Annotated in this window: 440 protein-coding genes, 8 tRNA genes and 1 pseudogene (2 of these 449 running past the window's edge); 232 read left to right on the forward strand and 217 right to left on the reverse strand. The window is 64.0% G+C overall.

The window, feature by feature from the left end; translation table 11 throughout:
• Both KVX96_RS06345 and KVX96_RS06350 read right to left on the reverse strand, forming a co-directional pair.
• A protein-coding gene (locus KVX96_RS06345; RefSeq protein WP_261193482.1) for a cation:proton antiporter crosses the window boundary here: on the reverse strand, positions 1 to 1,427 show its 5' portion. 583 nt of this gene lie to the left of the window's left edge; the window shows 1,427 of its 2,010 coding nt (coding positions 1-1,427); its start codon is at positions 1,425 to 1,427; its stop codon lies off the left edge, out of view.
• Between the two features lie 3 nt (positions 1,428 to 1,430).
• On the reverse strand, positions 1,431 to 2,039 hold the full coding sequence (locus tag KVX96_RS06350) for an NAD(P)H-dependent oxidoreductase (protein ID WP_261193483.1): 609 nt from the start codon (positions 2,037 to 2,039) through the stop codon (positions 1,431 to 1,433).
• A gap of 201 nt (positions 2,040 to 2,240) precedes the next feature.
• Between KVX96_RS06350 and KVX96_RS06355 the strand changes: the two genes are divergently transcribed.
• Positions 2,241 to 2,606 (forward strand): DUF805 domain-containing protein, encoded by a 366-nt coding sequence (locus KVX96_RS06355; protein WP_261193484.1) that lies wholly within the window; start codon positions 2,241 to 2,243, stop codon positions 2,604 to 2,606.
• A gap of 88 nt (positions 2,607 to 2,694) precedes the next feature.
• Here KVX96_RS06355 and KVX96_RS06360 read toward each other — a convergent pair whose 3' ends face one another.
• The 3 genes from KVX96_RS06360 to gatB all read right to left on the reverse strand — a co-directional run bounded on the left by KVX96_RS06360 (position 2,695) and on the right by gatB (position 5,239).
• Complete coding sequence (locus KVX96_RS06360; protein ID WP_261193485.1) at positions 2,695 to 3,201, reverse strand: helix-turn-helix transcriptional regulator; 507 nt, start codon at positions 3,199 to 3,201, stop codon at positions 2,695 to 2,697.
• A 38-nt stretch (positions 3,202 to 3,239) separates the two neighbouring features.
• Entirely contained in the window at positions 3,240 to 3,509 is a 270-nt protein-coding gene (locus KVX96_RS06365; protein ID WP_261193486.1) for a PepSY domain-containing protein, read from the reverse strand.
• A gap of 215 nt (positions 3,510 to 3,724) precedes the next feature.
• Entirely contained in the window at positions 3,725 to 5,239 is a 1,515-nt protein-coding gene (gene gatB, locus KVX96_RS06370; RefSeq protein ID WP_261193487.1) for an Asp-tRNA(Asn)/Glu-tRNA(Gln) amidotransferase subunit GatB, read from the reverse strand.
• A gap of 243 nt (positions 5,240 to 5,482) precedes the next feature.
• Here gatB and KVX96_RS06375 point away from each other — a divergent pair, with 243 nt between their 5' ends.
• A complete protein-coding gene (locus tag KVX96_RS06375) occupies positions 5,483 to 6,067 on the forward strand; it encodes a lytic transglycosylase domain-containing protein (protein ID WP_261193488.1) in 585 nt (194 codons plus the stop codon).
• 85 nt (positions 6,068 to 6,152) lie between these two features.
• Here KVX96_RS06375 and KVX96_RS06380 read toward each other — a convergent pair whose 3' ends face one another.
• The 4 genes from KVX96_RS06380 to pepN are packed head-to-tail and all read right to left on the reverse strand — an operon-like array spanning position 6,153 to position 10,816.
• Positions 6,153 to 7,034: a lysophospholipid acyltransferase family protein gene (locus tag KVX96_RS06380; RefSeq protein WP_261193489.1), complete on the reverse strand. Its 882-nt coding sequence runs from the start codon at positions 7,032 to 7,034 to the stop codon at positions 6,153 to 6,155.
• A 45-nt stretch (positions 7,035 to 7,079) separates the two neighbouring features.
• Complete coding sequence (locus KVX96_RS06385; protein ID WP_261193490.1) at positions 7,080 to 7,505, reverse strand: hypothetical protein; 426 nt, start codon at positions 7,503 to 7,505, stop codon at positions 7,080 to 7,082.
• Positions 7,506 to 7,510: 5 nt separating this feature from the next.
• Entirely contained in the window at positions 7,511 to 8,260 is a 750-nt protein-coding gene (locus tag KVX96_RS06390; RefSeq protein WP_261193491.1) for an SDR family oxidoreductase, read from the reverse strand.
• 3 nt (positions 8,261 to 8,263) lie between these two features.
• Entirely contained in the window at positions 8,264 to 10,816 is a 2,553-nt protein-coding gene (gene pepN / locus KVX96_RS06395) for an aminopeptidase N (protein WP_261193492.1), read from the reverse strand.
• A gap of 99 nt (positions 10,817 to 10,915) precedes the next feature.
• Here pepN and KVX96_RS06400 point away from each other — a divergent pair, with 99 nt between their 5' ends.
• The 8 genes from KVX96_RS06400 to KVX96_RS06435 all read left to right on the forward strand — a co-directional run bounded on the left by KVX96_RS06400 (position 10,916) and on the right by KVX96_RS06435 (position 20,029).
• Positions 10,916 to 12,424 (forward strand): FAD-binding domain-containing protein, encoded by a 1,509-nt coding sequence (locus KVX96_RS06400; protein WP_261193493.1) that lies wholly within the window; start codon positions 10,916 to 10,918, stop codon positions 12,422 to 12,424.
• Positions 12,424 to 12,591, forward strand: a complete 168-nt coding sequence (locus KVX96_RS06405) for a DUF2256 domain-containing protein (protein WP_261193494.1) — start codon at positions 12,424 to 12,426, stop codon at positions 12,589 to 12,591. The genes KVX96_RS06400 and KVX96_RS06405 overlap by 1 nt, the downstream gene beginning before the upstream one ends.
• 131 nt (positions 12,592 to 12,722) lie before the next feature.
• Positions 12,723 to 14,849, forward strand: a complete 2,127-nt coding sequence (locus KVX96_RS06410; RefSeq protein ID WP_261193495.1) for a malate synthase G — start codon at positions 12,723 to 12,725, stop codon at positions 14,847 to 14,849.
• A 65-nt stretch (positions 14,850 to 14,914) separates the two neighbouring features.
• On the forward strand, positions 14,915 to 15,343 hold the full coding sequence (locus KVX96_RS06415; RefSeq protein WP_261193496.1) for a GlcG/HbpS family heme-binding protein: 429 nt from the start codon (positions 14,915 to 14,917) through the stop codon (positions 15,341 to 15,343).
• Positions 15,344 to 15,487: 144 nt separating this feature from the next.
• Positions 15,488 to 16,264 (forward strand): gamma-glutamyl-gamma-aminobutyrate hydrolase family protein, encoded by a 777-nt coding sequence (locus KVX96_RS06420; RefSeq protein ID WP_261193497.1) that lies wholly within the window; start codon positions 15,488 to 15,490, stop codon positions 16,262 to 16,264.
• Between the two features lie 162 nt (positions 16,265 to 16,426).
• Positions 16,427 to 16,873 (forward strand): methyltransferase family protein, encoded by a 447-nt coding sequence (locus KVX96_RS06425; protein ID WP_261195393.1) that lies wholly within the window; start codon positions 16,427 to 16,429, stop codon positions 16,871 to 16,873.
• Positions 16,874 to 17,002: 129 nt separating this feature from the next.
• Complete coding sequence (locus KVX96_RS06430; RefSeq protein ID WP_261193498.1) at positions 17,003 to 18,580, forward strand: Re/Si-specific NAD(P)(+) transhydrogenase subunit alpha; 1,578 nt, start codon at positions 17,003 to 17,005, stop codon at positions 18,578 to 18,580.
• Positions 18,581 to 18,595: 15 nt separating this feature from the next.
• Positions 18,596 to 20,029: an NAD(P)(+) transhydrogenase (Re/Si-specific) subunit beta gene (locus KVX96_RS06435; protein WP_261193499.1), complete on the forward strand. Its 1,434-nt coding sequence runs from the start codon at positions 18,596 to 18,598 to the stop codon at positions 20,027 to 20,029.
• A 109-nt stretch (positions 20,030 to 20,138) separates the two neighbouring features.
• Here the strand turns inward: KVX96_RS06435 and KVX96_RS06440 are convergent, their stop codons facing one another.
• From KVX96_RS06440 to KVX96_RS06455, 4 genes are all read right to left on the reverse strand, one after another.
• The gene (locus KVX96_RS06440) at positions 20,139 to 20,663 is read right to left on the reverse strand and encodes a GNAT family N-acetyltransferase (RefSeq protein WP_261193500.1); all 525 of its coding nucleotides are present in this window, start codon (positions 20,661 to 20,663) and stop codon (positions 20,139 to 20,141) included.
• A gap of 37 nt (positions 20,664 to 20,700) precedes the next feature.
• A complete protein-coding gene (locus tag KVX96_RS06445) occupies positions 20,701 to 22,689 on the reverse strand; it encodes a peptidoglycan -binding protein (RefSeq protein WP_261193501.1) in 1,989 nt (662 codons plus the stop codon).
• A 3-nt stretch (positions 22,690 to 22,692) separates the two neighbouring features.
• Entirely contained in the window at positions 22,693 to 24,012 is a 1,320-nt protein-coding gene (locus tag KVX96_RS06450) for a biopolymer transporter ExbB (protein ID WP_261193502.1), read from the reverse strand.
• Between the two features lie 87 nt (positions 24,013 to 24,099).
• Positions 24,100 to 24,654 carry a gamma-glutamylcyclotransferase gene (locus tag KVX96_RS06455; protein WP_261193503.1) on the reverse strand — a complete coding sequence of 185 codons (555 nt, stop codon included), beginning with the start codon at positions 24,652 to 24,654 and terminating at the stop codon, positions 24,100 to 24,102.
• 67 nt (positions 24,655 to 24,721) lie between these two features.
• On the opposite strand from KVX96_RS06455, the gene KVX96_RS06460 reads away from it, so the two are divergent.
• A complete protein-coding gene (locus KVX96_RS06460; RefSeq protein WP_261193504.1) occupies positions 24,722 to 25,723 on the forward strand; it encodes a DUF2125 domain-containing protein in 1,002 nt (333 codons plus the stop codon).
• 135 nt (positions 25,724 to 25,858) lie between these two features.
• Here KVX96_RS06460 and KVX96_RS06465 read toward each other — a convergent pair whose 3' ends face one another.
• The 4 genes from KVX96_RS06465 to KVX96_RS06480 all read right to left on the reverse strand — a co-directional run bounded on the left by KVX96_RS06465 (position 25,859) and on the right by KVX96_RS06480 (position 29,849).
• The gene (locus KVX96_RS06465) at positions 25,859 to 26,854 is read right to left on the reverse strand and encodes an extensin family protein (protein WP_261193505.1); all 996 of its coding nucleotides are present in this window, start codon (positions 26,852 to 26,854) and stop codon (positions 25,859 to 25,861) included.
• On the reverse strand, positions 26,851 to 27,801 hold the full coding sequence (locus tag KVX96_RS06470) for a prephenate/arogenate dehydrogenase family protein (protein WP_261193506.1): 951 nt from the start codon (positions 27,799 to 27,801) through the stop codon (positions 26,851 to 26,853). Before KVX96_RS06470 ends, KVX96_RS06465 begins: the two co-directional genes overlap by 4 nt.
• A complete protein-coding gene (gene hisC / locus KVX96_RS06475; RefSeq protein ID WP_261193507.1) occupies positions 27,798 to 28,901 on the reverse strand; it encodes a histidinol-phosphate transaminase in 1,104 nt (367 codons plus the stop codon). The genes KVX96_RS06470 and hisC overlap by 4 nt, the downstream gene beginning before the upstream one ends.
• Before the next feature lie 180 nt (positions 28,902 to 29,081).
• On the reverse strand, positions 29,082 to 29,849 hold the full coding sequence (locus tag KVX96_RS06480) for a pentapeptide repeat-containing protein (protein ID WP_261193508.1): 768 nt from the start codon (positions 29,847 to 29,849) through the stop codon (positions 29,082 to 29,084).
• Positions 29,850 to 29,988: 139 nt separating this feature from the next.
• Here KVX96_RS06480 and KVX96_RS06485 point away from each other — a divergent pair, with 139 nt between their 5' ends.
• From KVX96_RS06485 to KVX96_RS06495, 3 genes are all read left to right on the forward strand, one after another.
• On the forward strand, positions 29,989 to 31,269 hold the full coding sequence (locus tag KVX96_RS06485) for a DUF3422 family protein (protein ID WP_261193509.1): 1,281 nt from the start codon (positions 29,989 to 29,991) through the stop codon (positions 31,267 to 31,269).
• A 138-nt stretch (positions 31,270 to 31,407) separates the two neighbouring features.
• Positions 31,408 to 32,022, forward strand: coding sequence for a TetR/AcrR family transcriptional regulator (locus KVX96_RS06490; protein ID WP_261193510.1), 615 nt, complete (start codon positions 31,408 to 31,410; stop codon positions 32,020 to 32,022).
• Between the two features lie 26 nt (positions 32,023 to 32,048).
• A complete protein-coding gene (locus KVX96_RS06495) occupies positions 32,049 to 33,569 on the forward strand; it encodes a DUF1254 domain-containing protein (protein WP_261193511.1) in 1,521 nt (506 codons plus the stop codon).
• Positions 33,570 to 33,630: 61 nt separating this feature from the next.
• Here the strand turns inward: KVX96_RS06495 and KVX96_RS06500 are convergent, their stop codons facing one another.
• Both KVX96_RS06500 and KVX96_RS06505 read right to left on the reverse strand, forming a co-directional pair.
• Positions 33,631 to 35,034 carry a short-chain fatty acyl-CoA regulator family protein gene (locus KVX96_RS06500; protein WP_261193512.1) on the reverse strand — a complete coding sequence of 468 codons (1,404 nt, stop codon included), beginning with the start codon at positions 35,032 to 35,034 and terminating at the stop codon, positions 33,631 to 33,633.
• A 64-nt stretch (positions 35,035 to 35,098) separates the two neighbouring features.
• Complete coding sequence (locus KVX96_RS06505) at positions 35,099 to 36,313, reverse strand: multidrug effflux MFS transporter (RefSeq protein WP_261193513.1); 1,215 nt, start codon at positions 36,311 to 36,313, stop codon at positions 35,099 to 35,101.
• Positions 36,314 to 36,530: 217 nt separating this feature from the next.
• On the opposite strand from KVX96_RS06505, the gene KVX96_RS06510 reads away from it, so the two are divergent.
• The 6 genes from KVX96_RS06510 to KVX96_RS06535 all read left to right on the forward strand — a co-directional run bounded on the left by KVX96_RS06510 (position 36,531) and on the right by KVX96_RS06535 (position 41,977).
• On the forward strand, positions 36,531 to 38,063 hold the full coding sequence (locus KVX96_RS06510) for an acyl-CoA carboxylase subunit beta (RefSeq protein ID WP_261193514.1): 1,533 nt from the start codon (positions 36,531 to 36,533) through the stop codon (positions 38,061 to 38,063).
• Positions 38,064 to 38,072: 9 nt separating this feature from the next.
• Positions 38,073 to 38,435 (forward strand): hypothetical protein, encoded by a 363-nt coding sequence (locus KVX96_RS06515; protein WP_261193515.1) that lies wholly within the window; start codon positions 38,073 to 38,075, stop codon positions 38,433 to 38,435.
• Complete coding sequence (locus KVX96_RS06520; protein ID WP_261193516.1) at positions 38,428 to 38,877, forward strand: DUF6497 family protein; 450 nt, start codon at positions 38,428 to 38,430, stop codon at positions 38,875 to 38,877. Before KVX96_RS06515 ends, KVX96_RS06520 begins: the two co-directional genes overlap by 8 nt.
• A gap of 220 nt (positions 38,878 to 39,097) precedes the next feature.
• A complete protein-coding gene (locus KVX96_RS06525; RefSeq protein ID WP_261193517.1) occupies positions 39,098 to 39,232 on the forward strand; it encodes a hypothetical protein in 135 nt (44 codons plus the stop codon).
• Positions 39,233 to 39,298: 66 nt separating this feature from the next.
• Positions 39,299 to 39,658 carry a hypothetical protein gene (locus KVX96_RS06530; RefSeq protein WP_261193518.1) on the forward strand — a complete coding sequence of 120 codons (360 nt, stop codon included), beginning with the start codon at positions 39,299 to 39,301 and terminating at the stop codon, positions 39,656 to 39,658.
• A 288-nt stretch (positions 39,659 to 39,946) separates the two neighbouring features.
• A complete protein-coding gene (locus KVX96_RS06535; RefSeq protein WP_261193519.1) occupies positions 39,947 to 41,977 on the forward strand; it encodes an acetyl/propionyl/methylcrotonyl-CoA carboxylase subunit alpha in 2,031 nt (676 codons plus the stop codon).
• Between the two features lie 19 nt (positions 41,978 to 41,996).
• On the opposite strand, the gene KVX96_RS06540 is transcribed toward KVX96_RS06535, so the two are convergent.
• Positions 41,997 to 42,461, reverse strand: a complete 465-nt coding sequence (locus KVX96_RS06540; RefSeq protein ID WP_261193520.1) for a DUF4174 domain-containing protein — start codon at positions 42,459 to 42,461, stop codon at positions 41,997 to 41,999.
• Between the two features lie 136 nt (positions 42,462 to 42,597).
• Here KVX96_RS06540 and scpA point away from each other — a divergent pair, with 136 nt between their 5' ends.
• On the forward strand, positions 42,598 to 44,730 hold the full coding sequence (gene scpA, locus KVX96_RS06545; RefSeq protein ID WP_261193521.1) for a methylmalonyl-CoA mutase: 2,133 nt from the start codon (positions 42,598 to 42,600) through the stop codon (positions 44,728 to 44,730).
• A 193-nt stretch (positions 44,731 to 44,923) separates the two neighbouring features.
• On the opposite strand, the gene KVX96_RS06550 is transcribed toward scpA, so the two are convergent.
• Together KVX96_RS06550 and KVX96_RS06555 are read right to left on the reverse strand one after the other, a co-directional pair.
• Positions 44,924 to 47,491, reverse strand: coding sequence for a PAS domain-containing hybrid sensor histidine kinase/response regulator (locus tag KVX96_RS06550; RefSeq protein WP_261193522.1), 2,568 nt, complete (start codon positions 47,489 to 47,491; stop codon positions 44,924 to 44,926).
• 48 nt (positions 47,492 to 47,539) lie between these two features.
• A complete protein-coding gene (locus tag KVX96_RS06555) occupies positions 47,540 to 48,067 on the reverse strand; it encodes a molybdopterin-dependent oxidoreductase (protein ID WP_261193523.1) in 528 nt (175 codons plus the stop codon).
• Between the two features lie 186 nt (positions 48,068 to 48,253).
• Between KVX96_RS06555 and KVX96_RS06560 the strand changes: the two genes are divergently transcribed.
• Both KVX96_RS06560 and KVX96_RS06565 read left to right on the forward strand, forming a co-directional pair.
• Positions 48,254 to 48,874 (forward strand): response regulator transcription factor, encoded by a 621-nt coding sequence (locus KVX96_RS06560; RefSeq protein ID WP_261193524.1) that lies wholly within the window; start codon positions 48,254 to 48,256, stop codon positions 48,872 to 48,874.
• A 90-nt stretch (positions 48,875 to 48,964) separates the two neighbouring features.
• Positions 48,965 to 49,041, forward strand: a tRNA-Arg gene (locus KVX96_RS06565).
• Between the two features lie 43 nt (positions 49,042 to 49,084).
• On the opposite strand, the gene KVX96_RS06570 is transcribed toward KVX96_RS06565, so the two are convergent.
• Positions 49,085 to 50,698: a murein L,D-transpeptidase gene (locus KVX96_RS06570; RefSeq protein WP_261193526.1), complete on the reverse strand. Its 1,614-nt coding sequence runs from the start codon at positions 50,696 to 50,698 to the stop codon at positions 49,085 to 49,087.
• A gap of 480 nt (positions 50,699 to 51,178) precedes the next feature.
• Positions 51,179 to 51,757 (reverse strand): L,D-transpeptidase, encoded by a 579-nt coding sequence (locus tag KVX96_RS06575; protein ID WP_261193528.1) that lies wholly within the window; start codon positions 51,755 to 51,757, stop codon positions 51,179 to 51,181.
• Positions 51,758 to 51,928: 171 nt separating this feature from the next.
• Here KVX96_RS06575 and KVX96_RS06580 point away from each other — a divergent pair, with 171 nt between their 5' ends.
• Positions 51,929 to 52,639, forward strand: a complete 711-nt coding sequence (locus tag KVX96_RS06580; RefSeq protein ID WP_261193530.1) for a sulfotransferase family protein — start codon at positions 51,929 to 51,931, stop codon at positions 52,637 to 52,639.
• 7 nt (positions 52,640 to 52,646) lie between these two features.
• Here KVX96_RS06580 and KVX96_RS06585 read toward each other — a convergent pair whose 3' ends face one another.
• Positions 52,647 to 53,297 (reverse strand): TIGR02466 family protein, encoded by a 651-nt coding sequence (locus KVX96_RS06585; RefSeq protein ID WP_261193531.1) that lies wholly within the window; start codon positions 53,295 to 53,297, stop codon positions 52,647 to 52,649.
• Positions 53,298 to 53,468: 171 nt separating this feature from the next.
• On the opposite strand from KVX96_RS06585, the gene KVX96_RS06590 reads away from it, so the two are divergent.
• Positions 53,469 to 53,873, forward strand: coding sequence for a hypothetical protein (locus KVX96_RS06590; RefSeq protein ID WP_261193533.1), 405 nt, complete (start codon positions 53,469 to 53,471; stop codon positions 53,871 to 53,873).
• Positions 53,874 to 53,929: 56 nt separating this feature from the next.
• Here the strand turns inward: KVX96_RS06590 and ettA are convergent, their stop codons facing one another.
• Complete coding sequence (ettA, locus tag KVX96_RS06595; RefSeq protein ID WP_261193535.1) at positions 53,930 to 55,585, reverse strand: energy-dependent translational throttle protein EttA; 1,656 nt, start codon at positions 55,583 to 55,585, stop codon at positions 53,930 to 53,932.
• Positions 55,586 to 55,725: 140 nt separating this feature from the next.
• Between ettA and KVX96_RS06600 the strand changes: the two genes are divergently transcribed.
• Positions 55,726 to 56,325, forward strand: coding sequence for a nicotinate-nucleotide adenylyltransferase (locus KVX96_RS06600; protein WP_261195394.1), 600 nt, complete (start codon positions 55,726 to 55,728; stop codon positions 56,323 to 56,325).
• Here the strand turns inward: KVX96_RS06600 and KVX96_RS06605 are convergent.
• A complete protein-coding gene (locus KVX96_RS06605; RefSeq protein WP_261193536.1) occupies positions 56,264 to 57,151 on the reverse strand; it encodes a DMT family transporter in 888 nt (295 codons plus the stop codon). The two genes, KVX96_RS06600 and KVX96_RS06605, sit on opposite strands and share 62 nt — an antisense overlap.
• Before the next feature lie 87 nt (positions 57,152 to 57,238).
• Here KVX96_RS06605 and dacB point away from each other — a divergent pair, with 87 nt between their 5' ends.
• Together dacB and KVX96_RS06615 are read left to right on the forward strand one after the other, a co-directional pair.
• Complete coding sequence (dacB, locus tag KVX96_RS06610; RefSeq protein ID WP_261193537.1) at positions 57,239 to 58,732, forward strand: D-alanyl-D-alanine carboxypeptidase/D-alanyl-D-alanine-endopeptidase; 1,494 nt, start codon at positions 57,239 to 57,241, stop codon at positions 58,730 to 58,732.
• A 92-nt stretch (positions 58,733 to 58,824) separates the two neighbouring features.
• Complete coding sequence (locus KVX96_RS06615) at positions 58,825 to 59,145, forward strand: antibiotic biosynthesis monooxygenase family protein (protein WP_261193538.1); 321 nt, start codon at positions 58,825 to 58,827, stop codon at positions 59,143 to 59,145.
• A gap of 87 nt (positions 59,146 to 59,232) precedes the next feature.
• Here KVX96_RS06615 and KVX96_RS06620 read toward each other — a convergent pair whose 3' ends face one another.
• Positions 59,233 to 59,925, reverse strand: coding sequence for a helix-turn-helix transcriptional regulator (locus KVX96_RS06620; protein WP_261195395.1), 693 nt, complete (start codon positions 59,923 to 59,925; stop codon positions 59,233 to 59,235).
• Positions 59,926 to 59,951: 26 nt separating this feature from the next.
• Positions 59,952 to 60,311, reverse strand: coding sequence for a hypothetical protein (locus KVX96_RS06625; protein WP_261193539.1), 360 nt, complete (start codon positions 60,309 to 60,311; stop codon positions 59,952 to 59,954).
• Positions 60,312 to 60,528: 217 nt separating this feature from the next.
• Here KVX96_RS06625 and KVX96_RS06630 point away from each other — a divergent pair, with 217 nt between their 5' ends.
• From KVX96_RS06630 to KVX96_RS06650, 5 genes are all read left to right on the forward strand, one after another.
• Positions 60,529 to 60,747: a twin-arginine translocase TatA/TatE family subunit gene (locus KVX96_RS06630; protein WP_261193540.1), complete on the forward strand. Its 219-nt coding sequence runs from the start codon at positions 60,529 to 60,531 to the stop codon at positions 60,745 to 60,747.
• A gap of 24 nt (positions 60,748 to 60,771) precedes the next feature.
• On the forward strand, positions 60,772 to 61,287 hold the full coding sequence (gene tatB / locus KVX96_RS06635; protein ID WP_261193541.1) for a Sec-independent protein translocase protein TatB: 516 nt from the start codon (positions 60,772 to 60,774) through the stop codon (positions 61,285 to 61,287).
• On the forward strand, positions 61,284 to 62,186 hold the full coding sequence (locus tag KVX96_RS06640) for a twin-arginine translocase subunit TatC (RefSeq protein ID WP_261193542.1): 903 nt from the start codon (positions 61,284 to 61,286) through the stop codon (positions 62,184 to 62,186). The genes tatB and KVX96_RS06640 overlap by 4 nt, the downstream gene beginning before the upstream one ends.
• Positions 62,179 to 63,021, forward strand: coding sequence for an ATP-binding protein (locus KVX96_RS06645; protein WP_261195396.1), 843 nt, complete (start codon positions 62,179 to 62,181; stop codon positions 63,019 to 63,021). The genes KVX96_RS06640 and KVX96_RS06645 overlap by 8 nt, the downstream gene beginning before the upstream one ends.
• 171 nt (positions 63,022 to 63,192) lie before the next feature.
• Positions 63,193 to 64,842 (forward strand): ABC transporter substrate-binding protein, encoded by a 1,650-nt coding sequence (locus KVX96_RS06650; RefSeq protein WP_261193543.1) that lies wholly within the window; start codon positions 63,193 to 63,195, stop codon positions 64,840 to 64,842.
• A 201-nt stretch (positions 64,843 to 65,043) separates the two neighbouring features.
• Here KVX96_RS06650 and KVX96_RS06655 read toward each other — a convergent pair whose 3' ends face one another.
• From KVX96_RS06655 to KVX96_RS06675, 5 genes are all read right to left on the reverse strand, one after another.
• The gene (locus KVX96_RS06655; protein WP_261193544.1) at positions 65,044 to 66,258 is read right to left on the reverse strand and encodes a peptidoglycan DD-metalloendopeptidase family protein; all 1,215 of its coding nucleotides are present in this window, start codon (positions 66,256 to 66,258) and stop codon (positions 65,044 to 65,046) included.
• A 19-nt stretch (positions 66,259 to 66,277) separates the two neighbouring features.
• A complete protein-coding gene (locus KVX96_RS06660) occupies positions 66,278 to 66,916 on the reverse strand; it encodes a protein-L-isoaspartate(D-aspartate) O-methyltransferase (protein ID WP_261193545.1) in 639 nt (212 codons plus the stop codon).
• Positions 66,913 to 67,707 (reverse strand): 5'/3'-nucleotidase SurE, encoded by a 795-nt coding sequence (gene surE / locus KVX96_RS06665; protein WP_261193546.1) that lies wholly within the window; start codon positions 67,705 to 67,707, stop codon positions 66,913 to 66,915. Before surE ends, KVX96_RS06660 begins: the two co-directional genes overlap by 4 nt.
• Before the next feature lie 171 nt (positions 67,708 to 67,878).
• Positions 67,879 to 68,088, reverse strand: a complete 210-nt coding sequence (locus KVX96_RS06670) for a cold-shock protein (RefSeq protein WP_261193547.1) — start codon at positions 68,086 to 68,088, stop codon at positions 67,879 to 67,881.
• 264 nt (positions 68,089 to 68,352) lie between these two features.
• Positions 68,353 to 68,562, reverse strand: coding sequence for a cold-shock protein (locus KVX96_RS06675; RefSeq protein ID WP_261193549.1), 210 nt, complete (start codon positions 68,560 to 68,562; stop codon positions 68,353 to 68,355).
• Positions 68,563 to 68,771: 209 nt separating this feature from the next.
• On the opposite strand from KVX96_RS06675, the gene KVX96_RS06680 reads away from it, so the two are divergent.
• A complete protein-coding gene (locus tag KVX96_RS06680; RefSeq protein WP_261193550.1) occupies positions 68,772 to 69,104 on the forward strand; it encodes an arsenate reductase family protein in 333 nt (110 codons plus the stop codon).
• 39 nt (positions 69,105 to 69,143) lie between these two features.
• Positions 69,144 to 69,500, forward strand: coding sequence for a hypothetical protein (locus KVX96_RS06685; RefSeq protein WP_261193552.1), 357 nt, complete (start codon positions 69,144 to 69,146; stop codon positions 69,498 to 69,500).
• Between the two features lie 4 nt (positions 69,501 to 69,504).
• Here KVX96_RS06685 and KVX96_RS06690 read toward each other — a convergent pair whose 3' ends face one another.
• From KVX96_RS06690 to thrS, 5 genes are all read right to left on the reverse strand, one after another.
• Positions 69,505 to 70,071: a DoxX family protein gene (locus tag KVX96_RS06690; protein ID WP_261193553.1), complete on the reverse strand. Its 567-nt coding sequence runs from the start codon at positions 70,069 to 70,071 to the stop codon at positions 69,505 to 69,507.
• Positions 70,068 to 70,838, reverse strand: a complete 771-nt coding sequence (locus tag KVX96_RS06695; protein WP_261193554.1) for a DUF2063 domain-containing protein — start codon at positions 70,836 to 70,838, stop codon at positions 70,068 to 70,070. Before KVX96_RS06695 ends, KVX96_RS06690 begins: the two co-directional genes overlap by 4 nt.
• Positions 70,835 to 71,695, reverse strand: a complete 861-nt coding sequence (locus KVX96_RS06700) for a DUF692 domain-containing protein (RefSeq protein WP_261193556.1) — start codon at positions 71,693 to 71,695, stop codon at positions 70,835 to 70,837. The genes KVX96_RS06695 and KVX96_RS06700 overlap by 4 nt, the downstream gene beginning before the upstream one ends.
• A gap of 78 nt (positions 71,696 to 71,773) precedes the next feature.
• Positions 71,774 to 72,064 (reverse strand): DUF2282 domain-containing protein, encoded by a 291-nt coding sequence (locus KVX96_RS06705; RefSeq protein WP_261193557.1) that lies wholly within the window; start codon positions 72,062 to 72,064, stop codon positions 71,774 to 71,776.
• 417 nt (positions 72,065 to 72,481) lie between these two features.
• Entirely contained in the window at positions 72,482 to 74,428 is a 1,947-nt protein-coding gene (gene thrS / locus KVX96_RS06710) for a threonine--tRNA ligase (protein ID WP_261193559.1), read from the reverse strand.
• Positions 74,429 to 74,669: 241 nt separating this feature from the next.
• Between thrS and KVX96_RS06715 the strand changes: the two genes are divergently transcribed.
• From KVX96_RS06715 to KVX96_RS06735, 5 genes are all read left to right on the forward strand, one after another.
• On the forward strand, positions 74,670 to 75,422 hold the full coding sequence (locus KVX96_RS06715) for an alpha/beta hydrolase (RefSeq protein WP_261193561.1): 753 nt from the start codon (positions 74,670 to 74,672) through the stop codon (positions 75,420 to 75,422).
• Between the two features lies 1 nt (position 75,423).
• Positions 75,424 to 76,407, forward strand: coding sequence for an alpha/beta hydrolase (locus tag KVX96_RS06720; RefSeq protein WP_261193562.1), 984 nt, complete (start codon positions 75,424 to 75,426; stop codon positions 76,405 to 76,407).
• 52 nt (positions 76,408 to 76,459) lie between these two features.
• Positions 76,460 to 76,891, forward strand: a complete 432-nt coding sequence (locus KVX96_RS06725; protein ID WP_261193564.1) for a VOC family protein — start codon at positions 76,460 to 76,462, stop codon at positions 76,889 to 76,891.
• A complete protein-coding gene (locus tag KVX96_RS06730) occupies positions 76,891 to 77,547 on the forward strand; it encodes a hypothetical protein (RefSeq protein WP_261193565.1) in 657 nt (218 codons plus the stop codon). Before KVX96_RS06725 ends, KVX96_RS06730 begins: the two co-directional genes overlap by 1 nt.
• A gap of 130 nt (positions 77,548 to 77,677) precedes the next feature.
• On the forward strand, positions 77,678 to 78,388 hold the full coding sequence (locus tag KVX96_RS06735; protein WP_261193566.1) for an alpha/beta fold hydrolase: 711 nt from the start codon (positions 77,678 to 77,680) through the stop codon (positions 78,386 to 78,388).
• A 174-nt stretch (positions 78,389 to 78,562) separates the two neighbouring features.
• Here KVX96_RS06735 and phaZ read toward each other — a convergent pair whose 3' ends face one another.
• Positions 78,563 to 79,843, reverse strand: coding sequence for a polyhydroxyalkanoate depolymerase (gene phaZ, locus KVX96_RS06740; RefSeq protein WP_261193567.1), 1,281 nt, complete (start codon positions 79,841 to 79,843; stop codon positions 78,563 to 78,565).
• 108 nt (positions 79,844 to 79,951) lie between these two features.
• Between phaZ and phaC the strand changes: the two genes are divergently transcribed.
• The 5 genes from phaC (at position 79,952) to KVX96_RS06765 (ending at position 84,765) form a co-directional block, all read left to right on the forward strand.
• Positions 79,952 to 81,754, forward strand: coding sequence for a class I poly(R)-hydroxyalkanoic acid synthase (gene phaC / locus KVX96_RS06745; protein ID WP_261193568.1), 1,803 nt, complete (start codon positions 79,952 to 79,954; stop codon positions 81,752 to 81,754).
• Positions 81,755 to 81,870: 116 nt separating this feature from the next.
• On the forward strand, positions 81,871 to 82,341 hold the full coding sequence (locus tag KVX96_RS06750) for a phasin family protein (protein WP_261193569.1): 471 nt from the start codon (positions 81,871 to 81,873) through the stop codon (positions 82,339 to 82,341).
• 308 nt (positions 82,342 to 82,649) lie between these two features.
• Positions 82,650 to 83,090, forward strand: coding sequence for a phasin, PhaP (locus tag KVX96_RS06755; RefSeq protein ID WP_261193570.1), 441 nt, complete (start codon positions 82,650 to 82,652; stop codon positions 83,088 to 83,090).
• A gap of 138 nt (positions 83,091 to 83,228) precedes the next feature.
• The gene (gene phaR / locus KVX96_RS06760) at positions 83,229 to 83,777 is read left to right on the forward strand and encodes a polyhydroxyalkanoate synthesis repressor PhaR (protein ID WP_261193571.1); all 549 of its coding nucleotides are present in this window, start codon (positions 83,229 to 83,231) and stop codon (positions 83,775 to 83,777) included.
• Positions 83,778 to 83,784: 7 nt separating this feature from the next.
• Positions 83,785 to 84,765, forward strand: a complete 981-nt coding sequence (locus KVX96_RS06765; RefSeq protein ID WP_261193572.1) for a LysR family transcriptional regulator — start codon at positions 83,785 to 83,787, stop codon at positions 84,763 to 84,765.
• Here the strand turns inward: KVX96_RS06765 and KVX96_RS06770 are convergent.
• Positions 84,762 to 85,946, reverse strand: coding sequence for a DegT/DnrJ/EryC1/StrS family aminotransferase (locus KVX96_RS06770; RefSeq protein WP_261193573.1), 1,185 nt, complete (start codon positions 85,944 to 85,946; stop codon positions 84,762 to 84,764). The two genes, KVX96_RS06765 and KVX96_RS06770, sit on opposite strands and share 4 nt — an antisense overlap.
• Positions 85,947 to 86,085: 139 nt before the next feature.
• Here KVX96_RS06770 and KVX96_RS06775 point away from each other — a divergent pair, with 139 nt between their 5' ends.
• Positions 86,086 to 86,859: an alpha/beta fold hydrolase gene (locus tag KVX96_RS06775; RefSeq protein WP_261193574.1), complete on the forward strand. Its 774-nt coding sequence runs from the start codon at positions 86,086 to 86,088 to the stop codon at positions 86,857 to 86,859.
• A gap of 7 nt (positions 86,860 to 86,866) precedes the next feature.
• Here the strand turns inward: KVX96_RS06775 and KVX96_RS06780 are convergent, their stop codons facing one another.
• Positions 86,867 to 88,216, reverse strand: a complete 1,350-nt coding sequence (locus tag KVX96_RS06780; RefSeq protein WP_409977117.1) for a glutamine synthetase family protein — start codon at positions 88,214 to 88,216, stop codon at positions 86,867 to 86,869.
• Between the two features lie 207 nt (positions 88,217 to 88,423).
• Here KVX96_RS06780 and KVX96_RS06785 point away from each other — a divergent pair, with 207 nt between their 5' ends.
• Entirely contained in the window at positions 88,424 to 88,636 is a 213-nt protein-coding gene (locus KVX96_RS06785) for a hypothetical protein (protein ID WP_261193576.1), read from the forward strand.
• A gap of 215 nt (positions 88,637 to 88,851) precedes the next feature.
• Positions 88,852 to 89,373, forward strand: a complete 522-nt coding sequence (locus KVX96_RS06790) for a GNAT family N-acetyltransferase (protein ID WP_261193577.1) — start codon at positions 88,852 to 88,854, stop codon at positions 89,371 to 89,373.
• 200 nt (positions 89,374 to 89,573) lie between these two features.
• Here the strand turns inward: KVX96_RS06790 and KVX96_RS06795 are convergent, their stop codons facing one another.
• From KVX96_RS06795 to KVX96_RS06825, 7 genes are all read right to left on the reverse strand, one after another.
• Entirely contained in the window at positions 89,574 to 90,377 is an 804-nt protein-coding gene (locus KVX96_RS06795) for an ABC transporter permease (protein ID WP_261193578.1), read from the reverse strand.
• Positions 90,374 to 91,258 carry an ABC transporter permease gene (locus KVX96_RS06800; RefSeq protein ID WP_261193579.1) on the reverse strand — a complete coding sequence of 295 codons (885 nt, stop codon included), beginning with the start codon at positions 91,256 to 91,258 and terminating at the stop codon, positions 90,374 to 90,376. Before KVX96_RS06800 ends, KVX96_RS06795 begins: the two co-directional genes overlap by 4 nt.
• Positions 91,259 to 91,385: 127 nt before the next feature.
• Positions 91,386 to 92,096, reverse strand: coding sequence for a transporter substrate-binding domain-containing protein (locus tag KVX96_RS06805; protein WP_261193580.1), 711 nt, complete (start codon positions 92,094 to 92,096; stop codon positions 91,386 to 91,388).
• Between the two features lie 19 nt (positions 92,097 to 92,115).
• Positions 92,116 to 92,898, reverse strand: coding sequence for an ABC transporter ATP-binding protein (locus KVX96_RS06810; protein WP_261193581.1), 783 nt, complete (start codon positions 92,896 to 92,898; stop codon positions 92,116 to 92,118).
• Positions 92,899 to 93,002: 104 nt separating this feature from the next.
• Positions 93,003 to 93,755 (reverse strand): phosphate/phosphite/phosphonate ABC transporter substrate-binding protein, encoded by a 753-nt coding sequence (locus KVX96_RS06815; RefSeq protein WP_261193582.1) that lies wholly within the window; start codon positions 93,753 to 93,755, stop codon positions 93,003 to 93,005.
• Positions 93,752 to 94,195, reverse strand: a complete 444-nt coding sequence (locus KVX96_RS06820) for a TerB family tellurite resistance protein (protein WP_261193584.1) — start codon at positions 94,193 to 94,195, stop codon at positions 93,752 to 93,754. Before KVX96_RS06820 ends, KVX96_RS06815 begins: the two co-directional genes overlap by 4 nt.
• A gap of 54 nt (positions 94,196 to 94,249) precedes the next feature.
• Positions 94,250 to 94,672, reverse strand: coding sequence for a TerB family tellurite resistance protein (locus tag KVX96_RS06825; RefSeq protein WP_261193585.1), 423 nt, complete (start codon positions 94,670 to 94,672; stop codon positions 94,250 to 94,252).
• A gap of 167 nt (positions 94,673 to 94,839) precedes the next feature.
• On the opposite strand from KVX96_RS06825, the gene KVX96_RS06830 reads away from it, so the two are divergent.
• A complete protein-coding gene (locus KVX96_RS06830) occupies positions 94,840 to 95,793 on the forward strand; it encodes a MipA/OmpV family protein (RefSeq protein ID WP_261193586.1) in 954 nt (317 codons plus the stop codon).
• Positions 95,794 to 95,874: 81 nt separating this feature from the next.
• Here KVX96_RS06830 and KVX96_RS06835 read toward each other — a convergent pair whose 3' ends face one another.
• From KVX96_RS06835 to KVX96_RS06860, 6 genes are all read right to left on the reverse strand, one after another.
• On the reverse strand, positions 95,875 to 96,168 hold the full coding sequence (locus KVX96_RS06835) for a DUF1330 domain-containing protein (RefSeq protein WP_261193587.1): 294 nt from the start codon (positions 96,166 to 96,168) through the stop codon (positions 95,875 to 95,877).
• 44 nt (positions 96,169 to 96,212) lie between these two features.
• Positions 96,213 to 96,449 carry a hypothetical protein gene (locus tag KVX96_RS06840; RefSeq protein WP_261193588.1) on the reverse strand — a complete coding sequence of 79 codons (237 nt, stop codon included), beginning with the start codon at positions 96,447 to 96,449 and terminating at the stop codon, positions 96,213 to 96,215.
• A 91-nt stretch (positions 96,450 to 96,540) separates the two neighbouring features.
• Positions 96,541 to 98,184: a CTP synthase gene (locus tag KVX96_RS06845; protein ID WP_261193589.1), complete on the reverse strand. Its 1,644-nt coding sequence runs from the start codon at positions 98,182 to 98,184 to the stop codon at positions 96,541 to 96,543.
• A 170-nt stretch (positions 98,185 to 98,354) separates the two neighbouring features.
• A complete protein-coding gene (secG, locus tag KVX96_RS06850; protein ID WP_261193590.1) occupies positions 98,355 to 98,714 on the reverse strand; it encodes a preprotein translocase subunit SecG in 360 nt (119 codons plus the stop codon).
• 122 nt (positions 98,715 to 98,836) lie between these two features.
• The gene (locus KVX96_RS06855; RefSeq protein WP_261193591.1) at positions 98,837 to 99,817 is read right to left on the reverse strand and encodes a Hint domain-containing protein; all 981 of its coding nucleotides are present in this window, start codon (positions 99,815 to 99,817) and stop codon (positions 98,837 to 98,839) included.
• Positions 99,817 to 100,341, reverse strand: coding sequence for a toxin-activating lysine-acyltransferase (locus tag KVX96_RS06860; protein ID WP_261193592.1), 525 nt, complete (start codon positions 100,339 to 100,341; stop codon positions 99,817 to 99,819). Before KVX96_RS06860 ends, KVX96_RS06855 begins: the two co-directional genes overlap by 1 nt.
• A gap of 205 nt (positions 100,342 to 100,546) precedes the next feature.
• Here KVX96_RS06860 and KVX96_RS06865 point away from each other — a divergent pair, with 205 nt between their 5' ends.
• Positions 100,547 to 101,842, forward strand: coding sequence for an adenylosuccinate synthase (locus KVX96_RS06865; protein WP_261193593.1), 1,296 nt, complete (start codon positions 100,547 to 100,549; stop codon positions 101,840 to 101,842).
• A 14-nt stretch (positions 101,843 to 101,856) separates the two neighbouring features.
• Entirely contained in the window at positions 101,857 to 102,078 is a 222-nt protein-coding gene (locus KVX96_RS06870) for a DUF2842 domain-containing protein (RefSeq protein WP_261193594.1), read from the forward strand.
• A 164-nt stretch (positions 102,079 to 102,242) separates the two neighbouring features.
• On the opposite strand, the gene KVX96_RS06875 is transcribed toward KVX96_RS06870, so the two are convergent.
• The gene (locus KVX96_RS06875) at positions 102,243 to 104,567 is read right to left on the reverse strand and encodes a hypothetical protein (protein ID WP_261193595.1); all 2,325 of its coding nucleotides are present in this window, start codon (positions 104,565 to 104,567) and stop codon (positions 102,243 to 102,245) included.
• A gap of 216 nt (positions 104,568 to 104,783) precedes the next feature.
• Between KVX96_RS06875 and KVX96_RS06880 the strand changes: the two genes are divergently transcribed.
• On the forward strand, positions 104,784 to 105,470 hold the full coding sequence (locus KVX96_RS06880; RefSeq protein ID WP_261193596.1) for a thiamine diphosphokinase: 687 nt from the start codon (positions 104,784 to 104,786) through the stop codon (positions 105,468 to 105,470).
• On the opposite strand, the gene KVX96_RS06885 is transcribed toward KVX96_RS06880, so the two are convergent.
• Together KVX96_RS06885 and KVX96_RS06890 are read right to left on the reverse strand one after the other, a co-directional pair.
• On the reverse strand, positions 105,409 to 106,326 hold the full coding sequence (locus KVX96_RS06885; protein ID WP_261193597.1) for a DMT family transporter: 918 nt from the start codon (positions 106,324 to 106,326) through the stop codon (positions 105,409 to 105,411). The genes KVX96_RS06880 and KVX96_RS06885 overlap by 62 nt on opposite strands.
• Before the next feature lie 119 nt (positions 106,327 to 106,445).
• Entirely contained in the window at positions 106,446 to 107,819 is a 1,374-nt protein-coding gene (locus tag KVX96_RS06890; protein ID WP_261193598.1) for an L-serine ammonia-lyase, read from the reverse strand.
• A gap of 211 nt (positions 107,820 to 108,030) precedes the next feature.
• On the opposite strand from KVX96_RS06890, the gene rpiA reads away from it, so the two are divergent.
• From rpiA to yghX, 8 genes are all read left to right on the forward strand, one after another.
• Entirely contained in the window at positions 108,031 to 108,813 is a 783-nt protein-coding gene (gene rpiA, locus KVX96_RS06895) for a ribose-5-phosphate isomerase RpiA (protein WP_261193599.1), read from the forward strand.
• A 24-nt stretch (positions 108,814 to 108,837) separates the two neighbouring features.
• On the forward strand, positions 108,838 to 110,196 hold the full coding sequence (gene gor, locus KVX96_RS06900) for a glutathione-disulfide reductase (protein WP_261193600.1): 1,359 nt from the start codon (positions 108,838 to 108,840) through the stop codon (positions 110,194 to 110,196).
• A 67-nt stretch (positions 110,197 to 110,263) separates the two neighbouring features.
• Complete coding sequence (gene hflK, locus KVX96_RS06905) at positions 110,264 to 111,424, forward strand: FtsH protease activity modulator HflK (RefSeq protein ID WP_261193601.1); 1,161 nt, start codon at positions 110,264 to 110,266, stop codon at positions 111,422 to 111,424.
• Complete coding sequence (hflC, locus tag KVX96_RS06910) at positions 111,424 to 112,293, forward strand: protease modulator HflC (protein ID WP_261193602.1); 870 nt, start codon at positions 111,424 to 111,426, stop codon at positions 112,291 to 112,293. Before hflK ends, hflC begins: the two co-directional genes overlap by 1 nt.
• Positions 112,290 to 112,481, forward strand: coding sequence for a DUF2065 domain-containing protein (locus KVX96_RS06915; RefSeq protein WP_314733094.1), 192 nt, complete (start codon positions 112,290 to 112,292; stop codon positions 112,479 to 112,481). The genes hflC and KVX96_RS06915 overlap by 4 nt, the downstream gene beginning before the upstream one ends.
• Positions 112,482 to 112,714: 233 nt before the next feature.
• Positions 112,715 to 114,121: a Do family serine endopeptidase gene (locus KVX96_RS06920; RefSeq protein ID WP_409977118.1), complete on the forward strand. Its 1,407-nt coding sequence runs from the start codon at positions 112,715 to 112,717 to the stop codon at positions 114,119 to 114,121.
• 160 nt (positions 114,122 to 114,281) lie between these two features.
• Complete coding sequence (locus tag KVX96_RS06925) at positions 114,282 to 114,809, forward strand: GNAT family N-acetyltransferase (protein ID WP_261193603.1); 528 nt, start codon at positions 114,282 to 114,284, stop codon at positions 114,807 to 114,809.
• A gap of 132 nt (positions 114,810 to 114,941) precedes the next feature.
• Positions 114,942 to 115,829, forward strand: coding sequence for a YghX family hydrolase (gene yghX, locus KVX96_RS06930; RefSeq protein ID WP_261193604.1), 888 nt, complete (start codon positions 114,942 to 114,944; stop codon positions 115,827 to 115,829).
• On the opposite strand, the gene KVX96_RS06935 is transcribed toward yghX, so the two are convergent.
• From KVX96_RS06935 to KVX96_RS06945, 3 genes are all read right to left on the reverse strand, one after another.
• Positions 115,826 to 116,425 carry a peptidoglycan-binding domain-containing protein gene (locus KVX96_RS06935; RefSeq protein WP_261193605.1) on the reverse strand — a complete coding sequence of 200 codons (600 nt, stop codon included), beginning with the start codon at positions 116,423 to 116,425 and terminating at the stop codon, positions 115,826 to 115,828. The genes yghX and KVX96_RS06935 overlap by 4 nt on opposite strands.
• Before the next feature lie 83 nt (positions 116,426 to 116,508).
• Positions 116,509 to 117,336 (reverse strand): hypothetical protein, encoded by an 828-nt coding sequence (locus KVX96_RS06940; protein WP_261193606.1) that lies wholly within the window; start codon positions 117,334 to 117,336, stop codon positions 116,509 to 116,511.
• A gap of 248 nt (positions 117,337 to 117,584) precedes the next feature.
• Entirely contained in the window at positions 117,585 to 119,138 is a 1,554-nt protein-coding gene (locus KVX96_RS06945) for a phospholipase D family protein (RefSeq protein ID WP_261193607.1), read from the reverse strand.
• Between the two features lie 148 nt (positions 119,139 to 119,286).
• On the opposite strand from KVX96_RS06945, the gene KVX96_RS06950 reads away from it, so the two are divergent.
• Positions 119,287 to 120,339 carry an NAD(P)-dependent oxidoreductase gene (locus KVX96_RS06950; protein WP_261193608.1) on the forward strand — a complete coding sequence of 351 codons (1,053 nt, stop codon included), beginning with the start codon at positions 119,287 to 119,289 and terminating at the stop codon, positions 120,337 to 120,339.
• Between the two features lie 7 nt (positions 120,340 to 120,346).
• Here the strand turns inward: KVX96_RS06950 and KVX96_RS06955 are convergent, their stop codons facing one another.
• A complete protein-coding gene (locus KVX96_RS06955) occupies positions 120,347 to 121,057 on the reverse strand; it encodes an FG-GAP repeat domain-containing protein (protein WP_261193609.1) in 711 nt (236 codons plus the stop codon).
• The gene (locus KVX96_RS06960; protein ID WP_261193610.1) at positions 121,057 to 121,380 is read right to left on the reverse strand and encodes a 2Fe-2S iron-sulfur cluster-binding protein; all 324 of its coding nucleotides are present in this window, start codon (positions 121,378 to 121,380) and stop codon (positions 121,057 to 121,059) included. The genes KVX96_RS06955 and KVX96_RS06960 overlap by 1 nt, the downstream gene beginning before the upstream one ends.
• Before the next feature lie 172 nt (positions 121,381 to 121,552).
• Here KVX96_RS06960 and KVX96_RS06965 point away from each other — a divergent pair, with 172 nt between their 5' ends.
• The gene (locus KVX96_RS06965; RefSeq protein ID WP_261193611.1) at positions 121,553 to 121,909 is read left to right on the forward strand and encodes an OB-fold nucleic acid binding domain-containing protein; all 357 of its coding nucleotides are present in this window, start codon (positions 121,553 to 121,555) and stop codon (positions 121,907 to 121,909) included.
• A gap of 126 nt (positions 121,910 to 122,035) precedes the next feature.
• On the opposite strand, the gene KVX96_RS06970 is transcribed toward KVX96_RS06965, so the two are convergent.
• The 4 genes from KVX96_RS06970 to KVX96_RS06985 all read right to left on the reverse strand — a co-directional run bounded on the left by KVX96_RS06970 (position 122,036) and on the right by KVX96_RS06985 (position 126,481).
• Entirely contained in the window at positions 122,036 to 123,862 is a 1,827-nt protein-coding gene (locus KVX96_RS06970) for a M3 family oligoendopeptidase (protein ID WP_261193612.1), read from the reverse strand.
• 83 nt (positions 123,863 to 123,945) lie between these two features.
• Entirely contained in the window at positions 123,946 to 125,151 is a 1,206-nt protein-coding gene (locus tag KVX96_RS06975) for a multidrug effflux MFS transporter (RefSeq protein WP_261193613.1), read from the reverse strand.
• A gap of 105 nt (positions 125,152 to 125,256) precedes the next feature.
• Positions 125,257 to 126,192: an alpha/beta hydrolase gene (locus tag KVX96_RS06980; protein WP_261193614.1), complete on the reverse strand. Its 936-nt coding sequence runs from the start codon at positions 126,190 to 126,192 to the stop codon at positions 125,257 to 125,259.
• A 4-nt stretch (positions 126,193 to 126,196) separates the two neighbouring features.
• The gene (locus KVX96_RS06985; RefSeq protein ID WP_261193615.1) at positions 126,197 to 126,481 is read right to left on the reverse strand and encodes an SCP2 sterol-binding domain-containing protein; all 285 of its coding nucleotides are present in this window, start codon (positions 126,479 to 126,481) and stop codon (positions 126,197 to 126,199) included.
• Positions 126,482 to 126,604: 123 nt separating this feature from the next.
• On the opposite strand from KVX96_RS06985, the gene KVX96_RS06990 reads away from it, so the two are divergent.
• The 5 genes from KVX96_RS06990 to KVX96_RS07010 all read left to right on the forward strand — a co-directional run bounded on the left by KVX96_RS06990 (position 126,605) and on the right by KVX96_RS07010 (position 131,561).
• A complete protein-coding gene (locus tag KVX96_RS06990; protein ID WP_261193616.1) occupies positions 126,605 to 127,111 on the forward strand; it encodes a tetratricopeptide repeat protein in 507 nt (168 codons plus the stop codon).
• 33 nt (positions 127,112 to 127,144) lie between these two features.
• On the forward strand, positions 127,145 to 129,979 hold the full coding sequence (locus KVX96_RS06995; RefSeq protein ID WP_261193617.1) for a helicase-related protein: 2,835 nt from the start codon (positions 127,145 to 127,147) through the stop codon (positions 129,977 to 129,979).
• Complete coding sequence (locus tag KVX96_RS07000; protein WP_261193618.1) at positions 129,980 to 130,369, forward strand: RNA-binding S4 domain-containing protein; 390 nt, start codon at positions 129,980 to 129,982, stop codon at positions 130,367 to 130,369.
• A gap of 56 nt (positions 130,370 to 130,425) precedes the next feature.
• The gene (gene fdxA, locus KVX96_RS07005) at positions 130,426 to 130,764 is read left to right on the forward strand and encodes a ferredoxin FdxA (protein ID WP_261193619.1); all 339 of its coding nucleotides are present in this window, start codon (positions 130,426 to 130,428) and stop codon (positions 130,762 to 130,764) included.
• A 287-nt stretch (positions 130,765 to 131,051) separates the two neighbouring features.
• The gene (locus KVX96_RS07010) at positions 131,052 to 131,561 is read left to right on the forward strand and encodes a CarD family transcriptional regulator (RefSeq protein ID WP_261193621.1); all 510 of its coding nucleotides are present in this window, start codon (positions 131,052 to 131,054) and stop codon (positions 131,559 to 131,561) included.
• 219 nt (positions 131,562 to 131,780) lie between these two features.
• Here KVX96_RS07010 and cobS read toward each other — a convergent pair whose 3' ends face one another.
• The 3 genes from cobS to KVX96_RS07025 form a co-directional block, all read right to left on the reverse strand.
• On the reverse strand, positions 131,781 to 132,542 hold the full coding sequence (cobS, locus tag KVX96_RS07015; RefSeq protein ID WP_261193622.1) for an adenosylcobinamide-GDP ribazoletransferase: 762 nt from the start codon (positions 132,540 to 132,542) through the stop codon (positions 131,781 to 131,783).
• A 103-nt stretch (positions 132,543 to 132,645) separates the two neighbouring features.
• Complete coding sequence (locus KVX96_RS07020) at positions 132,646 to 134,544, reverse strand: cation:proton antiporter (protein WP_261193623.1); 1,899 nt, start codon at positions 134,542 to 134,544, stop codon at positions 132,646 to 132,648.
• 15 nt (positions 134,545 to 134,559) lie between these two features.
• Positions 134,560 to 135,045: an Lrp/AsnC family transcriptional regulator gene (locus tag KVX96_RS07025; RefSeq protein ID WP_261193624.1), complete on the reverse strand. Its 486-nt coding sequence runs from the start codon at positions 135,043 to 135,045 to the stop codon at positions 134,560 to 134,562.
• Positions 135,046 to 135,174: 129 nt separating this feature from the next.
• Here KVX96_RS07025 and hppD point away from each other — a divergent pair, with 129 nt between their 5' ends.
• Positions 135,175 to 136,272, forward strand: a complete 1,098-nt coding sequence (gene hppD, locus KVX96_RS07030; protein WP_261193625.1) for a 4-hydroxyphenylpyruvate dioxygenase — start codon at positions 135,175 to 135,177, stop codon at positions 136,270 to 136,272.
• A gap of 231 nt (positions 136,273 to 136,503) precedes the next feature.
• Here hppD and purD read toward each other — a convergent pair whose 3' ends face one another.
• Positions 136,504 to 137,766, reverse strand: coding sequence for a phosphoribosylamine--glycine ligase (gene purD / locus KVX96_RS07035; RefSeq protein ID WP_261193626.1), 1,263 nt, complete (start codon positions 137,764 to 137,766; stop codon positions 136,504 to 136,506).
• A gap of 72 nt (positions 137,767 to 137,838) precedes the next feature.
• On the opposite strand from purD, the gene xseA reads away from it, so the two are divergent.
• The gene (xseA, locus tag KVX96_RS07040) at positions 137,839 to 139,380 is read left to right on the forward strand and encodes an exodeoxyribonuclease VII large subunit (protein WP_261193627.1); all 1,542 of its coding nucleotides are present in this window, start codon (positions 137,839 to 137,841) and stop codon (positions 139,378 to 139,380) included.
• Positions 139,381 to 139,578: 198 nt separating this feature from the next.
• Here the strand turns inward: xseA and KVX96_RS07045 are convergent, their stop codons facing one another.
• Positions 139,579 to 139,941 (reverse strand): hypothetical protein, encoded by a 363-nt coding sequence (locus KVX96_RS07045; RefSeq protein ID WP_261193628.1) that lies wholly within the window; start codon positions 139,939 to 139,941, stop codon positions 139,579 to 139,581.
• 29 nt (positions 139,942 to 139,970) lie between these two features.
• Complete coding sequence (locus tag KVX96_RS07050) at positions 139,971 to 141,032, reverse strand: alkane 1-monooxygenase (protein ID WP_261193629.1); 1,062 nt, start codon at positions 141,030 to 141,032, stop codon at positions 139,971 to 139,973.
• A gap of 202 nt (positions 141,033 to 141,234) precedes the next feature.
• Here KVX96_RS07050 and KVX96_RS07055 point away from each other — a divergent pair, with 202 nt between their 5' ends.
• Both KVX96_RS07055 and KVX96_RS07060 read left to right on the forward strand, forming a co-directional pair.
• Positions 141,235 to 142,926 carry an NAD(P)H-dependent oxidoreductase subunit E gene (locus KVX96_RS07055; protein ID WP_261193630.1) on the forward strand — a complete coding sequence of 564 codons (1,692 nt, stop codon included), beginning with the start codon at positions 141,235 to 141,237 and terminating at the stop codon, positions 142,924 to 142,926.
• Positions 142,926 to 143,564 carry a lysoplasmalogenase gene (locus KVX96_RS07060; protein WP_261193632.1) on the forward strand — a complete coding sequence of 213 codons (639 nt, stop codon included), beginning with the start codon at positions 142,926 to 142,928 and terminating at the stop codon, positions 143,562 to 143,564. Before KVX96_RS07055 ends, KVX96_RS07060 begins: the two co-directional genes overlap by 1 nt.
• Here the strand turns inward: KVX96_RS07060 and KVX96_RS07065 are convergent.
• Entirely contained in the window at positions 143,542 to 144,282 is a 741-nt protein-coding gene (locus KVX96_RS07065; RefSeq protein ID WP_261193633.1) for a phosphotransferase, read from the reverse strand. The genes KVX96_RS07060 and KVX96_RS07065 overlap by 23 nt on opposite strands.
• Positions 144,283 to 144,425: 143 nt before the next feature.
• Here KVX96_RS07065 and ftsY point away from each other — a divergent pair, with 143 nt between their 5' ends.
• From ftsY to KVX96_RS07080, 3 genes are all read left to right on the forward strand, one after another.
• The gene (gene ftsY, locus KVX96_RS07070; RefSeq protein WP_261193635.1) at positions 144,426 to 145,577 is read left to right on the forward strand and encodes a signal recognition particle-docking protein FtsY; all 1,152 of its coding nucleotides are present in this window, start codon (positions 144,426 to 144,428) and stop codon (positions 145,575 to 145,577) included.
• A 178-nt stretch (positions 145,578 to 145,755) separates the two neighbouring features.
• The gene (locus KVX96_RS07075; protein WP_261193636.1) at positions 145,756 to 146,658 is read left to right on the forward strand and encodes a DMT family transporter; all 903 of its coding nucleotides are present in this window, start codon (positions 145,756 to 145,758) and stop codon (positions 146,656 to 146,658) included.
• 13 nt (positions 146,659 to 146,671) lie between these two features.
• A complete protein-coding gene (locus KVX96_RS07080) occupies positions 146,672 to 147,301 on the forward strand; it encodes an inner membrane-spanning protein YciB (RefSeq protein ID WP_261193637.1) in 630 nt (209 codons plus the stop codon).
• A gap of 18 nt (positions 147,302 to 147,319) precedes the next feature.
• Here KVX96_RS07080 and KVX96_RS07085 read toward each other — a convergent pair whose 3' ends face one another.
• From KVX96_RS07085 to KVX96_RS07105, 5 genes are all read right to left on the reverse strand, one after another.
• Positions 147,320 to 148,027: a glutathione S-transferase N-terminal domain-containing protein gene (locus KVX96_RS07085; protein ID WP_261193638.1), complete on the reverse strand. Its 708-nt coding sequence runs from the start codon at positions 148,025 to 148,027 to the stop codon at positions 147,320 to 147,322.
• A gap of 93 nt (positions 148,028 to 148,120) precedes the next feature.
• Complete coding sequence (locus KVX96_RS07090; protein ID WP_261193639.1) at positions 148,121 to 148,702, reverse strand: TIGR02281 family clan AA aspartic protease; 582 nt, start codon at positions 148,700 to 148,702, stop codon at positions 148,121 to 148,123.
• Positions 148,703 to 148,747: 45 nt separating this feature from the next.
• The gene (locus tag KVX96_RS07095; RefSeq protein WP_261193640.1) at positions 148,748 to 149,401 is read right to left on the reverse strand and encodes a MarC family protein; all 654 of its coding nucleotides are present in this window, start codon (positions 149,399 to 149,401) and stop codon (positions 148,748 to 148,750) included.
• Positions 149,402 to 149,404: 3 nt separating this feature from the next.
• Positions 149,405 to 151,252, reverse strand: a complete 1,848-nt coding sequence (locus tag KVX96_RS07100) for an ABC-F family ATP-binding cassette domain-containing protein (protein WP_261193641.1) — start codon at positions 151,250 to 151,252, stop codon at positions 149,405 to 149,407.
• A 170-nt stretch (positions 151,253 to 151,422) separates the two neighbouring features.
• The gene (locus tag KVX96_RS07105; RefSeq protein WP_261193642.1) at positions 151,423 to 151,965 is read right to left on the reverse strand and encodes a DUF2087 domain-containing protein; all 543 of its coding nucleotides are present in this window, start codon (positions 151,963 to 151,965) and stop codon (positions 151,423 to 151,425) included.
• 300 nt (positions 151,966 to 152,265) lie between these two features.
• Here KVX96_RS07105 and ndk point away from each other — a divergent pair, with 300 nt between their 5' ends.
• Positions 152,266 to 152,688 carry a nucleoside-diphosphate kinase gene (ndk, locus tag KVX96_RS07110; RefSeq protein WP_261193643.1) on the forward strand — a complete coding sequence of 141 codons (423 nt, stop codon included), beginning with the start codon at positions 152,266 to 152,268 and terminating at the stop codon, positions 152,686 to 152,688.
• 104 nt (positions 152,689 to 152,792) lie between these two features.
• Here ndk and KVX96_RS07115 read toward each other — a convergent pair whose 3' ends face one another.
• The 4 genes from KVX96_RS07115 to KVX96_RS07135 all read right to left on the reverse strand — a co-directional run bounded on the left by KVX96_RS07115 (position 152,793) and on the right by KVX96_RS07135 (position 158,621).
• The gene (locus tag KVX96_RS07115; protein WP_261193644.1) at positions 152,793 to 153,317 is read right to left on the reverse strand and encodes a DUF4329 domain-containing protein; all 525 of its coding nucleotides are present in this window, start codon (positions 153,315 to 153,317) and stop codon (positions 152,793 to 152,795) included.
• 2 nt (positions 153,318 to 153,319) lie between these two features.
• Positions 153,320 to 154,501: a geranylgeranyl reductase family protein gene (locus KVX96_RS07120; protein ID WP_261193645.1), complete on the reverse strand. Its 1,182-nt coding sequence runs from the start codon at positions 154,499 to 154,501 to the stop codon at positions 153,320 to 153,322.
• A 137-nt stretch (positions 154,502 to 154,638) separates the two neighbouring features.
• Positions 154,639 to 158,304, reverse strand: coding sequence for an Ig-like domain-containing protein (locus tag KVX96_RS07125; protein WP_409977086.1), 3,666 nt, complete (start codon positions 158,302 to 158,304; stop codon positions 154,639 to 154,641).
• Between the two features lie 233 nt (positions 158,305 to 158,537).
• A tRNA-Tyr gene (locus tag KVX96_RS07135) sits at positions 158,538 to 158,621 on the reverse strand.
• A 132-nt stretch (positions 158,622 to 158,753) separates the two neighbouring features.
• Here KVX96_RS07135 and rlmB point away from each other — a divergent pair.
• The 4 genes from rlmB (at position 158,754) to KVX96_RS07155 (ending at position 161,082) form a co-directional block, all read left to right on the forward strand.
• Positions 158,754 to 159,530 (forward strand): 23S rRNA (guanosine(2251)-2'-O)-methyltransferase RlmB, encoded by a 777-nt coding sequence (gene rlmB / locus KVX96_RS07140; protein WP_261193647.1) that lies wholly within the window; start codon positions 158,754 to 158,756, stop codon positions 159,528 to 159,530.
• A 14-nt stretch (positions 159,531 to 159,544) separates the two neighbouring features.
• Complete coding sequence (locus KVX96_RS07145) at positions 159,545 to 159,841, forward strand: hypothetical protein (RefSeq protein ID WP_261193648.1); 297 nt, start codon at positions 159,545 to 159,547, stop codon at positions 159,839 to 159,841.
• A 123-nt stretch (positions 159,842 to 159,964) separates the two neighbouring features.
• The gene (locus KVX96_RS07150) at positions 159,965 to 160,423 is read left to right on the forward strand and encodes a YHS domain-containing (seleno)protein (protein ID WP_261193649.1); all 459 of its coding nucleotides are present in this window, start codon (positions 159,965 to 159,967) and stop codon (positions 160,421 to 160,423) included.
• Between the two features lie 236 nt (positions 160,424 to 160,659).
• Positions 160,660 to 161,082, forward strand: coding sequence for a CoA-binding protein (locus KVX96_RS07155; protein WP_261193650.1), 423 nt, complete (start codon positions 160,660 to 160,662; stop codon positions 161,080 to 161,082).
• On the opposite strand, the gene KVX96_RS07160 is transcribed toward KVX96_RS07155, so the two are convergent.
• The 3 genes from KVX96_RS07160 to hisA all read right to left on the reverse strand — a co-directional run bounded on the left by KVX96_RS07160 (position 161,083) and on the right by hisA (position 163,067).
• Complete coding sequence (locus KVX96_RS07160) at positions 161,083 to 161,397, reverse strand: phosphoribosyl-ATP diphosphatase (RefSeq protein ID WP_261193651.1); 315 nt, start codon at positions 161,395 to 161,397, stop codon at positions 161,083 to 161,085. It lies immediately after the preceding gene.
• Positions 161,394 to 162,155 (reverse strand): imidazole glycerol phosphate synthase subunit HisF, encoded by a 762-nt coding sequence (hisF, locus tag KVX96_RS07165; RefSeq protein WP_261193653.1) that lies wholly within the window; start codon positions 162,153 to 162,155, stop codon positions 161,394 to 161,396. Before hisF ends, KVX96_RS07160 begins: the two co-directional genes overlap by 4 nt.
• Before the next feature lie 189 nt (positions 162,156 to 162,344).
• Positions 162,345 to 163,067 (reverse strand): 1-(5-phosphoribosyl)-5-[(5-phosphoribosylamino)methylideneamino]imidazole-4-carboxamide isomerase, encoded by a 723-nt coding sequence (hisA, locus tag KVX96_RS07170; RefSeq protein ID WP_261193654.1) that lies wholly within the window; start codon positions 163,065 to 163,067, stop codon positions 162,345 to 162,347.
• 142 nt (positions 163,068 to 163,209) lie between these two features.
• On the opposite strand from hisA, the gene KVX96_RS07175 reads away from it, so the two are divergent.
• Positions 163,210 to 163,593, forward strand: a complete 384-nt coding sequence (locus tag KVX96_RS07175; protein ID WP_261193655.1) for a DUF2147 domain-containing protein — start codon at positions 163,210 to 163,212, stop codon at positions 163,591 to 163,593.
• Between the two features lie 66 nt (positions 163,594 to 163,659).
• Here KVX96_RS07175 and KVX96_RS07180 read toward each other — a convergent pair whose 3' ends face one another.
• Positions 163,660 to 164,196, reverse strand: coding sequence for a peroxiredoxin-like family protein (locus KVX96_RS07180; RefSeq protein ID WP_261193656.1), 537 nt, complete (start codon positions 164,194 to 164,196; stop codon positions 163,660 to 163,662).
• Between the two features lie 88 nt (positions 164,197 to 164,284).
• Here KVX96_RS07180 and KVX96_RS07185 point away from each other — a divergent pair, with 88 nt between their 5' ends.
• Entirely contained in the window at positions 164,285 to 165,037 is a 753-nt protein-coding gene (locus tag KVX96_RS07185) for an AraC family transcriptional regulator (protein ID WP_261193657.1), read from the forward strand.
• A 3-nt stretch (positions 165,038 to 165,040) separates the two neighbouring features.
• On the opposite strand, the gene hisH is transcribed toward KVX96_RS07185, so the two are convergent.
• From hisH to KVX96_RS07210, 5 genes are all read right to left on the reverse strand, one after another.
• Positions 165,041 to 165,679, reverse strand: a complete 639-nt coding sequence (gene hisH / locus KVX96_RS07190) for an imidazole glycerol phosphate synthase subunit HisH (protein ID WP_261193658.1) — start codon at positions 165,677 to 165,679, stop codon at positions 165,041 to 165,043.
• Positions 165,680 to 165,754: 75 nt separating this feature from the next.
• Positions 165,755 to 166,342 (reverse strand): imidazoleglycerol-phosphate dehydratase HisB, encoded by a 588-nt coding sequence (gene hisB, locus KVX96_RS07195; protein WP_261193659.1) that lies wholly within the window; start codon positions 166,340 to 166,342, stop codon positions 165,755 to 165,757.
• Positions 166,343 to 166,557: 215 nt separating this feature from the next.
• A tRNA-Gly gene (locus KVX96_RS07200) sits at positions 166,558 to 166,632 on the reverse strand.
• 20 nt (positions 166,633 to 166,652) lie between these two features.
• Positions 166,653 to 166,727 (reverse strand) — tRNA-Gly (locus KVX96_RS07205).
• Between the two features lie 20 nt (positions 166,728 to 166,747).
• Positions 166,748 to 166,822, reverse strand: a tRNA-Gly gene (locus KVX96_RS07210).
• A gap of 75 nt (positions 166,823 to 166,897) precedes the next feature.
• Between KVX96_RS07210 and KVX96_RS07215 the strand changes: the two genes are divergently transcribed.
• Positions 166,898 to 167,329 (forward strand): hypothetical protein, encoded by a 432-nt coding sequence (locus KVX96_RS07215; protein WP_261193660.1) that lies wholly within the window; start codon positions 166,898 to 166,900, stop codon positions 167,327 to 167,329.
• Here KVX96_RS07215 and KVX96_RS07220 read toward each other — a convergent pair.
• Positions 167,326 to 167,715: an MAPEG family protein gene (locus tag KVX96_RS07220; protein ID WP_261193662.1), complete on the reverse strand. Its 390-nt coding sequence runs from the start codon at positions 167,713 to 167,715 to the stop codon at positions 167,326 to 167,328. The genes KVX96_RS07215 and KVX96_RS07220 overlap by 4 nt on opposite strands.
• Positions 167,716 to 167,784: 69 nt before the next feature.
• A complete protein-coding gene (locus tag KVX96_RS07225; RefSeq protein ID WP_261193663.1) occupies positions 167,785 to 168,369 on the reverse strand; it encodes a TetR/AcrR family transcriptional regulator in 585 nt (194 codons plus the stop codon).
• Between the two features lie 139 nt (positions 168,370 to 168,508).
• Here KVX96_RS07225 and KVX96_RS07230 point away from each other — a divergent pair, with 139 nt between their 5' ends.
• Complete coding sequence (locus tag KVX96_RS07230; protein ID WP_261193664.1) at positions 168,509 to 168,934, forward strand: cupin domain-containing protein; 426 nt, start codon at positions 168,509 to 168,511, stop codon at positions 168,932 to 168,934.
• Positions 168,935 to 169,038: 104 nt separating this feature from the next.
• Here the strand turns inward: KVX96_RS07230 and KVX96_RS07235 are convergent, their stop codons facing one another.
• The 4 genes from KVX96_RS07235 to KVX96_RS07250 form a co-directional block, all read right to left on the reverse strand.
• On the reverse strand, positions 169,039 to 172,479 hold the full coding sequence (locus KVX96_RS07235; RefSeq protein WP_261193666.1) for a pyruvate carboxylase: 3,441 nt from the start codon (positions 172,477 to 172,479) through the stop codon (positions 169,039 to 169,041).
• A 102-nt stretch (positions 172,480 to 172,581) separates the two neighbouring features.
• Complete coding sequence (locus KVX96_RS07240) at positions 172,582 to 173,727, reverse strand: alpha-hydroxy acid oxidase (RefSeq protein WP_261193667.1); 1,146 nt, start codon at positions 173,725 to 173,727, stop codon at positions 172,582 to 172,584.
• 50 nt (positions 173,728 to 173,777) lie between these two features.
• Entirely contained in the window at positions 173,778 to 174,173 is a 396-nt protein-coding gene (locus KVX96_RS07245) for a ribbon-helix-helix domain-containing protein (RefSeq protein ID WP_261193668.1), read from the reverse strand.
• A 54-nt stretch (positions 174,174 to 174,227) separates the two neighbouring features.
• A complete protein-coding gene (locus KVX96_RS07250; protein WP_261193669.1) occupies positions 174,228 to 174,785 on the reverse strand; it encodes a DJ-1/PfpI family protein in 558 nt (185 codons plus the stop codon).
• A 193-nt stretch (positions 174,786 to 174,978) separates the two neighbouring features.
• On the opposite strand from KVX96_RS07250, the gene KVX96_RS07255 reads away from it, so the two are divergent.
• Together KVX96_RS07255 and KVX96_RS07260 are read left to right on the forward strand one after the other, a co-directional pair.
• Positions 174,979 to 175,779, forward strand: coding sequence for a peptidoglycan-binding protein (locus KVX96_RS07255; RefSeq protein WP_261193670.1), 801 nt, complete (start codon positions 174,979 to 174,981; stop codon positions 175,777 to 175,779).
• Positions 175,780 to 175,849: 70 nt separating this feature from the next.
• Complete coding sequence (locus KVX96_RS07260; protein ID WP_261193671.1) at positions 175,850 to 178,309, forward strand: ATP-dependent helicase; 2,460 nt, start codon at positions 175,850 to 175,852, stop codon at positions 178,307 to 178,309.
• 144 nt (positions 178,310 to 178,453) lie between these two features.
• Here KVX96_RS07260 and KVX96_RS07265 read toward each other — a convergent pair whose 3' ends face one another.
• The 8 genes from KVX96_RS07265 to KVX96_RS07300 all read right to left on the reverse strand — a co-directional run bounded on the left by KVX96_RS07265 (position 178,454) and on the right by KVX96_RS07300 (position 186,574).
• Complete coding sequence (locus KVX96_RS07265) at positions 178,454 to 179,599, reverse strand: iron-containing alcohol dehydrogenase (protein ID WP_261193672.1); 1,146 nt, start codon at positions 179,597 to 179,599, stop codon at positions 178,454 to 178,456.
• A gap of 4 nt (positions 179,600 to 179,603) precedes the next feature.
• Entirely contained in the window at positions 179,604 to 180,983 is a 1,380-nt protein-coding gene (locus KVX96_RS07270) for an aldehyde dehydrogenase family protein (protein WP_261193673.1), read from the reverse strand.
• Positions 180,980 to 181,384, reverse strand: coding sequence for a YybH family protein (locus tag KVX96_RS07275; RefSeq protein WP_261193674.1), 405 nt, complete (start codon positions 181,382 to 181,384; stop codon positions 180,980 to 180,982). The genes KVX96_RS07270 and KVX96_RS07275 overlap by 4 nt, the downstream gene beginning before the upstream one ends.
• Positions 181,385 to 181,387: 3 nt before the next feature.
• Positions 181,388 to 182,752: a glutamine synthetase family protein gene (locus KVX96_RS07280; protein WP_261193675.1), complete on the reverse strand. Its 1,365-nt coding sequence runs from the start codon at positions 182,750 to 182,752 to the stop codon at positions 181,388 to 181,390.
• A gap of 105 nt (positions 182,753 to 182,857) precedes the next feature.
• Positions 182,858 to 183,889, reverse strand: coding sequence for a TRAP transporter substrate-binding protein (locus tag KVX96_RS07285; protein ID WP_261193676.1), 1,032 nt, complete (start codon positions 183,887 to 183,889; stop codon positions 182,858 to 182,860).
• A 62-nt stretch (positions 183,890 to 183,951) separates the two neighbouring features.
• Complete coding sequence (locus KVX96_RS07290; protein WP_261193678.1) at positions 183,952 to 185,274, reverse strand: TRAP transporter large permease subunit; 1,323 nt, start codon at positions 185,272 to 185,274, stop codon at positions 183,952 to 183,954.
• Positions 185,274 to 185,780: a TRAP transporter small permease subunit gene (locus tag KVX96_RS07295; RefSeq protein WP_261193679.1), complete on the reverse strand. Its 507-nt coding sequence runs from the start codon at positions 185,778 to 185,780 to the stop codon at positions 185,274 to 185,276. Before KVX96_RS07295 ends, KVX96_RS07290 begins: the two co-directional genes overlap by 1 nt.
• A complete protein-coding gene (locus tag KVX96_RS07300; protein WP_261193680.1) occupies positions 185,777 to 186,574 on the reverse strand; it encodes an N-formylglutamate amidohydrolase in 798 nt (265 codons plus the stop codon). The genes KVX96_RS07295 and KVX96_RS07300 overlap by 4 nt, the downstream gene beginning before the upstream one ends.
• A 157-nt stretch (positions 186,575 to 186,731) precedes the next feature.
• Between KVX96_RS07300 and KVX96_RS07305 the strand changes: the two genes are divergently transcribed.
• Positions 186,732 to 187,604, forward strand: coding sequence for a MurR/RpiR family transcriptional regulator (locus KVX96_RS07305; protein ID WP_261193681.1), 873 nt, complete (start codon positions 186,732 to 186,734; stop codon positions 187,602 to 187,604).
• Positions 187,605 to 187,671: 67 nt separating this feature from the next.
• On the opposite strand, the gene KVX96_RS07310 is transcribed toward KVX96_RS07305, so the two are convergent.
• Complete coding sequence (locus KVX96_RS07310; RefSeq protein ID WP_261193682.1) at positions 187,672 to 187,902, reverse strand: DUF333 domain-containing protein; 231 nt, start codon at positions 187,900 to 187,902, stop codon at positions 187,672 to 187,674.
• Positions 187,903 to 188,129: 227 nt separating this feature from the next.
• On the opposite strand from KVX96_RS07310, the gene KVX96_RS07315 reads away from it, so the two are divergent.
• The 8 genes from KVX96_RS07315 (at position 188,130) to clpX (ending at position 197,910) form a co-directional block, all read left to right on the forward strand.
• Entirely contained in the window at positions 188,130 to 189,272 is a 1,143-nt protein-coding gene (locus tag KVX96_RS07315) for a LacI family DNA-binding transcriptional regulator (RefSeq protein WP_261193683.1), read from the forward strand.
• 37 nt (positions 189,273 to 189,309) lie between these two features.
• Positions 189,310 to 190,671 carry an ABC transporter substrate-binding protein gene (locus KVX96_RS07320; RefSeq protein WP_261193684.1) on the forward strand — a complete coding sequence of 454 codons (1,362 nt, stop codon included), beginning with the start codon at positions 189,310 to 189,312 and terminating at the stop codon, positions 190,669 to 190,671.
• A gap of 91 nt (positions 190,672 to 190,762) precedes the next feature.
• Positions 190,763 to 192,007: a carbohydrate ABC transporter permease gene (locus tag KVX96_RS07325; RefSeq protein ID WP_261193688.1), complete on the forward strand. Its 1,245-nt coding sequence runs from the start codon at positions 190,763 to 190,765 to the stop codon at positions 192,005 to 192,007.
• Complete coding sequence (locus KVX96_RS07330; RefSeq protein ID WP_261193689.1) at positions 192,007 to 193,221, forward strand: carbohydrate ABC transporter permease; 1,215 nt, start codon at positions 192,007 to 192,009, stop codon at positions 193,219 to 193,221. The genes KVX96_RS07325 and KVX96_RS07330 overlap by 1 nt, the downstream gene beginning before the upstream one ends.
• A 3-nt stretch (positions 193,222 to 193,224) precedes the next feature.
• On the forward strand, positions 193,225 to 194,532 hold the full coding sequence (locus tag KVX96_RS07335) for an MGH1-like glycoside hydrolase domain-containing protein (RefSeq protein WP_261193690.1): 1,308 nt from the start codon (positions 193,225 to 193,227) through the stop codon (positions 194,530 to 194,532).
• Positions 194,532 to 195,584, forward strand: coding sequence for an ABC transporter ATP-binding protein (locus KVX96_RS07340; RefSeq protein WP_261193691.1), 1,053 nt, complete (start codon positions 194,532 to 194,534; stop codon positions 195,582 to 195,584). Before KVX96_RS07335 ends, KVX96_RS07340 begins: the two co-directional genes overlap by 1 nt.
• 289 nt (positions 195,585 to 195,873) lie before the next feature.
• Positions 195,874 to 196,500 (forward strand): ATP-dependent Clp protease proteolytic subunit, encoded by a 627-nt coding sequence (locus KVX96_RS07345; protein ID WP_261193692.1) that lies wholly within the window; start codon positions 195,874 to 195,876, stop codon positions 196,498 to 196,500.
• A 144-nt stretch (positions 196,501 to 196,644) separates the two neighbouring features.
• Positions 196,645 to 197,910: an ATP-dependent Clp protease ATP-binding subunit ClpX gene (gene clpX, locus KVX96_RS07350; protein WP_261193693.1), complete on the forward strand. Its 1,266-nt coding sequence runs from the start codon at positions 196,645 to 196,647 to the stop codon at positions 197,908 to 197,910.
• A gap of 190 nt (positions 197,911 to 198,100) precedes the next feature.
• On the opposite strand, the gene KVX96_RS07355 is transcribed toward clpX, so the two are convergent.
• Together KVX96_RS07355 and KVX96_RS07360 are read right to left on the reverse strand one after the other, a co-directional pair.
• A complete protein-coding gene (locus tag KVX96_RS07355; protein WP_261193694.1) occupies positions 198,101 to 199,639 on the reverse strand; it encodes a winged helix-turn-helix domain-containing protein in 1,539 nt (512 codons plus the stop codon).
• Between the two features lie 467 nt (positions 199,640 to 200,106).
• Positions 200,107 to 200,376 (reverse strand): hypothetical protein, encoded by a 270-nt coding sequence (locus KVX96_RS07360; RefSeq protein ID WP_261193695.1) that lies wholly within the window; start codon positions 200,374 to 200,376, stop codon positions 200,107 to 200,109.
• A 208-nt stretch (positions 200,377 to 200,584) separates the two neighbouring features.
• Here KVX96_RS07360 and KVX96_RS07365 point away from each other — a divergent pair, with 208 nt between their 5' ends.
• The 3 genes and pseudogenes from KVX96_RS07365 to KVX96_RS07375 form a co-directional block, all read left to right on the forward strand.
• A complete protein-coding gene (locus KVX96_RS07365) occupies positions 200,585 to 200,959 on the forward strand; it encodes an NADH:ubiquinone oxidoreductase subunit NDUFA12 (RefSeq protein ID WP_261193697.1) in 375 nt (124 codons plus the stop codon).
• A gap of 2 nt (positions 200,960 to 200,961) precedes the next feature.
• The gene (gene mlaD, locus KVX96_RS07370; RefSeq protein ID WP_261195400.1) at positions 200,962 to 201,414 is read left to right on the forward strand and encodes an outer membrane lipid asymmetry maintenance protein MlaD; all 453 of its coding nucleotides are present in this window, start codon (positions 200,962 to 200,964) and stop codon (positions 201,412 to 201,414) included.
• A gap of 53 nt (positions 201,415 to 201,467) precedes the next feature.
• Positions 201,468 to 201,857 (forward strand): annotated as a pseudogene (locus tag KVX96_RS07375) (DUF2155 domain-containing protein); the annotation flags it as partial.
• 13 nt (positions 201,858 to 201,870) lie between these two features.
• Here the strand turns inward: KVX96_RS07375 and aat are convergent.
• The 3 genes from aat to accB form a co-directional block, all read right to left on the reverse strand.
• Positions 201,871 to 202,542 carry a leucyl/phenylalanyl-tRNA--protein transferase gene (gene aat, locus KVX96_RS07380; protein WP_409977087.1) on the reverse strand — a complete coding sequence of 224 codons (672 nt, stop codon included), beginning with the start codon at positions 202,540 to 202,542 and terminating at the stop codon, positions 201,871 to 201,873.
• Between the two features lie 73 nt (positions 202,543 to 202,615).
• On the reverse strand, positions 202,616 to 203,962 hold the full coding sequence (gene accC / locus KVX96_RS07385) for an acetyl-CoA carboxylase biotin carboxylase subunit (protein WP_261193699.1): 1,347 nt from the start codon (positions 203,960 to 203,962) through the stop codon (positions 202,616 to 202,618).
• 10 nt (positions 203,963 to 203,972) lie between these two features.
• Positions 203,973 to 204,473 (reverse strand): acetyl-CoA carboxylase biotin carboxyl carrier protein, encoded by a 501-nt coding sequence (gene accB, locus KVX96_RS07390; RefSeq protein WP_261193700.1) that lies wholly within the window; start codon positions 204,471 to 204,473, stop codon positions 203,973 to 203,975.
• A 288-nt stretch (positions 204,474 to 204,761) separates the two neighbouring features.
• On the opposite strand from accB, the gene KVX96_RS07395 reads away from it, so the two are divergent.
• Both KVX96_RS07395 and preA read left to right on the forward strand, forming a co-directional pair.
• Positions 204,762 to 206,096 (forward strand): NAD(P)-dependent oxidoreductase, encoded by a 1,335-nt coding sequence (locus KVX96_RS07395; protein ID WP_261195404.1) that lies wholly within the window; start codon positions 204,762 to 204,764, stop codon positions 206,094 to 206,096.
• A 21-nt stretch (positions 206,097 to 206,117) separates the two neighbouring features.
• The gene (gene preA / locus KVX96_RS07400) at positions 206,118 to 207,422 is read left to right on the forward strand and encodes an NAD-dependent dihydropyrimidine dehydrogenase subunit PreA (RefSeq protein WP_261193701.1); all 1,305 of its coding nucleotides are present in this window, start codon (positions 206,118 to 206,120) and stop codon (positions 207,420 to 207,422) included.
• A gap of 214 nt (positions 207,423 to 207,636) precedes the next feature.
• Here the strand turns inward: preA and KVX96_RS07405 are convergent, their stop codons facing one another.
• Entirely contained in the window at positions 207,637 to 208,251 is a 615-nt protein-coding gene (locus KVX96_RS07405; protein ID WP_261193702.1) for a TetR family transcriptional regulator C-terminal domain-containing protein, read from the reverse strand.
• A 277-nt stretch (positions 208,252 to 208,528) separates the two neighbouring features.
• Here KVX96_RS07405 and KVX96_RS07410 point away from each other — a divergent pair, with 277 nt between their 5' ends.
• From KVX96_RS07410 to KVX96_RS07450, 9 genes are all read left to right on the forward strand, one after another.
• A complete protein-coding gene (locus KVX96_RS07410) occupies positions 208,529 to 209,857 on the forward strand; it encodes an aspartate aminotransferase family protein (protein WP_261193703.1) in 1,329 nt (442 codons plus the stop codon).
• 27 nt (positions 209,858 to 209,884) lie between these two features.
• Positions 209,885 to 211,135 carry a Zn-dependent hydrolase gene (locus KVX96_RS07415; protein WP_261193704.1) on the forward strand — a complete coding sequence of 417 codons (1,251 nt, stop codon included), beginning with the start codon at positions 209,885 to 209,887 and terminating at the stop codon, positions 211,133 to 211,135.
• On the forward strand, positions 211,132 to 211,398 hold the full coding sequence (locus KVX96_RS07420; protein ID WP_261193705.1) for a hypothetical protein: 267 nt from the start codon (positions 211,132 to 211,134) through the stop codon (positions 211,396 to 211,398). Before KVX96_RS07415 ends, KVX96_RS07420 begins: the two co-directional genes overlap by 4 nt.
• A 78-nt stretch (positions 211,399 to 211,476) precedes the next feature.
• Complete coding sequence (gene hydA / locus KVX96_RS07425) at positions 211,477 to 212,937, forward strand: dihydropyrimidinase (RefSeq protein ID WP_261193706.1); 1,461 nt, start codon at positions 211,477 to 211,479, stop codon at positions 212,935 to 212,937.
• A 53-nt stretch (positions 212,938 to 212,990) separates the two neighbouring features.
• The gene (locus KVX96_RS07430) at positions 212,991 to 213,776 is read left to right on the forward strand and encodes an ABC transporter ATP-binding protein (RefSeq protein ID WP_409977088.1); all 786 of its coding nucleotides are present in this window, start codon (positions 212,991 to 212,993) and stop codon (positions 213,774 to 213,776) included.
• Positions 213,777 to 214,000: 224 nt separating this feature from the next.
• Entirely contained in the window at positions 214,001 to 214,864 is an 864-nt protein-coding gene (locus KVX96_RS07435) for an ABC transporter permease (protein WP_261193709.1), read from the forward strand.
• A complete protein-coding gene (locus tag KVX96_RS07440; RefSeq protein ID WP_261193710.1) occupies positions 214,861 to 215,706 on the forward strand; it encodes an ABC transporter permease in 846 nt (281 codons plus the stop codon). Before KVX96_RS07435 ends, KVX96_RS07440 begins: the two co-directional genes overlap by 4 nt.
• Before the next feature lie 31 nt (positions 215,707 to 215,737).
• Positions 215,738 to 216,724: an ABC transporter substrate-binding protein gene (locus tag KVX96_RS07445; protein ID WP_261193711.1), complete on the forward strand. Its 987-nt coding sequence runs from the start codon at positions 215,738 to 215,740 to the stop codon at positions 216,722 to 216,724.
• Between the two features lie 155 nt (positions 216,725 to 216,879).
• Positions 216,880 to 218,673, forward strand: a complete 1,794-nt coding sequence (locus KVX96_RS07450) for a calcium-binding protein (RefSeq protein WP_261193713.1) — start codon at positions 216,880 to 216,882, stop codon at positions 218,671 to 218,673.
• Between the two features lie 90 nt (positions 218,674 to 218,763).
• Here KVX96_RS07450 and acs read toward each other — a convergent pair whose 3' ends face one another.
• From acs to KVX96_RS07480, 6 genes are all read right to left on the reverse strand, one after another.
• Positions 218,764 to 220,716 carry an acetate--CoA ligase gene (gene acs, locus KVX96_RS07455; protein WP_261193715.1) on the reverse strand — a complete coding sequence of 651 codons (1,953 nt, stop codon included), beginning with the start codon at positions 220,714 to 220,716 and terminating at the stop codon, positions 218,764 to 218,766.
• A gap of 53 nt (positions 220,717 to 220,769) precedes the next feature.
• Entirely contained in the window at positions 220,770 to 221,525 is a 756-nt protein-coding gene (locus tag KVX96_RS07460; RefSeq protein ID WP_261193717.1) for an ABC transporter ATP-binding protein, read from the reverse strand.
• Positions 221,526 to 221,537: 12 nt separating this feature from the next.
• Entirely contained in the window at positions 221,538 to 222,293 is a 756-nt protein-coding gene (locus tag KVX96_RS07465; protein WP_261193718.1) for an ABC transporter ATP-binding protein, read from the reverse strand.
• A 12-nt stretch (positions 222,294 to 222,305) separates the two neighbouring features.
• On the reverse strand, positions 222,306 to 223,526 hold the full coding sequence (locus KVX96_RS07470) for a branched-chain amino acid ABC transporter permease (protein ID WP_261193720.1): 1,221 nt from the start codon (positions 223,524 to 223,526) through the stop codon (positions 222,306 to 222,308).
• 4 nt (positions 223,527 to 223,530) lie between these two features.
• Positions 223,531 to 224,562: a branched-chain amino acid ABC transporter permease gene (locus tag KVX96_RS07475; protein WP_261195405.1), complete on the reverse strand. Its 1,032-nt coding sequence runs from the start codon at positions 224,560 to 224,562 to the stop codon at positions 223,531 to 223,533.
• Between the two features lie 141 nt (positions 224,563 to 224,703).
• Positions 224,704 to 226,056 (reverse strand): substrate-binding protein, encoded by a 1,353-nt coding sequence (locus KVX96_RS07480; RefSeq protein WP_261193721.1) that lies wholly within the window; start codon positions 226,054 to 226,056, stop codon positions 224,704 to 224,706.
• Between the two features lie 225 nt (positions 226,057 to 226,281).
• Here KVX96_RS07480 and KVX96_RS07485 point away from each other — a divergent pair, with 225 nt between their 5' ends.
• The 4 genes from KVX96_RS07485 to KVX96_RS07500 all read left to right on the forward strand — a co-directional run bounded on the left by KVX96_RS07485 (position 226,282) and on the right by KVX96_RS07500 (position 231,049).
• Positions 226,282 to 227,589, forward strand: a complete 1,308-nt coding sequence (locus KVX96_RS07485; protein WP_261193723.1) for a helix-turn-helix domain-containing protein — start codon at positions 226,282 to 226,284, stop codon at positions 227,587 to 227,589.
• 68 nt (positions 227,590 to 227,657) lie between these two features.
• The gene (locus KVX96_RS07490) at positions 227,658 to 228,032 is read left to right on the forward strand and encodes a response regulator transcription factor (RefSeq protein WP_261193725.1); all 375 of its coding nucleotides are present in this window, start codon (positions 227,658 to 227,660) and stop codon (positions 228,030 to 228,032) included.
• Between the two features lie 8 nt (positions 228,033 to 228,040).
• Positions 228,041 to 228,334, forward strand: a complete 294-nt coding sequence (locus KVX96_RS07495) for a hypothetical protein (RefSeq protein WP_261193727.1) — start codon at positions 228,041 to 228,043, stop codon at positions 228,332 to 228,334.
• Positions 228,335 to 231,049: an ATP-binding protein gene (locus KVX96_RS07500; RefSeq protein WP_261193729.1), complete on the forward strand. Its 2,715-nt coding sequence runs from the start codon at positions 228,335 to 228,337 to the stop codon at positions 231,047 to 231,049.
• A gap of 67 nt (positions 231,050 to 231,116) precedes the next feature.
• On the opposite strand, the gene KVX96_RS07505 is transcribed toward KVX96_RS07500, so the two are convergent.
• The 3 genes from KVX96_RS07505 to KVX96_RS07515 are packed head-to-tail and all read right to left on the reverse strand — an operon-like array spanning position 231,117 to position 232,411.
• Complete coding sequence (locus KVX96_RS07505) at positions 231,117 to 231,545, reverse strand: TIGR01244 family sulfur transferase (RefSeq protein WP_261193731.1); 429 nt, start codon at positions 231,543 to 231,545, stop codon at positions 231,117 to 231,119.
• 12 nt (positions 231,546 to 231,557) lie between these two features.
• The gene (locus KVX96_RS07510; protein WP_261193732.1) at positions 231,558 to 231,986 is read right to left on the reverse strand and encodes a YeeE/YedE family protein; all 429 of its coding nucleotides are present in this window, start codon (positions 231,984 to 231,986) and stop codon (positions 231,558 to 231,560) included.
• Positions 231,986 to 232,411 carry a YeeE/YedE family protein gene (locus KVX96_RS07515; protein ID WP_261193733.1) on the reverse strand — a complete coding sequence of 142 codons (426 nt, stop codon included), beginning with the start codon at positions 232,409 to 232,411 and terminating at the stop codon, positions 231,986 to 231,988. Before KVX96_RS07515 ends, KVX96_RS07510 begins: the two co-directional genes overlap by 1 nt.
• 140 nt (positions 232,412 to 232,551) lie before the next feature.
• Between KVX96_RS07515 and KVX96_RS07520 the strand changes: the two genes are divergently transcribed.
• From KVX96_RS07520 to KVX96_RS07530, 3 genes are all read left to right on the forward strand, one after another.
• On the forward strand, positions 232,552 to 232,878 hold the full coding sequence (locus KVX96_RS07520) for a TraR/DksA family transcriptional regulator (RefSeq protein WP_261193734.1): 327 nt from the start codon (positions 232,552 to 232,554) through the stop codon (positions 232,876 to 232,878).
• 50 nt (positions 232,879 to 232,928) lie between these two features.
• Entirely contained in the window at positions 232,929 to 233,147 is a 219-nt protein-coding gene (locus KVX96_RS07525; RefSeq protein WP_261193735.1) for a hypothetical protein, read from the forward strand.
• 241 nt (positions 233,148 to 233,388) lie between these two features.
• Positions 233,389 to 235,293 (forward strand): enoyl-CoA hydratase/isomerase family protein, encoded by a 1,905-nt coding sequence (locus tag KVX96_RS07530; RefSeq protein ID WP_261193736.1) that lies wholly within the window; start codon positions 233,389 to 233,391, stop codon positions 235,291 to 235,293.
• Between the two features lie 126 nt (positions 235,294 to 235,419).
• Here the strand turns inward: KVX96_RS07530 and gndA are convergent, their stop codons facing one another.
• Both gndA and KVX96_RS07540 read right to left on the reverse strand, forming a co-directional pair.
• A complete protein-coding gene (gndA, locus tag KVX96_RS07535; RefSeq protein WP_261193737.1) occupies positions 235,420 to 236,847 on the reverse strand; it encodes an NADP-dependent phosphogluconate dehydrogenase in 1,428 nt (475 codons plus the stop codon).
• 166 nt (positions 236,848 to 237,013) lie between these two features.
• Positions 237,014 to 237,229, reverse strand: coding sequence for a hypothetical protein (locus KVX96_RS07540; RefSeq protein WP_261193738.1), 216 nt, complete (start codon positions 237,227 to 237,229; stop codon positions 237,014 to 237,016).
• A gap of 150 nt (positions 237,230 to 237,379) precedes the next feature.
• On the opposite strand from KVX96_RS07540, the gene KVX96_RS07545 reads away from it, so the two are divergent.
• Both KVX96_RS07545 and KVX96_RS07550 read left to right on the forward strand, forming a co-directional pair.
• On the forward strand, positions 237,380 to 237,646 hold the full coding sequence (locus tag KVX96_RS07545) for a DUF2312 domain-containing protein (protein ID WP_261193739.1): 267 nt from the start codon (positions 237,380 to 237,382) through the stop codon (positions 237,644 to 237,646).
• Between the two features lie 96 nt (positions 237,647 to 237,742).
• On the forward strand, positions 237,743 to 238,240 hold the full coding sequence (locus KVX96_RS07550) for an AAA family ATPase (RefSeq protein ID WP_261193740.1): 498 nt from the start codon (positions 237,743 to 237,745) through the stop codon (positions 238,238 to 238,240).
• Between the two features lie 5 nt (positions 238,241 to 238,245).
• Here the strand turns inward: KVX96_RS07550 and KVX96_RS07555 are convergent, their stop codons facing one another.
• Complete coding sequence (locus KVX96_RS07555; RefSeq protein ID WP_261193741.1) at positions 238,246 to 239,133, reverse strand: hypothetical protein; 888 nt, start codon at positions 239,131 to 239,133, stop codon at positions 238,246 to 238,248.
• Positions 239,134 to 239,211: 78 nt separating this feature from the next.
• Here KVX96_RS07555 and KVX96_RS07560 point away from each other — a divergent pair, with 78 nt between their 5' ends.
• A complete protein-coding gene (locus KVX96_RS07560; RefSeq protein WP_261193743.1) occupies positions 239,212 to 240,870 on the forward strand; it encodes an ABC transporter permease in 1,659 nt (552 codons plus the stop codon).
• A gap of 57 nt (positions 240,871 to 240,927) precedes the next feature.
• Positions 240,928 to 241,003 (forward strand) — tRNA-Thr (locus KVX96_RS07565).
• A 135-nt stretch (positions 241,004 to 241,138) separates the two neighbouring features.
• Here KVX96_RS07565 and KVX96_RS07570 read toward each other — a convergent pair.
• From KVX96_RS07570 to KVX96_RS07590, 5 genes are all read right to left on the reverse strand, one after another.
• Complete coding sequence (locus tag KVX96_RS07570) at positions 241,139 to 242,362, reverse strand: hypothetical protein (protein WP_261193744.1); 1,224 nt, start codon at positions 242,360 to 242,362, stop codon at positions 241,139 to 241,141.
• Between the two features lie 66 nt (positions 242,363 to 242,428).
• Positions 242,429 to 242,680 carry a hypothetical protein gene (locus tag KVX96_RS07575; protein WP_261193745.1) on the reverse strand — a complete coding sequence of 84 codons (252 nt, stop codon included), beginning with the start codon at positions 242,678 to 242,680 and terminating at the stop codon, positions 242,429 to 242,431.
• Between the two features lie 69 nt (positions 242,681 to 242,749).
• Entirely contained in the window at positions 242,750 to 243,385 is a 636-nt protein-coding gene (locus KVX96_RS07580; protein ID WP_261193746.1) for a hypothetical protein, read from the reverse strand.
• Positions 243,386 to 243,395: 10 nt separating this feature from the next.
• Positions 243,396 to 245,639, reverse strand: a complete 2,244-nt coding sequence (locus KVX96_RS07585) for a xanthine dehydrogenase family protein molybdopterin-binding subunit (protein ID WP_261193747.1) — start codon at positions 245,637 to 245,639, stop codon at positions 243,396 to 243,398.
• Positions 245,640 to 245,642: 3 nt separating this feature from the next.
• A complete protein-coding gene (locus KVX96_RS07590; protein ID WP_261193748.1) occupies positions 245,643 to 246,104 on the reverse strand; it encodes a (2Fe-2S)-binding protein in 462 nt (153 codons plus the stop codon).
• Between the two features lie 198 nt (positions 246,105 to 246,302).
• Here KVX96_RS07590 and KVX96_RS07595 point away from each other — a divergent pair, with 198 nt between their 5' ends.
• The 4 genes from KVX96_RS07595 to KVX96_RS07610 all read left to right on the forward strand — a co-directional run bounded on the left by KVX96_RS07595 (position 246,303) and on the right by KVX96_RS07610 (position 252,158).
• The gene (locus KVX96_RS07595; RefSeq protein WP_261193749.1) at positions 246,303 to 248,363 is read left to right on the forward strand and encodes a DEAD/DEAH box helicase; all 2,061 of its coding nucleotides are present in this window, start codon (positions 246,303 to 246,305) and stop codon (positions 248,361 to 248,363) included.
• A gap of 233 nt (positions 248,364 to 248,596) precedes the next feature.
• Positions 248,597 to 250,045, forward strand: a complete 1,449-nt coding sequence (locus KVX96_RS07600; RefSeq protein WP_261193750.1) for an aldehyde dehydrogenase family protein — start codon at positions 248,597 to 248,599, stop codon at positions 250,043 to 250,045.
• Entirely contained in the window at positions 250,042 to 251,211 is a 1,170-nt protein-coding gene (locus KVX96_RS07605; RefSeq protein ID WP_261193751.1) for a mandelate racemase/muconate lactonizing enzyme family protein, read from the forward strand. Before KVX96_RS07600 ends, KVX96_RS07605 begins: the two co-directional genes overlap by 4 nt.
• Positions 251,212 to 251,234: 23 nt before the next feature.
• Positions 251,235 to 252,158, forward strand: coding sequence for a 2-dehydro-3-deoxygalactonokinase (locus KVX96_RS07610; protein ID WP_261193752.1), 924 nt, complete (start codon positions 251,235 to 251,237; stop codon positions 252,156 to 252,158).
• A gap of 77 nt (positions 252,159 to 252,235) precedes the next feature.
• Here KVX96_RS07610 and KVX96_RS07615 read toward each other — a convergent pair whose 3' ends face one another.
• The gene (locus KVX96_RS07615; RefSeq protein WP_261193754.1) at positions 252,236 to 253,765 is read right to left on the reverse strand and encodes a sulfatase; all 1,530 of its coding nucleotides are present in this window, start codon (positions 253,763 to 253,765) and stop codon (positions 252,236 to 252,238) included.
• Positions 253,766 to 253,894: 129 nt separating this feature from the next.
• Here KVX96_RS07615 and KVX96_RS07620 point away from each other — a divergent pair, with 129 nt between their 5' ends.
• The 8 genes from KVX96_RS07620 (at position 253,895) to KVX96_RS07655 (ending at position 261,356) form a co-directional block, all read left to right on the forward strand.
• Entirely contained in the window at positions 253,895 to 255,118 is a 1,224-nt protein-coding gene (locus KVX96_RS07620; protein ID WP_261193755.1) for an ABC transporter substrate-binding protein, read from the forward strand.
• Positions 255,119 to 255,181: 63 nt separating this feature from the next.
• On the forward strand, positions 255,182 to 256,051 hold the full coding sequence (locus KVX96_RS07625) for a carbohydrate ABC transporter permease (protein ID WP_261193756.1): 870 nt from the start codon (positions 255,182 to 255,184) through the stop codon (positions 256,049 to 256,051).
• Positions 256,048 to 256,926 (forward strand): carbohydrate ABC transporter permease, encoded by an 879-nt coding sequence (locus tag KVX96_RS07630; RefSeq protein WP_261193757.1) that lies wholly within the window; start codon positions 256,048 to 256,050, stop codon positions 256,924 to 256,926. The genes KVX96_RS07625 and KVX96_RS07630 overlap by 4 nt, the downstream gene beginning before the upstream one ends.
• The gene (locus KVX96_RS07635) at positions 256,923 to 257,681 is read left to right on the forward strand and encodes an SDR family NAD(P)-dependent oxidoreductase (RefSeq protein WP_261193758.1); all 759 of its coding nucleotides are present in this window, start codon (positions 256,923 to 256,925) and stop codon (positions 257,679 to 257,681) included. Before KVX96_RS07630 ends, KVX96_RS07635 begins: the two co-directional genes overlap by 4 nt.
• A 4-nt stretch (positions 257,682 to 257,685) precedes the next feature.
• Positions 257,686 to 258,768 (forward strand): ABC transporter ATP-binding protein, encoded by a 1,083-nt coding sequence (locus tag KVX96_RS07640; RefSeq protein WP_261193759.1) that lies wholly within the window; start codon positions 257,686 to 257,688, stop codon positions 258,766 to 258,768.
• Between the two features lie 96 nt (positions 258,769 to 258,864).
• A complete protein-coding gene (locus tag KVX96_RS07645) occupies positions 258,865 to 259,587 on the forward strand; it encodes a GntR family transcriptional regulator (protein WP_261193760.1) in 723 nt (240 codons plus the stop codon).
• On the forward strand, positions 259,580 to 260,524 hold the full coding sequence (locus tag KVX96_RS07650) for a formylglycine-generating enzyme family protein (protein WP_261193761.1): 945 nt from the start codon (positions 259,580 to 259,582) through the stop codon (positions 260,522 to 260,524). The genes KVX96_RS07645 and KVX96_RS07650 overlap by 8 nt, the downstream gene beginning before the upstream one ends.
• Positions 260,505 to 261,356, forward strand: coding sequence for a hypothetical protein (locus KVX96_RS07655; protein WP_261193762.1), 852 nt, complete (start codon positions 260,505 to 260,507; stop codon positions 261,354 to 261,356). Before KVX96_RS07650 ends, KVX96_RS07655 begins: the two co-directional genes overlap by 20 nt.
• Here KVX96_RS07655 and KVX96_RS07660 read toward each other — a convergent pair.
• Both KVX96_RS07660 and KVX96_RS07665 read right to left on the reverse strand, forming a co-directional pair.
• The gene (locus tag KVX96_RS07660) at positions 261,340 to 262,227 is read right to left on the reverse strand and encodes an SMP-30/gluconolactonase/LRE family protein (protein WP_261193763.1); all 888 of its coding nucleotides are present in this window, start codon (positions 262,225 to 262,227) and stop codon (positions 261,340 to 261,342) included. The genes KVX96_RS07655 and KVX96_RS07660 overlap by 17 nt on opposite strands.
• Positions 262,228 to 262,299: 72 nt before the next feature.
• The gene (locus KVX96_RS07665) at positions 262,300 to 263,058 is read right to left on the reverse strand and encodes a FadR/GntR family transcriptional regulator (RefSeq protein WP_261193764.1); all 759 of its coding nucleotides are present in this window, start codon (positions 263,056 to 263,058) and stop codon (positions 262,300 to 262,302) included.
• 153 nt (positions 263,059 to 263,211) lie between these two features.
• On the opposite strand from KVX96_RS07665, the gene KVX96_RS07670 reads away from it, so the two are divergent.
• Both KVX96_RS07670 and KVX96_RS07675 read left to right on the forward strand, forming a co-directional pair.
• Complete coding sequence (locus tag KVX96_RS07670; RefSeq protein WP_261193765.1) at positions 263,212 to 264,663, forward strand: sulfatase-like hydrolase/transferase; 1,452 nt, start codon at positions 263,212 to 263,214, stop codon at positions 264,661 to 264,663.
• A gap of 148 nt (positions 264,664 to 264,811) precedes the next feature.
• Positions 264,812 to 265,567 (forward strand): L,D-transpeptidase, encoded by a 756-nt coding sequence (locus KVX96_RS07675; RefSeq protein ID WP_261193767.1) that lies wholly within the window; start codon positions 264,812 to 264,814, stop codon positions 265,565 to 265,567.
• 72 nt (positions 265,568 to 265,639) lie between these two features.
• On the opposite strand, the gene KVX96_RS07680 is transcribed toward KVX96_RS07675, so the two are convergent.
• The gene (locus tag KVX96_RS07680) at positions 265,640 to 265,936 is read right to left on the reverse strand and encodes a hypothetical protein (protein WP_261193768.1); all 297 of its coding nucleotides are present in this window, start codon (positions 265,934 to 265,936) and stop codon (positions 265,640 to 265,642) included.
• A gap of 250 nt (positions 265,937 to 266,186) precedes the next feature.
• On the opposite strand from KVX96_RS07680, the gene KVX96_RS07685 reads away from it, so the two are divergent.
• The 3 genes from KVX96_RS07685 (at position 266,187) to KVX96_RS07695 (ending at position 269,581) form a co-directional block, all read left to right on the forward strand.
• Positions 266,187 to 268,697 carry a heavy metal translocating P-type ATPase gene (locus KVX96_RS07685; protein ID WP_261193770.1) on the forward strand — a complete coding sequence of 837 codons (2,511 nt, stop codon included), beginning with the start codon at positions 266,187 to 266,189 and terminating at the stop codon, positions 268,695 to 268,697.
• 9 nt (positions 268,698 to 268,706) lie between these two features.
• Positions 268,707 to 269,099: a Cu(I)-responsive transcriptional regulator gene (gene cueR, locus KVX96_RS07690; protein ID WP_261193772.1), complete on the forward strand. Its 393-nt coding sequence runs from the start codon at positions 268,707 to 268,709 to the stop codon at positions 269,097 to 269,099.
• A gap of 71 nt (positions 269,100 to 269,170) precedes the next feature.
• Positions 269,171 to 269,581, forward strand: a complete 411-nt coding sequence (locus tag KVX96_RS07695) for a VOC family protein (RefSeq protein ID WP_261193774.1) — start codon at positions 269,171 to 269,173, stop codon at positions 269,579 to 269,581.
• A 10-nt stretch (positions 269,582 to 269,591) separates the two neighbouring features.
• On the opposite strand, the gene KVX96_RS07700 is transcribed toward KVX96_RS07695, so the two are convergent.
• The 10 genes from KVX96_RS07700 to KVX96_RS07745 form a co-directional block, all read right to left on the reverse strand.
• On the reverse strand, positions 269,592 to 270,104 hold the full coding sequence (locus KVX96_RS07700; protein ID WP_261193775.1) for a ClbS/DfsB family four-helix bundle protein: 513 nt from the start codon (positions 270,102 to 270,104) through the stop codon (positions 269,592 to 269,594).
• A 79-nt stretch (positions 270,105 to 270,183) separates the two neighbouring features.
• Positions 270,184 to 270,786 carry a sulfotransferase family protein gene (locus KVX96_RS07705; RefSeq protein ID WP_261193777.1) on the reverse strand — a complete coding sequence of 201 codons (603 nt, stop codon included), beginning with the start codon at positions 270,784 to 270,786 and terminating at the stop codon, positions 270,184 to 270,186.
• A 13-nt stretch (positions 270,787 to 270,799) separates the two neighbouring features.
• Positions 270,800 to 271,576, reverse strand: a complete 777-nt coding sequence (locus tag KVX96_RS07710) for a hypothetical protein (protein WP_261193779.1) — start codon at positions 271,574 to 271,576, stop codon at positions 270,800 to 270,802.
• 40 nt (positions 271,577 to 271,616) lie between these two features.
• Entirely contained in the window at positions 271,617 to 272,387 is a 771-nt protein-coding gene (locus KVX96_RS07715; protein ID WP_261193780.1) for a hypothetical protein, read from the reverse strand.
• 32 nt (positions 272,388 to 272,419) lie between these two features.
• Entirely contained in the window at positions 272,420 to 273,565 is a 1,146-nt protein-coding gene (locus KVX96_RS07720) for a GSCFA domain-containing protein (protein ID WP_261193782.1), read from the reverse strand.
• Positions 273,566 to 273,602: 37 nt separating this feature from the next.
• Positions 273,603 to 274,361 (reverse strand): Stf0 family sulfotransferase, encoded by a 759-nt coding sequence (locus KVX96_RS07725; RefSeq protein ID WP_261193783.1) that lies wholly within the window; start codon positions 274,359 to 274,361, stop codon positions 273,603 to 273,605.
• A 7-nt stretch (positions 274,362 to 274,368) separates the two neighbouring features.
• On the reverse strand, positions 274,369 to 275,064 hold the full coding sequence (locus tag KVX96_RS07730; RefSeq protein ID WP_261193784.1) for a hypothetical protein: 696 nt from the start codon (positions 275,062 to 275,064) through the stop codon (positions 274,369 to 274,371).
• Between the two features lie 32 nt (positions 275,065 to 275,096).
• Positions 275,097 to 277,316, reverse strand: a complete 2,220-nt coding sequence (locus KVX96_RS07735) for a glycosyltransferase (RefSeq protein ID WP_261193785.1) — start codon at positions 277,314 to 277,316, stop codon at positions 275,097 to 275,099.
• 237 nt (positions 277,317 to 277,553) lie between these two features.
• On the reverse strand, positions 277,554 to 278,483 hold the full coding sequence (locus KVX96_RS07740; RefSeq protein ID WP_261193786.1) for a class I fructose-bisphosphate aldolase: 930 nt from the start codon (positions 278,481 to 278,483) through the stop codon (positions 277,554 to 277,556).
• 170 nt (positions 278,484 to 278,653) lie between these two features.
• Entirely contained in the window at positions 278,654 to 279,832 is a 1,179-nt protein-coding gene (locus tag KVX96_RS07745; protein WP_261193787.1) for a phosphoglycerate kinase, read from the reverse strand.
• 162 nt (positions 279,833 to 279,994) lie between these two features.
• Here KVX96_RS07745 and KVX96_RS07750 point away from each other — a divergent pair, with 162 nt between their 5' ends.
• From KVX96_RS07750 to KVX96_RS07760, 3 genes are all read left to right on the forward strand, one after another.
• Entirely contained in the window at positions 279,995 to 280,501 is a 507-nt protein-coding gene (locus KVX96_RS07750) for a peptidylprolyl isomerase (RefSeq protein WP_261193788.1), read from the forward strand.
• Positions 280,494 to 281,045 (forward strand): peptidylprolyl isomerase, encoded by a 552-nt coding sequence (locus KVX96_RS07755; protein WP_261193789.1) that lies wholly within the window; start codon positions 280,494 to 280,496, stop codon positions 281,043 to 281,045. Before KVX96_RS07750 ends, KVX96_RS07755 begins: the two co-directional genes overlap by 8 nt.
• 87 nt (positions 281,046 to 281,132) lie before the next feature.
• Complete coding sequence (locus KVX96_RS07760; protein WP_409977089.1) at positions 281,133 to 282,107, forward strand: DUF3179 domain-containing protein; 975 nt, start codon at positions 281,133 to 281,135, stop codon at positions 282,105 to 282,107.
• 116 nt (positions 282,108 to 282,223) lie between these two features.
• Here KVX96_RS07760 and KVX96_RS19205 read toward each other — a convergent pair whose 3' ends face one another.
• Positions 282,224 to 282,805 (reverse strand): sugar O-acetyltransferase, encoded by a 582-nt coding sequence (locus KVX96_RS19205; protein ID WP_314733095.1) that lies wholly within the window; start codon positions 282,803 to 282,805, stop codon positions 282,224 to 282,226.
• 17 nt (positions 282,806 to 282,822) lie between these two features.
• Positions 282,823 to 284,073, reverse strand: a complete 1,251-nt coding sequence (gene tyrS / locus KVX96_RS07775) for a tyrosine--tRNA ligase (protein WP_261195407.1) — start codon at positions 284,071 to 284,073, stop codon at positions 282,823 to 282,825.
• A 68-nt stretch (positions 284,074 to 284,141) separates the two neighbouring features.
• Here tyrS and KVX96_RS07780 point away from each other — a divergent pair, with 68 nt between their 5' ends.
• Entirely contained in the window at positions 284,142 to 285,239 is a 1,098-nt protein-coding gene (locus tag KVX96_RS07780) for an anhydro-N-acetylmuramic acid kinase (RefSeq protein WP_261193790.1), read from the forward strand.
• Positions 285,240 to 285,260: 21 nt separating this feature from the next.
• On the opposite strand, the gene KVX96_RS07785 is transcribed toward KVX96_RS07780, so the two are convergent.
• Positions 285,261 to 285,845 carry a cyclase family protein gene (locus KVX96_RS07785; protein WP_261193791.1) on the reverse strand — a complete coding sequence of 195 codons (585 nt, stop codon included), beginning with the start codon at positions 285,843 to 285,845 and terminating at the stop codon, positions 285,261 to 285,263.
• The gene (locus tag KVX96_RS07790) at positions 285,832 to 286,275 is read right to left on the reverse strand and encodes a cupin domain-containing protein (RefSeq protein WP_261193792.1); all 444 of its coding nucleotides are present in this window, start codon (positions 286,273 to 286,275) and stop codon (positions 285,832 to 285,834) included. Before KVX96_RS07790 ends, KVX96_RS07785 begins: the two co-directional genes overlap by 14 nt.
• A gap of 168 nt (positions 286,276 to 286,443) precedes the next feature.
• Here KVX96_RS07790 and KVX96_RS07795 point away from each other — a divergent pair, with 168 nt between their 5' ends.
• On the forward strand, positions 286,444 to 287,439 hold the full coding sequence (locus KVX96_RS07795) for a Hint domain-containing protein (protein ID WP_261193793.1): 996 nt from the start codon (positions 286,444 to 286,446) through the stop codon (positions 287,437 to 287,439).
• 62 nt (positions 287,440 to 287,501) lie between these two features.
• On the opposite strand, the gene eno is transcribed toward KVX96_RS07795, so the two are convergent.
• Together eno and KVX96_RS07805 are read right to left on the reverse strand one after the other, a co-directional pair.
• Entirely contained in the window at positions 287,502 to 288,779 is a 1,278-nt protein-coding gene (eno, locus tag KVX96_RS07800) for a phosphopyruvate hydratase (protein ID WP_261193794.1), read from the reverse strand.
• A 156-nt stretch (positions 288,780 to 288,935) separates the two neighbouring features.
• Positions 288,936 to 289,811, reverse strand: coding sequence for a DMT family transporter (locus KVX96_RS07805; protein ID WP_261193795.1), 876 nt, complete (start codon positions 289,809 to 289,811; stop codon positions 288,936 to 288,938).
• Between the two features lie 180 nt (positions 289,812 to 289,991).
• Here KVX96_RS07805 and KVX96_RS07810 point away from each other — a divergent pair, with 180 nt between their 5' ends.
• The 16 genes from KVX96_RS07810 to KVX96_RS07885 all read left to right on the forward strand — a co-directional run bounded on the left by KVX96_RS07810 (position 289,992) and on the right by KVX96_RS07885 (position 304,690).
• Positions 289,992 to 290,366, forward strand: a complete 375-nt coding sequence (locus tag KVX96_RS07810; protein ID WP_261193796.1) for a hypothetical protein — start codon at positions 289,992 to 289,994, stop codon at positions 290,364 to 290,366.
• Positions 290,367 to 290,435: 69 nt separating this feature from the next.
• Complete coding sequence (locus tag KVX96_RS07815; RefSeq protein ID WP_261193797.1) at positions 290,436 to 292,583, forward strand: NosR/NirI family protein; 2,148 nt, start codon at positions 290,436 to 290,438, stop codon at positions 292,581 to 292,583.
• On the forward strand, positions 292,576 to 294,513 hold the full coding sequence (gene nosZ, locus KVX96_RS07820) for a TAT-dependent nitrous-oxide reductase (protein WP_261193798.1): 1,938 nt from the start codon (positions 292,576 to 292,578) through the stop codon (positions 294,511 to 294,513). Before KVX96_RS07815 ends, nosZ begins: the two co-directional genes overlap by 8 nt.
• Positions 294,513 to 295,823 carry a nitrous oxide reductase family maturation protein NosD gene (locus KVX96_RS07825; RefSeq protein ID WP_261193799.1) on the forward strand — a complete coding sequence of 437 codons (1,311 nt, stop codon included), beginning with the start codon at positions 294,513 to 294,515 and terminating at the stop codon, positions 295,821 to 295,823. Before nosZ ends, KVX96_RS07825 begins: the two co-directional genes overlap by 1 nt.
• Complete coding sequence (locus KVX96_RS07830; protein ID WP_261193800.1) at positions 295,801 to 296,703, forward strand: ABC transporter ATP-binding protein; 903 nt, start codon at positions 295,801 to 295,803, stop codon at positions 296,701 to 296,703. Before KVX96_RS07825 ends, KVX96_RS07830 begins: the two co-directional genes overlap by 23 nt.
• The gene (locus KVX96_RS07835) at positions 296,703 to 297,527 is read left to right on the forward strand and encodes an ABC transporter permease (protein WP_261193801.1); all 825 of its coding nucleotides are present in this window, start codon (positions 296,703 to 296,705) and stop codon (positions 297,525 to 297,527) included. The genes KVX96_RS07830 and KVX96_RS07835 overlap by 1 nt, the downstream gene beginning before the upstream one ends.
• Entirely contained in the window at positions 297,524 to 298,090 is a 567-nt protein-coding gene (locus KVX96_RS07840; protein ID WP_261193802.1) for a nitrous oxide reductase accessory protein NosL, read from the forward strand. The genes KVX96_RS07835 and KVX96_RS07840 overlap by 4 nt, the downstream gene beginning before the upstream one ends.
• Positions 298,087 to 299,007 (forward strand): FAD:protein FMN transferase, encoded by a 921-nt coding sequence (locus KVX96_RS07845; protein WP_261193803.1) that lies wholly within the window; start codon positions 298,087 to 298,089, stop codon positions 299,005 to 299,007. The genes KVX96_RS07840 and KVX96_RS07845 overlap by 4 nt, the downstream gene beginning before the upstream one ends.
• 329 nt (positions 299,008 to 299,336) lie before the next feature.
• Positions 299,337 to 300,002, forward strand: a complete 666-nt coding sequence (locus tag KVX96_RS07850; protein WP_261193804.1) for a hypothetical protein — start codon at positions 299,337 to 299,339, stop codon at positions 300,000 to 300,002.
• A 132-nt stretch (positions 300,003 to 300,134) separates the two neighbouring features.
• Positions 300,135 to 300,413, forward strand: a complete 279-nt coding sequence (locus tag KVX96_RS07855; RefSeq protein WP_261193805.1) for a hypothetical protein — start codon at positions 300,135 to 300,137, stop codon at positions 300,411 to 300,413.
• Between the two features lie 15 nt (positions 300,414 to 300,428).
• Positions 300,429 to 300,920 (forward strand): hypothetical protein, encoded by a 492-nt coding sequence (locus tag KVX96_RS07860; RefSeq protein ID WP_261193806.1) that lies wholly within the window; start codon positions 300,429 to 300,431, stop codon positions 300,918 to 300,920.
• 196 nt (positions 300,921 to 301,116) lie between these two features.
• The gene (locus tag KVX96_RS07865) at positions 301,117 to 302,292 is read left to right on the forward strand and encodes a tyrosine-type recombinase/integrase (protein ID WP_261193807.1); all 1,176 of its coding nucleotides are present in this window, start codon (positions 301,117 to 301,119) and stop codon (positions 302,290 to 302,292) included.
• Entirely contained in the window at positions 302,289 to 302,942 is a 654-nt protein-coding gene (locus KVX96_RS07870; protein ID WP_261193809.1) for a hypothetical protein, read from the forward strand. The genes KVX96_RS07865 and KVX96_RS07870 overlap by 4 nt, the downstream gene beginning before the upstream one ends.
• A 61-nt stretch (positions 302,943 to 303,003) precedes the next feature.
• Positions 303,004 to 303,195: a helix-turn-helix transcriptional regulator gene (locus KVX96_RS07875; protein WP_261193810.1), complete on the forward strand. Its 192-nt coding sequence runs from the start codon at positions 303,004 to 303,006 to the stop codon at positions 303,193 to 303,195.
• 494 nt (positions 303,196 to 303,689) lie between these two features.
• Positions 303,690 to 304,214, forward strand: a complete 525-nt coding sequence (locus KVX96_RS07880; RefSeq protein ID WP_261193812.1) for a toprim domain-containing protein — start codon at positions 303,690 to 303,692, stop codon at positions 304,212 to 304,214.
• Positions 304,214 to 304,690, forward strand: a complete 477-nt coding sequence (locus KVX96_RS07885; RefSeq protein WP_261193814.1) for a hypothetical protein — start codon at positions 304,214 to 304,216, stop codon at positions 304,688 to 304,690. The genes KVX96_RS07880 and KVX96_RS07885 overlap by 1 nt, the downstream gene beginning before the upstream one ends.
• A gap of 315 nt (positions 304,691 to 305,005) precedes the next feature.
• Here KVX96_RS07885 and KVX96_RS07890 read toward each other — a convergent pair whose 3' ends face one another.
• Genes KVX96_RS07890 through hsdR form a run of 4 tightly spaced genes read right to left on the reverse strand, consistent with a single transcriptional unit; the run spans position 305,006 to position 311,240 of the window.
• Positions 305,006 to 305,476, reverse strand: coding sequence for a DUF6998 domain-containing protein (locus KVX96_RS07890; RefSeq protein ID WP_261193815.1), 471 nt, complete (start codon positions 305,474 to 305,476; stop codon positions 305,006 to 305,008).
• A complete protein-coding gene (locus KVX96_RS07895) occupies positions 305,473 to 307,341 on the reverse strand; it encodes a restriction endonuclease subunit S (RefSeq protein WP_261193816.1) in 1,869 nt (622 codons plus the stop codon). The genes KVX96_RS07890 and KVX96_RS07895 overlap by 4 nt, the downstream gene beginning before the upstream one ends.
• The gene (locus KVX96_RS07900) at positions 307,338 to 308,786 is read right to left on the reverse strand and encodes a class I SAM-dependent DNA methyltransferase (RefSeq protein ID WP_261193817.1); all 1,449 of its coding nucleotides are present in this window, start codon (positions 308,784 to 308,786) and stop codon (positions 307,338 to 307,340) included. The genes KVX96_RS07895 and KVX96_RS07900 overlap by 4 nt, the downstream gene beginning before the upstream one ends.
• 3 nt (positions 308,787 to 308,789) lie before the next feature.
• Positions 308,790 to 311,240, reverse strand: a complete 2,451-nt coding sequence (gene hsdR / locus KVX96_RS07905) for an EcoAI/FtnUII family type I restriction enzme subunit R (protein ID WP_261193818.1) — start codon at positions 311,238 to 311,240, stop codon at positions 308,790 to 308,792.
• Between the two features lie 769 nt (positions 311,241 to 312,009).
• Here hsdR and KVX96_RS07910 point away from each other — a divergent pair.
• Positions 312,010 to 314,268 (forward strand): hypothetical protein, encoded by a 2,259-nt coding sequence (locus KVX96_RS07910; RefSeq protein WP_261193819.1) that lies wholly within the window; start codon positions 312,010 to 312,012, stop codon positions 314,266 to 314,268.
• A 277-nt stretch (positions 314,269 to 314,545) separates the two neighbouring features.
• On the opposite strand, the gene KVX96_RS07915 is transcribed toward KVX96_RS07910, so the two are convergent.
• Complete coding sequence (locus KVX96_RS07915; protein WP_409977119.1) at positions 314,546 to 315,331, reverse strand: cation transporter; 786 nt, start codon at positions 315,329 to 315,331, stop codon at positions 314,546 to 314,548.
• 122 nt (positions 315,332 to 315,453) lie between these two features.
• On the opposite strand from KVX96_RS07915, the gene KVX96_RS07920 reads away from it, so the two are divergent.
• Positions 315,454 to 315,831, forward strand: coding sequence for an ArsR/SmtB family transcription factor (locus KVX96_RS07920; protein ID WP_170357372.1), 378 nt, complete (start codon positions 315,454 to 315,456; stop codon positions 315,829 to 315,831).
• 128 nt (positions 315,832 to 315,959) lie between these two features.
• Here the strand turns inward: KVX96_RS07920 and KVX96_RS07925 are convergent, their stop codons facing one another.
• Together KVX96_RS07925 and KVX96_RS07930 are read right to left on the reverse strand one after the other, a co-directional pair.
• Entirely contained in the window at positions 315,960 to 316,592 is a 633-nt protein-coding gene (locus KVX96_RS07925; protein WP_261193821.1) for a tyrosine-type recombinase/integrase, read from the reverse strand.
• A 184-nt stretch (positions 316,593 to 316,776) separates the two neighbouring features.
• Positions 316,777 to 317,166: a lysozyme inhibitor LprI family protein gene (locus KVX96_RS07930; RefSeq protein WP_261193822.1), complete on the reverse strand. Its 390-nt coding sequence runs from the start codon at positions 317,164 to 317,166 to the stop codon at positions 316,777 to 316,779.
• Positions 317,167 to 317,468: 302 nt separating this feature from the next.
• Between KVX96_RS07930 and KVX96_RS07935 the strand changes: the two genes are divergently transcribed.
• The 4 genes from KVX96_RS07935 (at position 317,469) to KVX96_RS07950 (ending at position 319,680) form a co-directional block, all read left to right on the forward strand.
• Entirely contained in the window at positions 317,469 to 318,254 is a 786-nt protein-coding gene (locus tag KVX96_RS07935; protein WP_261193823.1) for a hypothetical protein, read from the forward strand.
• Positions 318,255 to 318,347: 93 nt separating this feature from the next.
• Positions 318,348 to 318,668 carry a hypothetical protein gene (locus tag KVX96_RS07940; RefSeq protein WP_261193824.1) on the forward strand — a complete coding sequence of 107 codons (321 nt, stop codon included), beginning with the start codon at positions 318,348 to 318,350 and terminating at the stop codon, positions 318,666 to 318,668.
• A gap of 173 nt (positions 318,669 to 318,841) precedes the next feature.
• Positions 318,842 to 319,351 (forward strand): hypothetical protein, encoded by a 510-nt coding sequence (locus KVX96_RS07945; protein WP_261193825.1) that lies wholly within the window; start codon positions 318,842 to 318,844, stop codon positions 319,349 to 319,351.
• On the forward strand, positions 319,348 to 319,680 hold the full coding sequence (locus tag KVX96_RS07950) for a hypothetical protein (protein WP_261193826.1): 333 nt from the start codon (positions 319,348 to 319,350) through the stop codon (positions 319,678 to 319,680). Before KVX96_RS07945 ends, KVX96_RS07950 begins: the two co-directional genes overlap by 4 nt.
• A gap of 61 nt (positions 319,681 to 319,741) precedes the next feature.
• Here the strand turns inward: KVX96_RS07950 and KVX96_RS07955 are convergent, their stop codons facing one another.
• Positions 319,742 to 320,482: a hypothetical protein gene (locus KVX96_RS07955; protein WP_261193827.1), complete on the reverse strand. Its 741-nt coding sequence runs from the start codon at positions 320,480 to 320,482 to the stop codon at positions 319,742 to 319,744.
• Positions 320,483 to 320,600: 118 nt separating this feature from the next.
• Here KVX96_RS07955 and KVX96_RS07960 point away from each other — a divergent pair, with 118 nt between their 5' ends.
• From KVX96_RS07960 to KVX96_RS07990, 7 genes are all read left to right on the forward strand, one after another.
• The gene (locus tag KVX96_RS07960) at positions 320,601 to 321,119 is read left to right on the forward strand and encodes a DUF805 domain-containing protein (protein ID WP_261193828.1); all 519 of its coding nucleotides are present in this window, start codon (positions 320,601 to 320,603) and stop codon (positions 321,117 to 321,119) included.
• Between the two features lie 1,727 nt (positions 321,120 to 322,846).
• Positions 322,847 to 323,161 (forward strand): hypothetical protein, encoded by a 315-nt coding sequence (locus KVX96_RS07965; protein WP_261193829.1) that lies wholly within the window; start codon positions 322,847 to 322,849, stop codon positions 323,159 to 323,161.
• A 163-nt stretch (positions 323,162 to 323,324) separates the two neighbouring features.
• Positions 323,325 to 324,134 (forward strand): hypothetical protein, encoded by an 810-nt coding sequence (locus KVX96_RS07970; RefSeq protein WP_261193830.1) that lies wholly within the window; start codon positions 323,325 to 323,327, stop codon positions 324,132 to 324,134.
• A complete protein-coding gene (locus KVX96_RS07975) occupies positions 324,127 to 325,041 on the forward strand; it encodes an SdiA-regulated domain-containing protein (RefSeq protein ID WP_261193831.1) in 915 nt (304 codons plus the stop codon). The genes KVX96_RS07970 and KVX96_RS07975 overlap by 8 nt, the downstream gene beginning before the upstream one ends.
• Before the next feature lie 136 nt (positions 325,042 to 325,177).
• On the forward strand, positions 325,178 to 325,816 hold the full coding sequence (locus KVX96_RS07980; RefSeq protein WP_261193832.1) for a hypothetical protein: 639 nt from the start codon (positions 325,178 to 325,180) through the stop codon (positions 325,814 to 325,816).
• Between the two features lie 46 nt (positions 325,817 to 325,862).
• Positions 325,863 to 327,266 (forward strand): hypothetical protein, encoded by a 1,404-nt coding sequence (locus tag KVX96_RS07985; protein ID WP_261193834.1) that lies wholly within the window; start codon positions 325,863 to 325,865, stop codon positions 327,264 to 327,266.
• Positions 327,256 to 328,191, forward strand: coding sequence for a metallophosphoesterase family protein (locus tag KVX96_RS07990; RefSeq protein ID WP_261193835.1), 936 nt, complete (start codon positions 327,256 to 327,258; stop codon positions 328,189 to 328,191). Before KVX96_RS07985 ends, KVX96_RS07990 begins: the two co-directional genes overlap by 11 nt.
• A 170-nt stretch (positions 328,192 to 328,361) precedes the next feature.
• Here the strand turns inward: KVX96_RS07990 and KVX96_RS07995 are convergent, their stop codons facing one another.
• The 4 genes from KVX96_RS07995 to KVX96_RS08010 form a co-directional block, all read right to left on the reverse strand.
• Complete coding sequence (locus tag KVX96_RS07995) at positions 328,362 to 328,670, reverse strand: hypothetical protein (protein WP_261193836.1); 309 nt, start codon at positions 328,668 to 328,670, stop codon at positions 328,362 to 328,364.
• 31 nt (positions 328,671 to 328,701) lie between these two features.
• The gene (locus KVX96_RS08000) at positions 328,702 to 328,968 is read right to left on the reverse strand and encodes a hypothetical protein (protein WP_261193837.1); all 267 of its coding nucleotides are present in this window, start codon (positions 328,966 to 328,968) and stop codon (positions 328,702 to 328,704) included.
• Positions 328,969 to 328,978: 10 nt separating this feature from the next.
• Positions 328,979 to 329,536, reverse strand: a complete 558-nt coding sequence (locus KVX96_RS08005) for a hypothetical protein (RefSeq protein WP_261193838.1) — start codon at positions 329,534 to 329,536, stop codon at positions 328,979 to 328,981.
• Positions 329,537 to 329,805: 269 nt separating this feature from the next.
• Positions 329,806 to 330,270, reverse strand: coding sequence for a hypothetical protein (locus tag KVX96_RS08010; RefSeq protein ID WP_261195468.1), 465 nt, complete (start codon positions 330,268 to 330,270; stop codon positions 329,806 to 329,808).
• Positions 330,271 to 330,392: 122 nt separating this feature from the next.
• Here KVX96_RS08010 and KVX96_RS08015 point away from each other — a divergent pair, with 122 nt between their 5' ends.
• From KVX96_RS08015 to KVX96_RS08040, 6 genes are all read left to right on the forward strand, one after another.
• Positions 330,393 to 330,917 carry a DUF805 domain-containing protein gene (locus KVX96_RS08015; protein ID WP_261193840.1) on the forward strand — a complete coding sequence of 175 codons (525 nt, stop codon included), beginning with the start codon at positions 330,393 to 330,395 and terminating at the stop codon, positions 330,915 to 330,917.
• Positions 330,918 to 330,961: 44 nt separating this feature from the next.
• Positions 330,962 to 331,732: a hypothetical protein gene (locus KVX96_RS08020; RefSeq protein WP_261193842.1), complete on the forward strand. Its 771-nt coding sequence runs from the start codon at positions 330,962 to 330,964 to the stop codon at positions 331,730 to 331,732.
• The gene (locus KVX96_RS08025) at positions 331,723 to 332,253 is read left to right on the forward strand and encodes a hypothetical protein (protein ID WP_261193843.1); all 531 of its coding nucleotides are present in this window, start codon (positions 331,723 to 331,725) and stop codon (positions 332,251 to 332,253) included. Before KVX96_RS08020 ends, KVX96_RS08025 begins: the two co-directional genes overlap by 10 nt.
• A gap of 76 nt (positions 332,254 to 332,329) precedes the next feature.
• Positions 332,330 to 332,548, forward strand: a complete 219-nt coding sequence (locus tag KVX96_RS08030) for a DUF3955 domain-containing protein (protein WP_261193845.1) — start codon at positions 332,330 to 332,332, stop codon at positions 332,546 to 332,548.
• Complete coding sequence (locus KVX96_RS08035) at positions 332,545 to 332,919, forward strand: hypothetical protein (RefSeq protein WP_261193847.1); 375 nt, start codon at positions 332,545 to 332,547, stop codon at positions 332,917 to 332,919. The genes KVX96_RS08030 and KVX96_RS08035 overlap by 4 nt, the downstream gene beginning before the upstream one ends.
• Positions 332,920 to 333,409: 490 nt before the next feature.
• Positions 333,410 to 334,761 (forward strand): IS3 family transposase gene (locus tag KVX96_RS08040; RefSeq protein ID WP_261193848.1). Its coding sequence is split into 2 segments (ribosomal slippage): positions 333,410 to 333,746 and positions 333,746 to 334,761, totalling 1,353 coding nucleotides; the frame shifts between segments, so codons are not numbered across the junction.
• A gap of 465 nt (positions 334,762 to 335,226) precedes the next feature.
• Here the strand turns inward: KVX96_RS08040 and KVX96_RS08045 are convergent.
• The 8 genes from KVX96_RS08045 to KVX96_RS08080 all read right to left on the reverse strand — a co-directional run bounded on the left by KVX96_RS08045 (position 335,227) and on the right by KVX96_RS08080 (position 341,722).
• Positions 335,227 to 336,312 carry a hypothetical protein gene (locus KVX96_RS08045; protein ID WP_261193849.1) on the reverse strand — a complete coding sequence of 362 codons (1,086 nt, stop codon included), beginning with the start codon at positions 336,310 to 336,312 and terminating at the stop codon, positions 335,227 to 335,229.
• Between the two features lie 27 nt (positions 336,313 to 336,339).
• The gene (locus tag KVX96_RS08050; RefSeq protein WP_261193850.1) at positions 336,340 to 336,525 is read right to left on the reverse strand and encodes a hypothetical protein; all 186 of its coding nucleotides are present in this window, start codon (positions 336,523 to 336,525) and stop codon (positions 336,340 to 336,342) included.
• A 44-nt stretch (positions 336,526 to 336,569) separates the two neighbouring features.
• Positions 336,570 to 336,860, reverse strand: a complete 291-nt coding sequence (locus tag KVX96_RS08055; RefSeq protein WP_261193851.1) for a hypothetical protein — start codon at positions 336,858 to 336,860, stop codon at positions 336,570 to 336,572.
• Between the two features lie 130 nt (positions 336,861 to 336,990).
• The gene (locus KVX96_RS08060; RefSeq protein ID WP_261193852.1) at positions 336,991 to 339,378 is read right to left on the reverse strand and encodes a zinc-dependent metalloprotease; all 2,388 of its coding nucleotides are present in this window, start codon (positions 339,376 to 339,378) and stop codon (positions 336,991 to 336,993) included.
• Positions 339,379 to 339,636: 258 nt separating this feature from the next.
• Entirely contained in the window at positions 339,637 to 340,005 is a 369-nt protein-coding gene (locus KVX96_RS08065) for a hypothetical protein (protein ID WP_261193853.1), read from the reverse strand.
• A 263-nt stretch (positions 340,006 to 340,268) separates the two neighbouring features.
• Positions 340,269 to 340,751 (reverse strand): hypothetical protein, encoded by a 483-nt coding sequence (locus tag KVX96_RS08070; RefSeq protein ID WP_261193854.1) that lies wholly within the window; start codon positions 340,749 to 340,751, stop codon positions 340,269 to 340,271.
• 113 nt (positions 340,752 to 340,864) lie between these two features.
• Positions 340,865 to 340,941 (reverse strand) — tRNA-Met (locus tag KVX96_RS08075).
• A 109-nt stretch (positions 340,942 to 341,050) separates the two neighbouring features.
• A complete protein-coding gene (locus KVX96_RS08080; RefSeq protein ID WP_261193855.1) occupies positions 341,051 to 341,722 on the reverse strand; it encodes a TetR/AcrR family transcriptional regulator in 672 nt (223 codons plus the stop codon).
• A 71-nt stretch (positions 341,723 to 341,793) separates the two neighbouring features.
• Between KVX96_RS08080 and KVX96_RS08085 the strand changes: the two genes are divergently transcribed.
• Genes KVX96_RS08085 through KVX96_RS08100 form a run of 4 tightly spaced genes read left to right on the forward strand, consistent with a single transcriptional unit; the run spans position 341,794 to position 345,735 of the window.
• Positions 341,794 to 343,128 (forward strand): flavin-containing monooxygenase, encoded by a 1,335-nt coding sequence (locus tag KVX96_RS08085; protein WP_261193856.1) that lies wholly within the window; start codon positions 341,794 to 341,796, stop codon positions 343,126 to 343,128.
• The gene (locus KVX96_RS08090; RefSeq protein ID WP_261193857.1) at positions 343,125 to 344,027 is read left to right on the forward strand and encodes a bile acid:sodium symporter family protein; all 903 of its coding nucleotides are present in this window, start codon (positions 343,125 to 343,127) and stop codon (positions 344,025 to 344,027) included. The genes KVX96_RS08085 and KVX96_RS08090 overlap by 4 nt, the downstream gene beginning before the upstream one ends.
• Complete coding sequence (locus tag KVX96_RS08095) at positions 344,024 to 344,953, forward strand: SDR family oxidoreductase (RefSeq protein ID WP_261193858.1); 930 nt, start codon at positions 344,024 to 344,026, stop codon at positions 344,951 to 344,953. Before KVX96_RS08090 ends, KVX96_RS08095 begins: the two co-directional genes overlap by 4 nt.
• Positions 344,950 to 345,735, forward strand: a complete 786-nt coding sequence (locus tag KVX96_RS08100) for an SDR family NAD(P)-dependent oxidoreductase (RefSeq protein ID WP_261193859.1) — start codon at positions 344,950 to 344,952, stop codon at positions 345,733 to 345,735. Before KVX96_RS08095 ends, KVX96_RS08100 begins: the two co-directional genes overlap by 4 nt.
• A gap of 142 nt (positions 345,736 to 345,877) precedes the next feature.
• Here KVX96_RS08100 and KVX96_RS08105 read toward each other — a convergent pair whose 3' ends face one another.
• The 11 genes from KVX96_RS08105 to serS all read right to left on the reverse strand — a co-directional run bounded on the left by KVX96_RS08105 (position 345,878) and on the right by serS (position 356,345).
• Entirely contained in the window at positions 345,878 to 346,540 is a 663-nt protein-coding gene (locus tag KVX96_RS08105) for an SDR family NAD(P)-dependent oxidoreductase (RefSeq protein ID WP_261193860.1), read from the reverse strand.
• An 80-nt stretch (positions 346,541 to 346,620) separates the two neighbouring features.
• Positions 346,621 to 347,061, reverse strand: a complete 441-nt coding sequence (locus tag KVX96_RS08110; RefSeq protein ID WP_261193861.1) for a DUF1284 domain-containing protein — start codon at positions 347,059 to 347,061, stop codon at positions 346,621 to 346,623.
• A 53-nt stretch (positions 347,062 to 347,114) separates the two neighbouring features.
• Positions 347,115 to 348,569, reverse strand: coding sequence for an amidophosphoribosyltransferase (purF, locus tag KVX96_RS08115; RefSeq protein ID WP_261195408.1), 1,455 nt, complete (start codon positions 348,567 to 348,569; stop codon positions 347,115 to 347,117).
• A gap of 190 nt (positions 348,570 to 348,759) precedes the next feature.
• Positions 348,760 to 349,317: a CvpA family protein gene (locus tag KVX96_RS08120; protein WP_261193862.1), complete on the reverse strand. Its 558-nt coding sequence runs from the start codon at positions 349,315 to 349,317 to the stop codon at positions 348,760 to 348,762.
• 22 nt (positions 349,318 to 349,339) lie between these two features.
• A complete protein-coding gene (gene radA, locus KVX96_RS08125; RefSeq protein WP_261193863.1) occupies positions 349,340 to 350,707 on the reverse strand; it encodes a DNA repair protein RadA in 1,368 nt (455 codons plus the stop codon).
• Positions 350,708 to 350,713: 6 nt separating this feature from the next.
• Positions 350,714 to 351,202, reverse strand: a complete 489-nt coding sequence (locus KVX96_RS08130) for a paraquat-inducible protein A (protein WP_261193864.1) — start codon at positions 351,200 to 351,202, stop codon at positions 350,714 to 350,716.
• A 38-nt stretch (positions 351,203 to 351,240) separates the two neighbouring features.
• Positions 351,241 to 351,921, reverse strand: coding sequence for a DNA repair protein (locus KVX96_RS08135; protein WP_261193865.1), 681 nt, complete (start codon positions 351,919 to 351,921; stop codon positions 351,241 to 351,243).
• Positions 351,922 to 352,226: 305 nt separating this feature from the next.
• A complete protein-coding gene (locus tag KVX96_RS08140) occupies positions 352,227 to 352,967 on the reverse strand; it encodes an ABC transporter ATP-binding protein (RefSeq protein WP_261193866.1) in 741 nt (246 codons plus the stop codon).
• The gene (locus tag KVX96_RS08145; RefSeq protein ID WP_261193867.1) at positions 352,964 to 353,749 is read right to left on the reverse strand and encodes an MlaE family ABC transporter permease; all 786 of its coding nucleotides are present in this window, start codon (positions 353,747 to 353,749) and stop codon (positions 352,964 to 352,966) included. Before KVX96_RS08145 ends, KVX96_RS08140 begins: the two co-directional genes overlap by 4 nt.
• Positions 353,750 to 353,751: 2 nt before the next feature.
• Positions 353,752 to 354,795, reverse strand: coding sequence for an alanine racemase (gene alr, locus KVX96_RS08150; RefSeq protein ID WP_261193868.1), 1,044 nt, complete (start codon positions 354,793 to 354,795; stop codon positions 353,752 to 353,754).
• A 257-nt stretch (positions 354,796 to 355,052) separates the two neighbouring features.
• Entirely contained in the window at positions 355,053 to 356,345 is a 1,293-nt protein-coding gene (gene serS / locus KVX96_RS08155; protein WP_261193869.1) for a serine--tRNA ligase, read from the reverse strand.
• A gap of 191 nt (positions 356,346 to 356,536) precedes the next feature.
• Between serS and yajC the strand changes: the two genes are divergently transcribed.
• Genes yajC through KVX96_RS08205 form a run of 10 tightly spaced genes read left to right on the forward strand, consistent with a single transcriptional unit; the run spans position 356,537 to position 363,447 of the window.
• On the forward strand, positions 356,537 to 356,866 hold the full coding sequence (yajC, locus tag KVX96_RS08160) for a preprotein translocase subunit YajC (RefSeq protein ID WP_261193870.1): 330 nt from the start codon (positions 356,537 to 356,539) through the stop codon (positions 356,864 to 356,866).
• 25 nt (positions 356,867 to 356,891) lie between these two features.
• On the forward strand, positions 356,892 to 358,553 hold the full coding sequence (gene secD, locus KVX96_RS08165; protein WP_261193871.1) for a protein translocase subunit SecD: 1,662 nt from the start codon (positions 356,892 to 356,894) through the stop codon (positions 358,551 to 358,553).
• A gap of 3 nt (positions 358,554 to 358,556) precedes the next feature.
• Entirely contained in the window at positions 358,557 to 359,525 is a 969-nt protein-coding gene (secF, locus tag KVX96_RS08170) for a protein translocase subunit SecF (protein WP_261193872.1), read from the forward strand.
• Positions 359,518 to 360,282, forward strand: coding sequence for a sulfite exporter TauE/SafE family protein (locus KVX96_RS08175; protein ID WP_261193873.1), 765 nt, complete (start codon positions 359,518 to 359,520; stop codon positions 360,280 to 360,282). Before secF ends, KVX96_RS08175 begins: the two co-directional genes overlap by 8 nt.
• 14 nt (positions 360,283 to 360,296) lie before the next feature.
• On the forward strand, positions 360,297 to 360,659 hold the full coding sequence (locus tag KVX96_RS08180) for an Mth938-like domain-containing protein (protein ID WP_261193874.1): 363 nt from the start codon (positions 360,297 to 360,299) through the stop codon (positions 360,657 to 360,659).
• A gap of 32 nt (positions 360,660 to 360,691) precedes the next feature.
• A complete protein-coding gene (gene ccmA, locus KVX96_RS08185) occupies positions 360,692 to 361,318 on the forward strand; it encodes a heme ABC exporter ATP-binding protein CcmA (RefSeq protein WP_261193875.1) in 627 nt (208 codons plus the stop codon).
• Entirely contained in the window at positions 361,315 to 361,971 is a 657-nt protein-coding gene (gene ccmB, locus KVX96_RS08190) for a heme exporter protein CcmB (protein ID WP_261193876.1), read from the forward strand. Before ccmA ends, ccmB begins: the two co-directional genes overlap by 4 nt.
• Before the next feature lie 54 nt (positions 361,972 to 362,025).
• A complete protein-coding gene (locus KVX96_RS08195) occupies positions 362,026 to 362,760 on the forward strand; it encodes a heme ABC transporter permease (protein WP_261193877.1) in 735 nt (244 codons plus the stop codon).
• Entirely contained in the window at positions 362,757 to 362,912 is a 156-nt protein-coding gene (gene ccmD, locus KVX96_RS08200) for a heme exporter protein CcmD (RefSeq protein ID WP_261193878.1), read from the forward strand. The genes KVX96_RS08195 and ccmD overlap by 4 nt, the downstream gene beginning before the upstream one ends.
• Positions 362,905 to 363,447, forward strand: coding sequence for a DsbE family thiol:disulfide interchange protein (locus KVX96_RS08205; protein WP_261193880.1), 543 nt, complete (start codon positions 362,905 to 362,907; stop codon positions 363,445 to 363,447). Before ccmD ends, KVX96_RS08205 begins: the two co-directional genes overlap by 8 nt.
• Positions 363,448 to 363,457: 10 nt before the next feature.
• Here KVX96_RS08205 and KVX96_RS08210 read toward each other — a convergent pair whose 3' ends face one another.
• A complete protein-coding gene (locus KVX96_RS08210; protein ID WP_261193881.1) occupies positions 363,458 to 364,663 on the reverse strand; it encodes a chloride channel protein in 1,206 nt (401 codons plus the stop codon).
• A 455-nt stretch (positions 364,664 to 365,118) separates the two neighbouring features.
• Entirely contained in the window at positions 365,119 to 367,809 is a 2,691-nt protein-coding gene (gene acnA / locus KVX96_RS08215) for an aconitate hydratase AcnA (protein WP_261193882.1), read from the reverse strand.
• A gap of 220 nt (positions 367,810 to 368,029) precedes the next feature.
• On the opposite strand from acnA, the gene KVX96_RS08220 reads away from it, so the two are divergent.
• Positions 368,030 to 368,740, forward strand: coding sequence for a DUF1223 domain-containing protein (locus tag KVX96_RS08220; protein ID WP_261193883.1), 711 nt, complete (start codon positions 368,030 to 368,032; stop codon positions 368,738 to 368,740).
• Positions 368,741 to 368,756: 16 nt separating this feature from the next.
• Here the strand turns inward: KVX96_RS08220 and KVX96_RS08225 are convergent, their stop codons facing one another.
• From KVX96_RS08225 to KVX96_RS08245, 5 genes are all read right to left on the reverse strand, one after another.
• Positions 368,757 to 369,665, reverse strand: coding sequence for a lysophospholipid acyltransferase family protein (locus KVX96_RS08225; protein WP_261193884.1), 909 nt, complete (start codon positions 369,663 to 369,665; stop codon positions 368,757 to 368,759).
• A gap of 114 nt (positions 369,666 to 369,779) precedes the next feature.
• Positions 369,780 to 370,310, reverse strand: a complete 531-nt coding sequence (locus tag KVX96_RS08230) for a tetratricopeptide repeat protein (protein WP_261193885.1) — start codon at positions 370,308 to 370,310, stop codon at positions 369,780 to 369,782.
• Between the two features lie 103 nt (positions 370,311 to 370,413).
• Positions 370,414 to 371,061, reverse strand: coding sequence for a DsbA family protein (locus KVX96_RS08235; protein ID WP_261193886.1), 648 nt, complete (start codon positions 371,059 to 371,061; stop codon positions 370,414 to 370,416).
• 1 nt (position 371,062) lies between these two features.
• Positions 371,063 to 371,770, reverse strand: coding sequence for a glutathione S-transferase family protein (locus KVX96_RS08240; protein WP_261193887.1), 708 nt, complete (start codon positions 371,768 to 371,770; stop codon positions 371,063 to 371,065).
• Positions 371,757 to 372,365, reverse strand: coding sequence for an NAD(P)H-dependent oxidoreductase (locus KVX96_RS08245; protein WP_261193888.1), 609 nt, complete (start codon positions 372,363 to 372,365; stop codon positions 371,757 to 371,759). The genes KVX96_RS08240 and KVX96_RS08245 overlap by 14 nt, the downstream gene beginning before the upstream one ends.
• A 215-nt stretch (positions 372,366 to 372,580) precedes the next feature.
• Between KVX96_RS08245 and KVX96_RS08250 the strand changes: the two genes are divergently transcribed.
• Positions 372,581 to 372,937, forward strand: coding sequence for a winged helix-turn-helix transcriptional regulator (locus tag KVX96_RS08250; protein WP_261193889.1), 357 nt, complete (start codon positions 372,581 to 372,583; stop codon positions 372,935 to 372,937).
• Positions 372,938 to 373,002: 65 nt separating this feature from the next.
• Here KVX96_RS08250 and KVX96_RS08255 read toward each other — a convergent pair whose 3' ends face one another.
• The gene (locus tag KVX96_RS08255) at positions 373,003 to 373,164 is read right to left on the reverse strand and encodes a hypothetical protein (protein WP_261193890.1); all 162 of its coding nucleotides are present in this window, start codon (positions 373,162 to 373,164) and stop codon (positions 373,003 to 373,005) included.
• Positions 373,165 to 373,221: 57 nt separating this feature from the next.
• Positions 373,222 to 374,529 carry an adenylosuccinate lyase gene (gene purB, locus KVX96_RS08260; protein ID WP_261193892.1) on the reverse strand — a complete coding sequence of 436 codons (1,308 nt, stop codon included), beginning with the start codon at positions 374,527 to 374,529 and terminating at the stop codon, positions 373,222 to 373,224.
• An 81-nt stretch (positions 374,530 to 374,610) separates the two neighbouring features.
• Here purB and KVX96_RS08265 point away from each other — a divergent pair, with 81 nt between their 5' ends.
• Positions 374,611 to 374,958 carry a hypothetical protein gene (locus KVX96_RS08265; RefSeq protein ID WP_261193894.1) on the forward strand — a complete coding sequence of 116 codons (348 nt, stop codon included), beginning with the start codon at positions 374,611 to 374,613 and terminating at the stop codon, positions 374,956 to 374,958.
• A gap of 115 nt (positions 374,959 to 375,073) precedes the next feature.
• Here the strand turns inward: KVX96_RS08265 and KVX96_RS08270 are convergent, their stop codons facing one another.
• A complete protein-coding gene (locus KVX96_RS08270) occupies positions 375,074 to 376,303 on the reverse strand; it encodes a bifunctional alpha/beta hydrolase/OsmC family protein (RefSeq protein ID WP_261193895.1) in 1,230 nt (409 codons plus the stop codon).
• 107 nt (positions 376,304 to 376,410) lie between these two features.
• Entirely contained in the window at positions 376,411 to 377,742 is a 1,332-nt protein-coding gene (gene dddP / locus KVX96_RS08275; protein WP_261193897.1) for a dimethylsulfonioproprionate lyase DddP, read from the reverse strand.
• 171 nt (positions 377,743 to 377,913) lie between these two features.
• On the opposite strand from dddP, the gene KVX96_RS08280 reads away from it, so the two are divergent.
• Positions 377,914 to 378,690 (forward strand): heme-dependent oxidative N-demethylase family protein, encoded by a 777-nt coding sequence (locus tag KVX96_RS08280; protein ID WP_261193898.1) that lies wholly within the window; start codon positions 377,914 to 377,916, stop codon positions 378,688 to 378,690.
• Between the two features lie 101 nt (positions 378,691 to 378,791).
• Here the strand turns inward: KVX96_RS08280 and glnA are convergent, their stop codons facing one another.
• Together glnA and KVX96_RS08290 are read right to left on the reverse strand one after the other, a co-directional pair.
• Positions 378,792 to 380,198: a type I glutamate--ammonia ligase gene (gene glnA / locus KVX96_RS08285; protein ID WP_261193899.1), complete on the reverse strand. Its 1,407-nt coding sequence runs from the start codon at positions 380,196 to 380,198 to the stop codon at positions 378,792 to 378,794.
• Between the two features lie 76 nt (positions 380,199 to 380,274).
• Positions 380,275 to 380,613 carry a P-II family nitrogen regulator gene (locus KVX96_RS08290; RefSeq protein ID WP_261193900.1) on the reverse strand — a complete coding sequence of 113 codons (339 nt, stop codon included), beginning with the start codon at positions 380,611 to 380,613 and terminating at the stop codon, positions 380,275 to 380,277.
• Positions 380,614 to 380,799: 186 nt separating this feature from the next.
• On the opposite strand from KVX96_RS08290, the gene KVX96_RS08295 reads away from it, so the two are divergent.
• Entirely contained in the window at positions 380,800 to 382,419 is a 1,620-nt protein-coding gene (locus KVX96_RS08295; protein WP_261193901.1) for an NAD(P)H-hydrate dehydratase, read from the forward strand.
• Here KVX96_RS08295 and KVX96_RS08300 read toward each other — a convergent pair.
• Positions 382,416 to 382,943 (reverse strand): Hint domain-containing protein, encoded by a 528-nt coding sequence (locus KVX96_RS08300; protein ID WP_261193902.1) that lies wholly within the window; start codon positions 382,941 to 382,943, stop codon positions 382,416 to 382,418. The two genes, KVX96_RS08295 and KVX96_RS08300, sit on opposite strands and share 4 nt — an antisense overlap.
• 168 nt (positions 382,944 to 383,111) lie before the next feature.
• Here KVX96_RS08300 and KVX96_RS08305 point away from each other — a divergent pair.
• Positions 383,112 to 383,196, forward strand: a tRNA-Leu gene (locus KVX96_RS08305).
• A gap of 229 nt (positions 383,197 to 383,425) precedes the next feature.
• On the opposite strand, the gene KVX96_RS08310 is transcribed toward KVX96_RS08305, so the two are convergent.
• The 3 genes from KVX96_RS08310 to KVX96_RS08320 all read right to left on the reverse strand — a co-directional run bounded on the left by KVX96_RS08310 (position 383,426) and on the right by KVX96_RS08320 (position 387,244).
• Positions 383,426 to 384,373, reverse strand: a complete 948-nt coding sequence (locus tag KVX96_RS08310; protein ID WP_261193903.1) for an ABC transporter permease — start codon at positions 384,371 to 384,373, stop codon at positions 383,426 to 383,428.
• Between the two features lie 40 nt (positions 384,374 to 384,413).
• Positions 384,414 to 385,979 carry a sugar ABC transporter ATP-binding protein gene (locus tag KVX96_RS08315; RefSeq protein WP_261193904.1) on the reverse strand — a complete coding sequence of 522 codons (1,566 nt, stop codon included), beginning with the start codon at positions 385,977 to 385,979 and terminating at the stop codon, positions 384,414 to 384,416.
• 95 nt (positions 385,980 to 386,074) lie between these two features.
• On the reverse strand, positions 386,075 to 387,244 hold the full coding sequence (locus KVX96_RS08320; RefSeq protein WP_261193905.1) for a sugar ABC transporter substrate-binding protein: 1,170 nt from the start codon (positions 387,242 to 387,244) through the stop codon (positions 386,075 to 386,077).
• A gap of 262 nt (positions 387,245 to 387,506) precedes the next feature.
• On the opposite strand from KVX96_RS08320, the gene KVX96_RS08325 reads away from it, so the two are divergent.
• Complete coding sequence (locus tag KVX96_RS08325; RefSeq protein ID WP_261193906.1) at positions 387,507 to 388,433, forward strand: helix-turn-helix domain-containing protein; 927 nt, start codon at positions 387,507 to 387,509, stop codon at positions 388,431 to 388,433.
• On the opposite strand, the gene KVX96_RS08330 is transcribed toward KVX96_RS08325, so the two are convergent.
• From KVX96_RS08330 to KVX96_RS08355, 6 genes are all read right to left on the reverse strand, one after another.
• Entirely contained in the window at positions 388,410 to 389,846 is a 1,437-nt protein-coding gene (locus KVX96_RS08330) for an arabinose isomerase (RefSeq protein ID WP_261193907.1), read from the reverse strand. The genes KVX96_RS08325 and KVX96_RS08330 overlap by 24 nt on opposite strands.
• A gap of 375 nt (positions 389,847 to 390,221) precedes the next feature.
• Positions 390,222 to 390,986, reverse strand: coding sequence for an SDR family oxidoreductase (locus tag KVX96_RS08335; protein WP_261193908.1), 765 nt, complete (start codon positions 390,984 to 390,986; stop codon positions 390,222 to 390,224).
• 77 nt (positions 390,987 to 391,063) lie between these two features.
• Positions 391,064 to 392,089 carry a glycosyltransferase gene (locus tag KVX96_RS08340; RefSeq protein ID WP_261193909.1) on the reverse strand — a complete coding sequence of 342 codons (1,026 nt, stop codon included), beginning with the start codon at positions 392,087 to 392,089 and terminating at the stop codon, positions 391,064 to 391,066.
• 24 nt (positions 392,090 to 392,113) lie between these two features.
• Positions 392,114 to 393,082, reverse strand: a complete 969-nt coding sequence (locus KVX96_RS08345) for a glycosyltransferase family 2 protein (protein ID WP_261193911.1) — start codon at positions 393,080 to 393,082, stop codon at positions 392,114 to 392,116.
• 21 nt (positions 393,083 to 393,103) lie between these two features.
• Positions 393,104 to 394,021, reverse strand: coding sequence for a glycosyltransferase family 2 protein (locus KVX96_RS08350; RefSeq protein WP_261193912.1), 918 nt, complete (start codon positions 394,019 to 394,021; stop codon positions 393,104 to 393,106).
• A 4-nt stretch (positions 394,022 to 394,025) separates the two neighbouring features.
• Positions 394,026 to 395,273 (reverse strand): oligosaccharide flippase family protein, encoded by a 1,248-nt coding sequence (locus KVX96_RS08355; protein ID WP_261193913.1) that lies wholly within the window; start codon positions 395,271 to 395,273, stop codon positions 394,026 to 394,028.
• 206 nt (positions 395,274 to 395,479) lie between these two features.
• On the opposite strand from KVX96_RS08355, the gene KVX96_RS08360 reads away from it, so the two are divergent.
• A complete protein-coding gene (locus KVX96_RS08360) occupies positions 395,480 to 396,718 on the forward strand; it encodes a polysaccharide biosynthesis/export family protein (protein WP_261193914.1) in 1,239 nt (412 codons plus the stop codon).
• Positions 396,719 to 396,857: 139 nt separating this feature from the next.
• Here the strand turns inward: KVX96_RS08360 and KVX96_RS08365 are convergent, their stop codons facing one another.
• The 3 genes from KVX96_RS08365 to KVX96_RS08375 form a co-directional block, all read right to left on the reverse strand.
• Positions 396,858 to 399,452 carry a PAS domain-containing hybrid sensor histidine kinase/response regulator gene (locus KVX96_RS08365; RefSeq protein ID WP_261193915.1) on the reverse strand — a complete coding sequence of 865 codons (2,595 nt, stop codon included), beginning with the start codon at positions 399,450 to 399,452 and terminating at the stop codon, positions 396,858 to 396,860.
• 1 nt (position 399,453) lies between these two features.
• A complete protein-coding gene (locus KVX96_RS08370; protein ID WP_261193916.1) occupies positions 399,454 to 400,014 on the reverse strand; it encodes a molybdopterin-dependent oxidoreductase in 561 nt (186 codons plus the stop codon).
• 290 nt (positions 400,015 to 400,304) lie between these two features.
• Positions 400,305 to 401,684, reverse strand: coding sequence for a WecB/TagA/CpsF family glycosyltransferase (locus KVX96_RS08375; protein ID WP_261193917.1), 1,380 nt, complete (start codon positions 401,682 to 401,684; stop codon positions 400,305 to 400,307).
• A 263-nt stretch (positions 401,685 to 401,947) separates the two neighbouring features.
• Between KVX96_RS08375 and KVX96_RS08380 the strand changes: the two genes are divergently transcribed.
• The 4 genes from KVX96_RS08380 to tig all read left to right on the forward strand — a co-directional run bounded on the left by KVX96_RS08380 (position 401,948) and on the right by tig (position 407,098).
• Positions 401,948 to 402,562, forward strand: coding sequence for a response regulator transcription factor (locus KVX96_RS08380; protein ID WP_261193918.1), 615 nt, complete (start codon positions 401,948 to 401,950; stop codon positions 402,560 to 402,562).
• Positions 402,563 to 402,839: 277 nt separating this feature from the next.
• On the forward strand, positions 402,840 to 404,294 hold the full coding sequence (locus KVX96_RS08385) for a GumC family protein (protein WP_261193919.1): 1,455 nt from the start codon (positions 402,840 to 402,842) through the stop codon (positions 404,292 to 404,294).
• Positions 404,291 to 405,646, forward strand: coding sequence for an O-antigen ligase domain-containing protein (locus tag KVX96_RS08390; protein WP_261193920.1), 1,356 nt, complete (start codon positions 404,291 to 404,293; stop codon positions 405,644 to 405,646). Before KVX96_RS08385 ends, KVX96_RS08390 begins: the two co-directional genes overlap by 4 nt.
• 120 nt (positions 405,647 to 405,766) lie before the next feature.
• Positions 405,767 to 407,098 (forward strand): trigger factor, encoded by a 1,332-nt coding sequence (tig, locus tag KVX96_RS08395; protein WP_261193921.1) that lies wholly within the window; start codon positions 405,767 to 405,769, stop codon positions 407,096 to 407,098.
• A 308-nt stretch (positions 407,099 to 407,406) separates the two neighbouring features.
• Here tig and KVX96_RS08400 read toward each other — a convergent pair whose 3' ends face one another.
• The gene (locus tag KVX96_RS08400; protein WP_261193922.1) at positions 407,407 to 408,279 is read right to left on the reverse strand and encodes a LysR family transcriptional regulator; all 873 of its coding nucleotides are present in this window, start codon (positions 408,277 to 408,279) and stop codon (positions 407,407 to 407,409) included.
• Positions 408,280 to 408,517: 238 nt separating this feature from the next.
• Here KVX96_RS08400 and KVX96_RS08405 point away from each other — a divergent pair, with 238 nt between their 5' ends.
• Positions 408,518 to 408,769, forward strand: a complete 252-nt coding sequence (locus KVX96_RS08405; RefSeq protein ID WP_261193924.1) for a DUF4242 domain-containing protein — start codon at positions 408,518 to 408,520, stop codon at positions 408,767 to 408,769.
• A 104-nt stretch (positions 408,770 to 408,873) separates the two neighbouring features.
• On the opposite strand, the gene rplI is transcribed toward KVX96_RS08405, so the two are convergent.
• Genes rplI through rpsF form a run of 3 tightly spaced genes read right to left on the reverse strand, consistent with a single transcriptional unit; the run spans position 408,874 to position 410,113 of the window.
• Entirely contained in the window at positions 408,874 to 409,491 is a 618-nt protein-coding gene (rplI, locus tag KVX96_RS08410; RefSeq protein ID WP_261193925.1) for a 50S ribosomal protein L9, read from the reverse strand.
• A 12-nt stretch (positions 409,492 to 409,503) separates the two neighbouring features.
• Positions 409,504 to 409,731: a 30S ribosomal protein S18 gene (rpsR, locus tag KVX96_RS08415; protein ID WP_085867363.1), complete on the reverse strand. Its 228-nt coding sequence runs from the start codon at positions 409,729 to 409,731 to the stop codon at positions 409,504 to 409,506.
• Positions 409,732 to 409,759: 28 nt separating this feature from the next.
• Complete coding sequence (rpsF, locus tag KVX96_RS08420) at positions 409,760 to 410,113, reverse strand: 30S ribosomal protein S6 (RefSeq protein WP_261193926.1); 354 nt, start codon at positions 410,111 to 410,113, stop codon at positions 409,760 to 409,762.
• Positions 410,114 to 410,447: 334 nt separating this feature from the next.
• Between rpsF and KVX96_RS08425 the strand changes: the two genes are divergently transcribed.
• A complete protein-coding gene (locus tag KVX96_RS08425; RefSeq protein ID WP_261193927.1) occupies positions 410,448 to 411,101 on the forward strand; it encodes a hypothetical protein in 654 nt (217 codons plus the stop codon).
• A 129-nt stretch (positions 411,102 to 411,230) separates the two neighbouring features.
• Positions 411,231 to 411,821: a YceI family protein gene (locus KVX96_RS08430; RefSeq protein WP_261193928.1), complete on the forward strand. Its 591-nt coding sequence runs from the start codon at positions 411,231 to 411,233 to the stop codon at positions 411,819 to 411,821.
• Positions 411,822 to 411,896: 75 nt separating this feature from the next.
• On the opposite strand, the gene KVX96_RS08435 is transcribed toward KVX96_RS08430, so the two are convergent.
• Entirely contained in the window at positions 411,897 to 413,207 is a 1,311-nt protein-coding gene (locus tag KVX96_RS08435) for a metal-dependent hydrolase family protein (protein ID WP_261193929.1), read from the reverse strand.
• Between the two features lie 480 nt (positions 413,208 to 413,687).
• Here KVX96_RS08435 and KVX96_RS08440 point away from each other — a divergent pair, with 480 nt between their 5' ends.
• On the forward strand, positions 413,688 to 414,452 hold the full coding sequence (locus KVX96_RS08440) for a helix-turn-helix domain-containing protein (protein WP_261193930.1): 765 nt from the start codon (positions 413,688 to 413,690) through the stop codon (positions 414,450 to 414,452).
• A gap of 24 nt (positions 414,453 to 414,476) precedes the next feature.
• Here KVX96_RS08440 and KVX96_RS08445 read toward each other — a convergent pair whose 3' ends face one another.
• A complete protein-coding gene (locus KVX96_RS08445; protein ID WP_261193931.1) occupies positions 414,477 to 415,697 on the reverse strand; it encodes a cytochrome b/b6 domain-containing protein in 1,221 nt (406 codons plus the stop codon).
• 175 nt (positions 415,698 to 415,872) lie between these two features.
• Between KVX96_RS08445 and fabD the strand changes: the two genes are divergently transcribed.
• The 25 genes from fabD (at position 415,873) to cysE (ending at position 436,800) form a co-directional block, all read left to right on the forward strand.
• Positions 415,873 to 416,805 carry an ACP S-malonyltransferase gene (fabD, locus tag KVX96_RS08450; RefSeq protein WP_261193932.1) on the forward strand — a complete coding sequence of 311 codons (933 nt, stop codon included), beginning with the start codon at positions 415,873 to 415,875 and terminating at the stop codon, positions 416,803 to 416,805.
• 14 nt (positions 416,806 to 416,819) lie between these two features.
• Positions 416,820 to 417,557, forward strand: coding sequence for a 3-oxoacyl-[acyl-carrier-protein] reductase (gene fabG / locus KVX96_RS08455; protein WP_261193933.1), 738 nt, complete (start codon positions 416,820 to 416,822; stop codon positions 417,555 to 417,557).
• Positions 417,558 to 417,838: 281 nt separating this feature from the next.
• Complete coding sequence (locus KVX96_RS08460) at positions 417,839 to 418,072, forward strand: acyl carrier protein (RefSeq protein ID WP_085867370.1); 234 nt, start codon at positions 417,839 to 417,841, stop codon at positions 418,070 to 418,072.
• A gap of 201 nt (positions 418,073 to 418,273) precedes the next feature.
• Positions 418,274 to 419,536, forward strand: coding sequence for a beta-ketoacyl-ACP synthase II (fabF, locus tag KVX96_RS08465; RefSeq protein ID WP_261193934.1), 1,263 nt, complete (start codon positions 418,274 to 418,276; stop codon positions 419,534 to 419,536).
• On the forward strand, positions 419,536 to 420,690 hold the full coding sequence (gene mltG / locus KVX96_RS08470; protein WP_261193935.1) for an endolytic transglycosylase MltG: 1,155 nt from the start codon (positions 419,536 to 419,538) through the stop codon (positions 420,688 to 420,690). The genes fabF and mltG overlap by 1 nt, the downstream gene beginning before the upstream one ends.
• A gap of 161 nt (positions 420,691 to 420,851) precedes the next feature.
• Positions 420,852 to 421,181 carry a hypothetical protein gene (locus KVX96_RS08475; RefSeq protein ID WP_261193936.1) on the forward strand — a complete coding sequence of 110 codons (330 nt, stop codon included), beginning with the start codon at positions 420,852 to 420,854 and terminating at the stop codon, positions 421,179 to 421,181.
• Positions 421,129 to 422,472 (forward strand): DNA-packaging protein, encoded by a 1,344-nt coding sequence (locus tag KVX96_RS08480; protein WP_261193937.1) that lies wholly within the window; start codon positions 421,129 to 421,131, stop codon positions 422,470 to 422,472. Before KVX96_RS08475 ends, KVX96_RS08480 begins: the two co-directional genes overlap by 53 nt.
• A 98-nt stretch (positions 422,473 to 422,570) precedes the next feature.
• Positions 422,571 to 423,755 (forward strand): phage portal protein, encoded by a 1,185-nt coding sequence (locus KVX96_RS08485; protein ID WP_261193938.1) that lies wholly within the window; start codon positions 422,571 to 422,573, stop codon positions 423,753 to 423,755.
• A complete protein-coding gene (locus KVX96_RS08490) occupies positions 423,752 to 424,006 on the forward strand; it encodes a hypothetical protein (RefSeq protein WP_261193939.1) in 255 nt (84 codons plus the stop codon). Before KVX96_RS08485 ends, KVX96_RS08490 begins: the two co-directional genes overlap by 4 nt.
• Positions 424,007 to 424,020: 14 nt before the next feature.
• Positions 424,021 to 424,584: an HK97 family phage prohead protease gene (locus KVX96_RS08495; protein ID WP_261193940.1), complete on the forward strand. Its 564-nt coding sequence runs from the start codon at positions 424,021 to 424,023 to the stop codon at positions 424,582 to 424,584.
• Between the two features lie 21 nt (positions 424,585 to 424,605).
• On the forward strand, positions 424,606 to 425,784 hold the full coding sequence (locus tag KVX96_RS08500) for a phage major capsid protein (protein WP_261193941.1): 1,179 nt from the start codon (positions 424,606 to 424,608) through the stop codon (positions 425,782 to 425,784).
• 170 nt (positions 425,785 to 425,954) lie between these two features.
• A complete protein-coding gene (locus KVX96_RS08505; RefSeq protein WP_261193942.1) occupies positions 425,955 to 426,551 on the forward strand; it encodes a hypothetical protein in 597 nt (198 codons plus the stop codon).
• Entirely contained in the window at positions 426,548 to 426,886 is a 339-nt protein-coding gene (locus tag KVX96_RS08510) for a head-tail adaptor protein (RefSeq protein ID WP_261193943.1), read from the forward strand. Before KVX96_RS08505 ends, KVX96_RS08510 begins: the two co-directional genes overlap by 4 nt.
• Positions 426,883 to 427,296: a DUF3168 domain-containing protein gene (locus tag KVX96_RS08515; protein WP_261193945.1), complete on the forward strand. Its 414-nt coding sequence runs from the start codon at positions 426,883 to 426,885 to the stop codon at positions 427,294 to 427,296. The genes KVX96_RS08510 and KVX96_RS08515 overlap by 4 nt, the downstream gene beginning before the upstream one ends.
• A gap of 41 nt (positions 427,297 to 427,337) precedes the next feature.
• Positions 427,338 to 427,751, forward strand: a complete 414-nt coding sequence (locus KVX96_RS08520; RefSeq protein ID WP_261193946.1) for a phage major tail protein, TP901-1 family — start codon at positions 427,338 to 427,340, stop codon at positions 427,749 to 427,751.
• Positions 427,751 to 428,086 (forward strand): gene transfer agent family protein, encoded by a 336-nt coding sequence (locus KVX96_RS08525; RefSeq protein ID WP_261193947.1) that lies wholly within the window; start codon positions 427,751 to 427,753, stop codon positions 428,084 to 428,086. Before KVX96_RS08520 ends, KVX96_RS08525 begins: the two co-directional genes overlap by 1 nt.
• Entirely contained in the window at positions 428,079 to 428,309 is a 231-nt protein-coding gene (locus tag KVX96_RS08530) for a rcc01693 family protein (protein ID WP_261193948.1), read from the forward strand. The genes KVX96_RS08525 and KVX96_RS08530 overlap by 8 nt, the downstream gene beginning before the upstream one ends.
• A complete protein-coding gene (locus KVX96_RS08535) occupies positions 428,299 to 428,964 on the forward strand; it encodes a phage tail tape measure protein (RefSeq protein ID WP_261193949.1) in 666 nt (221 codons plus the stop codon). The genes KVX96_RS08530 and KVX96_RS08535 overlap by 11 nt, the downstream gene beginning before the upstream one ends.
• Before the next feature lie 15 nt (positions 428,965 to 428,979).
• On the forward strand, positions 428,980 to 429,612 hold the full coding sequence (locus KVX96_RS08540; protein WP_261193950.1) for a DUF2460 domain-containing protein: 633 nt from the start codon (positions 428,980 to 428,982) through the stop codon (positions 429,610 to 429,612).
• Positions 429,612 to 430,499 (forward strand): DUF2163 domain-containing protein, encoded by an 888-nt coding sequence (locus tag KVX96_RS08545; RefSeq protein ID WP_261193951.1) that lies wholly within the window; start codon positions 429,612 to 429,614, stop codon positions 430,497 to 430,499. The genes KVX96_RS08540 and KVX96_RS08545 overlap by 1 nt, the downstream gene beginning before the upstream one ends.
• Positions 430,496 to 430,951, forward strand: a complete 456-nt coding sequence (locus tag KVX96_RS08550) for a peptidase (protein ID WP_261193952.1) — start codon at positions 430,496 to 430,498, stop codon at positions 430,949 to 430,951. Before KVX96_RS08545 ends, KVX96_RS08550 begins: the two co-directional genes overlap by 4 nt.
• Before the next feature lie 3 nt (positions 430,952 to 430,954).
• The gene (locus KVX96_RS08555; RefSeq protein WP_261193953.1) at positions 430,955 to 434,872 is read left to right on the forward strand and encodes a glycoside hydrolase/phage tail family protein; all 3,918 of its coding nucleotides are present in this window, start codon (positions 430,955 to 430,957) and stop codon (positions 434,870 to 434,872) included.
• Positions 434,865 to 435,575, forward strand: a complete 711-nt coding sequence (locus KVX96_RS08560; RefSeq protein ID WP_261193954.1) for a DUF2793 domain-containing protein — start codon at positions 434,865 to 434,867, stop codon at positions 435,573 to 435,575. Before KVX96_RS08555 ends, KVX96_RS08560 begins: the two co-directional genes overlap by 8 nt.
• 4 nt (positions 435,576 to 435,579) lie before the next feature.
• Positions 435,580 to 435,876 carry a hypothetical protein gene (locus KVX96_RS08565; protein ID WP_261193955.1) on the forward strand — a complete coding sequence of 99 codons (297 nt, stop codon included), beginning with the start codon at positions 435,580 to 435,582 and terminating at the stop codon, positions 435,874 to 435,876.
• Between the two features lie 114 nt (positions 435,877 to 435,990).
• Positions 435,991 to 436,800, forward strand: a complete 810-nt coding sequence (gene cysE, locus KVX96_RS08570; RefSeq protein WP_261193956.1) for a serine O-acetyltransferase — start codon at positions 435,991 to 435,993, stop codon at positions 436,798 to 436,800.
• Positions 436,801 to 436,834: 34 nt separating this feature from the next.
• Here cysE and KVX96_RS08575 read toward each other — a convergent pair whose 3' ends face one another.
• Positions 436,835 to 437,647, reverse strand: coding sequence for a DUF2189 domain-containing protein (locus tag KVX96_RS08575; RefSeq protein WP_261193958.1), 813 nt, complete (start codon positions 437,645 to 437,647; stop codon positions 436,835 to 436,837).
• 113 nt (positions 437,648 to 437,760) lie between these two features.
• Between KVX96_RS08575 and KVX96_RS08580 the strand changes: the two genes are divergently transcribed.
• Entirely contained in the window at positions 437,761 to 438,366 is a 606-nt protein-coding gene (locus tag KVX96_RS08580; RefSeq protein ID WP_261193959.1) for a pseudouridine synthase, read from the forward strand.
• Positions 438,367 to 438,428: 62 nt separating this feature from the next.
• Here KVX96_RS08580 and KVX96_RS08585 read toward each other — a convergent pair whose 3' ends face one another.
• The 3 genes in view from KVX96_RS08585 to pdhA are tightly spaced (at most 27 nt apart) and all read right to left on the reverse strand, a layout consistent with a single transcriptional unit that may run on beyond the window.
• Positions 438,429 to 439,736, reverse strand: a complete 1,308-nt coding sequence (locus KVX96_RS08585) for a pyruvate dehydrogenase complex dihydrolipoamide acetyltransferase (RefSeq protein ID WP_261193960.1) — start codon at positions 439,734 to 439,736, stop codon at positions 438,429 to 438,431.
• A 12-nt stretch (positions 439,737 to 439,748) separates the two neighbouring features.
• On the reverse strand, positions 439,749 to 441,113 hold the full coding sequence (locus KVX96_RS08590; protein WP_261193961.1) for a pyruvate dehydrogenase complex E1 component subunit beta: 1,365 nt from the start codon (positions 441,111 to 441,113) through the stop codon (positions 439,749 to 439,751).
• Between the two features lie 27 nt (positions 441,114 to 441,140).
• On the reverse strand, positions 441,141 to 441,402 hold the final stretch of the coding sequence (gene pdhA / locus KVX96_RS08595) for a pyruvate dehydrogenase (acetyl-transferring) E1 component subunit alpha (protein WP_261193962.1). It continues 734 nt past the right edge of the window; the window shows 262 of its 996 coding nt (coding positions 735-996); the start codon falls outside the window, past its right edge; the stop codon is at positions 441,141 to 441,143.

Here is a 441,402-nt window from a genome sequence, read left to right on the forward strand (position 1 = left end):
TGCTCGAAGGCGTGATCCAGCACCACCGTCTTGTGGCCCGCCGCCAGCAGGATGCGGTTCACAATGCCGCCGAAGCGGCCAAAGCCCGCGATGATGATCGGCCCGGCTTCGTCGATGTCATCAGCCGCCCGCGTGGGCACCGACGCCATGTGCGGCACGATCACCTTGTCGTAAAGGATGAAGAGCCCCGGCGTGAAGAGCATCGAAAGCGCCACCACCAGCAGAAGCTGATCGGCGATGGCCGAGGGGATCACATCGTTGGCGACGGTGAAGGACAGCAGCACGAAGCCGAACTCGCCCGCCTGCGCGAGGCCCAGCGAGAACAGCGCCTTGTCCGCGCCGCGAATGCGGAAAGCAAGCGCCAGCCCCAGCAGGACGGCGGCCTTGAGCAGCATCAGCCCGAGCGTGAGCCCCAGCACGGTGAAGATCTGCGCGCCCAGCAGGCCGAAGTTGATCCCTGCGCCGACCGTCATGAAGAAGAGCCCCAGAAGCAGGCCGCGGAACGGGTCGATGTCGCTCTCCAGCTCGTGGCGGAACTCGCTGTTGGCCAGCACCACGCCGGCCAAGAAGGTGCCAAGGGCCGGGGAAAGGCCGACGAGGCTCATCAGCACGGCAATGCCGATCACCATCATCAGTGCGGTGGCGGTGAACAGCTCGCGCAGGTTCGCCATGGCCACAAAGCGGAACACGGGGCGGGTGAGCAGGGAGCCGGCGACCACCACGAAACCGATGGCCGCAATGGTGACAAGCGCGCGCAGGTAGCCGGGGATCGTCTCGATCCAGGCCGGGCCGGAGGGGCCGTGCCCGTCGTCGTGTCCTTCGCTATGGCTATCCCCATGCGTATCACCATGCGCGCTACCGTGGGCGTCTCCGTGGCCCGCGCTGTCCGCCGCGTTGAAGCTCTCCATCAGCTCCGGCATCGCCAGCAGCGGGATCAGCGCCAGCATCGGGATCACCGCGATGTCCTGAAACAGCAACACCGAGAAACTGGCCTGCCCGCCGTCGCTCTTCATCAACCCGCGTTCGTTGAGCGTCTGCAGCACGATGGCGGTGGAAGAGAGCGAAACAACAAGGCCGATCGCCAGCGAAATGCTCCACGGAAGGCCCATCGCCAGGGCGGCCGCCATCACCAGCCCCGCTGTCAGCGCCACCTGAAGGCCACCCAGCCCCAGCAGACGGTGGCGCATCTCCCACAAGAGGCGCGGCTCAAGCTCTAGCCCGACAAGGAAAAGCATCATCACCACGCCGAACTCGGCGAAATGCTGCAGGCTGATGACATCCACGTTGAGCGCGGCGAGGATCGGGCTGATCGCGATCCCGGCAAGCAGGTAACCCAGCACGGAGCCAAGCCCGAACCGCGAGGCCAGCGGCACGGCGATCACCCCGGCCACGAGGAAGATGAAGGCAAGTAGCAGGAAGCTTTCCATGGCTCAGACCTCCGCTTTCAGGGGCAGGGTGTCATGGGTCAGCACGCCGGGCGCCCCGGCTTTAGCCATGTCGAAACGGTCATCGCGCAGCGCTTCCAATAGCTGGCGGTAGCCCGCGGCATGGGGGCCAAGCGCTTCGGCGGCGGCAGCTTTCAGGGAGCCATAAAGCACATAGGGCGGCAGGAACTGCATTTTTGAGAGCCGCGCTGTCTGCTCCAACGGGGTCAGGAAGGTGCGCATGTCGAAATGCTGATAGCCTTCCGGCCTATAGGCGCTTTCCGGCCCGGCCGCGGTGACGGCCAGCATCATCGCCTTGCCCGCCAGCTGCGTGCCGCCCGCGCCATAGGCAAAGCCATGCTCCAGCACGAGATCGATCCATTCCTTCACCATCGAGGGCGTCGAATACCAGAAAAGCGGGAACTGGAAGAGGATCACGTCATGCGCCAGCAGCCGCGCCTGTTCAGCCTCGATGTCGATGTCAAACCGCGGGTAGGTGGCATAGAGATCCACCCGGCTGATCCCGGTCACCTGCCGCGCCTCCTCCCACATCGCGCGGTTCGCGCGGGAATGCCTGTGGCCCGGGTGGGCATAGTAGAGCAGCAGCTTTGCCATTTTCGGGCCTCCTGATCGTCGCGTCGCTGCGGGAAGTCTAACCCAGACAGACCAAAGGCCAACCCTTTCCTCTCGCTTCAAATACCTCGGGGGGGAGTCCCGAAGGGGCGGGGGGGCAGTGCCCCCCCTTCCTTTTCTTTGGCTAGGCAGACCGGAATAACCCGCTAGGCTGCTCACAGGGAACAAACAGGGAGACCCACCATGCAGGCTGCTGTACGCCGTGTCTTGTCCAACTACGCCACGTTCACCGGCCGCGCCCCGCGCGCGGAGTTCTGGTGGTGGTGGCTGGCTGTCTTGATCACCTTGCTGATCACCTCGATCATCGACGCGATGATCTTCGGCACCGCGCCGGAAAGCGGGCAGCCGATCTCCTGGCTGGTGAGCCTCGGCCTGCTGCTGCCCAACATCGCCGTGGCGGCGCGCCGGATGCATGACATCGGCAAATCCGGCTGGTGGCTCCTCCTGGCCTTCATCCCGCTGATCGGCGGGTTGATCCTGATCTATTTCTACGTCCAGCCGAGCCAGGACGGCAGCAACGATTTTGGTGCGCCCAACCCACTGGCCTGACGCGGGTGGAAAAGTGGTAAGGGGGGGCGCTGCCCCCCGCGCCTTGCGGCGCTCCCCCCGAGGTATTTGCCGCGAGAGGAAAAGCGGGTTAGGTGGGGGCGGCCTCTCGCATTGGCAGACCATCGGCCATCAATTCGTCGAGAAACAGGCTCATCAATTGTAGCCGCCCGCTGACCCCGGCCTTGCGGTAGACCGCGGCGCATTGGGCTTTGACCGTGCCTTCGGCAACCGATCTGACCTCCGCCATCTCGGCAACGGAAAGCCCCTTTATGGCCAGCAGCGCCACATCGCGCTCTGTGGCTGTGAGGTCCCAATCCGCGAACTGCTCGGCGAGAAGCTCCGCGAACGCGCCCGAGGCGATGCCGATCTGGCGTTCCATGTTTTTTTCGCGCCGCGCTGCACGCCGCAACTCCCGCCCGGTGAACACAAGGCTCAGCACCAGGGCGGCGGAGATGACATACTCGAAGGTGTCGCTTTCGGCAAAAGGAAGCCGGCCTTCCAGCCCAAGCACATCCACCAGCGCATCGCCGGTGAAAAACAGGGCGCAGAAGGCTTGTAGGGCGAAGAGCCCCCAGAGCAGGGGATGCCGTGTCATGGGGGCTCCTTTTCCGTCAGAGGCGCGCGGCGCTCGTGTTAGTCGTCTTCTTCGATTTCGAGGATCGTGCCATCGACGTCCGACAGTTCGATCTCCCAGGTGATGCCGTCCCGTTCGGCTTCGACCTCGATCTCGCCGTCTTCGCGTTCGATTTCGAGAACCGTGTAGCCGGCGGCCTCGATCTTGGCACGGATTTCTGCGTCCGTCATCCCAACCGGGTCCCCGGCAGTCAGCTGGGCGACAGCGGCGATGGGGAGGATCGCAAGACCAGAGGCGGCGGCGATGATGGATTTCTGAAGAAAGGTCATTCTGGTGCTCCTTGTGGATTGGGTGGGCCGCGTTGGTGCGGCTTGTCCTCATCAGGGCACTGGCTGGGGCTGGCGCCATCAACCTTCGGCAGAAATCGGGGCAATCTGGCCGAAGGTTTATGGGGAAAAGGGCTGAAATCGATCGCGAAAACGAGGAAGCCCCCGGCATGGGCATGCCAGGGGCTTTACGGAACAGGCAGTTGGCCGGGTCCGGCCTACTGCGCGAGTTTCTTTGCGACCAGTTCGTTCACCGCCTTCGGATTGGCCTTGCCGCCGGTGGCTTTCATCACCTGGCCGACGAACCAGCCCGCGAGCTTGGGATTGGCCTTGGCTTTTTCCACCTGTGCGGGGTTGGCGGCGATCACCTCGTCCACGGCGGCCTCGATGGCGCCGGTGTCGGTGACCTGTTTCATGCCGCGGGCCTCGACGATCTCGGCCGGGGTGCCGCCTTCGGTGTAGACGATTTCAAACAGATCCTTGGCGATCTTGCCGGAGATGTCACCCTTGGTGATCAGCTTGATGATGCCGCCCAGTTGCTCCGGGCTCACCGGGCTTTCGGTGATGTCGTGATCTTCTTTCTTCAGACGGCCGAAGAGCTCGTTGATGACCCAGTTGGCGGCGAGCTTGCCGTCTTCGCCTACGGCGGCGACCTTCTCGAAGAAATCAGCGCTTTCGACTTCCGCTGTCAGCACCGAGGCATCGTATTCGCTCAGGCCGTAGTCGCCGACGAAGCGCGCCTTCTTGGCGTCGGGCAGTTCGGGCAGGGAGGCGGCGATGTCATCGACCCAGCCCTGCTCGATCTCCAGCGGCAGAAGGTCGGGGCAGGGGAAATAGCGGTAGTCATGCGCCTCTTCCTTGGAGCGCATGGAGCGGGTTTCGCCCTTGTCGGCATCGTAGAGGCGGGTTTCCTGATCGATGCTGCCGCCGTCTTCCAGAATGGCGATCTGGCGGCGGGCTTCATAATCGATGGCCTGCTGGATGAAGCGCATGGAGTTCATGTTCTTGATCTCGCAGCGGGTGCCGAGGTGGCTGAAATCCTGCGTTTCCTGATATTTCTCGTATTGGCCCGGGCGGCAGACGGAAACGTTCACATCGGCGCGCAGGTTGCCGTTTTGCATGTTGCCATCGCAGGTGCCGAGGTAGCGCAGGATCTGGCGCAGCTTCACGATATACGCGGCGGCTTCTTCGGGGCCGCGGATGTCGGGGCGGGAGACGATCTCCATCAGCGCGACGCCGGTGCGGTTGAGATCCACGAAGGACATGTTTGGATCCATGTCGTGCACCGATTTGCCGGCGTCCTGCTCCAGGTGGATGCGCTCGATGCGCACCATGCGGCCCACGCCGGGGCCCATGTCCACGAGGATTTCGCCTTCGCCCACGATCGGGTGGTAGAGTTGGCTGATCTGGTAGCCCTGCGGCAGGTCGGGGTAGAAGTAGTTTTTGCGGTCAAAGGCCGAAAACAGGTTGATCGCGGCCTTCAGGCCAAGCCCCGTGCGCACGGCCTGCGCGACGCAGAATTCGTTGATCACGGGCAGCATGCCGGGCATGGCGGCGTCCACGAAGGCGACGTTGGCGTTGGGCTCCGCGCCAAAGCGCGTGGAAGCGCCGGAGAAGAGCTTGGCGTTGGATGAGACCTGGGCGTGCACCTCCATCCCGATCACGAGTTCCCAATCCTCTTTCGCACCGGCGATGACTTTGGGCGCGGGGGCTGTGTAGGTCAGGTCGAGCATGGTTTCGGCGTCCTTCGGGTTGATCGATTTGCCTTCTAGGGCAGGGCGCGGAAAGGGGCAAGCCTTGCGGGCGCAAATGGGGGTTTGGACGGGCGCAAGAGCCCATCGGCGGATTTCCGTGCATCGCGACTCAAGCGGATAGACGGAATCACCCTGTGCAGGCATCTTCGCGCGCGAGTGAAACAGCTATAAAGGCGCAGGATGCGCAGCTTCGCCCCCTTCAAAGCCTCCGTAAGAGCGTCCGTGGCCGCTTGTATTGCGGCCGTGTTGATCGCCGGTTGCAGTGATGCATCCTTCAACGAGACGGAGGCCGAGATCGAGGCGCTCCCCGTAATGCGCTGGGATTTCCGCCCTGAAAGCGACGTCTGGACGGAAGCGACGATTGCGGCCCTGCTGGAAAACGGCCAATCCCTGCTGGAGATGGTGCCCGCTGACACCGAGACCTGGTGCCCGGCCTATCCTGAAAACGGCCCCGAGGAGCGTGCGGCGTTCTGGACAGGGGTTCTCTCGGCGCTGGCCAAGCATGAAAGCACCTGGAACCCGAAGGCTGCTGGCGGCGGTGGGCGGTGGCTCGGGCTCGTGCAGATCGCGCCGATGAGCGCGAATTACTACGGCTGCGAGCTGGATCGCAGCGAGCTGTTCGTCGGGGCCAAGAACCTCGAATGTGCCGTGAAGATCATGGAGAAACAGGTGCCCAAGGGCGGCGTGGTGTCCGGGACGTCTTCGCCTTGGCCGGGCATGGCACGCGATTGGGCGCCGTTCCGCTCGGCCTCCAAACGCGCCGATATGGCGGCCTGGACGCGTCAGCAGGACTACTGCCAGAAGTAGCGCTTTCCAGTTTGACGGGGAGGGGGCGCTGCCCCCGACACGCCTGCGGAGCGCTCCCCCAGGATATTTTTACCAAGATAAAGGGTCAGGTTGCGGCAGGCGCCGTGCCTTTGGGCCATGCCAGCGGGCGGCTGCTGTCCAGCAGGGAGACGGCGGGCGCGTGCTGGCCGCCCAGCGCCAGCGTGGCAGCGCGCAGGACCTCGATCCCGTCGCTGGCCTGAGCGGGGAGATCTGCAGGGGTGATCGGCGCGCCGATGGTGATGCGGTAGGGCTGGCGGTGTTTGTTCAGGGTTTCGTGGAAGAGCGTGATGTCCCGCAAGGAGGGGTGGATCACGTCGAAGAGGTAGAAGAGCGCCGAGTTGCGGGCCCGGATGTTGATTGGGATCACCGGCAAATCGAACTTGCGCGCCATCATCGCGGCGGAGGCCATCCACGGCCGTTCATGCAGGCGCAGGCCGCGGCGTTTGGCGAGGCGGCCGGAGGGGAAGATCACGCCGAGCCGGTCCTCCGCCATTGCTGCGCGCATGTAGTCCATCGTGGCGCGGGTTTTGGCGCGGGTGCGCTTTTCCTCGCGCCACTCCACCGGGGCGATGAGCGCCTCCATCTGCGGCAGCACGCGCAGGATGTCGTGGTTGGCGAAATAGAAGAGATCCGGGCGGCGCGTGGCGAGGGCGTGCCAGAGCATGACGCCATCGGCGATGCCCGTCGGGTGGTTGGCTACGATCAGCGCCGCGCCATGGGCGGGGATGTGCTCTAACCCCGTGACCTGCACCTGCCGGGCCAGACGGGCGGCGACGTGATCCATGATCTCGGATGCGGGCTTGTCTTTCAGGGCCTCGCCCAGATCCAGCGTGTGCTGGTAGCCAAGCAGCCCGTTGAGCCCCGCCTTGGCGGTGCGGGCAAAGGGGTTGGACGAAAACAGCCACTTGGCACGGTCTTCGATCAAGGGATCAAGTCTGTCTTTCATGGGGCAACCCAAACAAAGATCCGCAAAAATTCTATGACATTGGTTCTAGACCAATGAAAATAAGACCGTTTCCACTTCAATGCCAGCCTCCTGCGCCGCCGCCTTGAAGGCAGGGATCGGCGGCAGGCATTCCCACGGGATCGGGTGGCGGCGGCCATCGCGATCGTAAACGGTGGCCGCGTGGGAGAAATCGAGCCGTCGCGAAAGCCTCAGGCGGCCGATCTCAGACAGCGCAAGGCTTTCGCCGCGCTTGCCTGAGTGCCAGCTGAGGCCTGCGGTGCTGATCGCAAGGCTGGCGCGTCGGTCGGTCAGCACATCCCAGAGGATGAAGGCCGCAAGCCCTTGAACGATCAGCAGAAACCAGATCGTCGCCCCAAGCGCGAGAAGGCCGGCGAAGGCCACAGCCAGCCCCGTAAGGGCGGCGTAGTTCTTGGCGTTCTTGCCGCGGGTTTCAAACCGGTAGGGCAGCACCGGGGCTAGCGTCCGCCGCTGGCGTCCAGAAAGGCGCCTGTCACGTAGGAGGCGCGATCGCTTGCGAGCCAGAGGATGGCCTCGGCGATTTCCCGCGCTTCGCCGGGGCGTCCCATGGGGATCTTGTCCTTCAGGCGTTCCTCGCGGCCCGGCGCGCCGCCCTTTGCGTGGAGCGGCGTGGCGGTGATTCCCGGCCGCAAGACGTTCACCCGGATGCCGTCGCGGGCGTTCTCATCGGCCAGCCCCTTGGAGAAAGTGTCGATCGCGCCCTTGGAGGCGGCGTAATCCACGTATTCGCCTGCCGAGCCCAGACGCGCGGCCACGGAGGAGACGTTGACGATGCTGCCGCCCTTGCCACCGTGGCGATGTGCCATGCGGCGCACGGCTTCCTGCGCGCAGTAGATGCTGCCCAGCACGTTCACCGCGAACATACGTTCAAGGCGCTCCTTGGGGAGATCCTCCACCCGGCTGGCCTCGCCCACGATACCCGCGTTGTTGATGAGCGCATCAAGCTGGCCGAGTTCCGCGTCAAAGCGCGTGAACATGCGTTCCACGTCCTGCGCGTTTGAAACATCGCCCGGCAGCAGCGCCACCTTGGCCCCGGCGGCCTCGGCCTTCGCGGCCACTTCCTTGGCGGCGGCTTCATCGGCGCGGTAGTTCAGCCCGATGTCCCAACCCTCGGACGCGGCCAATTCCGCAAGCGCGGCCCCGATGCCGGAAGAGGCCCCGGTGATCAGCATGGTTTTGCGGCGCATTGTTCAATCTCCCTTGATGCGTGTGACCATCTCCGTCGTGTCGCGGCTCAGGCCTTGTGTTGCGAGGATACGCGCAAGTTGGGTTTCGATCAGCCCCTGCCTGTCCGCATCATAGCGCTTCCATGTCTCAAAGGCCGAGCACATCCGGGCGGTGGTTTGCGGGTTCACCGGATCGAGCCGGATCAGCCAGTCCGCCAGAAGCGCGTAGCCCGCGCCGCTTGCGTGGTGGAAGCCGGCCGGGTTGGCGGCGAGGCTGCCGAAGACGGCGCGGAAGCGGTTGGGGTTGCGCCAGGTGAAATCGGGATGCTCCGTGAGGCTCTGCGCGGTTTCGGCAGCGGCTTGCGGTGCGGCGCAGGCGACCTGCAGGCCGAACCATTTGTCCACCACCAGCCGATCCTCCTTCCACTGCGCGTAGAAGGCGGCGGCCTGTTCCTTGCCGCGCTCGATGGTCAGCAGGCTTGCGAGCGCGCCCAGCTGCATCGTCATGTTGTCGGCCTGCGCATATTGCTTGCGCGCGGCCGCGCCGGAATCAAGGCGCGAGAGCAGGCCGAGCACTGTGTTCTGCAGGGCACGTTTGCCGGCAGCTTCCGCATCGGGGCTGAAGGGGCCGGGCACGTGCAACTCGGCATAGAGGCGGGGCAGCAGATCCTGCAGCGCTTCAGCGCGGGCCTGCGCGAGGGTTTCGGCGGCCTCATGGATGCGGGCGGGATCGGGGGTGCGGCCTGCGTCGTAGAGCGTCTGGGCCAGATCTTCCTCGCCGGGTTGGCGCAGGGCCAGCGCGCGGAAGGCGGGATCGAGGCTGTCATCGCGGGCCACGGCTTGCAGCGCGTCCAGATATGCCGGATCGGCGGGCGCGTCCTCTGTGATCATGCGCACGAGCACGTCCTTGGCGAGCGCGCGCCCGGCCTCCCATTTGTTGAACGGGTCGGTGTCATGGGCGAGCAGGAAAGCGCGCTCGGCGTTGGTGCTGTCGCGCTGCAGGATCACAGGGGCGGAGAAATTGCGCAGCAGGGAGGGGACGGGTTTGCCCGAGAGGCCTTCAAAAGTGAAGCTCTGGGTGGTGTCCGTCATTTCCAGCAGGCGCGTAGGGACGATCTCGTCGCCATTGTCGTTCAGCAGGCCGGCAAGGATCGGGATGACTCGGGCGTCTTTCTCGGGCTGGCCCGGCGTGGGCGGCGTTTCTTGCGTAAAGGTCAGCGTGTAAGTGCCTGCCTCATAGGCTTCTTCCACCTTCAGGCGCGGGGTGCCGGCCTGGCTGTACCAGCGCTTGAACTGTGCCAGATCGCGGCCCGTGACATCCTCGAAGACCTTCAGCCAGTCCTCGATGGTGGCGGCGTCGCCGTCGTGGCGCTCGAAGTAGAGATCCAGCGCCTTGCGGTAGGCCTCATCGCCGACAAGCGTTTTGAGCATGCCGATGATCTCGGCACCCTTCTCGTACACTGTTGCGGTGTAGAAGTTGTTGATCTCCACAAAGCTTTCCGGGCGCACCGGGTGGGCGAGGGGGCCGTTGTCCTCGCGGAACTGGCGGCCGCGCAGGGCCAACACGTTGTCGATGCGCGCCACGGCGTGGCTGCGCTCGTCGCCGGTGAACTGCTGGTCGCGGAAGACGGTGAGCCCTTCCTTCAGGCAGAGCTGGAACCAGTCGCGGCAGGTGATGCGGTTGCCCGTCCAGTTGTGGAAATACTCATGAGCGATGATCGCCTCGATGCGCTCGAAGTTGGCGTCCGTGCTGGTTTCCGGGCTGGCCAGAACGCAGGAAGAGTTGAAAATGTTCAACCCCTTGTTCTCCATTGCGCCCATATTGAAATCATCCACGGCGACAATGTTGAAAATGTCCAAGTCGTAAGCGCGGCCATAGACCTGCTCATCCCAGCGCATGGAGCGTTTTAGGGCGTCCATCCCGAAGGCGCATTTGTCTTCATCGCCGGGGCGCACCCAGATGTTGAGCTCCACATCGCGCCCCTCCATCGTGGTGAAACGATCCGGGTGGTTTACCAGCTCGCCCGCCACCAGCGCGAAGAGGTAAGCCGGTTTGGGCCAAGGATCATGCCACTCGGCCCAGCCTTCCCCTGCGCCGAGCGGATTGCCGTTGGATAGCAGCACCGGCATCTCGCCCTCGATGCGCACGGTGAAGGTGGCCATCACGTCGGGGCGGTCGGGGTAGAAGGTGATCTTGCGGAAGCCCTCGGCCTCGCATTGGGTGCAATACATCCCGCCCGACATGTAGAGCCCCTCAAGCGCGGTGTTCTTTGCCGGAGCAATCTCGACCTCGGCTTCCCAAAGGAAGGGCGCGTCGGGCACATCGGCCTCAAGCCCGCCCTCCACAAGGCGCGGGGTGATGGGCGCGCCGTCGATCTTCGCCCCGATCAGCTTCAGATCTTCGCCATGCAGGAAGAAACGCCGTTCCGTTGCTTCCGGGTTCGGCGAAAAGCGGATCTTCGACACCACCCGCGTCGCCTCTGGCGCGAGGCGGAAGGTGAGGTGTACGTCCTCGACGCGGTAGCCGAAGGGGGTGTAATCCGACAGGTAGATCGTCTGCGGCGCGGCATCTTTCATCGCGGCTCTCCATATGCTGTTGGCGGTAAGGTGTAGCGGTTTGGCCTCCGGGTGCAAGGCGGGCTTTCCGCCCTTCACCTGCGCGCTATCTGGCCGGTGATGGCGACGATCCTCTGGTTCAAACGTGATCTGCGGGTGCAGGACAATGCCGCGCTGCGGCTGGCGGCGGGGCAGGGGCCGGTGATCCCGCTCTATATCTGCGAGCCCGAATACTGGGCGCTGCCCGACAGCTCGGGGCGGCAATGGTCGTTCCTGCGCGAATGCCTCCCCGAACTGGCGCGTGATCTCACGGCGCTGGGCGCGCCCCTGCAGATCCGCACCGGCGATGCAGTGGCGGTGCTGGAGGATCTGCGCCGTTCCCATGGGGTGAGGCGGCTCGTGAGCCATGAGGAAACGGGCAATCTCTGGACATTCCGCCGCGATTTGCGCGTGGGCGAGTGGGCGAAGGCGCGGGGCGTGGATTGGCAGGAGGTGGCACAGCCGGGCATCGAGCGCCGCTCACCCGGGCGCGATGGCTGGGCGTCCCGGCGCACCGCGCGCTTTCGTGGCCCCCTTCTGGAGCCTTGTTCGCTAAGCCCGGTGGCCGCCCTCTCCGATCCGCTCACCGCTGGTAACGCGCCACAGGATCTGGCCGCGCCCGATCCCTGCCCGGCGCGCCAGAGGGGCGGGCGCGCTGAAGGATTGTCATGTTTGGGCGGTTTCCTCTCCGAGCGCGGGCAGCACTACCGCAAGGCAATGTCTTCGCCACTGGAAGGGGAAGCCGCCTGTTCGCGCCTCTCGCCGCATCTGGCCTTCGGCTCGCTGTCACCGCGCGAGGCGGCCCATGCAGGCGCGGCGCGGCAGGCCGAGGTGAAAGGCACGCGCACCGGCTGGCGCGGCAGCCTTGCGAGCTTTCAGGCACGGCTCGCGTGGCGCGATCACTTCATGCAGAAGCTCGAAGACGCCCCCCGGCTGGAACTGGCTTGCCTGCATCCCGCTTACGAGGCCTTGCGCCCGCGCACACCCGATCAGATCCGGCTCAACGCCTTCTTCGCGGGCGAGACCGGCGTGCCGTTCGTGGACGCCTGCATGCGGATGCTCGCCCACACCGGCTGGCTTAATTTCCGCATGCGGGCGATGGTGATGTCTTTCGCGAGCTACAACCTCTGGCTCGACTGGCGTGCCACCGCGCCGCTGCTGGCGCAGCGGTTCACCGATTACGAGCCGGGCATTCACCTGAGCCAGTGCCAGATGCAAAGCGGCGTGACGGGGATGAACACGGTGCGCATCTACAACCCGGTCAAACAGGGGCAGGAGCAGGATCCGGACGGTATCTTCACCCGCCGCTGGCTGCCCGAACTCTCCGAGGTGCCGGAGGCCTTCCTGCAAACCCCCTGGGCATGGAGCGGCGCAGGCGCGCTCTCGGGTGCGCGCTACCCGCAGCCGCTCGTGGACCCGATAGAGAGCGCCCGCGCGGCGCGGGAAGCGGTGTTTGCGGTGCGCAGGCAGGCCGGGTTTCGCGAGGCGGCGGCGAAAGTGGTCAAGGCGCATGCCAGCCGCAAACCGCCCCGCACCCGCCGCCGCAAGCCTGCGCGCGGCGATGCCCGCCAGCTGGATCTGGGCCTCTGATGCGGCGCGGTGGGAAGCGGGTGGAGAAGCGCGATTTGCCCAGCAAAACATGCGCCTGTTGTGGCCGGCCTTTCACATGGCGGCGCAAGTGGGCGAAGGACTGGGAGTCTGTGCGCTATTGTTCGGACAAATGCCGCTCTGCCCGCCGGGTTTCAAAAACAGATTGAAGGTGTTTCGCCTGCCTTGGTAAAATTGGTAAAGTAAATTTACCAAAGCTGTTTACTATCGGAAACTTTTTGCGTAACAGGAAACTGGCGCGGCGCGCGCAGGTTGACACGCTCACAGGAGGATTGCGGCGATGGAACGGCAGGACAAGCATGGATTGCAGGTGGACAGCCGCCTTGTGGCCTTCCTCGAAGGCGAGGCGCTGGCAGGTACGGGCGTGAGCGCCGATGCCTTCTGGGCCGGGCTTTCCGATCTTGTGCATGAGCTGGGCCCGAAGAACCGCGCTCTGCTGGAAAAACGCGAAGCCATTCAGGCGCAGATCGACGCTTGGCACGTGGCGCGCAAGGGCCAGCCCCATGATGCGGCGGCCTATGAGGCCTTCCTGAAAGAGATCGGCTACCTGCTGGAGGAAGGCGCGGATTTCGCCATCGAAACCGCCAATGTGGACGACGAGATCGCCGCCATCCCCGGCGCGCAGCTTGTGGTGCCGATCATGAACGCTCGTTTTGCACTCAACGCCGCCAACGCTCGCTGGGGCAGCCTCTATGATGCGCTCTACGGCACCGACGCGCTGGGCGATCTGCCCGCGGGCAAGGGCTATGACGCCGCGCGGGGCGCCCGTGTTGTAGCCTGGGCGAAGGCCTTCCTTGATAAGGCCGTGCCGCTGGCCGCGGGCAGCCATGCCGATTGCACCGGCTACACAGTGGAAGGCGGCGCGCTGAACCCGCCGCTGGCCGATCCGGCCGCTTTCGTCGGCTATATTGGCGCGCCCGACGCGCCCGAGGCCGTGGTGCTCAAGCACAACCACCTGCACATCATCATCCGCATCGATCGCAGCCACGCCATCGGCAAAACCGATCCGGCGGGCGTTTCCGACGTGACGCTGGAAGCCGCGATCTCGACCATCATGGATTGCGAGGATTCCGTTGCCGCCGTGGACGCCGAAGACAAGGCGCTGGCCTATCGCAACTGGCTGGGCCTGATGAAGGGCGATCTGCAGGAGAGCTTCGAGAAGGGCGGCAAGACCGTCACCCGCGCGATGAACCCGGACATCGCCTACACAACGGCCAGCGGGGAGTCCGCCACGCTCAAGGGCCGCTCGCTCATGCTGGTGCGCAACGTGGGCCACCTGATGACAAACCCGGCGGTGCTGGATCGCGACGGGCTGGAAGCGGGCGAGGGGCTGATGGACGCGCTCTTCACCACGCTCATCGCCATGCACGATCTGAAGCGCGACGGTGGCAATTCGGTGAAGGGCTCGGTCTACGTCGTAAAACCCAAAATGCACGGGCCCGAGGAGGTCGCCTTCGCCGATGAGATCTTCACCCACGTGGAAGCGATCCTCGGCCTGCCCCAATACACCGTGAAGCTCGGCATCATGGACGAGGAGCGCCGCACCTCGGTCAACCTCAAGGAATGCATCCGTGCCGCCAAGCATCGCGTGGCCTTCATCAACACCGGCTTCCTCGATCGCACCGGGGACGAGATCCACACCTCCATGGAGGCTGGCCCCTTCCTGAAGAAGGGCGACATGAAAGCCACGCCGTGGATCGCTTCGTATGAGGATCGCAACGTCGATATCGGCCTGCAATGCGGGCTGCAGGGCAAGGCGCAGATCGGCAAGGGCATGTGGGCGATGCCGGACCTGATGGCCGACATGCTCGCCGCCAAAATCGGCCACCCGAAATCCGGCGCGAACTGCGCCTGGGTGCCTTCACCGACAGCCGCCACGCTGCATGCCACACATTACCATGAGGTCGATGTTTTCGCCTGTCAGGACGAGATCAAGGCGCAGGGCCGCCGCGGCACGCTCGCTGATCTGCTGACGATCCCGGTGGCCAAGGGGCAGAACTGGTCTGACGAAGAAATCGCGGCGGAAGTGGAAAACAACGCGCAAGGCATCCTTGGCTATGTGGTGCGCTGGGTCGATCAGGGGGTGGGCTGCTCCAAGGTGCCCGACATCAACAACGTCGGCCTGATGGAAGACCGCGCGACCTGCCGGATCTCCTCGCAGGCGCTGGCCAACTGGCTTCACCACGGGGTGGTGAGCGAGGATCAGGTGATGGCGGCGATGCGGAAGATGGCTGCCGTGGTGGATGGCCAGAACGCAGGCGATCCAGCCTATGCGCCGATGGCGCCGGGCTTTGACGGCATCGCCTTCGCGGCGGCTTGTGATCTGGTCTTCAAAGGCCGTGAGCAGCCCTCCGGCTACACCGAGCCAGTGCTCCATGCCCGCCGGCTGGAACTGAAAGCCTCCTGATATTTCACATGCGCCCGGCCTCCCTTGGCCGGGCGTTTTCTTTCAAGCAAGGGACGAGGAACAACATGGCAGAGATCACCCTGCGCAAGGCGCGCGCCATCATTCGCGGCATTCTGGCCAAGGGCCGGGAGATGGAGCTCAAACCGCTCTCCGTCGTGGTGCTCGATACGGGCGGCCACGTGAAAGCCTTCGAGCGCGAAGACGGGGCCGCGCCGGGCCGTTTCGCCATCGCGCAAGGCAAGGCCTATGGCTCGGTCATGCTGGGCATGGCCGGCAAGGCGCAGATGGCGCGGGCCGAACAGCAGGCCTATTTCATGGCCGCCGTGAACGGGGCCTACGGCGGGCAGGTCATCCCGGTGCCGGGCGGCGTTCTAGTGAAGGACAAGCGTGGCAACGTGATGGGGGCGGTGGGCGTCACCGGCGACACCTCCGACAATGACGCCGAAGCCGCGCTTGCCGGAATCACCGGGGCGGGGCTGGACGCCGAAATCTGACAAAAACGATCACTTGATCGCTGGCGCGCGGGAAACCCTGCGCGCCCTTTGCGCATTTGCGCGCAGACCCCGTGGGTTTGAGTGCTTTTCGCCGGGCGGCGTGCCGATTATACTGCGGCAAACCAAAGGCATTCAGAGGCATTCATGGCACGGCCTATCGTCGGCATTATCGGCAACAGCTATCTCATCAACGATCAATACCCGGCCCATGCGGGCGGGACGATGAACTCCGAGGCGGTGGCGTCTGTTTCGGGGTGCATGCCGATGCTTATCCCTGCCGATCCGCGCTTTGTCTCGGTGCCGGAACTGCTGGAGATGTGCGACGGCTTCCTGCTCACCGGCGGGCGGCCCAACGTGCACCCCGATGAATATGGCGAGCCTGAAACCGAGGCCCACGGCGAGTTTGATCGCGCCCGCGATGCGATCACCCTGCCGCTGGTGCGCGCCTGCGTGGAGCGCGGGCAGCCCTTCCTTGGCATCTGCCGGGGCTTTCAGGAGGTCAACGTGGCCATGGGTGGCTCGCTCCACCCCGAGATCCGCGAGATCCCAGGCCGGATGAACCACCGCATGCCGCCCGATGGCACGCTGGAAGAGAAGTTCGAGCTGCGCCACATCGTGAGCCTGACGCCGGAGGGCCCTTTCGCCCGGCTGTTCGGCGCGGCAGAGGTGCTCACCAACACGCTGCACGGGCAGGGCATCCAGCGCCCCGGCGCGCGCGTGGTGATCGACGGCCATGCGCCGGATGGCACGCCCGAAGCGATCTACATCAAGGATGCGCCCGGTTTCACCATGAGCGTGCAGTGGCACCCGGAATGGAACGCCGCGATGGACCCTGTTTCGCGTCCGCTCTTCACCGCCTTCGGGGCCGCCGTGAAAGACTGGGCGGCGGGGCTTCGACCGAAAGCCCTGAGAAGCGCCTGAGAAATACCTGAGGCCATTGGGTTTTTCCCGAGTACTGTGGTGAATTGACGCTAGGTCAGCATTATTCACCTTTCCTTTCCCGAATCTGGTATGTTAGTTTCGAGAGGCTCCATGCGTGGGGCCGTTTGCGTGCGCGCGAAAAGGAAACGGGAAATGCCCCTACTGAAATGGCTGGATGTGCCGCCGCTCTGGCTGGCGGCGTTCCTGTTTCTGGCGTGGCGGCTTTCCTTCCTGATGCCGGGCCTTGGCTTTCCGGGGCCGGTCTTCGATCTGCTCGCCGGTTTCCTCGTTGGTGGAGGCCTGCTCTTGATGGTGCTCGCCGTGCAGCAGATGCGCCGCCACAAAACCACAGTGAACCCCCATGGCGACAGCGAAGCCCTCGTGCAGACGGGGGTGTTCAAACGCAGCCGCAATCCGATCTATCTGGGCGACACACTTCTGCTCGCGGGCCTGATCCTGTGGTGGGACGCCGTGCTCGCGCTGCCGCTGGTGCCGGTCTTCCTCTGGGTGATCGAGCGCCGCTTCGTGCTGCCGGAAGAAGACAGGCTGCGCCGCAAGTTTCGCAAGCAATACGCGGCCTATTGCAACAAGGTGCGCCGATGGGTGTAAAGTGTCGCTGCGTCGCAGAAATTCGCACATCGCTTGCGGTTGAGAAATTTTATTGCGTGAGCTAACAAGCTTGCGTCTGATTGTGTCCCGGCCACATGGGGCACTTCGGGAGAGAGAGGGAAGAAAACAGTGAAAATCGGTGTTCCGAGAGAGGTCTTTCCGGGGGAAACGCGCGTCGCGTTGACGCCGGACAGCGCCAAGCAGTTGCAGAAACTGGGCTATGAATGCTTGATCGAATCCGGGGCCGGTCTGGCTTCGGGCTTTGCCGACGCCACCTATGAGGCGGCGGACGTCAAGGTCGTGGCCGATGCCGCCACGCTTTGGAAAGAGGCCGACATCGTCGCCAAGGTGCGCCAGCCCGACGCGACGGAGCTTGGCTACCTGACCAAGGGCAAGACGCTGATCAGCTTCTTCAACCCGGCGGGCAACGAAGAGGGCATGGAGAAAGCCAAGGCCGCAGGGGCCAATGTGATCGCCATGGAAATGGTGCCGCGTATCTCCCGCGCCCAGAAGATGGACGCGCTCTCCTCGATGGCCAACATCGCGGGCTACCGCGCCGTGATCGAAGCCGGCAACAACTTCGGCCGCTTCTTCACCGGCCAGATCACCGCTGCGGGCAAGGTGCCCCCGGCGAAGGTTCTGGTCGTGGGCGCTGGCGTGGCCGGCCTTGCCGCCATCGGCACCTCCACCTCGCTTGGCGCGATCACCTACGCCTTTGACGTGCGGCCCGAAGTGGCCGAGCAGGTCGAATCCATGGGGGCCGAGTTCGTTTACCTCGATTTCGAGGAAGAGCAGCAGGATGGCGCGGCCACCGGCGGCTATGCCTCTGTCTCCTCGCCGGAATTCCGCGAAGCCCAGCTGGCGAAATTCCGCGAGCTGGCCCCTGAGGTCGACATCGTCATCACTACCGCGCTGATCCCCAATCGCGATGCGCCGATCCTCTGGACGAAGGACATGGTCGCCGCCATGAAACCGGGCTCCGTGATCGTCGATCTGGCGGCAGAGCGCGGCGGCAACGTCGAAGGCACGGTGAAGGACGAGAAAGTGGTGACCGAAAACGGCGTCACCATCATCGGCTACACCGATTTCCCCGCCCGCATGGGCGCGCAGGCCTCCACGCTCTACGCCACCAACATCCGCCACATGATGACGGACCTGACGCCCGAGAAGGACGGCACGGTCAATCACAACATGGAAGATGACGTGATCCGTGGCGCGACTGTGACTTATGACGGCGAGATCACCTTCCCGCCGCCGCCGCCGAAAATCGCGGCCATCGCGGCCAAGAGCAAGGAAAAGCCCAAGGAACTGACGCCCGAAGAAAAACGGGCGCAGGAAGCAGCCGCCTTCAAGGCGCAAACAAAACAGCAGATCACCTTGCTGGGTGTCGGCGCGGCTCTGGTGCTGGGTGTGGGGCTGATCCCCGACATGCCAGCGAGCTTCATGCAGCACTTCATCGTCTTCGTGCTGTCGGTCTTCATCGGCTTCCAGGTGATCTGGAACGTGGCCCATTCGCTGCACACGCCGCTGATGGCCGTCACCAACGCGATCTCCTCGATCATCATCCTCGGCGCTCTGACCCAGATCGGATCGGGCGGCTTCCTCGTGACGCTGCTGGCCGCCGCCTCGGTCTTCATGGCCGGGATCAACATCTTCGGTGGCTTCATGGTCACCCGGCGCATGCTCGCCATGTTCCAGAAATCGTAAAGAGGGGCAGGGACAATGGAAAACGCATTTACCATCGCGGCCTATGTCGTCGCAGCGGTCCTGTTCATCCTGTCGCTGGGCGGGCTTTCGGGGCAGGAGAGCGCGAAACGCGCTGTCTGGTATGGCATCGTGGGGATGGCGCTGGCCGTCTTCGCAACGCTTGTGGGCCCGGGCGCCGGGCTCTGGTGGCTGTCGATCGTGCTGATCGCCATCGGTGGCGTGATCGGCATGCAGCTGGCGCAGCGCGTGCAGATGACGCAGATGCCGGAGCTCGTGGCGGCGATGCACTCGCTCGTCGGCCTCGCGGCTGTCTTCGTGGGCTTCAACGCCGAGATGACGATCAATCTCGTGGACGCGGCCAAGGCCGCCGGCGAAACGGTTGAGGGCACCTTCGCGCTTCTGGTGGCCAAGAAAGAGCCGATCGAGATCGCCATTCTGAAGGTGGAAGCCTCGCTCGGGATCTGGATCGGCGCGGTGACCTTCACCGGCTCCGTGATCGCCTATGGCAAACTGGCCGGCAAGGTGAACAGCGCGGCCACCAAACTGCCGGGCGGCCACCTGCTGAACGCTGGCGCGGCCGCACTCTCGGTGCTCTGCCTGATCTGGTACCTCAACACTGGCGGTATCTTCCCGCTGCTGATCCTCACCATCGCGGCGCTGTTCATCGGCTACCATCTGATCATGGGTATCGGTGGCGCGGATATGCCCGTGGTTGTCTCGATGCTGAACAGCTACTCGGGCTGGGCGGCAGCGGCCATCGGCTTCTCTCTGGGCAACGATCTGCTGATCGTCGTGGGCGCGTTGGTGGGCTCCTCGGGCGCGATCCTGAGCTACATCATGTGCAAGGCGATGAACCGCTCGTTCGTCTCGGTGATCCTTGGCGGCTTTGGCGGGGCTTCTGGCCCGGCGATGGAAGTCGAGGGCGAGCAGATCGCGATCGATGCCGACGGCGTGGCCACCGCGCTTGAGGAAGCCGACAGCGTGATCATCATCCCGGGCTACGGTATGGCGGTGGCGCAGGCGCAGCAGAACGTGGCCGAACTGACCCGCCGCCTGCGGGCCAAGGGCAAAAACGTCCGCTTCGCGATCCACCCCGTGGCGGGCCGTCTGCCGGGACACATGAACGTGCTGCTGGCAGAAGCCAAGGTGCCCTATGACATCGTGCTGGAGATGGACGAGATCAACGAGGACTTCCCGGAAACGGACATCGCCATCGTGATCGGCTCCAACGACATCGTGAACCCGGCCGCGCAGGAGGATCCGAACTCCCCCATCGCCGGGATGCCGGTGCTGGAATGCTGGAAAGCCAAGCAGGTCTTCGTCTCCAAGCGGGGGCAGGGCACGGGCTACTCTGGCATCGAGAACCCGCTGTTCTACAAAGAGAACACGCGTATGTTCTACGGCGACGCGAAACAGTCGCTCGACCAGCTTCTGACGCTGATCCAGTAAATACGGCAGGTCTTGCCAAACGCGAAAGGGCGCCTTCGGGCGCCCTTTCTTGTTGGCGGGAGAGGGGGGTTCTGCCCCCCGTCCCTTGCGGGACTCCCCCCGAGGTATTTCAGGCGAGAGGAAGGGGGCGGAGGCGGCACGCCATCGCGATGGCGGGGAAAGAGATGCCAGGGGCGAGGGGGACGGAGATGTCGCCAAGCGGGGTGAAGCCGCAGGCCGCGTAAAAGGGCTGGGCGGTGCGGGTGCTCTGGCAAGCAAGACTTGTGAGGCCTGTGGCGCGTGCATCGGCGAAGCTGCGCTGCATCAGGGCGCGGGCGATGCCGCGGCGCAGGTGGTTCGGGTCGGTCACCACGTGGCGGATGTGGCCAAGGCCACCGGTTGTCTTCGCACCGCCCGGAGCCTGAGGCGTGAAACCGCCGGCACCGAGAATCGCTCCATCCGGCGTTTCGGCGACGTAGTAGGTGCCGCAGGCCAGCAGTTCGGGGCGTGCGCGGGAGATCAGCGGGAGCGCAGTGACGAGCACGCTGGGAGGATAATCCGCCTTGAGCAGTGTAGGGTAGCTGTGGGCCAGCAAAGCGTCGACCTGAGCAAGGTCCGACGGCCTGGCGGGGCGGATGTGAAAGGGACTGTCCATGGGACACAGGTAAGCGCTTTCTGCGCCGTTCCAATCCCTAGCGTTCGGTGAGCTTCAGCTCGATACGGCGGTTCTGGGCGCGGGCGGCGGGCGTGTCGGCGGGGTTGATCGGCTGGTATTCTCCGAAGCCGTTGGCCGAGAGCCGCGCGGGCGGGATGCCGAGGAAATCGACCATGTAGCGCACCACGGAAAGGGCCCGGGCCTGGGAGAGTTCCCAGTTGTCGGCGAAGGCACCGGTGCCGGAGAGCGGCACGTTGTCGGTGTGGCCGTCGACGCGGATGATCCAGTTCACTTCCGGCGGGATTTCGCCCGCGATGTTGCGCAGGATGCCGGAGATCTGGGCGATCTGGGCGCGGCCTTCGAAGGAGAGATCGGCAGAGCCGGGCTCAAACAGCACTTCGGAGGAGAAGATGAAGCGGTCGCCGACGATCTGCACGCCGTCCTGACCGGCGAGGATCTCGCGCAGGCGGCCGAAGAATTCGGAACGGTAGCTTTCCAGATCCCGCGCCTGTTCGCGCAGGGCGATGGCCTCGGCTTCCAGCCGTTTGCGCTCGTCCTCTTCAAGCTGGCGGCGTTTGCGTTCCTCGGCGGCGGCGCGGGCGAGCGCGGCGTTGAGCTGGGTGCCGAGCGCATCGATCTGCACCTGGGCCTGCGCGTCGGCATCAGCGGAGGCATCCAGCAACGCCTGCAGCGTGCCAAGCTGGGTGCGCAGGGCGTTGACCTGTTCGTTCAGCAGCGCGACCTGCCGCTGGGCGGCGGCGGTTTTGGCCTCTTCCTCGGAGAGTGCGAGGTTGGCTGTCGCCAGCAGGCGGGCGCGCTCCTCGGCTTCCGTCAGGCGGGTTTCGGCGCGGGACTCGGCCTCGGCCTGCGCGGCCAGCGCGGCGGCAAGCTGGCGTTCGATCTCGGCCTTGTCGCCCTGCACCGTTCCGAGCGATTCGATCCGGCGCACCGCCTCTTCGAGTGCGGCCTCGCTGGCGGCCAGATCCTCGGCGCTGGTTTTTTGGGCCAGCAGCGCGGCGGCGAGTTTGACGTCCAGATCTTCGCGCGCGGCCTGTGCGGCGGCGAGCAGGGTGAGCGTGTCCTCGGCTTCCCGGCGCTGTTCTTCCAGCGCGAGCGTCATCGCGGTGAGTTCCGTCTGCGCGTTGGCGAGGCGCTCGCGCAGGGCTTCAGCGGCGGCGGCCTCCGTGAGGCGGGCGCGCTCCTCGGCGCTTAAGGAGTCTTCCACCCCGGCCAGACGCGCGCGCAGCGCCTCGGCGGCGGCCATTTCCGACAAGCGCGCACGTTCGGCTTCCGACAGTTGGCTCTCGGCCTCGCTTAAGCGCTCCGAAAGCGCTGTGCCTGCGGCCTCGCTGCGCTCCAGACGGGCCAGCGTATCGGCGAGGGTGGCGGCCTGATCGGCCTCCTGCCGGCGCAGATCCTCGATCAGGGCCTCCATCGCGTCGGCTTGTGCGGCGGCAAGACGGGCTTCTTCGGCCTGCGCGTCGATCTCCGAGCGAGCATTGGCCAGCGCGATCTGCAGCGCGTCGCGCTCCTCTGCGAGCGCGTCTTGCGCGGCTTCCGTCTCGCTCAAGGAGGCGGCCAGCGCCGCGCCCTCGTCGCGGGCGGCGTCGCGCTCCAGCAGGAGCTGCGCGACGCGGGCCTCGAAATCATCCAGCGCCGCGCTTTGCTCGGCCAGCGCATCGGCCTGCTCGTTGTTGCGCGCCGAGAGAGCCGCGATCATCGCGAGCTGCGTTTCAATGGTGGAGCGCTCGTCCTGCAGCGTGCCGGTGAGCGAACCGACCTCATCCTCCAGATCGGCCACCCGCTGTTGCTCGAGCCCGAGTGCGCGGGCGAGGCTGGTGACTTCGCTTGAGAGCTGATCCAGCTCGGTTTCCTGCCCGGTGATCGTTTCCTTCAGCACGAACTGGATGACCATGAAGATCGTCAGCACGAACATCAGCACCAGCAGCAGCGCTGTCATCGCATCCACGAAGCCGGGCCAGATCGACGCCTGAAACCGGTTGCCGCTGCGTCGGGAAAGCGCCATGGATCAGCCCTGCCGGTTGCCCGGGCCACCGCCCTGACCGCCGCCGGGGCCGCCTTGCCCCCCTTGGCCGCCTTGACCCTGATTGGGCCGGTTGGGGCGATTGCCGCCTTGGTTTCCACCCTGATTGCCACCCTGGTTTCCGGGGCGGTTGACGCGCACCAGCTGGCGCACGGCGGTGGTGAGAACGGCAAGATCGGTGCGCAGATCAGTGACGGCTTCCTGACGCCCGGCGGCGATTTCTTCCAGCACGCGCAGCAATTGTACGTCGATCGAGCGCAGGCGCATGCGGCTTTCGGCATCCAGCCCGCCATGGCCGCCGCTTTCTTCGGCCTGCACGTTGAGGATCGCCAGAAGGCGCTCCTGCCCGTCGGCCACGCGCTCCAGCGCGCCCGCCGCGCCGGCGTCGACTTCAAGCTTGTTGGTGAGCGCGTAGACGGCATTGACCAGCGCATCGAGACGGTCATTCACCTGCGCACGGGCGGCATCGGACCGGGTGACCATGTCCTGCATGGCTTCCATCTGCGCGGCCATGTGATCGAGCACCGTGGCCACCGCATCGTGATCGAGATTGCCCTCGCCATCGCCCGATGTGATGCCAACGCGGGTGATGGTGGAGAGCCATTCCTCCAGCTCGCGGTAGAAGCGGTTCTGCCCGTGGCTGGCGAAAAGCTCCAGCAGGCCCACGACAAGCGAGCCCGCAAGGCCCAGAAGCGAGGAGGCAAAGGCCGTGCCCATGCCGCCGAGCTGTTGCTCCAGCCCGCCCATCAGGCGCGTGAACACCTGCACGCCACCTTCGCCTTCTTCCGGCACCAGCGCCCGGATCGTGTCCACCAGCGCCGGAACGGTGGTGGCAAGCCCGTAGAACGTGCCCAGAAGGCCGAGGAAAATCAGCAGGTTGGTGATGTAACGCGTGATCTCGCGGATCTCGTCGATCCGGGTGGCCACCGATTCAAGGATGGAGCTGGCCGAGGTGGAGCTGATCTGCTGGCGCGTGGAACGCCCCGACAGGAGCGCGGCCAGCGGCACCAGAAGGCGCGGCACGCGCACCATTTCGTGGCCGGGATGTTTGGACACGAAGCCCTCGATCCAGTTCACTGAGCGCACCAGTTGGAAGACCTGCCAGAAGCAGGCCAGCACCCCGATCACGAAGACGAAGGCAATGAAGCCGTTCAGGTAGAGGTTCGACAGGAAAACCGGCGCAACCCGCGGGAACGCAAGGTACACCCCGGCCCCGACAAGGCCGAGTACAACGAGCATCTCCGTGATCTGGCGCACGGGTTGCGAGAAATAATGTGCCACGGCCTCGCGATCCGGGTGGTCCATGTGGACGGTCCTGATCTGTTTCTTCTTTGCAGCCACCATAGGGGCTTGCCCTCGGCAAGCCAACCGCATTCGCGCCGCCGCGCGTGGCTAGCGGGCCAGTTCGCGCACCCTGTTGCACAGCCAGCGCAAATCGGCGTCTTCGATGCCCAACTCGCCCAGATGCGCGGCAGTGTTGTAAAGATATTCGGTGTTCGGCCCGCGCCCGCCGACCGCGCGCGCGATGACCTCGGCCTGCCGTTCCAGGGGCAGGGCGCCTGTGTATTGCACGTGGTCTGTGTCCACGATGTAGGTCACGGCCTCCACCCGGCGCCCGTCAGCCAATGCGATCTCGCGCCAGACTTCGAGATAGGCAGAGGAGACAAGCTCCCGTTCGCGCAGGTCAGCAAGCGTTTTGGCGCGGTGCTCCTCGGCCACGCGGAAGGCCAGCCCGCAGCAGGCGGCCTGCTCTGCCGGATCCAGCGCCAGCACGAGGCCCGGGTCCGCCTCGGTGCCGCGATGGTGGATGGACCACATGCAGAAGCTGCGGTGATAGCCGGTGAGCGTGGCCTGCACGCGCTCGGCATAGGGGAACTCCGGGTTCCACATCAGGGAGCCGTAGCCGAACACCCAAAGCGGGGCGTGAGAGGTCTGATGCCGCGTCATCCGTCTGGTCCTTCCGTTGCGCGCCCTATAAACAACAGCAACGGTTCAGAGAAAAGGGGCAGGTCGCATGCGTTGGCTGTTCGGGATCATCATGGCGCTCGCGCTCGGCTGGAGCGCCTATTGGCTGATCGGTTCGCGCGCAGTGGAAAACGGGCTGAAGGGCTGGTTTGCCGAGCGGCAGGCCGATGGCTGGGTGGCGGAGTATGACTCGCTGGACACCCGCGGCTTTCCCAACCGGTTCGACACCACCGTGGAAGGGCTGATGCTGGCCGATCCGGCCAGCGGCCTTGCCTGGGAAGCGCCCCTGTTCCAGATCCTCGCGCTCAGCTACCAGCCCGGCCATATCATCGCCGCCTGGCCGCGCGCGCAGGTGGTGGCGACGCCGCTTGAGAAGGTAACGATCAGCAACGAGGTGATGCGCGGCAGCGTCGTCTTCCGCCCGGCACAGGCCTTTGCCCTGAGTCGCGCCACGTTTGAATTGGAGGCCCTCGCGCTGGAATCCACGGCAGGCTGGACGGCGGCCACGGAGTCCGGCCAGTTCGCGATCCGTGAAACGGCGGCGCGTGAAAACACCTATGATCTCTTCTTCGAAGCGACCGGCGTGAAACCCGCCAGCGACATCCTCGCCCGGATGGACCCGCTCAAACGCCTGCCCGACAGCTTCGAGACGCTGAAACTGGAGGCCACCATCGCTTTTGACGCGCCCTGGGATCGCTACGCCATCGAAGACGCCCGCCCGCAGCCGACCCGGATCGAACTGGGCAATGTGCAGGCCACCTGGGGCGATCTGGACCTGCGCCTCGGCGGCACGCTCGATGTGGATGCAACCGGCACGCCAGAGGGCAAGATCACCCTGCGCGCCACCAACTGGCGCGAGATGCTGCAGATCGCGGTACGAAGCGGCCTGCTGCCCGCGCAATACGCGGAGCCGTTGGAGCGCGGGCTCGCCGCGCTCGCGGGGTTCTCCGGCAACAGCGAAACGATCGATGCGCCCATCACATTCAAAAACGGCCGCATGCAACTGGGCTTCGTGCCCCTCGGTCCGGCCCCCACCCTGCGCCTGCGCTAGCGGCAAAAGGGGGCGGGGGGCTCTGCCCCCCGTCCTGCGGACTCCCCCCGAGGTATTTGGCGCGAGAGGAAGGGGGTCCCTTCTTCTGACCGGAAATATCCCGGGGGTGCGGGGGCGGCGCCCCCGCTCCGCCGCTTATCGGCAGTAGCTGCCGTTGCGATAGCGTGCGGTGTCGAGGTGGAAGTGGTCGCGGTGGAACCGGTCGGAGTTGGGGCCGAGGACGGTGCCGAAGGGTTTGCAGGCGGATTTGTGCAGGCTGCGCAGCACCTTGCCTTCTGTCTTGCGGTTCCACCCCTGCAGCACGGTGATCGTCTGCCCGTTCTTCAGGGTGAAGCCAGAGATGTCGATCGCGCGGCCCTTGCCGTGTTCGCTGATCTTGCCGCCGGGCTGGTTGTTGCGGGTGCGGCAGGCGTAGCCGGCGGCGACGCGGTATTCGCTAATGCCGCCGCCAAGCCGTCCGATGGTGGGTTTGACCGCATCTTTCGTCCAGCTGTTCAGCGCCTTGGCCGTGGTGCAATCCATCCGCGCCGGGTTGGAGAGCCGCACGCCGCTGACCTCGAAGACCTGCACCGGATCGGCGATGCCGCAGCCGTTGATGCGGCCCGGGATCGGTGCAAGCTTGCGGCCCCGGATTTCCTTGCTGCCGCAGACGGCGCCGATGTTGCTGTTGATCGCCACCTGCGGCACGGGCGTGCGCACGGTTGCGGCGGCTTGCACCACCGCCGGTTTCGCCTCTTTGCGCGTGGCTTTCAGGCCCGAGGGGCGCGCCGGTGGCCGCAGGGACAGGGCGATGGCCTGTGCAGAGACGGGCTGCAGCTTCGCGGCGGCCTTGGCGCGGGGAAGCAGGCCCCCTTGCGGCCGCGGGGCCGGGCGTTGGCTGGCATTGTAGAAGACGCGCACAGGGGCTGGTGGCGCGGCCACCTCTGGCGTTGCGGCGAGGGCTGCGAGGGCGTCCTGCGCGAGGGCCTCGGAGGGGTCCTGCTGCGCAGGCGCAGCGAGCCGGGGGGCAGGGCGCAGGGAGGTGTCCGGCGCGCGCGCCAGAACGGACGGCGCGGCAAGGCACAGGGCAAGCGCGGCGAGGGCCGCGATGTTCCTTTTCTGCTGCCGGATTTGCTGCCGGGCCTGGCTCATGCCTTGGCCTCCTCCTTGCTGCCTCCCTTACCGCTGGCGCGGCCAAAGTCCGGGGCGTCCGTATCCTGCCCGGCCTCGATGATACCGCGACGGATTGCGCGGGTGCGGGTAAAATAGTCAAACAGCTGATCGCCGTCACCGGTGCGGATCGCGCGTTGCAGGGCGAAGAGCTCTTCGGTGAAGCGGCCGAGGATTTCCAGCGTGGCGGCCTTGTTGTTCAGAAACACATCGCGCCACATGGTCGGATCCGAAGCCGCAATGCGGGTGAAATCCCGGAAACCGGCCGCCGAATAGCGGATTACTTCGCTGTCGGTCACCCGGCGCAGGTCATCGGCCACGCCCACCATCGTATAGGCGATAAGGTGTGGCGCGTGGGAGGTGACGGCGAGCACCAGATCGTGGTGTTCGGCGTCCATCTCTTCCACATTGGCCCCCATGCCTTCCCAGAGCGCGCGCAGGCGTGCGGTGGCGGCGGGATCGGTGCCCTCAACGGGCACCAGCAACGTGAAGCGGTTGTCAAAGAGCGAGGCGAAGCCCGAACGCGGGCCGGAGTGTTCGGTGCCGGCCAGCGGGTGGCTGGGCACGAACTCGACGCCTGCCGGAAGATGCGGGCCGACGGCGTCGATCACTGCCTGTTTCACCGAGCCGACATCGCTCACCGTGCAGCCGGGTTTCAGATGCGGCGCGATCTCCTCGGCGACAGCGCCCATGGCCCCGACGGGCACGCAGAGCACCACCAGATCGGCGCCCTCAACGGCTTCGGCGGCGCTATCGCAGACGCGATCGCAGAGGCCGATCTCACGCGCGGTGGCGCGGGTTTCGGCGGAGCGCGCATAGCCCGTGACCTCGCCCGCGAGACCGCCGCGCTTCATCGCCCAGAACATCGAGGAGGCAATCAGCCCCAAACCGATCAGGGCGACGCGGTCATAGACATGCGTGCCGCTCATGCAGGCTGATCCTTGGCAGGCTGATCCTTGAACGCGCGCACGGCGGCAACCACACGGCGGCAGCCGCTTTCATCGCCCACGGTGATGCGCAGGCAATGGGGCAGTTTGTAGCCTGTTGTCTTGCGCACGATCAGCCCCTGCTGCTTGAGATAGGCGTCGCAGGCCTCGGCCTCGGCGGCATCGTGGAAGCGGGCGAGGATGAAGTTGCCGCAGGAGGTGTCCGACGGCACCCCCAACTCGGCCAGCGCCTCGGCCATCCAGGCGCGCATACGGGTGTTCTCGGCGCGGCATTTCTCGGTGTAGGCGGTGTCGCGCACGGCGACTTCGGCGGCCGAAAGCGCGATGTTGGAGAGGTTGAACGGCCCGCGCACCCGGTTGAGCACGTCGATGATGGGTTTGGGCGCGTAGCCCCAGCCCACGCGTAGGCCACCAAGCCCGTAGATCTTGGAGAATGTGCGCGTCATCACCACGTTGTCGCGCGCTTCCACCAGCGCCGCGCCGCCGTCATAGCCCTCGACATATTCGGCGTAGGCCCCATCGAGCACGAGGATCGCGCCCTCGGGGATGCCATCGGCCAGCCGCGTGATCTCGTTGCCGCCGATCATCGTGCCCGTCGGGTTGTTGGGGTTCGCCACGAAAACAAGCTTGGTGCGCTCGGTGCAGGCGGCCAGCAGCGCGTCCACGTCCACGGTGCGCTCGCGCTCCTTGGCCTCCACGGGAGTGGCCCCCACCGCATGGGCGGAGATCTTGTACATCAGGAAGCCGTGTTCGGTGTAGAGCACCTCGTCGCCCGGCCCGGCATAGGCCTGGCAGAGGAAGGTGATGATCTCGTCTGAGCCGACGCCGCAGAGGATGCGCTCGGCATCCAACCCGTGCACCTCGGCGATGGCGGCGCGCAGCTCGGCGTGATCGGTTGAAGGGTAGCGATGCACGGAGAGGGCGGCGCGGCGGATCGCCTCCTGCACCTTCTCGCTGGCGCCGAACGGGTTTTCGTTGGACGAGAGTTTGACGACCTCGCTCACCCCTTCGACTTTCGACTGACCGCCCTCATAAAGGGCTATTTCCATGATCCCCGGCTGGGGTTCGATGCCTGCGCGCATGCTCACACTCCTTTGCCCGCCCGTTCTATAGGGAAGGCTGCAAGAACTGCAACGGAATGTGAGCGCGAACACGTGCCAAAGCGCCGCGCCATTGGGGGCTGTGGGAGGGGGGCGCTGCCCCCCGCCGCCGTTGGCGGCGCCCCCCGAGGTATTTCTAGCAAGAGGAAAGGGGCGGGGCGTTCAGCTGCCATCCAAAGCGGTGCAAAGCGTTGGATCGCCGGTGACCTTTTGAAGCGCCTCGGGCAGGCGGGTTGTTTCGTCAAGGCAGGTACTGGTCAATTGGGCCGCCTTGAGCCCCTTGGCGCGGGAGAGATCCGCTCCGCGCAGATCCGCGCCATCGAGTTCCGCGCCGCGCATGCGGGCGCTGTCGAAGCTGGCTCGCGTCAGCGTGCTGCGTTTCAGATCGGTGCCGCGCAGATCGGCCTCCTCGAAATCGGCGGTGCTGAAATCACCGTATTCCATATCGGCGCCGGAGAGGTCGGCCTCTTCGAAATCGGCGCGGGGGAAGTGCAGGCCTTTCAGTTCGGCCCCGGCGAGGCGCGCGCCTTCAAGCGAAGCGACATAGGCCTCCAGCGTGCCCAGCTCATCAAGGAAGCGCAACACCCGCCCGGCGCGTTCGCCGTTGACGCTCGCGAGGATGGCGCTGGTCTGCGCGCGGGCCACAGCGCGGCTTTCGGCCGGGGGGAGATCTGCGTTGAGGTGCAGCGTGGCGATGCGGTCCAGATAGGCCTGCAGGCTGGCTTCTTCCAGACGGTTGGTTTCGCTTTGCTGCAGGATCACGCCCACCATCAGCGTGCCTAGGCCCAGCACGGTGGCATTCATCATGGTGCCCAGCCAATCCCAGAGCGTCTTGCCGGAAAACCCCATCCAAGCGGGGCGGCGCAGCCACCAGAGCAGGGTGCAGGCGAGGGTGAGCAGGGCCAGAACAAGGGGCAGGATGATAAGCATTCGGAGCCCTTCCGGGTTGGCTGGTGCGGGCGGGGTGGAGCTGTATACCAAGGTATTCACATAAACTCATGAAATAAAAGGATTATTTACAAGCGCCTCAAAGTCTCTATGGTGCGCAGGTGTTTTTTAGGAGTCCGCAATGGCGCAGATCCCGGATCATCCCCACCGCTACGCGCTCACCAACGAATTGCATGCACGCCCTTTTCCGACGCTCAAGGCGCCGGGGCAGGCGGTGTTTCTGGCGATCAAGCGCGAGCATCACGCGGCGGCGCGCGACAAGGCCGACGATCTGGCCCATCTCCGTGCGCTGCTGGATCGCTACGGCGCGCCCCATCCGCAACCCGGGGCCACGCATTACTCCGGTGAGATCGGGGCGCATCGGCTGAAATGGGAGAGCCACACCGAGTTCGTGACCTACACCGTCTTCATGGAGGGCGCGGCGGAGCGGGCGTTTGATCCGGTGCAGTTTGACGTGTTTCCGGCAGAGTGGCTGGCCGCCGCGCCCGGGGTTCGGATGACATCGGCGCTTCTGCATGTGGTGGAGGAGGCCGATCCGGCTGCCATCCGCGCGCAGCTGGACCGCTGGTTCGTGGGCGAAAGCCTTGCGGTGTCGCAGGTGCTGGACGCCGCCGCCGTGATCGCGGGGGATTTTCGCATCGATCCGGCGGGGCACATGCGCTTTGCCGTCTTCCTTGCGCCGGGCACCGGGCCGCAACGCACCGGGCGCATCGTGCAGCGGCTTTGCGAGATCGAGACCTACAAGACGATGGCGATGCTCGGCTTTCGCCGGGTGCGCGAGATGCAGCCCGAGTTGGGCGCGCTGGACCGCAGGCTCACGGAGCTGGTGACGGGGCTTGATGCCAGCGAGGCGATGCCGGAGACCTCGCTGCACCGGCTGATGGAGATCTCGGCGGAAGGGGAGCGGCTCTCGGCGCGCAGCAATTTCCGGTTCGGGGCGACGGGAGCCTATGAGGCGATCGTAAACCAGCGCATCGAGGTGCTGCGCGAGACCCGCGTGGAAGGGCATCAGACTTTTGGCGAGTTCATGATGCGCCGGTTTGATCCGGCCATGCGCACCGTGACCAGCACGCGCCGGCAGATCCTGTCGCTGGCCAAACGGGCGCAGCGGGCTTCAGAGCTTCTGCGCACGCAGGTGGATGTGGCGCGCGCCGCCCAGAACCAGGCGCTGCTGGCCAGCATGGACCGGCGCGCGGATATGGCGCTGCGCCTGCAGCAGACGGTGGAAGGGCTATCAGTGGTGGCGATCAGCTACTACGCGGTGAACCTTCTGGCCTATGCGCTGGCCCCGCTGGCCAAGGGGGTGGGCATCGAGAAGGGCCTGCTCACGGCCGGGCTGGTGCCAGTTGTGGTGCTGGCTGTCTGGTGGGTGGTGCGGCGCATTCGCAAGGCGATGCATTAGCGCCGGAGCGGGGCTCGGCAGAAAAAGTTTGATTTCTGACACGGTGTCAATAAATCTGACGCTATGTCAGAAAAGCCCCGCCCAGTTCAGCCCAGTCCTGTGATCCCGATCGGGGCGCGATCTGCGCCTCTTTCCCAGTTGAGCAAAGCCGCGCAGACACGGGCGGCGATCCTGCGAGCGGCGCGCGGTTTTTTGCAGGAGCGCCCGTTCCGCGATCTCACCGTCGGTGCGCTCATGGCGGAAGCCGGGGCGAGCCGGGCGACGTTTTACCAGTATTTCGACGATCTCCACGGGCTGATGGCCACGCTTCTGGACGAGGTGAAGGGCAGTATCGTGGAGGGCGCGCAGCCGTGGCTGTCGGGGCAGGGCGCGCCCGGTGAAAACCTGCGCGCGAGCCTCGCGGCGCTTGTCTCGGTTGGGGAGGCGCAGGGCTTCATCCTGCGTGCGGTGGCGGAGGCAGCAACGCAGGACGCGCGACTGGAGGCCGTCTGGGAGGCGTTTCTCGGGGCTTTCGACGAGGTTGTCGCGGCACGGATTGAAGTGGATCAGGATGCGGGGCTGATCGCCAGTTTCGATCCCTTCCCGGTGGCGCGGGCGCTCAACCGGATGGATGCGGCCTATTTGATTGCGGCCTTCGGATCGGCAGAAAAGGAAGCGCCGGCGTCTGTGCTGGCGGCGATCGAACGGATCTGGCTCAGCACGCTGTATCCGGAGGCTGTGCCGGGAACGGCGGCAGGATCAAGCAAAGAATAACGCATTGAAATCATAGGGAGGAAAGAATGAGCTATTGGACATCAGGCGCTGTGGGCCTTGCGCTCGCGGCCGGCCTTGCAAGCGCGGCACTTGCGCAGGAGCCGCCGAAAATGGCGATGACGACGGAGATCCCCGACGGCATCACCACGCCCGACAACATCGAAACCCAGCTGGGCGATCTGAATTTCTTCGACGGTGTGCCGGATGCGGACACCACCGACAAGATCTACAATCTGCTCGATTTCCATCACGCCTACCAAGCCTATATGGACGGGGTGAAGATCGCGTCCGTTGACGCCATGCGGCGCGGGATCGAGGCTTTTGGCCCGGCCAATACGACCGTTCTGCAATTTGCGGATCTGATGGATTCCAAGGCGCTGTTCCTGACCCCGAACACCACGAGTGTCTACCAAACGGCGTGGTTGCAGCTTGGCGATGAGCCGATGGTGATGGAAACCCCGCCCAATGTGCTCGGGTTCCTCAATGACTCCTGGTTCAAATATGTTGTGGATTTCGGCAACCTCGGCCCCGACGAAGGGCAGGGCGGCAAATTCCTGATCCTGCCGCCGGGCTATGAGGGCGAGGTGGACGAGACCGGCTACACCGCTGTTGTGCCCACCAACACCTACGGCCATTGGGTGCTCTGGCGCGGCTACACGGTGGATGGCTCCACCGAGGAGGCGGTGACGGCCACGCAGGAGCGCTTCAAGCTCTACCCGCTCTCGCAGGCCGATAGCCCGCCGGAGATGACCTTCGTCAACGTCTCGGGGCAGGAGTTCAACACGATCCACGTGATGGATGAGCGGATGTTTGAGGAGATCAACACCGTGATCCAGAACGAGCCGCTGTTTGGCGAGGAGCCGGAACTTCTGGGCCATTTGGCTGCCATCGGCATCGTGAAGGGCCAGCCGTTTGAACCGGACGCGCGGATGCATGAGATCCTGAAGAAGGCGGCCTCGGCGGGGGCTGTCACGGTGAAAACCCTGATCTCCAAGCCGCGCGATGACCGCGCCTATTGGTATCCGGGCGAAAGCTACTGGCAGAACGCCTTCCCCGGCGGGGCCTACACATGGGTGCTGGACGGTGTGACGCTGCAGGATTTCCGAACCGCTTTCCACTTCTACGCCACGGGTGTGACGCCGGCGATGGCGGTGAAATCGGTGGGCAAGGGCTCGCAATATGCCTTCACCTATCGCGATTCCGACGGCAATGCGCTGGATGGCAGCAAGACCTACAAGCTGACCGTTCCGGCCAATCCGCCGGCGAAAGATTTCTGGTCCTTCACGCTCTATGACAACCAGACGCGCTCCATGCTGCAAACGGATGCGCAGTTCCCGGCCATCGGCAGCAACACCCAAGGTGTGGTGCAAAATGAAGATGGCTCGACGGATGTCTACTTCGGCCCTGTCGCACCGGAGGGCAAGGAGAGCAACTGGCTGCAAACCGTGCCGGGCAAGGGCTGGAACACGATCATGCGGCTCTACGGGCCCCTTGAGCCGTGGTTTGACGGCAGCTGGCGGCCCGGTGAGATCGAGCTGATCGAGTAATCCCCAGCAAGATCGGCTCATGGCGGGCGCAGGCTTCCTGCGCCCGCTTTCTTTTTGGTGGTTAACTGTCGATCCGGTAGGGCAGCAGGCCCCGGTTGGTGAAATCCACCCGCAGTTTGCGCTCCAGCGGCGGGACCGAGCGCTGGTGGCAATCCGGGCGCTCGCAGATCCGGCAGGAGATGCCGATAGGCTCAAACGCGGCGGCGCGGGTGGTGTCCAGATCGTCGGCATAAACGAGGCTGCCGGCGTGTTTCACCTCGCAGCCAAGGCCGATGGCGAAGCGGCGCACGGGGGCATCGAAGGAGCCGCCGGATTTGCTGATCGCGCGGGCGAGGCAGAAGTAGCGCACGCCGTCGGGGGTTTCGGCCAGCTGACGCAGGAACTGGCCGGGCGTTTCAAAGGCGCGGTGCACGTTCCAAAGCGGGCAAGCGCCGCCGAAGCGGGCGAATTGCAGCAGTGTGGCCGAGTGGCGCTTGGTGATCGTGCCGGCCTGATCCACCACAACGAAGAAGAAGGGAATGCCCTTCGCGCCGGGGCGCTGCAGGGTGGAGAGCCGGTGGCTAATCTGCTCCAGCGAGGCCCCGAACATATGGGCGAGCCGCTCCAGATCGTGACGGGTGTCGCGTGCGGCTTGCAGGAAAGCCCCATAGGGCAGCAGCGCGGCCCCGGCGAAGTAATTGGCCATGCCGATCTTGGCGATCTCGCGTGCGGTGTCGGACTGGAAACGGGCCAGATCGAGCGTGGCCTCTAGCAGGTCGTTCTGGGTGAGCAGGGCGAGTTGATGCAGCAGCTGGAAGCGGCGGGTGGGGCCGGAGGCGCGGGCCGAAAGCGTGATCGTCTGGGTGGCGGCATCGTAGCCGCGCACCGCACCTGCGTCCGTGAGGGTCACGGTGATGCCGCGCGCTTCAAGGGCTTGCCGCGCGCGCTCCTCGGGATCCTGCCGCACGCCATCGGGGCAGGCGAAGCGCTCGGCGGCGCGGTCCACGGCGTCGATGTAATTGTCGCAATAGTGGAAGAAATCGCGCACTTCTTCCCAAGGCGAGGGCTGCACGCGGGCATCTTCGCGCCCCAGCGCTTCGTCGAGCGAGGCGAGGCGTTCGTGGGTCTGGCGGTAGGCGCGGTGCAGCTCAAGGAAGGCGCGGGCGAGGGCAGGGGCGTTGGAGGCCACGAGCCGCAGATCCGCCAGCGGCGGTGCGCCATCGGCGAAAACCGGGTCAGCAATGGCCTCGCGCATGTCGGTGACGATGCGCTCCGCATCGCCCGTGGAGAGCTCGGTGACGTCAAAGCCGAACTCCTGCGCCAGTGCCAGCACCACACCCGTGGAGACAGGACGATTGTTGTTTTCCATCTGATTCAGATAGGGCAGCGAGACCCCGAGCTTCTCGGCAAAGGCCTTCTGCGTCAGCCCAAGGCGGCTGCGGGTTTCGCGCAGTTTGACACCGGCGTAGAGTTTCTGGGTGGCCATAGGCGTGCCTTTGCAGCTTTGCTTTTGCTGGTATTAGCCTTTGCAAAGCGGCCCGCGCAAGGGCTCAGGCAAGCACCTTTTGGCTGCGGCGCATAACGAACAGGATGCTGAGCACGGCCAGGACGGAGGTGATGAACATGATCCACAGCAGCGGGAAGGCACCGCTGCCCGGGCCAAGCAACGCGCCTGCCAGCGCCGAAAGCGCCGCACCGCCGCCGATCATGATCGCCCCGCCAAGGCCCGAGGCCGTGCCCGCGATATGGGGGCGCACCGAGAGCATGCCGGAGGTCGCGTTGGGCAGCACGAGCCCGTTGCCGATGCCGACGAAGGTCATGAAGCCGAAGAAGACGAGGGGCGTGGCGAAGCCCGCGTAAAAGAGCAGCAGCGAGACCCCCATGCCGGCCGCCGTGAACAGCGTGCCCCAGAGGATCATGCGGTTGATCCCGAAGCGCACCGAGTAGCGGCCCGAACAGAAATTACCCACCAAGTATCCAATGGCTGGCGCGCCGAAATAGATGCCGAGGATGGCCGGGCTCATGCCAAAGACCTCGCTGCCCACGAAAGGCGCGCCGCCGAGGTAGGCGAAGAAGCTGCCTGAGGCGAAGGCGGCGGCAAGGCTGTAGCCCCAGAAACGCGGGGAACTGAGCAATTCGGGGTATTCGGAGAACTGCTGCCGCAGCCCCATACCCTTTGCGGTGGCGGTTTCGCCCTGATCGGCGAAGGCGAGCCAGAGCATGAAGAGCCCGGCGAAGAATAGCAGCCAGAAGTTGGCCTGCCAGCCGAAGGCAGTGTCCAGCACGCCGCCGATCGCGGGGCTGACCATCGGGATGATCGACATCCCCATCGTCACGTAGCCGATCATCGAGGCGGCTTCTTCCTGCGGGACCATATCCCGCACGATCGCCCGCGAAAGCACCATGCCCGCCACCACCACGGCCTGCGCCATGCGGAAGGCGAGGAAGATCTCGGCGGTTGGGGCGAAGATGCAGCCCAGCGTGAACAGGCAGAAGAGCGCCATGCTGCCAAGGATCACCGGTCGGCGGCCGAAGTAGTCGGAAATCGGCCCCACCACGATTTGCAGGATCGCGTTCACCACCAGATACAGCGCAACCGAAAGTTGCATCAAGCGGTAGTCGGTCGCGTAATGTGCCGTCATGTTGGGCAGGGAGGGCAGGAAGATGTTCATCGACAGCGCCGGCACGCCTGCAAGCAGGATCAACGTGAAAATCGTTGGCGGTGTGCGGCGGTCCAGAAAGCGGACCGTTGGTTTGGCGGTCATGGCGGTGTGTCTATTGGGCTGTCTCTATACCCACTGCAGGTTGAGCAGGTGTTTGTCAAACGCCAATCCGGGTTGCGGGTGCGGATGAGGCAATGCTTCGCAGTTTTGCAATTTGTAAATAACGTATTGCGTAAGTTTTGCAAATATTCCCGATTTTGCTTCCGGTTTGCCCCTGCCCTGGGGTAATTTCTGCCCGAACGAACCTTGGGGGGATCCGATGAAGGACATTCTGAGCGAGCTGGAAGAGCGCCGCAGCCAGGCACGTCTTGGGGGCGGGCAGCGCCGCATCGACGCGCAGCACAAGAAGGGCAAACTGACGGCCCGCGAGCGGATCGAACTGCTGCTGGACGAGGGCTCCTTCGAGGAGTTCGACATGTTCGTCGCCCACCGCTGCACCGATTTCGGCATGGAAGCCGAACGGCCCGCAGGCGATGGCGTGGTGACCGGCTGGGGCACGATCAACGGCCGGATGGTCTATGTCTTCTCGCAGGATTTCACGGTGTTCGGCGGCTCGCTGTCTGAGACCCATGCCCAGAAGATCTGCAAGATCATGGATATGGCGATGCAGAACGGCGCGCCGGTGATCGGGCTCAACGATTCCGGCGGCGCACGCATTCAGGAGGGCGTCGCTTCGCTTGCTGGCTATGCCGAAGTGTTCCAGCGCAACATCATGGCCTCGGGCGTGGTGCCGCAGATCAGCGTCATCATGGGCCCCTGCGCCGGTGGCGCGGTCTACTCGCCCGCGATGACGGATTTCATCTTCATGGTGAAAGACACTTCCTACATGTTCGTCACCGGCCCCGATGTGGTGAAAACGGTCACCAATGAGGTCGTCACGGCGGAAGAGCTGGGCGGGGCCTCCACCCACACCCGCAAATCCTCCGTCGCCGATGGCGCGTTTGAGAATGACGTCGAGGCGCTCACCGAAGTGCGGCGGCTGGTGGATTTCCTCCCGCTGAACAACCGCGAGAAACCGCCGGTGCGCCCCTTCTTCGACGACCCGGCGCGCATCGACACCTCGCTCGACACCCTGATCCCGGAAAACCCCAACACGCCTTACGACATGAAGGAACTGATCCTGAAGGTCGCCGATGAGGGGGATTTCTACGAGATCCAGGAAGACTACGCGAAAAACATGATCACGGGGTTCATCCGCTTGGAAGGTTCGACTGTCGGGGTCGTGGCCAACCAGCCGATGGTACTGGCGGGCTGCCTGGATATTGACAGCTCTCGAAAGGCAGCCCGCTTCGTACGCTTCTGTGATGCGTTTGAAATTCCGATCCTGACGCTCGTGGACGTGCCGGGCTTCCTGCCGGGCACCAGCCAGGAATATGGCGGCGTGATCAAGCATGGCGCGAAGCTGCTCTTTGCCTATGGCGAAGCCACAGTGCCGAAAGTCACTGTGATTACCCGCAAAGCCTATGGCGGCGCCTATGACGTGATGGCCTCCAAGCACCTGCGCGGCGATTTCAACTACGCCTGGCCCACCGCCGAGATCGCGGTGATGGGTGCCAAGGGCGCAACCGAGATCCTCTATCGCTCCGAACTGGGCGAGCCCGAGAAGATCGCGGCGCGCACCAAGGATTACGAGGATCGCTTCGCCAACCCCTTCGTGGCCGCGGAAAAAGGCTTCATCGACGAGGTGATCCAGCCGCAATCCACCCGCCGCCGGGTCTCCCGCGCGTTCGCCTCGCTGCGCAATAAGCAGCTGACGAACCCGTGGAAGAAACACGACAACATCCCGCTGTAAGGGCCGCGCATGGGGGGCAACTGGCATATCCTGCGCGAGGCCGGGCAAACCACGCTCGCCCGCCGCCTGCCACCGCGTTTTGACGTGGTGGCAGAAGCCGCGCTGCCGCCGGCCCGCCACGGGCGGCTGGCGCAGCAGATCCGGCAGGATCTGTGGCGTGCGCTGCGGGATCTGCGTGGCTTCTCCCCCGTTGTGGTGGTACAGGATGTGGCAGGCGGCGTGCGGGTGCAGGCCGGGGGGCGTATTGATGCGCCCGGCTTTCCCAAGGCGCAGGCCGAGGCGCGCATCGCAGAGCTCTTGGCCTCCGCGCCGCATCGTGCAAGGTGGTTGGCACATGCCCAACCCCAGCCGAAGGAGGCGCGCGATGCCTGAAATCCTTGCCAAACATATGAGCCAGCGAAAGCTGCGCGAGCGCAGGCCCGCCCTGCGCACGGCGCTCTCCGCTCTCGCGCTGGCCGCGCTGATCGCACCTGCCGTCAGCTCAGAAGCCATCGCTGTGCCCTCGGGCCAGACGGTGACCTTCCACGACATGATCTGGGGCGAGCCCGGCCCGGCTGGTCTGACAATGCGCTTTCGCTTCATCGCGCCGCAGATCGCCGGAGAGATCGGCTATGACGAGGCGGAGCCCGATATGGCCTTCCTCTGTGAATCCTACGCCCTGCCGCGCCTCAGCGCGCAGGGGCCTTCGGTGAACCAGATTATCATTTCGCTTTCCGACCAGCCCGTGCCCTTCGGCGAGATGGCCCCGGAAGTGGTGCAATTCTTCGAGGCCTACCGCCCCGAAGGCACTGCCTGCATTTGGGAGGGCTTCTGATGCGAACTCCCTCTCAACATCTTGCGGTTGCATCGGCCTCTGCCGCCATGGGCTGGGCGTACCCGGTTCTGCATGGCTGCCATTCCAAGAATACCTATGGAACTTCCATGGCTTGCGCTATCCTGATCGCGGATCGCCGCGCAGCGCTCCGCCATTTTGCGGCCGGGAAGGGCCCCTTCGCGGGCCAGCCTTCGCGCCGTGCAATCCATAGGAGAACGCCATGTCCAAACGCTTTGCCGCCCTTTGCACCTTCGGAATGCTCAGCCTCCTTGCCGCCTGTGGCGGAGGCGAGGAAGAGGTCGTCTACGTCGAGCCGGTGCCCGTCGTGGAAGAGCCCAGCTACACGAAATACTGATCAAGCCTCGCGGCGGGGGCTGGCCTCCGCCGCGCTGTCCGCTTCTCTGCACATGGAGGGCCGGACATGCTGAAGCACCGAGGCTTCCCCGGCCGGCTCCCCGGCACCGATTTCCAGTTCACCATCCGTCGCGCGAACCCCAAGGGCGTGACCCCGCTCGTGGCGCGCCAGCGCTTCGCCGACCGCCGCCCGGCAGACCGCCGCGCCGACGAAGGCTTCATGTGGGCCCTGTGGGAGCATTTCGGCGAAGAGGAATTCGAGCGCGGCAATCTGGACGCAGGCCGGCTCTCCTGGCTCTTTGGCCGCGAGGTCGTCGCTGTTGAAGATCCCTTCGATCCCGAAAGCTACGACGCGCTTCTGCGCATCGATGTGGATGAGCTGCGCGCCAATTTCCCGGATGTCTACAACGGGACGTATTCGGCATGATGTTGCGCGGTGTTGACGGATTTGAGCGGAATTTGGCCCAGCTTGCTCCGGCGGCAGGCAAAGGCTTTGATCGGATCGGGCGTCCGTGCTCCACTCAACCTGCGGTCGGTGATCTCAGCATTACACCGCGCCGCGTAAGTCAATACCGTTACCCTTCCCCTTCTTGGTGGTCTGCAGGCGCTTGCCCGCAGGCCACCTTTTTCCATGCGCGCCCCTCGCGTGCCGCATGGGCGATCCGGCGCGCGCGCAAACGCGCCCAGCCATTCCTCTGGAAGACAAAGGCCCACCATGTTTGAAAAGATCCTGATCGCCAACCGGGGCGAAATCGCCTGCCGTGTCATCAAGACGGCCCGCAAGATGGGCATCAAGACGGTCGCCGTCTATTCCGACGCCGACAAGGCTGCGTTGCATGTGCAAATGGCCGATGAGGCGGTGCATATCGGCCCGCCCCCGGCGAACCAATCCTACATCGTGATCGACAAGATCATGGACGCGATCCGCCAGACCGGCGCGCAGGCCGTGCATCCGGGCTATGGCTTCTTGTCGGAAAACAAGCTCTTCGCCGAGGCGCTGGCCAAGGAAGGCGTGGCCTTCATCGGGCCGCCCGCAGGGGCCATCGAAGCCATGGGCGACAAGATCACCTCCAAGAAGATCGCGCAGGAGGCCGGCGTCTCCACCGTGCCGGGCTACATGGGGCTGATCGAGGATGCCGAGGAGGCGGTGAAGATCTCCAACCAGATCGGCTATCCGGTGATGATCAAGGCCTCCGCCGGGGGTGGCGGCAAGGGCATGCGGATCGCCTGGAACGACACCGAGGCGCGCGAGGGCTTCCAATCCTCCAAGAACGAGGCCGCCAACTCCTTTGGCGATGACCGTATCTTCATCGAGAAATTCGTCACCCAGCCGCGCCACATCGAGATTCAGGTGCTCTGCGATGGCCATGGCAACGGCATCTATCTGGGCGAGCGCGAATGCTCGATCCAGCGCCGCAACCAGAAAGTGGTGGAAGAGGCCCCGTCGCCCTTCCTTGATGAAGCCACCCGCAAGGCGATGGGCGAGCAGGCCGTCGCGCTGGCCAAGGCGGTGGATTACGCCTCTGCCGGCACGGTGGAATTCATCGTGGACGGGGAGAAGAACTTCTACTTCCTGGAAATGAACACCCGTTTGCAGGTGGAGCACCCCGTCACCGAGTTGATCACCGGCGTCGATCTCGTGGAGCAGATGATCCGCGTGGCCAATGGTGAGACACTGGCGATGACGCAGGACGATGTGAAGCTCACCGGCTGGGCTATCGAGAACCGCCTCTACGCGGAAGATCCCTACCGCAACTTCCTGCCCTCCATCGGCCGGCTCACCGCCTACCGCCCGCCTGCGGAAACCGAAGCCTACACGCCCGGCACCGCTGCCGGGGCTGCGGGCGACGTGGTGGTGCGCAACGATACCGGCGTCTACGAGGGCGGCGAGATCAGCATGTATTACGACCCGATGATCGCCAAGCTCTGCACCTGGGCCCCGACGCGCGACACCGCCATCGCCGCCATGCGCGTGGCGCTGGACAGCTTCGAGGTTGAGGGCATCGGCCACAACCTGCCGTTCCTCTCCGCCGTGATGGACCATGAGCGCTTTATCTCGGGCGAGATCACCACCGCCTTCATCGCCGAGGAATACCCGGAAGGCTTCGAGGGCGTCACGCTGCCCGAGGCCGATCTGAAGAAGATCGCCGCCTCTGCCGCCGCCATGTACCGCGTCGCCGAGATCCGCCGCGCCCGTATCTCGGGCCGGATGGACAACCACGAGCGCACGGTGGGCACCGACTGGGTGGTGAGCCTGCAGGGGCAGAATTTCCCGCTCACCATCGATGCGGATCCGAAGGGCTCCACCGTGACCTTCACTGACGGCACCGCGCACCGCGTGGCCTCGGACTGGACGCCGGGCGACAGCCTTGCGCATATCGATGTGGACGGCGAAGCGCTGGTGCTGAAGGTGGGCAAGATCACCTCGGGCTTCCGCATGCGCAGCCGGGGCGCGGATCTGAAAGTGAATGTGCGCACCCCGCGTCAGGCCGAACTGGCCGCGCTGATGCCGGAGAAACTGCCGCCCGACACCTCCAAGATGCTGCTCTGCCCGATGCCAGGGCTGATCGTGAAGGTCAATGTCGAGGTGGGCGACGAGGTTCAGGAAGGCCAGGCGCTCTGCACGGTGGAAGCCATGAAGATGGAAAACATCCTGCGCGCCGAGAAGAAGGCCGTCGTGTCCAAGATCAACGCCAGCGCGGGCGACAGCCTCGCCGTGGACGAAGTGATCATGGAGTTCGAATGAGCCTTGCCCTGCGCTTTCCTTACGAGCCGCGCCGGTCGCGGATTTCCTGCACGCGGTCGGGCATCTTGTCGATCGTGCGGGTGATCTCGCGCACTGTCCACGGCTGGGGTTTGCGCAAGGCAACGCGGCCATCCTTGGCGATGAGAGTCATCATGAAGCCGCGCGGGCGCAGTTTTGTGCGGATGTCGGACTTTGCGGCCGGGTCGGTGTCGGTGATCACCACCACGTCGCGCTCGGCCAGCATCGGCCATTCGGCACGCAGGTATTCCAGCTGCTGCTCAACCCGCGGATCGGCCTCGGTGTCGGCGAAAACGACAATCGGGCGCGCCACCCAGAGGAACTCGTCCAGCGTCACGTCCTTGGCGTCATACACCGCGAAGGCGGGCACCTCGGGGGTGACGGTTTCCGTGGCATCCTGCGCCCCGGCGGGCGCGTGGCTGACGAGAATGAACCCTGCCAGCGCAAGGGCGAAACACTGCTTCATGCGGCCTCCTGTTGGTCAGGATATATGCGCTGGGCACGTAAAATCCACGGGCAAAGCGCCTGTAAACACGAAATTTTTGCCGCCCCTCCCGGTGGCTTGCGCAGCTTCTGCTGCCTGATCGAATGAGGATGGACTCATGACCGATACCAAGAAAACCTGGGAAACCCTTGCCGAGAAAGAGCTGCGCGGCCGCCCGCTGGAGGATCTGACCTGGCAGACGCCCGAAGGCATCGCGGTGAAGCCGGTGTATACCGAAGCCGACACGCAGGGGCTCGATCACATGGGCGGCATGCCCGGCGTGGCCCCCTTCACCCGTGGCCCGCGCGCCACGATGTACACGGGCCGCCCCTGGACGATCCGCCAATACGCGGGCTTTTCCACCGCTGAGGAATCCAACGCCTTCTACCGCCGCGCGCTGGATGCGGGCCAGCAGGGGGTCTCGGTGGCCTTCGATCTGGCCACGCACCGGGGCTATGATTCCGATCACGAGCGCGTTGTCGGCGATGTGGGCAAGGCGGGCGTGGCCATCGACTCCGTCGAAGACATGAAGATCCTCTTTGACGGCATCCCGCTCGAAAAGATCTCTGTTTCCATGACGATGAACGGCGCGGTGATCCCGATCCTCGCCAATTTCATCGTCACCGGCGAGGAGCAGGGCGTGGACCGCTCCCTGCTGTCGGGCACCATTCAGAACGACATTCTGAAGGAGTTCATGGTCCGCAACACCTATATCTATCCGCCCGAGCCTTCGATGCGGATCATCGCGGATATTATTGATTACACCTCCACCGAGATGCCGAAGTTCAACTCGATCTCGATCTCCGGCTACCACATGCAGGAAGCCGGCGCGAACCTCGTGCAGGAGCTGGCGTTCACGCTGGCCGACGGGCGTGAATACGTGCGTGCGGCGCTGGCGCGCGGGCTGGATGTGGACGCCTTTGCCGGGCGGCTCTCCTTCTTCTTTGCCATCGGCATGAACTTCTTCATGGAGGCTGCCAAGCTGCGCGCCGCGCGCTTCTTGTGGCACCGGATCATGAGCGAGTTCGAGCCCAAGAAACCGGGCTCCCTGATGCTGCGCACCCATTGCCAGACCTCGGGCGTGAGCCTGCAAGAGCAGGACCCCTACAACAACGTGGTGCGCACCGCTTACGAGGCGATGAGCGCGGTTCTGGGCGGCACGCAATCGCTGCACACCAACGCCTTTGACGAAGCCATCGCGCTGCCCACGGATTTCTCCGCCCGCATCGCGCGCAACACCCAGCTGATCCTGCAGAACGAGACGGGCGTGACGAACGTCGTCGATCCGCTGGCCGGTTCCTACTACGTCGAGAAACTCACGAGCGACCTGGCCGAAGAGGCCTGGAAGCTGATCGAGGAGATCGAGGAGATGGGCGGCATGACGAAGGCCGTGGCCACCGGCATGCCCAAACTGCGCATCGAGGAAGCCGCCGCGCGCCGTCAGGCCGCCGTGGATCGCGGCGACGAGGTGATCGTCGGGGTGAACAAGTTCCGCCTCGCCAAGGAAGATCCGATCGACATTCTCGATGTGGACAACGTCGCCGTGCGCAACTCGCAGATCGCGCGGCTCGAAAAGATCCGCGCCACCCGCGATCAGGCCGCCTGCGATGCCGCATTGGCGGCGCTCTCGGCAGGCGCGGAGTCTGGGGAAGGCAACCTGCTGGCGCTCGCGGTGGAAGCCGCCCGCGCCCGCGCAACCGTCGGAGAGATCAGCATGGCCATGGAAAAGGCTTTCGGGCGTCACCGCGCCGAAGTGAAAACGCTCGCCGGTGTTTACGGCGCGGCCTATGAAGGCGATGAGGGTTTCGCGGCCATCCAAAAATCGGTGGAGGATTTCGCCGAAGCCGAGGGCCGCCGCCCGCGCATGCTGGTGGTGAAGATGGGGCAGGACGGGCATGATCGCGGTGCCAAGGTGATCGCCACCGCCTTCGCCGACATCGGCTTTGACGTGGACGTGGGGCCGCTGTTCCAGACGCCCGAGGAAGCCGCGCAGGATGCGGTGGACAATGACGTGCATATCGTCGGCATTTCCTCGCAAGCTGCGGGCCACAAGACGCTCGCGCCCAAGCTGATCGAAGCGCTGAAGGCGCAAGGCGCCGAGGACATCATCGTGATCTGCGGCGGGGTGATCCCGCAGCAGGATTACGCCTTCCTGAAAGAGGCCGGCGTGAAGGCGATCTTCGGCCCCGGCACCAACATCCCGCAGGCCGCGCAGGAGATCCTCGGCCTGATCGGAACAGCGCGCGGCTGAGCCCTTTCGGGATCCCGCAGCGCATAGCGCCCGCTGGCAAGAGGAGGCCGGCGGGCGTTTTTTGTTTAAGGTAACACCGCCAAATTGGTTCGCCCGGCGGGACGCCGGGCTGCCCCCGACCGCCCCCCACGGGCGGGGGCTTCACCCCCCCCGGCGGCCGGGGTCTGCCCTTCTCTTCAGAAGCAGCGTAGGGTCAGAACCCGTCGTCCAGCAGCAGCCCGATCTCGCCGTAGGCGGCAACGGTGCCTTGCCATGTCGCGATCACATCGGCGCGGGCCTCGGTGTAATCTCCGGCGTGGCCTTCCTTCGAGGCCCCTTCCGCCACCAGCAAGGCGCGGCGGAACCGCATGGCACCGAAGCTCCCGGCAGATCCGGCGAGTTGGTGCAGCACCGGGGCGAAGCCCGCGTCGGGTGTTTCGGGCAGATCGTTCAGCACGCTCTGGGTTTCCTCGGCAAAGCGCAGGAAGGTGCCCATCAGGGTTTCCTCGCCCAGCATCTGCAAAAGTTCCTCGATGGCCTTGGCCCGGACGAGCACATCGGCCTCTTCCCCTTCCGGCGCGGCGGAGGGCGCGGCGGCGGTAGTACCAAGCAGCGCCAGAATATCGGCGCGTTGCACGGGTTTCACCAGCACATCCTGCATGCCCGCCGCGCGGAAGGCGGCCAGCTCTTCGGGCTGAGCATGGGCGGTGAGGCCAAAAATCGGGGCCTCCGCGGAAGCGCCACTGTCCCGGATCAGCGCGGTGGCCGTCAGCCCATCCATCCGGGGCATGCCGATGTCCATGAAAATGGCGTCAAACCGGCTCTCCTGCGCAAGCTCCACGCCTTCCTGCCCGTCGCGGGCCTCGGTGACACGCGCGCCGGTGCTTTCGATGAACTCGCGCGCGATCATGCGGTTGATCGCGTTGTCCTCCACCACGAGGATCTCCAGCGGCGCGCCATGCTGCGTGAGGGGCAGGGGGTGCAGCGCTTGCGCTGCGTCGCCGCCCGCCTCCACGGCCTCGGCGCGCTCAAAGGGCAGATCCAGCCAGAAGGTGCTGCCCACGCCGGGTTCGGACTCCACGCCGATGTCACCGCCAAGCGCCTGCGCAAGGCGGCGCGCGATGGAGAGCCCTAGCCCGGTGCCGCTGCTTTCGCGTTTGAAAGAGGGGTCCAGCGTGACGAAATCCTCGAAGATACGGGCCAGATCGCCGGGCGCGATGCCCTCGCCGGTGTCCTGCACGCTGAAGCGCAGCATCAGATCGTCGCCGTCGCGCGCCAGCGTTTCGCAGGCCAGCGTGATCGTGCCGTTGTCGGTGAATTTCGCGGCATTGCCCAAGAGGTTGAGCAGGATCTGGTTGGTGCGGCTGCGATCGCCGCGCACGGGCGTCTCGGGCAGCAGCCCTTCGGCCAGCACCAGCCGGTTGCCACTGGCCGCTACGAGCGCTTCATTGGCGGTGAACAGCGCCTGCAGGAACTCGCCGACATCAAAGGTGCTCTGCGCCGGTGTAAAGGTGCCGCTTTCCAGTTTGGAGATCTGCAGCACGTCGTTCACATGGGTCAGCAACTGGTGACTGGTGGAGCGCGCCACACCGATGTAGCGCTTCTGTTTGGGCGTGGGGCGGGGCTGTTCGTCAAGGATTTCCAGCGCCGCCATGAGCCCATTGAGCGGCGTGCGCATCTCGTGGCTCATCACGGCGATGAATTCGCCCTTCGCCCGTTCCGCCGTCACCGCGCGCTCCAGCGCGGCCTTGAGCTTGTTCTCGGCCCGGCGGCGCTCGGAAATGTCGCGCAGGAAACATACGTAGAGCGGGCCGTGCGATCCGCTCACCGCGGCAAGCGTTGCCTCCGCAGGGAAGGGGGTGCCATCGGCGCGGCAGGCATCCAGCTGGATCAACCCCGAGGGCGCGCCCACAGCATTGCCACGTGCGCGCAGAGCGGCGCGGAAGCTTTCGCGCTGATCCTGCGGCAACAGGGTTTCGGGCATGGGCTGGCCGAGGATGCTCTTGGCTTCCGCCCCGAAAATCCGCTCCGCCCCGCCGGTGAAATCCACCAGCGCCAGATCGGTGTCGAGCACCAGAACCGCGTCCTGCGAGGCGCCAACGGTGGATTGCAGCCGGGCGCGGGCCAGCGCGGTTTCATGGGCCAGATCGGTGGCGCGCTGGTAGACACGCAGCAGCAGCAGCACGATCAGCCCGAGTGCCAGAACCAGCACGAAGGCCAGCGCGCTGGCCTGCAGCACGAGGCGACGCACATCGCCGCGCCGCTCATCGGCCGCCGCGCCAAACACAGTGAGCGCCTGCTGCGCAAGGGTGCGCGAGATCGGGAAGGCATTGGCGACGTCCTGCCGCAACTGGGGTATCGACGCCATCAACAGCCCATCCGGCCCATCGATCAGGGGCACCAGCCCCTCGACAAGATCCTGCAGCGCCTCCACACCGGGCTGCAACGGTTCGGCAAGCGCCGGGTCCAGCGACGGGCGGCGCACGGCCACCACGTCGATGCGCGAATAGAAGATATCGAAGCGGGTGCGGATGGTGTTCAGGCTGGGAAAAGCCGCGCGATCGGCGGTGCTGAGGGCTTCCAGCAGGCGCAGATGCTCTACCTCGAGCTGCGCGTAGATATACCGAGCGTTGTCTGTGGGGGCGCGTTCGATCTGGTCCAGCTGCTGGCGCGTTTCAAACCCGAGGTAGCCCAGCAGCCCGAGCGCGGCGAGCAGGAAGAGGCTGAAAAGGGCGTATCGGACCCCTTGCCGTTCCGTAAGAGGTGTCTCCGATCCGCCCATTGCCTTGCCCTGTCAGTTGGGCCCCATACGCGGGGCCGGGCGTTCCCCCTAGTTTGTCACTTCGAGACGGTCAAGCTGCCAAATGCTGCGTGAATAGATCACTTCGCTCTGCAGGTCGGTGTCGGAGGCATAGGGGTAGATCACCCAGAGCGGGCCCTTGTTGCGCACCGGCATTTCCGCACCGTTCTGGAAATAGGCGACGATGGGATAGGCGTCGGTGAGCGAGTCGACCGGAATCTCGATCGTATAGTCGTTGATGGCGGAGGCCTTTAGCGTGGTGCCTTCCGCGCCAAGGCTTTCCAGCAGTGTTTTGAGCACGACGCCGGTGTAGCTGTCCTCGCCATCCGTCCAGATCGTGGTGGTGGTGAATTCGGTCACCGCCATGCCCTGCAGCATGCCCAGATCGAACTGCGCCGTTCCTTCGGCATTGGTGCTAGATATCGCGCCGGAAACCGTCAAAAGCACCTCCCCCTGCGGCGCGGCAAGATCCATCGCCATGCCCGAGGCCGGAAGAAAGGCCAGCGCCAGTCCCATGCACCCGGCGCGCATCGCGCTCATCCCCAGCGTTTGTCCCATTCGCTCTGCTCCTCTGACGTATCCCGCACGTACCGTGTGCATAATTCATTCTCCTGCGCGCGTCGGAGAGGCAAGAGTGTATCGCCCTATCCGTTGGTATAGGTAGTTCCGTCAGTTCCGGGTGGTGCGAGCGGCGGGAATGAGGTTCTATAGGCGGGTTATCGCCAATCTGTTCGGAGAATCGCATTGAAAGTCCTCGTCGCCGACGATCACGATCTCGTGCTGGACATGATGCGGATGCTGCTGACGTCCGAGCCTGACGTGGAGGTGGAAACGGCGGGCGATTTGGACGGCGCGATTGCAGTGATGGAGGCCGATGCCGGTTTCGACCTCGTGCTGCTGGATTTCAACATGCCGGGGATGGACGGGCTGGACGGGCTTGCCCGCGCGCTCGCGGCCGGGGGCGGCAGTCCCGTGGCCCTGATGAGCGGCGTGGCCAGCCGCGCGGTGGCGCAGGCGGCGCTGGACGCGGGCGCGGCCGGGTTCCTGCCCAAGACGATGACGGCCAAATCCCTGATGAACGCCGCCCGCTTCATGGCCTCGGGCGAGAAATACGCGCCGGTGGATTTCATGACCTCCGAACCGGTAGACGGCGAAGGCCTGCCCACCGTGGCACAGGAGCTGACCCCGCGCGAAATGGAAGTGCTGGGCGGTGTCTGCCGTGGGCTCTCCAACAAGGAAATCGCGCTGGAGCTGGATCTGCAGGAGGTCACCATAAAGCTGCACATGAAAACGCTCTGTCGCAAGCTCGATGCCCGCAACCGCACCCACGCCGCGATGATCGCGCGCACGGCAGGGCTGTTCTGAACGGCGGCTGCGCTTCCGCCCTGCCGCCCCGGTCTTCCGCCAGAAACCCCTTGCCAAGCCCGCAGCCGTTTCGCAAAAGGGCGCTCAAGCGGTCCCTTAGCTCAACTGGATAGAGCAGCTGACTTCTAATCAGCAGGTTTGGGGTTCGAGTCCTCAAGGGATCGCCAATTCTCAGGTGCGCACGAAGACCGAAATGCAGCGGAAGGTGGCTCAGTACGGCGCATCCAAAGCGGCCAGAACGGCGGCGTCGCGGCCGTAGATGTCTTCGCGGAACTGCACCTTGCCGTTCTCGACCCAGGCCGTCCAATAGGTGAGCATCACCGGCATGGGTACGGGCAGGTCCACGCGGGTGGTCTGCCCGCTGGCGAGGATCTCCTGCATCCGCGCCTCGCTCCAGCCCGGCGCGCCCTCCATCAGCTTCATGGCAAACTCGAAAGGCTCCTCCAGCCGCACGCAGCCCGAAGACAGATTGCGCTCGGCGCGGTCAAAGAGGCTGCGGTCGTCGGTGTCGTGCAGGTAGACGGCGTGTTTGTTGGGGAACATGAATTTCACGCGCCCCAGCGCGTTGCTGTCCCCCGGCTGCTGCACCAGCGTGACGGCAGGTGTACCGGACCAATCCACCGCGTAAGGATCGATCACCGTGCCCTCGCTGTTGCGCACCTGATAGTTGTTGCGCGTGAGGTAGCTCACATCGGCGCGGATCTTCTCGAGCTTGTCCTTCCGGAAGATCGACGCGGGCACCGTCCACGTCGGGTTGAACTCCATGTAGCGGATCGTGTCCTGAAAGACGGGCGTCTTGCGATAGGCGCTTCCGGTGATGGAGCGCGTTGTCCAGACGGTCTGACCACCCCGGATCAGGTATGTGCGTGCCCCGGCAATGTTCACCAGCACGGTGTCGGGCTTGGTAGTGCGGGCCAGCCAGCGCATGCGTTCAAGGCTGAGGCGGATCTGATCCACCCGCTCCGCGGCGGTGCGGTTGAGCGCGGTGAAGGTCTTGGGCCCCAGCACGCCGTCTGCCGCCAGCCCGTGGCGGCTCTGAAACTCCTCCACAGCCGTTTGCAGCGCGGCGTCATAGAGTGGGCTTGCCTCCTGCGGGCCGAAGTAATCGCCGCTGATCGCGAGGCGCTGGCGCAGAAGCGGCACGCGGGCGTCTTCCATGCCGGGTTTGAGCACAGGATCGGCGGGCACCTGAGGCCAGCCGCCGTCGGCTTCCAGTTCCCGGTAGCGGGCGAGCGCCATCACCAGTTGATCATATTGCGGATTGCGGATCTCGATCACGTCCATCAGCGCCCCGAAGCCGCCCGAGGCCAGCGCGTTGTTGAGCACCTCTGCCGGGTCGCGCTCGATCACGGGGCGGTCGAAGTTCCAGCCGCTGTGCAGCGTTTCAGCGTCGACCTTGCCAAACACCGTGTGGTGGATCAGCCGCGCGGCGGCATCGGAGGCAGCGATCTCGAAAGCGGCTTTCTCGGCATCCCCGCCGGCTTTCGCGGCCTCATAGAGGCCAAGCAGCGCGGGGAGGTGAAAGTCTGCCGGGCGGAAACCCTGCAACAGCCCGCTGCCCAACTCGTTCAGCAGTCCCTGCGCCGCCGCGGCGTCGAGCCAGGCCGGGGCGAAATCGCGCTGATCGTAGAAGGTGGCGAGGAAGCTGCCCGAAACGATCGGCAACCCGGCGACCTGTGGGCTCTGGCTGTTGCTCACGGGCTGGGTGAGCTGTGCGATCTCGCTGGCCACATCCGCGCGCGCGGCGTTTGCGGGAAGCAGGCTGACCGCACAGGCGGCAAGGAGGCAGGGCAAGCGCAGGGCTTTGGAGAGGGGGCGGATCATGACGGGCTGCTCGCTTTTGCTTGTTTTGCCGCAGTTGACCAACTGTGCTTGGCGCTGTCAAATCACGGACGATAGTTCTGCGCGCCCGCAGGTAGTGCGCCACCGCGCCTATACGAAGGGATAGGTGCGCCTATCCGATAGATCCGCCCCCCATATGCTTCGGCGAGATTGAACGATTGTCCAACCTCGTTGATGGTAAGAACAGGCGCTGGCAGCGTTGCCTGGGGATGAAGAAGCAGCGCGCCACGCAAAGTGCAAGGCAAGAGCCGCTGCCAATTCCAAAAGGGGAAGCCGCGTTCAACAGCGGCGGGAAGGGGCAGGCTCCGGGCGGTTCGCAAGGGTCGTCAACGTTCAAGCCGGCTTCTTCGGAAGCACTGCATGGCTGGCAGAAATCTCGGCCAGCCCCGGGTCTGGGGGAGCTGTACACACGGCTCCCCCGTTTTCTTTTCCGCGTTAAGCTTTTCGCCGTGTCGTCTTGGATCAGAGCACCGTAACGACCGTGCCCACCGGCACATTGTCGTAGAGGTGGATCACATGCGAGTTCAGCATGCGAATGCAGCCGTTGGACACAGAGCGCCCGATGGAGCTAGGCTGGGTCGTGCCGTGGATGGCGTAGAACGTGTTGACCCCGTTCTGAAACAGGTAGAGCGCACGGGCGCCGAGCGGGTTGCCGGGGCCGCCGGGCTGTACCTCGTCATTGTCGGCAAAGCGTCCGTAGGTCTGGGGATCGCGCTCGATCATTTCCTGCGTCGGGCGCCATGTGGGCCATTCCTTCTTCACGTCGATCGTCGCGCGGCCCTTGAACGCAAGCCCCGCGCGGCCCACGCCAACGCCGTAGCGCACGGCTTTCTGGGGCTCCACCACGTGGTAGAGGAAATGGGTCTGCGGCACGATCAGGATCTGCCCCGGGGCATAGTCCTTCTTGATCGTCACATATTGCGGTTTGAACTGCTCGGGCAGCACAAACGGCTGTTTCTGGCCAGTGTTTTGGCCCAGAGCCGGAGCTGTGAGCGCGGCCGAACTGGCCAGCGTGGCGGCTAGGAATGTACGTCTCTTCATCTTGATCACTCGTCTTTACAACGCTGTATGGCGGAATGGTGACGTATCGGGCGCGGGCCTGTCAATTCCGCCCGACCTGCGCGCGATGCCCCGTTTCCCCTGTGCAGCAGGCCCGCCGGGCGCTATTGCTTGGCCATAAGGCGGCAGAGCAGGGCAAGGGAAAACGGGCGTATGGCGGATCTGGAAAGCTGGATCAGGCGCGAGAAGGTGCAGATGGGGGCCGGGCAGGTGGCCTATGGCACCAATTTCTTGCCCGACATGCGTTGCCTTTACGTGGAGACGCCCAAGGTCGCCTGTTCCACGATCAAGGGCAGCCTGCAGGCCATCGTCGCACGCGATCAGGCGCGGGATTTCGGCAATGTGCACCAGCGGCGCAACTCGCCCTTGCTGAGCTTCGCCGATGTGCCAGACGTGGACGCCGCGCTGGCGCATCCGGGGCTGTTTCGCTTCTGTTTCGTGCGCCACCCCTACACGCGCACCCTGTCGGCCTGGAAGGACAAGATCGCCGGCGGGCCCTCGCGTCAGCGCCGGGCTTTCCTGAAGACCATGGGGCAAGACCCAGACTCTGAAGCGGAAATCCCGTTTGAAGCCTTCCTCGAAGTATTGCAGGAGCAGAAACCGAAGCAGATGAACCCCCATTGGCGGCCGCAGGCGGCGCAGGTGATGCTGGGCGCGGTGACCTATGATTTCATCGGCCGGTTCGAGCGGTTCGACGCCGATTTCGCCTATGCGCTGGGCCGTGCCGGGGGCGATGTGGTGGAGACGATCCGGCCCCATTCCACCGGGGCCGCTGCCGATCAGCCAGAACTCACGCCACGGGCGCGGCAGTTGATACAAGCCATTTTCGCGGCGGATTTCACAGCCTTCGGCTACGCGCCCTGAACCGGGGTCAGAGTGGCCTCTGGCTGAGGTTGAAGCTGATCACCACCCGTTCCGCGCTGCCGTCTTTGCTGAGCGCGAGGTTGGGCGCGACGCTGTGCATGAGCCAGCTGGGAAACAACAGCATCCGCCCCGGCACCGGCTCATAGCTCACCTGCGGGCGGGCGATGTCGGGGCGTTCGCCCTCATAGTGCATCGGCTGCATCATCGCCGCCGCGCGCGGATCGGTGAACTGGATCCGACCGCTGCCCTCCGGTGCCTGCACATAGTAGGCGCCGCTCCAGTGGCTGCCGGGGTGCAGATGGCTCTGGTTGTAACTGCCCGGCGCGTTGACGATGGCCCACATGCTGGTGATCGCCAGCCGGTGGCGCGTGCTGTAGCCGTTGTGCGTTGAGACGGCTGCGGCGAAACCCTCTACATGCTCCACGAGCGGGGCGAAGGCCGGGTTGTCCTGCAGGTCCACCGCGCTGTGCCAGCCGCCGAGCGCGCGCAGGTTGGAGCGCTCCAATCCGCGCGTGTCGGCCTCGAACAGGGTTTTGATCTCAAAAAGCAGCCCCGCGTTGAGCAGGGCGCAGCTTTGCGCCGGGATCTGGCTGGAGAAGACCTGCGTCGCAAAATGCCTGTCTTCAATCAGAGCGGTGCCGCTTCTCGGATCATGCATGGTTTGCCTCCCGCGTGCCGCTTCACATGGCCGCCATTGAACACCGTGGTGCGGCGCGGTGGCAAGCCTGTGGAGGAGGCTGGTTGCCCTTGGGGAAAAGAGTTTTTCCAGAAAGCAGGATAGTGTGGTAACGTCGTCTCTTCTTTTGAAACGATTTTTTTGAGGCCCTTGATGACACATTCTCTGCCCAAACGCCTCCTGTGTGGGACGGCCTTTGCTGCCCTGCTGGCACCCGGCGCGGCCCTTGCCGACCCGACCGCCTCTATCAACCTGACCTGGGTTTTCGGGGAGGGCTTCGCCATCGGTGTGAAAGGGTTCTCCAACGATGAAAGCGGCGAGGCGGCTGCGACCATCGGTGTGGATTATGTCTTTTCCGCCCAACAGTTCCGCCCCAATGTCGGTGTGGCCTACATAGACGACGATTGGTTCGTGGGCCTTGATATCGGCGTCTTCGGAACCGACTTCTCCGGCGCGAACTTCGGCATCGGTGTCGGGCCGATCGACAGCGATGACGGATCATCCCCAGGCGGGCCTGGCCCCGGGGGCAGCGATCCCGGCGAGGGCGGCGACAGCTAATCACAATGAAAAAAGGCGGGCCATGGCCCGCCTTTTCTGCCTGAAGTTTGAGCGGCTTACCGCGTGAACTTCTTGTGCTTGAGCCGCTTTGGCTCCAGCGCGTCCGGGCCGAGGCGGCGCTTCTTGTCTTCCTCGTAGTCCTCGAAGTTGCCTTCGAACCACTCCACATGGGCATCGCCCTCGAAGGCGAGGATGTGGGTGCAGATCCGGTCGAGGAAGAAGCGGTCGTGCGAGATCACAACGGCGCAGCCGGCGAAATCCACCAGCGCGTCTTCCAGCGCCCGCAGGGTCTCGACGTCCAGATCGTTGGTCGGTTCGTCAAGCAGCAGCACATTGCCGCCGGAGCGCAGCAGGCGCGCCATGTGCACGCGGTTGCGTTCCCCGCCCGAGAGCAGCGAGACCTTCTTCTGCTGGGTGGAGCCCTTGAAGTTGAAGGCCGAGCAATAGGCGCGGGCGTTCACTTCGGCGTCGCCCAGCTGGATCACGTCCAGCCCGTCGGCGATGGCTTCCCAGACGTTGGCGTTGTCGTCCAGATCGTCGCGGCTCTGATCCACGTAGGAGAGCTGCACCGTGTCGCCGTAGCTCACGCTGCCCTCATCGGGCTGCTCCTGTCCGGTCAGCATGCGGAAGAGCGTGGTCTTACCGGCGCCGTTCGGCCCGATCACGCCCACGATGCCGCCCGGCGGCAGGGAGAAGCTCAGATCCTCGATCAACAGCTTGTCGCCCATGGCCTTCTTCAGCCCTTCGACCTCGATCACCTTGGAGCCAAGGCGCGGGCCGTTGGGGATGATGATCTGCGCGCGCGACAGCTTCTCGCGCTCGGACTGGTTGGCCAGCTCGTTATAGGCGTTGATCCGGGCCTTGGATTTGGCCTGACGCGCCTTGGGCGAGGCGCGCATCCACTCAAGCTCGCGCTCCAGCGTCTTCTGCTTGGAGCTGTCCTCGCGGGATTCCTGCTCAAGGCGCTTGGCCTTCTGCTCCAGCCAGCTGGAGTAGTTGCCCTCGTAGGGGATACCCCGGCCACGGTCCAGCTCAAGGATCCAGCCGGTGATGTCGTCGAGGAAGTAGCGGTCGTGAGTGACGATCAGGATCGTGCCCTTGTAGTCGATCAGGTGCTGCTGCAGCCAGGCGATGGTTTCCGCATCAAGGTGGTTGGTCGGCTCGTCGAGCAGCAGCATGTCGGGCGCTTCCAGCAGCAGCTTGCAGAGCGCGACGCGGCGTTTCTCACCGCCCGAAAGCGTGGCGACATTGGCGTCATCCGGCGGGCAGCGCAGGGCTTCCATCGAGACGTCGATCTGCGCGTCGAGATCCCAGAGGTTCTGGGCGTCGATCTCGTCCTGCAGCTTGGCCATTTCGTCGGCGGTCTCATCCGAATAGTTCATCGCCAGCTCGTTGTAGCGATCAAGGATGGCTTTCTTGTCGGCCACGCCCAGCATGACGTTCTCGCGCACGCTCAAAGAGCCATCCAGTTCCGGCTCCTGCGGCAGGTAGCCGACTTTCGCGCCCTCAGCCGCCCAGGCCTCGCCGGTGAAATCCTTGTCGAGCCCGGCCATGATCTTCATCAGCGTGGATTTACCCGCGCCGTTGACGCCGACAACGCCGATCTTCACGCCCGGCAGGAAGCTCAGGCGGATGTTTTCAAAGCATTTCTTGCCACCCGGATAGCTCTTGGAGACGCCGTCCATGTGGTAGACATATTGGTAGGAAGCCATGAAACGGCCCTTTCGCATGAGAATTGCGGATTGGCCCGCTTTTTAGGCGGCAGGGGCGCGCGGGACAATGGCAAATCCGCCCCCACTGGACATTCGCCCCACCCGCCACCTAGGGTGCGGCGCAGCAAGGAAAGGTGAAGATGCGCACAGGCTTTCCCATGGCGGGGCAGGGCCAGAAGATCGGCCTTCTGGGGGGATCGTTCGATCCGCCCCATGCGGGGCATCTGCATATCTCCAAGGCCGCGCTCACGCGGTTCGGGCTGGATCAGGTCTGGTGGCTTGTCTCGCCGGGCAATCCGCTGAAGGCGCGCGGGCCTGCGCCGCTGGAAAAGCGCATGGCGGCCTGCCGGGCGCTGGTGGATCATCCGCGCATCAAGATCACCGATTTCGAGGCCCGTGTCGGCACGCGCTACACGGCCCAAACGCTGGGCGCGCTGTTTCGCAATTACCCGGACGTGGATTTCATCTGGCTGATGGGGGCGGACAATCTGGCCAGCTTCCACCGATGGGATCGCTGGGTGTCGATCATGGCGAGCCTGCCCGTCGGCGTGATCGCGCGCCCCGGGGATCGGATCTCGGCGCGGCTGTCACCGGCGGCCAACCGCTTCCGGCAGGCCCAGTTGCGCGGGCGGGACAGTCACTTCCTGCCTTGGGCCACGCCCCCGGCCTGGTGTTTCATCAACGTGCCGATGGTGGATGTATCGTCGACCGCGATCCGGGCGAAAGGGGCGTGGGGCTAGGGCGCAGCCAGAGGCCTGCGAGGCCTGATACGATCAGCAGGCCAAGGCCGGCGAGCGCGAATGTATCGGGCAGATCGCCGAACAGGGCAAAGCCAAGCACCGTGGCTGCGACAAGCTGGAAATAGACGAAGGGCGCAAGCCGCGTGGCCGGGGCCATGCGGTAGACGACGACCAGCAGCAGGTTTCCAGCCATGCTCGCCAGCGCCGAAAGTAGCGCAAGCGCCGCGACGGGGGCGCTCGCTTGGGGAAGATGCGCCAGTCCCACAGGGGCCAACACCAGCGCGCCGATGAGCAGTTGCGAAAACAGCAGCCCGCGCGGGCGCGCGACGCTTGCGAGCCAGCGGTTTGCGGTGAGGAAGGCTCCGTAGAAACAGCCCGCCAGCAGCGCAAAGCCAAGGCCCTCGCGCATGCCAAAGCCCGGTTTCACCACGAGCAGCACGCCAAGGAAGCCCACCGACAGCATGGAAATCCTCGCGGCCTCGGGGCGCTCTTTTAGCAGCCAGACCGACAAGGCATAGGAGATCGCGGGGCCGATGAAGAAGGCGCCGAAGACATTGGGCAGAGGCTCTGTCGCGAGAGCGGTCAGGATGCTGCAGATGCCGCCCACGATCAGCAGCCCCCGCAGCCAGATGCGCCAGTCCGCAAGCAGGGCGGGGGTGAAAGCGGAGCCGAGGAAGGGCAGCATCGCCAGCGCGCCGAGCGCAAAGCGGCTCCAGGCCACGAACCAGGGGCTCGCCCCGTGCTGGGAGATCAGCAGCTTGCCCGCGCTGTCGCCCAGCGGGATCAGGGACATGGCCAGGAGCATGAGGAGGGCGGCGCGGATCATGGCGCGACGCTAGCCTGCGCCTTGGGCAAAGAAAAGTGATCAATGCGGGCTTGCAGGGCAGGGGCGGGCTGGCGTTTACTCCGCCCCATGAGCCACCCGATTTCCCGCCGTTTCTTCCTTGGTGCCGCGCTGTCGGGCGTTGCAACGCAAGCCTTTGCCAATGCGCCGGTCACGAGCCTGCGCCCGTTGCCGCGTGGAAGCGCGCCCGGGGCCGGGTTGGTGCCGAGCGCGGAAGCCCTGATCAAGGCGTCCAAGATTGGCGGCGAGGTTGGTTTCATGGCGCTGGACAGCGCCACGGGCGAGGTTTTGGAGGTCCACAAGCCGCTGTTGGCGCTGCCCCCGGCGAGTGTCGCCAAATCGCTCACCGCGCTCTATGCGCTGGACGCCTTGGGGGCGGAGCACCGGTTCCGCACGCAGGTGCTTGCGACGGGGCCGCTGGAGGGCGGGCGGCTGGCGGGCGATCTGATCCTCGCGGGCGGCGGCGATCCGCTGCTGAACACCGACGATCTGGGCGTTCTGGTGGATGCGTTGAAAGCGGCCGGCCTGCGCGAGGTGGCGGGGGCGTTCTACGTCTACTCCGGCGCGCTGCCCTTCGTGCCGCGGATCGATGCCGGCCAGCCCGATCATCTGGGCTACAACCCGGCGGTGTGCGGGCTGAACCTGAATTTCAACCGCGTGCATTTCGAATGGAAGCGCGCAGGCGGCAGCTATGCTGTATCGATGGATGCGCGCGCCAAGCGTTATAACCCCGCGGTTTCCATTGCCAAGATGCGCGTGGTGGATCGCAACGCGCCGATCTACACCTATGCCGCGCAAGGCAGCGAAGATCACTGGACGGTGGCGCGCGGTGCGCTCGGCAATGGCGGCGCGCGCTGGCTGCCGGTGCGCAGCCCGGCGCTTTATGCGGGCGAGGTGTTTCGCACCATCGCGGCCTCGCAAGGGCTGAAGCTTGCGGAAGCGGCCCCGCTCGACGCCCTGCCTGCGGGAACGGTTGCGCTGGCCGAGCAGGCGGGCGCACCGCTGCAGGACGTGCTGCGCGGGATGCTGAAGTATTCGACCAACATCACGGCGGAAAGCGCCGGACTGGCGGCCAGCGTGGCACGCGGTGCCGCGCCTGCGGATCTGGTGCAGAGCGCGGCGGCGATGTCGAGCTGGCTGAACGCAGGCCTTGGCGCGCGTCATGCGGCGCTGGTGGATCACTCGGGGCTGGGCGATGCCTCGCGCATCTCCGCGCGCGACATGGTGAAGGCGATGCAGAACGCGCCCGCGGGCCAGCTGCGCCCGCTGCTGAAGGAGATCCCGATCCGCACCGAAAGAAACGAGATCATCAAGGGCCACCCCGTCCGCATCGAGGCCAAGACGGGCACGCTCAATTTCGTCTCCGCATTGGCGGGCTATGCGACGACGCGCAAAGGGCGCGATCTGACCTTCGCGATCTTCACCGCCGATCTGAACCGCCGCGACGCGATCCCGCTGGAAGCGCGCGAGCGGCCCGAGGGCGGGCGCGAATGGGCGCGGCGCTCCCGGCGGCTGCAACAGGCGCTGATCTTGCGCTGGGCGACGATCTACGACACCGCCTGAGCGCAGGCTTGGCTTGGCTTTCCCTAGGCTTTCCCCTAGGCGAAGCCCGCGAAAGCTGCCAAGCTTGATCCATCCAAGAGGGAGGATCATCGATGCCACAGATTGCCGCCGGAACCCCGCTTCAGACCGTGATCACGACCTTCGAGGTCACGCCCGGATCCTGTCAGGATCTGCTGGACCACCTTCAGGACGCCTATGACAACGTGATCCGCCACCAGCCGGGCTTCATTGCCGCCGGGCTGCATGTGAACGACGCGCAGACGCGGATCGCGAATTATTCGCAATGGCAGCGGCGGGAGGATTTTCAGGCCATGCTGCGCACCGAGGAGATGCGCAAGCGCAACCGGGTGATCAACGACATCTGCAAGAGCTTTGAGCCGGTGATGTATGAGGTGATGCACAGCTTCGGCTGACGCCGAAGCGCGTGCGGGCGAGGGGGCTCTGCCCCCCGTCCCTTGCGGGACTCCCCCCGAGGTATTTTCCGCGAGAGGAAAGGGGGATCAGGGCGCGCTATCGCTGGGGGCGACGCTGGCAAGGTAATCGGAGAAGCTTTTGCCGGGTTCGTCGCGGAAGCGGGCGGAGGTGAGTTCGACGGTTTCCATGCGGTCGGTGCGGAAGCTGCGAAAGGCCTTGCGGCGTTCGCACCAGGCCGGGCAGGTCCAGACGCGGCCCCAGTATTCCAGCTGCAAAGGGCGGATCATGCGCTGGCTGCTGCGCCCGGCTTCATCGCGGTAGACGAGCCAGATCTTGCGCTTCTGCCGGATCGCCTGCCGCAGAAGGGGCATGTGCTGAAAGCCGCCCTCGGCCTCGGCGAAGGGGTAGACGGCCATGCCCCAGCCTTCCGGCGGGGCATGGCGGTGTTCGGGGACGATGCTTTCGATCTTGGCGGCGAGGCTTTTGGCCCCTGCCTGCAGATCGCGGTCGGCGGCGCGGCGCACCACCTCAAGGCCGAGGTGCAGCGCTTCGAGTTCCACCGCGGTGAGGTTCAGCGGCGGCAGGCTGATCGGGGCCGTCATCATGTAGCCGACGCCGCGTTCGCCCTCGATGGGCAGGCCTGAGCCGGCGAGCGTGTCCATGTCGCGGTAGATGGTGCGTTCGGAGACGGAGAGCGCCTCGGCGAGATCACGCGCGCGGTGCAGCCGCCCGTCGCGCAGGATCTGGATCAGCTCGAAGAGCCGATCGGTGCGCCGGATGGCGCTGCTCCGCCCGCCGCCCATCGTTAGGCGCTCATCGCCTGTTGCACCGTTTCGTGCCGCATGGTGACGCTGCCTTCCGCGATGGCGGAAAGGAAGGGCGCGACGCCGGGCTCTGTCATGATCCGGGCGGCCGCCGCTTGTGCCGTGGCCATGTCCTGCCATTCGATCACATCGCTCCAGCTGCCATCCGCGCCTTTGGTGAGGCGGCGGTTGCGGAAGCCTGAGCTGGCGGCAAGGAAGGGGCGCAGGGCGCTGGCAGCCGTGAGGAAGGCGGCGTCGCTCGTGCCTTCGGTGAGGCGGAAGGTGACGATTTCGAGCACCGGCGAATCATCATGGGCTTCGCGAGTGTCTGCTGCCTGGCGGCTGGTTTGGGCTGTGGTCATCGCGAATCTCCTTGTTTCGTTGATGGATGGCCGGTGTACCCGCTCACAACTGACACAAACCTGTCAGTTGAGTGATAGTAGAAACCGGGCTGAAAGCCAAGAAAACAGGGGCGAATGCGGCGTTTTGGGTATTTCCTCTTCCCCCGCGAAGCGCTACCTCTGTGTGACCTGATATTTCGCGCGCCCCGCCCGGCGCGCCGCCTGTGGAGGACATCACATGCTCAACAACATCGGCCTTCCCGGCCTGCTTCTCATCGCCGTCGTCGTTCTGGTTCTTTTCGGCCGCGGCAAGATCTCTTCGCTGATGGGCGAAGTGGGCAAGGGCATCACCTCGTTCAAGAAGGGCGTCGCCGAAGGCCAGGAGGAGCTGGAAGACAGCACCAAACAGGCGCGCGACATCACGCCCGAGGAAGACAAGGAAAAGGACAAGGCGTAAGCCTGTCCGCGGGATCGCAGCCACATGTTAGACCTTGGTTGGAGCGAGCTTCTGCTCATCGGCATCGTCGCGTTGATCGTGGTGGGGCCGAAGGACCTGCCGGTGATGTTTCGCCAGTTGGGCCGGTTCACCGGCAAGGCCCGCGCGATGGCGCGCGATTTCCAGCGCGCCATGAACGAGGCCGCTGACGAGGCCGGCGTGAAAGATGTGGCGAGCGATCTGAAGAACGCGACCTCTGCCAAGAAGCTGGGGCTCGACAAGCTGAAGGATGCCGCCTCGGAGTTCGAGAAATGGCAGCCCGGCGATGCGAAAGTGGCCAAGGACGGCGTGGAAAAACCGCGCGGCCCGGAAACCGCGAAGATGACGGAAGAGCGCGCCGAGCAGGCCCGGCTGATCCGCGAGCGCAGCGCGCAAGTGGCCAGCGATCGCATCGCGAAGGAAAAGGCGGCTGAGGCTGCCGCGGCGGAGACGCCGGCTTCTGAGCCGCCCGCCGCCGAGACCCCGGCTCCCGAAACGCCCGCTTCGGACAAGACCACATGAGCACTGACGAGATCGAAGATTCCTCCGCCCCGCTGATCGAGCATCTCGCGGAGCTGCGCACCCGGCTGATCCGCTCCGTGATCGCCTTCATCATCGGCATCGTGCTGGCCTTCACCGTGGCCGAGCCGATCCTGCAGTTCCTGCTGGCGCCGATTGAGGCCACGCTGCGCGAGCTGGGCGATCCTTCCCCGACGCTGCAATATACCTCGCCGCAGGAATACCTCTTTACCTTGTTCCGCATCTCCATGGTGTTCGGCTTTGCGCTGGCCTTCCCGGTGATCGCGCATCAGATGTGGCGCTTCATCGCGCCGGGGCTCTACAAGAGCGAGAAGAACGCCTTCCTGCCCTTCATCGTCGCCTCGCCGCTCATGTTTATGCTCGGCGCGTCCTTTGCCCATTTCGTGGTGACACCGCTGGCGATGGCCTTCTTTCTTGGCTTTGCCGATGTTTCCTCGATCTTTGCCGATCTGCTGGCCGGCACGGTGGAGAACCTGCCCACCGATGCTGCTGTGGTGCCGGAGACGGCGGAAGGGGTGACGATCACCTTCTTCGGGAAGGTCAATGAATCCCTTGATATCACACTGAAATTCATCATGGCCTTCGGGTTGTGCTTCCAGCTGCCGGTACTGCTGACGCTGATGGGCAAGGCCGGGCTCGTTACCGCGCGTGGGCTGGGCAAGGTGCGCAAATACGCGATGGTCGGCATCCTTGTGCTGGCCGCTCTGGTGACGCCGCCGGATGTGACGACGCAGCTTATCCTTTTCGTGGTGGTCTACGGGCTCTACGAGATTTCGATCCAGCTCGTGCGCTGGGTGGAGAAATCGCGCGAGAAGAAGCTGAAGGCAGAGGGCCTGTGGGATGAGGACATCCACGGCGAAGGGGCGTTCGACGATGAATGACGCCGCGCTGGAGCGCATCGCCGAGGCGCTGGAGCGGCTGCGCCCGGCGCCCATGGCTGCGCCGGATTTCGCCGCCGCCGAGGCTTTCGTCTGGCACGTGGGCCCGGATCGCCTTGCGCCCGTGGCCAAGGTCAACCGGGTGGATCTGTCGCTGCTCGTGGGGGTGAACCGCTCCCGCGATACGCTTCTGGAGAACACGCTGCAGTTCGCACGGGGCCTTCCGGCCAACAATGCGCTTCTGTGGGGGGCACGCGGGATGGGGAAATCCTCGCTCGTGAAGGCGGTCCACGCGGAAGTGCTGCGGCAGGGGCTGCCTTTGAAGATCGTGGAGGTTCAGCGCGAGGATCTGCCGTCCATCGGGCGGCTTTTGAACATCCTGCGCGAAGCCGAGGCCCGCTTCATCCTGTTCTGCGATGATCTTTCCTTCAGCCACGACGATCAGCATTACAAATCGCTCAAGGCGGTGCTCGATGGTGGCATCGAAGGGCGGCCGGAGAACGTGGTGTTCTACGCCACCTCCAACCGTCGCCACCTGATGCCGCGCGACATGATCGAGAACGAACGCGCCAGCGCGATCAGCCCGTCGGAAGCCACCGAGGAGAAGGTCTCGCTGTCGGATCGCTTCGGGCTCTGGCTCGGGTTCCACCCCTGCACGCAGGATGAATACCTCGACATGATCCGCGGCTATTGTGCGGAATATGGCGTTGAGATCGACGAAGAGACGCTCTGGGCCGAGGCCATCGAGTGGCAGGCGACGCGGGGCAGCCGCTCGGGCCGGGTGGCCTGGCAGTATTTCACCGATCTTGCGGGCCGGCGCGGCGTTTCGCTTTCCTGATTTGTTGAGCTTTTCCGGGTAGATACCCGTGTCAGGCCCGTGCCGCATGGTGCGGGCCTCACCATTTCGTGAAGTTAACGCTAAGAAAACCCCTGCATCCGCCCAGAACCTCGTTACACTGGCCCCAGAGAGCTTCAACGAAAGACTTTTAAGAACAGGGAAGGAGACATCATGTCTGAGAATTTCAACACCGAGGCCATGCATCCCGCCGTGCATATGCACGTGCAGGAAGTGGCCGAGGGCAAGCTGAGCCGCCGCGAGTTCCTGACTCGCGCAACTGCGCTCGGCGTGACGGCTACGACGGCCTACAGCCTGATGGGCATGGCCCAGCCGGCCCGCGCGATGAACATGGCGCAGGGCGGCACGATCCGCATCCAGCAGGATGTGCGCGCGCTGCTGGATCCGCCCACCTTCAACTGGCCGCAGCTCGGCAACGTGGTGCGCGGCTTCCTTGAGTATCTCGTGCAATACAACGCCGACGGCACCTTCGAGCCGCGCCTGCTGGAAAGCTGGGACGTCAACGACGACGCCACCGAATATACGCTCAACATCCGCCCGGGCGTGAAGTGGAACGATGGCCGTGGTGAGCTGACCGCGCAGGACGTGGCCTATAACTTCGCCCGCTGGTGCGATGGCACATGGGAAGGCAACTCCATGGCCGCCCGGATGGGCTCGCTGCAGAACGAGGCCGGCGACGGCCCCGCCGAAGGCGCGCTGGAGGTTGTGGATGCCACGACGCTCAAGCTCAAGCTCACCCGTCCGGACATCACCATCATCCCGGCTGTCACCGAATACCCGGCGGCAATCGTGCCCGATGGCTGGTCCGGCGATCCGGCGGCTGATCCGGTGGGCACCGGCCCCTACAAGCTGGTGGAATACGAGGTCGGCGTGAAAGCCGTGCTCGAGAAGAACACCGAGCATGAATGGTGGGGCGAAGGCGCCTATCTGGACCGCATCGAATTCATCGATTTCGGCACCGATGGCGCGGCCTATATCGCGGCTGCAGAGGCCGAAGAAATCGACATGACCTACGAGACCGTGGGCGAATTCGTCGAGATTTTCGAGGCCATCGGTTGGCAGCAAAGTGAATCCGTTTCCGCGAACACGTTGGTGCTGCGCACCAACCGTCTGACGGAAGTGGACGGCAAGAAGCCCTATGAGGACAAGCGCGTGCGCCAGGCGCTGGCGCTGGCGGTGGACAACGCCGTGCTGCTGGAGCTGGGCTATGCCGACCGTGGCACCGTGGCCGAAAACCACCACGTCTGCCCGATCCACCCGGAATATGCCGACATCGGCGCGCCACAGCGCGATCCGGAAGCGGCGCGGGCGCTCATGGAAGAGGCCGGGATGCTCGACTACGAGCATGAGATCGTCTCCATCGACGATGACTGGCGCCGCAACACCACCGACGCGCTGGCCGCGCAGCTGCGCGACGCGGGCTTGCAGGTGCGCCGCACGGTTTTGCCGGGGGCGACGTTCTGGAACGACTGGAACAACTACGCCTTCTCCTCCACCGACTGGGGCCACCGCCCGCTCGGCGTGCAGGTTCTGACGCTGGCCTATAAGTCCGGCGTGGCCTGGAACGAAACCGGGCTGGCCAGCGCCGAGTTCGACACCATGCTGGAAGAGGCCTCGGCCATTGCGGATGCAGACACGCGCCGCGAGCATATGGTGAAGATCCAAGAGTTCCTGCGCGATGATGGCACCATCATCCAGCCTTACTGGCGCTCGCTCTACCGTCACGCGCGTCCGGGGATCATCGGGGCCGACAGCCACCCGATCAACGAGATCCACGTGCACAAGCTGGCGCTGGAAGCCTAAGGCACTCTGGCTCAAAGGGCTGTCACGCCAGTGGCAGCCCCGCGCCCGCCCGCCCCACGGCGGGCGCGTGCCGCGCCCATCCGGGCGAGCGCTTTGGGCAGAACGGACAGTGGTAAGACACAAAAAACGCGCCCTAACTAGGGCGCGTTTTTTATTTGTTTCAAAAGGTTGTCGCGTCACGCGCCTATTCGCGCGGATGGCTTACTGCAGGTAGTTCATCGGGTCCACGCTCTCCAGCCCCTGCCGCACTTCGAAGTGCAGGAAGCTCGGATCGCCCGAGCGCACCTTGGCGATCTGCTGCGAGCGGGAGACCTTGTCACCCTTCTTCACGCTCACTGCGTCCACCCCGGCATAGACCGTGAGCAGGTTGTCGGCGTGTTTCAGAACCACGATGTTGACGTTGTTGGTGTCCTGCGTGATCGCGGCCACGACGCCATCGTTGGCGGCCTTCACCGCGCTGCCCGAGGGGGCGCCGATGTCGATGCCTTCGTTCTTGCCCTTGGCATAGGGGCGGATGATGCTGCCGCTCGTCGGGAAGGCAAGCGCCGCGCTGCGGGTGGGTGCGGTTTCACCGCTTGCCAGTTCGGGCGAGTTGGGCGTGGCTTCTGGCTTCGCGGTGGTGGCCACCTCGTCAGGCAACGGTGTTGCCGCGCTGGGGGGCTCGGGCGTCGGCGAGCCTTGGCCCGGTGCCGTGGTGGCGGCAGCGGAAAGCGCGCTGGCGGGCGGCTTCGCGGCGGCCACGGGGATCAGCAGGTATTGCCCCTCGCGGACGGCCAGATCAGAGCCCAGCCCGTTCCAGTCGGCCAGCGCGGTGACGGAGACGTTGTAGAGCCGCGCCACGGAATAGGCCGTTTCGCCGCGTGCCACCTTGTGGCGGACAGGCTCTGCCCCGCTCTGCGGCCGTGCGCTGGTGCTCTGCGGCGTGGCTGCCGCCGTGGAGGAGGTGGCGCTCGGTGAAGCCTCGGCCCGGTCGATCGCATCCCCGGCTAGGGTTGTCACGTCGATCTGACCGGCTGGGCGGATCGGCCCGGTGGCAATCGCGCCGGTGGCGGGGGAGGGCTCGGCCACGCGGCCCGGCAGCAACAGCACCTCGCCTTCGCGCAGCTGCACGTCCGGTGCGATGCCGTTGTAGCGGGCCAGTGCGGCGGCATCGGTGCCTACGCGCGCGGCCACATCGCCCACGGTATCGTCGCGTTTGGCCACGGCCACCTGATAGTTCGGGTAGGAAATCACACCCCGGTTGTCGGGCTGCGGACGCGGCTCGGTGGCCGTGCGCGCCGCACTCGTCGTGTCGAAATTGTTGCCGCTGATGTTGCCGCGCAGATCGTAATCGCCGTCACAGGCGGCCAGCGCCAGAACAAGCGCGCTGCTCGCGATCAGGGCCCGCGTGGGGCGGTGTTTCGGGCTGGGTGCCATTGCTCGTTCCTCAAACCGGCTATTCCTTGCCAAGCCCTTCCAGAAGCGGCACGAAACGCACCGGGCTCAGCTCATCATACTCGTACCCCGTCGCCGTCCTTGTGACCTTTATCAGGCTCTGCACGGTGTCGGACTGGCCCACGGGCACAACCATGATACCGCCCTCGCGCAATTGCGCCAAGAGGGGGCCGGGCGGATCCTCGGCGGCGGCCGTCACGAGGATGCGATCAAAGGGCGCCTGATCGGGCAAGCCGTGGCTGCCGTCGCCATGGATGGCGGTGATGTTGGAGAGATCCAGCGCCTGAAACACGGCGCGGGCGTTCTGCACCAGCGTGGCGAAGCGCTCAACCGTGTATACCCGGCGCGCAAGCTTGGCTAAGATCGCGGCCTGATAGCCGGTGCCGGTGCCCACTTCGAGCACCTTGTCACGCGGCTGCACGTTGAGCGCCTGCGTCATCTGCCCGACGACGGAAGGCTGGCTGATCGTCTGGCCGCAAGGCACGGGCAGGGGAGTGTCCTCATAGGCGCGCTCGGCGAAGATGCCCTTCACGAAGGCACCGCGATCGGTGGATTCCATCGCCTCCAGCACGCGTTTGTCGGTCACCCCGCGCGAGCGCAGCGCGAAGAGAAACTGCATCTGGCGCTCGGCGTCGATCATCTGTCCAGCTGCTCCCGCAGGGCGGCGAGCGCGTCATGGGCCGTGAGATCGGCGCGCATCGGCGTGACGGAGATATAGCCCTCCAGATTGGCGGCCGCATCCGTGCCTTCTGCCGTGGGCGTGTGTTGCGGCCCGCCGCGCACCCAGAGGAACTTGCGCCCCGATGGCGCGTGGTGCGGCTCCACCGAGAAGCGCGTGCCGGGGCGCAGGCCTTGCGCCACGGTGCGGATGCCCTTCACGTCAGCGGCGGCGACGGGCGGGAAATTGACGTTGTAAAACAGTCGGTAAGTGGCGTCATCGGTTTCCCGCGGAGCGGCCTGCAGGATGCGGCGGACGGCCTCTGCGCCATGGGCGGCGGCGGCCTCGAACGGATCTTCGAGCCCGGCGTTTTCAGGCCCGAAAAACTGCGAAAGCGCAATCGCAGGCAAGCCCTGCAGCGCGGCTTCCATCGCCCCGCCGATGGTGCCGGAATAGAGCGTGTTTTCTGCCGCGTTGTTGCCCCGGTTCACGCCGGAGAGCACCAGATCGGGCGGCGTTTCGGCCAGCACATCGTAGAGCCCGGCCAGTACGCAATCCGCCGGGCTGCCTTCAGCGGCATAGCGGCGGGGGCCAAGCTGGGCGATCATCGTGGGGTGGGTATAGGAAATGCAGTGGCCGACGCCCGATTGCTCAAACGCGGGCGCGACTGTCCAGACCTCGCCCTCCGGCCCGGCGATCTCTTCCGCGATGGCGGCGAGCACGGCAAGGCCCGGCGCGTTGATGCCGTCGTCATTGGTGATGAGAATGCGCATGTCTGCCCCTTGTTTGGAAATTCAATAGAACAGGGGGAAGGGCAGGTAAAGCACAGCAGGGGGCTTTGGAGGCTTTGGGCGCGGCTTTGGCCCAAGCTGTGGCCGCGAGGCCCGACAGGGGCCCCGCGCGTCTTGCGGGTGGCCCGCCGGTGGCGGGCCGCTTCGGCTGGCTTAGCCGGAGATTTTGAGGTCGGTCGCGGACTCACGGCCGTCACGGCCGGTCTGCAGTTCGAACTCAACGGCTTGGTTGTCGGCCAGGCCGGTGAGGCCGGAGCGCTCAACAGCGGAAATATGGACGAAAATGTCCTTGCCGCCGCCTTCCGGGGCGATAAAGCCGTAGCCTTTGGTGGTGTTGAACCATTTCACGGTGCCCTTGGCCATCGTGTCTCTCCTTCATTTTACGTTAGCGGCTGGAACGCATCCGGGCCGGTGTCTTGCAGCTTGGTCTCAATACTCTTTCCGGCTGCTTTGGGTAAAAAGAAGGCAGGATAGAAATATGGGACTTGCGTCACACATAGAAGCAGTGCACCGGCAGGCCACTCAACACAAGTGAAAACTTTGTAAAACGAGGACCAGAACGCTGCGTGCGCGCCTTTTGGCCGGGCGGCGGGCGCCCGGCTTGCGCCGATCAGCGGGCTGTGCGGATCAGGAAAGGGGCTTGATCGTCCCGGCCAGTTCGCGGCCGTCGCGCCCGGTCTGGAGCTCGTATTCCACCTTCTGGTTGTCGGCCAGCCCGGTGAGGCCCGAGCGCTCCACGGCCGAAATATGTACGAACACGTCCTTACCGCCGTCATCCGGCGCGATGAAGCCAAAGCCTTTTGTGGTGTTAAACCATTTCACGGTGCCGCTCGGCATGCCGCTTCTCCTTCTCAATCGTCTCGGCCCCCAAAATACCCGGGGGTGTCTTGCGCTGCGGGATCGGGCAGTGCCGCCTTGATCCGAGCATGAAATCGGGCCACCAAGGCCCCGAAGCAGGTTCGCACACTTCGCCCAAAAGGCAAGAGAAAGGCACGCCCGGCGACCTGCAAATTGACGTTAGGCGGGCCAGGTAACAGGGGAATGACGTGAAATTCTACGGTTTGAAAACATGCGATACGTGCCGCAAGGCACTGAAAATGCTGCAGGAAAAAGGTATGCAGCCGGAGGTTGTGGACGTGCGCGCCGATGGTGTGCCGCCTGAGGAACTGGCCCGTTTTCTCACCGCCTTTGGTGAAAATCTCATCAACCGGCGCTCCACCACGTGGCGGGGGTTGAGCGAAGCGGAGCGAGCAGGCGCGCCTGCCGATCTGCTGGCGGCCCATCCGACGCTGATGAAACGCCCGGTGATCGAGGCGGAGGGCGCGCTCTACCTTGGCTGGGGGCCTGACGTCAGGGCCGCGCTTCTTGCAGAGGGGTGAGGTGACGCTTACGTAAGGCGCACCCCAAGGGAGAAAGACATGCGAAACGCGGCACTGGTTCTGGGCATCATCGGCGGGCTATGGGCGATGATCGTTGGCTTTTTCGGCTATGGTTGCACGAGCTTCGTGGCCTGGTTCGGCGAGGTGCCGGATCTGATCGAACAGGTTGAAAACGTGGAGCTGATTCGCGCCGCGAGCTTCTTTGCGCCGCTTCTCGCCATCGCGGGCGGGGCCATGGCGCATAGCCAGGCCGTGTTGGGCGGGGTGCTGATGTGCCTCTCGGCCGCGGCGATCTATGCCGCCTTCGGCTTTGGCCTCTTCACGATGTTCCCGATCGCTTTTTGTCTGCTCGGCGGTATCCTTGCCTTGGCGTCGCGCAAACCCGACGCCGCCTGATCGCTCACATCTCCGCGTCGCGCCGTTCGAGCCAGAGCCGATCCAGCGAGAGCGGCCCGGCGCCCTTCACCACCAGAATGGCCAGCACCGTGATCCAGAACAGGCGCTGATCGAGGATCGCGCCATCGGGCAGGCGGTCAAACCACGCGCCGACGGTCTCGGGGTGCTCGATGCCGCCGTGTCCGTAGAGATCCGTCAGGCTCTGCACCACCACGAAACCAATCATGCCGATGGCCGAGAGGCGGGTGAACAGGCCCAGCACGATGAGCGCGGGCAGGATGAACTCCGCCCATGTGCCCGCGACAACCACGGCCCATTCGAACCAGCCCAGCTGGGTGACGTCATAAGTCACCGCTTCCATCTTCTTGGGGAAGATCTGGGCATAAGCGCCGACGGAAGGCTTCACGATGCCAAGGATGCCGTCACCCAGTTTCAGCAGTGCAGAATTCCAGAAGTAAATCAACAGGGTGGCGGCGAAAGTGAAACGGGCCAGCGTGGGCAGGAACCACGGCTCAAGCAGGTTTTCGACCCAGCGGAACAGGCCGTTGTGAATGGCGATGAGCGGGTTCATGCGGGGGATCCTTCTTCGATAGCAGTGATGGCCTCGCCTTGAATGAGCAGGCCGAGCACGGGTGTCAGGTCAAAGCCATCGACGGCGGTGCTGGCGGCATCGAGGGCCGTGCCGAAGCTCTCGCCAGCCATGAGGCTTGCCAGAAACGCGCCGCCGCCGGGGGGCAGGGCGGTGATTTGCGGATCAAAGCCAGGCCGCGTGATCAGGGCGTTTTCGCCGGTGGCAGGCGGCTTGGGCGCCCCCTCTGTCCGGTTGAAGTGCCAGATCGACGCCACCGGCCAGCGCGAGCGCACGAGCCGCAGCGCCGGCGCGAGGCGCAGGCGGGCGGCCATCAGGCGGTCGGCAGGCAGCACCTGCAGGCTTTGAGGGTCAAAGGGCGCGGCATCGGCGGCGTGGTAGCTTTCGCGCAGGGCTATTTCGAGCCGGGCGACATCGGGCAGGTAGCCAAGGTGCTGGAGCGGCTCGAAACGTTCGAGGAAGACGGGCATCTGCTGGCCATAGAACATCATCAGTGGGCTGTCAGGCGGATATCGACGCAGGAAGACACCGGCGACGGCCTTGAAGTTCTCTTCCCCGATCAGCTTTTGGATCACCGGAAAGGCAGTGGCCAGCGCCTCCGTCAGGCTGACGGCTACGTTGTTGCGATAGACGGAAAAGCGCCGCCCGGCGGGCCGCCCTTCAGGGTCGACAAGCCCTTCGGGCACGCCTCGGGCTGCGTCCAGAACGGCACCGACGAAGGCCTGCTGATCAACTTCGGGCGGGCTCATGCGGGGATCTCGGCCAGAAGCCCGGCGGCCCGCGCGGCCTCGGCCTCGAGCACAGGCCACTCCGGCACGTCGGTGTCCCACTCGATGAGGCTCGGTTTCGCGCCGCCTTTGGCGAGCGTGTAGCGATACATTTCCCACACCGGATCAACCACTTCGCGGCCATGGCTGTCGATCAGCAGCGGCGCGCCGTGATCGTCTTCGTCCTCATCATGGCCGCCAAGGTGGATTTCGCCCACAAGATGCAGCGGGAAGGCGTCGATGTAGGAGTAGGGATCGGTTTTCTGGTTGGTGGCGGAGACAAAGACATTGTTGACGTCAAACAGCAGCCCGCAGCCGGTGCGCGCGGCGATTTCGGAGAGGAATTCGGTTTCCGGGATCTGGCTTTCGGCGAAGGCGAGATAGGTGGAGGGGTTCTCCAGCAGCATCTGCCGGCCCACCGCCTCCTGCACCTGATCGATGTGGCGGCAGACGCGGGTGAGCGTGGCTTCCGTATAGGGCAGGGGCAGGAGATCGTTGAAGAAATGGCTGTCGTGGGTGGACCACGCCAGATGCTCGGAAAAGCTTGCGGGCTGCAGCCAGCCCAGCAGGTGTTTCAGGCGGGCGAGGTGATCGGCATCGAGCGCGCCTTCGCCGCCGATGGAGAGGCCGACGCCGTGCACGCTGATGGGGAAGCGTTCGGCGAGGTGGCGTAGCTGCGCCAGCGGGCGGCCGCCTGCGCCCATGTAATTCTCGGCATGGATTTCGAGCCAGGCCACCGGGCCCGGATCTTCCATGATGTCAGCGAAATGCTGGGGTTTGTAGCCAACACCGGGGCGGTTGGGCAGAGGATCGAAGCGGCGGTGGGTTGCGTCGAGCATGGTGTCTGCCTCGCGGGTGTTCGGACAAAAGAAGGGCCTGCCCCCGCGAGTATATCGCGGGAGCAGGGGAAAATCGACTTATGCCGGCAGGTCGCGGTCCAGCGCTTCCAGCGAGCCCATGCGGCCATCGGGAAGTTCCATCGTGGTGCAGGTGCCAGCGTCCACCAGCGTCCAGGCGTTGCCCTGGTAATCCACGGTGGAGGTGCCGGCGCAGGTGGTGCCGGGGCCGGCGGCGCAGTCGTTCTTGCCGGCGAGGGACACACCGTAGCACTTTTCCTTTTCCATCGCGTGGGCGACGGTCGTCGTGGTGGCGGTGAGGGCGGCGGCGACGGCGCCGGCGACGGCGAGAGCTTTGACTTGGTTGGACATCGGTAAGTTCCTCATAAAGACCTGTTTTTGCGTCGCCTTGGTTGCGACAGGGATAGAGGTAGCGGATCGATCCGCACACAGGCCACTCACAGTGGCGTGTGTCACAGCTGCGTTATGTGCCGTGATGGCACAGAGGCGCAAAGCGCCCGAAAACCGGCTTTCCCGGAGCGGATGTTGCGAAAGATGTTTTAAGAATCCGTTCCCTTGAAACAATTCCCGAAAGACCTAGCCCCGCAAAACGCAAGAAAGCGGCGCCGGATCACGGCGCCGCTTTCGGAATCGTCAGGGGTTTGTCAGCGCTTACGGGGAAGAAGCATCGCCCGGCGGCACGCCGGGCAGCCCCCCGGCCGCCCCCACGGGCGGGGGCTTTCAGCCCCACACCCGCGGCCGGGGGTGCCCTCAACACATGAAGAAGCGTCAGCGCAGATCCGGCGGGGTCGCTTCGGCAGACAGCGCCTCGACGATGGCCGCAAGCGGTTGCACCGAGGTCTGCTTCTCGCCAAGGCGGCGCACCGAAACCGTGCGCTCCTCGACTTCCTTCATCCCCACCGCAAGGATCACCGGCACCTTGCCAAGGCTGTGCTCGCGGACCTTGTAGTTGATCTTCTCGTTGCGCACGTCGGCCTCGGCTTTCACACCTGCGGCCTTCAGCGCGGCGACGACCTCATGCACGTAGTCGTCGGCATCGGAGACGATGGCGGCCACGACGACCTGACGCGGGGCCAGCCAGAAGGGCAGTTTCCCGGCGTGTTCCTCGATCAGGATGCCGATGAAACGCTCAAAGGAGCCCAGCGTGGCGCGGTGCAGCATGACGGGGCGGTGCTTGGCGCCGTCCTGCCCGATGAAGGTGGCGTCCAGCCGTTCGGGCAGGTTGGCGTCCACCTGCAGCGTGCCGCATTGCCAGTTGCGCCCGATCGCGTCCGTGAGCGTGAACTCAAGCTTCGGCCCATAGAACGCACCTTCGCCTTCGAGGATCTCGAAGTCGTAGCCCGCGGCCTTGCAGGCATCGCCGAGCGCGCGCTCCATTTCGTCCCAGGTTTCGTCAGAGCCGATGCGCTGTTCGGGGCGGGTGGAGAGCTTGATCGTCCAGTTGTCGAAGCCGAGATCGGCATAGATCTTGGACAAGAAGGCGATGAAGCGGGCGGTTTCGCTTTCGATCTGATCGTCGGTGCAGAAGATATGGCCATCGTCCTGCGTGAAGCCGCGCACGCGCATAATGCCGTGCAGCGCGCCGGAGGGCTCATAGCGTGCACAGGAGCCGAACTCGGCCATGCGCAACGGCAGGTCGCGGTAGGATTTCAGGCCCTGATTGAAGACCTGCACGTGGCAGGGGCAATTCATCGGCTTGAGCGCGTTCACGGCCTTTTCGCGGGCATGCTCTTCGTCCACTTCGACGATGAACATGTTTTCCTGATATTTGTCCCAGTGGCCGGAAGCTTCCCAGAGTTTGCGGTCCACGACCTGCGGGGTGTTGACCTCCACATAGCCGCCGCGATCCTGCTGGCGGCGCATGTAATCCTGCAACGTGGTGTAGATGCGCCAGCCGTTCGGGTGCCAGAAGACCTGACCGGGGGCCTCTTCCTGCATGTGGAAGAGATCCATCTCGCGGCCCAGACGGCGGTGATCGCGTTTGGCGGCCTCTTCCAGCATGTTCAGATGCTTGCGCAGGTCTTCCTTGTTCTGGAAGGCGACGCCGTAGATCCGCTGCAGCATGGCGCGGCTCGAATCGCCGCGCCAATAGGCCCCGGCGATGCTCATCAGCTTGAAGCCGTCTGCCGGCACCTGCCCGGTGTGCTGCAGGTGCGGGCCGCGGCAGAGATCCTGCCAGTCGCCGTGCCAATACATGCGCAGGGGCTCATCGCCGGGGATAGCCTCGATCAGCTCGACTTTGTAGGGCTCGCCATTGTCCTCGTAGTGCTTGATCGCGCGCGGGCGATCCCAGACCTCGGTGCGCACGGCATCGCGGGCATTGATGATCTCTTTCATCTTTTTCTCGATGACGGCGAGATCTTCCGGGGTGAAGGGCTCGGCGCGGTCGAAATCATAGTACCAGCCGTCCTTGATGACAGGGCCGATGGTGACTTTGACGTCGGGCCAGATCTCCTGCACCGCGCGGGCCATGATATGGGCCAGATCGTGGCGGATCAGCTCAAGCGCGGGCTCGGCATCCTTCATCGTGTTGATGGCGATGGTGGCATCCGACTCGATCGGCCAGGCGAGATCCCAATGCTGGCCGTTGACCTGCGCGGAAATCGCTTTCTTGCCAAGCGAAGTGGAGATGGAGGCGGCGACCTCGGCAGGGGTCACGCCGGCGCTGTATTCGCGCGCATTGCCATCGGGGAAGGTGAGGGAAATCTGGGCCATCTGCTGGCTCTCCTCGTCGGTTTGGCGCCCACGGAACGCCCGGTTGCGGGTATATGGTTAGCGCGGCCTGTTTGCCTGTGCCGCCTTGCCAAGTCAAGGCGGCGCGGGCGGGGGGCGCTGCCCCCCGCACCCCCCGAGGTATTTGAAGCGAGAGGAAAGGAGGCCCGGAGGTCTAGTGGGGCCATTGCCGGAGGGCGGGTGCCGTGCAAGGAATGGGGCAACAGGATCAATGGGGGGCGGCATGGCTGTTCAATATCTGCAAACCAAGGCCGGGCGGCGCATCGCCTATCATCGCAGCGAAGGCAAGGGGCTGGGCGTGGTGTTTCTGGGCGGGTTCAAATCCGACATGGAGGGCAGCAAGGCGCTGCATCTTGAGGCTTGGGCACAGCGCCACGGGCGGGCCTACCTGCGGTTTGACTATTCGGGCCATGGCCAGAGCGGCGGTGCTTTCACCGATGGCTGCATCGGCGACTGGGCGGCGGATGCGCAGGCCGCGATCGAAGCGCTGACGGAGGGGCCGCAGGTGCTGGTGGGCTCGTCCATGGGCGGCTGGATCTCGCTTCTGATGACGAAAGCGCTGGCGGGCCGGGTGGCCGGGCTGGTGACGATTGCGGCGGCACCGGATTTCACCGAGGCCGGGTTCTGGGCGTCTTTCAGCGAAGCGGAGCGGCGGCAGGTGATGGAGGCCGGGCAGATCGCGGTGCCTTCCGAGTATGGTGAGCCTTACATCATCACGCGCCGCCTGATCGAGGACGGGCGCAACCATCTGGTGATGGACAAGCCGCTGCCGTTGCCCTTCCCGGTGCGCTGCCTGCAGGGCACGGCGGACAACGCCGTATCCACGGAGACGGCGCTGGCGCTGCTGGATCACGCGGACTGCGCCGACATGCGTCTGACGCTGAAGAAAGGGGCCGATCACAGCTTCTCGGATCCGGAGTGCCTGGTGTTGATCGAGAAGACGATCGAGAAGGTCCTGAACCGGGTGGAGGGCTGAGATGCGCGCTGTCGGGAAATGGATCGGGCGGGGGCTGCTGGCGCTCATCGTCATCATTGGGCTTTTGGTGGCCTTTGGGCCCTATGAGGCGCTGCATGAGGATGTGGGGTTTGACCCCGGACAGCTTGACGGCGGGGTGGAGGCCTATCTGGCGGCGCAGGAGGCTGCCTTTGAGGACATCACGCCGGGTGTGGAGAAACGCGTGATCTGGGCCGGAGAGGCCGGCGCGCCCACGCCTTTGGCGATGGTTTATGTGCATGGGTTCTCGGCCACCTCGGAAGAGATCCGCCCAGTGCCGGACCAACTGGCCGCAGCCCTCGGCGCGAATCTGCATTTCACCCGGCTTTCGGGCCATGGGCGCGGGGGCGCGGCCATGGCGGAGCCGCGGGTGCAGGACTGGATGGAGGATCTGGCGGAAGCCATCGCCGTGGGCCGTGCCATCGGTGAGGAGGTGGTTCTGGTGACGACCTCCACCGGCGGCACTTTCGCAGCCCTTGCCGCGCTTGAGCCGGGACTGGTGGAAGATGTGGCCGGCATCGCCTTTGTCAGCCCCAATTTCGGCATCAACAACCCGCTTGCGCCGCTGCTCACCTGGCCGGCTGCCCGCCACTGGATCGGGGCTGTGGGCGGAGCCGAACGCGCCTTTGAGCCACAGAACGAAGGCCACGGCACCTATTGGACAACGCGCTACCCGACGGTGTCCGTGCTGCCGATGGCGGCGGCCGTGAAACACGCCGCCGCGCAGGACTACCAAGGCGTTTCGGTGCCCGCACTTTTCCTGTTTTCCGATGCCGATGGTGTCGTGCGCCCGGACATCACGCGGGAGATTGCCGCGCAGTGGGGTGGCCCGGTGCAGATCGTCAACATGGACGGCGGCGCGGGGGGCGATCCTTACAACCACGTCATCGCGGGAGATATCCTCTCGCCCGCGGGCACCGCTCCGGCTGTCGAAGCGCTGCGGGGCTGGATCGAAGGCTTGCAATAGGCTGTTTGAGGTGAGAACGTAGGGGGAACATCTTGCCGTTAGGAGTTTGCCGATGGAGCAGCGTGTCAGCCTGATCACCCTTGGTGTGGCCGATCTGGAGGCCTCGGCCCGTTTCTACGAGGCGCTGGGCTGGCAGCAGGTGGAGAGCCCGGATGGGGTGATCGCCTTTGACCTGATCGGGCAGACGCTTGGGCTCTACCCGAAGGACAAGCTCGCCGAGGAATGGGGGATGGACCCTGCGCATATCGGCGGTTTCTCCGGGATTACGCTGGCCCATAACCTGCGCGAGAAGGCGGAGGTCGCGCCGCTGCTGGAGCGCGCCCGCGCTGCCGGGGGCAAGATCCTGAAGGACGCGCAGGACGTCTTCTGGGGCGGGCATCATGGCTATTTCGCCGATCCCGACGGCCATGTCTGGGAGATCGCGCATAATCCCTTCTCGCCTCTGGGGCCGAAGGGTGAATTTCAGTGGAATGGCGCTGGCTGATGCGCAAGCCGCGCAGCATGTGGAGCCTTGAAACGCTGGGCCGGGTGCGGCTGTCCAAATATTTCTACATGCGGGACATGCTCCATTCGGAGATCGGCAATTTCTACGGCGTGCCCAACATTCCGGAGGACCCCGATCTGGCCATCGCTGCCGGGGCGCGGCTGGCGCAGGAATTGCTTGATCCGCTGCAGGAGACCTTTGGCAGCATTGCCATCCGCTCCGCCTATCGCTCCGCCGCGCTGAACGCCTTTGGCAATGACCGCAAGCTGAACTGCGGTGGCAATGAGGGCAATCGGGGCGTCCATATCTGGGATCAGCGCGATGCGGACGGGAATATGGGGGCCTGTGCCTGCATCGTGGTGCCGTGGTTTGCCGACCAATACGACAAGGGGCGCGACTGGCGCGATCTGGCGTGGTGGGTGCATGATCATCTGACCTATTCGCAGATGCTGTTCTTCCCCAAGCTGGCCGCTTTCAACCTGACATGGAACGAGGTGCCCCTGCGCGCCATCCGGAGCTGGATCAAGCCGCATCACCTCGTGCTGCGGGGCGGGGAGGAACCGGAAGAAGCGCTGGACGTGCGGCAGGCGCGCTATGCAGATTTTCCGCCGTTTCGCGGCATCGCACAGCCGCCGATTCCGCCCCGCTGGGCCTGAACGCGCAGCGGCTTCCGCGCCACAGGTGGGGCAGAAAGACTCTGGCTTAATGCTGTTTTCAGTTTGGAAACAATGCCACCTACGGCAGCCTGTATCTCAATAACAAGTAAAAAAAACCGACGAGGTCAGGATGCACGAGCCGTTGCTTCTGTTGCCGGGCATGATGTGTGATGCCCGCCTGTTCACCCACCAGATCGCGCGCTTGTCGCAGGATCGTTGCGTGGTTATTGGGCCTGTGACGCAGGGCGAAAGCGTGGCCGAGATGGCGCGTTTCATCCTGCAGGCCGCGCCGCCCCGGTTTGCGCTGGCGGGCCATGGGCTTGGTGGCATGGTGGCGATGGAGATCCTGAAGCTCGCGCCGGAGCAGGTCACGCGGCTGGCGTTGATCGACACCAGCCCCTTGGCGGAACTGCCCACTGTGGCTGCTGAACGCGAGCCGCAGATCATGGCGGCGCGGCTTGGGCGGCTGGAGCAGGCGCTGCAGGACGAGATGAAGCCTGATTACCTCTCGCCGCAGATCGATCGCAGCCGTGTGCTGGCGCAATACCGGCGTATGGGGATGGACCTGGGGCCGGATATTTTCATCCGCCAAACGCGCGCGATGCAGCGCCGCCCGGATCAGCAGAAGACGCTGCGGCTGGCCAAGCTGCCGGCCTTTGCGATCTGCGGTGAGCATGATGCGCTCTGCCCGGTGCACCGGCATGAGATCATGGCGGGGCTGATGCCCCACGGTGAAATTCGCACCATTGCCAACGCCGGCCATCTTGCGCCGCTGGAGCAGCCCGTGGCGCTGACGGCGGCTCTGGGCGAATGGCTGAAAGCGCCGCTGACGCTGCACTAGCGCGAAACCCTGCCACAGAGAAGGCCGGCTTTGCCGGCTAGCCCCCGACCTTCCCCATGGGAGAGGGCTTTGCCCCCACCCAAGGTCAGGGGCTGACGGTGTGAAGGGGCCTGCCGGAGCAGAAAAGAAAAACGCCCGCATGCGCGGGCGTTCAATCCGTTCCGAAAAGCCGCTTCAGACGGCCTTGAGGTTCGCCGTGCCTTTGGCGGCTGCGGGCGGTGTCTGGCCGGAGTTCTTGTCGATGAACTCCAGAACCATCGGGCGGATGTTGTCGCGCCAGCTGCGGCCCGCGAAGATGCCGTAATGGCCCGCGCCCGGCTCCACATGGCTGGCCTTCTTCTCGTCAGGCAGGCCGGTGAGCATGTCGAGCGCGGCGATGCACTGGCCCGGCGCGGTGATGTCGTCCTTCGCGCCCTCCACGGTCTTGACCGCCACATCGGTGATCGCGCCGATATCGACCTTCACCCCGTCCACCACGAATTCATTCGCGGCCAGCTCGCCGTTCTTGAAGATTCGCTCCACGGTCGAGAGGTAGAATTCCGCCGGCATGTCCATCACGGCGAGGTATTCGTCATAGAATCGGTTGTGCTTGTCGTGATCGCCCGCTTCGCCGCGTGCCACGCGCTGGATCTGGTCGAAAAACGCCTTGGAGTGTTTGTCGGCGTTCATCGACATGAAGGAGGTCAGCTGCAGCAGGCCGGGGTAAACCATCCGCCCCGCGCCGGCGTATTTGAAGCCCACGCGCTGGATCGCCATTTCCTCCAGAATGCCCATCGTCACCCGGTGACCGAAATCCGTCACATCCGTTGCGGCGGCGTTGGGGTCGATCGGGCCACCGATCAGGGTCAGCGTGTGGGGCTGGGCGGCAGGATCTTCGGCGGCGAGATAGGCCGTGGCCGCCAGCGTCAGCGGGGCGGGCTGACAGACCGCGATAACATGCAGATCGCTGCCCAGCTCTTTCATGAAATCCACGAGGTAGAGCGTGTAGTCCTCGATGTCGAATTTCCCTGCGGAAACAGGGATGTCGCGGGCGTTGTGCCAGTCGGTGATATAGACTTCGCAATCGGGCAGAAGGCTGTTCACGGTGGAGCGCAGCAGGGTCGCATAGTGGCCCGACATCGGTGCCACCAGCAGCACTTTGCGCGCCTTTTCGGGGCGGCCGATCACGTTGAAATGGATCAGATCGCCGAAGGGGCGGGAGACCTTCACATCCACCCGCACGAGGTGATCGCGGCCATCGGCACAGGAGACGGACTGGATGCCCCAGTCCGGCTTGGCGACGATCCGGGCAAAGGTGCGTTCGGTGACTTCGCCCCAGGCGGCCATCCACTGGAACGCGGGATGAGGAATAAGCCCGGTGACGGGGTAGGAGGCCATGGCAAGCGCGGACGCCCCCAACCATTGGTTGGTGTTGCGCATACTTTCCATCAAATCGTATGTTGCCATGTAACGCATGCGTGGGTCCCTCTTACCTGCGCCGTCTGGTTCATTTCGCCGCTTTGACGCAGCGCTGCGGCGAAATTATTTTGCACCTGCGGCAAATCTTAGGGGTATAAAATTATTATGACAACAGATCAATCAGACGCCGGCCCTCAGGATGTTAAGAATCTTGAGCGTCTGAATGAGAACCTTGCAAAGGTGGAAGAGCTCTCGCAGCGGCTTGTTGCCGCGCTCTCCCACAAGCGCAATATCGACCCATCGCTTCAGGCGCCGGGGCAGGATCTCTACATGAAGGCGGCAACGGCCTACATGACCGAGATGGTCAACAACCCGGCCAAGATCCTTGAGCACCAGATCGCCTATTGGGGCAAGGCGCTGACCCATTACGTTGAAGCCCAGCACCTGCTGGCAACGGGCAAGCTCGAAGCCCCCGAGGACAACACGCCAAAGGATCCGCGCTTCAAGAACGATCTTTGGCAGACGCACCCCTATTTCAACTACATCAAGCAGCAATACATGATGACGTCTGAGGCCATCGCCGGGGCGGTGGCCGATGTGGACGGGCTTGATCCGAAGGACAAGAAGCGGCTGGAGTATTTCTCCCAGCAGATCGTCAACATGCTTTCGCCGACGAATTTCCTCGCCACCAACCCGGATGCGCTGGAGAAGGCGGTGGAGACCGAGGGCCGCTCGCTCGTTGCCGGGCTTGAGAACCTCGTGCGCGACATCGAGGCCAATGGCGGCGATCTTCTGGTGACGCTGGCGGACAAGGACGCCTTCAAGGTGGGCGAGAATATCGGCACCACCGAAGGGCAGGTGGTGTTTCGCAACCGCATGTTCGAGCTGATCCAATACACGCCGACCACCGAACAGGTGCACAAGACACCGCTGCTGATCTTCCCGCCGTGGATCAACAAGTTCTACATCATGGACCTCAAGCCCGCCAATTCGCTGATCAAATGGATCGTGGATCAGGGCTACACGCTCTTCATCGTCAGCTGGGTCAACCCCGATCAGAGCTACGCCGATGTGGGCATGGATACCTATATCGAGGAAGGCTATCTGACGGCGATCGAAGAGGTGAAGGCGATCACCGAGCAGGAGAAGATCAACGTCGTCGGCTACTGCATCGCGGGCACCACGCTGAGCCTCACGTTGTCGCTGCTGAAGAAGCGCGGCGACAAATCGATCAACTCCGCCACCTTCTTCACCACGCTCACCGATTTCTCCGATCAGGGGGAAGTGGGCGTCTTTCTAGACGATGGCTTCGTGGATGGGCTCGAAGCGGAGTGTCAGGAGAACGGGATTCTCGATTCCTTCTTCATGTCGCGCACCTTCTCCTATCTGCGCTCCAACGATCTGATCTACACGCCCGCGATCCGCAGCTACATGATGGGCGAGGCCCCGCCCGCCTTCGATCTGCTCTATTGGAACGGTGATTCCACCAACCTGCCGGGCCGCATGGCGATCGAGTACCTGCGCGGCCTCTGTCAGGAGGATCATTTCGCCACCAAGGGCTTCGAGGTCTGCGGCGAGACGCTCCACATCAAGGATGTGAGCGTGCCTGTCTGCGCCATCGCCTGCGAAACCGATCACATCGCCGCGTGGAAAAGCAGCTTCAACGGCGTGAAGCAGTTCGGCTCGCGCTCCAAGACGTTCATCTTGAGTGAATCCGGCCATATCGCGGGGATCATCAACCCGCCGAGCAAGAAGAAATACGGCCATTACACCGGCGACGCCCCGGCGGGCGATCCGGACACGTGGAAAGAGGGCGCAAGCTTCAACGAAGGCTCCTGGTGGCCAACGTGGGACGCCTGGCTCTCCAAACGCTCCGGCGCGAAGATTCCGGCCCGAAAACCGGGTGGCCCAAAGCACAAACCGCTCTGCGCAGCCCCCGGAACCTATGTGTTGCCGAAGGAAAAATAAGGCAGGCCAACAGGTTAAGGAAAATTTCTGCACCGCAGCATAAACATCTTGAAATGCTGCAGTGCAGCATAAATATTTGGTGCAGGAATAGAGACAGCCATTTCAGGAGATGACCAATGGCCAAGACGCCCGATTTCGCCAAGACCTTCCAGGACGCGCTGGCGTCCATGAACGTTGACACCAAGGCTTTCGAAGAAGCCATCAAATCCTCCGCCGAACTTGGCGAGAAGATGTCCAAGATCACGCTCTCCGCCGCCGAGGAGTCCGCTGACCTCTCCGCCAAGTGGACGAAAGACACGCTCGCCAAGATGGGCGCGGCGTCCACCGCCAAAACGGACCCGGCCGAGCTTGGCAAGGCCGTGACGGATTTCGCCTCGTCTTCGGCTGAGAAAACCGCCGAATCCATGGCGGCTTTCGCGGAAATCGTGAAGAAAGTGCAGCTGGAAACGGTCGAGCTGCTGATGAGCGCCGGCAAGGACTTCAACGAAGACGCGCAGGCCGCGATGAAGAAAGCTGCCGATGAGGCGCAGGCTGCCGTCAAGAAAGCCACCGACGAGCTGACCAAAGCCACCACCGGCAAGAAGTAAGCACGTTCAGGGCGAGGGGTGCCTTCGCCGAAACCTGTTCAATTTTGAGGGGCCCGCACCACGCGGGCCCCTTTTTCTTTGAGCCCATGCGCTGGGCGCAGGGTCTCAGTGGCTTGCTGTGGTGAATGTCATGGCCCTGTCGCAAGAGGCGGCTATGCAACCTGAAGCAGTGTTGCGCTTGCAGAATATATTCTTGCTGCACTGCAGAAAAAATCTTGAAATGCTGCACTGCAGCGCGTATATTGACTTCAGGATATCACAATGGGGCACGCAGCCGATCCCCCGGCAGCCCTGATGGAGTAAGTACAATGACCAAGACCCAAGACTTCACCAAAGTCATGCAAGAGATGATGGCCTCCTTCCCGGTGGACACGAAATCCTTCGAAGAAGCCTTCAAAACCCAAGCCGCTATGGGCGAGAAGCTCTCCAAAGTGGCTCTGGAAGCTGCTGACAAATCCGCCGAGATCTCTTCGAAGTGGACGAAAGACACCATCGCCCGCCTCGGCGACGTGACCAAGGTCAAAGCCGAAGCCACCGACTACACCAAAGCCGTGACGGACTTCGCCTCCGCTTCCGCCGAAACCGCTGCCGAAAACATGGCCGCTTTCGCTGAAGTCGCCAAGAAAGTCCAAATGGAAACCGTCGAGCTGATGCTGGCTGCTGGCAAAGACTTCTCCGAAGACGCCACCGCCGCTGTCAAAAAAGCCACCACGGAAGCGACGAAGGCTGCAAAAGCCGCCGCCAAGTAAGGCAGACAACATCGCATCGGTTCCCTCCCAGCCGATGTGACTCGCGAAAGGCAGGCCTGCGAAGGCCTGCCTTTTCTTTTTGTTGCTTTTCCCGCTGGGTGACATAGGCTCTCTGCACTGCAGAAGGAAGGGGATGCCGTGTCTGAGCCAGACAAGCCTTTGTTGATCAAACGTTATGCCAGCCGCAGGCTGTATAACACCGAAACCAGCGATTACGTGACACTCGAAGACATCGCCGTCTTCATCCGCGACGGGCGCGAAGTGCAGATCATTGACCTGAAAAGCGGCGATGACCTGACCCGCCAATACCTGTTGCAGATCATTGCCGAGCATGAGAGCCGCGGCGAAAATGTGTTGCCGATCAACGTGCTGACCGATCTCGTGCGCAGCTACACCAACCAGGCCCAGAGCTTCGTTCCCGATTTCCTCGCCATGTCCTTCGACATGCTGCGCGACGGGCAATCCAAGATGATGGAAAACCTGACGACGATCCCGAACCCGATGTCGGCGATGCCCGGCTTCGACGCCATGCAAGCGCAGCAAAAGGCCTTTCTAAAAGCGATGACGGGGGGCTGGTCGGAAAGCTCCGGCCCGCAGCCCGAGCGTGAAGGCGGGGGCAGCGAGCTGGACGAGATCAAGAACCAGCTTGCCGATCTGCAGGCCAAGCTTTCGCGCCTGAAGGAATAATCCGCCCATGGCGGGCAGCGCTTCCCGCATCACGCTCTGGGGCATTGAGGTTTTCCTTGCCACGGCGGAGGAGGGCTCGGTGTCGGCGGCTGCCCGGCGGCTGGGGGCCTCGCCCTCTGCCGTCAGCCAGCAGCTGAGCGCGCTCGATACCGCGCTTGGCACTGTTCTGCTGAACCGCGCCGCACGCCCCGTCAGCCTGACGCCGGCGGGCACCATGTTTCGCCGCCGCGCGCAATCCATCCTCAACGAAGCCGCCATGGCCCGCACCGAGCTGGCGCGGCAGGATCTGGCGGCGCTGAGCCAGCTCAGCCTTGGGGTGATCGAGGATTTCGACGCCGAGGTCACGCCGCGCCTGCTGCACGGGCTGGCCGAGGATCTGCCCGAATGCCGCTTTCTGCTGGAAACCGGCGCGAGCCACCGGCTCACGGGCCAGCTTCTGGCGCGCGAGCTGGACATGGTGATCGCGGCCGATGGCGGCGCAGTGCCCGACTGGGCCGAGGTGCACCCGCTGCTGGAAGAGCCCTTCGTCGCCGTCGCCCGCGCAGGCGCGCTGCCGCGCTTTCCCACCCGTGCCGATTTCGCCGCGCTGCCGCTGATCCAATACACCACGCGCCAGTTGATGGGCCGCCAGATCAGCGCCCATCTGATGCGCGAGAACCTGATGCTGGCGCACCGCTTCGAGCTCGACAGCTACCACGCGATCCTTGCCATGGTGGCCGCCGGGGAGGGCTGGACGATCCTGACCCCGCTGGGCATCCTGCGCGCGCAACGCTTCCTGCCCCAGATCGCCGTCCACCCGCTGCCGCTCGCGCCGCTGTCGCGGCGGCTGTCGCTCGTGGCGCGGCGGGAGCTGCTGCAGGACATCCCGGCGCAGGTGGCTGGCCGTGTGCGTGGGCTGCTCCCGGATCTGGTAATCGGGCCAGCGCTCAGCCAGTTGGGCAAACCCGCCGAGGCCATGCGTGTGCTGGCCGCCAGCCCCGCGGTTTAGGCGGCATCTGGCAGGACTTTGCTTGCGGTCTCGGCAGCCTCCAGCAGCGCATCGGCAATGTAATCCAATTCATCGCGCGACAGCCGAGCGGGCAGGCGCACGTCGCAGGCGTTCATGAGCATGGCGCGGGTCTTGGGCAGCTCCGGCACCTCACCCAGGAACTGCCAGTTCCAGAACGCGCGTGCGTTATCCGTGCTTTGGCCGAAAATCTGCACCGACACCCCGCGCGCCTTGGCAGCCCCGGCGAAGGCTTTCGCCTGTGCCGGTGTCAGCCCGCAGAGGTTGAACTGGATCGAATCCGGTGCGCGCTCTTCCTGCGGCAGGGCAGGCGGCACCTGCAGCGCTGGCGAGGTGTTGAGCCGCGCGGCCACGTAGTCGTGGTTGGCGCGGCCCTTGCTGACGCGGTCATCCAGAAGGGCAAGCTGCGGGCGGATCACGGCGGCGGAGAGGTTGGAAAGCCGCGTGTTGTAGAGCGGCAGTTTGTTCTGCCAATGGGCAAAGCGCTCCGGCACCACCGGGTGCTTCTGCCAGTTGTGCTCGTAAGCGCCCGACATGATCACGGCGCGGGCGATCAGATCGGCGTCATCGGTCACGAGGATCCCGCCTTCGCCCGCGTTCACCATCTTGTAGGACTGGAAGGAATAGCAGCCCACCTTGCCCAGCGTGCCGATCTTGCGCCCGTTCCAGAGCGTGCCGAGCGAATGGGCGGCGTCCTCGATCACCGGCACGCCATGGGCTCTAGCGCGCGCGAGGATGGCGTCCATATCCGAGGTGTGGCCGCGCATGTGGCTGATCAGAACGGCTTCGGCACCGGCGGCGAGCTTGGCGTCGAAGTCCTCCAGATCAATGCGATAATTCTCGCCCACCTCCACCAGCACCGGGGTGCACTCGGCGTGCACCACGGCCGACGGCACGGCGGCGAAGGTGAAGGCCGGGATCAGCACCCGCGCGCCACGCGGCATATCCAGCGCCTTGAGCGAGAGGAAGAGCGCGGCCGAGCAGGAGGCCACGGCGAGCGCGTATTTGCTGCCCAAGAGGGCGGCGAATTCCTGCTCCAGAAGGGCAACAGAGGCGTTTTCCGAGGTGTAGCGGAAGAGATCGCCGTTGGTGAACATGCGTTCAATTTCAGCCAAGGCCTCTGCCGGGATCGGATCTGCATCGTAAACGTTGGGAGCCTGCATGCTTGCGCCTTTTCTGAAAGTTTTGTTTAGAAAAACCGTATCGCACGGGATTGTAAAGCTTTCGTTAAGGTTGCATCGCATTGCGCTGGCGCTGTGGCCGCAATAGCGTCCGCAGCGAGAGAGATGCAGGGAGAGGCAGATGCAGCACAGCAAGCCAATCGTGGGGTTCCATTGCTCTGGTGCAACGGGGCAGGAGTGGCACAGACTGAAGGGCATGAGTGCCGGGCAGGCCCCTGTTTTTACGCCGGATTTCTACGGCTGCCCCAGCCGTGGGCCGTGGGAAGGTGCAAGCTTTTCCTTCGCCGATGAGGCCGCGCCGCTTCTGCCCACGATCCGTGCATTGGGCGCGCCGGTGCATCTGGTGGCCCATTCCTACGGCGGCGGCGTGGCGCTGCATATTCTGCGCCACCACCCCGAGCTTGTGGCCTCGCTTTGCCTCTATGAGCCGACGTGCTTCCACGTGCTGCGCGATCTCGGCGGCGAAGGCGAGGCGCTGATCGGTGAGATCGTGGCGCTCAACGGCGGGCTCAAGGCCGATGTCGAGGCCGGGCACAAGCGCAAGGCGGCCAGCGATTTCACCGAGTTCTGGAGCGGCCCTGGCGCCTTTGACGCCCTAAGCAATGAGCGGCAGGCCGCGATGCAGGATTGGGTGCCCAAGGTGGTGGCGGATTTCGATGCGCTTGTTTTTGAGCCGGAAACGCCCGGCGATTTGCGCCGCGATCTCCCCGTGACCCTTATCTGGGGCAGCGAAACCAAGGTGCAGACGCGCCGGATCATCGATGTTCTGACGGCGCGCTTTGATGCGCCCGAGGTGCATTGCCTTGCGGGGGCAGGGCACATGGGGCCCTTCACCCACCGCGATCAGGTGTTTTCGCTGGTTGCAGCCCACATCGCGCGGGCTGATCCGGCGTGATCGGTGCTTAGACGTTCGTCAGCAGGTGCTCGCGCTCCCAGGGCGAGATCTTCTGCAGGAACTCTTCGTACTCGGCCTTCTTCACGATGGAATAGACGCGGCAGAAATCCTCGCCCAGCACCTTCTGCATGTCCTCGGCGGCGTCAAACAGATCGAGCGCGCCGTAGAGGCCGTGGGGGATGTCTTCCTCGTCGTCGTAGGCGTCGCCCTTGTATTGCGCATCGGGGCGCTTGCCCTCCAGCAGGCCAAGGTAGCCGCAGGCCAGCGAGGCGGCGATGCCGAGGTAGGGGTTGCAATCCATGCCGGCAAGGCGGTTTTCCACCCGGCGGCTTTCCGGCCCAGAGATCGGCACGCGGATGCCGGTGGTGCGGTTGTCGCGCGCCCAGCTCAGATTGATCGGCGCGGCGTGATCCTTCACGTAGCGGCGGTAGCTGTTCACGTAGGGCGCAAGCAGGGCGATGACGCTGGGCAGGTGGTTCTGCATCCCGGCGATGAAGTGGTAAAAGGCATCCGTCTCGCCGCCTTGCGGCCCGGAGAAGATATTCTGCCCAGTGTCGCGGTCCACGATGGAGTGGTGGATATGCATCGCGCTGCCCGGCTCGCCTTCGATGGGCTTGGCCATGAAGGTGGCGAAGCAATCGTGGCGCAGGGCGGCCTCGCGGATCAGGCGTTTGAAGTAGAAGACCTCATCGGCTAGCTTCACAGGATCGCCATGGCGCAGGTTGATCTCCACTTGGCCTGCGCCGCCTTCCTGCGTGATGCCGTCGATCTCCAGGCCTTGGGCTTCGGCGAAATCATAGATGTCGTCGATCACGGGGCCGTATTCATCGACAGCGCTCATGGAATAGGCCTGACGGGCGGCGGCGGGGCGGCCCGAGCGGCCCATCATCGGCTCGATCGGCTTGGCCGGATCGGTGTTGCGCGCCACGAGGAAGAATTCCATCTCCGGCGCGACGACGGGCTCCCAACCCTGCTTGTGGTAAAGCTCCACAACCCGTTTCAGCACGTTGCGCGGGGCGAAAGGCACCGGCTTGCCGGATTGATCCAGCGCGTCGTGGATCACCTGCAGCGTCCAGTCCGCTGTCCAGGGCGCGGCCGACGTGGTGGAGAGGTCGGGCACGAGGATCATGTCGGGCTCGATGAAGCCTTCCTTCTCATCCGCCGCCTCGGCCCAGCCGCCGGTGAGCGTCTGGAAGAAGATCGAATTGGGGAGGAAAAACTGCTTCTGGTTGGCAAACTTGTTTGCGGGCATGGCCTTGCCGCGGGCAATGCCGGGCAGATCGGCGATGACGCATTCCACCTCGTCCAGCCGGTGGCCTGCGATATAGGCCTGCGCGGCGTCTGGAATCTTCGTCATCCAGTCGGTGGACCGTGCCTTCGCCCGTGTGTTTGCCTTTGCCTTTGGCATGGAGTGCCTCTTGTCTTGTTGTCGGTTGCGCGGACCCTATCGCAGGCAGGGGCAAAGCGACACCGGGAAAGGGCGCTGGAAGCGGCAGTGCGGCAGCGCTACCATAGGGGCAGGGCAGCACAGGCGCTGCCGGATTTGGAGTGACAAGTGATTTCCGTGAAACCCCGCCGCATCCTGACCGCCGCCGCCATGGCCTGCGCCACCGCCACAGGCGCTCTGGCCAATACCAACGGCCCCATCCAGCCGCATCCCACCTACCCGGAGTGCAACGCCTACCCAATCCTCAACAGCAAGGGCGAGACGCTCTACTGGAACTTCAAAGGCTACTGCTATCGCGCGGCCTGCGACGCCGACCCAGAGGTCTGCTGAGGCTGCTCCTTCTGTGAAAAAGCCGCTGTTCTGGCCCATCTCACGCGGTGATGCTGATCACCGGCGGCTCCACCACAGAGGGGAACTGCCTTTCTTGTGCCGATTGCGCCTGTTCGCCTCGTGTGCGGCGAAGGGCAGGAAGGCGTCCAAAGTGGACCTCCGTTTTGCGGATGCCATTCCTTGATCTATCATTCCTTGATCTATGATGATCGCGCATGACGATCGGCGGAATCCCAATGTTGAAAATTGTCAGGGTAAGAAACCAGGCGCAAACCGATGCTGTCTATGAGCTGACCTACGAATTTATCGACTGGCTGCGTAAGCGTTATCCGGAAATGCAGAACGACATCGAAGTCTATCTTCGACACCAAAAATTTGACGAACAAATCCGCGCAGTCCTAACGTACTACACGCCACCGAAGGGAGAGTGTTTGCTTGCTTGCTATGACGATGAACCGGTTGGCATTCTAATGCTCAAGGACATCGGCGACAGCACTTGTGAGATGAACAGGATGTTTGTCCGTGAGAGCGCGCGAGGTTTGGGAGCAGGTCGCGCTCTTGTAGAGGAACTCAAGAAAAGAGCGCGCGAGATGGATTTTCGGTTGATGACGCTTAGTGCATTGCCGAGACACCACGAAGCATTGTCACTCTATCGATCCTGCGGGTTCGAACTTGATGAACGTCAGCGCGACGCAGGAAATTCGGAAAATGCGGTGCTGATGAAAACAGACCTTTGAGTCAGTGTTCGTCAGGCCGATTTGCCCGCATATGCGTCATTACGGTGGGCCATGTCGGCGCCAGCTTGCAGCACGTTGAGGCATTCCTGAATGTCTTTTGCAATGGAAGTGGCACTGGACACACGTCGCTTCGGGGAGGGTCTCGAGCCGGTTCAACCTCAATCAAAAAAGCCGCCCATCGGACGGCTTCCTGACATGGTTCAGCGCAGCAGGTTGGGGCGGTAGCGCACCTTGCGGCGTTGGGTCTGTGGCAGGTGCCGGTTCAGCCGCTTGTTCACCATCCCGAAGAGCCAGACAATCACCAGCGTGAACAGGATGAAGTACATCGCGAGGATCGGGTAGGGCACGAAGGGGTTGAACGTCTTGTCGGCGAAATAGCTCGCGTAGTAGAGCGAATCTCCGCGCTGCTGCAGCACAGGGAAGGCCGAGACGAAGACAAGCGTCGTGGCGTGGAAGAGGAAGATGGCCTCGTTCGTGTAAGCAGGCCAAGCCAGCCGCAGCATGGTGGGCCAGATGATCCGGCGGAAGCGCTGAAAGCCGGTGATGCCATAGGCGTCAGCGGCCTCCACGTCGCCCTTCGGGATCGAGCGCAGCGCGCCGTAGAAGATCTCCCCCGAGTAGGCGGCGGTGTTGCAGAAGAGCACGATCAGCGCGCCGAGCCCCGCGGCGGTGAGGCCCGAGAACATCGGGTGCACCTGCTTGAGCTGCAGGAAGAGGAAATAGGCGAAGAAGAACTGGATGAAGAGCGGCGAGCCGCGGAACAAAAAGATGAACCACTCCGCCGGTTTGCGCAGCCATTTGCTCTGCGCCGCCTTCCCCAGTGCCAGCGCATTGGCGAAGAAGAAGCCCAGCACCAGTGCCATCGCGCCGTAGTAGACGTTCCAGATCATGCCGGAGCCGATCAGGGTGAAATGCTCGCAGAGGGTATAGTCGCGCGGCAGCAGGCGCTCGCCGATGCCAACGGAGCGCAGCGCATAGGCCTGGATGGTCTCGATACAGCTCATGCCGCGGCCTTCCGTTGCGCTTCGCCGCCGGTGGTGGCCTGTCCGTGGGTCAGTTTCTTCATCAGTCGTTCAAGCGCGATCTCGGAGACCCGCGTGAAGGCGAGGTAGAAGATCAGCAGGAAGGTGAAATAGTAGAGCCGCCAGTCGCCGTGGGGGTAATCGGTGAAGCGGGCGTTCTTGGTGCCGCCCAGCTCGCGCGCCCAGTAGACGATGTCTTCCACGCCGAGCAGGAACAGAAGCGGCGTGGCCTTGATCAGCACCATCCAGAGGTTGGAGAGGCCGGGCAAGGCATAGACCCACATCTGCGGCACCATGATGCGCCAGAAGGCCTGCCGATGGCTCATGCCATAGGCATCGGCGGTTTCCATCTGCGCGTGCGGCACCGCGTTCATTGCGCCGTAGAGCACGTTGGCGGCAAAAGCGCCGAAGACGATGGCGAAAGTCAGCACCGCTAGGAAGAAGCCGTAGGTCTCGTGCACCCATTGCGGCGCGGTGGAGAGCGGCAGCTTCGCGGCCTGACAGACGATGAAATCATTGCCCTGACGGATCGGCTCTTCCCAGTCGGGGCATTTCACCTGATGGCGCAGCCACTCGAAGGCCTGATCGAGCGCGATCACGAAGAACAGGAAGAAGGCGATGTCGGGCACGCCGCGCACGATGGCGGTGTAGCCTTTGCCAAACCAGCGCAGCGGCGCGATGCGCGAGCGGGCCGCGGTGGCGCCGCCGAAGCCGAACAGCAGCGCGGTGGGGGCGGTGATCGCCAGCAGCACCAGAACCGTGATGAAGGAGATGTAAAAGCTCATGTGCTTGCCTGTCGTCAGGTAGCAGCTGAGCCATGTCAGGCCTTCCAGCGTGGATGGATCGGTGCAGTAGGAAAACATGCCGGGCCGTTCGTCTCGCGCGTTGGATCAGGGGGCACCGCCGGGCCCGAAGGGGCGGGGTGCAGATTGAAAACCCCGGCCCGCCGCGTGTTGGCGTGCGGGCCGGGGGCTCCCTAGCGGGATCAGCTTACCACTGGGAAGAGACTTCCCACTTGGCGATCATCTCGTTCAGCGTGCCGTCGTCCTTCATGGACTGGATGGCGGCGTCGAACTTGGCGCGCAGCTCGCCGTCGGATTCACGCAGGCCCATGCCCACGCCACCGCCGATGGCTTCCATGCGCTCCAGCATCACGAGGCCGTCGGAGCCGGCCACGGTGTCGAGGAAGCTCTTGTCGGCCAGAACCGCGTCAGCTTCGCCGTTGCGCACGGCAGCGACGGTTTCTTCCGGGGTGGCGAATTCCACGAGCGTCCAGCCCTGCTCGGCGATGAAGTTCGCCTGAATGGTGGCCGCCTGGGCCGCGATCACGCCGCCTTCGAGGTCAACACCGGCGTCCATCGCCACGTAGGCGGAGGGATCGGGCGGCGTGTAGGGTTGGGTGAAATCGATCACCGCGTCGCGCTCGTCGGTGATCGACATGCCGGCGATGATGGTGTCGTAGTTGCCCGACACGAGGTTGGGGATGATGGAATCCCAATCGTTCTTCACCCACTCGCATTCCAGCTCGGCGCGCTTGCACAGCTCGTCGCCCAGCTCGCGCTCAAAGCCGTCGATCTCGCCTTTGTCGTTGATGAAGTTCCAGGGCTCGTAGGCGCCTTCGGTGCCCATGCGGACAACATCCGCAGAGGCGATGCCGGCGGTCAGCGCGAGCGCCGATGTTGCCAGGATCAGTTTTTTCATTGGTAACTCTCCCAATTGGTTACAGTGCCGAGGTTGTTGCACTCAGGAATTGTTGCAATCGCTCGGTCTTCGGGTTGCCGAAGAGCTCGGCCGGGGGGCCTTCCTCCTCGATCTTGCCCTTGTGCAGAAAGACGACATGGTCGGACACATCTGCCGCAAGGCGCATATCATGCGTGACGATGATCATGGTGCGCCCTTCGCGGGCCAGATCCTTGATCACCTTCACGACCTCCTGCTCAAGCTCGGGATCGAGTGCGGAGGTGGGTTCGTCAAACAGCAGCGCGCGGGGCTCCATGCAGAGCGCGCGCGCGATGGCGGCGCGTTGCTGCTGGCCGCCGGACAGCTGCGCGGGGTAGACATCGCATTTGTCGCCGATGCCCACTTTTTCGAGATACTTGCGGGCGGAGGCTTCCACCTCGCCCTTGTCGCGGCCCAGCACCGTGACGGGCGCTTCCATGACGTTCTGCAGGATCGTCATATGGGCCCAGAGGTTGAACTGCTGAAACACCATCGAAAGATTGGTGCGCACCCGGATCACCTGTTTCTTGTCGGCCGGATGCCGGTGCAGCCCCTCGCCGCGCCAGTGAATGGCCTCGCCTTCAAACAGGATCTCGCCCTGCTGGCTGTCTTCCAGCAGGTTGGAGCAGCGCAGAAGGGTGGATTTACCGGAGCCGGAAGAGCCAATAAGCGAAACGACATCGCCCTTGCGGGCGGTGATGTCGACGCCCTTCAGGACTTCAAGATTGCCATAGGCCTTGTGCAGGTCCCGGATTTCGATGACGGGTGGATCTGAGTGGGTCACGCGAGCAGCATTTTGTTCTGGTTAGTGCCGCAGTAGGGCGGAAAAACTGACCAAATGCAACGAGCAAATGGGCCAAATTGCCCGGCTGAGCGCCGAACGGGGCGTCAATTCCGCCGATCTGCCGGGGGCGGTGGCGGGATTTGCAGCGCGGTGTAGCTTTCCGGTGCGATGCGGAGAAGTCCGCGGGGCAGGATCGGCGCGAGGGCCTTGTTTTCCGGTGCCGCGATGGCAGCGGTGAGCGCCTCAAACAGGGAATCGGCCTCATCGGCCTGAGCGGTGATATAGGGCAGGCCCGGCGTCGGCGCTGTGCTGTCCAGAACCCTCAAGCGGTCTGCAAACCCATCATGGGCGCAGATCAGCCGCCATGTGACGGCATCCACGGCGGCGATATCGGCACGCCCCTCGGCCACGGCCAGCGCACTGCCCGCGTGGGAGCCTGTCTGCACCACCGATCCGATGGGAATCCCGGCCTTGGCGAAATGGGCCTGCGGCGCGGCCCAGCCCGATTGCGAGAGCGGCTCGTTGATGGCGAGGCGGGCGTTTTCGAAACCGGCGAGGCTCTGACGCGGGTCGTCCGCACGCACCAGAAGGTGGCTGCGGTAGAAGCCGGGTGGGCAGCCGTCCACGCCATAATCCGGCGTACCGACGAGCGTGACCCGGCCATGAAGCCTTGCGCGGTAGGGCAGGCCGCAGGTCTGGGCCAGCAGCAGCGCACGATCCTCCCAGAGCGCCATGAGCGGCACGCCACGGGTGAGGCTTTGCGGCCCGTGGCCAAGGCTCGCGCGGATCGTATGCCAGAAACGATCGTTCAGCACCGCCACCTCGGGGCGGTCATACATGGGCAAGGCGGCGATCATGCGCCGCCGGTTTCCACCCTCTGGCGGGCCAGCGCGCTGTCGCGGTCGTTCACGCCAAGGAAGTTTGCCGCCATGCGCAGGATCGAATCCTCCTCGCTGTCGCGTTCGCCATCGGCCAGCGCGATGGCCCAGAGCGCCTCGATCACGCCGGTGCGTTCCTCGTAAGGCACGGCCTCCTTGATGGCGCGGGTGAAGCGGACGGTGTCGGGGGCCTCGCGCTCCAGCTCCTCGCCTTGGGCGCGCAGGGCGGTGGCCTCGAAAGGCGAAAGCCCGTAGCGACGGGCCAGAACCTTGTCGATCTGTTCCATCTCAGCGGCGGCGTAATCGCCATCGGAGCGCGCGATCCGCACCAGAAGCGCGGCGAGCGAGAGCCGGGCGTCCTCGTCAGACAGCGGTTGGGTTTGCGGGGCCGTCAGGCGGCTGAGGAGATTTCCGAACATGGCAGAAGAGGTAACCCTCGCCGGGCGATCCGCCAAGGGGGAAAGGCAACAGGCCTATTCGGCGTGCTTCAGATCTGCCGTATCCACGCCCAGAACGGCTGCGGTGCGATCAAGGATGTCATCCTCCTCCGGGCGCTCTACGCCATCGGCCATCACCACGGCCCAGAGCGCGGCGACGATGCCGGAGCGCTCCTCGTAGGGAATCGCGGCTTTCACGGCTTGTGCGAATGCGGTAGTGTCCGGGGCCTTATCGGCCAGAAGCTCTGCCGTGTGGCGAAGCTTGGCGGCAGCAACCGCGTCAAGGCCGTACCGCCGCGCGAGGATGCGATCGATCTGGCTGATCTCTTCGAATGCGTAGTGATGATCCGATTTCGCAAGCCGCACAAGCAGGGCCGCCAACGCGAGACGGGCATCGGGATCGGGCATGGCCTGATCGGGGGCAGGGGTGCGCAGGCGGGAGAGCAGGGCGTCGAACATGGCGCCAGCATAGGCAATTGCGGCGCGTGGGCAACGGTTCTTGGCAATTGAAAGGCCACACGCCCGTAAGCTTCACGAATTTCTTTAAAGACCTGACGCTTGGCCCTAGGTAGGATGGTCATGAATCGGCGCGATCTGCAGTGCCGACGAACATCGGGAGAGTGCCCATGGCCGCTGTTTCGGCCCCTCGTTTCACCCTGCGCCCCCTTGGCCGTCTGGCTGGTGGCGCGGTCCTGTCTGCTGCCCTATTCTCTGCGTCGGCTGCCACCGCGCAGGAGGCCGCCACGCTGAGCTTCGGTGGGGCAGCAGGTGTTGCTGATCCGGCGAGCCTTCCTGTCGCGACGGCTGTGCTGAACGGCCCCGAGGTCACGCAATCGGAGCCGGGCTTCCTCGATGAAGGCGGCCTGCTGGACGCAGAAAACCCGGATTTCGTCTTCACCCTGCGCCTCGGCGCGCAGGCGCAATCGGCCTATTTCGGCTCCGATGACATCGAATGGGGGCCGGACGCCGGTTTCCGTTTCGATTTCATCCGCTTCCCCAACGGGTTTGAATATGGCTCGGGCCGCGCCGTGGGCTTCCGCGAGGGCCTCGGCCTGCGCGGCTCGGTGCGCTACATTCCGATGCGCAACACCTCGGACCACGCCGAACTGACTGGCCTTGAGGATGTGGACTGGGCCTGGGAAGCCGGTTTCGGTGTCGGCTGGGAGCAGCGCAACTACCGCCTCTTCGCCGATGCCCGCTACGGTGTGATCGGCCACCATGCCTTCGTCGGCGAACTCGGCGCGGACGTGATCCTGCGCCCCGCCGAGGGCTGGACGCTCACCGCAGGCCCGCGCGTCACGCTGGGCAGCGATCGCTACACCTCCACCTATTTCGGCGTGACGGCAGCGGAATCCGCCGCCAGCGGCCTTGCCGCTTTTGACCCGAGCGGCGGGGCCGTGGAAGCCGGCGTGGAGCTGTCCGCCCGCTACGATTTCAATGAGCGCTGGGGGATGGAAGGCATCCTGTCTTACAAGAAGTTCGTCGGCGATGCCGCGGACTCGCCCATCGTGCTTCAGGGAACGGATGATTACCTGAAATTCGAAGTGGGCCTGACCCGCCGCGTGAGCCTCGACTTCTGATCTGGCTTCTTCGCTGGAGTCACAGAAAAGGGCGGCCCCTGAGCCGCCCTTTTTGCTTTAACGCGTGAGCCGCCGCGCGGCTCAGCCGTCGTAGCCTTCCACGATGGACAGCATTCCAACCGAAGCGCTTTCGCGCAGCGCTTTGGCGGCCTGGTATTCAGGGCTATTGTAGCAGGCGAGCGCGGTTTCATAATCGCCAAACTCGATCACCACTGCGCGTTTGGGCAGATCTCCCTCCACGACGTTCAACGCCCCGCCACGCACCAGAAACCGCCCGCCGTATTTGGAAAGCGGCAGGGCAACCGCCTTGCGGTAGGCGTCGTAGCCGTCCTGGTCGGTGACATCCATCTGGGCGATCCAGTAGCCTTTTGCCATCGGGGCATCCTCCTTTGAATTCGGTCGATGGTGGTGAAACAGGCTTAGCCGTTGCAGCCCTTCTCCGAAAGCTCGATCCCTTGGAAATCGCGCAGCTTGATCAGCCCCTCGGCCGACCATTCCCGCACGATGTCGCGGGTTTCGTCCATCGTATAGCCGTGTTTGGGCAGGATCTCGTCGGCCTCCGTGGCGCTCATCTTGCAGCCATTGGCGCGGATCAGCTCCAGCAATTCGGCAGAGCGGCCCTCAACAGCGAGCAAGGCCTGAGGGGCCGCGGCCATCAGGCCAGCCAGGAAAATCGTTCTGAAATGCATAAAAAAACTCCGGGGTATCAAAGTGATGCCCCGGAGTTTTCATGTTTTTGCAGCGGTGTCAAACCAGCCGCGAGGTGTCCTTTGCCGCGCGCACGAAATCGGCAAACAGCGGGTGGGGCTCAAAAGGCTTGCTCTTCAGTTCGGGGTGGTACTGCACGCCGATGAACCACGGGTGATCCTTCCACTCCACGATCTCGGGCAGCTTGCCATCGGGCGACATGCCCGAGAACGAAAGCCCACAGGCCTCAAGTTGGTCGCGGTACTTGATGTCCACCTCGTAGCGGTGGCGGTGGCGCTCCTCGATGGTGGTGGTGCCATAGACACCGGCCACTTTGGAGCCTTCCTTCAGGTTGGCCGTATAGGCGCCAAGGCGCATGGTGCCGCCCTTGTCGTCGGAGACGTTGCGCTGCACGGTGTAATTGCCCTGCACCCATTCCTTCAGGTGGTACACCACCGGGGTGAACCGCTTTTCACCGGCCTCGTGATCGAATTCCTCGGAGCCGGCATCGGGCAGTTCGGCCACGTTGCGCGCCGCTTCGATCACCGCCATCTGCATGCCGAGGCAAATGCCGAGGTAGGGGATCTTGCGCTCGCGGGCGAATTGCGCCGCCTTGATCTTGCCTTCCGTGCCGCGCTCGCCAAAGCCGCCGGGCACGAGGATCGCGTGGAAGCCTTCCAGATGGGGCGCGGCGTCTTCGGTGTCGAAGATCTCCGCATCGACCCACTCGACCTTCACTTTCACCCGGTTGGCCATGCCGCCATGGGTGAGCGCTTCGGCGATGGACTTATAGGCGTCCTCAAGCTGGGTGTATTTGCCGACGATGGCCACTTTCACCTCGCCTTCCGGGTGGAAGATACGATCGTAGACGTCTTCCCAGCGGGTGAGGTCGGGCTTGGGGGCAGGGGCGATGCCGAAGGCATCCAGAACCGCCTGATCGAGCCCTTCGCGGTGGTAGGCCAGCGGGGCCTCGTAGATGGATTTCAGATCCTGCGCCGCGATCACGCTGTCCGGGCGCACGTTGCAGAACAGGGCGAGCTTTTCGCGCTCTTTCTGCGGGATCGGGCCTTCGGAGCGGCAGACAAGCACATCCGGCGCGATGCCGATGGAGCGCAGCTCTTTCACGGAGTGCTGCGTGGGCTTGGTTTTCAGCTCGCCGGAGGCGGCGATGAAGGGCAGCAGCGTGAGATGCATGAAGATGCACTGGCCGCGCGGCTTGTCCTGGCTGAACTGGCGGATGGCTTCGAAGAAGGGCAGGCCCTCGATGTCGCCCACGGTGCCACCGATCTCGCAGAGCATGAAATCCACCTCATCGTCGCCGATGTCGATGAAATCCTTGATCTCGTTGGTGACGTGCGGGATCACCTGGATCGTCTTGCCGAGGTAATCGCCGCGGCGTTCCTTCTCCAACACGTTGGAGTAGATCCGCCCGGAGGAGACAGAATCCGTCTTGCGGGCCGACACGCCGGTGAAGCGCTCGTAGTGGCCAAGGTCCAGATCGGTTTCCGCGCCGTCGTCGGTGACGAAGACCTCGCCATGCTCAAACGGGCTCATGGTGCCCGGATCGACGTTGAGATAGGGATCCAGCTTGCGCAGGCGGACAGTGTAGCCGCGCGCCTGCAGCAGCGCGCCAAGAGCAGCGGACGCAAGGCCTTTGCCCAGCGAAGAAACAACACCGCCCGTGATGAAGATATAGCGTGCCATGGGCTGGCAAACCCCCGTGATCTAGGTCTCTTTCAAGTGACTCGGCTCAATGAAAAGCCGCAGCATCACGGGATTTAAGCCATAACGGATTCGGCCCGTCTTGGCAACAATACCGCAAGATGCTGTTGGGGGCAGGCGCCCCCTTGCTCAGATGTAGTGTGTGCGGGCCTTTAGTCGGCGCGCGGCGTGGCCGGAGCCTCTTCCGCCGTCGGCGGCAGCAGATCGCTGGCCTCGGGCAGGGCCGGGGCGCTTTCTTCAGCGGCCGGCGCGGTGGTGCCGATGCGATCCAGGACGGAGCTGTCGGCGGAGTTCTGTGCGGCGATCACGGTCAGCCCGATCGAGGTGCAGATGAAGGCGATCGCCAGCCCCCAGGTCAGTTTGCCCATCGCCGTTGCGGCTGCGCGGCCCGACATGACGCCGCCACCGCCGCCACCCATGCCCAGCCCGCCGCCTTCGGAGCGCTGCAGCAGCACCGCGCCGATCAGGCACAGCGCAAGGATCAGGTGGATGACAAGGACGACATTTTCCATGGACGGCACCGCGTTTTCATTCGATGTGGCTATCTATGCCGTCCGACCCCCGGTCGCAACCCCTTTCCCTTGGCTTTTCCCGGCCAGTGTGGCGGGGGAGGCGGGCCCGGCGCGGCCGCACCCTATGGGGCCGAGAGCAGCGCGGCCTCATAGCTGCGCAGAAGCCGGCGTGCGGCCTGGCCAAACGGGCTTTGGCCTGCAGGCCCATCCGGGAAGATCGCGGCCAGTTCGGCAAGCGCGGAGGGGGATAGCCGGTAAAGGGCTTCATCGCCAAGATAGAGGCTTTCCGCCCCGGCACCTTCGGCGATCAGGATTTCATGGCTGTCCAGCAGCACGTGAAAATAGGCCACGGGCGTGCAAGTGTCTTCAACCGCCACGCCGGGCCAGCCCAAAAGATCCTTGGCGGCCACGAGCACCTCTGATGCCCCGAACAGCAGGCTGCAGACAGGCGAGGTGACCAGCACGCGATGCTCCGGCGATACGCGCAAAAGCCGCTTTGGCTGGCCGCCTCCCAGCGCGCCGGGCGCGATGCGGATCGGGCGCAGCTCGGCACGCGCACGCAATTCCTTGCCCGAGAGCGTCCGCCCCTCGATCCAGCGGATCGGATGGATGCCGCCATCGCGCGTGCAGATCATATCCCCGGCCTTCAGCCGCTCCACGGCCACTTCGCCATCCGGCGTCATCAACCGGGTGCCGGCTGCAAAACAAACACCTTCGATGCTGATGGTGATGACCTGCGTATCAAACCCGTTCTGTTCATTGCCGCCGGGCGTCAGCGCGCCAACCTGAACGAGCACGACAAACGTGTCGGTGACCACTTCCCCGAAATCCAGCGAGTCGAAAAAGGCCTGATCCACGGTGTAGGTCCAGACCCCGGTCAGGAAATCGACGCTGGCTACGCCATTGGCCGGATCGGAGTCGATGGACCAGTTCACATCCGTCACTGTCCAACCTGGAGCAGGAACGCCTGGATCCACCGTCAGCGCGCCGGTGTCAGTCGTGTTGCCAAGTACGCCGCCAATGGAGCCAGCAGTATCGCCCCCGATCTCGGGGCGCAGCGCATCTGCAGGCGGGGGCACGGCAGGGAAGGGAAAGTTGACCATCAGCCGCTCTTCCTGCCGAGCACCGCGGCAAATTCCGCCTTCCTGTAGAGCCGCATGTGCACCGCGCCTGCCGCGTCCCGTGTCCATTCCACGATGCGGGGGCGGCTCATGTCGCTGTCCATCCGGTTGGCGCGCATCCGGTCAAAGGGGATCGTCTTGCGCATGATGTCGGCGATCTGTCGGATCTGCCCGAAGGGCGAGACGAGGTCGATGATCCAGAAGGAGCGGCCCGACGCGTAATCCGCGCCTATCACTGGCTGGTGATCGATTGCAAAGCGCCGCTCCACCTCCGGCGACAGCCCGGCATAGGTGACGAAGGCGCGCGGAAAGCCGTTCTGGCGGAAGATCTTGTACTGGTTCAAGCGCAGCGGGGTTTCAAAGGCGTTTACCGCCTGTGTCAGCGAGCGGTTGCGATGCGTTGCGGTGAGCGCCGAGAGATAGAGCATCGCCCCGAGGTCTGCATAGGCCTCGGGCGAAAGGTCAAACCAGCCCTCCGGTGCATCTGGTGTCTCTGCTGTCTGCATCGCACTTCGCGTGACAATCGTCCGTTTGCGCAAGGATTATCCGCAAAATATGGCGTCATTACGGAGCCAACCAAGGTGCAGCGGTGATTTGCCGCCGCTCTTGGCGCCGCGCTTATGCGGGGTGGCCTCAGATTCAGGTTTCGCCGCGCAAAGCCTGCCGCTATACGGGGGCCGGTTTTTCCCGTGCCAAGGATAGGAAGTGATCATGGCCAACGTTGTTGTGGTGGGCGCCCAATGGGGCGACGAAGGTAAAGGCAAGATTGTCGACTGGCTGAGCGAGCGCGCCGATGTGATCGCGCGCTTCCAGGGCGGCCACAATGCCGGCCACACGCTGGTCGTGGATGGCAAGGTCTACAAGCTGCACGCGCTGCCCTCGGGCGTCGTGCGCGGCGGCAAGCTTTCGGTGATCGGCAACGGTGTGGTGCTCGATCCCTGGCACCTTGTGAAGGAAATCGAGACGGTCCGCGCGCAGGGCGTTGAAATCACGCCGGAAACGTTGATGATCGCGGAGAATACGCCGCTGATCCTGCCGCTGCACGGAGAGCTGGACCGCGCCCGCGAAGAAGCCGCCTCCAAGGGCACCAAGATCGGCACCACGGGCCGCGGCATCGGCCCGGCCTATGAGGATAAAGTCGGCCGCCGCGCCATCCGCGTCGCCGATCTGGCCGATGACGCCACGCTGGAAGCCCGGGTTGACCGCGCACTCCAGCACCACGACCCGCTGCGCAAGGGCCTCGGCGTGGAGCCGATCGACCGCGACGCGCTGATTGCGCAGCTGAAGGCAATCGCGCCGCAGATCTTGCCCTTCGCCGCCCCGGTCTGGAAAGTGCTCAACGAAAAGCGCAAGGCTGGCAAACGCATCCTGTTCGAAGGCGCCCAAGGTGCGCTGCTCGATATCGACTTCGGCACCTACCCCTTCGTCACCTCCTCCAACGTGATCGCAGGGCAGGCGGCCACCGGCGTGGGCATCGGCCCCAACGCCATCGATTTCGTGCTCGGCATCGTGAAGGCCTACACCACCCGCGTGGGCGAGGGCCCCTTCCCGAGCGAGCTGCACGACGCGGACGGCCAGCGCCTCGGCGAGCGCGGCCATGAGTTCGGCACCACCACGGGCCGCAAGCGTCGCTGCGGCTGGTTCGACGCCTGCCTGCTGCGCCAGACCGTCGCCACCTCCGGCATCAACGGCATCTCGCTCACCAAGCTCGACGTGCTCGACGGGTTCGAAACCCTGAAGATCTGCGTCGCCTATGATCTGGACGGCACCCGGCTCGACTATCTGCCCACCGCCGCCGACCAGCAGGCCCGCTGCACCCCGATCTACGAGGAGCTGCCGGGCTGGAGCGAAAGCACCGAAGGCGCGCGTTCCTGGGCGGATCTGCCCGCCAACGCGATCAAATACGTGCGCCGCGTGGAAGAGTTGATCGGCTGCCCGGTCGCGCTACTCTCCACCTCGCCCGAACGCGAGGACACGATCCTCGTCACCGATCCTTTCGCCGACTAACCGCCGGAGCGCCCATGGCCCTGTCTTACAAAGCCCGCAAACGCCTGTCCCTGCTGATCCTCGTGGTTGGCGTCCCGGTGTATATCGTGGTCTGCGTGACGGTGGTGAACATGCTCGAACGCCCCTCGATCTGGGTTGAGTTCGGCATCTACGTCGCCCTTGGCATTGTCTGGGCTCTGCCGCTGAAAGCGGTGTTCAAGGGCGTGGGCAAGGAAGATCCAGACCAGCCGAACTGAGCCTCTTCATCTTGGCAAAAATATCCCGGGGTCCGGGGCAGCGCCCCGGGAATTGGCCAAGGGGCGCAGGCACTTAAAGGAAAAGCGGGGCAGCCTGTCCAGGGCTGCCCCGCTTTTTAACTGGTTACCGTTTCTCGTGGTGGTCTTCAGAACCGTTCGAGAGATCACTCGTTGCCGTAACGGGCCTTGGGTTTGAAACGGGTCGTCTTCGCGATGGTGAACTGGCCGCGTTGCACTTTCTGCAGCCGGCCTTCGCGTAGCAGCTGGCCGAAAGAGCGCAGCCCGTCCTCGCGGGAAATCTCCCCGGCGGCTTCGGCCTTGGCCATGATCCCCATCACATGGGGGCGGGAGAACTGCGGACGGCCTTCCACGTAAGCCACATAAGCGGCGGCGGCTTCCAGCAGGTCGGGCAGTTCCGTCACGCCGAGGCGCGCGGCAAATTCGGCAAAGCTCGTGTCATCGGCCAGCACATGGTCGACCTTCTCAAGCTCATAGACCGAAACCTCCCGGCGCGGCTTTTTCTGCAGCGCGAGATTGCCCGAGGTCACTTCGCCCTCATGGGCCTCAGCACCCCGTGCTGCCACGTCCCGGCCATCGGCCTGCACGTCTACGCGCTGCTCGCTCACGAGCATCAGCGGGGCCATGGTGCCGGCCTTGCGGCTGGGGCGCTCCACGGGTGCCGGGGCCGGGGCAGGCGCGGGCTTGGCCGGCTTGACGACCTTGGCCAGATCCTCGCGGTAGGCCTCGGTTTCGTCCTCGTCCTTCTTCTTGCCGCCAAGAAACTTGCGCTCGGCCACAGTGGCCGCCACGGCGGCTTTCAGATGGGCAAAACCCGAACGGCGGCGCGCGCCTTCGCTTTCTTCAAGCTTGCTGTTGGTCTGCTCCAGAAGGCGGGCGACGGCTTCCTCGTCGTCGGCGGCTTCCGTTGTCACCCGGCGCGGGGTCACGCGGACAGGGCGCACCGGGGCGACGGGGTCTGCCCCACGCTCCTCGGCCTCAACGGCGGCCAGTTCGGCACGCAGATCGGCCTCTTCCTCGTCGGACAGCGAGCTCGGCGCATCGTCGGCCTCGGCAACCTCGTCCTCGTCTTCGCTGTCATCCTCGATGAGTTCCATCGGCTGCAGGGTGCCATCGGCGATGGCGTCCTCCACGTCCGACTTCTTCATGCGGATCACACGGGCGCGGGCGCGGGCGGCGGCGGCCGTGGCAGAGGCTTTGCGGGCCTCGTCCTCGTCGTCGTCTTTGGCCATGTCTTCGGCCAGTTCTTCAGCCTGAACGCTGTTTTCCGCAGTCAGAACAAGCGGTTCCTCATCGGCGGCTTCGTCTTCCGCCTCTTCCGCAGCCTCCTGCGGCGTGGCATTCAGCGACGCGCTCAGGCGGGCGAGAACGTCGTCATCGGCGTCGGCGTCTGCCGGTTCGTCCTGCGCCGTCTCTTCGGCAACAGCGTCTTCGGCGTCGTCCTCATAGGCCTCTTCAAAAGCCTCTTCCTCGTAAGCTTCTTCCTCGAAAGCCTCCTCGGCCACGAGCTCTTCAAAAGCCTCGGCCTCGTCAGAAACCGCTTCAATGGCCTCTTCTTCGGCTTCACCCTCAGCGGCCTCCGCTTCGGCCTCGGCCTCCGCGATCTCCGAGTCTGCATCGGCCTCCGGCAGGAGATCGGCTTCCATCTCGTCCAGCGCGTCTTCCACCGGGGCGTCCTGCACGTCGGCAATCGCAGTGCGGGAGGCCACGGCCTTTAGCAACGCATCGGTTGCCTCGGGCGCGAAATCTGCCTCGGCGTCGTCCTCATAGGCCCCGGCCTCTTCAAAAGCCTCTTCCTCATAAGCTTCTTTCGACGCGGATTCTTCCTCGTGAGCTTCCTCTTCGAAAGCCTCTTCGGCCTGCGGTGCGGGGGCGGCGGTTTGTTCAAAGGCCTCCAGCGCGGCGAGCGAATCTTCCTCGTCGCCAGCGTCGGCCTCGCCTTCCTCGGCAGCAGCGGCGATCAGATCGGGATCGTCCAGCACGGGCTGCGGGGCAGGCGCAGGGGCGGGATCAGCGGCGGGCGCGGCGGGCTCGGCCGTTGCGTTCAGTTCCTCGGCGATCTCACCCACCTGCTCGTCCTCGTCAAAGAGGCGATCAGAGGTGCCGGCCTTGTTCTGGGCCACGACGGCGCGGATGCGCTGCAGCTTGGCCGCGATACTGTCGGCATCGGCCGAAGCCGGCGCGGCGGCGGGCGCGGCCTGGAAGGCAGGCTTGCGCGGGCTTTCGGCAGCGGCGGACCGGGCCACGGGCTGCGGCGGGATTGGCGAAGGCGCGGCGCGCTGGGGCTCCAGAGCCGGGGCCTCCTGCTGGCGCAGCACAACGTTGTTGTCCTTGATGCGCGCCTCGACGCGGCGGCTCACTTCTTTCTCGGCGATTCGCGCCAGCATCTCGGCATCCGGCGCCGGGGGCTCCGCGCCGAAGTAGCGATCCTCTGCGGCGAGATCGCGGAAATACTCCGCAATCGCTTTCATCGTATTGAAAGAGTCGTCGAAGCCTTCCAGCGTACAGCTGAAAGTGCCGTAGGAAACCGTTAGAATTTTACTCGCACCGACCATCGGATTGCTCGCTTTCTCTTATTCAGCAACAGTGTGTTTACCACCCCTTGCGTCGCAGAAAGGATCGGAACTGGGATATTTCCGGTGTCATTTATGGGCCAGAATGTGACGAAACCAAAGAATAGGGAAGAAATGCCTCATTTCGACGGGATTGTTTCCGTTTCCGGGCCAATTCTGCTGCTCGGCGGCGCTCCGGTGGACAATCTGGCGATTTCGGAGCTTTTGGCGACCCTGCCGAATCTCTTTGCCGCTGATGGCGGTGGCGCGCGGGCTGCGCTGGATGCCGGGTATTGTCCGCGCGCGGTGATCGGCGACATGGATTCGCTGGATGCAGCCACCCGAGAAGCGCTGCTGGCAGGTGGGGCAGATCTGATCGAGGTGGCGGAGCAGGAAAGCACCGATTTCGAGAAGTGCCTGCAGCGGCTGAGAGCCCCCCTTATATACGGTGCGGGTTTCACCGGCGCGCGGCTGGATCACACGCTGGCCGCTTTCACCGCTCTCGTGCGTCATGCGGATCAGAGGGTGATCCTTGTGGGGGAGGAGGATGTGATCTTCCTGTCGCCGGCCGAAATCGAACTGGACGTGCCTGCGGGCACGCGGGTGTCGCTCTATCCCATGGGGGCGGTGCGGGGGCGCTCCGACGGTTTGCACTGGCCTATCGACGGTATCGACTTCGCGCCGAATGGGCGGATCGGCACCTCGAACCGGGCGATGGGGCCGGTGCGGCTTTCGTTTGATACTGCGCGGATGCTTGTGATCATGCCGCGGGCGGCGCTTGACGCGGTGGCTCAAGCCCTGCTTGCCGCTCCCGGTAAATGATGTAGAGCCCGGCGCCCATCGTCACGAGGATGCCCAGGGCGGCGAGGCCATTGGGCAGATCGCGGAAGATCAGCCAGCCGATGAGGGTGGCGAAGGGGATTTCCAGATACTGCATCGGCGCGAGCGTGGCCGAGGGCGCAAAGCGCAGCGACCATGTCATCAGCAGATGCGCCACGGTGCCCAGCCCGCCCAGCGCGAGGATGAGCCAGAGCGTGACGGGATCTTCGGGCAGGCCGGGCAGGCCAGTGGTGAGCATCAGGAGGGGGGCGAGGCCAAGGCAGGCCATGACGCCGCTCATCGCCTGCAGTGCGATCGGCTCCACCCGTTTGGCGATGGTGCGCGTGACCAGCATGAACAGCGCAAAGACGACGGCCACCACCAGCGGCAGCAGCGCAGCGGGGCCGACGGCGGCAAAGCTCGGCTGCACCACCAGAAGCGTGCCGATGAAGCCCACCGCGCAGGCCGCGATGCGGCGCGGTCCGACCTCTTCGCCCAGCACGTAGCGGCCCAGGAGGAGCATGATGAAAGGCATAACGAAGGCGATGGCCACGGCCTCGGCCAGCGGCAGGTAGCGCAAGGAAAGGAACATACAGCCGATGCCGATGATATGCAGCCCCGTGCGCAGGGCTGTCATGCCCAGCACAAAAGGATCACGCAACATGCGGCGCACGCCGGGCAGGGCAAAGGGCAGCAGGAGCACCAGTTGGAACAGGAAGCGCAGGAAGACAAGCTCCGCCACGCCCATGCGGCTGCCCAGCAGTTTGGCCACGCCGTCACCCAGCGGGGCCAGCACGCAGAAGCCCAGCATCAGCGCGATGCCGAGGAGCGGTTTGTCGTTGGGGGCGGCAGGTGTCATGGGGCGACCCTAGGGGCGCGCTGCGGGCAGGGCAATCCGGGAGTTGCGGGTGTAGCGGAGGCCGCTGGCGCGGCACTTTTCTGCCTCCGGCGGGGATACTTTGGCCAAGATGAAGAGGCTCAGCAGTTGGGGACGTTTACCGCGAGGCCGCCGAGGGAGGTTTCCTTGTATTTCTCATGCATGTCGGCCCCGGTCTGGCGCATGGTCTCGATGGCGCTGTCCAGTGGCACGAAGTGATCGCCGGTGCCGCGCAGGGCCAGCGAGGCGGCGGAGACGGCCTTGATGCAGCCCAGCCCGTTGCGCTCGATGCAGGGCACCTGCACGAGGCCCTTCACCGGATCGCAGGTCATGCCGAGGTGATGTTCGAGCGCGATTTCGGCGGCGTTTTCCACCTGTTGCGGCGTGCCGCCCATCACGGCGCATAAGCCAGCGGCGGCCATGGCGGAGGCCGAGCCGACCTCGGCCTGACAGCCGCATTCCGCGCCCGAGATCGAGGCGTTGTGTTTCACGAGCCCGCCGATGGCGGCGGCGGTGAGCAGGAAATCGGGGATTTTCGAGGGGGCCGCGCCGGGGACGTGGTCGAGCCAGTAGCGCAGGGTCGCGGGCAGCACCCCGGCGGCGCCATTGGTGGGGGCGGTGACAACCTGCCCGCCGGCGGCGTTCTCTTCATTCACGGCCATGGCATAGGCGCACATCCAATCGTTGATCGTGTGCGGCGCGGTGAGGTTCATGCCGCGTTCGGCCAGCAGCGCCTCATGCACCTGCCGCGCGCGGCGTTTGACGTTGAGGCCGCCGGGCAGGGTGCCTTCCGCTGCCAACCCGCGCTCGATGCAGGCGTTCATCACCTCCCAGAGCCGCGCGATCCCGGCATCGAGATCGGCCGCCGGGCGGCGCGACAGCTCGTTGGCGCGTTTCATCTCGGCGATGCTCTTGCCGCTTGCCGTGCTCATGGCGAGCATTTCTGCGGCGGATTTGAACGGGAAGGGCACCGGCGCGCCTTCGTCGGTGTCCTTGCCGGCGGCCAGTTCGCCTTCCGTCATCACGAAGCCGCCACCGATGGAGTAGTAGGTTTCCTGCAGGATCACGTCACCCTGCGCATCCGTTGCCATCAGGATCATGCCGTTGGCGTGGCCGGGCAGGGGCGGGCCGTAGTCAAAGACGAGATCGGAGTCGGGATCGAAAGCAAGTGCGGGCAGGCCCTCGGGGTGCAGGCGCTTCTCGGTGCGGATCTGGGTGAGCGCGGCTTCGGCGGCCTCGGCCTCGTAGCTGTCGGGCAGGAAGCCCGCGAGCCCCAGAATTGTGGCGCGATCGGTGGCATGGCCAACGCCGGTGAAGGCAAGCGAGCCATGCAGGGAGGCGCGCACCCCGTGGGCCGCAAAAGGCGAGGCGCGCAAGGAGTCCAGAAAGCGCCCGGCGGCCACCATCGGCCCCATCGTATGGGAAGAGGACGGGCCGACGCCCACTTTGAACATCTCGAAAACGGAGAGAAACATGGCGGGCCTTTCCTGCTTGCTCGCGCCCATTCATGGCAGAAGCCGCGCCAAAGGCGAGGGGGAAAACGACACCCCATCCCGCCGCCGCGACAGGGCGCGGGCGGCTCAGGGCGCGCCTATGGGGCAAAAACCCCAAGGAAGGTATGCATTTGCCTCTCGCGGCCCGGCCATTCCTTTCCTATAACGTATGCAGCAAGTTCAGGAGAGCCCCATGCCCGCAGAGCTTTCGCCGATCGACAAGGCCAAGTTCGTTGCCGCCAAGCGCGCCACCGATTTCGTCGAGGACGGGATGCGCGTGGGTTTGGGCACCGGCTCCACCGCAGCCTGGCTGGTGCGCTGCCTTGGCGAGTTGGTGCGTGAAGACGGCCTGCGCATCACTGGCGTGCCGACCTCCAGCCGCACCGCCGATCTGGCGCGTCAGGTTGGGATCAAGGTTGTCTCTCTGGATGAGGCCAAATGGCTCGACGTCACCATCGACGGGGCGGACGAATATGACGCCAACCTGAACCTGATCAAGGGCGGCGGCGGCGCGCTGCTGCAGGAAAAGATCGTGGCCACGGCCTCGGACCAGATGATCGTGATCGCCGATATCTCCAAACAGGTGGACACGCTCGGGGCCTTTCCACTGCCCGTGGAGGTGGTGCCGTTCGGCTGGCAGACCACCAAGGCGCTGATCGAGGAAACCGTGGTGGGGCTCGATGTGCTGGGGCAGGCAACAACGCTCAGGCTCAATGGGGATACGCCCTACATCACCGACGAGGGCAACTACATTCTTGATCTGCATCTCAAGCGCATCGGCAACCCGCGCCAGCTTTCCCTTGTGATGAACCAGATCCCCGGCGTCGTGGAAAACGGCCTCTTCATCGACATCTGTGACGCGGTTGTGATCGGCTACGGGGATGGCAAGGTCGAGGTGCGGGACATAAATGCCGGAACGATCGAGGAAGACCACCTCGATTTCGTCGACGAAAAGAACATGTTCTCCGACCTGTAACAGGTCTGACCCTAAGGAATATCTATGGCTTTCGATTATGATCTGTTTGTCATCGGCGGTGGCTCCGGTGGCGTGCGCGCAGCGCGGCTGGCGGCCTCCGAAGCCGGGGCCAAGGTGGCGCTGGCAGAGGAATACCGCATGGGCGGCACCTGCGTGATCCGGGGCTGCGTGCCGAAAAAGCTGATGGTTTTCGCCTCCGCCTATAAGGAGCAGTTCGAGGATGCCCGCGCCTATGGCTGGGACGTGTCTGAGGGCGGCTTCAACTGGGAGACCTTCCACCCCAAGCTCACCGCGGAACTGGAGCGGCTCGAAGGCATCTACCGCAATGTGCTGGCCAATGCCGGTGTCACCACCTACGACGCCCGCGCCACGCTGAAGGACGCCCACACCGTGGCGCTCTCCACCGGAGAGACCTTCACCGCCAAGCATATCCTCGTGGCCGCAGGGGGGCATCCGTTCAAGCCCGAGATGGCGGGGATCGAGCATACGATCACCTCGAACGAGGTCTTTCTCTGGGACAAGCTGCCGAAATCCATCCTGATCGTGGGCGGCGGCTTCATCGCCTGCGAGTTCGCCTGCATCCTGCATGGGCTCGGCGTCGAGGTAACGCAGTTCTACCGCGGCGCGCAGATCCTGCGCGGCTTTGACGATGAGGCGCGCGGCCATGTGGCCGAGCAGATGAAGGATCGTGGCGTGGACCTGCACGTCGGCACCGATGTGCTGGAGATCAAGAAGGTCGAAGGCGGGCTCTGGGTGAAATGCACCAATGGCACCGAGCGCGTTTATGAGCAGGTCATGTTTGCCACGGGCCGGGTGCCCAATACGGCGGGCATGGGCCTTGAAGAGGCGGGCGTAAAGCTGGGCCGCAAGGGCGAGATCGTCGTGGACGACTATTCCCAGACCTCTGTGCCGTCGATTTACGCCGTGGGCGATGTGACCGACCGGATCAACCTCACACCCGTTGCCATCCGCGAGGGCGCGGCTTTTGTTGAAACCGTCTTCAAGGGCAACCCGACGAAACCCGATCACGAACTGGTGGCTTCGGCCGTTTTCACCCAGCCGGAGCTGGGCACCGTGGGGCTGACGGAAGAAGAGGCGGCGGAGCAGGAGCCGATCGAGGTCTATGCGGCCTCGTTCCGCGCGATGCAGACGCTCTTTGCGGGCCGCGATGACCGGGTGATGATGAAGCTCATCGTCAGCCAGGCCACGCGCAAGGTGCTGGGGTGTCATATCGTCGCCGACAACGCCGGCGAAATGATCCAGCTTGCGGCGATTGCCGTGAAGATGGGCGCAACAAAAGAAGATTTCGACCGCACTGTCGCGGTCCATCCGACGATGAGCGAAGAGCTTGTCACCATGAAGACCCCGACGCGCACGGCTTGAAACCGGCGCGAACGGGTACACTTATTGCACTGACGTGCATGAACAGAACACGAGGTAGAGAGGCTTAATGGCTGGAAACAACGGCGGACCCTGGGGGGGAGGCGGCAACAGCGGCGGTGGAGGCGGTAACGACGACAACCGCGGCAATCGCCCAGGCCAGCGCCCCGGGCAGAATGATCCGCAGATTCCCGACGTTGATGAACTTGTGAAGAAGGGCCAGGAGCAGCTGAAGGTGCTTCTGGGCGGCGGCCGTGGTGGCCGTGGCAATGGCAGCGGCGGTGGCGCTGGCGGCGGTGGTCCGAAGATCACCCGCGGCACCGTGGGCATCGCGGCGCTGGCGGCGCTGGGTCTCTGGGCCTACGCCTCCTTCTACACCGTTAAGCCCGACGAGAAGTCGGTCGAACTGTTTCTCGGTGAGTTTTACGCTGTCGGCGATCCGGGCCTGAACTTTGCACCTTGGCCGCTGATCACCAAGGAAGTGATCTCGGTCACCAGCGAACAGACGGTGGAAATCGGCGCGGGCAGCCGAGGTGCTGACAGCGGGCTGATGCTGACGGGTGACGAGAACATCGTCGACATCGATTTCCAGGTGGTCTGGAACATCTCCGATCCGGCGCGCTTCCTCTTTACGCTGCGGGATCCGAACCAGACGATCCAGGCCGTTTCTGAATCGGCCATGCGCGAGATCATCGCGCAATCGGAGCTGGCACCGATCCTCAACCGGGACCGTGGCATCATCGCAGACCGGCTGCAGGAGCTGATCCAAACGACATTGGACAGCTATGACTCCGGCGTGAACATCATCCGGGTGAACTTCGACGGTGCCGATCCGCCCGAACCGGTGAAAGACGCCTTCCGCGCCGTGCAATCGGCCGGGCAGGAACGTGACCGGCTCGAAAAGCAGGCTGACGCTTACGCCAACCGCGTGCTCGCAGGCGCACGGGGTGAAGCCGCTCAGACGCTGGAAGAAGCCGAAGCGTACCGCGCTCAGGTCGTGAACGAGGCATCGGGTGAAGCCAGCCGCTTCTCTGCCGTTCTCGAAGAATACCTCAAGGCGCCGGATGTGACGCGCAAGCGTCTGTATCTTGAAACCATGGAACAGGTGCTGGGCCGTGTGGACAAGGTGATCCTTGACGAAGGTGCAGGCGAAGGCGGAAGCGGCGTTGTGCCCTACCTGCCGCTCAACGAGCTGCGCAAATCCACCACTGCTGAAGGAGGGTCCAACTGATGCGTCGCTCCACGTTTATCATTCCCGTTCTCGTGGTGGTTGCCGCGGGTATCCTCTCGGCGCTCTTCATCGTGGATGAACGCGAAAAGGCGCTTGTGCTGCAGTTTGGCCGCGTCGTGGCCGTGAAGGAAGAGCCCGGGCTCGCGTTCAAGATCCCGCTGATTCAGGAAGTCGTGAAATACGACGACCGGATCCTGAGCCGCGAAGTCGGCCCGCTCGAGATCACGCCGCTGGATGATCGCCGCCTCGTCGTCGATGCCTTCGCGCGCTACCGGATCGCCGATGTCGAGCAGTTCCGTCAGGCCGTGGGTGTGGGCGGGATCGCTGCCGCCGAAAGCCGGCTGGACTCGATCCTGCGCGCCCAGACGCGGGAAGTGCTCGGCTCGGTGAGCTCCAACGACATCCTTTCGTCGGACCGGGCCACGCTGATGCTGCGCATCCGCAACGGCGCGATTGCCGAAGCCCGCGCGCTGGGCCTTGAGGTGATCGACGTGCGCCTGAAACGCACCGATCTGCCGCAGGCCAACCTCGATGCAACCTTCGCCCGGATGCGCGCTGAGCGTGAACGGGAAGCCGCGGACGAGATCGCCCGTGGTGAAGAAGCCGCGCAGCGGGTGCGTGCACAGGCCGACCGGACGGTGGTGGAGCTTGTCTCCGAAGCCCGCCGCGAAGCCGAGATCGTGCGCGGTGAAGCCGATGCGCAGCGCAACGGCATCTTCGCCGAGGCTTTCGGGGCCGATGAGGAGTTCTTCCGCTTCTACCGCTCCCTGAACGCCTACCAGCGCTCGTTCCAGTCGGATAACTCGTCGCTCGTGCTTTCGCCCGACAGCGAGTTCTTCCAGTACTTCAAATCGGCCACCGGCGAGTGATCGAAACGATCCTTCTCGCCCTCGGGCTTGTACTCTTCGTGGAGGGGCTGGTGTTCGCACTGGCCCCTTCGCGCCTTGATGAGCTGCTCAAATTCATCGCCTCAATCCCCCGCGACACCCGCCGGCTGATCGGTTTGTTCGCCATGGGGGCCGGTTTTCTACTGGTCTGGCTCTCCGGCGGCCTTTAATTTCTGCCACTCTGGCGACTGTTACCAATTTATCACGCCCATGTGAAACTTCGGCATCGCACGCACAGTTGAAGTCGTGCTCACGCCGCCAACATACTTCTGCAGAGAAAAAGGCACCCGTCAGACGGCTGCCGAATCAAGAGGAGAATGACGTGACACCTCAGGACGTTCAAAATCGGGCAGGCGTACCAGCACTGACCGCTGCGGTGCGCGCACTGCCGCGCCAGACGGGTATGCTCGTCTTCGGGCTTGCGCTGATGCTCGCCCCCGCTTTCGCGCCGCAGGCGCAAGCCAAGGGCGCGCCCGAAAGCTTTGCGGAGCTGGCCGAAGACATCAGCCCGGCCGTGGTGAACATCACCACATCCACCACCGTTGCCGCCTCCACCGGCGGCCCCTCGCCGCTGGTGCCGGAAGGCTCCCCCTTCGAGGATTTTTTCCGTGAGTTCCAGGATCGCGGTGGCCAGGGCAACCGCCCCCGCCGCAGCCAGGCGCTCGGCTCGGGCTTCGTGATTTCCGCCGATGGCTTCGTGGTGACGAACAACCACGTGATCGAAGGCGCAGACGAGATCCTGATCGAGTTCTTCGAGGGCGGCGAGCTGCCCGCTAAAGTGATCGGCACCGACCCGAACACCGACATTGCGCTGCTGAAAGTGGAAAGCGACGAGCCGCTCGATTTCGTCGAGTTCGGCAACAGCGACGTGGCCCGCGTGGGCGATTGGGTGATGGCCATGGGCAACCCGCTGGGGCAGGGCTTCTCTGTCTCTGCTGGCATCATCTCGGCTCGCAACCGAGCGCTGTCCGGCAGCTATGACGATTACATCCAGACCGACGCCGCCATCAACCGCGGCAACTCCGGCGGCCCGCTCTTCAACATGGACGGCGAAGTGATCGGCGTGAACACCGCGATCCTGTCGCCCAACGGCGGCTCCATCGGCATCGGCTTTGCCATGTCCTCGGCCGTGGTGGAACGCGTTGTCGCCCAGCTGCAGGAATTCGGCGAGACCCGCCGCGGCTGGCTCGGCGTGCGCATTCAGGATGTGACCGACGACGTCGCCGAGGCTCTTGGCCTTGAAGACGCCGTGGGCGCGCTCATCACCGATGTGCCGGAAGGCCCCGCCGCTGAAGCCGGCCTGAAATCCGGGGATCTGATCCTGTCGTTTGACGGCAAGACGGTCGAAGACACCCGCGAGCTCGTGCGCGAAGTCGGCAACACCGAAGTCGGCAAGACGGTCGAGGTCGTGGTTCTGCGCGACGGCAGCGAGGAAACCCTCGCCGTGACGCTGGGCCGCCGCGAAACCGCCGAAGGCGCGGTGCCGGCCTCCGCCCCAGCCACCGAGCCGGTCGAGAGCGAGATCCTTGGCCTGTCGCTGTCGGAGATGAGCGACGAGCTGCGCGAGCAGCTGGAGCTTGGCACCAATGCCGACGGGCTCGTGGTGACAGAAGTGGACGAAGCCAGCGAGGCCTATGAGAAAGGACTGCGCGCCGGCGACGTGATCACCGAAGCCGGCCAGCAGAAGGTGGCCTCCATCGAGGATCTGGAAGGCCGGATCGAAGATGCCGAGGACGCCGGGCGTAAATCCCTGCTGCTTCTGGTGCGCCGCGCCGGTGAGCCGCGCTTCGTGGCGCTCTCGCTGGAATAAGCCAGCCGCCTCTGCCTGCGGGCATTCGGAACAATCAAAGCCCCCGGAGCCCGCTCCGGGGGCTTTTTCTTGGGCTGCGCCGTGCGTGCAAAGCCAGCGGCATTTTGGGATCATGCGGATCGCCTGTATGCTGTCTGGGTCGGACACAGGAGGGGGTGCGATGCAGGACATTGAAATCGAACGCTGCCAAAGCCTGCCGCCACGGGCAGACCTCGACGGCTTGCTGTCGCAATATTATGCCCTGATCGTTGAGCGGATGCAGGCCATGGGGTTTGAGATCGACCCGGAAGCGCCCCGCAGCGCGCTCGCGGAATTCTGGGAAAACGCCGAGGATTACCTGCCCCCTAAAGGGTGCATCGTGGTTGCGCGCAGTAGCACAGGCGCGCTTGTCGGCTGCGGCATGCTGAAATGCCTTGGGCCGGAGGTGGGCGAGCTGAAACGTGTGTTCGTGACGCAAGCCGCGCGGGGCAGCGGGGCAGGGCGCGCCCTGATTGAAGCGCGCGAGGCCGCCGCCCGCGAGATGGGGCTGAAACGGCTGGTGGCAGATACGCTCACCCCCAACGTGGAAATGCGCAGCCTCTACCCCAAGCTCGGCTTTACCGAGGTGCGCGGCCCGATCGAAACCACGACCTACAACGATCAGCCGATGCTGCGCCCCCATTTGCACTACTTCGTGAAGGATCTCTGAGCCGAGCTGCGTCTCTGCGATGTGCGCGGCACCTTGCCCTGTGCCTGTTTGTTTGGCCGAGCAGCCCTTGTTCTCCACATCGGCGCGCTACTTTTGTGGTATTCTGGAAGCGAAAAGCCACGGGAGGCCCGCATGCAACGCAAGAAGGCAAGTGATTTCGATCCGCGTATCCTCGAACTTTATGACGGCTACGTGCACGGCAAGATGTCCAAACGCGCGTTTCTCGCAGGGGCCACGAAATACGTGGCCGCCGGGGTCACGGCGGCGGCGGTTTTGGAGAGCCTGCAACCCAACTACGCGCTGGCGCAGCAGGTCGCGCCCGATGATCCGGCCATCGAGACCATGATCGCCGAGTATGACAGCCCGGAGGGCCACGGCACGATCAAAGGGCTGATGGCAAAGCCCGCCGGGGCCACCGGCAAACTCCCGGCGGTGCTCGTGATCCATGAGAACCGTGGCCTGAACCCTTACATCGAGGACGTCGTGCGCCGCACCGCGAAGGCCGGCTATCTTGCCTTCGGCCCCGATGGGCTCACCCCGCTCGGCGGCTATCCCGGCAACGATGATCAGGGGCGCGAGATGCAGCGCGAGCTGGACCGCGCCAAGCTGATGGAAGATTTCTTCGCGGCCTTCGAATACTTGCGCGATCACGAGGGCAGCACCGGCAAGGTCGGGGCGGTCGGCTTCTGCTACGGCGGTGGCGTCTGCAATGCCTTGGCCGTCGCCTACCCGGATCTGTCGGCCTCAGTACCCTTCTACGGCCGCCAGCCCGACGCCGCCGACGTGCCCGGTATCGCCGCCCCGCTGCTGATCCACTACGGCGGGCTGGACGAGCGGATCAACGCAGGCTGGCCTGCTTATGAAGCCGCGCTGAAGGCCAACAACAAGGTCTATGAAGCCCATATCTACGAAGGGGCCAACCACGGGTTCCATAACGACACGACCCCCCGTTACGACGAAGCCGCCGCAACATTGGCCTGGGAGCGCACGTTGGCGCATTTCGCCAAGCATCTCGGCTAGGGGGCTTTTGGCGGCGCGCTCTCGGTATCGGGAGGCGTCTCCCGGCCATAAGCGGCCACGCCAAGCTGGCGTGCTGCTTCCAGCGAGAGCGTCGCGCTCTCAAGCCCGCGCGGGGTCTGATAGGCCTTGATCGCGGCGCGGGTCTGGGAATCCAGCGTGCCCGTGATCGGGCCCTTGTAATAGCCACGAACGGTGAGCGCGCGCTGTACGGTGGCGAGGAAGCGCAGGTCCAGCTCGGCTGCGCAGGGCGTGCGGAACCAGACCTCGGCGCGTTCGCGCAGGATGTCCTGCCGGGTCTGGGTGCCATAGACGGCCGGTGCGGTCAGCGTGCCGGCTTCGTCATATTTCGCGGGTGCGATCTGCACCTGTTCGGTGGTGGTCTGGATCAGCGCAGGCTGGGTGTCCTGCGCCCAGCAGGTGCCCGTGTCAGCGGTGTCCGGTGCATCGGTTTGGGTCGGGATCAGGGCTGCGGTATTGGCAGCGGTGACGGCCACCTGACGGCGCTCGGGCTCCACGCAGGCGGCGGTCAGCCCGGCCAATGCGAGTGCGAAGCTCACCAGAAGGCGGGAGCGGCTGAGGGAAGAAGAGGCAGGCACTGCGCGATGGGCCGGTCTTGTTGCTTTTGCGCCATCCTGCCCGATCCGGCAGGCGCGGGAAAGGGCTTTCGTCGCGTGCGGCCTCACAGCATCCACGGGAGCGCGCGCGCAGGGGCCGCGCCGGGATCGATGCCGTGGCGCGTACAAAGCAGCTCCAGATAGCTGCCCGCAGGGGGCAGCCCGCCGTAGTGAAGCGCGACCTGCTTGCGGGTAAAGCCAAACAGATGCACCGAGCGGCAGCCCTCGGGCTCGATCCGGGCAAGATCGGGCTTGGGCCGCCACAGCAACGGCAGCGCCTCGCGCATGATCGGATAGAAGACGTGTTTCTCCTGCGCGTAGGTGTCCTCGCCATTTCGCTTCAGGAAAAAGGTAAAGCCCTTCGGCCCGGTCACGCCCCATGGCAGATCGGCGATGCTCCAACGCTCCCCGCGCGCCCGCCGCGCCTCGGCGTCTGCGCGGTAGGAGGCCCCGCGCCAGGGGATCACCGGGCACTCGCTCTCCAGAAAACCGAGCAGAGCAGCCAGCGTCGGGCTCTCGGGCGGCAGCCCCATCACCCCGGTCAGGATCCGGCCCCGCCCGTTGGCCCCGAAGACATGGGCGCCATCGAAGGCAAAAGGGCGGCGGCAGTAGGCGTCAAGATCGGCCCAGAGCACGCCACCTTCGCGCAGAATATGTAGCCTCAGAAGATCGGAATAGACCGCCACCCGGGTTCGATCACCGTCCGCGATGGGAAAAGGTGGCGGGCAGAGCGCGACCGCTTCCCGCAGGTCCACCCCCTCCGGCACGCCTTCAACGGTGCCATGCACGTAAAGCCTGACATCATGTCCGGCCTCCTGAAAAGACCGGATCACAACCTGTTCGAAGAAACTTAAGGCGGAGCCCGTCCAGAAGCTCGCGATCGTGGGAAGCATGCTCAGGCCTCAAGGGGGAAGTCAGTGTCAGCATACCGTGGCTTTGCCCCTGTGTCAGCGTGAAGTGGGGGGCTCTGCCCCCGCCGCCTTCGGCGCCTCCCCCGAGATATTTACAGAACAAAGTGGGGCCCCATCATCTTCTGACCGGAAATATCCGGGGGTGCGGGGCAGAGCCCCGCTTTTACCTGTGTGCGGGGCAGAGCCCCGCTGAAAACCGCGCGGGGCGCAAGCCCCGCGCCCCCTTTGCCTCACAGCATCCAGGCGATGGGTAGCCAGCTCATGAAGGTCACCAGCGCGCGGCCAAAGAGCGTGGTTGCGGGCTCTGTCGTGTGGATGACCTCATGGCCGTCCTCCGCTGTTTCCTGCCAGGAGAAGGCGCCTTCTGGTGACAGGCGGACGCGGTAGGCATTGGCGTCGAGATTGCTGTCGAAGCTTTCGGCCATGGTGCGGGCAAGCGCTTCGCTGTCGATCAGGAAGCCCATCTCGGTGTTGAGGTTGGCCGACCGAGGGTCGAAATTGAAGGAGCCGACGAAGATCTCGTCGCGGTCCAGCACGAAGGTTTTGGCGTGCAGGCTGGTGGTGGAGTAGCCCAGCAGCCCAAGCTGCCCGCCCAGCCGCGCCTGTTCGACGCCGGCTTTCAGCTCATAGACCTCGACACCGCCCTCCAGCAGATCATCGCGGCTGCGGATGTAGCCGCCGTGCACGGGGAGCACATCGGTGGCGGCCTGCGAGTTTGTCAGGGTGCGCACCCGGATGCCGTCCTGCGCGAAGCCCGCGAGCAGATCGGTGAAGCCTTCTCCGGGCACGAAATAGGCCGACACCAGATCGACGCTTTCGGTGGGCCGCCCGAGAATGGAAAAGAGCCGCGTGATCATCAGCTGATCCGGGGCCGCTGGGCCCAGCCCTTTCACCGGATCATCGCTCACCAGCCGGGTTTCGACCCAGTCCAGCAGCAGCGAGCCCTCCATCATCTGGGCAATGAGTTTGGTGTTCTCGATAGCGGAGAGATAGGCTTTGGCGGCCGGGTCTTCACGCACCGCAGCGGCGGCGGCCTCGATCGATGCGGCCTGGGGATCGTCCTGCGGCAGAACCAGCGACACCGGGAAAGCCGATTGGCTGGCCCAGTAGCCGTCGAAATCCGCGCCCACCTCCGCTGCGGCATTGCCGGCAACAAGCACGTCGAGATCGAAGTAGTTCACATCCTCGGCGGTGGCGAAATAGATGTCGCCCACGTTGCGCCCGCCGACGATGGTGGCGATCCCGTCCACGGTGAAGGACTTGTTGTGCATCCGGCGGTTCAGGCGGCGGAAGTCGAACATATAGGAGGCCACGCGGGGGCTGCGCAGGATGAAGGAGTTGAACAGGCGCACTTCGGCGTTGGGGTGGCTGTCCAGTTCGGCCAGTTCGGCGTCGAGCGCCGGGGTGCCGTTGTCGTCTACCAGAAGCCGCACGCGCACGCCGCGCTCTGCGGCGGCCTGCAATTCGGCGAGCAGCAGGATCCCCGTAATGTCGTTTTGCCAGATATAGTATTGCGCATCGATGCTGGTCTCCGCCGAGCGTGCCAGCAAGATCCGCGCCGCGAAGGCCAGCGCGCCGTTCTGCAGCGGCGCGACGCCGTTCTTGCCCGGATGCGCTTCCATTTGAGGGCGCACATGGCGCGCGATGCGGCTGTCGGTGGCGGGCGGCAGCGCCGTGCTTTCGCTGCGCCCCGCAAGATCGGGCGGCGCATAGATCATGCGGGCCACGAACCCGGCCCCCCAGAGAAGCACCGCGACAAGGATGATGAGTTTCAACGCCCGCATGGGTCAACCTCCGCATGGTCTGTTCGCCCGCTTTGCCACGGGTCTGCCCGCCAAAGACTAGGCGGGGCGGCCCCAAGGAGCAACAGAGCTGAGAATCCCCCTTGTTTCAAGGCAGTTGCGCGGCCATTGTGGCGTCAGGAGGTCCCCTATGCAGAAACCGGCCATTGTTCTGGATGCCTATTGGCGGCAAGTCTCCGAGCTGTTTTCCGAGGCCGACTACGCGCGGCTTCATACCGCTTTCGACGTGATCTGGGGGCAGGACGCGCCGATCCCGGCCGACGTGCTGGAGAGCGCTCTGCCCAAGGCCATCGCGCTGATATCGGCAGATCCGAAAGTGGGGGCAGGCACGCTCGCCGCCGCGCCGGGGCTCAAGGCGGTCATCGAGGTCTCGGGGGCGTTTCCGGCCTCTATCGATTACGCGGCCTGCGCCAAGAAGGGCGTCGAAGTGCTGAGCTGCGCGCCGGGCTTTCGCGAATCCGTGGCCGAGATGGCCGTGGCCATGGCGCTCTCGGGCGCGCGCGGGCTTGTGACAGAGCATGAGTTGTTTCGCAATGGTCGGGAAAGCTGGCTGGCCGATCACGCCGAGCGCGATTTCTCGCTGTTTGACTGCCCGATCGGTTTTGTCGGCTTCGGCTCCATCGCACAGGAAACCCTGCGCCTGTTGCGCCCCTTCCGCCCCATCGTGCGCGCCTATGATCCCTACCTCGATGAAGAGGCCGCCGAGGCCAAGGGTGTGATCCTTGCAAGCCTTGACGAGGTGCTGAGCCAAAGCCGCTGCACCTTCGTGATGGCCGCGCCCACGGTGGAGAACAAGGGCATGATCGGTGCGCGGCAGCTGTCGCGCATGCCCAACGGCAGCCTTCTGGTGCTCGCCAGCCGTGCCCATCTGGTGGACTTCGACGCGCTCCTGCGCGACACCACCTTCGGCCGTATCCGTGCCGCGATCGACGTCTTCCCGCAGGAGCCCGTCGACAAGAAATCCCAGATGCGCTTCAACCCGAACCTGATCCTCTCGCCGCACCGCGCGGCCGCCGTGAAGGGCGGGCGTCACCTGATCGGCAAGATGATCGTGGACGACCTGCAGGATATTGCCGCGGGCCGCGCGCCGACGCGCCTGTTGCGGGCGGCGGAGTGCGACGTCGCGCTGGTGGCGGGCGTGAGCGACAGCGCGCCTGTGGCCGATATGGCCAGCAAACGCTGATTTTCAGTTAGCGCTCTTTACAGGCGAGCGCCGCCGCAACGCTGCTGGGGCCATCAAACGCTCCGGCGTCGCGCGCCTTGAGGCGGTTGCCCTCTAGTCTTACAGCCTTGAGCCGCTGCCAGCGCGCCTCCGGGAGTACCAGTTCCGGCCCACCGGCGCAGGTGCGGATGCCGCCAGTGATGAAATCCTCGCCGATGCGATGGTTGCTGTACCCTGCATCTTGGGCAATCTCGGTGAGCTGTCCGTTTTCAAACCGCCAGACGCGCAAGACGCGCGCCAGATGTGGGCGGTCGACATAGGCGATGTCCACCGTGCCGTCGCCGTCCAGATCCGCCGCGCCGATCGGGGCAAGCCAGCGGTTGGCGGTGCCGATATAGGGCGTGGCGGTGATCAAGCCGTTCGGCCCATAGACGGCAAGCCGCGCGCCACGGCGCTGATCGGACTCCACCACGATCACCTCGGGCGCGCCGTCTGTATCCAGATCGGCGAGGCGCGGGGCGGTGTCTTCGAAGACACGGCTCTCAGGCAGCACGAAGCGGCGGGCGGAGCCGTCGGTGAACGCCAGCACCAGCGTGCCGTGCTCGATGGCATCGCCCAGAACGCCATGGGCGTAGCGGGTTGTGGGATCGTCATAAGTGGCGGCGGCGATCACCGGCGCAGCCCCGGCGGGCAGGGCCGCCAGCAGGGCTGCGGCGAAGGCGCAAGCCGCCGCGCGCATCAGATCTGCTTTTCAGGCATTTGCACCACGAGCCCGTCCAGCGCGTCCGTCACCTTAATCTGGCAGGTCAGGCGGGAGCGGGCGGGATCGGGCTGATAGGCGAAATCCAGCATGTCCTCTTCCATCGGATCCTTCGCCGGGATCTTCTCTGCCCAGTCGGGATCCACATAGACGTGGCAGGTGGAGCAGGCGCAGGCGCCGCCGCAATCGGCCTCGATGCCGGGGATGTTGTTGTCGCGCGCGCCTTCCATCACGGTCAGGCCGTTGGCCACCTCGACCTCATGCCGGGTGCCGTTGTGCTCGATATAAGTGATCTTCGCCATGTTCTGCCTCTGTCGTCCTTGCTGTCGTCGTCGCTAGACAGGCGCGCGTGCCAGCAGCGCCAACGCCTGACTTAGCGGCGGGGGGCAGGCCGCGCCAGTGGCAATTGCTCACTTTTTCGCCGGAGCGGCACCGGGCCTTGCCTGCAAAGCCTTATGTTCTATATTTGTTCTCATGACTGTGCCCGCCTCCCCCTGGCCGCGCCCCCCGGCCTGCCTGCCCCATGCGCGGCTGAACGAGCCCCCCGAGGGCGCGCGCATCTGCGTGGCCGGGCTCGTGCTGGTGCGCCAAAGGCCCGGCACCGCGAAAGGGGTGATCTTTCTCACGCTGGAGGATGAAACCGGGGTGAGCAACATCGTCGTCTGGCAAAACGTTTATGAGCGCTTCCGCCGCGCGGTGATCTCGGGCCGGCTCCTGCGGGTGACCGGGCGCATCCAGCGCGAAAGCGGCGTGGTGCATGTGGTGGCCGAGCATGTGGAAGACATCTCTGCCCTGCTGGACCGGCTCACCCAGCCCGAGGGGCTTGCGTGAGCGGCTGTAAAGCGCGGGGGCGCTGCCCCCGCACCCCCGGGACATTTTTGCCAAGATGAAAGGGGCCCCAATTCGGTGATGGGGCCCCACTTTGTTCGGAAAATATCCCCGCCGGAGGCTAGAAAGTTACTCTTCCAGCGCTTCGAGCTCGTCGATCATGCCGGAGATCATCGAAAGCCCCTTGTCCCAGAACTTCGGATCCGCCGCATCGAGACCGAAGGGGGCGAGCAGCTCAGAATGGTGTTTGGACCCCCCGGCTTCCAGCATGTCGAAGTATTTCTTCTGGAAGTCGGAATCGCCTTCCTCGTAGACGGCATAGAGCGCGTTCACGAGCCCGTCGCCGAAAGCATAGGCGTAGACGTAGAAGGGCGAGTGCACGAAGTGAGGGATATAGGCCCAGAAGGTCTCATAGCCCTCCATGAAGTCGAAGACGGGGCCGAGGCTTTCGGCCTGCACGCTCATCCAGAGCGCGTTGATGTCTTCGGGCGTCAGCTCGCCTTCCGCACGGGCGGCGTGGAGTTTGCACTCGAAATCGTAGAAGGCGATCTGGCGCACCACAGTGTTGATCATGTCTTCGACCTTGCCCGCCAGCAGCGTCTTGCGTTCGGCCTTGGTTTGCGCGGCATCGAGCAGCTTGCGGAAGGTGAGCATTTCGCCAAACACAGAGGCCGTTTCGGCCAGCGTGAGCGGGGTTGAGGACAGAAGCTCGCCCTGTTTGGCCGCCAGCACCTGGTGCACGCCGTGGCCCAACTCGTGGGCGAGCGTCATCACGTCGCGCGGTTTGCCGAGGTAGTTCAGCATCACATAGGGGTGCACATCTGTCACCGTGGGGTGCGCGAAGGCGCCGGGGGCCTTGCCGGGCTTCACGCCGGCGTCGATCCAGCCTTTTTCGAAGAAGGGTTCGGCTAACTCGGCCATTTTCGGATCAAACGCCCCGTAGGCCTCCATCACCGTTTGGCGCGCGGTGGCCCAATCGACGGTTTTCATGTCCTCCGTGGGCAGGGGCGCGTTGCGATCCCAGACCTGCATGCGCTCAAGCCCCAGCCATTTCGCTTTCAACGCGTAGTAGCGGTGCGAGAGCTTCGGGTAGGCGGCCACGACGGCATCGCGCAGCGCTTCCACCACTTCCGGCTCCACGTGGTTTGCGAGGTGGCGGCCGGTTTGCGGCGTGGGCATCTTGCGCCAGCGGTCCTCGATTTCCTTCTCTTTGGCGAGCGTGTTGTGCACGCGGGCGAAGAGTTTCACGTTCTCACCAAAAACCCGTGCCAGCTCATGGGCGGCGGCTTCGCGCTTGCTGCGGTCCTGCTCGGTGAGGAAGTTCAGCGTGGCTTCGAGGTTCAGCTCTTCGCCGTCGATTTCAAACGTCAGCCCCGCGATGGTTTCGTCGAAGAGGCGGTTCCAGGCGGCAGCGCCGACGGTGGAGGTGTCGTGCAGGAAGTGTTCCAACTCGTCGGACAGCTGGTGCGGCTTCATCGCGCGCAGGCGGTCGAAGATCGGCTTGTAGCGGGCGAGTGCTTCGTTCCCGGCAAACATCGCCTGCAGCTTTTCATCCTCGATGCGGTTGATTTCCAGCGTGTAGAAGACGAGCGGTGTGGTGTAATCGGTGATCTTGTCCTGACAGTCGGCCATGAATTTGGCGCGGCCCGAATCCGTGGTGATCTGGTAGTAGCGCAGCCCCGCGAAGGACATGATGCGCCCGGCGATCAGATCGATCTTTTCGTAGGCTTCCACGCAGGCCAGCAGGCCATCGGCGTCCAAATCGGCCAGTTTGCCCTGATAGGTGGAAGCGAAATCGGCGCAGGCTTTCTCCAGCCAGGCCATGTCGCGCGTCAGCTCCGGCGCGTCCTCGGCCTTGTAGAGATCGCTCAGGTCCCATTCGGGCAGATCGCCGAACTTGCCCGCACCAGAGGCGGCGTTGGCGTCATATACGGGAGCGGGGAAAGCGAGCTTCATGCAAAACCTCATGTGTCTGTGTTGCCCCAAGACATAGGGCGCGGGAGCGGGAAGGTTCAAGGGAAGGCGGCGTGATTGCGGGCTCAGGCCTCGCTTTGTGCCGCGATTTGCCGATCCACTGCGATGACCCAGAGCGCGGCGGCGAGCGAGATCAGGATCGAGGCGAGCATCATCATCAGAAGGAGCGGCGCACTTGGGTGCGCGGCCACGGCGTGGCCCGTGGCCCACGTCATCACCGCGCCGCCGCCCACCATCAGCGCGCCCGACAGCCCCGAGGCACTGCCCGCCAGTTCGGGCCGCACAGAGAGCACACCGGCGCTGGCCGAGGGCAGGGTGAGCCCGTTGCCGAGCCCGACGAAGACGACGCTTGCCAGAAGCACCGGTACCGTCACGAACCCGGCGAGCATCACCGCAAGGCCAAGGGCCATGCCACCGAAGGAGAGCAGGCGGCCTGCGAGCATCATCGTGGTGAGGGGGATGCGTTTGCCCAGCCGCCCAGCGGCGAAGGAGCCGAAGAAGAAGCCCACCGTGGTGAAGCCGATCACCACGCCCTGCATGGCGGGGGAAAGGTCAAACACCACCGTGGCCACCAGCGGCGCGCCGCCGAGGAAGGCGTAAAAGGCCCCAACCGAGAAGCCGAGGCAGAGCGCGTAGCCCCAAAAGCGGCGGGAGCGCAGAAGCTCGGGGTAGCTCTGGAACTGTTCGCGCATCGGGCGGCCTTTGTAGGCGTTGGTTTCGCCCAGATCCGCCCAAGTGGCCCAGAGCATCACCGCGCCGAAGCCCGCGAAGATCCAGAAGTTGCCGCGCCAGCCGTAGAACTCGCCCACCACGCCGCCAAGGATTGGGCCGAGCATCGGCGCGATGGCCATGATCATGGAGATATAGCCCAGCTTGCTTGTGGCTTCCTGCGGGTCGAACATGTCGCGCACGATGGCGCGGGAGAGGGCCACGCCGGCAATGATGCTGCCTTGGGCTACGCGCCAGGCCAGAAAGGCGGTGATGCTTTCCGCCAGTGCCGCGCCGACGGAGGCCACGCAGAAGCCCGCAAGCGCGATCAGCATCACCGGGCGGCGGCCGAAGCGGTCCGACAGCGGGCCGGCGATGAGTTGCAGCAGGGCCGTGAGGGCGAGGTAGCCCGCCACCGAGAGGTTCACCAGCGCGTAGTCGGCCTGCAGGTCCGCCGCGATCTGGGGCAGGGTGGGCAGGAAGAGGTTCAGCGTCAGGATCGCCAGCGCCGTGAGGCCGATCAGTGTGGCCAGACGGGGGGGCGTGGTGGCGGGGGTGAACATGCGAAAGCCTTTCCGCCGCCCGCAGAAGTGCTCGCAGCGGCCCGGCCACGGCTAGCATGGGGCAGGGCGCAGGTGCAATCGGGATTGATGAAGCGGAGTGCGACCTTAGCTGTGGCTGGCGAAATGCGCGGCCGTCATGTCGAAGACGCGGTCGCGCAGGGCCGGGGCCTCCATCATGGCTTCGTGCTCGGCCCCGTCGACGATCTCAAGCGTGCCGCGCGGCCAACCCTTCTTGTAGAGCACGATCGCATCCTTGCTGACGATCCGCTCGTTGGTGCCAAGGAAGGTGAGTGTGGGCAGATCCGGGGCCTCCATCGCCATCAGGGCGCGGCATTCGGTGAGGGCCTCATCCAGCCAGCCCAGCGAGGGCCCGCCGAGCGCCAGCTCGGGGTGGGCGTCTGTTTGCCGTTTCATATAGGCAAACATCTCAGGATCCGTAGTGAGCATGTTGTCCTCGAACGGGGCCTGCTTCACGTAGGTTTCGCCGCCGGTGCCGGGCGCGCGGACATGGGGGAAGGAGAGCTTACGGCTGAGCCAGGAGAGCCCAAGCGCGAAGGGCTTGCGCCACGGCTCGATCACGATGCCCCACATCGGCCCGGTGAAGGCCGCCGCTTTCACGGGCAGCCCGTTCTGCAAGGCCCGCAGCCCGATGCAGCCGCCCATGGAATGGGCCAGAAGATAGTAGGGTTCGGGCAGATCCAGATTGCGTGCGGCCTGCAGGGCTGCCTGCACATCGTGCTGGTAGTCGTGAAAGATATGCACATGGCCGGTGGCGCGGTCGGCGGTCAGCCGGTCCGAAAGCCCCTGTCCGCGCCAGTCCACCACGAGGCTGGCGAAGCCGCGCGCATGCAATTCGCCAACCGCGCGGCCGTATTTCTCGATGTATTCGGTGCGCCCGGGAAACAGCAGGACGGTGCCTTTCGCCCCCTCCTTGCCCCAGGCTGCCACGCGAATGCGCAGGCCATCCGCCGTTTTCAGCCAATAGGCCGCGCCCCCGGCGGGGGCTTCGGCCACATCCTCAAACAGCGGGGCCTGCTCCATGTGCTTAACCCAGCGCTGCGCCGAGTTTCATCGCAGCGCCCATGTCGCCGTCCACGGTGAGCTTGCCGCCCATGAAGGCTGCGGTCGGGTTCAGATCGCCGTCGAGGATGGACTGGAACGTCTCTGCGTCCGCCGTCATGGTGACGTCGGCCTCGTCGTCGGAGGCGCGCACGCCGTCCGAATCGATCACGATGGAGCCTTCGCCTTCGATGACGAATTTGGCGGAGCCGTCGAAGCTGTCGATTTTCTCAGACAGGGCGGCTACGGCGGTGGTGATGATGTCGCTCATGGGTATCCTCCGAAATGTGATGTGCCGGCACTCGCTTTTTGCGGTGCGGGAGCTAAACTCCCTAGTGTTATGCGATCTGTAAGCCAGTTCCTCAAATATACCGTTGCGGCACTTTCGCTGTTTTTGACGCCCGCGTCAGCCTTTGCTGACGGGGTGGACGATCTGGATGCTCTTTTTGAGCAACTGGCCGATGAAAACAACGAAAACTGGGAAACTGTCGAGGGCGAGATCTGGCAGGCCTGGTCCCGCTCGGGCTCCGATACCTTCGATCTGCTGCTGGAAAAGGGCCGCGCCGCGCTGCAGGCCGGCGACGTAAACGCCGCGATCTGGCATTTCTCATCCCTGGTGGATCACGCGCCGGAGTTTGCCGAGGGCTGGAATGGCCGGGCCACGGCCTATTTTCAGGCCGGGCTCTTTGGCCCCTCGATAAACGATATTCAGGTCACGCTCTCGCTCAACCCGCGCCACTTCGGCGCGCTCTCGGGGCTTGGGATGATCATGGAGCAACTAGGTTACCCCAAGGACGCGCTCGCCGCCTATCGCGAGGTGCTGGCTATACATCCCCACCGCCCTGACATAATCAGCGCAGTGGAAAGGCTTGAGAAAGAGGTCGGCGGCCTCGATCTGTAAGCCGCAGAGGTAACCGCAGGCGCGAAGGCTCCCATGGCAACGATCAAGGCCGTTCTCGGCCCGACGAACACCGGCAAGACGCATTACGCCATCGAGCGGATGCTGGGCCACCGGACAGGCGTGATCGGCCTGCCGCTGCGCCTTCTGGCGCGCGAGGTCTATGACCGCATCGTCGCCCTGCGCGGGCCCAATGTGGTGGCGCTCGTGACCGGCGAAGAGCGCATCGTGCCGCCGCGCACCCAGTATTGGGTCTGCACCGTGGAGGCGATGCCCGAGGGCATCGGCGCGGATTTCGTGGCCATCGATGAAATCCAGCTTTGCGCCGATCCGGAGCGCGGCCATGTGTTCACCGATCGCCTGCTGCGCGCGCGGGGCCTGCACGAAACCCTGTTTCTGGGCTCCGACACCATGCGCGGGGCCATCGCCGGGCTGGTGAAGGGCGTGGAATTCGTGAGCCGCGAACGGTTTTCCGAGCTGACCTATACCGGCCAGAAGAAGATCAGTCGCATGGTGGCACGCTCTGCCATCGTCGGCTTTTCGGTGGATAATGTCTATGCCATCGCCGAGCTGCTGCGCCGCCAGAAAGGGGGCGCGGCTGTCGTCATGGGCGCACTCAGCCCGCGCACGCGCAACGCGCAGGTGGAGCTCTACCAGAACGGCGACGTGGATTATCTGGTGGCGACCGACGCCATCGGCATGGGGCTGAACCTCGACATCAACCACGTCGCCTTCTCCTCGCTCACCAAGTTCGACGGCCGCCGGATGCGCCCCTTGCAGGCCGCCGAGCTGGGCCAGATCGCAGGCCGGGCCGGGCGGCACATGAACCACGGCACTTTTGGCGTGACAGGCGAGGCCCCGCCGCTTCTGGATGAGGTGGCCGAAGCGATTTGCGAGCACCGCTTCCCGCCGGTGCGCAAACTTTACTGGCGCAACGCCAGCCTGCAGTTCTCCACCGTGCCGCGCCTCATCGCCTCGCTGGAGGACACCACGAGCGACGAATGGCTCACCCGCACCCGCGACAGCGACGATCTTCTGGCGCTGAAATCGCTGGCGGCCTCGGGCATGGTGATGGAGCGCGCGGTGGGCGGTGACGCGGTGAAACGGCTCTGGGACGTCTGCCGCATTCCCGATTTCCGGGGCATCTCACATGCCGAACACGCCAGCCTTCTGGAAGAGATCTTCCGCTTCCTGATGGACCTTGGTCGGGTGCCGGACGATTGGTTCGCGCGGCAGGTCAAGCGCATCGACCGCACCGATGGCGAGATTGACACGCTGTCCAAAAGATTGGCCTTTATTCGCACGTGGACGTATGTCGCACAGCGAAACGGCTGGCTCGATGACGAAAACCATTGGCGCGAGGCGACCCGCGCGGTAGAAGACCGCCTGTCGGATGCCCTTCATGCGCGTCTGACCCAAAGATTTGTTGACCGGCGCACCTCTGTGTTGCTGCGGCGGTTGAAGCAGAAGGAGGGCCTTGTGGCCGACGTGAACGACAAAGGTGAAGTGACGGTTGAGGGCGAATTCGTCGGCCGTCTTGAGGGTTTCCGCTTCAAGCAGGACAAGAGCGCCAGCCCCGATGAGGCCAAGACGCTGCGCACCGCGAGCCTGCAGGCCCTGAAGCCCGAGTTCCACCTGCGCGCGGATCGTTTCTACAACGCGCCCGACACCGAGATCGACTTCACCGAGCAGGGTGGCCTGATGTGGGGCCAGCACGCCGTGGGCAAGCTCGTGGCCGGCGATGATGCGCTGAAACCCCGCGCCGAGGCCTTCGTGGACGAAGAAGCCGGGCCCGAGGTGATCCAGAAGGTGCAGCGCCGCCTGCAGCATTTCATCGACCGCAAGGTCGCCACGCTGTTTGAGCCGCTCACCGCCATGCAGCGCGACGAAGCCCTCACCGGCATCGCGCGCGGCTTTGCCTTCCGGCTGATCGAAGCCTTCGGCATCCTGCCCCGCGATCAGGTGGCGCAAGAGGTGAAGGATCTCGATCAGGACACCCGCGCCATGCTGCGCAAACACGGCATCCGCTTCGGCCAGTACACGATCTTCATGCCGCTGCTGCTGAAACCCGCGCCCACGCGCCTGCGCCTCGTGCTCTGGTCGCTGGCCAAGGGCCTGCAGGAATTCCCCGAAAGCCCGCCGCCGGGCCTCGTGACGATCCCCGTCGTCGATGGCACGGTCGAGGGCGCGGATGCGATGTCGGGCTACCGTATCGCAGGCGCCCGCGCGATCCGCATCGACATGCTGGAGCGCCTCGCCGACATGCTGCGCGCGCAGGACAGCCGCGCTGGCTTTGAGGCCAACGCCGACATGCTCTCGATCACCGGCATGACGCTGGAGCAATTCGCCGCCCTGATGGAGGGCCTTGGCTACAAGGCCGAGAAGGGCGAGCGCGCGAAAGTGAAAGCCGCGCCCGAAGCGGTTGCGCCTGAAGTTGCGGCCCCTGAGGCCACAGCCGAAGCGGCCCCTGAAGCCGACGCCGCGCCTGCCGCCGAGGAAGCTCCGGTAGAAGCGCCTGTGGCCGAAGCAGCCGCAGACGCGCCTGCCGAGGTGGCTGCTGAAGCTGAGGCTCCGGCGGAAGACGCTGGCGAGCCGGAAACCGAGGTCTTCTACACCTTCACCTGGGCCCGCACCCAGCGCCCGCGCCGCACCGGCGGGGATCGCCCGGCGCGGTCCGGTGGCACAGGCGGCGAGCGCGGCGAGCGCCCGCAGGGCAAGGGCAAGCCGAAAGGCAAACGCGGCGGCCCCGACCAGAAGGGCGGCGGCGGCAAGGCCAAGACCTTCAGCGCGCGCCCGCCCCGCAAGGAAAAGCCGATTGACCCGGACAACCCCTTCGCCGCCGCGCTGATGGGGCTCAAGGATAAACGCTAGGTGAGCGACACCCCGCGGCCCTCCCTGCGCATCGACAAATGGCTCTGGCATGCGCGTTTTTTCAAGACGCGCAGCCTCGCCGCCAAGATCGTGACGGGCGGGCACCTGCGGGTGGATGGCACCAAGATCGCCAAGGCCTCCTACGCGGTGGCCCCCGGCGATGTGCTGACTTTCCCGCAGGGGCGCGTGATCCGCGTGGTGCGCATCGTGGCGCTTTCGGAGCGCCGCGGCCCGGCACCGGAGGCGCAGGCGCTCTACGAGGATCAGACCCCGGCGGAAACCCTGCACTGGGAGCCCGTTCCGCCCGCCCCGAAATTCGAGGGAAAAGGGCGGCCCACGAAGAAGGATCGCCGCAATTCCCTCCTTTCCCGGGGGACAGAGCTTGAATGATGCGCCGCTTCGTTCTAGCTAGGCGTCCAAAGATGAAACGAAGTGGTTGAGCCGCAATGACCTATGTCGTCACCGAGAACTGCATCGCCTGCAAATACACCGACTGCGTCGAGGTTTGCCCCGTGGATTGCTTCTACGAGGGCGAAAACACGCTGGTGATCCACCCGGACGAATGCATCGACTGCGGCGTCTGTGAGCCCGAGTGCCCGGCAGACGCGATCCGCCCGGACACCGAGCCGGACATGGAAAAGTGGGTCGAGTTCAACCGGAAGTATTCTGAACTGTGGCCCGTGATCATCACCAAGAAGGATCCTCTGCCGGAGGCGGAAGACCGGGATGGTGAAGAGGGCAAGATGGAGAAATATTTCTCCGAAGCACCCGGCGAGGGCGGCTGATTCGCCAAGCGGTCGGCGCAGCCTGTGCCCGATCGCCTTGAAAACGCTGAAAACCCTTACGCGTAAGGGCATTTCCGCTATGCATACGCCGCTCTGTCACAGGGCGGCAAAATATGCTATGATGATCCTGTAAATGAAGCATGGACACCTGGCCCCATCCACAGTGCTGCTCGCCTGTAGGATGGTTTTTTAGCGCTACAGATCAGGATCGGATGCGGTACCTGCCGTATGCGCCGTAACGTGTCTGACACGCTGCCCGTGCCGGGGCCTCTTGAGGAAGTAACTGAATGACCAAAGCGAAGAAATCTGAGTTCCGCCCTGACGATTTTGTGGTCTACCCGGCCCATGGCGTTGGCAAGATCCTCTCCATCGAGGAGCAGGAAATCGCGGGAATTCAGCTTGAGCTCTTCGTCATCTCTTTCGAAAAAGACAAGATGACGCTCCGCGTTCCCACCCACAAGGCCGCCGAAGTCGGCATGCGCACGCTCTCCAGCCCCGACATCGTCTCCAAGGCGATGGACACGCTGAAGGGCAAGGCGAAGGTGAAACGGGCCATGTGGTCCCGCCGGGCGCAGGAATACGAGCAAAAGATCAACTCCGGCGATCTGATCTCCATCGCGGAAGTGGTGCGCGATCTGCACCGCACCGATGATCAGCGTGAGCAAAGCTACTCCGAGCGCCAGCTCTACGAAGCCGCGCTGGAGCGTCTGACCCGCGAAGTGGCGGCTGTGGCCGGCACCGACGAGGACAAGGCCCAGAAACGCGTGGACGAGGTCCTGCTTTCCCGCGCCGCCTGATCCTTTCGGGATTTCGAAAAGAAACCGCCGTTGGTTCCTGCCAGCGGCGGTTTTTTGTTGGGTTTTGACACTGGCTCGACGGTAGCGCCGTCCCGAGGGGTGGCGCAATCGCGCCGCCCTGTTTTGCCGGAGGCAAACCTACGGTTTGACGGGGGCGGGACGGCGCGGCCCAACAGTGCCTGTTGGGCAAAAAAGTGAGAACTCTTGCTGGTGTGGTGCTCAATCCAGCAGGGCAACGAGCACCATCAACCCGGTGATCTCGGCCACCTGTTGGCAGGCCCCCAGCACATCGCCGGTTTGCCCGCCGATCTTGGTTTTCGCCACAGCGGCCAACCCGGCGCAGGCCAGCCCGCCCCAGACCAGCAGGGCAATGCTCGCGCCGATCCCGACGAACGCCAGCGCCGCCAGCACGCCGCACCCTAGTGCCAGCCACGCGGCCTGCGCGGGCGGGCGGCCCACGCTGGCCGCAAGCCCGCTGCCGCGCGCGTTGGTCATGGCGGCCATCAGGAGCACCATCGGCACGCGCGTGAGCGCCCCAAGCGCGAGAAGGACCCAGAAGGGATTGCCCAGCGTGCAGAGGCTCGCGAGCGCACACCAACGCAGCGCGAAGCTCGCCACCAGTGCCAGCACGCCATACGTGCCGATGCGGCTGTCCTTCATGATCTCCAGCCGCCGGGCCTTGTCCCAGCCGCCCCAGAAGCCGTCCGCCACATCCGCAAGCCCGTCTTCATGCAGTGCGCCCGTCGTGGCGATCTGCACGCAAAGCGCCAGCGCGGCGGCAAGGGCAGGGGGCAGGCCAAGGCAGCCTGCCGCAAGGGCGGTGAGCCCTGTGATGGCACCAACAAGCAAACCGGCGACCGGATAGGCCCATGCGCCCGCCGCGCCGCGCGCCTGCGCGCGTTCGGCATCCACCGGCACCGGCAGCCGTGTCAGCAACCCGATGGCGGCAGGGATGTCGGAGAGGGCAGGGCGAAAGGGCAACGCGGGGCTCCGTTTGGTGGCTTTCCCCGTTTAGCGCATGAAATTGCGCCTCATGGCAAGGGTTTAGGCGGGCAAGGCCCGATTCCGTGCGCACCAGCCCCGGCTATTCGGCGGCGTCCTTGTTGGCCTTGCGGCTGTCGGCGATGGCATCAAGCTGCGTCAGAAGCGTTGTGTGCAGCTCATCCTCCAACTCGCGCACGCGCGCCAGATAGGCCGGGTTGTTCTCGGCCCGCACGCCCGGCTGCCAGAGTTTGGCCAATTCGCGCACCGCGTAGCGATCGTGTTTGTAGAAGGCGGTTTCGGCGACGCTGGCCTCGTATTCATCGAGGCCGATGTTTTCGAGCACGTAGCGGCCCGCGCGCAAGGATGAGTCAAACATCTCGCGCACGATGTCATTCGCGCCGGCCTGGTAGAGCTGGTAGACGTGGCTGCGATCATGGGCGCGGGCGACGATATGCAGATCGGGCCGTTCGCGCCGGGCGTGCTGGGTGAGGCGGACGGCGGCGTCCTCGTCGTCCATCGCCACCACCAGCACGCGGGCGGTTTTCAGCCCTGCGGCATGCAGCAACTCGGGCCGGGTGGGATCGCCGAAGAAGCTCTTGTAGCCATAGCGGCGCATCTGCTGGATCGCGTTCAGATCATTGTCGAGCACCACGGTGTCAAACCCAGCCGAGCGCACCACGCGGTTCACCACCTGCCCGAAGCGGCCGATCCCGGCGATGATGATGGGGCCCTTGGTGTCGATCTCGTCAAACGATTCCGCCGCCTTGCGCCGCTTGCCGGAGCGTTTGGCTAAGACCTCATAGAGGATGAAGAAGAGCGGGGTGAGCAGCATGGAGAGCGCCACCACCAGCAGGAGCTTGTCGCTCAGATCGCTTGGAAAAACATTGGTTTGCGTGCCGAAGCTGAGAAGGACGAAGCCGAACTCGCCCGCCTGAGCGAGGCTGAGCGTGAACAGCCAGCGGTGCGCGCCGCGCAGGCGGAAGAGCGTGCCGAGCGCGAAGAGAACGAGCCCTTTCATCAGCATCAGCAGCAGCGTGAGGCCGATGATGTCGGTCACATCGGCCCAGAGCCGGCCAAAATCGATGCCCGCGCCCACGGTGATGAAAAAGAGCCCCAGCAAGAGCCCTTTGAAGGGCTCGATGTTGCTTTCAAGCTCGTGGCGGAACTCGGTGTTGGCCAGCACCACGCCCGCAAGGAAGGCCCCGAGGGCGGGCGAGATACCCAGAACGATCATCACAGCGGCGATACCAACGACGATCAGCAGGGCCGTGGCGGTGTACATCTCACGCAGCTTGGCGGCGTGGATGAAGGAAAACAGCGGCCGGGTGAGGAAGATGCCAAAGAGGATGATGGCCGCCAGCACGCCCAACGTGACAAGTGCGGTTTCCCAGCTTTCCATCTCATCAATGTAGTGGATCAGCCCGTCCACCTGCTCCACGCCGACGCTGTCGCCGTGGGAGGCCGCTGCCGAATGGCGGTTGTGGACGCCGGTGATGGCCAGCAGCGGAAAGGCGGCCAGCATGGGGATCACCGCGATGTCCTGGCTCAGGAGCACCGAGAAGGCTGAGCGCCCGCCGGTTGTCTGCATCAGCCCTTTTTCCGAAAGCGTCTGCAGCACGATGGCGGTGGAGGAGAGCGACAGCGTCAGGCCGATGGCAAGGGCAATGGGCCAGGGCTGGCCCATATAGGCCGCCGCGCCAGAGATCACACCCGTCGTCAGCCCGATCTGCAAGCCGCCCAGCCCCAGCAGGCGATGGCGCATGCTCCAGAGCACGTGGGGCTCAAGCTCCAGCCCGATGATGAAGAGCATCATCACCACGCCGAATTCGGCGAAATGCTGCAGGTCTGCGGTATCGCCCACGAGCCCGATCAGCGGGCCGATCACGATGCCGGCGATCAGGTAGCCCAGCACCGAACCCAGCCCCAGCCGCGCGGCGATGGGCACCGCGATGACGGCGGCGAGCAAGTAGATGGTGGCCTGGAACAGGAAGGATTCCATGGGTGTCCTGTGGTCTTAGGTGGGCAGCGGCGCATCCGCTTTGAACTGATCCATCACGATCTGGCTCTGGACGCGGGCGACAGAGGGGTGCGGCAGCAGCACTTCGTGAATCAGGCTGTTCAGCGCGGAAAGGTCTTGGCAATACACGCGCAACAGATAGTCCGCTTCGCCGGTCAATGTCCATGCGCTGATCACCTCCGGGCGGGTTTCCACCAGCCGCGCGAAGCTCTTGGCCCCTTCGGGGGAGTGGCTCTGCATGGAGACCTGAACGAAGGCCTGAACCGTCAGCCCGACGCGGCGGGCATCAAGCCGTGCCGCGTAGCTGCGAATGTAGCCCTCGGCCTCCAGCCGCTGCCGCCTGCGCCCGGCTTGGGAGGGCGAGAGGTTCAGCAGCGCGCCCAGATCCTGCGCCGTGAGATGGGCATCGCGCTGGAGTGCGGCGAGGAGGCGTTTGTCCTGCGCATCGAGGGGGGTGCGAAGTTGAGTGCGGGTTTCGGTCATGTGGGGAGTGTCCCATGCGGTGTTTGCGCGAATCAACCGCGCATCATGCCGCATTTTGCGCAAATCCCGCGGGGTTGCGGGTGTATTCTTTGCAAAGGAAACGAAACGCACGCGCACAGGAGATGCTTCATGGGCCCGTTCCCGCATGATGCCCCCAAATCCGAGATCACCGAGGCCAACCCGGCCGGCACCGACGGCTTCGAGTTTGTCGAGTTTTGCCACCCCGAGCCGCAGGAACTGCGCGATCTCTTTGCCCGCATGGGCTATGTCCATGTCGCCAACCACAAGCGCAAGGCGGTGGAGCTTTGGCAGCAGGGCGACATCACCTATGTGCTGAACATGGAGCCCGGCTCCCACGCCGCTGCTTTCGCCGAAGAACACGGCCCCTGCGCCTCCGCGATGGCCTGGCGGGTGGTGGACGCCCAGCACGCGTTTCAGCATGCCGTCGCCAAGGGCGCAAAGCCCTATGAGGGCGCGGGCAAGACGATGGACGTGCCCGCCATCTACGGCATCGGTGGCTCGCTGATCTATTTCATCGATCAGTATTTCGAGCAGAGCCCTTACAACGAGGAATTCGACTGGATCACCAACGCGCACCCGGAAGGGGTTGGCTTCTACTACCTCGATCACCTGACCCACAACGTGTTCAAGGGCAACATGGACACGTGGTTCAGGTTCTATGGCGATCTCTTCAACTTCCGCGAAATCCGTTTCTTCGACATTCAGGGCAAATACACCGGCCTGCTGTCGCGCGCGCTCACCAGCCCCTGCGGCAAGATCCGCATCCCGATCAACGAAGATCGCGGCGAGGAGGGGCAGATCGTGGCCTATCTGAAGAAGTACAAGGGCGAGGGCATCCAGCACATCGCCGTGGGCACGGAAGACATCTACGGCGCGACGGATGAGATCTATGATCGCGGCCTGCGCTTCATGCCCGCCCCGCCGAAAGCCTATTACGAGATGAGCCACGACCGCGTGCAGGGCCACGACGAGCCGCTGGAGCGGATGATGAAACACGGCATCCTGATCGACGGCGAAGGTGTGGTGGATGGCGGCGAGACGAAGATCCTGCTGCAGATCTTCTCCAAAACGGTGATCGGCCCGATCTTCTTCGAATTCATCCAGCGCAAGGGCGATGACGGTTTCGGGGAAGGCAACTTCAAGGCGCTGTTTGAGAGCATCGAACAGGAGCAGATCAACAACGGCGAGCTTTCCGCCGCCGAATAAGATCGGACAGAGTCCGACAGGGAAAGGCCCGCGGCAGGAGGAGCTGCGGGTCTTTTGGTTTTTAGACAGTGCAAGCTGAAAGCAGGCAACGATTAAGGTCGAGCGCCGCTTCCGCGGGGTGGCGCAATCGCGCCGCCCCGGGGGGGGGCGGAACGGCGCGGCGCAACAGTTCCTGTTGCGCGGTTCATTTTTCCGAGGTTCAGCAGCAACGCAGCCGAAGTCTGACTTACCTTACAACGCCCGCCAGCCAATATCAGAGCGGCAGAAGCCCTCCGGCCAGTCGATCTGGCCGATCATCTCGTAAACCGCATCATGGGCCTCCTGCAGGCTCGCCCCGCGCGCGGTGACGTTCAGCACGCGCCCGCCGTTGGCCACGATCTGCCCGTCCTTCTCTGCCGTCCCCGCGTGGAACACCATATGGGAGGAATCCTCAGGAAGATCGTCCAGCCCCTTGATCACGCTGCCTTTTTCGTAAGCGCCCGGATAGCCTTCCGCGGCCAGAACCACCGTCATCGCGTGATCGTCGGCCCAGTTCGCTTGTGCGGAGTCCAGTTCGCCACGTGCACAAGCCTCCAGCAGGTCCAGCGCCTGCGCGCCAAGGCGCATCATCAGCACCTGGCATTCGGGATCGCCAAAGCGCACATTGTATTCCACGAGGCGCGGCTGGCCGTCCTTGATCATGAAACCCGCATAGAGCACCCCCTGATAGGGCGTGCCGCGCCGGGCCATCTCGGCCACCGTCGGCTTGATGATCTCGTCAATCGCCTTCTGCGTGACCTCATCCGTCATCACCGGTGCGGGGGAATAGGCCCCCATGCCGCCGGTGTTTGGGCCTTCGTCATTGTCATAGGCGCGCTTGTGATCCTGCGCGGTGCCCATGGGCAGGATGTTCTCGCCATCAGAGAGCACGAAGAAGGAGGCCTCTTCGCCCTCCATGAATTCCTCGATTACCACTTCCGCACCGGCTGCGCCGAATTCGCCGCCGAACATGTCGTCGATGGCGGCGAGCGCGTCTTCCTCTTCCATCGCCACGATCACGCCCTTGCCTGCGGCCAGCCCGTCGGCCTTCACCACAATGGGCGCGCCTTGGGCCTTGATGTAGGCTTTCGCGGGTTTGGCCTCGGTGAAGCGCGCATAGGCGGCGGTGGGCGCGCCGGAGGCGTCGCAGATTTCCTTGGTGAAGGCTTTGGAGGCCTCAAGCTGCGCGGCGGCCTGTGAGGGGCCAAAGCACAGGATGCCCGCTTCGCGCAGACGGTCGGCCACCCCGGCAGCCAGCGGCGCTTCCGGGCCGATGATCACGAAATCGATGGCGTTTTCCTCGGCGAAGGTCACAACCGCGCCGCCGTCCTCGGCCGCAAGCTGCGCACATTCGGCAATGGCGGCAATCCCCGCATTGCCCGGCGCCACGATCAGCCGGTCGCATTTCGGGTTCTGCTTCACCGCCCAAGCCAGCGCGTGTTCGCGCCCGCCGGACCCGAGAATGAGGATGTTCATGGCCGCCCCTTCGCTTTTCCTTTGCTGCGGCGCGTTCTAAGGTGGCCGCGCCCACAAGACAAGCGAGCAGTGATGAGCGATTTGTTCGACGATCCCGAACCCGGTGACAACGCACCTGAATTCACGGTGACGGAAATCTCCGGCGCGGTGAAGAAAACCATCGAAGGCACCTTCGGCCATGTGCGTGTGAAGGGCGAAGTGGGGCGGGTGAGCCGCCCGCGTTCGGGCCATATCTATCTGGATCTGAAAGACGATCGCAACGTGCTCTCCGGCATCATCTGGAAAGGGGTTTCCGCTCGCCTGCGCACCCAGCCCGAGGAAGGGATGGAGGTGGTGGCCACCGGCAAGCTCACCACCTTCGGCGGACAGAGCAAATACCAGATGGTGATCGATGACATCGCGCCTGCGGGCATGGGCGCGCTAATGGCGATGCTGGAGAAGCGCAAGGCGCAGCTGGCGGAGGAAGGCCTTTTTGCGCCCGAGCGCAAACAGCCGCTGCCGTTCCTGCCGGAAATCATCGGGGTGATCACCTCGCCGTCCGGCGCTGTGATCCGCGACATCCTGCACCGCCTGCGCGATCGTTTTCCGCGCAAGGTGCTGATCTGGCCCGTGGCCGTGCAAGGCGCGAAATGCGCGCCCGAGGTGGCGGCGGCCATCGAAGGCTTCAACCGCCTCACTCCCGGTGGTGCTATGCCGCGCCCCGATCTGCTGATCGTGGCGCGCGGCGGCGGCTCGATCGAGGATCTCTGGGGCTTCAACGAAGAAGTGGTCGCCCGCGCGGCCGCCGCCTCGCAGATCCCGCTGATCTCCGCCGTGGGCCATGAAACCGACACCACGCTCATTGATTTCGTCGCCGACCGCCGTGCGCCCACGCCCACGGCGGCCGCCGAATTGGCCGTGCCGGTGCGGCTGGAGCTCATGGCCGCGCTCGATACGCTCAACGCCCGCCAGCTGCGCGGGCTTGAGCAAGGCGTGCGCCAGCGTCGCCAGAGGCTGTCCGATCTCTCCCGCGCGCTGCCAAGGCCCGATGCGCTCCTGGCCACGCCCAGCCAGCGGCTTGATACGGCTTCCGCCCGGCTGCCGCTTGCCCTGCGCGCCGCCGCCTCGGTGAAACAGCAACAGCTGTCCAAGGCCTCAGGGCCGCTCGCCCCGGGCCTCCTGCGCCGCCGCATCGCGGAGGAAACCCGCCGCCTGCAAGAGCGCGGTGCCGGGCTTTCTCGCGGCCTCACCCGAAGCACGCAAGAAAGTCAACGCGCACTCTCCCGCGCGTCCGATCGCCTGCGCCCGGAAGCCATCACGCGCGATCTGGACCGCAAGAAACGCGATCTGGACGCTCTCACCGCCCGCTTTGTGCGCGCCGCCAACGCACAAGTCAACGGCTGGCAGAGCCGCCTTGAGGCCGCAGAACGCCTGCGCCAGACGCTCGGCTACACCGAAACCCTGAAACGCGGCTATGCGGTTGTGCGCGGCGACGAAGGGGTCATTACCACGAAAGCCGAGGCGGAAACCGCCAGAAGCCTTGAAGTGGAATTCGCCGATGGCCGTCTGCGCCTTGGGGGCAAGACACCCGGCAAAACCGCGAAATCCGCGCCCGAGCAGGGAAGCCTGTTCTGACCGAAAGGGTCGGCGGCAGGGCTTGCGCCCCGCACACAGACAATAGCGGGGCTTGCGCCCCGCACACAGGTTCAAGCGGGGCTCTGCCCCGCACCCCGGGATATTTTAACCAAGAAGAAGGGGCCCCATTTCCTCTTGCCATAAATACCTCGGGGGTGCGGGGGCAGAGCCCCCGCGGGGCGGCGGGCGGCGCAGCCGTCAGACGCCCGGGACTTGCCCTTCGCAGGCCAGAGGATTGGGGCTTTGGCGCAGCTCGTAGAGCGTTGTTGCCGAAGGGTCGTTCTGAAAGCGCGCGAGCAGGCGTCCGCCGAGCGAATAGAAGGACCAGCATTGCGATTCCGGGGAGAAGTCATAGGTGAAACAGACCATTTCGTCTGAAACAAACCAACTGCCGTCAAGGCACTCCCCGTTCAGAAACGACCAGCGTACCCGGCGGCCCGGCAGGTATTCCTCGGCCCCATATTCCGCGCCGTTGAGGGCGTAGAAGAGCGTTTTGCCCGTCGCGTAGGCTTCAAAATCCAAAGGCGAGAGGGGTGTTTCGGCATTTGCTGTTGCTGCCATCAGACAGATCAAGGCAAGAGGTACATGCTTCATGACGGCATTTCCGCCGAGCGGGCGTGCCAGGCCTTGGCGCGGGTGTCCATCAGGCGACGGAAGCGGCGCGGGGCGAGCGCCAGCGCGGCCATCACGGGCAGGGGGTAGGGCAGCATTGGAGCGGCCTCGGCAGGCGGCAGCGTGAGTGCCGGGTATTGCGTCGCGGGGTGCATGTGGTGATCACTGTGGCGCGGGGCGTGCAGCATGAGAAGGCCCGAGGCCCAATGTGGGCTGTTCCAGCTTTCCAGTGCGGAGACGGGCAGGGGCTCGCCGTCGGCATCCCGGGCGCGACGCAGCCCGTAGTGTTGGACGTAGTCCGATTGCAGCAACTGCATCTGCGAGAAAAAGGCCAGCGGCAGGTAGGTGAACAGCCCGGCCAGGCCGCCGATTAGCAGCGCCATCCCGCAGAACGCGAGTCCGCCGGCCACATAGGTGGCATAGGGATTGCGCAACATGCGCAACAGGGGCGGCTGCCCGGAGAGCCGTCCGCGTTCCATTTCATAGCCGGCCGTGAAAGATCCCACCCAGGCGCGGGGCACAAAGGCGTAGAAGCTCTCGCCAAGCGCGGGCGTGTTCGGGTCCTCGTCACAGCCGACCCAGCGATGGTGTACCAGCCGGTGCGCGGAGGTGTGGTGGCCGAAGAGCAGAGAGATATAGATCCACTTGCCCAGTCGAAACGGCAGCCTCTGCGTGCGGTGGATCAGCTCATGCGCCGCCGAATTGCTGACCTGTCCGAAGTAGAGCACGAAGGCGAGGAACAGCCCGGCCCTGCCCAAGGGGCTGAAGGTGGCAGCTCCTGAGAGCGCATGGACGGCCAGCCCGAGCAGCGCGAAATGGGCGACTCCAAGGCAGATCAGAAGCTTGTCGGCGGCGGGGAATTCACTGGCCGGCGCATTGGGATCCTCCCCTTGTGCAATGATCATATCCAGCGCAGCGGTGAAGAGGGTTAGATAGGCCAGCGCCAGCGCGATCCAGACACCGCCAAATAGCGTGGCACCTGCCAGAAGGGCCACCGGGGCGAGGGTGGCGAGGGTGAAGTAGCTCTGCCGGGGCCGCATGGGGTGTCGTCTTGTCCTGTGTGTGCTGCACGCGTTCCTTGGTTGCACCACGATGGGCGACACTTGTCCACCATAAGAACGGCTTTGGCACTTGGGGCGTACGCGCCGGGGCAATTCGCGCCTGAAACGTCGCTTTTGCGGTATGGTTGCCCTGCGGGCTGGCGTTAGATTGCAAGCCAGAACGCAAAGCGGGAGTCGCGCCATGGCGCTGGATCAGCAGAAACCGGGGATCTGGAAATCGGGCAAGGGCAAGGGGCGTGTGACGCCGAAGGGCCGCCAGCTTGAGGATGCCGCCTGGGAGGAGGTCCGGGCGCTTCTCGGGGATCGCCCCCGTCGGCGTGACTTGCTGATTGAGCATTTGCACCTGATTCAGGATCGCTTCGGGCATCTTTCGGCGGCCCACCTGCGGGCGCTGGCCGAGGAAATGCGCCTGAGTCAGGCCGAGGTTTACGAAGTCGCAACCTTCTACGCCCATTTTGACGTGGTGAAGGAAGGCGAGGCGCCGCCGCCTGCGCTCACCATCCGGGTCTGTGACTCGCTTTCCTGCGAGCTGGCCGGGGCCGAAGCTCTGCGTGCCGCGTTGGAGGACGGTCTTGATCCGGCGGAGGTGCGCGTGGTGCGTGCGCCCTGCATGGGGCGGTGCGATACGGCACCGGTGCTGGAACTGGGGCACAATCATATCGATCACGCAACGCCGGAGAAGGTGCAGGCGGCGATCAAGGCTGGGGAGACCCATGCCCATGTGCCCGATTACGAAGGGCTTGCCGCTTATCAGGCTAAAGGCGGCTATGGTGCCCTAACCCGTTGCCGGGCAGGCGAGGTGACGCCGGAGGAGGCGCGCGATCGTGTGCTGGCCTCGGGCCTCCGCGGGCTCGGTGGCGCGGGCTTTCCCGCGGGCAAGAAATTCGATTTCGTGCGCCTTGCGGAAGGGCCGAAGTATCTGTGCGTGAACGGGGATGAAGGCGAGCCGGGCACCTTCAAGGACCGCTATTACCTCGAGCGCATGCCGCATCTGTTCCTCGAGGGCATGCTGCTCACAGCCTGGGGCATCGGCGCGGACCGCTGCTATATCTACATGCGCGATGAATATCCGGCGGTTTTGGAGATCCTGCGCCGGGAGATCGCTGTTTTGGTGGCCGCAGGGATTGCTGAGCCCGGCTATATCGAACTGCGCCGGGGGGCCGGGGCCTATATCTGCGGCGAGGAAAGCGCGATGATCGAATCGATCGAGGGTAAGCGCGGCCTGCCGCGCCATCGCCCGCCCTATGTGGCGCAAGTGGGCCTCTTTGGCCGCCCGACGCTCGTGCACAATGTCGAAACGCTGCATTGGATCGCGCGCATTGCCCATGAGGGCCCTGAGATCCTTTCGGGCGTGGAAAAGAACGGCCGTTCAGGGCTGCGCAGCTATTCCGTTTCGGGCCGCGTGGCCAAGCCGGGCGTTTACCTGCTGCCGGCAGGCTCTACCATCACCGACATCATCGCGGAAGCCGGTGGCATGGCGGAGGGGCATAGCTTCATGGCCTACCAGCCCGGTGGGCCGTCCTCGGGGCTTCTGCCGGCGTCGATGGACGACGTTCCGCTGGATTTTGACACGCTCCAGCCCCACGGCACCTTCATCGGCTCAGCCGCCGTTGTGGTGCTGTCAGACAAGGACAGCGCGCGGGATGCGGCACTGAACATGCTGCGCTTCTTCGAAGATGAAAGCTGCGGGCAATGCACGCCCTGCCGGGTGGGCTGCGAGAAAGCGGTGAAGCTGATGCAGGCGGAACATTGGGATCAGCCGCTGCTGGAAGAGCTGTGCACCGCCATGGCGGATGCCTCCATCTGCGGCCTCGGGCAGGCCGCGCCCAACCCGATCCGGCTGGTGATGAAACACTTCGGCCACGAAGTCTGATGCCGCTCTTTGCCCTGCTTGGCGGGATCGCATTGGCGGGCCTCTACCTGCCTTGGCTGGACCGCGCACCTTCTGTGATGCGGAGCCTGCTTAAGACGCTGCCCGTTGCGGTTTTCGCACTCGGTTCCCTGATCGCTGGTGCACCACTGCTCGCAGCCGCCCTTGCGGCCAGCGCGCTGGGCGATCTCGCGCTGTCCCGCGACGGCGAGCGGGCGTTTCTGGCCGGGATGGGAGCCTTTGCCCTTGGGCACCTCTTGTACATTGCGAACATTCTGCAGCTTTCAGGAAACGCCAACCCCTTTTTTTTCGAATGGGCTGCTATCCCTTTCCTGCTTTTGGCGGCCTCGACCGAGATTTGGCTGCGCCCCCACACCGGGGCTCTCCTCTGGCCCGTGCGTCTCTATGTGGTCATCATCACGGCGATGGGGGTTCTGGCCCTTTCCGAGCCGGATGCACCACTGATTGCGCTGGGCGCGGCAAGTTTCGTGCTGTCCGATCTGCTGCTGGCGATCTTCATCTTCCGGCTCGCCGAGGATCACCCGGCGCGTAAAAGCGTGAGCCTTGCGGTCTGGATCACCTACATCACTGCGCAGGCGCTCCTTGCAGAAGGGCTTCTCACGCAGGTTTCGCCGGGCTGAATAGATCAAGCGTGAGCGGTATCGCCTTGAACTCCCAGCTTTTCTTCCCTGCGCGCATCTGCAGGGGGCGGCTTAGGGGGGCGACCCAGCGCAAGCGGCTGCATAGGCCTTCCGCCGCCTGCCAGATCCCGCCCGGATCCTGTGCGCGGTAGCTTTCGGCTGCGGCGTGGGCCTCGGGGCAATCCCGGCCCACGGTGGCAAATACGTTGTAAAGGAAGATCACCAGATCGTTGCGGTGGCCCTTGACGGTGTTGCGGCTGGGGGCGTAGCGCTCCAGATCGAGGAAGGTGATGCGCCCGTCCTTCCAGCAGATGTCGCGCGGGGCGGGGCGGCCATGGCTCAGGCCCTTGCCGTGTAACGCGGCCAGCGCCCGCGCGGCTTCCGCATAGGCTTGCACCCGCTCTTCTTGCCCGCGCGCTTCCTTGCGGAGCATCTCGTGTAGGCTGATGCCGGAATCCGAAAGCGCCATGAAATCAGCACCTTCGCAGAGGATCTTCGGAACCGGAGCCCCCTTGTCCGCCAGTTCATGCAACGCGCTGCGCTCGGCCTCGAAAGCCTTGGCGCTGTCGCCCTTGGTGAGCCTGCGCCGCAGCCGCTCAGGCTGTTTGCGCTTGACCCAGATCACCTCGCCGTCCACGTCGATGCGCGCCACGCGCGCCTTGCTGTGGGCCAGGTGGGACTGCACGGCAGCCTGCAAAGGGTTCAGGGCAATGGGCATGGTTCGCTCGCGGAGTATCGTCCGCGCAATATAGGCATGCGACGGTTTTGTAACAACGCCCCGCGTGCCCGCGCCGCGCGCCCCCTTTTCATGGGCGCCATCCTCCATTAGGTGAAAGAAACCCCGCGAAAAGGCCCGGCTTCATGTCCTTCTTCAAGAAACTCAAAAGCAAGATGTTCAAATCCTCCTCGAAGCTCGAGGAAGGCCTGGACGCAATTGTCGAGGACGGCGGCGCGGAGGAAGCCGTGGACATGGTGCCCGAAGCGCCTGTGGAAGCCGCACCTGCGCCGACCCCGGTTGAGCCCACGCGCCCGCCGGCACCCGCGCCTGTGCCGCCCGCCGCCAAGGCAGAACCGGCTCCGGAACCCGCAAAAACCGAGGCCCCCAAGCCCGAAGCCCCGAAACCCGAAAGCGCGGGCCTGCTGGGCCGCCTCATGGGCGGGGAGCGCAAGACGGTGGTGCGCCGCGAGCTCGACGACGAGATGCTCGAAAGCCTCGAAGAGCTGCTGATCAGCACCGATATGGGGGTGGACACCGCCCTGCGCGTCACCGCGAACATGGCCGAAGGGCGCTACGGCAAGCGGCTCTCCACCGAGGAGATCAAGCGCCTGCTCGCCGATGAAATCACCCGCATCATGGAGCCCGTCGCCAAGCCCATGCCGCTTTACGCCAAGCGCCCGCAGGTGGTGCTGGTGGTCGGCGTAAACGGCTCCGGCAAGACAACGACGATCGGCAAGCTCGCAAGCCAGTTCAAGGCGGCTGGGAAATCGGTAGTCATCGCCGCTGGCGATACCTTCCGCGCGGCGGCCGTGGAGCAACTGCAAGTCTGGGGCGAGCGCGCCGGCGTGCCGGTGCTGACCGCGCCCGAAGGTTCCGATCCGGCGAGCCTTGCCTTTGATGCGCTGAAGAAGGCGCAGCAGGACGGCGCGGATCTTCTGATGATCGACACCGCCGGCCGCCTGCAGAACCGCGCCGACCTGATGGAAGAGCTGGCCAAGATCGTCCGCGTGATCCGCAAGGTGGACGACACCGCCCCCCACAACACCCTGCTCGTACTCGATGCCACCACAGGCCAGAATGCGCTTTCGCAGGTGGAAACCTTCCAGAAGCTCGCCGATGTCTCGGGCCTCGTGATGACGAAACTCGACGGCACCGCGCGCGGTGGCGTTCTCGTTGCGCTGGCGGATAAATTCGGCCTGCCGATCCACGCCATCGGCGTTGGCGAGCAGATCGACGATCTCGCCCCCTTTGATCCCGAGGACTACGCCCGCGCGCTCACGGGGCTTGATGCCTGAGCCCCTCTTCTGACCGAAAGTATCCTGCGGGGGTGCGGGGGTGCAAAACCCCCGCCGCTTGCGCCGGGCGCAGCACAGGCGTAGGAGCGGGGCAGGACGGGCCTAAAGGGGCGGCCCGGCCCAAGTGATCACCGCGGCCTGACGAGGGAAGGGGCTGCCACAAGCCGGAACCCGACCCATGACAGAGTGGCTCCTTTCCATCGAAGGCACCGAGGCCGCGCGGCCCGTGGCCCTTGGCCTTGCCCTTCTGGCCGCCTTCCTGCACGCCGTCTTCGGCGCGCTGCAGAAGGGCCGCCACGATCCGTGGCTGTCGCGCGGGGCGATTGATTTCTGCTACGGGGCCATGGCCGCGCCGCTCGCGCTTTTCGTCGTGCCCTGGCCCGAACCGCACATGTGGCCGATCTTCGCCTGGGCCTTCGTGATCCACCTGATCTACAAGATCCTGCAGGCCAAGACCTATACGCTCGGGGCCTATACGGTCGTCTACCCGGTGGTACGCGGCACGGGGCCGCTGTTTGCGGTGATCGGCGCGGGGCTGATCTTTCACGAAAGTTTTTCGCCGGTGCAATGGCTGGGCGTCGCCGTGCTGCTGGCCGGGATCTACGGCTTTGCCGTCTACAACCTGAAATTCACCGTGGTGAACCGCGAAAACCTGCCGCTTGCGCTCATGTTCGCGGTGATCACCGGCCTTTTCGTGGCGCTCTACACCACCTATGACGCCTACGGCATTCGCGCCACGGCCAACCCGTTTACCTTCCTTGCATGGTTCTTCTTTATCGACGGGCTGGCCATGCCCATCTATGCCGCATGGCGCTGGAAACACATGGAAGATCGCCCCACGCTGGGGCCGCTGTTCAAACGCGGGATGCTCGGCGCTTTCGTGGCCTATTTCAGCTTCGGCTCGATCATGCTGGCCACAAGGATCGACTCTGTCGGGCAGGCCGCCGTGCTGCGCGAAACCAGTACGCTCTTTGCTGCACTGATTGGCTGGCTCGTGCTGAAAGAAAGCGTCGGCCCCCGGCGGCTGGCGCTTATGGGGTTGATTGCGCTGGGCGCGGTGATAGTTGAATTTGGCGGATAGGAAAGCGAGCGAGATGAGCGAGACAGGCAACGACACCGGTTCTGAAAAGAGCGTGCACCCTTTCGTCAAGATGGCGCTGGAGCTTGGCCCCATCGCGGCTTTCTTCATCGGCTACGTCCGCCTGAAGGATCAGATGTTCACCATCGGGGGCACGGAATACGAAGGCTTTATCGTGGTGACGGCGGCTTTCATTCCCTTGTTGCTGGCCTGCACGGGCGTGCTTTGGGCGCTGACCGGCAAGCTTTCCAAGATGCAGATCGTCACGGCCGTTCTGGTGGTGGCTTTCGGTGGCATGTCCGTCTGGTTCAATGATGAGCGCTTTTTCAAGATGAAGCCGACGATCATCTACCTGCTCTTCGGCGGTGTGCTGGGCTTTGGCCTTCTGCGCGGCCAGAGCTACTTGCGCAGCGTTATGGAAGAGGCGCTGCCGATGCAAGAGGAGGGCTGGATGATCCTCACCCGCCGCCTCTGCGCCTTCTTCTTCGGGCTCGCGGTGCTGAACGAGGTGATCTGGCGCACGATGAGCACCGATGCCTGGGTCAACTTCAAGACCTTCGGCCTCACGGCGGCTGTCTTTGCCTTCTTCATGACCCAGAGCAAGCTGTTCCAGACCTACGCCCTAGAGGAAGACAGCGGGGAGTAACCCCCGCGTCTTCGGCCGTTAGCGCTGCTTGCCAAACAGCACGTCCTGCGCGCCTTTCTCCTGCCGGAAATCGCCTCGCAGTTCCGCCGCCAACGCACGGCCGGCCTGCACGCCGGGGCGGGCGCTGCAGGTGGCAAGCCAGCGCGCCATATGGGGCTTGTCATCCAAAGTCTGCTGCTGGCCTTCCCAGAGCGAGGCCCAGCCCCAGATCGCCATATCGGCGATGGAGTAGAAATCGCCGGCCACGTATTCATTCTGCGCCAACTGTCGATCGAGCACTCCATAAAGCCGCGCGACCTCATTGCGGTAGCGCTCCTTGGCATAGGGAAGATCCTGCGGCGGCTCCATCGCGGGGGCGTATTTCAGGAAGTGATGCGCTTGCCCGGCCATCGGCCCTAGCCCGCCCATCTGCCACATCAGCCATTGATCGACGCTGAGCCTGTCGCGTTCGCTCTCGCCGTAGAATTGCCCCGTCTTGCGGGCGAGGTATTGCAGGATCGCCCCGCTCTCAAACAGCGAGACAGGCGCGCCATCGGGGCCTTGCGGATCGACGATGGCGGGCATCCGGTTGTTGGGCGCGATCTTCAGGAACTCCGGCGCGAACTGATCGCCCTTGCCGATGTTGATGAGGTGCAGCGTGTAGGGCAGCGCCATCTCTTCCAGCGCGATGGAGATCTTCCAGCCGTTGGGCGTGGGCCAGAAGTAAAGATCGATCGGGTCTTGCATGTGTGCCTGCCTGGCGTGAGGTGTCCTGACGCGAGATCAAACGCCTAAGGCTCCTAAAAAGCAAGGGAAATAGGGCTAATTTTGCCCCACGCCTCAGCGGATCAGCCGCAGCTCGTCGCCGGTGATCTGGATCGTTTCAAAGCGCTGCAGGTAGCTCATTCCCAGAAGCGACTGGGACATCTCGCCCTGATTCACATAGGCGGTCACGTTTTGATCGGGGATGTCGCCAAAGAGCACGTCATCCAGCGTCACGCGGGCGGTGCGCACGATGCCGTTGGCGGTGTTGGCGGCGTTGACATAGGCCAGCGCCTCCGGGTCCAGCCCGACCCGCGCCGCGTCGCGTTGGTTCAGCACCACATTCGTCGCGCCCGTGTCCACCACGAAGCGGATCGCTTGCCCGTTGACGTCGAGAGCCGCGTAGAAATGCCCATCCGGCGCGCGGGGCAGGGTGATCTCGCCGCTGCCCTCGATGAAGCTCTGCTGCGGCATCACCTCGCGGCGGATGTCGCCCCAGAGGCCAACGGCGGCGATGGCGCCCACGAAGATCAACACCCAGACAAGCGCCTGCTGCAGCACCTTGCCCTTGCTGGCGCGGTTCTGGGCAAAGAACCACAGCACAAGGGCGCAGCCCAGCAGGACAAGGTAAAAGGCGGTGCCGATCTGTTCGCCGCTCATGGGGCCTCCGAATTGGTTCCCCATAAATGTAGGGTGCGCAGGCGCTTAATGAAGGGGGGCGGCCCCGCCTTGGGCCATGAAGCCCGCGATCCCGTCGAGCACGAATTGCACCGATAGCGCCGCCAGAAGCATGCCCAGAAGCCGGGTGACAACAAGGATCCCCGTCTCGCCAAGGGCGCGTTCCAGCAGCGGAGCGATGTGAAACAGCGCGAAAACCACGAGCACCACCAGCACCATCACGCCCATGTAGCCCGCGTAGAGCGCCGGGTCGCCCTCTGCCTGCCCGGTGAGCAGGATCATCGTGGCAATCGCGCCGGGGCCCGCGATGAGCGGAATGCCGAGCGGGAAGATCGAGGGATCGTCGCGGTGATCCTCATCATGCTGCACGTGGTCGGCCTGATCCTTGCGCCGCTTTGTGCGGCGTTCAAAGAGCATGTCGAGCGCGGTGAGGAACAGCAGGATGCCGCCCGCCACGCGGAAGGCCGAAAGCGAGATGCCAAGGAACTGCAGCAGGGAATCGCCGAAGAAGCCAAAGACCGTCAGCACCCCCACGCCCACGAGGCAGGCGCGGCGGCCAATGGCGCGGCGGCGTGCATCGCTCATGCCTTGGGTCATCGCGAGGTAAAGCGGCGCAAGGCCGATCGGGTCGATCACGACGAATAGCGCGACGAAGGCGGTGATGAGGGCGGCGGTGTCCATGGCTCAGCTTTCGGCCTTTTCCAGTTTTTCCAAAGCGCGGAACCAGAGCGCCTCGGCGCGGTCGGTGGCTTCCATGACCTCGGAGTATTTCTTCTGCCAGGCCACGGCTTTCTCGGCGTCCGGCCCATCATACAGGCCGGGCTGGCCCAGGCGGGCGGCCAGCGTGTCGCGCATCTCGTTGAGCTTCTCCACCCGCTCCTCGCATTTGCGCGCCTCGGCCCGCAGGGCAAGGATCGCATCGCGCGACGGGCGCTTGGGCGCGGGCTTTTCCTTGCCCGCCCTGGCCGGGGTGTCGGCGGTGAGCAGCATCTTGCGGTAGGCCTCCAGATCCTCCTCGTAAGGGGTCACGGTGCCGTCCTTAACGAGCCACAGCCTGTCGGCCACGAGCGAGAGCAGGTGCATGTCGTGGCTGACGAGCACAACCGCGCCGGAATAGGCAGTGAGCGCCTCCACGAGCGCCTCGCGGCTTTCGATATCAAGGTGGTTCGTCGGCTCATCGAGGATCAGCATGTGCGGCGCGTCGAGCGTGGCCAGCAGCAGGGAAAGCCGCGCCTTCTGCCCGCCGGAGAGCCGGCCCACTTCGGTTTCCGCCTGATCGGCCATCAGCCCAAAGCCCGCCAGCCGCGCGCGCAGGCGGGCCGGGGTTTCATCCGGGCGCAGGCGCTGCAGGTGCTGAACGGGCGTTTCATCCACGTAGAGCTCATCCACCTGATGCTGGGCGAAATAGCCGATGCGCAGCTTGTTGGCGGTGATCATGCGCCCGCTCATCGGCTGCAGCCGGCCCGAGATCAGCTTCGACAGCGTGGATTTGCCTTGCCCGTTCTTGCCCAGCAGCGCGATGCGGTCATCCTGATCGATGCGCAGCGACAGGCGCGAGAGCACGGGCGTGTCGCCATAGCCGACCTGCGCGCCCTCCATGTTGACGATGGGGGGCGACAGCTCTTCCGGTTCCGGGAAGGTGAACACGCGTTTTGCGGCTTCCTCCGGGGCCGCGATGGGCTCCATCCGCTGGATCATCTTGAGCCGGGCCTGCGCCTGTTTGGCCTTGGAGGCCTTGGCGCGGAAGCGGTCCACGAAGCTCTGCATATGGGCCTTGCGGGCTTCCTGCTTCTTGGCCATCGCCGCCTGCACGGCACGCTGCTCGGCGCGGGTGCGGGCGAAAGTGTCGTAGGGGCCTTGGTAGTAGGTGAGTTTGCGGTCTTCCAGATGCAGGATGCCGCCCACGGCGCGGTTCAGCAGGCCGCGATCGTGGGAGATGATGATCACCGTGTGGGGGTATTTCGCGAGGTAGCTTTCCAGCCAGAGCGCACCTTCCAAATCGAGGTAGTTCGTCGGCTCGTCAAGCAGCAGCAGATCGGGCTGGGCAAAGAGCACCGCTGCCAGCGCCACGCGCATCCGCCAGCCGCCGGAGAAGGCGGAGCAGGGCATGAGCTGTTCTTCGGCATCAAAGCCAAGACCCTTGAGGATCGATGAGGCACGGCCTTCCGCGCTCCAAGCGTCGATATCGGCAAGGCGGGTCTGGATTTCGGCGATGCGGGCCGGGTCAGAGGCGGTTTCGGCCTCGGCCATCAGGGCGGCGCGCTCGGTGTCGGCGGCCAGCACGGTGTCGAGCAGGGAGGTCTCCGAGGAGGGCACCTCCTGCGCGACGCCGCCGATGCGGGCGCGGCTGGGCAGGCTGATCTCGCCGCCTTCCAGCGCCAGTTCGCCCCGGATCAGGCGAAAGAGTGTGGTCTTGCCCGCGCCATTGCGGCCCACGAGGCCGACCTTGTGGCCGTTGGGAATCACGGCGGAAGCGCCCTCGAACAGGGGGCGGCCTTCGACGGCATAGGAGATATCGGAAATCTTCAACATGGCCGCGCTCTAGCAGAGCCGGCGCGGCCATGAAAGGGGGCGTGAACATCGCGCAAGGCTTGCCGCCAAGGCGCGCGCCCGGCCGGCACCGCCGGCCAGCCCCCGACCCTCCCCGCGGGAGGGGGCTTTCGCCCCCACCCAGGGCCGGGGGCTGGCCTCGTTTTATGCGGCTAGGTTTGCGCCTTTACAGCCCGGATCAAGGCCAGCGCCGCATCAGGCGGGCGTTGCTCCACCCGGCGGTAGACCTTGCCGTCATTGGTGCGCCACAGGAGCCCTGCGCTCACCAGAGACCGCCGCAGAAGCGCGTGATCGCCGAAGGTGTGGCCTTCGGTGATCGCTGCGTTGACCTCGGGCTCTGTCAGCTCGCGTCTTGGCGGCAGGCGATCCCAGAGCGGCCAAAGGCAAAGCTGTTGCACGCCGCGCAGCTTGGGCCAGCGCCGCATGCGGCCGGCGGTAAAGACCATCAGTGCGCGGCGATCCGGGGTGGGCAGGGGCGTGGCCTCTGCCTCGGCACGCAAAACCTGGTAATTGCGCTTTCCGGCGGCACGGGCCACCGCGCCGAGCATCTCCAGATGGCCGGGCACACCGTCGGCCTTGGCAAGCTCGCCGCGCAAGGCCTTGGTGAAGCTGGAAAGATCCGCGATATACAGCGGGATTTCCTCGCGCATCTTCGCGCGGGTGTCGGGCGCATTGGCGCCGGGTTGGGTATCCATCGTTTCCTCGATCGGTCGCGCGTGAAGTGCGGATAGTGCCGTGTGTCGCCCTTGACGGCCCGCGCGCGACGCGGGTCGGGAAGCAAATCTGTCTCACAGGTTTAGCGTGGCGCAAGCGCCGGCGACGACTGGGTGAACTGCGGACCCTGCGCCCCTCATACGCGCATAGGGCCAAACGGGCAAGCCAAAGGCGGATTCCCGGCTTTTCACGGGGCAGAGGGCATGTTAGAGGGGCGGCGATTTTCTGACGCCCGCTGCGATCCCCGCAGCTTGGGCTCCTCAAACCGAAAGAGCTGCATCATGGCCATCCAACGCACCTTCTCCATCATCAAGCCCGACGCCACCAAGCGCAACCTGACCGGCGCGATCAACGCCAAGTTCGAAGCCGCTGGCCTGCGCATCGTCGCCCAGAAGCGCATCCACCTGACCAAAGCACAAGCCGGCGTTTTCTACGCCGTGCACGCCGAGCGCCCCTTCTACGACGAGCTGTGCGAATTCATGGCGTCTGAGCCGATCGTTGTGCAGGTTCTGGAAGGTGAAGACGCCATCGCGAAAAACCGCGAAGTGATGGGCGCCACCAACCCGGCCGAAGCTGCCGACGGCACCATCCGCAAGGAATTCGCCCTCTCCATCGGCGAAAACTCCGTGCACGGCTCCGACGCTCCGGAAACCGCTGCTGTGGAAATCGCCTACTTCTTCTCCGGCCTCGAGCTGGTCGGCTAATCAGCCACACCATCCCGCTTCGGCGGGATCCCCCGGGAACATCGCTCGTTTCCGCGGCCGGCGGGTCACTTCGGTGGCCCGCTGGTTTGATTTTGGGGGAGGGCCTAGCGCCCGTCTTCCCAGCGGCGGATCTGGCGCAGGCTCAGCCTGTCGGGGATCACGCCGTCTAGCCCGGCCACGAAGCCCGGATCTTGCTTCAGGCAGCCCAGCCCGCAAAGCTGGCGCGCCGTGCCTCTTGCGCCATCCACGAACCAGAGCCGCCCGCCGGGCGTGGCCACATAGCCGTTGATGCCCTCGGCGCGATCGCTTTCGATGTCGGTGGAAGAGGGGAACTCGTTGAAATGGCCCGGATCAAAGGCACCATGGGTGTGGTAGGAGGCAAAGACCTCGATCTGCGTGCTCCAGCGCATCAGGCAGCTGTCGGCCTGCCCGCGCCGGGGCTGCGTGGCGGCGAGCCGCCCCTCCGGCGTATAGCCGAAATAGCCGCAATATTCGCGGTTGCGCGCGAAAGAGCGCTCCTGCAGCGCGTTCAGGAAGGCCTTGGCGAAGCGCATTTCCTCGGCACTTTGGGCGAGAGCGCCAACCGGCAGCAGGAAGAGCAGCAAAAGGGCGGCGCGCAGGCCCGCCACGCCTAGCTTTCCACCCGCTGGCCGGGTTTCACCTTGCGCGCCACGGCACGCCATGCGGCCTTGGGGGCCTTGCGCAGGAACATCAGCCGCAGATCGCGGTATTCGATTTCACCGGCCAGCAGGCGCAGGTATTTGCCCTGCAGCGAGGTGCCGCGCGCGAAGGCCGAAAGGAAGACCTCCCGCATCGCCTTGGGAAACATCAGGCTGCGCCACAGGCGCGCTTCGCGCAGGGATTGGTGCATCGGTTTCAGCGCCTTCTGATAGCCCTGCAGGGCCGCATCCGGAGCCTGTTGCGCCAGCGCGGCGGCGGCGGCATCCGCCGCCAGAGCACCGCTCTCCATCGCCAGCGCGATTCCCTCGCCAGTGATCGGATCCACCAGCCCCGCCGCATCGCCACAAAGCAGCACCGCGCCGCGCCCCGGTTCTTTCTTGAAATCGCCGAAGGGCAGGAACTGGCCCTTGTAGGGCAGGGCGTCGGGCGCGAGGCCGCAGCGCTCCAGATAGGCGGCCATATGGGCCTTCATGTCTTCGTTGCGGCTCTTGATGCCGCCCACGCCGATGGTGGTGGAATGGTGCTTGGGGAAGGCCCAGCCATAGCCCCAGACGGCGGCGTCCAGATCCACCTCCACGTAATCGTGCAGCGCGGTGCCCGGCGCTTCGATCTCAAGGCCAAAGCCGATGGTTTCGGGATCAAACGGCCGCCCGAACAGGGCGCGGGCCACGGCGGAGTTCACCCCGTCCGCCCCGATCAGCACGCCGTATTCCAGAACGGTGCCATCTTTCAGCGTGATCGTTTTCGCGGCCTCGTCGATCTCGGTGAACCCCTGCCCAAGGAACGGCTCGGCCCCGGCGGCCAGCGCAAAGCCGTGCAGCCACTCATCGAAGTCCCAGCGCATCGTCAGATGCACGGGCGGGCCATCGTTCAGATCGGCCAGCACACGGCCCTTGGCGGAGAAGCGCATCTCGGTGGCCTTGAGGAACATCTGCCCCTCCACCTCCGCGCCGAAGATCGCCTTGATCGCCTTGCGGCTGCGCCCTGTCACCAGCCCGCCGCAAAGCTTCTTGCGGGGGAAGGTGGCCTTGTCGACAAGCGCTACGCTTAAGCCCAGCTTGCGCGCCTGCACGGCAGCGGCGCTGCCAGCGGGGCCGGAGCCCACCACGATCACGTCAAATGTCTTTTGCATCCAATTGCCTTCACCTGCGCGCCGGGCGCGCCTTTGCGTCGCGCTCAGAGCGCGCCTCTGCCATGCTTCAAATAGCCTTCGGCCCCCAAGGTGCAACACGCTTGGGGGCCGGTGTCAATTGCGCGAAGGGCTGCGGCTCAGACGATCAGAGGATCATCCGCCGGGGTCGTGACTGCGATGTCGTCGATCGCCAGTTCCCAGGTGTCGGTGCTATCCGTCGTAATCTGGAAGCTGTTGATGTCGTCAAACAGTGTCGGATCGGCGGCAAGGGCCGTGTCAAAGACCGTCGGCCCGGTGCTGTTGACGAGCACGTCCACGGAGCCGGCCTCGGCCAAGCGCTCCTGAAAGACGGTGCCAGGCGGGAAACCGAACTCGTCGCTGACGTCCACCAGTTGGTAAGTGAACACCGTGATCGTCGCGGTAACGCCGTCTGAGCTGACAGCGGTGAGGCTGAGGCTGTCCAGATCGAAGGCGGAGAACTGCCCGCCGATGGGCGCGTCCGGCTCACCGGAAACCGTCAGCGCGCCGTCCCGCAGCACCAGCAGGTTGTCCCCCGAGGTGGCCCCATTGGCAATTCCGGGCTCCGGCGTAAAGCTGCCCCGGCCCCCGTCTCCCGCCGGCTGGTCATTGTTGGAGAACACCGAGAGATCGCCTTCGAAGACGAACCCATCGTACAACGGGATCATGTCCACGTTATACTCGCCCGGCGTGCCGATGGCTTCGAAATCCAGCACCTGGCTGATGGTATCAGGGGGTGTTTCGTCCGGCGGGTCGGAGACGTTCAACACCACCTGCCCGGTGGCGGAACTGTTCGGCAGCCCGGTACCGTCATCCACCGTGAACACGAGCCGCGCCACGAGCGATTCCCCGTCCGACAGGTTGAAATCCGCCGGGTCTATGGTGGCAGTGCCGGTGCCGGCGTCGAAGGCCACGGGGGCGGTGAGGGGGGTGCCGTCCTCTGCTTCGCCGAGTACGAGTTCGACACTGGTGAAAGTGAGTGGATCGCCATCGGGATCGCTGACCAGCGCGCCGATGTCGATATTGAAGCTGCCGTCTTCCACATTCACATCCTGGCTGGTGGTGCCAGCCACGGGCGCGGCGTTGCCAATCGTGAAGGGGCCGTTCACGGTAAGCGATACGCTGCCGGAATCGGTGAACTCACCGTCGCTGACGGTGTAGTCGAAGATGGTGGCGAAACTCACCCCATCGCCAAGGCCCAGCAGCTGCGCCTGTGCCCATGGGATCACGATCGTGGTGCCCACGACAGAGAAATTGATCACCTGTTCACCAGCGCGCAGGGCAACGGTGAAGCTCAGGTCATCGCCTTCCGCATCTGTTGCAAGCGTGGCCAGGTCGATCACGATGTCCTGGGTGCTGGCATCCGCCGTGGCGGTGCCGTCAGTGGCCACGGGAGCGGTGTTGGGCGTGGGCGGTGCGGGGTCATCGCCGCTGACGACCGTCAGGTCGATCACGCCACTGTCTGTGGCATTCGGCTGGCCGCTGCCATCGTCCACCGTGTAGTTGATCGCCAGCGCGATCTCTTCGCCTTCGGCCAGATTGAACTGGGACGGATCGATGGTGACAACCCCGTTAAGCACGGTAAAGACAACATCCCCGTCTTCCCGACCCGTTGGCGGGATTGTGACCTCGGTGATCGTCAGCACGTCGCCGCCATCCGGATCAGACACAAGGGCGTTGAGGTCGATCACAATCGGGTCCAAATCGCCCTCGGTGATCTGCTGATCCGGTGCCGTGGGCCGCGAGTTGGGATTGGGCAGCGGTTCGTCGTCGGAACCATTGATCGTCAGGTCGAAGGTCCCGATCACCGTGGCGTTGGGCGCGCCGCTGCCGTCATCGGCCTGGATCGAGAAACGGGCCGTGAGCATCTCGCTGGCAGCCAACCCGAAGTCGCGGGGATCCACCGTGAGGATCCCGTTCACGATGCTGACGGGAAAAGCAATGCCTCGATTGTCGGCCAGGTTGGTGACAGCCACGACACTGTGGGTCAGCACGGGGCTTTCCACATCGCTGAACAGCGGGTTCAGATCGAATTGGACAGGCCCGTCCGCTTCATTGATCGTCTGGCTGAGAGAGTCGATCAGGAGTTCCTTGTCCTCGTCGTCCCCTACGCTCACTTGAATTGGCGCGTCGTTCACGGGGGCCACGTTGATCGTAACCGTCGCCGTATCTGTGCCGCCATTTCCGTCGCTCACTTCATAGGTGAAGCTGTCGGAGCCAAAGAAGTTCTCGGCCGGCAAATAGCTGAAGCTTCCGTCTGGGTTGAACGTCAGCGTGCCGTTGCTGGTGGTGCTTTGCAGCGCGTATGTGAGCGTGTCACCATCCGCATCCGTGGCCACGACATTGCCCGCGATCACTGAATCTTCATCGCCTGAGACGCTGCTGTCGGTGGCCTCCGGATCGTCGTTCACGGCGTTCACGGTGATTGACACGGTTGCGGTATCCGTGCCGCCGTTACCGTCGCTCACGAGATAAGTGAAACTGTCCGAGCCGTTAAAATCCGACGCCGGCATGTAGGTGAAACTGCCATCGCTTTCGACCCGGACACTGCCGTTGGCAGGGCCGCTATCGAGGGCGAAGAACAGCGTGTCGCCGTCCACGTCGCTGGCAGAAAGTGTGCCGCGAATCTGGCTGTCCTCGTCGCCACTCGCAAGGCCGTCCTGCGCCACCGGATCGTCGTTGACGGGATCCACGGTGATGTAAACGGTTGCTATGTCGGTGCCGCCGTTTCCGTCGCTCACCAAATAGGTGAAACTGTCGGACCCATTGAAATTCTCGTTCGGTTCGTAGTCAAAACTCCCACCGGGATGCACGGTGACCGTGCCGTTGGATGGCCCGGTGTCCAAAGCAAAGGTTAGTGGATCACCATTTGGGTCGCTTGCGGAAAGGCTTCCGCTGATCACGGTGTCCTCGTCACCGGTTACGGATGCGTCTTCGCCAACGGGCGGATCGTTCACACCATTGATGGTGATGTCGAAGGTCACCTGGGTTTGCAAACCGTGCTCGTCTTCAACGGTGACCGTCACGGTTTCAACTTCAAATTCACCAACCCCAAGCGCATCATAGGCGCCATTGGGGTCGAACGAATAGCTGAAGCTGATGCCGGTGCCCAGGAGAGGCACGAGCGGCGCCGGGGCGGCGGCTTCAGTGAGCAACCCGCCCCCCGTCAAGGTGATGTCAATCAGAGTGAGACCGTCGGCGTCGAAATCATACGCCTCGAAGGTGACCGCAATCACCGTGTTTTCGTCGGTAACGAGATCATCCGCAACGACAAGGGGAGCATTGTTCCCACCAGTGACGTCAAGGGTGTAATCGGAGAATTCGAGGGCTTCAAATTTAAAGAGAGTATCCTGGCCTTCGTCACCATCCGCGATGTTGGTGTCGAACACCGATATGAAAGCCTTGCTGGGATGGCCCAGCCCGAGAATGGTGAAATCCAGAATGGAGCCAGAAAAAATGGCGGTGTCAAAACCCGACTGACCAAGCAATTTGTCGTTGCCAAACCCACCTTTAACGCGGTCGTCCCCACGACCCGCGATCACGTGATCGTCGCCGCCTCCAGCATCAATCTCGTCATCACCGCCCAGCCCAAGGATCAGGTTCGCAGAGTCATTTCCAAGAAGAATGTCGTCCCGGTTCGTGCCTGCAATCAGAAAGTCGAGAAAGGTGTGCGGATTTTGTTGCTCCGATAAATCCAGTTTGGCTTGAAACTTCGCGATAGCGCGCTCGATTCCGCTGCCCTTGAACTGAGCAACACCCCCCTTGCCCAATTTGGCCATAACCATCCTCCCCAAAAGTAACGCATTTGCACAATAGGGCGTAGGATAACACGCCTCTGAGGAGATTTGGCAATTTTCTTCAAATCTTAGGGAGTCTCAGAAGGTTACCAAACACCAAACGCAATACAGGAGCCCTGTGCGTGTGTAATGAGTGATTATCGATCGGATTGCGCGTGCTTGATTGACAATGGGGGTGCTGCGGAAAAGCGAAGTGTGCAGTCTTCAAAACCGGGGAGGGGTGGTGGGCGACCCTGGAATCGAACCAGGCATGGGTCTCCCCGGCGGAGTTACAGTCCGCTGCCGCACCTTGCAGCCCGTCGCCCACAGCGGCGTTTCCCGCCGTTGTGGGGGGCTGATTACAGGCCATGCCGGGGGGCGTCAACAGGAAAATCCCTTGCACATCCGCTTGGCCCGTGCGCATTGTCCCGGACGCTGGAAAACAAGGGTATCGCGCGATGAAAAAGCCGAAATGGGTGGTTGAAAAAGAGAAATCCAAACGCGCTGCCGCTGCGGAAACCGTCTGGCTGTTCGGCCTCCATGCGGTGCGTGACGCGCTGCAGAATCCGCAGCGCGAAAAGCTGCGCCTGATGGTGACGAAAAATGCCCATGACAAGCTCGCCGAGGACATCGCCGCCAGCGGCATGGAGCCCGAGATCGTGGATCCGCGCAAGTTTTCCGCCCCCCTCGATCCGCAATCGGTACACCAGGGGGCCGCGCTTGAGGTGAAGCCGCTGCACTGGGGCGCGCTGCATGAAGTCTGCACCCCGCCCGATGGGCCGATGCCCTGTGTCGTGCTGCTGGACCGCGTATCGGACCCGCACAACGTGGGCGCGATCCTGCGCTCGGCGGAAGTGTTCGGCGCCTGCGCCGTGATCGCCACCGCCCGCCATTCCGCACCCGAAACCGGCGCGCTGGCCAAAACTGCCTCCGGCGCGCTGGAGCGTCAGCCCTACCTGCGGGTGCGCAACCTGTCGGACGCCATGGGTGAGCTGAAGTCGCTCGGCTACCTGATGCTGGGGCTCGATGGCGAGGCCACGCAGACGGTGGGCGAAGCCTTGGAGGGCCAGCGCAACCGCCCGATCGCACTGGTGATGGGCTCGGAGGGCCCCGGCCTGCGCGAAAAGACAAAGGACACCTGCGACAAACTCGTGAAAATCCCCGCAATCGGCGATTTCGGCTCGCTCAACGTCTCCAATGCGGCGGCTGTGGCCCTATATGCAGTCAGAGCCTGACCACCGGAGGAGACATGCCGCACCCCACGAAGATCGCCACCTGCTGCTACTGCGGCACCCGCGCAGCGCTGGTGCTGACGGGGCAGGAGCGCCACGAGCTGGCCTGTTCGGGCTGTGGGGCACCGCTGCACAATCTCAAGGTGATGCCGGTGGCGAAACCTTCGGCCGATCTGCATCACCAACGCCCGCTGCATGCGCAGCCGAGCTATCATAAGTCCAAGAAACCCAAGAAAAAGAACAAGAAAAAGAAGAGCCCGGCGCGCAAGCTCTTCTCAGAAGCCTTCGATCTGCTGGACGATATTTTCGACTGAAATCCGCGCGCGCGCTTCGCGCTTTTCCGCTCACCACCGTTCACGCTTTCGTGGCAGGGGTTTCGCACTGCCTGCCAGGGAGTCATCTGTGAGCAAGCAACGCATCTCATTCCGGAGGACCCCATGATCACCCGTCGCACCGCCCTTGGCTTTCTCGTCGCCGTTCCCGTCGCCGGCACGCTGGCCCGCCCCGCACTGGCCGCAAAGCCCGAAATCTACGCCGAAGGCGGCGTGGCCATAAACGGCTATGATCCGGTGGCCTATTTCAACGAAAGCCAGCCCGTGAAAGGCGCGGCTGCCCACGCGGTGAGCTACAAGGGCGCGACCTGGCATTTCGCCTCCGACCGCAACAAGGCCGCTTTCGAGGCCGACCCGGAGGCCTTCGCCCCGAAATACGGCGGTTACTGCGCCTATGCTGTCTCCAAAGGCGGCACGGCAACGACATCGCCCGACGCCTGGACGATCCACGAAGGCCGGCTCTACCTGAACTACAACACCACCGTGCGCGGTATCTGGAGCGAAGACATTCCGGGCAACGTGGCCAAGGCCGACGCCAACTGGCCGAAAGTTCTGGAGGCCTGATGCCTGTCAAGAAAGTTTTCTGATCACAAAGGCTTTATCGGATCTTTAAACTTTCTCTGTGATACTTATCTCACATACCAGAGCCCAGGTTCGGAACACCTGCTGCTCTCTTCACTGTCCCTCGTTCCGCACTGCGCCCGCGTTTGATACGTCGGGCGCTTTTTTTTGGCGGTTCTTGGGCAGATGCCAGCGGGGGCGGGCTTGGCGGGGCAGGGGAATCGGTCCATCAAAGGCGCATGGTAAGCGATGATCAGATCCGGCAGGCGCTGCTGCAAAGCGAGGTGATCGCCTGCGTGGGGGCCTCCGCCAACCCGGCGCGGCCCAGCCACTACGTGTCGCAATTCCTGACAACCAAGGGCAAGCGGGTGATCGGCGTCAATCCGGGGCTCGCCGGGCAAGAGCTGTTCGGCGCGCCCGTCTACGGCAGGCTCTCCGATATTCCGGCGGAGGAAGCGGTCACGATGATCGACATCTTCCGGCGGCCGGAGCAGATCCTGCCCATCGTGGAGGAGGCCATCGCCGCCTTGCCCGCGCTGAAAGTTGTTTGGATGCAGCTGGGGATCGAGAATGCAGAAGCCGCAGCGCTTGCGCAGGGCAAAGGGCTCACCGTTGTGCAGAACCGCTGCCCCAAGATCGAATGGCCGCGGCTGATCGGCTGATCAGCCCTTGCGCGCGGCTTTCTCGGCGATGCCCGAGGTGCCTTCGCGCCGCTCAAGCTCGGCCAGCACATCGGCCAGCGCCACATCGCGGGATTCCAGCATGACGAGCAGGTGAAACAGCACATCAGCCGCTTCCGCCGTGAGCTCCGCCTTGTCGTCCTTCACGGCGGCGATGATGGCCTCAACCGCTTCCTCGCCGAACTTCTCGGCGCATTTTTCGGGGCCCTTGGCAAAGAGCTTTGCCGTCCAGGAAGAGGACGGGTCCGCGCCTTTGCGGGCCTTGATGGTGGCGGCAAGCCGCTCCAGCGTGGTCATGACAGCCTCATCGGAATGCCCTCGGCGGCCATATGTTCCTTGGCCTCCCGGATGGTGTAATCGCCGAAATGGAAGATAGAAGCCGCCAGCACGGCGCTCGCGCCGCCCTCGGTGACCCCTTCCACAAGGTGATCCAGCGTGCCGACACCGCCCGAGGCGATCACCGGCACTGAAACCGCGTCCGAAATCGCGCGGGTCAGCGGCAGGTTGAAGCCCGCGCGGGTGCCGTCGCGATCCATGCTGGTGAGCAGGATCTCGCCCGCCCCCTTGGCCACTACGAGCTTGGCAAACTCCACCGCGTCGATGCCGGTGCCCTTGCGCCCGCCGTGGGTGAAGATCTCCCATTTGCCGGGGGAAACGGTCTTGGCGTCGATGGCGACAACGATGCACTGGCTGCCAAACCGGTTCGCCGCATCGGCCACCACATCGGGGTTGGCCACGGCGGCGGAGTTGAAACTCACCTTGTCCGCGCCCGACAGCAGCAGCTTGCGCACATCCTCGCTGGTGCGCACTCCGCCGCCGATGGTGAGCGGCATGAAGCAATGCTCCGCCGTGCGTCGCGCCAGATCATACATCGTGCCGCGGTTCTCATGGGTGGCGTGGATGTCGAGAAAACACAGCTCGTCCGCCCCGGCGGCGTCATAGGCCTTGGCGCTTTCGACAGGGTCGCCCGCGTCGATCAGGTCTACGAAATTCACGCCTTTCACGACACGGCCATCGGCCACGTCCAGGCAGGGAATGATGCGGGTTTTCAGCATGATGTCACCTCTGCCGCCCTCTTAGCCTGAAACGAAGCCTGCGCCAATGGGGGCTCTGCCCCCGTCGCCTTCGGCGCCTCCCCCGAGATATTTACAGAACAAAGTGGGGCCCCATCTTCTGACCGGAAATATCCCGGGGTGCGGGGCAGAGCCCCGCTTAAAACCTGAGTGCGGGGCGCAAGCCACGCTTTAATCTTTCAGAATGGTGAGAGCCTCGGCGAGGTCGATGGCGCCGTCGTAAAGCGCGCGGCCGGAGATGGCGCCGTTCAGCGGTGCGCCGCAGGCTTTCAGGGCGCGCAGATCGTCCAGCGAAGAGACGCCGCCCGAAGCGATCACGGGGATGGAGACGGCGCGCGCGAGATCGGCGGTGGCCTCCACGTTTGGCCCCTGCATGGCACCGTCGCGGTTGATGTCAGTGTAGATGATCGCGGCGACGCCGGCATCTTCGAAGCTTTTCGCCAGATCGGTGACCATCACATCGGTTTCCTCGGCCCAGCCCTTGGTGGCCACGCGGCCATTGCGGGCATCGATCCCAACGGCGACCTTGCCGGGGAAGGCGCGCGCGGCTTCGCGCACCAGATCGGGGTTTTCCACCGCAACCGTGCCGAGGATCACGCGCGCGAGGCCCTTGTCGAGCCAGCGTTCGATGGTGGCCATATCGCGGATGCCGCCGCCAAGCTGGGCGGGCACTTTGGTGCGCTTCAGGATCTCTTCCACGGGGGCGGCATTGACCGGCTCGCCCGCGAAAGCGCCGTTCAGATCCACGAGGTGCAGCCATTCGCAGCCTGCGTCCACGAAGGCCATCGCCTGGGCGGCCGGGTCTTCGTTGAACACGGTGCTTTGGTCCATATCGCCCTTGTAGAGGCGCACGGCGTTGCCGTCTTTCAGGTCGATGGCGGGGTAGAGGATCATGGGGCGCTCGCGTCTCTTGAATGGCACTGCCTGCCCTTTGGCACGTAACGTCGGCAAATGCAAAGCGACCCGACGTCAGGCTTGATCCAAACGTGGCAGGTGCGACAGATTTTCACCCAGCGTGTGAGGAGGAACAACCGCTATGAAGAAGATTGCACTGAGCGCCGCCCTTGTTTTCGGGCTGGCCGGTACCGCCTTCGCCGACGATGTGGCCGGCGTCTGGAAAACTGAAGTCGACGATGGCGCCTATGCCCATGTCACCATGGCCCCCTGCGGCGCGAATATCTGCGGCGTGATCAGCCGCACGTTCAATGCCAGCGGCGAATACAAGTCCGACACCATCGGCAAGCAGCTGGTGTGGGACATGCAGCCCGAGGGCGGTGGCAAGTACCGCAACGGCAAGATCTGGCAGCCGTCCACCGACAAGACCTACAAGTCCAAGATGGATCTCTCCGGCAACACGCTGAAAGTGGCGGGTTGCGTGGGGCCTATCTGCAAGAAACAGACCTGGACGCGTGTGAAGTAAACGCCTGTTCAGAAATGACATGACAGGCCGGCCTGATCCTCAGGCCGGCCTTCTTCGTGTCCGCGCTCAGACCGCGCCGGTGTATTCGCCGCGGGCCGGGTAGTCGTTGTTGATGGCAAAATCCAGCGCGCCGACCAATTCGGAGAAATGCGGGCGCACGAAGGGCATTGTCTGCACCGAGCCGTAGTAGAGCGTCTGCTCCGGCGTCACCATGAAGAGGCCCGGCTCGGAGAAGAGGGCGGGCTCTTCGATGCCGATCGAGGTCTTGCCGCGCGAGGTGGAGATGTAGAGGCCCCAGTCCTTGGCGACCTGCAGCGGCAGATCATAGGCGATGCGCAGATCCTTGGCGTCGATCTTTTCCGCCATGGCGCGGGCGCGCTCTTCGCCATCCGAGGAGACGGCGATGGTTTTCACGCCGCGCGCGGCGAAATCGGCGGTGAGCCGTTCCAGCTCTTTCAGATAGGTGGCGCAGAGCGGGCAGTGCAGGCCGCGATAAAAGCAGATAACGGTGCCGCGCTCGGCCCCGTCTGTCGTGAGATCAAACGCGCCGTGATCAAGCGTGGGGAGCGAAAGGCCGGGGGTTTTCTGGCGGGGAAGCAGCATCTTGTGTCCTTGCGGTGGGTTGCGATTGCGCCCTGTATCGCCGATGATTGCGTCAGATTGTTCCGAATAAACTGACGGGGATTCCGATATGGCCGGGTATGACAGGCTTTCCGCCCTGATGCAGTATTTCCAGATGGAGGTGGCTCCTTGCGCGCCACAGGAGGCGGATTTGCTGATTTTTGGTGCGCCGGGGGCGGCCTGCGAGGTGGTGTTTGCCTCAGGTGGCACGGCGGCCAGCGGCTCGCCCTGCGCCGTGGAGGAGGCGATGTTTGCGGCGCGCGTTGGCTGGGGCGGGGCGGTGAATCCGCTCTTGCAGGCGTTGCCCGCGCAGGTCCGCTACCGGCTCAAGGAGGATGCGGAAGCGCAGGCGCTGGTGAGCGTTTTGATGGCGGAGAACCGCGCGCAGCGGTGCGGGGCGGACTCTGTGCTGAGCCGGCTGTGCGAGATCTTGCTGGTGCGGTTGTTGCGCCACCAGATCGCCGAAGGCTCCACCGCGCCGGGGTTGCTGGCGGGGCTGTCGGACCCGCGCCTGAGCCGGGCCATCGTGGCGATGCATGATCAGCCCGCGCGCCAGTGGCGCACGGAGGATCTGGCGCGGGAGGCGGGGCTTTCCCTCAGCCGGTTCTCCGAGCTCTTCGCCGCCCGCGTTGGGGAAACCCCGATGGCCTATCTGCGGCGCTGGCGGCTGACCATCGCGCAGCGCGATCTGGCGCGCGGGGATCGGGTGGAAGCGGTGGCGCGGCGCTACGGCTATGGCTCGCCCGAGGGCTTCACCCGCGCCTACAAGCGTGCGCATGGCGCGCCACCGATGGCGGCGCGGCTGGCCGAACGGGCCGCGTAGGGCTTACGGGGCCCAGCTCAGGAAATTGGCGATTAGGCGCAGGCCGGTGTGCTGGCTTTTTTCCGGGTGGAACTGCATGCCGACCATATTGTCGCGCCCGACGATGGCGGTGATGTCGCCGCTGTAATCCACATGGGCCAGCCGGTGGGCCGGATCCGCCACCTGGAAGTGGTAGGAGTGGACGAAATAGGCGTGGTCGCCGGAGCTGATGCCCTCAAGCACCGGGTGGGGCGTGTCGATCACGAGGTTGTTCCAGCCCATATGCGGCACTTTCAGTGCCGTATCTTGCGGGGCGATCTTCAGCACTTCACCGTCGATCCAGCCAAAGCCGCGGGTGTCTTCATACTCGCGGCCCATGGTGGCGAGCATCTGCATGCCGATGCAGATGCCAAGGAAAGGGCGGCCCTGCCGGATCACGGCTTCCTCGGTGGCCTCGAACAGGCCGGTGTGATCGAAGAGCTCCTGTTTGCAGGCTGGGAAAGCGCCGTCGCCTGGCAGGACCACGCGGTCGGCGCGCAGCACGTCTTCCGGCTGGGAGGTGACGATCACCTCGCCTGCATCCGCCTCGCGCGCCATGCGCTGGAAGGCTTTCTCGGCGGAATGGAGATTGCCGGAATCGTAATCGATGATCGCGGTGAGCATGGGCAGGGGCCTTGTCAGAGAGCCTTGTCAGAAAGCAGGAAAGCAGCGGGCATGTGGCCCGCCGCCAAAGCGCCGTTAGAGCGCGCCCTTGGTGGAGGGGATCGCATCCGACGTGCGCGGATCGGTTTCCAGCGCGATCCGCAGCGCGCGGGCGACGGATTTGAACGCCGCTTCCGCGATGTGGTGGCTGTTGAACCCGTGCAGGCGATCGATGTGCAGGGTGATCCCGCCGTGGGTGGAGAGCGCCTGGAAGAACTCGCGCACCAGTTCGCAATCGAAGCTGCCGATTTTCTGCGTGGGCAGATCGAGGTTGCAGATCAGGTAGGGGCGGCCCGAGAGATCGAGCGCGCAGCGCACCTGCGCGTCATCCATCGCGAGGTGGCAATCGCCGTAGCGGCGGATGCCGCGTTTGTCGCCCACGGCTTTCGCCAGCGCCTGACCGAGCGCGATGCCGGTGTCTTCGACGGTGTGGTGATCGTCGATGTGCAGATCGCCTTCAGCGCGGATCTTCATGTCGATCAGCGCGTGGCGGGCCAGTTGATCGAGCATGTGATCGAAGAAGCCGACGCCCGTCTGGTTGTCATAGATCCCGGTGCCGTCGAGATTGATCTCGACGGTGATGTCGGTTTCCGCGGTTTTGCGGGTGATGAGAGCGGTCCGCATGGGGCCTCCGGCTTCCGTAAATCTTTGGCTGCTCTATAGCGGGCTGCGCTGCGGGGGCAAAGGGGGGTAGGGTGATTTGCGCTGAGACTGGTGCGCGCCCGCCATGCGGGTGGCGCGGCTGGCCGGGGCGGGATGCCTCCGGCGGGGATATTTTTCGGAACAAAGTGGGGGCGCGGTTTGCGCTTTTGCTCTGATGGGAGAGTGTGGTGGTTGTCTGGAGCGGGCGATGAGATTCGAACTCACGACCCTTACCTTGGCAAGGTAATGCTCTACCCCTGAGCTACGCCCGCGCGCCAGATATGTGATCCAATGGAGCGGGCGATGAGATTCGAACTCACGACCCTTACCTTGGCAAGGTAATGCTCTACCCCTGAGCTACGCCCGCTTACCGGATCCGGTTCACAATGGAGCGGGCGATGAGATTCGAACTCACGACCCTTACCTTGGCAAGGTAATGCTCTACCCCTGAGCTACGCCCGCGCCCCTTGTGTGGAGCGTGAGATAATAGGAAGCTTGCAGGGCTGCAAGCGGAAACTGGACGCAACGGGGAAAATTTTGGACGCAAAAAGGCAGCAAAGGCCGGGGCGTTTTCTGCAGGGCCGCAGGGGCTTTGTTCTGGGCGGGCTGGGGGCGATTTGCGCCGCTGCGCTGGGCGCGCGGGGCAGCGCCCATCCGGGCCATGAGAATGATCTGATCGATGTGCAGGTGATCTTTGCTCAAGTCCGGGAGCGGGATCTGGATCTGCGGCTGCGGCTGGTCGCCAAGGACGGCGCGCGGCTTGGGGTGGTGGATGCCTTTCTTCTGGGCGCGATCGTGGGCCGGGAGGGCTTGCCGGTGCGGCTTTCAGGCAGCGCGGCGCGGGTGGTGGATTTTCCGATCCGCTTTCCCGGCCCGGTGCCTGCGCAATTTCAGCTGGATCTGGTGATCGCGCCTTTGGGCGTGTTGCAGCCTGTCTATGTGACGGTGGGGGCCGCGCCCGCCGGTTAGAAGATCGCGAAGGCCACGGCGAAGAGCGCTGCAAGGCCGATCATCAGCAGCGTGAGCACCATGCCGATCTGGCGCAGGATCATGATTTGCGGGGTCTGGCTCATGCCGATGGCATGGGCGAGGCGGCCCAGAAGCAGCATCAGCCCGAGCAGGTTCAGCAGCCAGGGCGCGGCGGCACCGGCTTCCAGAAGCAGCAGAAGGACGATGCCGATGGGCGCGTATTCGGCGCAGTTGCTCTGCACGCGCATGCGTTTGAGCAGCGCCTTGTCGCCCTTGTCGCCCAGCGAAATCAGGTGGCTGCGGCGGTAGAAGATCACCCGGGCGCAGAGCGCAAGGTAGAGCAGGGCCAGAAGGCCGGCGTAGAAAGAGGTGATTGTCGGCATCATCTGTTCCCTGTTGGCGCTTGCCCCAGACTTGGCGCTTCCGGGCGCTGCGTCCAGCTTTTTCAGCGCGGATCAGGTAGGCAGGAGCCTGTCGAGCAGGGCAAGCGTCATTTCATCGACGATGGCGCGGGCCTCGGAGCGGTCGGCACCTGCGACGTCGATAAGGCCGATCATTGCCTCGGTGCCGGTGCAGGCCGAAAGCGCGCGCAGCAGTGTCGTGTGGTTGACTTTCGGCATTGCGCCGGGATGATCGGCGAGCGCCGCCTCATACATCGCGATCCGCCTTGCGCCGCGGTGGGCGCCCGGCGCGTCGTCGCAGGAGACATGGGTGAGTGTCATGCCGACAAACTGGCGGAAGGCGGCTTCATTTTCGAGCGCAAGGTCGAAGAAATAGAGGTTTATGGCGCGCAGCTTGCCGCGCAGATCCCGGGCGCCGCGCGTGACCTCCGCATAGGGTTTGACGTGAATGTCGAGCCCGGCCTCGGCGACGAGGATCGCAGCGTCCGAGAAGTAGCGATAGGCGGTGGCTTTGGAAATGCCCCTGGCCTCGCCTGCCGCTGCAACGGTGACAGGCTGCCCTTTCGAGAGAAGCTCGCGCGCGCCGTCGAGGAGGGCGGCGCGGGTGCGGCTCTTCTGGGCGGATCGGGGGCGTTTCATTGGGGCGTGCCTGTCTCTTTGTGATACTATTGTCTCATTTTGAGACTATGGTATCATGAGGCTCGACTCAAGCGATTTTCACAGACAGGAGGGTGCGATGGCGGATCGGCCAAGGAAATACAACGTCCTCAATATATTGATGGATTTTCACGTGTTCCCGGATGAGGCGCAGGGCAAATATTGCCTTGTGGAGTGCCTTGTACCGGTCGGAGCCGGAGCGCCGCCCAACCACCATGCAGGCGAGACGGAGGCTTTCTACGTCCTTGAAGGCGCGCTGGGGTTCATGCTGAACGGGGAGGAGCGGCTCCTGAAAGCGGGCGAGTTTCTCGCGATCCCGGATGGCGCGCTGCATGCGTTTCAGGCGGTGGGGGAGGCCCCGGCGCGGGTGCTGATCCTGAATGCCCCCGGAAAGATGCATGAGGCCTTCTTCACCGGCATCGGTGAGGCTCTGCCGGCCGATCAGACAACATTGCCCGATCCAAAAGAACCGGATCTGCCTGCCGTGCTTGCCATGGCGCATCGTGTCGGGATGAGCATCCCCAGTCCCGCTGAACAGCCGGCCTAACCGTCGGTAGGGCCGCTGCCAAGGAGGCAAGGCCCTGTGGCAGAACCGAAAACGCCCCGGCCGGGTTCCGGTCGGGGCGTTAATTTTTGCGCTAGAAGAGCGGTTTACTCGAATTCGACGAGCAGGTCTTTCGCGTCGATCTGGCCGCCGGGCTGCACGTGGACAGCCTTGACCACCGCGTCGCGCTCGGCGTGGATGCCGGTTTCCATCTTCATCGCTTCGATGGTCAGCAGCAGATCCCCTTCGGAGACCTTCTGCCCAGCCGTCACCCCGATCGAGGCCACGACGCCGGGCATCGGCGCGCCGACGTGGCTTTGGTTGCCCAGCTCGGCCTTCGGGCGCACGGCGGCGGCGGATTTCACCATCCGGTTCGGCACGCGGATCACGCGCGGCTGGCCGTTTAGCTCGAAGAAGACCTTCACATCGCCGTTCTCATCGGTCTCGCCGATGGCCTGCAGGCGGATTTCCAGCGTCTTGCCCGGATCGATCTCGGCGGTGATCTCCTCGCCCGGCTCCATGCCGTAGAAGAAGGTCCGCGTCGGCAGGGTGCGCACCGGGCCATATTGGCGGTGGCGGCCCATGTAATCGAGGAAGACCTTCGGATACATAAGGTAGCCGTTGAGATCCTCGTCATCGACCTCGAAGCCGTTGAGTTCCGCCGACAGTTTCGCGCGGACCTCTTCCAGATCCACCGGCGGCAGATGCGCGCCGGGGCGTTCGAGGTTGGGCTTTTCGTCCTTCAGCACCTTCTGCAGGATGCCATTGGGGAAGCCGCCCGGAGGCTGGCCGAGGTTGCCGCGCATCATGTCGATCACGGAGTCGGGGAAGGCCACTTCGGTCTTCGGATCTTCAACTTGAGCACGGGTGAGGCCTTGGGAGACCATCATCAGCGCCATGTCGCCGACCACTTTGGAGGAGGGCGTCACCTTCACGATATCGCCGAACATCTGGTTCACGTCGGCATAGGTCTGGGCGACCTCGTGCCAGCGCTCTTCCAGCCCGAGCGAACGGGCCTGCGCCTTCAGGTTGGTGAACTGGCCACCCGGCATCTCGTGCAGGTAGACCTCGCTCGCCGGGGCCTGCAGGCCGCTCTCAAAAGCGGCATATTGCGCGCGCGCGCCTTCCCAGTAGTTGGAAATCTCGCGGATCGCCCCGATGTCGAGCCCGGTGTCGCGTTCGGTGTTGGCGAGCGCCTCCACGATGGAGCCCAGCGTCGGCTGGCTGGTGTTGCCCGAAAGCGCGTCCATCGCGGCGTCCACGGCGTCCACGCCCGCATCCGCAGCGGCAAGGATCGTCGCGCCGCCGATGCCGGAGGTGTCATGCGTGTGGAAGTGGATCGGCAGGCCGACCTCTTCCTTCAGGGCACGGATCAGCACGCGGGCGGCGGCGGGTTTCAGCAGGCCCGCCATGTCCTTCAGGCCCAGCACATGGGCGCCGGCGGCTTCCAGTTCCTTCGCCATGGCGACGTAGTATTTCACGTCATATTTGGCGCGGTCGGGGTTCAGGATATCGCCGGTGTAGCAGATCGTGCCTTCGCAGACCTTGTTGGCTTCCACCACCGCATCCATCGCCACGCGCATGTTTTCGACCCAGTTCAGCGAGTCAAACACGCGGAAGACGTCCACACCGGTTTCCGCGGCCTGCTTCACGAAAGCCTGCACCACGTTGTCGGGGTAGTTGGTGTAGCCCACGCCGTTGGAGGCGCGCAGCAGCATCTGCGTCATCAGGTTGGGCATGCGGGCGCGCAGATCGCGCAGGCGCTGCCAGGGGCATTCCTGCAGGAAGCGGTAGGCCACATCGAAGGTCGCGCCGCCCCAGCATTCCACCGAGAAGAGCTGCGGCAGGTTCGCCGAATAGGCGGGCGCTACGCGGATCATGTCGATCGAGCGCATCCGGGTGGCCAGCAGCGACTGGTGGCCGTCGCGCATCGTGGTGTCGGTGATCAGCAGCTGGCGCTGCTGCTTCATCCAGTCGGCCACGGCCTGCGGGCCCTTTTGCTCCAGCAGGTTGCGGGTGCCGTAAGACGGCGTGGCCTCGGCCTTGGGGGCCTTGGGCGCCCGCACGTCATCGGGCAGGGCGGGGCGGCCGGCGGTTTCCGGGTGCCCGTTCACCGAGATGTCGGCGATATAGGTGAGCACCTTGGTGCCGCGGTCCCGGCGCTTTTTGAAGGTGAAGAGATCCGGCGTCTCGTCGATGAATTTGGTGGTGTATTCATTGGACAGGAACGTCGGGTGCTTCAGAAGGTTCTCCACGAAGGCGATGTTGGTGGAGACGCCCCGGATGCGGAATTCGCGCAGGGCGCGGTCCATCCGGGCGATGGCCTTCTCCGGCGTGGGGGCCCAGGCGGTGATCTTCGTCAGCAGCGAGTCGTAGTAGCGCGTGATCACGCCGCCCGCGTAGGCCGTGCCGCCGTCAAGGCGGATGCCCATGCCCGTGGCGGAGCGGTAGGCGGTGATGCGGCCGTAATCCGGGATGAAGTTGTTTTGCGGATCTTCCGTCGTCACGCGGCACTGCAGCGCGTGGCCATTGAGGCGCACGTCTTCCTGCGTGGGCTTGCCGGTGGCTTCGGCGATCGTCTTGCCTTCGGCGATCAGGATCTGGGCCTGCACGATGTCGATGCCGGTGACCTCTTCGGTCACGGTATGCTCCACCTGCACGCGCGGGTTCACTTCGATGAAGTAGAAGTTGCCGCTTTCCATATCCATCAGGAATTCGACGGTGCCGGCACATTCGTAGTTCACGTGCTTGCAGATCTTGTAGCCCAGCTCGCAGATCTCGGCACGCTGTGCGTCCGTCAGGTAGGGCGCGGGCGCGCGTTCCACCACCTTTTGGTTGCGCCGCTGCACGGAACAATCGCGCTCGTAAAGGTGATACATGCCGCCGTGCTTGTCGCCGAGGATCTGCACCTCGACGTGACGCGCGCGGGTGATCATCTTCTCCAGATAACCCTCGCCGTTGCCGAAGGCGGCTTCGGCCTCGCGGCGGCCTTCCAGCACCTTCTCCTCGACTTCGCTCTCCGAGAAGATCGGGCGCATGCCGCGCCCGCCGCCGCCCCAGGAGGCTTTCAGCATCAGCGGGTAGCCGACTTCGGCTGCTTCGGCCTTGATCGCGGCCATGTCATCGCCCAGCACCTCGGTGGCGGGGATCACCGGCACGCCGGCCTCGATCGCCACGCGGCGGGCGGAGGCTTTGTCGCCCAGCGCGCGCATGGTTTCGGCTTTCGGGCCGATGAAGGTGATGCCGTTCGCGGCGCAGGCGTCCACGAAATCGGGGTTCTCAGACAGCAGGCCGTAGCCCGGGTGAATCGCGTCCGCCCCGCACATCTTGGCGACACGGATGATCTCATCGATGCTCAGATAGGCGGCAACGGGGCCGAGGCCTTCGCCGATGCGATAGGCCTCATCGGCCTTGAAGCGGTGCAGGGAGAGCTTGTCTTCCTCTGCATAGACGGCAACCGTCTTCTTGCCCATTTCATTGGCCGCCCGCATCACGCGGATAGCGATTTCACCACGGTTCGCAACGAGGATCTTGCGAAAATCTGCCATATTGTCCCCCAAGAGAGCAGGAAATTGCGACGGTTTTGTAACCAGTTTCTGCAGTGCAGTATAGCCGTAGAAATGGGTAGTTTCGGGAAATCCGGGAGCCGTTCACGCGCCGCGAAGCAGGGCGCTTTGCAATTCTTTCAAATTGCGCGCCCCGATTTGGCACATGTTGCTTTCCATGTCTTTACGCAGGATCTCCAGAACATGGGCCGCCCCGGCATCGCCATAGGCCCCGAGGCCGAAGTGGAAGGCTTTGCCGAGCATCACGAAATCCGCCCCCAGCGCCAGCGCGCGCAGCACGTCGAGCCCGCTTTCGATGCCGCTGTCATAGATCAGCGGATACGCATCGCCTGCCGCCTTGCGGATTGCGGGCAAGGCGGAGAGCGCGGCTGGGGCGGCGTCGAGCTGGCGGCCCGCGTGGTTGGAGACCCAGATCGCATCCACGCCCGCCTTGATCAGCGGCTGCACATCGGCGGCACGCATCACGCCTTTCACCACCAGCTTGCCCTCCCAATGGTCGCGCAGCCAGTCCACGTAGCTCCAGTCCGGCGAGGTGCGCAGCAGCGTGCCCACATGGGCCACGGAGGAGAGCGAGCCCGAGGCCTTGTCGTAGCTTTCGATCAGCTTCATGCGCGGGCGTCCCTGCTTCGCGATCCCGAGGGACCACGCCGGGCAGCGCGCCATTTGCCAGAGCATGCGCGGGGTCAGCCGGATCGGCTGGGAAAGCCCGCCGCGCACCTGCCGTTCGCGGCGGCTGTTGGCGGGCACATCGACCGTGAGCACGAGCGTGCCGAAGCCCGCCGCCTTCGCGCGGCGCAGCATGTCCTTGCGGATGTCCTCCTGCCGGGGCGGGTAGAGCTGGAACCAGCCATGCCCCTTGGCCAGCGGCCCGGTTTCCTCAGGGGTGCGCATCGCCACGGTCGAGAGCCCGTAGGGGATGCCCTCGCGCCCGGCGAGGCGGGCCAAGCGCAGCTCCGCATCGGGCCACATCACGCCGGAGGAGCCCACCGGCGAAATGCCGACAGGGAGCGGGTAGCGCTGCCCCATCAGGGAACAGGTGAGATCCGGCGTGAAATCGCCATGCAGGATGGAGGGCTCAAACAGCACCCTATCAAAGGCGGCGCGATTGCGCGCCACGGCGGCCTCTGTGCCGGTGCCGGAGTCCAGATACTCCCAGACGAAATGGGGAATGCGCCGCTTGGCACGGGCCTTCAGATCGGAAATGGCGGGGGCGCGGCTGTCTAGATCCATGCGGCACTCTTGCGTCAGGGGCAGGTGCAAATCAAGGGGCCAAAGCCGCGTTAATTCAGGCGCTTGGCCTCTTCCCTTGTGGTGGCTCGCGGGCGCGTGTTGCGCCGCTCGGCCTCGCGTTGCAGCAGGCGCGGGGCGTCCACCTCGGAAAGCGGGCTGGTATCGCTGCGCCGGATTTCGCCATCGGCGGCCAGCGCAAGGAATCGTGCGCAGCAGACCCGCAGGAAAGAGGTGAAATTGCCCATGTCGTGGCCCGCGTCGATCGCCTCGAAATAGAGCCGCGTGATCAGCTGGTTCACCGTCATCGCATCGCGCTGGGCGATTTCTTCCAGCACCTGCCAGAAGAACTCCTCCATGCGGATCGAGGTGGCCACGCCATCGATGCGCAGGGATTTGGTGCGGCTGTCCCAAAGCTCCGGGGCGGCGCCGATGAAAAGCTGACACATCTTGGGCTTCCTCCATTGCGAGAGGGCGGCCCGAAAGCCGCCCGCTTTTTCGGCTTACAGAAGCGCCATGAACTGCTTCAGCCAGGCCGGATGCGCAGGCCAGGCCGGCGCGGTAACGAGATTGCCATCGGTCACGGCCTCTGTCACCTCGATATCGGCGTAGTTGCCACCGGCGTATTTCACCTCCGGCGCGCAGGCCGGGTAGGCCGAACAGGTGCGCCCGTCGAGCACACCCGCGGCGGTGAGGATTTGCGCGCCGTGGCAGATCGCGGCCACCGGTTTCTGGGTTTCAAAGAAGTGGCGCACGTTCTCCAGCACGGTCTCATCGAGCCGCAGATATTCCGGCGCGCGCCCGCCCGGGATCACCAGCGCGTCATAGTCGGCCGGGTTCACATCGGCATAGCTCTTGTTGAGCTTGAAGTTATGCCCGCGCTTTTCGCTGTAGGTCTGGTCGCCCTCGAAATCATGGATCGAGGTCGGCACGCTCTGGCCCGCCGCCTTGCCGGGGCAGACAGCGTCCACCTCATGGCCACAGGCCAGCAGCGTCTGGAACGGGACCATCGTTTCATAGTCCTCGGTGAAATCCCCGGTGATCATCAGAACCTTTGCCATTGTCTCCTCCGTCTGGCTGTTTGGTTTCGCACAGCTTAGGGCAGGGCGCACGGGCGCGGGTGTTAGCGGGATACGACATCTGCGCCGCGCTGCAGCGTGAGAAGTGTCGCAACTTGTGGTAGTATGGCCCCATTCAAGACAGCCAATACCTGACCGTTTTTTCAGTACCTGCTTCTTTTTATGTGAGGATGTCATGACCGTTTCTACTGCTATCGCGCGCCTTGCGGGCAGCGCTCAACTCGCCGCTATTGCCGCCGAGGCCTGGGAGGACAATGCCGATGTGCTGTCCGATCTGGGCGCAAACTCTCAAGCGCGCATCGCCGCCGTGTTGGGCCAATGCGCCCACGAAAGCGGGCGCTTCGTGTTCCGGCGCGAGAACCTCAACTACTCCGCTGAAGGATTGCGCCGGATCTTCCGCAAACACTTCCCGACAGACGCCATACGCCGCGATTTCGCCCGCCAGCCCGAGCGCATCGCCAACCGCGCCTACGCCAATCGCATGGGCAACGGGCCGGAAAGCTCCGGCGACGGCTGGCGCTTTCGCGGGCGCGGCTACCTGCAACTCACCGGGCGGGACAATTACCGCATTTTCGGCGCGGCCATTGGCGAGGATCTCACCGGCCAGCCCGAACTGGCGGAGGAGCCCGGCACCGCTTGGCGCATCGCTGTGCACTATATGGCGAGCCGTCGTCGCTCCCAGAAAAGCCTGATGGAATGGGCCGATCTGGGCGACACGCGGATGGTGACGCTCGGCATCAACGGCGGCACCCATGGGCTGGACGAGCGCGAGCTGCTCACCGCCAAGGCGCTGCAGGCGCTTTCGGGGCAGGCCAGCACGGCGGAGATTCAAGGGCTACTGCTAGAGGCGGGCTTCAATCCGGGCCCGGTGGACGGGCTGATGGGGCCCAAAACCCGCGCCGCGCTCCAGATGGCCGAAGCCGCCTTCGGGCTTACCGGCGAGGCGCTGGTGGATCATATGCGGGGGCTCGCCTAGGCCGTTTTCGGCCTGAACAGAAGGCGAACACGGCTTTTCCTTTGTCCGCGCGCGGGCTAAGATGCGCGCCATGAGCAGCTTTGATGAAAACGACGCCTTCGAAGGCGCCGCCCGGCCCTCGCTGGCCGTCCGCGCCATGGCCGCGCGCCCGACGCCTTACCTGGACGATCTCAACCCCGCGCAGCGCGAGGCGGTGGAGGCGCTGGACGGCCCCGTGCTGATGCTGGCCGGTGCTGGCACGGGCAAGACGAAAGCGCTCACCACCCGCATCGCGCATCTGCTCAACACCGGCCGCGCGCGCCCCAACGAGATCCTCGCGGTGACCTTCACCAACAAGGCCGCGCGCGAGATGAAGGACCGCGTGGCGCGCACGCTGGGTCAGACGGTGGAAGGCATGCCGTGGATGGGCACCTTCCACGCGATCTGCGTGAAGCTCCTGCGCCGCCACGCTGAACTGGTGGATCTGAAAAGCAGCTTCACCATTCTGGACACCGACGATCAGCTGCGCCTGCTCAAGCAGCTCATCTCGGCCGCCGATATCGACGACAAACGCTGGCCCGCCCGTATGCTCGCCGGGCTGATTGACGGCTGGAAGAACCGGGCCTGGACACCTGCGCAGGTGCCCTCCGGCGAGGCCTCAGCCTATAACAACAGGGGCAGCGAGCTTTACGAGGCCTACCAGCGCCGCCTGGTCGAGCTGAACGCCTGTGATTTCGGCGATCTTCTGCTGCATATGGTGACGATCTTCCAGAAGCACCCCGATGTGCTGGCGCAATACCAGCGCTGGTTCCGCTACATCCTCGTGGACGAGTATCAGGATACCAACGTCGCCCAATACCTCTGGCTGCGCCTGCTGGCCGCCGAGCACAAGAACATCTGCTGCGTGGGCGATGACGATCAGTCGATCTACGGCTGGCGCGGCGCGGAAGTGGGCAACATCCTGCGCTTTGAAAAGGATTTCCCCGGCGCGAAAGTCGTTCGGCTGGAGCAGAACTACCGCTCCACGCCCCATATTCTCGCCGCCGCTTCGGGCGTGATCGCCGGCAACGAAAGCCGGCTGGGCAAGGAGTTGTGGACGGAGGCGCAGGAGGGCGAGAAGGTCCGGCTCATCGGCCATTGGGACGGCGAGGAAGAAGCGCGCTGGATCGGTGAGGAGCTTGAGAGCCTGCAGCGCGGCACCCGTGGGCTGCCGCCGCGCTCGCTGGAGGATATGGCCATCCTCGTGCGCGCCTCCCACCAGATGCGCGCCTTTGAGGATCGCTTCCTGACGATCGGCTTGCCCTATCGTGTGATCGGCGGCCCGCGCTTCTACGAGCGGATGGAGATCCGCGATGCCATGGCCTATTTCCGCATCGCTGTCTCTCCGGAGGATGATCTGGCCTTCGAGCGCATCGTCAACACGCCCAAGCGCGGGTTGGGGGACAAGGCGCAGCAGAAGATCCAGATGGCCGCGCGCAGCAATGGCGTGCCGCTTCTGGAAGGCGCGCGCATCCTCTTGGAAGAGAAGGGCCTTGGCGGCAAAGGCGCGGCGGAGCTGCGCAAGCTCGTCGATGCTTGTGCGCGCTGGCACGCGGCCGTGCTGAACGAGCAGGTGGAATTTCTGGACGAAGATGCCGTGCTGGATGACGGGCTTCTCCCGCTCAAGCGCAAGCAGCCGCAGCTTTCCCATATCGAGCTGGCCGAGGTGATCCTCGATGAAAGCGGCTACACTGCCCATTGGCAAAATGATAAAACGCCGGAAGCGCCGGGGCGGCTCGAGAACCTGAAGGAACTCGTCAAGGCGCTGGAGAATTTCGACAATCTGCAAGGCTTTCTCGAACACGTCGCCCTGATCATGGACAACGAACAGGAGGAGACGGAAGAGAAGGTCACCATCATGACGCTGCACGGCGCCAAGGGGCTGGAGTTTCCCGCCGTCTTCCTGCCGGGCTGGGAGGACGGGCTGTTTCCCTCGCAGCGCTCGATGGATGAAAGCGGGCTGAAGGGGCTGGAGGAAGAGCGGCGGCTGGCCTACGTCGGCATCACCCGCGCCGAGGAACTTTGCACCATCTCCTTTGCCGCGAACCGGCGGCTCTATGGCCAGTGGCAATCCTCCATGCCCAGCCGTTTCATTGATGAGTTGCCCGAAGATCACGTGGACGTCCTGACCCCGCCGGGCCTTTACGGCGGCGGCTACGGCGCGGCCGGGTTGAGCACGGGCAACATGGGGGCAGGGCTTTCCGGCAGCATGGAACATCGTGCCACGAAGGCCGATGTCTACAACTCGCCGGGCTGGAAACGGATGCAGGCCCGCAAAAGTGAGCGCCCCCTGAGCCAGCCACGCGAAAGCCGCGCCTCGGCGATCGATCTGGAAGCGGTCTCGAGCTTCACCGCGGGCAATCGCGTGTTTCATCAGAAATTCGGCTACGGCATCGTGATGGGAATCGAGGGCGACAAACTCGATATCGAGTTCGAGAAGGCAGGGGCGAAGAAAGTCGTCGCGCGCTTCGTCGTGGCCGCCGATGAAGCTGGAGACGACGTGCCGTTTTAAGAGGGGGCTCTGCCCCCGCCGCCTGCGGCGCCTCCCCCGAGATATTTATAGAACAAAGTGGGCCCCATCTTCTGACTGCAAATATCCCCGCCGGAGGCCTGATAGTTGTAGGGCGCCTGCGCAGCGGGCGCCCTTTTCTGTGGTTCAGAGCGCGGCGTGGAACAGCGCGCGGGTGTTTTCTGCCGTCATCTTCACCGGGTTGCCGCCCGAGCTGGGATCTTCCAGCGCCATGGGGACCATGGTGTCGATCTTGTCCTCTGTGACACCCAGATCTGAGAGGTGGCGGGGGATGCCGAGGCTGTCGTTGAGATCCTGCACATAGGCGCGGAAGCCCTCAAAACCGCCTTGGATGCCAAGGTAGGCGGCGGCGGCATCAAAGCGTTTGGCGATCTCGGGCGCGTTCAGGTCCAGCACGGCGGGCATGCAGACGGCGTTGGTGGTGCCGTGGTGGGTGTTGAAGATCGCGCCGATCGGGTGGGAGAGCGCGTGGATCGCGCCGAGGCCCTTCTGGAAGGCCGTCGCCCCCATCATCGCCGCGCTCATCATCTGGGCGCGGGCCTCAAGATCGCTGCCATCGGCATAGGCGCGAGGCAGGTAATCCTTCACCAGCCGCATGCCTTCGAGCGCAATGCCCTGGCTCATCGGGTGGTAGAAGGGCGAGGAATAGGCTTCCACGCAATGGGCGAAGGCATCAAGCCCGGTGCCGGCGGTGATGAATTTCGGCATGCCGACGGTCAGCTCGGGATCGCAGATCACCACGCTGGGCAGCACCTTCGGGTGGAAGATGATCTTCTTCACATGGGTGACCGAGTTGGTGATCACCGAAGCGCGGCCCACTTCGCTTCCGGTGCCGGCCGTGGTGGGCACGGCAACGATCGGGGCGATGGCGGCGGCATCGGCGCGGGTCCACCAATCGCCGATGTCCTCGAAATCCCAGACGGGCCGCGTCTGGCCGGCCATGAAGGCGACCATCTTGCCCAAATCGAGCCCCGAGCCGCCGCCAAAGGCGATGACGCCATCATGGCCGCCCGCCTTATAGGCGGCGACGCCGGCGGCGAGGTTCAGCTCGTTGGGGTTCGGGTCCACGTCCGCAAAGAGCGCGCGGCCCAGACCGGCGGCCTCCAGCAGATCCAGCGTGCGGGTGGTGATCTCCATCGGCGCGAGGCCGCGGTCGGTGACGAGCAGGGGGCGTGTGATGCCCGCGGCCGCGCAGGCCTGCGCGATTTCTTTGATGCGGCCCGCGCCGAAGCGAATGGTGGTCGGGTAGGACCAGTTGGCGGTGAGGCTCATGTGCTCAGCCCTTTTTGAGGTGGTAGGATTTGGGACGTGTCAGGTTGTGGTAGCCGATGACGGAGAGACCGCCGCCGCGCCCGGTGTCCTTGCAGCCCGTCCAGCAGAGCGCCGGATCGAGGTAATCGCAGCGGTTCAGGAACACGGTGCCGGTGTCCAGCGCATCGCCGATGGCTTCGGCGGCTGCAAGATCGGCTGTCCAAATGCTGGCGGTGAGGCCGAACTGGCTGTCGTTCATCAGGGCGATGGCTTCGGCGTCGTCCTTCACCGGCATGATGCCGACGACGGGGCCGAAGCTTTCATCGCGCATCACCCGCATCTCGTGGGTCACATCAACGAGGATCTGGGGCATCAGGTAGGCGGCGCCGTCATCTTCGGGGAAGTCCAGCGGCGAGATCAGCGCTTTGGCGCCTGCGGCCACGGCCTCTTCCGTCTGGGCGCGCACTTCGGCGGCGAAACGGGCGTGGGCCATCGGGCCGAGCGTGGTTTCGGGATCGAGCGGGTTGCCGAGCTTGTAGCCGGAGACGAGTTTCACCGCCTTTGCGACGAAATCCTCGTAGAGGCTTTCGTGCACGTAAATGCGCTCGATGCCGCAGCAGCATTGGCCGGAGTTGAACATCGCGCCATCCAGCAGCGTGTCGACGGCGGCATCAAGATTGGCGTCGGCGCGCACGTAGCCCGGATCCTTGCCGCCCAGTTCCAGCCCGACGCCGGTGAAGGTGCCAGCTGCCGCGCGTTCGATGGCGCGGCCACCGCCGACGGAGCCGGTGAAATTCACGAAGCCGAAGCGGTTTTGTGCGATCAGGTCGCTCGTTGTCTGGTGATCGAGGAAGACATTGGCGAAGACATCCTCCGGCACGCCCGCTTCATGGAAGGCGCGCGCCATGCGCTCGCCCACGAGCAGGGTTTGGCTCGCGTGTTTCAGCAGCACCGCATTGCCCGCGATCAGCGCCGGGGCGACGGTGTTGATTGCCGTCATATAGGGGTAGTTCCACGGGGCCACCACCAGCACGACGCCGTGGGGCACGCGTTTGATCAGGCGTTTGAAGCCTGCGTCATCGGCGATTTCAAGGGGGGCGAGTGCCTCGGCGGCGATCTCTGCCATATAGGTGGCGCGTTCGTTGAAGCCGCCGAACTCGCCGCCGTAGCGCACCGGGCGGCCCATTTGCCAGGCAAGCTCGGGCACGATTTCGTCATTCATCGCGCCGACATTGGTGACGCCTTTCAGCACGAGGTCGATGCGCTCCTGCAGGGGGCGGGCGGCCCAGGCTTTCTGGCCCTCGGTGAGCCGATCACAGAGCGCGCTGGCGTCACGGGCGGAGGCGGTGGCACGTTCGGCAAAGACGGAGCCGTCGATGGGGGAGATGCAGGTTACTGTTGTCATGTCGGGAATCCGTCTGGTGGTGTGTCGAACATGCTGAGGCAGCAATGGCGGATGCGCCACGTGCCATTTGCGGCTCTTGTAAGCGTGTTGAGGCTCATGCCGTAGTGGCGTTGCGGCGGTTCGTTCTCGCTCTTAAAGGAGGACGCAAAGCCGACGAGTGCGTGGCCGCCGGTTGTATCTTCCCGCGCCTCTACGACTTTCATTGCTTTCTCTGTTTCGTCTTCGTTGAACCAGTCCGCATGAGTTGCGGCTATGGCCGCACGCCCAAAGGCCGGTGGGCCAAAGGGGGAAAACAGAGCCCCATCCTCTTCAAAAAGCTCTGCCACTGCCGCTGTATCCTTTTGCGCGTAAGCATCGAGATACAGCTTGAACAAGGCATCTATGTCGGACGCGGTGGCCATGTGTCAGGCTTTCTCAAAGCCGCGGGCGATCTCGTAATCGGTGACGATGCGGTCAAATTCTTCCTGCTCCCATTCGGCGCAGCGGGTGTAATGGGCGACGACACCTTCGCCGAAGGCCTCTTTCAGGAAGGCGGAGTTGCGCAGTGTTTCGGTGGCGGCACGTAAGGTCGCGGGGATCTCGCCACCTGCGTCCTGCTCGTAAAGGTCGCCGGAGACGGGGGCTTGGAGGGCGAGCTTGTCTTCGATGCCTTTGAGGCCGGCGGCGAGTTGGGCGGCAAGCGCGAGATAGGGGTTCAGATCGCTGCCGCCGATGCGGCATTCCACGCGCACGGCCTTGGTGCCTTCGCCGCAGAGCCGGAAGCCCGCGGTGCGGTTGTCCACGCTCCAGGCGGTTTTGGTGGGGGCAAAGGTGCCCTTCATGAAGCGTTTGTAGCTGTTGATATAGGGGGCGAGGAAGACGGTGTAATCGGGGGCGTATTTGATCAGCCCGGCCATGTAGTGCTGCATGATCTCGCTCATGCCGAGCGCATCTTCGGGATCATGGAAGACGTTCTTGCCATCGGCCCAGAGCGACTGGTGTACGTGGGAGGAGGAGCCGACGCGATCATGATGCCACTTGGGCAGAAAGGTCGCCGCGTGGCCCTGCTGCCAGGCGATTTCCTTGGTGGCATGTTTGGCGATGGTGTGGAAATCGGCGCAGTCCATGGCCTCGGCGTAGCGGATGTTGAGCTCTTCCTGCCCGGCCTCGGCCTCGCCCTTGGAGTTCTCGATCGGGATGCCGGCCGCATAGAGGTGGTTGCGCAGCGGGCGCATCACGGCCTCTTCCTTGGTGGTTTGCAGGATGTGGTAATCCTCGTTGTAGCCCGAGATCGGGGTCAGATCGCGGTAGCCTTCCTTGCGCAGCTGATCGAGCGGCTTTTCAAAGAGGAAGAATTCAAGCTCGGTGGCCATCATGGGCGAAAAGCCCATGGCCTGTGCGCGTTTGATCTGTTTCTTCAGGATCGCGCGCGGCGAATGGGGCACCTCTTCGTGGGTGTGGTGATCCAGCACGTCGCAGAGCACCATGGCGGTGCCCTCAAGCCAGGGCACCGGGCGGAGGGTGGTGAGATCGGGCTTCATCACGTAATCGCCGTAGCCCGCCTGCCAGCTGGTGGCGCGGTAGCCGTCGGGCGTGGCCATTTCGAGGTCGGTGGCCAGCAGGTAGTTGCAGCAATGGGTCTCTTCCCAGGCGCTGGTCACGAAATGCGCGGCATGGAAGCGTTTGCCCATGAGCCGGCCCTGCATGTCCACAAGGCAGACGAGAACGGTGTCGATGCTGCCGTCGGCGACGGCGGCTTTGAGGGCGTCAAATGAGAGGGGGCCGGGCATTCTGTGTCTCTTTCCTGATCCAGCGGAGGCCGGCCCCAAGGGCCGGCCACTCGATATCTCGGTGCCGCGCCCTTACGGGGCGCAGCACCTGCGTGTAGGGCTTTATCAGCCGTAGCGGTAGGGGCGACCTGCTTTCTGCATGTCGGCGTTGTACTTCTTGAAGATCTCCACGACCTTGGCCTTGGTTTCGCTTTCCGCGGCGATTTCATCCCAGAACTTGACGGCCGCGTCTTCGACGGTGGCCCATTCTTCATCGGGGATGGTGGTGAGCTGCATCTTGTCGCCGTTGACGCGCAGGGAGGCTTCGCCGCCCCAGTACCACCACTGGCGGTAGTAGTGGGATTGATCGCAGCAGACGCGGAACAGCGTTTGCAGATCTTCCGGCAGTTCGTTCCAGCGGTCCATGTTGGCAAAGAAGCTGCCCGCCCAGGCGCCGGAGATGTTGTTGGTGAGGAAGTAGTTCGTCACGTCGGCCCAGCCGACGGTGTAATCCTCGGTGATGCCGGACCAGGCGATGCCGTCCAGTTCGCCGGTTTGCACGGCAACCTCGATGTCTTCCCACGGCAGGGTCACCGGCACCACGCCGAATTGGGCCAGGAAGCGGCCGGCGGTGGGGAACGTGAAGACGCGTTTGCCTTTCAGATCCTCCAGCGAGTTGATCGGATCCTTGGTGGCGAAGTGGCAGGGATCCCAGGCGCCTGCGGAGATGTGTTTCACGCCAACTTTGGAATACTCCGCGTCCCAGATCTCGTTCAGGCCGTATTGGTTGAACAGCACCGGCACATCGAGGCTGTATCGGGAGGCGAAGGGGAAGTAGCCGCCGAAGACGGTGACTTCGGTGGGCGAGGCCATCGAGTCATCATCGGACTGCACGGCGTCGATGGTGCCCTTCTGCATGGCGCGGAACAGCTCGCCCGTGGGCACCAGCTGGTCGGCGTAGAAGAGCTCGATCTCCATCCGGTCGCCAGCGATCTTGTTGAACATCTGGATCGCCGGATCGATCACATGGGCGGCCAGCGCGGGGCCGGCGTAGGTCTGCATGCGCCATGTGATCTTGCCTTGCGCGAGGGCCGGGGTGGCCAGTGCTGCGGCGGGGGCGAGGGCTGCACCCTGAAGTAGCTTGCGTCTTGTTGTCATTTGTCTCTCTCCTGGTTGGCGGTTTTTTGAGGGGCGGCCCGCTGCCGGGCTCTTGTGATTGGTTACTTTCCGTAAACGTAATTGGGCAGCCACATGGCGATCTGCGGGAAGCACATGACAAGCACCAGCGCCAGAACCATCACGCAGACGAAAGGCAGGATGGAGGCGTAGATGTCGCGTAGGCCGATCTCGGGCGGGGCCATGGCGCGCATCAGGAACAGGTTGTAGCCGAAGGGCGGCGTCATATAGGCGATCTGCGTGGTGATCGTATAAAGCACACCATACCAGATCAGATCGAAGCCGAGCGCTTTCACGAGCGGCACGTAGAGCGGGGCGACGATCACAAGCATGGCGGTGTCGTCAAGGAAGGTGCCCATGACGAGGAAGCTCAGCTGCATCAGCACGAGGATCATCCAGGGATCAAGGCCGAGCTGCTCGGTGAAGAGGTTGTCGATCGCGCGCACCGCGCCGAGGCCGTCAAACACCGCGCCGAAGCCCAGGGCGGCGAGGATGATCCACATGAACATGCAGGAGATGGCGAGCGTCTGGCGCACGGAGGTTTCAAACACTTCTTTCGTCATGCGCCCCTTCAGCACGGCCGCCGCGAAGGCGGTGAGCGCGCCGATGGCGGAGCTTTCCACGAGCGAGGTCCAGCCGTTCACGAAGGGCACCATCATCGCGGCGAAGATCCCAAGCGGCAGCAGGCCAGCGCGCAGCAGGCGCAGCTTCTCGGCCATCGGCACCGCGCGGGCCTCTTCCTTCAGGGCGGGGCCCAGCTCGGGCTGGATGCGGCAGCGGATGTAGATATAGAGGATGAACATCGCCGCCATCATCAGCCCCGGCACGATCCCGGCGAGCCACAGCTGGCCCACGGGCTGGCGCGCGATCATCGCGTAAAGCACGAGGACGACGGAAGGTGGCACAAGAATGCCCAGGCTTGAGCCTGCCTGCACCACCCCCGTGACCATCCGCTTGTCATAGCCACGGCGCAACAACTCGGGCAGAGCAATCGTCGCACCGATGGCCATACCGGCCACGGACAGGCCGTTCATGGCCGAGATCAGCACCATCAGCCCGATCGTCCCGATGGCCAGCCCGCCGTTCACGGGGCCCATCCAGACGTGGAACATCTTGTAGAGATCATCGGCGATCTTGGATTCCGACAGCACGTAGCCCATGAAAATGAACATCGGCAGGGTGAGCAGCGGATACCATTTCATCAGCTTCATGGCGGAGGAGAAGGGGATGTCGGAGCCGCCCGTCCCCCAGAGCATCACGGCCGCCATGGAGGCCACGAAGCCGATGGCGCCAAACACCCGTTGGCCCGTGAAGAGCATCAGCATCATGGTGGAGAACATCAGGATGGCGATCATCTCGTAGCTCATCAGATCTCCTCCCCGCGGATGCGCGCCACATCCTTGATGAGTTCGGAGATGGCTTGCAGGAGCATGAGGAAGATGCCGAGACACATGATGATTTTGACGGGCCAGAGATAGGGGCGCCAGGCCGTGGGGCTGCGCTCGTTGTATTGAAGGGAGTAGCTGGTGCTATCGATCGCACCGTAGAGCAGCACGCCGAGGTAGAAGATCAGGCAGAACACGGTGAGCGCATCCACCTGCGCTTTGCGGCGATCGTTCCAGTTGCCGTAGAACAGATCCATCCGCACGTTGCTGCCGAGCTGGATCGAGTAGGGGCCGCCCATGATGTAATAGGTGACCATGGCAAACTGCGCCATTTCCAGCGTCCAGAGCGAGGGCAGGAAGAAGGTTTTCGAGATCGAGGACCACAGCAGGATTCCGATCATCACGAAGATGCCGTACATCATCACGCGGCCGATCCGGTAATTCACGGCATCGACGGTGCGGACATATCCGCGGGCGAAGCGCTTCATAGGGCCTCCGGTCTGTTCGCGTCGATGCGCATTTCGGTGAGGCTTGCGCTCAGCAGGCGGCTCAGGGCGTCGGCCACGTCGGCCTGGCTTTCCGGCGTGGCGATCAGATCATTGCGGATTTCCAGCATTACATTCAGCAGGCCGTTCAGGATGCCATGTTGCTTCAGCGTATGGGTCACGCCATCCGCCGGGCCGTAGGGCGCGTTGCGCTGGGTGTTCATCGGTGTGAAGCCGGGCGCGAGGGTGAGCATCTGGTCGGCAAGGCGGCTGTCCTCATCATGCAGGATGCCGAGCTCCACCGCGCGGGGGGTGCCATTGTAGGTAGGTGTGAAGGAATGCACGGTGACGAGCAGCGGCGGCTGGCGGAAGCTGCGCAGGGTTTCCTCCAGAAGGTCGCGGAAGGGCTCGTAATAGGTGCGCGTGCGCCGGGCGCGTTCTTCGCGGGTCACCGCGCCGTTTCCGGGCACGGTGAAACGCTCGCTGCGCGCGGGCATGGCGTCATGGGCATTGGGGGGGCGGTTGCAATCGTACACCAGCCGCGACACCGTGCTGATCACCAGCGGCGCATCCAGATTGCGCGCCATGCGGGCGGCCACGGGCAGGGCGCCGGGATCCCAGGCGATATGGCTTTCGCGGGCCTCGTCTTCCAGCCCCAGCCCGTCGAACTCGGCGGGGATCCGGCAGGACGCATGTTCGCAGACCAACAGGAACGGGCCCGCGCCTGTCGGATTCACAAGCGCCGCCGGCGCATTGCCCTGCGCGATCTCTTCCAGCTGTGTGACAGGTGTCGACAACCGACTCCACCCCCTTGAGCATTCCTTTTGAAGAGAATTCTTCACAAGGCTCTTTCCTGTCAACAAATTTTCTGGAAAGATTTTTTCAGAAAGATCCGTTATGAATGAAAACGCTCAAAAACCGGTCACCGGGGCCGGTTGCACCTAGGGAAGCCCGATGCCAGATCCCTCCGACACCATCGCCGAACGTCTGCAACAGGCCTATGACGCCCTAACCCGCGCCGAGCGCCAGCTGGCGGCGTCGATCCTTGAGAACTACCCGGTCTCGGGGCTGGGCACGATCACCACGGTGGCGCAGGCGGCAGGGGTCTCCACGCCCACGGTGGCGCGGATGGTGCAGAAGCTGGGCTACAAGGGGTTTCCTGAGTTTCAGGCCGAGTTGCGGCGCGAGCTTGAGGCCAAGATCTCGGATCCGATCGCCAAGCACGATACATGGGCCGGGCGCGCGCCCGATGCCCATATCCTGAACCGTTTCACAGAGGCAGTGAGCGGCAACATCCGCCAGACGCTGGCGCAGATCGACCCGGAGAGCTTTGATTCGGCCTGCGCGCTGCTCGCCGACACCGGGCGCGGTGTTTACGTGGTGGGTGGGCGCATCACGCGGGCCTTGGCGGATTACTTCTTCCTGCACACGCAGGTGTTGCGCCCGCGAGTGACGCTGATCCAGTCGATCTCAAACGCCTGGCCGCATTACCTGCTGGAGGTGGAGGAGGGCGACGTCGTGGTGATCCTCGATGTGCGCCGCTACGAGAACAGCACGCTCAAGCTTGCCGAAATGGCGGCGGCGCGGGGGGCGAAAATCATCCTGTTCACCGATCAATGGCGCTCGCCCGTCTCGCAATATGCCGATCACGTCTTCTCCTGCCGGATCGAGGTGCCTTCGGCCTGGGATTCGGGTGTGACGCTAATGCTTCTGCTGGAAACCGTAATCGCCGAGGTGCAAGAGCGCACCTGGCCCGAAACCCGCAAGCGCATGGAAGCGCTGGAAGACATGTTCGACCGGACGAAATTCTTCCGGAAGTTCACTTAAGGCCAGGTTGGCACAGGCAATGAAAAGGGGCCGCTTTGAGGCCCCTTTTTTCTTGATCTGGCTTGGGTCAGGCGCTTTCGCCCTGGGATTTGCGGTAGAGCTCCCAGGCGTCAAACTCACCCTCCTCGGTGATGCACACGCCGTATTGGTTGCCCTCCGGATCTTCGCGAATCTCGTAGACGCCGTTGCTCTCCACGCAGAACACGGCGGCGGGGTTCGCCAGATCGACCTGATCCACGTCGCGCGTCGAGTCGTTGCAGGCGGCCAGAGCCGCGAGGGCGGCGAGGGGGAGGGTCATTTTGTGCAGCATTTGATACCTCATCGGGAAATATTATTTCGCAATTGCCGGGGCTTGCCCCCCACCAGCATGGCGATCCGGCGCGAAGTTACCACCTTTTTTTCGTGCTTCCCCAAGGGAAGTTTGGGGCCGGGTTTCGGCCTTGTTTCCTTGAGCCGGCCCCGGTTCAAGGCCAGCGCGGATTTGCCTGAAAATCAGCAGTGGATTGAACGGTTTTTGAGCAGAGAGTGAAAAAATCCCTTGCCGAAACCGGTTTCGAAACAAAACCATTGGACAGCGAAACCGCTGCCAAAAGCGAAACCAAGATGCAACAGGAAGGGGTCGGCGTGAAACAGAGCCGCATCACCATCGCCGATGTCGCCGATGCGCTGGGCGTGACGAAGGGCACTGTCTCCCGCGCGCTCAACGGCTATTCCGACATCGCCGACAGCACGCGGCTCAGGGTGCAGCGCAAGGCGCAGGAGCTGGGCTATCGCCCCTTAAGCCATGCGCAGGCGATCCGCACCGGGCGGGTGCGCTCGATCGGGCTGGTGCTGCAGATCAACGCCCATGATGCGCAGCGCCCGTTTCTGGCCGATTTCCTGTCGGGCGTCACCAAGGGCGCGAGCGATGAGCACTGGACGCTCACCGTCTCCACCGCGGCTTCCGACACCGACATGCGCGACACGCTCACCCGCCTCGTGGAGGAGCGCAAGGCTGATGGGTTCATCCTGCCGCGCGCGTTGCGCCGGGATTACCGGGTGGAGCTTCTGCGCCGCCTTGAGGTGCCGTTCGTGCTCTATGGCCGCACCAATGATCTGACGGGCTGCCCATTTTACGACATCCGCGGCGAGCAGGCGATGGAGGAAGCTGTGCTGCGGCTGGCGGCCTTCGGGCACCGCCGGATCGGCTTCATCAACGGCGGACTGGAATATACCTATAGCGCCCTGCGGCTTGAGGGCTTCAAGGCCGGGCTTGCGAAAGCCGGCCTGATTTATCGCCCTGAATACATTCAGGAAGATGCCGTGACCGTGGCGCAGGGCCATGCGGCGGGCGAGCGCCTGCTGGGGCAAGCCGAGCCGCCCACGGCGATTGTGTGCGCTGTCGATATGGCGGCACTGGGGCTCTATCAGGCGATCCGCGCCGCCGGGCAGGAGCCGGGCCGCGATGTGTCGGTTATTGCTTACGACGGGGTGCCGGAAGGGGCTTATGCCACGCCGCCGCTCACCACTTTTGCCGTGGACAGCCGCCGCGCGGGCGAACGCCTTGCGCGCCTGCTGATAACCCGCATTCGCGGCGGCCACCCCGATACCCTGCGTGAGTTCGACACCGCGCAGCTTGTGGTGCGCGGCTCCGACGGGCCGCCCCCGCGCCCCGATTTCACCACCTGACGAACGACTTGAGCAAAAAGAGACTGGGAGGAAAACAATGACGATTTTTGCCAAAACATCCACGGGCCGCCTGCTGGCGGGCGCTGCCGTGGGCCTTGCCTTCAGCGCCATGGCCGTTCAGGCCGACACCATCCGCTTCTGGACAACCGAAGAGCAGCCCGAACGCCTCGCCAAACAGGAGGAAATGGCGGCGGCCTTCAAGGAAAGCACCGGCACCGAAGTGGAGGTGATCCCGGTTTCGGAAAGCGATCTGGGCACCCGCGCCACGGCCGCTTTCGCCGCCGGTGATCTGCCGGACGTGATCTACCACACGCTGCAATACGCTCTGCCCTGGGCTGAGGCCGGGATCCTCGATACTGAGGCCGCCACCGATGTAATCGCCGAGCTGGGCGAGGGCACCTTCGCCTCCGGCGCGCTGGCCATGGCCGCCTTTGACGGCGGCACGGCGGCTGTGCCGGTGGACGGCTGGACGCAGATGGTCGTCTACCGCAAGGATCTCTTCGACGCCGCTGGCCTTGAAGCGCCGAACTCCTACGCCAATGTGCTCGCCGCCATTGAAGCGCTGCACAACCCGCCGGAAATGTACGGTTTCGTGGCCGCCACCAAGGTGGATGAGAACTTCATGAGCCAGGTGCTGGAGCATGTGTTCCTCGCCAATGGCGTATCTCCGGTCGGGGCCGATGGCTTCAAGGCGCTGGAAGAGGGGCCGACGATCGAGGTTCTGGATTTCTACAAGGCGATCGCTGAGGCCTCCCCGCCGGGTGAGCTGTACTGGAAGCAATCGCGCGAGCTCTATTTCGCCGGTCAGGCCGCGATGATCATATGGTCGCCCTTCATCCTCGATGAGCTGGCAGGCCTGCGCGACAGCGCGCCGCCCACGATCAACGACGATCCGACCACCCGCGATCTGGCCGCCGCCACGGGCATCGTGACGAACTTCTCAGGCCCCTCCAACCCGGATGGCGCAGCCTGGGGCGATATCCGCTACTTCGGCATCACGTCCGATGCGGACACCGACGCGGCGATGGAGTTCATCAAGTTTTCCATGGATGACGGCTACACCCAGACGCTCTCCATCGCGCCGGAAGGCAAGTTCCCGGTGCGCAAGGGCACGGCGGATAACCCGACGGCCTTCGTGGAAGCCTGGTCCAAACTGCCCGTCGGCGTGGATCGCAAGGCCCCGCTGGGCGAGCTTTACGCGCAGGAGATGATCGACGAGATCGTCGGCGGCCTTGACGTCGCACAGCGCTGGGGCGTGGCCGAGGGGCAGCTGTCGCTGGCCTCCAAGATGATCAACGGCCAGGCCATCAACCGCATCGTGCGCCAATACATCGACGGCGAGCTTGACGGCCCCGCTGCCGTGGCCGCGATGAACGACGAGCTCGGCAAGGTCGAGTAAGCTTTTCAGGGCGTACCAGCGCCCTGTTCACGCAAAGAGCGGCGGGCCAAGCCCGGCCCGCCGCCGCTGCCGCAACCCACGGAAACCCGCCATGACATCCCTGTCCCCCCCGAAGGGCACAGGCCCGCTGGGCCGGCGCGAGGCGCGCCTGGCCTGGGGCCTCCTGATGCCGACGATCATCAGCGTTGCGCTCGTGGTCATCCTGCCGCTCTTGTCGATCTTCTGGATTAGCGTGAAGCCGGTGCAACTGGCCGACCTGCGCGCCCCTGCGCCGATTGTGCGTGAAAGCCTGCGCGGCAATCCAAAATCGCCCGCGGATGAGGCCGAATACGAGATCCGCATCCGCAATTCGAGTCAGGACAAGCCCATCCTCGGCGTGACCCTTGCCGATGTGCTCCCCGAGGGGCTGACCCTGCTGGAGTTGGACCCGCGCTGCACGCTCGATGGCGCTGCGATTTTCTGTGATTTCGGTGATCTGGAGGCCGGTTACCGGGAGCGCATGCGCATGCCAGCGCAGGTTTCGCAAGGCTTTATCGACGCCGATCCGGATCTGGACGACTCCGAGCCGCGCCTGACCTATTCTTCGGAAAACATCCTCACCAACAGCGAGTTCACGCTGGACAACTTCCGGCGTGTCTTCGACGGCGGCGAGTTCTGGACAGTGCTCTGGACGACGATGTTCTACACCGTTTTCGGCACCATCGGCGCGCTTGTCTTTGGGCTTTTCGCCGCGATGCTTCTGAACAAGAGCTTCAAGGGGCAGGGCGTGTTGCGGGGGCTTTACCTCTTTCCTTATGTCGCCCCGGTGATCGCCGTGGCCTTCACTTGGGTCACGCTCTTTGATCCCTTCTCGGGCTCCGCCAATGCGCTTTTGCTGCAGATGGGTGTGGCGAGCGAGCCGATCAACTTCTTCGGCGAACGCCCGCTGGCGCTGATCATGGTCACCGTCTTTGAAATCTGGCGCTATTTCCCGCTCTCGTTCCTCTTCATCCTCGCCCGAATGCAGAGCATCGACACCGATATGTACGAGGCAGCGGATATGGACGGCGCGAGCCCGTTCCAGAAGTTCTGGTTCCTGAGCCTGCCGCAGCTTCTGGGCATTCTCTCGGTGCTTTTCCTGCTGCGCTTCATCTGGACCTTCAACAAGTTCGACGACATCTTCCTGCTGACAGGCGGCAACGCGGGCACGCGCACGCTGACCGTGAATGTCTACGAGCAGGCCTTCGCGCTCTCCAACATCGGGGCGGGCGCGGCGGTTGCAGTGGTCGTTTTCCTCTGCCTGCTGCTGTTCTCCGTCTTCTTCTTCAAATTCATCAGCCGTGAGGAGGGCCTGTGATGGGAGCCTTGAGATATGGCTACGTGACCGCGCCGCTGCTGGGTGCGATCTGGGCTTTCACCATCGCCGTGACGGTTTCGGTGAGTTTCGCTTTCGCCACCGGGGAGGCCTTCAAGCCTTCGCTTTGGCTCTCGCTCATCCTTGGCGCGCTGGCCGGCGTGGCCGCGCTGAAACTACCGGGCCGCTGGGCCGGCGTGGGCGCAGTGAGCCTCGCCTTTGCCCTGCTGGGCGCCGCTGGCTTTGGCGCGGTGCTGACGGGGGAGGGCGTTTCGCTTGGCATGACGCTTCTGGCTGGGGCCTGCACCGGTTTTTTCACGGCGCTGCCCTTGGCGGTGTTCCTTGAGGAGTGCACCTGGGGGGAGTTGACGCGCCACGAGTTCGAGGAAGCCGTGATCCGTTTCTTCACCGGCATCGGCTACATCTTCTTCACCGCCATCGTCGTGATCCCCTTCTACGTGATGGTGATGACGAGCCTGAAAAGCCAGCAGGCGCTCTTGCAGAACCCGCTCGATTTCTCGCTGGATCTGTCCAAGGGCTGGGATCTGTTCCGCAGCTATTCGGAGCTTTTCGCCGATTTCGGCTTCGGCGGCTACCTGATGACATCGTTGCTGGTATCGGTAGCCACGGTGGCGATCACGCTCGCTTTCTCGGTGCCCGGCGCCTATGCGGTGGCGCGGCTGCGCTTTCGCGGTCAGGCGGCGTTTTCGCGCTCGATCCTGCTGATCTACATGGTGCCGATGATCGTTCTGGCGCTGCCGATCTACATCGTCTTCTCCATGGTTGGCCTGCGCAATTCCATCTTCGGGATCATCCTGATCTACCCCGTCACCACCATCCCCGTGGCGCTCTACATGCTGCAGGGCTACTTCCGTGGCCTCCCTGCGGAGGTGGAGGAGGCCGGGCTGATGGACGGGCTTTCGCGCCTTGCGGTGATCTGGAAAATCACCCTGCCGCTTTCGCTGCCCGCGCTGGCCTCTGTCTCGCTCTATGTCTTCATGATCGCGTGGAACGAGTTCCTGCTGGCCTTCATGCTGCTGGATGATCCTTCGAAATTCACTCTCACGCGTGGTGTGGCGATGCTGAACTCCTCGGAGATCCCGCGCCAGCATCTGATGGCGGGGGCGGTGATCGCCACGGTGCCGATCATGGTGCTCTTCCTCGGGCTTGAGCGCTTCATGACAAAGGGCCTCACGGCCGGATCGGTGAAGGGCTGAGCCATGACAGACAATTTCAGAAACGGGCTGGGGAACTGGCCGGAAAGACAGGACGAGATGACGGTGCAACTGGATCAGCAGGCCCGCGACATCATGACGGGAAACGATCGCGGCGGCTATACCGTGCCCACGAGTGGGCTTTACCCCTACCAGTGGAACTGGGACAGCATGTTCGCCGCGTGGGGCTTTGCCACCTTTGACCGCGCCCGCGCCTGGGCCGAGGTGGATACGCTTCTGGCCAGCCAGTGGGAAAACGGCATGGTGCCCCACATCATCTTCCACCGCGAGGTGCCGGAGTATTTCCCGGGGCCGGAGGTCTGGGGGCGCGAGCGCAGCCCGGCCACTTCGGGCATCAGCCAGCCGCCGGTGGCCGCGACGCTGATCCGCTGGATCTATGAGGCCGACACGGCGGAAGGCGAGGCACATCTGCGCGCTGTCTATCCGAAGCTTCTGGACTGGCATCGCTGGTTCATGGCCCACCGCTGCGAGCGGGGCATGATCGTTGTCACCCATCCGTGGGAAAGCGGGCGCGACAATGCCGCCGATTGGGACGCGGCCATGGCCAATGTGGATGGCTCCGGCGTGGGCGAGTACACCCGCCGCGACACATCGCACGTGGATGGCTCCATGCGCCCCACCAAGGAGCAATACGATCGCTACCTGGCGATGGTCTATTTCGGGCGGAATTGTCATTGGGATGAGGCGGTTATCCGCGAAAGCTCACCCTTCCGCGTGGCCGATCCGGGGATGAGCTTCATCTTCCTGCGCGCCTGCCGCGATCTGGCGGCTCTGGGCGCGGCGCTAGGCGAGGACACCTCTGAGATTGAAGATTGGATCGCCGTGCTGGAGGCGGGCGCGGCCAACCACTGGAACCCGCTAGGCGGCTATTATGACTCGGTCGACATCCGCACAGGTGAGTTCTGCGGCGCGCTCAGTTCCGGGGCCTTCCTGTGCTGGTACGCTGGCATTGGCGGCGATGCGATGCTGCCCTCTCTGGAGCGGATCATGCAGGCCGTGCGCTACCCGGTGCCGAGCCTTGATCCGGCCGATCCGCGCTTTGACGCGCCGCGCTACTGGCGCGGGCCGATGTGGGGGATGTTCAACGCTCTCACGGCGCGCGGGCTGGCGGAAGCGGGCCACAGGGAAATCGCAAAGGATCTGCGCGCCCGCACGGCGGAGTGCATCGCGCAGAACGGCTTCTACGAATATTTCAACCCGGTGACAGGCGCCCCGGCAGGCGGCGGGCTTTTCACCTGGACAGCAGCAATCTGGCTGACATGGGCCTCGCCCACAGCCGAAGGGAGGGCGTGATGGGCGCGATCGAGCTTAAGGCCGTCGAGAAATGGTTCGGCGAATTGCAGGTCATCAAAGGGGTCGATCTGCAGATCGACGACGGGGAGTTCATTATCTTCGTCGGCCCCTCGGGCTGCGGAAAATCCACGCTTCTGCGGATGATCGGCGGGCTGGAGGAAACCAGCCGGGGCGGCATCCTGATCGACGGCACGGATGTGACCTCGCATTCGCCCAGCAAGCGCGGGCTGTCGATGGTGTTCCAGTCCTACGCGCTTTATCCGCATATGACGGTGGGCGAGAACATGGGGTTTTCGCTGAAAACCGCTGGCGCGCCCAAGTCCGAGATCGAGGAGAAGGTCGGCCATGCGGCGCGGATCCTGAAGCTTGAGCCCTTCCTTGAGCGCCGCCCCAAGGCGCTTTCGGGTGGGCAGCGGCAGCGGGTGGCCATTGGGCGCTCCATCGTGCGCGATCCCACGGCCTTCCTGTTCGATGAGCCGCTGTCCAACCTCGATGCAGCCTTGCGGGTGGAGATGCGCTACGAGATCGCCAAGCTGCACCAGTCGCTGAAATCCACGATGATCTACGTGACCCACGATCAGGTGGAGGCGATGACTTTGGCCGACCGCATCGTGGTGCTGGACGGCGGCAAGATCGCGCAGGTGGGCAGCCCGCGAGAGCTGTATGAAAACCCGGCGAACCTCTTCGTTGCGCAGTTCATCGGCTCGCCCAAGATGAACGTGATGCCCTGCACCACGTCGGGCGATGCCTTCCAGCTGGAAGGCGGGCGCGGAGGGGCGTTCCCCGGCGGCGGCGTGGCTGTATCGGTTGGCGTGCGGCCGGAGCACATCACGCTTGGCGCATCCGGCACCGGGGCCTGCGATGGCGTGGTGGACGTGCTGGAATATCTCGGTGCGGATACCTTCGTGATCATCGACGCAGGCCCGCTGGGCCAGATCACGGTGCGGGTGACGGGCGACAGCGTACTTGCACCGGGGGAGCCGGTGGGGCTGACGTTTGATCCTGAGCGGTTGCATTTCTTCGATGCAGATGGGCTGGCGGTGTCTCAATAGAACTAAGGGCAGCAAAGACCCGCGGGGTGGCGCAAAGCGCCGCCCCGTTTTGCCGGAGGCAAACCTGCGGTTTGACGGGGGCGGGTCGGCGCTGCCCGGCGTTGCCGCCGGGCGGAACGATTGAAATACCGCAAAAGTAAAAGCGTCAGCCGACCGTTTTTGTGGTGGTCCTAAATCCCTCACCCCCGCACAAATGCCTGCCCCCCTTGCAGCCCCCAGAGCGCGACACTAAGACTCTGGTAGTGACCCATCGCGCATCATCGCGACAAGCAGCAGGCAGGCGAAGAGAATGAGAGATCCCCACGAATTCTACATGAACACCCTCGTGCCCATGGTCGTTGAGCAAACGAGCCGCGGCGAACGGGCCTATGACATCTTCTCGCGCCTTCTGAAGGAGCGGATCATCTTCCTGTCGGGCCCTGTGCACGACGGCATGTCCTCGCTCATCGTGGCGCAGCTTCTGCACCTTGAGGCGGAAAACCCGAGCAAGGAAATCTCGATGTATATCAACAGCCCCGGCGGCGTTGTGACATCGGGCCTCTCGATCTACGACACGATGCAATACATCAAGCCGAAGGTCTCCACGCTCTGCGTCGGTCAGGCGGCTTCCATGGGTTCGCTGCTCTTGGCCGCCGGTGCGCCGGGCATGCGCTTCTCGCTGCCCAACTCGCGCATCATGGTGCACCAGCCCTCCGGCGGCTATCAGGGCCAGGCGACGGACATCATGATCCACGCCCGCGAAACCCAGAAGCTGAAGGACCGCCTGAACGGCATCTACGTGAAGCATACCGGCCAGAAGCTGAAGGCCGTGGAAGAGGCGCTGGAACGGGATAACTTCATGTCCGCCGAGGAAGCCAAAGACTGGGGCCTCGTGGACGAGATCGTGGAAAACCGCGTGAAAGAGGGCGACTCCTAAGCCGCCTGCGCAGCGGCAAAAGCGCAGATTAGCGATGCGTTTTTGCCGTTGTGGATACCCGGAGGCTGGCCTAGAGTTGGCTGCAAAGCGCAGGAAAGCGCCCCAAAGGGGCGGCAACGGGCCAGCGGGCCCAGAGGAAAGCACATGGCGAACAACGCAAGCGGCGACGGCAAAAACACCCTTTACTGCTCTTTCTGCGGCAAGAGCCAGCACGAGGTGCGCAAGCTGATCGCAGGGCCGACGGTGTTCATCTGCGATGAATGCGTCGAGTTGTGCATGGATATCATCCGGGAGGAGACAAAATCTTCCGGGCTGAAATCCACCGACGGTGTGCCGACCCCGAAAGACATCTGCAATGTGCTTGATGACTACGTGATCGGTCAGGCCCACGCCAAGCGCGTGCTTTCTGTGGCGGTGCACAACCACTACAAGCGCCTCAACCACTCCGGCAAAACCGATATCGAACTGGCGAAATCCAACATCCTGCTGATCGGCCCCACCGGCTGCGGCAAGACGCTGCTGGCCCAGACGCTGGCGCGCATCCTTGATGTGCCCTTCACCATGGCCGACGCCACCACCCTGACCGAAGCCGGCTACGTGGGCGAGGATGTGGAGAACATCATCCTCAAGCTGCTGCAGGCGTCGGAATACAACGTGGAGCGCGCGCAGCGCGGCATCGTCTACATCGACGAGGTCGACAAGATCACCCGCAAGTCCGACAACCCCTCGATCACCCGCGACGTCTCGGGCGAGGGCGTGCAGCAGGCGCTGCTGAAGATCATGGAAGGCACCGTGGCCTCCGTGCCGCCGCAGGGCGGGCGCAAGCATCCGCAGCAGGAATTCCTGCAGGTGGACACGACGAACATCCTCTTCATCTGCGGCGGCGCCTTTGCCGGGCTCGACAAGATCATCGCGCAGCGCGGCAAGGGCTCTGCCATGGGCTTTGGCGCCGATGTGCGCGACGAGAGCCAGAAAACCGTGGGCGAGCACTTCAAATCGCTGGAGCCCGAGGATCTGCTGAAATTCGGCCTGATCCCGGAATTCGTGGGCCGTTTGCCCGTGATCGCCACGCTGGAGGATCTGGACGAGGACGCGCTTGTCACCATCCTCACCGGCCCGAAGAACGCGCTGGTGAAACAATACCAGCGCCTGTTCGAGCTGGAAGACGCCGAACTGACCTTCACCGACGACGCCCTGCGCGCCATCGCCAAACGCGCGATCGAACGCAAGACGGGCGCACGCGGCCTGCGCTCCATCATGGAGGACATCCTGCTCGACACGATGTTCGACCTGCCGGGCATGGACAACGTGGAGAAGGTCGTGGTGAACGAAGAGGCCGTCACGAGCGACGCCGCCCCGCTGCTGGCCTACTACGAGCCGGAAAAAGGCGAGGAAGCCAGCGCGAGCTGAGCGTTTTCAAAACCACAAGCAAGCAGGGTTGGGCTGTTCCGCAGCCCAGCTTTAGGTATTGAACGGTTGCAGCTGCGCCGTGCTTCCGATGGTCTTTCGAGAAGCCTTCTACCGCCGTTTCCTTCGGGAGGGTGTCTTGTTCTTGAAAAGGGATCTGAAATCGCTTTGTGGGTGAAGTACGCTTTCAGACCTACTCAGGCAAACCAGCCGCTTCCAACATCTCCAGGAAATACTCTTGATCTGACGCTTTCCGGTACGGAAGGTGTCGTCGAACAAACGCGCGCGTGAAGTCAGGGCTCACCTGCTTGATCCGATCGACGACCTGCCTCGCGTCATCGTCCATTCCCAATGATGCAAAGATCGCAGCGGCAAGAGAAAGAGCATTGCTGGCTTGGGGCATGTGCGATCGGACCCGCACAGCGTGAGCAAGCGCTGCTTTGCTGTCATGCAGATGGAAAAGCGCCCGCATGTAATGAACATCATAAAGCACAGGAAAATGCGGGTTCAGCTGCATGGCGCCTTCAAGGTTTGCCTTTCCAGCTTCATGCTTACCAGCGTAAATTTGCGCAAAGGCGAGATAGCTTCTGTAGGCAGCGTTCGACGGATTCATATCGCACGCCTTCTGTAGTTCCACCAAAGCCCGGTCAAAAAGTCTGTCTCTCCACAAGTAGACCCACGCGAGCACGACGAAGCCGAACGGCTCGTCATCGTTGGCAGAGGTTGCGTATAGGGCGCAGTCCCATGCGTTTTGATAGGCTTCGTTGGGGTCCATTCCCCACGAGTTGGTTGCCTCGGTTATGTAGTGCCATCCCAATAAGGCGTGTGCCCGTGCGTTCGTGGGGTCAATTTCGAGAGCTTTCTGAACATCGCTCAGCGCGCGTTGGTTGTTTTCGCGACCAACGTCAAAAATGCTCTGCTGCGCCCTCAGGATGTAGTCGTATGCGCTCAAACCGGTTTCCCGGCCAGATGCTGCATTCCTTTGGTGCCGTCGTTCTATCTGACCAACCAGCCGATTGACGATCATCGCGGTGATTTCGTCCTGCACCTCGAAAATATCCGCGGCTTCACGATTGTAGCGCTCTGCCCAGATCTCGTTGGCGGTACTGGGGTCAATCAGGCGCACGTTGACCCGTATTCTTTCGGCCGCCCTCTGGACCGAACCTTCGACGAGATACTGAACGCCCAGTTCGCTTGCGATTTCACGACTGGATTTTTCAGCGTCGCGATAGGCGAAACTTGAGTGGCGAGCGATCACAAACAGCTCATTGTAGCGCGACAGGTCGGTAATGATGTCACCCGTGATGCCGTCCGAGAAATACGCCCGCTCGGGATCGCCCGACATATTTGTAAACGGCAAGACGGCGATGGATGGTTTGGCTTTCAGGTCCGGCACAGGCAAGGGCGTCGAACGCGGTTTTTCAGCCCTCGCGACGAACCGAAAGCCGCGCCGTGGCACGGTCTTGATGTAGCGCTGCATCGCACCGGAGTCCCCGATTGCGGCCCGAGCGGCTGCAACGCAGCTCGAAATCGCGGAGTCCGATATGGCGCGACCGCCCCAAACCCCCTCCACCAACGCATCCTTCGTCACCAACTCCCCCGGGCGAGACGCGAGGAAAACGATCAACTCGAACGCAATAGGCTCAAGCGCAACCACTCCTCCGGAGCGACGCAGTTCGCCGCTGGAAAGATCAAGCTGGCAGTCCCCGAATGTGATGGTGTCTGTCGCCATGACCGACAATGGTCGGACTTGCGGTGAAATCTCAAGAGAAATGGACAACTCCGGATGGTTCCCGGACGTGACCCACAAGGATTCACGCGCCCAGCGTGGGAGACTGGTCTCACAGATTCAACCACACAGACTTGGGAGGAAAGATCATGGCCTATTCAGAGGATCAAATCTTCATGAACGCAACGCAGATCGCAGAGCGGCGTATCAGAGCCGCCCACTCGGACCAATCCCGGTTTGGCGCGAGCTTGGTCTCGGCTTTCGTCGTTTGGCTTCTCTCCAGGGCTTGGGCCGCGGCGTCTGTAACTTTCAGCCGGCAATAGTGTTCTGGCCAGCTGGGTTGGCCGTATGTCGCCTTTGCGGGCTCGGTGGCCAACAGGCAAAACCCTGATGCCCTGCTCCCCGAATACGATGTGGGTCGTCCAAGAAACCGATGATTTCGGGCTTCTTTCTTGAGGGCCACGCCGCCCTCAGCGGCTGCGGAAGTTTTTGTAGAGGCCCGTTGCAAGCCCCACGAACAGGCTCAGCCCGATCACGACGGGCACGTTGAACGTATGGCGTGCGGCCATTGTCTTTCCTTCGGGCAGGAAGAAGTAATAGCCCCCCGCCAGCGCCAGCGCGTAGAGCAGCAGGAAGCCGCCCAGCTCGCGCTCTTTGGGTTCGCGGGAATGGGTCAGCGCGTAGGCACCGTAGCCGGCGGGAAAACCGACGATCAGCAGGACGAAAATCGCATAGAGCAAGATCTGCCTCCTTTGGCTTCACGCGCCATACTGGGGGATGCGCCCGCTCAGGCAAAGGGAAATCTTTCAAGGACTTCCGGGGCAGCCGGCAGGCAGCGCTCCCGTGGTGGCCCCTCAGAGGCAGCGGCGCTCCGCCGCGATCCTTACGCGGCTCTGGACGTGGTGGCGCACATCGGTCATATGAAAGGGAAGGAAACCGGAGGGTGCCATGAACTTCTTTCTTCGTCTTCTCACCTGGTGGAACGGCTCCACGCTGGGCACGCAGATCTTCACCGCGCGCAAAGGGGTGAAGGTGGGCGAGGACGATCAGGGCAACGTCTTTTACACCACGCGCGACGGCAAGCGCCGCTGGGTCGTCTACAACGGTGAGATCGAAGCCTCGCGCGTTTCGCCCGACTGGCACGGCTGGCTGCATTTCACATGGGACGAAACTCCCAGCGAGAAGCCGCTGGCGCATAAGCCCTGGGAAAAGCCGCATCAGGAGAACCTGACAGGCTCCGCACTGGCCTATGCCCCGGCGGGCAGCCTGCGGCAGCCGCAGCCGGTGGCGCGCAAGGATTACGAAGCCTGGCAACCTGAGTGAGCATGGCTGAAAACCTGACAGAAACTCTGGTGGGGGCAGGTGTCGTGGCGGTGGCCGCGGGCTTCCTGCTTTACACCTCCCAGGTCACCGGTCTTGGCGCGGGCGGCGGTGAGGGGGCTTATCCGCTTTCTGCCAGCTTTCGCTCCGCCGAAGGGGTGACGGTGGGCACCGATGTGCGGCTGGCGGGCGTGAAGGTGGGCACGGTAACAGCCCTGCAGCTGAACCCCGAAACCTTCCGCGCCGACGCGACCTTCACCATTCAGGACGGGATCGAGATCCCCGACGACAGCGCCGCCGTGATCGCCTCCGAAGGGCTTCTGGGCGGCAACTTCGTGGAGGTCGTGCCTGGCGGCTCGCCCTTCGCATTCGCACCCGGCGACGAGGTGCTGGACACGCAGGGGGCGGTGAGCCTTGTCTCCCTCCTGCTGAAATTCGTGACAGGCGAAGGCGAATGATGGCCAAACATGTGAAATCCGCGCTGCTGGCCGCCGCGCTGGCCGCGCCGCTGATGGCGCAGGCCCAGACTTTCGGGCTGCTGCCCGAGGAGCAGCCGGGGGCCAATCCCAACGGCGAGATCATCGAAAGCCCGCTGGATGGCGAAGGTTTCGGTGATGGCATCAGCCTGATCATCGACGACACGATCCGCCTGATCGAGATCGACAACCGCGAGAAGGTGAGCCCGACGCCGGGCGGCGTGCTGCGCGCGCTCGACAAGGTCGACGGCACCACCGAGGATCTGGAACTGGCCAACGGCAGCCGCGTGGCCTTCGGGCGCATCGAGGTGGCGCTGTCGGAATGCCGCGTGCCTGCCGACAACCCCACGGGCGATGCCTATGGCCATGTGACCGTGCGCGATGATGTGCTTGAGAAAGACGTGTTCGACGGCTGGATGATCGCCTCGGCTCCGGCGCTCAACGCGCTGGATCACCCGCGCTATGACGTCTGGCTTCTGCGGTGCGCGCAAGGAGCGCAGCGGGCGCCGGAACAGCCTTCTGCCGGTCAAAGGCCGCCGCCGGCACCTGCAGAGCGGCCGTAAGCCGCTGCTTGTAGGCGGCGCGGGAGATTTCCTGCGCGCCGAGGCTCGCGAGGTGTGGCGTCAGGAACTGGGTGTCAAACAGGGTAAACCCCCCGGCGCGCAGACGGTCCACCAGATAGGCGAGCGCCACTTTGGAGGCATCGGTCTGGCGCGAAAACATGCTCTCACCGAAGAACGCCCCTTTCAGTGCCACGCCATAAACCCCGCCCACCAGCGCGCCCTCGTGCCGGACCTCCACCGCATGGGCGAAGCCGTGGCGGTGCAGGGCGATGTAGAGGCGGCGGATGCGGGTGCTGATCCAGGTTTCGGGCCGGTCGGCGCAACCGTCGAGCACGCCCGCGAAATCCGTATCGAAGCTGATCTCGAACACGCCTGACCGAATGCGGCGTGCGAGGCTGCGGGAGATGTGGAAGCGGTCCAGATCAAACACCCCGCGCCGCTCGGGATCGAGCCAGAAGATCTCGGGGTCGTCGCGCGATTCCGCCATCGGGAAGATCCCGTTGGCATAGGCCTGCAGCAGCAATTCGGGGGTGAGGGCGAGATCCATCAGGGCCTCGTCAGGGAAAGCTTGGGGGGAAGCTTCGGGGGAAGGCCCCCGCCTGCGCGGCGGGGGCGCTCCGTCAGCTCATATTGGCAGCGAGCCATTTTTCCAGCCAGTGGATGTCATAGGCGCCGGTTTGCACGGCCTCTTCCTCCAGCAGCATCGAAAACAGCGGCAGCGTGGTGTCGATCCCGTCGATGATCATCTCGCTCAGTGCGCGCTTGAGGCGGGCGAGCGCCTCAGGGCGATCCCGGCCCGAGACGATCAGCTTGCCGATCAGGCTGTCGTAGAAGGGCGGGATGGAATAGCCATCGTAGAGCGCCGAATCCATCCGCACCCCAAGGCCGCCCGGCGCGTGATAGGCCGTGACCTTGCCGGGGCAGGGGGAGAAGTTGGGCAGGCGCTCGGCGTTGATGCGCACCTCGATCGAGTGGCCGTTGATCACCAGATCGTCCTGCGTGAAGGACATCGGCAGCCCCTCGGCCACGCGGATCTGCTCGCGCACGAGATCCACGCCGAAGATCGATTCCGTCACCGGGTGCTCCACCTGCAGGCGTGTGTTCATCTCGATGAAATAGAACTCGCCGTCTTCATAGAGGAACTCGATGGTGCCCGCGCCGATGTAGTTGATGCGGGCCACGGCGTCGGCACAGGTCTTGCCGATCTGGTCGCGCAGCTCAGGCGTGATGACGGGGCCGGGAGCCTCTTCAAACACCTTCTGGTGGCGGCGCTGCAGGGAGCAATCGCGCTCGCCCAGATGGACAGCGTTGCCCTTGCCATCGCCAAAGACCTGCACCTCGATGTGGCGCGGCTTGCCGAGGTATTTCTCGATGTAGACTTCATCGTTGCCGAACGCGGCCTTGCCTTCGGCCCGTGCGGTGCGGAAGGCGGTTTCCAGATCGGCTTCGGTGCGCGCAAGCTTCATGCCGCGCCCGCCGCCACCGGCGGTGGCCTTGATGATCACCGGGTAGCCGATCTCGGCGGAGACTTTCTTGGCCGTCTCGTAATCGGGCACGCCGCCATCGGAGCCGGGCACACAAGGCACGCCAAGCTTCTTCATCGTATCCTTGGCGGTGATCTTGTCGCCCATGATGCGGATATGCTCGGCAGTGGGGCCGATGAAGGTGATGTCGTGATCTTCCAGCGCCTGCACGAAGGCGGCGTTTTCCGACAGGAAGCCGTAGCCCGGATGGATCGCCTGCGCGCCGGTGATTTCGGCGGCGGCGATGATCGAGGCGATGTTGAGGTAGCTTTCGCCGGAGGGCGGCGGGCCGATGCAGACGGCCTCATCGGCCATGCGCACATGCATCGCGTCGCTGTCGGCGGTGGAATGCACGGCGACGGACTGGATGCCCATCTCCCGGCAGGCGCGGATCACGCGCAGCGCGATCTCGCCCCGGTTTGCGATCAGGATTTTTTCGAACATGCCACCGGCCTTATTCGAGGATCACGAGCGGCTGGCCGAATTCCACGGCGTCGCCGTCGCCGACGAGGATCCGCTTGACGGTGCCAGAGGCCGGGGCCGGGATGTGGTTCATGGTCTTCATGGCTTCCACGATCAGCAGCGTGTCGCCTTCTTTGACGCTGGCGCCAACGGCGATGAAAGCGGCCGCGCCCGGCTCGGGCGAGAGATAGGCTGTGCCAACCATCGGCGAGGTCACCGCGCCGGGGTGGGCGGCGGGATCTTCGGGCGCAGCAGCCGGTGCGGCGGCGGCTGCGGGGGCCGCGCTTGCGACAGGCGCAGCAGCGGGGGCAGCGGCCACCGGGGCGGGCGCGGCGTAAGTGACGGTTTCCACCGTCTTGCTCACGCGGACATTGAGGCTGTCGTCCTCGCCGTATTCGCGCATGACCTCGATCTCGGTCAGGTCGTTTGCGTTGAGAAGTTCGGCGAGCGCCTTGATGAAGGCCACGTCGCTTTCGTATTTGTTTTCTGTCATGCCGTCCTCGATGGTCTGGCGCCTGTCTCAAGCAGGCTTGCCCTGAGCTAGGCGGGTTATACGCTACGTCACTCGCAGGGAAAAGTGGCGCATCCGAGTTTTCTTGCCAACAGGCAAAGCGCAGCCCCGGACAAGCGGTGCTGAAAAACTATGCGCCTGCCTCTCAACGGTGCACAAATGCTGGTGTGCAGGCTAAAGCGCCGCGATTTCTGAAAATTTACCATTTGATAAAAAAATTGACCTGTGCCACGCTGACCGAAAGAAAAAACGTCCAGCAGAGAGGCCATGATGCCCAACAGCCAGATGACCCCCGGCATTGCCGCCGGGCGCTTGCCTGCCGAATCCTACGCCGAGAACTTCTCGGATCTGCACGCGCCGCTTGATGCCCATGAGGCGCAGGTCGCGGCGGACCGCTGCTATTTTTGCCATGATGCGCCCTGCATGACGGCCTGCCCGACGAGCATCGACATTCCGCTCTTCATCCGGCAGATCGCCACCGGCACGCCGGAAGCGGCGGCGAAAACCATCTTCGATCAGAACATCCTTGGCGGCATGTGCGCCCGCGTCTGCCCCACGGAAACGCTCTGCGAAGAGGTCTGCGTGCGCGAGGTTGCCGAGGGCAAGCCGGTGATCATTGGCCAGTTGCAGCGCTACGCAACCGATACGCTGATGGCCAAAGGCATCCATCCCTTCCAGCGCGCCGAGGCCACTGGCAAGCGCGTGGCCGTGGTGGGGGCAGGGCCGGCGGGGCTTGCGGCCGCGCACCGGCTCGCGATGCATGGCCATGAGGTCACGCTCTATGATGCGCGCGAAAAGCCCGGCGGGCTGAACGAATACGGCATCGCCGCCTATAAATCGGTGGATCACTTCGCCGAGCGCGAAGTCTCCTGGCTGCTGCAGATCGGCGGCATCCGCATGGAAACCGGCAAGGCGCTCGGCGCGGCGCTGTCCATCGACGCCCTGCGCGAAGAGTTCGACGCGGTGTTCCTCGGGATCGGCCTCGCAGGCGTGAACGCCCTGCGCGCGGAAGGCGAAGACAAGGGTGGCGTGGAAGACGCCGTGTCCTTCATCGCCGGGCTGCGGCAGGCCAAGGATCTGTCTGCGCTGCCCGTGGGCCGCAACGTGGTGGTGATCGGCGGCGGTATGACAGCCGTGGACGCCGCCGTGCAATCCAAGCTCTTGGGGGCGGAAAACGTGACCATCGCTTACCGCCGTGGCCGCGACCGCATGGGCGCGTCCAAGTTCGAGCAGGATCTCGCGGCCTCCAAGGGCGTGCGCATCCTTGAGAACGTGCAACCCAAGGCGATTCACGGCAATGGCAGCGCCGTGGAGATTGAGCTTGAGTACACGCAGCAGACGCCGGAGGGGCTGAAAGGCACCGGCGAAACCCTGCGCTTGTCCGCAGATCAGGTGTTCAAGGCCATCGGCCAGACGCTTGAAGGTGCTCCGGCTGGGCTGGAGCTCTCCGGCGGCAAGATCGCCGTGACGGGCGCGGGCCAGACAAGCCTGCCCGGCGTCTGGGCCGGCGGCGATTGCGCCACCGGGGGCGATGATCTCACCGTAACAGCCGTAGCCGAGGGGCGCGACGCCGCCGAAGCCATCCACGCCGCGCTTGGCGCGTAACGCATAGGGAAGGACACCCAAATGGCAGACCTTTCAAGCAATTTCGTCGGGATCAAATCCCCTAACCCCTTCTGGCTCGCCTCCGCGCCGCCGACCGACAAGGAATACAATGTCCGCCGCGCCTTTGAGGCGGGCTGGGGCGGGGTCGTCTGGAAGACGCTGGGCGCGGAAGGCCCGCCCGTCGTCAACGTCAACGGCCCGCGCTACGGCGCAATCTGGGGGGCGGACCGCCGCCTGCTGGGGCTCAACAACATCGAGTTGATCACCGACCGCCCGCTGGAGGTGAACCTGCGCGAGATCAAATCGGTGAAGCGCGATTACCCGGACCGCGCGCTGGTGGTGTCGCTCATGGTGCCCTGCGAGGAAGCCGCGTGGAAAGCCATCCTGCCGCTGGTGGAGGAAACGGGCGCGGATGGCGTCGAGCTGAACTTCGGCTGCCCGCACGGCATGGCGGAGCGCGGCATGGGCTCTGCCGTGGGGCAGGTGCCCGAGTATATCGAGATGGTCACGCGCTGGGTGAAGCAGAACAGCCGTATGCCCTGCATCGTGAAGCTCACCCCCAACATCACCGACATCCGCAAACCGGCCGAGGCCGCCACGCGCGGTGGGGCCGATGCGGTGAGCCTGATCAACACGATCAACTCCATCACCTCGGTCAACCTCGACGAAATGTGCCCGGAGCCGATGATCGACGGGCAGGGCTCCCACGGCGGCTATTGCGGCCCGGCGGTGAAGCCGATTGCGCTGAACATGGTGGCCGAGATCGCCCGCAACCCGGAAACGGCAAACATCCCGATTTCCGGCATCGGCGGCGTCACCACATGGCGCGACGCGGCGGAGTTCATCTCGCTGGGCGCGGGCAACGTGCAGGTCTGCACGGCGGCCATGACCTATGGCTTCAAGATCGTGCAGGAGATGATCTCGGGCCTGTCCCAATGGATGGACGAAAAAGGTTACGCTTCGGTTGACGAGGTCGTGGGCCGTGCCGTTCCGAAAGTGAAGGACTGGCAGGATCTGAACCTGAACTACGTGGCCAAGGCCTCGATCAATCAGGACGATTGCATCAAATGCGGCCGCTGCTTTGCGGCTTGCGAAGACACCAGCCACCAGGCCATCGCGATGAGCGAAGATCGCACTTTCACCGTGAAGGACGATGAATGCGTGGCCTGCAACCTCTGCGTCAACGTCTGCCCGGTGGAGGGCTGCATCACCATGGTGCCGATGAAGGCAGGCGAGGTGGATCCGCGCACCGGCGAAGTGGTGAAAGAGGAATACGGCAACTGGCAGACGCACCCCAACAACCCCTCCGTCTGGGCCGCCGAATAGGGTTTCTCCCCAACGATAAACGTTGATTGCACCACCTGCCCCGGCTGTAACAGGCCGGGGCTTTTTTGTGCGCCGCTCCTTTTTGCGGCGCATTAGACCCGAGGGCAGCGCCAGACCGCCGGGTGGGGGCAAAGCCCCCGCCCGATGGGGGCGGTCGGGGGCTGCCCGGCGTGCCGCCGGGCGAAGTGTGGCTAAGCCGGTCCTTGGGAAATCGTCAGGGCCGCAGCATCTTGGTGAAAAGCTGATCCAGATAGGCCTTAGCATCCTCGAAGCTGGTTTTGCTTCGATCCGCCAGAACCCACTGCACTTGCACCTCGAAATCGGCGTAATGCTGGGTCAGGGACCAGATCGAGAAAATCAGGTGGTAAGGGTCGACTGGCGCGATCTTCCCGGCCGAGATCCAGCCGGAAATCACCGCGGCCTTCTCATCCACTAGCTCCTTCAACTCGCCCTTGATGGCCTCTTCGATCCGGGGTGCGCCTTGCAAAATCTCGTTTGCAAACAAGCGGCTTTCGCGCGGGTAATCCCGGCTCATCTCCAGCTTGCGGTCCACGTAATCCAGAATCTCGGGGATCGGCTCGCCGTCGGCGTCCATCTCCCGCAGCGGATCAAGCCAGGTGTCCATCAGCTCGCTCAGAAGCTCGACGTGGATCGCCTCCTTGGAGGGGAAGTAATAGAGCAGGTTCGGTTTGCTCAAACCTGCCGTCTGCGCGATCTGATCCAGCGTTGTGCCGCGAAAGCCGAACTGCGAGAAGACCTCCAGGGCGGCTTCGAGAATCGTTTCGATGTTCTTCTGCTGAATTCGCGTGCGCTTGGGCTTGTCTCTCACCGCCGCATCTCTCCCGACCGTCTGACCTCAGGGCAGGGCCGTGGCCGATCTTTTGCCGCTGCCCAATTCGTGACCGCCCTTCGGCGCCCTCCGCTTCCTATCGCATCACCGCCCGCACAAGGAAAGGGCGGCTGCGGAAAAGGCAGGCAGAAGAGCCGCCGAAATCCTTGACTGACACCCCATCTCTGCTAGCGTGATCTTGACCAGATGGTCAAACATTTTCGGACGCCACCCGGTTCGCCAAAACAGAAGCCGGGAAGCCACAGGGAAGCTGCCAATGGCACTGGATCAGAAATCGGCCCCGAACGACCTTTCGGCGTTCTGGATGCCTTTCACATCGAACCGCCAGTTCAAGAAAACCCCGCGCATGTTCGTCTCCGCTGACGGCATGTTCTACAAAACCGGCGATGGCCGCGAGGTGCTCGATGGCACGGCGGGCTTGTGGTGCTGCAACGCGGGCCACAACCAGCCCAAGATCGTGGAGGCGATCCGCCAGCAGGCCGGCGAGCTGGATTACGCGCCCGCCTTCCAAATGGGCCACCCCAAGGCTTTTGAGCTGGCCACCAAGCTCTGTGACATGGCGCCTGAGCCGTTTGAACATGCGTTCTTCACCAATTCTGGCTCCGAAAGCGTTGAAACAGCGCTGAAAATCGCGCTGGCCTATCACCGCGCGCGCGGCGAGGGCAGCCGCACCCGGCTGATCGGGCGCGAGCGGGGATATCACGGCGTGAACTTCGGCGGCATTTCCGTGGGCGGCATCGTCAACAACCGCCGCCATTTCGGCACGCTGCTGGCCGGCGTGGATCACCTCCCGGCGACCCATCTGCCCGCGCAGAACGCCTTCACGCGCGGCCAGCCCGAACATGGCGCGGAGCTGGCGGAGGATCTGGAGCGCATCGTCGCGCTCCATGGCGCGGAAACCATCGCCGCCGTGATCGTGGAGCCGATGGCAGGCTCCACCGGCGTGCTGCTGCCGCCGAAGGGCTACCTCGAACGCCTGCGCGAGATCTGCACGAAACACGGCATCATCCTGATTTTCGATGAGGTGATCACCGGCTTCGGGCGGCTCGGCTCCTCCTTCGCGGCGGAGCATTTCGGCGTGATGCCGGATCTGATCACCTGCGCCAAGGGGCTGACCAACGGCGTGATCCCCATGGGCGCGGTGCTGGCCACGGCCGAGATCCACGATGCCTTCATGCAGGGCCCCGAGCACATGATCGAGCTGTTCCACGGCTACACCTATTCCGGCAACCCGATCGCCTCGGCCGCCGGTCTGGCGACGCTGGAAACCTACCGCGAGCAGGGGCTCTTTGAACGCGCCGCCGCGCTGGCTCCCTATTGGGAAGAGGGGCTGCACAGCCTGAAGGGCCTGCCCCATGTGATCGACATTCGCAATATGGGACTCATCGGCGCGGTGGAGCTTTCGCCCATCGCGGGCGAGCCCACCAAACGCGCTTTTCAGGCCTTCCTCGATTGCTACGAGAAGGGCGTGTTGATCCGCACCACGGGGGACATCATCGCCATGTCGCCGCCGCTGATCATCGAGAAATCCCATATCGATCAGCTCTTTGGCACGCTTGCAGACGTGCTGAAGACACTCGACTGAAGACAAGACGACCGAAAGGAACAGCCCATGCCCGCCCCCGGCGAGAATATGAAGATCAACGGCCAGCGCCTGTGGGACAGCCTGATGGAAATGGCCAAAATCGGCCCCGGCGTGGCGGGTGGCAACAATCGCCAGACGCTGACCGACGAGGATGCCGAGGGGCGCGCCCTGTTCCAGAGCTGGTGCGAAGCCGCCGGGATGAGCATGGGCGTGGATGAGATTGGCAATATGTTTGCCCGCCGCGAGGGCACCGACCCTGACGCGCTGCCCGTCTACGTGGGCAGCCATCTGGACACCCAGCCCACCGGCGGCAAATACGACGGCGTGTTGGGTGTGCTGGGCGGGCTTGAACTGGTGCGCACGCTCAATGATCTGGGCGTGAAAACCAAACACCCCATCGTTGTCACCAACTGGACGAACGAGGAAGGCACCCGCTACGCGCCCGCCATGCTGGCCTCGGGCGTCTTCACGGGCCGCCACACGCTGGACTGGGCGTTTGATCGCGTCGATGCCGCCGGAAAGCGCTTCGGCGATGAGTTGGAACGCATCGGCTGGAAGGGCGATGAGAAGGTGGGGGCGCGCAAGATGCATGCCATGTTCGAGCTGCACATCGAACAGGGCCCGATTCTGGAGGCCGAAGGCAAGGACATCGGCGTCGTCACCCACGGGCAGGGCTTGCGCTGGATCGAATGCACCGTGACGGGCAAGGAAAGCCACACCGGCTCCACGCCCATGCACATGCGCAAGAACGCAGGCCGTGGCCTCGCGCTGATCACCGAGTTGGTGCATGAGATCGCGATGAAGAACCAGCCGAACGCCGTGGGCGCCATCGGCCATATCGACGTCTACCCCAATTCGCGCAACATCATCCCCGGCAAGGTCGGGTTCACCATCGACATGCGCACCCACCTCCTGGACAAGCTCAACGCCATGGTGGACGAGCTGATGGATCGCGCACCCAAGCTTTGCGAGGAGATCGGCGTGGAGTTTTCCGCCGAGATCGTCGGCCAGTTCGATCCGCCCGCCTTCGATGAGGCCTGCGTGAAGGCCGTGCGCGATGCCGCTGAACGGCTTGGCTATTCCCACATGGACATCATTTCGGGCGCGGGCCACGATGCCTGCTGGATCAACGATGTCGCCCCCACGGCGATGATCATGTGCCCCTGCGTGGACGGGCTATCGCACAATGAAGCCGAAGAGATCACGAAGGAATGGGCCACGGCGGGCGCGGATGTGCTACTACATGCCGTAGTGGAAACCGCGGAGATCGTCGAATGACCAACGCCATCAAATTGCTCGCCCTCATCCCCCTTGCCGCGCTGGCCGCCTGTGCCCGCGCGCCCGATGTCACGCAGGGCAGTATTTCACCGCAGGCGCGCGCGCTGATGCCGGCCAAGCAGGATCTGTCCAAGGTCGTGCGGGGGGCGGACGGCTGCTACTACGAGATGATGGAAGGCTCCGTGCGGGGCTATCTCTCGCCGTTCCAGGATCCGTTCCGCGAGGGGCGCAGGATCTGTGAGCCAAAGCCGGTCGAAGGGTGAAGATCCGGCGCGAACCGATTGAGATCAAACGCCAGCGCCCAAGATAGGGCGCGGCGCCAACCACAGGGAATTTGAGCCATGAGCAAAGTCATCAAGGGCGGCATCGTCTGTACCGCCGATCGCACCTGGAAGGCCGACGTCCTGATCGAGGGCGAGGTGATCAAGCAGATCGGCGAAGATCTGACGGGCGATGAATATATCGACGCCGAAGGGGCCTATGTGATCCCCGGCGGCATCGATCCACACACCCACCTAGAGATGCCCTTCATGGGCACAACCGCTGCGGAGACCTTTGAATCCGGCACATGGGCGGCGGCTGCCGGTGGCACGACGATGCTCGTGGATTTCTGCCTGCCCGGCGCCGATGGTTCGATCAGGAACGCCATCAACGAATGGCACCGCAAATCCGCCCCCCAGATCTGCGCCGACATCGGCTACCACATGGCGATCACGGGCTGGAACGAGAACATCTTCGCCGAGATGGAAGACGCGGTGAAGATGGGCGTGAACAGCTTCAAGCATTTCATGGCCTACAAGGGCGCGCTCATGGTGGAGGACGACGAGATGTTCGCCTCCTTCCAGCGCTGCAAGGAGTTGGGCGCGCTGCCCATGGTGCACGCGGAAAACGGCGATGTGGTGGATCTTCTGCAGAAGGAGATGCTCGCCAAGGGCATCACCGGGCCGGAAGGCCACGCCTATTCCCGCCCGCCGGAAGTGGAGGGCGAGGCCGCCAACCGCGCGATCATGATCGCCGATGCCGTGGGCACGCCGCTCTACATCGTGCACGTGTCTTGCGAGCAGGCCCATGAAGCCATCCGCCGCGCGCGCCAGAAAGGCATGCGCATCTACGGCGAGCCGCTGATCCAGTTCCTGACGCTGGATGAGAGCGAGTATTTCAAGGGCGACTGGATGCACTCCGCCCGCCGCGTGATGAGCCCGCCCTTCCGGGGCAAGGAGCATCAGGCGAGCCTCTGGGCCGGCCTGCAATCGGGCTCGCTGCAGGTGGTGGCCACCGATCACGCCGCATTCACCAGCGAACAGAAGCTCATGGGCAAGGACAATTTCTGCCTCATCCCCAACGGCTCGAACGGGCTTGAGGAACGGCTCGCGGTTCTGTGGACGGAAGGCGTGGAAACCGGCCGCCTGACGCCGAGCGAGTTTGTCGCCGCAACCTCAACAAACGTCGCCAAGATCCTGAATATCTACCCGAAAAAGGGCGCGATCGTGGAAGGGGCGGATGCCGATATCGTGGTCTGGGATCCGAAGATCTCCAAGAAGATCAGCGCATCGAACCACCACTCGGTACTGGATTACAACGTCTTCGAGGGCTTCGATGTGAAAGCGCAAGCGCGCTACACGCTCTCGCGCGGCGATGTGATCTGGGCCTGGGGCCAGAACAGCCAGCCGCAACCGGGTCGGGGCCGCTTCGTGCCGCGCCCGCCCTTTGCCTCTGCCACGCAGGCGCTGTCGAAGTGGAAAGAGCTCAACAGCCCGCGCCAGATCAAGCGCGATCCGCAGAACATCCCGGCCGGGATCTGAGCGTGGACGCAACGGGAAGGGCCACGCCCCTTCCCGGCAAGAAGGAAATGACAGTGAGCCAATCCCCTGTGATCCGGGCCAACCACCTCGACCTGACGTTCCAGACGAACGACGGCCCCATCCACGCGCTGAAAGACGTGAGCCTCGACATTGCCAAAGGGGAGTTCGTCTCCTTCATCGGCCCCTCGGGCTGCGGCAAGACAACCTTCCTGCGATGCATCGCGGCGCTGGAACACCCCACCGGCGGCGAGATCTCCGTCAACGGCATGACACCGGACGAAGCCCGCCAGAAACGCGCCTATGGCTATGTGTTTCAGGCCGCGGGCCTCTACCCTTGGCGCACCATCGGCGGCAACATCAAACTGCCGCTGGAGATCATGGGCTACAGCAAGGACGATCAGGCCGCTCGCGTGAAGGACGTTCTGCAACTCGTTGATCTTGCAGGCTTTGAGAAGAAATACCCCTGGCAACTTTCCGGCGGTATGCAGCAGCGCGCCTCCATCGCGCGCGCGCTGGCCTTTGATGCCGACATCCTGCTGATGGACGAACCCTTCGGCGCGCTGGACGAAATCGTGCGCGACCACCTCAACGAGCAACTTCTCAAGCTCTGGGCCGCCACCGAGAAAACCATCGGCTTTGTCACCCATTCGATTCCCGAAGCCGTCTATCTCTCCACCAAGATCGTCGTCATGTCCCCGCGCCCGGGGCGGATCACCGATGTGATCGAAAGCTCCCTGCCCAAAGAGCGCCCGCTCGACATCCGCGACACGCCAGAATTCCTCGACATCGCCCACCGCGTCCGGGAGGGCCTGCGCGCAGGCCACGCCTATGATGACTGAACCGCGCCACGCAGCCCCCCGCCACCCAGCCTGTGCAGCGCGGGCAACGAGGGACCGACTTCGTTCACGGTCATCGGCTTCCCAGCCTGTACCGTACCGACAATTTGACTCGAATTTCGTTACTTTGTTCTTAAAATATCACCGCCGGAGGCATGAAAGTAAAATCGCGCTGAGCGCGATTGCCTCCGGCGGGGATATTTGCGGAACAAAGTGGGGGGCGCGGCATGCGTAGCCTGCTGGCGGTTCTCACGGTTTTGGCGGTGATCGTGGCCATTTGGTATCTGGCCGCGATCCAGATGAACGCCAAATGGACCCGCGATCAGGCGGCGCGTGCCGGGGTCGAGTTGAGCTTTTCCGAGGTGGTCGCCGACACCATGCAACAGGAACGCCCGGTTCTGCCTGCGCCGCATCAGGTGGCGAAAGAGCTTTGGGCGACGACGGTGGAGAAGAAGGTCACCTCCAAGCGCTCGCTGGTGTTTCATGGTTGGATCACGCTTTCCTCCACGGTTGTCGGTTTCCTGATCGGCACCTGTGCCGGGATCCTGCTTGCGGTGGGGATCGTGCACAGCCGGGCGATGGACATGAGCGTGATGCCCTGGGCCATCGCGAGCCAGACGATCCCGATCCTCGCCATCGCCCCGATGATCATCGTGGTGCTGAATTCCGTTGGCATTCAGGGGCTTCTGCCCAAGGCTTTCATCTCGGCCTACTTGAGCTTTTTCCCAGTCGTCGTGGGCATGGTGAAGGGGCTGCGCGCGCCGGATGCGATGCAGCTTGACCTGATGAAGACCTATTCCGCCTCCCGCACGGAAGTCTTTTGGAAGCTGCGGCTGCCAAGCTCCATGCCCTACTTCTTTGCCTCGATGAAGGTCGCCATCGCGGCTGCGCTCGTGGGGGCCATCGTGGCGGAACTGCCCGCGGGCGCGATCCGGGGGCTGGGCGCGCGGATGCTGACCGGGAGCTATTACGGCCAGACGATCCAGATCTGGTCGGCGCTCTTCATGGCAGCGCTTCTGGCGGCCTGTCTCGTGGGCCTTGTGGGCGTGGCGCAGAAGGTCACCCTTAAGAAGATGGGGATGGCCCGATGAGCGCGCTCCTGTTTGCCTTGCTGTTCTGGGCCGCAGCCACCTGGGTGGCGGTGCGGATCGCCAATTCCCCCGCAAGCACCACGCTGGCTGGCAAGCTTGCGGTGCCGCTGATCCTGGGTGTCACCATCCTTGTGGTCTGGGAGGGCGTGGTGCGCGGGCTGAATGTGCCAGCGGTCATCCTGCCCGCGCCAAGCACCATCGGGGCCACTTTCGCCGGGAGCCTGCCGATCCTCTGGGGCGATTTCGTGCAGACCTTTGTGAAGGGCGCGCTTTCGGGCTATGTGATCGGCTGCGGCGCGGCCTTCCTCACTGCGATCCTGATTGATAGGTCGAAATTCCTTCAGGCCGGGCTCCTGCCGGTGGGCAACTTCCTTGCGGCCATGCCGATCATCGGCACCGCGCCGATCCTTGTGATGTGGTTCGGCTTCGACTGGCAGTCCAAGGCGGCCGTGGTGGTACTCATGGTCTTCTTCCCGATGCTCGTGAACTGCGTGCAGGGCCTGCAGGAAAGCAGCCATATGCAGCGCGACCTGATGCGCACCTATTCGGCCTCCTACTGGCAGACGCTCCTGAAGCTGCGTCTGCCCGCCGCGATGCCCTTCATCTTCAACGGGCTCAAAATCTCGACAACCCTGGCCCTGATCGGCGCGATCGTGGCCGAATTCTTCGGCTCTCCCATCAAGGGCATGGGCTTTCGCATTTCCACCGAGGTGGGGCGGCTCGGGCTTGATATGGTCTGGGCGGAAATCACCGTTGCGGCGCTGGCCGGTTCGGCCTTCTATGGTGCCGTGGCATTGATAGAGCGGGGGGTGACCTTCTGGCACCCGTCGCAAAGACGATAACGACAAAGACAATCAACAAGGAGGTTCAAACATGAACAAACTGCTGTCCACCACGCTCGCCGGCGCGCTTGCTTTCGCCGCTGGCAGCGCATCCGCCGCCGATGATCTGACGCTGCAGCTCAAATGGGTCACGCAGGCCCAGTTCGCGGGCTACTACGTGGCGCTGGAGAAGGGCTTTTACGAGGAAGCCGACCTCAACGTCACCATCAAGCCCGGCGGCCCCGACATCGCCCCGACGCAGGTGATCGCAGGCGGTGGTGCCGATGTGACCGTCGAATGGATGCCCGCCGCGCTGGCCGCGCGTGAAAAGGGCCTGCCGCTCGTCAACATCGCGCAGCCGTTCAAATCTTCCGGCATGATGCTGACCTGCCGCAAGGACACCGGCATCACCTCGCCGGAGGATTTCGGCGGCAAGACGCTGGGGGTCTGGTTCTTCGGCAATGAATTCCCCTTCCTGAGCTGGATGAGCCAGCTCGGTTATTCCACCGATGGCGGCGACGGGGTGACCGTGCTGAAGCAGGGCTTCAACGTGGATCCGATCCTGCAAGGCCAGGCCGATTGCGTCTCCACCATGACGTATAACGAATACTGGCAGATCATCGATGCCGGCCTCACGCCGGAGGATTTGGTGACGTTCAAATACGAAGAGCAGGGCGTTGCGACGCTGGAAGACGGGCTCTACGTGTTGGAAGAGAAGCTCGCCGATGAAGCCGAAGTGGACAAGCTGGCCCGCTTCGTGGCCGCCTCCATGAAGGGCTGGAAATACGCCGAGGAAAACCCGGACGAGGCCGCCGACATCGTGCTCGAATACGACGAGACCGGTGCCCAGACCGAGGCACACCAGAAGCGCATGATGGGTGAGATTGCCAAGCTCACCGCCGGCTCCAACGGCGCGCTTGATCCGGCCGACTACGAGCGCACCGTGGCGACGCTGCTCGCGGGTGGCTCCGATCCGGTGATCTCCGCGGCGCCGGAAGGGGCTTACACGCTTGCGATCACGGATGCCGCGCTGAAGTAACCACTTCTTTTCAAGCAGACTCGCGAAGGGCGGCCCGATGTGGCCGCCCTTTTGCGTGTGATCCCAAGCGCTTGCCGCTGGCTTTGGCGCAACGGGCCAGCCGTGGTACCCTCCGCCCATTGGTTAACGAGTTAGACGGGGGCGAGAGCATGTCGATGCGCGCGAATTTGGCAATCTTCACAGGGACGGGAGGCCGCGATCTGCTGCTGGGCGGGGCCGGGGCGGATCAACTCTTCGGGCTGGACGGGCGCGATGAGCTGGAAGGCGGCGCGGGCGGCGATCTGCTGGATGGCGGGCTTGGCACTGATCTCGCCTCCTACCGCAACGCGCTGTCGCGCGTCTGGGTGGATCTCTCGCTCGGGCAGGGCTTTCTGGGCGATGCCATCGGCGATCAGTTTGTCTCGATCGAGGGGCTGATCGGCTCGGCCTATGCCGATCAGCTGATTGGCGATGCGGGCGGCAATATCCTGCACGGGCTCGCGGGCAACGATGTGCTGGAGGGCGGCGCGGGCAATGACAGGCTGCAGGGTGGCATCGGGGCGGATGTGCTGCGGGGCGGCGATGGCTATGACACCGTCACCTATGTCGACTCGGTCTTCCGCGTGATTGTCGATCTGGGCGGCGCGGTTTCGGGGGGTGATGCGGCGGGCGATATCCTGAGCGGGATCGAAGCCGTCACCGGCTCGCAGCAGAACGATATCCTCACTGGCGATGGTGGGGGCAACCGTCTGCGCGGGCTCGACGGGCTCGACGTCCTGCGCGGCATGGGCGGCAACGACAGGCTCATCGGCGGGGCCGGGTTTGACAGCCTTGATGGCGGCGCGGGCGAGGATTGGGCGCAGTACAAGGCCTCGGCGTCCGGGGTGACGGTCAACCTTGCCACCGGGCAGGGCAGCGGCGGCGCGGCGCAGGGCGATACCCTCGCCAATATCGAGAACCTGCTCGGCTCCGGGTTCGATGACCACTTGATCGGGGATGCGGGCGCGAACCGGCTTGTGGGCCTTGGCGGCGATGACACGCTGGAAGGTGGCGGGGGCAATGACCGGCTGTTCGGCGGCCTTGGCGGCGATCATTTCGACGGCGGCGCAGGCTTTGATATGGCTGTTTTCCGAGACGCGACCCAGCAGCTGATCCTGAACTTCCGCAACGATCAGTATTCCGGCGCGGCAACGGGGGACAGCTTCATCTCTGTCGAGGGGATCATCGGCACAGCCTTCAACGATTCCATCGTCACAGGCGATGCCGACAACCGCCTGTACGGCGGCGCGGGCAATGATTTCATGGATGGTGGCAATGGGGATGATCTGTTGATCGGCGGCGCGGGGGCGGATTTCATGCATGGCGGGCCGGGGATCGACACGGCGGGCTATCGCGGCTCCGATGCCGGGGTGACGGTCTTCACCTCGGGCGGGCTCAACACCGGGGGCCATGCCGAGGGCGACGTGCTGAGCTGGATTCACAACGTCAACGGCTCGCTCTTTGACGACAGCCTTACCGGGGATGTGCTGGAAAACCGCTTTCGCGGGTTTGACGGCGACGACAGGCTCACCGGGCGCGGTGCGTCCGACGATCTGACGGGCGGGCTGGGGGCGGATCGCTTCTGCTTCGTGGATCTGGCCGATCACAGCGGCACGGTGCTCGCCAGCGGCGCGCCCATCGCGGGTTTTGCGGGGGCGGATGCCGACAGGATCCGGGATTTCACCTCCGGCGAGGATCTGCTGTGTTTCGAGGCCGCGGCTTTCTCTGGCGATGTGTTCAACACAAATAGCGTTGCCGCGCTGGGGCTGGCCTCGGCCACGGACACAGCCTTCGCCTTCACTGGCGGCACGCTCTTCTATATCTCCTACGCCTCCCAAGCGGATTTCGCGGCGGGGCAGGCCACGGTGCAGGCCTTGGCCGAGTTGGACGGCGTGGCGAGCCTTTCGGCGGCGGATTTCGAGTTCGTCTGAGGCTTAAGGAAAAAAAAACGCCGGTGCCTCAGGGGAAGCACCGGCGAGAGAGAGAGGCCCCGGCCTAAGCCGGAGCGCTCGGGGAAAACGTTAGCTTTTGTTCATGCGGTTGGCGATCAGATCGTCCACCACCGCAGGTTCTGCCAGCGTTGATGTATCTCCCAGCGCTCCGAAGTCATCCTCGGCGATCTTGCGCAGGATGCGGCGCATGATCTTGCCGGAGCGGGTTTTCGGCAGGCCCGGCGCCCATTGGATCAGATCGGGCTTGGCGATGGGGCCGATCTCGGTGCGCACCCATTTCTCAAGCTCCTTGCGCAGCTCCTCAGATGGCTCGATCCCGTTCATCAGGGTGACATAGGCATAGATGCCTTGCCCCTTGATGTCATGCGGGTAGCCCACGACGGCGGCTTCGGCCACTTTCGGGTGCGCCACCAGCGCGCTTTCCACTTCCGCGGTGCCCATGCGGTGACCGGAGACGTTGATCACATCGTCCACGCGGCCCGTGATCCAGTAGTAGCCATCGCTGTCGCGGCGGCAGCCGTCGCCGGAGAAATAGTAGCCTTTGTAGTCGGAGAAATAGGTTTTCTCGAAGCGCTCGTGATCGCCGTAGACGGTGCGCATCTGGCCCGGCCAGCTGTCCTTCAGGCAGAGCACGCCTTCGGCCTCGGTGGTGGTAATTTCCTCGCCGGTTTGCGGATCGAGGATCACGGGAACCACGCCGAAGAAGGGCAGGGTGGCGGAGCCGGGTTTGGTGGCTGTTGCGCCGGGCAGCGGGGTCAGCAGGTGGCCGCCGGTTTCGGTCTGCCACCATGTGTCCACGATAGGGCGGGTGCCCTTGCCGACGACGTCATTGTACCAGTTCCAGGCTTCCGGGTTGATCGGCTCGCCCACGGTGCCCAAGAGTTTCAGATCGCTCAGATCGTATTTCTCGACGAACTCCGGCCCTTGCCCCATCAGCGCGCGGATGGCTGTGGGGGCAGTGTAGAACTGGTTCACCTTGTGCTTTTCGCAGACCGCCCAGAAGCGGCCCGCATCGGGGTAGGTGGGCACGCCTTCAAACATCAGCGTCGTCGCCCCGTTGGCCAGCGGGCCATAGACGATGTAGCTGTGGCCGGTCACCCAGCCCACGTCCGCCGTGCACCAGAAGATGTCGCCGTCGTGGTAATCGAAGGTGTATTGGTGCGTCATCGCGGCATAGACGAGATAGCCGCCGGAGGAATGCACCACGCCTTTGGGTTTTCCGGTGGAGCCGGAGGTGTAGAGGATGAAGAGCGGATCTTCGGCATTCATCGGGCGCGGCGGGCAGTCGGGCGCGGCCGTGGCCATCAGCGCTTTCACGTCCACGTCGCGGCCCTCGATCCATGTCGTCTGGCCGCCGGTGTGTTTCACGACCAAGCAACGCACCTTGTCGGAGCAATGCAGCAGGGCGGCGTCTGTGTTGGATTTCAGCGCTGTCACGCGGCCGCCGCGCGGGGCTTCGTCGGCGGTGATCACCACCTTGGCCTCGCAATCGTTGACCCGGTTGGCGAGCGCATCGGGGCTGAAGCCGGCAAAGACGATAGAATGCACCGCGCCGATCCGGGCGCAGGCGAGCATGGCGTAGGCGGCTTCGGGGATCATCGGCAGGTAAATCACCACGCGATCACCGCGCATCACGCCCTGGCTCAGCAGCACATTGGCCATGCGGCAGGTGTTTTCATGCAGTTCGGCATAGGTGATGTGCTGGGCTTCGGCCTTGGGATCGTCCGGCTCCCAGATGATCGCCGTCTGATCGCCGCGCGTGGCGAGGTGGCGGTCGATGCAATTGGCCGAGACGTTCAGCACGCCGTCCTCGAACCAGCGGATGTCCACCCCGCCGAAGGCGAAAGAGGTGTTCTTCACCTGCGTGTAGGGGGTGATCCAGTCGATCCGCTTGCCGTGTTCGCCCCAGAAGGCTTCCGGATCGGCGATGGAAGCGGCGTACATCTCTTGGTATTTGGCCGTGTCGGCATGGGCGCTGGCAGCAAAGGCCGCGCTCGGGGCATAGGTTTTTGCCTCGGTCATGAGGTCCTCCCTGAAGGGCCGCCCTGCTTCCCTTCAGGGCGGCGGATCTTGCGTCAGATGGCCAGATATTCGGCGCGGAGTTCCGCGTTATCAAGCACTTCCTTGGCCGTGCCATCAAAGACGATGGTGCCGGTATCAAGGATGATCGAACGATCCGCGAGCTCAAGCGCGCGCACGGCGTTCTGCTCCACGATGATCGTCGTCATGCCCTGTTCCTTGATGATGTTCAGGGTTTTCTCGATCTCGTCCACGATCACCGGCGCAAGGCCTTCGTAGGGCTCATCCAGCAAGAGCACCTTGATGTCGCGCGCCAAAGCGCGGGCGATGGCCAACATCTGCTGCTCGCCGCCCGAGAGCGTCACGCCTTCCTGCTTGCGGCGCTCGCCAAGGCGCGGGAACAGATCGTAGATCCGCTCAAGGGACCAGCCGACGGGCTCCACAATCTGGGCCAGCTGCAGGTTTTCCTCCACCGTGAGGCCCGGAATGATCCGGCGATCCTCCGGCACGAGCCCGATGCCCGCCACGGCGGCCTCATGGCTGCGCATCTTGTGCAGGGGCTGGTGATCGAGCCAAACCTCGCCATGGGTGATCATCGGATCATCCAGCCGCGCGATGGCGCGCAAGGTGGAGGTTTTGCCCGCCCCGTTGCGGCCCAGCAGGGCGAGGATCTCGCCCTCGTGGACGTTGAAGCTCAGGCCCTGCACGATGTAGCTCTCGCCGTAGTAGGCGTGCATGTCCCACACCGAGAAATAGGCCGGGGCCGTGGCGGCGTGGTTGGCGTTCTTCGAGAAATCTGGACGTTCGTTCATCTGTCCGTCTCCTTAGTGCGCCTGACCGAGGTAGGCTTCCTGGACCTTGGGGTGGCCCTTGATGTTTTCCGGCGTGTCTTCCACCAGCGGGGTGCCTTGCGCGAGCACGGTGATGCGCTCGGCCAGCGAGAAGACGACGTGCATATCGTGCTCGATGATCGCCATGGTGATGTCGCGCTTCTCCTTGATCTCCTTCAGAAGGTCGATCGTGTTGTTGGTGTCGGCGCGCGCCATGCCGGCGGTGGGTTCATCCAGCAGCAGGAGGCGGGGCTGTTGCACGAGGCACATGGCCATCTCCAGCCGCCGCTTGTCGCCGCGGGAAAGCGAGGCCGCGTGCATGTCGCGTTTCTCGATCATGTTCACGTCGATCAGGATCTCCTCGGCCTGCTCGTTCAGGCTTTTCTCGTGCTGCACGCTTTCGAAGGCATGCATCCGGAACGCGCCGTCGCGGCGGGCGAAGCAGGGGATCAGCACGTTCTCCATCACCGAGAGATCACCGAAGATCTCGGGCGTCTGGAACACGCGGCTGATGCCCATCTGGTTGATCTCATGCGGCTTACGCCCCAGCACGGACTGGCCATCGAACATCACCGAGCCCGTATCGGGGATCAGCTTGCCCACGAGGCAGTTCAGCAGGGTGGATTTGCCCGCGCCGTTGGGCCCGATGATCGCGTGCACGGTGTTTTCCTGCACGCTGAGGTTCACATCCCCCAGCGCCTGCAGGCCGCCGAAGCGCTTGTTGACGTTCTTGACTTCAAGAATACCCATTCTCGCGTCTCCTTATTCGGCCACATGCGGGCTGGGTTTCGGGTGGTGCTCCGGATCATTGCCGGGCGTTTGCGGCTTCTTGCGCTTGAACATCCGCGCGATGCGCTGGCCGCCTTCCACAAGGCCACCTGGCAGGAAGATCACGACGAGCATGAACAGCAGGCCCAGCGTCAGGTGCCAGCCCTTGCCCACGAAGGGGTGGATGATCGTCACCATGAAGTCTTCCATCCCGTCAGGCAGGAAAGAGAACCAGCTGTGGAGCACGTTGTCATTGATCTTGGAGAAGATGTTCTCGAAGTACTTGATGAAGCCTGCGCCGAGCACGGGGCCGATCAGGGTGCCCGCACCGCCGAGGATCGTCATCAGAACCACCTCGCCCGAGGCCGTCCACTGCATGCGCTCGGCACCGGCGAGCGGGTCCATCGCGGCAAGCAGGCCACCGGCGAGCCCGGCATACATGCCCGAGATCACGAAGGCCGCAAGCGTGTAGGGGCGGGAGTTCAGCCCGGTGTAGTTCAGGCGCTGCTGGTTGGATTTGATCGCGCGCAGCATCATGCCGAAGGGCGAGCGGAAGAGACGCACCGAGAGGTAGAACACGACGATCATGATCACGGCGCAGAGGTAGTAGCCCGCGTTGAAATCAAACGACCACGCGCCCGCGTCCATCGTGTAGGTGGAGCGCATCGACAAGCCGAAGAGATGCGGCAGGTCGGGTGAACTGGCCCCGGCGAAGATCTGCGGATCATCGGCATAGACCTGCAAGCCGGTTTCACCGTTCGTGAGGTTGAACTTCGGGTTCGACAGCACCGAGTAGGCCAGTGCGAAGGACATCTGCGCGAAGGCCAGTGTCAGGATCGAGAAGTAGATCCCGGAGCGGCGCAGGCTGACGTAGCCGATCAGCACCGAGAACAACCCCGCCACCACAACGGCCACGGCGATGGCCGGGATCACGTTGAAGGTGAAGAGCTTGAACATCCAGACCGCCGCATAGCTGCCCACCCCTAGAAAGGCCGCGTGGCCGAAGGAGAGGTAGCCCGTGAGGCCGAAGAGGATGTTGAAGCCCACAGCGAAGATCCCGAAGATCACGAAGCGCTGCATCAGGTCCGGGTAGCCCGCGTTGAACTGCGCCAGGGCGCTGTTCGTCGGGAAGGGGTTCAGAAGGAAGGGCGCCAGCATCGTCAGCAGGAAAACGACGATGAGGAGCGTGGTGTCTTTGCGGTTCAGTCCAAGCATTGGCTTATTCCTCCATCACGCCTTTGCGGCCCATCAGACCACGCGGACGGGTCAGCAGCACGACAATGGCGACGAGGTAGATGATGATCTGGTTGATCCCGGGGATCGTGGTGGTGGCCCAGGTGGTGGAGGCGAAGCTTTCGAGGATGCCGAGCATGAAGCCCGCCAGCACCGCGCCCGGAAGCGAGCCCATGCCGCCCACAACAACAACCACGAAGGAGAGCACGAGGAAATCCATGCCCATGTGGTAGTTGGGCGGGTTCAGCGGACCGTACATCACGCCCGCAAGGCCCGCCACGGCGGCGGCGATGCCGAACATGATGGTAAAGCGGCGGTCGATGTTGATGCCCAGCAGGCCCACGGTTTCACGGTCCGCCATACCGGCGCGCACGACCATGCCGAAGGTGGTGAACTGCAGGAAGCCGAAGATGCCCGCGATGATCACCATGGAGAAGAAGAAATACACCAGACGCCAGATCGGGTAGATGATGCGGTTGGCCTCGAAGCCGATCATGGTGCCGATGTCGAGGCTGCCTTTCAGCGCGCTCGGCTCAGGCGTCTGGATCGGGTTGGCACCGAAGAAATACTTGATGATCTCCTGCAGCACGATCGCAAGGCCGAAGGTCACGAGGATCTGATCGGCGTGGGGGCGCTTGTAGAAATGCTTGATCAGCCCGCGCTCCATCACGTAGCCGATGCCGATCATCACCGGGATGGTGACGAGGATCGCCAGGGGCACCGACCAGTCGATCAGCGCACCGCCGATTTCGGGCCCGAACCAGGCCTCCACGTAGGGTGTTTCCACCTTCAACGGGTTGCCGAGGAAATCTTTCTTGGTTTCGTCGATGGTTTCGAAGGACAGGCCGAGCAGCTTGTTGAGCGTCACGGCGCAGAAGGCACCGATCATGAAAAGCGCCCCGTGGGCGAAGTTCACCACACCGAGCGTGCCGAAGATGAGGGTCAGGCCGAGGGCGATCAGCGCATAGGCCGAGCCCTTGTCGAGGCCGTTGAGAATTTGAAGAAGGAAGGAGTCCATCGGATCCACCTGAAGGTTCAGTGAGTGGCTGGCGCAGGCCGGGCCGGTCAATCTGTGGGCCGCGCGTCAAGGCGGCACAGGGTGGCACAGGCCGGGCCAGTGAAGGCCCCGGCCGCGTGAGGCGGCCGGGGGTGGGGCGGTTTAAGCGCCCGCGTTACATTCGCCGAGCGAGGCGTCGTCGCCGCCGAACATCGGGTGGTTCGGTGCATAGGTCACCTGCTCCACCGGCGTGATCTCGACGATCTCCAGCGTGTCGTAGGCGTTCGTCGGGTTCTGCGCACCGCGCACGACGAGCACGTCCTTGAAGCACTGGTGATCTTCGGCGCGATACAGCGTCTTGCCGTTGCCGAGGCCGTCGAACTCGAAGCCTTCGAGCGCTTCCACCACACCACAGGGGTTGAAGGTGCCGGCACGCTCAACGGCATCTGCATAGAGCAGAACCTGCGCGTAGCACGTCTGGGCGGAGTTGGACGGCGGCTTGCCGTATTTCTCACCGAAGGACTTCACGAAGGCCTGGGAGCCTTCGTTCTGCAGCTGCCAGTTGTAGTTCATGGAGCCCAGAACGCCCTTGATGTTCTCGCCAGCACCGGCAGCCATCAGCTCGGAGTAGAGCGGAACGACGATCTTGAAGTCCTTGCCGTTGGCGACCTTGTCCAGAAGGCCGAACTGGATGGCGTTGGTTAGCGAGTTCACCATGTTGCCGCCGTAGTGGTTCAGCACCAGCACATCAGCACCGGAGTTCAGCACCGGGGCGATGTAGGAGGAGAAGTCGGTCGAGGCGAGCGGGGTTTTCACCGTGTTCACGGTTTCCCAGCCCAGGGCCTCGGTGGAGGCCACGATCGATTCTTCCTGGGTCCAGCCCCAGTTGTAGTCGGCGGTCAGGTGGTAGGCGCGGCGCTCGTTGCCCATCTCCTTGGCCAGCACCGGGGCGAGAGCCGCACCGGACATATAGGCGTTGAAGAAGTGGCGGAAGCCGTTGGCCTTGCGGTCCTTGCCGGTGGTGTCGTTGGCATGGGTCAGGCCGGCCATGAAAATCACGCCTGCGTCCTGGCAGAGGCCCTGAACGGCCACGGCCACGCCCGAGGACGAGCCGCCGTTGATCATGACAGCGCCGTCTTTTTCGATCATCGACTTGGCAGAGGCGCGTGCGGCGTCAGACTTCGTCTGGGTGTCGCCGGTCACGAACTGGACCTTCTTGCCGAGGATGCCATTCCCTTTGAGTGCCTTCGAGGTGAAGGTGTTCAGGCAGCCGCCATCGCCTTCGCCGTTCAGGTGCTCAACGGCCAGCTGCTGCGCGAGCAGCTCGTCGTTGCCTTCATCGGCGTAAGGGCCGGTTTGCGGCACGTTGAAGCCGAGGGTTACGGTGCCGCCAGTGGGTTCGTTCGTGAAGGCGGCTGCGGACTGAGCGGTGAAGATCGTGGGGACGGCAAGGCTCGTCCCGGCGACTGCACCGGTCTTCAGCACACCACGGCGTGTGAGGTTGGATTTGGACATCAAGTTCCTCCCTATGATGTTTTCCAGTGGTGGTCGTACCTCCTCCGCACGGCACCACGGGCCTTTTACAAGACACATTCATTATCGGGTGAGTGTCGAAAATTTCGCAACAACTGCTTTGAAAGTAACAAAAAATTTGTAAAATACCTGACAATGGCGCTGCAGCATTTGTAAACGGATTTACGCGCAGGTGCAGAAAGTGCTTGGAATGACGGAGGGATTTTCATGGCCAAACCCACCCTGACAGGGAACCGGATTCGCGAAAGGCGGGCGGTTTTGGGCCTGAAGCAGGCCGATCTTGCCCGCAAGGTGGGGGTTTCGCCCTCCTATCTCAACCTGATCGAGCACAACAAGCGCAGAATCGGCGGCAAACTGCTGGTGGATCTGGCGCGCGAACTGGACGTGGAGGCCTCGGCGCTCACCGAAGGCGCGGAGGCCGCGCTTCTGGCCGCCTTGCGCGATGCCGCCATGGGCCAGACAGCCGCCAGCCCCGAACTGCCCCGGATCGAGGAATTCGCCGGCCGCTTTCCCGGCTGGGCCGGGCTGATCGGCTGGCAGCAGCGCCACATCGCCACGCTGGAGCGCACGGTGGAAACCCTGACCGACCGGCTCACCCATGATCCTTTTCTCTCCACCTCCCTGCACGAGGTGCTCTCGGCGGTGACGGCGATCCGCTCCACCGCCACGATCCTGAACGACACCAAGGACATCGAGCCCGAATGGCGCGAGCGCTTCCATCGCAACATCTTTGATGACTCGCTGCGGCTGGCGGAAAGCTCGCAGGCGCTGGTGAGCTATCTGGATTCCTCCGGCGATGCCGAAACCACGCTGGCCTCCCCGGAAGAAGAGCTGGAAAGCTGGATGGAGAGCCGGGGCTACTATGTGCCGGAGCTGGAAAGCGGCGAAACCTCTGCCGCCGATCTGATCGAAGCCGCCAGCGAGCTGACCTCCAGCCACGCGCGCACTGTCGCGGGCTATTACCTGTCGCGCTACATGCAGGACGCGCGGCGGATGCCGATGGAGGCGCTGGCGGATGCGGTGGCCGAGCATGGGCTGGATCCGGCGGCGCTGGCGCAGGGGTTCGGCGTGGATATGGCCGCGGTGATGCGCCGGCTTTCGGTGCTGCCCGCCGCCAAAAGCGAAGAGCGGCTGGGGCTCGTGGTTTGCGACTCTTCCGGCACGCTGTCGTTCCGCAAGCCGCCCGAGGGCTTCCCGCTGCCGCGTTTCGGCGCGGCTTGCCCGCTCTGGCCGCTTTATCAGGCGCTCTCGCGCCCGATGGCCCCGATCCGCGCCGCGATCCGCACCACGGGGCGCAACCCGCGCCGGTTCCTTGTCTACGCGATCTCCCAGCCCGCCTATCAGGCCGGGTTCGACAGCCCGCAGGTGTTCGAGGCGACGATGCTCATGGTGCCGGAAAGCCGGGCAAAACTGCCCGAGGGCGATCCTTTGCCGGTGGGCACCTCCTGCCGGATCTGCGCCCGGCGTCGCTGCGCCGCACGGCGTGAGCCCTCGATCCTCGCGGAAGGGTTTTGACAGCCGCGCGGCGACGGGCAATAGTGGCCGGACGGACGGAGCCGCCAGTTTGTCAGGGGGAGTGACAGATGGGCAAACACATACTCGTCATCGAGGACGAGCCCAACATCATCGAGGCGATCCGCTTCATCCTCAGCCGGGACGGCTGGCGGGTGGACACGCACTCCAATGGCGAGGACGCCGTGGACGTGGTGCAGCGCACCGCGCCCGATGTGCTGATCCTCGATGTGATGCTGCCCAACAAGTCCGGCTACGACATCCTGAAGGAGCTGCGCGCGCAGGAGGCCACGCAGGCCCTGCCGATCCTGATGCTCACAGCCCGTGGCCAGACGAAAGATCGGGAAATGGCCGAACGCTACGGCGCGAGCCAGTTCATGACGAAGCCTTTCTCCAACGCCGAAGTGCTTGAGAACCTGCGCCAGCTTGTCGGCGCGGGCACTTAGGCCCGGCCATGCCGACGCTGAAGGAGCCGCCGCAGAAATCCGTTTTCGTCGCGCGGGAAACCTATCGCCAGCGTCGCACCATGGATGCCGCCCGGCTGCTGCCGCTCTTTGGCATCCTTGCCCTGCTGCTGCCTCTGTTCTGGTCGGAAACGGTGACGGCGGAGCGCGGCACCTCGCGCGGGGTGATCTACCTCTTTTCCGTCTGGATCGTGCTCATCCTCTGCGCCGCCTACCTGAGCCGCCGCCTGCGCGCCGTGCTGCGCAAGGGCGATGAGGATGGCGACAGCGGGGAGGGCGGCTAGATGTCCTTCAACCTGCTCGTCGGGGTCTGCCTTGCCTATGTGGCGGCGCTTTTTCTGGTGGCCTTCTATGCCGAACGCCGCGCGCAGGCGGGCAAGATCGGCTGGCTGCGCTCGCCCATCGTCTACACGCTGTCGCTGTCGATCTATTGCACCGCCTGGACCTTCTACGGCGCCGTGGGCTACGCGGCGCGCTCAGGGCTTGAGTTCCTGGTGATCTACCTCGGGCCGACGCTGGTGATGGTCGGCTGGTGGTGGGTGGTGCGCAAGCTGGTGCGCATCGGCAAAACCCAGCGGATCACCTCCATCGCCGACCTGATCTCCTCGCGCTATGGCAAATCCAACCTGCTGGGCGTGATCGTGACATTGCTCGCCGTTGTCGGCACCACGCCCTATATCGCGCTGCAACTGCAGTCGGTGACGCTCTCCTTCGCCGTCTTCGCAGGGGATTGGCAGGCCTCGGGCGGGCAGGCCTCGGCCTGGCAGCCGGCGGATCTGAACGCCACCGCGCTCTGGATCGCGGCGGGGCTGGCGCTGTTCACCGTGCTGTTCGGCACCCGCAACCTTGATGCCAACGAACGCCACCACGGGGTGGTCTCGGCCATCGCCGTGGAGGCGGTGGTGAAGCTCGTCGCCCTCGTGGGCGTCGGGATCTTCGTCGTCTGGGGCGTGGCGAGCGGCCCCTCCGACATCCTCGCCCGCATCGACGCCTCCCCCATCGCCGACTGGCAGCCCGACGCCAGCCGCTGGGTCTCGCTCACCTTCCTGTCGGCGGTGGCCTTCCTGTGCCTGCCGCGCATGTTTCAGGTGATGGTGGTGGAAAATGCCGACGAGCGCCACGTGGCCACGGCCAGCTGGGCTTTCCCGCTCTACCTCTTCCTGATGTCGCTCTTCGTGGTGCCAATCGCCGTTGTCGGCCTTGGCATGCTGCCCGAAGGCGCGAACCCCGACCTCTTCGTGCTGACGATCCCGCTGGCCACCGATCAGGACGGGCTGGCGATGCTCTCCTTCCTTGGCGGTTTCTCGTCGGCCACTTCCATGGTGATCGTGGCGGCCATCGCGCTTTCGACGATGGTCTCCAACCACATCGTCATGCCGCTGTGGCTGTCCTTCTCGCATAAGGGCGCGAGCGTTTCGGGCGATGTGCGGCAGGTGGTGCTGATTGCGCGGCGTTGCTCCATCGCAGCGGTGCTGCTGCTGGGCTATGCCTATTACCGCATCTCCGGCGGCGGCGCGGCGCTGGCGGCCATCGGCCTGATCTCCTTTGCCGGGGTGGCACAGGTGCTGCCTGCGATGATCGGCGGCATCTTCTGGCGCGGGGCCACGCGGATCGGCGCGGCGGCGGGGCTGCTCACGGGCTTTGCCGTCTGGAGCTACACGCTGTTCCTGCCCTCCTTCGGGGGCAGCTTCCTGCTGAGCGAAACCGTGCTGGCGGAAGGCCTGCTGGGCCTCACATGGCTGCGCCCGCAGGCGCTTTTCGGGATCGAGGGGCTGGATCCGGTGGTCCATGCGGTGATGTGGAGCATGGTGCTCAACACGCTGGCCTTTTGCCTCGGTTCGCTCTTCAGCTTCCCCGGCCCGCTGGAGCGGCTGCAGGGCGCGCAATTCGTCAACGTCTATGAATACGGAAGCTCCGCACGCGGCTGGCGCGGCGGCCTCGCGGAGGCGGAGGATCTGCTCGTCATGGCCCAGCGCATCCTTGGCGGCGATCAGGCGCAGGCCCTGTTCCAGCGCGCCGCGAAAGGGCAGGGCAAGGGGGGCTACCTGCCCGATCCCTCGCCGGATTTCCTCGAGATGCTGGAACGCGAGCTTTCGGGCTCCGTAGGCGCGGCCACAGCGCACGCGATGATCGCGCAGATCGTGGGCGGGGCGAGCGTCTCGGTGGAGGATCTCATGGCGGTGGCCGACGAGGCGGCGCAGATCATGGAGTATTCCAACCGTCTGGAGGCGCAATCGGCCGAACTGGGCCGCACCGCGCGCCAGCTGCAGGAGGCCAACGAAAAGCTCACCGAGCTTTCGATCCAGAAGGACGCCTTCCTGAGCCAGATCAGCCACGAGTTGCGAACGCCGATGACCTCGATCCGGGCTTTCTCCGAGATCCTGCGCGACGGCGGCTCCGTGCCGGAAGAGGAAGTGCACAAGTTCTCCAGTATCATCCACGATGAGGCTGTGCGTCTGACCCGTCTTCTGGATGATCTGCTGGATCTGAGCGTGCTGGAAAACGGGCAGGTGATCCTGAACGAGCAGGCCGGGAACCTGAACGATCTGCTGGATCACGCCATCGCTGCCACGCATTCGGCCCGCAAGGAGCGCCCGATGCGGATCTTCCGCGACGAGCATGCCGAGGATCTGCTGATCTACACCGACACCGACCGCCTGAGTCAGGTCTTCATCAACCTCATCTCCAACGCACAGAAATACTGCGACGCGCCGGAGCCCGAGTTGCACATCCATGTGCGCCGGCGGGGGCCGCGGGTCGATATCGTCTTTGCCGACAATGGCACGGGCATTCCTGAAAAGAGCCAGACGCTGATCTTTGAGAAGTTCTCGCGCCTGTCAGATCAGGCGGCGGCAGGTGGCGCGGGGCTTGGGCTGGCGATCTGCCGGGAGATCATGGCCAATCTGGGCGGGGAGATCATCTACCTGCCGGGGCAGGGTGGCGCGGCCTTCCGCGTAACGCTGCCCTTGGCGCGGCCGAAAGCGGCGGCGGCGCAGTAGTCAGAGGTTAAAAAACGAGAAACGCCCGCCACTGTGGTGACGGGCGTTTGTTTGTAAATTTCGAGGCTTAGCCTTGGGCGGCCAGCTGCTCGATCTGCGGGCGCAGGCCTTCGGTCTGATACCCGGCCCGCGTGCCTGCGGCGATTATCTCATCCGTCGGCAGCTTCCCGGCCATGGCAAAAGACCACAGGACCGTGCAGCGGTTGCCCGAAGCGCAGTAGCCCAGCACCTTGCCGTCGCTCTCGGCCAGCGCGCGGCCCTGCGTTTCGATGATCTCCATCGTCAGGTTGCCGTGGCTGAGCGGGTTCAGCACGAAGCGCAGCCCGGCGGCTTCCGTCGCGATGCGCAGCGCCTCAGCCTGCAGTTCGGCAGGCACCTCGGCGTCGGGGCGGTTGCAGATGACCGTGGTGAAGCCGGCCGCCTTTATGGCGGGCAGATCAGCAGGCTCGATTTGCGGGGTGACCGAGTAGCTCGGGCTGATGTCACGAATATCCATGCAACTCGCCTATCACGCTTGTGCGCTTGCTTCCAGTGTCCTTTTAAGGGGCGGCGTGGCCCACATTCCGGCCGCCATCGCGACGAGGAAAACAACGCCGGAAAGCCCGTTGAAGCTGAGCGAGGCCATGGCCGGACCGGGGCAGAGCCCGGCAAGCCCCCAGCCCATGCCAAAGAGCGTGGAGCCGATCACGAGGTTGCGCCCGAGCTTGGGCTCTGGCGGCGCCGGGAAGGCCTCGCCAAAGGCCGGTTTGCGCCCCTGCGTGAAGAACCAGGCCAAGGCCATCGGGATGATTGCACCGCCCATGACGAAGGCGAGCGTGGGATCCCAGTTGCCGAAAACGTCGAGCCAGCCCTGCACCTTGGCGGTGTCCACCATGCCCGAGATCAGCAGGCCGGTGCCAAAGACGGCTCCGGCGGCGAAGGAGACAAGCTTGCGCATCAGATCACCCCCAGAATGTGTTTGAACAGAACGACGGTGACGCCGCCGGCGAGGATGTAGAAAACCGTCGCCACGATGCCGCGCAGGCTGAGCCGCGAGATGCCGCAGACGCCATGGCCGGAGGTGCAGCCATTGGCCAGCCGCGTCCCGACGCCCACCAAGAGCCCGGCGGCGATCAGCACCCAGAGCTTGCTGGTGATGTTGGTTTCGATGGGGCCAAACAGCAGGGCCAGCAGGCCCGGCACCGCGATAAGCCCGGCGATGAAGGCGATGTTCTCGCCGGTCTGCCGCCCGGCGCTGCCGTCTGCAAGGCTGCCAAGAATGCCGCTTGCGCCCATGATCCGCCCGTTCAGGAGCAGGAAGAGGGCGCCCGCGACGCCGATCAGCGCGCCGCCGATCAGCCCGTAGATCCAGTCGATGGGCATGGGAGTGTCCTTTTGATGCCGATGTTTCCGGTAACACATATGCATAAAGCAATATGTGTCAAGCTTTCTGAGCATCGGTTGACCTGTATCAAGGCAGAAAGGGTGGCAAGCGCCTCTGACTAAAGAAAAAGGAGGCTGTGATGATCAACACCGAAGAGCGCCGCGCGCAGCTGCTGAAGCGCAAAGCAGAGCTGACGGAGCGGCTTCAGGCCATCGAAACCGAGCTGGATTCGCACCAGAGCCGCGATTGGGAGGAACTTGCCACCGAGCGCGAGGGCGATGAGGTGCTGGAGGGCATGGGCAGCAGCGGTCAGGCCGAGTTGCGGCAATTGGAGATTGCCCTGAAGCGCCTTGATGAGGGAGACTACGGCTATTGCGTGCAATGCGGCGAGGAGATCGCGGCCCAAAGGCTCGATCTTCTGCCCACCACGCCGCTCTGCGCGCCCTGCGCCGCGAAGACAGCCTGACCAAACGCCCGACCACCGATCCAGACCGAGACCACGAGGGGAGACACGACATGGCATTTGAAAACCTCAAGGCGGCCATCCTGATGCTGCTGGACGAGATCGAGAAAGCCCCGGAGGATTCCCATGTCCTTCAGGAGGAGCTGCGCGAGAAGATCTCGGAACTCAAAGCGCTGGGCATGCCCGTGCCTGACGATATCACCCGCCTCGAAGACGCGCTGGAGCGCGATCTGGAAGAGGGCGAGGATCCGTTCGACAACATGCCGGTCTAAGCCGGCCTCGGGCCGCTTTACGGCCTGCCAAGGGGCGGTCCTTCCGCCCCTTGACGTTCGCGCGCTTGCTTTGATGCGCGCCTGCGAACATACTCAGTGCCAGAACTGCATCCGTTTTTTGAAACGGCAACAAGGAAGGCCCGCGCCGGGCTTCTCCGGCAAGGGCATCGCGGCACAGGACAGGCCGTCAGCCCGCTGATCGCTTTCGTTTCTAAGCCGCGTCGAAACTGAGGGAGCGGCCATGTCAAGCGGTGTTGTCACCCAACATGAGGGCGATCTTGCCATTCTCACGCCACCGGTGCGGCTGCAGAGCCGCTTCTGCGCGCCGACGCTCAGCGATTTGGCGCAGGCCATCGAGGCAGCGGAGCGCAACACGGCTGTTCATGCCATCCTGATCGAACTGGGGCAGGGGCGCGGCGGCACGCTGGCCGATCTGCTGGAAACCGATCCCAAGGTGGCGGCCGATTTGGGCCAGCTCTGTGACCGCGTGGAGGCCTGCGGCAAACCGGTGATCGCGCGGCTGTCGGGCCGGGTGCGCGCGGGCACGGCGGCGCTGGCGCTGGCGTGTCATTACCGGCTGGTCACGAAGGAGGCGCAGCTTGACTTCCCCGCGGCCCGGCTGGGGCTGGTGCCCGCCGGTGGGGTGACCCAGCGCTTGCCGCGGATCGCGGGCGCGGAGGTGGCGCTCTCCCTTCTGCAGACAGGCGCGGCCATGGGAGCGGCCGAGATGGAGGCCGCGGGCCTTTCTGATGGGCTCCTGCCCGATGTCACCCGCGATGCGGCGCTGGCAGGTGTCAGGGCGCTGGGCGATATAGCCCCGCGCCCCGCGCGCGCGCGCAGGGAGGGGCTTGCCGATGGGGCCGCGTTTCAGGCGGCTCTGGCCCGGGGGCGGGCGTCTGCGGATTCGCAGCGCCGCCCTTCGGCCCTCGCCATTGCCGATTGCGTGGAAAGCGCGCAACTGCTGCCCTTTGAGGCGGGCTGCGCGCGCGAGTTGACCGCGTTGCAGGACGCAGCCGACACCGACGCCGCCCGCGCCCTGCGCCATGCGTTGCAGGCCGAGCGCCGGGCCACGTTGCTGCCGGAGGCCTTCAAGCCCAGCGAAGGCGCGCAGCCCGCGCCCACGCGCATCCGCCGCGTGGTCATGGCCGCCGGTGGCCGCGATGTGCCAGCATTGGCTTTTGCTTTCCTCATTGCCGGGGTGGAGGTTGTTCTATTCGAAGAGCGACAGGCGCCGCTGGAGGCCTCGCTGACAGAGACGGGCGCTTTGCTGGAGAGCCTGCTGAAGGCCGGGGCGATCGATGCGGAAACCCGCAGCCTGTGCCTGCACAATCTGAATGTGTCCCTCGGCGTGGGCGATCTGGGCATGGCGGGGCTGGCCTATGTGCCGGAAGGCTACGGGGCGGATGAAGCCGCTGCGCTGGTGTCGGATTTGCACAAGGCGTTGGGTGCGGGCGCGGTGCTGTCGGTGGCCGAACCGGCGCGGCTTGAGGCCCTTGCGGCGGCGCTGCCGGAGGGCACGCCGCTCTGTGCGCTCGGGTTCGCACAGCCGCTGGAAACCGGCCAGATGGTGGAGATCACGCCGGGCGCGGGCTGTGCGCCGGAGCGGCTGCAGGCGGTTGTAGGCCTCGTGGCGCGGCTGGCGCGGTTGCCGGTGTTCGTGGATGGCCGCGCGCAGGAGCTGGTGGCGGCGTTGCACCGGGCCCTGACGGATGCGACGGGCGATCTGATCGCGAAGGGCTGCGAGCCCGAAGCCGTGGTGGCCGCCCTGCGCGGCTGGGGGCTGACGCCTGCGGGCTATGCTTTGCTGCTGGCGCAGGCGCCGCGAGGCGCAGGCGAAGCTTTGCCGGAGGCGGAGATCGTGGCACTGGTGCTCGCTGCACTGGCCAATGCCGGCGCGCGGCTTGTGGAGGCGGGCGTCGTGGAGAGCGCCGCCCATGTGGACGCCGCCGCGCTACACGCCTTCGCCTTCCCGCGCTGGAAAGGCGGGCCGATGTTTCAGGCCGATCTCACCGGATTGCTGACGGTGCGCAAACACCTGTTGAAACGCGCCGAAGTGAGCGATGCGCCGGTCTGGCAGGTAGCACCTTTGCTGGAGCGTTGCATCCGCAACGGCGAGGCGCTCGCGCGGGCAGAGCGGGGGGAGTGAGAATAGTTTACTGCCGCCGCGCAAGCGGTGGCGACGCGTCCGCCCGCCCCACGGCGGGCGCGTTACTCGCGCCCACCTGGGCGAACGCTTGCTCTATGATCAAACGTTCCCAAAAACCGCTGTGGCTTAGCCCGCGTGGCTGCCCCACGGCCCGTGGTGCGCCCCCTCTGCGTCGAGCCGCTCAAAGCTGTGCGCGCCGAAGAAATCGCGCTGGGCCTGCACCATATTGGCGGTGCCGCGCGCGGTGCGCATCGTGTCGAAATAGCCAAGCGCGGCGCTCATTGCCGGCACAGGAATGCCATGGGCCACGGCCACGCCCACGACCTTGCGCAGGGAGCCATGGGTTTTCTTCATGAAATCAGCGAAGTAGGGCGCAAACATCAGGTTGCGCGCGGGATCTTCGCTCAAAGCCGAGGCCATGTCATTCAGCATGGAGGAGCGGATGATGCAACCCTCACGCCAAACTTCCGCGATGGCAGGCATCGGCAGACGCCAGCCATAGGTCGCACCTGCGGTGTCCAGAAGCGCGAAGCCCTGCGCGTAGCACATGATCTTGCCCGCGATCAGCGCCGCTTCCAGATCCTCGATGTTGAGCGTGCCCTCCGCCAGCGCCTGCGGCGCGGCGCCGAACAGATCCTGCCCCGCCTTGCGCGTGTCCACGGCAGCCGACATGTTGCGCGCCGCCACGGCGGCCTCGATCACCGGCACCGGCGCGCCGACCTGCTGGCTTTCGATCACCGTCCAGCGCCCGGTGCCCTTCTGGCCCGCGCGATCGAGGATGATGTCGAGCACCGGTTTGCCGGTGGCCGGATCCATGGCCTGGCTCACCTTGCCGGAGATCTCAACGAGGTAGCTCTGCAGCGTGCCCTCGTTCCAGCGCTCAAACACTGCGCCGCAGTCCGCAGCCGCCATGCCCAGCCCGTCGCGCATCACGCCGTAGCCTTCCGCGATAAGCTGCATGTCGGCGTATTCGATGCCGTTGTGCACGGTTTTCACGAAATGGCCCGCACCGCCGTCGCCCATCCATGTGGCGCAGGGCTGGCCGTCGTATTTGGCCGAGATGGCCTCAAGGATGTGGCTCACGCGATCCCAGCAGGCCTTCGGCCCGCCACCCATGATCGAGGGCCCGTGCCGCGCGCCTTCCTCGCCACCAGAGACGCCGATCCCGAGGTAGGGCACGCCAGCGGCCTCGGCTTCAGCGGCGCGGCGGTTGGTGTCGTGGAAATTGGCGTTGCCGGCGTCGATGATCAGGTCATCAGCATCCAGCAACGGGCGCAGGGCGGCAATCTGCTCGTCCACGGCGGCCCCGGCGGGCACCATCAGGATGATCGCGCGCGGCTTGGCGATGGAGGCCACCAGAGCTTCCAGCGTTTTCGTCGGCGTTAGGCGGCTGGCCAGATCGCCGGGCTCTTTGGCGGCGGTCTCCATGAACTCATCCGTCTTGGCCGCGGTGCGGTTGAAAACGGAAATGGCGAAGCCTTTCTCGGCGATGTTCATCGCCAGCATCGCGCCCATGGTGCCAAGGCCGATCAGGCCGATCTCGGAAGTGCTCATATGGGTTTGTCCTCGTGCAGCAGCCGCCTGCGCCGCGTGTCACGGGCGCAGGAACGGGAATGTTTGCGGTATCATTAAGGATGTGGGAAGGGATTTGAAACCCATGGCTTACGCGGCAGTGCAGCAAGCCTGCGTGCCAATCTTGCACGCCAAGCCTGCGCAGCTGTCAGGCGAAGAAAACGCCGAGCGCCACCAGCATCAGCCCGATCACCGAGAGAAACAGCGCACCCATGTTCAGCGCCACGAGCCCTTTCAGGCGCAGCTGCATGTCCTCGCCCTGCAGCCCCTCGCGCTTGGCCTTGGCGGCCACGTAGATGCAATAGATCAGCCCCACGAGCCCCAGCACCGAGAACGCCGCTCCGATCCAGACCATAAACGCCATGCCATTTCCTTCCACAGGGGATTTGCCGTTGCCCCAGCGCCTAGCCCAAGGGGGCAGGGCAGGCAACCCCTTGCAGGGCGGCGCGGGCCAAGCTAGCAAGGGCCCCACGCCACGAGATCCAGACTTCCAACCAGAGACAGAGAGCAGGCCATGGACATCGAAGAAAGCCAGGTGGATGCAACCTACCGCGTGACAGCCGACGAGCTGCGCCAGTTCATCGAGCGCTACGAGCGCCTCGAAGCGGAAAAGAAAGACATCGCCGATCAGCAGAAAGAGGTGATGGCCGAGGCCAAGGGCCGGGGCTATGACACCAAGGTGATGCGCAAGATCATCGCGCTGCGCAAACGCGAAGCCCATGACATCGCCGAGGAAGAAGCGGTGCTGGAGATGTACAAGGAAGCGCTCGGCATGAGCTGAGGCCGCACAGCCAATGGCCCGGCCGGAATTTCGCGGCCGGGTTTGCCCCACAAGACAGGTTTTTCAGACAAGTTCTTTCAGCCCAAGAGGTGCCCTATGCCGCAGCCCCCCGCCGTTCTTCACATGCTCTGTGGCAAGATCGCGTCCGGCAAATCCACGCTGGCGGCGCAACTGGCCGCGGCCCCGGCCACGGTGCTGATCTCGGAGGATGACTGGCTCGCGGCGCTCTTCGGCGCGCAGATGCAGAGCCCGGCGGACTACCTGACCTGTGCCGAAAAACTGCAGGGCGTGATGGGTCCGCATGTGGTTTCGCTGCTGCGCGAAGGGCTTTCGGTGGTGCTGGATTTCCCGGCCAACACACCGGCGCAACGCGCCTGGATGCGCGGCATCGTGGAGACCGCGGGCGTTGTCCATGAGATGCATGTGATCGAAGCCCCGGACGCGCTCTGCCTGCAAAGGCTCAAGGCCCGCAACGCGCAAGGCGATCACCCTTTCGCTGCCACGGAAGAGCAGTTCCACCGCTTCACCAAACACTACAGGCCGCCTGCGGCGGACGAGGGCTTCTTGCTGGTGGCGCATACGGCGATGCCCTGAGGCCCTCAGGGCGCGAGGAAGGTCACCCCGGGCATGCGGGCGATCAGGTCCACATCTTCCTCGTAGATGTCGGAGAGGCGGTCCACGTCCTCTTCCGTCCAACCGGGCAGATCCAGCTCCACCTCGATGGCGTCCTCGATGGCGTATTTGTCAAGGAAAGCGGCCATGATCCGGCGCAGGTGGACTTCCGTCACGGGAGGGTGCGTCTCAAGATATTCCTTGAAGCGGCGCATGCCCTCTTTCTTCATGATCTGTGCCAGCACCTCGTAGCGGCCCACGAACTCGGTGCCGTGATCCACCCCGGCAAATTCGCGCATCACCTGCGGCCAGATCAGCGGCGTATCCTCGTTGCACCAGACGGTGAGCGGGGCCGAAGGATTGGCGGCGCGGATGCGGGTGATCACGTCCGACCACAGAAGCGCGCTGGCATCCGTCATGCCGTACCATTCGGCAAAGCTCTTGTTCTTCACCCGAGCTGCGATGGTGGGCAGGAAGGTGGCCGGGTTGGCGATGGCGAGGAAAAACTCCACCTCGTGGCCATGAAACAGGTTCGTGAGACCGGCGATCTTGTCCCCGGCGCGGGCGTAGAGCGTGCCGTGCTCCAGCACCTTCTGCTGAACGCAGATGAAATGCTCGTTCGACAGCAGCAGCCGCGTAGCGCCTTCGTCCTCCACCAGATCGTCAAACAGCGCCTGCTGGGCGTCATCATTGGGGCGCGCATTGTTGAGCGCCTGCATCGTTTCGCGGATCATCGTGCGGTAGCGGGTGGGGGCAGGGGCCACGATGCCCTGTTCCGACAGGATGTCCCGGTTCTTGAGCATGCCCTTGATCAGGCGGTCGCCGTCGGTGGAATGGGCTCCGAGGTGTATCGCTACCTGCATGGGCGTGATCATCCGCTTCTTCTTCTTGAGTGGCCTTAGTATATACGCGGAAATCTGGACACTTAAACTGCTTTCCGCTAGGCCGCAGACATGACAGAGACGACCGCCCCCGAAACCGCCACAGGTGCCCGCAAAAGGTGCATCAGCCCGTGGTCCGTGGGGGCTGTGTTGGTGGCGGCGCTGGTGCTCGCGCCGATCCTCGCGGTGGTCTGGATCGCTTTCAACCCGTCCGAGAACATCTGGCCGCACCTCATGGCCACCACCCTGCCGCGCTACCTGAAAACGACCTTCGTGATGGCGGCCTCCGTGGGCGTGATCACGGCCTTCGTGGGGGCGGGCTGCGCGTGGATGCTGACGATGTACCGCTTCCCGGCCGCGCGCTACCTGCAGTGGCTGCTGCTGCTGCCGCTGGCGATCCCGGCCTATGTGGGGGCCTATGCGCTGGTGGATTTCCTCGAATACGCCGGGCCTCTGCAAACCGGCCTGCGCCGGATCTTCGGCTGGCAGACCTCCCGCGATTACTGGTTCCCCGAGGTGCGCTCCACCGGTTTCGCCATCCTCGTTCTGTCGGCGGCGCTGTTTCCCTATGTCTACCTGCTGGCCCGCGCGGCCTTCCGCGAGCAATCCGGCAGCGCCTATGAGGTCGCCCGGGCGCTGGGCGCGGGGCCGTGGCAGCGCTTCTGGCGGCTGGGCCTGCCGATGGCGCGCCCCGCCATCGCCGTGGGTGCGGCCATCGCCATGATGGAGACCGTCGCCGATTTCGGCACGATGGATTACTTCGCGGTGCAGACGCTGACCACGGGGATCTTCTCGGTTTGGCTGGAAAGCAACAACGCCGGTGGTGCGGCGCAGCTGGCGGGCGTGGTGCTTCTGCTGGTGATGCTGCTGGTGACGCTGGAAAAGATCGGCCGCCGCCGCAGCCGCTATTACACCACAAGCCGGGGCCAGCGCCCGGTGGCGCCCGTCACGCTCACCGGCTGGCGCGGCTGGCTGGCGCTTGGCCTCTGCGCGCTGCCCTTCCTCTTCGGCTTCGTCTTCCCGGTGGCGGTGATCCTCGATCACGCGCTGGCCAATGCCGAGCGCTGGGCCGATCCGGGGCTGATCGATGCCTTCCTGAACACGCTTTTCGTGGGCGGTGTGGCCGCTGGTTTCACGGTGATCGCGGCGCTCTTCATGGTCTATGGCGTGCGCCTGAGCGGCGCGCGGCTGCCGCGCCTGCTGCTGCCCGTGACAACCATCGGCTACGCCGCGCCTGGCGCGGTGCTTGGGGTCGGCATCCTGATCCCGCTGGCCGCGCTCGACAACCGCCTTGCCGACGGCATCCTTGCGCTCACCGGCCATGATCCGGGGCTGATGCTCACCGGCACCTCCTTCGCGCTGATCTTCGCCTATTTCGTGCGCTTTTTCGCCATTGCCCAGGGCGCGATGGACGGCGCCATGGGCCGCGTCGCCCCGAACCTGCCGCTGGCCGCGCGCTCGCTGGGCCGCAGCGCCGGGGGGGCGCTGCGCGACGTTTATGCGCCGCTGATGCGCAGCTCGGTGGGGGCCGCGCTGCTGCTGGTCTTCGTGGATTGCGTGAAGGAACTGCCCGCCACGCTCCTGCTGCGGCCCTTCAACTACAACACGCTGGCCACCCGCGTGTATGAGCAGGCTTCGCTCGAAAACCTCGGCGACGCCTCCCCCGCCGCCATCCTCGTGATCGGTGTCGGCCTTGCCGCTGTGCTCCTGCTGGCTCGCGCGAGCCGTTGAGAGGGCCGAAAAAGGGCCTTGCGCGCCCGGCCATCAACGCGTAAATCGCGCGTCAGTGCCCCTATAGCTCAGCTGGTAGAGCAACTGATTTGTAATCAGTAGGTCCGCGGTTCGAGTCCGTGTGGGGGCACCAGAAATTCTTAATAAAAGCTTTATTTATAAGTACTATTTAGGTCCGGGTTGTCTTTGGCCCCCCGTTCGGTCCCCCTTCAAGCTTCTGCTTCCCGACCCGGTTTGTGATTCAGCGGGTTGGCTGAGGCGATAGGGTTCAGCGCAAATCCAGTTCCACGACAGTGAGATAGTTGGCCCCCGTCGAGCAGTAGCTGTCTGACGGTATCCGACCGACTGCTTTCCACTCAGACATCACAGGGTCCACCTCGTGCGGCTTGAGCGTTCCAATCGTAATTGCAATCCAGCCATTCTTCGCTCTGAACGCCTTCAGGTAGCGCAGGTCAGTGATGTTCTCCCGCACGTAATCGGCTGCTGCCGCTTCAGTTGATCTGGAGGCAACGACCAATGCGCATTCGCCGGGAGGGATGTGTTCGCTAATCTCAAAAGCGGAGTGTGAAGTCGCTGCGACAGGTTCAAACCCTTTGTTTTCGACGCTCAAAATGATGGACCGATAGACTCCCGCCTCATCGTACCAGCGGACGCCGTCTGCGGCTCTGACGGGGCGACGACAAGAGGCAACCGGGTTCTCGTCAAGCAAGAAGCAGATTTGGCCGTCTGCAATGTAATAGCTGCCATAAGATCGCTTCCCGCTGGTGAACTGGAATGTCGTGGTTCCATCGCTATTCAAGCGCGCATACCACCTGTCACCGTTTGAAATCAGACTGCCAATTATCATCTTGCCGCGCCACGTGTCCGGGTCGGACAAGTCAAGATGTGCTTCGTGGGATGATGGCTTCGGAGTTGCCGTTTGATGGCCCGTCAGCAACCCGAACCGTTGCTTCTCCGTTTCCGAGAAAACATACATGTCGTCTGGCGGTGTCCGCAGCATCAGGCCGACGACTTCCGGGGGAACGTTGTAGCCGTTGAGTGCTTCAATGACGTCGGCTAGGGCGAACTGCCCGCTCACGAGGCTTTCTTCTCCGTCCAGTGCGTTGCTTATCTGGTGGACCCCTAAGTCGCCTAATGCCTGACGTTCTGAGCCAGCGAGGAAAATCAAAGCGCAGGCGGACATGCATTCGTGCCCTTCGAAAACAACCGTGGTCAGTTGAAGGCCATGCACCCTGCTTGCGATTGAAAGGGCGCTGTGAACAAGCCCACCGGGGCTGCTCAGTATCAAAGACGAAACGTTCGGCACCTCGGCGAGTGTTCGTTCAAATGCCAAAGGGGTCCTGATGTCGATCTCATCGACGATGGCAATAATTCCCTCGTCGCGGTCGATGATGGTAACAGGGTAATTCGGGTGCTCGGCGCTTTGGGCGGAGGCGGCCGAAGCGCACGCAAGACACAGCAGCATTCGCAATAGAAAAGAAAATGCTTTCAACGGCCTTCCTTTCGAACGGATTGAATCAAATCGTCTGCTTCAAGGCTTTCACTATAGGAGGTATTTTTACGTTCGCGATATCGGCATTTTTGAGGATGACATCGCCACCACCCCCTTGTGCCGTTGGGTTAAGGCCGAAAGCAGGGCAACGATCATCGCCAAAGCGATGGCGGCGTCGATGAGGATAAAGGCCCGGATAACCCAGCCGCGCAGGGTGAGATGGCCCCGGCGCAAAGAGGCGAGTGTGCCACCGGCTGTCACCAGAGCAAAGCGATCCAGGGCACGGCGCTTTCGCCGGTTCCTGCGTCCATCAGCCATTCGGTGGCGCGCCGGACACCGTTGAACACGAGACGCCCGGCGGCGATGCCTGTGGCTATGGGGTGCGCCTCACTCCTGCGGGCAGGGCATACCCGCCGCGCCCCAGTGCAGCACGTCATCCACATGCGCCTGCAAAGAATAAGGGGCCGGTTCGCGCCCGCCGCCCGGGTTCCAGCCCCAGAGCACGAACCCGTGGTGCCCGGCGTCCTCGACAAGATGCTCCGCGAGCCCCAGCCAGTCGCGCCCGCCGTTGCGTTCGGGATCAGAGATCTGGGCACAGATCTCGGCGGGGCTCTTGCCGAACCACGCGAACTCCACCGGGGCCAGTTGCCAGTCCAGCCCGGCGTGGGGTGGGGCGTGGGGCGCGCTGTCCAGATCCTCGCGTGTCATGTGGCAGGTGGAGCAGAGCAGGGTTTCGGCGCCGATGCGGCTTTCCCCGGCGTTGATGTTCATGCCATGGGGGCGCGCCGGCCCTTCGCTGCCGCCATACCACATGGGGATGTTCTCGGGCCCGGCGTGGCAGTTGGCGCAGCGCGGGTGGCTGACGACCTCGTAAACCCGCGCAAAGGAGCTCAGGCCGTCTGCCTGCGAGACAGACCCTTCCGCCGGGGCGTTGATCGTGGCCGGGGCCTCGCCCTCGGCCCGGGTGAGCGGGGCGGCGATGGCGAGGGCCAGAGCGGCGGTGACGGGCAGCAGATACTTCATCTCGGGCTCCTCAGGCGAAGGCGATATGCTTGTGGAACGGCATTTCGCGCAGGCGCTGGCCGGTCGCTGCGAAGATCGCATTGCCAAGGGCCGGGGCGGCAGGCGGGATCGGCGGTTCGCCAAAGCCCCGAATCTTCGGGTTGTTTTCCAGCGCCCGGAAGGCGATCGGCGGGCATTGCCACAGGCGCATCGCCTCATGGGCGTGGTAATTCGTCTGCTCGGCCATACCGTCGGCATAGGTGATCTCGCAGTTGATCGCATGGCCCAGCCCAAAGATAGTGCCGCCCTGTGCGAGGTTCTCAAGGTTCACCGGATCGATCACCTTGCCCACGTCTGCCGCCACCCAGACATGATCGAGCTTGAGGCCCGCCGCCGTCTGGCTGACCTCGACGACGGTGGCCACCGCCACGCCGAAGGAGAAGCCATAGGCCACGCCGCGCCCGCGGTTTTCGCCGAGCGAAGCACCGGACCAGTTGCACATCTCGCCCACCGCCTCCAGCACCTTGACCGACACGTCATGCCCCATCAGGCGGATGCGCTCCAGCAGCGGATCGGCCCCGGCGGCGTGGATCGCCTCGTCCAGCAGCGTTTCATAGACGAACACATTCGGCCCCGCCCCAACGGCGCGCCAGGAGGAGACAGGCGCAAGCGCTTCCGTGCGATAGGAGCGCACGCGCAGGTTCGGCAGGTTGAACATCGGCGCATCCCACGCCCCTTCGTGCAGTTGGGTGTCCGGGCCCGGCAGGCTCAGCCCCATGCGGCCCATCTGGCTGCGCATCACCGATTGCCCGGCGATCTGAACATCCAGCGCATGGACCTTGCCGTCCTTCACCTTGGCCATGCCGCGCCCCATCGTGATGTGGCGGGGGAAATCCTGCGCGAAATCCTCCTCGCGCGAATAGGTCATCTGCACCGGTGTGCCGCGCATCTGGTTGGCGATCTCGGCGGCTTGCCGGATGAAATCGAACTCCAGCCGGTGCCCGAAGCTGCCGCCGATGAACATGTTGTGCAGGTGCACGTTCTCCTGCGGCACGCCGGTGATCTCGGCCACGATCTGTTCGGCGAACATCTGGATCTGGTGACCCGTCCAGATGTCCACCCGATCCTCGGTCACGAGGATGGTGGCATTCAGTGGCTCCAGCGGTGCATGGGCGACATAGGGCGCGCGGTATTCGCCGGTGATCACCTCGCCCTCGGCGGCCTCCACATCGCCTTCCACGCGGGCCTCGGCGTTCAGGTGATCGTCATCGAAGATCCCCGACAGATGCGCCCAATGCTCTGCTTGTTCCGCCGGGTAGGGGGCCGCGCCCCAGTTGAACGTGATCGCGTCAACGGCCTGAAACGCCCGCCACGTGTTGTCGGCCACCACGGCGACACCGCCGGTGATGGGCAGGATCTTGCGAACGCCGGGCATGGCTTCGGCGGCGGAGGCGTCATAGCCGTTCAGCGCGCCGCCTTTGCGCGGGTTAATCCTGACAGTGGCATGGAGCATGCCTTCCGTGCGGAAATCGATGCCGTAGCGGACCGTGCCGGTGGATTTCGCCAGCATATCAACCCGCTTCTGGGGCTTTCCGAGGATCCTCCACTCCTTCGGGTCGCGCAGCGGGGTGCCGGTGACGGGGGCGATCTGTGCCGCTGCACCGGCCAGCGCGGTATAGGCGAGTTCCGTGCCATCCGGCAGGATGACGGCCCCGCGCTCCGTGGTCAGCTCGGCCACGGGCACGCCGCTTTGCTGGCTTGCCGCCAGCTTGAGGGTTTCGCGTGCGCTGGCCCCGGCTTCGCGCAGCTTGTCATAGGTGTCGGGGATGGCCGAGGAGCCGCCCGTGGCCATCATCGGCAGCGCCAGTTTGACGACGCCGCCTAGAAAGCCGCGCACCCGTTCGGCCATTGGGCCGACATCATAGAGCGGAAAGCCCGCGGCGGCTTCGGTGATGGCGGTGTTGAAATAGGCCTTGTCGGGCAGGCCGAAGCTGATCTCGATCTGCGCAAGGTCCACATCCAGTTCCTCGGCGATCAGAGCGGCTTGCGCCGAGAAGATCCCTTGCCCCTTGTCCGCATGGGGGGCGATCAGCGTGATCTTCTCGGCGTCGATGATCACCCACGGATTGAAGCTGGCCGCGCCGTCGGGAAGCGTGGCGAGGTTTGGATTGTCAAAGGGCTTGCGCGCGGCATAGACGCCGAAGGCAACGCCCCCGGCGATAGCGGCAGAGCCGATCAAGAAGCTGCGGCGGGCGATTTTTCCGATGCTGGCCATGGCTCAGGCCTCCTGCAGCTTCTGAGCGGCGGCGTGGATGGCGGCGCGGATGCGGGGGTAGGTGCCGCAGCGGCACAGGTTGCCCGACATGACGGCGTCGATGTCCTCATCGGTCGGGGCCGGGTTGAACTCCAGAAGTGCGGCGGCCTGCATGATCTGGCCGGCCTGGCAGTAACCGCATTGCGCCACCTGCGCCTCGATCCACGCCGCTTGCACGGCATGCAGGCTGCCGGGCTGGCCAAGCCCTTCGATGGTTGTCACCTCGGCCCCGTCCAGATCGCCGATCTGGGCCTGACAGCTGCGCACGGGCAATCCGTCGATATGCACGGTGCAGGCCCCGCATTGGGCAATGCCGCAGCCGTATTTCGGGCCGGTGATGTTCAGCTCATCGCGCAAAACCCAAAGCAGCGGCATGTCGGGCTCGACATCCACCTCATACCCGGTGCCATTCACGGTCAGTCGCATCTCGCTGCCTCCTATGCTCTATTGCCGCCACTATAGCCACGGCTGTGCCGGGCTGGCATGGGCAAACAACGCCGGATCGCGGTCAGTTGACGCCACGTTTCGCGCCCGCGCGGGCGAATGGCCCCGGTTTCGCATAATCAGCTATACATCTCTGCGAAATACCAGTATCGCCGTGCCTTTCCCAACCGGTGGTGCCTCATGCAAGATTTTCCGAACCTTCCCCATACGCTGTCGGCGGCGCTGCAGGGCAAGGGCTATAGCGATCTGACACCCGTGCAGTTGGCCGTTCTGGACGAAGATCTGCGCGGCAAGGATCTGCTTGTCTCGGCACAGACCGGCTCGGGCAAGACGGTGGGCTTTGGCCTGACCATCGCGCAGGATATTCTTGAAGAGGATGGCACCTTCGGGCGCCCCGCCGCGCCGCTTGCCGTGGTCATTGCGCCGACGCGGGAACTGGCGCTGCAGGTGCGTCGCGAATTTGACTGGCTCTTCGCGCAGGCCGGTGTGGTGACGGCGTCCGCCGTGGGCGGCCTTGACACCCGCACCGAACGCCGCGCGCTGGAGCGGGGGGCGCATATCGTCGTTGCCACCCCCGGCCGTCTGCGTGATCACGCCATGCGCGGCGGCATCGATCTGAGCGATGTGCGCGCCGTGGTGCTCGATGAGGCCGACGAGATGCTCGACATGGGCTTCTCCGAGGATCTGGAATACATCCTCGAGCAGATCCCCGAAACGCGGCGCACGCTGATGTTCTCTGCCACGGTGCCCGGCGGCATCGCCAAGCTCGCAAAGACCTACCAGAAAGAAGACGCGCAGCGCCTCAAGATCGGCAGCGCGAGCTCCCAGCACGCCGATATCGCCTATCACGCGCTGAACGTTGCGCCGTCCGACATCGAGAAGGCGATCATCAATGTGCTCTGCTACCACGCCGCCCAGACGGCGATCGTCTTTGCCAACACCCGCGCCATGGTGGCGCGGCTGACCGCGAAGTTTTCCAACCGGGGCTTCAAGGTCGTCTCGCTCTCCGGTGAACTCAGCCAGGCTGAGCGCAACAACGCGATGCAAGCGCTGCGCGACGGGCGCGCGAATGTCTGCGTGGCCACGGATGTGGCGGCGCGGGGGATCGATCTTCCGGGGCTGGAACTGGTGATCCACGCCGATCTGCCGTCCAACGCCGAAACGCTGCTGCACCGCTCGGGGCGCACCGGGCGCGCGGGCCGCAAGGGGGAATCGATCCTGATCGTGCCCGCACGGCACCGCTCGAAGGCGCAGCGTCTGCTCAAAACAGCCAAGCTCAACGCCACATGGGGCGCGCCGCCCTCTGCTGAAGAGGTGCTGGAGCGCGAAGAGGAGCGCATCATCGCCGATCCGGCCCTGAACGAGGCCCTCAGCCCCGAAGAAGCCGCTTTCGCCACCCGGCTGCTGGCCGAACGCTCGCCCGAACAGGTGGTCGCCGCCTATCTGCGCCTGTACCGGGAAAAGAACTCGGCCCCCGAGATCCTCGGCACGCCGCCCGAGCGTGGAAAGAAGGCCAAACCCGATCATGCCGATTTCGGCCCGAGCACATGGTTTTCGCTGTCGCTGGGGCGGAAGGATCGCGCGGAGCCCCGCTGGCTCCTGCCCATGCTCTGCCGCAACGCCGGTCTGGCCAAAGGCGCGATCGGTGCCATTCGCGTGCAATATCAAGAAACTTTCGTGGAGATCGCCACGGCGGCTGTGCCTGCGATGAAGCAGGAACTGGGCGCAGGGCTAGCCGTCGAGCAGGGGGCGGCGCTGACCGAACTGGAGGGCGTGCCGGATTTCGACGCATCGCCCAAAGGGCCGCCGGCGGATCCGCGCCCGGCGCAGGCGTTTGCAGACACGCCCAAAAGGACCTTCGAGAAGCGCCAAAAGCCAGAACGGAAGCCAGAACGGAAGGCTGAACATCAGCCGGACCGTCAAGAAGAGCCGGAAGAGCCCGTCTACGCGCCCACCCCGAAACCCGCCAAGCCCAAGCCTTTCGAGAAGAGCGCAGGCAAACACGCGGGCACCGGCAAGGGGGGCAAGGGGGCCGCGCCGAAATCGAAGAAGACGTTCAAACCGGGCAAGCGGCAAAGCTGGGACGACAGCACGCCGGATGCGCCCAAGTCCAAGCGCGAAGGCAAGCCTCGGCACAGCGCCAAGCAAAAGGCCAAGGCCAGGGAAGAGCGTGCCTCGGGGCGTACATATGAAAAAGGCGGGGCGGCAAAGCCGTTTCGCAAGCCCTCGAAGAAACACTGAGCGCATGTGACGGCTCGGCGTCTGGCCCGCGGAGGGCCTGACGCCTGACGGCCTGCGCGCCGCCCCCACCTCCATCTCACGTTCTACAGGAAAGCCTCTTGCCTGCGCGGCGATGCCCGTGCGGGGGAGGTTTTGCATCTTGTCTCAAAGATAATATGTAAATATAAATGCGCAAACCGCAGGCCCTCCGGCCTTGGCGGTTCTCAAACGCTGATGGCAAACGGGGACAGGCGATGGATTTCACGACGCAGATGTATTTCGGTGGGCAGCTTTGCGCAGGCGAAGGCGGGGTGGATGTGATCAACCCGGCCACCGAGGGGCTTGTGGCGCGCGTCGCGGCAGCGGGCTACGGGGATGTAGAGCGCGCCCTTAAGGCGGCGCGGGCAGCGGCGCCGGGCTGGGCGGCCACATCGGTGGCCGAGCGCCAGCGCTGGATGCACAAGCTGCGCGAGGCCGTGCTGGCCAATGAAGAGCATCTGCGCCTCTGTATCCACCACGAGATGGGCAAGCCCTGGGGGGGGACGCAGGAGGATTTCGACCTGCTGGAGCGCGCGCTGCGCTTCTACGCCGAGGAAATCCAGCGCGTACAGGATGAAACCCTGCGCGACTTGGAGGGCACCCATGATCACCGCATCGTCTATGAACCCGTCGGGGTGGCGGTGGCCTATCTGGCGTGGAACTTCCCGCTGCTCAATCTGGCCTATAAGATTGCCCCGGCGATGGCTGCCGGTGTGCCCATCGTGATCCGCCCCTCCGCCGCCACGCCGCTCTCGGCCTATGCGGTGGGGCGGCTCTGCCACGAGATCGGCCTGCCGCCCGGCGTGGTGAACATCCTCACGACCGACGGCTATGGCCCTTCGGATGCGCTGGCGGCCTCGACCATCCCGAACCTCATCACGCTGATCGGCTCCACCGCCACGGGCAAACACCTGATGAAGGTGGGGGCGACCTCGATCAAGAGGTTCTCCATGGAACTGGGCGGCAACGCGCCGGTGCTGGTGTTCAACGACGCTGATCTGGATCTCGCCGCCGAGATCGTGACCACGGTGAAATTCAACAATGCCGGCCAGATCTGCGTGACGCCCAATCGGGTCTTCGTGGAGCGCGGCGTCTATGCGGCCTTCCGCGACAAGGTGGTGGCGCGGGCGAAGGCGGCGAAGGTCGGCTTTGACCGCCACGCCGACATTCTGACAGGGCCGATGATCGACGGCCGCGCCTGGGGACGCGTGAAGGGGTTGATCGACGATGCCATCGCGAAGGGCGCCACCTGCCTTGCCGGGGGCGACCGCCCCGAAGGCTTTGAGACAGGCCATTTCCTTGCCCCCACCGTGCTTGATGGCGTGACGGAGGACATGGCGATTTACCAGAACGAGATCTTCGGCCCCGTTGTCAGCCTGATCCCCTTTGAGGATCGCGGCATGCTGCTTGATCGCGCCAATGACGGTGAGGAAGGCGGGCTTGCCTCCTATGTCTTCACCGCCGATCTGGCGCTGGCCGAGGCGATGGCGCGGGGGCTGCGCTGTGGCGAGGTGCAAATCAACGGGGTGAAATACGATATTCACCTGCCGCACGGCGGTATCGGGCAATCCGGCATCGGGCATGATTGCTCGCGGCTGGCGCTGAACGATTACCTCGTCGTCAAACGCATCTCGCGCGCGCTGTCGGCAGGAGAAGCGGCATGAAGATCACCCGTATCACCAGCCATGTTCTACACTGCGACATGCCCGAGGAACTGGGCTATTCGCAGCAGTATTACGCCAAACGCACCGCCCATATCGTGGAGGTGGAGACCGACGCGGGCCTCACCGGCTGGGGCGAGTGTTTCGGCCCCGGCACCGTCGCGGTCGCCAACAAGTGCATTGTCGAGAAGGTCATCCAGCCGTTGATCCTTGGCATGGACGCGCTGGATCGCGACGTGATTTGGCACCGCGTCTACAACCTTTTGCGCGATCACGGCCAGAAAGGCATGCCGCTGCAGGCGCTCTCGGGCGTGGACATCGCCCTGTGGGACATCGCCGGCAAGGCCGCCGGGCTGCCGGTGCACAAACTGATCGGCGGGGCGCATCGCAGTGAGGTGCGCGCCTATGGCTATGGCATGATGCTCAAGCGCGAAAGCCTTGCCGATCACGTGGCGCGCTTCGAAGACGAGGCCGCTGCGATCAAGGGCATGGGTTTTGCCGCCACCAAGATGAAGATCGGCCTTGGCCCGAAGGAGGACGCCAAGCTGATCGAAGCCGTGCGCCGGGGCGTGGGGGATGACTTCGATTTCATGGCCGACGCCAACCACGCCTATAACACTGCTGACGCCTTCTACGTGGGCCGGGTGCTGGAGGAAGCCGGCGCTTTCTGGTTCGAAGAGCCTGTCGCGCCCGAGGATCTGGACGGCTACCGCGAGCTGCGCGCCGGGCTGAAGGTCAATATTTCAGGCGGCGAGGCGGAGTTCAGCCGCTGGGGCTGGCGCGCGCTGCTGGAATCGCGTGGGCTCGACATCGCCCAGCCCGAGGTCTGCGCGCTGGGCGGGATCACCGAATACCTGCGCGTTCTGGCCCTGTGCCACGCCCATTTTACCCCGGTGTTCAACCATGTCTGGGGTTCGGCCATTGCCGTGGCCACCAACCTGCAGCTGCTCGCTGCCATGCCGCCCTTGCCCGGCGGGCTGTTTCCACGCGCGCCCTGGCTGGAGTTTGACACCACCGAGAACCGTTTCCGCGATCACCTGCTCACCGAGCCTCTGGACATTCAAGGGCAGGTGGCGCGCAACGGTGGTCTGATCGCCGTGCCGCAGGGCCCCGGTCTTGGCGTGGAGCCGGACCGGGACTTCCTGAAAACCTACGCGATGGACGCCTGAGCGGCGCAACGGGGACGACAGCGATGATTGCATGTGTGGCCGTGGATTGGGGCACCTCCAGCTTTCGCCTCTGGGCCTTGTCGGCCGCCGGGGAGGTGCTGGCGGAGCGGCGCTCGGCAGAGGGCATGGGCCGTCTTGCGCCCGAGGATTTCGCGCCGGTGCTGGAGGCGCATCTCGCCGCGCTCTCGGTGCTGCGCGAGGTGCCGGTGCTGATCTGCGGCATGGCCGGGGCCGCCGCGGGCTGGCGCAACGTGCCCTATTTGCCCGCGCCGTGCCTGCTGACGTCCATCGCGGGGGGCGCTGTTCAGGTGGGGCAGGGCGGGCGCGACATCCGCATCCTGCCCGGCGTGGCGCAGCATGATGTCCGCCGCCCGGACGTGATGCGTGGCGAGGAAACGCTGCTGCTGGGGCTGCTGCAGGGCGACCACCCACCGGCTGCGCGGCTGTGCTGCCTGCCGGGCACCCATTCCAAATGGGCGCGGATCGAACATGGCTGCTTGACCGGCTTCTCCACCTATATGACGGGCGAGCTCTTCGCCCGGCTCACTGAGGGCGGCACCTTGGCGGGGTTCATGCAGGCCGGGATCTTTGTGCCTGAAGCTTTCGAGGCAGGCCTGCGCGCGGCGCTAGAGGAGCCTGCGGCACTCACCCGTGCCCTGTTCGGCCTGCGTGCGGGCGCGCTGCTGGCCCCTGACCGCGCGCCGGAAGCCGCCTCGCGCCTCTCGGGCCTCTTGATCGGGCAGGAAATCGCGGGCCTTGGCACAACGCCGAAAGCGCCCGTCGCGCTCGTGGCCTCGGGCCTGATGGCGGAGCGCTACCAGCGGGCCTTTGCCATTGCCGGGCTGCCCTACAGGCTGTGTGATGCCGATCCACTGGCCCGCGCCGGTTTGCTGGCGGCGGCACGTGCGATCTGGCCCGCGCTCAGCCGCCCCCGGATGGCGGTCTGATCCCCATCATAGCATCCTGAAAGAGCAGGCCGGGCTGGCCCAGTGCGCCCGGCCTGCGATCCCCGCGCGCGGGCGGGCTAGTGCCAGCCGACGCGCGGGGCGACCGGGATCATGTCGTCGGGGCGGGCGTGGATCATCGACATATGCGCGGCGCGCACATCGGCATGGGTGGGATCGTCGAAAAGGTTCTCCATCTCGTCCGGGTCCGCCTGCATGTCGTACAACTCGCCGGTGTCGGTCAGCAGATCCACCGTCATCCGGTAGCGCGCGCTGCGCACGGTGCGCATGTCCAGATCGACGGCGGAGCGCAGGGCGTCCACCTCATATTCCGACAGCGCGTACTCGCGGCTTTCGCGCCCCTCCCATAGCCCGCGCCACGAGCGCCCGTGGTTGGCGGCCGTCTCCACCTGCGCGAGATCGGCGCAGGTGGCGAGGATGTCGACGGTGTTTACCGGATCGGTGATCACCTGACCGGCCGCAACGCCCGGCCCCATGATCATGCAGGGCACACGTAGAAGCCCGTCATACATCATCGGCCCCTTCAGTAGCAGCCCGTGATCGCCCAGCCATTCGCCGTGGTCGGAGGTGAAGATCACCACCGTATTCTCAAGCTCGCCCGAGGCCTCCAGCGCGGCAAGGATGCGGCCGATCTGGTGATCCACCGCCGAAATCATGCCGAAATAAATCGCCGTGAGATCGCGCAGCGCGGCCTCGGTCAGATCGCCCTTCTGCCCCCAGTCGATGCCGCCGGCGTTGTGCTCGGAGCCCTGTTTGATCGGCTTGGCGCGATCCTCCACGAAGGCGCGGTGCCACCACGGGCGGCGCTCCAGATCCAGCGTGGGGTGTTTGGCGATGGTGACATCTTCGCCGGAATACGTATCGCACCAGGGCTTGGGCGACAGGAAGGGCGGGTGCGGATCGGGGAAGGAGACCCAGGCCATGAAGGGCCTATCGGTGTCGCGGGTTTCCAGCATCTCCACCGTGCGGTCGCTGATCCAGGGAGAGGAGTGCCATTCCTCCTCCAGCGCGGAGCGCCAGGCCTGAAAATGGGCGGTGTCGGGCGCAAGGCGCTCTTTGGCCTTGTCCCAGCGGGCGCGGCCCTGGCCATCCTGATCGAGCCAGTTTTCGTAATGCAGCGTCTCGGGCGCGTCGTACCATTGGGTGTGGTGATGGGGGCGCAGCATCATCTGCACATCCTCAAACCCCATGTAGCTGCCGCGCCAGCTCTCCGGGTAGTCCTTGGCGCTCTTGTAGCATTCGGGCCGCCCGGTGGGCTCGAAGGTCTGCTGGCTGGAGAGATGCGCTTTGCCGATGAAATGGGTCGCGTAGCCCGCCTTGGCAAAGGTGCCGCCCAGCCCCTGCGCGCCGAGCGCTTCGTCCAGATCGCGGCCATTGTCGCGCACGCCTTGGCTGTAGGGCAGCTTGCCGGTGAGGATCGAGGCCCGCGCCGCCTGACACATCGGATGCGGCGTGATGCAGGTGGCGAAGCGCACGCCTTCTGCCGCGATTCGGTCCATATGGGGCGTGCGCACGCCGCGCCCCTCCGGCCCGATACAGTCTCCGCGCTGCTGGTCGGTGGTGATTAATAGTATGTTTGGGCGGCGCATCGGCGAGTTTCCTTCTGAAAATACAGGGTTCATTGGCTACTTGAGGCTCTTCATCCCTCAAAGATCATATTTTAATGTACAATACAAAAAAATAATGTACGATTTAGCCATCACTGGAGGAGCTTACTTATGACACGAAACTTTCTGACCGCGACGGCGCTTTTCGCGCTCATGGCCGGGGCGGCCCCGGCGGATACCGTGCTGGACGTGGTGGCCTGGAAGGGCGGCGAGGCGCAGCCGGCGGGCCTGCCGGAGCTGATCGCCGCTTTTGAGGCGGAGAACCCGGGCATCACGGTCGATCTGACCTATGTGGCCCGCAAGGACGTGGACAAGGTGATCCCGCCGCGCCTGCAATCGGGCAACCCGCCCGACGTGACGATGGTCGACAGCTCGCTCGTGCAGCTCTGGGGTGGTGCGGGCTTCCTGTCGGATCTTGGCACCGACAGCGAATGGTACAAGCAGATGCTGCCGGCCGTGCGCGACGTGATGGCCTCGGGCGATGAAATGCAGGTGCTGCCGCTGGAAGTCATCGGCATGGGCAATTTCGTCAATATGGATCTGCTGGCCAAGGCCGGGATCGAAAAGGCCCCCGTCACCATTGACGAGCTGAAGGCCGCCTGTGGCGCACTTGCGGATGCGGGCATCGCGCCGATGATTTTTGCTGGGGGATTCCCGGCCATGCTGTTTGTCGGTGCGAACGGGCTGGATCCCAAGGGGATCTCGGCTGCAGACTATGGCTCCGGCGCGCGCAGCTTCGTGGAGGATGCGAATTTCAACGCCTCGCTCGACATGGTCCGCGATCTGGTGGCGGCCAAGTGTTTCGATCCCAAGCTGCAGGCCGGGCTGGACCCCTGGGCAACCGCGCCGCAGGAATTCCGCTCCGGCAACGTGGCGATCCTGCCGCAGGGGGCCTGGAACATCGAAAGCTTCTCCTCCGTGGAAGGGCTGAACTACCAGTTCGCCCCGATGCCCTCGGCCTTCACCGAGCACGGGCTGGCGCTGGACCTGATCGGCCCCGGCTGGTCCATCCCGCGCGATGCTGAAAACAAGGAAGCGGCGCGCAAATGGGTGGATTTCTTCGCTCGGCCCGAGAACCTTGCCGTCTTCCTTGAAGCCGAGGGGGCCTACAGCCCCTTCAGGGGGCAAGAGAGCGTGATGCCCGCGCTGGCCGCGCCCTACACGGCGGCGCGCGATGCCGAGAGCCTGATCCTCTGGCCCTTCTCCACGCTGGAATTCCCCAAGCCCCTGCAGGGCGAGTGGGAAGACAGCATCACCGGCTTCCTTCTGAACATCGACGCCCCCAACGCAGATACGTTGAAGCGTTGGGACGATGTGGTCGAAGATAACCTCTGACACCTCTCCCGTGGGCTCGGCGGAGCGATCCGCCGGGCCCGAATTCTTCTGACGAGGCCCGCCATGAAGACGCGCAACTCCCTTTACATCTTCACGATCCCCGCGCTGGCCGTGCTGGGGCTCTTCTTCGTGCACCCGGTGATCCTGACCTTCGACATGAGCCTGACAAGCTTCAAGGGCATCGGCGAGGCCAAGCCCGTGGGCTGGAAGAACTACGAGCGGATTTTCACCCGCGACCGCTACATGGACGAGATCTGGCTGACGCTCTGGTACACGGTGATCGTGGTGACAGCGCTCAACATCACGGGGCTGTTCTTTGCCGCCATGCTGCACCGGCTGCCCCTGATCCGCAATTTCGCCCGCGCCGCGCTCTACACGCCTGCGATGATGTCTTTCGTGGTGGTGGGCTATGTCTGGCAGTTTCTCTATTCGCCGATCAATGGCGGCATCAACGTCGCCTTGCGCGATCTGGGGCTCGGGTTTCTGGAGCAGAACTGGCTCGGCGATCCGGCGCTGGCGCTCTATTCGGTGGCCTTCACTCAGATCTGGATGTTCACCGGCTTCACCTGCGCCATCTTCCTGGCGGGCTTCGCCGGCATCCCCGAAGAAATCGGCGAGGCCGGGCGGCTGGAGGGCGCAAGCTCTTGGCAGCGCTTCCGCTACCTCGAGCTGCCGCTGCTGGGCCCGTCGATCACGGTGTCGGTGATCCTCACCACCATCGGCACGCTGAAAACCTTTGAACTGCCCTTCATCCTCACCAAGGGCGGCCCCGACGGCGCGACGCGGCTTCTGTCGATCGAGATCATCGACAACCTCTTTGGCCAGTATAAATTCGGCTTCGCCTCGGCGCTGTCCATCGTGATGCTGATCATCGTGCTCTTCGTGGCCTTCATCCAGAACAAGATCCTCAGAGACAGGGAGGCCGTGGAATGAGCGCCGCCGAAACCTTTTCCCGTGCCACTGGCCACCGGCTCGATCTGGCCCTGATCCGCAAACGCAGCCGCTCGGTGCTGGCCCATGGCTTCGTGCTGGCGCTGGTGGCGATCATGCTGCTGCCGCTCTTCTACATGGTCATGATGTCCTTCAAGACAGCCACCGAGATCAGCCAGAACCCGCTCGGCCTGCCGCAATCGCTCTACTGGGGCAACTACATGGAGGCGCTGTCCTCCATGGGCTACGTGCGCTCGGTTCTGAACTCGCTCTTCATCACGGTTTCGGTGATCCTTGTCGTGGTTTTTGCCGGGGCCATGGCGGCCTATCCGCTGGCCCGCATCAAGAACCGCGCTTCCAAGCTGATCGTCATGGTGATGGCGCTGGGGCTGGCGACGCCGAATTTCGTCACCATCACGCCGATCTACGTGATCTTCCGCGATCTGGGCCTTTTGGACAGCTACCTCGGGATCGTGCTGGCCTTCGCCGCGCTGAAACTGCCGCTGGCCGTCTTCTTCTACACCGGCTTCATCGCCGCCATTCCGATGGATCTGGAGGAGGCCGCGCGGCTGGACAATTGCTCTAGCTGGCAGGTCTTCTGGTACGTGATCCGCCCGCTTCTGGCGCCTGTCACGGCGACGCTGTCGCTCTTCGTGATGATCATGGTCTGGAACGATTTCATCTACCCGCTGCTGCTGCTCACCGACAAGGACAAGCTCACCGTGATGATCGCCGTTTATAAATTCGTGGGCAACACCGGCATCGAGCCCACCAAACTCTTCCCCGCCGCCGTGCTCGGCTCGCTGCCGCTCTTGCTGATGTTTGCCATCTTCCAGCGCAAGATCATGGCCGGGGCCACTGCGGGAGCCGTAAAATGACCCTTTCCGGGAAGCATATCATCGTCACCGGGGCCGGGGCCGGGATCGGGCTTGGCATCGCCCGGCAGGTGCGGGCAGCAGGCGCGCAGGTGTCGGCCTTCGATCTGCGCTCTGAGGGCGCGGGTAGGCTGGCTGAAATCGGTGCGGAATTCACGCAGGTGGACGTGGCCGATGGCGACGCCTTCGAGGCCGCGATCCTCGCCGCCCATGCCCGCGCGGGCCGTCTGGACGGGATCGTCAACAACGCCGGTGTCACGATCAAGGTGCCTTTCCTTGAGATGAGCCGCGCCCAGATGGAGACGCTCTGGACGGTCAATCAGCGCTCCGTTCTCATCGGCAGCCAGGTGGCCGGGCGGCTCATGGTGGCGCAGGGGCAGGGGGGCGCGATCGTCAACATCGCCTCCAACCACGCCCGCTGTACCAATCCGGGGCACGAGGGCTACGCGGGCACCAAGGGGGCCATCGTGGCGATGACGCGGGCGATGGCCTGGTCGCTCGGGCCCCATGGCATAAGGGCCAACACGTTAAGCCCCGGCATGACCCAGACCGAGATCGTCATCGAGGCGATGAAGGATCCCGCCAACGCGGCGAACTTCCGCTCCTGGGGGGCGGACAACGAGGTGAACACGGTGGAAGAGATCGGCAATGCGGCGGTGTTCCTGCTCTCGCCCGCCTCTTCGGCGCTGAACGGCGCGGATCTTGTGGCCGACCGGGCCATGTCGGCGCTGCTGGGCGTCAAGGATACGAGAAAATAGCACAATGGCAGAGTTGAACCTGAACGGCGTCGTGAAACAATACGGCGCGACGCAAGTCATCCATGGCGTGGACCTTGGCATCGAGGATGGCGATTTCTGCGTCTTCGTCGGCCCTTCGGGCTGCGGGAAATCCACGCTGCTGCGCATGATCGCGGGGCTGGAGGAAACCAGCGATGGCCGTATCTCCATCGGCGGGCGCGAGGTCACCCATGAGGATCCGGCCAAGCGCGGCGTTGCGATGGTGTTCCAGACCTATGCGCTCTACCCGCATATGACGGTGCGCGAGAACATGAGCTTCGGCCTGAAGATCGGCGGCGAAGACAAGGCCGAGATCCGCCGCAAGGTGGATGCCGCTGCGAAGATCCTGAAGCTCGATGCCTATATGGACCGCAAACCCAAGGCGCTTTCGGGCGGCCAGCGGCAGCGGGTGGCCATCGGCCGCGCCATCGTGCGCCAGCCCGATGTCTTCCTCTTCGATGAGCCGCTGTCCAACCTCGATGCGGAACTGCGGGTGGAAATGCGGGTGGAAATCGCGCGCCTGCACAAGCAACTGGGCGCAACGATGATCTACGTGACCCACGATCAGGTGGAGGCCATGACGATGGCCGACAAGATCGTGGTGCTGCGCGACGGCCGTATCGAGCAGGCGGGCGCGCCCGTCACGCTCTATGAGGATCCCGACAACCTCTTCGTGGCCGGCTTCATCGGCTCGCCCCGGATGAATTTCTTTGAGGGCACCGTGCGGGCCTCTGGTGCGGGGACTTTTGTGACGCTGCCGCGCCTTGGTGGCATCGAGGTGCCGGTCTCCGTTGCCAAGCCGCTCACGGAAACGCAGGCCGTCACGCTGGGGCTCAGGCCTGAGCATTTCGAGCCCGAAGGCCCGGTGCAGGCGGAGGTGATGATCGAGGTGATCGAGAACCTTGGCGGGGTGTCTTACGCCTATACGGCGGTCGAGGACGGCGCGGCGCCGATCATTGTCGAGCTGCGCGGCAAGGGGCGGCCCCGCGCCTCTGGCGCGCTGACGGTGGGCTTTGATCCTTCTGCTGCGCTGCTGTTTGACACCGCCAGCGGGCAGCGCATCCGCTAGGGGAGGTCGCGCGGGGCTACAGGGTGCAAAAAATGTATGATCCCAGTGGTTTCGAGGGCGGAAATCTGACATATTACCGGAAGGTTTGACGGAAAGATGAACGGATTTTCAATGCCAAAGACGGGCCCCATCGCGGTTGGCGCTTCCGAGCAGGGTGAGCGCACCCCTACAGAGTCCATCTACGAGCAGATCCGGCACGATATTCTTGCCGGAACGCTCAAGGCCAATGAGAGGCTGAAGATCTCGGAACTGGCCAAGCGGCACAATTCCTCCACCAATCCCGTGCGCGAGGCGTTGCAGCAGCTGCGCGGCGAGGGGCTGGTGCTCTTTGCCCAGAACCAGGGCGCGCGCGTGCGGGCGATCGACATGGACTACGTGCGCGATGTGGCCGAGGTCGGCTACCTGCTGGAGCCCTACCTGATGGAGCTCTTCGTGGAAACCGCCAGCGCCGAGGACATCGCCGAGCTGGACAGGATCCAGTCCGAGATCGAGGCGCTGAACTTTGCCGACAAGGTCCGCCACACCGCGCTCAACAACGCCTTTCACGAAACGATGTATGCGCGCCATTACAACCGCGTGGCCTTTGACGCCTGGAAGCAGCACCGCGAGATCATGGGCGCGATCAGCACGCGCATTCCCATCGCGCTGGGCCGGCAGGAGGCGATCCTGCGTGAGCACCGCGCCATCATCGACGCCGCCGCGCGGCAGGATGTGGCGGGCGCGCAGGAAGCGCTGCGCCGCCATATCGGCGATGCCGGGCGGCATCTCGTGAACCAGTTGCGGGTGGAGCAATCGCGCGAGCCGCGCAGCCATGGCTGAAGGGTGTTGCCCGCCGGGGACAGGGGGCTCTGTCGCGCCTGCCATTGCCACCGCCCAGCCGGTCGACGCGTCCATCCACCACCAGCGCAACTGCGCCCCCGTGCCCGGCGGGCGCGCGCAGCTTGGCACGCGCGATCCCGTCATTCCCGGCGATTGCGAAGGTCCGCCGCAGGTTCGCAAGATCCCCGCGCTCTGGTGGGGGAAGGGCGCGATCAGCGTGGCCCAGTTTGCGCGTTTCGTGGCGGCCACGGGCCATGTGACACTGGCCGAGCGGCTGGGGTGGTCCTTCGTGTTTCACACCCATGTGCCCGGCGGCGCGGCGGGCACGCTGGGCGTGGCCGGGCTTGAGTGGTGGCGGCGCATCGACGGCGCGACATGGGCGCGCCCTTGCGGCCCGCAAGGGGCCGAGGCCGCCGGTGATCTGCCCGCCACCCATATTGCCTGGGAGGATGCGCGCGCCTTTGCCGCCTGGGCGGGCGGGCGCTTGCCGCGTGAAATCGAGTGGGAACACGCCGCGCGCGGCGGGCTGGGCGATGTGCGCTTTCCCTGGGGCGATGCGCCGCCTGATGACACCGCCCATTTCCCCTGCAACATCTGGCAGGGCGATTTTCCCCACCAGAACACCGCCGCCGACGGCCATGACGGCCCGGCCCCCGTGCTCGCCTTCGCGCCCAATGGCTACGGGTTGCACCAGATGGTGGGCAATGTCTGGGAATGGACGGCCGAGCCCTTCCGCCTGCGCTCCCTGTCGCGCAGCGCCAAACCCGCCAATGCCGCCGCCGCGCGCGCCGGGCAGAAGCTGCTGAAGGGCGGCTCGTTCCTGTGCCACGAGAGCTATTGCTACCGCTACCGCATCCCGGCGCGCACCGGCAACACGCCCGACAGTACCTCCGCCCACACTGGTTTTCGCGTGGTCTATGACAGCCCGCCGGCCTAAGGCCCCAGCCTGCGTCGGGCTGGAAAACGCCCGGCTCGTCCTGCGGCTCGTTCCGGAGGCGGGCGCGCGGGTGGTGTCGCTCGTGGATCGCCGCAGCGTGCGGGAGTGGATCGTGCCCGGCCCGCTGCCCAAGGGGTTGGGGCCGCGCGCGCGGTTTCTGGATCACGCCAGCGGCTGGGATGAATGCTTCCCTTCTGTTGCCGCCTGCCGCCATCCCGCATGGGGCGGGGCCCTGCGCGATCACGGGGTGCTCTGGGCGCGTCCGTGGCGGCTGGAGCGGCGCACGCCGGGGCGTCTGGTGCTGGCTTTTGAGGGCGCGGGCGTCACCTTCCGCCGTAGTGTGATCCTGCGCGAACGGGGGCTTTTGCTGCGCTATGATATTGAAAACACGTCAAAAACATCGCGGCCTTGGCTCTGGAGCCAGCATTGCCTTCTGGCCTGTGCGCCGGGGGATCGGCTGATCACGCGCGGGCTTGGGCCTTGGCGCACGGCAGAAGGGCAACCTGTAAGCCCTTCCGCTGTCGATCCGGTGCGCGGGCCTGAGGCTGCGGTGGCGGGCAAGCTTTTCGCAGCCGTGCGAGGCCGGGCCGAGGCAGAGCTGCGCGGCCCCGACGGCGGGGGCTTGCGCTTTTCATGGCACGCGGCCTCGGCCCCCCATGCCGGGCTCTGGTACAGCTACGGCGGCTGGCCAACAGACGCCCCGCTCTATCAACTCGCGATCGAGCCGACAACGCTGGCGGCAAACGCTCTGCCGGGGGCGGGCGCGGCGCGGCTTGCGCCGGGCGCAACGCATCGGTTCGAGGTGGAGCTCACCCTTACGCAAGCGGGCTAAGGGGCCAGTTTGCCGAAGTAACAGGCAGCCCGGGGGCCGGTGCTTTGAGGTAGAATAACCCGCCGTCCGGCCCTGCCGTTTCCAGCCCGATCCGGGCGGAGGTGATGAACAGCGTCTGCAGGTCTGGCCCGCCGAAGCACAGGCTGGTGGGGCGCTTCACGGGCAGGGGATAGCGGGCCAGAACAGCGCCATCCGGTGCAAGCCGCTCAACCCGCGCGCCATCCCAGAAGGCCACCCAGATCGCGCCTTCCGCATCCACGCAGAGGCCGTCGGGCTTTCCCTGCTCCGGCGCATATTGCGCCAGCACCTGCGGGGCGCTGGCCATGCCTGTTGGGGCATCATATGCGAGCTTAAGGATCACACCGGCGGCGCTGTCCACCACGTAGAGCCGCGCGCCATCGGGGGCATGGGCGATGCCATTGGCCACGGTGAGCCCGCCGTGCAGGCGGCGCGGGCCGCTTTGCCCGTAAAGGTACAGCGCCCCCGTTGCCGCTTTGGCCCCTTCGCTCATGGTGCCGGCGAGCAGGCGGCCCGCAGGGTCGGTGGTGCAATCGTTCAGACGGTTGCCCGCAAGGCCGGGTTCGGGGCTGTGCAGGAAGGTGAGCGCGCCTGTCTCGGCGCAGAAGCGGAAGAGCCCGCTCTTCAGCGCCACCAGCGGGCGGGCGCTGCAGGAGGTACAGACCACGGCGCTGATCAGCTCCGGCATCTGCCAGATCTCCCACAGGCCGGTTTCGGGGTGCCGCCGGTGCAGACGGTGGGCGGCGATGTCCACCCACCACAGCCGCTGCGTGGCCATGTCCCACGCGGGGCTTTCGCCACAGAGCGCCTGTGCATCGCAGAGCAGGCGGGGAGCGGAAAGGGGAGCTGTCATTTGGCCTCGCGCAGTCGGGTGCGCAAGGATTAAAAGATATTATCTTTGATGTGAAGCCCTGTCAGACTCCAGTCAGCGCCCGCCCGACGCGCCCTGCGCCGCAAGCCCCTGCGTGAGCCGGGCGGCGGCGTCCTCCAGATGCGTCTGCATATGGGCCCGCGCCGCCGTGGCATCCTGCGCGACGATGGCATCGGCGATGGATTTATGCAGCGGCACGGATTTCAGATTGCGCGCCTCGTCGGGGTTGGTGATGCGGATCGACAGCATCAACCCGGTGAAGATCGCGCTCTCCAACGCATCGAGGTAGGGGTTGTTGGCCGCCCGCAGCACGGCAATGTGGAAGGTGGCATCGGCCAGCACGTATTTGCTGTTCTCCCCGGCGTGTTCGGAAAGCCGCTCGCTCGCGGCCACGATGGCGGCCAGCTGCGTGTCGCTGCGGCGGGTGGCGGCGTGGAAGGCGGCGTCGGGCTCGATGGATTGGCGCAGCTCCATCAGGCTCTGCAGCCGCGCGCCGTCGATCTGGATGGACTGGTGCCACATCAGCACGTCGCGATCCAGCATCTGCCAGTTGCGCACGTCCTGCACCCGCGTGCCCACGCGCTGCCGCACTTCCAGCAGGCCCTTGGACACCAAGAGCTTTACCCCTTCGCGCACCACCGTGCGGCTGACGTCGAACTCCTCGCAGAGCGCGTTTTCATCGGGCAGCAGCTGCCCCGGCGCCAGTGACCCCGACAGGATCCGCTCGCCGATATCGCGGGCAAGCTGCCCCGCAAGCGAGCGGCTGAACGCCGAACTGCGCGACAGCAGAAGATCGGTATCGGACGGGGGCATGGTGGACTCCTGTGTTTCCCGAAATAATAATATATTTTTCAGCCTGCGCAATCGGCTTTCATGGATTTCTTCCGCTTGAGGGCTTCCATTCATCCCAATAAAGATATTATGTTTGTTAAAAATCCCATCGCCCCATCCGCAGGACTCCACCCCATGACAGCGCAGAACATCGTTCTTTTCATCACCGATCAATGGCGCTGGGACACGCTGAACGATCCCGAGAGCCCGGCCAGGTTGCCCCATCTGCAGGCCTTCGCGCAGGAGGCCACGAACCATGTGAACGCCTTCACATCCGTGCCGCTCTGCACCCCGGCGCGGGCGAGCCTCTTTACCGGCAAATGGCCGCATCAGACCGGCACGATGGACAATGTGCAAGGCTCCAGCTTCTACCCGAATGGCAAGCTGCACCCGAGCCACCCAACCTATATGGAACGCCTGCAGGCGGCGGGCTATGCCGTGTCCTTCGTGGGCAAATGGCACCTTGGCGATGGCACGCTCACCGAACGCGGCATCCGCGCCTTGATGAGCGATGGCGGCTACGATCCGCTGATCCCGCCCGCCGATCTGGAGTTCGCCAGCCCCCGCAAGACGCCCTTCTACGGCACGATTACCAAAGGCACCCATCCCGATGAAACCCGCGTGCGTATCGGCATGGCGGAACTGGAGCGGCTGGCGCAGGGCGATCAGCCCTTCTGCCTCATCGTCTCGCTGCCGGGGCCGCATTTCCCGCACCATGTGCCAGCGGAATGGGTGGCGCTTTATGACGATCTGCCGCCGGATTTCATGCCCGCAAACCACCTGCCGCAGTTCTCCGAGGTAGGAAAGCCGCAGGCGCAGGGCGCGGCCTATTGGCCCTGCCAGGACACCCGCAGCCTCACGCAGGACGACTGGCGCCGCACCGCGCAGCATTACTGGGGGTTCTGCTCTTTCATTGACGATCTCTTCGGCCAGTTCCGAGCGCATATGACGGCGCTGGGGCTGGATGCCTCCACCACGCTGGCCTTCACCGCCGATCACGGCGAGATGCTTGGCGCCCATGGCTGGTTCGACAAGGGGCCGTTTTTCTACGAGGAAGTCATGCGCATCCCGATGCTGATCCGCGCGCCAGGGCAGAGTACTGGGCAGGGTACGGGGCAGGACGCGGGGCAGAGGCAGGAGGGCTACGTGAGCTTTCGCGATCTGATGCCCACGTTGATCGCCCAAAGCGCAGGCGCCGATGTGCTGAGTGCAGAGGAACGCGCCCGCAGCTACACGGCCAGCACCGCCGATTGCGCCTTCTACGGCTATGACGCCTATCAGGGCCGCCAGTTCAAGTTCCGCGGTATCCGCGAATCGCGGCTGAAATACGCTTGGAGCCCCCATGACATCGAAGAACTCTACGATCTGGAGGCCGATCCGCAGGAGCGCATGAACCGCGCGCAGGATCCGGCGCTGGCAGCGGAGAAGGCGCGTCTGAAAGCGCGGCTCTTCGGCTGGATGCGGGCGGAAAATGATGCGCTGGCCTGCGGCGGCTACCAGCTCCCCGTCGGAAGCTACATCGACGGCCGCCCCGCAGAGGCACAGCATGATCACAAGCCGCATCTGAACCTGGCCTTGAAAGGCTAGGGGGCAGGGGCTGGGCCATGGGTTGGCCGACATTCCAGCTGACGCGCGCAATTGTTATCTGCGTGGGTATGTCCTTTTCCGCAGAATCCGGTAGAACCAAAGATCAGACCCGGTGCGTCCGGGGAAAGCGACGAAAAGGACAGTGGACATGACAGAGCTCACGCGCCGCCATTTTATCGCCGGGACGACCCTGCTGTTCTCCGGCCCCATCGCGCAGCCTGTACTGGCGCAGACAGAGGCGCAGCCGGTGGAGGCCTTGGCTGAGCAACCGGTGGAACAAGCGGTCGTGCAGCAGGCGCCAAAGCCCGCGCCTGCCCCTGTTTCGCCGCCCAGCAAGTGGAACGCCTGGGATGCGCAGGTCACGCCGGCGGGCTATGACCCGGCGACTTCCAACCCATGGGGCTTCCATCCGCGCTTCCTGCCGCAACGCGTGGAGGCCAATCCGGGCCTGCGGCCGGGCGACATCCACGTCGATGCCGTGGCGCGCTACCTCTACCATATCGAGCCCAGTGGCGGCACGGCCATGCGCTACGGCGTTGCCATCGCGCGCGGCAACCTTTATGAGCCCGGCACCTACCGCATCGGGCGCAAGGCCAAATGGCCCACGTGGCGGCCCACCGACGCGATGATCGAGCGTGATCCGCATCTCTATGCGCAGCACAAGAACGGTATGAACGGCGGCCCCAACAACCCTCTGGGCGCGCGCGCCTTCTATCTCTATTCCGGCAATCGCGACACCTACCTGCGCATCCACGGCACCCCGCTGCCGCGCTCCATCGGGGGCCGCGCGAGCTCTGGCTGCGTGCGCATGGTCATGGCCCATATCATCGGGCTGTATGACAACGTCTCCACCGGATCCTCGGCCATCCTCTACCCGGCAGAACGGGCGCTCGGCGGCGCCTGAGCGGTGAAAAGCCCTTGAAATGAAAAAGCCCGTCCGGACGGACGGGCTTTTTTTGCTTTTGTCTGAAAGGGTTCAGGCCCCGACGGCGGCCCCGGTGCAGATTGGCCGGCCCTCTGTCGATCTCAGCGGCAGGCCCGTGCTTTCCACGGGGCCGTTGTAGAGGAACCAGTAGCAGCCGTCGTTCGGGTCCACGCGCACGGCGTTGAGGTTCTGGTTGGGCGCGGCCAGTGCGCGGATCGCGTCCGAGGCCGGCGCGTAGCCGTTTGCCGCGCCGACGGTGGCCCCGGTGTTCCCGGTGGAGCCGGTCTGAACGTTGCAGCCTGCCGCGGCCATGATCAGGCCAAAGGCCAGGAGTTTCTTGGATTTCATAGCGGTATACCTGTTCACTCGCCCCGTGTTCTGCCCCTTGCTAGCACTCCCGGCCGCCTGCGTCCATCGCGTGTCGGGGTGGGGCAGGCGGGTTCACGCAAGCGTGCAGGGCCTTCGCCGGGGCACACTGGGGCGCGACAGTTCGGCTCAGGGGGCGGGTTTTGGCGATTTGAGCGCCGGGAGGGCTTGAGCTTCCAGTCACTGGAGGCTTTATCTGACAGGTAACACTGCCCATCGAAAGACGCATGCCATGGCCGGACCGGAACAGATCACCTTGAGCGTGGAGCGCATGTCCTGCGCCTCCTGTGTGGGCCGCGTGGAGCGAGGGCTTTCCGATGTCGAAGGGCTGAGCGATGTCTCGGTGAACCTTGCAACAGAAGCTGCGCGCTTTGGCCATGCGGGTGCGCAGAGCGTGCGCGCGGCAGCGGCGCGGCTTTCGGAGTTGGGCTACCCGGCACGAGAAGCGCGGGCGCGGCTTGCGATTGCGTCGATGTCCTGCGCCTCTTGCGTGGGTCGGGTGGAGAAGGCGCTGCTGGCGGTGCCCGGCGTGCTGGAGGTTTCGGTGAACCTCGCCGCGGAAACCGCGCAGGTCACCTATCTTGAAGGCGCTCTGAGCCAGGCGGATCTGGCCGCCACGGCCACGCAAGCGGGCTACCCGGCCAGATTGGCCGAGGCGGAAGAGGCCACAAGCCGCAGCGCGCGCAAGGAGGAAGAGGCGCAGGCGCTGGCCCGCCAATTGCGCTTTGCCGCCGCGCTGGCCCTGCCGGTCTTCGTTCTGGAGATGGGCGCGCATATGATCCCGGCCTTTCACACCCTGATCCACACCACGATCGGCATGCAGGCCTCCTGGGTGATCCAGTTCCTGCTGACGACCCTCGTTCTTTTCGGCCCCGGGCGAGGCTTCTTCGCCAAGGGCCTCCCGGCGCTCCTGAAAGGCGCGCCGGACATGAACAGCCTCGTGGCGCTCGGCACAGGGGCGGCCTGGAGCTATTCGGTGGTGGCGACCTTCCTGCCGGGCCTGCTGCCTGCGGGCGTGCGGGCTGTCTATTTCGAGGCGGCGGCGGTGATCGTGGTGCTGATCCTACTGGGCCGCTGGCTGGAAGCCCGCGCCAAGGGGCGCACCGGCGCGGCCATTGAGGCGCTGCTGGGCCTGCAGGAGCGCACGGCGCTGGTGGAGCGGGGCGGCGAAACACTGGAGATCGACGCCAGTCAACTGGCCGTGGGCGACAGGATCCTGCTGCGCCCCGGCGCGCGGGTGCCTGCAGATGGCGTGGTGCTTGATGGCACGAGCAACGTCGATGAGAGCATGATCACCGGCGAGCCGCTGCCAGTCGCCAAATCCAAAGGCGCGCCGGTAACGGGCGGCACGGTGAACGGCACCGGCAGCCTGACGGTGCGCGCCACGCGGGTGGGGGCGGAAACGACGCTCGCTCAGATCATCCGCATGGTGGAAGAAGCACAGGGCGCGAAGCTGCCCATTCAGGGGTTGGTGGACCGCGTCACGCTCTGGTTCGTGCCCGCCGTGATGCTGGCTGCCGCGCTCACCGTGTTGGCATGGCTGCTCTTTGGCCCCGATCCGGCGCTGACCTTCGCGCTGGTGGCCGGGGTTTCGGTGCTGATCATCGCCTGCCCCTGCGCCATGGGGCTCGCCACGCCCACCTCGATCATGGTCGGCACCGGGCGCGCCGCTGAGATGGGCGTGCTCTTTCGCAAGGGCGACGCGCTGCAGGGGCTGTCGGATGTGCGCGTGATCGCCTTGGACAAAACGGGCACCGTCACCGAGGGCAAGCCCGCGCTCACCGATGTGGTGCTGGCGGAAGGCTTTGAGCGGGCGGATGTGCTGGCCCATGTGGCGGCGGTGGAGGCGCTGTCGGAGCACCCGGTGGCCGAGGCCATCCTGCGCGGCGCGCGGGCAGAAGGCGCGCCCGTGCTTGCGGCGGAAGCTTTCGCCTCTGTCACCGGCCACGGTGTGCGCGCTTTGGTAGAGGGGCGCGACGTGCTGGTGGGGGCGGATCGCTTCATGGCGGCAGAAGGCATCGAGACCGCTTCCCTTCAGGGCGAGGAAACCCGCCTCGCTGCCAAGGGGCGCACGGCGCTCTTTGCCGCTTTCGACGGGCAGGTGGCAGCAGTGATCGCCGTGGCGGATCCGGTAAAGCCCACGAGCCGTGCTGCCATCGCGGCGCTGAAAGCCGAAGGGCTGCAGGTGGCGATGATCACGGGCGACAAGCGCGAAACGGCGGAGGCGATTGCCCGCGAGTTGGGCATCGATACGGTGATCGCGGGCGTTTTGCCCGGCGGCAAGGTCGAGGCGCTCACCGCGCTGCGCGCCGCCCACGGGCCGGTGGCCTTCGTGGGCGATGGCATCAACGACGCACCCGCGCTGGCCGAGGCCGACGTGGGCATCGCCATCGGCACCGGCACGGATGTGGCCATTGAAAGCGCCGATGTGGTGCTGATGTCGGGCGATCTGCGCGGCGTGGTGAACGCCACCCATATCTCCCGCCGGACCATGCGCAACATCCGCGAGAACCTCGCATGGGCCTTCGGCTACAACGTGGCGCTGATCCCGGTGGCCGCGGGTGTGCTCTACCCGGCCTTCGGCATCCTGCTCTCGCCCGTCTTTGCCGCCGGCGCGATGGCGCTCTCGTCGGTCTCGGTGCTCACCAACGCGCTCCGGCTGCGGCGCACCGCGCCGGTGATGGCGGAAAGCGCGCCTGCGCGCTGCGCAGCGGCCCAGCCCGCCCAACAACCGGCACAATAGGAGGCCGCCATGAACATCGGAGACGTCTCCAACCGCACCGGCCTGCCCGCCAAGACGATCCGCTATTACGAGGACATCGGCCTCGTGCGGCCCCTGCGCAGCGCCAATGGTTACCGCTCTTTTCGCGAAAGTGATCTGCACAAGCTCGCCTTTCTGGGCCGCGCCCGCGCGCTTGGCTTCTCGATCGAGGATTGCCGCGTGCTCCTGAGCCTCTACGAGGACGACGCCCGCGAAAGCGCGCAGGTGAAGGCCATCGCGCAGGAGCACCTGACCGAGATCGACGCCAAGCTCGCCCAGCTTCAGGCCATGCGCGACACGCTCTCCCACCTGGTGGACTGCTGCCACGGCGACGCCCGCCCGGATTGCCCGATCCTCACCGATCTGGCCGGGCAGGGGGGCTGACGTGGCGGCGCGGCGGGGTTCATGCCAGACATGGGTGTGAGCGCCATCCAACAGAGCAGGGAGCAGAGCCCGTGATCGCCTATGTCACCGTCGGCGCGGCGGATATCGCCCGCGCCAAGCGTTTTTACACCGCCTTCCTGCCTGCCCTTGGCTACAGCCTGGAGGAGGGGCCGGAGGGGCTGAGTTTCGCGCCTTCTGCAGGTCATTCGACCGCCTCGCCGGATTTCTACGTAAAGCCGCCGTTCGACGGGCAACCCGCCTCCGCAGGCAATGGCGCGATGGTGGCCTTTCAGGCGCAAACCCAGGCCCAGGTGCGCGCACTGCACGCCGCAGCGCTGGCGGCAGGCGGGTCCGATGAGGGCGCGCCAGGCTTTCGCGCGGCCTATAGTGCTGGGTTCTACGTCGCCTATCTGCGCGATCCGGACGGCAACAAGATCGCGCTCTTTTCAAACAACCCGGCCGAGCCGGGGAGCGACGGCTGAGGTCCGCGCATCAGCCCCCGATTGACATGGCCGCCATGGCGCGCTGCCGTGCGCGGATGTATTTGGCCGCCGAACGGTAGTGGCTCGGCCCCGCCGCCTCGGCCCAGCGGCCCGCTGTCCAGGCGTTGTTGCCGCCTTTCATCGGGCCGCCATAGAGCTGCGCCTCGCTGGATTGCGTAAGAAAGGCGATGAGCTTGCTGTGATTGGCTGCCAGCAGCGCGCGGGCCTCGGGCCAGCCCAGCCCCGCCTGCCGCGCGCGCAGATCGGCGTTGTAGCGCTTGAGATCGTTCCACTTGTAGCCTTCCGCCGGGAAGTGGACCTTCGCCCCGGCCTGCCCCTGCGCGTACCAGCCGAGAAACAGATCGATCCAATGAGCTCGATGGGCGACCACATCCTTGATCGACGTATCCTCGGCATCCTTCCTGAGCGCCTCGGCGTGGGAAACCCCGTCCAGAAGCTTTGCAAGCTTGGTGAATTCCGTTTCCGTGATCTGCAGGAGCTCGGGTTTTGATTGCGCTGCCATGGCGGGCCTCCTTGCTGAAGCCAACCTGACCGGGATCGCAGCCCTGCGCCTTGCGCGACATCAAATCGCGCGCCTGGGATCAGCTTGCGACAGCCTGTTCGTAGAGCTCGAAATCCAGCGCATGGCGCGCCATGAAACTGGACTTGAGGGCCGGGTCGAGGGCGGTGTCGCCCCGGGGGGAGACATTCGTGCGCTCAAGATCCAGCGTGACGCCCAGAGCCTCAGAAAGGAAATCCGCGGCCAGCCCAAGGGCTTCGTAGCGAAACAGGTGGCTGACACCGGGTGCGTCACCCTTGCCCACCACATAGGCCGCCTGAGGCATCAGGTCAGCGTGGCGGGGGCGGTTTTCCGACAGGTAATCGGCGACGAATTCGTTGAAGCTGATCCCGGCGGTGGAGGCCGGGTTGCGCGCCGGGTTCAGCCGGGCGCGGAAACGATACCAGCTGTTGAGCCATTCCACAGGCTCACGCAGCACGGCGACGCTGCGCTGGGGCGCGCCGCCGCTGTAGGCTTCCATGAAGGGGGCCAGAAGCTCGCTGTAGCGCCGGAACGTCATGTGCTTGCCGGTGCCGGTGCGCACGAGGCGGATCTGGGCGTGGGCTTCAAGCGCATTATGCAGCGCTGTGGTGCCGGTTTTCGGAACAGCCAACAGCACGAGCGCATGTTCGGGAAAGGCGAGCATGGGCAGCTGTCCGTCAGGAGGCCGTGGCCACAGCGACTTGCGCCCCGGTGACAGTAGGCCAGATCGCCCGAAGCAGGGCGGCGCCATAGGTGGCGTTCATGTGAAAATGATCCTCCGCATCATAGGCGGCAGCCCCATGCAGCTTGCGGGCATCTTGGCTGAACCGTTCCAGTGTAAGCCAGCCATCCTGCAGGGTGTCGGCGGGTTGGCGCAGAGTGGCAATGCCTTCGGCCTCAACCTTGTCGCGCTGGCGCTGCAGCAGCCCGTCAAGCGCGCTCCGGCTTTCGGAAGTGTTTAGTGTGGCGAAGGCGTCGGCCATGGCGGTTTTGGCGGTGAGGATCCCGACGCCGGGCTGCGGACGGTCCACCAGCCAGACGGGTTTGTCCGTCGCGCGGCGCAGTAGACGGGCCACATGGCCCCCGGCGGACTGGAAGACCATATCGTCAAAGGCGGCCGAAATCGCCGCATCCGAAGCGACAAAGCGGGTCTCGCGGGCCTCACCGCTGCGGGCGTGCTGGTGCAGGATCGCCACAAGGCTGCGCAGGCCGAGAGTGGAACTGATGACGATGAAACCCTCGTATTCCTCGAGCGCGATGCTGTCGCGCCCGGCCGAGGCCATGAAGTTTCGGGCAACCGTATCGCTGAGCGCCACGAGCCGTCCGTTCTCCACGGTAGTTGCCAGCATCGTGTCGCGGGCGGAGCCGTAGAAATCAGGTTCCGCAGCGCCGGTTTCCTGCGCGAATGCCTCCCACGCCAGCTTGGGGGCGGCGAGATGGGAATTTCCGATCATGCAAAGGGTCATTGCGCCAGCTTTCCGAAAATGCGTTCTGTCATGCTGCGTCCGTCTTCGGCTGGTTCTGCTCCTCGGCGAGCCTGTTGAAGAGATCCTTCAAAGCAAGCTTTCCGAACGCCGCGTTCATGTGGCGCACGTCATCGCCGTCCGGGTCTGCGCCCTTGGCCAGCGCATCGGCGTAGATCGAGAAACGGCTGTCGGTCATGATGTCGTTGACCACGGTTTCCGGCGATTGCGGAATCGGGATCAGGCCTTCGGCGCGCAGGCGGTCGTCCGTCTGCTGCGCCATCCGAAGGATCGGCACCGGATCGGGTGCCTCGACGTATTCGCGATAGAGCGCACCGGCGATGTTGTCCATCTTGGTGACGCGGATATCGGCGTTGGGGCTGGAGTAGACGAAGACCGGAGCGCTCACGCCGCCCGCCTTCAGCAGGCTGGCCAGATGGCCGATCGCCCCGGTGCGGTAGTAATCATACATCGCGGCCTGAAAGGCGGCATCGGAGACGAGGTTGCGTACCTTGGTGCGGCCCGTTTGGCCGATCAGCCGATGCTGGCGCTGCAGCTGCGCTGCTACGCCGGCCCCGGTGCGCGCACCGATGAGCACGAAGAAATCATACTCCGCCAGCACCACACTGTCTTTCTCGGCGGTGTAGGAGAAGGCGCGCTTGGTGCGCTCAGAGGTGGGCAGAATCTCCCCGTTCTCAAGGGCGGTGGCGTTCAGCGTCTGGCCGGGGGCGCCGAAGAAGGTCAGGTCCGCCTGCGGATAGAGATCGGAAACCTCTTTCCAGGCTTCAGCGAAACACGTCATGTGGGAGTTGCCGATCAGGCAGCCTTTCCTCGTCATTTCGCGAAGGCCTCAAGCATGATTTCCTCGCAGACAAGCTCTTCCTCGCCTGCGCCTCCGCTGCGGCCCGCGGCCTTTCCCGCTGTAGCCGCCCCGGCGCGCCCTTCGAGCGGGGGCAGGCCGCGGGCCGCGCGGCGCGCGGCAATCTGGGCGGCGCGCTCGTCGTCGCTGGGTTTGGCGGTGATCGGTCTGTGCTGGTCCAGAAAAGCCTTCATCACCAGCGCCACACCATCGGGCGAGATCGTGCGCTGGTTGGGGTTGTAATAGAAACCGCGCGCCGTGTGGGTCGTGGCCATCTCGTAGCCGGGGAAGTAATCCACATCGTCGAACTCGTCATAGAGCCCACCAGCCACGGCACGCAGTACGCTCTTGGTGTGCGAGGAGGCCACGAGGATGTGTTTGTCGGTGGCGGTGGCGGTGAGCGGCACCGGCGAGGTGGTGATCAGGAAACGCGCGTTCTCGTTCATCCGCTTGATCTTGCGGCGCAGCATCACGAAATCGCGGTAGACTTCCTCGTAGCGGAAATTGCGGAACTCGTATTTCTCAGGGTCGAACGTGCCTGCGATCACGCCCGGGCAGATCGGGTAAACAGTGCCGCTTTCACGGTTCACCCAGCATTCGGTCAAGCCGAGGGTGAAAACGTAGACATCGGTGAAACGGAACAGACGGCGCACATTCTCTAGGTGCTTCTTGCGGTGTTCGATCACCTCTTCCTTGGAACCAAGCCCATAAGGCTCCACGGCCGGGCGCAGGCCATCGTAATAGCGGCCGTCGCGCTCAAAAACATCTTCCTCTCGCACCGCCTGTTCGCGGGCATCGTCAAACAGCTGAAGCCACTGGCGGACGGAGTAGATGTTGCCGTATCGGGCCGAGTAAACAGAATAGCCGAACTTCTTTGCCGTCTCATCGGTCATGCCGGGGAGCGGCGGCTCCATGTCGATGATGTTGTAGCCGGCTTCCTTCATGTAGCGCGCCACATGCTGTGCAAAGCAACTGCCTTGGGTCGAAATGCGATCCTCGGCGGCGATGTCGAACTTCTTGGTGTAGACGTTTTCCAGCTGCGTGATGTGCTTTTGCGCAACCCCGCTGCGCCAGAATTTTTCAGGCGGAAGATGGGTGTAGGGGGTTTCGTGGTCTGCCATGTCAAAAGTCCCTTGTTAAAATGACGTGGGCCGGGGCCTAGCCCTCGCTCGTCATGGATTTGAGCATCAGGTCGCGGATCGTTGAATCCCGCAAAATATCGCTCAGCACCACGTTCCGGCGGTTGCCCAGTTTCTGCATGCGCCGCTCAGGCGGCGCGTCGAAGGCGCCGTCGACCCCGGCCGCGTTGAACAGCGGCGCGAGGTAGTGAGGAAAGTTCTCAACGGCGTCCTCGTAGTAGATTTCGATCGGCGTGATGCCGTTCTTGCGGAAGAACCAGACCCAGCGTCTGTCTTCCTTGGCAAGGGCGCGAGCATAGCCCTTGGCCTTTTCCACGTTGAATTCCATGGAAAGGTTGAATTGATCATCCTTGGTGGCGCGCTTGTCCCAGATATTGAGCTCTTCGGCGACGTATTTGGAGACCGACTGCTCAAAGATATTGGCGCGCCGGATGAAGACCCAGGTGGCGTCGGAGAAGAACTTGGCAAAGGGCGCGCAGGAGCCATCATGGGCAACCGGGTCGATCTTCCGTGAGAGCTTGTGCAGGTAGTGAAACATCACCTTGTCGTAAAACACAGGGCCCTTGCCCTCCCGGAAGCGGCGCACGGTTTCATAGGCCTTCTGCCACGGCATGGCTCCGTTTTCATCGTGTGCCAGTACCTGGGCGTAGAAGGCCTCTGATTCACTGCGCTCGTACCCGGCGAGATTGACGAAATCATCAACAACCATGGTGGAGCCGCTGCGCTGAGTGGCGCAGAAAATGACGGGCGTTTGGGCGAGGGATTTGTCGGTGTCCATGGGTGTGTCAGCTATCGTTTTTATTGCGTTTGCCGAAAACGTTATAATTGTAGAGCCGCATAGGCGAGCGTGTTCCGTTTGCGCCCAGCTCAAGGCGGATCTTGCGAACATCGGAATTGCCAATATGTGCCAGGATTTCCTCGCGGCTCAGACGCGCATAGATGAAGCTTGCGTATTCATTCAGCCGGATATCGGAGCGCTGGATCGGATCATGGAAGGAGTCCGTGTCTACGTGAAACCGCAACGAGACGGTTTCCGGAATGGAGGCGGAGCACTTCAGCACCCATTCAAACCAGTCGTAGGCCTCGAAATCGATACCCTTGAGCGTGAACTCATAGGTCATCCAGGCGCTGTCCTGCTCCACCGGGTAGATCGACCAGCCAAACAGTTCGTCGCTATCCGCGGGCCGGTGCAGATCCGAAAGCTCGAAGCTTTCGATCCGCGCCACAGCATTGGGCGAGGGCGCGCCGATCTGGAAGAAATCGCCGACCAGCGAATAGGGCGAGATTTCGAGTGGTTCGTCGATGGCCTCAGTGCCAAATCCGAGAGCCTTTCCAGAGAGAAGCGAGACAACGCCTTCTTCCTCGAAGCTGGCCGGCGAAGGCACCGAGCTGACGGGCATGGCGCGGGTCAGGCTTTCGAGCTCGTCGAGACGGCCGCGCATTTCGGTGATAAGGGAAAGGATCTGGTTCTTGAGAGCCACGGAATTTCTGCCCTGTCTTTGTCTGGACTGTGTCAGTCGGTGGTGAGCGAGGCGATATGGGAAAGCCGCTTGCGCAGCTGGTCGGCGCGGTTTTTCTCCCACATCCAGGCCTCGGTGCGGTGCGCTGCGAAGGTGCGCATGTCGTCGAGCTGGCGCTCGGTGCCAAGCTTCTGGGCGATGGCCCAGAAGGTGAACTGCAGCTCCTGCCCGCGCTCAGCGGGCAGGGCGTCCAGTTCCAGCTGGACACGGTGCCATGGCGTACGGCGCAGATATTCTTCGATGTACCAGAGCCTGTCTTCGAAACGCGATTTTTCGAGCATCGAGATATGGCGGTCGTTGCCGGTGATCCGGGCCACGCCGCGGCCGCTTTCGGTATAGGACATCTCGATTTGCGCGAGCTTGCTCAGCAGGCTCTGAAGCCCCCCGCCACGCACAACGGATGTGGGGCGGCGGCAATAGTAGTAGAGGCAGTCCGATACCTTGCTATAGCGTTCGACTGCCGAGAAGGCATAGGCATTGCGCAGCATGTCCTCAGTGATGGTGATGCCGCAGTCGATGGCATTGTGCTCTGGGTGGCGCCACCACAGATCGCGCCGGTAGAGCTTGTTCCAGACAACGTTGCGGATCGAGCGGTTGAAGAAGGCGTCCGAGGCCTCGGGGCCGTCCATCTCGCAGGCGGGCAGGGCGGAGAACCGCACGGGGCGGCCGTCCACTTCGATTTCCACCGCGTTGCACTCCACGATGTCGGCGCCGCGGGCGAGGGCTTCGTCCAGCATCGTACTGCCGAATTCGGCGTGCAGGTAATCGTCGCTGTCCACGTGGGAGAAATACATCCCATCCGCCTCTTCCGCGGCAGTGGAGCGCGCCTTGTACAGGCCGCCGTTCTTTTCGTGGCGGACCAGCTTGAAGCGCGGGTCATTGCCCACAACCTCCCGGAAGGCGGCTTCGGTGTCGCCGGGGGAGCCGTCATCGACCACGATACACTCGAACCGGTCCATTGTCTGGGTGCGGATGCTGTCAAGGCAGCGGCCGAGCAGAGGTTCGGTGTCGTAGACCGGAACAAGGTAGCTGATTTTGGGCGGGGCCCCTTCCTGACCGGCGGCGACGCGTTCCCAGAAGGCGGTGAATTCTTGCGTGCGCGGGGTGTCGGCGTCGGGGGGCGTGGCGGCGGCGCGCGGTGGCGGGCCATCCGCGGTGCTCGGCTGTAGGCTGTCCAGCAGGGCGTTCCATTCGGCGGCTACGGCGTCGGGGGCGAACTCTGCCTGAACGAAGGCGCGCGCCTCGTAGCCCATCTCGCGCGCCAGAGCGCGGTTGCTGAGCAACTCATCCATCCGGGCCGCGAAGGCGTCGGTGTCGCCGAAGGGCACCACGTAGCCGGTGATGCCGTCCACCACCTGATCGGACATGCCGGGGATGTCGAACACCACCTGCGGCAGGCAATGCAGGGCAGCCTCCAGCAGCACCATCGGTTGGCCTTCGATTTCGCTTGAAAGCGCGAAAACGGCGGAGGAGTTGTAGTGTTCGGCAACCATGAGCGAGCGCCCGACCCGCTGAAGGCGTCGCTTGTCAATGCCGTAGCGCGCGGAATAGGTGGCGTCTCGGGTTGCGTCATAGGGCCCGATCACGGCGAGCCGGGCCTGCGCGTTGCGCGCGCAGAGCTTGCCGAAGGCCTCGTAAAGCAGATCCAGCCGCTTGGCTTCCTTGCGGTAGTGCGAGACGTTCAGCACCTTGGCCGAACCAAAATCGGCTGTGCCGTTGGGCCGGTATGAGATCGGATTCCTGATTTGGTGCACATTGGTCAGGTGGCGGCTGAACATATCCGCCGCGTCCTGGTTCAGCACCGTAACAGCGGCGAATTTCGCGTAGGACTCGTAGCGCTTCTCGAAATGCGCGTCATAGCCGGGCTTGCGCTCGCGGTGGTGCTGGAACAGCGGGTAGAAGAAGCTGTTGTGCTCCGTCATGACGACTTTCCAGCCGTCATCGGCCATCTGCGCCATATCGGCCACGTGCTCCGCATCCCAATGATAGTGATCAAGGATGACATCCGGGCCGAGTGCTTCGATGCTGCGCCGTAGGGCAGCAGGCTCAAAGCTGCTTTCATGGACTGGAACACCAACCTTGTACTCCCGCGCTCCGCCACGGGCGATCAGGATGGCGCAGTCATGTGCCTCCGATAGCAGCTCGGCAAGCTTCACCACGACGCGTTCCGCGCCGCCTGTGCTTAGGTTGGGGATCAGGAAAAGGAGTTTCAAAACTGGGCCTGCCCGTGCCGGTTCAAATCACTACAAAACTCTGGGGCCCAAGACGCGCCCCTGGGCCAAATGGGTGTGCGGCGCGAATCCGTAAATTCAAATCCGAATAACGAAGGTTAACCGGCTGATACCAAGTTTTCGGGGCTATCGCGATGAAAAGATTGCCGGATGTATAAAAAAGGGGCGCTTGCGCGCCCCAAATTCATGGTTTTGTCACTTCAGGCAGAGAGGGCCCAATCAGGCCTTGCCCTTGTAGATGTCCTGCAGCTTGGCGAGCATCGACAGCGCGTCCTCGCGGGAGCGCTGGAAGCTGTTGCGGCCGATGATGGAGCCGTTGCCGCCGCCGTCGCGGATGGCGCGGGCGTCGTCATAAACGCTGTCGGCGCCCTTCTTGGCTCCGCCGGAGAAGACGATCAGGCGCTTGCCGTTGAAGGAGGATTTCACGCAATCGGCCACGCGCGCGGCTTGGCTTGCGATGTCGATCTGCTGCTCCTCATAGACCTTCTTGGCCTCCGGCAGCATCAGGTGATCGGTGGAAAGCTTCACCTTGATGATATGCGCGCCCAGCAGGGCCGCGATATGGGCGGCATAGGCGGCCACGTCCACAGCCGTTTCGCCTTCCTTGGTGATGCCTTCGCCGCGCGGGTAGGACCAGATCACCGTGGCCACGCCTTTGGCGGCGGCCTCGCGGCGCATCTCGACGATCTCTTCGAACATGTCGAGCGCGCAGTCGGAGCCCGGATAGACCGTGAAGCCGATCGCCGCGCAGCCCAGCCGCAGCGCATCGTCCACCGAAGCCGTGATCGCCTGATTCTTGCCCGCCGTGCCGCTCATCAGCGAGTTGGCGGAGTTGACTTTCAGGATCGTCGGGATCTGGCCGGCAAAAGTGTCGGCCCCGGCCTCCAGCGAGCCCAGCGGCGCGGCATAGGCGTTGAGCCCGGCGTCGATGGCAAGCTGGTAGTGGTAGTGCGGATCATAGCCCGCCGGGTTGGGCGCGAAGGAGCGCGCAGGACCGTGCTCGAAGCCCTGATCCACCGGAAGGATGATCATCTTGCCGGTGCCGCCAAGCTTGCCGTTCATCAGGATGGAACACAGCTTGGCCTTCACGCCGGGGGTCTCGCCCTCGTAATTTGCCAGGATCTTGCTGACCGTGCGGGTCGCCTTCATGGGATACGTCCTCTTTCAAAAATAGTCTGGGCCAATCTCGTACCCCAGCCTCTAGAAGGCGTATGCTGCACTTGCAATGCTGTTGGCGCTAACATGCGTCATGGTAGCGCCAACAGTTTTATTTCGTTACAAAAATTTAGGATTTCAGGCCAAAAACGCCCGTTTCCCGATCAGCCTTCCAGCGCCGCGACGCCGGGCAGGACCTTGCCTTCCATCCACTCAAGGAAGGCCCCGCCCGCGGTGGAGATATAGGTGAAATCCTCCGCCGCCCCGGCCTTGTTGAGCGCGGCCACGGTATCGCCGCCACCTGCCACGGAAACGAGCGCGCCGGCTTTCGACAGCGCGGCGGCCTGCGCGGCGGCGGCATTGGTGGCAGCATCAAAAGGCTCGATCTCAAAGGCACCAAGGGGGCCGTTCCAGATCAGGGTTTTGGCCCCTTCCAGCGTGGCGGCGATCTTGGCCACCGTCTGCGGCCCTGCATCCAGAATCATCGCATCCGCCGGGCAGGCGTCGGCGGGCACGGTTTCATTAGCGGCATTGGCGGCGAACTCGCGCGCCACAACCACATCCACCGGTAGGATGATCTCGCAGCCAGCGGCTTCTGCCTTGCCAAGGATCTCGCGCGCGGTGTCGGCCATCTCATGCTCAGCCAGGCTCTTGCCCACGTCGATGCCTTGCGCGGCGAGGAAGGTGTTGGCCATGCCGCCGCCGATCACGAGGTGATCGACCTTCGTCACCAGATTGCCCAGCAGATCGAGCTTGGTGGAGACTTTCGCGCCGCCCACAACCGCCACAACCGGGCGCACCGGGTTGGACAGCGCTGCCTCCAGTGCCGAAAGCTCGGCCGCCATCAAACGGCCCGCGCAGGAGGGCAGGTGATGGGCCACGCCCTCGGTGGAGGCATGGGCGCGGTGGGCAGCGGAGAAGGCGTCGTTGCAATAGACATCGCCAAGGCTCGCAAGGAACTGCGCCATCATCGGGTCGTTGGCCTCTTCCATCGGGGTGAAGCGGGTGTTTTCCACCAGCAAGATGGCATCAGCGGGCAGGGCGTCCAGCGCCTCACGGCTGGGGCGCTCCACGAAGGTGACGGGGGCACCGAAAGCGGCTTCCAAAGCGGGCACCAGCGGCGAAAGCGACATTTCGGGCACGAACTGCCCCTTCGGTCGGCCGAAATGGGCCAGCAGCACGGGCTTGCCGCCTTTGGCGCGGATGTCGGCAATGGTGGGCACGATGCGCTGGATGCGGGTGTCATCCGTCACAACGCCGTTGTCCATCGGCACGTTGATATCGACGCGCGTCAGCACAGTTTTTCCGGCGAGATCCAGATCGTCGAGGGTTTTCCAGGCCATGGGGCGGCTTCCTTTGCGGCAAGGGGCAAGACTATGGGGCGTAAACACATGATGCGGGCGCGCAGGTCAACTGTGCAAATGGTTTCCCCCTTTTCCTTTCGCCCCCCAAGGCTTAACTAAGGCCCCAACCCTTGCGGATTATGCAGACCACAGGAGCATCAGATGGCCGACATCAAGGATCCCGAAAACACCATCCTCATCGAGCTGAAGGGGGGCACCGTGGCCATCGAGCTGCTGCCCGACATCGCGCCCAAACATTGCGAGCGGATCAAGGAACTGGCCCGCGCCGGCGCCTATGACAACGTCGCCTTCCACCGCGTGATCGACGGCTTCATGGCCCAGACGGGCGATGTGGCCAACGGCAACATGGAAAACAACTTCAACATCCGCATGGCCGGCACCGGCGGCTCCGACCTGCCGGATCTTCCGGCGGAATTCTCCGGCATCCCGCATGATCGCGGCACGCTGGGCGCAGCCCGTTCGCAGAACCCGAACTCCGCCAACAGCCAGTTCTTCATCAATTTCTCCGACAACCACTTCCTGAACCGCCAATACACGGTCTATGGCCGCGTGATCGACGGGATGGAGCATGTGGACGCCATCGTGCGCGGCGAGCCGCCCGCGAACCCGGACCGCATGATCAGCATGAAAGTCGCCGCCGATGCGTAAGCTCGCCGCCGCTCTGGGCCTTGCGGCTCTGCTGCCCACGGCTGCCCTCTCCACCGAGATTGCGATCACGGTGGCCGGGGAGGCCAATGGCACCATCGTGATCGACCTGCTGGAAGACATCGCCCCCGAACACGCCAAGCGCATCGCGACGCTGGCCGCCGACGGGCAGTACAACGACGTGGTGTTCCACCGGGTGATCGACGGTTTCATGGCCCAGACGGGCGATGTGACCCATGGCAAGATCGGCAGCAACATGCGCCTTGCGGGCACCGGCGGCTCTTCCCTGGGGCCCCTCAAGGCCGAGTTCTCCGACGTGCCCTTTGACCGTGGCGTGGTGGGCATGGCCCGCTCCCAAAGCCCGAACTCGGCCAACAGCCAGTTCTTCATCATGTTCAAGGAAGGCCACTTCCTGAACGGGCAATATACGGTTGTGGGCCGCGTGACCTCGGGCATGGACGTGGTGGACGCCATCAAGCGCGGTACCGGGCCCAATGGCTCCGTTGTTGGCCAGCCGGACCGGATCGTCAGCGTCGAAGTGCGCTGATCGCAGACCATAAACCCTGCGTGAGCGGGGGTAGGCGTGGGGGCTTCCCTCTGTCAGGCTTGGGCTTGTCAGAACAGGGAGGCCCCCATGCGTTTGAAATCCGCTCTTGCCACTGCCGCCATGATCGCGGGGCTCGCGCTTGGCCCGGCGGCTGCCAGCCCGGAGTTCTGGCAGACCGAATGGCCGGAAACCGATTTCAGCAAGACATCGATCGGCAACTGGGGCGAGATCATCTCGGGCGGACCGCCCAAGGATGGCATCCCGGCGCTGTCGGACCCGAGCTTCGTGCGGGTGGCCTCGGAACGCCGGATCGGGGACCGCGAGCCGGTGATCACAGTAGAGATCGCCGGACAGGCCCCGCGCGCCTATCCGATCCGCTATCTCACATGGCATGAGATCGTGAACGACCAGATCGGCGGTGTGCCCGTGGCGGTGACCTTCTGCCCGCTGTGCAACTCCGGCATCGTCTTTGACCGCCGGGTGAACGGGCGGCTTTTGAGCTTTGGCGTTTCGGGCAAGCTGCGCAATTCGGATATGGTGATGTATGACCGCGAGACCGAAAGCTGGTGGCAGCAGGCCATCGGCACCGGGATCGTGGGGCAATATACTGGCGTGGAGCTGACGCAAGTGCCGGCCTGGATGGAGGGCTTTGCCCAGTTCAAGGCGCGCAACCCCGATGGGCTCGTGATGAACGAGCCGAACTGGAACCGCTCCTACGGCTCCAATCCCTACCGCGGCTACGACAGCTCCGCGCGACCCTTCCTGTACAACGGCGAGATGCCGCCCCACGGGATCGAACCGCTGGCCCGTGTGGTGCGTGTGGGAAGCCGCGCCTGGCCGCTGACGCGCGTCAGCAAGGCGGGGCAGGTCAGCGAGGCCGGGGTAACGATCAGCTGGCAGGCAGGGCAGGCCTCGGCGCTGGATACAGGCCGCATCGACAAGGGGCGGGATGTGGGCTCGATCCGGGTAAAGGATGCCTCCGGCAAGGACGTGCCACACGACGTGATGTTCGCCTTCGCCTTCCATGCCTTCTGGCCCGACGGGCGCTGGATGCTGGAGTAGAGTTTTACGCGGATGAAGGCATCTGCGGGGGCTGTCTGCCCCCGCAGGTGAGGAAGCCGGGGGGGCTGTCTGCCCCCCCGGTCCCCCCCGAAGGTATTTGAGGCGAGAGGAAGGGGTTAGGTGTAGGCGCTGGAGTCGGCTTCGGTGATCTCGCGGATCACGCGGGCCGGGGCGCCGGCGAGGATCACTCCGCCGGGAAAAGCGCCGCGCACCACGCTGCCCGCCGCGATTACGGTGCCGTCGCCGATGGTGGTGCCGGGCAGGATCGAAACACCAGCACCGATCCAGACATTGTCGCCAATGGTGATCGGGTGGGCGTATTCCAGCCCGGCGTTGCGGCGTGCTGCGTCCAGCGGATGGCCCGCCGTGTAGAGGCCGACGTTGGGCGCGATGAAGCAATTGTCGCCGATGGTGACTTTCGCGCCGTCGAGCACCGTGAAATTGGCGTTGGCGTAGAAGTTTTCGCCGATCGAGAGGTTGAAACCGTAGTCGATATGCACCGGGCCTTCGAAGAAGAAGCTTTCGCCGGTGCGCGCCAGAAGCTTGCGAAAGAGCGCCTTGCGATCCGCTTCAAGATCGGGGTGTATGTGGTTGATCTCATGCACCAAAACCCGCGCGGCGTGGCGTTTGGCCAGCGCGTCGGGATCATAGTTCGCGTCATAGAGAAGGCCGGCGGCGGCTTTTTCGAGTTCTTCCATCGCCGGCCCTTTCTTGCTTAGCCCAGTGTGACGAGCGCGTGGCGCTTCTTGCCCGCCGAGAGTTTGATCGGCTCGGCCAGATCCGCCGCCTGCAGCACGAGGCTTGCGCTGGTCAGCGGGGCGTCGTTCATCTTGGCGCCATTGTCGGCGATCAGGCGCTTGGCCTCCTTGCCGGAGCCCGCAAGCCCCGATTGCACAAGGAGCTGCACGATGGAGATGCCATCGGCCACATCGCCCTCCGAAAGCGTGAGCGTGGGCAGATCGTCCCCGACGCCGCCTTTCTCGAAGACTTCACGCGCGGTGGCTTCGGCGGCGGCGGCGGCTTCCGCCCCGTGGCAGAGCGTGGTGACGGCATTGGCCAGCACGATCTTGGCTTCGTTGATCTCGCTGCCCGCCAGCGCGCCCAGGCGATCACATTCGGCCACGTCGATCTCGGTGTAGAGCTTCAGGAAGCGGCCCACATCGGCATCGGTGGTGTTGCGCCAGAATTGCCAGAACTCGTAAGGCGAACGCATCTCGGCGTTGAGCCAGACCGCGCCATCGGCCGTCTTGCCCATTTTCTTGCCATCCGAAGTGGTGAGCAGCGGCGAGGTCAGCCCGTAGATCTCGTGATCCAGCACACGACGGGTGAGGTCGATCCCGTTGACGATGTTGCCCCATTGATCAGACCCGCCCATCTGCAGCAGGCAGCCGTAGCGGCGGTTCAACTCGAGGAAGTCATAGGCCTGCAGGATCATGTAGTTGAATTCGAGGAAGGAGAGCGATTGCTCCCGGTCCAGCCGCGACTTCACGCTTTCAAACGACAGCATCCGGTTCACCGAGAAGTGGCGGCCGATGTCGCGCAGGAAATCGAGGTAGTTCAGCCCGTCGAGCCACTCGGCGTTGTTCAGCATCAGCGCGCCGGTGGGGGTGTCGTCGTAGGAGACGTATTTGGCGAAGACCTGCTTGATGCCCTCGATGTTGGCGTCGATCTGGGCATTGGTGAGCAGGGGGCGCTCATCGGCGCGGAAGGAGGGATCGCCCACCTTCGTGGTGCCGCCGCCCATCAGGGTGATCGGCTTGTGGCCGGTTTTCTGCAGCCAGCGCAGCATCATGATCTGGATCAGCGAGCCCACGTGCAGCGATTTCGCCGTGGCATCAAAGCCGATATAGGCCGGGACCACACCTTGGATCAGGGCCTCGTCCAGCCCCTGATAATCGGTGCAGTCGGCCAGGAAGCCGCGCTCGATCATCACGCGCATGAAGTCTGATTTCGGGTGGTAGGTCATCGGTTTTTTGTCCATGTTCATCCTTAACAGGGCGCGGTATATCGGGCCGCGACTTAAAGGGGAAGCGGATGTTGAAAAAGGGGGATGTCTGGGCCTTGGGCTGCATGTCGGGCACCTCGCTGGACGGGGTGGATGCGGCGCTGCTGAAAACCGATGGCAAACGCATTCTGGAGTTCGGCGAGAGCCGCTACCGCCCCTATACCGACGAGGAACGCGCGGTGATCGCGCAGGCGCTCGGGCTCTGGCCCGGCTATCCCGAGGTGGAGGCCGCGGCGGAGGTGGTGGAAACCGCCCATGCCGCGCTGCTGTCGGAGTTCGAGGATTGCGATCTGATCGGCTTTCACGGCCAGACGCTGGCCCATGATCCGCGCGGCTATGGCACCCATCAGGCCGGTGATGGCCGGGTTCTGGCGGAAGTGCTGCAGCGCCCGGTTGTCTGGGATTTCCGTACATCGGACGTGGAAATGGGCGGCGAGGGCGCACCGCTTGCGCCGTTTTACCATTTCGCCTGCGCGAAGTTCATGGAGGCCGAGGGGCCGGTTGTCTTCCTCAATCTGGGCGGGGTGGGGAACCTTACATGGGTCGATCCCGATTTCGCCAGCCCCGAGGAAGAGGGCGCTTTGCTGGCCTTTGACACCGGTCCCGCCAATGCGCCGATCAACGATCTGATGTTCCAGCGCCGGGGCGAGACCTTGGACGAGGACGGCGCGCTGGCCTCGCAGGGCGAAGTGGACGAGGAACTCGTCGCCGATTTCCTTGAGGCGGCCTATTTTTACCGGATGCCGCCCAAATCGCTGGATCGAAACGATTTCCCGGATGTGCTGGAGCGCGTGCAGCATCTGGACGATGCCGATGCGGCGGCCACGCTCACCGCGATCTGCGCGGCCTCCGTGGCGCGTGCGATGGAGCATTTGCCGAGCCAGCCTATCGGTGTGCTTGTCACCGGGGGCGGGCGCAAGAACCCGACCCTGATGGCGATGCTTTCCGTGCTGCTGGATGTGCCGGTGCGCCCGGTAGAGGACGCAGGTTTTGATGGCGACATGCTGGAAGCGCAGGCCTTCGCCTTCCTCGCCGTGCGCGTGGCGCGGGGCCTGCCAACCTCTTGCCCCAACACCACGGGTGTGAGCATGGCCATCGGCGGCGGGCAGATCAGCGCGCCAGAGTAGGCGACGAGCCGCACCACGGTTTCAATACCTGAGCAACACCCGGCACGGGCTGCCCGTGGTGCCTTGCAACGCGAGTGGCAGGGCGATGATCTCGCCGGTTTGGGGGAAATCCGTCATGGGCGCATCGGCGAGATCCTCGACCAGATAGCGGCCCGCTTCGGCGAGGCGCTCATGAAACCGCAAAGGCGCTGCCCCGGCGATGCTGATCTCACCGGCCATCACCCAGAGCGGAGCGGGCAGGCGCAAAAGCGCGTCCATCATGGCGTCCGAGATGCGCGCCCCGCCGCGGGCATCCAGTAGCAGGATGGCTTTCGAGGCAGCAGGCAAGGCAGGCAGGGGCTGGCCCCTGCGCAGGTCGATCAGGCTGTAGGGGCCGAGCAGGTTGTCCGTAGGCAGGGCCTCCAATGTCGCGCCTTCGGCATGAAAATGGGCAGGCGCATCGATATGGGTGCCGGATTGCGTGCCCAGCCGCAGGGCGTTCACGGCAAAACCTTGCGCTTTGACGCTGCACCACGGCGCGATTTCGATCGGCGGATCGCTGTAGCCGTCCTCCTGATAGAGCGGCGTTTGCGCGGACAGCGGATGGGTTAGGTCAATCAGGGGCATTGGCACGTTCCGGTATGCTGAAGCCGGGGGCGGCCAGTTCAAAGCCCTCGAAGCGGAATGCGGGCGAGACGGTGCAGCCCACAAGCGTCCAGTCGCCGGTGCTTCGTGCGGCCTGCCAGTGGCCTTCGGGCACGAGGATCTGGGGGCGCTCCCCGCCCAGCAGATCGGGGCCGAGCCTGTGCGCCTGCGCCGGGCCCGTGTCCGTTGCGCTGATCGAGAGCACCAGCGGTGCGCCGGCGTAATAGTGCCAGATCTCGGCCGCATCCACCCGGTGCCAGTGGGATCGTTCCCCGGCCTTTAGCAGGAAATAGATGCAGGTGCCCGCCGGGCGCGCGCTGCCTTCGGCCTCGGCGATCCACGTCTGACGGTAGTGCCCGCCCTCCGGGTGGGGAGAGAGCCCGAGATGGGCGATGATTTCCTCTGCGTTCACCTTGCAACCTCTTGGATAGATAGCGATATGCATATCGACAATTTTGATTGTCAAAAAGCAGCGTGTATCGGCGAGTCTAATGGTTTACACTTGTAAGCGAAACCAAACTTGGTGCTGCCCAACGTTTGCCGGATGGGGGTCTGGCAGGCACAGAGCAGGAGGCAGCACATGCCCGCGCGCATAAACGAGCTTTCCTATGATGGGGGAGCCGGTGAGTTTATCGAGATCCGTGTCGAGGCAGGCACGGATGTCAGTGATCTGTACCTTGAAGTCTATGGCAAGACCGGCCCGCGCAGCACGCTGGACGCCACCTACGCCGTGTCCGGCGGCAGTTTCACCTCAGATGGCACCTACGATTACTACGTGATTTCCGTCCCGATGGAGGACGGGCCGCGCGCCGGCATCGCGCTCGTGGATGGCGGTACGGCGATAGACTCCGTCTTCTGGGGGCCGACAAGCCCCATTCCGGTGCGCGGCGGCAGCCTGGATGGGACCTCGCAGGGCAGCATCGGCACCCCGCTCAGCAACAACTCCACCGATTCCCTGGTGCCGGATGAAAACGGCAACTGGGTCATCAACACCCCCACGGTCGGCACGCAGAACTTCCCCTGTTTCGTCGAGGGCACCTGCATCGCGACACCCAGTGGTGAAAAGCCCATTGAACAGCTGCAAGCCGGGGATCTCGTGGAGACGCTAGACCACGGCGCGCAGCCGATCCGATGGATTGGCTGTTCCGAGGTCTCGGGGCTTGAGGAGATGGCCCCGATCCGTATCGCGGCCGGGGTGCTGGACAACCGACGAGCCATCGAGGTGTCGCCGCAGCATCGCTTCCTGCTCACCGGGTGGCGGTGTGAATTGCTCTTCGGGCTGGAAGAGGTTCTGGCGAGCGCTAAGAGCCTGTTGCATGAGGGCATGGTGGAGCGGGTGCCGCGCCCCCGCGTGCGCTACTACCATATCCTTTTCGACCGGCACGAGATCCTCTTTGCCGAAGGGAGCGCGACGGAAAGCTTCCATCCGGGCGATTTCATCTTCGACCAGCTTTCCGAAGAAACGCGCGCCGAGATCGTGGCGCTGTTTCCCGAGTTGGAGGCCGGAGGCGAAGGCTACGGCGAGACGGCGCGGCTTACGCTCAAGGCCTTTGAGGGCCATATCCTCGCCGCTTAGAGGGTCATCAAACAAAAAGCCCCGCCGGTTGGCGGGGCTTTTCGCTTGGGCCTGTCGAGGCCTTATTTCTTCAGGATCGAACGCCCGGCGTAGACGGCGGTTTCGCCCAGCATTTCCTCGATGCGGATCAGCTGGTTATACTTCGCAAGCCGGTCGGAGCGCGACAGCGAGCCGGTTTTGATCTGGCCGCAGTTCGTGGCCACGGCGAGATCGGCGATGGTTGCGTCTTCGGTTTCGCCGGAGCGGTGGCTCATCACGTTGGTCATACGGGCGCGGTGGGCCATATCGACGGCCTTCAGCGTCTCGGACAGCGAGCCGATCTGGTTCACCTTCACCAGCATGGAGTTGGCACAGCCCTTCTCGATGCCCATGGCAAGGCGCGCCGGGTTGGTGACGAAAAGATCGTCGCCCACCAGCTGGATACGGTCGCCCAGAGCGTCCGTCAGCATCTTCCAGCCGTCCCAGTCGTCTTCCGAGCAGCCGTCTTCGATGGAGATGATCGGGTAGTCGTTCACCAGCGCTTCAAGATAGGCGACGTTCTCAGCCGAGGTCAGGGATTTGCCTTCGCCGTTCAGCTCGTATTTGCCGTCCTTGAAGTATTCCGTGGCGGCGCAATCCAGTGCGAGGTAGATGTCCTCGCCCGGTTTGTAGCCGGCCTTCTCGATGGCTTTCATCACGAAATCCAGCGCGTCGCGGGTGGAGGCGAGGTTCGGCGCGAAGCCGCCCTCATCGCCGATGCCGGTGTTGTGGCCAGCGGCGGAGAGCTCTTTCTTCAGGGTGTGGAAGACTTCCGCGCCCATGCGGATGGCTTCTTTCACATTCGCTGCCGAGACCGGCATGATCATGAATTCCTGAATGTCGATCGGGTTGTCGGCATGCTCGCCGCCGTTGATGATGTTCATCATCGGCACGGGCAGGGTGCGCGCCGAGGTGCCGCCCACGTAGCGGTAAAGCGGCTGGGCGGTGTAATCGGCGGCGGCTTTGGCCACGGCGAGGGACACGCCAAGGATGGCGTTTGCACCCAAGCGGCCCTTGTTCTCGGTGCCGTCCAGCTCGATCATCGCGGCATCGATGGCTTCCTGTTCGGTGGCGTCAAAGCCCACGAGAGCTTCGGCGATCTCGCCGTTCACGGCGGCCACGGCCTCCAGCACGCCCTTGCCGAGGTAGCGGGATTTGTCGCCATCGCGCTTTTCAACGGCCTCATAGGCCCCGGTGGAAGCGCCGGAGGGCACCGCCGCGCGGCCCATGGTGCCGTCTTCCAGGATCACGTCCACCTCAACGGTGGGGTTGCCCCGGCTGTCCAGAATTTCACGGCCGATGATGTCGATGATGGTGCTCATGCGCTTATCCCTGAATTGGATCGAATTCGCCGCGTTCATAGCAGGGCGGGCGCATTTGTAAATGCGGCCTGTTATCGCTAACACGCGTTTCATGCGAGAGTTACCGCTAACATGCGAAAATAATGTGACGCAGGGGCAGGTTCGTTTCGGTTCTGTTCAGCGCATGGCCTGTTTGCGCGCCAGACGGGCTTCGCGCAGGAAGGCGTAGAGCCCTGAGCCCACGATCAGTGCCGTGCCGGCCCATGTGGCCGCATCCGGGCGCTCGCCGAACACAAGGATGCCGAGGATCATCGCGAAGAGGATGCGGCTGTAGCGGAAGGGCGCGATCACGCCCAATTCGCCGGAGCGGATCGAGGCGGTGACGGCGAAGTACCCAAGGAAGCCAAAGAGCACCATGGCGGCCAGTTGGGCGCTGGTTGTCATGTCGGGCAGGGCGGGGGTGCCGTCAAACAGCAGGATCAACGCGCCGGTGGGTACGAGCAAGAGGAAGGCATAGAGCGCCATGAGCGGGGTGGGGATCTGGGCCGGCGTGGCGCGAGTGGCCAGATCGCGCACCGAAAGCGCGATGACTCCCACCACGGCAAAGAGCGAGGCCGCCTCAAAGCCCGAAAGCCCGGGGCGGATCACGATGAGCATGCCCAGAAAGCCAAGGCCGATGGCGAACCAGCGGCGCGGGCCCACGGGTTCGTGCAGGAAGAGCGCCGCGCCCATGGTGATGATCAGCGGGCTTGCCTGCATGATGGCCGAGGTTGTGGACAGATCGGTGAGCGCGAATGCGGTCACGAAACTCGCCCCGCCGATGGCCTCGGAAATATTGCGCGTGAGGATCATCGGGTGGAAGAATACCTTCGAGATCAGCGGGATACGGCGATAGAGGCAGAGCAAGGCAAACAGCGCGCCCCCGCCTGCGCCCATCACCATTAGGATCTGCCCTGTGGGCAGCGTGGCCGTGGCCAGCTTGATGAACATATCGGCCAGCGCAAAGCCCGCCATGGCCGCGATCATCAATAGGATTCCACGCAGGTTCTGCATCAGGGGCTCACGCTAAAGGGCAACGCCCCTGCTTAGGCGCAGGACGCGCGTTTCACAAGCCGCACCACAGGGTTGGGGGCAGGCTGGCGCCGCAGGCGACGGACGGATGAAGCCCAAGGACGTCATTCGTGTTTGTTCCAGAACAACGTTTGGCGATTTCCGCGCTGCTAGCGATGCGGCATGCGCCGTCTGTTGATCTCTTCTTTACTGCCTTTGCTTGTCGTCGGCCTGATGGTGGCGGCAGCCACCGGCAGCTATCTGCGCACGGCTCATGCAGTTTCCGGGGTCGGACAGGTCTCCGTTGTGATCTGCGGTGCCAATGGCACGAAGGTTGTCACGCTGGACAGCGACGGCGCGCCTGTATACCACGCCGCCACCTGCGTGCATTGCAGCGATTGCACGACAACCGCTCAATTCCTGCTGCCCGCCTTGGAAATGCCGTCGCAGCACCATTTCGGCGTTCTGCACGCCCGGCAGCCCGCCGCCCGTTCCTTCCGTTCAACGCAGGCCGACGTGCACCACGCGCGCGGCCCTCCCTCCGTGATTGGTGTCTGACCCATGTTCCAGCGTCTCGCATCTCTGATTGCCGTCGCGTGGATTGCAGCTTTCTGCATGTTTCCCACCATGGCATCCGCGCAGCAGAACCAGGCGATTCTTGCTCAGTTCCTGCCAAAAGCCGACCCGAGTGCGCTGGTCGAAGGGGCAGACAGCTTCGGGGCCATCCGGGAGGATATCGCCGTTGCGCCGATCCTTGCGGCCGGACAGCCTGTCGGACATGTGTTTCTGACCTCCGATTTCGTAGGCACAACCGGCTATTCCGGGAAGCCGATCCACACGCTTGTCGCGGTGGATGACGCGGCCACGATCCTTGGCGTCGATCTCGTCAAACACTCCGAGCCGATCGTTCTGATCGGCATCCCGGAAAGCGAGATCCGCGAGATGATGGAGGCCTATCGCGGGGTTTCCCTTGTGGAGGAGGCCGCGTCCGGGGGCTCGGCCCATGATCTGGACATCATCAGCGGCGCGACCGTGACGGTGATGGTGATCGACGACAGCATCATCCGCTCGGGCCTGAAAGTGGCGCGTGCGCTGGGACTTGGCGGGCTTCAGGCAGAGGTGGACAAAGGCCCGAAATACGAGCTGCGCGCGGATGCGCCCCAGCCTGAGAGCTGGATGCAGATGGAGGGCGACGGCTCCGTGCGCCGCCTGTCGCTGGATGTCGGGCAGGTCAATGCCGCCTTCGAGATGCTCGATGACCCCCGCGCGGCCGAACGCCCCCTGACGGAGGCCCCCGAAACAACCTTCATCGACATGCAGGTGGCGCTTGTGTCGGTGCCGGCAATCGGTGAGGCGGTGCTTGGTGCGGCCGAGAACGCCAACCTGAAAGCCTGGCTCCACGAGGGCGAACACGCCATCGCCGTCGTTGGCCGCGGGCTCTATTCCTTCAAAGGGTCGGGCTATGTGCGTGGGGGCATCTTCGACCGGATCGTGCTGATCCAGGAGGATATCTCTGTGCGCTTCCGGGATCGGGGGCATCGGCGCATGGGCCCCATCGCGCTGGAGGATGCGCCGGAATTCACCGAGCGCGATCTTTTCAAGATCCCCGCCGAGAGCGGTTTTGACCCCACCAAACCCTTCCGTTTGCAACTGCTGGTGCACCGTGAGGTCGCGGCGATCGAGAAGGTCTTCACCACATTCGACCTGGGCTATCAGTTGCCCCCGGCCTTCCTCGCGCTTGTCGCACCGGAGCAGCCCGCGGCGCCGACCGGCCCGGAAGCGGAAACCGAGACCGCTGCCCAGAGCGCGCTGTGGCGCCGGATCTGGGAGGACAAGACCCTCGAAATCGCCGTTCTCTCGGCCATGGTCGCGGTGCTGACGCTTGCGTTTTTCTTCCAGATGCAGCTGACGCGTTCGGCGCGCCGGGTGCAGATCTTCCGCTATGGCTTCCTGACCCTGACGCTGGTGTTCCTCGGCTGGTATGCAAACGCACAGCTTTCCGTCGTCAACCTCATGGCCCTGTTTGGCGCGCTGACCAGCGATTTCAGCTGGCAGGCGTTCCTGCTGGATCCGCTGACCTTCATCCTGTGGTTCTCTGTCGCCGCGGCGCTGCTGTTTTGGGGGCGGGGGGCCTATTGCGGCTGGCTTTGCCCCTTCGGCGCGCTGCAGGAGCTGACCAACCATATCGCAAGACGCCTTGGCGTGCCGCAGGTCAAGCTGCCCTGGGGCCTGCACGAGCGCCTCTGGGCGGTGAAATACATGATCTTCCTCGGGCTGTTCGGCATCTCGCTGGCCTCGATCGAACAGGCCGAACACCTGGCCGAGATCGAGCCGTTCAAAACCGCGATCGTTCTGAAATTCATGCGGGCCTGGCCCTTCGTGGCCTATGCCGCCGCGCTGCTGATTGCCGGGCTCTTCGTGGAACGGTTCTATTGCCGCTATCTCTGCCCGCTGGGTGCGGCGCTGGCGATCCCAGCCCGGTTGCGCATGTTTGACTGGCTCAAGCGCTACAAGGAATGCGGCAGCCCGTGCCAGACCTGCGCCAATGAATGCATGGTCCAGGCGATCCACCCGACCGGAGAGATCAACCCCAATGAATGCCTGAACTGCATGCATTGCCAGGTGCTCTATCAATCCAAAACGAAATGCCCCGTCGTGATCCGCCAACTCAAGCGGCGCGCGGCGGTGACACAGCCCGATCTCCCATCCGGCACTGCGCCGCGTGCGGGGCTCGAAAATCACCCAAACAGACAGAAGGAGACAAACCATGTCTAACAAGGGACACAATGGCCTGAGCCGTCGTGGCTTCATGGGCGCCACGGCAACAGGCGCTGCATTGCTGGGGGGCACCGGCGGACGCCTTGGCCTCATGGGGGGCACGGCTGCCATCGCCGCCGCCACGGCCAGTTCGGCCGCCGCGCAGGGAGGGCATGCCTCGCCCGCGCCGGGGGAACTGGATGAATACTACGGCTTCTGGTCGTCCGGCCAGACCGGCGAAATGCGCATTCTCGGCATCCCCTCGATGCGCGAACTGATGCGCGTGCCGGTGTTCAACCGTTGCTCGGCCACCGGCTGGGGCCAGACCAACGAAAGCCTGAAGGTGCTCACCGACGGCATGCTGCCCGAAACCAAGGCCTATCTGGCCGCGCAGGGCAAGAAGGTCCACGACAACGGCGATCTTCACCACGTGCACATGTCCTTTACCGAGGGCAAATACGATGGCCGCTACCTGTTCATGAACGACAAGGCCAACACACGCGTCGCCCGTGTGCGCTGCGACGTGATGAAATGCGACAAGATCATCGACATCCCCAACGCCAAGGCCATCCACGGCCTGCGCCCCCAGAAATGGCCGCGCACCGATTACGTCTTCTGCAACGGCGAAGACGAGGTGCCGATGGTGAACGACGGCAAGATTCTCGACGAGCCGGACAAATACGTGAATTTCTACACCGCCGTGAACGCCGATGAGATGACGGTGGCCTGGCAGGTGATGGTGTCGGGCAACCTCGACAACACCGATTGCGACTATGACGGCAAATATGCCTTTTCCACCTCTTACAACTCGGAAATGGGCATGAACCTGGCCGAGATGACGGAATCCGAGGTGGATCACATTGTCGTCTTCAACCTGAAAGAGATCGAAAAAGGCGTGGCTGCCGGTGATGTGCAGGTGCTTAACGGCGTACCGGTGATCGATGGCCGCAAGGGGCAGAACAAGAAATACACCCGCTACATCCCGATCCCGAACAGTCCGCACGGCATCAACATGGCCCCCGACCGGATTCACCTCTGCGTGGCCGGGAAGCTGTCGCCCACCGTCTCGGTGATCGACGTGCGCAAGCTTGACGCGCTCTTCGAGGAAGACGCCGATCCGCGCTCCGCCGTGGTGGCCGAACCGGAACTGGGCCTCGGGCCGCTTCACACCTGCTTTGACGGCAAGGGCAACGCGCTGACGACGCTCTTCCTCGACAGCCAGGTGGTGATGTGGAACATCGAGAAAGCCGTGCGCGCCTATAGTGGTGAGGACGTGGATCCGATCATCACCAAGGAAGATGTGCACTACCAGCCGGGCCACAACTCCACGTCGATGGGCGAAACCCTTGAGGCGGACGGCAAATACTACATCTCGATGAACAAGTTCTCCAAAGACCGCTTCATCAACGTCGGCCCCCTCAAACCCGAGAACGAACAGCTCTTCGCGCTGGATGGAACCACCCTCACGCTGATGCACGATGGCCCGACCTTCGCCGAGCCACACGACAGCATCATCGTGCACCGTTCGGTTCTGAACCCGAATTCCATGTGGGAGCGCAACGATCCGATGTGGGCGGACGCCCGCGCCCAGGCCGAAGCCGATGGTGTGGATCTGGACGACTGGCAGGAATCGGTGATCCGCGACGGCAACAAGGTGCGGGTCTACATGTCCAGCGTCGCGCCTTCGTTCAGCCTCGAAAGCTTCACCGTGACCGAGGGCGATGAGGTTACGGTCTATGTGACCAACCTCGACGAAATCGACGACCTGACCCACGGCTTCTGCCTGAACAACCACGGGGTCGCGATGGAGGTGGGGCCGCAGGCCACGGCATCCGTCACCTTCACGGCCGCCAAGCCCGGCGTGTACTGGTACTATTGCCAGTGGTTCTGCCACGCGCTCCACATGGAAATGCGCGGCCGGATGTTCGTTGAGCCGAGGAACGGCTGATGCTGCGTGTCGCCCTTCTGCTCTGCCTGTTCGCGCTGCCCGCATGGGCCGAGCGGATCACCGTTCCGGCGCGCCCCGGCGCGCTGGCGGCGGCCTTGGCGCAGGCGACCGGGGGCGACACCCTGATCCTTTCACCGGGGCGGCATGCCGGCCCGGTGAGCATAACCCTTCCCCTGACTCTCACCGGTGAAGAGGGCGCGGTGGTCGACGCGGCGGGGCAGGGATCGGTGATCACCGTAGATGCGCCCGACGTGATCCTGCGGGGCCTGACGGTGGTGAACTCCGGACGGTCGGCAGAAACGCTCGACAGTGGCATCAAGCTCACGAAGAAGGCCCGCAATGCGCGGGTGCTCGACAATGATCTGCGCGACAATCTTGTTGGCGTGGATATCCACGGCGCGCGGGATGCGCTGGTGAAGGGCAACCGGATCGAAGGGCTGCGGCTGCGGCGCATGAACGACAGGGGCAACGGTGTATATGTCTGGAATGCCCCGGGGGCGACGGTCGAGAACAACGAGATCCGCTACGGCCGCGACGGCATCTTCTCCAACACCTCCAAGCGCAACACCTACCGGGGCAATCTGTTCCGCGATCTGCGCTTTGCCGTGCACTACATGTACACAAACGACAGCGTGATCGCCGACAATGTCTCGATCGGCAATCACCTCGGCTTCGCGCTGATGTATTCCGACCGGATCGTGGTGAGCGGCAATCTTTCTGTCAACGACCGCGATCACGGCGTCATGCTGAATTACACCAATAAATCCGACATCTTCGGGAATTTCGTGACGGGCGGCACCGAGAAATGCACCTTCGTTTACAATTCCCACCGCAACCTTCTGGCTGAGAACATCTTCCAGGGCTGTGAGATCGGCGTGCATTTCACCGCCGGTTCCGAGCGCAACACGATCACCGGCAATGCCTTTCTGGGCAATCGAACGCAGGTGAAATACGTCGGTACGCGGGACGTGGAATGGAGCTTTGAAGGGCGGGGCAACTATTGGTCTGATCACGCGGCCTTTGATCTTGACGGCGACGCACGGGCCGACAGCCCCTACCGCCCCAATGATCTGATGGATCACATTCTCTGGTCGCAACCGGCGGCCAAACTGCTGATGGGGGCACCGGCAGTCCAATTGGTGCGCTGGAGTCAGGCGCAATTCCCGGCGGCGCGCACTGGTGGCGTCGTGGACAGCCATCCGCTGACGGGCGCGCCCCTGCGGGCGGTGCCTGACCAAATCGAAACGCTGGCACAGACGCCTCCGCTCTGGACCAAAGGAGAACGCGATGACGATCCTGACCTTGAATGAGCTGACAAAACGCTTCGGTCGCCAGACGGCGCTTCAGGGGATCTCGCTGGAGATTTCCGCGGGCGAACGGGTCGCATTGCTGGGCCACAACGGTGCGGGCAAATCGACAATGATGAAGCTGATCCTGGGCTTGCTCACGCCTGATGCGGGCCATGTGCGCATTGCCGATCACGCGCCGGGAAGCGCCGTGGCGCGGTCGCTTACGGCCTATCTTCCCGAAAACGCGGCCTTCCATCCCTCGTTGACGGGGCGCGAAATGCTGCGCCACTACCTGCGCCTGCGGGGGCAGGATGTGCGGGCCGCCGACGGGCTGCTTGAAAAAGTGGGGCTGGCCGAAGCCGGGCAGCGGCGCATCGGCAGCTATTCCAAGGGGATGCGCCAGCGGGTGGGCCTTGCACAGGCGCTGATCGGCGCGCCGCGCCTGATGGTGCTGGACGAGCCGACCTCGGGGCTGGATCCGATCTCCCGCCGCGATTTCTATACGCTGCTCGACGAGTTGGCCGGTCAGGGCACGGCGATCCTGCTGTCCAGCCACGCGCTCTCGGAGCTGGAGGCCCGGACGGACCGGATCGTGGTGCTGTCACGGGGGCGCATGGTGGCCGGGGGCACCCTGGCAGAGCTGCGCAGGAAGGCGGCGCTGCCGCTGGTGATCACGCTCACCCCGCGGCCCGGACAGGCGCAGGCGGTGGCCACCCATTTCCCCGAGGCCCGGGCCGAGGCAGGGCGGCTCTTGCTGGGCTGCGCCCCGCAGGAGAAACTCGCCCTGCTCGAACGCATCGCGGCGCGGCGCGATCTGATCGAGGATTTCGACCTTGCGCCGCCCACATTGGACGATCTCTACGCGCGGATCAGCCGCCAATCCGAAGAGGAGGCCGCGTGATGCTGGGCCGTATCTTGTCGACGGCAGGAATCGAATTCCGCATCGCCCTGCGCAACCGTTGGGTGGCGGTGGGGGCGGCGATGATGATCCTCTTTTCACTGGTGCTCTCGGCCGCCGGGGCCGGGGGAAACGGGCTTGCGGCCGATCCGCTCTCGGTGACCGTGGCGAGCCTCGTGTCGCTTGCGGTTTACCTTGTCCCGCTGATCGCGCTGCTGATTTCCTTCGATGCGGTGGCGGGGGAAGCCGAGCGCGGTACGCTGCCGCTGCATCTGACCTATCCGCTGTCGCGCTCCGAGCTGCTGCTGGGTAAGCTGCTGGCCCAGCTGGCTGTCGTGGTGCTGGCTGTTGTTGCCGGATACGCGGCGGCGGCTGCGATGGCCTTCCTGTCGGGGGGGAGCGCGGCCACCGCGGGCCTAAGCGCGCTTTGGCGCCTGACCTGGACATCCGCGCTGCTGGGAGCCGCTTTCCTGTCGCTCGGGCATGCGATGTCCTGCGTGGCCCGGCGCGCCTCCGGTGCAGCTGCCTTGGCCATCGGCCTTTGGCTGGTGATGATCGTGCTCTACGATCTGGGGCTGCTGGCGGCGATCATCACCGATGACGGCGGCAGCTTCACCACGCAGGTTTTCCCCTGGGCGCTGGTCCTGAACCCTGCGGATGCCTTCCGCATCTTCAACCTTGCGGCCTCCGAGGCCGTGGACGCCGCCTCGGGCCTTGCCGGAGCGGCCAACAGCATTGCAGCCTGGAAACCGCTGGCATCCCTGCTGCTCTGGCCGGTGCTGGCCGCGGTTCTGGCCCGGCTCAGCTTCGGGAGGGTCCAGCCATGACGCGGTTTTCCCTCTTGGGCCTGGCTACGCTGCTGTTGCTCAGCGCCTGCAAGGAAGAGCAGGCCGCCGTGCCCGCGCCCGTCGACATCACAGCGGAAGCCGCTGGCTATTATTGTCAGATGGAGCTGATCGAACACGATGGGCCGAAGGGGCAGATCCACCTCGAAGGGCTGCAGGCGCCGCTTTTCTTCAGCCAGGTGCGCGACGCCGTGGCCTACCTCCATATGCCCGAACAGAACTATGCCGTCACCGTGGCCTACGTGCAGGATATGTCGGAGGCGAACTGGGCGCAGCCGGGCCCCTGGATCGCGGCGCGCTCGGCCCATTACGTCATCGGTTCGGATCGCATGGGCGGCATGGGCGCACCGGAATTCGTGCCTTTTGCCAGCCCGGACGCGGCGGACGCTTTCGCCCGTAAGCACGGAGGGGCCGTGTACCCCTTTGCGGCGATTTCGGCGCAGGACGTGCTGAGCACCGCTCCCGCTTCCACAGCCGCAACCGAGAAAGACAACGAGATGTCGGAGCGCCTGCGGCGACTGACCTCAGACGGAGAGAAATCATGAGCCAGCACCTGTCGCGTCGCCGCTTTCTCCTTGCCGCCGCCGCCTCGGGGCTCGCAACGGGCTTGCCGGCCGAAACCCTGCGCTGGCAGGGCACCGCCCTTGGCGCGCGGGCGCAGATCCTGATGGACCACCCCGGTGCCGCGCGGCTGACGGCGCTGGCCCGTGCTGAAATCACGCGGCTGGAGCGGATCTTCAGCCTCTATGACGCCGGGTCGGAGCTGAGCCGGCTCAACCGGGCCGGGGTTCTCGCCGCGCCCTCCTTCGAACTGCTCGATTGCCTGTCTCTGGCCCGCCATGTTCACCGCGTGACCGAGGGGCGCTTCGATCCGACGGTACAACCGCTCTGGGCCGCGCTCGCTGAAGCAAGATCGGCGGGGCAGGCGCTGCCACCCGCGCGTCTGCAGCGCGCGCGGGCGCTGGTTGGCTTTGACCGCGTGACCTTCGATAGCGACGCTGTGCGGCTCGGCGCGGGGCAGGCCCTGACGCTGAACGGGATCGCCCAGGGGTATGTTGCGGACAGGGTGGCAGCGCGCCTGAAAGCCGAGGGGCTTGCGGATGTTCTGGTCGACACCGGTGAGATCGCGGCCCGTGGAGCGCCTTCCGGGCAGGAGGGCTGGGGCGTCTCGATCGCCCACAGCGCCGAACGCGTGGTGCTGCGCGATCGCGCCCTCGCCACCTCGCACACCTACGGGACGGTTCTGGGCGCGGACGGACGGCAAGGCCATATCCTGCGCCCCTTTGGCGGCATGCCCGTGGCGCGACGGCAAGTGTCCGTCAGTGCGAAAGGGGCCGGGCTGGCCGACGCCTTGTCCACCGGGCTGAGCCTCGTGGAGGATCGGGCAACGGCGCAACGGCTGGTGGCGGGCGAAAAGGGCGTCCGGCTGGAGGCGTTTCTGGAGGGCCCGTCCGCGGCTTAAGCTCTCCTTCAGGGGGAGTCCGCGGCTCGTGCTTTTGTGAGTCACCTCCCTCAGCCCAGAAGGTAGATAGGGCCCGACCTGCCCGGGCGTTTCGGCCCCCTGACGACCGTATGCATCCGCCTCCGGCGCATCGCTGCCCGGTTCGAAAAAACGCGCCGTCGTAGGTCTCGTCATTGGCGCAGGCGGGTCAAAAAGGCGTTGGATCAGAGCCTATGAGCCTCCTGCCGAAGTCCTGCTTTCGTCGCTGGGAAGCCATGCCTGCTTCCCAGTGTTGACCCTGAGCGCATAGCCACCTTAGTTGAGTGCGGGTAAGGCGATGAGGATCAGGTATGAGCAAACGACCCCTGCGCATTGGCGCGATCCTGCTGGCCATGCTCTCCGTCACGCCTGCGCTGTCAGACACCCAAGACATCAGGCCCGTCTGTAAGGACGGGACGCTGTTTCTCGTTTCGAAGTCTGCGCATTTCGGCTACCGCCCCCGCGACGCAGAGAAAGGGCCTGTGGAGCCCGAGTATCTGGATGAAGCACGTCTGCCGGACGACTGGCCCTACGACGGTCCCCCACAGATCGTGACGAACCTGCATTTCGCCGGATTTAGCTGGCCCAAGAGCCTTCCAGGCATCTTGGAGGCCTTTGCAGGGGAAGCGCAGGACTACTCCATTTACGACCTTATTTTCCGCGAGGGACCTGCCCTTATTGAGGATGGCTCCCCCATGCTAGATGGCTGGGAGGATGTCAAACCCAGCGTTGACTATGAAGGATTCGATGCCCTGCGAGGGCATGAGGGTAGGGACGAAAAACTACACGCCTCATTTCAACTGAAATTACCTTCTTCAATCAGCCTTTCGATATTTGGTGCCGCCCGGATCCGAGTAACTTTAGCAGTGACCCAAATAGGAGGGACTGCCTTTTCAGAGGGGTGCTTCCGGACAACTCCCGAGTGCGCGTTCTTTTTAAAATCGACAACAGTATCCCCGGCGGCTGGCCGCCCTTGAACAACGCTCATGAAACCTGGCGCGCTCCCATTCAGGCGCTCGAAGGCGCCATCGCCAACATCATCGATCAGAGTGGACTTGGAGAGCAGGTGTGCAAATAGCCCGCACCCGGCAATTCAGTGAGATCCGATCATGACTAAACGACACCTCCTCACCAGCGCCATTCTGTCGGCGGCCCTGTCCGTCACGCCTGCGCTGTCAGACACCCAAGACATCAGGCCCGTCTGTAAGGACGGGACGCTGTTTCTCGTTTCGAAGTCCGCGCATTTCGGCTACCGCCCCCGCGACGCAGAGAGAGGGCCTGTGGAGCCCGAGTATCTGGATGAAGCACGTCTGCCGGACGACTGGCCCTACGACGGTCCCCCACAGATCGTGACGAACCTGCATTTCGCCGGATTTAGCTGGCCCTAGACCCTTCCCGGCATCTTGGAGGCCTTTGCAGGGGAAGAGCAGGATTACTCCATCCACGATTTGATCATCTACGAGAGTTACCTCCCCAAAGGGGACGCACCTCTAATGCTGAGCGGCTGGGAAGATGCCAAGCCCAACGCCGACTACGAAGGTTTCGATGTCATGCGAGGGCATGAAGGCAAAAATGGCGTTTGGAAGAGATTGCTTTCAACAGATGTCACGTTTTTTGAGTGCCCCTTTTGCATCGCATGTCGGATGCGAAGCCCAGATCATAGAAGCAAGGATCCCAAACGTCACTGGTGCCATTATAAGAGCGCTTTACCCGATGGCTCCCGTGTGCGCGCCCTCTTTTATATCGCCAACGACCAACCCGGCGGCTGGCCGCCTTTGGACAACGCTCATGAAACCTGGCGCAGCCCCGTTCAGGAGCTCGAAGGCGCCATCACCAACATCAGCGATCAAAGCGGGCTGGAAGAGCGCGTGTGCGCCAGCACGCAAAGGCGGTGAGGGCCTGCGTCGATATTGAGGGGGGATGGTAGCGGAGGAGGCTACCGAACTGGTATCTGTCCCAATTTCATCTTCCCTCAATTACTCTTTTTTTACAGATACTTGTTGCCTCAATCTGTTTCAAGTCATTTTAGATTGTCCCACCTTTTCTTGGGCAATAGGGTGGGACAAAAGGTGGGACAGATTGGAGGCCGTGGTGCCGAAGCTGACAGTTAAGCAGGTTCAAAAGCTCCAGGAGCCGGGAAAGTATCTGGATGGTTCCGGGCTCTATCTTCGCATCGGACCAACCGGTGCCAAGTCTTGGATCTTGCGGATTGCCATTCATGGCAAGCGCCGCGAGCTTGGGCTGGGCTCAGCCGATTTGGTGAGTTTGGCAGAAGCCCGCGACAGCGCTTACGAGATGCGCCGGATTGCTCGGGCTGGTGGTGATCCTGTCAGCACAAGGAAGAAGCGCGGGCTGACGCTTGAAGATGCGGTGCGCCGGGTTCACCGGGATTTGGCGCCCAGTTGGTCAAACCCGAAACACGCCCAGAAATGGTTGGCGAGTTTGGAGAACGATGTTCTTCCAGCGCTTGGGGAGAGGCAGATTGATACGATCGAGGCTGGCGACGTTCTATCTGTTCTTGCTCCGATCTGGGTTTCCAAAAACGATACAGCTAAGCGGCTCAAGCAGCGTTTGGCGAAGGTTTTTGATTGGGCTAGGAGCGCAGGCCACTACAGCGGAGAAAACCCTGTGAACGGCTTGGAGGCGGCTTTGCCCGTGGTGAAGGCACGGCCGCAGCATATGGCGGCTTTGGCATGGCGGGATCTCCCAGGCTTCATGGGCGACTTGCGCCGGAGAGAAGGTGTTTCTGCCCGATGCTTGGAATTTGCAATTCTGACGGTTGTTCGATCTGGCGAAGCCCGCGGTGCCAAGTGGAGCGAGATTTCCCCCGATGGTGTCTGGACAGTTCCGGCAGAAAGGACAAAGCGCAGGGTTCCTCACAGGGTTCCGCTTTCCTCGGAAGCGCAGGCTGTTCTGGAAGCCGTTCGAGGGCTGAACGGCGAGCTTGTGTTCCCATCGCCACAGCAAAGCCAACGGGGAGAGCCGCGGGGCCTTTCCGATGTGAGCTTCTCCCGACTGCTCGGGCGCATGGAGCGCGATGGGGTAACCACCCACGGCTTTAGGTCGACGTTTCGGGATTGGTGTTCCGAAAGCGCGCGCGTCGATCGCGCGGTGGCTGAGGCAGCATTGCATCACGCCTATGGGGACAAAGTTGAGCGGGCTTATGCGCGAAGCGATCTGTTCGAGCGGCGCAGGGATCTCATGGACGCGTGGGGGCGTTTCGCTGCCGGTTCGGCAGGCGATGTTTTGCAGATGGTGCGCGCATGAAAATGGAAGTGAAGAAGATTTTGGATCGTATCGGATATGCAGAGGCAGTTTTCTATCATTCCAGCCTATTCCCGCTGTTTTCCGTATCCTCCGAAAAAGAGATGGCTCGTCTTGAGAAAGGAGCGGTCAAAGACGCTTTGACGAGGCTCAAAGCTGTTCAGAAGGCAATCAATAATCTACCTGAGTTTGCTCTTGAAGGTTGGAGCGCTGGTTCCAGGTCATCCAAGGACTGGTACGAAGGTAGAGATACCCTGCCAGAAGTACTTGGTAGTCTGGCTGACCTCATCGAAGAATACCAACGCTACATTGATGACCCCTTTGAGGACAGAGGTAGAGCTCGAAGCTGGGCAGCAGACGAAATCGCTTTCCAGATGGCGTGTATCTTCGTGCTTGGCAGGGGGTGCATGCCTGACGGAAAAGCCCGAGGTGAGAACGGGAACCCCACAGGCCAATTCACAAGGGCTGTGAGCGACATGCTCCGCGAATTGAAGATCCGTGTGGGGTTCAGGAAACCTTGTGAGCGGGCAGTAGAGAGACTAGATGGCTCAGAAACTTTTCGGGCTCTGATGCAGGAGCGAGAAATGAGAGGCCGTCGCCAGGTGTCACTATTTGATTTGCGCCCGGCTGACAAAAGTGGCGGCAAAAACTAGCAACATTGTCGTGGAAGCAAAGTGTAGCGGCAGTCATGCTGACTCCATCAGAGCAATTAAGATGGATCAGACGATGAACAAACAATCTGAGGAACTCCTGCTCGCCAAGGAAGTCGCGGACATGCTCCGCATCGGCGTATCGACGATCTACAGGCTAATGCATCTCGATCAGTTTCCGAAGCCTATCAAAATTGGCGGGTCTGCTCGCTGGCGTCGGGCTGACATCGAGGCGATGCTTTCCGCCGAGGAATAAGCGCAGCGCGCGCCTAACAAACCCAACCTGCGCGCGCTGCCAATGATGCCTCGATCGATACAGGCATATTAGCACCTCGCGCCCCTATTCTTAAGAGAAATCTTATGTCTGAAGCGAGACGCTTTACCGAGTGCCTTAACGGGCGCTGGCGAGGAAGATATGGCACGGCACCATGCCCGATTTGCCAACCCGAAGGGCGCCCAGATCAAAACGGCCTTACCTTATCCACAGGAGACACAGGCCGGCTGCTGCTCAATTGCAAAAAGTCGGGGTGCGATTTTCGGGATATTCTTTCTGCGGCGGGACACAAGCCGAGCCGCAGGCCATTGCCGCAGTCCAGCGAGTTGGAACGACAGCAAGCCAGAGCCCGCGTGGATGCTGAGCGCAAAGCTAACATTGCTCGGGCGATCTGGGAGGGTTCCATCCCCATCAAGGGGACGCCTGGCGAGACCTACCTGCGCAACAGGGCAATATCGTGCACTCTGCCGGACACCTTGCGGTTCGATCCAGCCTGCTGGCATGGGCCCAGCCAAAGCTTCCACCCAGCGATTGTTGCGAAGGTGAGTTGCGCTAGAGGCTTTGCAATCCATCGCACTTTCATTCTTGCTGATGGCAGCTGTAAGGCAAGGGTTTCACCTCAGAGGCTGGCGCTGGGCTCTACTGGCGGCGGATCTGTTTTCATTGCAGCCGGCACGGGCCGTCTGGTGGTGGCCGAGGGGATTGAAACAGCCCTTTCGCTAAACTGCGGCCTTTTGGACGATAGCCCAACTATTTGGGCAGCATTGTCCTCGGCTGGGCTCGTGGCGCTTGAATTGCCGTCAGAGCCAGGGGTTCTGACCATCGCAACGGATGGCGATGAAGCGGGTGAAGTCGCGGGCGAAAAACTTGCCAAGAGGGCGCGCGGCCTTGGCTGGAACGTAAGCATCCTGTCCGCGCCTAAAGGCCGAGATTGGAACGACATTCTCATGCTCGCCCAGCGCCGTCTTGAAATGGCTAACATCCAAGGAGGTGGGTTCTGATGGGCAGGCGCCGCGGGTATCAGAAAATCCCCAATGCGTTGTTTCAAGATCGGCGGTTGACGCTTAACCATATCGGGTTGTTGGTCGAGCTGAACAGCCACTCGAAAGAATGGGTTGTTGTCGTCAAGGATCTGCGCGCGCGCTACGGCATCGGAGAAGAAGTATGGCTTCGGTTGAAACGAGACTTGGTTGCCTGGGGTTACCTCGAAGCCAAGATGGCATACGAAAATGGAAGGCGCGTTGGCGTCCGTTTCCGGGTGTTCCTAGACCCTAAAAAACCGGGTGTAGAAACCGGTGAGCTAAACCCCGATTGGGAGGGGGTAGGGGATGAGACTAAACCCCGAAATACTAAGCCTAGAAAATCGGGGTCACATTCAGAACACCAATTTAAGAGAAGAAGGCGCTGCTCCTTAGATGACATCGAAATAGGAGAGGTTATCGAGCCGCTAGACGAGGGCGAGCACGACAATGGATAGCGCACGCTTGCTGCAGGCTTTGGAAATTGCCGTGAAAAGAAAAAAGCACTTCGGTTGCGATCGTAGCGCAAGATCCCTGCAGCTTGCCTTCCTTCTCAGTAATTGCCAAAAGTGCAAGAACCGCGAATTTTTCCGTGATGAGAACCTAGATTCACCACTCACAGAACGGCCATTCAAAGCTCAGAAGCCGAAAGTTCGCTCAAGCGGGGCGGTTAAGTAGTTTCGCAAGATGACGGCCAGAGCGGGGACGCTACCGCGCGTGGAGAAAGTGCGGTTGCCATTATGCGGGCCATGCGGCAGCGATCAAAGCTGCTGTCAGACGGGCGGACCCCGTAGGACGGGCAGGCGGTCTGTCTCGGCAATTTCGTCAGAAAGGGCGGCCAAGCGGGAGAGCGAGATCGGGCGTTGGCCGTTTTTCTGCATCTTGCCAGCGCCGGCCCATGCGACGGGACCGGGGCCGTTGAAGACCACGCGGATCGGGCCGCCTGCGGGGCGGTGGAGGACGATTAGGTGTTCGGGCTCGTGGCGGATGGCAACGCCACGGCCCTGGGTGAGCTTGATCTCGACCTGCCGGCCATCGCGGGCGCGCGCATCGTGACCTTGGGTGGACGCCGGGTTCAGGTCGAGGTCGAACATGTAGGCAGCGACGACCTCGCCGATACTTCCAACGAGGTGACCGTCGAGTGTGAATTTCCGACCAGGGAAGATCCGTTCAAGGCCATCGGCAGCGGTGTAGAGATCGTCAAGCAAAGCGGCCACGCTTGTCCAGTCGACATTCTCGCTCATTCGGCGGCTTCTAGGCTGTCGTTTGTGGACTCCAGCGCCTCATGGAGGAGGGCTTCGAGGAGGCGCGTGCGGGTGGTGTCGGCGGTGGTCAGGGCAGCCTCCAGCCGGTCGCAGAGGGCCATGAGGGCATCGACCTTGGCCACGATGCGGTGTTGTTCGGCGAGGGGTGGAAGCCCAATCGGGAGCTTTCTAAGAGCGCCTAATGACACAAATGGCTGTGCGCCCCCGGAAGCTTCATTCTGTAGTCGGTTCGCCAAGTCTTCCATATAGATTTTGATGAATCTCGGAAGGGTCGAAGCGGTGTCGTAGTATTTGAACAAAGCGACGTTCTTGATGCTGAATGGCCTGGGATCGTTCACCATTACCTGGTTGCCAATGTTCCCGCCGATCATGGAGAATAGAATGTCGCCGACATCAACCGCAGAGCGCTTCGAAATCTCTATATGGTCAGCCAATGAAATTCGTTTTGCGTTTTGGAAGTCAATTTCGCCAGCTTTGAAATCCTTGCTGGTTACGAGTGGTATCGCGTTAGCCTCTTCGCTGGCGGCTGGAGTGTCGTGTGTTCCGTCGCGCACATCGATCACGTTCTGAAGGAAATCGAACGCCCAACCACAGGGTTGGATAGTTGGCATGTCGGCTAATTTGAATTCGCCAAGCGGTCGATCTATCTTGCGTTTTCCTGATCGAATTTCTTCGGATTTGGTTTGTGCAATTTTTTCAAGCAACGCCGACGCCGGTTCAGCCGCAGGGTCCTGTTCCACCAGTTTGCCGCGGACGGCGAGGTTGAGGATGGTTTGGCGGAGGGTTTTGATCTGGTCGGGGCGGGTAGTGAGGGACGGCAGGGCCTCGAGGGCGAAACGGGCGTGGGCGGGGAAGTCATCTTCAGTGTGCGCCGTGTCGGACGGAAAACCGGTTCCCACTTTTCCTGACACATATTGGCTGGTCGCGGAGCCGGACGCAAAACCGGTACCTACTTTTGTTGGCTCCGCTTGTGCCGTGGTCTCAGGGGCGGTCAGGCGGGCGAGGCTGGCGGCGGTGAGCTTGTCGCGCAGCTCCTCTCGCGTTTTGCGGGCCTCCTCCAGCCGATCACAGAGCGCCATGAGCTCATCGACCTTGGCGACGATCCGGTGCTGTTCGGCGAGAGGTGGAAGCGGGAACGGAATGCCCGCGACTATCTTTCCGGAAACCTCTTTAAAAGTCGTGCCGGATGCCTTTGCATCAATCTCGGTCGCAAGAGCTTTGAGAGTTAGGGCGATGTAACGCGAACAGTCCGAAAGAAAGGGGACCACCGACTTGAAGCCCTGATTGGTCGAAATGGGGTTCTCAGCAATAGCCACATAGCCGATCGGAGCACGACTTGTGAACAGAACCGCACCTGTTGGCATCAGGGTAGCGGACGAAGAAGAAAGACCTTTCTCCGACAAGTCCCGTGCGCCGCGCGAGATGTATGAGTGAGCGTGGCCGCCGAGATCCGCCGGGGTGAGCCATGGTACACCGGAGCCAGGTGTTTCGAAATTTGATGAATCCGCTGCCGATGGTGTTCCACCGCCGACAATCGCACCAACACTATCTAAGCGGCACCACTGCCAAGATACTGGAATATCATAAGGGCGGACAAGTTCATCATCATTGCCGAGCACGCGAGGTTTCTTGATGACCTTGGTTAAGACAAGTTGTTCTTTCCCTGCGGAAAGTCGACTTATGAGTTCTGAAGCAGGCTCATCCGCCGCATCCTGCTCCACCAGCTTCCCGCGCACCGCCAGATCCAGCACAAACCGCCGCAGCTGCGCAATGGCATCTGGCGCTTCACTGATCTGCTCATAGACTTGCAGCAACCGTTCCGCGTTCATCGCGCCGCCGCTCATCGGGAAAGGGCCTCGGTCAGAATGGCCTTCAGCTCGGCCCGCAGGTGATCGACCGAGGCTTCGGCGCGTTGCAGGTCGGCCAGCAGTTCCTCCGGCTCGCCGTGGTCCACGTCTTCAACATGCGGGTTCTTGATGTCGAGGTTGAAGCCACGCTCGCGGATATCGTCGATCGAGACCTTCCAGGCCCGTTCGCTTTCCTGACGACCTTCGCGGTTCGGCCCGCCCCACCATGCGGCGCAGTCGTCCAGATGCTCCAGCCGGATCGGCTTGGTCATGGAGTAGGCCTTTTGCGTCTCGGGCACGCGGTGTTCCCAATACCAGATGTCCTGCGTGGGCGTGCCTTTTTCAAAGAACAGCAGGTTGGTGCCGATGGAGGCATAGGGTTTGAAGACCGAGTTCGGCAGCCGCACGATGGTGTGCAGGTTGCATTCCTCAAGCAGGTGTTCCTTGAGCCGGGTCTTGATGCCCTCGCCAAAGAGCGAGCCATCGGGCAGCACCACGGCGGCGCGGCCATTGTGTTTCAGCAGGCGGATTATGAGCGCGAGGAAGAGGTCGGCGGTTTCGCGGGTGCGGAAGGTGGGGAAGTTGTTCTCGATCCCGTCCTCTTCCTTGCCGCCGAATGGCGGGTTGGACAGGACGATGTCGACCTTGTCGGCCTGTCCCCAGCTGACCAGCGGGCGGGCGAGCGTGTTGTCATGGCGCACCCATGACGGCTCCTCCACTCCGTGCAGCAGCATGTTGGTGACGCAGAGCATGTGGGGCAGGGGCTTTTTCTCAACCGCGCGCAGGGAGGCCTGCATCAGCGTTTCGTCCTCGGGGCGCTTGATGTGCTTGTCGCGCATATGGCGCATCGCGCAGGTCAGAAAGCCGCCAGTGCCGCAGGCGGGGTCAAAGAGTACCTCGCCCGGCGTGGGATCAATCTGCTGGACCATGAAGGCGGTGACCGCGCGGGGCGTGTAGTATTCGCCGGCGTTGCCCGCGTTTTGCAGGTCGTTCAGCAGCTGTTCGTAGATGTCGCCAAAGTGCTGTCGCTCGGTGAGGTTGTTGAAATCGACCTCGTTGATCTTGTTGATCACCTGCCGCAGAAGCTGGCCGGATTTCATGTAGTTGTAGGCGTCCTCAAAGACATCGCGCACGACCTTGGCCCGCGGTCCTTGCTGCGGAGAGAGTTGTTTGAGACGCGGGAACAGCTCGTCATTCAGAAAGGCAAGCAGCGTGTCGCCGGTGATCCCCTCCGGATCGGCTGCCCAGGTCCGCCATTGCAGATCCTCGGGGATGGGGGAGGTGTAGTCGTCCCGCGTGATCTCCAGCGCCTCGTCCTGGTCATCCATGATTTTAAGGAAAAACATCCAGACAAGTTGGGACATGCGCTGCGCATCACCGTCGACACCGGTGTCCTTGCGCATGATGTCCTGAATGGATTTGACGAGGTTGCGGACGGTCATAGATCAGGCACTTTCTTCGTAGAGCGCCGCCTGCATCTCGTGCACGGCGCGGATGTAGTCGGGTTTCTTGCCGAAAGCACGGATCAGTTCAACCTCGGTTCCCATGCCTGCAAAGGGATTGATCTTGAGAATCTTGGGATCGTCGATGCTGATGACGCCGTCCTGTGAGTATTTGTCGAGCAAGGCCTCGAGCACGGCGCGCGCCTGAGGGCCATACTTGGTGAACACATCGCGTTTTTTAACGTTGTCGGCGCGTTCTTTTCGGGACAGCGGCTTTGCATCAAACGCGATATGGCAGATCAGGTCAAAAGGGTCGAGATCGAGACCAAGTTCGCTGGCGATCACACTCAGGGGCAAGCCTTGTTCTGCCAACTCCTCGATGAGCGCGTTCTTGCGTTCGGTCTGCTTCCAGCGCCGCAGAAAGTCATCCAGGCTAGAAAACTTCTGTCGCATGGCTTTGCGCGTGTAATCGCGGAGAGACTCGGTCACGAGCTTGCCGTTCTCGTCGAGGTATTCTACGCGCTCCGCGAGGATGTCGGCGCCGATGCCGTCGATGTATACCTTGGGCCGCGGTCCGGTGGTTTGGCCGTTGCCCAGGTTCTGGTTCTTTGGATCGATCAGAATGGTTTCGTTTTCGACACGCAAATTCGAAGCGCTCTCGTCCTCACTGTTCAGGGCGTCATCCGGGGGCGTGACAGGCTCGTCCGGGTCGGGCTGGTAGATCTGCACCGGTTCGCCATCGAAGTCCGGATCGGCGAAGTGGCTGGAAGCCCCACGAAAATCCATGAGCGTGAAGAACAGTTTCCGCGTGTCTTCGTGCACCCGCGTCCCACGGCCGACAATTTGTTTGAACTCGGTCATCGAGCCGACCTCGCGGTCGAGCACGATCAATCGGCAGGTTTGGGCATCCACACCGGTTGATAGCAGCTTGGATGTCGTGACGATCACGGGATAGGCCGATTCCGGATCAATGAAGTTCCCGAGCTGATCGATCCCCTCTTTGTCGTTCCCTGTGATGCGCATCACGTAACGCGCATTCTTGGCGACCAGGTCAGGGTTTTCGTTGATAAGCGCTTGCCGCATGCGCGCGGCGTGTTCCTGGTCCACGCAGAACACGATGGTCTTTGCCATCGGATCCCCGCTTTCGCGCAGGAACTCGGTCACCTTCTTGGCCACGAGCTTTGTGCGATCGTCCAGAACCAGCGTACGGTCGAAATCCTTGGCGTTGTAAATCCGGTCTTCGACCTCTTCGCCGTCGCGGTCTAGCTGCCCTTGCTCGGGTCGATATCCTTGGACGTCTCGGTCGATGTGAACTTTTATGACCTTGTACGGTGCGAGGAAGCCGTCGCGGATGCCTTGTTTTAGCGTGTAGCTGTAGACCGGCGGCCCGAAGTAATCGATATTCGAAGCGTATTCAGTCTCTTTGGGTGTCGCCGTGAGACCGATCTGTACGGCCGAGGAGAAATGATCAAGGATCTCCCGCCAGGCAGAGTCCGCGGACGCGCTGCCTCGATGACATTCGTCGATGATGATCATGTCGAAGAAGTCCCTGGAAAACTCACGATAGAGCTTTTGGCTTTCGTTTGGCCCCGTGATTGCTTGGTAGAGCCCCAAATAGATCTCGTAAGACGAGTCGATCCTGCGTTTCTTGTCGAGCGCAAGCGTGACGCTTTCCTTGGTGCCGTCTGGACGATCTATCGTCTTTGACTGTGTCGACAGCTTTGCCATCTTGCCGCTGAAAGGACGGAAATCGTTGATCATGGTCTGGTCTATCAGCACGTTCCTGTCCGCCAAGAACAGTACGCGCCTGCCCGGAAATGCCTTGCGGTATCGCCAAATGATCTGGAACGCAGTATATGTCTTGCCTGTGCCCGTTGCCATGACCAAGAGGACCCGATCTTTCCGTTTGGCAATGGCCTCCATTGTCTTGTTGATGGCATTGACCTGATAGTAGCGCGATTCCTTGCCCGACCCATCATCATGGTAGTCCTGAAGCGCTATCTTTTCAGCCGCGCCAGATAAACCTTTCCAAACCTTGTAGCGTTGCCAAAGCTCCTGCGGGCTCGGAAACTGATCCAATGCTAAGCTCTGTTCGACTTCCGGTGACGCACCTGTTCTATCATGGAATACGAACCCGTCGCCGTTGGATGAGAAGACGAAAGGTATATCCAAGGTTTCGGCATAGCCGAGTGCTTGCTGTATCCCTGCCCCAACCGCCTGCTTGTTGTCCTTGGCCTCTATGATCGCGATCGGAATGTTGGGCTTAGCCGAGAGAATGTAGTCGGCACGTTTCCCTTCGCCGCGGCTCACCATCTTTCCTCGAACAATGATACGTCCCTTCGTGAAGCTCACTTCCTCGCGAATCTGACTAGTGATGTCCCACCCCGCAGCAACAAGTGCTGGGGTGATGAACTTTGTACAGATATCGCGCTCGCTCAGGGTCCGCTTGTCCATACCTACGCGCCTTGCTGCGAAAATAATATTTTCTGAAGCTATTCAGCTAACCATCAAGAAGGCAAGCAATCCGCAAGGGGTGTTGGTGCGAAAGTCACATTTGGCACGGAGTTGCCTTTGCCTGAAGCCTTCGGCGTATGACCTGTTCAAACGACTCCCTAGGATCCCTGAACGTTGTGGTCGGGGCTTGTACGAATGCCTCTGGCTGTGAATAGGTCATAATAAAACCTTTCTCATGTCGTAAATAGCCCAACCGTACGTTCTGATAGGGCGTCCCGCCCGCGAGCAACTCCACCCCTTCAAGCACTACAATGCGTTCTCGCTTATAAAGCCATAGGTTTCAGCCGTATTCTTTTGCTCATGCTGTTATCCACTTTCGGAGGTGCTAAACACGGCAGTTTACAGGAAAAACGACCGATAGCGGAAATCAAAGGCTCAAAAAAGTGCTTCTTCACTCAAGTAGGTTGTTCGGGCTGAAGCCTGCTTGATGCATCCTGCGGTCAGCCTCCTAATTGATAAAAAGAGCTTTCAGCCAATAGTGGACCCCCAATAGTACTCACGGCGCTGGGGCTCATAGCCGTCACAGCAGACCTTGATGTTCTCTCACAAAAAATGCGCTCAGCTTCGGACGAGCCGAGGCCAATTGCAGTTTCGCCTGATGATATGCATTGTCTGCGGTATGGCCGTTGAACGTACTTCACTACCAATTATACGCCCCATCGATATTCTGTCGGGTCTTGGTATACTCGAGCGGACCGAGATATGCCAAATGATCGCTCTCATCGAGTGTGTCGACGGCCTTTTCCTTGCAAAGGGGGCTGTCGAGGGCATTGGCGCGAAGCTCGGTCTCTCAGCGGATGCTGCCGCCAAAAGACTCAAGGCTGCTCAGATTGACCTTGCGGAGTCGTCCGCCTCTGATGCCGCCCTGCGCTTCCGCCTCTGGTCAAGACTGACAGAGGCCTTGGCTCTGCCGTCGGTTGCCCCCCGCTTGTCGGAGAAGTCCGCCACAAGGTCGGCTTCTGCATTCGCTGTTCGCGCCTCTGAGAGACTGACGCCATCGATCCGCGCCCGCCACCGGAGGACCAAGCACAAAGAGCCCTATGGTGGTTTAGGAGAACTAGTTGGCGGCAAGGCCGCTGAGTACTGGAAGTCGGCGAAAGCTGCCGTCGTCGCGGAGCCGCCTCTGCCATTCCCTGAGATCGTAGCCGAGGAGATACTGGCCGTCTTCTCGGACGAAATGGTTCTCGATGCCGCTGTTGAAGCAACCGATCCCGAAATCGCAAAGGCTCTACGGCAAGGCCAAACTTGGGCACGCAATGCGCTTGCGGCTGGCGGCGTTTGGATCGGCGGGGCGGCGGTCGTCGCCAATGCGGGTTTCTTGCCCTACATGCTGGCTGCACAGCTAAGCGCGATTATCCCTCTGGTCAGTGGACCCGCCTTGGTCTCCCTTCTGGCGACACTCATCAACCCTGTGACAGTCTTCGTGGGCGTTGCCTCGCTTGGGTGGCTTGGAATGGGTCGTGGGTCGCGGGTGGTCCGTAGCCAGCTAGCTGCTCGTCTTGGGGTGCTTTTGTCAGCCCAAGGCATGCTGGCCCGCGCAACTGGTCTAGATCATTTCCTCACAGACATGCGCAACCTGGACCGGGAACCGAACAGTTCTTTTAATTGGATGAACGCCAAAGATCGCGCAGAACTGCGCCGATATGTTGCCGAGATCACCGGAGGACTGTCCGGGCCACTCCCCCCACCAGCAGGACAGCCTCCTGAGCCGTGGTCTTCGAAGAAAGCAACCACGGATTTCTCGGACGCTGCCGTTGCACTGGGAATGACCGCCGGCGAAATGCTATGGCATGCCGCAGCGCTCGACCCAAACGTTATGAAAGCGGCTGATTTCTCACGCTCTGAGGAAATCGGCGATCCCATCGCCTTTGCCTGCAATGTTGCTGACTTCATGTCCTCAGGCGAGGGATGGTCGTTGCGAGGCTACACGGCCGAGCGGCTGGTCATGGAAAAGTTGATCGCCGACGGTCACGACGTTCACCTTGCCGAGGCGAGCAATACACCCGGTCTTGATCTCATTGTCGACGGGATGCCCGTCCAAGTGAAATGCGGGACGGCGCTATCGAACCTGACCGAGCATTTCGAGAAATACCCGGAGATCCCGGTGATAGCCAATGCCACCCTTGCCGAAGAGGCAATGGCATGCGGTGCGCCGTGGGCGCGCCTGGTGACGACCCTTCCCGGCTTCGAACTTTCCATCATCGAAGAACAAATCGCAGAAACACTCGGTCATGCTGCCGACCTGGCTGACCCGGACATACTTCAATTCGCGCTTTCTGTGGGCGTGCTTCGCGGTGGCATTGAGGTCGCCAGGGGGAGAGTTCCTGTCTCCGACTTGCCAGCCTGGCTCCTTCTCGATGGCGCCTCGCGCGGCTTGCTCGCCTATGCAGGCGGCAATGCCGGAGCCTGGTTCGGATTGGTTGCGATCGGTCCCGCCGGCGCGCTTATCCTTGGTCCAGCAATCGGCGCCGCCGCTCTCCTCGGGAACAACATCCTGAAGGATCACGCCCAGAAAAAGCTCATAGCAGATTGGAGCATGGACCTCCAACGTGCTGCAGAAGAACTACATGAGTCTAATAATACGGCATTGGAGCACCGCATCGCCCGGTTGAAGGAAAGAACTTGCACATTTGAGAAGAATGCCTCGAGATCTGAAATTGATGCCTGGATTGCTCGGCGGGCCCAGGATGATTTGATCGCCGCCCTGGAAGACCGTGCTGGCCTTTTCGCCTCGCGCCCGAAGGCCGAGGTCGATGCAATCAGGTTGCTGTTCATCGCGCGCGAAATTGCACCGGCGAACGCCGCTGTCCTGTTACGAGTTCACGATGTAGAACAGACATTAGCCCGAAAGCCAGGCCTTAAGGCAGCAATGATCGAAGCGGGGCGCCCCGCAGGCAACCTGCTACGATCCCGACTATCCAGGCATTGGTTTAATCGCCGGTCACCAGAGGAACGTGAAGGTGATTAGCGGTCAGCTTTACCGAGTGATAGTAGAATCTCTTCAGATGCCGGCCATCTACATATTACTTCGAAACCAGCCGAGATTAGTCGTAAGAGCATGGCCCGAGACGCGTCCGGACCCGGCCCATTGCGGACCTTCGACACCCGACCATGATGCTGCGGTCGCGTACCGCTTTGCGGTCATTCGCCGCGAGTGCGAACCCCGGGCTTAGTCGAACTCACACATCGCGGACTTAGTGAGCTTTCGCTGCACGTGCGCCAATGACTGCTTTCGCGCGGTCGCCTCAGGCGGTTCTCAGATCGGCCCGCGCGTCGCAGATGATAGACCATGACGAATGCAGGAACAGTCCCGCGATCCCGAAGGCCACGATTAGATCGGGCCATGCGCTGCCGAGCCAAGCCACGAGGCCCGCAGCAATGACCACGGCTGCGTTGCCGATGGCGTCGTTCCGCGAGAACAGCCACACGGCACGCATGTTGGCGTCGCCCTTGCGGAACCGTAGCAGCGGCAGGACGGCGAGGACGTTTACCACAAGAGCAATGAAGCCAAAAAGTCCCATGAGACCCGCATCCGGGGCCGTCTGCGTGAAGACTCGCCAGATCGTCGTGCCGAGGACACCGAGGCCAAGAATACCTAGAAAAACGCCTTGGATCAGCGCGGATCGTGCCCGCCAGACCAGGCTCCAACCAATAGCCAGAAGGCCAAGGAAAGTGATGAGACCATCGCCGATGAAGTCGAGCGCGTCAGCCTTCACCGCCTGAGACCCCGCAAGAAAGCCGCCGACCATTTCGACAACGCCATAGCCGACGTTCAGGATTACGACGATCCACAATGCGCGTCGATAGGTCGGGTCCTGATGGGCCGCTCCCTGCTGCGCGTCGTTGTGACTTTCAATGCGATCAAATCCATAACCTGTCGTTTGCACGGCGCGCTCAATCTCGGGCAGACGTGCTTCAGGTACGTTGAGGGTCATGATGTGCGTGGCTGACGATACCTTCACCGCGTCAGGTGCAATTCCGGCAGACTGCGCCGCCCGCTCGATCTGAGCTGCGTCCTTTGCGCAATCCATGCCGGAGACGCGATAGCGGAAGGATTCGACATCAACACCTAGTCCGGTGTTTTGAGCGTTGGCCATGTTCGCATTGCTCCTGCTAGGGTGGACTAAAGAATAACATATCAGCGAGGAATGATATGGAGGAAATTGCCACTGACCGCAATCCCGTCGAGGCAGCCATCGAGCAACGGGCAAAGTTGTTTCGTGGCCTTGCGGACCCAAGTCGGTTGGCGATCCTCGATGCCCTGCGGACCGGACCGCTGGTCGTTCATGAGATCGTCGAACGCACGGGTTTGACGCAACCCAACGTCTCCAACCATCTGCGATGTCTTTCGGATTGTGGCCTCGTCGAAAGCGCGCGTGATGGGCGCTTTGTCCGCTACAAGGTCAGTAGCCCGCAAATCATGGACCTCTTGCGGGAAGCGGATGCACTGCTCAACGTTGTGGCCGAAGATATCAAGGCGTGTCGCAACTACCGAGTGGATGGTAGCGACGGCCCGCCCAGACGCGCCTGAGGATCGCAGTAACAAAAGCGGCCATTCGTGCCCCGCGCAGCATCAGACAATTTGGGCTCAGACCTGCCGCTCGACAACGCAGCGCTAAATGTCTGCTTCGGGCCGCCAGTGAAGGCGACCCAAAGACCCTAGATTTCAATGGCTTCGGCGATGGCCAGCGCATCCTCGAGTTCAACGCCCAGGTACCGAACCGTGCTGTCCATCTTGGTGTGACCGAGAAGAAGCTGAACAGCTCGAAGGTTGCCGGTCTTCTTGTAGATCTGGGTGACCTTGGTTCGGCGCATCGAATGGGTACCGTAAGCGCTCGCCTCGAGACCGATCGACGTAACCCAGTCGCGGACAATCCTTGCGTACTGCCGGGTTGAGATATGCAGGCGCTCATGGAACCGACCCGGCCATAAGTACTCAGAGCCGACCATCAACTCGTCTTCCATCCACTTCTCGACTGAGGCTCGAGTGCCTTCAGAAATCTCGAAGCGCACCGGTTTCTGTGTTTTGCTCTGTAAGACCGATGCCCGTTCCTTGATCTGACCAGACGCCATGACGTCGATGACTTTCATCTTCACAAGGTCACAGCCACGAAGTTTACTGTCGATGGCCATGTTGAACAACGCGAGATCACGATGGTTCTCGGCCAGTTCAAGTCGTACCCGAATTGCCCAAACATGTTTTGGCTTCAACGGTCGCTTCTGGCCGACGATCCGCCCCTTATTCCAGGCGGGACGGAGTGCGCGAATGGCTGGTAGGTTTGGTGTTTCCATGACTGATCCTCCGATCCGCCATGCCCTCCCACAACGACAACCCGACGTTGACGGGCAACCATATCACGGGATTGCTGCGCTGCATCCGAGGTCAGTAGTGAGCCCAAGGCAGACGTTCAGTTCCATAATCTGGCAAGCGCTAGCACTTTCCAGATTGGATGCCGCGGCGTGGGTTTCTCAGCCTTTACTGAGCGTTATGCAGCAAGTCCTTTGCTCGGTCCCGACCAAGTTCAATCCTGCAGGAGTTGATCCCGATGCCTGTACCCGAGCCACCACCGAAAGTGGCGCCAATATATTCGCAATGAGCATCTCTATACGCTACCCAGGCTGCTTGTGACACTTCTAGTGCTGGCGCGGCGACTTTGCGACCGGTAACTTCATCAAGCTCTTCCGCGGAACTCTTCGCAAATCCCAAATAGATGTCGATCGTGGCATCGACCCTTTGAAGCGTGTCAGCTACGCACGCGCCGATCTCAACCTGACTACCCCCACCGCATTCGGTGGCGGGGTCGGCAGAAGCGGGAAGCGTCAGGTAGGACAACAGCGTCAGCGTTGCATAGAGTTTTTTTCTCATGACAGGTTCCTCATACACCTACAGCGTTTCAGTGTGCTAACTCCGGTGAGTTCCTATGCATTTGACGCCAAAGGCAAGTGCATTAATGCAAATCCGAGTTGGACAAACTACGCGGGATCAGGATGTGGATGATTTCGGACCTCGTAGAGGGCACAGAGGGACGCCCGGTGCCATGCAACCCCTGACCGTCTTTCGCCATTAGTCTAGTTGGGATACCCAAAAGAGCAGTCATGCGTTTATTGACTTGATTCACCTGCCAACTCGGTGTCCGATCATAGTCCATAGTTAAGGAGGGTTGCTCCATGCTCACCACCATGAAACGCATTCTGCCCATGACCTTAGCCTGCCTTGTTGCCGCCACTTCGGCTCAGGCTGAATGGAGCTTCAGCACGGGGCTGTATCCCAACGCCTTCATCCAGACCGACAAGGCGACGCTTGAACTGCAGTGCGACCGGGTGCGTTTCGCGCCCGCAGGCTACGAGGACTCGCAGGACATCGTCACCAAGCAAGGCCTGTCGTTCCGATTCATGAAGAACGGCACCACCGAGACCGGGGCGTTCCAGGCCGGAGCGTCGAACGCGGAGATTTCGATCGTCGACAACTATCCCGTCGAAATCCGGTTCTACGACCAGGGCGATTACGACTTCGTTCTGGACCAGATTGCCCGGAACGCCGTTCTGAACCTGTCGATGAGCGACCGGGACACCACCTACGGCATCTTCACGCTCAAAGGCTCGTCCGCCGCTGTCAAATCGTTGCGCGCGGCCTGCAACTCGGGCGCATCGGCGTCTCAGTCCCAAGGCATGGAAGCGCCTGAGGGTATCGTCTACTGCGGCGGCGGAGCCGTTCAGCGGGTCATCGAATACGCCATCTTGGGTCAACCCGGAGACCAGTGGGATGCCATCGTCACGGTAAATGGCGAAACCGTCCGCGCGATGACGTCTTACAGCTACTTCGGAAACTCGCAGCCGCCGGCCGGTTTCCAGGTCGCGCTCCTGGGCGAAGACCAATCCGAGTACCTTGTCTTCAGTGACGGAGCTCGGAACTGGATCGAGTTCGGCGACTACACCTACGAACAGTGCAATTAACGAGTTGTTTGGAAAGGCGATCACAGGCTCTTGCCAAGAAGAGGGCTTCTGCATCAGCCGTCCTCTCAAATTCGTAATCGAGTTAACGAAGACATGAACCATGGAAAGGCAATCAACATGAACACAACATTTAGAGTCGTTTCCGGCTTGCTCATGGGAACTTTGCTGACAGCTTGCGTGGAAGATACCGGCTCCACAACCTCGACGCCCAATCGCGCAAACCAGGACTGTTTGACCGCGGTCGCCCAAGCGACAGGTAACAGTCAAGTCAGAGTCCTTTCTTCCGAGGCCCGCGAGGCCAATATCCGAGTGGTCGTCGGCGTTGGACCAGATGCAGCACCTTGGCAGTGCATCACCTACGGAGACGGAACAACCGAAGGCATCATGTCTTTGACTAACGAAGGCAGCCTCTGACGCAGCCCCGGCGCGTCTCCTAGGCATCGCTTTCCGGGCGTCGATGGCGCAACTTGCAGCCGCCCGTTTTTTCCGGGCGGTCTCTACCTCTTGGATGGTTCGGACGGGTGCGCCATTCGCTCACTAAGGTCAAATGGTCGATGCAGGCTTAATGAATAAAGGACAGAACAAGCATGTGGTCGCTCGTTGAAAGCATTGGCAGAGCCCATTTGCGGCTCCTCTTGGCAACCGTCGGCGCGTCGTTCTTTGCCGTCTCGGCGGACGCCCAGGACTGGTCGGGACTGCCACAGCAATTGCTGGAAAAGGTCGAGGCCGCCCAACTGGCATGTTCGGATTTCGAGAACGGTCAGTTCGCCCTCGAATTCGGAGCCGTACAGCGCGTCGATCTTGATGGCGACATCTATAAGGACTGGGCTCTGGACGAAGCCGGGTTTGCCTGTTCGTCGGCCGCATCGCTCTATTGCGGTACCGGTGGTTGCATGTCTCACTTCTTGGTCGGGGATCGCGTGTCCTCGCTTCTCAATCAGGGATGGGACATGGCGAACATCGGCCCGTTCCGTGTGCTTCTGGCGGACGTACACGGCTCGCAATGCGGTGGCATCAACCCGACGCCCTGTATCGTGGCCAGTGCCTGGGACCCCGAGGAGAAAGTCTGGCGCAGCACAGACGCGAAATGGGAATGAAACTGATGGTGCGGGTCGAAAAGGTGATGTCCGGCATCGCTGGCTGCACCTTTGCGCTGGCCCTGGCGGGATGCGTCGAAGCGACCCCCGAAGTCGCGATCAGTGAGCCCGACCCAGAACTGGTCTTCGTCCGCGGTTACCGCGGTGCTGCGGACGAATGCCAACTGGTCGGCGAAACCGCATTCACGGTCGACTTCCTCGACGATGCGGCCGATCTCGTAGCCTGCCCGACCGGGAGCGCTGCGATGACAAGCCTGATGGCCGAAGCCGGGGCGCCGATCGTCACCCAAACCAACAGTTTCACGTTCTTCAGCATTCCCACCCGCTGAGGAACTCGGATCAAGCGGGTCATCTGGGGCTCAAAGTGTCGTAGAAGGCGATTGGGTCTGTCTAGTCCACGCGCCGCCAGCTCGGGTCAAGAGCGTACAGTTCTTTGACAGTTCCCGCACCGTGAGCCGCGCCATAGAGAACGATCACATCTCCGGTTGCGTCATGGATGGCCTCCGCCAAATGCTCATTTCGCCAGTCGATTGTAACGCGTGTGATTTGCGTCACGTCTGCGGTCGGCATGACGAACTCCCCGATCGGAGTTGTCAGGTTTTCCTCGCTGATCTCAAGCGGCCCAACTAGTCTCTCGTAGGCATCAGCAAGTTCCGCAGGCGTCAGGTCGACGTTGACATCCTTGCCTCCGGGAAACCCAAGGAACTGCGCGTTGTCCTGCGCCACCAAACCACCAGATACATTCTCTGCATAGAAAGTCGGTGAGGGGAGAAAGCCAAGCATGGCACGAACCCTGCGTTTGTCTTCGAGTGTCGCTGCATCGAAGTCGATAAACTCGTAGAAAAGGTCCATTCCTTGTGCTTTGAGTTGCTTCACTTCGCTCGCCACGGCTTCATAAAAAGCCGGCTCAGCCTGGTGGATCATCGGAATAAAGTGGAGGAACCGCGATCCGTTCGTGAACGTGAATACTCTTGCACTGGACGCCGATCCATCCACGTAGAACTGTTCCTCGGAGAGTGCGTCTATATCGCCTTCTGGCCCTTCTAGCATAACTCCGATGTGCGGAGACGCTCCCGCAAATGATACCCAAACGGCCACAACAACGGTTGCGACACTGGTTCTCAAAAACATCACACGTTTCTCCTTTGGCCGGCGGCGCCCGCCCGAGTATTGGCAGAAAGCCGGTGTTCGGGAAAGATCAGGGAAAGCTAATCCAATAGGGCCGGGTCTCGAACGGCGGGAGGAAAAAATGGGATTTGCAACTGCGGTTCGGACGTGTCTGTCCAAGTACATTTCATTTTCAGGCCGAGCGTCGCGACCAGAGTATTGGTGGTTCCTCCTGTTCGTGGTGCTTGGTTCACTGGTTTTCGGACTACTCGACGGGGCCTTGTTCGGCGTAGACACAGAGACAGGGGAATCCCAAGGTGCTCTGGCGCCGCTATGGCAATTGGCCATGTTCATTCCGCTTCTTGCGGCAGGTTGGCGTCGACTTCAGGATACCGGGCGACCCGGCTGGTACATTCTCTTGCCAATGCTTGTGTCACTGGTTTCTGTCGTCGGACTGTTCCTTGGCATCTTCACCTTTGGAGTCATGGAGCAGAATGTCGCCGATCCTGACAGTCTACGGGGACCGGCTGCGGTGTTGGGTCTTACCGGTATTGCCGTGATCGGATTCGTCCAGCTTGTGCTGACCGTTTTGATGCTTTGGTGGCTGACAAGGCCGTCCGATCCTGATGCAAACGCTTATGGTTCGCCTGCGGCAAGCTAATCCATGCAAGATTTCGGTGATTCAGGTTGCCTGAGTGGCGATCGTAGATTCACAATCGCGATATCACCTGAGAAGCACGCAACGAATGGCACAAGGGGCTGGCATCAGGCGCCACCCCTTGAACCAGACTGCGAGAGCCTTGCTCACATGCGATTGAACGCGATGATTTGGTCGTCCGAATTCACAGAGCATCGGAAGGTCGTTCCGCCAGCATAGACAGAGTAGTTCCGTGTTCCGAAGGCATCGAAATTGATCGGGCTCGCCGAGGTCTGATCGTAACTAACCCGCATGAGCGATGCTCCACGCTCGCGACACTCAAATGCGCCGGGGTCTTCAATTGCGTCGCCAACTTCCACGCATCCCGCGAGTGCCACTGCAACCGTTCCCGCTGCTATTATTCGTCCGATCATCCGTCTTCCCTTCAGCCGTTACTTCCGATTCACGCTATTGGAACCGTTCCATGGCACGTGATGCTATGGGGATCACTCCAACTTTCAAAGTATCTTTTGGTTTGGGGAAGTCTCTATGCCGCGAAGCGCATGGTTAGGTATAAATCAACCGATGTCTCCTTCGAGCACGAGCGGTAGGGCGAGACGTCGGCTCGGGCCTCCTCCCTGTCCGACCCGGTCGACGTCTCGCATGTGCGGCGGGATGATAACCGCGACGCCTGATCTGACCGGGATTCGATAGATACAGCAAGAGCGGAAATATGCGATCTGGCGCGCTCGAGGTCGGGCCCGGGCGATAGAACGAGGCGTCTGCTCAGTCAGGTTGGCGGAAAGACCGGGCAGACACCTCGCCCGCGCAGTATGTCCGTACCACCAAACTCATTTGACAGGGGATCGCGAGGCGACGGAAGGGCGAAAGTATGCAGTTTACGCGATCGTGTTCGGCGAAAGTGTTTGGGCGAGGCGGCGGCACCAGGTGGCACTGGTAGGATTGGACAGTAACCGCCGCCTCGTCCGCGCGGCCGAAAGATGGCTGCTAGTTGCGTGTGCCGGGAAGGGCCTGGCACAGGAAGGGCGGAAATATGCTTTTGCTGTCCTGTTGCCTAATCACCCCCTTGTAGCGCCCGATCTCACACGCAGGCTATGGTGCGAGACGCCGGCCGGGCCGGAAAGGGATGGGGTCCGGTCCGACGCCCCGCTCCTGCGCCGTATCAATCCCGCCAAGGACATTTGACGGGCCTCGACGAGAAAACGGAAGGGCGGGAATATGCGAGACTCGATTCTCCCGGCCTTTGCGCGGTCGAATTCGCCTGCGTCGCAGATCTGCCTCGAGCAAGGTACGCAAGACGCCGGCTAGATCTCTTTCTGTTGGGTGGTTCCCGGGATTTGACTGAAGAAGCATTCGCTGATGCCGAAGTTGGGACGGAATACCGTGTTCAGTATGTGGTCTTCTATATAGACTTTGTCCGATAACAATCACGCTCAGCTTTCGGATGTCGGGGGCTTGTGATGAGAGATTGAAGATAGAAGCAGGCGCTAGGGCAATGGAGAATTCAAAACACGCAAATTCACAAGACAAGGACCATCCTAGCAGCAGCGTCGACCGCGCCATCGCCGTTGTATTGCTGGTTCTATTGGTCGCTTTGGCGGTCCAAACTGACTTGCCCTTGATGCCTGCGCTGGTTTGGGCCCTTAGCCCACTTCGATAGCGGACATTCAAGCTGACGGCTCGAACGGCAGTTTTGTCCGCATGGCCTCCGTTCGCGCGGGACGCGGCGAATGTCCGCTTTCCGCCCGAAGCGGCTTGCGACAGCAATCGGCCCACAGTCGCCGTTCATCGCCCTGGATTGGCTCGCATTACGGGCACGTCAAAGCGGTCTTGCGTCGATCATGCAGCATGATCGTCTTTCTCATTTCTGTGTCAGGGAGGTTCTCGAATGCTACAGAGCCATTCTAAAAATCGCTCACAGAAATCACGACCGCTTCCATGTGCAAAGTGAGGAACCGCCGTGTGGAAGCGCAAACCGGAACCGCCGATTGCAGATCGTGCTCGTCAACGGAGGTGGTTTCATTGGTGAATTTGCTGCACCGTAAAAGGGTCCATCCATCGAAACCTTGGAGATGAATTGGAACCATCCAAGTCGCAGAGGCTTGGCGCTGCGGACCCCGACATGTTGTGTTGCGGAGCAAGAGGTGTTTTTCATGGCATTGGCCGGATCGGCATGACGCCACAAACTCAGCGGAGAAGAACTACGCCATGATTTCGTTGGAACCTGCAGCAATCCGGAGCGGTTCTGAGTCCGTGCGACGTGGGGCCGGACTGTTGCTATCCCTTCTTTTTGCAAGTCTCTGGGTAGCAACGCCGCTGGCCGCGCAGGTCGATCCCTCCGGAATGCTCGCGGAAAACCTGAAGGTGACCGGCAAGGGATGGGGCCAACTGACCGACCTGCAGGAGATGGGACAGTTCCTTCTCGGCTTGATCGAGGTGACCGCCATGACCGCGGTTATCGCCTATCATCCGGCAACCCGCACGGACCGACGCAAACTGGCCGAATACCAGGTTCCCGGCACATTGTTCGTCTACGCATTGATTGGAATGGTGGTCGGCTTTTTGGTCATGAACCACGGCGCAATCATCGGTTTCGTGATTTTCGGCATTGGCGGGTTGCTGCGCTTTCGCACGGATGTGGACAAGATGTCCGACACCATGCGCCTGATCCTTGTGACGCTGGTGGGACTTTGCGTCGGGCTTGACCTGCCCGTCATGGCGCTGATCACCACGGCAAGCGCCTGGGCAATCGTGTACGTATTCGGTGCCTCGCCGCATCATGTCGTCGAGGTGAAATTCGCCGACAAGCATGGCACCCCGCAGGCGCGGGAAGATCTCGAGGCCGGTCTGAAATCTGCCGGCTTCTCGATTGCCGGACTGAGCAAGGCGAAGGCCAAGCACACGTTTTCCTTCACGGTTGTCGGTGGCCGGAGCGGTTCTCGCGATGCCCTTGTGCACGCGATGATGGATCTCGACGTCGCGAATCCGGAGCTGATGTCCGATTGGCACCTTGCATGATCTCGTCTTGGCGATGATCCGCCCGGCACTCCGACTTTGGTTGATTTTGATGATCCTGGCGGGGAGCGCTTCGGCGGCACAGGCCGATTGTGGCCATCCCTCCGTAAGGTTCCTGAAAAGCGATCGGATTGCTGACAAGGCATTGGGATTCTCCGAACCGTCCGGGCTTTCATTGACCGAGGAGGCCGATCGATTTCTGAGCGTCAGCGATGATGTGTCGGCCCTGTTCATGCTCGATAGTGATGGCCGGAACCAAACGCCGCCCGATGCAACTTTAAACGTCGAAGACCTTGAAGGGATCGTCTTTGACCCCGTCGAAAACCGTATCCTCGCCGTGAGCGAGAGCGCTGCTGGTGTCCTGGCGATAGACCGCCAATCAGGCGAGTCTGAGTTGGTCCTGCTGACGGATATGAAAGGTTACAAACCCGTCAGGAAAGCCTTCAAGACCTCCGATCCCAATGACGGTCTGGAAGGGATTGCCATCGACCCGGAGCGTGGCCGAGTGTACCTGCTCAAGGAAAAACGCCCACGGCTTCTTCTGGAGATGTCCTTGGATCTTTCCGAGATCTTTCGGGTTACGGAGCTGACGCCCGCGCTCGGCTTCATCGATGACGACCAGTCGAACCGTCACCTCGACGTGTCCGGCCTGAGCCTCGATGCGCCGACCGGATGCCTCTGGATCGTCAGCGACCGGGCCGAACGGCTGTTTCTGTTTGACCCGGAAGGGAAAAGCCCGACTCGCAGCTATTCGCTTGGCTGGCTCGACGGAGAAAAACCGCGCGAGCTTCCCCATGCCGAAGGTGTCGCCCATGATGCGCGCACCGAGCGCCTCTACATCGTGAACGACAATGGCAAGGCATCGCGCCTGTTCACCTTCGAAATCCTGCGGGATGGCGGCGGACAGTAGCAATTCCCTGCTCGCACTGCCGAAAACATCTGGACCGATACCAATTCGTGGCTACCCTGACCCGAACGCGTCGAACCAAACGAACAGGATCACTATGATGTCAGCCCGCTCCCGCGTCGTCCGCAATTGCGTCTCCTTGCTCGCGACCCTTGTCGTGGCCACGTTCGCGGCTTCGACGACAGACGCATCGGACTACACCGCGCGCAATGGCGGCCCGAGCAGCAAGCAGATGCTCGCCCGCTCCAGCGGTCCGGCCGAAGGGCTGGCCTTTTTCCGTCCGGTGCTGTCCGGGGTGCTGTACCGCTCCGGCTTCCACGGGGGAGACAAGGGCCGCACTGGCCTGAGCTCGGCCCAGCGGGAGGAACTGTGCAAGGCTGGCTTCTCCGGCGCGCGCTATATCGATTTTGGCAAGAACACCAAGTACGGCACGACGCAGTGCGGCGGCCAGAGCCTCGACTACCAGGGCGGACGCTCGACGAGCACCGCCGACATCATGCGGCAGGTCCATGCAACGATCAAAAAACCCGATGCCGGTCCGGTTCTGGTGCATTGCATGTGGGGCGTTCATTCCTCCGGCGCGGTGTCGGCCATGGCGCTGGTCCAGTTCTGCGGCTGGAGCGAGGAGCGGGCCAAGAAATACTGGGACGAGGCGCGCAACGGTGCGGATTGCTCCGGCGGCTGCTCCACCTGGATCGACAAGCATTTTGCCAAGTTCAAGGTCGACCCTTCCCTGAAGATTTCCAGCGCCGAACAGGCCGCGATCTGTCCGAAATAGGAGGCTGGAAATGAGGGAGGGAGCATACGCAGCCGTCGCGGCATTCATGGCGACGATCGGCACGGCACAGGCCTCGGACTCTGTGATCGGGGAAGAAACAACCTTCACCAGCCCGAACGGCGTGGAAGAGAAATGCGTGCGGATCACGCCGATCCCCGGCGGGTCTTACAGCAAGGGCGATGCCAAGGACGAAGCCGACTATTGCGGCATCGATTTCTACGACGCCTCTGTCGCGCTCTGCCCCAAGACCTGGAGCACCAGCCCGGGCATGATGGTCTATGACGTGAGCGACGGGAAATATGCGGGAAGCCGCGCGGAGTTCGAACGCAATGCCTGCAAGGAAGGCAAATCTGCCAAGGAACTGGCGGCGGATGATCTGGCCAAGTTCAAGTCGACCATGAATGCCAAGGGCACGAGCGGAACCTTCGCGCCCTCTTCGCTGCTCTATTACCATTTCTCCCGCTATTTCGACGCCATGGTCAAAGTGCCGGTGGCGGTGTGGCGCAGCATGGATGCGAAGATGCACCAGAGCGAGGTGGCCGAGCCGGGGCTTTCTCTGTCTGGCAGCCGGTCGAGCGGTCGGATGAACCATGAAGGTTGGCGTACGTTCGCGGCGGCGGACCGCGATCCGGCGAGCTATCGCCCAACAGACGAGTTGTTCACTTCCGACCGCAAGCAGATCTATGGCGTGCTGCTGTCGAGTCCCGGCCATCGCTACGGCTCCGAGATCAACGGGACCCGCAAGTCCGGCTGGGGAAAGGGCCAGAACGAGGACTTCCAGAAGACGCCGGCTTTCCTCGCCCTCCGGTCGGAGAAGCGACTTGAGGAGGCGATTGCCGAGGGCCTGCGCGAAGGCCGGAAGGACCTCCAGATTGCCAGGGATCTGGGTGAAGACGGAACGCCGCAACAGATGGTGTTCTGGATGAAAGAACTGACCGAGATCGTTCTTCTGGACTTCATCTTCAGCCAGCAGGACCGCGTCGGAAATATCGACTTCACGCCGTATTACTACTGGTCGGAGGACGGAAACCTGAAGTCGAAGAGGGCAAAGCATCACGAAAGGGGCGACGGTTCGGTCCCGCCCGATGCCGTGCTGTTGCGACGAACCAATCTCAACGACAACGATGCCGGCGGGCGGGTGCAATATGCCAATTTCGCAAAGAGCACCCAGATGCTGGAAAAGCTGCGCCATTTCGGGCCCGGGACCTATGCAAGGCTGATGGCTCTTGATGCCGACCTGAAGGCGCAAGGGCCGATCTACCAATGGGTCGCCACGAGCGTTGGCCTCGACAACGGGCAAATCGAGCAAGTCGTCAAGAACACAGCGTTGGCCGCGGGCATTCTTCGAGGCAACTGCGAGGCCGGAAAACTGATCTTCGACCTTGATCCCGAGACCTATTTCGTCACCGGAAAGCAGGATGCGGTCGAGGTGGCATGTGATGGGGCGTAGCGCCTTCTGGACTGTCCTCCTGTCGCTGGTCCTTCTTGCGGGCCCGGCCTCGGCGTTGCGCGTGGTGGTGATCTCCGATCTCAATGGCTCCTACGGCTCGACCAGCTATTCCAAGCGAGTTCCCGTCGCGATCCAGCGGATCATCGCGTTGAAGCCGGATCTGGTGATCTCGACGGGGGACATGGTGGCCGGCCAGCGCAAGCCGGTCCTCAGCGAAGGCGAGGTCCGCGCCATGTGGGCGGCGTTCCATCGCGTGGTGAGCGATCCGCTTGCCAGGGCCGGTATCCCGTTGGCGGTCACCCCCGGCAATCACGACGCCTCGGCCTATGGCGGTTTCAAAGACGAACGCCGAATCTTTGGCGAGGAGTGGCGGGCGAGAAAACCCGCGCTTCGTTTCTCCGACGATTCCAACTACCCGTTCTTCTACGCTTTCGAGATGGGGGGCGTGCGCTTTGCCTCTCTCGATGCCACCACGCTTGGGCCCCTGCGTGGCGACCAGATGGCGCGCCTTTCCAGGGTCATGGCGGGCAGTGGACCGGCGGTCACCTTCAGCCATCTGCCGCTCTGGCCATTCGCCCAGAAACGCGAGCGGGAGATCATCGGAGATCCGGCGCTCGAGGCGCTCTACCACAAACTTGGCGTCGATCTGCACCTGTCCGGGCACCACCACGCCTTCTACCCCGGCTGGAAAGATGGCGTTGCCTATGTCTCCCAGGCCTGCCTCGGCGGCGGGCCGCGCGTTCTGATCGGCGACACCGTTCGCAGTCAGCACGCCTTCACCATCCTTGAGTTCGAAGGAGGCGCATTGAGTTCGGTGAAAGCCTATGCCGGACCCGATTTCCGTACGCCGATCCAAACCGAGGCACTGCCCGCACAGATAAAATCCGGTCATGCGATTCTGAAACGGCTGGACCTTGCGAAGTAGAACGCGGTCGCGTCGCCAAGCCGCCTCCGCGTGAAAGGCTCCTAGGTGTCGGTCTGGTCGACCGCCGGCGAAGACCGGCAATCGATCCAATCTCTAATCAAGCTCTGAAACCGGGCGCCTCGGTGCCCGGAAAACGCGGGAAGAGCGGTTCAGATGCGCCGCAGTGGCGCCTAGCCGGCTTCCTGCTGCTTTCGCATGAACTCGGCGCACTGGTCGGCGCTGCCGATCATCTGCTCGCCTTCCGCCAGTTCGGCCTTGCCGGAGATGTCCTGGGCAGCTCGGTTGAGGACCAGGTCAACTTGTTCGGCCGTCAGGAGACCCTCTTCCTGTGCTGCCTGCACCGTGGCGCAGATGCCCGAGGACAAGCCCGTCGCGACGCCCACGCCCATCATTGCGCCGCCTCCAAGATTGAGGCCACCCCAGGAGCCGACACCAAGGCCGACGACGAGACTGATGATTGCGATCCCTGTCTTTCCCATGTTCCGTTCCTTCTTGTTGTTGGCGAGGTAGTTAGCCCTTCTGGCGGATCTGCCCACAGATCAATCGCAGCAGGACCAGGTTCAGGGTGGGCGCGGCGGCTCCGAGCCACGGCCAGAGAGCTTCCGGGAAGCCTTCGATCATCAGGTTCCAAGGCAAACCCAGCGGGATCAGGAAGATCCCCGACAACGGGTCGCGGGTTTGACCAAACCATCCGAAGGTTCCGACCAGGAACAGGAAGAGTGCCAGAATGTACGCTGCCAGGAAGGCCCAGGCAGCGAATTTGCAAAACCTGCTCATGGTCGATGGATCACTCGATCCCGAAGATCACGTTATAGCCGGCATCCGTGCTGCCATTGTTGACGACCTCGATCACGTGGTCTCCGGATTGCCAGAGCTGACCGCGGTATTCCTTGTCCGGCGTCATGAAATCCAACAGCGCGGAGCCGTCTGGATTTTGGATAAGGTAGCCGAGGCTGCCGCTCTTCGGCGCAACGCGGACGTAGAGGAACTGGCCATCCTTTGCGCCGAGCACGTAACGTGTCGAACTGCCCGGTGTGAGAGATGCCGAGATCTCCGCGCCGGTCGAACCTGTGTCGAATCGAACCCGCTGGGTATCCGTCGTCGGTTTCGCGGCCCCCGGGCCCGACATCGCACCGCCGCCATCATCGGCCGCTTCCACGACCGACAGTTCGCCAATGGCGCCATCCTTGTAGGCGATGCAGCGCCAGACCGTTCCGCCACCATCTTCGAGCATCACGAGCGTTCCGGCTTCGGAGAACTCCGAACTCAGCACCTTGCCGGACGCTCCGTCAGGTCCGCCGACCACCCTGAGCTGATCGATGCACGCGTTGTCCGCATAGGACATGGCAATCGCCGTTCCAGCAAACAGGGGAGTTGCGAGTAGAGATATGCAAGTGACGAAGGCCAAATGGCGCATGTGCTTCCTTTCTGGAAAAACCGGCTTCACAACATTTCCGAGCTAAACACCCGAGTGAGTTCCACCCAGCCTGCAATTCGTCCGGATTCGGGACAAGCGGTTTTCCACATCGTTCAGGACGATCCGGTTGCTCGCGTCCGCCAACACTCAAAGAAGTTCGCGCCGGGACAACGTGGTACGCCAGCGTGAACTCTCGCTCAGAGGCCATCCAGCCCGAGGCCTTGGGCGAGTGACTCGGCCTCGTCCCTGCCCAATGCAAGGACGAAGCTGTCACCCTCAATGCCTTCGGCGATGTTGACCGAGCGGACCAGGTTTCCATCCACCCGGATGTCGAGTGTGCCGCCAACGGAGGCCTTGGTGAATGCCGCGAGGGCCGCGGCAACGTCCGGTGCCAATCTCAATTCGACCAGCGACTGACCGTCCGCATCTTCGCGTATTTCGCCACCGACAACCTCCTGCGCCGTGATCACTATCGGTCCAAGCTGAAGGGGCGCCGTGGCCTTTTCAACCACGCAAATCGGGTGGATGCCGGGATTCCGACCTCCGCCGAGATCGAGGCACTGGTCGAGATACGCCGCCTTCTGCATCTCCGCGCCGGCCCAGAAAGCGGCCCCGAGCGCTGCGATGAGGATGGCGGCCGATGCTTTTCGTCCCAAAGGCATCCAAAGTCCTCCCTGTTTGAAACCTCGTCAAGGCGGTTGGGAACGCCTGAGCTTGGGGCTTGACCTGTCCTGAATGCTTCTATGTGCTGACAGAACGACATGAAAAGAAACACGGATGGGGGATGGTCGCCATGGGGTTCGTGCAATCGATCAAGGTCTGCCTTTCGAAATACGCCGTCTTTTCAGGACGGGCGACGCGGTCCGAGTACTGGTGGTTTGCGCTCTTCGTCATCCTGAGCAGCATCGTCCTGGCATTTCTGGACCAGACTATCTTCGGCACCAACCCGGACACCGGCAACGGTGCCAATGTCCTCAACTCGGGATTTCAACTCGCGGTCCTTTTGCCGATGCTCGCCGCCGGCTGGCGCCGTTTACACGATACCGGGCGCCCGGGATGGTATCTTCTTCTGCCAATGGCGTTGGGAGTGGCGACCATGATTGCGCTTCTGAGCGGCGTTGCGGTCTTCTCGGTCCTGGAAGGCGGGGTGGACGACCCGGAGGTGCTCCGCGGACCTGCAGCATTCCTCGGCTTGACCGGGATGATCGTGGTGTGGGGGCTGCAACTGGTCCTGTCTGTCATGATGATCTGGTGGCTGACCCGGCCGTCGCAGGAGGGGAAGAACGCATATGGCCCATCCGCGGCGTGAATGACGTGCCAGATTGACCTGTCGGTGATGGAGGGGAAACTCAAATGAAGCACAAGATATCCTTGGGGCTTGCCTTGGCCGTCGGTGTTGCTATGCCTGTCCTGGCCGAATGGACTTTCGTAGCCAGCCCAACGGCCAATGCGTTCATTCAATCCAATAATTCGTCGCTGGAACTTCAATGTGACCGGATCCGTTTCGCGCCCGCAGGTTATGAGGACAGCAAGGACATAGTGGCCAATCAGGGCCTGTCCATCCGTTTCATGAAGGACGGCACGACCGAAGTTGGTGCCTTCCATGTCGGGCAGGACAACGGCAAAGTTCGGATCGTTGACAATTTCCCGGTCGAGATCTCGTTCAACGATACGCAGGATTACGGCTTCGTTCTCGATCAGTTGGCGGCAAATGCCTCGGTCAACCTTTCCATGATCGATCAGGACGTCACCTACGGGATCTTCGACCTGACTGGGTCGAGCGCGGTCATCAAGTCGCTGAGATCCGCCTGTGGCGGGGCGGCACAGGAGACTGCGAGCACCGAGGCTCCCGAAGGTGTTGTCTATTGCGGTGGCGGTGCGGTGCAACGCCAGATCGAATACGTGATCCTCGACACCCCGGATGACGAATGGGATGCGTTGCTGACCGTGAACGGTGAGGTCACCCGCGCCATGACAGCCTATAGCTTCTTTGGCAATGCAGAAGCGCCGAAAGGGTTTGTCGTTGCGCTCCTTGGCGAGGATCGATCGGAAACGCTGGTCTTCCGTGATGGTGGCAAGGACTGGCTGGAATACGGGGACTACCAGTATGACAAGTGCAACTGACGGATTGGCGTGACGTAGAACCGCAAAAGCAGGCGGCCAAAGCCATGAGATTCATCGGGGTTTGGGCCGCATCCTCGCTTGCTCTGATCACGCCGGCATTGTCCGCCGATGTGTCCGAACTGCCCGAACAACTGCAGCAAAAAGTCGAGACGGCCCGGCAGGCTTGCGCAGATTTCGAAGACGGCGCCTTCCACCTCGAATGGGAGGCCGTTGACCGGATCGACCTGGACGGCGATCTGAGCCGCGACTGGGTGCTGAACGAGCGCGGCTTCTCCTGTTCGACGGCCGCATCGCTTTACTGCGGCACCGGTGGATGCATGTCGCATTTCCTCGTGGAAGATGTCCTCCAGTCCCTGTTGAATCAGGGATGGGGCCTGGCAGATCTCGGGCCGAACAGGATCCTTCTGTCGGATGTCCATGGCTCGCAATGCGGCGGCATCAACCCGACTCCTTGTGTGACGGCTAGCACATGGGACAGCGACGAGAAACAATGGCGAACGACTGCCGCCGAGTGGGAGTGACCCGCGTGGGAAAGCCGATCGACGGCCTCGTAGCGTTTTGCACTACTCTGCGCGGCGCAGGATGGAGGGTACGGACATGAGCAAGCTGACGCTCATCTCTCTTGTATTGCTATGCTTGGGCCTTGCGCTTTGGGCGGGATACGCGGCGCAGGGATCATATGTCGACGAGGACGGCATCCTGCAGGAGCCTTTCCACCTGCTGGCCCTTGGCTGGCTTTTCGTCTTGGCCGTAGGGGTCACCCTGGCGGGCGCGCTGGTCGTCCGTATCATCAAGAAATGGAGGACCCCAAAATGAAGACCCGCTTCACACATCGCGATTCCTCCACCGACCGGTTTGTGCCGTCAATTAACGCAAGCACGCGCCTGAGCGCTGTCGGCTTGCTGTTATGTGCCGGAATGTTCGCCGGTTGCAGCGAGCCGGCGCCGAGCGGCGGGATCAGCGAGCCAGACCCTGATCTGGTTTTCGTGAGGGGCTACCGTTCCGCTGATGACGACTGCAAACTCACTGGCGAGTCCGGCTTCACGGTCGAGTTCCTGGATGATGCGGCAGACCTCGTCACATGCTCGATGGGGAGTGCAGCGGCAGCAACGTTGGTGTCCGAAACCTCGGCCTCGTTGGTCACGCAGACCAATAGCTACACTCTCTACTCCGTGCCGCGCCGTTGAGCCGGTCGCCCTCTCCCGATGTCTTGTAAAGCCAAGGGCCATGGATGAGCCACCGCAGAGCAAACACCGAGCTGCCCGCACCATTTCTTCAACACATCGTCCTGAGATACGATGTCCTTGAGAGAAAATCCGGCGATCCGTGCGACCTGCCTTGGCTGGATCAAGACGTGTTCGAGTTGCGGTTCACGACTCAGGTGACCATTCTGGTCAGCGGGAGTGGCATTGGGACATCGACCTTGGTGGAGGCCATCGCGGCGCTCAGTGGCTATGACGAGGCCGAGGGGCGGCAAGAGCTATCGCCAAGTCGATCACGCCCGGGGGATCGACCAGAGCGGTGCCGGGTTGGCCGACGCACTCCGGGCGAGCTGGCTCCCCAAGGTGACAAATGGTTGGTTCTTCAAGGCGTGTCTGACGTCAGCGCCAATGGGACAGTTTAGGGCGATTTGATAAGAGGGGGTTTCTGGCTCATCGTAACCACCAAGGAGTGGAGATGAGACAGAAACCCGGAACCAGGCAGAGCCACGGCGAGAAAGTCGTCAAGGACATCCGCCGTGCGACCCGCAAACAATATTCGGCAGAGGAGAAGATCAGGATCGTGCTGGACGGTCTGAAGGGCGAGGACAGCATTGCCGAGCTGTGCCGCCGTGAAGGCATTGCCCAGAGCCTCTATTACAGTTGGTCCAAGGAATTCCTCGAGGCTGGGAAGAAGCGCCTAGCGGGCGACACGGCGCGTGCGGCAACGTCGAGCGAGGTCAAGGATCTGCGCCGAGAGGCCCGTGATCTGAAGGAGGTCGTGGCCGAGCAGGCCCTCGAACTGCGGTTGCTCAAAAAAAGCATGATCGCGGATGGGGGCGACGACGAATGAGGGATCCCGCATCCGAGAAACTGGAGATCATCCGCCTCGTCGAAGGATCGCATCTGCCGACCAAGCGCACGTTGGACAAGCTCGGCATCCCCAGGACCACCTTCTATCGCTGGTATGACCGGTATCTGGCCGACGGGCCCGAGGCGCTTGAGGATCGTAGCCCCAGGCCATCGCGGGTCTGGAACCGCATTCCCGAGCCGGTGCGCGAGAAGATCAAGGAGCTCGCCCTGCAGGAAAGCGAGCTGTCGCCGCGTGAACTGGCCATTCAGTTCACCGACACTGAAAAGTATTTTGTATCAGAGGCTTCGGTCTATCGCATCCTCAAGTCTTACGACCTGATCACCAGCCCGGCCTATGTGGTTCTGTCGGCAGCCGACGAGTTCCGGGACAAGACCACACGGCCAAACCAGCTCTGGCAGACCGACTTCACCTACCTGAAGGTCATCGGCTGGGGCTGGTTCTATCTCAGCACCATCCTCGATGATTACAGCCGTTACATCATCGCCTGGAAGCTCTGCACGACGATGAAGTCGGGCGACGTGACCGACACGCTGGACCTGGCGCTGCAAGCCTCGGGCTGCGATCAGGCAACGGTCTTGCACAAGCCGCGCCTGCTCTCCGACAACGGCGCCAGTTACATCTCGGGCGAACTGGCCGACTGGCTGGAAGATCGGCAGATGGATCATGTCCGCGGGGCGCCATACCATCCGCAGACCCAGGGTAAGATCGAACGTTGGCACCAGACCCTGAAGAACCGCATTCTGCTGGAGAACTACTATCTTCCGGGCGATCTCAGGCAGAAGATCGACGCCTTCGTCGAGCATTACAACCATCGGCGCTACCACGAGAGCCTGCAGAACCTCACCCCGGCCGACGTCTACTTCGGGCGCGGCCAAACCATCCTGAAACAAAGAGAAAGGATCAAACGACAGACAATCGAAACCCGGCGCTTGCTTCACCGCAAATCCGCCGCATAATCACACCAACCAGATGAGCCAGACCCTCTCTTAGATCAGGCCGCCAACTGGCCCAAAAACTCTGACGACGGACACTTCAAGGCGGAAACATTTTGCTCCGTGGCCCGCTACCTAGATATCGCCGCCCAGGATAGAGGCAATGCCACCCGGACTTTCTGTCATGTGTCCGCCATCAATCACTCGAACCGGATGGTCGTCTCCGATCCAGTCCTCCAACCACTCCGGGAAAACGTCACCTGCTCGCGGTCAACGCACTCGATAAAGCCCAACATGCCCGCCTCCAATTACTGAACGCGAGTATACTCAAGGACCGAGTTTTCACACAGCCTCGGCCCAGTACGGCCGTTAGTCAACACTCAAAGCGGACGGCCGCTAAGGGCACCTTGTTCGGCAAAAAGTGCTGGTCCCAGGTGGGTTTTATCATCCGTTTTGTGCAAGCTGCACTCTTAATGGCGATTGAAGCAATTAGCGCTCTCGCAGTTGCCCACGTAGCGCAGCAACTGCCGACGGAAGATCGTCCTCGAAACCGGTAATGAACGTCTGCTGGATCGCAGCATTCAAGGCGTCGTCGGCGGCTGCCTCGGCAGCGGTGGCCGACCCGGAAAGGGTCTCGAACTCTTCGAAGGCTTCAAGGATCAGGAGTGGCTCGCGCAGGATGCCCTGAACCGTCATGCTGATCGACATATGTTCGACCTGGTTGTTGTTTTCCGGCGGGCCAACGAATTCGGGCGCAAAGCCGGAAACGCCCCAGATAGTTGAGTTGTCCAGTGCGATCCCGGTTTCGTATTGCCAGATCGTTCCGACATGGAACCGCGTGGTGAATCCGTGGTTGAACAGCTTGATATGTGTCAGTGGGTTGCGGCGCGACGATCCCACAATCAGTTGCTGCCAGAGGTAGAGGGCCGCCTGCTCCCTTCCGCGAATGTACTCGGAGGTCTCCAACATGTGCTCCGGCGGAACTGCATCAATCAGTTTGATGGCCGGATCGAACAGGTCAAGCGCCGTGTCGAGCGCCGTGTCATCAGTGCCGACCCCTGACGTCTCGGCCAACTTGAAGGCGTGAAACCGGGTGTAGGCCCCGCCGAGCGCTTCAAGGTATGGTTCACCCTCTGCCGCGGCAAGCGCGTCGACAACGCGATAGGCGTCCCAACCATCCGCTCGCAACTGGTCGGTATCTACGTCCCAGAAAGTGGATGGAATCTGGCGCCCCAAGTCGCCGGTTAGAAGCGCGAGCACCCGGAGGCCTTCGGCATATTCCATCAGTTGTTCAGACGTGACCTCACCGTCATCGAGGCGGGCGAGATGGCCGGAGATAAAAATGTCGCCCAGAAGTGGCTCTTCGCTCAGCCCTGCATCTCGCAACGCCTGTTCCACTTGAACTCGGGTCGCCTCGGCAACAGGCGCCGGGCCTATTTCGCCTTGGGAAATCGCGCTTCCTTCCAGCCGTTGCTCCGGAAGCCCAAAGAACAGGAAACGAACCTGTGGAACGGCCAGAACGACGACCGCAAGCGCCAGACAGGACAAGGCCCCGATCCATGCCAACCGTCTCATGACTTATCCGGGCACTGGACGAAGTGACTAGTTCGCAAGCGCATCGAAATCGGATGTATCCACATCGGCGACGGCTTCCTGTGCGATCGCATCGTAATCCGTCGCCTTGTTGGTTTCTTCAGCGGCTTCGGCTGCAAGCGCAGCCGAGGCGCCTATTGTCGCGGCCGTTCGGACGTCATCCTCGCTGGCACTACAGGCAGCGAGTACGCTCAATCCAAGGGCGGATGCTGCGGCCAGGACCTGTCGATTTCGCGACATCACTTCGTGTAATCCTCGAAACCTTCGACATTGCCGCCAATAACCGTGCAGTTACCTGCGGCTTGAATTGTCGGCTGGTCCCAGTTGACATTCCAGTTCACGACGATGGTGTCGCCGTTTTCCGAAGCGGGGAACACCGAAATCGCAGCATTGGGCAGATCCGCGAACTCGGGAACTTGCCAAAGGTAGTCGTGACAGGTCTTGAGGGCATTGGTTGTCTGCCTGTCAAAGGCTTGGGCAGCATTGGCTGCAACCACGAATACAAGGCAGGCGCCGATAGGTTTTAGCATTGAAAATGCCCTTTCAGATTTCCGTATCAAACCGATGAGTTGCAAGCTTAGTGCGCCATCTGACTTCGTCAAACAGAATGGGTTCTTTCTGGGCCGTCATTCCTTCCGCCGGACCGACTAACCAGCACAGCTACTGCTCCTCTTCGCCTTGTTCGGAAGGACCCTTACCCAGCATCGCGTTCACACGGTCGAGTTCCGCGGCTGCGATCTCCCCGATGGATGTTCCCTTCAGCCCGCCCGCGACGACCATGGCAACTTCCAAGGGGTACTCGGCGTCGACCAATGCGACGAGATCCTCGGCATTGCCATCCTCGGTGGTCAGGTCCGTCAGAATGTCGATATAGGCAAGAATTGCGCCGTTCCGCGCGGACGAAACCAGTTCCTTTGAAGGAAGATCGGCCAACAGTGTCTCTGTGATCAATCCGATGTAGTCCTGCAACGACATGTATTCGTCGCCAAGCAACTTCGATTGCATGTAGACCATCCTGACGCGCTGACGGTTCAGGGCTTCGCTCATGACCTCCGCCGCTGCGTTCTCGACCGAAATCAACGCTCCGACCGGCCGGAAACGTCCAAGCAGGTCCGGGTCCGCGAAAGCATCGAGGCCACCGATGGCCTCACCGGCAAGAAACTCAACCGCCTGCCTTTGCTCGTCGGGGTCTACATAAGCAAACGGCCTGTCACCTCCGGATGTCTGCGTGACACCGCCAATCAGTTTGCCGACGCTTCCCGCGATCCCGACATACCGACCGAGCGCCTCACCGTACGTGACATTCAGCATGGCTCCCGGGTTGCGCGCGTCCTCAACTGCCTTGGGCAACGCCGCAAGGCTGGCGTGGAGCGCAGCGATGCCTGCGCGCGTAGCCGAGATCCTGTCTGCCCCGATGTTCTCAGTCTGAACCCGGGGATCGAACTGGGCAAGATACTCCTCGCCACGTTCGCCTGCTCCCCACATGAGTTCCGGGCGCTCCTTTGCTTCCGCCGCGATGGCATCAAGCTCCTCTGCGTCGAGATCGGAGGAATACCCCCATCGGATGGCGTGCCGATCGTAGGAGCCAATGATAGGAATGAGTTGCGTGACGCCATCATCCGGGTCCGCCACGTAGTTGAACCGCCCATAGGCCATGATGGAGGACGTGCTGCCGTTCTCCGCAGTGAATTCCGGGTCCCTGAGCTGTGCCGTTGTCCAGGCCGTCGAGGCGCGGTGGTTGTGCCGCAACCCGAGCGTATGGCCTACCTCATGTGACACGACATACCGCAGGATACGCCCCTGCATTTCCTCCGGCAGAGGCAATGCCGCCGCCGCGGGGTCGGTTCGATGCATCAGCAAATAGTAGTAGCGGCTGAAAAGGTTCACGACGTCCGGCCAAACCAGAATATGGGCGGAGAGAATTTCGCCGGAACGCGGGTCGTGAATGTTCGGGCCCATCGCGTTCTGCACCGGCTGCGCAACCCAGCGGATCACACTGTGGCGGACATCTTCCGGGGACCAGTCCGGGTCTTCCTCATGGCTTGGCGCGTCGCGAGCAATGATCGCGTTGGTGAAGCCCGCGGCCTCGAAAGCGGTCTGCCAATCCTCAACCGCCTGGCGGATGTAGGGACGCCAACGATCAGGGATTTCACGGGATAGATAGAATACGATGGGGTCAACCGGGTCCGACGGGCGTGGCGCATCCGGATCGGCGTGTTCGAGACGGAAGCGAAGGGCGGCACGGTCGCGCGATTGCACATCACCGAACGCGCTTTCAAAAACCAGGTATTCGGTAAAGAAAAAGCCCACCCGGTCGTCATGGGGGCGACGCTCCATCGGGGTTTCTGGCAGTACGGCGATGGAATGCGCCGTTTCCACGGAGATCGGCTGTGCCAGTCCGGTCTGATCTGTCGCTTCGAAGGTCAGTTGCGAGCGGACAAACAGGTTGTCGGGATAGACCGATGCTTCAGCAACGTAGGATCGGTCGGGGTCGTTCGGCCCGGGAGCGAGACCGGTGGATGCCAGCTGCGCAGCGACCGAGTAGCCGACGATATCGCCCCCGAACGCATCCCGCAAATCCACGAGTACACGCCCGGTGTCGTCTTCCGCGAGGACCGGGAAATCGACGATGATGGGACCAAGGTTGGCGCGTTCCACGGCGAGGTTCACCGGGCGAAGCTTGTCACGTCCGCCAGTGTAATGGGGATCGCCCGAAACCTTTTCGAACGAGGTTCCTGAAAGGGACCGCACCATGACCCGATCGGGCCGCCGTTCCAACTGGATCAGGCGGGCCCCCAAGGCGTTTCCGCCCAAGGCCACTGCGTCGGTAGGATATCCGGACACTTCGGCATACCAGATCAGGCTGCGTTCGAACATGTCGCGCGGTATCGCAAGCAACAGATCGCCGTTTTTTTGGTAGAGGTCGAAGGCTCCTGACCGAACCTCGGCACCGGCTATTCGCTCCTGGAAGCTCGCCGATTGCGCCCTGGCATTGGTGGGCATCAGCGGGCCCGCAAGGGCAATGCAAAGTACGAATACCAGGCGCATCATTGTTCTCCTAGTCGACGATTTTTCGAGCGCGCTCACGTTTCCAGAGATCGCACGTTCCAGTCCGGTAGTGTTGCAAGTGTCCGACATTCGAAAATGCTTACACTGAAGTATGAATTTGAGAACTCACAAAGCCGCCATTGGCCGTATTTGCGGCGAATGACCGGAAACCGCCCAGCTATACACTTGCCGGTTGCCGTGTTCGCCGCGGAGAAGGCAGTGCATTGTTTGGACACTGCGATCGGATTGGAACTCGGATCATTGTTCCTTTTTTGGGTCTGATTTTCGCTTCTTTACTTCAACCAGTTTTTGACCCGGTCGGACATACTCGTATCCGCCGCCGGTGTTGTTCACTTGAACAGCTACATTCACGCCTGTGTCGGCCTTTGCGCCGGCGGCTAGAAATTCAGCCATCCGCGCGCGTACAGTCTCCGACTTTGCGTTCTTCATCAAATCCAGTGCAGCCTCGATCGCGGCGACCTGAGCTGTTGCCCTGAGCCCTTCGGCCTCGCTGACGAATTCCGCTTGGACCTCTTTGAGGTGGTCACGCACGGCGGGGCGCTGGAAGGCTTTGAACCAACCGCTTTGGGAGAGGCCGGCACTTTCGCATGCCGCTGAAATGGTCATGCCTTTGCGTACGCGCAATTCGATGGCGCGGCGCAGTTTGGCTGAAAGGCGGGGTTTCGGGGCGTCCAGCGCTCGGAGGTTTGGCATACACCTTGGATACTCCGGCCGCAGGAAGGCTCCGATGCACAAAAAAATCTTTAAAACGCGCGCGAGGGGGAGGGTGGACTACCAGCAATTCGCGCGCGTTTTTGCCCCCGGGGGGCGTGGCAAAGGTGCCCCACCCTCTTGCTGGTGCAGAGGAGGGGGCGTGCGAAAGGAGCGTTTCAGAACTTGGGTGCCGATTTGCCGATTGCCGCCCATGCTTGCTCAGCAAGCCTTTCGCCCCAAGTGTTCAAGCGAAGATCCCCGCCAGCATCGGCAACGGCGATCTTTATCTGCAGGGCATGAGTGCTGTCAGAAGGCAAAGCCAGAATTTGCTCGGTAAGCTGTGCGATCCGCTTGCCGGTAGCGTTGACTGCTTCGTTGGTCTTGTCCTGAGCGGCGCCTGCGGATGCGGTCAGCCATTCATTGAAGAGCATTTCTATCAATGAAGGTGGGCAAGTGACATCGAGTGTTTCCATGGCAGCGGTCGTTGCTCGATTTAGGGCCGCGGCGATCGCGTATACCTCGGGTTCTTGTTCCTTTGAAATATCGCAGGGTCGGCCTGCTTCATGTAGGATTCGATTCATAGCAAGCGCGAGGCCGTGCGCTTCTTGAGCAAATTCCAGTGCTGCGGCGGTGTCTGGGTGTTTGGTGTGTTCGCCCATGATGAGTCTCCTTCGGGTTTGAGTTTCGAGAGACTGAAGGTGGACCGAAAGGTGGGACAGAACGTGGCCATGGCCCAAAACGCATTATAAATCAAATGCTTGCTTTGGGGTGATGGTAGCGGAGGAGGGACTTGAACCCCCGACACGCGGATTATGATTCCGCTGCTCTAACCAACTGAGCTACTCCGCCGAGACCGAGGGTGGATTTATGGGAAGGCCCCAAAAGGGTCAAGGGCGAAAAACGAAGAAATCGCGCCGCGCGGGCAGGTTTTTTCCGTCAGCCCGCGCGGGCCCCGCCATCAGGCCCGAGCGGGCGCGCAGGCGTTGGCAAATCCGGCCTCGCAGAAATCCAACAGCGTTTCGCGGTAGCTTTCGGGCGAGGCCGGTGCGGCGGGCGCGGCGAAGGCCTCCAGCCGCCATTGCGAAGTGCAGAGCGCCAGCAGAGCGGAGACGGTGAAGATCAGCCCCGCCGAGAGCCGCTCCGGTGGCGTGCCGGGCTGGCTCTGGGCGAGCGCCTGCAGGAAGAGGCGGAAGGTCGGGTCGAAACAGCTTTCCGAGATCTCCCGCCAGCGCGGATCGGCGGACACATGGGCGATGAGGCGGGCGTAGGCGGCCCAGTGCGTCGGGTCTTCCGCCATCAGTTCGATCAGCGGGTCGATGAAGGCGGCGAGCAGCGCGCGCAAGCCTGCTTGCTGCACCACGCCTTCCAGCCGGGCGCGGCGGCGCTGCGCCAGCGTCTCGGCCCGGCGCTCCACCACGGCATGAAACAGCGCCTCCTTGCTGCCGCCGTGATGGTTCACCAGCGCGCCCTGCACCCCGGCCTCCCGCGCGATGTCGCGAATCGAGGCGCCGTCGAATCCCCGCTCCGCAAAGAGCTGCTCGGCGGCATCGAAAATCCGCGCGCGGGTTTGCAGCGCCCGCTGGCTGGGGGCGCGTTGCCGTTGTTTTTCTGGCGTTTTCTGGACCGTCATTTTTCCAGCTTGCACTATTTTTAACGATTGTTCAATCTAAGCGTCGCGAGGAGTTTGGGAGGAAACGCACCGTGACTGCACAACAGGCAGCGCCGCAAGAGGCGCGCTTTGCCCTGATCGGGGCAGGCCCGATGGGGCTGGCGATGGCGAAGGTTCTAAAAGAGCAGGGCATCGCTTTTCAGGGGTTCGAGCTGCATTCGGATGTGGGCGGCCTGTGGGACATCGATGGCCCGCGCTCCACGATGTATGAGACGGCGCATCTGATTTCGTCCAAGAAGATGACGGAATTCGCCGATTTTCCGATGCCTGACCATGTGGCGGAATATCCCTCCCATCGGGAGCTGCGGCAGTATTTCCGCGATTTCGCGCAGCATTTCGGGCTTTACGCGCATTACCGCTTCAACAGCGAGGTGCTCTCGGCCGAGCCCATCGGCAAGAGCGGCGAGGGCTGGCGGCTGCGCTGGCGCGATGGGGAAGGGGAAGAGCAGGAGGGCACGTTTGCCGGCGTCATGATCGCCAACGGCACGCTGTCGGAGCCGAACATGCCGCGGTTTGAGGGCCAGTTCACGGGCGAGCTGATGCATGCCTGCGATTATCGCGATCCCAAGATATTTGACGGCAAGAGGGTTCTGATCGTCGGCGCGGGCAACTCCGGCTGCGATATCGCGGTGGATGCGATCCACCACGGTCTGTCCTGCGATCTGTCGATGCGGCGGGGCTATTACTTCGTGCCGAAATACGTCTTCGGGAAACCCGCCGACACGATGGGCGGGCTGATCAAGCTGCCGATGAGCGTGAAGCGCAAGATCGACGGGATGATCCTGAAATGGTTCGTGGGCGATCCGCAGAAATACGGCTTCCCCAAGCCCGATTATCAGCTCTACGAAAGCCACCCTGTGGTGAACTCGCTGATCCTGTTTCACGCCGGTCACGGCGACATCACCGTGCGCCCCGACATTGCCCGGCTGGACGGCAAGACCGTGCATTACGTGGACGGCACCTCGGCGGAGTATGATCTGATCCTCACCGCCACGGGCTACCTGCTGCACTACCCGTTCATCGACAAGGATCTGCTGAACTGGCAGGGCGACGCGCCGCATCTCTATCTCAACTGCATGCACCCGGAGCGCGATGACCTGTTCGTCCTGGGCATGGTCGAGGCCTCGGGCCTCGGATGGCAGGGCCGCCACGAGCAGGCCGAGATGATTGCCCTCTATATCAATGGCCTGAAGGGCGAAGCTGAGGCCGCCCGAACGATTCAGTCGGAGAAGGCTGCAGGCTTTGCACGGGAAACCGGCGGCACCAACTACCTGAAGCTTCCGCGCATGGCCTACTACGTGGATAAGGCGAGCTACCGCAAGGCGGTGACGGGCTGGATCCGCAAGCTGGGCGGGGCAGCGCAATGAGCGACGTCGATGAGATCCTGCTGAATTTCAGCCCCGGCAGCCTGATGTTGCTCAACGCCATCCTCGCCATCGTGATCTTCTCGGTGGCGCTCGATCTGCGCCCCAGCGATTTCCGCCGCCTCGTGCAAACACCGCGGCCGCTGATCACTGGCCTTGCCTCGCAATTCATCCTGCTGCCGGTTCTGACCTTCGGCCTCGTGCTGCTCACGCAGCCGCGCCCCTCGATTGCGCTGGGGCTGATCCTCGTGGCGGCCTGCCCGGGGGGCAATATCTCCAACTTCATCACCCATCGCGCGGGCGGCAACGCAGCACTTTCGGTGTCGATGACGGCGATCGCCACGGTCTCGGCCATCGTGATGACGCCGGTGAACATCGCCTTCTGGGGCAGCCTCTATGGCCCGACACGGGAGATCCTGCAAGCCACAAAGATTGATCCGGTGCAGGTGGCGATCACGGTGCTCTTGATGCTGGTGCTCCCGCTGATTTTGGGCGTTGCGCTCAACAGCAAGCGGCCTGATTGGGCCGCCAGGGTGCGACGCCCGCTGCAGAACCTCTCGATGCTGATCTTCGTGGCCTTCATCGTGCTGGCGCTGGCGGCGAACTGGAGCTTCTTCCTCGCCTTCGCGCCCCTCGTGGCGGGGCTTGTGATCCTGCACAACAGCCTTGCGCTGGCGGGCGGCTACGGGCTTTCGACGCTCGCACGGCTGACGCCCTTTGACCGGCGCGCGGTGACGATCGAGACGGGCATCCAGAACTCCGGCCTCGGCCTGATCCTGATTTTCTCCTTCTTCGGCGGGCTCGGCGGCATGGCCGTTGTGGCGGCCTTCTGGGGCATCTGGCACGCGATCTCGGGCATTGCGCTGGCCGCGCTGATGAACCGGACGGAGGCCGCAAGATGAGCCGTATCCTGATCACCGGCGCGGTCGGCATGGTGGGCCGCGCGCTGCTGGCGGAGCTTGCTAGCAGCGATCACGAGGTGATTGCAACCGACCTGGCCGCGCCTTCTAGCCTGCCAGACGGCATGCGCTTTGAACGGATGGACGTCACGGGCCGCGACCCGGAGCATCTGATCGGGGAGATCCGGCCCGATGTTGTGATCCATTTGGCTTCCATCGTCGGGCCGATGGCGCGCGAGAAGGCTTTCGCGGTGGACGTGACAGGCTCGCAGAACGTGCTGCAGGCTTGCCTTCGCCACGGGGTGGGGCGGCTTGTCGTCACCTCTTCGGGCGCGGCCTATGGCTATCACGCCGACAATCCGGCCTGGCTGCGGGAGTCAGATCCGCTGCGTGGCAACACGGAGTTCGCCTACAGCGATCACAAGCGGCAGGTTGAGGAGATGCTGGCCACGGCCCGCAAGGAGCACCCGGCCTTGGAGCAGGTGGTGCTGCGCGTGGGTACGGTGCTGGGAGAAGGGGTGGAGAACCAGATCACCGCGCTCTTTCACAAGAAGCGGCTCTTGGCGATCAAGGGTTGCGACAGCCCCTTTGTCTTCATCTGGACACGCGATCTGGCGCGCATCCTCGCTCGTGCCGCCGGGGAGGGGCCTGCGGGAATCTACAACGTGGCCGGGGATGGTGCGATGTCGGTTGCCGATCTGGCGGCGGCCATGGGCAAAGGGGTTCTGAACCTGCCTGCGGGCGCGCTGAAGGCGGCGCTGGCGGTGGCCAAACCGCTGGGGCTGTCGAGCTACGGACCGGAGCAGGTGCGCTTTTTGCAATACCGCCCGGTGCTGGCCAATGACGCGCTGAAGGATGTTTTCGGCTACAGGCCCGAATGCAGCAGCCGCGAGGCCTTCGCGATCTGGCAGAAGGGGGCCGGGCTATGAGCAAGCGCACAGCGATCATCACCGGCGGGGCCGGGGGGCTGGGCCGTGCTCTCGACGAAGCCCTGCGCGCGCGTGGCTGGGCGACGGTGCTTGTCGATCTTCCGGGGCCAGCGCTTGACGCCTTGCCCGATCTGCCGGACCGCCGCGCTCTGGGCTGCGATCTGACCGATGGTGCCGCCTTGGAGGCGCTGTGTGCGGGGCTGCGCGAAAGCTGCGAGAGCATCGATCTGGTGATCTACAACGCCGGTGTCACCCAGATCACGCTGATGGCCGACACCGAAGAGGCAGCGCATCGGAAGGTGTTTGATATCAATTACTTCGCCGCCACCAACATGGCGCGCCTGCTCTGCGCGGACCTGCGTGCCGCAAAGGGCACGCATCTGGCGGTGTCCTCCGTGGCGGGGTTTGCACCGCTCTACAGCCGCACGGCCTATGCGGCGAGCAAACATGCGGTGGAGGGCTTCTTCAAGTCCCTGCGCAGCGAGGAGCGCGGGCATGGGGTGCGCGTGGCGATTGCCGCGCCGAGCTTCGTGGCCACCAACATCGGTAACCCGGAGCCGCAAGCGGGCGGCATCTCGCGCCCCGGCGCGGCGACGGACGGGATGGATTACATGCCACCGGACGCGGCGGCCGAGGTGATCCTGAAGGGCTTTGAAAAGGGGCGGGATTTCATCCCCGTGGGCCGCATCGCGCGGCTGGCCTACGGGCTGAACCGGCTGTCGCCCGCGCTTTATCAGCGGCTGATGGAGCGTAATATCAACGGGGGTGAGGCCGGTTCTTAAGCGGTAAGGGCAGCCTCCGACCGTCGGGTGGGGCGAAGCCCCCGCCCGGGGGGGCGGTCAGGGGCTGCCCGGCGTGCCGCCGGGCGGAAGTCGTTCTTAGACCCGGTGAGAAAGGGCGAGCGCTTAGCGCTCTTGGGGGCGGTCAGCCGAGTTCAATCCCCGCCAGAAGCCGCGAGGCTTCCTCTGCCGGGCTTGCCAGCACGTCCCGGTTTTCGCCGGGGAAGAACCGCGCACGGGTGGCGGTGGCCATGGGGGCAGGCGCAAGGATATGCACCTTGGGGCCGGTCTTTTCGGTTTCGGCCTGCCAGCTCTGCGCCAGCGCCATACCGGCCGCCTTGCTGGCCCCGTAGGCCCCGAAGAATTTCTGCCCGGCGCGGTCATCGTCAAAGAAGATCGCCTCGCCCTGCCGTGCCAGCAGCAGCGGCTCCACGAAGCCGATCAACCGGCCCACGGCGCGGGTGTTCACCGCAAGGCTCTTTTCCCAATCTTTCAGCGCCACATGGCCCGCCGGGCTCAGCGGCGCGGCGTGGATGGCCGCATGGGCCCAGACATCAAGCCCGCCCCAGCGATCATGGATCGAGCGGCAGAGATGCATCATCGCCTCATCCACCGTCACATCCATCGGCGCCAGCGTCGCCGAGCCGCCGGCGGCCTGAATGCGGTCGTCCAGTTCTTCGAGCGCCCCGGTGGTGCGCCCCACGGCGATCACATGGTAGCCTTTGGCGGCCAGCTCATAGGCCACGGCATTGCCCAAACCGCGCGAAGCGCCGGTTACGAGGGCGGTTTTTTCGGTGTTCACTGTCATGGGGCTGCTTTCTCACTTGCGCGCGGCCAAGGCAAGCCCCGCACCGCGCTTGCGCGCTTTTGTCAGGGGTTGGCGCGCGCTCAGGGCGGCGGCGCGGCGGCGTGCAGCCGGGTGAGCGCGGCCTTGCAGACGCCCAATTCAAGCCATTGGCAGCCGGTGCAGATCTCGTCGAGCTTGTCGGGGTGGATGCGCCGCTGCATCCGCTTCAGCGCCTCGCCCCAAGTGAGCTTCTCGCCCACCTCAAGCCCCAGAGCGGCGGCATGGCGCGCATCCAGTGCGGCGATCTTGGGCTGATCGGAGCAGAGATCCTCCTGCCGCATGGGGCAGGGGGCGCAGATGTCGTCGGTGCGGTCCACCACCTCGATGATCACGCCCTCGCCGTAGCGCGCCCGCAGGCGGCCCATGACGATGGCCGTCATATTGGCGGTGAAGTGATCGGAATAGCCCTTCCCTTCATAGCCCAGCGAGCAGAGGAAGTGATGCGGGCGATACCGCAAGGGGGTGGGGCGTTGTGCGCTCATGCAGAAGGGCTTGCCGCAGGCAGAGCCCTTCCGTCAAGGAAAACGCGGCGGGATCACTCCGCCGCTTTCAGCGTAAAGCCCTTGTTGATCATATCCGACGGGGCCACCGGGTATTCGCCGGAGAAGCAGGCGTCGCAATAGGCGGGGCTGGCGGCATCGCGGCCCTTGGCCTCGCCCGCCGCGCGGTAGAGGCCGTCGAGCGAGATGAAGCGCAGGGAATCCACGCCAAGATATTCGCACATCTCGCTTTCCGTCATCCGCGCGGCGAGAAGCTTTTCGCGGTCCGGCGTATCGACCCCGTAGAAACAGGGCCAGGCCGTGGGGGGCGAGGCGATGCGGAAATGCACTTCCTTCGCGCCCGCATCGAGGATCATGTCCTTGATCTTGCGCGAGGTGGTGCCGCGCACCACGGAATCATCCACCAGCACAACGCGCTTGCCCCGGATCAGGGCGCGGTTGACGTTGAGCTTCAGGCGCACGCCCATGTTGCGGATCTGCTCGGTGGGCTCGATGAAAGTGCGGCCCATGTATTGGTTGCGGATGATCCCCATCGCGTAAGGAATGCCGCTTTCCTGCGAGAAACCGATGGCCGCGGGCGTGCCGGAATCGGGCACCGGGCAGACGAGATCGGCCTCCACTGGCGTTTCGCGCGCCAGTTCCACGCCGATCTGGCGGCGGGTTTCATAGACGGAGCGCCCCTGCAGGATCGAATCCGGGCGGCTGAAATAGACATGCTCGAACACGCAGAACCGCGGCTTCTTCTGCTCGAAGGGGCGGAAGCTCTCGATGGCGCCGTCCTGAATGACAACCATCTCGCCGGGATCGATCTCGCGCATGAATTCCGCGCCGATGATGTCCAATGCGCAGGTCTCGCTGGCCAGCGCGAAGCCGTCGCCGATGCGGCCGAGCACCAGCGGGCGCACGCCGAGCGGATCGCGCACGCCGATCAGCTTGGTGCGCGTCATGGCCACGATGGAAAACGCGCCTTCCACACGGCGCAGCGCGTCTTTCATGCGCTCGGAAATGGATTGCTGCAGTGAGCGCGCCATCAGGTGGATGATGCATTCGGAATCCGAGGAGCTCTGGAAGATCGAGCCGCGCTCGATCAGCTCGCGCCGCAGGGCATTGGCGTTGGTGAGATTGCCGTTATGGGCCAGCGCCGCGCCGCCCATGGCAAATTCGCCAAAGAAAGGCTGCACGTCGCGGATCGCCGTCTGGCCTTTGGATCCGGCGGTGGAGTAGCGCACGTGGCCGATCGACAGCGGCCCCGGCAGGGTTTCCATCAGGCTGGCTTCGGTGAAGTTGTCGCGTACATAGCCGAAGCGGCGGGCGGAGTTGAACCCCTGAACCGGGTCATGGGCGACGATGCCGCCGGCCTCCTGGCCCCTGTGTTGCAGGGCATGCAGCCCGAGCGCGACGAAATTGGCCGCATCCTGAACGCCGATCACGCCAAAGACGCCGCATTCCTCTTTCAGCTTGTCATCATCGAACGGATGGCTGGGGGGCATTTCACGCATCTTGGCAGCGGCTCCGAATCCCATGGCTCAACAGTTGGCCCCCTCATAAGCGGTTCGGGCCGGAGTGTCACGAAAGGATCATATTGCTGCGTCGTTGGCACGGGAGCCAAGCCCCGCTTATGCGCAAAAGGCGCCCCTAGGGACGCCTATTACATCTGTTCATGCGGTGGGTCTGGCCGGGTTACTGGCTGCAGGCGCCCACGAGTTCTTCGTATTTCGTGGTGATCCAGTTCATCACGCCTTGCTCATCCAGGCCCGATTGCAGGTTGCCGGTGGCGGAGGCGAAAATCTGGGCGGAGCGGCTGTCGTCCACCATGGGCACGGCCTGGTTCACGACAACGAGATCATAGACAAGGAAGGCCACGGCCACGAGCACCAGCCCGCGCACGACCCCAAACAAGAAGCCGAGCGCCTGATCGATGCCCGACAGGGCAGAGCGCTGAACGGCGGAAGAGAAGAGCGGCGTGAAGATCGACACGACGACCAGCGCCACGGCGAAGACGGCGGCAAAGGCCGCAATCATCGAAAGCTCGCAGCTGTCGGCAATGAATTCCTTCAGAAGCGGCACTTCCTTGATCAGCGGTTCGGCCTTGGGCGCAAACAGGAAGGCGACGACAGCGGCGGCGAGCCAGCCCAGAATGGCCATGCCTTCCCGCACGAAACCACGCGAATAGGCGAGGATCGCCGACAGGATAATGACAACGGCCACGACGCCGTCGATGATGGTAAAGCCTTCCATGCGCTTCCCTCACTTGGGCCGGTTAACCGGCTCCGAATATTTCTCCGACGAATGCCGTCAGATCCGCCATTTGCTGGATGCTGACCTCTCCGTCCTCCCCCGTCTTGCTGCGGGCAGGGGCGATTGCCTTGGTGAAACCAAGTTTGCCCGCTTCTTTCAACCGGTTTTCGGTCTGCCCGACGGGGCGCAGGCTTCCTGATAGACTGATTTCGCCGAAAACCACACAATCGGCGGGCAATGCGGCGTCTTCGCGGGCGGAAAGTAGCGCCGCCGCAACAGCCAGATCGGCTGCCGGTTCGCTGATTTTCATACCACCCGCAACGTTGAGATAGACATCGAGCCCGGTGAAGGCGATGCCGCAGCGTGATTCCAGCACCGCGAGGATCATCGCCAGCCGACCACCGTCCCAGCCCACCACGGTGCGGCGGGGCTGGCTGTGGGGCGAGGGGGCCACCAGCGCCTGAAACTCGCAGAGCACGGGCCGCGTGCCTTCGATCCCGGCGAAAACGACAGAGCCAGGCGTGGGCTGTTCGCGCTCCGAGAGAAACAGCGCAGAAGGGTTGGTGACTTCGCTCAAGCCCCCGCCCGTCATCTCGAAAACGCCGATCTCATCGGCCGGGCCGAAGCGGTTTTTTACCGCGCGCAGGATGCGGAACTGATGGCCGCGCTCGCCTTCGAAATAAAGCACAGTGTCGACCATATGCTCGACCACGCGCGGGCCGGCGATCTGGCCTTCTTTCGTCACATGGCCCACGAGCACCACGGCGATCCCCTTGCGCTTGGCAAAGCTCGTCAGCTCATGGGCGGCGGCACGCACCTGACTCACCGAGCCCGGCGCGCTGTCTACGGTGTCGGCCCACATCGTCTGGATCGAATCGATGATCGCCACGTCGGGCTTTTCGGCCTCCAGCGTGGTGAGAATGTCGCGCAGATTGGTTTCGGTACCCAGCCGCACCGGCGCATCCGCAAGCCCCAGCCTTTGGGCGCGCATCCGCACCTGTGCGCTGGCTTCCTCGCCCGAGATATACACAGCCTTCAGCCCTGCGCGCGCGAAGCTGGCAGCGGCCTGCAGCAGAAGCGTGGATTTGCCGATCCCCGGATCGCCGCCCACGAGGATGGCCGAGGCCGGCACCAGCCCGCCGCCCAGCACGCGGTCCAGCTCGTCCATGCCGGAGCGGGTGCGCGGGGGCGGGGCTTCCTCGGTGGCGAGGTCGAGCAGGGGCAGGGCGCGGCCGCGCGCCTTGCCGAGCGTCTTGCCGGAGGGGCCCTGCGAAAGCGGCTGCTCCTCGGTGATCGTGTTCCATTCGCCGCAGGCGTCGCAGCGGCCGGACCACTTCTTGTGAACGGCGCCGCAGGCGTTGCAGGTGAAACTGGTGGTTGGTTTTGCCATGCGCGATTACTGCCCCAAAGCGCCGCCCTTGCCAACGGCTTCCCGCGCGGAGAGCGCGCGCATCGTGAGCATAGACAGCAGCAGCGAAGCGAGCACGCAGGCGGTGAAGAGGTAAAGCCCCCAGCCCGTTTCCACCCGGCCCACGCCGATCCCCTTGATGACGACAATGTAGAGCGCGATCAGAAACACATCGGCCATGGCGAGCTTGCCAAGCCATGTGAGAAAGGGCAGCCAGCGCGGCGAGGCATAGCCGAACTGGATCGCCGCCAGCATCAGCGTCTTGGCGTAAGGGGCGAGGAAGGCGAAGAAAAACACCAGTGCGGCAAGGAAGATGTCCACTTCGATCAGCGCCGTGAAGCCCGAAACTACGGTGATCTCGGACAGGCGGAACAGCGGCAGGATCCCGGCGCGCAAAAGGGGCGCCGTCCAGGCGATGGGGAAGAGGACGAGCAACGCGAGGTTGCCGTAGCGCAGCAGGGTGTCGGCAGGTGTCATACCCTACCGGTAGCGGCCCCGCTCAGGGGCCGCAAGCGCTAGTGTTTGGACTTCGACATGGCCACGACATTGGGTCGCCCGAGCGGCGACTGGAAGCCGATCTGTGGCAGAACATCCGTCAGATCCTTGCTCAGCCGATCGAGCTGCACCTGCACCACATGCTCTTCCAGCTCCACCTCATGCAGCCAGCGCTTGATTTCCTTCACCGTGCGCGTCGCGATGTCGAGCTGCTCCTGAAAGCGCTCCACCTCCTGCTGGCGCTGGCGCAGGAAGGTCTTGGCGCGATCCACCTTCTCGTCGGAGTAGATCTCGGCGATGTCGCGGCTCTGTTGGCTCATCTGCGCAGCGACTTGCAGGATCTCCGGCTCCAGCGTGTCCAGTTCGGGATGCTGGCGCAGGTAGACGATACGCTCGCGCACCGCGTCAAATTCCGAGCGCAGCATGAAGGTGCTGCGCCGGTCGGCGTCATGGCTGATCGCATAGGCGCGGGCCACGTCGTCCATCGTCATAGAGAAATCCCGGTGCGAGCGCTCAAGCTGCACCATGCGGCGGTTGGCCGGGATGTAGAAGCAGAGCGCAAGGAAAAGCCCCGCCACGCCGATTTGCAGCCACATGCCCGCCTGAGGATAGACCGTGTCCCCAAACCGCAGCGGAAGATAGAGCCAGGGCGAAAGCCCGAGGGCTGCCAGCAGGCTGCTGCCCACAAGCGCCACCGCCATCGCTACGATCAGAAATAATGAGAGCGCCTGAAGGCCGCGCTGGAATTGAAAAAAGACGGAGTCCGTATGTCTTTGCATAATCGTCACCGTGAAGAATTGTTAACCGTACCCTAGAAGGAAAGGTTACCCCGGAAAACCAATCGGTTAAGAGGGAAACTTCGGGTAAATCATCACAAAGCGGCGAAAGCAGCCCGGTTTTCTGAAACAATTCGTGTGCAACCTGTGGGGTATTTTCGCAGGGTCAATGGCAGGCCGCAAGGTGTTGTGGTTCAACCAAAAATCACCACAAGGCGGGGCGATCGGCCTCAGCGCAGTGATTCGATGGGGCCTTCGGCGCGGCCGTGGATGAATTGGTCGAGGTAGGGATCGCCGCTTTCTTCCATCTGCGCGACAGGCCCCGTCCATTGGATCTTGCCCGCATGGAGCATGGCAATCTCATCGGCGATGGCGCGCACGCTGGTCATGTCGTGGGTGATCGTCATGGCGGTGGCACCCATTTCCACCACGATCTCGCGGATCAGATCGTTGATCACGCCGGCCATGATTGGATCGAGCCCGGTGGTCGGCTCGTCAAAGAAAATGATCTCGGGCTCCGCCGCGATGGCGCGGGCGAGGCCCACGCGTTTCTGCATGCCGCCGGAAAGCTCGGCTGGGTACAGATCGGCCACATCGGGCGATAGCCCCACCCGGCGCAGCTTCTCGATGGCGATCTCGCGCGCTTCGGCCTTGGGGCGCTTGAGCGCCCCGCGCAGCAGGCGAAAGCCGACGTTCTGCCAGACGGGCATGGAGTCAAACAGCGCGCCGCCCTGAAACAGCATCCCGAACCGGGCAAGAAAGGCGTCGCGGTTGTCGCCATCGGTGCCGTCCACGGTGATCGTGCCAGAGTCGGGCCGCACGAGGCCGAGCACGCATTTCAGCAACACCGATTTGCCGGTGCCGGAGCCGCCGATGATCACCATGCTGCGCCCCTTGCCGATCTCAAGATCGACGCCCTGCAGCACCTTCTTGGGGCCAAAAGCCTTGTGAACGTTGTCTAGCCGGATCATGCGGAGAAGAAGGCCTCCGTCAGCAGGTAGTTGGCGGCGAGGATCAGCACGGAAGCCGAGACAACGGCGGATTTCGTCGCCTGCCCAACCCCTTGCGCGCCGCGCCCGGAATTCATGCCGTGGTAGCAGCCCATCAGCGCCACGATGAAGCCGAAGGCCGCGCCCTTCACAAGGCCCGAGCCGACATCCCAGGGTTCAAGGAAATTCACGGTGTTCTGCAGGTAAGCCGCGCCGTTGAAGCCCAGCCGCTGCACGCCCACCACGTAGCCGCCGAGGATGCCGATGGCATCGCCCACGGCCACCAGCACGGGCACGGCCAGCGTGGCGGCCAGCAGGCGCGGGGCGGTGAGGTATTTCATCGGGTTGGTGGAAAGCGTGGTGAGCGCGTCGATCTGTTCGGTGACCTTCATCGTGCCGATCTCGGCGGCAATGGAAGAGGCCACCCGCGCCGCCACCATCAAACCGCCCAGCACGGGCCCCAACTCGCGCACCATGCCGATGGCCACGATGGAGGGCACAACGGCCTCGGCGTTGAACCGCGCGCCACCGGCATAGATCTGCAGCGCCAGCGCGCCGCCGGTGAAAAAGGCGGTGAGCCCGACGACGGGCAGGGAATACCAGCCGATCGTCATCAACGCCGCAAGGAACTCGCGCGGGTAGAAGGGCGGGCGGAAGACGTGGGACACGGCGGAGAGCGCGAAGAGCGTGATCCGGCCGATCGCGGCCAGCAGGGCCAGCGTCGTGCGGCCGATCACCGTGAAGGGCGTAAGCACCGCCGCCATGCTCAGCCGCCCGTGTAGCGGCGCGCGTAGCGGGCACCGAGCGAGGTCAGGATCTCGTAGCCGATGGTGCCGGCCATCTCGGCGAGCGCATCGACCCCTTGCGCAGGGCAGAGGATGTCGAGGGCAGCAGGCACCTCGTTCAGATGGCTCACATCCACCGTGATCAGATCCATGGACACGCGGCCCGCGACGGGGCAGGGGGTGTCGCCCGCGAAGACCTGCGCCTTGCCGCTCATCGCGCGGATCAGCCCGTCGGCATAGCCGCCGGAAATGGTGGCGATGTGGGCGGGCGCCTGTGCCGTCCAACTGCAGCCATAGCCCACGGCCTCGCCCTCGGTCAGCTCCCGGGTCTGGATGACGGGCAGGGCAATGCGCGCCACAGGCTGCGCGGCCTCAAACGGCAGGCCGCCATAAAGGCCGATGCCGGGGCGGGTGAGGTCGAAATGGTAGTCAGGCCCTAGAAGGATGCCGCCGGTGGCCGAGAGCGAGCGCGGCACGTTGAGCCCGTCCGTCATCTCGCGGAAGGCCGCGAGCTGGCGGGCGTTGGCCTCGTGATCTGGTTCATCCGCACAGGCCAGATGGCTCATCAAGAGGCGCGGCGCGAGAGAGAGTACCAGCTCGGCAACGCTGGCCCATTCGGCAGGCTCCATGCCAAGCCGGTTCATGCCGGAATCAAGCTGCACGCCAAAGGCATGGCCCGGCAGGCTCTCCACGTGGCGGGTCAGCTGCTCCACGGAGTTGAGCATCGGGGTCAGCTGCAGATCCTGCAGCATCTCGGTGTCGCCGGCCATATGGCCCGAGAACACGCAGATTTCCGGCCCCGGCCCGAGCGCATTGCGCACGGCCGCGCCTTCCTCGGCTACCGCCACGAAAAACCGCCGCGCCCCGGCCTTGGCCAGCGCCCGCGCCACACGGCCCGCGCCCAGCCCATAGCCGTCGGCCTTCACCACGGCGGCGGTTTCAACTGTGTCAGCCGACAGGCGGTCGAGCGCGCGCCAGTTCGCGGCGAGCGCATCGAGATCGATGGTGAGTGTTCCGGTTCCCATGCCGACGCTTTTCACGCGCTGCTCTGCGCCGGTCAAGAGGGAAGCCGCGGCAGGCAGGCCTGCCACGGCGACGCGGGGGCGCTGCCCCCGCACCCCCCGAGGTATTTCAGGCGAGAGGAAGGGGCCCCACTTTGTTCTGTAAATATCTCGGGGGAGTCGCCGAAGGCGGCGGGGGCAGAGCCCCCCTTTCGCGCTTGCCACAAAGGAAAAGGCCGCAGGGGGAGCTGCGGCCTTCTCTAAAAAGTGGCGCGTGGCGGTCAGGCCAGTTTGCCCTCGGCTGTCAGGATCGACTTGCCGCCAAGGTAGGGGTGCAGCACCTCGGGCAGGCGGACGGAGCCGTCTTCCTGCTGGCCGTTCTCCAGCACCGCGATCAGCGCGCGGCCCACGGCGAGGCCGGAGCCGTTGAGCGTGTGGACAAACTCGGGCTTGCCGCCGGCGTCGGGTTTGAAACGCGCGTTCATCCGGCGGGCCTGGAAATCGCCGCATGTGGAGATCGAGGAGATCTCGCGGTAGGTGTTCTGCCCGGGCAGCCAGACCTCGATGTCATGGGTGCGGCGCGCGCCGAAGCCGATGTCGCCGGTGCAGAGCACCACGGTGCGGTAGGGAAGCTCCAGTTTTTCGAGGATCGCTTCGGCGCAGCGGGTCATGCGCGCGTGTTCTTCCTCGCTCTTTTCGGGATGGGTGACGCTGACCATCTCGACCTTTTCGAACTGGTGCTGGCGCAGCATGCCCGCCGTGTCGCGGCCCGCGCTGCCGGCCTCGGAGCGGAAGCATTGCGTGTGGGCCACGTAGCGGCGGGGCAGGTAGCTTTCGGAGATCGTCTCGCCGTTGACGATGTTGGTCAGGCTCACCTCGGCAGTGGGCACGAGCCACCAGCCGTCCGTCGTCTGGTAGCTGTCCTCGCCGAACTTGGGCAGCTGGCCGGTGCCAACCATCATCTCCTCGCGCACCAGAACGGGTGTCCAGGTTTCGGTGAGGCCGTGCTCCTCGACGTGGGTGTCGATCATGAATTGCGCCAGAGCCCGGTGCAGCCGCGCCACGCCGCCGGACAGCACCACGAAGCGCGACCCGGACAGCTTGGCAGCAGTCTCGAAGTCCATGCCGTCCTGCACGCCGGCCAGCTCGTAGTGTTCCTTCGGCGTGAAGGCGAAGTTGCGCGGGCTGCCGAAGCGGCGGATTTCCACGTTGTCCGCTTCATCCGCGCCCTCGGGCACATCGTCATAGACCACGTTGGGCAGGCCCATCAGCACTTCGGCAAGGCGGGCGTCTTCCTCCTTGGCCTCGGCTTCCAGGCGGGCGATTTCGTCTTTCTTTTCCGCCACAAGCGCGCGCAGGCGTTCGAACTCGGCCTCATCGCCCCGGCCCTTGGCCGCGCCGACTTCCTTGCTGGCCTTGTTACGTTCGGCCTGCGCGGTTTCGGCGGCCGCGATCTTGGCGCGGCGGGCCTCGTCGATGGCGAGGATCTCGGAGGAAAGGGAAGACAGCCCACGGCGCGCCATGGCGGCGTCGAATGCGGCGGGGTTTTCGCGGATCAGGCGAATGTCATGCATCTGTCCAGTCCTTTCCTTCTGGTGGTTTTGAATGCGCACCCCATATGCCCGAAGGGTCTGCGCTTTGAAAGGGTGAAAACCGCCCGCCTTTGCCGGGCCCTTGCCTTGCCATCCCCAAAAGCCGCCTATAGGGTGCGCGCCAGCTTGAACCGGGGCCCTGAACACGCCCCGAGAGAAAAGGAAGAAAACCCATGTTCGCAACGCCTGCCTACGCGCAAGCCGCCGGTGGTGGCTCTGCCATCGCAAGCTTCGTTCCGCTGATCCTGATTTTCGCCATCATGTACTTCCTGCTGATCCGTCCGCAGCAGAAGAAAATGAAGGAACACCAGAAGATGGTGAGCGCGCTGCGCCGGGGCGATCAGGTCGTCACGCAGGGTGGCATCGTGGGCAAGGTTTCCAAGGTGCTCGACGGCGCCGACACCACCGGCCAGATCGAGGTGGAGATTGCAGAGGGCGTGAAGGTCCGCGTGATCCAGGCCACCGTGTCGCAGGTTCTGAACAAGACCGAGCCGACGAAGTAAACGCGAAAAATCAGGGCGTTATCTGATGCTGCAAATGTCCGCATTCAAGCGGGTGGTGATTATCGGAGTCTGTCTCATCGGGCTCCTTTTCGCCATGCCGAACGCCTTCTACCCGCGGGTGGAAGGGCACAATGACGCCGTGAAAGCCATCGAGGCCGGCGCAGACAGCCCTGAAAACGCGGCTGCCGCGGCGGCCTGGCCCAGCTGGCTGCCCTCCACGATCGTGAACCTCGGGCTCGATCTGCGCGGCGGCGCGCATTTGCTCGCCGAAGTGCAGGTGGCCGATGTCTACGAGGCCCGCATCGAGGCGCTTTGGCCGGATGTGCGCGACGCGCTGCGCCCGCTGCGCGAAACTGTCGGCACCATCCGCCTGCAAGAGAGTGCTCCGGGCGAGCTGCGCGTGCGCATCTCCCAGCCTGCGGGTATGGACACCGCCCTTGCCGCCGTGCGCGAGCTGGCGCGCCCTGTCGTTACCCTCACAGGGGGTGGCGCGAGCGATCTGGACGTGCGCGCGGAAGGTGACGAGATCGTCGTCAGCCTGTCGGAAGCCGAACGGCTTGCCACCGACGATCGCACCCTGCGCCAGTCGCTCGAAATCATCCGCCGCCGCGTGGATGAGGTCGGCACCCGCGAGCCTACCATCCAGCGTCAGGGCGAAGACCGCATCCTGATTCAGGTGCCCGGCCTTGGCTCCGCCGAGGAGCTGAAGGCGCTGATCGGCACCACCGCGCAGCTGGGCTTCCACCCGGTTGTCGGGCGCTCCTCCAACCCGGATCAGGATCCGGGCCTGCGCAACAAGATCCTGCCGTCGATTGATGAAGAGGGCGTGTATTACATCGTCGAGAGCCTGCCTGTAGTCACCGGCGAAGAGCTCGTAGACGCGCAGCCCGCGTTCGATCAGAATAACCGCCCTGCGGTGAACTTCCGCTTCAACCCCTCCGGAGCGCGCAAGTTTGGCGATTACACCGCCGAGAACATCGGCTCCCCCTTCGCTATCGTGCTCGATGGCGAGGTGATCTCTGCCCCCGTCATTCAGGATCACATTCCCGGCGGCTCCGGCATCATCACCGGCAATTTCAACGTGGAAGAATCCACCCAGCTTGCCGTGCTGTTGCGCGCAGGCGCGCTGCCGGCGGGGCTGACCTTCCTTGAAGAACGCACCATCGGCCCGGAACTGGGGCAGGACAGCATCGAGGCAGGCCGCATCGCCTGTATCGTCGCCTTTGCCGCGGTTCTGGTGTTCATGGTGGCGAGCTACGGGCTGTTCGGCGTCTTCGCCAACATCGCCCTGATGATCAACGTCGGGCTGATCTTCGGCCTGCTGTCGGTGATCGGCGCCACGCTGACCCTGCCGGGCATCGCCGGCATCGTGCTGACGATCGGTATGGCGGTGGACGCAAACGTGCTTGTCTTCGAGCGGATCCGGGAAGAGCTGAAAACGGCCAAGGGTCCGGCGCGGGCCATCGAGCTTGGCTATGAAAAGGCGCTTTCGGCGATCCTTGACGCCAACATAACCACTTTCATCACCGCCGTCATCCTCTTCGTGATGGGCGCGGGGCCGGTGCGCGGCTTCTCCATCACGCTGGCGCTGGGCATCATCACATCGGTTTTCACCGCGATCTACGTGACGCGTCTGATGATCGTGTTCTGGTTCGAGCGCAAGCGCCCGAAGACAATCGAGGTCTGAGCCATGAGACTGAAACTTGTACCCGATGAGACGAATTGGGATTTCTTCAAGCGCAGCAAGCTGACGCTCGGGCTTTCGGGCTTCGCCATGCTGGCCTCGGTGGTGTTGTTCTTTGTGGTCGGCCTGAACTTCGGGATCGACTTCAAGGGCGGCACGACGATCCGCACCCAGAGCACCTCGGAAGTGGACGTAGGCGCCTACCGCGCAGCCATCGCACCGCTTGAGCTTGGCGATGTCTCGATCACCGAAGTGTTCGATCCGTCTTTCAACGCCAACGAGCATGTGGCCATGGTCCGAATTCAGGCGCAGGAAGGGGCCGAGAGCGTCTCCGTTGAAGTGATCAACGCCGTGGAGGCCGCGCTGCAGGCGGTGGATCCCTCCATCACGTTCCCATCGGTGGAATCGGTTGGCCCGAAGGTTTCGGGCGAACTGGTGCAGACGGCGGTGATCGCGGTGCTGATGGCCATCGGCGCGGTGCTGTTTTACATTTGGCTGCGGTTTGAATGGCAGTTCGCGCTGGGGGCCGTGGCCGCTCTGGTGCACGACGTGGTGCTGACGATCGGCATCTTCTCGGCGCTGCAGATCAAGTTCGATCTGGCGATCATCGCGGCGCTTCTTACCATCGTGGGCTACTCGCTGAACGACACCGTGGTGGTGTTTGACCGCGTCCGCGAGAACCTGCGCAAATACAAGAAACTGCCGCTGAAAGAGGTGCTGAACCTCTCGATCAACGAAACGCTCAGCCGCACGATGATGACCTCCATCACCACGCTAATCGCGCTGTTCTCGCTGTTCGCGCTGGGCGGCGACGTGATCCGCGGCTTCGTCTTCGCGATGATCTGGGGCATTTTCGTGGGCACCTATTCGTCCGTCTTCGTGGCCTCGGCCATCCTGCTGCGCCTCGGCGTGAAGCGCGATTGGTCCAAACCCGACAACACCGCAGGCAACCAATACGCCAACGTGGATGCCTGAGCTTTCAGGCCTCGTGCTTGATGTGATCGCCGCAGAGGGGTTTGCGCTCCTCTGCGGCGCTGCGATTCTGGGGGGGCTGGTGCGCGGCTTTGCCGGGTTTGGCACCGGGCTGATCTGCGTGCCGCTCTTCGCGCTGGTGCTGGGGCCGTTTGAGACGCTCACCGCGCTGATCGTGATGGATCTCTTCGGCCCGCTCCCCAACGTGCAGCGCGCCCTGCGGGATGGCCACCCGCCACAGATTCTGCGCCTTGGGCTGGGCCTGCTTGTGGGCCTGCCCGCCGGTGTTGCGGTGCTGGCGCTGCTCTCGCCCGAGGTCTTCCGCTATGCCGTTTCGCTGCTGGCCTTGCTGATGCTGGGGCTGCTGATCTCGGGTGTGCGCTACACGCGCGCACTTTCGACCCTTGCGTTGACAGCCACTGGCGGGCTTGGCGGCTTTCTGGCGGGCACCTCGGGCCTGCCGGGGCCGCCGGTGATCCTGATGTATATGGCCGGGCCATATCCGGCCGCCGCCGTGCGCGCCAATACGCTGTTGTTCCTGCTGATGGCCGATGTGCTGATGATCGGCGTGCTGTGGCTGTCCGGCGTGCTGGTGCCCGCCGCCGTGCTCACCGGCCTTGCGCTGGTGCTGCCCTATCTCTTGGCCAATGTCGCCGGCGCGGCTATCTTCCGGCCCGAGGCCGAACGGCTCTACCGCCGTGTGGCCTACCTGCTGATCGCTGGGGCCGCGATTGCCGGATTGCCCCTCTGGGGCATGTGAGAAAGGAACGAGCCATGCGCCTGAACGAGATCCGCTTCACCGATGCCCTGCCGGTTGACGGCTACGGCCCCGGTTTCTTCCGCATCGGAGGCGAGGTCCATGAGGGCGCGGTGCTGGTGGCGCCGGAGGGTGTGCAGGCGTGGGGCGGCTTTGACGACACCGCCACGCTGCTGGCGCTCGCGGGCCAGCTGGACGTGCTTTTCATCGGCACCGGCGGCGAAACCGCGCATCTGCCGGAGGGCTTCCGCGCGGCGCTGGAAGCCGCAGGGCTGGGCGTTGAAGCCATGAACAGCCCGGCGGCAGCGCGCACATATAATGTGCTGATCAGCGAGGGCCGCCGCGTGGGTGCGGCATTGCTGCCCGTCGCCGCAGGCTAGGCGCGGCGCGCGGGATGGTCTAAGCCACGGATATGGAACTGAGAGTCAGCGATCTGGCCTGCGCGCGCGGGGGCATCCCCGTGCTGGCGGGTGTGAGCTTCGGCCTTGCCGCCGGGCAGGCCCTACTGCTGCGCGGCCCCAATGGCATCGGCAAGACAACCCTGCTGCGCACGCTCGCCGGGCTGCAGCCGCCGCTGGCCGGTGAGATCTCGCTCGACCGCGAAGCCTTCGCCTATGCCGCCCATGCCGACGGGCTGAAGTCCACGCTCACCGTGGCCGAAAACCTGCGCTTCTGGGCAAAGATCTACGGCACCGGCAGCATCGTGCCTGCGCTTGAGGCCTTCAACCTTTCAAGCCTGCAGGACCGGCAGGCCCATAACCTTTCCGCCGGTCAGAAACGCCGCCTTGGCCTTGCGCGGCTGCTTGTGACCGGCCGCCGCATCTGGGCGCTGGACGAGCCGACCGTCTCACTCGACGTGGCCAGCGTTGGCCTGTTCGCCGCTTCGGTGCGCGCCCATTGCGACGCCGGCGGCGCAGCGCTGATCGCCACCCATATTGATCTCGGCTTTCAGGCCGATGTGCTGGATCTGACCCCTTTCAAAGCCACCGCCGAGGCCGCACAGGCCTTTGACGACGGCTTCAGCGAGGCTTTCCTGTGATCGCGCTGCTGCTTCGGGATCTGAAACTCGCGATCCGCTCCGGCGGCGGCTTCGGGCTGGGGCTTGCCTTCTTCCTGATCCTCACCGTGCTCGTGCCCTTCGGCGTGGGGCCGGAAAGCAGCACGCTTTCGCGCATCGCGCCGGGGATCCTCTGGGTCGGGGCGTTGCTGGCCTGCCTGCTCTCGCTCGACCGCATCTTCGCGCTGGATTACGAGGACGGCTCGCTCGATCTGCTGGCCACTGCCCCGCTGCCGCTGGAGGGCATGACGGCGATGAAGGCGCTGGCGCATTGGCTCACCACGGGGCTGCCGCTTACGCTGGTCGCGCCGCTTTTGGGCGTGCTGCTGAATCTGCCCGCGCCGGGCTACCAGTGGCTGCTGATCACCCTCGCCATCGGCACCCCTGCGCTGAGCTTCATCGGCGCCTTCGGCGCAGCACTCACCGTGGGGCTGAAGCGCGGCGGGCTGTTGCTGTCGCTGCTCGTGCTGCCGCTCTACGTGCCCACGCTCATCTTCGGGGCCGAAACCCTGCGGCGCGGCATCGACGGGCAGGCCACCACCACTCCGTTGCTGCTTCTGGCCGGGATCACGCTGGGCGCTGTCGCCATCCTGCCTTTTGCCGCGGCTGCGGCAATCCGCATCAATATTCGCTGAGGATTTCGCCCTATAAAAGGGGCAAGACCGGCATCAGGGGCCAACCAAAGACTCATGTCATCATTCTGGGAATACGCGAACCCGAAGAAGTTCATGCAGACATCCGCCTGGATGCTGCCCGGTGTGTCGCTTGCGGCAGGCGTCTGCCTTGTCGTGGGGCTTGTCTGGGGCTTCTTCTTCACGCCGGATGATTTCCGGCAAGGCTCCACCGTCAAGATCATCTACCTGCATGTGCCAAGCGCGCTGATGGCGATCAACGCCTGGCTGATGATGCTCGTGGCCTCGCTGATCTGGATCATTCGCCGCCACCACGTTTCCGCGCTGGCCGCCCGCGCTGCGGCGCCCGTTGGGCTGGTGATGACGCTCATCGCGCTGGCCACCGGCGCGATCTGGGGCGAGCCGATGTGGGGCACCTATTGGGCGTGGGATCCGCGGCTGACGAGCTTCCTGATCCTTTTTCTCTTCTATCTGGGCTACATCGCGCTATGGGCGGCGATCGACAACCCGGACACGGCCGCCGATCTGACAGGCGTGCTCTGCCTTGTCGGCTCCATCTTCGCGCTGCTGTCGCGCTATGCGGTGAACTTCTGGAACCAGGGCCTGCACCAGGGCGCGAGCCTGTCGCTCGACAAGGAGGAGAATATCTCGAATGTCTTCTTCTTCCCGCTGCTGGTCTGCATCCTTGGATTCGTGCTTTTGTTCGTGGCGCTGGTCTTGCTGCGCACCCGGACCGAAATCCGAAGCCGCCGCCTGCAGGCGCTGCTGGCCCGTGAAAGGCTCGACGCATGATGCCCGATCTTGGAAAATACGGCACAGAGGTGCTCTCGGCCTATGCGGTGTCGATCCTGCTCTTGGTCCTTTTGGTGCTGCTGAGCCTCTGGCGCTCCCGCCGGGTGCGCGCGGAGCTGCGTGACGTGGAAGGGCGTCGGAAGAATGGCTAAAGTCTCCCCGCTGATGGCGCTGCCGCCGCTGCTCTTCGCAGGGCTCGCCGCGATGTTCCTTCTGGGCATGCAGCGCGAAAACCCTGACGCGCTGCCAAGCGCGCGGGAGGGCAAGCCAGCACCTGCCGTTGTGCTCACCCAACTGGGGGAGGGGCAGCCGTTCACAGATGAAACCCTGCGCCAGCCCGGCGTGAAGCTTGTGAACTACTGGGCCAGCTGGTGCGCGCCCTGCCGGGTAGAGCATCCGACGCTGACGCAACTGGCCGAGGAAGGCATCCCGATCTACGGCATCAACTACAAGGATCGCGAGGGCGACGCGCTCGCCTTCCTTGAGGAGTTGGGCAATCCCTATACGGCCATGGGGGCAGATCCCAATGGCCGCATGGCGATCAACTGGGGCCTTTATGGCGTGCCGGAAACCTATGTGATCGATGGTGAGGGCAACATCGTGCTGCGCTTTGCCGGCCCGGTGACGCAGCGCGTGCTCGAAAGCACGCTGCGCCCGGCGATTGAGGCGGCCTCCGGCGGGCAGTAGTCCGACGCCCTTAATGGGTGATCTGCGGGCTGAAACGGGCCGCGATCATGCCAAAGCCAATGCCAACCGCGATTGGGATGGCCGTCTGGGTGCCAACGAGGAACAGCAGGATCAGCAGCGCCACCATGGGCCGGCCCAGCCCTGCCGCCGTTGCCCCGGCAAGGCCCGCCGCGACGGCCACAGCCACATTTGGTGATCCCTGTAGGAAATGCGCGGCATAACCCATGGCACCGCCGGCGAAGATCAGCGGAAAGATCGCGCCGCCCCGCCAACCGGTGGAGAGGCACAACGTGCAGGCCAGTGCCTTGGCCAGTGCGAGCCCCACCAGTGCGAGCACCCCAAGGCTGCCCGCTGCCTCCATCATGGTTTCGAACTCGTGATGGCCAGAAAAGCGCAGGATCGGCAGCGCGGCGGCCATCAGGCCAAAGAGGAAGCCGCCCAGAGTGGATTGCACGACGGGGCTGGCGATCCGCGCCTCAACGGCGCGCGTGGCGTGATAGCGGGCCTGCAGAAAGGCTGCGCCCACGAGCGCGCCCATCGCGCCGGGCAGCAGGCTGTAGAGGATGTCGGTGCCGTCCAGTGGCGGGGTGTGGTGGGGCAAGTGGATGCGGTGGAACCCTTCGGAGAAGATCAGCTGCGCCGTCACCCAGAAGCCCGCAACCCCGGCGAGCGCGGCGAGGAAATCGAGATAGGCGATGCTGCGCGCCTTCGCTTCCGCCCAATCGCCGGGCGTGTGCTCGTGGTGGACAATGGCCGCGCCGCCGGGAGGCGACGCATAGAGCGCCGCCAGTGCAGCCGAAATGCTTGCCTGACCGATCTCGCGCTCCTCGGCCGCGGAACGCGCCACCAGCAGGGAGACGAGCGCTGCCAGTTCGGTGACAACAGCGATCAGCCCGGCCTCCGGGCCAAGCGCGCCTCCAAAGCCCACTGCCAGTGCTGCGCCGAGCGCGATCAGCCAGATGTCTGTCCGCTTACGCTGGACCGGATCGATTGCGGCATCGATCTGCTCGGTCAGCGTCTGCACATCCCGGTTGCCATGGCGCGTAAGGCCGATCAACAGCCCGCCCAGCGTGCAGGCGGCGAGGATGTAGAGCGGCGTGCCGGCCATCGGGCGATGCCAGATCAGATCGGTGAGAAGCACCATCAGCTTCAAAGTGCCAGCCGCGAAGACGCCTGCGATGAAGCTTGTCAGCAAGGCAATGATCGCAATACGCATTTCAGCCCCCGATCTTGGTTGACCGGATGCTAGGACAGGGCGGTTCGCCCATGCAATACCGATGCCACCTTTCGGCAGCAGCGCCCCTACGTTGGCTGTTCAGTGTTCGGGCCCCCCAGCCCAAACGCTTTAGCCATAGTAGATGCCAATCGCCGCGAGGGCGATGAAAAGGGCCGCTTCGAAAACAGGCAGCGGCATGCGTTTTATAAGAATTCGCACAGCAGACATGCCGCCTTGATAGGCGCTATCCCTTAACGTGGCGATAAGAGGGGGCTGTTTCCTGTGGAAAAACACCGTTTCCGAAATGGGGCGGAATTGAGGCGATCATTGCCAGAATGTGACACGTTTAAGGCGAATTGCAGTGAAACCTAAGGCAAGATGGCCGCGGATAGGAAAGAAAAACCCCGCGCTAAAGGGCGGGGTTTCACGTAATTACAGGGCCTTAAGCCGCGTTCTTAAGATTCCTTGGCCAGTTTGCGCAGTACGTAGTGCAGCACGCCACCGTTCTCGATGTATTCAATCTCCGGCGCGGTATCGATCCGGCATTTGAGCGTGATCGTCTTGGTCGTGCCATCGGCGAAGGTGATGTCGCAGGGCACCTCCTGCAGCGGCTCCACGCTTTCAAGCCCATGAATCGACACGGTTTCCGCCCCGGTGATTCCCAGAGACTTGCGGGTATCGCCACCGGTGAACTCGAAGGGAATGACCCCCATACCCACCAGATTGGAGCGGTGGATGCGCTCGAAGCTCTCCGCGATCACGGCCTTCACCCCCAGAAGCGCGGTGCCCTTGGCGGCCCAGTCGCGGCTGGAGCCCGCGCCATATTGCTCGCCGCCGAAGATCACCAGCGGCGTGCCCTGCGCCTGATAGGCCATGGAGGCGTCAAAGACCGAGGTCTGAGCACCATCCGGCCCCAGCGTGTAGCCGCCTTCCACACCGTCGAGCATTTCGTTCTTGATGCGGATGTTGGCAAACGTGCCGCGCATCATCACCTCGTGGTTGCCGCGCCGCGAGCCGTAGGAGTTGAACTCGCGCGGGGCGACCTGCCGCTCGATCAGATATTGGCCTGCAGGCGTGGTTTCCTTGAAGGAGCCGGCCGGGGAGATGTGGTCGGTCGTGATCATGTCGCCCAACACCAGGAGCACCTTCGCGCCTTCGATGCTGGTGATCGTGCCCGGCTCGGGGCTCATGTTCTGGAAATAGGGCGGGTTCTGCACATAGGTGGAGGCGGGCGGCCAGTCGTAGGTTTTCTGATCGGTCGTCTGCACCGATTGCCACTTCGCATCGCCCTTGAAGACATCGGCATATTTCGCCTGGAAGGCCTCGCGGGTGACGGTTTTCTCCACCAACTCGGCGATTTCCTGCGTGGAGGGCCAGATGTCCTTCAGGTACACCGGATTGCCCGCCTGATCCTGCCCCAGCGGCTCGCTGGTGAGGTCGATGTCCAGCGTCCCGGCCAGCGCGTAAGCCACCACGAGGGGCGGCGAGGCGAGGTAGTTGGCGCGTACGTCGGGGCTGATGCGCCCTTCAAAGTTGCGGTTGCCCGACAGCACCGAGGTGGCCACCAGATCGCCCTGCGCGATGGCTTGAGAGATTTCCGTCTGGATCGGGCCGGAGTTGCCGATACAGGTGGTGCAGCCATAGCCCACGAGGTTGAAGCCGATCTTGTCCAGATCCTCCTGCAGCCCGGCAGCCTCCAGATAGGCTGAAACCACCTGGGAGCCGGGCGCGAGGGAGGTTTTGACCCAGGGCTTGCGATCCAGCCCCAGCGCGGCTGCTTTGCGCGCCACAAGGCCCGCGCCGATCATCACGTAAGGGTTGGAGGTGTTGGTGCAGGAGGTGATCGAGGCGATCACGACCTTGCCGCTCTCCATCGTGTAATCTTCCCCAGCGACCGGCACCTGCTTGCCCATCGGGCGCTTGAACGTCTCTTCCATCTCGCGGCGGAAGGCGGCCTTGGCCTCGGTGAGCGCCACGTAATCCTGCGGGCGTTTGGGGCCGGAAATGGCGGGCACGATGGTGCCCATGTCCAGATGCAGCGTGTCGGTGTAAATCGGCGCGTAGTCGGCATCGCGCCACATGCCGTTGGCGCGGGCATAGGCCTCCACCAGCGCGATGCGGGCCTCGTCGCGGCCCGTGTTGCGCATGTAGCGCAAGGTCTCGCCGTCGATCGGGAAGAAGCCGCAGGTGGCGCCATATTCCGGCGCCATATTGGCGATGGTGGCACGGTCCGCCAGCGGCAGGCGATCAAGCCCCTCGCCGTAGAACTCCACGAATTTGCCCACCACGCCCTTGGCGCGCAGCATCTCCACGACTTTCAGCACCAGATCGGTGCCGGTGGTGCCTTCCACCATGGTGCCTGTCAGCTCGAAGCCGATGACTTCAGGAATCAGCATGGAGATCGGCTGCCCGAGCATCGCGGCCTCGGCCTCGATCCCGCCAACGCCCCAGCCCAGCACGGCCATGCCGTTGACCATCGTCGTGTGGCTGTCGGTGCCCACGAGCGTGTCGGGGTAGGCGACTTCCACGCCGTTCTGATCCACGTCGCTCCAAATCGTCTGGGCGAGATATTCGAGGTTCACCTGATGGCAGATGCCGGTGCCCGGCGGCACCACACGGAAGTTGTTAAAGGCGCTCTGGCCCCATTTCAGGAATGTGTAGCGCTCCATGTTGCGCTCGTATTCGCGGTCCACGTTCATCTGGAAGGCGCGCGGATTGCCGAATTCGTCGATCATCACCGAGTGGTCGATCACCAGATCCACCGGGTTGAGCGGGTTGATCTGCTCGGGATCGCCGCCAAGCGCCTTGAGCCCGTCGCGCATGGCGGCCAGATCCACCACCGCCGGAACGCCGGTGAAATCCTGCATCAGCACGCGGGCCGGGCGATAGGCGATCTCGCGCGGGTTGGTGCCGCCGTTTTTGGCCCAGTCACCGAAGGCCTTGATGTCGTCCACGGAAACGGAAAATCCCTCATCCTCAAAGCGCAGGAGGTTTTCGAGAACAACCTTTAGCGCGGCCGGAAGGCAGGAGAAATCGCCAAGGCCGGCGGCCTGTGCGGCGGGAATAGAGTAATAATCAATGCTTTTTCCACCGACGGAAAGCGTCTGGCGGGTTTTGGCGGTATCGGTGCCTACGGTCACTGTCATGGGTCTGGCTCCCTTGGAAATGAAAGGGTGGGGCTGCCTTTCCATGCCCGATCCGGGGTGAGTCGGGCAAGGCGCACCCTTAAATGTATGCCGTTGCATACTGAAATCAACCTCACGCGGCGCTGAGGTCACAGCCACGGATTGCTCGCGTTTCGTTGATTGGCAATCGGGCTGTCGCTTGGCTAAAACCAGAGCAAGAAGCTTGGGGAAGTATCAACGGATGAAACGCTTTACGGCATGGCTGGCGGGGGCATGGCTCGCCTCGATGGGCGCTGTTTTCGCAGCCGAGGAGCAAGGCGCGCGCCTTGTGGTGATCGAGCTTTACACCTCGCAGGGCTGTTCGTCCTGCCCCCCGGCGGACGCTTTGCTAAGCGAGCTTGCCAAGCGTGACGACGTGCTGCCGCTGGCGCTGCATGTGGACTATTGGGATTACATCGGCTGGAAGGATATCTTCGCCAACCCCGCCCATACCGCGCGCCAGAAGGCCTATGCCCGCGCCGCCGGGCAGCGGATGGTCTATACCCCACAGATGGTGATCGACGGGGCCGAGCATGTGGTGGGCAACAAGCCCGAGGAAGTTGACGCGCTGATCCAGCTTCATGCCGAGGACCGTTCCGACATCACCCTTGCCGCACAGCGCAGCGGGGCGGCCATCTCGATCCGGGCTGAGGCCGGGGCCGGGCATGGCGGCGATCTGGTGGTGCAGCTTGTGCGCTACATGCCTGATGCGACGGTTGAGATCGGCCGGGGTGAGAACGCCGGACGCAAGCTGACCTACAGCAACATCGTCACGAGCTGGATGCCGATTGCCAAATGGGACGGGCGCACGCCCTTTGCGCTGGAAGCACAGGCCGAGGGCGAAGACCGGGCGGCGGTGATCATACAGCGTGCGGGCCATGGCGAGATCCTCGCGGCGGTCCGGCTGGACTGATCCGCGGCGAACTGGGCTAGCCCTCTGTCTTTGACGCTTTCAGGTTGCGCGGTTTCAGCGCTTCCCAGCGGCGGTGAATCCAGAACCACTGGCCCATGTTCTCCCGCACGAGGGCTTCGAGCCTGTCGTTGAAGGCCTGTGTCATCTCTTCCGCGGTGCCGGGTGGGATCGGGGCCTGCACCTCCAGCCGGAAATCCACACCGTTTTCCTTGCGGATGCCGAAGATCGGGATCATCGGCGCATCGTAGCGGATCGCCATTTCCGCCGCCGAGAGCGGCGTGCGGGCGGGCTTGCCGAAGAACTCCAGCAGAGCGCCGTTGGCGATGTCCTGATCGATCAGCAGGCCGACCATGCCGCCGCCTTTCAGGAACTTCAGCATTTCCGCCAGCCCCTTGCGCCCGCGTGGAAACATCGGCTTAGCGATGGCGCTCAAGGCCTCCACGTAGTGGGCGTTGAAATAGGGGTTCGTCATCGGCTTATAGAGGCCGCCGATCTCGCAGCCCTGCGCCACGACGGCGGCGCGGGCGGCATCGTAGCTGCCGAAATGGGCCGTCACGATCACCACCGGCGCGCCAGCGTCGCGCGCGGCAAAGAGCGTGTCCGTGCCGGGGCCTTCCACCGGTGTCTGGGCGGCGTGGGCTTTGAACTCTTCCGCCGAATACATCTCGATCAGGTTGCGCCCCACGTTGCGCGAAACCTCGCGGCACAGCGCGCGGATCTCGGGCTCTGAAAGATCGGCCCCCACGTATTCCAGATTGGCGCGGATGCGTTTGGGAAAGCCCGCAAGCGGCCCGATCACATAGGCGGTGAGCCCGCCCACAGCGCGCACGCGGGTGCGATAGGGCAGAAGCCGGGCCGCGCCGATCACCGCGCGCGCGGCGAGGTCAACAGCCCTGTCGGCCAGATCGTTGCGTTTGGTGGCCATGGCCTGCCTTCGGCTGATGCGGGTTCGGGGGCCACAGATAAGCCGGGGGGGCGGGCATCACAAGAGGGCAAGGGGAGGGGCAGGGGGCGTGCCCCCCGCCGTGCCTTGCAGTTGTCAGTAGGAATAGCCCTTGCCGAAGCCGATCGCGAGCCGCAGCGACACCTCGGCCCATGTGTTGCGGCCACCGCGCTTGCGGATCTCGCTCAACTGGGCTTGCGCCAGCTCAAGCTTGCCGGCTTCAACATAGCCTTGCCCCATGTAGGAGCGGGCAAGGATGTTGTCGGGGTTCTGCGCCAGCGCCATTTCATAGAAGCTCTGGGCCAGAGCGGCGTCGCCCTGTTTGCGGGCAATGAAGCCGCGATAGGTGAGCACGCGATCCTCGGCCTGATCACTCATCGCGTCGAGCGCCACGAGGGCAGACTCCAGATCATCGGCGTAGGCGTATCGGCGCACGGCCTCATAGCGGCTGTCATCATTAAGCCGGCTGTCCTGCGCGTTCACGCAGCGCTCGGTCTTGTCGTCCCAGACCTGCCCGTTTTCGCATTTGGGCGTGGAGACATCGGAGCTGCCGCTCCCGGCGGCAAAAGCGGCGAGGGGGGCGCAGAGCAGCGCGGCGGTGAGGGGGAGGGAAAGTACCTGGCGCATGGGTGGTCCTTGGATGACTGGGAAACGACACCCCAAGAGCATGGCACGGCGCGGGCACCGATCCACACACGCTTTCGTGAGCGGATCGGGCCGGATTTCAGGCTCAGGCCGCCGGGGCCTCGGCGAGGTGCCTGAGAATATTGGCGTAATTGGCCTCGCCCTGCGCGCCTGTCACCAGATTCTGGCGCTCAAACACCATGGCAGGCACGCCGCTGATGCCCTGCTGAAGCCAGAACTGCTCCACCTGCCGCACGGTTTGCGCCAGTGTTTCGCTCTCCAGCATTTTGAGCGCCTCCTCGCGGGACAGGCCAAGGCTTTCGGCCACATCGGCCAGCACCTCAGGGTCGTTCAGATCGCGTCGCTCGGTGAAATAGGCTGTGAACAGCGCCTGTTTGGCGGCGTGGCCCTTGCCGTGCTCATCGGCCCAATGGATCAGTTGATGCGCGCGGAAAGTGTTGACCATGCGCATGTCGTCGGTGAAGGCGAAGGTGAAGCCCAGATCGGCCCCCAGATCGGTGAGCCGATCCCGCGCCGCCTGGGAATCGGCCGCGCTGGAGCCGTATTTCTCCATGATGTGCTCGCGCAGGTTCTGGCCTTCCGAAGGCATCTGCGGGTTCAACTCGAACGGGTGCCACTGAATTTCCAGCGGAATACCCGTCTCTTCCGAGGCCCTCTTCAGCTGGCTGTAGCCCACGATGCACCACGGGCAGACCACATCAGAGACGATGTCCACGCGGATCGGGTTTGCCATCTTATTGCTCCTTGAAACGGGCGGCATTCTCGCGCGCCGCAGTGTCGATGTCGCCCTGCCCGAAGGCTGCGGGGCGGGGCTCGGGCAGTTGCAGGGCTTCCTGCACACGGGGCATGGCGTCGAGCCTGTCAAACCACGCCTGCAAATGCGGCAGGCCGTCCACGCTCACCGTGGCCCAGAAATGGCTGCGCGCCCAGGGGTAGGTGGCGATGTCGGCAATGCTCATGGCATCGCCCACCATCCAGTCGCGCCCTTTGAGGCGGGTGTCCAGCACCTCCAGCAGGCGGCGGCTTTCGGCCACGTAGCGGTTGATCGCATAAGGCACCTCATCGCCATTGGGCTTAGCGATGCGCTGGAAGAACATCGCCTGACCCATCATCGGGCCAATGCCGCCCATCTGGAACATCAGCCACTGCAGCGTTTCAGAGCGCTCCTTGGGATCGTGGCTCAGGAAGCGGTCATACTTCTCGGCCAGATACCAGAGGATCGCGCCGCTTTCGAAGACGGCGAAATCGCCGTTGCCACGATCCACGATGGTGGGGATGCGCCCGTTGGGGTTCAGCGCCAGATAGTCGGGCGCCTTCTGCTCTCGCTTGCCCAGATCCACCGGGCGCAACTCGTAGTCGATCTCGGCTTCATGCAGGAAGATCAACGGCTTCCAGCCGTTCATCGTGTTCGCCGTATAGAGCAGGATATCAGGCTGCGACATGGGCGCTCTCTTCAAAAACCTCTGCCAGATGCGCCTCGAACCGGGCGAAATCGGCCTCGATCTGCGGGTTCTTCACCACGTCATGAGCGGCGAATGTGGCCTCCTGCGGCAGGCCGAGGAAGCGGTAGGTCAGATGCACGTGGCCCAGCAGATCATCCACGCTCTGGCCCTTGAAGAAGGCGTCCTGCGGGTTGTCGAAGGCCGCGCGCGGTGCGTTGAAGGTGACGGACAGCATGTAAGCCGTGTCTGTCAGCACGCCGCCCATGCCGTAATTCTCATCCGGGGCGGTGGAAGAACGGCCATCGCCATTGCCCAGCCGCCCGTCCATCCCGGCGGAATAGACCTCATCCATGTATTTCTTGAAAGACCACGGCACCCCCATCCAGTTCACGGGAAATTGCACGATGACCTTGTCCGCCCACTGGTGCTTGGCGATTTCTTCATCGATATCATAGGGATCGGCCACAGCGGAATGGCGCACGTCATGGCCGCGCGACGTAAGCCACGCCTCGGCGCGCTCGATGAAGGCCTTGTTCAGATGGCCGGGGGCATGGGGATAGGGCTGGGTGCCGTTCAGCAGGAGGATCTTGCTCATGGGAGGGGAAGCCTTTTAAGGAAACCATTGAAATCTTGCGTGTCGGAACCGAACTTGTGCATTAAGGAACGAAATGCAACCAGTATACTTTTTGTAACCTGCAAACTTGTGTAAGATCGAGTAAGCACCGCTTGCCGTAAATAACCAGTAACCTGTCTGACGCCATTCTGCGCAACGCCTTTGGCCTGTTCGGACCGCTGTGAAGAAGAAGACCCATGACCCTCCAGCGAAAATTCACGCCCGCCCCCCTGGCCTCCTGCACCGAGCCCTGTTCCATCGAGAACGGCATGCGCATCATTGGCGGCAAATGGACGGGCTCGATCCTTTGGCACCTGAAGGATGGCCCGCTGCGGTTCAACGATATTGCCCGCGTGGTGGGCGGGGCCTCCAAGAAGATGATCGCCGAACGCCTGCGCCAGCTGGAAGCGCGCGGCCTTGTGCGACGCGAGGTGATGGATACCGCGCCGGTTTCGGTTCAGTACGAGGTGACGGACCTCGGCCGCACCGCGCTCGGCTTTCTGGATGAGCTGCGCAAATGGACGGAAAGCCTGCCGCCCGAAGCCGAAAGCTGAGCCCACACATGCAAACGGCCCGCTGCGCGAGCGGGCCGTCTGATCGTAGCAACCGGTGGCGTGGCTTAGCTCGACGCCCCGGATATGCATTGCTGGCTGTCGCCGTCCCAGATCTGCCCGGGCGGGCAGGAGGATGCGCCCATGCTGTGTCCGCCCCCGCAACCGGCAGCCGCCGCGGCGGTGGGCAGGGTCAGAAGCGCGGCGAAAATCAGGCCTTTTAACTTCATCTTGGTGCCTCCATCACTGTTGGATAGAAGCTAACCTAGCACGAAATCGGCCTCTGATCACCCTTCGCCGAAGACACGGCGGAAGATCGAATCCACGTGTTTCGTATGGTACCCCATGTCGAATTTCTCGTTGATGCCATCTTCGCCAAGCGCGGCCACCACTTCCGGGTCAGCGAGCAGCAGTTCGCGGAAGTCCACGCGCTCTTCCCAGACCTTCAGCGCATTGCGCTGCACCATGGCATAGGCGTCCTCGCGGCTCACACCAGCCTGGGTGAGCGCCAGCAGCACGCGCTGGCTCATCACGAGGCCGGGGAATTTGTTCATGTTGTCGAGCATATTCTGCGGGAAAACCAGCATCTTATCGATCACACCGGCCAGCCGGTGCAGGGCGAAATCGAGCGTCACCGTGGCGTCCGGGCCGATGCCGCGCTCCACGGAAGAGTGGCTGATGTCGCGCTCATGCCAGAGGGCGACATTTTCCATCGCCGGAATGACGCTCATGCGCACGAGGCGGGCAAGGCCCGTCAGGTTCTCGGTGAGGACCGGGTTTTTCTTGTGCGGCATGGCCGAAGAGCCCTTCTGGCCCATCGAGAAAAATTCCGCGCCTTCCAGGACCTCGGTGCGCTGCATGTGCCGGATCTCGATCGCGATGTTCTCGATCGACGACGCAATGACGCCCAGCACGGCGAAGAACATCGCATGGCGGTCGCGCGGGATCACCTGCGTGCTGATCGGCTCAGGCGTGAGGCCCATCTTGGCGCAGACATGCTCTTCCACGGCCGGGTCGATATTGGCGAAGGTGCCCACGGCACCGGAGATCGCGCCGGTGGCGATCTCCGCGCGCGCGGCCAGCAGGCGGGCGCGGTTGCGGTCCATCTCGGCGTAGAACCGGGCGAAGGTGAGGCCCATGGTTGTCGGCTCGGCATGGATGCCGTGGCTGCGGCCCACGCGGACCATATCCTTGGTTTCCAGCGCGCGCTTTTTGAGGGCGGCGAGCGTTTTGTCGAGGCCAACGAGCAGCAGATCGGCAGCGCGGGTGAGCTGGACGTTGAAACAGGTGTCCAGAACATCGGAAGAGGTCATGCCCTGATGCACGAAGCGGGCCTCTTCGCTGCCCACGTGCTCGGCGAGGTGGGTCAGGAAGGCGATGACGTCATGCTTGGTAACGGCCTCGATCTCGTCGATGCGGGTGACGTCAAACTCCACGTCCTTGGCTTTCCACACGGCCTCGGCGTTTTCGCGCGGGATCACCCCCAGATCGGCCTGCGCATCGCAGGCATGCGCCTCGATCTCGTACCAGATGCGGAACTTCGTTTCCGGCGACCAGATGGCAACCATATCGGGGCGGGAGTAGCGAGGGATCATCGGGAACCTTTCAGCGTTGTGGCGGCGCGCGGCTCCTCTTAGACTGAACCCCGCGCAGCGACAAGATCATGGGAGGTTCGCGTGAGAGCAATTCTGGCCACGGTACTGGCACTGACCCCGGGTATGGCCCTCGCCAGCGAGTGGAAAACCTTGAGCGACACCGAAATCCTCGAAGTGCTCGCGGGCGCACACGTGGAATATATCGCCGCCCGGCAGGAGTTCCTCGCCTCCGGCGACACGATCTGGGACACCGGCGAAAAGCGCCTTGGGCATTGGTCTGTGAACGGTGGCAAATACTGCTCCAAATGGCCGCCGGCCTCGGAGATCACCTGCTACACGGTGGATCAGATGGTGGAGGATCCCAGCCGTATCCGCTTCACCGATCCGCAAGGCAAGATCTCCAACGGCAAGATCACCTCGCGCAAGTAGCGCAATAAAGAGGGGGCTCTGCCCCCGACCCCTGCGGGGCCTCCCCCGAGATATTTAGAGAACAAAGTGGGGCCCCATCATCTTGGCGAAAATATCCCCGCCGGAGGCATGAAAGTTATCCGGCGAGCGTGGTGATGATCCGGGCGCTGCTCTCGAGCGTCTTGTGCACGGGGCATTTGTCGGCGATCTCCAGAAGCTTTTCGCGCTGCTGTGCGCTGAGCGCGCCTTCCAGATGGATTTCGCGGCGGAAGCTGTCGATCTTCTGGTTGGCCGCGCTGCCGCCTGCGTCCTGGGCGTGGACCTTGTCGTGGGTGACATCGACGCGCACATGGGCCAGCGGCCAGCCCTTGCGGCGGGCATACATGCGGATCGTCATCGAGGTGCAGGCACCCAGACCGGCGGCGAGGAAGCCGTAAGGCGACATGCCTTGGTTGGTGCCGCCATAGGCAAGCGGTTCATCCGCCAGTGCGTGGTGGAAGGGGCCGGCGTTGACATCCTGCAGGAAGCCTTCGGGATCGGCTTCGGCCACGCGCACCACGCCTTCGGGCGCGCCGATCGGTGGGGCAGGCGGGCGCAGATCGAGGTAGCGCCCGGCCCAGGCGGCGATCACCTCGGCGGCGTATTCGGCATCTTCCGTCCGCGTGATCAGGTGGTCGGCCTCGTCCAGTGTGACGAAGCTTTTCGGGTGGCGGGCGGCGTCGAAAATCTGCGCGGCGTTCTCGATGCCCACGGTGGCGTCGCGCGGGGCATGCAGCACCAGAAGCGCTGCGCCGAGGTGGCCGATGCGGTCTTGCAGATCGGCGGTGCTGATATCCTCCAGAAAACCGCGCCCGATTGTGAAGGGGCGGCCCGCCAGCCGCACTTCGGCGCTGCCTTTGGTGCGGATCTCTTCCAGCGCTGCGCCGAATTGGTGGGTGACATGGGCTGGATCGAAGGGCGCGCCGAGGGTCGCCACGGCCTTGAGCGCGCCGGTTTCGGATTTGATCTCGGCCGCCGCGCGCAGCACGGCCGCGCCGCCCAGCGAATGGCCCACAAGCAGCGCCGGCGCCATGCCGCGCCCTTTCAGGTAGCGCGCGGCTGCCACAAGATCGGCGGCGTTGCTGGTGAAGCTCGTGTTGGCGAACTCGCCTTCCGAATGGCCGAGCCCGGTGAAATCAAAGCGCAGCACGGCGATGCCCATGGCCGCCAGTCGCCCGGCGATGCGGCGGGCGGCGGTGATGTCCTTGGTGCAGGTGAAGCAATGGGCAAAGATCGCCGTGGCCAGATGCGGGCCATCGGGAAGATCCAGCCGCGCGGCGAGGCTCTCGCCGGAATGGCCTTCGAATGTCACCTTCTCCATCGGCATGGCACCGCTCCTGCCTCACTTACGCTGTTCACAAGAGAGTGGGCGGCGGGGCGGGGCTTCTCAAGGGATTCGCCGCCCGCCTCACGGCTTGGTGAGAGGGTGTGACGTCAGCCGGTGGCCCCCATCAGCCGCTGATCAAAGGGATATTGCGTGAGGTTTTCATAGCCGTCTTCGGTGATCAGCACCTGATCTTCGAGCTTGATGGAGAAATCGCCGCCTTCCGGGCTGACGAGCGCCTCCACGCAGAGCACCATGCCGGGCTCAAGGTGATAGTCGAACGCCCCTTCGACGAAGTGATCGGGGTAGGCGATCAGGGGCCATTCATCGCAGAGGCCGACGCCATGCATCAGGCAGCCGTATTTCTGCTTCTGATACTGATCCTCCAGCCGGTGGCTGTTGAAGGTGAGATCGCGCATCGAGACGCCGGGCGCGAGCATTTCCATATTGGTCATGATGTGTTCATGGGCGTGCTGCATCGCCGCGATCATGTCGGGGCGAGGGGCGCGGTCGCCCACCCACCAGGTGCGCGAGATGTCCACGCAGATGCCGTAGCTGCCTACGAGATCCGTATCGAAGGCGACGATTTCATTGTTGCGGATCACGCGGGGGCCGCATTCCTGAAACCAAGGGTTGGTGCGCGGGCCGGAGGTGAGCAGTCGGGTTTCGATCCATTCGCCGCCGCGCTTGATGTTCTCGGCGTGCAGCACCGCCCAGACGTCGTCTTCGCTCAAACCGGGCGCGCAGGCGGCCTCCATCTCGGCCACGGCCACCTCGCAGGCGTGGGAGGCGCAGCGCATGGCGCGGATTTCTTCCGGCCCCTTGATGCTGCGCGCTTTCTCGGTGACTTCCTCGCCGGGCATCACGGTGAAGCCCTGCGCCTCCAGCGCGCGCAAGCCGTGGAGCATGGGTTTGTCGACCGCCAGCCGCATGTTGCCGCCGCCGTGTTCGGCGATCAACTGGCGCACCTCGTTGGAAAACACATCCGCCGCCAGGTCGATCCTGTCGCCGCGGTCGAAATAGAAGAGATCCGCACCCGAGCGCGCCTCGCGCACCAGCGGGTTGAAACCCGACAGGAACGGCGCGTTTTTGTAATCCCAAATCACCATATAGCCATCGGCGCAGAGCAGCACGGCGCGAAACGGGTTGTGGCTGTTCCAGAGCTGCATGTTGGTGCTGTCGGTGGCGTAGCGGATGTTGAGCGGGTCAAACATCAGGAGGCCGCTGTAATCTCGCTCCACGATGTGCTGGGTGAGCCGTGCCCAGCGGAAGCGGCGCATTTCGGGCAGGTCGGGCAGGCGCAGCCCGGCGGCCTCCCATTCCCGGTAGGCCAGCTGGGTAGGGCCGATCTCGATCCGGTCGGCGTCGTTGGGCGTGCCATCGCCCAGCATGGCGCCCCGGCTTGGGTCGATCTTGCGGTTGTCGCGGTAGTGATCGTTCATGGCGCGTGCCTCCCTGCGCTTACGATGGGGGCAGCGGGGCGGGGGCGTCCTGCCTGAAAGCGACGGGTTCTGAGAGGGCGGGGTGTCGCTTTTTTGCGTTTTCGGCCCCGTCTGCGCGGGGTAGACAGGGGGCAGAGCGCCTCAACGCGCCACACCTGAGAGCAGTCTGCCATGACCTACCCCCTGCAAACCCGCCTGCCGTTCACGCCGGAGGAGCTGCGCCTTGGGGAGCGCTTGCCGGGTGTGCGCCCCATGGCGCGCGCCGATTGGCTGCAGGTGGACGAGGCCTATGCCGGCCAAATTGCACGGCGGGATGCGCTACTGGCGGAGCGCGAAGGCGCGGTCCATGCGATGCAGCCCGAAGCGCTGCCGGCCTGCCGGGAGCTTCAGGCGGAGGTTCTGGCGCAGCTTGCCGAGTTGCCCGGATTTGATCTGCGCGCCGATGGCAAAGTGCGCCGCCCGGATGGGCAGGTGATCGCACCAGATCGCGAAGCGCCGCTGCGCTTTCTCGGGCGGCTTCTGCAGGAGGATCTGGTGATCCTTGAGCAGTGCGGGGCGGAGCATGTGATGACGGCGGCCGTGCTCTGCTTTCCGGCCAGCTGGACGCTTTCTGAAAAGATCGGGCGCCCGCTCACGGCGATCCACACGCCAGTGGCCGCCTATGACGCGCAGCTTGCGCGGCGCGTGCAGCGGATGTTTGACGTGATCCGCCCCGAACAGCCGCTCTGCCGCCACAACCTGCTGTTCTACAAAAGCCCCGAACTGCACGCCCCGCGCTCCGAAGGTGAGCCGCACCGCGACAGTGATCCGGGCTTTCCCTTTGTGCGCAGCGAGCGCCAATGCCTGCTGCGGCTGCCCAAAACGCAGGCCGTTGTCTTCTCGATCCACACTTACATGCTGGCGCGCACGGATCTGACAGAGGCGCAGGGGGCGGTGATCTTGGGGTGAACTACCCCGTCTAAGCATTTGCAAAGCGGGTGTTTTACCGCTTTGCGCAAAGAAAAAAGGGCGCCCAAAGGCGCCCTTTCCATTCACTGTCCCAAAGCCGCTTAGCAGCTGTAGTACATTTTGAATTCCACCGGGTGCGGGGTGTGCTCGTAGGCGTAGACCTCTTCCCATTTCAGATCGAGGTAGCCCTGGATCTGGTCTTTGGTGAAGACGTCGCCGGCAAGCAGGAACTCGTGATCGGCTTCCAAGTTCTCCAGCGCTTCACGCAGGGAGGCGCAGACGGTCGGGATGCCGGCCAGTTCTTCCTTCGGCAGATCGTAGAGATCCTTGTCGGAAGCTTCGCCCGGATCGATCTTGTTCTTGATGCCGTCGAGGCCGGCCATCAGCAGGGCTGCGAAGCAGAGGTAGGGGTTCGCGGAGGGATCCGGGAAGCGGGCTTCGACGCGCTTGGCTTTCGGGGATTCGGCCCACGGAATACGCACGCAGCCAGAGCGGTTGCGGGCGGAATAGGCGCGCAGAACCGGGGCTTCGAAGCCGGGGATCAGGCGCTTGTAGGAGTTCGTGGACGGGTTGGTGAAGGCGTTCAGCGTTTTGGCGTGCTTCAGGATGCCGCCGATGAACCACAGGGCCTCATCGGAGAGATCGGCGTATTTGTCGCCTGCGAAGAGCGGCTTGCCGTCTTTCCAGATCGACATGTTCACGTGCATGCCGGTGCCGTTGTCGCCGGAGATCGGCTTGGGCATGAAGGTGGCGGATTTGCCGTAGGCGTGGGCCACGTTGTGGATCACGTATTTGTACTTCTGGATCTCGTCAGCCTGCTTGGTGAGCGTGCCGAAGATCAGGCCCAGTTCGTGCTGGCAGGAAGCAACCTCGTGGTGGTGCTTGTCCACTTTCATGCCGATGCGCTTCATGGTGGAGAGCATCTCGGAGCGGATGTCCTGGCCTTCGTCGATCGGGTTGACCGGGAAGTAGCCGCCTTTGACGCCGGGACGGTGGCCGGTGTTGCCCATCTCGTACTCGGTGTCGGAGTTCCAGGAGGCGTCGGTGGCGTCGACCTGGTAAGAGACCTTGTTGATCTCAACCGAGAAGCGCACGTCGTCGAACAGGAAGAATTCGGCTTCCGGGCCGAAGTAGGCCGCATCGCCGATGCCGGAGGACTTCAGGTAAGCCTCGGCCTTCTCGGCGGTGCCGCGCGGGTCGCGGTCGTAGGATTCGCCGGTATCGGGCTCGACAACGGAGCAATGGATAGCGACTGTTTTCTCGGCGTAGAACGGATCCACATAGGCGGATGCCGGGTCGGCCATCAGTTTCATGTCGGACTGGTCGATCGATTTCCAGCCGGCGATGGAGGAGCCGTCGAACATGAAGCCTTCTTCGAGGAAGTCTTCGTCCACCTGGTCGGCCATCACGGTCACGTGTTGCAGTTTCCCGCGCGGGTCGGTGAAGCGGATGTCGACGTATTCGGCGCCCTCTTCCTTGATCATGTTCAGAACGTCAGCGATGCTCATGTGACCTTCTCTTCCCTTCAGATTTGGTGTGAGTGGTTAGGGGTTAGAAGCCTTCGCGAGGCGAAGGCTTGCGGTGTTACAGCGCGTCTTCGCCGGATTCGCCAGTGCGGATGCGGATGGCTTGTTCGACGGTAGACACGAAGATTTTGCCGTCACCGATCTTGTCGGTCTTGGCAGCGCCGATGATGGCCTCGATGGCCCCGTCGACCTGATCGTCCGACAGGACGACCTCGATTTTGACCTTCGGCAGAAAATCGACAACGTATTCGGCGCCACGGTAAAGCTCCGTGTGGCCTTTCTGGCGACCAAAGCCTTTCACCTCGACGACGGAAAGCCCCTGCACGCCAATCTCTTGCAGAGCTTCTTTCACTTCATCGAGCTTGAACGGCTTGATAATCGCTTCGATCTTTTTCATTGCCCGTTCTCCCTGGGAATCTCGATATGAAAACCTGTCCGGCCACTTTCTTATGCGTTCATCCGGCGGGCACAATTGGGTAGGGTGCCGGGGGGCGGTGGTGCCGGGGGAATCCGAAAGTGGCGCATCACATTTGTGCAGTATGGCGCAAAAATGGGCAGAATGAAAACTTTAGGCGTTTGAAGAATGCATGACCTATTGACAGCTGCCCAAATGCGCAGCGCTGAAGCCAGTGAGATCGGGGCGGGCCGGGTGCGCGGGCTGGACCTGATGGAGCGCGCCGGGGCGGGCGTGGTGGCGGCCATCGAGGCAGAATGGCCCGCCTTTGCGGCGGGCGGGGAGGGGGGCTCTGCCCCCCGTCCTGCGGACTCCCCCCGAGGTATTTCAGGCGAGAGGAAGCGGGTGGTTGTGCTCTGTGGGCCGGGCAACAACGGGGGCGACGGTTTCGTGATCGCGCGGCTTCTGGCGGGTCGCGGCTGGGCGGTGGAGGTGTTTCTTTTTGGCGATGCCGCGCGACTGCCTGCGGATGCGAAGGTCAACCATGATCGCTGGGCCGCCTTGGGGGCGGTGCGGACCTGGCCTGCGCCGGGGGAGGCGTTTAATCCCTGGGCGTTCGATCTGATCGTGGATGCGCTTTTCGGCACCGGGCTTGCGCGGGGGCTGTCATTTGAAGCCGGGGTCGGGCGGATGCTGCCGGAATGGGATTTGCGCGAAGATCCGGCGCGGCCGCGGGTGGTGGCGGTGGATCTGCCCTCGGGGCTCTGTAGCGACAGCGGTCGGAGGCTGGAGGGCGACGGGCTCTGGGCGGATCTGACGGTGAGTTTTCACCGCTACAAATGCGGCCATGTCTTGTCGGAGGGGCCGCGCCACTGTGGCGTCCGTCGGCTGGTGGACATTGGCCTGCCTGATGAGCCTTTTGCGGGGGCGGCGCAGGAGGTGGAAGCGCCGGGGCTTGTGTTGGGCAAGGGCGATCCCTTTGGCCGGGCCACGCATAAGTTCTCCTATGGGCATGCGCTGATCTGTGCCGGGGGCTTTGGCCAGACCGGTGCGGCGCGGCTGGCGGCGCGGGCGGCGCTGCGGGTGGGGGCGGGGCTTGTGACGCTGGCCGCGCCTTCGGACGCGATGGCGGAATGTGCGGCGCAGCTGACGGCAGTGATGTTGCGACCGGCGGATGGGGCGGAGGCGCTGGCAGGGCTGTTGCAGGATCCGCGGATCACGGCGCTCTGCCTTGGGCCCGGCCTTGGGTTGGCGCGGGCGCGCGCCTTGGTGCCTGTGACGCTGGCGGACGCGGGGCCCGCGCGGGGCGTGGTTCTGGACGCCGATGCGCTTTCGGCTTTCGCGGACGCCCCGGGCGCGCTGTTTGCGGCCTTGCCCGAAAGGGCTGTGCTCACGCCCCACGGCGGTGAGTTCGCGCGGCTCTTTCCCGATCTGGCGGCGCGGCTTGCGGAGCCGGCCGTGGCCGGGCCGGCGTACTCGCGGCTGGATGCGGTGCGCGCGGCCAGTGCGCGGGCGGGCTGCGTTGTGCTGTTGAAGGGGGCAGACACGGTGATCGCCGCGCCAGACGGGCGGGCGCTCGTGCATGGGGCGGCCTATGAGCGGGCCGCGCCCTGGCTGGCGACCGCTGGCGCCGGCGATGTGCTGGCGGGGCTGATCGCCGGGCTGCTGGCGCGGGGATATGCACCGCTTGAGGCGGCGGGCTGCGCGGCCTGGCTGCATGTGGAGGCGGCGCGCGCCTTTGGCCCCGGCCTGATCGCGGAGGATCTGCCCGAGGCGCTGCCCGCCGTGTTGCGCCGGATTGGCGCTTAGCGCAGTGTCAGTTCCACGGCGCTTTTGGTCGGGATGATCGCTGCGCTCTCCGTGTGGCAGCCCAGTTCCAGCCCGCCGGCGTAGATCACCTCGGCGCGCTCGAAGGTGAGGGCGGTGAAGCGCAGCGTCTTGGAGGGACCTGCGCGGCGGATGAATTCGCCATCCACCAAATCCTCGGCCCGCACCAGCGCCCGTGCCGCGCCGAAAAGCGCCGTGGCGCGCCAATCGCGCAAGTGGACCTGTTGCGCCGGGTGCAGGCGGATCGCCTGACCGGGGGAGTCATTTCCCAGCGCGCCGGGGCTGACATGCACCGGGCGCAGGCTTGCCTCGAAGCTCTCCACGCCCAGAAGCCGGACCATGCCCGTATCGCGGGTGATGATCCGATCGCCGGGGCAGAGAAACTCCACCGGCAATGCGCCATCGAGGGTAAGAATAGGGGTGCCGTGCACGATTCCCGCGCGCAGCTGCACTGGTGCATTCACGGGGATCGCCCCGTGCCAATGCCCGACCGTTTTCGGTTCCATGGGCTATCTCGCTCTGACCTGCCTTTTATTATTGCCCCCATCATAGCTTAAAACCGCGTTAAACAAAGCTTTTTTCTTAACTTGGCGGGATCTGTGCTTTTTGCCCTCGCGCCTGTCTGGCGGCTCTGGTAACAAGCGGCCCAGCCAGCGCGACAGCGCAGGCCATGTGCGGGTGTGGCGAAATTGGTAGACGCACCAGATTTAGGTTCTGGCGCCGCAAGGCGTGGGGGTTCAAGTCCCTCCACCCGCACCAAAATTCTTCAGGTCAGGCTGTGATTGCGGGCGTGTAAATGCCGCCTTCGATGGTGTGGTGCGGCGCGCCTCGGGCAAGAGTCTGACAACGCCATGTGGCGCGCGACGTCCGGCGAAACCTGCAAGTGGGGATGGGCTTTCCTCCGGGCGTTCCGGCTTTAAGTAGCATTTGACGGAAAAGCCGTAAAAAACCTTGGCATTGGGTGGCGGGCTGCGCTGGCCCTGTCGCCTTAAGCCATGCGCTGGCGCAGCCCGTCGAAGCCGACGGCGAGGATCAGCACGATGCCGCGGGTGACGTCCTGCCAGAAGCTCGTGACGTTCATCAGCGTCAGCCCGTTGTTGAGCGTGCCAAGGATCAGCACCGCAACCAGCGTGCCCCAGACGGAGCCGCGCCCGCCCTGCAGCGAGGTGCCGCCGAGGATGATTGCCGCGATCACCGTCAGAAGATGCGGCCCCGCCGCGTTCGGCGCGGCGGCCCCGAGCATGGCGGCCAGCACCGTGCCCGCGATGGCGCCAGAAACGGCCGACATCACGTAGAGCGTGATCTGGGTACGGTCCACCGGCAGGCCTATCAGGCGACTGGCGTCAGGATTTCCGCCGACGGCGAACGCATGGCGTCCGAAATGAGTCTTCTGCATCATCAGCCAGAGCAGCACATAGACCGCCAGCATCAGCAGCGCGGGCACCGGCACGCCCAGCAGCCTGTCCTGCCCGATCCAGTTGAACCCTTCCACGAGCAGGGGCTTTGTCAGCCCGCCTGTGAGGATCAGCGAGACCCCAGTGACGATGGACATCGTCGCGAGCGTCACGATCAGCGGGTTGAGCCTCAGGTACGTGGCCAGCACGCCGTTCACGATGCCGATCAGCACCGCCACGGCCACCGCCGCCAGCACGGCCAGCCAGATCGGGGTGCCGGATGCATAGAGCAACGCGATGATCACCCCGGTCAGCCCGGCCACCGCCGCGACGGAAAGATCCAGCCCGCCCGCGATGATCAGCGGCGTCCCGGCGGCGGCCATCAGCCCGATCAGCGCGATGTTGGAGCTGATCGACGTCATGTTGCGCAGCGTCATGAAGAAGGGCGACAGGAAGGAGAAAACGATCAGCAGCAGGACGTAGAACACGAGCAGGATCAGCACCGTCGTGCCGACGCCAGAGCCACCGAACAGGCGTTTCATCAGGGGCGGGGTGGGCGAAGCGTTGGGCATGGTCTGGCCTTTAGTCGTCTGAAAGGGGCTGGGCTGTGCGAGGCTTGGTGGAAGGCATCTGCGTGCTTTGCGTCTGGCTTGACGGCGTTTGGGCGCTGGCCGCCATCAGCTCGCCCGCCGTGGCCCCGGCCTCGAAGGATGCGATGATGCGGCCCCGGTCGATCACCATGGAGCGATCGGAGAGCCCGGCGATCTCTTCCACGTCGGAGGACAGCACGAGGATCGCCAGCCCTTCGCGCGCGAAAGCCACGAGCTGGCTGTAGATGTCCTTGCGCGCGCCCACATCCACGCCGCGCGTCGGCTCTTCAAGGATCAGCACCTTCACTTTCGGATTGAGCCAGCGGGCGACGCAGACCTTCTGCTGGTTGCCGCCGGACAGCAGGCGGATGGGCTGTTCGGGCCCGGATGTCTTGATGCCGAGTTTCTCGATCCATTGGTTGGTCTGGGAGGTCTCGCGCGCCGGTGAGGTGAGCATTCCGCGCCCGTAGTCGGATTGGAACGCCGCCACGAGGTTCTCGCGCACCGACATATCCGCCATGATGCCGTCGGTCTTGCGCTCTGCTGTCACGAAGCCGAGCCCGGCCGCTTTGCCGGCGCGGGGCGAGCGCGGCACATAGGGGGATCCGTTCAGCGTGAGCCGGCCTGCGGGCGGGCGCCCCTCGGCCCCGAAGATCAGCCGCCCCAGCACCTCGACGCCCGAGCCGATCAGCCCGAAGATGCCAAGGATCTCGCCCGCGCGCAGATCGAAGCTGACCTCCTCGATCTGCCCGGGCAGGCTCAGGCCGTCACAGGTCAGCCGCAGCGTGGCGTTCGCGGGCAGGGGCGGGCGTGCATCAAAGAGCGCACCGGCCACCTTGCCCAGCATCGCCGTCACCACCTCGCCCATGGCGGCGGTTGCGGGGGCGAACTCACCGGCGTTGCGCCCGTCGCGCAGCACCACGATGCGGTCCGAGATTTCGAAGACTTCCTTAAGGTAGTGGGAGATATAGACGATCGAGGTGCCCCGCGCCTTCAGCCGCCGCAGGATCACGAAGATCTGTTCGCTTTCGGCTTCCGAGAGCGAGGCCGTGGGTTCGTCCATCACGAGGATGTCGGCCCGGCCCTCCAGCGCGCGGGCGATTTCGATGATGCGGCGCTCCGCGACAGGCAGATCGGCCACCCGTGTCTGCGGGTCCAGATGGCCAAAGCCAAGGTCCGCCAGCACGCGGGAGGCGCGGCTTGCCATGTCGGCCCAATCCACCCGGCCCGCGCTTTCGGCGGAGAGGCAGATGTTTTCGGCGATGCTCAGTTCGGGGAAGACGGAGATCTCCTGCGGCAGGAAGCGGATGCCTGCCTTGGCCGCATCGCGGGGCGAGGCGAAGGCCACCTCGGCACCGTTCACCCGGATCGCGCCTGCGCTTTTGGTGTAATTCGCCGTCAGGATCTTCATCAGCGTGGATTTGCCCGCGCCATTGGAGCCCAGCAGCGCAACGATCTCTCCGGGCATGAGCTGCATCGACACGCCGTTCAGCACCTGCACGGGGCCGAAGCTTTTCTGGATGTCCTGCATATCAAGGCGTGGCGCGGCGGCGGTCATGAGCATTCCTTCCCTGTGCCCCTCACTCTAGAGCACAGGATCGCTGAAACACCACGGGGCACCGGCGGTGCCGCGTGATGTGTGTTTTTGCAGGTTTATTGCAGCGGGATCAGGTTCTGCACATCGGCCAGCGACGGATCGTTGCGCAGCGCCTCGAGGTGGGCAAGGAAGCCCGCTTCCGGGAAGCTGTAGTCGATGACGGCCACGTCCTGGCAGGCGATCTCGGCGTTGAATTCGCAGATATTGGCCGGGGTGACCATCGCGTGATTGATCAGCACCGCATCCGGGAGGTCTTCACCGGCCAATGTGGCCAGCGCCATCGGGATCAGCGCGTTGCCGTAGCGCTCCGGGAAGGAGCCCACGGCGGCAACAAAATCTTCCTCGCTGGCGAGTGTTTCGCCTTCATCGGCCCCGAGGCCCACGACGGTGATCATCTCGCGCCCGTCCTGCTGGGCGGCGCGCAGGATGCCGGTGGTGGCCTGATCGTTGATGGCGGTGCCCATGATCGGCACGCCTTCGGGGATGCGGCTCAGCAGGTTGCGCGTTTGCGTGAAGCTTTCTTCCAGCGTGTTCTTGCTGTCAAAGGTCAGGATCTGATCCTCGGGGAAATTCGGCAGCGCGGCGCGGAAGCCCGCGATCTGCCCGCCTGTGCGCATCGCCGGGATCGGGCCGGATTGCGGCAGCTCGCCTTCGATGAAGTAGCCGTCCATCACGGCTTCCATCCCGTAGCGCGCCACGGCGGCCTGCGCGAGGTAGGAGCCGCCCATGAAACCGGCGCGCGGGTTGTTGACCCCGAAGAAGCCAGCCCCCGGCATCGGGATGTCGATTGCCACGACGGGGATCTCGGCGGCGTTGAGCTGCTGCATGATCACCGCTCCCAACTCGGCGTCGGTCTGGAATTCGATCACGAAATCCACGTTGCGGTTGATGAAGCTCTGGGCGTTGGCCAGCGCGGTGGCGCCGTCGAGCCGGTTGTCGGCCACGACGACCTCGATCCCGGCGGCCTCGGCATTCTCAAGGATGCCTTTCTCCACCAGCGCGCAGAAAGGGATATCGCGCTGCAGGTTGGCAAAGCCGATCACATATGTCTCGCCATTGCGCGGCGGGGTCACTTCCATCGCCGCCTTGACCATCGCCATCAGCGCATCGGCCGGGAACATCGCGCCGTCATGCGTGGCCGGGTCATAGCCAAGGAAATCGGCCTGCGCGGGGGGCGTGCCCAGCAAAGCCAGTGCCGTGGCGGCAGACATGAGTAGTTTGTTCATTTCCAATCCTCCCAGATAGGTCCTGTGACGCCCGACCAACCCCGTCAAGCGCTCCTCCTGCAAAAAAGCTACAACCGCTCTCAAGGAATTTCTGGCCATTCAGATATACTTTTTGATCGCCAATGCGCGCGATTGACTTTGCCCGCTCTCGCGGGGAAAATGGAGAAAGGTGTTAGGTAAATAACTGTTTCTAAATGGTTTAACCTTTTGTCACCTCTGCCGGGGCTGGCCGGGGTAATATGAAAAACGCAAGGTGCGCACCATGGTGGCTGATCCGCAGCCTGAGGATTACTACAGCTATATCCCGGAAAGCCGGCTCTGCCATGCACTGGGCTGCACCCTGCAATCCACCGGGTTCACGCGGGTTGGCAAACACGCGCAGTATCCGGCGCTGAGTCACCCGCAACACCATCTGTTCAGCCGCCGCAAGGGCCGGGTGCTGCAGGCCTACCAGATCGTCTTTCTGTCCGAAGGGCGGGGCCGGGCCGAGCTTGGCCACGGCAGCAAACCCTTTGATCTTGAGGCGGGCATGGTCTTTGTGCTGTTTCCCAATGTCTGGCACCGCTACGCGCCGGAACCCGCGACGGGCTGGACGGAACATTGGGTCGAATGCAAGGGCACGGCTTTCGACATGGCGGTGAACTCGGGCCTGCTGGACAAGAGCCGCCCGGTGTTTCGCAATCCCGACACTGCTGCGATCGCCGCGACCTTCGCCGAAATCCATTCTCTGGCGCGCGCCAATGCGGTGGGGAACCAGCCGGTTCTGTCGATGCTGGGGCTGAAGCTGCTGGCCATCCTCGCCGGCCCGCGCACCGCCAATGAGGACAGCACCAACCGGCTTGTGAACACTGCGCGGATGATGCTCTTGGAAACCTGCACCGAGAACCGCCCGATGGAGGAAATCGCCGATGCGCTGAACGTGAGCTATTCCAACTTGCGGCGCAGGTTTCGGGGGCACACGGGCCTGTCGATGAAGGAATACCAGACTGCGATGCGCCTGCAGAAAGCCAAGGATCTGCTCGACAACACCGATCTTTCGATCAAGGGCGTGGCGGCGCAGCTGGGGTTCAGCTCGGCCTTCCACTTCTCCAACCAGTTCCGGCGCACGGTCAGGTGCCCGCCAACGGATTGGCGGGCACGCCTTGCCGCGGGGCGGGAGGAGCCCCTAGCAGACGCGGATGACCTCTAGCCCGAGCAACGCGCCCAGCTTTTCGATCCGCGCCGCGATATGGCCCACCCCCACTGCGCAGTGATGCGCGGGGGCGGCGGCATTCCAGCTTTCCACGAAGCGTCGTGCGCCCAGGGGGAAGCGGTAGCGGCTGTTGGTGTTGCCGATCTCCAGCGTCGGGCCGGGCACAGACTCCCCCTCGGCCACCAGAAGCGAGACCTTCCCGCCGATCTCCAGCACCGAAAGGCAGGTCACGGGGCCATGGCGCACGCTCATCTCCACGCTGACCCCGGCCCCGACCTTGCCGTGATACACCTCAAGCGGGCGCACTTTCGTTTTGCCCTGCGCGATCTTCGTGTGGCCAGGCCCGTCGTGGCCCATGATCACCACGTCATCCACGTAATCCATCGCGTAGTACTCGGTGAACGAGCCGCCCGCGCCGAAACTGTCCATGATTTTCATGGCTTGCGCGTTCTTCACCTCGTATTCGCCCGCGATGGGCACGCCTTCGGCGGTCAGCATCGAGCAGCCAAGGATCACCGAGGTGATGATGTCTTCATGCGCTGATCCCGGCGTCGCCTCGTAGTAATAGGCCATCGCGCCCAGCCCGTGGCGCTCCACCAGTGCAAAGAGCGCGGCGGCGGTGCGCGCGGCGCGCCGCAGTTCCTCGGGGCTGCAGTCGGGCTGGATGTCGAACTCTCCCCTAATCCGGGTGAGCATGGCGTCCACGGCGGCGTCATCCAGCTGCGCCCGGATCGCGGCCAAGGCGTCGATCTCCACGATCTCGATGACCGTGCCGAAGGCGGCAGCCTGACAGGTCATATCCGAGTAGATATCCAGCATGCCGTTGTAATAGCGGCCCATCACGCCAAGCTTGCTGTGCGCCATCACATGAGCCACGCGCGCGGCCTCGATCCAATCCTCGATCTGCCCATCCACATGGGCATCACCCTCCAGAACGCCGGTGATCTGGTGAAACTCGATGCCCGCGCGGGTGAAGACATTGGCGATTTCCGGCACCGGACAGGCCGCGCAATGGGCCAGCCATTCGCCCGTCATCCGCGTGCGGTCCCCCAGCGCGTTGAAGGCGGCGTAGTCCATCGCGGCCACCGGCTGCAGGTTCAGGATGATCACCGGCACGCCCGCGCGGCGCACCACCGGCAGCACCGTGGACGACAGCGCGTAGGTCGTGACATAGAGAAAAATGACATCCACATCCGCGGCGCGAAAATCATGGCCTGCCTGAACTGCCTTTTCCGGCGTATCGATCAGGCCGAGGTTCACCACTTCGACCCCGTCGCGCGCGAGCTTCCGCTCCACCACGCCGACGTAGGACTTCAGCCGCGCCTCCAGCCCCTCGAACTGGGGCCAGTAGGCGTCAAGCCCGATGCCGAACAAGCCAACTTTCAAAGGGGTTTCGGCGATTCTGGCCATTGTCTGTGCTCCTCCCGTGATGCGCCTCGCCCGGCCGCCCCACGGGGCGGACCGGCCCTTGACGCAACCCTCATCCTGCGATCAGCCTAGCGGGCGAAACCCGGTGGCGGCTGACCGGAGCCATGCAAATATTGATCACAAAACGCGGACGGAGGGCGCCCTCGATCAAGGCAAGTTGCGTGTGTGCCCGGGCATTCCGATCACCTTGAGGAGCGAACTGGGGCAAAGCACGGTACAGGGCAGAGGAGCAGGCGAACAGGAGCCGAAATGCTTTCGAACAAGCGCAAACTTCTTTTCCATGCGTCTTTCAGCACCCCGTCACCAGCGCTCCCAAGTGGGCCTTGCAGTTGGAAATACTCCAAGCAAAGAACTCGTTCAGAGCGACACGGTGATGCCGCCATCCACGTAGAGCACATGGCCGTTCACGAAGCTGCTCGCGGGCGCGGCGAGGTAGACGCAAGCGCCCACGAGTTCCTCCACCTGGCCCCAGCGCCCAGCGGGGGTGCGTTTTTGCAGCCAGTCGTTGAAGCTCTCGTCGGCCATGAGCGCGGCGTTCAGGGGTGTTTCGAAGTAACCCGGCGCGATGGCGTTGCAGTTCAGCCCGTGGCGGGCCCAATCCGTGGCCATGCCCTTCGTGAGGTTGGCGACAGCACCTTTCGTCATCGTGTATGGCGCGATGCCGGGGCGGGCGAGGGCGGATTGCACGCTGGCGATGTTGATGATCTTGCCCGCGCCGCGCTTGATCATATGGCGCGCCACGGCCTGCCCAACGTGAAAGACGCTGGCGATATTGGTCTGCATCAGCTGCTCGAACGCGGCTTCCGGGAAATCCTCAAGCGGAGTGCGGTGCTGCATCCCGGCGTTGTTGACGAGGATGTCGATGGGGCCCACCTCGGCCTCGAAAGCATCCACCGCATCGCGGGCGGCGGCGTGGTCTGTCACGTCGAAGGGCAGGCGGTGGATGCGCGCGCCCTCGGCCTCTAGCTGCGCGGCGGCGCGGGTCAGTTTTTCCACGTCGCGCCCGTTCAGCGCCACCTCTGCCCCCGCCTGTGCCAGACCGCGCGCAAGGGCGAAGCCGATGCCTTGCGTCGAACCCGTGATCAGCGCGCGTTTGCCCGCCAGTGAAAACAGCTCTGCCATTCGTGCCTCCCGTTGCCTTCCCCCTTGCTAGCGGGCGCAGGCGGCGGGTGCAAATGGCAGAGGCTGTAATGCCAAACTCAAGCGGCCTGCGCTGCGCCCCGAACCGCCTCACCCGCATCCGGGAGCAGCTCCGCCAGCATCTGCTGCCAACGGGCGGCAAAGCGGGCTTGAGAGAGCGCCTGCACGGGGGCGTTCGCATGGCCCGCAAAGGCTCCGTCGGCGGCCGCTTCGATCGCATCGCGCCAGGCCTCCGGCGTGCCGACCTCCACGCGAAGTGCGCCATCGGCGATCTGATCGCGCAGGCCATCGACATCGGCCACCAGCACGGTGCGGCCCGCGGCGAGGGCCTCTTGTGCGACAAGGCCGAATGCCTCCCAGCGCGAGGGCATCAGCAGGGAGTCGATCTCGGCCATGGCTTGGCTGGGATCTGCGCGAAAGCCCTCGAAACTGATGCGCGCATCGCCCTCGGCCAGCGCTTTCAGCTCCTCTTCCAGCGGGCCCGCGCCGAAGATTTTCAGGCGCAGGGCGGGATCCTGCGTGGCCCTGAACGCCTTGATGCCGGTGGCAAACCCCTTCTGCTCATGCAGGCGGCCAATCAGGCCAAACACGCGCGGTGCGCCTTGCGGGGCTGGCAGGGCGGCGAAGCCTGTGAGATCCACGCAGGGGCTGATCTGGAACAGCTTTTCCGCCCGCGCCAGCCCCTCGCGGCGCATCCAGTCGCGCTGATCGCGGCTCACGGCCACCACGGCGTCCATCATCGCGTAGGCGGTGCGCAGCAGGGTGCAGAAGCGGCCCATGTGGCGCACTTTGCGGGCAGCGAAACCGGCCGTGTAGCTGTGCTCGATATGGATGAGCGTGGCGGCGGGGTGCATGGCGCGCAGAGCGATCAGCGCGGGCAGGGCGCGCCAGCTGATGGTGAGATGGGAGACGATCACATCCACACCCGTCTGCGGCGGCAGGATCGCGCCGCGGCGGGGCAGCACGTGCACGCGGTGCTCGGCATCGGCGCGGATGGCTTCGCAGCCGGTGATGTAATCGACAACGCGCAACACGCCGCCGGCGGTGGTGTCATCCATCAGGTGCAGGATCTGTTGCTTGGTCATGGGTCTGTCTCCTCGATGGGGCGCTTAAGCGGCGCGGCGGGTGAAACGGAGGGGATCGATGCCGGGAATGGCAAGGGCGAGGGCGGCGGCGACGGTGGTCAGGCTTTTGCCGGGTTCGTGCAGGAAGGGCTCGGGCGAGGCCGTGAGCGCGCGGCGCAGGTAGTGGCGGGCGGCCCGCCCATCGCGGGCGGCCACGGCGCGGCGGGCGAGGTAGCGCAGCTGGTAGGCGCGGGCCGCACCTTCGTGAGAGGCGAAGAACTCGGGCGCGAGCGGGCGCAGCTTGGCGATCACGTTTTCCCAGCTGGCGAGCTGCTTTTCCGTGCTGGCCGAAAGCCCGCCGGGCGCGACGCGATAGAGCGTCAGATCGCCCGCCACGCCTTCGATTTTCCAATCGGTGGTGAGCGCAAAGCGCAGCCAGCATTCGATGTCCTCGGACTGGCGGAAGCGTTCGTCGAAATAGCAGATGCGGCTGGAGTTGGCGGGCTGGCGGAAGGCGATCTCTTCCAGCGCGGCGCGGCGCATCACGGCGGCGGAACCATTGCCCACCGGGTTGCGCTTCAGGATATGCGCAGGCGTGATCCCGGTGAGGCGCGGGCGCTGGGAGATACCGACGGGGCGGCTCTCCATATCGATCAGCGCGCTGCCGGCGAAGGAGAGGCCGAGCGTGGCGTCGCTGTCGAAATGGGCGGCATGGGCGGCAAGCTTGCTCGGGGCCCAGAGATCGTCGGAGTCGCAGAAGCCGATGAGGGCGGCGCGGGCGGCGTGGATGCCGGAGTTGCGTGCGCCTGCAAGGCCGCGGTTGGCCTGACGGATGTAGCGAAAGCGGCTGTCGGCGAGGAAGGGCGCGGCCACCGCGGAGGTGGTGTCGGTGGAGCCGTCGTCGATGATCACCACCTCGAAGTCGGTGAAGCTCTGGGCCTGCAGCGAACGCAGGGTTTCGGCGATGGTGGCGGCGGCGTTGAAGGCGGGAACGACGATGCTGAAACGGGGCATGGGGATCACTTTCAAACAGTTTTACTGGGCAAAGAGCGATTGGCGCAGGGAGCGGGGCAAGGCGGGGGCGGCTGCGGCGGCCAGTGCGGTCAGCCCGCCCCGGCGCAGCGGCGACAGAAAAGCGCGGGGCGAGGCGCGCAGGCCCGCTGCCGTGAGCCGGGCGGCCTTGGTGCCGCACATGTCCAGCCGCAGCGCGCGGCGGGCAAGGTAGCGCAGGTAGACGGCCTCGGCCTCGGGCGTGGTCTGCACCCCGTAGCGGGCGGCAGTGGCCAGCGCGATCTGGCGGGAAGCAGCCATTTTCTCCAGATCGGCGGAGAGCCCGCCTTGGGAGGCGCGATACCAGACATGCAACTGCGGCAGGCCCCGGATCACGCAGCCCTCGCCCACGGCTCGGATCAGCCATTCCAGATCCTCGTTCTGGGCCATATCGGTGGCAAAACCGCCGGTCAGCGCGAAGACGTCGCGCAGCACGGTCAGGTTGGACAGCGTGCAGACCGGGTTCTCCCCAAGAAGCTGCGCGATGGTCAGCGCACCCTGCGGCACGGTGGAGGTGGTGGAGGGCTCGCCCTCGCGGGTGAAGAAGGCGATCTGGCTGTAAAGCGCGTCCGAGCCCGTGGCGGCGAAGGCTTCGGCGAGATCGGCGAGCTTGGTATCGGTCCAGAGGTCATCGGCGTCGCAGAAGGCGAGGTAGCGGCCCGTGGCGCGGGCGGCCCCAAGGTTGCGCGCGCCGGAGGGGCCGTTGCGCCCCTCATCCACAAGGCTGATGCGCGGGTCGCGGGCGGCATAGGCCTTGAGGATGGCAAGGGTCGCGTCAGACGAGCCGTCGTCTACGCAGATCGCCTCCCAATCGGTGAAGCTCTGGGCGATCAGGCTGTCGAGCGTGGCGGCGATGGTGGTTTGCGCGTTGTAGCAGGGCAGGATGATGGAGAAGGTTGTCATCGGATCAGGCCTCCGGTTGGGCGTGGCGCGGGGTGGGCGCGGTGAAGGGGGAGAGGATGCGCAGGGCGGCAAGGCCGAGGATCAGGCAGCAGGTGGCGAGGTAGCCCCAGGCCATGGCCGTCAGGCCCAGAGGCGCGGTGGCCACGGTGGAGGCGGCGAGCGCACCGGTAAGGGCGAGCGTGATCCACAGCTCCACCTGCGGGCGGTTCTCGGCACGAAGTTGCGCGGCGCAGACCGTCCAGAGCGTGAGCGGCAGGGCAGAGAGGCAAAGCACGCTAACGGTAGGGGCGATCAGCGCCCAATCCGCGCCCAGCAGGGCCGGGACATAGAGCGGAGCGAGCAGGGCCTGCGCCGCCACGAAGGGGGCGATCATCGCAAGGGCGATCCCGGCGGCCTGCAGCGAGGCACCCTTGCCCTTGCCGGCGGCGCAGAGCTGCGGAAACAGCACGGTGCCAAGGGCGGCGGTGAAGGATGTCGCAAGGCTGAGGCCGGCGTTGAAGGCCATGAAGTAGTAGCCAAGCGCATCCGCGCCGAGCAGCGCGCCCACCAGCAGCTTGTCGGCATGCAGGCGCAGGGCCTTCACCATCTCGGTGCCAAGGATCGGCGCGCCGAAGGTGGCGAAGGGGCGCAGCGGCGCTGCAGAAACACCCGGCACCGGGGCCCAGGGGCGCAGGCGGCGCACGGCGATCAGCCAGAGCGGCGCGGAGAGCACGCGCGGCAGGATCAGCGCCAGCGGCGAGGGGAAGGCCAGCGCTAGCGCCACGGCGGCGGCGTTCGCCCCAACGATCTGTGCGCCGGAGATGGCAGCCATCTGCTTCATCTTGCCATCGCGCATCGCCAGCGCGGCCTGCACGATGCCACCAGGCATGAAAAGGTATTCCAGCGCGGCAACGGCCAGCAGGCCAGCGATCACCGGCAGCCCGGCGGCCCAGAGGGCTGCGGCCACGGCCAATTGCAGCGCGAACAGGCCCAGGCACCAGGCCCAGACGATGCGGCGGGCTGCCTTGCAGGTGCCCTCCAGCGCGCCCTTGTCGGCGGCGATCACCCGCTGCACCACGCCGTTTTCCGCCATCGCCTTCACGATTTCGGCCACGGCAAGCGCGGCTGCGGCCGTGCCGATCTGCTCGGGCGACAGGGCGCGCGCCACGGCAAAAACCACGAAGAGGCGCGACAGTTTCGAAGCCACCTCGCTGGCGCCATAGGCCATCAGGTTGGCGGCGAAGGACTTGGCGTTGAGACGGGTGGGGCGCATCGGTATTTAGGCTCGCTGGGGTTATGAACTGGCTGCACCCTAGCCGGTCCCCAGCCGCGCCCGCGCCGTGCCGGATGGCTGATGGGCGGCGAAATTGGTGCAGAATTATCCCATTCGGATAGGAATACGATCCGCGCGGGAGCCTCGCGCTAGGTGGCGCGCGGCATTAATGCTCTAGTGTTGCTCAATAAAATCGAGGTGTAGCAGTGACCCTCAACAAAATCGGACATGCGCCGCTCAAGCGGGCGCTTTTGCTTGGGTTCGCCGCCGTTGCGGTGGGCTGCACGCCCGTGGGCAATCCCCAGAACATCGAACCCGTCGCGCGCGGTGATGGCTATCAGGCGCAATACCGCGATCCCGATCCGCGCCAGCGCGAGCAGCCCCTGCTGCGCTCCGAAGGGATGAACGCTCAGAAATGCCTGCCGTGGCGCGGCGATGGCGGCGGCGATGCAGGCAAGGGCGGTGGCCTGAACACCGTGGCGCTGCAGGGCGAACGCGTCTCGCGCAACGACATCCTCGATGTGCGCGTCGGCGCGGATGTGGATCTCACCGGGCGCTATGTCGTCTCCCGCGATGGGGCGCTGAAGCTGCCTTTCATCCGCGCGATCCCCGCGCAGGGGCGCAGCGTGGAAGAGATCGAGGCCCGGCTGGAGCAGGAGCTGCTGGCCTCCGGCCTCTACGAAACCTTGCCGCCACTTTCGGTGCGCATAGCGGATTTCGCCTCCGTCACGGTTGGGGTCTCAGGCTCGGTGTTCGAGCCGCACCAGATCGAGATCGGCGGCGTGTCCGGCGATGAGACAGACACCGAACGCCAGCTTGCACTCGGCGCTTCCACTGAGGCGCGCAATCTTTCGGCCGCCCTGCGCGCCGTAGGCGGAGTGCGCCCGGATGCCGATATTTCCGCCGTCGAGCTGCGCCGCAACGGCCAGCTCCACGTGATCGACATGCGCGGCGTCTTCGAGGGGCGCAACATGATCGACGTGATGCTGATCACTGGCGACACGATCTTCGTGCCCTCGCGCCAGTGCTTCCAGGACGATCTCATGCGTCCCAGCCCGATCAGCCCGCCCGGCGTGACGATGTTCCTCTCCAACCTCACCCAACCGGCGCAGCACAACGCCAATTCCGCCATCGGCCGCGACGTGCGCCAGATGCCCTATGGCACGCGCTTCCTGCAGGCGGTGGTGGACAGCAACTGCGTCGGCGGCGCCAAAACCTCTTCGGCCCACCGCTCCGCCGCACTTCTGTCGCGCAACCCGGAAACCGGGGTTTCGGTGGTGATGCATCGCGACATCGAGGCCATGCTCGATCGCGGCGACCGGGACGACTACGACCCTTACATCCTGCCCGGCGACGCGCTGGCCTGCTACGACAGCACCGTAACCAATATTGCCGAAGTCGCGCGGGTGCTGGGCCTTGTCGGCGTCGCCCTTGCGCTCAACTGAGCCTACTTTGTTCTAAAAATATCTTCGGGGGGCGCGGGGGGCAGACAGCCCCCCGCTCTTTTTCAACCTGAGGGGCAGCCGGGCCCCACGGCCTTTAAACTAGGGGCTAGTCCCTAATAAATTCCTACTAGGAACCAGATCAGGCCCCGGCAAGCCTGGGCTCCGTCGCCTCCCAGGCCGTGCGCGCACGGGCCACGGCTTCGGCGAGGGCTGCGCCTTTTGCGGACTTGGCGAGCGTTTCAAGCTGCCTCAGATCCGCGCCGAAATCCTCCGCGCCAAACAGCCCCGCTGAGGCCAGCGCCTTATGGGCCAGCGCCGAGATCTGCGGGCCGGCGTCCGGCGCGTCGGCCTCCATCAGGGCCTCTGCCTCTGTGAACAGCGCGCCGATCTCGTCTCTGAAACGCGCCAGCATGGCGTTGTAGCCATCCGCCCCCATCAGATCGACCGTGTAACCATTGCGCAGCGCAGTCCTTGCTCCGGGCGCAGGGCTCTTTTCGGCGGAACCGGCGGACAGCCCGGCCACCTCACGCAGCACACCGTCGATCTCGGCGGCAGAGACGGGCTTTCCGAGAAAGCCGTTCATCCCGCCCTGCAGGTATTTCTCTTTGTGTTCGGGCAGCACATTGGCGGAGAAGGCATAGATCGGCACTGCATGAGCCGCATGGGACGGATCGCGGATCTGGCGCGTGGCGGTGAGCCCGTCCATCACCGGCATGTTGATGTCCATCAGGATCACGTCATAGCCGCCGTCGCAGGCGGCAGCCACGGCCTCGGCCCCGTTGGCGGCAAGCGTGCAGGCGTGGCCGCTTTTCTCTAGCAGCCGCTTCACCACGAAGGCGTTGATTTCATTGTCTTCCGCCACAAGCACATGCATCCGGGGCAGGCGCGGCTTGGCAGCGGGGGCCGGATCGGCGTCCGCAGGCGCGGCGCAGGGGGGGAGCGGCAGGCGGAACCAGAAGACGCTGCCTTCGCCCTCGGTGCTTTCCACGCCGATCTCGCCGCCCAGAAGCTGCACCAGCCGCCGCGCAATCGAGAGCCCCAGCCCCGTGCCGGACTCCTTGCCATGCACCGGCGGGCCGCTGGTTTCGAAATCCTCGAAAATGCGCCCCAGATCGGCTTCGGGGATGCCGATGCCGCTGTCGATCACGCGAAACTCCACGTTGGGCGCGCCGATGGGGGCGGCTTCGTCTTGCTCCAGCTCGATGTCGATCCGGCCATTGCGCGTGAACTTGATCGCATTGCCCACGAGGTTGAGAAGGATCTGCTCGATCCGGCCCCTGTCGGCACTGACCCAGTCAAGCGATGCCCCCGCCCAGGCCCAGCTGATCGCGGTGCCGTTGCGCTCGGCTGCGCTGGCCTGCCCGTCCACCACTTCCTGCAGGAAGGCCCCCAGATGCAGCGGCGCTTCCTCCACCGGGAGCTTGCCGGCTTCGAAACGGGCGATGTCGAGGATCGCGTTGACGTGTTGCATCAGCTGGCGGCCCGAGATTTCCATGTTGGACTGATACTGCCGCTGCTCAGGATCCTGCCGCGTGTCGCCCATCAGGGCGAGGTTGCCCAGAAGCCCGTTGAGCGGCGTGCGGATCTCGTGGCTCATTACGGCAAGGAATTCCGATTTCGCCCGTTCACCGGCCAGCGCCGCATCGCGCGCCTCGGTGAGGGCCGCTTCGCTTTCCTTCTGGGCGGTGATGTCGCGCAGGAAGGCGATGACGATCTCGCCCGCGTCGCTGATCGCCGACTGCAGGGCCAGCTCCACCGGCAGGCGGCTGCCGTCCTTGCGCACCGCTTCCAGTTCGATCCGCCCCTTGCCAACGAGCTTCTTCTCCCCCGTGGCGGCCATGCGCGCCATGCCGGCCGCATGGGCCTCGCGCAGCTCGGGCGGCACGATCAGATCGCCGATTTTCTGGCCCCTGACATCTTCGAACCGGTGGCCGAAGATCGCCTCGGCCGCCGGGTTGAAATCCAGCACATGGCCCTCGGAGTCCGCCACGATCACCGCGTCGAGCGCCGTGGAGAGGATGGTTTCCATATGCGCATTCGCTCGCGCAAGCTTCTGGCCCCGGCGGCGGCTGCGGCTGTGTTCGCGCCACGAATAGGCCGCCAGCAGCGCCAGCGCCACGAAAAGCACGCATGTGAACACCGTGAACCCCAGCAGCGTGGAGGACATGCGTGCGCGGGTGTTGTCGGAGGTGTCGGCGAAGGCGGCAAGGCCGGTGAGGTAGAGCGAGCGCACCACGGGGCGCACGGCGTCGACTTCGCCCAGAAGCGCGGGCAGGGCGGCTTGCAGCGCTGCGTCGTCTGCGTCGATCATCGGGGCGGCGTCGTTCAGAAAGCTGCCGATCCGGTCCAGTGCGGCCTGAACTTCGGGCTGGGCGCGTGCGGGCGCAAAAGCGGAGCCGTTCGACAGGATCTGGTGACGGCTGTAGAAGATGTCGAAATCCTTGCGCACCGCGGAGAAATCCGGCGCGGGTTCATGCTCGGCCTCCTCCAGCGCGATGTGCAGGTCAAGGAATTCGATCTCTACCTGCGAGAGCGTCCATTGCACGCTGTCATGGTCCGCCGATTGCAGCTCCAGCAGATCGGAATATACGCTGCGCCCAAGAACCACGATGGCCACGGCACAAAGCAAAGCGCCGAGCCCGAAAACCCAGCGCAGGGCGCCATGCAAGCCCCTGTTTTCTGTGGTGGTGTCTTGCATCCAGCCCCACGCGTCCTGCGGCTTCCGCTTCACCATGTCACGGATCCAGCCTGAGCCTATTAAGCTGTGTAACACTGCGCGCGTAAACGCTTTCTGTACGGAAATAGGCAGAGGAGTCGAACGGGTAAAGCAGCCAGAGCGGGCCGAAGCCGCGCCGGGGCAGGGGCTGGCCGTCCATTTCATAGGCGATGACGGGGCCTGCGCCGTGGCGCAGATCGCCGGGCGGGATCATGGCGGCATAGTCATTGAGCGCCATCGCTTCTACGGTTTGCCCGCCTGCGTTGAGGTGGGCCAGCAGATCGGCCAGCGCCACGCCGGTGAAATGATGGCTGCCGTCCGTCCAGATCGTGCTGGTGGTGAACTGGGTGCGCTTGAGGCTGCGCAGGGTTTCAAGGCTGATCGCGAAGGCTGCGCCGTCAGGGGGAAGGATGGTCAGGGCGCCGCCCGCCACGGGCGCTTGCTCCGAGATCGGCAAAGCCATCAGGGACGCGGCTTCGCCCACGGGCAGGGGCTTCGGGCCGAGGGGCAACCCGATGGCCAGCGCAAGGGCAATGGCGAGCGGCGCGACCAACGCGCGAAAGGCAAAAGGGACAAGCATCGCTTTTCTCCACGTTGGGCTGAGTTTGCCCGATGCGCAGCCGCTTCGCGTGGCCCCAAGCGGATGGGCCCCTATCCGATCGGGTAGGGGCCCTGAGCGGCTGCTGTTTCAGGGGATGATGCAGCCGCTATGGGAAGGTTCGAAGCAGGTCAGAGGCGCGATCCGGTCCTTCTCTTTCGCCCGGCGGCACGCCGGGCATCCCCCGTCCGCCCCCCACGGGCGGGGGCTTCACCCCCACCCTGCGGACGGTGGCGGCCCTTCGCAAACCTGACCAAGTTTTGTTGCCCCTGTCAGTAGGCACCGCGCCCGGAGACGACGGTGCGGAAGGTCAGGCCGATCAACAGCAGATCGAGCAGCAGGCTCTGGGAGCGCACATAGGCGACATCCATGTCGATCATGCGCTCAAAGCCGATGTCGGCGCGGCCCGAGACCTGCCAGAGCCCGGTGAGGCCGGGTTTCACGGCCAGGCGTTCCAGTGCCTGCGGCGGATAGGCGGCGACCTCTTCCTGCAAGGCGGGGCGCGGGCCGACGATGGACATGTCGCCTTTCAGCACGTTCAGGATCTGGGGCAGCTCGTCGAGCGAATAGCGGCGGATGAAGCGGCCGATGCGGGTGACGCGCGGGTCGTTCTTGCTCTTGAAGCAGATACCTTCGCGGTCCGAGGAGGCCAGCAGCGCGGCGCGGCGCTCCTCGGCGTCCAGATACATCGAGCGCAGCTTGTAGAGCGTGAAGGTCTCGCCATCCTTGCCGACGCGGGTCTGGCGGAACATGGCCGGGCCGCGGCTTTCGAGCCGGATCGCGATCATCAGCGGCACGAAGAAGGGCACGAGGATCGCCAGCGCGCCGAGGCTCACGGCGATGTCCAGCACCCGTTTGGGGGAAAAGCGTGCCACGCGGGCCTTGAGCGCATCCTTGGCGGCGTGGGCGAGGAAGGTGGCGTTGCCGATCAGGTAGCGGCTGGCCATGCGGCGCGGCTCCATCGCCAGACGCCAGGCCCATTCCATCCGCGCGGCGCGCACCGGGCGCGGGGCCCGGCGCACATTGCCTGCCCAGAAATCGAAGAGTGCACCCACGGCGATGGTGATCTGGGCGTTCAAGAGCGGGGCGAAGCGATCCATCCACAGCTCCTGACGCGGAACACCCATGGCGACGAGCACGATGTCGGCCCCGCTTTCATTGATCGCGGCGATGGCGCTGGTGGCATCTTCGGCCCCATCATAGCCATCGCGGGTGCCCGCGATGCGCAGGCCGGGGACGGCGGCGCTGATGGCCTCTGCCGCGCGCTCGGCGGTGCCGGGCTTGCCGCCGAAGAGGAAGACGCTCATCCCCCGGGCGGCGGCTTCCCGCATCACGCGCGGGGTCAGATCGGTGCCGTTGAGGTTCTCGGCGATCTGCGCGCCTTTCATCCGGGCGGCAAGCTCCACGCCGATGCCGTCGGCCAGCACCAGATCAGCGCGGCCAAGCGCCTTGCGGTAGGCTGTATTCTTTGCCGCCATATTGGCGCAATGGGCATTCAGGAAGCAGACACGCCGCCGGCCGGGGGCGAAGATGGCCGCGATCGCCTGGGGAGCGGTCGCATTGGCGAGGGGGGTGCCAAGCACCTCCACCACCGGCAGCTGGGGGCGCGGCGTGTCTGCCTTGGGAACAAGATACTCGTGACGCATTTCCATCGGGTAAACTCCGTTTTGCTGCCTTTGGTTTTGACAGGTCCGGGCAGCGGCCACCGCATATCGGGCGGACAAAAGGCGCTCTCGGGTGGCTGGGGTTTGGCCCGTGCGGAGGGGAAGGTTTCCCTTCTGGTCAAGCAGGGCGCGCAAAAGGATAGGGCGGCGGCGCAAAACGGGGAAAGCACGGGTGTTTTTTTCCCTGTCCCTTGCGCGCAAACGGGCTAAACTCGCCTCAGAGTTTCATTGTGAGAACAACAGGCCAGCCCTTGCGTATCCTTATTGCAGACGATCACGACCTCCTGCGCGACGCGCTTGTCGCCTTCATGAAAAACGAAGACGGGATCGAGACCCACACGGCGGCGGATCTCGCGGGAGCCTGCAAGCTGATCGACGGCGATTACACCTATGATCTGGTCCTGCTGGATTACAACATGCCCGGCATGAACGGGCTTGAGGGGCTGACCAAGGTTCTGGGCATGAACGGCGTGCACCGGGTGGCGCTGATCTCGGGCGAGGCGGATCGCAGCGTGGCGCAAGCCGCGATGGAGCAGGGGGCGATGGGCTTCATTCCCAAGACGCTGCCGGCGAAATCGCTGGTGAACGCGATCAAGTTCATGGCCATGGGCGAGAAATACGCGCCGCTCGATTTCATGACGGCCGCGCCCGAGGAAAACGACAACGCGTTGCTGAAGAAGCTCACCGAGCGCGAAACGCAGGTGTTGCGGGGGCTGACGGAAGGCAAATCCAACAAGGAAATCGCGCGCGATCTGGAATTGTCCGAACCCACCGTGAAGCTTCACGTCAAGACTCTTTACAAGAAGCTGAATGTCGCCAACCGCACGCAGGCCGCGCTTGTGGCGCGGGATGCTGGGGCGTTTTAGGCCATTTCATTTTGCTTTTGATCCTGTTTCGCCAGAAACAGGCACGCGCCCGCCCGCCCGTCACACCGAAGGTGTGCCTCCGGCACAACGCGGGCGCGTTCGCGCCCACCCGGGCGAGCGCTTACCGCTCTTGGAGAGCGGTTCGCATATTGCTCACTACCCAACCGGATAGGCCGCCTAAGCCAATGCCTCACTTGGCCTCCGCCCGGGATCACGCGCCAAAACGCTCTTAACTGGCACAAGGGCGGCATCCCGAAGCCAGTGAGCCAGTGCCCCCATGATGAAAGCCCAGATCCCCGCCGCCGAAGACGCCACCCCCGTCACCCCGGCCAAACCGCGCAAGGCGCGCAGCCGGTTCTGGCGCTACACCCGCTATCTGGTTGTATTCGCCCTGTTCACAGCCGGGGTCTGGGTGCCGATCATCGGCTACCTGAAAAGCGTGCCGCCCACTTATACCTCGCAAGCCAGCTTGATCCTGCCGGGCGCGGGCGTGTCAGCGTCCGTTAACCTCGACAGCATCGGGCAGGCCTCTTCCTACGCGTCTTCGGCCTTCGCCAGCCATTCGGTCAGCCCCACCGAAACCTACAAGCGCCTGCTCGCCGCCGACCGCACCCGCTCCTATGCCGCCGCGCGGATGGACATCCCCGTGGCCGCTTTCGCGCGCCCGCGCGTGGAACTGGTGGATCAGACCGGCCTCATCAACATCGAGCTGAAAGCCGGCTCCCCGGAAGAGGCCCGCGCGCAGGCCGAGGCGCTGTTGGCCACCTTCTTTGCCGAGCTGGACCGTCTGCGCAGCGATGATCTGGAAGTGCGCGAGCAAAGTGCCGTCGCCGCCATCGAGGAATACCGCAACTCCGTCATGGCCACGCGCGAGAGCGTCACCCGGCTGCAAGGTGAAACCGGCTTCCTGTCGGACGATCAATTCGCCGCACAAGTCACCGAGAACGACATCCGCCGCGCCGAAGTGGCCGCGCTGCAGGCCAAGCTGCAGGACCGCACCGCTTTCGTGGCTGCACTGGAAGCTGCGCTGGGCATGAGCGCCGCGCAGGCCGCCCGCGCGCTCGATCTGGCCGCCGATGAGGAATATATGGCGCTGAAGAAGGATGCCTCCGAGAAGGCCGCGCTGCGGGCGGAAGCCGCGTCCAAATACGGCGCACAGCATCCCCAGATGATCGCCGCCACCTCCACCTACAGCCAGGCCGCCGAGGCCGCGCTGATCAAAGCCGTGGCCATCACCGGCCTTGCACCGGCACAGGCGCAGCGACTGAACCTCTCGCAAGAAGGCGATCGCACCGCGCTGATGAGCGATCTTCTGCGCGGGGAGGCCGAGCGCGCCGGGCTGGCCGCGCAGTATGAGGTGCTCAACGCCCGCTACGAAGCCGAGCGCCAGCGGCTGGAAACGGCCTCGCTGGCTGCCGCGCAACTCAAGGACATGCAGCGCGATTTTCAGGTGGCCGAGGCCGTCTTCGCCTCCGCCATCGCCCGCGCGCAATCCTCCAAAGTGGATGTGTTTGCCTCCTATCCGCTCGTGCAGGTGCTGGAAAACCCGACGCTGGCCGACAAGCCCTCCTCTCCGCGCAAGAAGCTTGCCATCGTTGCGGGCGGTGCGGCCACCTTCATGATCCTGATCGCCCTTGGGCTTGGCTGGGTGCGCCGGGGCATCATCCGCTGGCTCACCACGCCGGGCAACACCGCCGCCGTTGCGCCGCAGGCCGAAGGCGCAAGCGCATGATGGGGTTTTCCAGCTTCACCCCGGCCAACCCGGCGGAGCGGATGGTCTACCGCACGCTGGCCTGGACCTGGCCCTTCTATGCCTTCGGCGCGCTCTACATCGTCGGCCCGGTGCTGGCGTGGCTGCTGGGCGGGCTGGCCGCCATCGCGCTCTACCTCGGCCCCGCCATGCGCAGCGATCTGCGCGCAAGCCCGATCCCGCCGGTTGTCTGGGGCTGGATGATCGGGATGCTTGCGATGCTGGTGATCCTCTGGGCGGGGCATGTGAATTTCAACTTCGGCCTGAAACAGACGATCAAATCCTCCATCGGCTGGGCCAAGGGCTGGGCCCTGATGGCGCTGTTTCCGCTGGCCGGTGCCGTGCTGCCGATCCGCCGCGAAGCACTGGTGCGGGGCCAATGCGTGGTCGGGCTCTGGACGCTGATCCTGATCCCCATCCTTTTTGCCGCGCCCTACATCGGCCTGCCCGAGCGCATCTTCACCTCGCCGCTTAAGGCCGTAGGCGGGCCGGGGCCGGAATACTTCAGCGTCTATTTCTTCACGTTCGATCCGGCCAGCTGGCAGCCGCGCTGGCAGTTCTATGCGCCGTGGTCGCCCTTTGCGGCACTACTGGGCGTGATCATGATCCTCTTTGCGCTGGAAGAAAAAGACCGCCGCTGGCAGGCGGCCGGGCTTGCGGCGGGCGTGCTGATGGTTCTGGCCTCGCGTTCGCGCATGGGGCTCGTGGGGCTTGTCGGCTGCACCCTGCCGCCGCGCCTTTTGCCCTTGGTGGCGCGCAGCTGGGCATGGATGATGCTCGCGGGCCTCACCGTGCTGGCCTCGATGTTTTCTGACGGGATCGCCACCGCCATCCGCAACGTGATCTACAAGTTCAAGAACGCCCGCGCCGACAGCACCCGTGTGCGCGCCACGCTGCAGCGCATCGCGGAAGAACGCTGGCGGGAAGAGGCCGTGTGGTTTGGCCATGGCCGTGTCGCGCCGGGGAGCCACGCGGTGGAATACATGCCCATCGGCAGCCACCACACGTGGTACGGGCTTCTGTTCGTGAAGGGCATCACCGGCCTCTTTGCCTTCCTGATCCCGCTTCTGTGGAGTGCGGGGCTTGCCATCGTGGACGCCGCCAAGGGCGCGCGCGGGCGCTTGCCGCTGGGGATCGTGCTGGTGTGCGTGCTGCTGTCGATGGGCGAAAACATCGAGATCGAGGCCTATCTGATCTGGCCCGGCCTGATGATCCTTGGCATCCACGCCCGCGAAATCGCAGCAGAAAAACGCGCCGCAAAACACGCAGCAAAACGCGCCCGCGCCGCTTCGGCTGCGCCTTGTGGCACTGGCCCCGCGCCGCAAGCCGCCTAGCTGTGCTTTCGGGGTGCCTTTTCCCTTGCACGCAGGCCATAGCGGCAATAGAAGGGCCTCTGATTTTAAAGGAGCCCCGCCGCCTATCCGTCGCGGCCCGGCCAAGACGAGGACGACGAAATGCAGGTCACCGAGACCCTGAATGAAGGCCTGAAACGCGCCTACGCCATCACCATCGGCGCCGACGAGCTGGACGCGAAGGTCAACGAGAAGCTTCAAGAAGCCCGCCCCGAGATCGAGCTCAAGGGCTTCCGCAAGGGTAAAGTTCCGATGGCGCTGCTGAAAAAGCAGTTCGGCCCCCGCGTTCTGGGTGAAGCGCTGCAGGAAACCATCGACGGCGCGATGAACAAGCATTTCGAAGATTCTGGCGACCGCCCCGCGCTTCAGCCCGAGGTCAAGATGACCAACGAGGACTGGAAAGAAGGCGACGACGTGGCTGTCGAGATGTCCTACGAAGCGCTGCCGGAAATCCCGGAAGTTTCCTTCGGCGACATCACGCTCGAGAAAATGGTTGTGAAGGCCGATGAGGAGTCCATCGAGGACGCCCTGAAGAACCTCGCCGAGACCGCCCAGAACTGGGAAGACCGCAAGTCCAACGCCAAAGCCAAGGACGGCGATCAGGTGACGATCGATTTCCTCGGCAAGGTCGACGGCGAAGCCTTTGAAGGCGGTGCTGCAGAGGATTACCCGCTGGTGCTGGGCTCCAACTCCTTCATTCCGGGCTTCGAGGATCAACTCGTCGGCGCCAAGAAGGACGATGAAGTTGAAGTGAAAGTCTCCTTCCCGGCCGAGTACCAAGCCGCGCATCTCGCCGGCAAGGACGCCGTGTTCGAGTGCAAGATCAAAGCCGTGAAAAAGCCGGTTGCCGCCGAGATCAACGATGATCTGGCCAAGCAGTTCGGTGCCGAAGATCTGGCTGCCCTGAAAGGCCAAATCGCTGAGCGTCTGGAAGCCGAATACGCCGGTGCCTCCCGCGCCGTCATGAAGCGCGGCCTGCTGGACGCGCTGGACGGCAAGGTCTCCTTCGATCTGCCGCCGACCCTGCTGGACGCGGAAGCCAAGCAGATTGCCCACCAGCTGTGGCACGAAGAAAACCCGGACGTGCAGGGCCACGACCACGCCGAGATCGAGCCGACCGAAGAGCACCTGAAGCTGGCCGCCCGCCGTGTGCGCCTTGGCTTGCTGCTGGCCGAGCTGGGCCAGAAGGCTGAAGTGAAGGTCTCCGACTCCGAGATGACTCAAGCGATCCTGAACCAGGCCCGCCAATACCCGGGCCAGGAACGCGCCTTCTTCGAATTCGTGCAGCAGAACCAGCAGATGCAACAGCAACTGCGCGCGCCGATCTTCGAAGACAAGGTCGTCGACTACATCTTCGAGCAAGCCAAGGTGGAAGAGAAAGAGGTCTCCAAGGCCGATCTCGAGAAAGCCGTGGAAGCGCTGGACGACGAATAATCCTTTCGCCCAACCGGGCAGGGATAGAAAGGCCGCCTTCGGGCGGCCTTTTTTTTGCGCGTCGGTCGCCGCTGCGGGGGATTGGTCTGGCCGGGCGGGCAGGCTGCACTAGGTCCTTGCGAGACACCGCGAACACAAGGGAGAGACGTGCATGTTTAAAGGTCTTGGACTGTCCATCGCCATCATCACCGCAGCCATGGTTGGCTTGCCTGTGCTGCTGCTGCAGGCCGTCTGAACGGAACCTGAGCGATAAGGAGGCTTTGCGCAATTTGCCGTGCAAAGCCTCTTCGCACGGCGCTGCTGCCGCTTTAGCCAGGCCAGGCATAGCCTTGCGAGGCGCGCATGAGCGCGCCAACCGCGGGGGAATGGCGACGCCCCGGCACGGTGGCGGCGCAGATCACGCGCTCCACACATGGCTCCACGAGCGGGCGTTGCAACAAGCCGGGCAGAGTCACGGAGTATTCAGGCATGAAGGCAAAGCCGATTCCGGCGAGTACCATGGCCTGCACCCAGTCTTCTCGCTCCGAGCGGAAGCGTGCGTAGAGTTCGACGCCTTCCGCGTCGCAAACCGACATCACCATCTCGCGCATCTCGCAAACCAGCCTGTCCACGTAATCCTCACCAGACAAATCAGAGAGCGCCACGGCGTTCAGCCGCCCCAGCCGATGGTCTGGTGGAAACACCACCACATAGCGCTCCGAATAGAGCGGATGCAGCCTGAACGCCTGCTCCAGATCCTCGGTCTGCGTGAGAAAGGCGACATCGATTTCGCCCTCGGACAACTGATCCTTCAACATGTCCATGCCGGCTTCACGCACTGAAAGCTCCATGCCTGTGTGGCGCTTTTCAAAGGTCGCAAGGAAGCGGGCCAGCCGGACGTGGCCCACGGTGGACAGCACCCCGAGGCGAACGGGTACTTTCTCCAGCAGCCGGAAATTCTCTGCCAAAACGCGGGTGGCCGCTGCCTCATCGGCGATGTGCTGAAGATGGGGCAGCATGGATTTTCCAAAATCCGAAAGCAGGATCCGCCGCCCCTCGCGGTGAAAGACAGGTGCGCCAAGCTCCTCTTCCAATGCCTTGATACCCTTCGTGAGGGCAGGTTGGCTCACGTTGCACTCCGCGGCGGCGCGCGTGAAATTCAGCTGCTTGGCAGCCGCCAGCACATATCTGATCTGAAACATCTCCATCGCCAGGGCTCCAGTTTTGGGCGTCTTGCGGTTCGGTTGGCGTCCGTCCTTTCCTGCCGGACCGGTTTGCCGCGTGGGCCCGGTCTGCCGGCGAGTGTCTCATACTATCCGGTTTCGTCAAAACCGGGAGTTATCGAACCATAACCAACCGGTCGTTCCCTTGGATCCGCCCCGGTGGTGGAATGAGGCAGGATGTAATCAGCTTGAGAAAGGAACTTCGATGTCGGTTTTCATGGTGGAAAGAAATCTTGCCGGGATCAGCATGGACGATCTGGCGGGCGCGCAGAAGGCGGCCATCGCGCAAGCGCAGACCATGTCGGAGCAGGGGGATGCAATCCGTTACATTCGCTCTACCTTCGCGCCGGAGGACGGGCGCTGCATGTGCCTGTTCGATGCTGAGAGCGCGGAACAAGTGCGCAGCCTGAATGACGTGGCGGGCTTACCCTATGATCGGGTCGTGGCTGCGATGGATCTCACCCCGTAAAGGCCGGGTGCATAGGATTACCGCCAGGCTTGTGCTCGGGCTGTGGTCAAACGAAAACAGCCGCCCCGAGGGGCGGCTGTTTGATCTTTAGCGGGGCGCAACGCTTAGGCGTTGTCGTCCTCGGAAACTTCTTCGGCAGCCGGCGCGATGTCATCGTCGTCGGAGGCGGCAGCGCCGATATCGTCGAACAGCTCGGCGATTTCGAACTCTGCTTCGGCTTCGGCTTCAGCGGCAAGCTCCTGGATGGATTTGCCGGAGGCCTGCAGCTCGGCTTCTTCAGCAGAACGGGCCACGTTGATCTCGATTTCCACGGCCACTTCCGGGTGCAGAACGACGGACACGCTGTGCACGCCCAGTTCCTTGATCGGGGTGGTCAGGACAACCTGCTTGCGGTCCACGGTGAAACCTTCGGCGGTTGCCACGTCGGCGGCGTCACGCGGGGTGACGGAGCCGTAGAGAGCGCCGGCGTCGGAAGCGGAGCGGATCACGACGAACTGCTGGCCAGCCAGCTTCTCGGCGAGGGCTTCTGCCTCTTTCTTGGTTTCGAGGTTGCGGGCTTCCAGCTGGGCTTTCTGGGCTTCGAACTGGGCAATATTTGCCTGCGAAGCGGTCAGGGCCTTGCCTTGCGGCAGCAGGTAGTTGCGAGCGTAGCCGGCTTTGACGTCAACGACTTCACCCATCTGGCCAAGCTTGGCCACGCGCTCAAGAAGGATAACTTGCATTTGCGTTTCTCCTTATTTCACGGCGTAGGGCAGCAGGGCGAGGAAGCGGGCGCGTTTGATGGCGCGGGCCAGCTCACGCTGTTTCTTGGCGGAAACGGCGGTGATGCGGGACGGCACGATCTTGCCACGCTCAGAGATGTAGCGCTGCAGCAGGCGGGTGTCTTTGTAGTCGATCTTGGGTGCGTTCTCACCGGAGAAGGGGCAGACCTTGCGACGACGGAAGAAGGGTTTGTTAGCCATTTCTGGGATCCTTTCCTAAGCCTGGCGATCAGCGGCGTTCACGGCGTTCGCCGCGTTCGTCACGTTTCTGCATCTGGACGGAGGGGCCTTCGCCGTGCTCGTCGACCTTGATGGTCAGGACGCGCATCACGTCATCATGCAGGCGCATCAGGCGTTCCATCTCCTGAACGGCCGGTGCCGGGGCATCGGTTTTCAGGAAGGCGTAGTGGCCCTTGCGGTTCTTGTTGATCTTGTAGGCCATCGTTTTGACACCCCAGTACTCGCTCTCAACGACGTTGCCGCCGTTGTCAGAAAGGACGGTGCCAAAGTGCTCGATCAGGCCCTCGGCTTGCGCGTTGGAAAGATCCTGGCGCGAAATGAAGACATGCTCATAAAGGGGCATGTGAACTCCAGTCTATTTAAGGCGCACTTCAAAGGGCTCTTGGGTCTGGCCTTTCCGCGACCCGCCCACGAGAGGTTGCGCTGAATCCGAAGAATGCGGAAAGGACGCAGCCTTATACACCCGTCGCTTCGGGATGCAACCCCGCAAAACTGCGAATTGCCCTTGAAAGCAAAGGCCGCGCGCGGGCAGCGAGCCGGGCCGCCAAATGCGGCAGGTTTGGGCGGCAGACGTCCCGAAGAAGAACCGGCTGCGCCGCTTTTTTGCCCCCTTCTGCGTGCAACCTTAAGGGCAATCAAACTCAAATTTGCGCCTTCCGCAGAACTGGACAGTGATCATGACTGCTGAACAAGAGAATATTTTCGTGGACGAGGCGGACCTCGTCAAAAAGCCCTGGGTGCGTGTGGACGACACCTACTGGGGCTGCATCGTGCGCTCCTACTCGGGCACGCATTCCTTCAACAACATCCTGCGCGGCACCTGTGGTTTCGTGGGGCTGGTGCTTGTCTTCGTGGCGCTTGGCTTCTGGCTGCTGCCGGGCTCGCTGCTGACGAGCGACGTGGCGGTGATGAAATTTCTGTCGTCCACCTCGCTCTGTATCTCGGGGCTGCTGTTCCTCTGGTTCGCCAGCCAGGAAACCCGCCGCGAAGTGCATATCGACCGCGCCCGCAACGAGATCCGTGAAGCGCTGCGCAATTCGCGCGGCAATGCCTTCATGCTGCGCCGCTACGCTTTCGAGGACATCGGCAGCGTCTTCATCGAGCGCCCGAGCTACGAGGGCGGCCCCTCGCGCTTGCTGCTGCGCTACCGCAATACCTCGCAGGTGATCGCCATCGCCGTGGCCGACGAGGGCAAGCTGATTTCCCTGCGCGATCGCCTTGCCAAGGACATCCTCGGCGTCTCCAAACCGGCGAGCAAAATTGCACCGGTGGGCGCTGCGGCTGGCAAACCGCGCCAGTTCAAGGTCCAGACGCCGACTCGCGTGATGTGATACGGCGCACAGCTTCACGGGTATTCTGTTCAAAAAGGAACAGAGCCTGTGAGCCGGTGATGACTTGAGAACATCGGGAAAGGCACGATTTTTGTCATGTCTTTTCTTTTGTTTGCAAGGAACACCCCAATGAAACGCATCGCGCTTTCGACCGCCGCCCTGATCGCCCTCACCGCTGGCGCCGCGGTGGCTGAACCGGCCAAATACACGCTGGATCCGAGCCACAGCCAGATCCTGTTCAGCTACGATCACTTCGGCTTCTCGACCACCTACGGCATGTTCTCGGGCTTTGAGGGCGAGATCGCCTTTGACCGTGAAGACCCGGCCAACTCCGCCGTTTCCGTCTCCTTCCCGGTGAAAACCATGCTCACGGGGTGGGAAGGGCGCTTTGAGCACTTCATGTCGGCCGATTTCTTTGATGCGGACGAGGCGGAACTGGTGACGTTTGTGTCCACCGGCATCGAGGTGACGGGCGAGTCCACCGCCAACATCACCGGTGATCTGACGCTGAACGGCGTGACCAAACCCGTGGTGCTGGACGCAGTGTTGAACGGCGAGGGCACCAACCCGATGACCAACACCACCTGGGCCGGCTTCAACGCCACCACCAGCGTGCTGCGCAGCGATTTCAACCTCGGCGCCTTTGCCCCGATGGTGAGCGACGAGGTGCAGATCACCATTTCGATCGAAGCCGGTCTGGCCGAGGGCGAGGGCTCCTGAGGCTATCTGCCGTCTGAAATGCAAAAAGGCCGCCTTTTCAGGCGGCCTTTTTTCAGTCCTGTAGGAAGCGTGGCTTCACTCCAAGGTATTCTTGTAGATCACCCCGTCCTTCATGATGACGCGGATGTTGTCGCGGTCTGTAACAGCGGCGAGATCCTTCAGCGGGTTGCCGTTCACGATCAGCAGATCCGCATAGGCACCTTCCCGAATGACGCCGAGATCGCCCGGATAAGGGTTGCGCGGGCCTGAGAGCTGGAGCAGTTCGGTGAAGTTCCCGGTGGACATCTTGAGGATCTCGTAGGGCGTGAACCAATCCAGCAGCCGCTCCATCTGCTCGACCTGTTCAGACACGCCGATTCCCGGCCCGGGGCTGATGAAGATATCGGTGCCATGGACAACCTTGAGATCCGGCAACTCCTTGATGGCGGTGTAGACATCGCCCGTGCCTTGGCAGACGATGGCTTGTTTGGCGTTTTGCTGCGGTGTCAGGTTGGGTTCGCTGCACAGGGTGAAAGGTTGGATGCTGAGCCAAATCCCTTCCGTGGCCATCCGTTCCAGTGTCGCACGGTCCAGAAGCTGGCCGTGTTCAACCGATTTGATCCCGGCGTCGATGGCTTGGTTTACAGCTTCCACTGTGTAGCCGTGGACTGTCACATAGGTGCCCCAGCCCTCTGCCGCACTTACAGCCGCCTCGATTTCGGCCGGGATGAACTGCGTCGTATCAATCGGATCGTAGGGGCCGCTGACGGAGCCGCCGATGGCCAGCTTGATCTGGGAGGCCCCAAGCCGCAGTTGCTCACGGGTAGCGGCGAGCATCCTCGGCACGCCATCCACCAAGGCGCCAGCCCCTTTGAGGTCCGTTGTGGGTGTCGGTCCGCCAAGGCCGGGATTTCGATCGATGGGCAAGCGGAAATCGCCGTGGCCGGATGTTTGGGAAATCATAGCGCCGGAGGCATAGATGCGCGGCCCCGGGATGGTGCCTTCATCGATGGCGCGTTTGAGGGAAAAGACCTCTCCGGCCATGTCCCGCGTTGTCGTGACGCCGTTCATCAGCATTTGTTCGGCGATCACTGTGGATTGGATCGTCTGGTAGCTGGCAAGCCCCGAGACAACCTCCCCAAAAGTGACCCCAGACAGTGCGAGATGCGAATGGCCTTCAATGATGCCGGGCATCAGCGTGCGGCCTCCGCCATCGATCACGGAGGCACCTTCGGCTTCGAGCGTGCCGCTCGACACGCTGGCAATGAGATTGCCTTCGATCAGAACGCTCGCGTTTTCGGTAAGCGTTTCGGAGTTGCCGTCAAAGACATTGACGTTCGTGATCAAGGTTTTCGGGGGATTGGCGGCGTCTTGTGCGAAGCTTGCTGCCGTGCAGGCAATCAGCATGCAAGCTGCTTGGGATAACTTATGGACACGAGGCATTAAGGACTCTCCGTTTACTTGGTAAAATCACGCGCCATCCGCGCGTCGGGCATCAAAACGGGCAGGGGATGCTCGGCAGTCAGAAACGGAAGTCGCCGCAGCCCCGTGGGATCTCAGTGGTACTGAACGCCTTGGCGCACAGCCGGTTCAGGCTATGTTTGCAGAAGGAATCAGTGTTCAGTGTGAAAGTTGGGTGCAAATCTTGCGCATTACGAAAGATAGCTCCAAGCGATCAGCCGTGGGTCGGGCGCTCTGATGTGGGCGCTAAAGCCTTCCCACGGCGCCTATCTGCGCGAATTTCCAGTACGTGAGAGCCAATTCGTACAACTTGGGCGGGGCACGCTCGATCTTCAGACGTTTACACTGTGGGGGGTGCGATCCTTCATAACGCGCATGCGGTGCACCCCTTTGTCTTCATGGGTGACGGTACCGGACAGGAACTGGATGGGTTTCATCCTTCCATTGTCGTGGAACGGGGATTACCGGGTCGATGGTTTCGAAGCCGATGGTGGGGATGTTTTCTCGATCTCCAGCCCTGATGGGTATGGAACGCTCGGCAAGAACAGAGACAACATCCTCGTAAGCCTGAAACGCCGTGAAGTTCTTGCCGCCATGGGGGGCCTCGCAGGGGGAAATCTTCCGGACGATCCGACGATGAATGTTCATTTGTCAGGGGTGGGGTATCGCGCAAAATCATTGAAACGCGGCATAGGCGGAATTCTGCAACGCGCGATGGATGGTTCGGAGGCAAAAAGGGGCGAGGCCTTCATGACGGCCGCGCTTGAAACGGAACTCATCTCCTTCGTCGCTAGCTGGTTGCTGGAGGGCACGGACGAGCTGACAGAGCGCCGTTTCGATCATCTGGAATCCCGCGCGATCGTAAGGCGGCTGGAAGCGCAGGTTTTCGAGAGGCAGGCAATGCCGATGAGCCTGGCCGAGCTCTGCGCTCTTGCGGGTGTCGGGGCCACCCGGTTGCATGCGGCCTTTATTGACATCTACGGCGTTTCCCCGGCCCGCTACCTCGGGCTGATGCGTCTGTCAAACGCACGGGAAGCGCTTCTGAACCGCGACGCGCCGCCCGCATCCGTAAAGGCCGTCGCTTGGGAGAACGGATTTCCCTACAGCGGGCGATTTGCTGGGCAATACGCGGATCTCTTTGGTGAAAAGCCCGGTGACACATTGATCAGGACGCGGCACTTGGCCCAATGAACGAGCGCGCCCTGCCTCGCATTGTCAGGGCTTACGCGCCACCAGATCGACCTTGATCTCCACGCCGAAAGCGAGGTTCTGCTCGTCAGGCATGTTCTGGCCGATGCCGAAATCGCGCCTGTCGGTGGTGGCCGTGGCCTCCATCCGGGCGGTGCCGTCCTCGATGCGCAGAGTGAAGGGCAGATCCAGAGGGGCTTCGGTGCCGCGCAGGGTGAGGGTGCCCACCGCATCGAACTGGCCATCGCCAAGCGCGAGGATGTCGGCCGAATAGAGGGCGCGGGGGTGGGTGGCGGCGTCGAAGAAATCCGGCCCCTTGGCCTGATCCGTCACGCCGCCGAGCGTCAGGCTGTCGATCATCACCTCGACCTCCACGCGGCCCGCGATGCCGTCGTCGACGGTCTCGTCGAACTCGATTTCCGCCGTCCAGGCGCCGAACTGGCCCGAGACGGGTTTGCCGAACTGGGTGACGGTGAGCGCGAGCGTGCCGGTTTCGACTTGCCAGCCGTTGGCGGGCAGGGCCATGGGCGCGGCTTGCGGGGCCTCCGGGGCCTGAGCGGCTTGCGGGGCGGCGGTGGGCCAGGCCATCACGCTGGCGGCGAGAAGCGCGGCGGCATAGGCGCTGATCCCGGCCAGAGCGGGCGCGCGGCTGTGGGCGGGGCGCGGCGGTGCGGGCTGTCGCGGGGCCTTGCCGATGGCCATGCGGCGCAGGGTATCGTCCTTGTCGATCACCACGTGTTTCAGCGCGCCGGCGATATGCAGCGCGAAGGCGAGCAGCAGCAGCTTCGTCAGCACCCAGTGCCAGCCAGAGAAGAGATGCGCGAGCGCTTCGCTTTTCGGCACGAAGGGCAGGGACTGGCCAAAGGGCCACCAGATCGGCGCGAATCCTTCGGTGGCGGCGTGGTGCAGCCAGCCCGACAGCGGCACGAAGACGAGGGAGAGATAGAGCAGCACATGCACCATTTCGGCGAGGAAGGTCTCGGCCTTGCGGGCCGGGTGCAGCGGTGCCGGGCGAATCTGTGTGGCCGTCCAGAGCAGCCGGGTCAGCGCGAGGAAGAAGACCGTCACGCCCAGCGTCTTGTGCAGCGAGAAGAGCCACGCCTTGCGAGCCAGCTGCTCGTTGGTGTCATAGGGCAGGTTCTCGGCGATCACGCCCAGCGGGAAGAGCGTGAGGATCAGCAGCGCGGTGATCCAGTGGAACGCCTTGCTGATGCTGCCGTAGGTGTCGGCGGTGTTGGCGCGGGGCATGGGAATCCTCATCTGCTCGTCTGACTTGGAGGGCAACCTAGTGCGAAGGGGCGCGCAGCGGAATGCGCCTTGCCGCAGATCTTCTGTGCAGGAGGGCGGAGTTTGTTTGCCTTGGGGAAGGCCGCGCGGTATCAGCGGGCCAGAGAAACCGACAGAACAAGAAATCGGAGGGGACATGAGCCGGGCATTCGTATTTCCGGGACAGGGCGCGCAGACCATCGGCATGGGCAAGGCGCTCGCGGAGGCCTATCCGGCCGCAAAGGCGATTTTCGACGAGGTGGACGAGGCTCTGGGCGAGAAACTCTCCACCCTGATCTGGGAGGGCGACATCGCCGAGCTGACGCTGACCCAGAACGCGCAACCGGCCCTGATGGCGACATCGCTCGCCGCCATGCGCGCGCTTGAGGCCGAGGGCATCGACATCACCTTCGCCACCTATGTTGCGGGCCACAGCCTTGGCGAATATTCCGCGCTGGCGGCGGCTGGCTCTCTGAGCGTGGCCGACACAGCCCGCCTGCTGCGCACGCGCGGGCAAGCGATGCAGGCCGCCGTGCCGGTGGGTGTGGGCGCGATGGCTGCCCTGCTGGGGCTGGACTTCGCCGCTGCGACCGAAGTGGCCGAGGAAGCCGCGCAGGGGCAGGTCTGTCAGGCTGCCAATGACAATGATCCGGGGCAGGTGGTTGTGTCGGGCCACAAGGAAGCCGTGGAACGTGCCGTTGAGATCGCCAAAGGAAAAGGCGCAAAACGCGCCGTTCTGCTGCCGGTTTCCGCGCCCTTCCACTGCGCGCTGATGCAGCCCGCCGCCGATGTGATGGCCGCAGCCCTGGACGATGTGGAGATCGCCGCGCCAAAGGTGCCGCTCGTGGCCAATGTGCGTGCCAATGCCGTGGACGATCCGGCCGTGATCCGCTCGCTTCTGGTTGAGCAGGTGACGGGCTCTGTCCGCTGGCGTGAAAGCGTGGCCTTCATGGGCGCGCAGGGCGTCACCGAGATCTGGGAAATTGGCGCGGGCAAGGCGCTGTCGGGCATGATTCGCCGCATCGACCGCGAGATTGCCACCCGCGCCGTGGGCACGCCGGAGGATGTTCTGGCGGCCAAGGAAGCTTGAGGAAGGTTTGAGATATGTTTGATCTGACTGGGAAAAACGCCCTGATCACCGGGGCTTCCGGCGGCATTGGTGGCGCAATCGCCAAGGCGCTGCACGGCGCGGGCGCAACCGTGGCGCTTTCGGGCACCCGCGTGGAGCCTCTGGAGGCGCTGGCCGCCGAACTGGGCAGCCGCGCCCATGTTCTGCCCTGCAATCTTTCCGATGCGGAGGCCGTGAACAACCTGCCGAAACAGGCCGCCGAGATGATGGGGAGCGTCGATATCCTCGTGAACAACGCGGGCATCACCGCCGACAACATCTTCATGCGTATGAAGGATGAGGAGTGGGAGCGGGTTTTGGAGATCAACCTGACCTCCACCATGCGCCTTTGCCGGGGCGTGATGCGCGGCATGATGAAGGCGCGCTGGGGCCGGATCATCAACATCTCCTCTATCGTGGGCGCAACGGGCAACCCCGGGCAGGCCAACTACGCGGCGTCCAAGGCCGGGATGATCGGCATGTCCAAATCCATCGCCTATGAGGTGGCCAACCGGGGCATCACCGTGAACGCCGTGGCACCGGGCTTCATCACCACCGCAATGACGGACAAGCTGACCGACGATCAGAAATCCGGCATCCTCGGGCAGGTGCCCGCAGGCCGCATGGGCGAAGCCGAAGAGATCGCGGCCGCCGTGCTCTATCTCGCCAGCCCCGAGGCCGGCTACGTGACGGGCAGCACGCTGCACGTGAACGGCGGCATGGCCATGCTGTAAGGCTAGGCTGATTGGATTGTCTGCCCGGGCTTACAATTTGGCTTCGGGCAGCCTATCTGAGCACTGTGCAGCATGGCTTTGCCGCAGCTGCAGCCTTCCGGCACAACCTTGGTGAAAGCATTTGCCTCTCTGAAAAGGTGTGCTATAGGCCGATCAGATTTGACCGGGCGTCAGCAGATGCTCCGGTTATCCTTCGCGACAGCGAAGGCAGGAGCGCCCCGCGCGGGGCATAGCAAGAAACCGACGGGAACGCTCCCGAAACGTTAAAATGAGGATGGAACATGAGCGACATCGCAGATCGCGTGAAAAAGATCGTCGTCGAGCACCTGGGTGTGGAAGAGGACAAAGTTGTTGAGGGCGCGTCCTTCATCGATGACCTCGGCGCAGACAGCCTTGACACCGTGGAACTGGTGATGGCTTTCGAAGAAGAGTTCGGCATCGAGATCCCGGACGACGCTGCCGAGACGATCCAGTCTTTCGGCGACGCGGTGAAATTCATCACCGAAGCCTCCTGAGCTTAACCGCTTTCAGGAAGATCGAATGCGGCGCCCCGGTGGCGCCGTTTTTGATTCTGGGGTTCGGTCTTTTTCGGCTCTGGGGGGCAGATCGGCGGACTATGGGGAATTTCCAGCCCATGCTTGCGCTTGCCCTTGCCCCCCTTGGCCCCGGCGGGGTATCAGTGGCCGACTTTGAAAAGGACGATAAGGGGCACAAGAATGCGTCGAGTGGTTGTTACGGGCCTTGGGATGGTCACCCCGCTGGCTTGCGGAGTGGAAGAAACCTGGAGCCGCCTGATTGCAGGGGAGTCCGGAGCCGGGCCGATCACCCGTTTCGATCCGGAGCGCGTGGTGACGAAATACGCCTGCGAGATCCCGGTGGGCGATGGCAGCAACGGCACCTTCAACCCGGACGACTGGATGGAGCCGAAAGAGCGCCGCAAGGTCGATGACTTTATCCTCTACGCCATGACGGCGGCCGCTCAGGCGGTGAAGGACGCGGACTGGACGCCGGACGACGAAGAAGAGCTTCTGCGCACCGGCGTGATGATCGGCTCGGGCATTGGCGGGCTGTCCTCGATTGCCGACACTGCCGTACTGCTGGCCGAGAAGGGCCCGCGCCGGGTGTCGCCCTTCTTTATTCCTTCTGCGCTGATCAACCTCGCCTCTGGGCAGGTCTCGATCCGTTACGGCTTCAAGGGCCCCAACCACGCGCCGGTGACGGCCTGCTCCACCGGCGCACATGCCATTGGCGATGCTGCCCGCCTGATCATGCTGGGCGATGCGGATGTGATGGTGGCCGGGGGCGCGGAAAGCCCGATTTCGGAGATCGGCATCGCCGGCTTCAACGCCTGCAAGGCGCTTTCCACCAAGCGCGCCGATGATCCCAAGGCCGCCAGCCGCCCCTATGACGCGGACCGTGACGGTTTCGTCATGGGCGAGGGCGCGGGCGTTGTGGTGCTGGAAGAATACGAGCACGCCAAGGCGCGCGGCGCGAAGATCTACGCCGAAGTGCTGGGCTACGGGCTGTCGGGCGATGCCTATCACATCACCGCGCCGTCGGAGGATGGCGACGGGGGCTATCGTTCCATGAAGGCCGCCATCGCGCGCGCCGGGCTGACGCCGGCCGATATCGACTACATCAACGCCCATGGCACTTCGACGATGGCCGACACCATCGAGTTGGGCGCCGTGGAGCGGCTGATGGGCGATGCGGCGGCTACGGCGACGATGTCCTCCACCAAATCCGCCATCGGCCACCTGCTGGGCGCGGCTGGGGCTGTGGAGGCGATCTTCTGCATCCTCGCGATGCGCGACCAGATCGCACCGCCGACGCTGAACCTCGATAACCCGGATGTGGAGGCAAAGCTGGACCTCGCGCCGAAGGCCGCTGTGAAACGCAAGATCGACGTGGCGCTGTCGAACTCCTTCGGCTTTGGCGGCACCAATGCCTCGCTCGTGCTGGGGAAGGTGTCTGACTGATGTGGCGCAGTATTGCGTCGAATGCGCTGACGCTGGGCATCGTGGCGGGCCTTGGCATCGCCGCCGTGCTCGGCTGGGCGCACAGCCAGTATCGCGGACCGGGGCCACTGGGGGAGGCGATCTGCCTGCGCGTGGAATCCGGGAGCAATTTCAGCCGGGTATCGGAGTCTCTTCTTGCGGACGGGGCGATCAGCAACGGGCTGATCTTCCGCGTTGGCGCGGATTACGAAGACAAGACACAAGATCTGAAGGCGGGCTCGTTCCTTGTGCCGGAAGGCACATCGATGGAAGAGATCGTGGACATCGTGACGCGCGGCGGGCAATCGACCTGCGGCACGGAGGTTGTTTACCGGATCGGTGTTGTGAGCAGCCAGTTGCAGCTGCGCGAGCTGGATCCGGCGACCAATGCCTATGAGATGACGACGGCCTTTGATCCCAAGGTGGATGAGGCGCCTGAGGCCTACACCGAGGCGCGCGCGGATGGCGATGTGCGCTACCGGATCGCCATGGCCGAGGGGGTGACCTCGTGGCAGGTGGTGGATGCGCTGAACGCGATCGATTTCCTTGAAGGCGAAGTGACGGAGATCCCTGCGGAAGGGATGCTTGCGCCCGACAGCTACGAGGTGCGGCCCGGCACGGATCGCAACGTGGTGCTGGCGCGGATGGAAGAGAAGCAGGCGCTCATTCTGGCCGAGGCCTGGGCCAACCGGGATACCGGCCTGCCGATCTCGACGCCGGAAGAAGCGCTTGTGCTGGCGTCTATCATCGAGAAGGAAACCGGGGTACCGGAAGAGCGCGGGCAGGTGGCCAGCGTCTTTACCAACCGTCTGAACCAAGGCATGCGCCTGCAGACGGACCCGACGGTGATCTACGGCATCACCAACGGGCAGGGCACGCTTGGCCGGGGCCTGCGGCAGAGTGAACTTCGCGCTGCAACCCCTTATAATACCTATGTGATCGAGGGGCTGCCCCCGACACCCATCGCCAACCCGGGCCGGGCCTCCATCGAGGCCGCGGTGAGCCCGGAAAGCACCGATCTGCTCTTCTTCGTGGCCGATGGCACCGGCGGGCATGCCTTTGCGCGGACGCTGGAAGAGCACAACCGCAATGTTGCGGAATGGCGCAAGATCGAGGCGGAGCGCGCGAACCAGTAAGCCTTTGTTAAGGCGTAAAATTTGACCCAGCGCGCGCTCTGGGCTATACCTCTAGGCACGCTGGTACAGGCGTGAACGGCATCCGGGCAACCGGGTGCCGTTTTGCATTTGCGTGCACGCCTGCCAGCGCGAGCAGCAGTCCGGGGGCCAGAACATACAGCATGTCACTTATCACACCTCTTGGCGGCCCAACGGCGCAGGACGACATCCTCGCCGCGGCCAACGAACATCTGGAGCGCCTGATCCGCACGGTGCGGGCGCTGACCAATCAGCTGGAGGCCGGCGAGTTCAAGGACTTGGCGGAAACCACGAAGACCGTCCGCGATGCGGGGGCGGCTTTGCAGATCGCTTTCAGGGAAAGGGAAAACGTTGAAAAACTCCGCCGAAAAGACGCAGGAATTGTCCATGACTTCGCCGTCGATTTCGACGCGGCGCGCGATGAGATCGGCCGCAGGCTGGATTGCCTCAGAGCCGCCCGAGCTTCAGATTGAGTTCCTTGAAGGCTTGAGCGAAGGCGCGCTGCTGGCGCTGCCCTATCTCTTCGAGTTCTGGGCCTATGACCATCAGCTGCCGCCGGAGGGCGATTGGCGCACATGGGTGATCATGGGCGGGCGTGGCGCGGGCAAGACCCGCGCAGGCGCAGAATGGGTGCGCGGCGAGGTGGAAGGGCCGCGCCCGATGGATCCGGGGCGTTCGCGCCGGGTGGCGCTGGTGGGCGAGACCATCGAGCAGGTGCGCGAGGTGATGGTGTTTGGCGAAAGCGGCATTCTGGCCTGTTCGCCGCCGGATCGCCGCCCGGTGTGGGAGGCCACGCGCAAGCGGCTTGTCTGGCCCAATGGCGCGGTGGCGCAGGTCTATTCGGCGCATGACCCGGACTCGCTTCGGGGGCCACAGTTTGATGCGGCGTGGTCGGATGAGCTGGCGAAGTGGAAGAAGGCGCAGAAGACGTGGGACATGCTGCAGTTCGCGCTGCGGCTGGGCTCGGAGCCGCGCCAATGCGTGACGACGACGCCCAAGAATGTGCCGGTGCTGCGCGCGATTCTGGACAACCCCTCCACCGTGATGACCCATGCGCCGACGGAGTCCAACCGCGCCTTTCTGGCCGACAGCTTTCTGGAGGAGGTGCGCGCGCGCTATGCGGGCACGCGGCTGGCACGGCAGGAGCTGGATGGCGTCTTGCTGGAAGATCGCGACGGGGCGCTTTGGACGGAAGGGGCCATCGAGGCGGCGCGCAAGGCCAAGCCGCTGTCGGTGGATCGCGTGGTGATCGCGGTGGACCCGCCGGTGACAGGCCATGCGGCCTCGGACGAATGCGGGATCATCGTGGCGGGGGTAAGCATGGAGGGGCCGCCGCAAAGCTGGCGGGCTTCCATTCTGCGGGATGCCAGCGTGAAGGGCGCGAGCCCGGCCGTCTGGGCGGGCGTGGTGGCCGAGATGGCCGAGGCCTATGGCGCGGAGCGCGTGGTGGCGGAGGTCAATCAGGGCGGCGACATGGTGGAGAGCGTGTTGCGGCAGGTAGCCCCCAACATCCCCTATCGCGGCGTGCGCGCCTCGCGCGGGAAGGCGGCGCGGGCCGAGCCGGTGGCGGCGCTTTACGAGCAGGGCCGGGTGCACCATGCGGCAGGGCTCGACACGCTGGAAGCACAGATGCTGCAGATGACGCTGAAGGGCTTTGAGGGCAGGGGTTCGCCGGACCGGGTGGATGCGCTTGTCTGGGCGCTGCACGATCTGGTGCTGCTGCCCGCGACAAGCTGGGGCAACCCCCGCGTACGCACGCTTTAACCGCTCTTAAACCCTTTGCGGCAGGATGCCCTCAAGTTCGAAACGAGACCTGCCACGCGGCAAGCATGGCGGGTCATAGCGAAGAGGGGCTTGGGGGCATGGCATTCGGCATCTTTCGGAAAACATCGAAAGACAGCGCGGCGGCACCGGAGGCGAAGGCCTCGGCAGCGGGGCCGGTGATCGCCTATCACGGGGCGGGCCGCGTGGCTTGGAGCCCGCGGGATGCGGCGACGCTGACGAAGACGGGCTTTGCCGGGAACCCGGTAGGCTTTCGCGCGGTGAAGCTGATCGCGGAGGCCGCCGCGGCGCTGCCTCTGGTGCTGCAGAGCCGGCAAGAGCGCTACGAGGTGCATCCGATGCTGGATTTGCTGCGCCGCCCCAATCTTGCGCAGAGCCGCGCCGAGTTGATGGAGGCGCTTTACGGCCAGCTCGTGCTGACGGGCAACGGCTATCTGGAAGCGGTGGCGGGCGAGGATGGGTTGCCGCTGGAGCTGCATGTGCTGCGCTCCGACCGGATGGCGCTGATCCCCGGCAGCGACGGCTGGCCGATTGCCTATGAGTACAGCGTGGGCGGGCGCAAGCACCGGTTTGATGCCAGTGGCGGCTTAAGCCCTGTGTGCCATCTGCGCAGTTTCCATCCGCAGGACGATCACTACGGGCTTTCGCCGATGCAGGCGGCGGCGCAGGCGGTGGATGTGCACAATGCGGCCTCGCGCTGGTCCAAGGCGCTGCTGGACAACGCAGCGCGGCCCTCGGGCGCGCTGGTCTATCGCGGGCTGGACGGGCAGGCGACGCTCTCGGCGGACCAATACGCAAGGCTGCAGGATGAGATGCTTTCCTACCATCAGGGGGCGGCCAATGCGGGGCGGCCGATGCTGCTGGAAGGTGGGCTGGACTGGAAGCCGATGGGGTTTTCGCCCTCGGACATGGAGTTTCAGAAAACCAAGGAGGCCGCAGCGCGGGAGATCGCGGTGGCCTTCGGGGTGCCGCCGATGCTGCTGGGGCTCACCGGCGATGCAACCTACGCCAACTACCAGGAGGCCAACCGGGCCTTCTACAGGCTCACCGTGCTGCCGCTTGCGGCGCGGGTGGCGGCCTCGGTGGGCAGCTGGCTGGCGGCGCGCTATGGCGAGGCGTTGGAGCTGAAGCCGGATCTGGATCAGGTGCCCGCGCTCGCGGAGGAGCGCGACAAGCAATGGGCGCGGGTGGCGGCGGCGGATTTTCTGTCGGAGCGGGAAAAGCGGCGGCTGCTCGGGCTGCCTGAGGACACGGAGGCCCCATGACCCGGGAGGCCGGGAGCACAGGAAGCCGGTTTCTCTATGACAGTTTCGGCGCGGCCTCGGCGCGGATCGAGGCCAACGAGCGGATCACGGAGATGCAGTTTGGCCTGCTGGAGGGCCAGCTGGCGCGGATCGAAGGGCTGATCGAACGGCTGGAGCGCCGGCTTTGGGTCACGGTTTACGGCGTGGCGGCGGTGATCCTGGCGCAGGCGACGGTGACGCTTCTGGGGCTGGTGCCGGGAAGCGGTGGATGAAGGAGAGGGGCGCCATGGGCGATGCATTTGAACTGGAAAGGAAATACTGCGCGCCGGAGCAGCAGCTGGTGGTGCGCGATGGCGCGGTGATCGAGGGTTATGCCTCGCTTTTCGGCGCGGTGGATCAGGGCGGCGATGTGGTGGAGGCCGGGGCCTACGGGGCCTGTCTTGCCGATCTGGCGGCCTCGGGGCGGCGGGTGAAGATGCTCTGGCAGCATGACCCGACCCAGCCCATCGGCCTGTGGGACGAGGTGCGCGAGGACGCGCGGGGGCTCTGGGTAAAGGGCCGTCTGCTGACCGATGTGGCCAAGGGCGCGGAGGCGGCGCGGCTGATCGAGGCCGGCGCGATCGACGGGCTCTCCATCGGCTACCGCACGAAACGTGCGCAGAAGAACGAAGGCGGCGGCCGCCGTCTGATCGAGTTGGAGCTTTGGGAGGTGTCCTTGGTGACCTTCCCGATGCTGCCGCAAGCCCGTGTCGGTGCCAAGGGGGACGCGCGCGCGCAGACGGGCCTTATGGAGCTGGCGGATGCCATCCGGGATGCCGGACGCCGGCTGCGCAAGCCCCCCGCGACCTGAACCAGAGAAAAGGGTGATGAGATGAGTGAAGCCCGGACGGGGCGGGAGACCGCCTCCGACGCTGAAGCCCTGCGCGCTGCGCTTGGCGACTTCGTGAGCGATATCAACGCGATGAACGGCGAAGTGAAATCAAAGCTGCAACAACATGAAGAGCGACTGACCATGCTGGACCGCAAGACGATGACTGCCCACCGCCCCCTGCTTGCCGCGGGGGCTCCGGAGGTTCCGCACAAGAAGGCCTTCAACGCCTACCTGCGTTCGGGCGATGACGACGCGCTGCGCGGGCTGCAGCTGGAGGGCAAGGCGCTTTCGAGCGTGGTGGCGGCCGATGGCGGCTACCTGGTGGACCCGGAGACGGCCGACACCATCAAGAGCACGCTCTCGGCCACGGCCTCGGTCCGGGCGATTGCCAATGTGGTGCGGGTGGAGGCGACCTCCTTCGACGTGCTGATCGACCACACCGATGCCGGTGCGGGCTGGGCCACGGAAACGGCCACGAGCGGTGAGACGGACACGCCGCAGATTGACCGCATCACCATTCCGCTGCACGAGCTTTCGGCGCTGCCCAAGGCGAGCCAGCGGCTGCTGGATGACAGCGCTTTCGACATCGAGGGCTGGCTGGCGGGGCGCATTGCCCACAAGTTTGCCCGCGCCGAAGCCGCGGCCTTCGTTTCAGGCAACGGCGTGGACAAGCCCACGGGCTTCTTGACCCATTCAGTGGTGGATGACGACAGCTGGGCCTGGGGCAGCCTGGGCTATGTGGCAACGGGGGTGGACGGCGATTTCGACTCGCTGAAGCCGGCCGATGCCATCGTGGATGTCGTCTATGCGCTGGGGGCGGAATACCGCGCCAATGCGACCTTCGTGATGAACTCCAAGACGGCCGGCGCGGTGCGCAAGATGAAGGACGCCGACGGGCGCTTCCTGTGGTCGGACGGCTTGGCGGCGGGCGAGCCGGCGCGGCTTATGGGCTACCCGGTGCTTGTGGCCGAGGACATGCCCGACATCGGCACCGATGCCACGGCGATTGCCTTCGGTGATTTCGCCGCCGGTTACACCATCGCCGAACGCCCGGATCTGCGCGTGCTGCGGGATCCCTTCTCGGCCAAGCCGCATGTGCTGTTTTACGCCACCAAGCGCGTGGGCGGCGATGTGAGCGACTTCAAGGCGATCAAGCTTCTGAAGTTCGGCGTGGCCTGATCCGTGAGCTTTCCGCCCGTGCCTGAGGGTGGGAGCGGAAGGGGTGGGGCGCGCGCTGGGGCACGGCTTTTCGGAGCCGATGCGCGCGCCCATTGGGCCGGGAGTGCCGGTCTGGGGACGATGTTTCACAGTTTTGCGCCGCGCGGCGGCCAAGGGGAGAGGGCAAGAGGATGAAGCTTTCGGAAGTGACGGCCATCGCCGATGCAAATCTGCCGCTGGCCGGGTTTCGCGAGTTCCTGCGGCTGGGCACTGGCTTTAGCGATGATGGGCTGCAGGATGATTTGCTGCTGGCCTGTTTGCGGGCGGCGCTGGCCTCGGTGGAGGCGCGCACGGGCAAGGCTGTGTACGCGCGGGAGTTCATTTGGGTGACAAATGGCTGGCGGGCGCTTGATGCGCAGTGCCTGCCGGTGGCTCCGGTGTCGGCGCTTCTGGAGATGAACGTTCGGGATAGGACGGGGGCTGTGGAGCCGGTGGATCTGGCGCGTTTCGCCCTTGTGCAGGACATGCAGCGCCCGCGCCTTGAGGCGGTGAGCGGCAGCTTGCCAAGCATTCCGACAGGCGGGCAGGCGGAGCTGCGCTTCACGGCGGGGTTTTCACCGGCCTGGGCTGAGCTGCCCGCCGATCTGCGGCAGGCGATCTTTGCGCTGGCCGCTTTCTTCTATGAAAACCGCACGCCCGATGGTGGCGGCGGGGCCTGGCCTACGCAGGTGAACGGGCTTCTGGCCCCTTACTTCACGGTGCGCCTCTTCGGGGGGAATGCGCAATGAAGCCGCCGGTTCTGAACCGCCGCATGGTGCTGGAAAGCCCTCTGCGCACGGCCGACGGGGCCGGGGGCTTCACTGAAAGCTGGGCCGAGGAAGGCGTGCTTTGGGCATCCGTCAAGGCGCGCAGCGGGCGGGAGCAGGGCGCTGTGGCGGGGCCGCTGTCCACCCAGCGGCAGCGCATCCTTGTGCGCGCGGCGGCTCCGGGCAGCCCGGCGCGCCCCAAACCGCACCAGCGCTTTCGCGAGGGTGGGCGGATTTACCTGATCGAGGCGGTGAGCGAGGCCGAGGGGCCTGGGCGCTACCTGATCTGCGAGACGCGCGAGGAGACACAGGCATGAGCTACGCAACCGCCACGGCGCTGCAGGAGGCCGTCTATGCCCATCTCACCGCCGATGCCGCCTTGGCGGCGCAAGTGGGCGGTGCGATCTACGACACGCCGCCCCAGGGCGCGGTGCCGCCGCTCTACGTGTTGCTGGGGGAAGGCGAGGTGCGCGATGCCTCGGACGCGCAGGTCTCGGGCAGCCGCCACGATCTGCTAATCCGGGTGATCGGCGAGGCCGGGGGGTTTCACGCGGTGAAAGCGGTGGCGGGCTCCATCACGGACCTGCTGCAGGATGCGCCGCTGAGCCTTGCGCGCGGGGCGCTGATCTCGCTGCGGTTTCGCCGCGCGCGGGCCTTCAAGAGCGGCAGTGGGCAGCGGCGGCAGGTGGATCTGCGCTTTGTGGCGCGCATCGAGGATACGGTCTGAGGAAGGCCGGTTAAGCAACTGACAAGACTGGAGATCTGGCCATGGTAGCCCAGAACGGCAAGGACATGTTGATCAAGCTCGACCTCACCGGGAGCGGGCAATTCGAGACCATCGCGGGGCTGCGCGCCACGCGGCTGAGTTTCAACGCCGAGACGGTGGATGTGACGAGCCTTGAAAGCCAGGGGGGGTGGCGTGAACTGCTCTCCGGCGCAGGAGTGAAAAGCGCGGCCATTTCGGGCGCGGGGGTGTTTCGCGATGAGGGCACCGACGAACGCACGCGGCAGATCTTTTTCGACGGCGAGACGCCCGATTTTCAGGTGATCATCCCGGATTTCGGCGTGGTGCAGGGGGCGTTTCAGGTCACCGCGATCGAATATGCCGGCAGCCACAATGGCGAGGCGACCTATGAGCTGTCGCTGGCTTCGGCTTCGGCGCTGAGCTTTACCGCGCTCTGATGGCGAACCCCTGGGCCGGAGAAGTGGCGCTGGTTGTCGATGGGCAGGAGCACATCTGCAAGCTGACGCTGGGCGCGCTGGCCGAGCTTGAGGCCGCGCTTGGCGCAGGCAGCGTGCTGGAGGTGGCGCAGCGTTTTGAGAGCGGTGCCTTCGCGACGCGCGACATCCTTGCGGTGCTCGTGGCGGGGCTGCGCGGCGGGGGCTGGCAGGGCACTGCGGAGGCCTTGCTGGGGGCCGAGATTGCCGGTGGCCCGGTGGGCGCGGCGAAAGTGGCTGCCGAGCTTCTGGCGCGGGCCTTTGGAGCCGGACCAGACACCGGTGCTGGGGATGGCTGAGCCGCAGGGGCTGGACTGGGCGGCGCTCTTGCAGCTTGGCCTGCGGGGGTTGGGCCTTCGGCCAGCAGACTTCTGGGCGCTGACGCCCCACGAGCTGCGCCTGATGGCGGGGCTTGGTGTATGCGCGGGCCCGATGGGGCGCGACGGGCTGGAGGCGCTGCGGGCGCTCTACCCGGATGCAACGGACGCCGAACCTGAGAAAGGGTGCACAGATGGGCGATGAGATCAGCGGGATCGACACGTTCGAGGATCAACTGGACGCGCTGGAGGCGACGCTGGGTGGCGTGGCAACCGTGACGGGCATCTTCGGGGCCGAGCTGGAGCGGGTGCGCGGCAGCATCGGCGCGGCAGGCACGGAAGCTGGCACGCTGTCGCGCAGCCTTTCGGGCGGGTTGCGCCGGGCCTTTGACGGGCTGGTTTTCGACGGGGCCAAGCTGTCGGACGCTCTGGAGGGCATCGCGCGCTCGATGGTGAATGCAGCCTACAGCGCGGCGATCAAGCCGGTGACGCAGCAGCTTGGGGGCACGATTGCCTCGGTGGTGTCGGGCACGGTTTCAAACCTTCTGCCCTTTGAGAACGGCGCGCCGTTCTCGCAAGGCCGGGTGATGCCGTTTGCCTCTGGCGGCGTGGTGACGGGGCCGGTGGCTTTTCCCATGCGCGGCGGCACCGGGCTGATGGGCGAGGCGGGGCCGGAGGCGATCATGCCGCTGCGCCGGGGTGCGGATGGCCGCCTTGGGGTGGCGGTGAGCGGCGGCGGACGCCCGATCAACGTGGTGATGCATGTGAACACGCCGGATGCGCAGGGTTTTGCCCGCTCGCGCACGCAGATCGCGGCGCAGATGGAGCGCGCCCTGAGCCGTGGCGCGCGGTTCCGGTAGGACAAGGAGAGCGAGATGGGGTTTCACGAGGTCAGATTTCCGGCGAACCTGAGTTTCGGCTCGGTCGGCGGGCCGGAGCGGCGCACCGAGATCGTGACGCTGGCCAATGGCTATGAGGAGCGCAACGCGCCCTGGGCCCATGCGCGCCGCCGTTATGATGCGGGGGTGGGGATGCGCTCGCTTGACGATATCGAGACGCTGATCGCCTTCTTCGAGGCGCGGCGCGGCCAGCTGTTTGGCTTTCGCTGGAAGGATTGGTCGGATTTTCGCTCCGCTGTGCCTTCGAAGGCGATCACGCCCACCGATCAGGTGATCGGCACCGGCGATGGGGTGCGCACGGCCTTTCCGGTGATCAAGGCCTATGCCTCGGGCGGGGAAAGCTACCTGCGGCCCATTCGCAAGCTGGTGTCTGGCACCGTTGTGGCGGCGATCGAGGGCGAGGACCGCCGCGAGGGTGTGGATTTCGAGGTCGATACGGCGGGCGGGCAGATCCTGTTTGACGTGCCGCCGGATATCGGCGTGGCGGTGTCGGCGGGTTTCGAGTTCGACGTGCCGGTGCGGTTTGACACCGACCGGATCCAGACCTCGGTCGCCAGTTTTCAGGCTGGGGACGCGCTGAGCGTTCCCGTGGTGGAGGTGCGGCTCTGATGGCGGTGGATGCGGAGTTTCTGGCGCACCTGCAGGGCGGTGCCACGACGGTGTGCCGCTGCTGGGAGGTGGCGCGGCGCGATGGGCAGCGGTTTGGCTTCACCGATCACGATGAAGACCTTCAGTTCGAGGGGCTGACCTTCAAAGCGCGCAGCGGGCTTGCGCCGGGCGCTTTGCAGCAATCCACCGGGCTCTCGGTGGACAATGCCGAAGCGATGGGGGTGCTGTCGGATGAGGCGGTGACGGAGGCCGATCTGCTGGCGGGGCGCTTTGACGGGGCCGAGGTGAAGGCCTGGCTTGTGAACTGGGGCGCACCGGCGCAGCGCCACCTGCAGTTTCGCGGCAGCATCGGTGACATCCAGCAGGGCAAGGGCGCGTTTCAGGCGGAGTTGCGCGGGCTTTCGGACTTGCTCAACCAAGTGCAGGGGCGCAGTTATCAGAAGCGCTGCGGCGCGGTGCTGGGGGATGCGCACTGCGGGGTGGATCTCGGCTCGCCGCTGCGGCACGCGGAGCGGGCTGCGGAAGAGGTGTCGGGCAACCAGCGCTTCGCTTTTGAGGATTTCACTGGCTTTGACACTGGCTGGTTCACCCATGGCCGTTTGCGTGTGCTGTCGGGGGCGGCGGAGGGGCTGTCGGCCCGCATCAAGGCGGATCGCTTTCTGGACGGGCAGCGCGTGATCGAAACTTGGGAGGCACTGCGGGCGGAGGTTCTGCCGGGGGATATGCTGCGCCTTGAGGCGGGCTGTGATAAATCCGCGGAGACCTGCCGGTACAAGTTTTCCAATTTCGCCAGTTTCCGGGGTTTTCCGCATATTCCGGGTGAAGACTGGCTTCTGAGCTACCCGGTGCAGGGCAAGAACACTTCCGGCGGGAAGATGGCGCGATGAGCGGGCCGGGGGCGGCGATCGTCGCGGAGGCGCGGCTCTGGCTTGGCACGCCCTATGTGCATCAGGCCAGCTGCCGGGGCGGCGGGGCGGATTGCCTCGGGCTGCTGCGCGGGGTCTGGCGCGGGGTGGTTGGGCAGGAGCCTGCTCCTGTGCCGCCCTACACCGCCGACTGGAACGAAGCGGCGCGCAGCGAGGCGCTGTGGGAGGCTGCGCGGGGGGTGCTTTGTGAAAAGCCGCTGTGCAAGGCCGCGCCCGGTGATGTGCTGCTGTTTCGGATGCGGCAGGGCGGCGTTGCCAAACATCTGGGGCTGCAGAGCCTCACGGGCAGCGCCCCGGCCTTCATCCATGCCTACACGGGCCATGGCGTGATCGAAAGCCCGCTCAGTGCCCCTTGGGCGCGGCGGCTGGTGGCGCGCTTTGCCTTTCCCGACACCTTAGAAACCAAGGAGTGACAGATGGCGACTTTGGCTCTTGCCGCTGTGGGGGCGGCTGTTGGCGGTGCCATCGGGGGCAGCGTTCTGGGCATCTCTGCCGCCGTGATCGGTCAGGCCGTGGGAGCCACGATTGGCCGGGTGGTGGATCAGCAGGTTCTGGGCGGCGGCTCGCAGACGGTGGAGACGGGGCGGGTGGATCGTTTCCGGCTGACGGGCGCCAGCGAGGGGCGCGCGATCCCGCAGATTTACGGGCGGGTGCGGATCTCGGGTCAGGTGATTTGGGCAACGCGCTTTGAGGAGCATGTCACCAAGCGCAAATCGGGCGGCAAGGGCGGCGGGCCGAAGGTTACTACGAAGGACTACAGCTACAGCGTGAGCGTGGCCGTGGCGCTGTGTGAAGGCGAGATCGCGCGGGTGGGGCGTGTCTGGGCGGATGGCACTGAGGTGGCGATGAGCGGCCTCAACATGCGGGTCTATCGCGGCACCGAGGATCAGCTGCCGGATGCGAAGATCGAGGCGGTGGAGGGCACTGGCCAAGCGCCGGCCTACCGGGGGATTGCCTATGTGGTGTTCGAGGATCTGGACATCACCCAGTTCGGCAACCGCTTTCCGCAGTTCAGCTTCGAGGTGCTGCGCCCGGCGCGCGAAGAGGATCCGGGCGGTGAAAGCGATCCGGCGCAGGCGGTGCGCGCGGTGGCGCTGATCCCGGGCACCGGCGAATATGCGCTGGCGACGGAAGAGGTCCATTACCCGCATGGGCTGGGCGAGGCGCGGTCGGCCAATGTGAACACGCCGCAGGACCGGCCGGATTTCCTCGTGTCGATGGACGCCCTGCGCGAGGAACTGCCGGCTTGTGGCTCGGTTTCGCTGATCGTGAGTTGGTTTGGCGACGATCTGCGCATGGGCCATTGCGGGTTGCGCCCGCGCGCCGAGCACACGCTGGCGGAGGGCAAGCCGCAGGTCTGGCGGGTGGATGGCGAGACGCGGGGCAGCATCGGCACGGTGCCTTTGGATGGTGACGCACGGCCTGTCTATGGCGGCACGCCGTCTGATGCCTCGGTGATCCAGGCCATTCAGGAGATCCGCGCCGGGGGGCAGGAGGTGATGTTCTATCCCTTCATCCTGATGGAGCAACTGGCGGGCAATGGTCTGCCGGACCCTTGGGGGCAGGGCGACGAGCAGCCCGTTTTGCCGTGGCGGGGGCGGATCACACTGTCGAAAGCGCCTGGTCAGGCGGGCTCGCCCGATGGCGGCGCGGCGGCGGAGGCCGAGGTGGCGGCTTTTTTCGGGGCCGCGCAGCCGGGGCATTTCAGCACCGGGGCTGACACGGTGAGTTACATCGGCCCGGCAGAATATTCCTACCGCCGGTTCATCCTGCACTACGCCCATCTTTGCGCGCTCGCAGGCGGGGTAGATGCCTTTTGCATCGGTTCGGAGATGCGCAGCCTAACGCAGGTGCGCGGGGCAAGCGGCTTCCCAGCCGTTGCAGAGCTGATCCAACTGGCCGCCGAGGTGCGCGCCATTATGGGGCCGGAGACCAAGATCTCCTACGCGGCGGATTGGTCGGAGTATTTCGGCTATCACCCGGCGGATGGCAGCGGGGATGTCTATTTCCACCTCGATCCGCTCTGGGCGGCGCCAGAGATCGATTTCATCGGGATCGACAATTACATGCCGCTTTCGGATTGGCGCGAGGGCCAGGATCACGCCGATGCGGGGTGGGGCAGCCTTTACAGCCTTGAGTACCTGCGCGCGAATGTGGCCGGGGGCGAGGGCTATGCGTGGTATTACCCCACCGAGCGGGCGCGGCAGGATCAGGCGCGGGTGCCGATCAGCGACGGGGCGCATGGGGAAGATTGGATCTTCCGCTACAAGGATCTGCGCGGCTGGTGGCAGAATGCGCATCACGAGCGCATCGGCGGGGTGCGGCAGGCCGCGCCGACTGGCTGGCTGCCGGAGAGCAAGCCGATCCGCTTCACCGAATACGGCTGTGCCGCGATCCATTTCGGCACCAACCAGCCCAACAAGTTTCTGGACCCGAAAAGCTCGGAATCCGCGCTGCCGCATTACTCAAATGGGGGGCGGGATGATCTGATCCAGATGCAATACATCCGCGCGATGGCGCTGCATTGGGGGGATGAAGCGGCCAACCCGGTGAGCAGCGAATACGGCGCGCCGATGGTGGATATGAGCCGGGCCCATCTCTGGGCCTGGGATGCGCGGCCCTATCCCTATTTTCCCAATTCGCCGGAGGCCTGGAGCGATGGCGAAAACTACGCGCGCGGCCATTGGCTGAACGGGCGCACGGCGGGGCGCAGCTTGGCCTCGGTGGTGGAAGAGATCTGCGTACGCTCGGGCCTTGAGGGGTGCGATACATCGGGGCTCTACGGCTATCTGCGTGGCTATCAGGTGGATCAGATCGGCACCGGGCGCGCGGCCCTGCAGCCCTTGCTGCTGACCTATGGGGTGGATGGGGTGGAGCGCGACGGAGTGCTGTCGTTTAAGATGCGCACGGGCGATGTGGATCACGTGATCGAGGCCGACGCCATGGCGCTGACGGAGGAGCAGGAGACCGCGCTTTCCTTGAGCCGCCGCGCCGATACGGAACTGGCGGGCCGGGTGCGCTTCACTTTCATCGAGGCGGATCGGGATTATGAGGTGCGCAGCGCCGAGACGGTGATGCCGGGCGAAAGTGCCGAGACGGTTTCGGAAAGCGAGGCACCGATCGTGTTCACCCGGTCTGAAGGGCGGGCGCTCACCACGCGGCATCTGAGCGAGGCGCGGGTGGCGCGGGATGCGGCCCGTTTCGCACTGCCGCCCTCGGCGCTGGGCGTGGGCGCGGGCGATGTGGTGGAACTGCCGGGCGCGGTAGGGCGCTACAGGGTGGATCAGGTGCTTGGCTCGGGCGCTTTCGCGCTGGAGGCCACGCGCGTGGAGCCCGCGATCTATCGCCAGCGGATCGAGGCGGATGCTCCCGGTGCGCTGGCTGGGTTCCTGCCTGCGCTTCCCGTGTTTCCGCTGTTTCTGGATCTGCCGCTCATGACGGGCGAAGAGGTGCCCCATGCGCCGCATCTGGCGGTGGCGGCGGTGCCCTGGCCCGGATCTGTTGCGGTGTTCGATGCGGAAACCGATGCGGGCTACCAGCTCAACACCTTGCTGGAGCTTGGTTCGATCATGGGCGTGACGGAGACGCCGCTACTGGCCGCCGCGCCGGGCAGGCGGGATCGGGGTGCGGCGCTGCGGGTGCGGTTTTACGGCGGGGCTGTGTCCTCTGCCGCTTGGGCGCAGGTCTTGAGCGGGGCCAATGCGGTGGCGATTGGCGATGGCACGCCGAAGAACTGGGAGATCCTGCAGTTCAGCGACGCACAGCTTGTGGGCGAGGGGCTCTATGAGCTGTCGGGCCGCTTGCGGGGCCAGTTGGGCAGCGATGCGCTGATGCCGCAGGAGTGGCCCGTGGGCAGCTACGTGGTGCTGCTCGATGGCGCGGCGACGCAGATTTCGCTGGCCAGTTCGGCGCGGAACCGGGAACGCCACTACCGGATCGGCCCGGCTACGCTGGCCTATGATCACCCGGCCTATGTCCATGAAACGGCAGCGTTTTCCGGGGTCGGGCTCAGGCCCTTCGCGCCGGCGCACCTGCGCGCAAAAGCACAGGCCAATGGGGATCTGGCGATCCGCTGGGCGCGGCGCACGCGCATTGACGGCGACAGCTGGGAGGTGCCCGAGGTGCCTCTGGGCGAGGAGAGCGAAAGCTACCTGCTGCGCGTGATGGACGGGGGCACCGTGGTGCGGGAAGAGCCGCTCGCGAGCCCCGCCTACCTCTATACCGCCGCCGCGCAGGCGGCCGACGGGCCGCTGAGCGCTCCGGCGGTGAGCGTGGCACAGGTTTCGGCGCGCTTCGGCGCAGGTTTGTTTACAAGGATCGAACTCGATGGCTGACAGCAAGAGACTCGGGCTGCCCTATCTGGAGGCAGCGCAGGCGCAGAAACATGTGACGGTGAACGAAGGCCTCGCGCGGCTGGATGCGCTGGTGAACCTGACGCTAAAATCGGTGAGCGAAACCGTGCCGCCCACCTTAGTGGAGGAGGGCGATGCCTATGCCGTGCCGGTGGGCGCGGTGAACGACTGGGCTGGGCAAGAGGGCAAGGTGGCGACTTTCTCCAACGGCGGCTGGGAGTTTGCCACGCCGCAGGAGGGCTGGCGCGCCTTCGTGGCCGATACCGCCGCCCGGAGCCTGTTTCACGGCGGCGCATGGCGGGCTCATGCCGTGGCGCGCGCGCCCGGCGGGGCTCAGCTGGGGATGCGCGTGATCGAGTTTGATCACGTGATTGCCGCTGGGGCGACCTCGCAGACCAGCGTCAACATCCCGGCCAATGCCATGGTCTTCGGCCTGACGGGGCGGGTGATGGATGCGATCACCGGCACGCTGGCCGATTGGTCCGTCGGGGTGGGCGGCTCGCCCACGCAGTTCGGCTCAGGCCTTGGCACAGGAGCGGCCTCGTGGATGCGCGGGATGCTGGGCAGCCCGACGACCTATTACAGCGCCATGCCCCTGCTGCTCACCGCCAATGGTGGCGATTTCGCGGGCGGTACGGTGCGCTTTGCCCTGCATGTGTTGGAACTCGGCCTGCCGGACGCCTGACCTCTTGGGCATACGGACGGATGATATCCTTGCGGTGCTCGATTGCCTGCTGGCCGCGCCACCGGAGCTGCGCCGCGCGTTGCGCGCAGAGCTTCTGGCGCGGGCCGTGGAGGCCGAGCGCTACCGGCGCGCGGAAGGGCGCCTTCACCCGGAGTTTGGCGGCGGCAGCCTGATGGCGGCGGCGGCAAGCCTGCGGCAGGGGGCGCGGGTACCTTGGGACTGGGCGCAGCCCGAGGCGCGGGCCGAGGCCATCGGCCTGTTGCAGGCGCTGGGCCCCGCCAGCGGCACGCCGCCCGGCTGACGGAAAAGTGCCTGTCTTCTTTCATCCTGTTTGCTTATACCCTCCATCACCCCTTTGAACTTGGTCGCTTCGGCTTACCTGTTGTAGGGTGAGCGGAGTGAGAAGGAACACGTGATGGCTGAAACACGCACACAGGTGCAACAGGTGGATCCGGTCTGGACCCGGATCCGGGACGAAGCCCATGGGGCGGTGAACGATGAGCCCCTGCTCGGTGGCCTCGTGCACGCCTGTATCCTGCACCACCGTTCGCTGGAGCGTGCGCTGTCCTACCGGATCGCCTCGAAGCTGGCGTCGAGCGAGATGAGCGAGCAGATCCTGCGCGAGATCGCAGATGAGGCCTATGACGCTGATCCGAGCCTCGGTCAGGCCGCGCGCGCCGATATCGTGGCGGTGTTGGAGCGCGATCCGGCCTGCCACCGCATGTTGCAGCCGCTTCTGTTCTTCAAGGGCTTTCAGGCCATGCAGGCCTACCGCGTGGGCCATTGGCTCTGGCAGCAGGGGCGCAAGGATTTCTCCTATTTCATCCAGATGCGCGTCTCGGAATGCTTCGGGATCGACATCCACCCTGCCGCCCGTATCGGGCGCGGGATCATGATCGACCACGCCCATTCCATCGTGATCGGCGAAACCGCCGTGGTGGGCGATAACGTCTCCATGCTGCATTCGGTGACGCTGGGCGGCACCGGCAAGGAAGACGACGACCGGCATCCGAAGATCGAGGATGGTGTGCTGATCGGCGCTGGTGCGAAGGTGCTGGGCAACATCCGCGTGGGCCATTGCTCGCGCATCGCGGCGGGCTCCGTCGTGCTGCAGGACGTGCCGCCGTGCTCCACCGTGGCCGGGGTTCCGGCCAAGATCGTGGGCGAGGCGGGTTGCGATCAGCCTTCGCAGATGATGGATCAGCTCATTCGCGGCTGCCACTAAAGTCTTAGCAAATCAGTGATTTAATGCGGCCCGCTCAGGCGGGCTGCACCGCGCGCGTGTAGAGGTGCCATGTGGTATGGCCCAACACCGGCAGCGTGACGATGAGCCCGAGAAACGCGGGGATCATCGAGGCCAGCACCGTGACCGAGATCACCGCCGCCCAGCCCAGCATGACCACCGGGTTCTCTTTCACCACCTGAATGGAGGTGAGCATCGCGGAGATGAAATCGATTTCCCGATCCAAGAGCATCGGCATGGCGATGACCGTCACCGTGAAGAGCACGGCTGAGAGGAACGCCCCCACACAGGTGCCAATGGCGAGAAAGGTCCAGCCCGGCGGGGTGAAGAAGACGATCTGCAGGAAGCCGTCGAAATCCGAAAAGGAGGAATCCTTGAGGATCAGCGCCAGCCAGAGGCGGATCTGATACATCCAGACCCAGAAGATGAAGAGCGTCACGAAGGCCATCCAGCCCATCTCGCGTTTGCGCTGGTGCGCCATGACGGTGAGGATCTCGCCCCAACCAAAGGCCTCGCCCTTCTGCAGGCGGCGCGACATCTCGTAGAGCCCGGCCGCCGCGAAAGGGGCGACAAGCGGAAAGCCCACGGCGGCGGGGATGATCATCCAGATCTTGCCCAGCGAGGCGAGGCACCAGAGCATGGCGATGCCGAACAGCGCGTAGAACAGGCCGAAGAAACCGCTCATCACGGGCCGCGCGCGGAAATCGGCGAGGCCCTCTTTCAGTGAGGCCGTGATGTCGGCCCATGTCACAGTGTTGACCTCGGGCAGGATATCCCTCGGCGGCGGGACAAATTGGGGCGGGGTCTGGTCTGTGGGCTCTTCTGCCATCTGCTCGGGCCTCCTCACATCGTCGCGCCACATCAGCCTGCAACAGGGCAGCGCAGGGGGCAAGGGGAGGCTTTGCTGTTGCGCTGTGCTTGCGCGCCCTGCAAAGAGGAGCCATGGCACGGCTCATTCTCCTGAACAAACCCTACGGGGTGCTTTCGCAATTCACCGACAAGGGCACGGCAGGTTCCGCGCGGCAGACGTTGTCGGATTTCGTCCCCGTGCCCGGCGTCTATCCGGCGGGGCGGCTGGATCGGGACAGCGAGGGGCTCCTGCTGCTGACCGATGACGGCCGCCTGCAGGCGCGGATCGCGGAGCCCAAGCACAAGATGGCGAAAACCTATTGGGTGCAGGTAGAGGGGGAGATCTCGGACGCGCAGCTTGCCCGGCTTCGGCAGGGGGTGGAGCTGAAAGACGGGCTGACGCGGCCGGCGCAGGCAGAGCGGATGGAGGCGCCGGACGGCCTGTGGGAGCGCGACCCGCCGGTGCGGTTTCGCAAGAGCGTGCCGGATGGCTGGATTTCCCTGACCATCAAAGAGGGGCGCAACCGGCAGGTGCGGCGGATGACGGCCGCCGTGGGTTGCCCGACGCTGCGTCTGATCCGGGCGCAGGTGGGGGAGTGGTCGCTCAGCGGTTTGCAACCAGGGGAGTGGCGCGAGATTGCTGTGGAGACGGCAGAGACAAAGAACAGAGGGCGGCGCCTGCCTGGGCGGGCGCGATAGCGCCTGCCGGGGGCAGGCAGGCGCTGCCCGGCGGTGCCGCCGGGCGGTACATGGGACGGGCGTTACGCCAGCATCACCATCGGGTTTTCCAGATTGTCGACAATGGCTTGCAGCAGTTCCGCCCCGAGCGCTCCGTCGATCACCCGGTGATCCACCGAGAGCGTCACGCTCATCACCGTGGCCACGGCCAAAGCGCCGTCATCGCCCACGACGGGCTGTTTCTTCCCGGCCCCCACCGCCAGAATGGCGGCGTGAGGCGGGTTGATCACCGCGTCGAAATTGTCGATCCCGAACATGCCGAGGTTGGAAATCGCGAAGCTGCCGCCCTGATATTCATGCGGCGCAAGCTTGCGGTCACGGGCGCGGGTCGCGAGATCCTTCATTTCGCCCGAAAGCGCGGAGAGCGATTTCATATCGGCATCGCGCAGGACCGGCGTAAACAGCCCGCCTTCGATGGCGACGGCCACCGCCACATCCGAAGGTTTCAGCTTGAACACGCGATCCCCGGCCCAGACAGCATTGGCCGCCGGCACCGCCTGCAGCGCATTGGCACAGGCCTTGATGATGAAATCATTGACCGAAAGCTTCACGCCCCGGCTTTCGAGCTGTTTGTTCAGCTGGCTGCGGAACGCCAGAAGCGCGTCGAGCTTGATGTCGCGGCGCAGGTAGAAATGCGGGATCGACTGCTTGGCCTCGGTGAGGCGGGCGGCGATCGTCTTGCGCATGCCGTCGAGCGCGATTTCCTCGTAGTCGCGGTCCGCATACATCTTGGCAACCTGATCCGCGCTCGGGCCTGTGGCCGCGGGGGCTGCAAGTTTCGCAGCCTGAGCGGGCGCGGCTGCGGCTTGTGCCGCGGGTGCAGGCGCGGTGGCCGTTGCGCCTTCCACATCGGATTTCACGATGCGGCCATGGGAGCCGGAGCCTGTGATCTGCGCCAGGTCGAGCCCCTTCTGGGCGGCGATGCGGCGGGCCAGCGGGCTTGCGAAGATGCGTTCACCGCTGCTCGCAACGGGGGCAGGGGGAGCGGCCTTCTCGCCGGCCCCTGCGTGGGCCACCTCGGCGGCCGCTGCGGGCCCGGGGGCCGCGGGCGCCTCTGGCTTGGCTTCGGGCAGCGCATCGGCGCTTTCGCCCTCTTCCAGCAGCACGGCGATGGCGGTGTTGACCTTCACGCCTTCGGTGCCTTCCGCCACGAGGATCTTGCCGATGACGCCTTCGTCCACCGCCTCGAACTCCATCGTCGCCTTGTCGGTCTCGATTTCTGCGAGCAGATCGCCCGAGGCGACGGTATCGCCCTCTTTCACCAGCCATTTCGCCAGCGTGCCCTCCTCCATCGTGGGCGACAGCGCGGGCATCAGGATCTCGGTTGCCATATCCGTTTCTCCTTAGCGGTAGGTGACGTGCTTCACGGCGGCGATGACCTCATCGGTCGTCACCAGCGCGAGCTTTTCGAGGTTGGCGGCATAGGGCATGGGCACGTCCTTGCCGGTGAGGTTGATCACGGGGGCGTCGAGGTAGTCGAAGGCGCGCTCCATGATCGTGGCGGAGAGGTGATTGCCGATGGAGGCCACCGGGAAGCCCTCTTCCACCGTCACGCAACGGTTGGTTTTCATCACCGAGGCGATCACCGTGTCGTAGTCGATCGGGCGCAGGGTGCGCAGGTCGATCACCTCCGCCGAAATGCCTTCTTCTGCAAGCTTGTCAGCGGCTTCCAGCGCGTAGCTCATGCCGATCCCGAAGGAGACGATCGTCACGTCGCTGCCTTCGCGCCAGATGCGGGCCTTGCCAAACGGGATGGTGAAATCCTCCAGCACGGGCACATCGAAGCTGCGGCCATAGAGGATCTCGTTTTCGAGGAAGATCACCGGGTTCGGATCGCGGATGGCGCTTTTCAGCAGGCCCTTCGCGTCTGCCGCGGAATAGGGCATCACCACTTTCAACCCCGGCACATGGGCATACCATGCCGCGTAGTCCTGGCTGTGCTGGGCGCCGACGCGGGCCGCCGCGCCGTTGGGGCCGCGGAAGACCATCGGCGCACCCATCTGGCCGCCGGACATGTAGAGTGTTTTGGCAGCCGAGTTGATGATCTGGTCCATCGCCTGCATGGCGAAGTTGAAGGTCATGAACTCCACGATGGGCCGCAGGCCGCCGAAGGCCGAGCCCACGGCGATGCCGGCAAAGCCGTGTTCGGTGATCGGCGTGTCGATCACCCGGCGGCTGCCGAACTCATCCAGCAGGCCTTGGGAGACCTTGTAGGCCCCCTGATATTCGGCGACTTCCTCGCCCATCAGGTAGACCGTCTCGTCGCGCCGCATTTCCTCGGCCATGGCATCGCGCAGGGCTTCGCGGACGGTGGTCTTGCGCATCTCAGTGCCTTCAGGCCAATCCGGCGAAAGATCCGGGGCCGGGGCGGCCGGGGCCGCAGGTGCCGCTGCTGCCGGGGCGCTTGCGGGGGCAGGGGCCTCAGCCGCGGGCGCTGCCGCAGCCGGTACCGCATCGGCGCTTTCGCCCTCTTCCAGCAGCACCGCGATGGGGGTGTTCACCGCCACGCCCTCGCTGCCTTCCGCGATCAGGATCTTGCCAAGGACGCCCTCGTCCACGGCCTCGAATTCCATCGTCGCCTTATCGGTCTCGATTTCGGCCAGGATCATGCCGCTTTCGATCGTGTCGCCCTCTTTCACCAGCCATTTGGCCAGCGTGCCTTCCTCCATCGTGGGGGAGAGAGCGGGCATCAGAATTTCGGTTGCCATCGTGATTACCTCTGTCTCTTCCGGGCCTTAGGCGCTTGCGTAAATGTCGGTGTAAAGCTCGTCGAGACTGGGCTCGGGGCTTTCCTTGGAGAATTCGGCGGCCTCGTTGACGATGGCCTTGATCTCCTTGTCGATCGCTTTCAGATCGTCTTCGCTGGCGTGTTTGCCGCCCAGCAGCAGCTCGCGCACATGCTCGATTGCATCGCGCTCCTCGCGCACCTTCTGCACCTCGTCCCGCGTGCGGTATTTTGCCGGGTCCGACATCGAATGCCCCCGGTAGCGGTAGGTT

Origin of the sequence: Pseudoruegeria sp. SHC-113 (assembly GCF_025376885.1) — a bacterium.
GTDB lineage: Bacteria > Pseudomonadota > Alphaproteobacteria > Rhodobacterales > Rhodobacteraceae > Pseudoruegeria.

Excerpts from the sequence above, each read along its gene's own strand:
- KVX96_RS08475 (WP_261193936.1), top strand. The coding sequence starts at position 420,852 with ATGTCACTTATCACACCTCTTGGCGGCCCAACGGCGCAGGACGACATC.
- KVX96_RS08525 (WP_261193947.1), top strand. The coding sequence starts at position 427,751 with ATGGCGAACCCCTGGGCCGGAGAAGTGGCGCTGGTTGTCGATGGGCAG.
- KVX96_RS07855 (WP_261193805.1), top strand. The coding sequence starts at position 300,135 with ATGACTAAACGACACCTCCTCACCAGCGCCATTCTGTCGGCGGCCCTG.
- KVX96_RS06350 (WP_261193483.1), bottom strand. The coding sequence starts at position 2,039 with ATGGCAAAGCTGCTGCTCTACTATGCCCACCCGGGCCACAGGCATTCC.
- gatB (WP_261193487.1), bottom strand. The coding sequence starts at position 5,239 with ATGCTCGACCTGACCTACACAGCCCCCGCGCCCAAAGTCATCGCCGGT.
- KVX96_RS08145 (WP_261193867.1), bottom strand. The coding sequence starts at position 353,749 with ATGGCGGCGGTGCTTACGCCCTTCACGGTGATCGGCCGCACGACGCTG.
- hydA (WP_261193706.1), top strand. The coding sequence starts at position 211,477 with ATGAGCAAAGTCATCAAGGGCGGCATCGTCTGTACCGCCGATCGCACC.
- KVX96_RS07185 (WP_261193657.1), top strand. The coding sequence starts at position 164,285 with ATGGCCGGGTATGACAGGCTTTCCGCCCTGATGCAGTATTTCCAGATG.
- phaC (WP_261193568.1), top strand. The coding sequence starts at position 79,952 with ATGACAACAGATCAATCAGACGCCGGCCCTCAGGATGTTAAGAATCTT.
- KVX96_RS06570 (WP_261193526.1), bottom strand. The coding sequence starts at position 50,698 with ATGATCCGCCCCCTCTCCAAAGCCCTGCGCTTGCCCTGCCTCCTTGCC.
- KVX96_RS06455 (WP_261193503.1), bottom strand. The coding sequence starts at position 24,654 with ATGACGCGGCATCAGACCTCTCACGCCCCGCTTTGGGTGTTCGGCTAC.
- KVX96_RS06580 (WP_261193530.1), top strand. The coding sequence starts at position 51,929 with ATGGCGGATCTGGAAAGCTGGATCAGGCGCGAGAAGGTGCAGATGGGG.
- hisC (WP_261193507.1), bottom strand. The coding sequence starts at position 28,901 with ATGCGCGCAGGCATCGAACCCCAGCCGGGGATCATGGAAATAGCCCTT.
- KVX96_RS06675 (WP_261193549.1), bottom strand. The coding sequence starts at position 68,562 with ATGCCGAGCGGCACCGTGAAATGGTTTAACACCACAAAAGGCTTTGGC.
- KVX96_RS06880 (WP_261193596.1), top strand. The coding sequence starts at position 104,784 with ATGCCTCATTTCGACGGGATTGTTTCCGTTTCCGGGCCAATTCTGCTG.
- KVX96_RS07525 (WP_261193735.1), top strand. The coding sequence starts at position 232,929 with ATGGCATTTGAAAACCTCAAGGCGGCCATCCTGATGCTGCTGGACGAG.
- KVX96_RS07700 (WP_261193775.1), bottom strand. The coding sequence starts at position 270,104 with ATGGCAGCGCAATCAAAACCCGAGCTCCTGCAGATCACGGAAACGGAA.
- KVX96_RS07545 (WP_261193739.1), top strand. The coding sequence starts at position 237,380 with ATGGACATCGAAGAAAGCCAGGTGGATGCAACCTACCGCGTGACAGCC.
- KVX96_RS07555 (WP_261193741.1), bottom strand. The coding sequence starts at position 239,133 with ATGATCACGCCCATGCAGGTAGCGATACACCTCGGAGCCCATTCCACC.
- KVX96_RS08330 (WP_261193907.1), bottom strand. The coding sequence starts at position 389,846 with ATGGCCAGAATCGCCGAAACCCCTTTGAAAGTTGGCTTGTTCGGCATC.
- KVX96_RS07585 (WP_261193747.1), bottom strand. The coding sequence starts at position 245,639 with ATGGCCAGCATCGGAAAAATCGCCCGCCGCAGCTTCTTGATCGGCTCT.
- KVX96_RS07805 (WP_261193795.1), bottom strand. The coding sequence starts at position 289,811 with ATGCAGAACCTGCGTGGAATCCTATTGATGATCGCGGCCATGGCGGGC.
- KVX96_RS07550 (WP_261193740.1), top strand. The coding sequence starts at position 237,743 with ATGCCGCAGCCCCCCGCCGTTCTTCACATGCTCTGTGGCAAGATCGCG.
- ftsY (WP_261193635.1), top strand. The coding sequence starts at position 144,426 with ATGTCCTTCTTCAAGAAACTCAAAAGCAAGATGTTCAAATCCTCCTCG.
- KVX96_RS07075 (WP_261193636.1), top strand. The coding sequence starts at position 145,756 with ATGACAGAGTGGCTCCTTTCCATCGAAGGCACCGAGGCCGCGCGGCCC.
- KVX96_RS07815 (WP_261193797.1), top strand. The coding sequence starts at position 290,436 with ATGGCATCCGCGCAGCAGAACCAGGCGATTCTTGCTCAGTTCCTGCCA.
- secG (WP_261193590.1), bottom strand. The coding sequence starts at position 98,714 with ATGGAAAATGTCGTCCTTGTCATCCACCTGATCCTTGCGCTGTGCCTG.
- KVX96_RS06825 (WP_261193585.1), bottom strand. The coding sequence starts at position 94,672 with ATGTTCGACGCCCTGCTCTCCCGCCTGCGCACCCCTGCCCCCGATCAG.
- KVX96_RS08205 (WP_261193880.1), top strand. The coding sequence starts at position 362,905 with ATGGCTAAAGTCTCCCCGCTGATGGCGCTGCCGCCGCTGCTCTTCGCA.
- hsdR (WP_261193818.1), bottom strand. The coding sequence starts at position 311,240 with ATGGACAAGCGGACCCTGAGCGAGCGCGATATCTGTACAAAGTTCATC.
- KVX96_RS07965 (WP_261193829.1), top strand. The coding sequence starts at position 322,847 with ATGTCCGCTTTCCGCCCGAAGCGGCTTGCGACAGCAATCGGCCCACAG.
- KVX96_RS06485 (WP_261193509.1), top strand. The coding sequence starts at position 29,989 with ATGGCGCAGATCCCGGATCATCCCCACCGCTACGCGCTCACCAACGAA.
- radA (WP_261193863.1), bottom strand. The coding sequence starts at position 350,707 with ATGGCAAAACCAACCACCAGTTTCACCTGCAACGCCTGCGGCGCCGTT.
- KVX96_RS07295 (WP_261193679.1), bottom strand. The coding sequence starts at position 185,780 with ATGAAGCGCTTCGCCCGCGGATATGTCCGCACCGTCGATGCCGTGAAT.
- KVX96_RS08120 (WP_261193862.1), bottom strand. The coding sequence starts at position 349,317 with ATGGAAGGCTTTACCATCATCGACGGCGTCGTGGCCGTTGTCATTATC.
- nosZ (WP_261193798.1), top strand. The coding sequence starts at position 292,576 with ATGTCTAACAAGGGACACAATGGCCTGAGCCGTCGTGGCTTCATGGGC.
- KVX96_RS08345 (WP_261193911.1), bottom strand. The coding sequence starts at position 393,082 with ATGCCCCGTTTCAGCATCGTCGTTCCCGCCTTCAACGCCGCCGCCACC.
- yajC (WP_261193870.1), top strand. The coding sequence starts at position 356,537 with ATGTTCGCAACGCCTGCCTACGCGCAAGCCGCCGGTGGTGGCTCTGCC.
- KVX96_RS08080 (WP_261193855.1), bottom strand. The coding sequence starts at position 341,722 with ATGACGGTCCAGAAAACGCCAGAAAAACAACGGCAACGCGCCCCCAGC.
- KVX96_RS07650 (WP_261193761.1), top strand. The coding sequence starts at position 259,580 with ATGGCTGAAGGGTGTTGCCCGCCGGGGACAGGGGGCTCTGTCGCGCCT.
- KVX96_RS08130 (WP_261193864.1), bottom strand. The coding sequence starts at position 351,202 with ATGACACCTGCCGACACCCTGCTGCGCTACGGCAACCTCGCGTTGCTC.
- KVX96_RS06465 (WP_261193505.1), bottom strand. The coding sequence starts at position 26,854 with ATGAGCCAGGCCCGGCAGCAAATCCGGCAGCAGAAAAGGAACATCGCG.
- pepN (WP_261193492.1), bottom strand. The coding sequence starts at position 10,816 with ATGAAAGATGCCGCGCCGCAGACGATCTACCTGTCGGATTACACCCCC.
- serS (WP_261193869.1), bottom strand. The coding sequence starts at position 356,345 with ATGCATGACATTCGCCTGATCCGCGAAAACCCCGCCGCATTCGACGCC.
- hisB (WP_261193659.1), bottom strand. The coding sequence starts at position 166,342 with ATGCGGACCGCTCTCATCACCCGCAAAACCGCGGAAACCGACATCACC.
- acnA (WP_261193882.1), bottom strand. The coding sequence starts at position 367,809 with ATGACAGTGACCGTAGGCACCGATACCGCCAAAACCCGCCAGACGCTT.
- KVX96_RS07445 (WP_261193711.1), top strand. The coding sequence starts at position 215,738 with ATGAACAAACTGCTGTCCACCACGCTCGCCGGCGCGCTTGCTTTCGCC.
- KVX96_RS06980 (WP_261193614.1), bottom strand. The coding sequence starts at position 126,192 with ATGGAGCAGGCCCCGCTGTTTGAGGATGTGGCCGAAGCCCCCGCCGGG.
- KVX96_RS07720 (WP_261193782.1), bottom strand. The coding sequence starts at position 273,565 with ATGGCAGACCACGAAACCCCCTACACCCATCTTCCGCCTGAAAAATTC.
- KVX96_RS08370 (WP_261193916.1), bottom strand. The coding sequence starts at position 400,014 with ATGCTTGTCCCTTTTGCCTTTCGCGCGTTGGTCGCGCCGCTCGCCATT.
- KVX96_RS06645 (WP_261195396.1), top strand. The coding sequence starts at position 62,179 with ATGAATGACGCCGCGCTGGAGCGCATCGCCGAGGCGCTGGAGCGGCTG.
- KVX96_RS07780 (WP_261193790.1), top strand. The coding sequence starts at position 284,142 with ATGTTGAAAAAGGGGGATGTCTGGGCCTTGGGCTGCATGTCGGGCACC.
- KVX96_RS07675 (WP_261193767.1), top strand. The coding sequence starts at position 264,812 with ATGACAGAGCTCACGCGCCGCCATTTTATCGCCGGGACGACCCTGCTG.
- KVX96_RS07930 (WP_261193822.1), bottom strand. The coding sequence starts at position 317,166 with ATGAGAAAAAAACTCTATGCAACGCTGACGCTGTTGTCCTACCTGACG.
- KVX96_RS06750 (WP_261193569.1), top strand. The coding sequence starts at position 81,871 with ATGGCCAAGACGCCCGATTTCGCCAAGACCTTCCAGGACGCGCTGGCG.
- cysE (WP_261193956.1), top strand. The coding sequence starts at position 435,991 with ATGGCTGAAACACGCACACAGGTGCAACAGGTGGATCCGGTCTGGACC.
- KVX96_RS07715 (WP_261193780.1), bottom strand. The coding sequence starts at position 272,387 with ATGACGTGTTTCGCTGAAGCCTGGAAAGAGGTTTCCGATCTCTATCCG.
- KVX96_RS07510 (WP_261193732.1), bottom strand. The coding sequence starts at position 231,986 with ATGCGCAAGCTTGTCTCCTTCGCCGCCGGAGCCGTCTTTGGCACCGGC.
- KVX96_RS07580 (WP_261193746.1), bottom strand. The coding sequence starts at position 243,385 with ATGAAGTATCTGCTGCCCGTCACCGCCGCTCTGGCCCTCGCCATCGCC.
- KVX96_RS07940 (WP_261193824.1), top strand. The coding sequence starts at position 318,348 with ATGAACCATGGAAAGGCAATCAACATGAACACAACATTTAGAGTCGTT.
- KVX96_RS07485 (WP_261193723.1), top strand. The coding sequence starts at position 226,282 with ATGGCCAAACCCACCCTGACAGGGAACCGGATTCGCGAAAGGCGGGCG.
- KVX96_RS08010 (WP_261195468.1), bottom strand. The coding sequence starts at position 330,270 with ATGCCTTTGGGACGAAAAGCATCGGCCGCCATCCTCATCGCAGCGCTC.
- KVX96_RS07365 (WP_261193697.1), top strand. The coding sequence starts at position 200,585 with ATGAACTTCTTTCTTCGTCTTCTCACCTGGTGGAACGGCTCCACGCTG.
- fabG (WP_261193933.1), top strand. The coding sequence starts at position 416,820 with ATGTTTGATCTGACTGGGAAAAACGCCCTGATCACCGGGGCTTCCGGC.
- KVX96_RS06865 (WP_261193593.1), top strand. The coding sequence starts at position 100,547 with ATGGCCAACGTTGTTGTGGTGGGCGCCCAATGGGGCGACGAAGGTAAA.
- hppD (WP_261193625.1), top strand. The coding sequence starts at position 135,175 with ATGGGCCCGTTCCCGCATGATGCCCCCAAATCCGAGATCACCGAGGCC.
- KVX96_RS07090 (WP_261193639.1), bottom strand. The coding sequence starts at position 148,702 with ATGAGCGGCGAACAGATCGGCACCGCCTTTTACCTTGTCCTGCTGGGC.
- KVX96_RS08295 (WP_261193901.1), top strand. The coding sequence starts at position 380,800 with ATGCATGACCTATTGACAGCTGCCCAAATGCGCAGCGCTGAAGCCAGT.
- KVX96_RS06965 (WP_261193611.1), top strand. The coding sequence starts at position 121,553 with ATGACTGTGCCCGCCTCCCCCTGGCCGCGCCCCCCGGCCTGCCTGCCC.
- KVX96_RS08210 (WP_261193881.1), bottom strand. The coding sequence starts at position 364,663 with ATGCGTATTGCGATCATTGCCTTGCTGACAAGCTTCATCGCAGGCGTC.
- KVX96_RS08100 (WP_261193859.1), top strand. The coding sequence starts at position 344,950 with ATGAGCAAGCGCACAGCGATCATCACCGGCGGGGCCGGGGGGCTGGGC.
- hisF (WP_261193653.1), bottom strand. The coding sequence starts at position 162,155 with ATGCTGAAAACCCGCATCATTCCCTGCCTGGACGTGGCCGATGGCCGT.
- purF (WP_261195408.1), bottom strand. The coding sequence starts at position 348,569 with ATGCCCCCCAGCCATCCGTTCGATGATGACAAGCTGAAAGAGGAATGC.
- KVX96_RS07615 (WP_261193754.1), bottom strand. The coding sequence starts at position 253,765 with ATGCGCCGCCCAAACATACTATTAATCACCACCGACCAGCAGCGCGGA.
- KVX96_RS07625 (WP_261193756.1), top strand. The coding sequence starts at position 255,182 with ATGAAGACGCGCAACTCCCTTTACATCTTCACGATCCCCGCGCTGGCC.
- KVX96_RS06360 (WP_261193485.1), bottom strand. The coding sequence starts at position 3,201 with ATGACACGGCATCCCCTGCTCTGGGGGCTCTTCGCCCTACAAGCCTTC.
- KVX96_RS06405 (WP_261193494.1), top strand. The coding sequence starts at position 12,424 with ATGCGGCGCGGTGGGAAGCGGGTGGAGAAGCGCGATTTGCCCAGCAAA.
- KVX96_RS06875 (WP_261193595.1), bottom strand. The coding sequence starts at position 104,567 with ATGAAAGCGATTGCGGAGTATTTCCGCGATCTCGCCGCAGAGGATCGC.
- KVX96_RS06970 (WP_261193612.1), bottom strand. The coding sequence starts at position 123,862 with ATGAAGCTCGCTTTCCCCGCTCCCGTATATGACGCCAACGCCGCCTCT.
- KVX96_RS07600 (WP_261193750.1), top strand. The coding sequence starts at position 248,597 with ATGGATTTCACGACGCAGATGTATTTCGGTGGGCAGCTTTGCGCAGGC.
- KVX96_RS07025 (WP_261193624.1), bottom strand. The coding sequence starts at position 135,045 with ATGACCGAAACCCGCACTCAACTTCGCACCCCCCTCGATGCGCAGGAC.
- KVX96_RS07325 (WP_261193688.1), top strand. The coding sequence starts at position 190,763 with ATGACATCCCTGTCCCCCCCGAAGGGCACAGGCCCGCTGGGCCGGCGC.
- KVX96_RS06960 (WP_261193610.1), bottom strand. The coding sequence starts at position 121,380 with ATGGCGAAGATCACTTATATCGAGCACAACGGCACCCGGCATGAGGTC.
- KVX96_RS08015 (WP_261193840.1), top strand. The coding sequence starts at position 330,393 with ATGGTCGCCATGGGGTTCGTGCAATCGATCAAGGTCTGCCTTTCGAAA.
- KVX96_RS08060 (WP_261193852.1), bottom strand. The coding sequence starts at position 339,378 with ATGCGCCTGGTATTCGTACTTTGCATTGCCCTTGCGGGCCCGCTGATG.
- KVX96_RS07705 (WP_261193777.1), bottom strand. The coding sequence starts at position 270,786 with ATGCTCGCCTTTCCCGAACATGCGCTCGTGCTGTTGGCTGTTCCGAAA.
- KVX96_RS07935 (WP_261193823.1), top strand. The coding sequence starts at position 317,469 with ATGCTCACCACCATGAAACGCATTCTGCCCATGACCTTAGCCTGCCTT.
- KVX96_RS07595 (WP_261193749.1), top strand. The coding sequence starts at position 246,303 with ATGCAAGATTTTCCGAACCTTCCCCATACGCTGTCGGCGGCGCTGCAG.
- ccmD (WP_261193878.1), top strand. The coding sequence starts at position 362,757 with ATGATGCCCGATCTTGGAAAATACGGCACAGAGGTGCTCTCGGCCTAT.
- KVX96_RS06410 (WP_261193495.1), top strand. The coding sequence starts at position 12,723 with ATGGAACGGCAGGACAAGCATGGATTGCAGGTGGACAGCCGCCTTGTG.
- KVX96_RS07785 (WP_261193791.1), bottom strand. The coding sequence starts at position 285,845 with ATGCCCCTGATTGACCTAACCCATCCGCTGTCCGCGCAAACGCCGCTC.
- KVX96_RS08110 (WP_261193861.1), bottom strand. The coding sequence starts at position 347,061 with ATGAGCGCACAACGCCCCACCCCCTTGCGGTATCGCCCGCATCACTTC.
- KVX96_RS08240 (WP_261193887.1), bottom strand. The coding sequence starts at position 371,770 with ATGTCGCAGCCTGATATCCTGCTCTATACGGCGAACACGATGAACGGC.
- KVX96_RS07920 (WP_170357372.1), top strand. The coding sequence starts at position 315,454 with ATGGAGGAAATTGCCACTGACCGCAATCCCGTCGAGGCAGCCATCGAG.
- KVX96_RS07120 (WP_261193645.1), bottom strand. The coding sequence starts at position 154,501 with ATGCAAAAGACATTTGACGTGATCGTGGTGGGCTCCGGCCCCGCTGGC.
- KVX96_RS06720 (WP_261193562.1), top strand. The coding sequence starts at position 75,424 with ATGCGCGCTGTCGGGAAATGGATCGGGCGGGGGCTGCTGGCGCTCATC.
- KVX96_RS07270 (WP_261193673.1), bottom strand. The coding sequence starts at position 180,983 with ATGACAACAGTAACCTGCATCTCCCCCATCGACGGCTCCGTCTTTGCC.
- KVX96_RS07085 (WP_261193638.1), bottom strand. The coding sequence starts at position 148,027 with ATGCAAGACCCGATCGATCTTTACTTCTGGCCCACGCCCAACGGCTGG.
- KVX96_RS07520 (WP_261193734.1), top strand. The coding sequence starts at position 232,552 with ATGATCAACACCGAAGAGCGCCGCGCGCAGCTGCTGAAGCGCAAAGCA.
- KVX96_RS07635 (WP_261193758.1), top strand. The coding sequence starts at position 256,923 with ATGACCCTTTCCGGGAAGCATATCATCGTCACCGGGGCCGGGGCCGGG.
- KVX96_RS07680 (WP_261193768.1), bottom strand. The coding sequence starts at position 265,936 with ATGAAATCCAAGAAACTCCTGGCCTTTGGCCTGATCATGGCCGCGGCA.
- KVX96_RS06510 (WP_261193514.1), top strand. The coding sequence starts at position 36,531 with ATGAAGGACATTCTGAGCGAGCTGGAAGAGCGCCGCAGCCAGGCACGT.
- KVX96_RS08365 (WP_261193915.1), bottom strand. The coding sequence starts at position 399,452 with ATGGTGAAGCGGAAGCCGCAGGACGCGTGGGGCTGGATGCAAGACACC.
- hisH (WP_261193658.1), bottom strand. The coding sequence starts at position 165,679 with ATGCTCACCGCGATCATCGATTACGATTCCGGCAATCTCCATTCCGCC.
- tatB (WP_261193541.1), top strand. The coding sequence starts at position 60,772 with ATGTTAGACCTTGGTTGGAGCGAGCTTCTGCTCATCGGCATCGTCGCG.
- KVX96_RS06575 (WP_261193528.1), bottom strand. The coding sequence starts at position 51,757 with ATGAAGAGACGTACATTCCTAGCCGCCACGCTGGCCAGTTCGGCCGCG.
- KVX96_RS08320 (WP_261193905.1), bottom strand. The coding sequence starts at position 387,244 with ATGAACAAACTACTCATGTCTGCCGCCACGGCACTGGCTTTGCTGGGC.
- KVX96_RS07320 (WP_261193684.1), top strand. The coding sequence starts at position 189,310 with ATGACGATTTTTGCCAAAACATCCACGGGCCGCCTGCTGGCGGGCGCT.
- KVX96_RS08175 (WP_261193873.1), top strand. The coding sequence starts at position 359,518 with ATGCCTGAGCTTTCAGGCCTCGTGCTTGATGTGATCGCCGCAGAGGGG.
- KVX96_RS07560 (WP_261193743.1), top strand. The coding sequence starts at position 239,212 with ATGACAGAGACGACCGCCCCCGAAACCGCCACAGGTGCCCGCAAAAGG.
- KVX96_RS07100 (WP_261193641.1), bottom strand. The coding sequence starts at position 151,252 with ATGTTGAAGATTTCCGATATCTCCTATGCCGTCGAAGGCCGCCCCCTG.
- KVX96_RS06495 (WP_261193511.1), top strand. The coding sequence starts at position 32,049 with ATGAGCTATTGGACATCAGGCGCTGTGGGCCTTGCGCTCGCGGCCGGC.
- KVX96_RS07290 (WP_261193678.1), bottom strand. The coding sequence starts at position 185,274 with ATGAGCTACGAGATGATCGCCATCCTGATGTTCTCCACCATGATGCTG.
- KVX96_RS07995 (WP_261193836.1), bottom strand. The coding sequence starts at position 328,670 with ATGGGAAAGACAGGGATCGCAATCATCAGTCTCGTCGTCGGCCTTGGT.
- KVX96_RS06770 (WP_261193573.1), bottom strand. The coding sequence starts at position 85,946 with ATGCAGGCTCCCAACGTTTACGATGCAGATCCGATCCCGGCAGAGGCC.
- KVX96_RS07240 (WP_261193667.1), bottom strand. The coding sequence starts at position 173,727 with ATGGATCTAGACAGCCGCGCCCCCGCCATTTCCGATCTGAAGGCCCGT.
- KVX96_RS06500 (WP_261193512.1), bottom strand. The coding sequence starts at position 35,034 with ATGGCCACCCAGAAACTCTACGCCGGTGTCAAACTGCGCGAAACCCGC.
- KVX96_RS07505 (WP_261193731.1), bottom strand. The coding sequence starts at position 231,545 with ATGGATATTCGTGACATCAGCCCGAGCTACTCGGTCACCCCGCAAATC.
- KVX96_RS08495 (WP_261193940.1), top strand. The coding sequence starts at position 424,021 with ATGGGCGATGCATTTGAACTGGAAAGGAAATACTGCGCGCCGGAGCAG.
- KVX96_RS08515 (WP_261193945.1), top strand. The coding sequence starts at position 426,883 with ATGAGCTACGCAACCGCCACGGCGCTGCAGGAGGCCGTCTATGCCCAT.
- KVX96_RS07235 (WP_261193666.1), bottom strand. The coding sequence starts at position 172,479 with ATGGCAGATTTTCGCAAGATCCTCGTTGCGAACCGTGGTGAAATCGCT.
- KVX96_RS08335 (WP_261193908.1), bottom strand. The coding sequence starts at position 390,986 with ATGGCAGAGCTGTTTTCACTGGCGGGCAAACGCGCGCTGATCACGGGT.
- KVX96_RS07080 (WP_261193637.1), top strand. The coding sequence starts at position 146,672 with ATGAGCGAGACAGGCAACGACACCGGTTCTGAAAAGAGCGTGCACCCT.
- KVX96_RS06585 (WP_261193531.1), bottom strand. The coding sequence starts at position 53,297 with ATGCATGATCCGAGAAGCGGCACCGCTCTGATTGAAGACAGGCATTTT.
- KVX96_RS07670 (WP_261193765.1), top strand. The coding sequence starts at position 263,212 with ATGACAGCGCAGAACATCGTTCTTTTCATCACCGATCAATGGCGCTGG.
- KVX96_RS06860 (WP_261193592.1), bottom strand. The coding sequence starts at position 100,341 with ATGCAGACAGCAGAGACACCAGATGCACCGGAGGGCTGGTTTGACCTT.
- KVX96_RS07875 (WP_261193810.1), top strand. The coding sequence starts at position 303,004 with ATGGATCAGACGATGAACAAACAATCTGAGGAACTCCTGCTCGCCAAG.
- KVX96_RS08585 (WP_261193960.1), bottom strand. The coding sequence starts at position 439,736 with ATGGCAACCGAGATCCTGATGCCCGCGCTGTCGCCCACGATGGAGGAG.
- KVX96_RS07435 (WP_261193709.1), top strand. The coding sequence starts at position 214,001 with ATGCGTAGCCTGCTGGCGGTTCTCACGGTTTTGGCGGTGATCGTGGCC.
- KVX96_RS06870 (WP_261193594.1), top strand. The coding sequence starts at position 101,857 with ATGGCCCTGTCTTACAAAGCCCGCAAACGCCTGTCCCTGCTGATCCTC.
- KVX96_RS06940 (WP_261193606.1), bottom strand. The coding sequence starts at position 117,336 with ATGCTTCCCACGATCGCGAGCTTCTGGACGGGCTCCGCCTTAAGTTTC.
- KVX96_RS06670 (WP_261193547.1), bottom strand. The coding sequence starts at position 68,088 with ATGGCCAAGGGCACCGTGAAATGGTTCAACACCACCAAAGGCTACGGC.
- KVX96_RS08490 (WP_261193939.1), top strand. The coding sequence starts at position 423,752 with ATGACCCGGGAGGCCGGGAGCACAGGAAGCCGGTTTCTCTATGACAGT.
- KVX96_RS06550 (WP_261193522.1), bottom strand. The coding sequence starts at position 47,491 with ATGGGCGGATCGGAGACACCTCTTACGGAACGGCAAGGGGTCCGATAC.
- KVX96_RS06660 (WP_261193545.1), bottom strand. The coding sequence starts at position 66,916 with ATGATCGACGCCGAGCGCCAGATGCAGTTTCTCTTCGCGCTGCGCTCG.
- KVX96_RS07095 (WP_261193640.1), bottom strand. The coding sequence starts at position 149,401 with ATGGACACCGCCGCCCTCATCACCGCCTTCGTCGCGCTATTCGTCGTG.
- KVX96_RS07575 (WP_261193745.1), bottom strand. The coding sequence starts at position 242,680 with ATGGCTGATGGACGCAGGAACCGGCGAAAGCGCCGTGCCCTGGATCGC.
- KVX96_RS07830 (WP_261193800.1), top strand. The coding sequence starts at position 295,801 with ATGACGATCCTGACCTTGAATGAGCTGACAAAACGCTTCGGTCGCCAG.
- KVX96_RS07055 (WP_261193630.1), top strand. The coding sequence starts at position 141,235 with ATGGCGCTGGATCAGCAGAAACCGGGGATCTGGAAATCGGGCAAGGGC.
- KVX96_RS08390 (WP_261193920.1), top strand. The coding sequence starts at position 404,291 with ATGATGGGGTTTTCCAGCTTCACCCCGGCCAACCCGGCGGAGCGGATG.
- KVX96_RS08580 (WP_261193959.1), top strand. The coding sequence starts at position 437,761 with ATGGCACGGCTCATTCTCCTGAACAAACCCTACGGGGTGCTTTCGCAA.
- KVX96_RS06890 (WP_261193598.1), bottom strand. The coding sequence starts at position 107,819 with ATGTTTCTCTCCGTTTTCGAGATGTTCAAAGTGGGCGTCGGCCCGTCC.
- KVX96_RS08405 (WP_261193924.1), top strand. The coding sequence starts at position 408,518 with ATGGTGGAAAGAAATCTTGCCGGGATCAGCATGGACGATCTGGCGGGC.
- surE (WP_261193546.1), bottom strand. The coding sequence starts at position 67,707 with ATGCGCATTCTCATCACCAATGACGACGGCATCAACGCGCCGGGCCTT.
- KVX96_RS07355 (WP_261193694.1), bottom strand. The coding sequence starts at position 199,639 with ATGGCGACAGACACCATCACATTCGGGGACTGCCAGCTTGATCTTTCC.
- KVX96_RS08035 (WP_261193847.1), top strand. The coding sequence starts at position 332,545 with ATGAAGACCCGCTTCACACATCGCGATTCCTCCACCGACCGGTTTGTG.
- KVX96_RS07245 (WP_261193668.1), bottom strand. The coding sequence starts at position 174,173 with ATGTGTCAGCTTTTCATCGGCGCCGCCCCGGAGCTTTGGGACAGCCGC.
- KVX96_RS07655 (WP_261193762.1), top strand. The coding sequence starts at position 260,505 with ATGACAGCCCGCCGGCCTAAGGCCCCAGCCTGCGTCGGGCTGGAAAAC.
- rplI (WP_261193925.1), bottom strand. The coding sequence starts at position 409,491 with ATGCAAGTTATCCTTCTTGAGCGCGTGGCCAAGCTTGGCCAGATGGGT.
- hisA (WP_261193654.1), bottom strand. The coding sequence starts at position 163,067 with ATGATCCTCTACCCCGCCATCGACCTGAAAGACGGCAACGCCGTGCGC.
- KVX96_RS07450 (WP_261193713.1), top strand. The coding sequence starts at position 216,880 with ATGCGCGCGAATTTGGCAATCTTCACAGGGACGGGAGGCCGCGATCTG.
- tig (WP_261193921.1), top strand. The coding sequence starts at position 405,767 with ATGCAGGTCACCGAGACCCTGAATGAAGGCCTGAAACGCGCCTACGCC.
- KVX96_RS07420 (WP_261193705.1), top strand. The coding sequence starts at position 211,132 with ATGACCAACGCCATCAAATTGCTCGCCCTCATCCCCCTTGCCGCGCTG.
- KVX96_RS06515 (WP_261193515.1), top strand. The coding sequence starts at position 38,073 with ATGGGGGGCAACTGGCATATCCTGCGCGAGGCCGGGCAAACCACGCTC.
- KVX96_RS07970 (WP_261193830.1), top strand. The coding sequence starts at position 323,325 with ATGATTTCGTTGGAACCTGCAGCAATCCGGAGCGGTTCTGAGTCCGTG.
- KVX96_RS06830 (WP_261193586.1), top strand. The coding sequence starts at position 94,840 with ATGGCCGCTGTTTCGGCCCCTCGTTTCACCCTGCGCCCCCTTGGCCGT.
- KVX96_RS08555 (WP_261193953.1), top strand. The coding sequence starts at position 430,955 with ATGGCGACTTTGGCTCTTGCCGCTGTGGGGGCGGCTGTTGGCGGTGCC.
- KVX96_RS06995 (WP_261193617.1), top strand. The coding sequence starts at position 127,145 with ATGGCAACGATCAAGGCCGTTCTCGGCCCGACGAACACCGGCAAGACG.
- KVX96_RS08055 (WP_261193851.1), bottom strand. The coding sequence starts at position 336,860 with ATGCTAAAACCTATCGGCGCCTGCCTTGTATTCGTGGTTGCAGCCAAT.
- KVX96_RS08195 (WP_261193877.1), top strand. The coding sequence starts at position 362,026 with ATGTCATCATTCTGGGAATACGCGAACCCGAAGAAGTTCATGCAGACA.
- KVX96_RS07530 (WP_261193736.1), top strand. The coding sequence starts at position 233,389 with ATGTCAAGCGGTGTTGTCACCCAACATGAGGGCGATCTTGCCATTCTC.
- KVX96_RS06445 (WP_261193501.1), bottom strand. The coding sequence starts at position 22,689 with ATGGCGCTTTCCCGACGCAGCGGCAACCGGTTTCAGGCGTCGATCTGG.
- KVX96_RS06605 (WP_261193536.1), bottom strand. The coding sequence starts at position 57,151 with ATGATCCGCGCCGCCCTCCTCATGCTCCTGGCCATGTCCCTGATCCCG.
- KVX96_RS06625 (WP_261193539.1), bottom strand. The coding sequence starts at position 60,311 with ATGACCACAGCCCAAACCAGCCGCCAGGCAGCAGACACTCGCGAAGCC.
- KVX96_RS08510 (WP_261193943.1), top strand. The coding sequence starts at position 426,548 with ATGAAGCCGCCGGTTCTGAACCGCCGCATGGTGCTGGAAAGCCCTCTG.
- KVX96_RS07890 (WP_261193815.1), bottom strand. The coding sequence starts at position 305,476 with ATGAGCGAGAATGTCGACTGGACAAGCGTGGCCGCTTTGCTTGACGAT.
- KVX96_RS06415 (WP_261193496.1), top strand. The coding sequence starts at position 14,915 with ATGGCAGAGATCACCCTGCGCAAGGCGCGCGCCATCATTCGCGGCATT.
- KVX96_RS06535 (WP_261193519.1), top strand. The coding sequence starts at position 39,947 with ATGTTTGAAAAGATCCTGATCGCCAACCGGGGCGAAATCGCCTGCCGT.
- KVX96_RS07955 (WP_261193827.1), bottom strand. The coding sequence starts at position 320,482 with ATGTTTTTGAGAACCAGTGTCGCAACCGTTGTTGTGGCCGTTTGGGTA.
- KVX96_RS08070 (WP_261193854.1), bottom strand. The coding sequence starts at position 340,751 with ATGGGCGAACACACCAAACACCCAGACACCGCCGCAGCACTGGAATTT.
- KVX96_RS08590 (WP_261193961.1), bottom strand. The coding sequence starts at position 441,113 with ATGGCAACCGAAATTCTGATGCCCGCTCTCTCCCCCACGATGGAGGAA.
- KVX96_RS06450 (WP_261193502.1), bottom strand. The coding sequence starts at position 24,012 with ATGGACCACCCGGATCGCGAGGCCGTGGCACATTATTTCTCGCAACCC.
- xseA (WP_261193627.1), top strand. The coding sequence starts at position 137,839 with ATGAGCGATTTGTTCGACGATCCCGAACCCGGTGACAACGCACCTGAA.
- KVX96_RS07900 (WP_261193817.1), bottom strand. The coding sequence starts at position 308,786 with ATGACCGTCCGCAACCTCGTCAAATCCATTCAGGACATCATGCGCAAG.
- KVX96_RS07260 (WP_261193671.1), top strand. The coding sequence starts at position 175,850 with ATGAGCAGCTTTGATGAAAACGACGCCTTCGAAGGCGCCGCCCGGCCC.
- KVX96_RS07415 (WP_261193704.1), top strand. The coding sequence starts at position 209,885 with ATGCCCGCCCCCGGCGAGAATATGAAGATCAACGGCCAGCGCCTGTGG.
- KVX96_RS08530 (WP_261193948.1), top strand. The coding sequence starts at position 428,079 with ATGGCTGAGCCGCAGGGGCTGGACTGGGCGGCGCTCTTGCAGCTTGGC.
- KVX96_RS07665 (WP_261193764.1), bottom strand. The coding sequence starts at position 263,058 with ATGCCCCCGTCCGATACCGATCTTCTGCTGTCGCGCAGTTCGGCGTTC.
- ndk (WP_261193643.1), top strand. The coding sequence starts at position 152,266 with ATGGCCATCCAACGCACCTTCTCCATCATCAAGCCCGACGCCACCAAG.
- KVX96_RS07345 (WP_261193692.1), top strand. The coding sequence starts at position 195,874 with ATGAGAGATCCCCACGAATTCTACATGAACACCCTCGTGCCCATGGTC.
- KVX96_RS08000 (WP_261193837.1), bottom strand. The coding sequence starts at position 328,968 with ATGAGCAGGTTTTGCAAATTCGCTGCCTGGGCCTTCCTGGCAGCGTAC.
- KVX96_RS07050 (WP_261193629.1), bottom strand. The coding sequence starts at position 141,032 with ATGCGGCCCCGGCAGAGCTACTTCACCCTCGCCACCCTCGCCCCGGTG.
- KVX96_RS06725 (WP_261193564.1), top strand. The coding sequence starts at position 76,460 with ATGGAGCAGCGTGTCAGCCTGATCACCCTTGGTGTGGCCGATCTGGAG.
- fabD (WP_261193932.1), top strand. The coding sequence starts at position 415,873 with ATGAGCCGGGCATTCGTATTTCCGGGACAGGGCGCGCAGACCATCGGC.
- KVX96_RS08140 (WP_261193866.1), bottom strand. The coding sequence starts at position 352,967 with ATGATCCGGCTAGACAACGTTCACAAGGCTTTTGGCCCCAAGAAGGTG.
- acs (WP_261193715.1), bottom strand. The coding sequence starts at position 220,716 with ATGACCGAGGCAAAAACCTATGCCCCGAGCGCGGCCTTTGCTGCCAGC.
- KVX96_RS06755 (WP_261193570.1), top strand. The coding sequence starts at position 82,650 with ATGACCAAGACCCAAGACTTCACCAAAGTCATGCAAGAGATGATGGCC.
- mlaD (WP_261195400.1), top strand. The coding sequence starts at position 200,962 with ATGGCTGAAAACCTGACAGAAACTCTGGTGGGGGCAGGTGTCGTGGCG.
- scpA (WP_261193521.1), top strand. The coding sequence starts at position 42,598 with ATGACCGATACCAAGAAAACCTGGGAAACCCTTGCCGAGAAAGAGCTG.
- KVX96_RS07475 (WP_261195405.1), bottom strand. The coding sequence starts at position 224,562 with ATGGACTCCTTCCTTCTTCAAATTCTCAACGGCCTCGACAAGGGCTCG.
- KVX96_RS08105 (WP_261193860.1), bottom strand. The coding sequence starts at position 346,540 with ATGACAGTGAACACCGAAAAAACCGCCCTCGTAACCGGCGCTTCGCGC.
- KVX96_RS06650 (WP_261193543.1), top strand. The coding sequence starts at position 63,193 with ATGTCTGAGAATTTCAACACCGAGGCCATGCATCCCGCCGTGCATATG.
- KVX96_RS07750 (WP_261193788.1), top strand. The coding sequence starts at position 279,995 with ATGGCCGACATCAAGGATCCCGAAAACACCATCCTCATCGAGCTGAAG.
- KVX96_RS06655 (WP_261193544.1), bottom strand. The coding sequence starts at position 66,258 with ATGGCACCCAGCCCGAAACACCGCCCCACGCGGGCCCTGATCGCGAGC.
- eno (WP_261193794.1), bottom strand. The coding sequence starts at position 288,779 with ATGAGCACCATCATCGACATCATCGGCCGTGAAATTCTGGACAGCCGG.
- KVX96_RS07895 (WP_261193816.1), bottom strand. The coding sequence starts at position 307,341 with ATGAGCGGCGGCGCGATGAACGCGGAACGGTTGCTGCAAGTCTATGAG.
- purB (WP_261193892.1), bottom strand. The coding sequence starts at position 374,529 with ATGATCCCTCGCTACTCCCGCCCCGATATGGTTGCCATCTGGTCGCCG.
- KVX96_RS07125 (WP_409977086.1), bottom strand. The coding sequence starts at position 158,304 with ATGGTTATGGCCAAATTGGGCAAGGGGGGTGTTGCTCAGTTCAAGGGC.
- KVX96_RS07065 (WP_261193633.1), bottom strand. The coding sequence starts at position 144,282 with ATGCCCATTGCCCTGAACCCTTTGCAGGCTGCCGTGCAGTCCCACCTG.
- KVX96_RS08435 (WP_261193929.1), bottom strand. The coding sequence starts at position 413,207 with ATGCTGATTGCCTGCACGGCAGCAAGCTTCGCACAAGACGCCGCCAAT.
- KVX96_RS08005 (WP_261193838.1), bottom strand. The coding sequence starts at position 329,536 with ATGTCCTATGCGGACAACGCGTGCATCGATCAGCTCAGGGTGGTCGGC.
- preA (WP_261193701.1), top strand. The coding sequence starts at position 206,118 with ATGGCAGACCTTTCAAGCAATTTCGTCGGGATCAAATCCCCTAACCCC.
- KVX96_RS07150 (WP_261193649.1), top strand. The coding sequence starts at position 159,965 with ATGATCACCCGTCGCACCGCCCTTGGCTTTCTCGTCGCCGTTCCCGTC.
- KVX96_RS08545 (WP_261193951.1), top strand. The coding sequence starts at position 429,612 with ATGGCGGTGGATGCGGAGTTTCTGGCGCACCTGCAGGGCGGTGCCACG.
- KVX96_RS08235 (WP_261193886.1), bottom strand. The coding sequence starts at position 371,061 with ATGGCAAACCCGATCCGCGTGGACATCGTCTCTGATGTGGTCTGCCCG.
- KVX96_RS08540 (WP_261193950.1), top strand. The coding sequence starts at position 428,980 with ATGGGGTTTCACGAGGTCAGATTTCCGGCGAACCTGAGTTTCGGCTCG.
- KVX96_RS07990 (WP_261193835.1), top strand. The coding sequence starts at position 327,256 with ATGGGGCGTAGCGCCTTCTGGACTGTCCTCCTGTCGCTGGTCCTTCTT.
- dacB (WP_261193537.1), top strand. The coding sequence starts at position 57,239 with ATGAGCCACCCGATTTCCCGCCGTTTCTTCCTTGGTGCCGCGCTGTCG.
- accC (WP_261193699.1), bottom strand. The coding sequence starts at position 203,962 with ATGTTCGAAAAAATCCTGATCGCAAACCGGGGCGAGATCGCGCTGCGC.
- KVX96_RS08440 (WP_261193930.1), top strand. The coding sequence starts at position 413,688 with ATGGGTTTCATCCTTCCATTGTCGTGGAACGGGGATTACCGGGTCGAT.
- KVX96_RS08500 (WP_261193941.1), top strand. The coding sequence starts at position 424,606 with ATGAGTGAAGCCCGGACGGGGCGGGAGACCGCCTCCGACGCTGAAGCC.
- KVX96_RS06470 (WP_261193506.1), bottom strand. The coding sequence starts at position 27,801 with ATGAGCGGCACGCATGTCTATGACCGCGTCGCCCTGATCGGTTTGGGG.
- KVX96_RS07250 (WP_261193669.1), bottom strand. The coding sequence starts at position 174,785 with ATGGCAAAGGTTCTGATGATCACCGGGGATTTCACCGAGGACTATGAA.
- KVX96_RS06695 (WP_261193554.1), bottom strand. The coding sequence starts at position 70,838 with ATGAGCCCGCCCGAAGTTGATCAGCAGGCCTTCGTCGGTGCCGTTCTG.
- KVX96_RS08090 (WP_261193857.1), top strand. The coding sequence starts at position 343,125 with ATGAGCGACGTCGATGAGATCCTGCTGAATTTCAGCCCCGGCAGCCTG.
- alr (WP_261193868.1), bottom strand. The coding sequence starts at position 354,795 with ATGGGAACCGGAACACTCACCATCGATCTCGATGCGCTCGCCGCGAAC.
- KVX96_RS06530 (WP_261193518.1), top strand. The coding sequence starts at position 39,299 with ATGCTGAAGCACCGAGGCTTCCCCGGCCGGCTCCCCGGCACCGATTTC.
- secF (WP_261193872.1), top strand. The coding sequence starts at position 358,557 with ATGAGACTGAAACTTGTACCCGATGAGACGAATTGGGATTTCTTCAAG.
- ccmA (WP_261193875.1), top strand. The coding sequence starts at position 360,692 with ATGGAACTGAGAGTCAGCGATCTGGCCTGCGCGCGCGGGGGCATCCCC.
- KVX96_RS06925 (WP_261193603.1), top strand. The coding sequence starts at position 114,282 with ATGCAGGACATTGAAATCGAACGCTGCCAAAGCCTGCCGCCACGGGCA.
- KVX96_RS08575 (WP_261193958.1), bottom strand. The coding sequence starts at position 437,647 with ATGGCAGAAGAGCCCACAGACCAGACCCCGCCCCAATTTGTCCCGCCG.
- KVX96_RS08425 (WP_261193927.1), top strand. The coding sequence starts at position 410,448 with ATGACTGCTGAACAAGAGAATATTTTCGTGGACGAGGCGGACCTCGTC.
- KVX96_RS07470 (WP_261193720.1), bottom strand. The coding sequence starts at position 223,526 with ATGCTTGGACTGAACCGCAAAGACACCACGCTCCTCATCGTCGTTTTC.
- KVX96_RS06800 (WP_261193579.1), bottom strand. The coding sequence starts at position 91,258 with ATGTTTTCCTACTGCACCGATCCATCCACGCTGGAAGGCCTGACATGG.
- KVX96_RS06845 (WP_261193589.1), bottom strand. The coding sequence starts at position 98,184 with ATGGCACGCTATATCTTCATCACGGGCGGTGTTGTTTCTTCGCTGGGC.
- KVX96_RS07540 (WP_261193738.1), bottom strand. The coding sequence starts at position 237,229 with ATGGCGTTTATGGTCTGGATCGGAGCGGCGTTCTCGGTGCTGGGGCTC.
- KVX96_RS07645 (WP_261193760.1), top strand. The coding sequence starts at position 258,865 with ATGAACGGATTTTCAATGCCAAAGACGGGCCCCATCGCGGTTGGCGCT.
- KVX96_RS08445 (WP_261193931.1), bottom strand. The coding sequence starts at position 415,697 with ATGCCCCGCGCCAACACCGCCGACACCTACGGCAGCATCAGCAAGGCG.
- KVX96_RS07310 (WP_261193682.1), bottom strand. The coding sequence starts at position 187,902 with ATGACCCTCCCCCTCGCCGCCCTCGCGGCTCTGGCCGCCTGCAACGAC.
- KVX96_RS06630 (WP_261193540.1), top strand. The coding sequence starts at position 60,529 with ATGCTCAACAACATCGGCCTTCCCGGCCTGCTTCTCATCGCCGTCGTC.
- KVX96_RS07105 (WP_261193642.1), bottom strand. The coding sequence starts at position 151,965 with ATGGATACCCAACCCGGCGCCAATGCGCCCGACACCCGCGCGAAGATG.
- KVX96_RS06355 (WP_261193484.1), top strand. The coding sequence starts at position 2,241 with ATGCAGGCTGCTGTACGCCGTGTCTTGTCCAACTACGCCACGTTCACC.
- KVX96_RS07225 (WP_261193663.1), bottom strand. The coding sequence starts at position 168,369 with ATGAAACGCCCCCGATCCGCCCAGAAGAGCCGCACCCGCGCCGCCCTC.
- KVX96_RS06840 (WP_261193588.1), bottom strand. The coding sequence starts at position 96,449 with ATGGCCGCGGCCCCTCAGGCCTTGCTCGCTGTTGAGGGCCGCTCTGCC.
- tyrS (WP_261195407.1), bottom strand. The coding sequence starts at position 284,073 with ATGACCTACCACCCGAAATCAGACTTCATGCGCGTGATGATCGAGCGC.
- ettA (WP_261193535.1), bottom strand. The coding sequence starts at position 55,585 with ATGGCTTCCTACCAATATGTCTACCACATGGACGGCGTCTCCAAGAGC.
- mltG (WP_261193935.1), top strand. The coding sequence starts at position 419,536 with ATGTGGCGCAGTATTGCGTCGAATGCGCTGACGCTGGGCATCGTGGCG.
- KVX96_RS06615 (WP_261193538.1), top strand. The coding sequence starts at position 58,825 with ATGCCACAGATTGCCGCCGGAACCCCGCTTCAGACCGTGATCACGACC.
- KVX96_RS07340 (WP_261193691.1), top strand. The coding sequence starts at position 194,532 with ATGGGCGCGATCGAGCTTAAGGCCGTCGAGAAATGGTTCGGCGAATTG.
- KVX96_RS06775 (WP_261193574.1), top strand. The coding sequence starts at position 86,086 with ATGCAGCACAGCAAGCCAATCGTGGGGTTCCATTGCTCTGGTGCAACG.
- KVX96_RS08310 (WP_261193903.1), bottom strand. The coding sequence starts at position 384,373 with ATGAAACGCCTGTTCGGTGGCTCTGGCGTCGGCACGACGGTGCTGATC.
- KVX96_RS06555 (WP_261193523.1), bottom strand. The coding sequence starts at position 48,067 with ATGGGACAAACGCTGGGGATGAGCGCGATGCGCGCCGGGTGCATGGGA.
- KVX96_RS06730 (WP_261193565.1), top strand. The coding sequence starts at position 76,891 with ATGCGCAAGCCGCGCAGCATGTGGAGCCTTGAAACGCTGGGCCGGGTG.
- KVX96_RS08430 (WP_261193928.1), top strand. The coding sequence starts at position 411,231 with ATGAAACGCATCGCGCTTTCGACCGCCGCCCTGATCGCCCTCACCGCT.
- KVX96_RS07725 (WP_261193783.1), bottom strand. The coding sequence starts at position 274,361 with ATGGACACCGACAAATCCCTCGCCCAAACGCCCGTCATTTTCTGCGCC.
- KVX96_RS08385 (WP_261193919.1), top strand. The coding sequence starts at position 402,840 with ATGATGAAAGCCCAGATCCCCGCCGCCGAAGACGCCACCCCCGTCACC.
- KVX96_RS08045 (WP_261193849.1), bottom strand. The coding sequence starts at position 336,312 with ATGAGACGGTTGGCATGGATCGGGGCCTTGTCCTGTCTGGCGCTTGCG.
- KVX96_RS08460 (WP_085867370.1), top strand. The coding sequence starts at position 417,839 with ATGAGCGACATCGCAGATCGCGTGAAAAAGATCGTCGTCGAGCACCTG.
- KVX96_RS07850 (WP_261193804.1), top strand. The coding sequence starts at position 299,337 with ATGAGCAAACGACCCCTGCGCATTGGCGCGATCCTGCTGGCCATGCTC.
- KVX96_RS07465 (WP_261193718.1), bottom strand. The coding sequence starts at position 222,293 with ATGGGTATTCTTGAAGTCAAGAACGTCAACAAGCGCTTCGGCGGCCTG.
- KVX96_RS07710 (WP_261193779.1), bottom strand. The coding sequence starts at position 271,576 with ATGATCGGAAATTCCCATCTCGCCGCCCCCAAGCTGGCGTGGGAGGCA.
- KVX96_RS07060 (WP_261193632.1), top strand. The coding sequence starts at position 142,926 with ATGCCGCTCTTTGCCCTGCTTGGCGGGATCGCATTGGCGGGCCTCTAC.
- KVX96_RS08270 (WP_261193895.1), bottom strand. The coding sequence starts at position 376,303 with ATGCCGATGGAGAAGGTGACATTCGAAGGCCATTCCGGCGAGAGCCTC.
- KVX96_RS06480 (WP_261193508.1), bottom strand. The coding sequence starts at position 29,849 with ATGCTTATCATCCTGCCCCTTGTTCTGGCCCTGCTCACCCTCGCCTGC.
- KVX96_RS08550 (WP_261193952.1), top strand. The coding sequence starts at position 430,496 with ATGAGCGGGCCGGGGGCGGCGATCGTCGCGGAGGCGCGGCTCTGGCTT.
- hflK (WP_261193601.1), top strand. The coding sequence starts at position 110,264 with ATGGCTGGAAACAACGGCGGACCCTGGGGGGGAGGCGGCAACAGCGGC.
- KVX96_RS08135 (WP_261193865.1), bottom strand. The coding sequence starts at position 351,921 with ATGGCGGTGGCGCTTGTGGGCAGCAGCCTGCTGGCAGCCCTCGGGCTT.
- aat (WP_409977087.1), bottom strand. The coding sequence starts at position 202,542 with ATGGATCTCGCCCTCACCCCCGAATTGCTGCTGCAGGCCTATGCCAAC.
- KVX96_RS08400 (WP_261193922.1), bottom strand. The coding sequence starts at position 408,279 with ATGTTTCAGATCAGATATGTGCTGGCGGCTGCCAAGCAGCTGAATTTC.
- KVX96_RS06365 (WP_261193486.1), bottom strand. The coding sequence starts at position 3,509 with ATGACCTTTCTTCAGAAATCCATCATCGCCGCCGCCTCTGGTCTTGCG.
- KVX96_RS07220 (WP_261193662.1), bottom strand. The coding sequence starts at position 167,715 with ATGATGCCGACAATCACCTCTTTCTACGCCGGCCTTCTGGCCCTGCTC.
- KVX96_RS06540 (WP_261193520.1), bottom strand. The coding sequence starts at position 42,461 with ATGAAGCAGTGTTTCGCCCTTGCGCTGGCAGGGTTCATTCTCGTCAGC.
- KVX96_RS07515 (WP_261193733.1), bottom strand. The coding sequence starts at position 232,411 with ATGCCCATCGACTGGATCTACGGGCTGATCGGCGGCGCGCTGATCGGC.
- KVX96_RS07180 (WP_261193656.1), bottom strand. The coding sequence starts at position 164,196 with ATGCTGCTTCCCCGCCAGAAAACCCCCGGCCTTTCGCTCCCCACGCTT.
- KVX96_RS06525 (WP_261193517.1), top strand. The coding sequence starts at position 39,098 with ATGTCCAAACGCTTTGCCGCCCTTTGCACCTTCGGAATGCTCAGCCTC.
- KVX96_RS07010 (WP_261193621.1), top strand. The coding sequence starts at position 131,052 with ATGACCAAAGCGAAGAAATCTGAGTTCCGCCCTGACGATTTTGTGGTC.
- KVX96_RS08290 (WP_261193900.1), bottom strand. The coding sequence starts at position 380,613 with ATGAAAAAGATCGAAGCGATTATCAAGCCGTTCAAGCTCGATGAAGTG.
- KVX96_RS08250 (WP_261193889.1), top strand. The coding sequence starts at position 372,581 with ATGACCCTCCAGCGAAAATTCACGCCCGCCCCCCTGGCCTCCTGCACC.
- KVX96_RS07910 (WP_261193819.1), top strand. The coding sequence starts at position 312,010 with ATGATCGCTCTCATCGAGTGTGTCGACGGCCTTTTCCTTGCAAAGGGG.
- KVX96_RS07255 (WP_261193670.1), top strand. The coding sequence starts at position 174,979 with ATGACCGTTTCTACTGCTATCGCGCGCCTTGCGGGCAGCGCTCAACTC.
- KVX96_RS06790 (WP_261193577.1), top strand. The coding sequence starts at position 88,852 with ATGACGATCGGCGGAATCCCAATGTTGAAAATTGTCAGGGTAAGAAAC.
- dddP (WP_261193897.1), bottom strand. The coding sequence starts at position 377,742 with ATGAACGATCACTACCGCGACAACCGCAAGATCGACCCAAGCCGGGGC.
- yghX (WP_261193604.1), top strand. The coding sequence starts at position 114,942 with ATGCAACGCAAGAAGGCAAGTGATTTCGATCCGCGTATCCTCGAACTT.
- KVX96_RS06640 (WP_261193542.1), top strand. The coding sequence starts at position 61,284 with ATGAGCACTGACGAGATCGAAGATTCCTCCGCCCCGCTGATCGAGCAT.
- KVX96_RS06435 (WP_261193499.1), top strand. The coding sequence starts at position 18,596 with ATGGAAAACGCATTTACCATCGCGGCCTATGTCGTCGCAGCGGTCCTG.
- KVX96_RS06920 (WP_409977118.1), top strand. The coding sequence starts at position 112,715 with ATGCTCGTCTTCGGGCTTGCGCTGATGCTCGCCCCCGCTTTCGCGCCG.
- KVX96_RS07045 (WP_261193628.1), bottom strand. The coding sequence starts at position 139,941 with ATGGCAGCAACAGCAAATGCCGAAACACCCCTCTCGCCTTTGGATTTT.
- KVX96_RS07605 (WP_261193751.1), top strand. The coding sequence starts at position 250,042 with ATGAAGATCACCCGTATCACCAGCCATGTTCTACACTGCGACATGCCC.
- KVX96_RS07885 (WP_261193814.1), top strand. The coding sequence starts at position 304,214 with ATGGGCAGGCGCCGCGGGTATCAGAAAATCCCCAATGCGTTGTTTCAA.
- KVX96_RS06735 (WP_261193566.1), top strand. The coding sequence starts at position 77,678 with ATGCACGAGCCGTTGCTTCTGTTGCCGGGCATGATGTGTGATGCCCGC.
- KVX96_RS06950 (WP_261193608.1), top strand. The coding sequence starts at position 119,287 with ATGCAGAAACCGGCCATTGTTCTGGATGCCTATTGGCGGCAAGTCTCC.
- KVX96_RS08220 (WP_261193883.1), top strand. The coding sequence starts at position 368,030 with ATGAAACGCTTTACGGCATGGCTGGCGGGGGCATGGCTCGCCTCGATG.
- KVX96_RS07755 (WP_261193789.1), top strand. The coding sequence starts at position 280,494 with ATGCGTAAGCTCGCCGCCGCTCTGGGCCTTGCGGCTCTGCTGCCCACG.
- purD (WP_261193626.1), bottom strand. The coding sequence starts at position 137,766 with ATGAACATCCTCATTCTCGGGTCCGGCGGGCGCGAACACGCGCTGGCT.
- KVX96_RS08340 (WP_261193909.1), bottom strand. The coding sequence starts at position 392,089 with ATGACCAAGCAACAGATCCTGCACCTGATGGATGACACCACCGCCGGC.
- KVX96_RS08280 (WP_261193898.1), top strand. The coding sequence starts at position 377,914 with ATGACCTACCCCCTGCAAACCCGCCTGCCGTTCACGCCGGAGGAGCTG.
- KVX96_RS08480 (WP_261193937.1), top strand. The coding sequence starts at position 421,129 with ATGAGATCGGCCGCAGGCTGGATTGCCTCAGAGCCGCCCGAGCTTCAG.
- KVX96_RS07330 (WP_261193689.1), top strand. The coding sequence starts at position 192,007 with ATGGGAGCCTTGAGATATGGCTACGTGACCGCGCCGCTGCTGGGTGCG.
- KVX96_RS07460 (WP_261193717.1), bottom strand. The coding sequence starts at position 221,525 with ATGAACGAACGTCCAGATTTCTCGAAGAACGCCAACCACGCCGCCACG.
- KVX96_RS07590 (WP_261193748.1), bottom strand. The coding sequence starts at position 246,104 with ATGCGACTGACCGTGAATGGCACCGGGTATGAGGTGGATGTCGAGCCC.
- KVX96_RS07870 (WP_261193809.1), top strand. The coding sequence starts at position 302,289 with ATGAAAATGGAAGTGAAGAAGATTTTGGATCGTATCGGATATGCAGAG.
- KVX96_RS08095 (WP_261193858.1), top strand. The coding sequence starts at position 344,024 with ATGAGCCGTATCCTGATCACCGGCGCGGTCGGCATGGTGGGCCGCGCG.
- KVX96_RS06400 (WP_261193493.1), top strand. The coding sequence starts at position 10,916 with ATGGCGACGATCCTCTGGTTCAAACGTGATCTGCGGGTGCAGGACAAT.
- KVX96_RS06805 (WP_261193580.1), bottom strand. The coding sequence starts at position 92,096 with ATGAAAAAACTGATCCTGGCAACATCGGCGCTCGCGCTGACCGCCGGC.
- KVX96_RS07280 (WP_261193675.1), bottom strand. The coding sequence starts at position 182,752 with ATGCCCGGCCCCCTCTCATTTGACGCCCTCAAAGCCGCCGTCGCCGAC.
- rpsF (WP_261193926.1), bottom strand. The coding sequence starts at position 410,113 with ATGCCCCTTTATGAGCATGTCTTCATTTCGCGCCAGGATCTTTCCAAC.
- KVX96_RS07160 (WP_261193651.1), bottom strand. The coding sequence starts at position 161,397 with ATGACCACGCTGGAGCGGCTTGCCGCCACCATCAAGGCCCGCAAAGGC.
- KVX96_RS06955 (WP_261193609.1), bottom strand. The coding sequence starts at position 121,057 with ATGCGCGCGGCGGCTTGCGCCTTCGCCGCAGCCCTGCTGGCGGCCCTG.
- KVX96_RS07745 (WP_261193787.1), bottom strand. The coding sequence starts at position 279,832 with ATGGCCTGGAAAACCCTCGACGATCTGGATCTCGCCGGAAAAACTGTG.
- KVX96_RS07950 (WP_261193826.1), top strand. The coding sequence starts at position 319,348 with ATGAAACTGATGGTGCGGGTCGAAAAGGTGATGTCCGGCATCGCTGGC.
- KVX96_RS07500 (WP_261193729.1), top strand. The coding sequence starts at position 228,335 with ATGTCCTTCAACCTGCTCGTCGGGGTCTGCCTTGCCTATGTGGCGGCG.
- KVX96_RS07335 (WP_261193690.1), top strand. The coding sequence starts at position 193,225 with ATGACAGACAATTTCAGAAACGGGCTGGGGAACTGGCCGGAAAGACAG.
- KVX96_RS06380 (WP_261193489.1), bottom strand. The coding sequence starts at position 7,034 with ATGAAAGACAGACTTGATCCCTTGATCGAAGACCGTGCCAAGTGGCTG.
- KVX96_RS07490 (WP_261193725.1), top strand. The coding sequence starts at position 227,658 with ATGGGCAAACACATACTCGTCATCGAGGACGAGCCCAACATCATCGAG.
- KVX96_RS06815 (WP_261193582.1), bottom strand. The coding sequence starts at position 93,755 with ATGATCGCCGCCTTGCCCATGTATGACCGCCCCGAGGTGGCGGTGCTG.
- KVX96_RS06420 (WP_261193497.1), top strand. The coding sequence starts at position 15,488 with ATGGCACGGCCTATCGTCGGCATTATCGGCAACAGCTATCTCATCAAC.
- KVX96_RS08230 (WP_261193885.1), bottom strand. The coding sequence starts at position 370,310 with ATGCGCCAGGTACTTTCCCTCCCCCTCACCGCCGCGCTGCTCTGCGCC.
- rpiA (WP_261193599.1), top strand. The coding sequence starts at position 108,031 with ATGCCCGCAGAGCTTTCGCCGATCGACAAGGCCAAGTTCGTTGCCGCC.
- KVX96_RS07845 (WP_261193803.1), top strand. The coding sequence starts at position 298,087 with ATGAGCCAGCACCTGTCGCGTCGCCGCTTTCTCCTTGCCGCCGCCGCC.
- KVX96_RS07410 (WP_261193703.1), top strand. The coding sequence starts at position 208,529 with ATGGCACTGGATCAGAAATCGGCCCCGAACGACCTTTCGGCGTTCTGG.
- cueR (WP_261193772.1), top strand. The coding sequence starts at position 268,707 with ATGAACATCGGAGACGTCTCCAACCGCACCGGCCTGCCCGCCAAGACG.
- KVX96_RS06705 (WP_261193557.1), bottom strand. The coding sequence starts at position 72,064 with ATGTCCAACCAAGTCAAAGCTCTCGCCGTCGCCGGCGCCGTCGCCGCC.
- KVX96_RS08560 (WP_261193954.1), top strand. The coding sequence starts at position 434,865 with ATGGCTGACAGCAAGAGACTCGGGCTGCCCTATCTGGAGGCAGCGCAG.
- KVX96_RS06440 (WP_261193500.1), bottom strand. The coding sequence starts at position 20,663 with ATGGACAGTCCCTTTCACATCCGCCCCGCCAGGCCGTCGGACCTTGCT.
- gor (WP_261193600.1), top strand. The coding sequence starts at position 108,838 with ATGGCTTTCGATTATGATCTGTTTGTCATCGGCGGTGGCTCCGGTGGC.
- KVX96_RS07835 (WP_261193801.1), top strand. The coding sequence starts at position 296,703 with ATGCTGGGCCGTATCTTGTCGACGGCAGGAATCGAATTCCGCATCGCC.
- KVX96_RS06685 (WP_261193552.1), top strand. The coding sequence starts at position 69,144 with ATGCGAAACGCGGCACTGGTTCTGGGCATCATCGGCGGGCTATGGGCG.
- KVX96_RS07630 (WP_261193757.1), top strand. The coding sequence starts at position 256,048 with ATGAGCGCCGCCGAAACCTTTTCCCGTGCCACTGGCCACCGGCTCGAT.
- KVX96_RS07155 (WP_261193650.1), top strand. The coding sequence starts at position 160,660 with ATGGTAAGCGATGATCAGATCCGGCAGGCGCTGCTGCAAAGCGAGGTG.
- KVX96_RS06975 (WP_261193613.1), bottom strand. The coding sequence starts at position 125,151 with ATGTTCACCCCCGCCACCACGCCCCCCCGTCTGGCCACACTGATCGGC.
- KVX96_RS07480 (WP_261193721.1), bottom strand. The coding sequence starts at position 226,056 with ATGTCCAAATCCAACCTCACACGCCGTGGTGTGCTGAAGACCGGTGCA.
- KVX96_RS08375 (WP_261193917.1), bottom strand. The coding sequence starts at position 401,684 with ATGGAAATGCGTCACGAGTATCTTGTTCCCAAGGCAGACACGCCGCGC.
- KVX96_RS07760 (WP_409977089.1), top strand. The coding sequence starts at position 281,133 with ATGCGTTTGAAATCCGCTCTTGCCACTGCCGCCATGATCGCGGGGCTC.
- KVX96_RS07825 (WP_261193799.1), top strand. The coding sequence starts at position 294,513 with ATGCTGCGTGTCGCCCTTCTGCTCTGCCTGTTCGCGCTGCCCGCATGG.
- phaZ (WP_261193567.1), bottom strand. The coding sequence starts at position 79,843 with ATGCGTTACATGGCAACATACGATTTGATGGAAAGTATGCGCAACACC.
- KVX96_RS07740 (WP_261193786.1), bottom strand. The coding sequence starts at position 278,483 with ATGAAGGCGACCCGCACGGTCAGCAAGATCCTGGCAAATTACGAGGGC.
- KVX96_RS06505 (WP_261193513.1), bottom strand. The coding sequence starts at position 36,313 with ATGACCGCCAAACCAACGGTCCGCTTTCTGGACCGCCGCACACCGCCA.
- KVX96_RS08505 (WP_261193942.1), top strand. The coding sequence starts at position 425,955 with ATGAAGCTTTCGGAAGTGACGGCCATCGCCGATGCAAATCTGCCGCTG.
- KVX96_RS06945 (WP_261193607.1), bottom strand. The coding sequence starts at position 119,138 with ATGCGGGCGTTGAAACTCATCATCCTTGTCGCGGTGCTTCTCTGGGGG.
- KVX96_RS07640 (WP_261193759.1), top strand. The coding sequence starts at position 257,686 with ATGGCAGAGTTGAACCTGAACGGCGTCGTGAAACAATACGGCGCGACG.
- KVX96_RS06780 (WP_409977117.1), bottom strand. The coding sequence starts at position 88,216 with ATGACGAAGATTCCAGACGCCGCGCAGGCCTATATCGCAGGCCACCGG.
- KVX96_RS07440 (WP_261193710.1), top strand. The coding sequence starts at position 214,861 with ATGAGCGCGCTCCTGTTTGCCTTGCTGTTCTGGGCCGCAGCCACCTGG.
- KVX96_RS06600 (WP_261195394.1), top strand. The coding sequence starts at position 55,726 with ATGCGCACAGGCTTTCCCATGGCGGGGCAGGGCCAGAAGATCGGCCTT.
- KVX96_RS08065 (WP_261193853.1), bottom strand. The coding sequence starts at position 340,005 with ATGACCATTTCAGCGGCATGCGAAAGTGCCGGCCTCTCCCAAAGCGGT.
- KVX96_RS07230 (WP_261193664.1), top strand. The coding sequence starts at position 168,509 with ATGGATTTTCACGTGTTCCCGGATGAGGCGCAGGGCAAATATTGCCTT.
- KVX96_RS06690 (WP_261193553.1), bottom strand. The coding sequence starts at position 70,071 with ATGAACCCGCTCATCGCCATTCACAACGGCCTGTTCCGCTGGGTCGAA.
- KVX96_RS08535 (WP_261193949.1), top strand. The coding sequence starts at position 428,299 with ATGGGCGATGAGATCAGCGGGATCGACACGTTCGAGGATCAACTGGAC.
- KVX96_RS07020 (WP_261193623.1), bottom strand. The coding sequence starts at position 134,544 with ATGGAATCCTTCCTGTTCCAGGCCACCATCTACTTGCTCGCCGCCGTC.
- KVX96_RS07265 (WP_261193672.1), bottom strand. The coding sequence starts at position 179,599 with ATGAGCCTCACCGCCAACTGGTCCTACCCGACCACCATTCGCTTCGGC.
- KVX96_RS06460 (WP_261193504.1), top strand. The coding sequence starts at position 24,722 with ATGCGTTGGCTGTTCGGGATCATCATGGCGCTCGCGCTCGGCTGGAGC.
- hflC (WP_261193602.1), top strand. The coding sequence starts at position 111,424 with ATGCGTCGCTCCACGTTTATCATTCCCGTTCTCGTGGTGGTTGCCGCG.
- accB (WP_261193700.1), bottom strand. The coding sequence starts at position 204,473 with ATGACAGAAAACAAATACGAAAGCGACGTGGCCTTCATCAAGGCGCTC.
- KVX96_RS08355 (WP_261193913.1), bottom strand. The coding sequence starts at position 395,273 with ATGCGCCCCACCCGTCTCAACGCCAAGTCCTTCGCCGCCAACCTGATG.
- glnA (WP_261193899.1), bottom strand. The coding sequence starts at position 380,198 with ATGAGCATCGCTGACGTTCTGAACATGATCAAGGAAGAGGGCGCCGAA.
- KVX96_RS07960 (WP_261193828.1), top strand. The coding sequence starts at position 320,601 with ATGGGATTTGCAACTGCGGTTCGGACGTGTCTGTCCAAGTACATTTCA.
- KVX96_RS08520 (WP_261193946.1), top strand. The coding sequence starts at position 427,338 with ATGGTAGCCCAGAACGGCAAGGACATGTTGATCAAGCTCGACCTCACC.
- fdxA (WP_261193619.1), top strand. The coding sequence starts at position 130,426 with ATGACCTATGTCGTCACCGAGAACTGCATCGCCTGCAAATACACCGAC.
- KVX96_RS08485 (WP_261193938.1), top strand. The coding sequence starts at position 422,571 with ATGGCATTCGGCATCTTTCGGAAAACATCGAAAGACAGCGCGGCGGCA.
- KVX96_RS06835 (WP_261193587.1), bottom strand. The coding sequence starts at position 96,168 with ATGGCAAAAGGCTACTGGATCGCCCAGATGGATGTCACCGACCAGGAC.
- KVX96_RS06700 (WP_261193556.1), bottom strand. The coding sequence starts at position 71,695 with ATGCTCGACGCAACCCACCGCCGCTTCGATCCTCTGCCCAACCGCCCC.
- KVX96_RS06520 (WP_261193516.1), top strand. The coding sequence starts at position 38,428 with ATGCCTGAAATCCTTGCCAAACATATGAGCCAGCGAAAGCTGCGCGAG.
- KVX96_RS06795 (WP_261193578.1), bottom strand. The coding sequence starts at position 90,377 with ATGAGCTGTATCGAGACCATCCAGGCCTATGCGCTGCGCTCCGTTGGC.
- KVX96_RS06390 (WP_261193491.1), bottom strand. The coding sequence starts at position 8,260 with ATGCGCCGCAAAACCATGCTGATCACCGGGGCCTCTTCCGGCATCGGG.
- KVX96_RS07175 (WP_261193655.1), top strand. The coding sequence starts at position 163,210 with ATGAAGAAGATTGCACTGAGCGCCGCCCTTGTTTTCGGGCTGGCCGGT.
- KVX96_RS07620 (WP_261193755.1), top strand. The coding sequence starts at position 253,895 with ATGACACGAAACTTTCTGACCGCGACGGCGCTTTTCGCGCTCATGGCC.
- KVX96_RS07145 (WP_261193648.1), top strand. The coding sequence starts at position 159,545 with ATGCCGCACCCCACGAAGATCGCCACCTGCTGCTACTGCGGCACCCGC.
- KVX96_RS07925 (WP_261193821.1), bottom strand. The coding sequence starts at position 316,592 with ATGGAAACACCAAACCTACCAGCCATTCGCGCACTCCGTCCCGCCTGG.
- KVX96_RS08315 (WP_261193904.1), bottom strand. The coding sequence starts at position 385,979 with ATGACCGCCGCCGCGCCACGCCTTGATATGCAGGACATCCAGAAAAGC.
- KVX96_RS07275 (WP_261193674.1), bottom strand. The coding sequence starts at position 181,384 with ATGGCCACCGCGTCCGACATAGATGCCTTGTTCAAGCTGTATCTCGAT.
- KVX96_RS07840 (WP_261193802.1), top strand. The coding sequence starts at position 297,524 with ATGACGCGGTTTTCCCTCTTGGGCCTGGCTACGCTGCTGTTGCTCAGC.
- thrS (WP_261193559.1), bottom strand. The coding sequence starts at position 74,428 with ATGGCCCAGATTTCCCTCACCTTCCCCGATGGCAATGCGCGCGAATAC.
- KVX96_RS08030 (WP_261193845.1), top strand. The coding sequence starts at position 332,330 with ATGAGCAAGCTGACGCTCATCTCTCTTGTATTGCTATGCTTGGGCCTT.
- KVX96_RS06855 (WP_261193591.1), bottom strand. The coding sequence starts at position 99,817 with ATGGTCAACTTTCCCTTCCCTGCCGTGCCCCCGCCTGCAGATGCGCTG.
- clpX (WP_261193693.1), top strand. The coding sequence starts at position 196,645 with ATGGCGAACAACGCAAGCGGCGACGGCAAAAACACCCTTTACTGCTCT.
- KVX96_RS08255 (WP_261193890.1), bottom strand. The coding sequence starts at position 373,164 with ATGAAGTTAAAAGGCCTGATTTTCGCCGCGCTTCTGACCCTGCCCACC.
- KVX96_RS08300 (WP_261193902.1), bottom strand. The coding sequence starts at position 382,943 with ATGGAACCGAAAACGGTCGGGCATTGGCACGGGGCGATCCCCGTGAAT.
- rlmB (WP_261193647.1), top strand. The coding sequence starts at position 158,754 with ATGAAAAAGCCGAAATGGGTGGTTGAAAAAGAGAAATCCAAACGCGCT.
- KVX96_RS06985 (WP_261193615.1), bottom strand. The coding sequence starts at position 126,481 with ATGAGCGACATCATCACCACCGCCGTAGCCGCCCTGTCTGAGAAAATC.
- KVX96_RS07795 (WP_261193793.1), top strand. The coding sequence starts at position 286,444 with ATGCCCGCGCGCATAAACGAGCTTTCCTATGATGGGGGAGCCGGTGAG.
- KVX96_RS06885 (WP_261193597.1), bottom strand. The coding sequence starts at position 106,326 with ATGACACCTGCCGCCCCCAACGACAAACCGCTCCTCGGCATCGCGCTG.
- KVX96_RS07305 (WP_261193681.1), top strand. The coding sequence starts at position 186,732 with ATGCCAGATCCCTCCGACACCATCGCCGAACGTCTGCAACAGGCCTAT.
- KVX96_RS06590 (WP_261193533.1), top strand. The coding sequence starts at position 53,469 with ATGACACATTCTCTGCCCAAACGCCTCCTGTGTGGGACGGCCTTTGCT.
- KVX96_RS07495 (WP_261193727.1), top strand. The coding sequence starts at position 228,041 with ATGCCGACGCTGAAGGAGCCGCCGCAGAAATCCGTTTTCGTCGCGCGG.
- KVX96_RS07395 (WP_261195404.1), top strand. The coding sequence starts at position 204,762 with ATGCCCAACAGCCAGATGACCCCCGGCATTGCCGCCGGGCGCTTGCCT.
- KVX96_RS07660 (WP_261193763.1), bottom strand. The coding sequence starts at position 262,227 with ATGACAGCTCCCCTTTCCGCTCCCCGCCTGCTCTGCGATGCACAGGCG.
- KVX96_RS07985 (WP_261193834.1), top strand. The coding sequence starts at position 325,863 with ATGGCGACGATCGGCACGGCACAGGCCTCGGACTCTGTGATCGGGGAA.
- KVX96_RS07610 (WP_261193752.1), top strand. The coding sequence starts at position 251,235 with ATGATTGCATGTGTGGCCGTGGATTGGGGCACCTCCAGCTTTCGCCTC.
- fabF (WP_261193934.1), top strand. The coding sequence starts at position 418,274 with ATGCGTCGAGTGGTTGTTACGGGCCTTGGGATGGTCACCCCGCTGGCT.
- KVX96_RS08225 (WP_261193884.1), bottom strand. The coding sequence starts at position 369,665 with ATGGCCACCAAACGCAACGATCTGGCCGACAGGGCTGTTGACCTCGCC.
- KVX96_RS08325 (WP_261193906.1), top strand. The coding sequence starts at position 387,507 with ATGGTGGCTGATCCGCAGCCTGAGGATTACTACAGCTATATCCCGGAA.
- KVX96_RS06820 (WP_261193584.1), bottom strand. The coding sequence starts at position 94,195 with ATGTTCGGAAATCTCCTCAGCCGCCTGACGGCCCCGCAAACCCAACCG.
- KVX96_RS07915 (WP_409977119.1), bottom strand. The coding sequence starts at position 315,331 with ATGGATTGCGCAAAGGACGCAGCTCAGATCGAGCGGGCGGCGCAGTCT.
- KVX96_RS07285 (WP_261193676.1), bottom strand. The coding sequence starts at position 183,889 with ATGACAACAAGACGCAAGCTACTTCAGGGTGCAGCCCTCGCCCCCGCC.
- KVX96_RS08020 (WP_261193842.1), top strand. The coding sequence starts at position 330,962 with ATGAAGCACAAGATATCCTTGGGGCTTGCCTTGGCCGTCGGTGTTGCT.
- secD (WP_261193871.1), top strand. The coding sequence starts at position 356,892 with ATGCTGCAAATGTCCGCATTCAAGCGGGTGGTGATTATCGGAGTCTGT.
- KVX96_RS08350 (WP_261193912.1), bottom strand. The coding sequence starts at position 394,021 with ATGACAACCTTCTCCATCATCCTGCCCTGCTACAACGCGCAAACCACC.
- KVX96_RS07945 (WP_261193825.1), top strand. The coding sequence starts at position 318,842 with ATGTGGTCGCTCGTTGAAAGCATTGGCAGAGCCCATTTGCGGCTCCTC.
- KVX96_RS08245 (WP_261193888.1), bottom strand. The coding sequence starts at position 372,365 with ATGAGCAAGATCCTCCTGCTGAACGGCACCCAGCCCTATCCCCATGCC.
- KVX96_RS07685 (WP_261193770.1), top strand. The coding sequence starts at position 266,187 with ATGGCCGGACCGGAACAGATCACCTTGAGCGTGGAGCGCATGTCCTGC.
- KVX96_RS07810 (WP_261193796.1), top strand. The coding sequence starts at position 289,992 with ATGCGCCGTCTGTTGATCTCTTCTTTACTGCCTTTGCTTGTCGTCGGC.
- KVX96_RS08180 (WP_261193874.1), top strand. The coding sequence starts at position 360,297 with ATGCGCCTGAACGAGATCCGCTTCACCGATGCCCTGCCGGTTGACGGC.
- KVX96_RS06715 (WP_261193561.1), top strand. The coding sequence starts at position 74,670 with ATGGCTGTTCAATATCTGCAAACCAAGGCCGGGCGGCGCATCGCCTAT.
- rpsR (WP_085867363.1), bottom strand. The coding sequence starts at position 409,731 with ATGGCTAACAAACCCTTCTTCCGTCGTCGCAAGGTCTGCCCCTTCTCC.
- KVX96_RS06765 (WP_261193572.1), top strand. The coding sequence starts at position 83,785 with ATGGCGGGCAGCGCTTCCCGCATCACGCTCTGGGGCATTGAGGTTTTC.
- gndA (WP_261193737.1), bottom strand. The coding sequence starts at position 236,847 with ATGAGCACTTCCGAGATCGGCCTGATCGGCCTTGGCACCATGGGCGCG.
- KVX96_RS19205 (WP_314733095.1), bottom strand. The coding sequence starts at position 282,805 with ATGGAAGAACTCGAAAAAGCCGCCGCCGGCCTTCTCTATGACGCGAAC.